Source organism: Algibacter lectus (genome assembly GCF_900112395.1).
GTDB lineage: Bacteria > Bacteroidota > Bacteroidia > Flavobacteriales > Flavobacteriaceae > Algibacter > Algibacter lectus.
The window spans coordinates 115,343-576,715 of record NZ_FOLN01000001.1 but is presented as its reverse complement, the minus strand read 5'-3'; the positions used below and the strand labels follow the sequence as shown (position 1 = coordinate 576,715).

At 33.5% G+C, this 461,373-nt stretch carries 316 protein-coding genes, 1 tRNA gene and 3 pseudogenes (2 of these 320 only partly in view); 163 read left to right on the top strand and 157 right to left on the bottom strand.

The features are described from left to right. Together BM246_RS02025 and BM246_RS02020 are read left to right on the top strand one after the other, a co-directional pair. Window positions 1-2,260, top strand: the 3' portion of a protein-coding gene (locus BM246_RS02025) for an RHS repeat-associated core domain-containing protein (protein ID WP_074935576.1). 2,093 nt of this gene lie to the left of the window's left edge; only the last 2,260 of its 4,353 coding nucleotides appear in the window; its start codon lies beyond the left edge, outside the window; it ends in the stop codon at window positions 2,258-2,260. Between the two features lie 18 nt (window positions 2,261-2,278). Continuing rightward, entirely contained in the window at window positions 2,279-2,740 is a 462-nt protein-coding gene (locus BM246_RS02020) for a hypothetical protein (protein ID WP_074935575.1), read from the top strand. Window positions 2,741-2,970: 230 nt separating this feature from the next. Here BM246_RS02020 and BM246_RS20165 read toward each other — a convergent pair whose 3' ends face one another. Further along, entirely contained in the window at window positions 2,971-3,099 is a 129-nt protein-coding gene (locus BM246_RS20165; protein WP_262481196.1) for a hypothetical protein, read from the bottom strand. Between the two features lie 373 nt (window positions 3,100-3,472). On the opposite strand from BM246_RS20165, the gene BM246_RS02015 reads away from it, so the two are divergent. From BM246_RS02015 to BM246_RS19900, 17 genes are all read left to right on the top strand, one after another. Beyond that, a complete protein-coding gene (locus tag BM246_RS02015) occupies window positions 3,473-3,820 on the top strand; it encodes a hypothetical protein (RefSeq protein ID WP_074935574.1) in 348 nt (115 codons plus the stop codon). Then, on the top strand, window positions 3,777-4,157 hold the full coding sequence (locus tag BM246_RS02010) for an immunity 51 family protein (RefSeq protein ID WP_231961801.1): 381 nt from the start codon (window positions 3,777-3,779) through the stop codon (window positions 4,155-4,157). Before BM246_RS02015 ends, BM246_RS02010 begins: the two co-directional genes overlap by 44 nt. 430 nt (window positions 4,158-4,587) lie before the next feature. Next, entirely contained in the window at window positions 4,588-5,124 is a 537-nt protein-coding gene (locus BM246_RS02000; protein ID WP_083415680.1) for a hypothetical protein, read from the top strand. A 6-nt stretch (window positions 5,125-5,130) separates the two neighbouring features. Continuing rightward, the gene (locus tag BM246_RS01995; RefSeq protein ID WP_074935572.1) at window positions 5,131-5,787 is read left to right on the top strand and encodes a hypothetical protein; all 657 of its coding nucleotides are present in this window, start codon (window positions 5,131-5,133) and stop codon (window positions 5,785-5,787) included. Between the two features lie 105 nt (window positions 5,788-5,892). Further along, the gene (locus tag BM246_RS01990; RefSeq protein ID WP_074935571.1) at window positions 5,893-6,351 is read left to right on the top strand and encodes an HNH endonuclease; all 459 of its coding nucleotides are present in this window, start codon (window positions 5,893-5,895) and stop codon (window positions 6,349-6,351) included. A 50-nt stretch (window positions 6,352-6,401) separates the two neighbouring features. Next, window positions 6,402-6,890, top strand: coding sequence for an SMI1/KNR4 family protein (locus tag BM246_RS01985; protein ID WP_074935570.1), 489 nt, complete (start codon window positions 6,402-6,404; stop codon window positions 6,888-6,890). Between the two features lie 277 nt (window positions 6,891-7,167). Next, window positions 7,168-7,722, top strand: a complete 555-nt coding sequence (locus BM246_RS01980) for an REP-associated tyrosine transposase (RefSeq protein ID WP_074935569.1) — start codon at window positions 7,168-7,170, stop codon at window positions 7,720-7,722. 61 nt (window positions 7,723-7,783) lie between these two features. Next, a complete protein-coding gene (locus BM246_RS01975; RefSeq protein WP_074935568.1) occupies window positions 7,784-8,026 on the top strand; it encodes a hypothetical protein in 243 nt (80 codons plus the stop codon). Window positions 8,027-8,035: 9 nt separating this feature from the next. Continuing rightward, entirely contained in the window at window positions 8,036-8,932 is an 897-nt protein-coding gene (locus tag BM246_RS01970) for a leucine-rich repeat domain-containing protein (protein WP_074935567.1), read from the top strand. Between the two features lie 619 nt (window positions 8,933-9,551). Further along, on the top strand, window positions 9,552-9,926 hold the full coding sequence (locus BM246_RS01965) for an immunity 22 family protein (RefSeq protein ID WP_042507082.1): 375 nt from the start codon (window positions 9,552-9,554) through the stop codon (window positions 9,924-9,926). Window positions 9,927-10,369: 443 nt separating this feature from the next. Next, on the top strand, window positions 10,370-10,846 hold the full coding sequence (locus tag BM246_RS01960) for a hypothetical protein (RefSeq protein ID WP_052415424.1): 477 nt from the start codon (window positions 10,370-10,372) through the stop codon (window positions 10,844-10,846). Between the two features lie 622 nt (window positions 10,847-11,468). Beyond that, entirely contained in the window at window positions 11,469-14,198 is a 2,730-nt protein-coding gene (locus tag BM246_RS01955) for a hybrid sensor histidine kinase/response regulator transcription factor (protein WP_074935566.1), read from the top strand. Between the two features lie 370 nt (window positions 14,199-14,568). After that, window positions 14,569-15,885, top strand: coding sequence for a sugar porter family MFS transporter (locus BM246_RS01950; protein WP_074935565.1), 1,317 nt, complete (start codon window positions 14,569-14,571; stop codon window positions 15,883-15,885). Between the two features lie 10 nt (window positions 15,886-15,895). After that, complete coding sequence (locus tag BM246_RS01945; protein WP_074935759.1) at window positions 15,896-17,503, top strand: glycoside hydrolase family 32 protein; 1,608 nt, start codon at window positions 15,896-15,898, stop codon at window positions 17,501-17,503. Between the two features lie 24 nt (window positions 17,504-17,527). Beyond that, window positions 17,528-20,695, top strand: coding sequence for a SusC/RagA family TonB-linked outer membrane protein (locus BM246_RS01940; RefSeq protein WP_231961800.1), 3,168 nt, complete (start codon window positions 17,528-17,530; stop codon window positions 20,693-20,695). 12 nt (window positions 20,696-20,707) lie between these two features. After that, on the top strand, window positions 20,708-22,456 hold the full coding sequence (locus BM246_RS01935; RefSeq protein ID WP_042505373.1) for a RagB/SusD family nutrient uptake outer membrane protein: 1,749 nt from the start codon (window positions 20,708-20,710) through the stop codon (window positions 22,454-22,456). A gap of 1,169 nt (window positions 22,457-23,625) precedes the next feature. Next, window positions 23,626-23,772: a hypothetical protein gene (locus BM246_RS19900; protein WP_175489765.1), complete on the top strand. Its 147-nt coding sequence runs from the start codon at window positions 23,626-23,628 to the stop codon at window positions 23,770-23,772. 240 nt (window positions 23,773-24,012) lie between these two features. Here the strand turns inward: BM246_RS19900 and BM246_RS01925 are convergent, their stop codons facing one another. Next, a complete protein-coding gene (locus tag BM246_RS01925; protein ID WP_074935562.1) occupies window positions 24,013-24,279 on the bottom strand; it encodes a hypothetical protein in 267 nt (88 codons plus the stop codon). Between the two features lie 466 nt (window positions 24,280-24,745). On the opposite strand from BM246_RS01925, the gene BM246_RS01920 reads away from it, so the two are divergent. Together BM246_RS01920 and BM246_RS20075 are read left to right on the top strand one after the other, a co-directional pair. Then, window positions 24,746-25,216 (top strand): T9SS type A sorting domain-containing protein, encoded by a 471-nt coding sequence (locus BM246_RS01920; protein WP_074935561.1) that lies wholly within the window; start codon window positions 24,746-24,748, stop codon window positions 25,214-25,216. 13 nt (window positions 25,217-25,229) lie between these two features. Continuing rightward, a complete protein-coding gene (locus tag BM246_RS20075) occupies window positions 25,230-26,447 on the top strand; it encodes a hypothetical protein (RefSeq protein WP_231961799.1) in 1,218 nt (405 codons plus the stop codon). Between the two features lie 418 nt (window positions 26,448-26,865). On the opposite strand, the gene BM246_RS01910 is transcribed toward BM246_RS20075, so the two are convergent. Then, complete coding sequence (locus tag BM246_RS01910) at window positions 26,866-28,317, bottom strand: NosD domain-containing protein (protein WP_074935560.1); 1,452 nt, start codon at window positions 28,315-28,317, stop codon at window positions 26,866-26,868. Between the two features lie 559 nt (window positions 28,318-28,876). Here BM246_RS01910 and BM246_RS01905 point away from each other — a divergent pair. After that, the gene (locus BM246_RS01905) at window positions 28,877-30,070 is read left to right on the top strand and encodes a pyridoxal phosphate-dependent aminotransferase (protein ID WP_074935559.1); all 1,194 of its coding nucleotides are present in this window, start codon (window positions 28,877-28,879) and stop codon (window positions 30,068-30,070) included. A gap of 3 nt (window positions 30,071-30,073) precedes the next feature. Then, on the top strand, window positions 30,074-31,198 hold the full coding sequence (locus tag BM246_RS01900; protein WP_074935558.1) for an AEC family transporter: 1,125 nt from the start codon (window positions 30,074-30,076) through the stop codon (window positions 31,196-31,198). A gap of 197 nt (window positions 31,199-31,395) precedes the next feature. Here the strand turns inward: BM246_RS01900 and BM246_RS01895 are convergent, their stop codons facing one another. Further along, window positions 31,396-32,118, bottom strand: a complete 723-nt coding sequence (locus tag BM246_RS01895) for a hypothetical protein (RefSeq protein WP_074935557.1) — start codon at window positions 32,116-32,118, stop codon at window positions 31,396-31,398. Between the two features lie 360 nt (window positions 32,119-32,478). Between BM246_RS01895 and BM246_RS19895 the strand changes: the two genes are divergently transcribed. The 11 genes from BM246_RS19895 (at window position 32,479) to BM246_RS01845 (ending at window position 48,300) form a co-directional block, all read left to right on the top strand. Continuing rightward, window positions 32,479-32,643, top strand: a complete 165-nt coding sequence (locus BM246_RS19895) for a hypothetical protein (protein ID WP_175489764.1) — start codon at window positions 32,479-32,481, stop codon at window positions 32,641-32,643. Between the two features lie 268 nt (window positions 32,644-32,911). Continuing rightward, complete coding sequence (locus BM246_RS01890) at window positions 32,912-34,951, top strand: phospholipase D-like domain-containing protein (protein ID WP_074935556.1); 2,040 nt, start codon at window positions 32,912-32,914, stop codon at window positions 34,949-34,951. A 6-nt stretch (window positions 34,952-34,957) separates the two neighbouring features. Next, window positions 34,958-35,950, top strand: a complete 993-nt coding sequence (locus BM246_RS01885; protein ID WP_074935555.1) for a hypothetical protein — start codon at window positions 34,958-34,960, stop codon at window positions 35,948-35,950. Between the two features lie 41 nt (window positions 35,951-35,991). Next, window positions 35,992-36,516 (top strand): thermonuclease family protein, encoded by a 525-nt coding sequence (locus BM246_RS01880; RefSeq protein WP_074935554.1) that lies wholly within the window; start codon window positions 35,992-35,994, stop codon window positions 36,514-36,516. A 19-nt stretch (window positions 36,517-36,535) separates the two neighbouring features. Further along, entirely contained in the window at window positions 36,536-36,901 is a 366-nt protein-coding gene (locus BM246_RS01875) for a hypothetical protein (protein ID WP_074935553.1), read from the top strand. Window positions 36,902-36,911: 10 nt separating this feature from the next. Beyond that, complete coding sequence (locus tag BM246_RS01870) at window positions 36,912-37,289, top strand: PH domain-containing protein (RefSeq protein ID WP_074935552.1); 378 nt, start codon at window positions 36,912-36,914, stop codon at window positions 37,287-37,289. A gap of 62 nt (window positions 37,290-37,351) precedes the next feature. Continuing rightward, complete coding sequence (locus tag BM246_RS01865) at window positions 37,352-38,920, top strand: type I restriction-modification system subunit M (RefSeq protein ID WP_074935551.1); 1,569 nt, start codon at window positions 37,352-37,354, stop codon at window positions 38,918-38,920. Further along, a complete protein-coding gene (locus BM246_RS01860; RefSeq protein ID WP_074935550.1) occupies window positions 38,904-40,205 on the top strand; it encodes a restriction endonuclease subunit S in 1,302 nt (433 codons plus the stop codon). The genes BM246_RS01865 and BM246_RS01860 overlap by 17 nt, the downstream gene beginning before the upstream one ends. Window positions 40,206-40,219: 14 nt before the next feature. After that, complete coding sequence (locus tag BM246_RS01855; protein ID WP_074935549.1) at window positions 40,220-43,378, top strand: P-loop NTPase fold protein; 3,159 nt, start codon at window positions 40,220-40,222, stop codon at window positions 43,376-43,378. Between the two features lie 70 nt (window positions 43,379-43,448). After that, window positions 43,449-45,155 carry a DUF262 domain-containing protein gene (locus BM246_RS01850; protein ID WP_317042970.1) on the top strand — a complete coding sequence of 569 codons (1,707 nt, stop codon included), beginning with the start codon at window positions 43,449-43,451 and terminating at the stop codon, window positions 45,153-45,155. A gap of 1 nt (window position 45,156) precedes the next feature. After that, on the top strand, window positions 45,157-48,300 hold the full coding sequence (locus BM246_RS01845; protein WP_074935547.1) for a type I restriction endonuclease subunit R: 3,144 nt from the start codon (window positions 45,157-45,159) through the stop codon (window positions 48,298-48,300). Window positions 48,301-48,312: 12 nt separating this feature from the next. Here the strand turns inward: BM246_RS01845 and BM246_RS01840 are convergent, their stop codons facing one another. The 3 genes from BM246_RS01840 to BM246_RS01830 form a co-directional block, all read right to left on the bottom strand. Beyond that, entirely contained in the window at window positions 48,313-48,636 is a 324-nt protein-coding gene (locus tag BM246_RS01840) for a hypothetical protein (protein WP_139221827.1), read from the bottom strand. A 215-nt stretch (window positions 48,637-48,851) separates the two neighbouring features. Then, complete coding sequence (locus tag BM246_RS01835; RefSeq protein ID WP_074935545.1) at window positions 48,852-49,517, bottom strand: hypothetical protein; 666 nt, start codon at window positions 49,515-49,517, stop codon at window positions 48,852-48,854. A 6-nt stretch (window positions 49,518-49,523) separates the two neighbouring features. Beyond that, window positions 49,524-50,873 carry a tyrosine-type recombinase/integrase gene (locus tag BM246_RS01830; RefSeq protein ID WP_074935544.1) on the bottom strand — a complete coding sequence of 450 codons (1,350 nt, stop codon included), beginning with the start codon at window positions 50,871-50,873 and terminating at the stop codon, window positions 49,524-49,526. Window positions 50,874-51,140: 267 nt separating this feature from the next. On the opposite strand from BM246_RS01830, the gene BM246_RS01825 reads away from it, so the two are divergent. Next, window positions 51,141-52,343: a site-specific integrase gene (locus BM246_RS01825; RefSeq protein WP_074935543.1), complete on the top strand. Its 1,203-nt coding sequence runs from the start codon at window positions 51,141-51,143 to the stop codon at window positions 52,341-52,343. Between the two features lie 203 nt (window positions 52,344-52,546). Here BM246_RS01825 and BM246_RS01820 read toward each other — a convergent pair whose 3' ends face one another. The 9 genes from BM246_RS01820 to BM246_RS01780 all read right to left on the bottom strand — a co-directional run bounded on the left by BM246_RS01820 (window position 52,547) and on the right by BM246_RS01780 (window position 66,157). Beyond that, complete coding sequence (locus tag BM246_RS01820) at window positions 52,547-53,593, bottom strand: GntR family transcriptional regulator (protein ID WP_074935542.1); 1,047 nt, start codon at window positions 53,591-53,593, stop codon at window positions 52,547-52,549. Between the two features lie 169 nt (window positions 53,594-53,762). After that, entirely contained in the window at window positions 53,763-55,202 is a 1,440-nt protein-coding gene (gene aldA / locus BM246_RS01815; RefSeq protein WP_074935541.1) for an aldehyde dehydrogenase, read from the bottom strand. A 33-nt stretch (window positions 55,203-55,235) separates the two neighbouring features. Then, a complete protein-coding gene (locus BM246_RS01810; protein ID WP_074935540.1) occupies window positions 55,236-56,651 on the bottom strand; it encodes a purine-cytosine permease family protein in 1,416 nt (471 codons plus the stop codon). A gap of 53 nt (window positions 56,652-56,704) precedes the next feature. Beyond that, window positions 56,705-57,994, bottom strand: coding sequence for a class II aldolase/adducin family protein (locus BM246_RS01805; RefSeq protein ID WP_074935539.1), 1,290 nt, complete (start codon window positions 57,992-57,994; stop codon window positions 56,705-56,707). Window positions 57,995-58,021: 27 nt separating this feature from the next. After that, complete coding sequence (locus BM246_RS01800; protein WP_074935538.1) at window positions 58,022-59,395, bottom strand: FGGY-family carbohydrate kinase; 1,374 nt, start codon at window positions 59,393-59,395, stop codon at window positions 58,022-58,024. A gap of 11 nt (window positions 59,396-59,406) precedes the next feature. After that, on the bottom strand, window positions 59,407-60,687 hold the full coding sequence (locus tag BM246_RS01795) for a sugar isomerase (protein ID WP_074935537.1): 1,281 nt from the start codon (window positions 60,685-60,687) through the stop codon (window positions 59,407-59,409). Window positions 60,688-60,780: 93 nt separating this feature from the next. Beyond that, a complete protein-coding gene (locus tag BM246_RS01790; RefSeq protein ID WP_074935536.1) occupies window positions 60,781-62,886 on the bottom strand; it encodes a bifunctional aldolase/short-chain dehydrogenase in 2,106 nt (701 codons plus the stop codon). A 155-nt stretch (window positions 62,887-63,041) separates the two neighbouring features. Continuing rightward, a complete protein-coding gene (locus BM246_RS01785) occupies window positions 63,042-64,706 on the bottom strand; it encodes a TIM barrel protein (protein ID WP_074935535.1) in 1,665 nt (554 codons plus the stop codon). 14 nt (window positions 64,707-64,720) lie between these two features. Next, a complete protein-coding gene (locus BM246_RS01780; RefSeq protein WP_074935534.1) occupies window positions 64,721-66,157 on the bottom strand; it encodes a sulfatase family protein in 1,437 nt (478 codons plus the stop codon). 169 nt (window positions 66,158-66,326) lie between these two features. Between BM246_RS01780 and BM246_RS01775 the strand changes: the two genes are divergently transcribed. Continuing rightward, window positions 66,327-68,432 carry a DUF5722 domain-containing protein gene (locus BM246_RS01775; protein WP_074935533.1) on the top strand — a complete coding sequence of 702 codons (2,106 nt, stop codon included), beginning with the start codon at window positions 66,327-66,329 and terminating at the stop codon, window positions 68,430-68,432. A 46-nt stretch (window positions 68,433-68,478) separates the two neighbouring features. Next, window positions 68,479-70,185 carry a sulfatase gene (locus BM246_RS01770; protein ID WP_074935532.1) on the top strand — a complete coding sequence of 569 codons (1,707 nt, stop codon included), beginning with the start codon at window positions 68,479-68,481 and terminating at the stop codon, window positions 70,183-70,185. A 175-nt stretch (window positions 70,186-70,360) separates the two neighbouring features. Here BM246_RS01770 and BM246_RS01765 read toward each other — a convergent pair whose 3' ends face one another. From BM246_RS01765 to BM246_RS01735, 7 genes are all read right to left on the bottom strand, one after another. Next, window positions 70,361-72,460: a glycoside hydrolase family 65 protein gene (locus BM246_RS01765; RefSeq protein ID WP_083415678.1), complete on the bottom strand. Its 2,100-nt coding sequence runs from the start codon at window positions 72,458-72,460 to the stop codon at window positions 70,361-70,363. Window positions 72,461-72,604: 144 nt separating this feature from the next. Next, window positions 72,605-73,807: a Gfo/Idh/MocA family protein gene (locus tag BM246_RS01760; protein WP_074935531.1), complete on the bottom strand. Its 1,203-nt coding sequence runs from the start codon at window positions 73,805-73,807 to the stop codon at window positions 72,605-72,607. A 15-nt stretch (window positions 73,808-73,822) separates the two neighbouring features. After that, window positions 73,823-75,163: a Gfo/Idh/MocA family protein gene (locus BM246_RS01755; protein ID WP_074935530.1), complete on the bottom strand. Its 1,341-nt coding sequence runs from the start codon at window positions 75,161-75,163 to the stop codon at window positions 73,823-73,825. 4 nt (window positions 75,164-75,167) lie between these two features. Beyond that, the gene (locus BM246_RS01750; protein WP_074935529.1) at window positions 75,168-76,547 is read right to left on the bottom strand and encodes a 3-keto-disaccharide hydrolase; all 1,380 of its coding nucleotides are present in this window, start codon (window positions 76,545-76,547) and stop codon (window positions 75,168-75,170) included. A gap of 36 nt (window positions 76,548-76,583) precedes the next feature. Beyond that, window positions 76,584-78,128, bottom strand: a complete 1,545-nt coding sequence (locus BM246_RS01745) for a T9SS type A sorting domain-containing protein (protein WP_074935528.1) — start codon at window positions 78,126-78,128, stop codon at window positions 76,584-76,586. Window positions 78,129-78,275: 147 nt separating this feature from the next. Beyond that, a complete protein-coding gene (locus BM246_RS01740; protein WP_175489763.1) occupies window positions 78,276-78,905 on the bottom strand; it encodes a gluconate 2-dehydrogenase subunit 3 family protein in 630 nt (209 codons plus the stop codon). A 4-nt stretch (window positions 78,906-78,909) separates the two neighbouring features. Next, window positions 78,910-80,628, bottom strand: a complete 1,719-nt coding sequence (locus tag BM246_RS01735; RefSeq protein ID WP_074935526.1) for a GMC oxidoreductase — start codon at window positions 80,626-80,628, stop codon at window positions 78,910-78,912. A 433-nt stretch (window positions 80,629-81,061) separates the two neighbouring features. Between BM246_RS01735 and BM246_RS01730 the strand changes: the two genes are divergently transcribed. Further along, window positions 81,062-81,970, top strand: a complete 909-nt coding sequence (locus BM246_RS01730; RefSeq protein ID WP_231961797.1) for a hypothetical protein — start codon at window positions 81,062-81,064, stop codon at window positions 81,968-81,970. A 147-nt stretch (window positions 81,971-82,117) separates the two neighbouring features. Beyond that, on the top strand, window positions 82,118-82,864 hold the full coding sequence (locus BM246_RS01725; RefSeq protein ID WP_074935524.1) for a hypothetical protein: 747 nt from the start codon (window positions 82,118-82,120) through the stop codon (window positions 82,862-82,864). Window positions 82,865-82,889: 25 nt separating this feature from the next. Here the strand turns inward: BM246_RS01725 and BM246_RS01720 are convergent, their stop codons facing one another. From BM246_RS01720 to BM246_RS01700, 6 genes are all read right to left on the bottom strand, one after another. Continuing rightward, window positions 82,890-83,303, bottom strand: a complete 414-nt coding sequence (locus BM246_RS01720) for a carbohydrate-binding protein (protein WP_074935523.1) — start codon at window positions 83,301-83,303, stop codon at window positions 82,890-82,892. A 319-nt stretch (window positions 83,304-83,622) separates the two neighbouring features. Continuing rightward, window positions 83,623-83,853: a hypothetical protein gene (locus BM246_RS19815; RefSeq protein WP_139221826.1), complete on the bottom strand. Its 231-nt coding sequence runs from the start codon at window positions 83,851-83,853 to the stop codon at window positions 83,623-83,625. Further along, window positions 83,850-86,663: an alpha-L-rhamnosidase gene (locus BM246_RS01715; protein ID WP_083415677.1), complete on the bottom strand. Its 2,814-nt coding sequence runs from the start codon at window positions 86,661-86,663 to the stop codon at window positions 83,850-83,852. Before BM246_RS01715 ends, BM246_RS19815 begins: the two co-directional genes overlap by 4 nt. 45 nt (window positions 86,664-86,708) lie before the next feature. After that, complete coding sequence (locus tag BM246_RS01710; protein WP_074935521.1) at window positions 86,709-88,145, bottom strand: sulfatase family protein; 1,437 nt, start codon at window positions 88,143-88,145, stop codon at window positions 86,709-86,711. 25 nt (window positions 88,146-88,170) lie between these two features. After that, window positions 88,171-91,050 (bottom strand): glycosyl hydrolase, encoded by a 2,880-nt coding sequence (locus BM246_RS01705; protein WP_074935520.1) that lies wholly within the window; start codon window positions 91,048-91,050, stop codon window positions 88,171-88,173. A gap of 57 nt (window positions 91,051-91,107) precedes the next feature. After that, window positions 91,108-92,658 (bottom strand): T9SS type A sorting domain-containing protein, encoded by a 1,551-nt coding sequence (locus tag BM246_RS01700; RefSeq protein WP_074935519.1) that lies wholly within the window; start codon window positions 92,656-92,658, stop codon window positions 91,108-91,110. A gap of 291 nt (window positions 92,659-92,949) precedes the next feature. On the opposite strand from BM246_RS01700, the gene BM246_RS01695 reads away from it, so the two are divergent. Both BM246_RS01695 and BM246_RS01690 read left to right on the top strand, forming a co-directional pair. After that, the gene (locus tag BM246_RS01695) at window positions 92,950-94,419 is read left to right on the top strand and encodes a sulfatase (RefSeq protein WP_083415676.1); all 1,470 of its coding nucleotides are present in this window, start codon (window positions 92,950-92,952) and stop codon (window positions 94,417-94,419) included. Then, window positions 94,416-94,739, top strand: a complete 324-nt coding sequence (locus tag BM246_RS01690; protein WP_231961796.1) for an EthD family reductase — start codon at window positions 94,416-94,418, stop codon at window positions 94,737-94,739. The genes BM246_RS01695 and BM246_RS01690 overlap by 4 nt, the downstream gene beginning before the upstream one ends. 70 nt (window positions 94,740-94,809) lie before the next feature. Here BM246_RS01690 and BM246_RS01685 read toward each other — a convergent pair whose 3' ends face one another. The 4 genes from BM246_RS01685 to BM246_RS01670 all read right to left on the bottom strand — a co-directional run bounded on the left by BM246_RS01685 (window position 94,810) and on the right by BM246_RS01670 (window position 102,343). Next, window positions 94,810-96,717: a sulfatase family protein gene (locus BM246_RS01685; protein WP_083415675.1), complete on the bottom strand. Its 1,908-nt coding sequence runs from the start codon at window positions 96,715-96,717 to the stop codon at window positions 94,810-94,812. 7 nt (window positions 96,718-96,724) lie between these two features. Further along, window positions 96,725-99,553 carry an alpha-L-rhamnosidase gene (locus tag BM246_RS01680; protein ID WP_074935517.1) on the bottom strand — a complete coding sequence of 943 codons (2,829 nt, stop codon included), beginning with the start codon at window positions 99,551-99,553 and terminating at the stop codon, window positions 96,725-96,727. Between the two features lie 284 nt (window positions 99,554-99,837). Beyond that, complete coding sequence (locus BM246_RS01675) at window positions 99,838-100,848, bottom strand: fasciclin domain-containing protein (protein ID WP_074935516.1); 1,011 nt, start codon at window positions 100,846-100,848, stop codon at window positions 99,838-99,840. 184 nt (window positions 100,849-101,032) lie between these two features. After that, the gene (locus BM246_RS01670; RefSeq protein WP_074935515.1) at window positions 101,033-102,343 is read right to left on the bottom strand and encodes an alpha-amylase family protein; all 1,311 of its coding nucleotides are present in this window, start codon (window positions 102,341-102,343) and stop codon (window positions 101,033-101,035) included. A 308-nt stretch (window positions 102,344-102,651) separates the two neighbouring features. On the opposite strand from BM246_RS01670, the gene BM246_RS01665 reads away from it, so the two are divergent. The 5 genes from BM246_RS01665 to BM246_RS01645 are packed head-to-tail and all read left to right on the top strand — an operon-like array spanning window position 102,652 to window position 109,789. Beyond that, on the top strand, window positions 102,652-105,903 hold the full coding sequence (locus tag BM246_RS01665) for a glycosyl hydrolase (RefSeq protein WP_231961795.1): 3,252 nt from the start codon (window positions 102,652-102,654) through the stop codon (window positions 105,901-105,903). Between the two features lie 6 nt (window positions 105,904-105,909). Next, window positions 105,910-106,869 carry a hypothetical protein gene (locus tag BM246_RS01660; protein ID WP_074935513.1) on the top strand — a complete coding sequence of 320 codons (960 nt, stop codon included), beginning with the start codon at window positions 105,910-105,912 and terminating at the stop codon, window positions 106,867-106,869. A gap of 32 nt (window positions 106,870-106,901) precedes the next feature. Continuing rightward, entirely contained in the window at window positions 106,902-107,981 is a 1,080-nt protein-coding gene (locus BM246_RS01655) for a PKD domain-containing protein (protein ID WP_074935512.1), read from the top strand. A gap of 19 nt (window positions 107,982-108,000) precedes the next feature. After that, window positions 108,001-108,315 (top strand): L-rhamnose mutarotase, encoded by a 315-nt coding sequence (rhaM, locus tag BM246_RS01650; protein ID WP_074935511.1) that lies wholly within the window; start codon window positions 108,001-108,003, stop codon window positions 108,313-108,315. Between the two features lie 25 nt (window positions 108,316-108,340). After that, window positions 108,341-109,789, top strand: coding sequence for a sulfatase family protein (locus BM246_RS01645; protein ID WP_083415699.1), 1,449 nt, complete (start codon window positions 108,341-108,343; stop codon window positions 109,787-109,789). Between the two features lie 210 nt (window positions 109,790-109,999). Here BM246_RS01645 and BM246_RS01640 read toward each other — a convergent pair whose 3' ends face one another. Then, the gene (locus tag BM246_RS01640; protein WP_074935510.1) at window positions 110,000-111,604 is read right to left on the bottom strand and encodes an arylsulfatase; all 1,605 of its coding nucleotides are present in this window, start codon (window positions 111,602-111,604) and stop codon (window positions 110,000-110,002) included. 442 nt (window positions 111,605-112,046) lie between these two features. Between BM246_RS01640 and BM246_RS01635 the strand changes: the two genes are divergently transcribed. From BM246_RS01635 to BM246_RS01615, 5 genes are all read left to right on the top strand, one after another. Further along, window positions 112,047-115,148: a SusC/RagA family TonB-linked outer membrane protein gene (locus BM246_RS01635; RefSeq protein ID WP_175489762.1), complete on the top strand. Its 3,102-nt coding sequence runs from the start codon at window positions 112,047-112,049 to the stop codon at window positions 115,146-115,148. Between the two features lie 28 nt (window positions 115,149-115,176). Next, window positions 115,177-116,679 carry a RagB/SusD family nutrient uptake outer membrane protein gene (locus BM246_RS01630; protein ID WP_074935508.1) on the top strand — a complete coding sequence of 501 codons (1,503 nt, stop codon included), beginning with the start codon at window positions 115,177-115,179 and terminating at the stop codon, window positions 116,677-116,679. 296 nt (window positions 116,680-116,975) lie between these two features. Beyond that, window positions 116,976-119,741: an alpha-L-rhamnosidase gene (locus tag BM246_RS01625; RefSeq protein ID WP_074935507.1), complete on the top strand. Its 2,766-nt coding sequence runs from the start codon at window positions 116,976-116,978 to the stop codon at window positions 119,739-119,741. A gap of 113 nt (window positions 119,742-119,854) precedes the next feature. Continuing rightward, complete coding sequence (locus BM246_RS01620; RefSeq protein ID WP_074935506.1) at window positions 119,855-122,596, top strand: alpha-L-rhamnosidase; 2,742 nt, start codon at window positions 119,855-119,857, stop codon at window positions 122,594-122,596. A 2-nt stretch (window positions 122,597-122,598) separates the two neighbouring features. Beyond that, window positions 122,599-123,114, top strand: coding sequence for a hypothetical protein (locus BM246_RS01615; protein ID WP_074935505.1), 516 nt, complete (start codon window positions 122,599-122,601; stop codon window positions 123,112-123,114). A gap of 63 nt (window positions 123,115-123,177) precedes the next feature. On the opposite strand, the gene BM246_RS01610 is transcribed toward BM246_RS01615, so the two are convergent. From BM246_RS01610 to BM246_RS01550, 13 genes are all read right to left on the bottom strand, one after another. Continuing rightward, entirely contained in the window at window positions 123,178-124,848 is a 1,671-nt protein-coding gene (locus BM246_RS01610; RefSeq protein ID WP_074935504.1) for a glycoside hydrolase family 43 protein, read from the bottom strand. 442 nt (window positions 124,849-125,290) lie between these two features. Continuing rightward, on the bottom strand, window positions 125,291-126,208 hold the full coding sequence (locus BM246_RS01605; RefSeq protein ID WP_074935503.1) for an alpha/beta hydrolase: 918 nt from the start codon (window positions 126,206-126,208) through the stop codon (window positions 125,291-125,293). 129 nt (window positions 126,209-126,337) lie between these two features. Further along, the gene (locus BM246_RS01600) at window positions 126,338-126,880 is read right to left on the bottom strand and encodes an outer membrane beta-barrel protein (RefSeq protein ID WP_074935502.1); all 543 of its coding nucleotides are present in this window, start codon (window positions 126,878-126,880) and stop codon (window positions 126,338-126,340) included. 263 nt (window positions 126,881-127,143) lie between these two features. After that, complete coding sequence (locus BM246_RS01595) at window positions 127,144-130,158, bottom strand: G8 domain-containing protein (RefSeq protein WP_074935501.1); 3,015 nt, start codon at window positions 130,156-130,158, stop codon at window positions 127,144-127,146. Window positions 130,159-130,180: 22 nt separating this feature from the next. Beyond that, entirely contained in the window at window positions 130,181-134,158 is a 3,978-nt protein-coding gene (locus BM246_RS01590; protein ID WP_083415672.1) for a G8 domain-containing protein, read from the bottom strand. 304 nt (window positions 134,159-134,462) lie between these two features. Further along, window positions 134,463-138,398, bottom strand: coding sequence for a G8 domain-containing protein (locus tag BM246_RS01585; RefSeq protein WP_074935499.1), 3,936 nt, complete (start codon window positions 138,396-138,398; stop codon window positions 134,463-134,465). A 111-nt stretch (window positions 138,399-138,509) separates the two neighbouring features. After that, window positions 138,510-140,015, bottom strand: coding sequence for a sulfatase family protein (locus BM246_RS01580; protein ID WP_074935498.1), 1,506 nt, complete (start codon window positions 140,013-140,015; stop codon window positions 138,510-138,512). A gap of 74 nt (window positions 140,016-140,089) precedes the next feature. Then, window positions 140,090-142,666 carry a beta-glucosidase gene (locus tag BM246_RS01575; RefSeq protein ID WP_074935497.1) on the bottom strand — a complete coding sequence of 859 codons (2,577 nt, stop codon included), beginning with the start codon at window positions 142,664-142,666 and terminating at the stop codon, window positions 140,090-140,092. Window positions 142,667-142,727: 61 nt separating this feature from the next. Continuing rightward, the gene (locus BM246_RS01570; protein WP_074935496.1) at window positions 142,728-144,008 is read right to left on the bottom strand and encodes a T9SS type A sorting domain-containing protein; all 1,281 of its coding nucleotides are present in this window, start codon (window positions 144,006-144,008) and stop codon (window positions 142,728-142,730) included. Window positions 144,009-144,052: 44 nt separating this feature from the next. Further along, window positions 144,053-145,513 (bottom strand): sulfatase family protein, encoded by a 1,461-nt coding sequence (locus BM246_RS01565; RefSeq protein WP_074935495.1) that lies wholly within the window; start codon window positions 145,511-145,513, stop codon window positions 144,053-144,055. A 1-nt stretch (window position 145,514) separates the two neighbouring features. Next, window positions 145,515-146,849 (bottom strand): family 43 glycosylhydrolase, encoded by a 1,335-nt coding sequence (locus BM246_RS01560; RefSeq protein ID WP_074935494.1) that lies wholly within the window; start codon window positions 146,847-146,849, stop codon window positions 145,515-145,517. 3 nt (window positions 146,850-146,852) lie between these two features. Beyond that, window positions 146,853-148,373 carry a sulfatase gene (locus BM246_RS01555; RefSeq protein ID WP_074935493.1) on the bottom strand — a complete coding sequence of 507 codons (1,521 nt, stop codon included), beginning with the start codon at window positions 148,371-148,373 and terminating at the stop codon, window positions 146,853-146,855. Between the two features lie 4 nt (window positions 148,374-148,377). Then, a complete protein-coding gene (locus BM246_RS01550; RefSeq protein ID WP_074935492.1) occupies window positions 148,378-150,135 on the bottom strand; it encodes an alpha-L-rhamnosidase-related protein in 1,758 nt (585 codons plus the stop codon). 287 nt (window positions 150,136-150,422) lie between these two features. Here BM246_RS01550 and BM246_RS01545 point away from each other — a divergent pair, with 287 nt between their 5' ends. The 9 genes from BM246_RS01545 (at window position 150,423) to BM246_RS01505 (ending at window position 165,273) form a co-directional block, all read left to right on the top strand. Further along, on the top strand, window positions 150,423-151,862 hold the full coding sequence (locus BM246_RS01545; protein WP_074935754.1) for a sulfatase family protein: 1,440 nt from the start codon (window positions 150,423-150,425) through the stop codon (window positions 151,860-151,862). A 322-nt stretch (window positions 151,863-152,184) separates the two neighbouring features. Further along, complete coding sequence (locus BM246_RS01540; RefSeq protein ID WP_083415671.1) at window positions 152,185-155,415, top strand: SusC/RagA family TonB-linked outer membrane protein; 3,231 nt, start codon at window positions 152,185-152,187, stop codon at window positions 155,413-155,415. A 24-nt stretch (window positions 155,416-155,439) separates the two neighbouring features. Next, window positions 155,440-156,978, top strand: coding sequence for a RagB/SusD family nutrient uptake outer membrane protein (locus BM246_RS01535; RefSeq protein ID WP_083415670.1), 1,539 nt, complete (start codon window positions 155,440-155,442; stop codon window positions 156,976-156,978). Window positions 156,979-157,074: 96 nt separating this feature from the next. Continuing rightward, on the top strand, window positions 157,075-158,556 hold the full coding sequence (locus BM246_RS01530) for a sulfatase family protein (protein WP_083415669.1): 1,482 nt from the start codon (window positions 157,075-157,077) through the stop codon (window positions 158,554-158,556). Between the two features lie 21 nt (window positions 158,557-158,577). Beyond that, complete coding sequence (locus tag BM246_RS01525) at window positions 158,578-160,107, top strand: sulfatase (protein ID WP_074935489.1); 1,530 nt, start codon at window positions 158,578-158,580, stop codon at window positions 160,105-160,107. 63 nt (window positions 160,108-160,170) lie between these two features. Then, a complete protein-coding gene (locus tag BM246_RS01520) occupies window positions 160,171-161,589 on the top strand; it encodes a sulfatase family protein (protein ID WP_074935488.1) in 1,419 nt (472 codons plus the stop codon). 89 nt (window positions 161,590-161,678) lie between these two features. Next, window positions 161,679-162,857 carry a carboxypeptidase-like regulatory domain-containing protein gene (locus BM246_RS01515; RefSeq protein ID WP_074935752.1) on the top strand — a complete coding sequence of 393 codons (1,179 nt, stop codon included), beginning with the start codon at window positions 161,679-161,681 and terminating at the stop codon, window positions 162,855-162,857. A gap of 49 nt (window positions 162,858-162,906) precedes the next feature. Next, window positions 162,907-163,935: a class 1 fructose-bisphosphatase gene (gene fbp, locus BM246_RS01510; protein WP_074935487.1), complete on the top strand. Its 1,029-nt coding sequence runs from the start codon at window positions 162,907-162,909 to the stop codon at window positions 163,933-163,935. 291 nt (window positions 163,936-164,226) lie between these two features. Next, on the top strand, window positions 164,227-165,273 hold the full coding sequence (locus BM246_RS01505) for a GntR family transcriptional regulator (protein WP_074935486.1): 1,047 nt from the start codon (window positions 164,227-164,229) through the stop codon (window positions 165,271-165,273). Window positions 165,274-165,598: 325 nt separating this feature from the next. Here BM246_RS01505 and BM246_RS01500 read toward each other — a convergent pair whose 3' ends face one another. Both BM246_RS01500 and BM246_RS01495 read right to left on the bottom strand, forming a co-directional pair. After that, entirely contained in the window at window positions 165,599-166,693 is a 1,095-nt protein-coding gene (locus BM246_RS01500; protein ID WP_074935485.1) for a leucine-rich repeat domain-containing protein, read from the bottom strand. A 27-nt stretch (window positions 166,694-166,720) separates the two neighbouring features. After that, complete coding sequence (locus tag BM246_RS01495; protein WP_074935484.1) at window positions 166,721-167,068, bottom strand: hypothetical protein; 348 nt, start codon at window positions 167,066-167,068, stop codon at window positions 166,721-166,723. Between the two features lie 255 nt (window positions 167,069-167,323). On the opposite strand from BM246_RS01495, the gene BM246_RS01490 reads away from it, so the two are divergent. The 7 genes from BM246_RS01490 to BM246_RS01455 all read left to right on the top strand — a co-directional run bounded on the left by BM246_RS01490 (window position 167,324) and on the right by BM246_RS01455 (window position 178,254). After that, window positions 167,324-171,574 carry a hybrid sensor histidine kinase/response regulator transcription factor gene (locus tag BM246_RS01490; RefSeq protein ID WP_139221824.1) on the top strand — a complete coding sequence of 1,417 codons (4,251 nt, stop codon included), beginning with the start codon at window positions 167,324-167,326 and terminating at the stop codon, window positions 171,572-171,574. A 945-nt stretch (window positions 171,575-172,519) separates the two neighbouring features. Next, entirely contained in the window at window positions 172,520-172,873 is a 354-nt protein-coding gene (locus tag BM246_RS01480) for a single-stranded DNA-binding protein (protein ID WP_074935481.1), read from the top strand. Window positions 172,874-172,950: 77 nt separating this feature from the next. After that, the gene (locus BM246_RS01475) at window positions 172,951-173,331 is read left to right on the top strand and encodes a DUF6876 family protein (protein ID WP_074935480.1); all 381 of its coding nucleotides are present in this window, start codon (window positions 172,951-172,953) and stop codon (window positions 173,329-173,331) included. 464 nt (window positions 173,332-173,795) lie between these two features. Then, on the top strand, window positions 173,796-174,182 hold the full coding sequence (locus BM246_RS01470; protein WP_074935479.1) for a BfmA/BtgA family mobilization protein: 387 nt from the start codon (window positions 173,796-173,798) through the stop codon (window positions 174,180-174,182). Window positions 174,183-174,192: 10 nt separating this feature from the next. Continuing rightward, window positions 174,193-175,221: a MobB family relaxase gene (gene mobB / locus BM246_RS01465; RefSeq protein WP_074935478.1), complete on the top strand. Its 1,029-nt coding sequence runs from the start codon at window positions 174,193-174,195 to the stop codon at window positions 175,219-175,221. Window position 175,222: 1 nt separating this feature from the next. Then, window positions 175,223-176,818: a type IV secretory system conjugative DNA transfer family protein gene (locus tag BM246_RS01460; protein ID WP_074935477.1), complete on the top strand. Its 1,596-nt coding sequence runs from the start codon at window positions 175,223-175,225 to the stop codon at window positions 176,816-176,818. Window positions 176,819-176,859: 41 nt separating this feature from the next. Further along, window positions 176,860-178,254, top strand: coding sequence for an RNA-binding domain-containing protein (locus BM246_RS01455; RefSeq protein WP_074935476.1), 1,395 nt, complete (start codon window positions 176,860-176,862; stop codon window positions 178,252-178,254). Window positions 178,255-178,270: 16 nt separating this feature from the next. On the opposite strand, the gene BM246_RS01450 is transcribed toward BM246_RS01455, so the two are convergent. From BM246_RS01450 to BM246_RS01410, 9 genes are read right to left on the bottom strand one after another with little or no spacing between them, the layout of a single operon-like run. Then, entirely contained in the window at window positions 178,271-178,636 is a 366-nt protein-coding gene (locus tag BM246_RS01450; RefSeq protein ID WP_074935475.1) for a hypothetical protein, read from the bottom strand. A 7-nt stretch (window positions 178,637-178,643) separates the two neighbouring features. Next, complete coding sequence (locus tag BM246_RS01445; protein ID WP_042507053.1) at window positions 178,644-179,477, bottom strand: DUF4138 domain-containing protein; 834 nt, start codon at window positions 179,475-179,477, stop codon at window positions 178,644-178,646. 30 nt (window positions 179,478-179,507) lie between these two features. Then, the gene (gene traM, locus BM246_RS01440) at window positions 179,508-180,437 is read right to left on the bottom strand and encodes a conjugative transposon protein TraM (protein WP_042507054.1); all 930 of its coding nucleotides are present in this window, start codon (window positions 180,435-180,437) and stop codon (window positions 179,508-179,510) included. Continuing rightward, entirely contained in the window at window positions 180,418-181,041 is a 624-nt protein-coding gene (locus BM246_RS01435; protein ID WP_042500915.1) for a conjugal transfer protein TraK, read from the bottom strand. Before BM246_RS01435 ends, traM begins: the two co-directional genes overlap by 20 nt. Before the next feature lie 11 nt (window positions 181,042-181,052). After that, window positions 181,053-181,895 (bottom strand): hypothetical protein, encoded by an 843-nt coding sequence (locus BM246_RS01430; RefSeq protein WP_074935474.1) that lies wholly within the window; start codon window positions 181,893-181,895, stop codon window positions 181,053-181,055. 2 nt (window positions 181,896-181,897) lie between these two features. Further along, window positions 181,898-182,536 carry a hypothetical protein gene (locus BM246_RS01425; protein WP_042507056.1) on the bottom strand — a complete coding sequence of 213 codons (639 nt, stop codon included), beginning with the start codon at window positions 182,534-182,536 and terminating at the stop codon, window positions 181,898-181,900. A 5-nt stretch (window positions 182,537-182,541) separates the two neighbouring features. Next, a complete protein-coding gene (locus BM246_RS01420; protein ID WP_074935473.1) occupies window positions 182,542-184,944 on the bottom strand; it encodes a TraG family conjugative transposon ATPase in 2,403 nt (800 codons plus the stop codon). Next, the gene (locus BM246_RS01415; protein ID WP_074935472.1) at window positions 184,931-185,215 is read right to left on the bottom strand and encodes a hypothetical protein; all 285 of its coding nucleotides are present in this window, start codon (window positions 185,213-185,215) and stop codon (window positions 184,931-184,933) included. The genes BM246_RS01420 and BM246_RS01415 overlap by 14 nt, the downstream gene beginning before the upstream one ends. Window positions 185,216-185,249: 34 nt before the next feature. Next, window positions 185,250-185,537, bottom strand: a complete 288-nt coding sequence (locus BM246_RS01410) for a hypothetical protein (protein ID WP_042500901.1) — start codon at window positions 185,535-185,537, stop codon at window positions 185,250-185,252. A gap of 191 nt (window positions 185,538-185,728) precedes the next feature. Here BM246_RS01410 and BM246_RS01405 point away from each other — a divergent pair, with 191 nt between their 5' ends. Continuing rightward, a complete protein-coding gene (locus BM246_RS01405; protein ID WP_074935471.1) occupies window positions 185,729-186,379 on the top strand; it encodes an N-acetylmuramoyl-L-alanine amidase family protein in 651 nt (216 codons plus the stop codon). A gap of 190 nt (window positions 186,380-186,569) precedes the next feature. Here BM246_RS01405 and BM246_RS20070 read toward each other — a convergent pair. Together BM246_RS20070 and BM246_RS01390 are read right to left on the bottom strand one after the other, a co-directional pair. After that, window positions 186,570-186,985 (bottom strand): annotated as a pseudogene (locus tag BM246_RS20070) (RteC domain-containing protein). A gap of 265 nt (window positions 186,986-187,250) precedes the next feature. After that, window positions 187,251-189,653, bottom strand: a complete 2,403-nt coding sequence (locus tag BM246_RS01390; RefSeq protein ID WP_074935470.1) for an aminotransferase class I/II-fold pyridoxal phosphate-dependent enzyme — start codon at window positions 189,651-189,653, stop codon at window positions 187,251-187,253. A gap of 196 nt (window positions 189,654-189,849) precedes the next feature. Here BM246_RS01390 and BM246_RS01385 point away from each other — a divergent pair, with 196 nt between their 5' ends. The 5 genes from BM246_RS01385 (at window position 189,850) to BM246_RS01365 (ending at window position 193,233) form a co-directional block, all read left to right on the top strand. Further along, window positions 189,850-190,224, top strand: coding sequence for a DUF7793 family protein (locus BM246_RS01385; protein ID WP_042500898.1), 375 nt, complete (start codon window positions 189,850-189,852; stop codon window positions 190,222-190,224). A 53-nt stretch (window positions 190,225-190,277) separates the two neighbouring features. Next, window positions 190,278-191,225 carry a helix-turn-helix domain-containing protein gene (locus BM246_RS01380; protein ID WP_175489761.1) on the top strand — a complete coding sequence of 316 codons (948 nt, stop codon included), beginning with the start codon at window positions 190,278-190,280 and terminating at the stop codon, window positions 191,223-191,225. Between the two features lie 96 nt (window positions 191,226-191,321). Then, window positions 191,322-191,768 carry a MauE/DoxX family redox-associated membrane protein gene (locus tag BM246_RS01375; RefSeq protein ID WP_139221823.1) on the top strand — a complete coding sequence of 149 codons (447 nt, stop codon included), beginning with the start codon at window positions 191,322-191,324 and terminating at the stop codon, window positions 191,766-191,768. Next, the gene (locus tag BM246_RS01370) at window positions 191,765-192,859 is read left to right on the top strand and encodes a hypothetical protein (protein ID WP_074935467.1); all 1,095 of its coding nucleotides are present in this window, start codon (window positions 191,765-191,767) and stop codon (window positions 192,857-192,859) included. Before BM246_RS01375 ends, BM246_RS01370 begins: the two co-directional genes overlap by 4 nt. Before the next feature lie 98 nt (window positions 192,860-192,957). Then, complete coding sequence (locus tag BM246_RS01365; RefSeq protein WP_042500892.1) at window positions 192,958-193,233, top strand: DUF6520 family protein; 276 nt, start codon at window positions 192,958-192,960, stop codon at window positions 193,231-193,233. 96 nt (window positions 193,234-193,329) lie between these two features. Here the strand turns inward: BM246_RS01365 and BM246_RS01360 are convergent, their stop codons facing one another. The 6 genes from BM246_RS01360 to BM246_RS20160 all read right to left on the bottom strand — a co-directional run bounded on the left by BM246_RS01360 (window position 193,330) and on the right by BM246_RS20160 (window position 203,170). Beyond that, window positions 193,330-195,606, bottom strand: a complete 2,277-nt coding sequence (locus BM246_RS01360) for a zinc-dependent metalloprotease (RefSeq protein ID WP_083415667.1) — start codon at window positions 195,604-195,606, stop codon at window positions 193,330-193,332. 12 nt (window positions 195,607-195,618) lie between these two features. Beyond that, window positions 195,619-196,983: a RagB/SusD family nutrient uptake outer membrane protein gene (locus BM246_RS01355; RefSeq protein WP_042505659.1), complete on the bottom strand. Its 1,365-nt coding sequence runs from the start codon at window positions 196,981-196,983 to the stop codon at window positions 195,619-195,621. A gap of 46 nt (window positions 196,984-197,029) precedes the next feature. After that, window positions 197,030-200,161, bottom strand: a complete 3,132-nt coding sequence (locus BM246_RS01350; protein ID WP_231961794.1) for a SusC/RagA family TonB-linked outer membrane protein — start codon at window positions 200,159-200,161, stop codon at window positions 197,030-197,032. 266 nt (window positions 200,162-200,427) lie between these two features. After that, window positions 200,428-201,597 carry a FecR family protein gene (locus BM246_RS01345; protein ID WP_083415666.1) on the bottom strand — a complete coding sequence of 390 codons (1,170 nt, stop codon included), beginning with the start codon at window positions 201,595-201,597 and terminating at the stop codon, window positions 200,428-200,430. A gap of 60 nt (window positions 201,598-201,657) precedes the next feature. Further along, window positions 201,658-202,191, bottom strand: coding sequence for an RNA polymerase sigma-70 factor (locus BM246_RS01340; RefSeq protein WP_074935464.1), 534 nt, complete (start codon window positions 202,189-202,191; stop codon window positions 201,658-201,660). An 847-nt stretch (window positions 202,192-203,038) separates the two neighbouring features. Then, the gene (locus BM246_RS20160; protein ID WP_262481194.1) at window positions 203,039-203,170 is read right to left on the bottom strand and encodes a hypothetical protein; all 132 of its coding nucleotides are present in this window, start codon (window positions 203,168-203,170) and stop codon (window positions 203,039-203,041) included. 186 nt (window positions 203,171-203,356) lie between these two features. Between BM246_RS20160 and BM246_RS01330 the strand changes: the two genes are divergently transcribed. Both BM246_RS01330 and BM246_RS01325 read left to right on the top strand, forming a co-directional pair. Then, window positions 203,357-203,650 (top strand): hypothetical protein, encoded by a 294-nt coding sequence (locus BM246_RS01330; protein ID WP_042500877.1) that lies wholly within the window; start codon window positions 203,357-203,359, stop codon window positions 203,648-203,650. 105 nt (window positions 203,651-203,755) lie between these two features. After that, complete coding sequence (locus tag BM246_RS01325; protein WP_042500874.1) at window positions 203,756-204,196, top strand: hypothetical protein; 441 nt, start codon at window positions 203,756-203,758, stop codon at window positions 204,194-204,196. A 90-nt stretch (window positions 204,197-204,286) separates the two neighbouring features. Here BM246_RS01325 and BM246_RS01320 read toward each other — a convergent pair whose 3' ends face one another. The 4 genes from BM246_RS01320 to BM246_RS01305 form a co-directional block, all read right to left on the bottom strand. Further along, complete coding sequence (locus tag BM246_RS01320) at window positions 204,287-204,658, bottom strand: Panacea domain-containing protein (protein ID WP_231961793.1); 372 nt, start codon at window positions 204,656-204,658, stop codon at window positions 204,287-204,289. A 140-nt stretch (window positions 204,659-204,798) separates the two neighbouring features. Then, complete coding sequence (locus tag BM246_RS01315) at window positions 204,799-208,068, bottom strand: DEAD/DEAH box helicase family protein (RefSeq protein ID WP_074935462.1); 3,270 nt, start codon at window positions 208,066-208,068, stop codon at window positions 204,799-204,801. A gap of 2 nt (window positions 208,069-208,070) precedes the next feature. After that, complete coding sequence (locus BM246_RS01310) at window positions 208,071-209,375, bottom strand: restriction endonuclease subunit S (RefSeq protein ID WP_074935461.1); 1,305 nt, start codon at window positions 209,373-209,375, stop codon at window positions 208,071-208,073. After that, a complete protein-coding gene (locus tag BM246_RS01305) occupies window positions 209,375-211,468 on the bottom strand; it encodes an HsdM family class I SAM-dependent methyltransferase (RefSeq protein ID WP_074935460.1) in 2,094 nt (697 codons plus the stop codon). The genes BM246_RS01310 and BM246_RS01305 overlap by 1 nt, the downstream gene beginning before the upstream one ends. A 1,399-nt stretch (window positions 211,469-212,867) precedes the next feature. Between BM246_RS01305 and BM246_RS01295 the strand changes: the two genes are divergently transcribed. The 6 genes from BM246_RS01295 (at window position 212,868) to BM246_RS01270 (ending at window position 219,446) form a co-directional block, all read left to right on the top strand. Next, window positions 212,868-215,456, top strand: coding sequence for a BspA family leucine-rich repeat surface protein (locus BM246_RS01295; RefSeq protein ID WP_074935458.1), 2,589 nt, complete (start codon window positions 212,868-212,870; stop codon window positions 215,454-215,456). Between the two features lie 562 nt (window positions 215,457-216,018). Then, a complete protein-coding gene (locus tag BM246_RS01290; RefSeq protein WP_042500847.1) occupies window positions 216,019-216,498 on the top strand; it encodes a hypothetical protein in 480 nt (159 codons plus the stop codon). 509 nt (window positions 216,499-217,007) lie between these two features. Further along, window positions 217,008-217,205, top strand: a complete 198-nt coding sequence (locus BM246_RS01285; RefSeq protein WP_317042968.1) for a hypothetical protein — start codon at window positions 217,008-217,010, stop codon at window positions 217,203-217,205. A 224-nt stretch (window positions 217,206-217,429) separates the two neighbouring features. Further along, entirely contained in the window at window positions 217,430-217,669 is a 240-nt protein-coding gene (locus BM246_RS19810; protein WP_139221822.1) for a hypothetical protein, read from the top strand. Continuing rightward, complete coding sequence (locus BM246_RS01275; protein WP_042500841.1) at window positions 217,666-218,085, top strand: hypothetical protein; 420 nt, start codon at window positions 217,666-217,668, stop codon at window positions 218,083-218,085. The genes BM246_RS19810 and BM246_RS01275 overlap by 4 nt, the downstream gene beginning before the upstream one ends. Before the next feature lie 482 nt (window positions 218,086-218,567). Then, the gene (locus BM246_RS01270) at window positions 218,568-219,446 is read left to right on the top strand and encodes an AraC family transcriptional regulator (protein ID WP_042505608.1); all 879 of its coding nucleotides are present in this window, start codon (window positions 218,568-218,570) and stop codon (window positions 219,444-219,446) included. Window positions 219,447-219,520: 74 nt separating this feature from the next. Here the strand turns inward: BM246_RS01270 and BM246_RS20265 are convergent, their stop codons facing one another. Further along, entirely contained in the window at window positions 219,521-220,147 is a 627-nt protein-coding gene (locus tag BM246_RS20265) for a putative quinol monooxygenase (protein WP_052415439.1), read from the bottom strand. A gap of 521 nt (window positions 220,148-220,668) precedes the next feature. Here BM246_RS20265 and BM246_RS01260 point away from each other — a divergent pair. The 21 genes and pseudogenes from BM246_RS01260 to BM246_RS01155 all read left to right on the top strand — a co-directional run bounded on the left by BM246_RS01260 (window position 220,669) and on the right by BM246_RS01155 (window position 246,282). Beyond that, window positions 220,669-221,658 (top strand): WD40 repeat domain-containing protein, encoded by a 990-nt coding sequence (locus tag BM246_RS01260; RefSeq protein ID WP_042505606.1) that lies wholly within the window; start codon window positions 220,669-220,671, stop codon window positions 221,656-221,658. Window positions 221,659-222,481: 823 nt separating this feature from the next. Next, window positions 222,482-223,288, top strand: coding sequence for a LytR/AlgR family response regulator transcription factor (locus BM246_RS01255; RefSeq protein ID WP_042505604.1), 807 nt, complete (start codon window positions 222,482-222,484; stop codon window positions 223,286-223,288). 728 nt (window positions 223,289-224,016) lie between these two features. Then, window positions 224,017-224,562: a hypothetical protein gene (locus tag BM246_RS01250; protein WP_074935456.1), complete on the top strand. Its 546-nt coding sequence runs from the start codon at window positions 224,017-224,019 to the stop codon at window positions 224,560-224,562. Between the two features lie 558 nt (window positions 224,563-225,120). After that, the gene (locus BM246_RS01240; RefSeq protein ID WP_074935455.1) at window positions 225,121-226,383 is read left to right on the top strand and encodes a site-specific integrase; all 1,263 of its coding nucleotides are present in this window, start codon (window positions 225,121-225,123) and stop codon (window positions 226,381-226,383) included. A gap of 186 nt (window positions 226,384-226,569) precedes the next feature. After that, window positions 226,570-227,685, top strand: a complete 1,116-nt coding sequence (locus tag BM246_RS01235; protein ID WP_175489760.1) for an SDR family NAD(P)-dependent oxidoreductase — start codon at window positions 226,570-226,572, stop codon at window positions 227,683-227,685. Window positions 227,686-227,688: 3 nt separating this feature from the next. Further along, a complete protein-coding gene (locus BM246_RS01230; RefSeq protein ID WP_042505596.1) occupies window positions 227,689-228,720 on the top strand; it encodes an SDR family oxidoreductase in 1,032 nt (343 codons plus the stop codon). 7 nt (window positions 228,721-228,727) lie between these two features. Next, window positions 228,728-229,372 carry an NAD-dependent epimerase/dehydratase family protein gene (locus BM246_RS01225; RefSeq protein ID WP_042505655.1) on the top strand — a complete coding sequence of 215 codons (645 nt, stop codon included), beginning with the start codon at window positions 228,728-228,730 and terminating at the stop codon, window positions 229,370-229,372. Window positions 229,373-229,377: 5 nt separating this feature from the next. Further along, the gene (locus BM246_RS01220; RefSeq protein WP_231961792.1) at window positions 229,378-230,151 is read left to right on the top strand and encodes a helix-turn-helix domain-containing protein; all 774 of its coding nucleotides are present in this window, start codon (window positions 229,378-229,380) and stop codon (window positions 230,149-230,151) included. 53 nt (window positions 230,152-230,204) lie between these two features. After that, the gene (locus tag BM246_RS01215) at window positions 230,205-230,795 is read left to right on the top strand and encodes a Crp/Fnr family transcriptional regulator (RefSeq protein WP_042505592.1); all 591 of its coding nucleotides are present in this window, start codon (window positions 230,205-230,207) and stop codon (window positions 230,793-230,795) included. Between the two features lie 104 nt (window positions 230,796-230,899). Then, complete coding sequence (locus BM246_RS01210) at window positions 230,900-231,481, top strand: YceI family protein (protein WP_042505589.1); 582 nt, start codon at window positions 230,900-230,902, stop codon at window positions 231,479-231,481. 164 nt (window positions 231,482-231,645) lie between these two features. Then, window positions 231,646-232,359, top strand: coding sequence for a pirin family protein (locus BM246_RS01205; protein WP_139221837.1), 714 nt, complete (start codon window positions 231,646-231,648; stop codon window positions 232,357-232,359). 11 nt (window positions 232,360-232,370) lie between these two features. Further along, window positions 232,371-232,952: an FMN-dependent NADH-azoreductase gene (locus BM246_RS01200; protein ID WP_074935453.1), complete on the top strand. Its 582-nt coding sequence runs from the start codon at window positions 232,371-232,373 to the stop codon at window positions 232,950-232,952. Between the two features lie 46 nt (window positions 232,953-232,998). After that, the gene (locus tag BM246_RS01195) at window positions 232,999-233,709 is read left to right on the top strand and encodes a hydrolase (RefSeq protein WP_074935452.1); all 711 of its coding nucleotides are present in this window, start codon (window positions 232,999-233,001) and stop codon (window positions 233,707-233,709) included. 64 nt (window positions 233,710-233,773) lie between these two features. Then, window positions 233,774-235,573 carry an amidohydrolase gene (locus BM246_RS01190; protein WP_074935451.1) on the top strand — a complete coding sequence of 600 codons (1,800 nt, stop codon included), beginning with the start codon at window positions 233,774-233,776 and terminating at the stop codon, window positions 235,571-235,573. Between the two features lie 32 nt (window positions 235,574-235,605). Further along, window positions 235,606-236,124: a YceI family protein gene (locus BM246_RS01185; protein WP_074935450.1), complete on the top strand. Its 519-nt coding sequence runs from the start codon at window positions 235,606-235,608 to the stop codon at window positions 236,122-236,124. A 183-nt stretch (window positions 236,125-236,307) separates the two neighbouring features. Further along, window positions 236,308-237,156, top strand: a complete 849-nt coding sequence (locus BM246_RS01180; protein ID WP_074935449.1) for an RteC domain-containing protein — start codon at window positions 236,308-236,310, stop codon at window positions 237,154-237,156. Window positions 237,157-237,354: 198 nt separating this feature from the next. After that, a complete protein-coding gene (locus BM246_RS01175) occupies window positions 237,355-237,633 on the top strand; it encodes a helix-turn-helix domain-containing protein (RefSeq protein ID WP_074935448.1) in 279 nt (92 codons plus the stop codon). Between the two features lie 51 nt (window positions 237,634-237,684). Beyond that, window positions 237,685-238,377, top strand: coding sequence for a hypothetical protein (locus BM246_RS01170; protein WP_074935447.1), 693 nt, complete (start codon window positions 237,685-237,687; stop codon window positions 238,375-238,377). Beyond that, window positions 238,374-239,036: pseudogene (locus tag BM246_RS01165) on the top strand (ATPase). The gene BM246_RS01170 and the pseudogene BM246_RS01165 overlap by 4 nt, the downstream one beginning before the upstream one ends. Window positions 239,037-239,177: 141 nt before the next feature. Next, window positions 239,178-245,648 (top strand): ATP-binding protein, encoded by a 6,471-nt coding sequence (locus BM246_RS01160; protein ID WP_074935446.1) that lies wholly within the window; start codon window positions 239,178-239,180, stop codon window positions 245,646-245,648. Then, on the top strand, window positions 245,602-246,282 hold the full coding sequence (locus BM246_RS01155) for a hypothetical protein (protein WP_074935445.1): 681 nt from the start codon (window positions 245,602-245,604) through the stop codon (window positions 246,280-246,282). Before BM246_RS01160 ends, BM246_RS01155 begins: the two co-directional genes overlap by 47 nt. A gap of 789 nt (window positions 246,283-247,071) precedes the next feature. Here BM246_RS01155 and BM246_RS01150 read toward each other — a convergent pair. From BM246_RS01150 to BM246_RS01130, 5 genes are all read right to left on the bottom strand, one after another. Continuing rightward, on the bottom strand, window positions 247,072-248,157 hold the full coding sequence (locus BM246_RS01150) for a Fic family protein (protein ID WP_074935444.1): 1,086 nt from the start codon (window positions 248,155-248,157) through the stop codon (window positions 247,072-247,074). A gap of 243 nt (window positions 248,158-248,400) precedes the next feature. Then, window positions 248,401-248,595, bottom strand: coding sequence for a hypothetical protein (locus tag BM246_RS01145; protein WP_074935443.1), 195 nt, complete (start codon window positions 248,593-248,595; stop codon window positions 248,401-248,403). Further along, entirely contained in the window at window positions 248,573-248,821 is a 249-nt protein-coding gene (locus BM246_RS01140; protein WP_074935442.1) for a hypothetical protein, read from the bottom strand. Before BM246_RS01140 ends, BM246_RS01145 begins: the two co-directional genes overlap by 23 nt. After that, a complete protein-coding gene (locus tag BM246_RS01135; RefSeq protein WP_074935441.1) occupies window positions 248,799-249,221 on the bottom strand; it encodes a DUF5675 family protein in 423 nt (140 codons plus the stop codon). Before BM246_RS01135 ends, BM246_RS01140 begins: the two co-directional genes overlap by 23 nt. Before the next feature lie 2 nt (window positions 249,222-249,223). After that, window positions 249,224-249,979 (bottom strand): hypothetical protein, encoded by a 756-nt coding sequence (locus tag BM246_RS01130; RefSeq protein WP_074935440.1) that lies wholly within the window; start codon window positions 249,977-249,979, stop codon window positions 249,224-249,226. 225 nt (window positions 249,980-250,204) lie between these two features. Here BM246_RS01130 and BM246_RS01125 point away from each other — a divergent pair, with 225 nt between their 5' ends. After that, on the top strand, window positions 250,205-250,402 hold the full coding sequence (locus BM246_RS01125) for a hypothetical protein (RefSeq protein WP_074935439.1): 198 nt from the start codon (window positions 250,205-250,207) through the stop codon (window positions 250,400-250,402). Between the two features lie 733 nt (window positions 250,403-251,135). Here the strand turns inward: BM246_RS01125 and BM246_RS01120 are convergent. From BM246_RS01120 to BM246_RS01110, 3 genes are all read right to left on the bottom strand, one after another. Next, complete coding sequence (locus BM246_RS01120; RefSeq protein WP_074935438.1) at window positions 251,136-253,502, bottom strand: outer membrane beta-barrel family protein; 2,367 nt, start codon at window positions 253,500-253,502, stop codon at window positions 251,136-251,138. Window positions 253,503-253,520: 18 nt separating this feature from the next. After that, a complete protein-coding gene (locus BM246_RS01115) occupies window positions 253,521-254,936 on the bottom strand; it encodes an alkaline phosphatase (protein WP_042501263.1) in 1,416 nt (471 codons plus the stop codon). Between the two features lie 495 nt (window positions 254,937-255,431). Continuing rightward, entirely contained in the window at window positions 255,432-255,740 is a 309-nt protein-coding gene (locus BM246_RS01110) for a hypothetical protein (RefSeq protein WP_139221821.1), read from the bottom strand. A gap of 375 nt (window positions 255,741-256,115) precedes the next feature. On the opposite strand from BM246_RS01110, the gene BM246_RS01105 reads away from it, so the two are divergent. Continuing rightward, window positions 256,116-256,715 carry a class I SAM-dependent methyltransferase gene (locus tag BM246_RS01105; protein ID WP_074935437.1) on the top strand — a complete coding sequence of 200 codons (600 nt, stop codon included), beginning with the start codon at window positions 256,116-256,118 and terminating at the stop codon, window positions 256,713-256,715. A gap of 19 nt (window positions 256,716-256,734) precedes the next feature. Here the strand turns inward: BM246_RS01105 and BM246_RS01100 are convergent, their stop codons facing one another. The 10 genes from BM246_RS01100 to BM246_RS01055 form a co-directional block, all read right to left on the bottom strand. After that, complete coding sequence (locus BM246_RS01100; protein WP_042505574.1) at window positions 256,735-258,081, bottom strand: MATE family efflux transporter; 1,347 nt, start codon at window positions 258,079-258,081, stop codon at window positions 256,735-256,737. Window positions 258,082-258,139: 58 nt separating this feature from the next. After that, a complete protein-coding gene (locus BM246_RS01095) occupies window positions 258,140-259,564 on the bottom strand; it encodes a DUF3526 domain-containing protein (RefSeq protein WP_042505571.1) in 1,425 nt (474 codons plus the stop codon). Continuing rightward, window positions 259,561-260,991: an ABC transporter permease gene (locus BM246_RS01090; protein WP_042505569.1), complete on the bottom strand. Its 1,431-nt coding sequence runs from the start codon at window positions 260,989-260,991 to the stop codon at window positions 259,561-259,563. Before BM246_RS01090 ends, BM246_RS01095 begins: the two co-directional genes overlap by 4 nt. Before the next feature lies 1 nt (window position 260,992). Further along, on the bottom strand, window positions 260,993-261,694 hold the full coding sequence (locus BM246_RS01085; protein WP_042505566.1) for an ABC transporter ATP-binding protein: 702 nt from the start codon (window positions 261,692-261,694) through the stop codon (window positions 260,993-260,995). A gap of 11 nt (window positions 261,695-261,705) precedes the next feature. Then, window positions 261,706-262,923 (bottom strand): DUF4374 domain-containing protein, encoded by a 1,218-nt coding sequence (locus BM246_RS01080; RefSeq protein ID WP_052415437.1) that lies wholly within the window; start codon window positions 262,921-262,923, stop codon window positions 261,706-261,708. Between the two features lie 27 nt (window positions 262,924-262,950). Further along, window positions 262,951-265,353 carry a TonB-dependent receptor gene (locus BM246_RS01075; protein WP_231961791.1) on the bottom strand — a complete coding sequence of 801 codons (2,403 nt, stop codon included), beginning with the start codon at window positions 265,351-265,353 and terminating at the stop codon, window positions 262,951-262,953. Beyond that, window positions 265,353-266,273 (bottom strand): hypothetical protein, encoded by a 921-nt coding sequence (locus tag BM246_RS01070; protein ID WP_042505556.1) that lies wholly within the window; start codon window positions 266,271-266,273, stop codon window positions 265,353-265,355. The genes BM246_RS01075 and BM246_RS01070 overlap by 1 nt, the downstream gene beginning before the upstream one ends. A gap of 2 nt (window positions 266,274-266,275) precedes the next feature. Further along, window positions 266,276-266,755, bottom strand: coding sequence for a glycine-rich domain-containing protein (locus BM246_RS01065; RefSeq protein WP_042505554.1), 480 nt, complete (start codon window positions 266,753-266,755; stop codon window positions 266,276-266,278). 628 nt (window positions 266,756-267,383) lie between these two features. After that, entirely contained in the window at window positions 267,384-267,626 is a 243-nt protein-coding gene (locus BM246_RS01060; protein ID WP_139221820.1) for a hypothetical protein, read from the bottom strand. Window positions 267,627-267,765: 139 nt separating this feature from the next. Further along, the gene (locus BM246_RS01055; RefSeq protein ID WP_175489759.1) at window positions 267,766-268,161 is read right to left on the bottom strand and encodes a MerC domain-containing protein; all 396 of its coding nucleotides are present in this window, start codon (window positions 268,159-268,161) and stop codon (window positions 267,766-267,768) included. A gap of 204 nt (window positions 268,162-268,365) precedes the next feature. Between BM246_RS01055 and BM246_RS01050 the strand changes: the two genes are divergently transcribed. Further along, entirely contained in the window at window positions 268,366-268,740 is a 375-nt protein-coding gene (locus BM246_RS01050) for a Fur family transcriptional regulator (RefSeq protein WP_042501296.1), read from the top strand. 164 nt (window positions 268,741-268,904) lie between these two features. Here BM246_RS01050 and BM246_RS01045 read toward each other — a convergent pair whose 3' ends face one another. Together BM246_RS01045 and BM246_RS20065 are read right to left on the bottom strand one after the other, a co-directional pair. Further along, a complete protein-coding gene (locus tag BM246_RS01045; RefSeq protein WP_074935435.1) occupies window positions 268,905-269,438 on the bottom strand; it encodes a sigma-70 family RNA polymerase sigma factor in 534 nt (177 codons plus the stop codon). Window positions 269,439-269,731: 293 nt separating this feature from the next. Further along, a pseudogene (locus tag BM246_RS20065) lies at window positions 269,732-269,881 on the bottom strand (IS3-like element ISLbl1 family transposase); the annotation flags it as partial. Between the two features lie 399 nt (window positions 269,882-270,280). Here BM246_RS20065 and BM246_RS01040 point away from each other — a divergent pair. Beyond that, window positions 270,281-270,526, top strand: a complete 246-nt coding sequence (locus BM246_RS01040) for an Arm DNA-binding domain-containing protein (protein WP_042505547.1) — start codon at window positions 270,281-270,283, stop codon at window positions 270,524-270,526. Between the two features lie 717 nt (window positions 270,527-271,243). On the opposite strand, the gene BM246_RS01035 is transcribed toward BM246_RS01040, so the two are convergent. The 3 genes from BM246_RS01035 to BM246_RS01025 form a co-directional block, all read right to left on the bottom strand. After that, window positions 271,244-271,504, bottom strand: a complete 261-nt coding sequence (locus tag BM246_RS01035; RefSeq protein WP_042498482.1) for a hypothetical protein — start codon at window positions 271,502-271,504, stop codon at window positions 271,244-271,246. 191 nt (window positions 271,505-271,695) lie between these two features. Further along, window positions 271,696-275,589 (bottom strand): type IX secretion system sortase PorU, encoded by a 3,894-nt coding sequence (gene porU / locus BM246_RS01030; RefSeq protein WP_042505545.1) that lies wholly within the window; start codon window positions 275,587-275,589, stop codon window positions 271,696-271,698. A 203-nt stretch (window positions 275,590-275,792) separates the two neighbouring features. Beyond that, window positions 275,793-276,203: a hypothetical protein gene (locus BM246_RS01025; RefSeq protein ID WP_042498485.1), complete on the bottom strand. Its 411-nt coding sequence runs from the start codon at window positions 276,201-276,203 to the stop codon at window positions 275,793-275,795. A 738-nt stretch (window positions 276,204-276,941) separates the two neighbouring features. Here BM246_RS01025 and BM246_RS01015 point away from each other — a divergent pair. Both BM246_RS01015 and BM246_RS01010 read left to right on the top strand, forming a co-directional pair. Continuing rightward, window positions 276,942-277,520 (top strand): BfmA/BtgA family mobilization protein, encoded by a 579-nt coding sequence (locus BM246_RS01015; protein ID WP_074935433.1) that lies wholly within the window; start codon window positions 276,942-276,944, stop codon window positions 277,518-277,520. Window positions 277,521-277,863: 343 nt separating this feature from the next. Beyond that, entirely contained in the window at window positions 277,864-278,289 is a 426-nt protein-coding gene (locus tag BM246_RS01010) for a hypothetical protein (protein WP_074935432.1), read from the top strand. Between the two features lie 389 nt (window positions 278,290-278,678). Here BM246_RS01010 and BM246_RS01005 read toward each other — a convergent pair whose 3' ends face one another. The 6 genes from BM246_RS01005 to BM246_RS20235 all read right to left on the bottom strand — a co-directional run bounded on the left by BM246_RS01005 (window position 278,679) and on the right by BM246_RS20235 (window position 282,968). After that, window positions 278,679-279,794, bottom strand: a complete 1,116-nt coding sequence (locus BM246_RS01005; protein ID WP_042505536.1) for an exonuclease/endonuclease/phosphatase family protein — start codon at window positions 279,792-279,794, stop codon at window positions 278,679-278,681. A gap of 41 nt (window positions 279,795-279,835) precedes the next feature. Next, window positions 279,836-280,492 (bottom strand): P-loop NTPase family protein, encoded by a 657-nt coding sequence (locus BM246_RS01000; protein WP_074935431.1) that lies wholly within the window; start codon window positions 280,490-280,492, stop codon window positions 279,836-279,838. Beyond that, window positions 280,476-281,117: a hypothetical protein gene (locus tag BM246_RS00995; RefSeq protein WP_074935430.1), complete on the bottom strand. Its 642-nt coding sequence runs from the start codon at window positions 281,115-281,117 to the stop codon at window positions 280,476-280,478. Before BM246_RS00995 ends, BM246_RS01000 begins: the two co-directional genes overlap by 17 nt. A 5-nt stretch (window positions 281,118-281,122) precedes the next feature. Further along, window positions 281,123-281,404 carry a helix-turn-helix domain-containing protein gene (locus tag BM246_RS00990; RefSeq protein ID WP_042498508.1) on the bottom strand — a complete coding sequence of 94 codons (282 nt, stop codon included), beginning with the start codon at window positions 281,402-281,404 and terminating at the stop codon, window positions 281,123-281,125. A 260-nt stretch (window positions 281,405-281,664) separates the two neighbouring features. Then, window positions 281,665-282,480 carry an RteC domain-containing protein gene (locus tag BM246_RS00985; protein ID WP_042498511.1) on the bottom strand — a complete coding sequence of 272 codons (816 nt, stop codon included), beginning with the start codon at window positions 282,478-282,480 and terminating at the stop codon, window positions 281,665-281,667. Between the two features lie 239 nt (window positions 282,481-282,719). Continuing rightward, window positions 282,720-282,968, bottom strand: a complete 249-nt coding sequence (locus BM246_RS20235; RefSeq protein ID WP_042498514.1) for a response regulator transcription factor — start codon at window positions 282,966-282,968, stop codon at window positions 282,720-282,722. A 756-nt stretch (window positions 282,969-283,724) separates the two neighbouring features. Between BM246_RS20235 and BM246_RS00975 the strand changes: the two genes are divergently transcribed. The 4 genes from BM246_RS00975 to BM246_RS00965 all read left to right on the top strand — a co-directional run bounded on the left by BM246_RS00975 (window position 283,725) and on the right by BM246_RS00965 (window position 286,856). Then, window positions 283,725-284,702, top strand: a complete 978-nt coding sequence (locus BM246_RS00975; protein ID WP_083415664.1) for a D-cysteine desulfhydrase family protein — start codon at window positions 283,725-283,727, stop codon at window positions 284,700-284,702. A gap of 562 nt (window positions 284,703-285,264) precedes the next feature. Then, window positions 285,265-285,453, top strand: a complete 189-nt coding sequence (locus tag BM246_RS00970; protein WP_042500530.1) for a hypothetical protein — start codon at window positions 285,265-285,267, stop codon at window positions 285,451-285,453. Window positions 285,454-285,977: 524 nt separating this feature from the next. After that, the gene (locus tag BM246_RS19885; RefSeq protein ID WP_175489758.1) at window positions 285,978-286,154 is read left to right on the top strand and encodes a hypothetical protein; all 177 of its coding nucleotides are present in this window, start codon (window positions 285,978-285,980) and stop codon (window positions 286,152-286,154) included. Between the two features lie 285 nt (window positions 286,155-286,439). Continuing rightward, complete coding sequence (locus BM246_RS00965) at window positions 286,440-286,856, top strand: hypothetical protein (RefSeq protein ID WP_074935428.1); 417 nt, start codon at window positions 286,440-286,442, stop codon at window positions 286,854-286,856. Here the strand turns inward: BM246_RS00965 and BM246_RS19880 are convergent. From BM246_RS19880 to BM246_RS00935, 7 genes are all read right to left on the bottom strand, one after another. Then, a complete protein-coding gene (locus tag BM246_RS19880; protein WP_175489757.1) occupies window positions 286,845-287,000 on the bottom strand; it encodes a hypothetical protein in 156 nt (51 codons plus the stop codon). The genes BM246_RS00965 and BM246_RS19880 overlap by 12 nt on opposite strands. A 223-nt stretch (window positions 287,001-287,223) precedes the next feature. Beyond that, window positions 287,224-290,523 (bottom strand): M60 family peptidase N-terminal accessory domain-containing protein, encoded by a 3,300-nt coding sequence (locus tag BM246_RS00960; protein WP_074935427.1) that lies wholly within the window; start codon window positions 290,521-290,523, stop codon window positions 287,224-287,226. 330 nt (window positions 290,524-290,853) lie between these two features. Then, window positions 290,854-293,340 (bottom strand): M60 family peptidase N-terminal accessory domain-containing protein, encoded by a 2,487-nt coding sequence (locus BM246_RS00955; RefSeq protein WP_074935426.1) that lies wholly within the window; start codon window positions 293,338-293,340, stop codon window positions 290,854-290,856. 357 nt (window positions 293,341-293,697) lie between these two features. Continuing rightward, complete coding sequence (locus BM246_RS00950) at window positions 293,698-295,662, bottom strand: glycoside hydrolase family 97 protein (RefSeq protein ID WP_074935749.1); 1,965 nt, start codon at window positions 295,660-295,662, stop codon at window positions 293,698-293,700. Between the two features lie 58 nt (window positions 295,663-295,720). Further along, the gene (locus BM246_RS00945) at window positions 295,721-298,039 is read right to left on the bottom strand and encodes an alpha-L-rhamnosidase-related protein (RefSeq protein ID WP_074935425.1); all 2,319 of its coding nucleotides are present in this window, start codon (window positions 298,037-298,039) and stop codon (window positions 295,721-295,723) included. 187 nt (window positions 298,040-298,226) lie between these two features. Further along, on the bottom strand, window positions 298,227-300,065 hold the full coding sequence (locus BM246_RS00940) for a Xaa-Pro dipeptidyl-peptidase (RefSeq protein WP_074935424.1): 1,839 nt from the start codon (window positions 300,063-300,065) through the stop codon (window positions 298,227-298,229). Window positions 300,066-300,295: 230 nt separating this feature from the next. Next, window positions 300,296-301,675, bottom strand: coding sequence for a Gfo/Idh/MocA family protein (locus BM246_RS00935; RefSeq protein WP_083415663.1), 1,380 nt, complete (start codon window positions 301,673-301,675; stop codon window positions 300,296-300,298). Between the two features lie 422 nt (window positions 301,676-302,097). Between BM246_RS00935 and BM246_RS00930 the strand changes: the two genes are divergently transcribed. The 13 genes from BM246_RS00930 (at window position 302,098) to BM246_RS00870 (ending at window position 326,266) form a co-directional block, all read left to right on the top strand. Beyond that, entirely contained in the window at window positions 302,098-304,362 is a 2,265-nt protein-coding gene (locus tag BM246_RS00930; RefSeq protein WP_231961790.1) for a glycoside hydrolase family 3 N-terminal domain-containing protein, read from the top strand. A gap of 233 nt (window positions 304,363-304,595) precedes the next feature. Beyond that, window positions 304,596-305,801, top strand: a complete 1,206-nt coding sequence (locus BM246_RS00925; RefSeq protein ID WP_175489756.1) for an ROK family transcriptional regulator — start codon at window positions 304,596-304,598, stop codon at window positions 305,799-305,801. Between the two features lie 21 nt (window positions 305,802-305,822). After that, the gene (locus BM246_RS00920; RefSeq protein ID WP_139221819.1) at window positions 305,823-307,751 is read left to right on the top strand and encodes an arylsulfatase; all 1,929 of its coding nucleotides are present in this window, start codon (window positions 305,823-305,825) and stop codon (window positions 307,749-307,751) included. A 30-nt stretch (window positions 307,752-307,781) separates the two neighbouring features. Continuing rightward, the gene (locus BM246_RS00915; protein WP_083415662.1) at window positions 307,782-309,191 is read left to right on the top strand and encodes a sulfatase family protein; all 1,410 of its coding nucleotides are present in this window, start codon (window positions 307,782-307,784) and stop codon (window positions 309,189-309,191) included. 22 nt (window positions 309,192-309,213) lie between these two features. Continuing rightward, entirely contained in the window at window positions 309,214-311,526 is a 2,313-nt protein-coding gene (locus BM246_RS00910; RefSeq protein WP_074935419.1) for a glycoside hydrolase family 95 protein, read from the top strand. A gap of 467 nt (window positions 311,527-311,993) precedes the next feature. Beyond that, a complete protein-coding gene (locus BM246_RS00905; protein WP_074935418.1) occupies window positions 311,994-315,032 on the top strand; it encodes a M64 family metallopeptidase in 3,039 nt (1,012 codons plus the stop codon). Window positions 315,033-315,067: 35 nt separating this feature from the next. After that, complete coding sequence (locus tag BM246_RS00900) at window positions 315,068-316,633, top strand: sulfatase family protein (protein WP_074935417.1); 1,566 nt, start codon at window positions 315,068-315,070, stop codon at window positions 316,631-316,633. Window positions 316,634-316,649: 16 nt separating this feature from the next. Beyond that, complete coding sequence (locus BM246_RS00895) at window positions 316,650-317,462, top strand: sialate O-acetylesterase (protein WP_139221818.1); 813 nt, start codon at window positions 316,650-316,652, stop codon at window positions 317,460-317,462. A gap of 20 nt (window positions 317,463-317,482) precedes the next feature. Then, window positions 317,483-319,363, top strand: a complete 1,881-nt coding sequence (locus BM246_RS00890; protein ID WP_175489755.1) for a 3-keto-disaccharide hydrolase — start codon at window positions 317,483-317,485, stop codon at window positions 319,361-319,363. A gap of 15 nt (window positions 319,364-319,378) precedes the next feature. After that, window positions 319,379-321,334 (top strand): plastocyanin/azurin family copper-binding protein, encoded by a 1,956-nt coding sequence (locus tag BM246_RS00885; RefSeq protein WP_139221817.1) that lies wholly within the window; start codon window positions 319,379-319,381, stop codon window positions 321,332-321,334. Window positions 321,335-321,378: 44 nt separating this feature from the next. Then, window positions 321,379-323,055, top strand: a complete 1,677-nt coding sequence (locus BM246_RS00880) for a hypothetical protein (protein WP_074935413.1) — start codon at window positions 321,379-321,381, stop codon at window positions 323,053-323,055. Between the two features lie 235 nt (window positions 323,056-323,290). Further along, on the top strand, window positions 323,291-323,791 hold the full coding sequence (locus tag BM246_RS00875) for a hypothetical protein (RefSeq protein WP_083415661.1): 501 nt from the start codon (window positions 323,291-323,293) through the stop codon (window positions 323,789-323,791). 30 nt (window positions 323,792-323,821) lie between these two features. Beyond that, window positions 323,822-326,266: a glycoside hydrolase family 2 TIM barrel-domain containing protein gene (locus BM246_RS00870; protein ID WP_074935412.1), complete on the top strand. Its 2,445-nt coding sequence runs from the start codon at window positions 323,822-323,824 to the stop codon at window positions 326,264-326,266. A 664-nt stretch (window positions 326,267-326,930) separates the two neighbouring features. Here the strand turns inward: BM246_RS00870 and BM246_RS19875 are convergent. The 19 genes from BM246_RS19875 to BM246_RS00780 all read right to left on the bottom strand — a co-directional run bounded on the left by BM246_RS19875 (window position 326,931) and on the right by BM246_RS00780 (window position 366,785). Beyond that, on the bottom strand, window positions 326,931-327,107 hold the full coding sequence (locus BM246_RS19875) for a hypothetical protein (protein ID WP_175489754.1): 177 nt from the start codon (window positions 327,105-327,107) through the stop codon (window positions 326,931-326,933). 16 nt (window positions 327,108-327,123) lie between these two features. Then, a complete protein-coding gene (locus BM246_RS00865; RefSeq protein WP_139221816.1) occupies window positions 327,124-328,086 on the bottom strand; it encodes a sulfatase-like hydrolase/transferase in 963 nt (320 codons plus the stop codon). Between the two features lie 191 nt (window positions 328,087-328,277). After that, window positions 328,278-329,993 carry a RagB/SusD family nutrient uptake outer membrane protein gene (locus BM246_RS00860; RefSeq protein ID WP_074935410.1) on the bottom strand — a complete coding sequence of 572 codons (1,716 nt, stop codon included), beginning with the start codon at window positions 329,991-329,993 and terminating at the stop codon, window positions 328,278-328,280. 10 nt (window positions 329,994-330,003) lie between these two features. Then, window positions 330,004-333,189 (bottom strand): SusC/RagA family TonB-linked outer membrane protein, encoded by a 3,186-nt coding sequence (locus BM246_RS00855; RefSeq protein ID WP_074935409.1) that lies wholly within the window; start codon window positions 333,187-333,189, stop codon window positions 330,004-330,006. A gap of 826 nt (window positions 333,190-334,015) precedes the next feature. Next, window positions 334,016-335,764 carry a RagB/SusD family nutrient uptake outer membrane protein gene (locus BM246_RS00850; RefSeq protein ID WP_074935408.1) on the bottom strand — a complete coding sequence of 583 codons (1,749 nt, stop codon included), beginning with the start codon at window positions 335,762-335,764 and terminating at the stop codon, window positions 334,016-334,018. Between the two features lie 12 nt (window positions 335,765-335,776). Beyond that, window positions 335,777-338,788, bottom strand: a complete 3,012-nt coding sequence (locus BM246_RS00845) for a SusC/RagA family TonB-linked outer membrane protein (protein WP_083415660.1) — start codon at window positions 338,786-338,788, stop codon at window positions 335,777-335,779. Between the two features lie 37 nt (window positions 338,789-338,825). Then, entirely contained in the window at window positions 338,826-340,664 is a 1,839-nt protein-coding gene (locus tag BM246_RS00840) for a RagB/SusD family nutrient uptake outer membrane protein (protein ID WP_175489753.1), read from the bottom strand. Window positions 340,665-340,707: 43 nt separating this feature from the next. Continuing rightward, on the bottom strand, window positions 340,708-343,785 hold the full coding sequence (locus BM246_RS00835) for a SusC/RagA family TonB-linked outer membrane protein (protein WP_074935745.1): 3,078 nt from the start codon (window positions 343,783-343,785) through the stop codon (window positions 340,708-340,710). Window positions 343,786-344,812: 1,027 nt separating this feature from the next. Beyond that, window positions 344,813-346,582, bottom strand: coding sequence for an arylsulfatase (locus BM246_RS00830; RefSeq protein ID WP_074935406.1), 1,770 nt, complete (start codon window positions 346,580-346,582; stop codon window positions 344,813-344,815). Between the two features lie 84 nt (window positions 346,583-346,666). Next, on the bottom strand, window positions 346,667-348,142 hold the full coding sequence (locus BM246_RS00825) for a sulfatase family protein (RefSeq protein ID WP_231961789.1): 1,476 nt from the start codon (window positions 348,140-348,142) through the stop codon (window positions 346,667-346,669). 56 nt (window positions 348,143-348,198) lie between these two features. Next, window positions 348,199-349,623, bottom strand: coding sequence for a sialate O-acetylesterase (locus tag BM246_RS00820; protein ID WP_074935404.1), 1,425 nt, complete (start codon window positions 349,621-349,623; stop codon window positions 348,199-348,201). 24 nt (window positions 349,624-349,647) lie between these two features. Beyond that, window positions 349,648-352,056, bottom strand: coding sequence for a hypothetical protein (locus BM246_RS00815; RefSeq protein WP_139221815.1), 2,409 nt, complete (start codon window positions 352,054-352,056; stop codon window positions 349,648-349,650). 56 nt (window positions 352,057-352,112) lie between these two features. After that, complete coding sequence (locus tag BM246_RS00810) at window positions 352,113-353,915, bottom strand: alpha-L-rhamnosidase-related protein (RefSeq protein ID WP_074935402.1); 1,803 nt, start codon at window positions 353,913-353,915, stop codon at window positions 352,113-352,115. Window positions 353,916-353,930: 15 nt separating this feature from the next. Further along, complete coding sequence (locus tag BM246_RS00805) at window positions 353,931-356,375, bottom strand: family 78 glycoside hydrolase catalytic domain (protein ID WP_074935401.1); 2,445 nt, start codon at window positions 356,373-356,375, stop codon at window positions 353,931-353,933. A gap of 18 nt (window positions 356,376-356,393) precedes the next feature. Then, the gene (locus tag BM246_RS00800; RefSeq protein ID WP_231961788.1) at window positions 356,394-358,430 is read right to left on the bottom strand and encodes a glycoside hydrolase family 31 protein; all 2,037 of its coding nucleotides are present in this window, start codon (window positions 358,428-358,430) and stop codon (window positions 356,394-356,396) included. 16 nt (window positions 358,431-358,446) lie between these two features. Continuing rightward, on the bottom strand, window positions 358,447-361,059 hold the full coding sequence (locus BM246_RS00795; RefSeq protein ID WP_074935400.1) for a sialate O-acetylesterase: 2,613 nt from the start codon (window positions 361,057-361,059) through the stop codon (window positions 358,447-358,449). 25 nt (window positions 361,060-361,084) lie between these two features. Next, window positions 361,085-363,655: an SGNH/GDSL hydrolase family protein gene (locus BM246_RS00790; RefSeq protein ID WP_074935399.1), complete on the bottom strand. Its 2,571-nt coding sequence runs from the start codon at window positions 363,653-363,655 to the stop codon at window positions 361,085-361,087. Between the two features lie 27 nt (window positions 363,656-363,682). Next, on the bottom strand, window positions 363,683-365,137 hold the full coding sequence (locus BM246_RS00785; RefSeq protein WP_074935398.1) for a sulfatase: 1,455 nt from the start codon (window positions 365,135-365,137) through the stop codon (window positions 363,683-363,685). 91 nt (window positions 365,138-365,228) lie between these two features. Next, window positions 365,229-366,785 (bottom strand): sulfatase, encoded by a 1,557-nt coding sequence (locus BM246_RS00780; RefSeq protein ID WP_083415657.1) that lies wholly within the window; start codon window positions 366,783-366,785, stop codon window positions 365,229-365,231. 362 nt (window positions 366,786-367,147) lie between these two features. On the opposite strand from BM246_RS00780, the gene BM246_RS00775 reads away from it, so the two are divergent. From BM246_RS00775 to BM246_RS00730, 10 genes are all read left to right on the top strand, one after another. Next, window positions 367,148-368,773 (top strand): arylsulfatase, encoded by a 1,626-nt coding sequence (locus BM246_RS00775; protein WP_083415656.1) that lies wholly within the window; start codon window positions 367,148-367,150, stop codon window positions 368,771-368,773. 211 nt (window positions 368,774-368,984) lie between these two features. Further along, entirely contained in the window at window positions 368,985-369,560 is a 576-nt protein-coding gene (locus BM246_RS00770) for an RNA polymerase sigma factor (protein WP_074935397.1), read from the top strand. Window positions 369,561-369,810: 250 nt separating this feature from the next. Next, window positions 369,811-370,845 carry a FecR family protein gene (locus tag BM246_RS00765; RefSeq protein ID WP_074935396.1) on the top strand — a complete coding sequence of 345 codons (1,035 nt, stop codon included), beginning with the start codon at window positions 369,811-369,813 and terminating at the stop codon, window positions 370,843-370,845. Between the two features lie 94 nt (window positions 370,846-370,939). Beyond that, on the top strand, window positions 370,940-374,260 hold the full coding sequence (locus tag BM246_RS00760) for a TonB-dependent receptor (protein WP_074935395.1): 3,321 nt from the start codon (window positions 370,940-370,942) through the stop codon (window positions 374,258-374,260). A gap of 16 nt (window positions 374,261-374,276) precedes the next feature. After that, window positions 374,277-375,956, top strand: a complete 1,680-nt coding sequence (locus BM246_RS00755) for a RagB/SusD family nutrient uptake outer membrane protein (RefSeq protein ID WP_074935741.1) — start codon at window positions 374,277-374,279, stop codon at window positions 375,954-375,956. Window positions 375,957-376,120: 164 nt separating this feature from the next. Beyond that, the gene (locus BM246_RS00750; RefSeq protein WP_074935394.1) at window positions 376,121-378,604 is read left to right on the top strand and encodes a glycoside hydrolase family 2 TIM barrel-domain containing protein; all 2,484 of its coding nucleotides are present in this window, start codon (window positions 376,121-376,123) and stop codon (window positions 378,602-378,604) included. A gap of 15 nt (window positions 378,605-378,619) precedes the next feature. Then, the gene (locus BM246_RS00745) at window positions 378,620-381,025 is read left to right on the top strand and encodes a glycoside hydrolase family 95 protein (RefSeq protein ID WP_083415654.1); all 2,406 of its coding nucleotides are present in this window, start codon (window positions 378,620-378,622) and stop codon (window positions 381,023-381,025) included. Between the two features lie 6 nt (window positions 381,026-381,031). Beyond that, window positions 381,032-383,452 carry a glycoside hydrolase family 95 protein gene (locus tag BM246_RS00740; protein WP_074935393.1) on the top strand — a complete coding sequence of 807 codons (2,421 nt, stop codon included), beginning with the start codon at window positions 381,032-381,034 and terminating at the stop codon, window positions 383,450-383,452. A gap of 143 nt (window positions 383,453-383,595) precedes the next feature. Continuing rightward, window positions 383,596-385,758, top strand: coding sequence for a beta-xylosidase (locus BM246_RS00735; protein WP_074935392.1), 2,163 nt, complete (start codon window positions 383,596-383,598; stop codon window positions 385,756-385,758). Window positions 385,759-386,026: 268 nt separating this feature from the next. Continuing rightward, window positions 386,027-388,198, top strand: a complete 2,172-nt coding sequence (locus BM246_RS00730) for a T9SS type A sorting domain-containing protein (RefSeq protein WP_074935391.1) — start codon at window positions 386,027-386,029, stop codon at window positions 388,196-388,198. 245 nt (window positions 388,199-388,443) lie between these two features. Here BM246_RS00730 and BM246_RS00725 read toward each other — a convergent pair whose 3' ends face one another. From BM246_RS00725 to BM246_RS00675, 11 genes are all read right to left on the bottom strand, one after another. After that, complete coding sequence (locus tag BM246_RS00725; protein ID WP_139221814.1) at window positions 388,444-389,952, bottom strand: alkaline phosphatase D family protein; 1,509 nt, start codon at window positions 389,950-389,952, stop codon at window positions 388,444-388,446. Window positions 389,953-390,027: 75 nt separating this feature from the next. Then, window positions 390,028-391,551 (bottom strand): sulfatase family protein, encoded by a 1,524-nt coding sequence (locus tag BM246_RS00720; RefSeq protein ID WP_074935390.1) that lies wholly within the window; start codon window positions 391,549-391,551, stop codon window positions 390,028-390,030. A 175-nt stretch (window positions 391,552-391,726) separates the two neighbouring features. Further along, window positions 391,727-393,442, bottom strand: coding sequence for a hypothetical protein (locus BM246_RS00715; protein WP_074935389.1), 1,716 nt, complete (start codon window positions 393,440-393,442; stop codon window positions 391,727-391,729). A gap of 132 nt (window positions 393,443-393,574) precedes the next feature. Beyond that, window positions 393,575-395,104, bottom strand: coding sequence for a sulfatase family protein (locus tag BM246_RS00710; protein ID WP_083415652.1), 1,530 nt, complete (start codon window positions 395,102-395,104; stop codon window positions 393,575-393,577). After that, complete coding sequence (locus tag BM246_RS00705) at window positions 395,101-396,648, bottom strand: sulfatase family protein (protein WP_083415651.1); 1,548 nt, start codon at window positions 396,646-396,648, stop codon at window positions 395,101-395,103. Before BM246_RS00705 ends, BM246_RS00710 begins: the two co-directional genes overlap by 4 nt. A 70-nt stretch (window positions 396,649-396,718) precedes the next feature. Continuing rightward, a complete protein-coding gene (locus BM246_RS00700) occupies window positions 396,719-398,332 on the bottom strand; it encodes a sodium:solute symporter (protein WP_074935388.1) in 1,614 nt (537 codons plus the stop codon). A 1-nt stretch (window position 398,333) separates the two neighbouring features. Beyond that, entirely contained in the window at window positions 398,334-399,296 is a 963-nt protein-coding gene (locus BM246_RS00695) for an aldo/keto reductase (RefSeq protein ID WP_074935387.1), read from the bottom strand. A gap of 107 nt (window positions 399,297-399,403) precedes the next feature. Next, window positions 399,404-401,827 (bottom strand): glycoside hydrolase family 95 protein, encoded by a 2,424-nt coding sequence (locus BM246_RS00690; RefSeq protein ID WP_074935386.1) that lies wholly within the window; start codon window positions 401,825-401,827, stop codon window positions 399,404-399,406. A 766-nt stretch (window positions 401,828-402,593) separates the two neighbouring features. Further along, the gene (locus BM246_RS00685; protein WP_074935385.1) at window positions 402,594-404,072 is read right to left on the bottom strand and encodes a SusD/RagB family nutrient-binding outer membrane lipoprotein; all 1,479 of its coding nucleotides are present in this window, start codon (window positions 404,070-404,072) and stop codon (window positions 402,594-402,596) included. Between the two features lie 17 nt (window positions 404,073-404,089). Further along, a complete protein-coding gene (locus BM246_RS00680) occupies window positions 404,090-407,266 on the bottom strand; it encodes a SusC/RagA family TonB-linked outer membrane protein (RefSeq protein WP_083415650.1) in 3,177 nt (1,058 codons plus the stop codon). 223 nt (window positions 407,267-407,489) lie between these two features. Continuing rightward, window positions 407,490-409,076, bottom strand: a complete 1,587-nt coding sequence (locus BM246_RS00675; RefSeq protein WP_074935384.1) for an L-serine ammonia-lyase, iron-sulfur-dependent, subunit alpha — start codon at window positions 409,074-409,076, stop codon at window positions 407,490-407,492. 183 nt (window positions 409,077-409,259) lie between these two features. Between BM246_RS00675 and BM246_RS00670 the strand changes: the two genes are divergently transcribed. The 4 genes from BM246_RS00670 to BM246_RS00655 all read left to right on the top strand — a co-directional run bounded on the left by BM246_RS00670 (window position 409,260) and on the right by BM246_RS00655 (window position 414,935). Next, window positions 409,260-410,129 carry an AraC family transcriptional regulator gene (locus BM246_RS00670; RefSeq protein ID WP_074935383.1) on the top strand — a complete coding sequence of 290 codons (870 nt, stop codon included), beginning with the start codon at window positions 409,260-409,262 and terminating at the stop codon, window positions 410,127-410,129. A gap of 52 nt (window positions 410,130-410,181) precedes the next feature. Further along, a complete protein-coding gene (locus tag BM246_RS00665; protein ID WP_074935382.1) occupies window positions 410,182-411,045 on the top strand; it encodes an AraC family transcriptional regulator in 864 nt (287 codons plus the stop codon). Between the two features lie 217 nt (window positions 411,046-411,262). Next, window positions 411,263-413,503, top strand: a complete 2,241-nt coding sequence (locus BM246_RS00660) for a S9 family peptidase (RefSeq protein WP_074935381.1) — start codon at window positions 411,263-411,265, stop codon at window positions 413,501-413,503. A gap of 31 nt (window positions 413,504-413,534) precedes the next feature. Next, window positions 413,535-414,935: an aminopeptidase P family protein gene (locus tag BM246_RS00655; RefSeq protein ID WP_074935380.1), complete on the top strand. Its 1,401-nt coding sequence runs from the start codon at window positions 413,535-413,537 to the stop codon at window positions 414,933-414,935. A gap of 273 nt (window positions 414,936-415,208) precedes the next feature. On the opposite strand, the gene BM246_RS00650 is transcribed toward BM246_RS00655, so the two are convergent. Together BM246_RS00650 and BM246_RS00645 are read right to left on the bottom strand one after the other, a co-directional pair. Further along, on the bottom strand, window positions 415,209-415,871 hold the full coding sequence (locus BM246_RS00650; protein ID WP_074935379.1) for an SGNH/GDSL hydrolase family protein: 663 nt from the start codon (window positions 415,869-415,871) through the stop codon (window positions 415,209-415,211). A gap of 151 nt (window positions 415,872-416,022) precedes the next feature. After that, window positions 416,023-416,865, bottom strand: a complete 843-nt coding sequence (locus BM246_RS00645; RefSeq protein WP_074935378.1) for an AraC family transcriptional regulator — start codon at window positions 416,863-416,865, stop codon at window positions 416,023-416,025. A gap of 158 nt (window positions 416,866-417,023) precedes the next feature. Here BM246_RS00645 and BM246_RS00640 point away from each other — a divergent pair, with 158 nt between their 5' ends. The 9 genes from BM246_RS00640 (at window position 417,024) to BM246_RS00600 (ending at window position 430,912) form a co-directional block, all read left to right on the top strand. Then, window positions 417,024-417,953, top strand: a complete 930-nt coding sequence (locus tag BM246_RS00640) for a dihydrodipicolinate synthase family protein (protein WP_074935377.1) — start codon at window positions 417,024-417,026, stop codon at window positions 417,951-417,953. A 158-nt stretch (window positions 417,954-418,111) separates the two neighbouring features. Continuing rightward, on the top strand, window positions 418,112-419,695 hold the full coding sequence (locus BM246_RS00635; protein WP_074935376.1) for an aldehyde dehydrogenase (NADP(+)): 1,584 nt from the start codon (window positions 418,112-418,114) through the stop codon (window positions 419,693-419,695). Window position 419,696: 1 nt separating this feature from the next. Continuing rightward, window positions 419,697-420,707, top strand: a complete 1,011-nt coding sequence (locus BM246_RS00630) for a 4-hydroxyproline epimerase (protein WP_074935375.1) — start codon at window positions 419,697-419,699, stop codon at window positions 420,705-420,707. A gap of 45 nt (window positions 420,708-420,752) precedes the next feature. Then, the gene (locus BM246_RS00625; RefSeq protein ID WP_074935735.1) at window positions 420,753-423,020 is read left to right on the top strand and encodes a S9 family peptidase; all 2,268 of its coding nucleotides are present in this window, start codon (window positions 420,753-420,755) and stop codon (window positions 423,018-423,020) included. Further along, a complete protein-coding gene (locus BM246_RS00620; protein WP_074935374.1) occupies window positions 423,013-424,260 on the top strand; it encodes an NAD(P)/FAD-dependent oxidoreductase in 1,248 nt (415 codons plus the stop codon). The genes BM246_RS00625 and BM246_RS00620 overlap by 8 nt, the downstream gene beginning before the upstream one ends. A gap of 64 nt (window positions 424,261-424,324) precedes the next feature. Beyond that, complete coding sequence (locus BM246_RS00615; RefSeq protein WP_074935373.1) at window positions 424,325-425,119, top strand: 3-keto-disaccharide hydrolase; 795 nt, start codon at window positions 424,325-424,327, stop codon at window positions 425,117-425,119. A 72-nt stretch (window positions 425,120-425,191) separates the two neighbouring features. Further along, a complete protein-coding gene (locus BM246_RS00610) occupies window positions 425,192-426,520 on the top strand; it encodes a sugar MFS transporter (protein WP_074935372.1) in 1,329 nt (442 codons plus the stop codon). Window positions 426,521-426,567: 47 nt separating this feature from the next. Next, the gene (gene nagB, locus BM246_RS00605) at window positions 426,568-428,496 is read left to right on the top strand and encodes a glucosamine-6-phosphate deaminase (RefSeq protein WP_074935371.1); all 1,929 of its coding nucleotides are present in this window, start codon (window positions 426,568-426,570) and stop codon (window positions 428,494-428,496) included. A 241-nt stretch (window positions 428,497-428,737) separates the two neighbouring features. Then, window positions 428,738-430,912 (top strand): M1 family metallopeptidase, encoded by a 2,175-nt coding sequence (locus BM246_RS00600; protein ID WP_074935734.1) that lies wholly within the window; start codon window positions 428,738-428,740, stop codon window positions 430,910-430,912. 618 nt (window positions 430,913-431,530) lie between these two features. Here BM246_RS00600 and BM246_RS19870 read toward each other — a convergent pair. Further along, window positions 431,531-431,671: a hypothetical protein gene (locus BM246_RS19870; protein ID WP_175489752.1), complete on the bottom strand. Its 141-nt coding sequence runs from the start codon at window positions 431,669-431,671 to the stop codon at window positions 431,531-431,533. Window positions 431,672-431,995: 324 nt separating this feature from the next. Here BM246_RS19870 and BM246_RS00595 point away from each other — a divergent pair, with 324 nt between their 5' ends. Then, window positions 431,996-432,211 (top strand): PALP domain-containing protein, encoded by a 216-nt coding sequence (locus BM246_RS00595; protein WP_074935370.1) that lies wholly within the window; start codon window positions 431,996-431,998, stop codon window positions 432,209-432,211. A gap of 138 nt (window positions 432,212-432,349) precedes the next feature. Here BM246_RS00595 and BM246_RS00590 read toward each other — a convergent pair. After that, window positions 432,350-432,423 (bottom strand) — tRNA-Met (locus BM246_RS00590). Window positions 432,424-432,558: 135 nt separating this feature from the next. On the opposite strand from BM246_RS00590, the gene BM246_RS00585 reads away from it, so the two are divergent. Together BM246_RS00585 and BM246_RS00580 are read left to right on the top strand one after the other, a co-directional pair. Continuing rightward, the gene (locus tag BM246_RS00585; RefSeq protein ID WP_042498517.1) at window positions 432,559-432,951 is read left to right on the top strand and encodes an START-like domain-containing protein; all 393 of its coding nucleotides are present in this window, start codon (window positions 432,559-432,561) and stop codon (window positions 432,949-432,951) included. 65 nt (window positions 432,952-433,016) lie between these two features. Next, window positions 433,017-433,859, top strand: a complete 843-nt coding sequence (locus tag BM246_RS00580) for an aminotransferase class IV (RefSeq protein WP_074935733.1) — start codon at window positions 433,017-433,019, stop codon at window positions 433,857-433,859. Here the strand turns inward: BM246_RS00580 and BM246_RS00575 are convergent. The 5 genes from BM246_RS00575 to BM246_RS00555 all read right to left on the bottom strand — a co-directional run bounded on the left by BM246_RS00575 (window position 433,856) and on the right by BM246_RS00555 (window position 438,519). Then, the gene (locus tag BM246_RS00575; protein WP_074935369.1) at window positions 433,856-434,416 is read right to left on the bottom strand and encodes a YqgE/AlgH family protein; all 561 of its coding nucleotides are present in this window, start codon (window positions 434,414-434,416) and stop codon (window positions 433,856-433,858) included. The genes BM246_RS00580 and BM246_RS00575 overlap by 4 nt on opposite strands. Before the next feature lie 122 nt (window positions 434,417-434,538). Continuing rightward, window positions 434,539-434,811: an HU family DNA-binding protein gene (locus tag BM246_RS00570; RefSeq protein WP_042498520.1), complete on the bottom strand. Its 273-nt coding sequence runs from the start codon at window positions 434,809-434,811 to the stop codon at window positions 434,539-434,541. A 187-nt stretch (window positions 434,812-434,998) separates the two neighbouring features. Then, entirely contained in the window at window positions 434,999-435,946 is a 948-nt protein-coding gene (gene fmt, locus BM246_RS00565; RefSeq protein ID WP_074935368.1) for a methionyl-tRNA formyltransferase, read from the bottom strand. A gap of 119 nt (window positions 435,947-436,065) precedes the next feature. After that, entirely contained in the window at window positions 436,066-437,970 is a 1,905-nt protein-coding gene (locus BM246_RS00560; RefSeq protein ID WP_074935367.1) for a RecQ family ATP-dependent DNA helicase, read from the bottom strand. Between the two features lie 9 nt (window positions 437,971-437,979). Beyond that, on the bottom strand, window positions 437,980-438,519 hold the full coding sequence (locus BM246_RS00555) for an AAA family ATPase (RefSeq protein WP_074935366.1): 540 nt from the start codon (window positions 438,517-438,519) through the stop codon (window positions 437,980-437,982). Between the two features lie 90 nt (window positions 438,520-438,609). On the opposite strand from BM246_RS00555, the gene BM246_RS00550 reads away from it, so the two are divergent. The 9 genes from BM246_RS00550 (at window position 438,610) to BM246_RS00510 (ending at window position 446,947) form a co-directional block, all read left to right on the top strand. After that, window positions 438,610-438,903 (top strand): DUF493 family protein, encoded by a 294-nt coding sequence (locus BM246_RS00550; RefSeq protein ID WP_042498528.1) that lies wholly within the window; start codon window positions 438,610-438,612, stop codon window positions 438,901-438,903. A gap of 155 nt (window positions 438,904-439,058) precedes the next feature. Continuing rightward, on the top strand, window positions 439,059-440,243 hold the full coding sequence (locus BM246_RS00545) for a vWA domain-containing protein (RefSeq protein ID WP_074935365.1): 1,185 nt from the start codon (window positions 439,059-439,061) through the stop codon (window positions 440,241-440,243). Between the two features lie 94 nt (window positions 440,244-440,337). Further along, complete coding sequence (locus BM246_RS00540; protein ID WP_042498533.1) at window positions 440,338-440,991, top strand: DUF4290 domain-containing protein; 654 nt, start codon at window positions 440,338-440,340, stop codon at window positions 440,989-440,991. A 9-nt stretch (window positions 440,992-441,000) separates the two neighbouring features. Further along, a complete protein-coding gene (murA, locus tag BM246_RS00535) occupies window positions 441,001-442,311 on the top strand; it encodes a UDP-N-acetylglucosamine 1-carboxyvinyltransferase (protein WP_074935364.1) in 1,311 nt (436 codons plus the stop codon). A gap of 71 nt (window positions 442,312-442,382) precedes the next feature. Further along, window positions 442,383-443,474 (top strand): DUF695 domain-containing protein, encoded by a 1,092-nt coding sequence (locus BM246_RS00530; RefSeq protein WP_074935363.1) that lies wholly within the window; start codon window positions 442,383-442,385, stop codon window positions 443,472-443,474. An 11-nt stretch (window positions 443,475-443,485) separates the two neighbouring features. After that, window positions 443,486-444,598 (top strand): DUF2891 domain-containing protein, encoded by a 1,113-nt coding sequence (locus BM246_RS00525; RefSeq protein ID WP_074935362.1) that lies wholly within the window; start codon window positions 443,486-443,488, stop codon window positions 444,596-444,598. Between the two features lie 30 nt (window positions 444,599-444,628). After that, a complete protein-coding gene (pxpA, locus tag BM246_RS00520) occupies window positions 444,629-445,369 on the top strand; it encodes a 5-oxoprolinase subunit PxpA (RefSeq protein ID WP_074935361.1) in 741 nt (246 codons plus the stop codon). Between the two features lie 5 nt (window positions 445,370-445,374). Beyond that, the gene (pxpB, locus tag BM246_RS00515) at window positions 445,375-446,106 is read left to right on the top strand and encodes a 5-oxoprolinase subunit PxpB (protein ID WP_074935360.1); all 732 of its coding nucleotides are present in this window, start codon (window positions 445,375-445,377) and stop codon (window positions 446,104-446,106) included. After that, entirely contained in the window at window positions 446,099-446,947 is an 849-nt protein-coding gene (locus BM246_RS00510; protein WP_074935359.1) for a 5-oxoprolinase subunit C family protein, read from the top strand. The genes pxpB and BM246_RS00510 overlap by 8 nt, the downstream gene beginning before the upstream one ends. A gap of 8 nt (window positions 446,948-446,955) precedes the next feature. On the opposite strand, the gene deoC is transcribed toward BM246_RS00510, so the two are convergent. Both deoC and clpB read right to left on the bottom strand, forming a co-directional pair. Beyond that, on the bottom strand, window positions 446,956-447,612 hold the full coding sequence (gene deoC, locus BM246_RS00505; RefSeq protein ID WP_042505502.1) for a deoxyribose-phosphate aldolase: 657 nt from the start codon (window positions 447,610-447,612) through the stop codon (window positions 446,956-446,958). A gap of 437 nt (window positions 447,613-448,049) precedes the next feature. Then, entirely contained in the window at window positions 448,050-450,656 is a 2,607-nt protein-coding gene (gene clpB, locus BM246_RS00500) for an ATP-dependent chaperone ClpB (protein ID WP_042505500.1), read from the bottom strand. Between the two features lie 376 nt (window positions 450,657-451,032). On the opposite strand from clpB, the gene ytxJ reads away from it, so the two are divergent. Further along, window positions 451,033-451,422, top strand: a complete 390-nt coding sequence (gene ytxJ / locus BM246_RS00495; protein ID WP_074935358.1) for a bacillithiol system redox-active protein YtxJ — start codon at window positions 451,033-451,035, stop codon at window positions 451,420-451,422. A gap of 194 nt (window positions 451,423-451,616) precedes the next feature. Continuing rightward, window positions 451,617-452,144 (top strand): DUF5004 domain-containing protein, encoded by a 528-nt coding sequence (locus BM246_RS00490; protein WP_074935357.1) that lies wholly within the window; start codon window positions 451,617-451,619, stop codon window positions 452,142-452,144. Between the two features lie 75 nt (window positions 452,145-452,219). Here BM246_RS00490 and BM246_RS00485 read toward each other — a convergent pair whose 3' ends face one another. Then, window positions 452,220-453,398, bottom strand: coding sequence for a hypothetical protein (locus BM246_RS00485; protein ID WP_074935732.1), 1,179 nt, complete (start codon window positions 453,396-453,398; stop codon window positions 452,220-452,222). Between the two features lie 108 nt (window positions 453,399-453,506). After that, a complete protein-coding gene (gene fahA / locus BM246_RS00480; protein WP_074935356.1) occupies window positions 453,507-454,799 on the bottom strand; it encodes a fumarylacetoacetase in 1,293 nt (430 codons plus the stop codon). 201 nt (window positions 454,800-455,000) lie between these two features. Between fahA and glyA the strand changes: the two genes are divergently transcribed. Next, the gene (gene glyA / locus BM246_RS00475) at window positions 455,001-456,272 is read left to right on the top strand and encodes a serine hydroxymethyltransferase (RefSeq protein WP_042505495.1); all 1,272 of its coding nucleotides are present in this window, start codon (window positions 455,001-455,003) and stop codon (window positions 456,270-456,272) included. A 466-nt stretch (window positions 456,273-456,738) separates the two neighbouring features. Here the strand turns inward: glyA and BM246_RS00470 are convergent, their stop codons facing one another. The 7 genes in view from BM246_RS00470 to BM246_RS00440 are tightly spaced (at most 44 nt apart) and all read right to left on the bottom strand, a layout consistent with a single transcriptional unit that may run on beyond the window. Continuing rightward, entirely contained in the window at window positions 456,739-457,269 is a 531-nt protein-coding gene (locus BM246_RS00470) for a CIA30 family protein (protein ID WP_074935355.1), read from the bottom strand. A gap of 29 nt (window positions 457,270-457,298) precedes the next feature. Continuing rightward, the gene (locus BM246_RS00465) at window positions 457,299-457,727 is read right to left on the bottom strand and encodes a hypothetical protein (protein ID WP_052415434.1); all 429 of its coding nucleotides are present in this window, start codon (window positions 457,725-457,727) and stop codon (window positions 457,299-457,301) included. A 1-nt stretch (window position 457,728) separates the two neighbouring features. Continuing rightward, window positions 457,729-459,216, bottom strand: coding sequence for a cryptochrome/photolyase family protein (locus tag BM246_RS00460; RefSeq protein WP_074935354.1), 1,488 nt, complete (start codon window positions 459,214-459,216; stop codon window positions 457,729-457,731). Further along, on the bottom strand, window positions 459,213-459,341 hold the full coding sequence (locus BM246_RS00455) for a DUF2256 domain-containing protein (RefSeq protein WP_074935353.1): 129 nt from the start codon (window positions 459,339-459,341) through the stop codon (window positions 459,213-459,215). Before BM246_RS00455 ends, BM246_RS00460 begins: the two co-directional genes overlap by 4 nt. Next, a complete protein-coding gene (locus BM246_RS00450) occupies window positions 459,341-460,798 on the bottom strand; it encodes a cryptochrome/deoxyribodipyrimidine photo-lyase family protein (protein WP_074935352.1) in 1,458 nt (485 codons plus the stop codon). The genes BM246_RS00455 and BM246_RS00450 overlap by 1 nt, the downstream gene beginning before the upstream one ends. A gap of 44 nt (window positions 460,799-460,842) precedes the next feature. After that, on the bottom strand, window positions 460,843-461,130 hold the full coding sequence (locus BM246_RS00445; RefSeq protein ID WP_042498569.1) for a TIGR03643 family protein: 288 nt from the start codon (window positions 461,128-461,130) through the stop codon (window positions 460,843-460,845). A gap of 7 nt (window positions 461,131-461,137) precedes the next feature. Next, window positions 461,138-461,373: the 3' portion of a DUF2452 domain-containing protein gene (locus tag BM246_RS00440; RefSeq protein WP_042498573.1), read on the bottom strand. 166 nt of this gene lie beyond the right edge of the window; only the last 236 of its 402 coding nucleotides appear in the window; its start codon lies beyond the right edge, outside the window — the gene reads right to left on this strand; it ends in the stop codon at window positions 461,138-461,140.

The following is a 461,373-nucleotide window of genomic DNA, read 5'->3' as shown; positions in this document are numbered from 1 at the left end:
GAACGAACGCAGTGAATTAGTAAAAGCAACCTTAAACGATGGCCGAAGCATACGCTGGGTTTACGATAAATTAGGAAATTTATTAAACAACACGCAACCCAATGGAGCTACTACCACCTATAAATACGATGTTATGGGTAATGTGGTAGGCCTGCGTGAACCAGACGGTAATAAACATATTTTTAATTATGATAAGGCGGGCAACGTAGTTTTAGCTAAAGATTCCTTGCGAGAAGTTGCCTTTACCTATTGGGGTTTAGGGAATTTAAAAACCCGTACCGAAAACGGGAAAACCATAACCTTTAAGTATAATACTGAAGAGCAGTTAACCACTATAGTTAATGAAAACAATAACGCTTACCGCTTTACGTTAGATCCTTTGGGGCAAATTATTGGTGAGTGGGGATTCGATGGCTTATGCCGTCGTTATGTTCGTGATGCTGTAGGGCGAGTAACCAAAGTATTGCGCCCACAAGAACGCTGGACAAAGTACATGTACAGTGGCACAGGTAATATTTTAACTGCGAATCATTATGATGGTACAGGCGAGTATTTTACATACAACAGCAATGGCAGTATTAAAGAGGCTACCAATGCCTTTAACACCGTAAAATTTGAATACAAAAACGGAAATTTAATAAGCGAAGACCAAAACGGACACCTTGTAAAGAGTACGTATAACCGTTTGGGACAACGCACCAGTATTACAAGTTCTTTAGGCGCTAATATTATTCAAGAATTTACAAAGGATGGAAATGTAGCGCGTACTGAAGCCAACGGATGGCAAGCCCAGTATAAAAGAGATGCTTTAGGGTTAGAAATACGGCGTATGGTTAGTGGGGATGTTACGATAATCACCCAAAGAGACCAATTGGGGCGTGTAGAAAAACACCTTGTACAAAATAAAAATGTAGAAGCCCGTAACGTACGTTACCAATGGGGACGTGCCGATAGATTGCTAAGTATGGTAAATAACCTAACAAACAGTACGGTAAGGTTTAGTTATGATGATGTAGGGAATTTAGCCTCGGCAGGTTATAAAAATGGTTTAGATACCATATACAAAATGCCCGATGCCGTTGGGAATATGTTTAAAAGCCCAAGCCAAAACGATAGAGAATATGGTAATGGTGGGGAATTATTGAAAGATGAAAACGCGACCTATAAATATGATGATGAGGGCAATTTAATACTCAAATTTGTATCTAAAGCAGAAAACCCAAAAGATATAGGCGAATGGAACTACCAATGGTTTGGTAATGGCATGCTAAAAGCAGTTACAAAACCAAATGGAGAACATATAGCGTTTGAATATGATGCCTTGGGTAGGCGTACAGCCAAAATAGTAACAGCACCAAGAGTAAAGCGCAACGGAATCATTACCCGCTTTATTTGGGATGGTAATTTACCACTGCACGAATGGCAATACAGCTTGGAAGACCGCCCCAGATTGTTTGTTAACGAAAATGGGGATATTGATGCGGAAGAAAAAGAACCAACTCCGACAGCAATATCTAGCGAAAGTGATAAATCTCAAGATAGTACAGCTTTAACCACTTGGGTATTTGAAAACAATAGTTTTGTGCCACAAGCTAAAATAGTAGGCGATAAAACATACTCCATAGTTTGCGATTATTTGGGGACCCCCGTTCAAGCCTTTAATGAAAAAGGTGAGAATGTTTGGGAATGTGAGTTGGATATTTACGGAAATATCCGTAATATTGGAGGTAGTAAAACGTTCATACCTTTTAGATATCAGGGACAGTATGAGGATGTGGAAACTGGGTTGTATTATAACAGGTTTAGATACTATTCGCCCGATAGTGGCACTTACATAAGTCAAGACCCGATTGGGTTGGCTGGCGGAATGCCGAATATGTATAGCTATGTAAGTGATGTAAACTCACAATACGACCCTTTTGGTTTAGAATGTTGGGGAACTGCAAGAAAGAAATTTTGGAAAAATGAAGCTGCAAATAACGCTAGTGGTTATTCTCCAAATAATTTAAAAAGAATGAAAGAAGGTAAAGCTCCAAGAATGACCGTAGAAGTTACCAATAGAAGAACAGGAGAAACCAAAACTAGAGATTATTCTATGGAATTACATCACAGAGATATTCCACAAAGAGTTGGAGGTGATGGAGTTCATAATTCTTCTAATTTAGATGCTCTTAATCCTTGGGAACATGAAGCAGTTGATCCATTTAGACATGTAGGTTCTGATTTGGATGAAGTTATAAAAGGAGTAGATGTTTGGTAATTATTAATAAATTAAGAAATGCAAGAATCCATAAAGGTAATAGAATCAGAAATTTATACTAATTATATAAGTTTTATTGAAGACAAAGTGGTCTTAAAAATATTAGATAAATATAGAGATAATGTAGCTAATCGTGATGCAGACAAAATGAGCAAAGCGAAAGTTACATCATCTGATATACTTGATATATTAATTAATGACAAAGAGCGGTTTACAGCATATGTATTCTCAAAAATTAAAAAATATGAAAATGTAAAATTTAAGGAAGATTATCCTAAAGGAGAAGAGCCAGAAGAAGAAGAAAATGACAATGAAGAAATACTAGGTTACGCAAAGAGCTTTATACTTTTATATGCAATAGAATATTTTCTCTTAAAAGAAAATTCGGAGGATTTGGAAACATACATAAAAGAATGTAGAATTCCACAAGCAAAAAAATACACTAAAGAATTAAAAGGAATTTATAGTAAACTAAATTAAACCGACAGAGCTATTGAACAATTTCATAGTGATTAACAGCTGTTATTAGTAAACAAACAGGTAAGATAATTACATTTACCCGCGAAATATTTTCCGTGCCGAAAAAGAGTAAGCAATAAAAAGAAAAAGCCACAGCGAAAGTTGTGGTTTTTTTATTGTGCAAAGGCTTGTTTAGGTTTAATATGCTATTTGTTTTTATGCTCTACTTTTTTTAGAGATAAACATTGTATTTACAAAATAGCTTGAATTTTACGTTTCGTAATAAAGGCATCAATAAGTTTAGACACTACCGATTTATCATCATCATTCATTTGTTCAACAGCTTCCCCTCGCGCGCCATATCCGTAACTCTGGCGCACTTCAGTGAAGTGTGTCTAATTTTCTTTAGCATTTGCAATGCAATTTATTATCTTTAAACACTGTCTCAGAGATATAAAGTTATAGATAGTACTGTTCCAACATTTGTGACGATAACAATAATTAATTGGGTAGATTTATTTATTCGACCAACCTATTTTAAACCCCTTCGGTTAAAGTACATGCTCTATGGTAATTTGAAATAGGAAAACAATTAGTCACGCTTTACAAAAGCGCGCCAGGTTCTGGGATTATAGATGTGGCACGAGTGGGACTATTGACGGTAAAACGAAATCATTGAATCCTTTAAAGGATTTAGAAGACAAAAGACTAAAAAAACCAAGAAAAGTAACTTGCGGATAATATTATAATTTTATGAGAGTATTTAGTAGTGAACCAGAAGGGAATGAATTAGCAGAAGCCATAGGAGCTGACTATATAAAGTTTTCAATTTCTACAATGGACGAATTTAACGAATGGTTAAAAAAAAGTGAAAATCCAGCACAACCAACCCTAGCAATTATTGATATGCTAATCATAACAGCTGAAAAATACACTGTGAGTGCCAATCTTTTAATAAAAAAAGACAAAGTTGAAGAGTGGAAAACTACATTTTATGCTTGGTACGAACGTTGTAATAGTAAAATACCTGTAAAATACCGAGAGGGAATAAAACAAAATGCAGACGAATTATTTGCAGAGTTGGAACAATATGGACACTAATTTTGAAGAAATAATAAAACCCTTTTTTTGGGTAGAACACCCAAACAGCTTTTCTGTTTGCTTAGAAGTTGGTAGCTACAAAACCAATGTTTTTCAAACAAGAGAAGACGAAGGATTTGAAGGAAACGGATATGATTGGGCTTCTTTGGCAAAAGTCTTTATAATAGAAAAAGAACCAAAATTTAAAAAAGTCGTCAAATTTGACCCAGAAAGCAGTATGTTTTGCGCTTATTCTTCTGATGTAGATACTCTAAAAGAATTTGTAATATCATTTAAGCAAGCCTGCGAAAATGATAAACTTATATTGGATTTATTTTCAAGAGCAGAATTGGATTAATATTATAAAAAGCCACATATTTTTAAATATTGTGGTTTTTTTATCCTCGCTAGTGCTCGTTTGTAACGAGTGCCGTTCCCCTAGCGCGGCATATCCGTAACTCTGGCGCACTTCTGTGAAGTGTGTCTAATTTTCTTTAGCATTTGCAATGCAATTTATTATCTTTAAACAATGTCTCAGAGATATAAAGTTATAGATAGTACTGTTCCAACATTTGTGACAATAACAATAATTGATTGGGTAGATTTATTTATTCGACCAACCTATTTTAAAACCCTTCGGTTAAAGTACATGCTCTATGGTAATTTGAAATAGGAAAACAATTAGTCTCGCTTTACAAAAGCGCGCCAGGTTCTGCGATTATAGATGTGGCACGAGTGGAGTAAAAACCAAAAATGGAAAATGGCAACGCATAGAAGCCACAAATTTCTTGTATACAAAAAAGAAAGTCTATAACTTTGAGGTAGCAGATTGGCATACTTATTTTGTTGGTGCTTGGGAGTGGTTGGTGCATAATGCTCGACCTTGTTTAAGTAAGATAAAGCATTTACCACCATGGATAGGTCGAATGTGGAAAGGGAATTATTTTAATTTTATCAGAGAAGGATTTTACAAAAGACTTGGTGGATTTAATGAAGTAGTGCTTGCTTCAGGAAAAAGATTAGATAGTTATGTACCAGGTCTAGAAATTGTATCAAGAAAATTCACACAATTAGGAAAGGTATCTGTTGATACAGCAAAAGGATATATAGATGAGTTAGTGACTAAATACCCACCTGGTGAATTAATAAAAGAAACAACAAGAAATGCAGACGCTATTGAGCAAGGAGGTAAAGAATTAGCAGGTGATATGATTTTAGAAGTACCTAAGCAAACTAAAAAAATAGCGAGTGAAGTTTTAGAGCACGCAACTGATAACATGGTCAAAATCAGAGATACAGCTGGGAATATATTAAATCCATTTTAAAAAAACATGATTATAAAATATCAATCTTATTGGGCTTCAGCTAAGAGGTTACAGCCAGAAAGAGCAACTTTAACAAGGTTAGACATCGTTAATAAAACTAAATTCAAACAAGATTTTTTGGATAAAAAAATTAATTGTCAAGATGTAGCACGTCACAATTATGAGAAAGGTTTATTATATGAGTTTTCTATTTTCGAAACTGAATCAGATAGTTTTCCTAGTGTCTACATTACCATAAATCATAAAAACAAACATGTAGGTGTCAACTTTATAGATCCGGGTGGAAGAAATTATCTTAAATATATTTTTACAGAAGTAAAACCTAAAGAAGAACTTTTTTTAAGTGAAATATGGTATTATGACTTCGACAAAGAAGATAATGATAAAGCAAATTACCGTATTCATTTTGTATTCAACAATAAAGGAAATGCATCAGCTAGAAAATATGATGATAAAAATCAAAAATTTTCAGATTTTGAAAGTAAAGAACCCATGGATACATCTTTACTTTATGAGCCATATCCTGAATTTGGAAAATATGAAGGTATTATACGATTAGAGAGAGACATTCCTATTTTAAAAGATAATGTAAGAACATATGTTTATAAAGATGGTAACCGCTATTATAAAGATAAAGATGGTAATTTAATTGAAGATAATTAATCTTCAAATTATATTTTAAAATTAACAAAAGACTATGCTAACGTATAGTCTTTTTTATTATTAAAATCAGGAACAAATGGGCAACGCATAGAAGCCACAAATTTCTTGTACTCTAACAAAAAAGTATATAACTTTGAGGTAGCAGATTGGCATACCTATTTTGTTGGTGCTTGCGAGTGGTTGGTGCATAATGCTGCTTGCGTATCAGAAGCAATTAAGCAAGTAGCTAAAAGGTTACCTAGAACTAAAGGTAAATGGATAGGAGAAGCTGGAGAAGGTGTTTGGAAGTCTACTAAAAAAGCGGTTAATAAAATTACTAAAGGAGAAGGAATACCTTTTAAGAATGGGTATCCTGATTTTAGTAAATGGTCAAAAGGTAAAATGAAATTTAAGAATTTAGATGGAACACCCAAAGATTTTGACAAAGTATATCAAAGAGTTGCCAAACAAAAGGGGTTAAAGAACAAAACTCAAGCAAAAAAATATCTTAAAGATAAAGGATTAACACCTCATCATCATCAAGACGGAAAAACTATAGAATTAATACCAATAGCGTTACATTAAAACATTCCACATTCAGGTGGTGCTGCAAATCTAAGAAACGGAACTTTATAATGGAACATATTAGAAAAATAATATTTAAGTTAGGTCAAACGGAATTAACTAAGGCTTTAAAAAAGAAAAAGGATAATAATTTTGATTACAAGAAATATATAATATCAAATAATTTAAAACTATCGGATGAATATATATATTTATCTAACGAATATGGCTATAATCAATTTAATGAAGACATAGTTTTTAAGAGTTTAGATAAGTTACCAATAACCGGAGATGATAATCTATGTCCTATTGGAATTATTTATGGTTGGGGAAAAGGTGAAAATTCTCTTCAAAAAAACAGAAAAATTTTTCTTGATCAGATCCCCGAAAATTATTTTGTATTTGCTGAAGGCTTACCTGGTGATCAATTATGTATTAATCAAATTGATCAAAAAATATATTATTGGTACCATGAGTCTTTAGAGAATGAAGGATTATATTTGGTTGCGAATTCTTTACTCGACTTTTTTAAATCTTTACATTTAAACCCTAATTCTTAAATTGAAGACGATTTAGAAGAAGAATGGTTCTCTGATGATTTTTAATAAAATATATTCTCCCACAAGTGGTCATTTGTAACGAGTGCAAAAATAGTAAGTTCAACACAAACAATAAAAGCTATCTATTCATATAGGTAGCTTTTGTATTTTTAATTCATGCGTAGAAAGTGGTCGGAAAGATACCCTCTCGCGCACCATATCCATAACTCTGGCGCACTTCTGTGAAGTGTGTCTAATTTTCTTTAGCATTTGCAATGCAATTTATTATATTTAAACAATGTCTCAAAGATATAAAGTTATAGATAGTACCGTTCCAACATTTGTGACAATAACAATAATTGATTGGGTAGATTTATTTATTCGACCAACCTATTTTAAAATATTAGATGATTCTCTAAATTATTGTATTTCAAACAAAGGATTAGCGGTACATGCATACGTATATATGAGTAGTCATATACATCTTATTATTAGTTCTCAAGAAAATGAGTTGCAGGACATTATTCGCGATTTTAAAAAACACACCTCTAAGGAATTTATAAAAGCGATAAAAGAACTTCCTGAAAGTAGAAGGGAATGGCTTTTAGCTAAATTTAATTATGCAGCAAAGCGTGTAAAGAAAGGTGTTAGTTATAAGGTTTGGAAAGATGGGTATCATCCCGTAATTTTAGATACTAGCAAAAAAATAGAGCAACGTATAAATTATATACATTATAATCCTGTGGCTTCAGAATTAGTTTATCATGAAAGAGATTGGAAAAATAGTAGCTATGCAGTCTATGAAGGGGACAATCTAGAAACCCCTTCGGTTAAAGTACATGCTCTATGGTAATTTGAAATAGGAAAACAATTAGTCACGCTTTACAAAAGCGCGCCAGGTTCTGCGATTATAGATGTGGCACGAGTGGGGTTTTAATGACGGAGTTAGAACTAAATTACAAGCAAACCAAATGGGCTTAATGGTTGAGCATAAATTGATGTCAGATGATTATTATGATGCAAAGGCTTCTGCTGATTTTAAAAATAAAATTAATTCTCCAGGGAAAAAATTATATGAGAATGCTGATGCCAAAATGAAAGCGGAAGTTGACAAACACGCTGCTGATTTAAACAAAAAATTTAAGGGATGTAATTAATAAAATGTTATGATTAAATTTAAGTATAATGAAATTACAGACTATTTACTTGTTGACCCTAAATTTATTTCAAAAGGCATTGAATACGCAAATAAAAATAAATTAGAAAGTATAAAAATATCACCATTAAATGCCTATGATATTTATGGTTTTACAAGTAGTAAACAATTATATAGTTTCAAATTAGATGTATCTTCACTCAAACAAGTTTCTTCTATTAGAAGATTGGGGCTATCTGATCATATTGGATTAAATTCTGAAGGAATATTAGGATTCTATGCATTTAAAGATTTAAACTCTTTGAGTTTTGAGCATCCAAGCGTCAAACTTGATTTTTCTAATTTCAAAAAATTAGAAACCTTATACTTTAAATATAACAAAGGGGTAGCCAATTTAGGGACATTAAAGGAATTAAAAGACCTTTTAATATTCTCTTTAAACGTTCCAAATTGTGAGATTTTATCAGAACTTACAGCATTAGAAATGTTACGTTTAACAAGAGGTAATTTTACTACTTTAAAAGGTATTGAAAACCTAAAAAGAGTAACAAGAATTGATGTTGCCTATAATTCAAAACTTACAGATGCTAAAGCATTAGCAGTTTTACCAAGTTTAGAAAAATTACATATAGAAAAGTGCAAATTACTTACCGATTTTTCATTTTTAAAAGGCAATACAAGTATTAAAGAATTATTTATAGATAGTCTTGATTCTTTAGAATTTGTGTCAACAATGCCAAATTTAGAGAAGATAAATTTTTGGTTTTGTAAAGACGGAAATATGAAGCCTTTATTAGAGTCTAAAAGTTTAAAACAGATTAACTTTTACCCAAATAAAAAACATTATACTCATACTATTGAAGAAATTATTGAACTCACAGGAGCACAAAGAGGGAGAAATAAATAAAATAAGAAACCACAATTAGAAGTTGTGGTTTTTTCTGTTTAAAAACTTCGTTTTAAGCTCCAAAACCAAAAGTTATTAACAATTACGCTTATTGCTTCAACTCCTTTGTTTTCGGGCGTTTCCGCTCTTTTTTGTCCCACTTGCGCGACATATCCGCAACCCTGGCGCTCCCCTCGCGCGCCATATCCGTAACTCTGGCGCACTTCTGTGAAGTGTGTCTAATTTTCTTTAGCATTTGCAATGCAATTTATTATCTTTAAACACTGTCTCAGAGATATAAAGTTATAGATAGTACAGTTCCAACATTTGTGACAATAACAATAATTGATTGGGTAGATTTATTTATTCGACCAATCTATTTTAAATCCCTTCGGTTAAAGTACATGTTCTATGGTAATTTGAAATAGGAAAACAATTAGTCACGCTTTACAAAAGCGCGCCAGGTTCTGCGATTATAGATGTGGCACGAGTGGGTAAATAATTCCGAAGCTTCTGCTAATTTCCATAAAAGATTAATTGCCAGATTAAAAGCAGCAAAAACAAAAAAACAAGCAAAAACAATAGTAACACAAATGCACAATAAGCACTTAAAGAAAACACATTAATTTTTTGAATAATTATGGATGAATTACATTTATGGGTAGGTATATTTAGTGGTACAGAAGAAGAATTTCACCAACTATTCGATCTAACCTCCTTTTATAATAGCCAAGAAGGAGAAGACTTCGAACGTTGTGGGTTTTGCAAATATTTGAATAAAAACTCTTATGATAATGATTTCATTGGGCATGTTTATATTGAAAATGATTTACAAAAACTACTAGATGGACTCCCTAGTGATCAATTAACAAAAGATGTATTAAAATATTGCAAAAATAATAAGCTAACTAATCCTAATGCAATGTTATATTATGGAGATGAATGGTTAGATGGCGATTCTTTAGCTAAAGAATTTGAAGGTTTAAAATATATAGGAACTTTTGATTGGGAATAAAGATTTAATAAAAATATAAGACATTGCAACTGCGGTGGTTTTTTTATTGCGATAAATATAAATACACAAAAACACCAACAGTAAAAACCCCTCGCGCGGCATATCCGTAACTCTGGCGCACTTCTGTGAAGTGTGTCTGTTTTTTTTTAGTATTTGCAATGCAATTTATTATATTTAAACAATGTCTTAGAGATATAAAGTTATAGATAGTACTGTTCCAACATTTGTGACAATAACAATAATTGATTGGGTAGATTTATTTATTCGACCAATCTATTTTAAACCCCTTCGGTTAAAGTACATGCTCTATGGTAATTTGAAATAGAAAAACAATTAGTCACGCTTTACAAAAGCGCGCCAGGTTCTGTGATTATAGATGTGGCACGAGTGGGGGATAAGAAATTCGGTCATTTATTTGATCCGCCTTTATAATAAATATTGAAATGGAAAACTATATAAAAATACAACCCGAAGTAATTTCTGGTCTTGGTGAAAAAACTACGTTTAAAGAGTTTGAACCTCCCTTTAAGACAATTTTAAATTTACATATCGATCTTGAAGATTGGCTTGGTGATGATTTAATGGAATGTTATCCGGCATTTATTATTACTGAAAAATTAAAAAAAGGATTAGAAATTAGTGATTTTTCAGGATTTAAATTTTCAGAAATGGAGGTTTCTAAAGCAGAATATTTTGAAGATAATTATCAATTAGAAAAACCTGTACCCATCTTTTTTTGGCTACAAGTTATCGGACAAGAATTTGCAGATGATATTTTACTTAATGATAAGAAGGAACTTTATCTTAAACCTAAATTACTTAAATATTTACAAGGAAAATTTAATGTAAATTATTTACAAGTAGAACCGCAAAGGAATGAGTTTGATGACTTATTGGACAACATGTTATTAGAAAGCTAGTTGATAGAAAAATCGCACCGCTAACGCGAGAATCTTTCTGTTGAGAAAAAGAGCATAGTAATTAGAATCCTCACTAGTGCTAGTTCGTAACAAGTACCATCCCAATAAAGTTTCACTTAAAAAATTTAAACAATAAAAGCTATCTATTCATTTAGGTAGCTTTTTGTATTTTTAAATTATGCGTAGAAAGTATAAATTTCATAATCCAACAGCGGCATGTTTTGTTTCGTTTGCAACAGTATATTGGTTAGATACAGAGTAATACATCGTTTAAGTTTTCTGTAAAAACGGAATAGATTAAAAGAATAATGTTGATTTAAAGTATTCCGTTGGAAGTAAAAACACGATTTTGGTTAGTTATTTCTTGTCTTAAAAAAGACAAATTAGCTTAATCTATAAAAAGTTATATCTTCATGGAGTTAACGGGTTTATATTAACTAATTTATTTAGAGCATACGTTTGTTGTTAGGGCAGAACAATAATATAAGTTTTAAAACAGACAGTAAATATCGAAAACCTCCTACAATACTAAAAAGTGATAATTGGATGTATAATTATTTTTTTTTAATCAACCATTTATTTAAATAAACAATACCTTAGTTCCTGCTTATATTTTAAATAAATGAAAAATATTAATTTAAATAATTATTTTATTCTATTTGCTTTATTGATTATTACTGGTTGTAAAAACGAGGAGTCATTAAAGCACAAAATTGGTTTTTCTCAATGTATTAGTAAGGATGATTGGAGAAAAGCTATGGATCATGAAATGGAAGTTGAAGCTTCATTATATGAGGACATTGATTTAACAATTTTTCAGGGCAATGAAAATGTAGAACTTCAAAAATCCCAAATTGAATTCATGATAGATAATGAGTTTGATGTTATAATCGTTTCCCCGTTAAGACCAGAACCATTGGTTTCTGTAATTGAAAAAGCTTATGATAAAGGGATTCCGGTTATTATTATGGATCGAAAAATTAATTCACAAAAATTTACAGCTTTCATTGGAGCCAATAATCTCGATGTAGGGCGTAATGCTGCTAATTATATAGCTTCTTTAAATGAAAAACCATCCAAAATTCTTGAAATTAGAGGAAGTGATAATTCTTCACCTGTTATCGAGAGACATTTAGGGTTTCATGAAATTATATATAATGAACCCAATAGTAAGGTTGAGTATAGAATTAATGATGAAGATATTGAACAAAGGGTACCTCAAATTTTAGATTCGCTACATGTTAAACCTATTAATTTTGTGTATGCTTTTAATGATGATATTGCGTATAGAACCTGGAAAATTGCAAAATCTAAAGGCCTTGAAGAGTCTATTAAGTTTATTGGTGTAGATGGCTTAAATGGTGCAAATAATGGAATTCAATTAGTGCAAAATGGTATACTAGCTGCAACTATATTATATCCAACGGGTGGAGACGAAGCTATAAAAATAGCTATGAAGATTTTACGAAAAGAAAACGTTTCTAAAAACAACATATTAAACACCACGGTAATTGATTATAGAAATGCTGAGATTATGAAAAATCAGTATGATAAAATTAATAAGCATCAAAATGAAATAGAAGAACAACAAGAAAAAATAACACAGCAGGAAGAAACATATTCAACTCAAAAAAACATACTAAAAGTGCTTTTAGGATTGTTAATTACAAGTTTACTTTTAGCTATCTACAGTGTATATTCAGCAAATAATATTAAAAAGAAAAAGCGTGAGTTAGAAATTCAAAATAAAAAAATAACGACGCAGCGTAATCAAATCAAGAAATTTGCCGAAGAAGTAAAGGTTAGTAACGATGCTAAAACGAATTTCTTTACAGGATTATCGCATGAATTTAAAACACCAATAACACTTATTTTATCTTCAATTGAATCTTTAAGTGAAGATAATGCCATTAAGGATAATAAACTTTTAAGGGAAGTTGGTTTAATTTACAATAACTCTAAACGATTATTAAGGTTAATAAATCAACTTCTAGATTTTAGAAAAATTGAAGACCGAAAATTTATATTAAAAGCCTCGGAAACTAATATTTATGAGTTTTCAACCGGAATTTTTAAAGATTTTGAACGTGAAGCACAAAAAAGAAATATCGAATTCTTAATTAACACCAACGATGAAAATTTAAAAATTTATATAGATAGAAATTTAATGGATAAAGTCTACTTCAATTTACTATCCAATGCCTTTAAGTTTACACCAAATAATGGTAGTGTACATATTAATATTTTAAATGAAGTTGATAGCAATTTTGTGAAAATCAATTTTAAGGATAGCGGAATTGGAATACCTAAAAAAGATCTAGATAATGTTTTTCAAGCCTTCTTTCAGGCATCCAACAACAATAAAGTAAGTTCTGGTATTGGTTTACATTTATCAAAAGAGTTTGTGGAAATGCATAAAGGCACCATAGATGTATCAAGCAAACATGGTACAGAATTTACCCTAACACTTTACAAAGGAAATGCGCATTTAAGTTCTGATGAGATTATTTACGAACCCGATTTAATAGATAATTCTGTATTAAATTTTAATACAGATTTTGAAGAAAACGAGTTTGTTGAGGTTGGTGTAGTTCGTGATGAAGAGCATTACTCTATTCTTATCATTGAAGATAATTCAGATTTAATTAAATATTTAAGAAATAAATTGATTGGCGAATATGACGTACATGTCTCCGATGGAACTGATGGTATTGAAAAAGCTTATGAAATAGTGCCCGACATTATTATTTGCGATATTAATTTACCAGATAAAACAGGTTTTGAAATATGCGAAATTTTAAAGAAGGACTTAAGAACTTCTCATATTCCAACAATTATGCTAACTGCTTTAAATAATAAAGAATCTTATTTAAAAGGTTTGGAATCGGGCGCAGATTTATATTTAACCAAGCCGTTTAGTTTTGCTGTTCTTCAGCAATCCATAAAAACCATGATTTATAATAGGGAAAAACTTCGTTATTATTTTATAAACAACATTCACAAAATAAATACGGATAATAGTTTCGGCTCAATAGAACAGGATTTTTTATCTAAAATAAATGAAATAATAAACGAGAATTTAGATAATTCTAAATTTTCGGTTGAAAACTTAGCTACTGCTCTAAACATATCCAGAGTACAACTATACCGAAAAACCAAAGCTATTTTAGGTGTTTCAATTAGCGATTATATTCAAAATATACGCTTAGAAAAGGCAAAAACACTTTTGAAAGAAACCAAATTAACAATCTCTGAGATTGCATATGCTACTGGCTTTTCTTCTCCTAATTACTTTTCTACTAGTTTTAAGAACAAGTTTGATAATTCACCTAAAGCATACAGAGCGTCTTAAGCCTGCCTTTACTTTATGTTTTCTTTAGTTACCAATTCTTGTTTTGCTAAAATAAGGGGTGTTTTTTTACGAACACTATTTTTTTAGTGGTAGTTATTAATGGTATTCTTATTTTGGGGTGGGTTTTTTTATTGAATTCGCATGTTAATAACGTATAATAAGGTATCAATTTTGAAATAATGGTGTAACAATTTTAGAGATTAGTTTTTTATAATTTAAAAATAATAGGGCTTAATCTTTTTAAAATCAGGTGGTTATGTTGTATTTAAGTTCAGCTGAACAATTTCAATATATATTGATACATATGTAACACATCAAAAAAGGCTTTCAGTGTAACTTGCAAACACTAAAACTAACTAAACACCACCACATGAATAAGAAGATACTAATATGGTCTGTTACAGCTGCCTTAGCTGGCTTCCTTTTTGGATTTGATACAGTAGTTATCTCGGGCGCAGAAAAGCGACTACAATTATTATGGGGGTCTTCAGATATGTTCCATGGTGTTGTAGTAATAGGTATGGCACTTTGGGGAACTGTAATTGGAGCCTTTTTTGGAGGCATTCCTACAAATAAATTAGGACGTAAAAATACTTTAGTATGGATAGGTGTTTTATATACAATATCTGCTATAGGTTCTGCCTTAGCTAACGATCCTATAATTTTTGCTGTTTTTAGATTTATAGGTGGTTTAGGTGTTGGAGCATCTACAATTGCAGCCCCAGCCTACATATCAGAAATAGCTCCCGCTAAAGACCGCGGCAAATTGGTTGGCTTATATCAATTTAATATAGTTTTTGGTATTCTTGTCGCTTTCCTATCTAACTACCTGCTAAATAATATAGGAGAAAACGCTTGGAGATGGATGGTAGGTGTAGAGGCTATTCCTGCGGCTATATATACACTTTTTGTATTAACGGTTCCTAAAAGCCCAAGGTGGTTGCTAACTAAATTAAGAAATGCCGAAGCAGTAAATGTTCTTAAAATGATTAATCCAGATCAAGACCCAGAAAAGTTGATGATGGAGATTAAGGATGAAATGGAAAATACTGTTCCAAATGAAAACATTTTTTTAAAGAAATATAGATTCCCATTAACCCTCGCATTTTTAATAGCCTTTTTTAATCAATTATCAGGAATTAACGCATTGCTTTATTATGCACCTAGAATATTGGCAGAGGCAGGTTTAGAGGAAAGTTCAGCCCTTTTAAGTAGTATAGGCGTAGGTGTAACCAACTTGCTATTTACACTTTTGGGTATTTATTTAATTGATAGATTAGGACGTAAGCAACTTATGTATATATGTTCTTTTGGTTATATTATTTCATTAAGTTTGGTTTCAGCTGCTTTCTTTTTTAGTTGGGAAGGTAGTGCAATGCCCATATTTTTGTTCATGTTTATAGCGGCACATGCTATTGGTCAAGGCACAGTAATATGGGTATTTATTTCTGAAATTTTCCCTAATCATTTAAGAAGCTCTGGTCAATCATTTGGTAGCTCGGTGCATTGGGTATTAGCCGCTATAGTTCCGTCTTTAGTTCCTGTGTTATTCTCTACAATTGGGGCGGGTATGGTTTTTCTATTCTTTGCAATTATGATGGGGTGCCAGTTGCTATTTGTAATTTTTATGATGCCGGAAACCAAAGGAGTAAGCTTAGAAGAATTGAGTAAAAAACTAATTAAGTAAGATGTATAATATGAAAACAGTAAGAAAAGCAAATCTAGTTTTAATGTTTCTGGTTTTAACCTTCATTATTGGATGTAAAGGTAAAAGTGAAACCAATCAAAATGTTGATGAATTAATCATTGAAAACTATTCAGAAGAAGATCTTTATCGCCCTAATTTTCATTTTACTCCAAAAAAAGCTTGGATGAATGATCCTAACGGCATGTTCTATTATAATGGTTATTACCACTTATACTTTCAGTACCACCCAGATAGTAATGTTTGGGGACCAATGCATTGGGGGCACGCAATAAGTACAGATATGATTTCATGGACGGAACAGCCCATAGCTATTTACCCAGATGAACTAGGTACTATTTTTTCTGGGAGCGCCGTGGTGGATATTAGCAACAGTTCTGGTTTGGGAGAAGTAAGTAAAGCAATACCAATTGTAGCTATATATACCAGTTCAAAAAAGTTAGAGGGAAATGATAACTGGAAGCAAACTCAAAGTGTTGCATTTAGCAATGACGAAGGCAAAACCTTTACTAAATATGAAAACAATCCGGTTATAGATAACGATAAAATAAAAGATTTTAGAGACCCAAAAGTAACTTGGGATGATGACAGAAATAAATGGATAATGTCTCTTGCTGCTGGCGATAAAATTATGTTTTACGAATCTAAAAACTTGAAAGACTGGAATTTACTTTCAGAATTTGGACAAGGTATTGGTGGTCATGGTGGTGTGTGGGAATGTCCAGACTTATTTAAACTACCTGTTATTGGAACCAATGAATCTAAATGGGTGCTTTTTGTAAGTATTAATCCTGGTGGGCCAAATGGAGGTAGTGCTACCCAATATTTCATTGGAGATTTTGATGGAACTACATTTACCATGGACAAACAATTTGAAACAGCACTAAATGAAAAACATGACTATTGGATAGATTTTGGTAGAGATAATTATGCAGGGGTAACATGGTCTAATGCTACAAGAAAAAACGGTGGTAAACTTATGCTAGGGTGGATGTCTAATTGGGATTACGCTCAAAAAGTACCAACCGAAAATTGGAGAAGTGCTATGACTATAGCTAGAGAAGTACAACTTCAAAAAAACGAAAATGGCTATAGATTAATATCAAACCCTGTAAAAGAGCTAGCTAACTATAGAGGCAGAAAATATAAAAAAGAAAATATTGTCATTAAAGATGATACAAAAATTATAGATGCTGAATCCATTGATTTGGCTAAAACAGAAATTCAATTTAATATTTCAAACTTACAAGAAACTAAATACACATTTAAACTTTCTAACCATAATGGAGAGGAATTGTTATTTGGTTATGATAACATTAAAAAAGAGTTTTTTATAAATCGAAAAAATTCAGGAAATACTAGCTTTTCTGAAAAATTCGCTAATAAAATTACTTTGGCAGGAAGAACTTCTACTAATGATAATTTATCAGGAACCATTTTATTAGATAAAACTTCAATTGAGTTATTTTATGATAATGGTGAAACCGTAATGACAGAAATTTTCTTTCCAAACACACCATATACTAAATTAAGTATTGAAAGCAAAAATCAAGAATTTATTCTAGATAACATTGAAGTGCATGAATTAAACTTTAACTAAACCAAGTATTAACTAAATTAAATTATGATGAAATTAAAACAACTATTTTTTACTCCCGTATTTGCTTTAATGAGCTTATGGGTACAAGCGCAGGTTACAGGTACTGTGACCTCGCTGGAAGATGGTATGCCTATGCCAGGTGTATCTATAATTGTAAGTGGTACAACTCAAGGTGCGGCCACAGATTTTGATGGAAACTATGTTTTGGACAATATTGATTCAAATGCAACATTAGTTTTTAGTTACGTTGGGTATAAAACTCAAGAAATTCAAATTAACGGGCGTTCTGTAATTAATGTAGTGCTTACAGAAGATGCAGCTTCACTAGACGAAATTATTGTTACCGGATATGCAAGAGAAAGAAAGGTAGACGTAACAGGGGCTATTACCGTTGTAGAACTTGGGCCTACGGAGGGTGTAAGTATGAGTTCTGGTAGTGCTGTTCAGGGGTTGCAAGGTAGAGTTCCGGGGGTGTTTATAGAAAAATCTGGAGATCCTACAGGAGCTAGTAGTAATATTTTAATTCGTGGTGCTACAACACTAGGTAATAATAACCCTTTATTTGTTATTGATGGAGTTCCAACAGTTAGGCAAGATGTGTTTTCTAGTATTAATCCTAGTGCTATAGAGTCTGTTCAAGTGCTAAAGGATGCCTCGGCATCTTCTCTTTATGGTGCTCGTGCTGGTAATGGGGTAATTATTGTTACTACTAAAAACAGTTCAAAAGCTGCTGGTGGTGAAAAATTTAAAGTAAGCATTAACTCAAATATTTCGGTGCTTTCTGAGAAGAAACAACGTTATGATATGCTTAATGCGCAGCAAAGAGGGCAAGCATTATGGCAAGCTTCGGTAAATGATGGCTCAGACCCAAATAGTGGTTATGGTGAAATTTACAACTTTGACTGGAATGGCGATTTTAACAACCCTGTTCTAAATGGAGTAACTGTACAACCATTTGTAGGAGGTGATACTAGCGTACCTGCTGGCGATACAGATTGGCAAGATGAAACTTATAAAACGGGTTATGTTTATAACAATGAAATATCTGTTTCTGGTGGTACTGATAATTCTTTTCACTTACTTAATATTGGACATTTAAGAAATACAGGGATTCTGAAATATACAGGTTATGAAAGAATTTCTGCAAAATTAAATTCTAATTTTCATTTATTTGATAATAGATTAAGAGTAGGTGTTAATACACAAATATTCACGTCTGATGAAACCTTGGCTTCTACAGATGTTGGTAGTGCGCCAACACCAGGTTTAGCGATTACTTTAGCTCCAACTTTACCAGTTTATGATGCTAATGGCGATTTTGCTGGTCCTATAGGTTCTGGGTATTCAGATAGAAATAACCCTGTTTTAATGCAATATTTAAACCGTTGGGATAATACCGATAGAACAACTTTCTTTGGTAATATATGGGGTGAATTCGATATCATTGAAAACTTAACTTTTAGAACAAGTTTAGGTCTAGATTATAGCGATTTTAACAGAAGAGATATTGAGACTAAAGTTAATAACGGATTTATTACAAGAGGTAATAATAGGCTAATACATGGCAATAGTAAATTCACAAGTTTAGTGTTTACAAATACATTAAGCTACCAATTAGAGCTTAACGAAAAACATAAAATTGGTGTTCTATTAGGAACTGAATCTATATCTGATGATTCTCAAAACTTTACAGCTCAAGCAGATGGTTTTGCAGTTGAAAATGAATCTTTCTTTCAGTTAGATGCTGCAACTGGAGCGAGAACCAATACAGGTTCTTCTACAGGAAGTCGTTTGCTATCTCAGTTCGGAAAAATTAATTATGGTTATGAGGATAGGTATTTAGCATCTTTTACCTTACGTCGTGATGGGTCTTCTAGATTTGGTGCAGAAAATAGATATGGTATTTTTCCAGCTGCAACAGTAGGTTGGAGAATTAGTAATGAAGAGTTTTGGAATGATAATGAAATTGTAAACTCATTAAAGTTTAGAGCAGGATATGGAGAAGTAGGAAACCAAACTATTGGAGATGTAGCACGTTTTGGATTATTTGAATCTAGATATGGTGCAAATCAATTACAAGCAACAGGAGATGATTTCTTTTTTAATACCTTTTATAATGTAGGTACTGCTTACGATTTAAATGGAAATAATACAGGTAATTTACCTTCTGGATTTGTTTCTATTCAAGCTGCAAATGCTGGTTTAAAATGGGAGACTACAAAGGAGATTAACCTTGGTTTAGATTTTACATTATTTAATAATAATGTTGTTGGGTCTTTTGATTATTTCACAAGAGAAACTTCAGATATTTTAACGATACCACCAATTGCATCAGCAGTAGGTGAAGGTCAATTAAGAACTTTAAACGGTGCAACTACTCAAGTAAAAGGTTGGGAATTGTCTTTAGGATATTCTAAAACATTAGATAATGGTTTATCATTTACAGTTGCTACCAACTTTGGAGCATTTAAAGATGAGATTACCGAATTACCAGCAGAAGTAGTTTCTGCATTCCCTGGAACAGTTGATAATTCTATAATTGGTCATTCGCAATTTTCAATTTATGGATATAAATCAGACGGATTATTTCAAAGTCAAGCCGATGTAGATAATAGCCCAACACAAGTTCCAGCAGGAAGACCAGGAGGAATTAAATTTAAGGATTTAGATGGTAATGGAAGCGTAGGTGTAGAGGATAGAGATTTCCTTGGAACTACTTTGCCAGACCTAGAGTATGGTATTAGAATTGATATGGCATATAAAGATTTCGACGTGTCATTATTTGGTTCTGGTGTAGCAGGAAGAATTGGTCAAGATCCTTATATTTTCTGGAATAATTTTGTGCAAGGTAGAGAAAACGCAGGTCTTGGTGTGTTAGATGCATGGTCGCCAACCAATACAGGTTCAAGTATTCCTTCTTTAACATTAGCAAATAACGATACAAGAACTTCTGATTATTTATTTAGAAACAACTCTTATTTTAAATTAAGAAACCTTCAATTTGGATATTCTCTTCCTGAAGAATTAGCAAATAAATTAGGAGGAATGACTAGCTGCAGAGTTTACTTCCAAGGAGAGAATTTATTTTGGATTACTCCAAGTGATTATATAGGTGCCGATCCGGAGCGTACGGATGTGAATAGAATTCCAGTACCTACAACGCTTTCATTAGGACTTAATATTAACTTTTAAAAAATGCGAAACATGAAAAAATATATAAAAACAATATGTACAGGAATTATGGCAACATTGGTGTTGTTTGCTTGTTCCGATGATTTTTTAGAATACGAACCAGAAGGTGTTTTATCTAATGAAAATGTAGCAACTGCCGAAAATGCCGAAGCCTTAGTGGTGGCAGCATATGCTGGAATTGCTAATGATGATATGGTTGGGCCATTAACTAGTATGTGGGTGTATGGTAGTGTACGTTCAGATGATGCATATAAAGGCGGCGGTGGTCGTGGAGATGTAGATGTTGTAGATAGATACGAGCAATATAACTTAACTATTGCTGATGACCCGTTAGATTGGATGGCTCCAAGAACGTGGACAAACTATTACGCTGCTATTTCAAGAGCTAATTTTGCTTTAGATGTAATCAATCAGATTCCAGATGCCGATTATTCAGATAAAACTATTAGACAAGCAGAACTTAGGTTTTTAAGAGCGCATTCGCATTTTGTTTTAAAAACATTGTTTAAAAAAGTCCCTTACATAACAGAGGGTTTAACGCAAGAAGAAATTTTAGAAATTGATAACCGTTTGGATAATGATGCTTTATGGAATACTATAGCAGACGATTTCTTATTTGCATATAATAATTTACCTCAATCACAGGATCAGGTAGGTAGAGCAGACAAAAATGCAGCTGCGGCATATTTAGCTAAATTACGCTTGTATCAAGCTTACGAGCAAAATGATACACACCAAGTTACTAATATTAACATGTCTCGTTTACAAGAAGTTGTAGATTATGCAGATGATGTTACTGGTGCTTTAGAGGCAGATTACGGTAATAATTATTTGGATGGTTTTGATAATGGTTTAGAATCTATTTGGGCAGCACAATTTTCAATAAACGATGGTACAACCGTTGGTAGAGTTAGTTTTGTAACAGGATTAAACTCACCGCACGGAACAGGTTTATATGGATGTTGTGGTTTTCACTTAGCAAGTCATAATATGGTAAATGCGTTTAAAACAGATGCATCAGGGTTGCCATTATTAGATACATTTAATGATAGTAATATATTTGATGTAGTTGATGGTAATGGAGAAACTCCTTTAGCTTCAGGAATTACTTTGGATCCAAGAATTGATCATACTGTTGGAATACCTGGTCGTCCATTTAAATATCGAAATACAGTTAATGAGGCTGGTGATATGATTTATAATTTTAGTTGGGCTAGAGATCCAGGCGTGTATGGCTATTTTGGAAACATGAAGGAGCAACAAGCTCCAGATTGCTCATGTTATGTTAAAGAAGGGCCATTTGTAGGAACTTCTAAAAACATTGAGTTTATTAGATATGCCGATGTCCTTTTGTTTAAGGCAGAAGCTTTAATACAAATGAATCAAGTAGATGATGGCATTGGATTAATTAATGAAGTTAGACGACGTGCAGCAGCAAGTACACAACGACAGTTAGATGCAGGAGCATCTGATATTTATAACATTGGTGAGTATCCAATGGGAATGTCTAAAGAAGAAGGTCTTAAAGCCTTAATGTTTGAAAGACGTTTAGAGTTTGGTATGGAAGGACCAAGATTTTTCGACTTAGTACGTTGGGGAATTGCTGAGCCTGTACTTAACGCTTATTTAGATGTTGAAAAAACTAGAAAAGATTTTCTTTCTAGCGCAAAATTTACGGCAGGAAGAGATGAATACTATCCTATTCCTCAAAGAGAAATTGATTTCACCGGAGGTTTATATGAGCAAAACCCTGGGTATTAATTAAAGTATTTATTTAGTAGTTTGAGTTAGTTTTTAAATTCCAGAAGAGCCTCGTATTTTTTAGGTTCTTCTGGAATTATTTAGTATGTCTTGTTCTGAAACGGCTAGAGGTTAAAATAGGTTTTACGCTGCTATTTTGCGTGAACCATGCTAACAAAGGTTTGATTGAGAAAGAATTCATCTTTTAAGATGTCGTTTAGACGTTACTCATGGAATGTTCGTAATAATGATTTTTTTGTCATATTAGTGTTAATCTTTTTTCCTTTTAAGAATTTGAGTATATACATTGCTATAATATTGTATTCCTTTTTCAGAATGATGTAAGTGTCCTTCTAATATATATACTATTACTCAAATCTTAGCTTACTATTTTTATGGAATACATATCTATGATCAAGACTAATTAACAAAAAAAATTAACGGTTTGATAAGCAAACTGTCGATTACGCCATTAAAAAAGTATTTAATAGAAGAGAGAAGTATTAATAAAGATTTCTTTACTAAAGAAACCTGTAGATTTAATCTTGATTCTTTCAATGACCTCTGAAACAGCAGTGTTTTATCTGGTAATTTTTATTATTCTAAGGAATTAGTATAATCGTTATAGCAATTTAATAGAATTCGATTTAAATTGATCCTATTTGTAGTTAAGTTAAAAAAAGCACCAAATGTTTAGCAAAATAAAAAAAGCCAAGAATAAAATTCTTGGCTTTCCCTTTGTTTACCTGTAGCGAGAATGGGGCACGATCCCATGACCTCAGAGTTATGAATTTTCGTACAAGAAAATCTCATAAAACTAAATAATTGATTATCAATTATTTAAAAACTACCATATTTTAAATCGTGTTCCAAAACGTGTTCAGTTTTGTGTTCACTATTATTAGTAATATTTTGAACAATAAAATTAGATTTTAAGATTTAAATAGACAAGGTTTTTTGTGTTTTTTTTACTTTAAATTTTAGAGTTGAAGCTATCGTGTAAGAAAGTAATAAGTCTTTTTTACTACTTGATATCTATCATAAAATGACAAAGACGCATAATGTAAACTATATTATATATAATTGTTAAAAAAATGATAATTCTTTGATATTGAAGCTTTTTTATTGAAAACAAACATCTAAATGCAATGCGTGCATCGTATATTTATGACAAGAAAAAGAAATGCACCATGAAAACATTAAAAGAATTAAAAAGCAGATTAGAGAAACTTAATTTTGGAAGATTATTAAATTCTGAAAAGAGTAAAAAAAATGAACCAAGAACTTTAATTACAGCATCAACTTTTGATGATGAAGATTTGTTTATGTTTATCTAAAATATAGCTTTCTGACTGTTTATTAAAAAATGCTGATTTAGTTCGGCGGGAAGTTTTATGTTTATTTTTTAATAACATTTTAATCTTCAAGTTTTTCAGAATCTAAAATTGAGTTTTCTTCCCATAAAAATACCTTCAAAATAGTGTCTAACGCTAGGGGACTGTTCAAAATCCGCAAGGATTTCCTTAAGTAGGCTAGAACTAGCAATAAATTATAGTGTTTGAGAAATTTTGGGCCAGTCATAAAAGGTTTTTTCTTATCCCTCGAAACATCAATAATTCCATCCATTTTTTTGAGCCGGCTAAACATTGTTCCAATAATTTTCCCCTTTCTTTTCCTTTAAATTGTCCAGAACCCCAAAAGTAATTAATAACCATAAAATTCTTTCCGATTAATGGAAGCCAAGAATCTTCTAGCGGCACATATTCAAAAAATAGTTTTCCTCTAACATCTACTTTTTGAAAATTATAGCCATTTTTAAATACTTTTGATATCTGCTTTTGCATTTCTTGTCACTTATCTCACAACAAATATGTTCATCTTGAATATTCTTTTCAGTAAGTTTTAGAATTTCCATCTTTTCTGTTTTATCAAAAGTAAAATAGACAAGCTTATTTTCCTATGATAATTATCAATTATCAATGAATGTCGAATTTTTTTAAACATCCTGTTTTTTTACAAAAAGTGGAATTTAAAAAAACTAAGCATGTTTAAAATTATATATTTATTGGTTTTTGTGAGCATATTTTTAATGTGCTGTGCAACGATTAGCAGTGCTATCATTTTTTTTGATTCAATTTAATCTGTAGGTAGTTTATTCTTACTTAATAGACGTAAAAACATCTAAAAAAGCGATTAAGTGTTTATTTTTATGGATAAAATGATTATATTTGGCGAATTAAATCAGACTAGTTAATTTTCTTTTAACCTATTTGGGGTGAAAAAAGACGAAATCTATTAAAAAAGATACCAATGAAAAACACAACATTTGTAGTAAGTCTATTATTTGCTACACATTTAATCTATTCACAAGAAACTATTCCAGCATCAGGAGGAGAAGCCATAGGTAGTGGTGGTTCATCTAGTTATTCTGTAGGTCAATTGGTGTATACTAGCAATACTGGTAGTGGTACAATTACTCAAGGAGTACAACAAAGTGTAGAACTATTTACACTAAGTAATCCAGAACTTACTACAGTAAATTTAACTGCTGTAACCTATCCTAATCCAACATCAGATTATGTAGTGTTGGCTATAAGCGATGCTAATCTTACAGATTTAAGCTATTCACTTTATGATTTACAAGGAAAAGAAATTACAAAAGGTCAAGCAACCCAATCTAACATGCAAATAGAAATGCAACATTTAGCAACAGGGACTTATGTACTAAAAGTAAACCAAAACAATCAAGAATTAAAAACATTTAAAATTATTAAAAAATAACTTTAACCTAATTATGAAAAAACTATACACAATTTTAGCAGCAGTTTTAATAACTGCAAGCGGTTTTGCCCAAGCCCCAGAAAAAATGAGTTACCAAGCTGTTGTAAGAGACAGTGATGATAATTTAATTGCAAACCAACCTGTAGGCATGCAAATAAGCATTTTACAAACCAGTGCAACAGGTACGGCAGTATATGTAGAAACGCAAACACCAGCAACTAATGTAAATGGTTTAGTAGCACTAGAAATAGGTGCTGGAACTGTTGTAAGTGGTGATTTTACCACGATAGATTGGTCAGCTGACACCTATTTTATAAAAACAGAAACCGACCCAACAGGGGGAAGTAGTTATAGCATAACTGGTACCAGTCAGTTATTAAGTGTGCCTTTTGCGTTATATGCAAAGACTTCAGGTAACGTACAAACTTATAATACTGATACAAACGGAACTGATTTTAATATTTCGACTAATGGAGATACCCACACGTTTAACTTGCCAAGTGCAAGTGAATCGGCACGTGGTGTTGTTAGCACCTCAAATCAAACAATGGCTGGAGACAAAACATTCACTGGAACTGTGGCTGCCTCTTCTAAATTAGTTGTTGGAAATAGTACTATTACTGATGGAGCTGCTTTGGAAGTATCATCTACTACAGCGACATTCTTACCTCCTAGAATGACTACAGTACAAAGAGATGCTATTGCAAGTGTACCAGAAGGAAGTATGATTTACAATTTAACCGATAAAAAAGCCCAAGTCGCAGTTGTGACTGTAGCTTCCGATTTGGATCAATCTACTTGGGGTGCATCTACAGGGGGTGGTTTAATTTCATCTGGTGAATCTTTGGGGCAGACTTTTATTGCAACCTCTTCGGCTACAGTTACTCAAATAGGATTCTATGGGACATATGGTACGTGGGCTACTGGAACTATATCATGTAAAGTATATGATAGTGTTGGTGGAAACTTGCTAGCGACATCACCTGATACAAGTACAATAAAGGAAAATAATACACACTTATTTACGTTCTCTGGACTTTCTTTAACTGCTGGACAAAGCTATTATGTTGATTTTGAAATAATTTATAGTGGAGGATATTTATATTCTTATGGTGGAACTAATTATGATGGTGGAGATGCTTATATTAATGGTGTCGTAGATCCTGCACTCGATTTACCTTTTAAAATTTTCCATCCTGCTTATTCATTAGATTGGGAGAATTTACATTAATCAATACTAGTAATCTTATGACTTTGATAGTGTCAAACATTTTAAATAAACAATGAGTTTTCAAGAAGTTTAGATAAGAATAATAAATACAAGTTTTTAGAAAGGGTTATCACTTTTAATGATAACCCTTTCTTAGTTTTGAATAATTTGCCAGTTGTTAAATTGCTACTTCTCTTTATTGTTTTAGAGCTGCTGCTGCGTTCAGGAATTAATGGTAACCTGTTTGTGTATGTTTAGTTGCGCGGTTAATCAACTAATTTACCAACCATTCGAATAGATTATCAACGGTTTGGTGTGCCTACCCTTATGTATATGGTTTGTTCAGTGTTGTAGGGGCCTAATTTCGCGAATGTAAACCGAATAGAAAATAGATAGGATTTTCGTAAGTAGTTACACAAGTCATTAATTATATGCGGTATTACTCCTTTATAACTCTTGTTATAAACTCTCTTTCATTTGATATAAATTTTAATAGATAAATACCATTTGGTAATTCAGTTAAATCAATTGATGATTTTGGTTCAATGATTTTAATAAAACGACCTGTTATATCATATAGAATAATATTATTTAAGTTTTTAATTTTCGTGTTTATTATACCACTAGTTGGGTTAGGATAAACGGCAATACCTTTGAATATAGGTGAATTATTATCTGTAGAAAGCGTACTGTCAAACTCATAAGCTCCTATATCATAATTTATTCCTTTAGGTCTTGTATTTTCATTTATATCGTACGTAACTATTGTACTTACAAGGTTGGTACCTGTATCAATAGCTTGAGAATCTGTTGCCAAATTAAAATCATTTAATGTTGGGTCAACAAATATGGAATTCATGGAGCTAGCCAGTAGAGAGTTTGTGTCAAGCCCTAATGCTTGCCATGCGGCTAAACTAATAGTCGAACCGTCTCCTTTATTACTCATTTTATCGTTCAATATATTGTTATCGCTTGTAAACATGGTAGTATCATTTATAGCAATACAGCCTCTCCAAGCGTGTTGATTAATAATGATGTTATTATAGATTTCTGTATTAATATTAGCTCCGTTTTGAAGTAGTATTCCCCATCTACCATCAGAAGGAACAATAATGGTATTATTATATATTTTGGCTCCATTAGTTACAATGGCTCCATCTTGTTGGAAAAGTGAAATTCCTTGAGCGGAATGATTATTATATATAAGGTTATTATAAACTGTAGGATTTTGTAGTCCATCCATATTTATTCCAGCAGCTCCATTGTTATCATGAATATTGTTACCGTAGATTAAGGCATCACTAATTATTCCATCTCCTCCTGCAGATGAATCTCCGTTTAAATGGATTCCAACATTATTATTACCATAGCACTCATTATATCTAATTATAGGTCTGTCTGAACTATTAGAGACATAAATTCCGTGTTCATCGATTGAGTTAGTGCAAACATTGTATTCAATTAGAATATCATCTGTAAATGCTGTAAAAATTCCTCGTTCTGCATTATTGTCGCAAGCACAATTTCTAACAATACAATTATTAGAAACCACCACTCGTATTCCATTACCATTTCCCAGCATATCTTTAACAATAAAGCCATCGATTATTATATAGTTAGCATTCTCAATGTTAATACCATCGTTTCTTATTGCACCACTTTGATTAATTAATACACTATTTCCAGTTCCCATAAAAATTATAGGATTTGCTGCTGTGCCATTTACATTTCTTAAGTCAAAACCTACGTAAATTCCATTTTCGACAAAAACGGTATCTCCTGCAATAACAAGATCCGCAGCATGTTGAATGGTTAAGAAAGCATCATTTTGGCTTAATCCTGTATTTGAGTTTAGTCCAGAATTTGAGACATAGTAGTTAGTAGCTTTCAAGTTGTAACTTGATGTTATTATTAAAAGGAAAAGGAAAGAGAGTTTAGGTAAATTCATTTTGTTGGGGTTTTATAGTATAAAGGTAAATGTAATCTTATTTGGTTGTACAATTTAATTGCATTTTTTGCGGCTTTTTTTGCGTGATTTGCGTTAATAAAAGTTTGATCGAGAAATAATACACCAATTAATCAATGGTTCGAATAGATTGTTAATAATTATAAATCCGCTAAAATTCGATATTATTGCAGTGATTTTTTATTTTTCCACTCAATATCAATAAATTCAAATTTATACTACTTAATGTTTAATTGATTACTAATTGTTTTATTTAGGTTGATTTCTGTTACAGATTATTGAAAAATATAAGCGAAAACATATTATTTAGAATTTTCAATTTTTTAAAAATCGCCTTTAAATCGCTTTTTTTGTCAACCCCATAAAAAAACGCCTCAATTTTTTCGTAATACAAAAAAAGGGGTAGTGCTTTTTATGTTTTTCACTCCTTTCGTTTTATTCAAGTTTATTAACTTCTGATCTCAACTTTTTATAAAATAAAACTATGAAATCAACCGAATTTAGTAGAAGAGATTTGTTAAAAAAAGGAGGACTTTCTTTATTTACTTTAGCATTAATGCCTAATGATATTTGGAGTGCTAATGTTACAGAGGCTCAAAAAAGCAACAGTCCTTTTTTATATAATTATAAGAATACTTTTAATGAATTTACTCCACCTATACTAAATGAAGTTGAAGATTCATTAGTGATTTTAAGAGCTAATGAAAATCCTTATGGTCCGCCTCCAGAAGCGGCTAAGGCATTTCAGGATGAAGTATTTGCAGGAAATAGATATGCTTGGAAAAGCTTAAAAGAGCTTGAAGCTAAAATTGTAAAGAATGAAGGCGTAACGCCAGATCAGATTTTAATGGGGCCTGGTTCTTCAGATTTATTGGAAAAAGTGGCCATGGTGTTTTTTAATAAAGGAGGTAATGTTGTTAGTGCCGATCCAAGCTATATGTCACTTATTGTAGTTGCAAAATCTGTTGGAGGAGAATGGAAGTCATACAAATTATTAGAAGATTCTCAACACGATTTAGATGCTATGGAAGCAGGAGTGGATGAGAATACAAAACTTGTTTATATCTGTAATCCAAACAATCCAACAGGTTCAATTACCGATGCAAAGAAATTAAAGGAATTTTGCCGAAGAGTCTCAAAAAAAGTACCTGTTTTTGTTGATGAAGCTTATATCGAGCTTTCCAAAAATGGGTTAAAAGATTCTATGAATTCCTTGGTAGCAGAAGGTGAAAACGTCATTGTTGCGCGTACATTTTCTAAAATCCATGGTATGGCTGGTTTACGTATTGGTTATGTAATAGGTAAAAAAGAAACTTTAGAACGAATTAGTGAAATTACTCGTGGCGGAATGGGCATTACAGGGCCAACAATTGCTGCAGCTTCAACAAGTCTAGATAATGATGCATTTTTAATAGATTGTAAAGCAAAAATTACGGAAGCTAGAGATTATACCATGACGTATTTAAAATCTAATAACTTCTCTTGTTTGCCTTCTGAAACTAACTTCATCATTTTTGAAATCCCAATGGATGGCGAAAAATTCTTAGAAAAAATTTATGGTAAAAATGTTGCTGTAAGAGCCTTTAAGTTTTGGGATAAAAACTGGTGTAGAGTAAGTATTGGCACTCTAGATGAAATGAAAGCTTTTACTAATGCTATTAGCGAAATCTTTGCCTAATAGATGGAGAATGTTTTAGATAAACCTATTTCGTTTCTTCTTTTTGTAGTTATAGGGCTGTTGTTAAGAAAGAAAATATCGGCAGGCGATGAAACCAATGGATTGAAAAGTTTAATTCTTTCCATAGTTTTACCTGCAACTATATTTATAGCCCTATTAAAAATAAAAATTGATAGTAACCTTATTCTTTTTCCAGCATTAGCACTTGGTCTAAATTTATTATTGTTGGCCATATCTCCTTTGTTACTGCTTATTATTGGAATAGATGAAAACTCACCATCTGGCAGAAGTGCTAAACTTTTAATTCCTTCTTTGGCTCCAGGACTATCTTGTTTTCCTTTTATTTTAGAATTTCTAGGAGATGGCGCTTTAGCTAATGCAGCCATGGCCGATTTAGGTAACAAATTCTTTGTTCTATTTCTGTTATATTTATTGGCTGTAAAGTGGCATTACAAAAAGGCAGATACACAAAAAATGCCTTTAAAATCGAGGTTAAAATCGCTTTTACTCACTTTACTTTACGAGCCTGTTAATCTTTTTATTTTCGCAGCGCTTATATTGGTTTCATTTAATATCTCTTTAGATAGTCTGCCTAACTTTTTGGGCAGTACTTTAACTCGACTAAGTGCGATAATGACGCCGCTAGTTTTAATTTTTATTGGATTAGCTGTAAAATTGAAAAAGAAGCAATTTTTCGAAATATTTTCATTACTTATCCTTAGAGCAGCTTTTACACTTCTACTTATTTCTGCAGTTGTTTTTACTTTTAATTTAGTTGTTAAAAATGATATACTAGTTCTCATCGCCTTTTCTTTAAGCGCATGTAGTTTTTGGCCTTATGCACACATTTCTGGTATTGATTTTAAAGAAAAAAACCGTGCAGCGCAGGATAAAACCTTTAATGCAAATTTTGCAATATCGATATTAGCTTTATCCTTACCCATATCAGTTTTACTGATTTTAGGAATTCTTACTGCAAATACAGTGTTTGTTTCGCCATCTAACTTATTATTTTTAAGTTTAGTTTTATTTTTTATTGGTATAATCTACCCTGTTATTTTAAAGGTTAGAAAAAGTTCGTTTAATCTTGATAAAGAGCAGATTTTAGAACAAAATGTAAATCAATAACTGACTAAATTAGTTGTCTTTTGAAGCTAATTCTTTTAAAACAAACCATATTAATTATACCAGATAAGTTTTCACGGATAAGGTTGACAAATGCTTTTATTTTAGTGTAAATACCAGTAATTATCGGGAGTAAAGCCGTTTATTTAAAAAAAAACTTATAGTTAGGTGTTTTTTTTCCTTACTTGTCTAATTGAAATTTAATAATCAGAACAAATATGTTTTTTTATCATATAGTCGGTAATTTCTTTTAATGTTTTGCCTGTTGTGGGGTGTTTTCCGAGAGCAGTAAAATATTCTAGAACTCCTGTTTCATTTTTACCATACCATACATTTGTATTTCCTGTTTCTGTATAAAATTGTGTGTCACAATTTGGAATGATTTTTCTAAAATTATCAATTCTATCAGGATTATATAATTTTAAATTACCTAATTCATAATTTTCTGGATCAAAATTAGTTTCTATATAATGGTCATTTTCCCAACTCATCCAACGCTGGGTATTTAAGTATTTAAATGATAAAAAAATAATTATTAAAGAACATAAAACCCCTAGTGTAATTTTATGTTTTACATCAAATTTAGACGATGTTTTCTTTTTAACTTTTAAATTAGGATTGTTATTAATTGTAGCTTCATTTACTTTCTTAAACTCTTCATAATTATCAAATTCTAAATATTTCAATAGTCCACAAACTACTTTATGTTGTTTTATATTAATATCTCCATCTGATATTTTTAAAGCTTCAGCATCTTTCCTGTAATCTCGATAACTTCTTTCTCCAAGAACAAAACCTGTTTCTTGAGAGACATAATCCGCTATGTCTTCAGCTTTATTCGTTAAGGAAGGTTTTTTATCTCCTAATAGTATTCTGTCAGCTTCAGCTTTCTTGAAGGCTTTTAAAATTAGTATTTTATGCATTTAATCTTTGATAACGAGTCCAATAAAAATAATTAATTTATGGGAAATTGACAGGAAAAATTTTTCCTGATAGCTTCCTAAATCCTTCCGTTAAATTTCCTAAACATTCTTTCAAATATTCCGTGATTTGCTTCAGAATCAATCCAAACCAAGTATTTATAATACTGTGATTAGATTCTAAAACGGAGTGACTATTTAGAGATGTAAAAACATCTGGGAAGTAATTTTATTTCTCTAATTCAGTCTTCCATACTTCCCAAAATAGAGAGACGTCTCTTCATTATAGCTTTTAGCTAAACCTATTAAAGTCCGATAAATATCGGATAGCATAACTATTGTCCAATCTTAAAGAATTATAAAATGAAAAATATTAATGTAATATTATTAACAGCTATTTTAGGTGTCTCAATCTTTTCTTGTACTCCACAAACAAATACTCCTGATTCCTTTCCTGTTTCAATAGATGAGGAAGAGTGTTGCGGAGACGATAGCCCAATTCCGCCACCACCTCCAACAGAGGATTAATTGTGTATTTAAAAAATCTGAAAAAGGAATGGAGCTGTTAAAGCTTCATTCCTTTTTCATTATAATTAGTTTGTTATAAGTTATCATTAAAAAAATTAAATCAAATATATATTGAAAATATTATTTGGCTTTACGGAAACCCGTAAAATTTTTATGATTTATTCATTTAAATTTGATGAGATAATTATAAAGCTCTGTCTACGAGTGTATGTCGTAAGACTTTTATCTTTTTAATTTTTAATAAGTTTTTTATAAAAACAGCAATAAAATGAAACAATCTGTCTTAAAAGGAGAAGAAATTTTTAATGATCTATCTGAAAGTTTAAGCAACGCTAAAGATCGAATAATTGTTGTTACAGCATGGTTCACTGATCAAAAATTATTAGATGTTTTAATCGACAAGCAAAGAGAAGGAACTGTCGTTTCTGTTGTTATAGGAGATAATAAGGATAATCAAAAATTAGATTTTAAAGCCTTAACCGATTTGGGAGGTAAATTAACACGTATCAAAGGGAATGGATTTGGAATGATGCATCAAAAATACTGTGTTATAGATAATAGTATTGGTTTTCATGGCTCTTATAATTGGACAGTAAATGCTCGAAGAAATAATTCGGAATCTGTTATAAAAACAGATCATAAACAGACAATAGAAGAGTTGTTAAATGACTTTAAGAAATACACCATGACAGAAACAAAAAGCAATGATGAAAAGAAAAAAAGTCGATTGGGTTCATTTTTGAATAGGATAAAACCAAATAAAATAACTAATGGAGAGGAATTAGAAAATAGCAAAAGTCAATCTTATAATGATAGTTCTGGTTTTCAGATCGAAAGAGGAAATATTTCTATAGATGAAGTCTTTAAATCTATAATATCTGCGGAAGCAAAAAACACAGATGAAGAATCATTAAAAAATAGAGGGTACGAGTTATGTAAAGAGGTAAGTGGAGATCATAATGTTTTAACTAAATCTATGAATTCTTTATATCATCTTTATGTTTCGGACAACGCTGAGAATATAGAGTTGAAAGAAAAGCTTATTCAAAAAATTGAAAAGAAAAAAGAAGAATTAATTCAATTAGAAGAAATAGATAGAACTAAAAAAAATACTTCTGATGAAGTACTAGGTATCACAAAAGAAAAAGAGATAACCTTTGAAAAAGCGGCTTTAGAAAAAGATTTAGAATTAACAAACAAAGATATAGAGCTTAATAAAAATTCTATTGTTGATATTAGTGATAAAATAGCTAAAACTAAAGATAAAATAACAGGGTTGCAACTCGAGTTTATGAAACCTGCTTTTAATTGGTTTGCCTTTGTTCCATTATTTTTATTTACTCTTGGACTTGGTGGATATTTAATGTTATTTTATTCTTCATCACTTTATATTATGATTTATTCACTTCAAGATTCTATGGAGCTAATAAAAGCTGGTGTTCCTCTGGCTGATATCAATCCACAGGTATTTGAGTCTGATGCATTAAATAAATCATTTAAAAAAGAAGGTCTTGCAGGCTATTTTATAATGCTATTCTTTTTTGTTCCTCTGGTTATAGCCTATGTTTCTCATTTAAAAAATGATTTAAGAGAAAAGAGGAGTGTTATGGATATTTTTAAAATGATTGCTTGCTATGTAATAGTAATCTTTATTGATGGGTTTATAGCCGCAAAAGTGACAAATACCATAATTGAAATAAAGAAAGAAGCTAAGCAAATACCCCCAGATTTTGAGCTTACATTTTTTGGGTTATTAGAAGATTTAAATTTTTGGCTAGTATTTTGTCTTGGAGCACTTCCATTCATTTTTCTTTCTATTTTAATTGAAAAACTATCTGTTTTTTTTAAAGAGCGTTCTCCAGAAACAGAACGAAAAAAGTTGAAGTTTCAGAAAAAAGCTTTGGATGAAAAAAATAATGAGTACGGAGCAAAAATTGATAGCTTAAATGAAAAAATTAAGATAAAAGAAATAGAAGTAGTAAGAATCAAAAATGAAATTATTCAAGTGGATAAGAAAGGAACTTTTTTACCTGTTGAGATGGATAAATTAAAAACATCAAATAATAGTTTGACAGACAAAAAAATAGAGTTTATAAAAAGTAAAGCAAGTTTGTTTTTAAATGATATAGATAATGATAACGTGTCGGTTTCATTTTCAACATTAAATCATAGAATAAGCTCATTTATTGGAGGGTGGAACGAGTGGCTGCATGATGAGTATTCCATTGAAAAAGCAACTTTAATGTCTGATAGTGCAGAAAAAACAATCGATAAATGGTTGGAAGGAAAAGAAGCAACAGCAAAATAACTAAAAATGAAATTACTAAAATCTAAAGTGTTAGTTTATTGTTTACTTTTATTCAGTTTTTCATGTAAAAATGATAAAGAAGAAAGAGTTTTTAAGAATATTATAACAGAACATTTAAATATAATTATAACTCCAGATCTGTCAAATAGGGTAAAAGCTAATTTGTATCCTAAACCGATGAATGATATAGATTTGATTGGTAGTGTTTTTAATGATTATTATCCAAACCTTTATGAGTATAATCATCGAACTAGTGGTCAAAAAGATGCTCTAAATTTAATTTTTACAAACGCTAATATTATTACCGAGTATAATTATAAAGGCGATTTTGTTATAGATATCAATAAAAAAGAAACAGAAAACAAACTATACTTAAAAACTTTTGACGGAACAGAGACTCAGTTTCAAAAAGAAAGTAGGGCTTTTGTAGAGAGCATAGATGATTTGTATCAAAAAACAAAGGTTAAACCAGCAGGAGCAGATATAAGTAGTTTTTTTAAAAATAAACTTAATACTGTTGTAAAAAAAGATGTATTTAAGAGTGTTGATAAATACAACATAACAAATAAATACAGAAATATTCTTGTTTTATTTACAGATGGTTATATAGAAGCAGGATTATATGGGAAAGGAAATTGCATAGGTAATTCATGTTATTTTTTAGATGGCGTTAGAATAAGAAATTTTAGAAAAGATTATAAAACAAATGGTAAAGGAAAAAGTCTAGAAGCGTTTTTTAAGGAAAATAATTATGGCATCTTACCTGTAGAAAATGATAATTTAAAACATGTAGAAGTTTTTGTTTGTGAACTGTATGATAGATCCTTAAATAAAAGAACTGGTAGCCAAACTGTTGTTCCGAATGATTTGGATATTATTAAAGTATTTTGGAAAGATTGGTTAACAAAATCTAAATTTAAAAAATTTAAGTTAGTCGAAAAAGTAAACTCAATAGAAGAGTTTCAAGCCGAATTCACCGCTTTTATAAATGAAAAATAAATCTAATTTTGATAGAAAAGCATAATCCAAAGTTTTCGTTCATGAAAAAATTAATACTTAGTTTATTTATATTATTAACTATAACAATAAACGCTCAAAAACCAAAAGGGAACAAGGTAATCAATGGTAAAGTAACCGCCATTACAGATGGAGATACGTTTAAGCTTTTAACCAAAGATTCTATTTTAATTAGAGTTAGACTTGCTAATGTAGATTGCCCAGAGCGAAAACAACCATTTTCAACAAAAGCCAAACAATTTGTTTCCGAGGCTATTTTTGGAGACACTATAAATATAGATGTTTTAAAAAAGGATAGATATGGCCGTTTTATAGCGAATGTAATTTATGCCGATTCCTTAAGCTTAAGTGAAGAGCTTGTTAAAAATGGTTTAGCATGGCATTATGTAAAGTATTCTAATGATGATACTTTACAGGCTAAAGAAGATATTGCTAAAGAGAATAAAATAGGTCTTTGGCAAGATCCAACCTCTATAGCGCCTTGGGAATGGAGAGCTAATAAAAAAGAAGCCTCTAGGTTGAAAAAACTAAATAAAAAAAAGGATTAACAATAAAAATTGAGCACAAATGAAACTTCTAAAAGTTCTATTACTTGTTTTAAGCTTTACATTTGTAAATAGTGTTATTGCACAATCCGTTTACACCACCAAAACGGGTGAGAAATACCATAAATCTAGTTGTAAATATTTAAGGTATTCTAAAAAAGAATATACACTAGAAAAGGCGGTGCAATTAGGTTTCGAGGCGTGTTCGGTTTGTAAACCAACTAAAAGTAATACAGCGTTAACTAAGGCTAGCAGATTTACTAGTAGTAGCAAATCGAGTACGCCATCACGCTCTACCACAGCAAAGCAATGCACTGGTAAAACACAGGCAGGTAAACGTTGTAAACGAACTACTAAAAACTCGAATGGTAGATGCTACCAACATTAAATAAATAACTATGGGATTATTAAATAAAATATTAGGAAATGCAAGTGAGGTTTCTGTAGAAAAGTTAACCGAAAAATATGGGAGACTATTAACAAATACCGAACAAATTGAACTTGGTTTCAAGTTGTTTCGCGATGTGTTTATGTTTACAGATAAACGACTAATTTTGATAGACGTACAAGGTATAACAGGGAGTAAGGTGGAATACAAATCTTTACCCTATAAGAATATTTCTAGATTTTCTTTAGAGACTTCTGGTACTTTCGATTTGGATGCCGAATTAAAAATTTGGATCTCAAGTGAAAATATACCTTCCGTTAGTAAGAAGTTTAATAAAAGTATTAATGTGTACGAAGTACAAAAGTATTTAGCAGAAAAAGTGATGTAGTCTTTTATTGTGACAAACAGATTTTAAACCTACATTTAAAGTTCTAAAATAACATTCAATTCATGGCTAAAAAAGCAACACCAAAAAAAACGAAATCCATAGAAGAAACCCTTTGGGAATCCGCAAATAAACTAAGAGGAACCGTAGAAAGCTCCGAATACAAACACGTAGTATTAGGATTAATCTTCTTAAAATTTGCAAGCGATAAGTTTCAAGTACGTAGACAAGAAATTATAGACGATGGCAAAGAAAAGTTTTTAGACATGGTAGAATTCTACACACAAAAAAACGTGTTTTATTTAACCGAAGAATCTCGTTGGAGTTACATTATAGCCAATGCCAAACAAGATGATATTGCTCTAAAAATAGATACCGCTTTATACACTGTAGAAAAAAATAATCCATCTTTAAAAGGAGCGTTGCCAGACAACTATTTCTCACGTTTAAATATGGATGTTAGTAAGCTAGCCGCTTTACTAGACACTATTAATAATATAGACACCCTAAAAGACCAACAACAAGATATCGTTGGGCGTGTGTACGAGTATTTTTTAAGCAAGTTTGCCATTGCAGAAGGCAAAGGAAAAGGCGAATTCTACACCCCAAAAAGTATTGTTAATCTTATTGCAGAGTTAATAGAACCTTACAAAGGTAAAATTTACGATCCTGCTTGTGGTTCTGGAGGTATGTTTGTGCAGTCTATGAAATTTATAGATAGCCACAATGGTAACAAAAAAGACGTTTCTATTTACGGACAAGAATATACTGCAACTACTTATAAGTTAGCAAAAATGAACCTTGCCATACGTGGTATTGCTGCTAATTTAGGTGATGTGCCCGCAGATACTTTTGGTAAAGATCAACACCCAGATTTAAAGGCAGATTATATTATGGCAAACCCACCTTTTAACCAAAAGGATTGGAGAGCTACAGACGAGTTACTAGACGACCCACGTTGGAGAGGTTATGATGTACCACAAACAGGAAATGCCAATTATGGTTGGATACTAAATATGGTGTCTAAACTCTCAGACAATGGTGTTGCAGGTTTTATACTAGCCAATGGTGCATTATCTGGTGGAGGAACCGAATACGAAATACGTAAAAAGTTGATTGAGAATAATTTAGTAGAAGCGATTCTAATTTTACCACGTAACTTATTTTATACCACAGATATTTCTGTAACGCTTTGGATTATAAATAACAATAAAAAAGAACGTCAAGTAAAACTTAATGACATCGAAAAAAACTACAGAAACAGAGAAGAAGAAATTCTGTTTATGGATTTAAGAGAAGTTGGAATTCCTTTTGAAAAGAAGTATAAACAGTTTTCAGATGAAAATATAGTTGAAATAAGTGAAACCTATCATAAATGGCAACAAGATGTCGAAACATATAAAGACATTCCAGAGTTCTGCTATTCTGCAAGTATTGAAGAGGTGCGAAAAAAAGATTACTCTTTAGTGCCTAGTAAATATGTTGAGTTTGTAAACAGAGATGAGAACATCAATTTTGATGAAAAGATGAAAACCTTACAAACAGAGTTTGCAGCACTTTTAAAAGAAGAAGCACAATCTAAAACCGAATTACTAAACGTGTTTAAAAACTTAGGTTATGAGATTAAACTATAAACGTTTAGGCGATTACATACAGGTTGTTAATATTAGAAATAAAAATCTTGAAGTTGAAACGCTCTTAGGAGTTAGTATTAAAAAAGTATTAATGCCATCTATAGCAAATACTGTTGGTACAGATATGTCACGCTATAAAATTATAGAGAAAAACCAATTTGCTTACGGACCTGTAACATCAAGAAATGGAGATAAAATATCCATAGCGCTTTTAGAAGAATATGATAAAGCATTAGTCTCTCAAGCCTATACTGTTTTTGAAATTATAGATGAAACATTATTAAATGCCGAATATTTAATGATGTGGTTTAGACGACCAGAATTTGACCGCTACGCTCGTTTTAAATCACATGGAAGCGCAAGAGAAACCTTTGATTGGGAAGAATTAGAAGAAACAGAACTACCCATTCCATCCATAGAAAAACAACGTGAAATCGTTAAAGAATACAACACCATTGTAAATCGTATTAAACTAAACGAAACCCTCAACCAAAAACTAGAAGACACCGCACAAGCTTTGTATAAACATTGGTTTGTAGATTTCAACTTTCCAATTACAAAGGAAAGTTATCCCGAACTTGTTTCGAAATCCCCTGAATTGTTAGGAAAACATTATAAATCTTCTGGTGGTGAGATGGTTTATAATGAGGAGTTGGATATGGAGATTCCTTTAGGTTGGAAAGTTAATCAAATAAGTAATCTATTAAGTAAAATTATAGATAATAGAGGAAAAACTCCACCTCTTTCGCATAGTGAAGAAAAACTCTTGTTTGAGACATATTTTTTAGAAAACAAGTCATTTCCTAAGTTACATATTTCAGAAAAAACCAAATATGTTTCTCAAGAAATATTTAATAATTGGTTTAGGAAAGGACATCCTGAGAGATATGATGTATTAGTTGGAACAGTAGGAAATGGAATACCAAACTATACAATGGTACCAGATAAAGTAGATTTTTGTATTGGTCAAAATATCGTAGGTTTTAGATTTAATGATACTATTTCACCATATTATTTTAGATTATTTTTAGAAACATTTCTTTTTCGAGAACAGTTTAATGGAAGGGTTAAAGATACAGCGCAACCTAGTATAAGAGTAGCTGATTATGTAACAATTATATTACCAATTGGAGATAAATGTATTATGGGCGATTTTCTAACAATAGTAACACCGCTTTTTAATCTAATGGAATCAATTTCGTCTCAATATATGCCACTAACTGGACTAAAAAACATAATTCTTTCCAAAATGTCAAAAGTAGAAACAAAAAAATCGTTAGTTTAAATATCCATATAATTATGAGTAAGAAATATAACTTTATTGACAATAAGCCACTAGGTAAAGATTTATTTGAAGGGAAATCGCAAGAAAGAACTTCTAATGTAATTACTAATATTATAAAAGATAATACTTTTCAAGTTATTGGTATAGATGGTGGTTGGGGAGTTGGTAAAAGTAATCTTGTAAAAATCGTAGAAGATAAACTTAATGATCATATATTTTTTATTTATGATGTTTGGGGACATCAGGAAGATGAACAAAGGCGCTCGCTTTTAATAGAATTGACCAATTACTTAACTAAAAAAGATAATAATTTTATTAAAAAAGGTAAGTGGGAAAAAAAGTTAACCACTTTACTTTCGAAGAAAAAGGAGGTTACTACAGAAAACCTTCCTTATTTAAGCGTAGGTTTTATTTTTGCACTTATTGCAATAATTTATGCGCCTACAGTTACTGCCTTTAAAGGAGAACTATCTGATTGGTTAGGAATAAAAAGTGTTTTTTGGAGATTAGTTTTAGTTCTTTTTCCAATTTTTATTGTAGCTGGAATTTACGTTTGGAATCTATTTAAGAATTGGAAAGATTGTAATGGATTTTGGACATCATTTAAATTATCAGCTCAAGAAACGTTTCAAATTTATACAAATAAGCAAAAGAAAGAAACTAAAATTGAAAGTATTTCAGAAGAAGAACCAAGTGTGAGGGATTTTCAAGAATGGATGACTGAAATCGATAATGACTTGAATAAAAATTTAGTTTTGGTTCTTGATAACTTTGACAGATTACCAAAGAAACACATTTTAAACGTTTGGTCTTCGATACACGTATTTTTTGCTGAAAAGAAGTATAATAAAATTAAAGTAATTATTCCATTTGATAGAAAGCATATTAAAAATGCTTTTTCAGATTTAAATGGCAATTCTAAGACAAATTATGCAGATGATTACATCAATAAAACGTTTGATATAGTTTTTAGAGTAGCGCCACCAATAATGTCTAGTTGGAAAGAATTTTTTAAAAATAACTGGAAAACAGCATTTACAACCTTTGATGAAAATGAATTTGAAAGAGTAGAGCAAGCTTATGAAATATTAAATGTAGCGATAACACCTAGAGAGATTGTTGCCTTTATCAATAATTTTATTTCAATTAAATTAATCGATGATAAAATACCAGATAGGTATATAGCTATTTATTTATTGCGTCAGGAACAAATACTAGATAATACTTTAACTGCTATTACCGAGTTGAATTATTTAGATGGTCTGGAACCTATTTATAAAAATGATGAAGATTTTCAAAAGCATATAACAGCACTTGCTTATCAAATTGATTCGGATAATGCAATTGAGGTAATTTATAAAAATCGATTGCGTGATAGTTTAATAAACAATGAAGTTGATGTGTTTAAAGAAATTCAAGAAATACCAGCCTTTAAACATATAATTAAACCTGTAGTTTCTGAATTGGAAGATTATAGAAAGCCAATTATAGTATTAGATAGCTTGTCTGAAAAGGATAAAATTAGTGCCAGTCAAAAAGGTTTGATTTGGAATATTATACATTCAAATCTTCAATCAAATGACTTAAATTTAGGGACAGTAGAGAATTATCAATTGATTCTACTTAGGAACCTTACCTCAAAAAAGCAAAAAGGATGGTTAACTAGTATCTTAAAAAGCTTGTGGTTAGACAACGAAGAATTTGAAATCATTGATTATGTTGATAATATTGATAAAGTCGTACAATATTGTGTTGAAAATAATTTGGAACTTAAACCTTTTGATAGCTTAGTTGCTAAAACGATAAGTCCTGAAAAACTAAAATTAGTAATTGACAATAAACAAGGAGATTATGGTAAGTACAAGTTAAATTGTGAAATTAAAAAAATTGATAATTATTTAATAAAAGTAGATCCTGCTAATTTAAAAGAAACCTCTTTTATAGAATACTTAAAAAATCCACTAAAACTTGTTGAGTTTCATAAAAAATTACTCAGTTTTATCGCACTAAACAAAAGAAATCCTATTACATTATTTCAAATTTTAGAAAAGTTAAAATTAACAACCAATACAAAATTAGATGTTGAGCCAACGATACTTGATGCTGATATATATACTATGCTAAGTAGTGCTACAATTGAAGATAATATTTATATTGATTTAGCAGCATTACGATTATCATTACTTACAAGTAGCAACGCAGCATACAATACTGTCTATCAAAAAGTATTAAATAGTGAGGATGAAGAGTTTTATGGAAACGTGGCTAATCAGTTAGAATGGTATATCAATTATAGTGATTTTTTAGTTGGCTCTATTAGCTTTACTAATAGTTTAACGGTAGGTGTTGTTAAAAAGCTAATTCAGTTAAAACCAACACACAGAGATTATACAATAGAACCAATTTTAGAAAATATCATTTCTATTTGTCATAAGAATAAAATTGACGCAGAGGAATTGTTAAATACTCTACAAATAGAAAATGAATTGGATAAAACTAGAGTATTAAATCTTGAGCCATCAGTTTTATCAATTCTAAAAGAAAGTTCATCAAATATAGCTTTATTAATACTTGAAATATTTAATAATAATTATAGGGATAAATCGAAAGATGAATGGGAAGAGAGTTTCAAAGATTTAAATAGTAAGCTATTCCAACAATTAAAAACTATTAGATTTATTGGTTGGAATCGTTTCTCTTTAGAAGTATTTGATTCAGTATTATTAAAAATAGCAGATGATTCAAAAACTGATAATAAAGAAATCGTAGAATGGTTACTTAAAAGTTTTGAAAAAAGTGAAAGAGATTTAGACAATACGTTAAAAAGTTTACGTGACCGCTTAATTCAGAATAATAATATAACAAATGAAATCTTTATTCTTTTCGCAGAAGCTCTTTTAGCACACGCTAGTTTAAAAGAGAACGCTAGTGATGTTGTTCGAACAATTTTTAAAACAGAATTACTAGACTCAGATGAATGTGTTTATATAATGACTAATAATTCTGAAAATATCAAAACAATTTTGAATAATTCAGGTAAATCCAAAGATGACTTTAGAGATGGTTTAAAGGCAAGAATAAGTAAAGAAGATATTCAACAATTATCAAAAGAACTAGGATTTAAAATAAAACCTGAAACCAAAGATTCTGATAACGAAAAGACAGAATCATAAGATTGAATTAAAACGAAATACTAAAAATAATGGGTAAGGCTTTTTCTTAGATTAAGCACAATATAATTAAATAGAACGTATTGCAGACTTACATGTTAGCAAGAAAACGATAAGCAAACTTTTTAGTGAAATGCAAGGTAAAAGATTTGTGATTCCAGATTTTCAGAGACCTTATAAATGGAATATTGAAAAATGTGAAACCCTTTGGGAAGATATTGAGAATTTTACAAATACAGATGCGAAAAAAGGTTCAGATTATTTTTTAGGAACGATAGTTTCATACACAAACGATGAGAATAATCAGGAAATTATAGATGGACAGCAACGTATAACTTCATTCTTTTTATTGTTAAGGTCTTTTTACAAAAAATTAGAGGCTATGCCAGAAGATGATGACGTTAAGGGTTTGAAAAACCAGTTAGCACCTTGTATTTGGGATATTAATCCTATTTCTCAAAAAGTGTCAGACATGAGTAAAATTCATATAGAATCACTCGTAGCGACTGAAGAAGATAACGGTACGTTTCATAAAATTTTAGAAACAGGTAATGTTAATGAGTTTGCAACTGATAACTACTCAAACAATTATAGATTCTTTAAACAACGTTGTGATGAGTATGCCTCTACAAATCCATTACAATGGAAAGAGCTTTGCGTTACAATCTTGCAGAAATGTATCGTTCTACCTATAGAATGTGACACGCCAGAAACAGCACTAACGATATTTTCTACGCTAAATGATCGTGGAATGCCATTATCTGATTCCGATATCTTTAAGGCGCAAATTTATCGAAGTAAAAACACCTTAGAGAAGCGTAAGGATTTTACCGAGACTTGGAAAGAGTTGAGTAAAATATGTAAACAAGGTAATTTATCTATTGATGAAGTTTTTAGATATTACAGTCATATACTAAGAGGTAGAAAGCTAGATAAGTCTAAAGAAGTTGGGCTTAGAAAGTTTTATGCAGAGGATGCTTACCAAAAGTTAAAAGAACCTACTTTAGTTCCTGAAATTATGTCTTTAGCTAATTTTTGGTGCTACGTTAATATGGATGTTCTTCCAAATGATGACGTATCTTATGAAATATCAACTGAGAGTAGAAAGTATTTACATTGCTTAAGTCGTTATCCAAATGAATTTTGGAAGTATATAATTAGTGGGTTTTTTATAAAAAATTCTGAGAGTGAATCTTTTGATTCGGATTTTATTCAACTTTTAAAGAAGTTAGTAGCTTCATTGTTTGTTAAGTTTATTTATGCACCAACCGTAAACGCTATTAAAGACGATACATATCAAGCTTGTATTAATATTAGTCAAGGTAATCCATTTAATTTTAGAATTAATTGGAATGAAGATTTATTAATCCAAGATATAGATGGTCATCATTCTTCTAGAATTTCAAGAGCACTTTTATTATTGCATGCTTATTTAAATGAAAATCAATTAGGATTAATTCCTGTAACTTTTGACATTGAGCATATATTTCCAAAAAAGTGGCAGAATACTAATTACAATGGTTGGAGTCAAGAGGATGCATCATTATTTTTGGATAGACTTGGTAATAAAATTGTTTTAGAAAAAAAGTTAAATATTCAAGCAGGTAATGGTTACTTTGGAGTAAAAAAAGCAAAGTATGAGTTATCAAAAATTGCAGTAATTAGAGATTTGGCGTCTATGCCTCAAAACGACTGGGTAAAGAGTGATATAGAAAATAGAGAAGCTAATTTTATAAATGATTTAATAGGCTTTTTTAAAGATCAGTTAAGCATTAACTAATATGAGTAAATTTACAGAAGCACAACTAGAAAACGTTTTTATAGAATTGTTGGGTAATGAAGGTATTCCTCATGTTTTAGGTAATACTATTGCACGTAAGGAAGAAGAGGTGCTCATTACAGCCGATATAAAAAGCTATCTGCAAAGCCAATATAAAAGTGAGCATATTACAGATGCTGAAATTAATTCGGTAATCCGTAAGTTAGAAATTTTTAGTGCTTCTGATTTGTACGAGTCTAATAAGCAAATCATGAAATTGGTCTGTAATGGTTTTCAGTTAGAACGTGAAGATCGCTCTAAAAAAGACTTATATATCCACTTAATAGATTATTCATATTTAGATAACAATACCTATAAAATAGTAAACCAATTAGAAATTTACGGTTATGAAAAACGTATTCCTGATGGTATATTATATATTAATGGGCTGCCATTAGTAGTCTTTGAATTTAAAACGGCTATTAGAGAAAATACAAGTATACATGATGCTTATGTGCAATTAACTACGCGTTATAGGCGAGATATTCCAGAGTTATTTAAATACAATGCATTTTGTATTATTAGCGATGGAGTAAATAATAAAATGGGATCGTTTTTTGCCAATTATGAGTTTTATTATGCATGGCGCAAAGTATTAGGTTTAGATAAAGAAGTAGACGGTATTAATAGTATGTATACTATGATACAAGGCTTGTTTAATACCAAACGTTTACGTGAAGTAATTCATAACTTTATATACTTTCCAGATAGTAATAAGCACGAACTAAAGATTGTGTGTCGTTATCCGCAATATTATGCGGCAACAAAGTTATTAGAAAACATAAAGTTACACCAAAAACCAGAGGGAGACGGAAAAGGAGGGACTTATTTTGGAGCAACGGGTTGCGGTAAAAGTTATACCATGTTGTTTTTGTCTAGGTTATTAATGCGTAGTAAACACTTTAAAAGCCCGACGTTAATAATTATAACAGATAGAACGGATTTAGACGATCAATTATCTACGCAATTTACAAATGCAAAGGAATTTATTGGAGACAATAATATTATAAGTGTAGAAAGTAGGAGTGAACTAAAAGAGCTACTTAAAGGCCGAAAAAGTGGAGGTGTATTTTTAACAACGATACATAAGTTTACAGAAGATCTAGAATTGCTAACAGATAGAACAAATGTTATTTGTATTTCGGATGAGGCGCATAGAAGTCAAATTAATCTAGATCAGAAATTAAAAGTAACCGAAAAAGGTGTAGAAAAGACCTATGGTTTTGCTAAATATTTACACGATTCTTTACCAAAAGCAACTTATGTTGGTTTTACAGGAACACCTATTGATGCGACTTTAAATGTATTTGGAGGTATTATAGATTCGTACACCATGACGGAGTCTGAAAAAGATGAAATTACTGTACGTATTGTTTATGAAGGTCGTGCAGCAAAAGTAGTTTTAGAAAATAAAAAGCTATACGAAATAGAGCAGTATTATAGGCTGTGTGCAGAAGAAGGAGCTAACGATTACCAAATAGAAGAAAGTAAAAAAGTATCTGCCAACATGAATGCTATAATTGGCGATCCAGATAGGCTTAAAGCAGTTGCTGAAGATTTTGTACAACATTATGAAACTAGAATAGAAGAGGGAGCAACTATAAAAGGAAAAGCTTTGTTTGTCTGTAGTTCTAGACCTATAGCATTTAGTTTATATCAAGAGATTATAGCTTTGCGTCCAGAATGGGCTGAAGTAAAAGCTTTTGAAGAAGGTTCCAACCTTACGGAAAAAGATAAAAAGGAAATCAAGCCGATGGAGCGCATTAAAATGATAATGACACGTGGTAAAGATGATCCAAAAGAAATGTATGATTTATTAGGAACTAAAGATGAGAGAAAAGAGTTAGATAGACAGTTTAAAAATGAAAAATCCAACTTTAAAATAGCTATTGTAGTGGATATGTGGTTAACAGGGTTCGATGTGCCTTTTTTAGATACCATGTATATCGATAAACCTATACAACAACATAATTTAATCCAAACCATTTCTAGAGTAAATAGAAAGTATAAATCTAAATCAAAAGGTTTGGTAGTAGATTATATTGGTTTTAAGAAGCAAATGAATTTAGCTTTGAAACAATACTCTGCTGTCGATGGGCAGAACTTTGAAGATATAGAAACCTCTATTGTTGTAGTAAAAGATCAATTAGATTTGTTAGCAAAACTATTTCACAAGTTTGACACTTCAGATTATTTTTCTGGAGTTGGTGTAAAACAATTAGACTGTTTAAATAATGGAGCAGAATTTGTTCAACAAACAAAGAATATAGAAACGCGCTTCATGAATATTGTAAAGCGTTTAAAAGCGGCATACGATATTTGCTGCGGTGCAGATGCATTTACTGAAATGCAAAAGGATCATATTCATTTTTACTTAGCGATTCGTTCTATCATTTTTAAATTAACAAAAGGGAATGCACCCGATATATCCCAAATGAATGCTAGGGTTAGAGAGCTTATAAAAGAAGCTTTGAAAAGCGATGGTGTAGAAGAGATTTTTAAACTAGGAGAAGACACTCAAAATGAGATAGATATTTTTGATGAAGCCTATTTAGCTAAAGTTGAAAAAATAAAACTTCCTAATACAAAAATAAAACTATTACAGCAGTTGCTGTTAAAAGCTATTGACGAATTAAAGAAGACCAATAGAATTCAAGGAATTGATTTTTCTGAAAAATTTAAAAGTATCGTCGATAAGTATAATGAGCGTAGTGAACAGGATATTTTAGAAAGTAGCGTTTTAGAGGATTTTACAGATGAAATAATTGATTTGTATCATGAATTAAGAAAAGAAAAAGGTTCTTTTTCAGAAATGGGAATCGATTTTGAAGAAAAAGCGTTCTATGATATTTTAAAGGCTATAGCAGATAAATATGATTTTGATTACCCTGATGATAAATTGATTCATTTGGCTAAAGAAGTTAAGAAAGTGGTAGATGATAAGGCTAAGTATACGGATTGGAATCAACGTGAAGATATTAAAGCTGAACTAAAAGTAGATTTAATTATACTATTGGCTGAAAATGATTATCCTCCTATAACTAAGGATGAGGTTTTTAAGGAGATTTTTGAACAAGCTGAAAACTTTAAGAAAAATAATTTATAACCATCAGTTACTCTACAACACAAAAATAGAATAAACAACATCACCAGTATCCATATCAAAATAGGGTAGAGCACCATCATGTCTAGGAGGTAAATTATTGATTTTATAATAACGTGTAAGAATCTGTTTTTTTAGGTTTTCCAAATCACCTTTAGTGGCAGGTTTGTTATTCAATGGAGTAAAAGCAGATTTTATTGTATCGGCTAGCAAACTACCTGCTGCTGCATTTCCTGTACCAGCCAAACTCATTGAATCTATTTTTGTTTTTTCAGGTGCAGTTGGTAAAGTTGCGACTTCAGTTTTAGTTTCGGAATCAGAAACGGTAGGAAGTTTCATTTCTATTTTCTTTCTAGCATGATGAGCTTTCGAACGACAAGAGTTGCTACAATATTTTTGAACACGACGGCGTTTGGGGTCAAATTCTTTATAGCAATATTCACAAGTATAAAATTCCATATCTTTAATTTAGCGTCAAATGAACGTACGTTTGACGCTAAATTAATATTTTTTGTAGTTTTGAGACTAATTTTGTAATCAAAAAATTTAAAAAGTTAGAGATCAACATTAAAAACCGAGCTTAATAAAAACCTATCAATCTCATCATCATCAATTATTAGCTTTTGTTTTTTGGTAGGTTTAGCCTTTTCGCTAACGGGTAGAGGTTTTATAGGTTCAGGAGGAGTAATTTTTAATTCAGCACTAGCGTAGGTATCCTTTAATTGTTCTAAAAGTGTTATAGTTTCATTTGAAACCTTATTTGGTTGAATTTTAAAATGATTGTTTAATTCTTCACTATGTTTTTGAAATTGCTCGGCTTGGAATTTAAACATATTGATAATGCCAACATCTAAGTTCGCAAAAGTTTTATCTATATTAACAAACATCCATCGCGTCATAAATGCATGACCTTCTACGTGCTCTTTGTATTTATCTAGTATTACCTTAAAATGTTCTTCTTCTAAAGTCTTTTTAGCTTCAAATAATTTAAACAGATTACTTTCCAGTATATCCGATTTTTCTAAAAGTGCAACTATTGAAAAGGCATTAACGTCCGCAATTATTTCTTTTGGATTGAATAGATAGAATAAAGTATTAGCGGCATCTTCAGGTAAAACACCTTCGTAAATACTTCCTTTAAGTTTAGAAAAAAGAATGGTTGGCACATATATAATATAGTGCCGAAGTAAATTATCTTTTATCGTTGTAAAAATATCCATATCTATTTATAGTAAATCGGAATAATCATTTGGTAATTCAGCATCAATATCTCTTAAGTATTTCTCGAGTGCCTGCATTGAAGAGTGCCCTGTTATAGACATCAATTCACTTTTTGCAGCATGAGGCGATGTGCTTTGCGCTAAAGCACGGTATAATTTAGTTATAAATGTATGTCTAAAACTATAAAGCCCATGGTTATTATCTAAGTTAAACTTTTCCTTCACTACGGTTTTAAATCGTTTAGAAAAGTAATCGCGTCTATTGTTTTCTGTAGCATCCCAAGCACCACCAAGTTTTATTGGTGTGAATAAAAAGTTTTCTGGATTCAGTTTAGATAAATCTGGAAGTTCTTTTAAAATTATCTTAGGAATGATCTTCGTTTTTAAAGGGCTGTTCTTAGCTTTAAACTTAATGGTGTTATTCTTTAAGTCAAAATCTTTTATTTTCAACCTACACACTTCTATTGGTCTTAGTAGATTGTAAGAAATGAATTTAATGTACAGAAGTAATATGGGATCTTCCTTTTCTAGGTATTTAAATATGTCTTCTTGTTCATTGGCACTATAAGTTTGATTCCTTTTCGGAGTACTTTTAAGAACAGATATTTTTCGCATTGGGTTAGAAGCAATAATCTCATTGTCCTCCAAAGTTTGCATCAAGCTACTTAAATTAAGACGATAATTGTTTCTATTTCTAGCACTAGATTTTAATAACACAGAATTTAAAAACTCTAGAGCTATTTTTTTAGTGAATTGATCTATGGTTTTAATTTTAGGCTTATTCTCCTTTACCCATTTTACAACCGCATTGGTAGAATATTGGTAATCCTTTAGAGACCTTTCATTAATTACTTTAGCCTTGAGTTCCAAACTAAAATCAAAAGCTTCACGAATCGTCATTTTATCCTCTTCTTTTTCTTTTTGTTCTTGTTTTTGAGTTTCAACTTTTACTTCCGCAGGAATAGGTTGTTCAACAGGAACAGTTTTAGCTTGTTCTACGGGAGCAGGAACTTCACTTTTTTTAGCAAGCTTATTTTTATGAAATTCTGTATTATCAAGAAATGGATTGTAGCCTTCTTTAAGTAATTTTAAAAGTCTTCTACGGTATCGAGATAAAAGTGCAAGCCTATCTTCTTTGTTTTTGTGAGAGTTGGCAGAACCATAAATATTTTTCATTCGTTTGAGCTTCCCTGTTTTAGGATCTCGAAAAGAAAAATAGACGTACCAACGTTTTGATAAATCTCCGTTAGCGGTGTGGATTTTTGGAGTTGAAAAAATCTTTTTGTGTGCCAAATCGTATTCTAAATCGTGTTCATTTTCGTGTTCAAATGTAATGAATTCGTTTATATTAAGCATAAAAAAACGGTTTAGAGTGAACTAAACCGTTTGTTTTGAATCGATTAAATGATGTAGCGAGAATGGGGCACGATCCCATGACCTCCGAGTTATGAATTTAGAGCGTACTATGTCAAATCAATATGAATACCTTTAAAATTCACTAAAAGTGAAGCTTTAGATTTTGTTTGAATCAAAATGAAATCAATTAATATTAAAGAATGTTTTAGCTATGTTTTAGCAGCGTATAAATACACGGAATTTTATCTTTATTAAAAATCAAAACTTATGGCATCAGTAACACCTTTTTTAGTTAAACGACCAAATTCAAAAAATCTACATCCTATATCGATTAGAATTATAAAGGATCGAAAGCCATCATATATTTATATTGGACAATCTATAAAGTTGAAGCAATGGGATGCCAAAAATGGAAGGGTAAGAAAATCACATCCAGATCATTTAGAAATTAATCAGCTGATACTATCAAAACTATCTTTAGCCAACAAAAGTTTGATTAATGCAGAGATTGAAGCGCAGGATTTATCTTCAAAAAAGATAAAAAATCAGATTGTATCGAAATATGATAACGATTTTTTTAAAGTAGCCGAGAGTTACTTGGTAAACATAAGAAATCGAAAGCAGTTTCATCAATTGGATATTGAAATAGGACGTATAGCAGTGTTTAGAGAATTTATAAAAAACGATCACCTTCATTTTAAAGACTTGAATATTGAACTACTAAAACAATTTGAACATTTTCTGTTAAGTAAAAGAAATTTGGTTGCACGAACTGTGGCTAATTATATGATTATGCTTCGAACTATTTATAATTTAGCTATTAGTCAAAACATCACCAAAAAAGAGTTATACCCTTTTGGAAAAGGGAAATTTCAAATTAAGTTTCCCGAAACAAAAAAGATTGGATTGAATAGAGAAGAAATAAAGACTTTAGAGAATTTAAAAGGTTTAACAAAAGCTCAAGAGTACGCTTTATATGCATGGTTACTTAGTTTTTATTTTGCAGGAATTCGGATAAGTGATGTATTACAATTAAAGTGGGCAGATTTTTATGACGAGCGATTACATTACCGTATGGCTAAGAACAACAAATTAGTGTCATTGAAGATCCCTGATAAAGTTACTAAAATTCTCAGTAAATTAGAAAGAGAAGAAGATTCTGTTTATTTGTTTAAGGAGTTAGAAGGGATAAATTTAAATGATAAGAAACGCGTAAGAACACGAATAAAAACAGCTACAAGAAACTTCAATAGGAGGTTAGAACTTGTTGCCGAGCAAGCAGGTATAGATAAAAAAATGTCCATGCACATTGCTCGCCATAGTTTTGGTAATATTTCGGGAGATAAAATACCCATTCAAATGTTACAAAAACTATATCGACATTCTTCGGTTACTACAACTATGCTTTATCAAGCTAATTTTTTGCGTAAAGATGCCGATGAGGCACTTGATATGGTTATTGATTTTTGAGTTCTTTCAAAAAAAAACATTGTTTATTGGAGAGAATGAGAAAACTATACGAAATCTTGTTTTTCTAAAGGAATAAAAGTTACTGTTTTATTAGACGAGGTTTTTTTATTAATTAGTGAGCTTTGCAAGGTTTAGTAATAGTAGTATTACTAACTTTTTGTTTTAATCATTGTAATTCGATATAAATAAACTAGGTGAGTGGGCTAAAATGAATTTCGATCAATAAGACTATATGGGTTTTTAATTTTACCTTTTTTATTATTAATAATCATATCGGCAGCTGTTTCTCCCATTTTTTCAAAATTTGTTGAAATAACAGCGATATCTAATAATCTTTTAAATGGAGTCTCATTATATGATATGATTCCCAGATCTTTCCCAATAGTTAATTGTTTGGCGTTTGTTAAATCTAGTAGTTTAACCAAATCATCATCAGTAATTATAATAAATAATTGTCTAGAATTAATACTTTCATCTTCTTTAATTCCATTCAAAATTTTAAAATTAAATAGGTATTCATTGCAGAACTTTATAAAACCACAACGTATTTTATTAATATAAGTATAAGTTTTTCCGTTTGGAACAACTAAATTCAACCTTTTGTAGTTAACTATTTTTTTTAATCCGTTTTTGAGTGAATTGTAAATATCATTTTCGAAATCTTGATATATTTCAATAATATCTCCATCTATGTTTAATTCGTTGTTGTCCAGTAAAACAAGTTTTTCTCTAGGTATACTTGCTATGGCTTTTAATGCTTCATTCTTAATATTTATTTGGTTAACATTGGTACATTTAAAATGTGGTATTATAACATAATAATCATACCTCATTTTATTCTTTTCCATCAAGTTAACGCAAAATGATTTTTCACTGTTATAAATTTCAAAATCCGTATGATATTCATTACCAATGTTTTTTAGGAAAGAATGGTATGTTTCTAATTTGTAAGCACTTAATTTATTGACAAGAAATAGAATGTTTATTTTTGAGATTAATTTAGTTCTGTTTATATAAACGCCCTTGCCCTTTATCCCAATAATTATTTTCTTATCCTTTAACACGTTGTAAGCCTTTTCGACAGTGTCTCTAGATACTTTGTATTCTTTGCTAAAAACATTAATCGATGGAAGTTTTTCATTCATTTTAATGCTTCCTTTTGATATGTTGTAGGTAAGACTATTGGCTATTTGTAAATATAAGGGAGTTTTATTGCTTTTTTTGAACTTTAAGTCTTTAAGTAAATTCATAAATGAGAAATTAACTAATAGTTAAAAAGTGAAAACCTACACTTTTATAATAAGAGTTTAGGAACTAAAATCTTTTAATTTAGTACTGTTTTAAAAGAACTTGTTGTTAAAAAAAAGGTAATCTACTTAATTAAATAGACTACCTTTTTATTTTAAAATCTATTTAATATTAGAAATATTTAGCATAAACTACTTTGGTTTGCAAAAACTCTTCCATACCATGCTTGCCATCAGCGCCTCCAATACCCGATTTTTTCCAACCAGCGTGGAAGCCTTGCATAGCTTCAAAGTGTTCGCGATTTACATAGGTTTCGCCAAACTGGAGCTCGTTGGTAATTTTCATGATATTATTAAAATTCTCAGAAAATACAGAAGAGGTTAACCCAAATTGAGAATCGTTTGATAAGGATATAGCTTCGTCTATTGAATTAAACTTCATGATAGGTAACACAGGGCCAAAAACTTCTTCTTGAATAATTTCCATTTGTTGAGAAACATTCGTTAAAAGTGTTGGTTCGTAGAAATAACCTTTATTAAAATTTTCGGCACGTTTTCCCCCAATTAATACTTCTGCACCTTCTTTTTTTGCGAACTCTACCATTTCAGAAATCTTGTCGATTTGAGATTGAGAAACTAAACTACTCATATCGGCATCGATTCCTGTTAGGGCATCGTCAATTTTCACCTCACTAATTTTTTTCGTAATTTTTTCTACAAATTCATCATAAATATCATCTTGTACATAAACACGTTCTGCGCAATTACAAACTTGTCCACTAAAAATTACTTTGGATGATACGATGGCATTTACAGCTAAATCCAAATTAGCATCAGAGCATACAATGGCCGGAGCTTTTCCTCCTAATTCTAATGATACTTTAGTTATGTTTTCCGACGCAGCAGTTATTATTTGTTGTCCTGCGGAAACGCTTCCTGTTAAACTAATAATACCTGTGATAGGACTTTTAGATAATGCATTTCCAATAAGTCTACCAGATCCACAAACAAAGTTTAATACACCTGGAGCCATACCAATATTCTGAATCAATTCAGCAAATTCCATAATGGTATTTGGTGCTTCAGAACTTGGTTTAATTACGCATGTATTGCCAGTAATTAAAGATGCCGCTACTTTACGTGCCATTACAAAAAACGGGAAATTCCAAGGGCAGATACCTACCGCTACACCAATGGGCACTTTATGTAAATAGATATGTTCTTTTTCACGGTCACTTTGAATAATCTCACCTTCAATACGTCTTGCCCAACCGGCGTTATAATCAAAATAATCGGCGGTAACATCAATTTCTACTTGGGCTAAACCAATAACTTTAGCTTGTTCTTTAGATAATGTTTCAGCCAAATAAACTCTATTTTTTCTAATAACATCTGCCATTTTATGTAGAAAAGCACCACGTTGTACAGCAGGTAATGCTTCCCATTTTGGTTGTGCATCTTTAGCGGCTTCTAATGCTAAATTTGCGTCTTCAGCAGAACCTGTTGGGATTGAGCTAATAACTTCTTCATTACATGGGTTTAAGACGTTAATTTGAGTTGTAGAGGTTGAGTTTATAAACTGACCGTTTATATATTGTTTATATGTTTTCAAAGTATATTGATTTTAATGTTATTATAAATAAGTTTAGTTTTTTTTGTTTTGAAAATACTTACTAAATATTAAGAAGAGTAGTCCGCATAATAACCAAGCAGGCAGTGTAACAAATGATAGAAAGACATCAAATTGTATAGATATGAAGTAGAATAAGCCAAAGCTAATAGCCCAAGCCCAAAATACAGATTTGCTAAAAGATAGGTTTGCCGCCTCAGCGTAGTTTTTTATAATACCCGCTTTTTTATGAAAAAAATGTTCGAATACAATGATAGCTCCAAAAGGTGCTAAAATAAAACCGTATAGCGCAACAAAGCCTAAAAGCTTCATGGCGAAAGCAGGAAACAGACCGGCAATTGTTGCTAATGTACCAGCTAAAATGGTCACTTTTGCAGTTGATAATTTAGGTAGAATAGCTTGAAAGGCTAAACCAGCTCTATAAATTGTTGGGTTAGCGGTTGTCCAACCAGCTAATACTACGGCAATAATTCCTAAAACACCAATAGCGTTATATGCCATGGGGCCAGGGGCTACAGGAGGCGCTTGTCCGTTATTTAAATATGATAATGCTTCTGGAGACTGAATGTATACAGCATAAAGTAGAGCAGCAGCAATCCATGCCATATAGTGCCCTACGTACATTCCTGCGGCAGTAGCCCATCCAGCTTTTGCTTCTTTTGCGAACCTAAATACTGATAGATCGGACATACCAATATGCATGGCACCATTAGCAAACCAAGACCAAATAACAACATGCCAAAAGGTGAATTTTGTTTGACCAGGAAAGGGGTCTGAACCTTCACCCCAAATATCCCAAAATTTAGAAAAGCTATCTACACCTAGTTGACTTAAAGCTACAATTCCACAAGCAATAAAAGCTAGCACAATAATTGGAGACATCCAATTTGCTGCTTTGGTAACGGTGTCATAACCGCGTGCCGCAATTAATGAAATTACGGCTCCAATTACAATTACTATAATGACCCACGTCATTCCATTTGGAAGTGTATCATCCAATTTTGGCATAGGCATATTAAAAGGAATACCTACGGCAGTAGCAGAAACCGTGATCATAGAACCTGCTAAAAAGCAGAATAAAATACCGTTGGCTAAGTTATAGCCTGTAACCAATTTTTTTCCGCAAATTTTTTCTAATTGATAATATAAAGTCAGCCTATTTTTAACAGCTATTTCAGCTGTTAAAAAACGCCAACTTAATACTGCTAATAAATTTCCTATTAGCAAACCTATAATTAAATCGAATGCACTTACACCGGCTGTTAGGAATAATGGACCAATCATAAATTCTGTTCCAGCTGCATGTTCACCGGCATACATACCTATAAAGCTTTTCCATCCTTTTAATTTGGATGTCGGTACCGGGGTTCTTTCAAATTCTCCTCCTGCAATATCTTCAATTGCATCTTGTTCTATACTTACTTGGCTCATTTAGTTGGTTGTTTTTTTTATACGATGTATTAGTATTTATAATTTTAGTGCTGTTAGGATAAAAACTTTTTTCTTAAATCTTCAACTTGGTCATCATTGATAGGTACCATTTGTCCTAAAGAATTTCCTAAAACAATAGATTTAGCACTGAATTCAGCAACTTCCAAATAATCAAAAGTTTGAAGTAATTTATCTCCTGTAATAATGACTGAATCATTTTCAATAATTAAAGCCGTAGCGCAGTTATCAACTATGGTAGAATTGTTGTTTTTTCTAAAATGATCCCCATATTTTACGACATTAATGTCTTGTAAAAAGATCCAGCTTTCTGGTATGGTACGTACATTTAAGTATTCTCCAGTGACTCCGAACGCCATTAAGTAAGGTGATTGCGTCATAATTATAGAATTTACATCAGGGTTACGATTGTAAATTTCTTGATGAATCCAAGCCGCTCTACTTGGTGTTTTACCAGCTTCTCGTTTTCCGTCTTTAATTTGGACAATATCATGAATGTTTAAATCCCAACGGTTACTTCCTGTTGGAGTAATAAGAAAGTCATTCTTGTTCCAGCGCATAGATACCGTACCGTAAGAACTTATCATTAAGCCTTGTTGGCATGAGCGTTGAACAATTTTACAAATTTCTAAACGTTTTTCAACTTCGTCTGAAGGATAATGAACGCTCTCCATTTCAGGCAATACACCGGTTGCTTGTGCTTCAAACTCTTCAATTTGTTCATCTGTCAAATATTTAGGAGTTCCAATTTGAGAACCATATAAAATGGTACTTGCACAAAACTCTAAAGCTTCAAAACGTTCAAAAGCGTCCGTTAAGTCACGTCCCCCTAAAACAGTACCATGATTTTCCATGATAATGGCTTTGTACCCTTTTTTAAACTCGTCGGCAATAACATCGCCTAAATCTTCACTACCAGGCAACCTATACTTTGCATAACCAATAGGGCCACAAATATGTTTTGCTTGAGAAATAATATTTGTGTTTGGTATTTGTCGTACAATACTAAATGATACTAATGCAGGTGGATGCGCGTGAATTACAGATTTAATATCTGGACGTGCTTCATAAATAGCTTTATGGAATGGAAATTCAGAAGAAGGTTTGTGTTTTCCAATAACAGTTCCATCTTTTTGTACACAAATAATATCTGAAGCTCTTAAAGACCCTTTGTCTATAGCCGAAGGTGTAACCCAAATATTACCGTTATCATCAATAATTGAAATATTACCACCAGATGTTGTGGTCATGCCTCTTTTGTATATTCTACTAATAATAGTAGTAATTTGATCTCTTGGATGTTCTAAATTTATTTTCTTAGACATTGTTAGTATTTTAATAAAAATTAGTAGTTAATCACTTATTATAAACGGGACGTGTTTTTTTAGAGCGTAATTCTTTTTTAAGAATTTAGAGTTTAAACGTGTATCTGAAATAGATATGGCAGCTCCAAGTGCAGAGCCTAGAGACGCTTGTGTAGTTCGTAATTTTTTATCCCTAAAGTAGTGTGATAGCAATTTTATATAAAGGTCGTTGTCGCTAAACCCGCCGTCTACATATAACCTAGTTATGTCGTCATTACCAATGGCTTTTTTTACACATTTAATTTGTAATAAAACGAGCTCGGTCATTAATTGGTGGTAGGCATGTTCATATTTTGTAAATGCTATTTGTGATTGAGTAGGCATATCTTCATCTATTAAGCCTTCCCATTTAAAAGCATGTTTAAAATCTTTTACAATTTCTAAATATGTATCATAATTAAATTTTACATTTCTGTGGTAATCTTCATCAACACCGTAGCGTTTATTTAATTTTTCAACCTGAATTTTATATTCGTTACCTAAAAATAATCGAGAGGCTTTAACTGGTTTACCGTTAATACGCATGTAATTAATGGCATCTCTATCGTTAGTATCCTCTGATATTGGATTATCTGTAAACGGGTTAAATGCTATGCTCCAAGTGCCTGTAGAAATAAGTACAAATTTTTTATTGATACTTCTAACATAGGGGAGTAAAGCCGCAGAGCTATCGTGTATTCCTACACCTATTTTAATACGGTTACCATTGTAATTCATGTTAATGCTCGTTTCTGTAGAAACGATGGGAGGAAGAATTTTATTTAAACCTTCCTTATATACCCATGGGTGGTAATCTTTTGCTTGATAATCCCAAAGTGCAGTATGGCAGCCTATACTTGTATATTCGCTTAAAGGCAGCCCAGTGAACACATAACTTAAATATTGAGGTAAGTGCAAAGAATACTTAATTTTATTAAATACTTCGGGTTTTGTTTTCTTTAACCAATAGAGTTGTAAACCGGAATTGAGCATGCTTAAATCGGCACACCCAGTTTGTTTTAAGAAATCTTCTTTTGGTCCATATTCCTCAAAAAAAGAGGTAATAATGTCCTCGGGGAGCGCTTTAGTGTAGTTATATAAAGGAGTTACGGGGTTGCCCTCTTCATCAATATGAACAAAGCTTGCACCATAAGTAGAAAAGTTAATCGCTTTAACCTTGAATTGTTCTGCTTTAAGAATACGATTAAAAACGTCTTTAAGCCATTTTTGCAGTGCAATAAGATTCTCAGTTGGATGGCCGTCTTCATCTTCTATTTCATCAAATGAAATATATTCCTTGTGTACTTCTTTAAAATCTTTATCGAATAGGAAAAACTTTTTATTAGTTTTTCCTATATCAAAAACAGCAGTTACATTTTTCATTTTATTTTAAATTAAAGGCCTGTAGCTATTGAGTTCTTTCCTCTTTCTTTTATAAGTCCGCCGCGAACATCTAATGCTCTGTAAGCATTAATAGGGCTTAAAACACCGCCTCTATTTAATCGTGCTTTTTCTAATAATGGTCTAACATCGGTACGGTAAGCACCTTGTAAAATTTCTTGACATTTAACTACGTCATTATTAGATTGAGCTGATTTTAGTGCGTTTTGATCAATAAGTAAAGCTTTGGCGTAAGCTTCTTGAATGGCTTCTAAGGATTGAATTAAATCTTCTAAAGGGTCTTTAACGTTATGGCTAGCATCAATCATCCATGCTAAATCTGGATTTTGGGGGTTATTTTCCATACCGTAAACCAACTCGTTAAAAATTAAGAATAAGGCATAAGGTTTAATACTTCCAACAGTTAAATCATCATCACCGTATTTGCTATCATTAAAATGAAAACCGCCTAATTTTCCTTTTAGTTGAAGAATAGACACAATTTGTTCTATATTAGAATTTGGAAGGTGATGACCAAGATCGACTAAAGTGAATGCTTTTTCTCCACATTCGTTAGCTAACATCAATGAAGCTCCCCAATCTTGAATAACGGTACTGTAAAAATTGGGCTCGTAAGGTTTGTATTCAATAAGTAATTTCCAATCGTCAGGCACACCTTTGTAAATGTCCTTTAAACTATCTTGTGTATTTTGAAATGCCGTTTGAAAATTATTTTGTCCTGGAAAACACGATCCGTCTGACAACCAAACGGTTAAAGCTTTGGAGCCTAATTTGTTTCCAATATTGATAACATCTAAATTATGCTGAATGGCTTGTTGACGAACCGCCTCGCTCGTGTTACTTAAAGATCCATATTTATAACTTTCCTTGGCGTTTTTTTGATCTTGAAAGGTGTTTGAATTTACAGCATCAAACTTAATGTCTAATCCATTAGCTAATTCTTTAATGGCATTATAATCTGAAGGAACGTCCCATGGAATATGAAGAGATACCGCACCTGCAGTTTGTGTTAAAGCGTGTAAAACTCCAACGTCTTCTATTTTTTGTTCTAAACTAGAAGGTTCTCCATAAAAAGAGAAACGACCAAAACGTGTACCTCCAGCACCTAAAGCCCAACTTGGTATAGCCACTTGAAAATCGGCTAATTTAGATACAATGCTAGTAACATCATGTCCTTCTTTTGTTAATTTGTTGGCTAAAAAATCAAAGTTTTCGTTATGACTTTCTAATCCATTTTTATTATAATCCGAGATTTGCTCTTTTTGTATTTTCATAATCTTTACATCTTTAAAATAAAAGAAACTCCCATAAACTTCAAATAGAACCTATGGAAGTTTTCCTTAACTAAACTTAAATTAAACTTGTTTTTATCGTACAAAAGCATTTGCCATTCCACCATCAACATTAATTATGTTTCCTGTAGATTTATCCAGTATTCCAACGAGCGAGAATACGCCATTTGCAATATCATTTGGTGTAATAATTTCATTCAATAAGTTTCTCTTAGCGTAAAAAGCAGGTAATTCTTCTACTGTAATGCCATTCGCTTTTGCTCTTCCTTGGGCCCAAGCACCTTCCCATATTTTACTGCCAACAATAACGCCGTCAGGATTTACTGTGTTTACTCTAATTTTATCTTTTCCTAATTCTGCTGCTAATAAACGTACCATGTGTTGTTGTGCTGCTTTTGCAGTACCATAGGCTACATTATTTGGACCTGCTACTAAACCGTTTTTACTTGCAATAGCAATGTAATCACCACCAAGTGCTTGTTTTCGCATTATGGCAGTAGCTTGTTTCGCTAAATCAAATTGACCTTTTACTAATATGTTTTGTAGAATGTTCCAATCCTTATCGGTTGTGTCTTCTAAAGCTTTAGAAATCGCTAAACCTGCACTATGAACAACAATATCTACACCACCGAATTCAATACATGCTTTTTTGTAAGCCGATGCAATAGAATCGGTGTTTGTTACATCGCAAATAGCATAAGTAGAAATATCACGTTTGTATGTTGCATGCGCCTCTTTTAGGCTATCTTCATTAATATCGGTAAGTACTACATTAGCTCCTTCAGCAGCTAGTTTGTCTGCAATAGCTTTACCAATACCACCACCAGCACCTGTAACTAAAGCTACTTTTCTAGATAAAGGTTGCTCTTTAGGCATACGTTGTAGTTTGGCTTCTTCTAATAACCAATACTCAATGTCAAAAGCTTCTTGTCTAGGCAAAGAGGTGTACGCGGTAATGGCTTCTGCACCGCGCATCACGTTAATGGCGTTAATGTAAAACTCATTGGCTACACGTGTAGTTTGTTTGTTTTTGGCAAAACTAAACATCCCAACACCTGGATAAATTATAATTACTGGATTTGCATCACGCATAGCAGGACTGTTTGCTTTTTTACATGTATTATAGTAATCAGCATATTCTTGTCTATAAGCTTCAAAAGCCGGTTCTAATTTCTTTAAAATAGCATCAGAGTCAGATAAATCTTCATTCTTATCTAATGTTAATACTAGCGGCTGAATTTTTGTACGCAAGAAATGGTCAGGGCAAGAGGTTCCCATTGGAGCCAGACGTTTTAAATCATTACTATTTATGTATTCCATAACCACATCTGTATCAGAGAAATGACCAATCATTCTGTTTTCAGAAGAGCATAAACCTCTTAAAAGGGGCATAATTTGAGCCGCTTTTTCTAAACGCTCTTCTTTTGGTAAGCTTTCAATTTTTTGACCACCAAATACACTCCCTTTTTCTTTTATTTTTTTCTCAATAAATTCAGAAGCCATTTCAATAACTTCTAAACTGTTCATGTAACATTCATAAGAAGTGTCTCCCCATGTGAATAAACCATGACTACCTAATACAATACCTCTTATTCCTGGATTGTCTTCTAAGCATTTTTCTATTTGAAGACCTAAATCGAACCCTGGACGTTGCCAAGGCACCCATCCCATAGTATCTCCCCAAATCTCTTTGGTGACTTGTTCACTATCTTTCGCTGCTGCAACTGCAATGAGTGCATCTGGATGTAAGTGGTCTATATGAGCGAAGGGTAATAATCCATGCAAAGGGGTATCAATTGAAGGCGCTTTACTATCTAAATCATAAATACAGTGGTTAAATAAACCTACCATGCGGTCTTCATCTTCTAAACCACCATAAACGTTTTTTAAATCACGTAGCCTATTGGTATAAATACCTGCTATACCTGCTCTGTTTAATGTTCCTATGTCGCCACCAGAACCTTTAATCCACATTACTTCAACGTCTTCATTAGTAAGTGGGTCTTTTTCTATAGTTCTGCAGCTTGTGTTACCACCACCATAATTAGTAATTCGTAAATCGGCTCCTAAGATATTTGAACGGTATAAAAATAAATCTACTTGATTATCGCCAAATGAAGACGCTTTTGCTTCGTCCCATAAATAATCTACGTGTTTAAAATTTGTTGTATCGTTTTCCATTTTGGTTTATTAATTAAATAATTTAAGTCAAAAGTATATTAAGTAATAGTATTTCGTATCCTGTAGAACCTTGTAAGTGGTCTAATAAATATTGATAATTTCAAATAAAACCGAAAAGCAACTGCCTTGTTATTAGGTGTTTATTCGAAGGTTTGCTATCTAGATGGTAAATTAAAAAAGATAAAACGGTTTTTACTCATCTCTGGAATCATGATACGGCCTTTTTTTGTATCGATGCCTAAATCAGCAAATTTTGAAAATCCAGAAATCACTTCTTTTACATCACCTTTTTTGTTAATTTTTAGTAATCTTCCTCCTGTCCAATCCGTAGCGTAATAATATGGACCATATTTAATGACACCGTCAAAGTTTGCTATTGGTAATCCTTTTCCAATAGGACTTATTTTTTTTGTTTTTAGGTCTATCGTCTTTAGAGTTCCTTTTTTGCTTGTTTCAAATGTAGCGCGATTGGTCATTGGTCCCCAGGTAGCTACAATTAATTCATTTTTATCTACCCACAAACCATTTGGGTATTCTAACAGGTCATTTTTTACAAATATTTCAATATTACCACCTTCCGGAAGTTTATAAATGGTATTAGTAAAGGTATCGGATATATAAATATCTCCATTTCTAGAAGCGGCTACATCATTAATAAATTCAGAGTTTGGTAAATTTATTTTCCTAATAATTTCACCTGTTGAAATATTAATTTCTACCAAAACTCCACGGTCTCCTACATATAATAGATTTTTATATGAAGCCATTCCGGTAGGTGCATCTAAGCCTTCTATCCATCTATTAGAAATAATGTTTCCGTTTTCGTCTAGTCGTGTTATCCAACCATAACCATCTTTCTCAAGAGTTACTTTTTCGCCTCCTAAATTTGAAATAAACCACGATTTTGAAATGCTATCCCAATAGGCATTTTCTGGATTGTCTAAAATATGATTGAGATCATTATTTTGGATTTTATAAGTTGAATCTACCATAGTATTCCACTTTGTTATAGAGCGCGATAGATGCTCTTTAGGTTCATCTTCAATACCAAAGGTGTGTAACATCGTTTTACCTTTGAATTTTATTTTTTGTAAAACGGAAACAAATTTAGAAACGTCATAATCGCCTTGATCTAGTGGTTTTATAGCGTCAGACCAATTTGCTTTATCATTTGCAAACATGGTTACATTAGTGCCGGAAATAGAAGCGAATTTTAAATATGGCGCTGCTTTTATAGCAACCTCAAGAAGGCGATTGCCATTTCCGGCACGCATTTCATGGCATAAATGTAATGTTAGAAATAAGTTTGGTTCATTAACTTCTTCAATGTATGGAATAGCTTCTTCTGCAGATTCTATAAAACAGTTATCATGTGGATAAATAACAATATCCTTATTAACTTTTTGAGCTTCTTGAGCCATTGTTTTTAATAGAAGGAGCGTCTTTTCTTTGGTGGCATTTCCATTTATAATAACCCACATTGCTGTTCCTTGAGGTAGCGCAGCTAAGGTTTTTCGCCACATTATGTTTTGAGTTTCAATATTATTTGAGAAATTGAAACCGAAAAACACAACGGGTATGGTAAGCTTACCACTCGAGAATTCCTTAGTCTCTAAATAAGACTTTAGTATATCCCTTTGTTTATCGGATTGTACTCTAAGTGTTGTACCGCTATATCCTAATTTAGCAAACAGTTTTGCGCGTTCGGCTATCGGGATGTGCTCCATTTTAAAATCAAAAGCATATAACGACTTATCTATGCCTTGTGCATTTGTAGATATTGAAAGAATAAAAAATAGTAATTTTAATAGTGTTTTCATTTTAATGTTATTGGTTATTCTACTGATTTTAAATAATGATTTCTAAATACTGAATCTTGTTCGTTAAAATCTTTTGTTGGTATTCCAGAGTTTTTAAGTTTCTGCTCCCATTGTTTTAATCTTTTCTTTAATACTTTCGCTTTTCGTGGATATGTATTTATTAGATTTTCGTTTTCATGGGCTGCTGAAGTAACATCAAATAGGTACTCGTGTTTTCCTGACTTTAAAAATTTATAATCTCCCATTCTTACAGCTGATTGTCCCCAAAACCTCCAAAAAAGGGCTTGATGTGGATCGCCTTTTTTTGTGTTATTTAAGTAGGGGATAAGGTTGGTGCCATCTAACTCATCTGTTTCTGGTAAACCAGCCAAAGCAATGCAGGTTGCGGCAACATCTAGTGAAATAACAGGCTTATCATAAACTAAACCTTTGGGTAAACCTGCTGGCCAATTTATAATATAGGGTATTCTTATGCCTCCTTCCGAGAGCATACCTTTTTCTCCAACCCAAGGTGTGTTTTTAGAGCCATCCCAACCTGGTCCAACACCTGGGGTATCGGCCATGTTTAGTTTTATTGGCGCACCATTATCACTTATAAAAAAGATGACTGTATTTTCGTCTAGCCCCAGTTTTTTTAGGGTCTCTTTTATTTTACCAACACCATCATCTATAGCAGACATCATGGCTAAGCAATATTGTCTTCGTTTTGGCATATCTTCAGGGAAACGATCCATGTATTTTTTTGTAGCCCCTAAAGGTACGTGTGGCGCAAAATAGGATGTATAATAAAAGAACGGCTTGTCTTTGTTATTCTCTATAAATTTTACCGTTGCATCGGTTTGAATATCCAGTCTATAGCCCGCTTGTTTTATCCAATGCGCTTCCATATTTCTTTCTCCGTCTAACGTATAAGTTGTCCAATAGTCTTGAATATAGCCTTGAAATGTGTCATCAAAACCTCTATTAGAACTCATATAAGGTATTTTTCTTTCGAAAGGAATATCACTTGGTTTCACTGTTTTAATATTTAGTTCGGGCATATGTTCTTTTAACCATTTTTCTTGTTGATGGTTAGGTTCTAAATGCCATTTTCCTGTCATACCAGTAACGTATCCTGCTTTTTGCATACGTTGGGATATTAATGTTTCGTCTAAGGGCAACGGTATAGTGCCATTATGATCTAGTCCAAAACGTTGTTGGTATCTACCAGATAATAGTCCTGCTCTAGAAGGAATACATTGTGGAGCGGTTACATAGCCTGCTGTCATTCTAACTCCAGTTTTTGCCAATAAATCAATGTTTGGGGTTTTAATATCATCAACTTGCCCATTTACACCAATGTCGGCGTATCCTTGGTCATCTGTGAAAATGACAATAATATTAGGCTTGGCTTGTGCAAATGTTTGTGCATGAATTAAAAAAAGTAGAATTAAAAAGGAGGTTTTCTTCATATCATTAATATTTAGAATTATATAGGCTTCCTGTAAGTGTTTTAGAGACCTCTAAAGTATTTAGAAAGAATAATAATACTATCATGCCCTTTCTGTAGACGTACCGTATTCAACAGGATAGTTTTTTGAAAAATGCAACGTATTTTTACCTTTGATAAACAGTATTACTATGGAAAAGTGTCTTTTGTTTTTTTTTATATTCCCTATTTGTCTTTTTTCTCAAACTGGCGCTACGACTTTAAATGTAGATACCCAAAAGTATAATCAGATAGAACTAAGTGTTTTAGAGGGTGCTGTATATGATGTTAAGACTTTGGGAGAAGACCCTTATGTATTTATAAAGCCTTTATCTCATAATTTAATTAAAGAAAATAACCAACTTTCGTTTGAGTATTTCTGTCCAACGGGTTTAGACCATATAGAGGTGTATTTTTATCCCTTAGGGGAACAGGTTAAGAGTGTTATGGTTGGTGATATAGGCAGTACCGAAGGATGGGTTTTGTTTAGAATGGATCTTAGTGAATATGTTGGAGAATGGGGAAAGGCAGGAGATTTTTTAAGATTAGATTTTGGAACCGCCCCAGCTTTGAATATTCAAATTAGAAACTTAGAACTTCGGGCTATGAGTGCTAGAGAGTTAGATATTCAATCTAATAAGGAGGCAAAGAAGCAACAGGAATTAAATTTTGAGAATAATTTAAGATTTTATTTGGATAAGGAATTTCCAAATAGCATATCAAATGTTTTGGTTACTAACGACAAAGTGAAATTGGTAGGAGAAATTTCAAAAACAAAAAACTATTATATAGCCGAAATTGATGTTCATGAAAATGGAACAGAATTGGAGAAATTTGAGTTTTTGGAACCTATAAAATCTAAAAACGGGCACTTTGATGTTGAAGTAAATCGCTATGTAAAACGTAATGGATATAAACAAGATAGATTGTTGTCAAAATGGATGATTGTTGAAAAACAAGATAATCAATACAAGGGCGTTTCTCATGCAAGATATACCGATTCTGTTGTTCCGAAATATCGCTACCCATTTGTTAAACCTGCTACTAAAAAAGGGTTGGGAGGTTATAGTATCAATCGGGCAGCGCCATATACCGATTTGGATAGTTTAGGTATTACTAGCGTGACGGTGAATATCATGATAAATAGATTTTTTCGCTCTAGTCCATCGCCCCAAAATATGTCTTTTGAATATATGGGAGAAACCTATTATGTAGATAAAAAAGAAATAGACCGTCAAGATAAAACGTTTTTAAGTACTGCCGCAAGAAATATTGAGGTGTCTGCCATATTACTTGTGGACAAGGCTTCAAAATCTTTAGATAAAAAAATAGGCGCTATTCTAGAGCATCCAGATTGCGATCCTTCTGGTATTTATACCATGCCCAACTTAACCACACCAAAAGGTGTTAGGTATTATGCTGCTGTTTTAGATTTTTTGGCGAATCGCTATATGAGGCCTGATAAAAAATATGGGCGTATCCATCATTGGATAATCCATAACGAAGTGGATGCTGGATGGGTATGGACGAATGCAGGAGAAAAAACCGCTTTAGTTTTTATGGATATATACCATAAATCCATGCGTATGTCTCATAATATTGCAAGAAAATATAATCCCAATTCAAAAGTATTTATAACACTTACTCATTACTGGAATTGGACGTCCAATCCACATTTCTATCATTCTAAAGAACTGCTTGAACAATTGTTACAATACTCTAAATCTGAGGGCGATTTTGAATGGGCTATTGCGCAACACCCTTACCCTGAGTCGTTACGAGAGCCTAAGACTTGGCTCGATAAAAAAGTAAGCTTTGATTTTAATACGAAGCTAATTACTTTTAAGAATTTAGAAGTGCTAGATGCTTGGGTAAAACAGCCTGAAGTCCTTTTTAAAGGACAAAAGAAACGACTTGTATACTTGTCAGAAAACGGAACAAACTCTCCAACTTACAGTGCTCAAGATTTAAAAGAACAAGCGGCAGGCATGGCTTATGCTATGAAAAAGTTGAAGTTTTTAGATGGTATTGATGGTTTTCAATATCATAATTGGCAAGATAATCGTAAAGAAGGCGGACTTCGTATTGGGCTAAGACGTTTTCCTGATGATAAAGAAGACCCTAGTGGTATTAAACCCGTTTGGAAGGTGTATCAAGCCTTTGGTACCGAAAAAGAAGCCGAAGTTTACGACCAGTATAAAGAAATTATTGGAATTGATCATTGGGATGAAATTCATCATAAGGTTCCAATTAAATAGTAAAAACAGGTTATTTAAAATAAAATTCATATTAAATAATATATTTATGACAGTAATAAAAAATAGCATGTACTGCTTAATAGGACTACTCTTGGTAGGTTGCCAATTTAAACAGGACAAAAAAAATAAAGAAGAAGTGGAAGAAATTTCACGTCCCAACATTATTTTTATTCTTGCCGATGACTTTGGTATAATGGATAGCCAGGCTTATGCCAATAAGTTTACGGGCACGCATCCGGATGAAATGTTTTATGAAACTCCAAATATTGACAAACTAGTAAGTGAAGGCACTTCGTTTTCACAAGCTTATGCCAACCAATTATGCTCACCTACACGAGCAAGTATATTAACAGGTAAATATGCTGGACGTGTTGGTTTTACTACAGCAATGCCACCAAGAGCAACTTATTATAATCAAAAAGCAGACGTGCCTAAAGGCTTTTATGTACACGATGTTTTTGAGCATAAAGATAATATTAAGATAGAGCAAGCATTAATAAATGGAATTTCTAATTCGGCAGTTCCAACAGGAAGTGCCATTGATGGAGGTAGAGATGAACTCTCTATAGCAGAAGCTTTGAAAGATTATCATTCAGCTTTTATTGGTAAATGGCATGTGGGTGGTTTTGGAGCAAAAGGGTATCAACCAAAAGACCAAGGTTTTCAACCTTTAGCATGGTATGATGCCGGGGGATCAGCTTATTATAACTGGAAAGGGGCTTGGAATAATAGAACCAATAAAATGTTTCCAAAAGTTTCTCCTGAGGCTCTAGAAATTGGTGATTCGGGAAAAGAAACTAACGAGGATTATTTAACCGATGATCTTACCTCACAGGCGCTTGAATTCATAGAAAATAAAGCTGGAAATACCGATAAACCTTTCTTTTTATATTTTTCACATTTTGCAATTCATACACCGTACCAAGGAAAAGACGACGAAATAACTCATTTTCAAGGTAAAGAAAGTAAAGGATGGAACGGGCATAAGGACCCGGTTTATGCATCTATGATAAAGAGTTTAGATCGTTCCGTTGGTGCTATTTTAAATAAATTAAAAGTATTAAATATAGAAGAAAATACGCTTGTTGTGTTCATGTCTGATAATGGAGGTATAGATGCAGAAGTTACTCCAAATGATAAAGGAACCAATAACGACCCATTTTTAGGAGGAAAGGCATGTGTTACCGAAGGTGGGATTAGAGTTCCTTTAGTTTTTAGATGGAAAGGTAAAGTGCAAGAAGGGAAGTGGGTAGATGTTCCTGTAGACTGTACGGATATTTATCCGTCTCTTTTAGAGGCGGCAGGATATAATTCAAAAGAAATTGTTGCTCAAAATAATTTAGATGGTGAAAGTTTAATAGCTATGCTTTCAGATTTAGATAATGAAAATAAAAGCTATTCAAAAACAACGCATTATTGGCATTATCCGTTTAATGTAATTTATAATAGTCCATATGAGCCTTTTGCGCTTACACCACATTCTGCTATTAGGGATGGTGATTATAAGCTTATTTTTGATTGGTATGGTAGATTGTATTTATATAATTTAGAAAAAGATCCTTTTGAAAAACACAATTTAGCTGAAGAACGCCCAGAATTAAAAAAAGAGATGTTTAATAAATTAATGGATTGGTTAAAACTAAATATAGATAAGCGCTATTGGCCAAGTGTAAATAAAAATTATAATCCTAAAAATGAAGCTAGGGATATACCATTTGTGGATATGTTTTCTTCTTACAAGGAGCAAATATAAACTTTAAGATGATATAAAAAAGTATGGTCTTTAGTCTTATTCTAGAGACCATTTTTTTTAATTATACCATACCTGCATTGAAATGGTATTAAAAAGGATTGTTAAAAGGATATTGCTTGTTGACTTCTAAACACTTAATTTTAGTTAAGTTGGGTTTTGAATTTATAAAAATGTATTACTGAGCCTTCATTAAACCTTCATGCTTTATAGTCCATGAGCCATCATCTGGAAAACCTGGAGCACGTTTATTATTCTCTCCATCCCATCCTGCAGACATCATAGCTATAGCATAAAGTAATCCTCCGTTTCCAGGGAAGTATGCAGCTGCTGGACCTCCAGTATTTATACCACATTTACTATATCTGTTTTTTGGAGAATCCATAAGTAAAGCATTAATGGCTTTTTTAGGTTGACCTGCTCTTGCTGAAGCCATTGCTAACCAAGGAAAATCCCAACCCCAAGTGGTGTTCATTTTCCAATCTGTATTTACTTTATCGATGGTATTATTTAGTATCTCTTTATCAATACCTTCAATTGGTAAAAAAGCCCCAGCTCCAATTACATCAATATGACTTTTATTAAAATCAGTCCACATATTTGGGACATTCTCATACATAACATATAAATCGTCTTTAACAGGAAGAGGTGCTAGGTTTTTTAATACATCCAGCCATTTTTCATTGGTAGGTAATTCCATTCTTTCTCGCCATTTACAGGCAATACCCAATCCATATCTCCAATAAGCGAGTTCAAAAGCTGGATTGATTGTGCTTTCTTTGGTATTATGATTGTTTTCAGCGGCATTTATAAGCCAAGGCCCTAAATCGTATTTTCCAGTTTCTTTATTTTTATAAGCATAGGATGCCATGAAATCAGCTGTTTCGAATACTACATCTTTCCATTTTTGAAGCGTTTGATCTGAAGAATCAATCCGATAGTTTTGTTCAGCATAAAAGATGGGATGTGGTTGCTGCCAAATTAGCCACGGCCCAGTAAATGAAGGTCCGAAACGTCCATCTGGCCCTATCATTTTTGGCCAACGTGTACCTTCATAACCTTGTCTTTTTGCTATTTTTTGTGCGACAGGTATTGATGTCTTATACCAATCTAAGCTACGTTCAAATAAAGGCCACCTGTTCCATAATTGGTAATGGGCACCGTGCCACCAATGCATCTCTAAATGAAATTTACCATACCAACCGCTATTTAATAAAAGACCACTTTCTTGAGGTGGCAAACTTCCTGCTTCATTAACAGCAAGTAAATATTGGGATAAAACGACTCTTCGTTCTAACTCTTTCCATCTAGAATCTTTACTTTCAGATAAATCAATAGCACCGCCAGTACTCCAAAATTGCTCCCAATACTTTTTTGTATCATCCATTGTTACTTCAAAACTTGGATTAGAAGTATCTATAGGAATTTGTGAAAAATGACAATTAAAAGAAAATACATTGGAATTTTCCATAGGTAATAATTCATAAGTATGTTTCGCGGTTTCTTTTAGTTCAACATTATTCTCCCAAGTAAGTTTAGAATTATAACTATCTTTATCTAAGAACCGATTAAACATTACACTTGATTTATTTCTTAAAAGTTGTGTTTCATGTTTATCTGGAGCGTTCCAATCTCCTCCAGATATTTTTTTAGCGTGGCCATAAGGAAAAGAAATTTGAACTGTTAATCGTTTTTCTCTGATAAGTTTTGATTCTACTTTAACGGCAATAGCATCAGATTTAGGATGGCAGATTGTTATAACCTTTACAGGAATACCTTGTATTTTGTAATTACTATATATAACCCCTTGCCATAAATCAAGTTTCTGATTGATTTCAGATAAATCTTGTTTAGCAATTAATTTTCCATCAAGAAGGAAAGACAATTTCCCAAGATTCAATCTATGAGGGTTTTCGCGTAACCATGAAAACAATTCTTTTTGACCAATATTATCAACAGGGTATTCAGCAGTATGATTGTGAACATTAATTCTAGTCATTTTAAAATCAGCTACAGTTTTCCCTTCTGGCAATGGGAAAGAGTGCCATCCCCATTGAGATAAGGTGTTGCCATATAGTGTTTGAAGTCCTGTAACATCAATGCCAAAAGCAATTTCTCCGTTGCCTACTTGAGGGATTTCTGTACTATCTATTTCAGTAAAGATGATATTATGTCTTTTAACTAGTTTTTTTCGATTAATACTAGAATCTTCTGGTTTATCATTACAAGATGTTGCAAAAAAGAATATTGCGAAAACATAAATTATATTCTTTATCATATATTCCATTACGTGTTTTATACTTCTTCCACGTTTATTATGATAGGAGCAGATAAGTAATATACAATACAAAAGTTAGCATATCAAATGCTATTTTGCTGTATTAACAATTAATTAAAATTTAAGCGAAGGATTTCGTGAAAACTACATTTCAAATTTAGAATCGCTTAATACAATTTCATTGTTATACATAGCATCTAATCCCATTTGAACACAAATTGCTGCTTTTGATCCAGTTATGATGTTGGAAACGGGTTCTTTGTTATCTAAGATACTATTTCTAAAATCTGTAAGCGCTTGTTTGCTGGGGTTTTGGTGTGAGATATTAATAGGTTCTCCATAGCCTTTGTCATCTGCTTGCCATGTTGCACCAGAAACACCATCAACATCTTGAAGTTTGGAAGCTTTTGCTTTTTTCTTACTTTCAGGATAAAATTTAGCAGAACTTGTTGTTATAATAAGCGTACCTTTATCTCCAATAACTTTAATTTGATAGCCATCTTTAGCATTATTTAAAATACATGAAAATTTTGCCTCAATACCATTTGGGTAGGTATAAATTAAATGGATGTTATCGAAAGTTTCACGTCCGTCTTTATAATAATCAATACCACCAATACCCATTACCTGTAATGGGTTTTCTTCCAAAACAGTATTAACAAAATCGATTTGATGAGAACATAATTCAGCTATAAGTCCACCTGAAGTTTCTCTGTACATGCGCCAATTTATTGCTTTTTCTAAACTAGGGTCGGGGACAGGTCTTCTCCAAGTAGAATGTCTATTCCATTGGCACTCAAAGGCTGAAATATTTCCAACTTTACCTTCTTTTATAAGTTTGACCACATGGGTATATAATCTAGAACTGTGATATTGATGTCCTGTTTGAAATATAATATTTGACTGTTTAACTTTAGCCACTAAATCATGAATACCTTGATAACCTTTTGCTAAAGTTTTTTCACAATACACATGTTTGCCTGCATCTACAGCATCCATAGCGATTTTAGAATGCTCACTAAATGTTGTGGCAATAACTACAGCATCAATGGCTTTATCGTTTAATAGATCTTTGTAATTAATATATCCTTTGGCTTTTCCTTTGGTACGTGCCAATCCTTTTTCAAGCCGAAATGGGATAACATCACAACAGGCATAAACATTTAAATGTTCAATTTCATTAATAAAAGGAATTAATCCAGAACCTCTGTCTCCAGTTCCAATAACACCTATATTAATGGTTTTACTAGAATTGAAATTAAAACCAACGTTAGCTAAAACCGAAGTACTTGTTGCTAAGGCCGCAGATGCAGCACCTCCTTGTCTTAAAAATTTACGCCTATCCATTTTTTGAAAAATATGTTAAAATTTGATATCCCAACCTGGTTCATAAGTTCTACTCCATAAAGCCATAGCTTCTCTATCGTACATCGTTCCTGTTTTATCATCAATATCGAAACCTTTATTTATTCTGTATGCGACGTTAGCATAATGCACCATAGCCATACTTTTGCTAGCATCATCAATTGGTGCAGTCAATTTAGCTTTTCCACGTATGGTATCAAAAAGATTTTGAACATGTTTGGTTGTTGTACTCCCACCTCCTCCTAGAGCAGTTCCAGATTCAGTTGATTCTGAGTTAAATTCTTTTATTAATTTCCCTGCGCGATTAAACAACACGTATTTACTCCTATCAACAAGTACAGAACCCTCAGTTCCGTAGATTATAGTACCTCTACCTTTTCCGTAAGTGCTATAGCTGTTTCGAGATTTACCATCCCATTTAATGACTCTATTATCGCTAAATTTAAAAGTAGCTTCCATATCATCATACATTTCCCAACCATCATCTTGAAATTGACGTTTTTCAGCTTCAACATAAACTTGCTGCGGAAAATCTACTTGTAATGCCCATCGTGCTACATCCAATTCATGTGTCCCATTATTTCCAGCTTCGGCTGTGCCATATTCCCAACCATACCAATGCCAATTGTAATCCCATGTTTCAGAAGTATAATCACGTCTTGGTGCTGGACCTTGCCACAAATCCCAATCTAAACCATCAGGAATTGCTGCGCTTTTTTGTAATGGCACTTCGCCGCGTCCATTATTATAAAAGGCTACAGCTTTATATGGTTTCCCTATAATTCCATTGTGAATTTCTTTTATAATTTCGATAGTATGACCTGAAGAACGTTGTTGATTCCCCATTTGAACCACTTTATTAAAATGTTTTGAGGCTTTTACTAGTTGTTCATTCTCATTCATATTATGGCTACAAGGTTTTTCAACGTAAACATGTTTACCTGCCTGCATAGCCATTATAGAACCTGGAGTATGCCAATGGTCTGGTGTGGCGTTAATTAAAACATCCACATATTTATCATCTAATACTTTTCTAATGTTATTTTCTAATTTAGGATTGTAATCGATATGAGCTCTAAATGCTTTTAAGCCTTTAATACGTTGACTTTCCATAACATCACATAAATACAATAATTTCGCATTGCTATCTTTTAAAGCTATGGGTTGTTTAAAACCACCCATTCTACGTCCTAAACCTGCAATGGCAACATTTATGCGTTCGTTAGAACCCATAATGTTATTGTAACTTTTAGCAGACATAGCCATTGCTGAACTACCTATAGTTACGGCAGCACCAGCCAATGTTGTTTTTTTAATAAAATTTCTTCTTGACGACATAGGTTTAAAGTGATTTAATTTTTATGTTTTTGAAGGCAACACGATCGCCATGATCTTGCAATAAAACTTGCCCTTTTTCAAGTACACCAAAACCTGGCCACTTTGCATATTTACTTTCAGCAACCAATTTTAAGAATGCTTTGCTTCCACGGTTATATTCTAAAACTTTCATACCATTTAACCAGTGTTCTACATGGTTATTTTTTGAGATGATGTGCGCCGTATTCCATTCGCCAATAGCATGCATTGGTTTCTTTGGATTAGCTTCAATTAAATCGTAAAGCGAGCAAGCCGTTCTACTACGTTCATGGCTTCCTAATTTAGCATCAGGATGAACGGCATCGTCTAATATTTGATATTCTAATCCTATTGAAGATCCTGGGCCTTTATTAATATTGGTGTCTACATAATATTTAATACCACTATTAGCGCCTTTAGTTAGTTTGAAATCGACTTTTAATTCAAAATCTCCGTATAATTCTTCAGTAACAATATCGCCACCAGCAGCAGATTCAGCACCACCAGATGAAAGTACAATTAATTCGCCATCTATAATCTCCCAACCTTGTTTTGGAAAACTATCTAGTTTAGCACCACGCCAGCCCTTTGTGGTTTTTCCATCCCATAGCATTTTCCAACCTGATTCCCCTTCGTATATGGTTAATTGGTTTTTTGTAATTATTGGTTTTAAAGGTGTTTTTTTAGAATATTTATATAAATCTTCTGTTAGGATTTTTATATTTTTCCATGAGATAGTTGTGCCTTCTTTTTGTGGAGGACGAATTCTATGAACTTGTAAACCAATAAAACCAGAAGCTGTTTTATCATCTATAAGATAAGAGGCAGGAACGTTGTTAATCCAAGTTTTAATTGTATCGCCAATAGCTTCAATACGGTAATGATTCCAATCATTTTGTTTAAACGCTTTTTGGGCGTTTACATTATCTTTTAAAGGGTTTAACCATCGTCTTCTTCCTTCATCATAAATACCAGCACTCCACGCACGTTTTGATGGATCAATTTCTATTTGATACCCATGTACTTGTCCGTTTCTATAATAAGGAAAACTATTACTTCGTATTTGAATTCCCGAATTCATACTTGGGTCTACTTTATATTCTAATTCTAATATAAAGTTACCATAGTGCTCATTTGTGGTTAGAAAAGTATTAGGCGTGTTATTTACAGTTTTCCCAGTTATAATACCATCAGCAACGCTATAAGTAGCTTTTCCGCCTTTTATATTCCATCCGTTTGTGGTATTTCCATCTATCAATAATTTCCAAGGGATATTATCTTTTTTTTCTTGCGAACAACCGGAAAATGAAATGGTAGTAAAAACGACTACTACTAGATTTATAAATTTGAAAGTATTTAGTTTCATATAAAGCTTGTTTTTGGTTTATAGGTTTAATGGCGATTATTCTATAATCAGTTTTTTAGTTATCCCATCTATTTTTATTAAGTACGTACCTTTAGTTCCAATTTTAGCTGTTGGGATTGATATTTCTTTAACAATTTCTTTTGATGAGTAAACAAGGGAACCAAGTGTATTATAAATTCTGATTTTAGAATCTGTTTTAAAACTGTCTAATATAATGTTTATACTATCTTTAGTCGGATTAGGAAAAAGTTGAAAAGTCCCTTGGTTTGTAATATTAAAATCAGAAGTGGAAAGTAAATTGTTATAGTAAGAATCAAGTTGTGCAAAGGCGGTTTTTATTTGAGCAGGCGTACCTTGTACCATTATAACTTCTTGGCGAACCTTTTCATAAATTCCGTCATAGGCTCCTGTTAGTTTTGACCTGTTAATCAAGCCGTTTAATTCACTTCTAAAGCCAATCCATGCCATTGTTGGTGTTCTTCTAGGTTGGTCATTAAAAAAGCTGCTACTTGTTCTGTTGTCGGTATAAGCAATTGTATTGTCGCTTTCATTAATGCCCACAATATTATTGGTGTTAATTTCAGAATTTGGCAAGTAAAACCCCAAAGCTTTTCCTGTGTTTTCATCATTAGAATCGGCAATAATGAAGTTAAGCTTATAATCTTCTATATATTCTCTATTCACTCTTGTACGTTCCTCAACTTCCCAAACACCAGCTTGTGTTTGTTTGTATCTATATCCTGGATCCCAAATAGCAACATCGCTTCTTATACTCCAAGAAAGCGAAATACTATTTAAATTATCAATATCACCAGGATAAATTCCAACTGGATTAACAACAGAAATATCTGCTAAAAACTTATCGTCATTCCATTCGCCTACTACTTTTAGAGCGACCTCATTAAATTGTTTCATTGCCGCTTTTGGCTCGGTAGAAGATCTTACAAAACGATATTCAAAATAATGACGAATAGCTGGTGCAGAAACGCCTGCGATAGTTGTATAGTCTTCATATTCTCCATAGAAATCAAAATCACTATGTACTTCGGCTGATTGATTTGTGAAAACTTGGCCATCAATGGTAACAGAGAGGCTAGATTCGTTAAGACCATCTTGATCTGTATTTCCACCATCAACAATGTTAGGATGATCAGGTGTAATATTTTCCCATTGTGTGAAGTCAAAATGGCCATCTCCATTATACAAAGCACAGCCTCTACTGGGAATTACCAATTTACTACTTGATACCGTTGTAATAATGCATTCGGTTCCTGAATTGTCACTAAAACCTGCTTGGGTTGGATTGTATTGACCACCTCTTCCCAGATCACGAATGGAAGATTGTCCTCCACGACCGTATTTTTGCGCTTGCACGCCCATGATATTTCCAAGTCCTGGGATTGTAATTCCTGTGATATAGCCGCCACCAAAACTGTTGATACCAATGATGAACCCATTAGCGTTAATACTATGCGTAATATCTCTTCGTTTATCGAGATTATTATTAATGATTTTAAAGTCTTGCGCGTATCCAAAATCTCCTATAAATAAGAGGATAATTACTACTGAAACTTTTTTCATTTTAAGCTATTTTTTTTATGAGAAGACAATGGTCTTCCTAATTGTAAAAATAAACAGCTTTATTAAAATAATTATCCTGTCGAATCTGTGGAAATGAATTATTTAAAGAAGTAGGATTTTCTATTATTTCTAATAATTAATTTCGAATTAAAGCGACCAAGCTCTTCCATTAAGCACATCTTCTAAAGGCATACAGCTTATGTGAACTCCAGGAACTGGATCGTAATTTAACACCGTTTCGCCAACTTTTTCGGACGTAAAATATCCAAATAAAGTATATGTTCTCACAGATATCAAAAACTTATATAAGGCACGGTTTTCTATTTTTGGATTTGTCAATTTTTCAATAGGAAGTCTTTGTTCTTTAAAAACAGTTGCAGTTTCTTCATCAGAAATGTCGAAGTAAGATGCTAAAAGCGTTTCAAACTGTTCTTTGTCGCCTTTTGCAACTTCAGAACCAAACTGAGTTTTAAATTTTTTAGAAAAAATTGAAGCTCCTTTTTTAAATTGGTCTTGATTTTCTTTTATCTCAATGTCTTGATACATCATATCTAAAAATTGAGGCACATTAACATCTAAAGCACCAGGCGTATCAGAAGCTGGTAAAATAATATCTACCAACTGGGTTACCATATGTTTTTCTTCAGAAGATAAAAATAGAGGAGACCAAGTGTCAGCTTCGGCGGTGCAAGCAGATAACATATTAAAAATAGTTGGTGCTGCCACGGTGTAGCCCAAACTCATGGTTAAATTTTTTAAAGCTGTTCTTCTGTTCATGATCTTAAGCGTTTTTATTTTTTTTGAACTCGATTGCAGCATGGTTCGCAGCTCTAGCCGTTAAAGCCATATAAGTTAGTGATGGGTTTTGACACGCAGATGACGTCATACAAGCGCCATCAGTCATATATACATTTGGTACTGCATGTATTTGATTATGCTTGTTTAAAACAGATGTTTTAGGGTCTTTTCCCATTCTAGCAGTGCCCATTTCATGAATGCAGGCGCCCAAAATAGCTTCTCCTTCATGACCTCTCACATTTTTATAACCTGCAGCTTTTAACATGGCAACCGCTTGGGCTTTCATATCTTTTCGCATGTTACGTTCGTTTTCTTTTATTTCAGCATCAAAAGTTATCGTTGGTAAGCCCCATTCATCTAGCTTATTGTAATCTAGTATCATTCTGTTTTCATGATATGGTAAGCATTCTCCAAATCCACTCATGCCTATGCGCCATGGACCTGGTTTTAAAGCTTTTTCTTTTAGAGCTTTTCCATAGCTTAATTCTGCTACAGCATGCTGCCAATTGGTTCTACTAGCGCCCCCTTGATAACCAAACCCACGAACATAGTTTTTAGTATTCGTTTTGTCATCTCCAAGATTTTTAAATCGAGGGATGTAAAATCCGTTTGGACGTCTGCCTTTATAATATTTATCATCAAAACCTTCAACTTCTGCTGATGCTCCAATAGCATAATGATGATCCATAAGATTATGCCCAAGTTCGCCACTATCATTACCCATGCCATTAGGGAATCGTTTCGATTTAGATTGCATTAAAATACTAGTAGAAGCGATAGCAGAAGCACAATTAAAAATAATAGCTGCTTTGAAAAATATTTTTTCTTTGGTGTTTGCGTCAATAACTTTTACACCCGAGGCTAATCCTGTTTTTTCATCATAAGCAATTTCGTAAGCTATAGAATCTGGTCGCAAGTGCATATTGCCTGTGCGTTCTGCTGCTGGTAATGTTGAAGAGTTACTACTAAAGTAACCTCCAAAAGGACAACCACGAACACAGCGTGCTCTAAATTGGCAGTTTGAACGGCCTTCATGCATAGCGTTTCCTGTTAAATGCGCCACACGACCAATAGTTAGTAATCTATCATCATCAAATTCGTCTTTTAATTTTTCTTGTAAATCTAACTCCACACAATTTAGTTCCATAGGATCTGATAGTTTTCCATCAGGTAAATGCGATAAGCCTAAATTTTGACCAGAAACACCTATGAATTTTTCAACTTTGTCGTACCAAGGTTCAATATCTTTATAACGTATGGGCCAATCCACACCATGTCCATCTTTTTTGTTGGCTTCAAAATCCATTTCGCTCCAACGGTAACTTTGTTTACCCCACATAATGGAGCGTCCACCAACATGGTAGCCTCTTATCCAATCAAATTTTTTAGATTCATTATACGGGTGCTCCTCATAATTTGCAAACCAATGTTTTGAATATTGATTGATAAAACCACTTCTACGGTTTTTTGTATGTCCTTTTATATCACCATCGGTAAATTTACCTCGGTGTTTTAAATCCCATGGGTCTAAATGCATGGTAGGGTAGTCTTCAATATGTTTTACCATTCTACCTCGGTCAAGGACTAGCGTTTTTAATCCATTCTCACAAAGCTCTTTTGCAGCCCAACCTCCGCTTATTCCTGTGCCAATTACAATGGCATCGTAGGTGGTTGGGTATTCAGTAATTACTTTTTTAGACATAAATTGTTTTGAGTGCTAATTTTAATTGAAATGTTTAATATTTTCTCTTTTAAACTTTATAATTAAAAGGAATTATTCATCATGTTATAAAAGTAAAGCGCTTTATTAAATTATTTATCCTGTAGAATCTGTAGATCATATCAATATAATTTTTCATATTAATGGATTTTAGACATGATTTTACAGGATGGTTTTTAACCTGAAATTTATTTTATTTATAAGATAAAACAAGAGCATAATGCATCAAACTAAAAGAAATACGAATATCAGAAACCTATTATTTATTTTAACTAGCCTTTTTTTTTGTGTTTTAGTCTTCGCACAAACAAACAGAAAGACTATAGTATCTATAAAAGGTAATCAGTTCTATATTAATAATCAATTAACGTATAAAGGGCGATTTTGGGAAGGCAATAAAATTGAAGGATTACTTATGAATTCCAGAATGGTTCAGGGAATTTTTGATGATTTGAATCCTGAGACTGTAGATGTGTTTAAGTATCCAGATACTCAAAAATGGGATGCGAATAGAAATACCAATGAGTTTATTGCAAATATGGCTGAATGGCATAAACACGGTCTATTAGCGTTCTCATTAAATCTGCAAGGTGGTGGGCCATTTGGATATAAAAACCACAATTGGATTAATTCTACTTTTGATGAAAAAGGAAATTTGAGACCAGCTTATATGGCACGTCTTGAAAAAGTATTGAACAAAGCTGATGATTTGGGGATGGTGGTTATTTTGGGGTATTTTTACTTTAGGCAAGATGAAGATTTAGAAGATGAAATAGCTGTATTGAATGCTACAGAAAATATAACTGCATGGATTCTTCAGAAGGGGTATAAAAATATTCTTATCGAAATTAATAATGAATGTAACGGGCCTTACGATCACACCATTCTTACACAACCTCGAGTACACGAACTCATTCAACGCGTAAAGAAAATGAGTAATAATAAATTACTGGTAACAACGAGTTACGGAGGCGGGATTATTCCGCAGGAAAATGTACTTAAAGTGTCAGATTTTATTTTAATTCATGGCAATGGTGTTCATGAACCTTCTGGAATTACCGACATGGTTGAAAAAACAAAAAATGTAGCTGGATTTTCAAACCAACCGATTCTGTTTACAGAGGATGACCATTTTGATTTTGACGCAGATCACTACAATTTTAAAGCAGCAATAGAATCGTATGCCTCTTGGGGGTATTTTGATTTCCGTTTGGATGGAGAAGGTTTTGAAGATGGTTATCAAAGTGTACCAATAGATTGGGGAATTAATTCACCTAGAAAAAAAGCCTTCTTTAAAAAACTCAAAGAAATTACTGGTTTTTAGAGACTATTATAGTATCAAAGTTTCTCTGGTTTTTTTGTTATGATAAGTGAAAATCACCGTTTACTATTTGAAAGTCTAGTTTCTCTCAGTATGACTTTTCTGAATTAAAATCTAGATTAACTTTGACTTTAATCTAAAAAATATTTTATGAAAAATATTATGACTTTAACTCTGTTAATCTTTTTTCAATGCTCTTTTTGTCAGGGAATTAAGGGTGTAAATGGTCAGTTAAAGCATTCATTAAAAGGAAAAAAAGTGATTGATTCAAAATTAGAAATTAATCAAACATTTTTTTTATTGGGAACGCTGAGTGATTATATGGGGAGGTTTAGTTATGTTGAAGAAAAAAATCAATTTGATAGATATTATGTATTTGAAAAGCCTTTGATTCGTTGTATAGATAGTATTGCTAAAAAATATTTTAATACAAATATTATAGAGAAAGACAATAAGTTGTATTCTGAAAAGCTGTCGAGATTAATGAATACGTTTTATGATGATAACAATTTAATATATAGTCGCTTTAAAAATAATAATGATAAGGTTTCTTTCATATTAGGAGTTTATTACCGAAACGGAATGCATATAAAGGATGATATTTATAAAATTCAATTAGCAAACTCACCAAAACATAAAAACTGCTATGATTTTTTAAAAGAACTTGGTTGCGAAAGTGTCTTCTTTAAAAGATTAAACAATATTCCAACCCAATACAAGATTTATTTTAAAGCAACAGATGCAATAAAAGCATACATTCAAAAAATTGAAACGGAACATTCCAAATTATTTAATGAAAAAATTTTAGAATACGAAAAATCAATAGGTTTACCTATCGAGGAGATAATAAAAAGTCTGCACAAAAATGATAATCTTATAATTGAGTTAATGAAATAATGCAACACAACAAAATCTCTGTAATTTAGTTAAACTGAATCCAATCAACGGATAATTCAGAATCATCCTTTGTGTCAAAAATGAGCCATAACGCATGTTTTCCTTCTTTAGCATCAACCTTTGCAGAAAAAGTTGTCCATGGTCCTTCAGGCGATGCATCAACATTTGCAATGGCAATACGTTTATTCCAAGGACCGTCCTGTATTAGGTGAATTTTAGCCGGGCCTCCTTTTAATTGTACTCTAATTTTAATTTCTTTCTCTTCGCCTGTAAACTGTAGATATCTATAAACAGCTCTGTCTTGAGGCTTGATTTTAGTAAGAACTTCATTGTCTTTGCCTAAAGCTTCAATTCTCACATTACCATGCAGAGTACAAGCTCTTTCAGCATCAAGAATAGATTTTGGGTCTAATGGAGGTCCTGCGCCTTGGGTAGTCATCTCAACTTCTTGTATAATGCCGTCTTCTTAAAAAAAAATATGGGTTCTACATAAGCTTTACGCATTTTAACTGTTCCGTTTGTGGATCTATGATAGAATACATACCATTGCTTATTGAATTTTACAACCGACCCATGATTGTTCCAAACCTCTGGGTCTGAATGGTTATTGTCAATGATGTCAGCACCTTCAGGTTGTTTTGGATCGCTTAGGCAATATATAAATAATATTTTCCATCTTTATAAATGGCATCTGGTGCATATAGGCGACTGTCATTATAAGGGATTTTATCTCCCTCTCCTTTTGATTTGAAAATAGTCTAATTCATCATGTCATCTGATGATAGCATATGGTGCGTATGAGAACAATAATAATCTACACTTTCATCCACAGAGCCATAAACATAAACACGTCCATCTTTCCAAACATGAGCCAAAGGATCTGCAAGGTATATTCTTGGAGGCGATATTGGGTTTTGACCAAATAGATTAATTAGACCTAATCCGGATATTAATAAGGCGAAAGAAATTCTGCGTATTACTCGATTCATCTATCTATTTTTGAAGTAATTAGATATTTGCCAGCGTTAAGTGTTAGTTTTTCGCCTATGCCTTGGGCGTCTGTAATCTTGTTAGTTTCTACTTTAAATTCTTTTGAATCTTTTTGAATATTAATAAGCTTACCTTGAACTCTTAACCTAGCTTCGGCACCTGCAGGAATTTCAACTTGCCATGTTAAGGTAGATTTATTCTGATTCCAAGAACTTTCAATCATGCCCATTGGAGATGAAAAACGGTATTTAACCCATTCTAATTCAGGAATAATCTGTGGTTCTAAATCAATCAAGCGATAACCTGTTAGTTTTGAATTAGGCTTAATTCCCGCTAACCCTTTATAAAACCAACTGACAAAGGCCGCTTGAAACGGATGGCTCATAGATTGTTTATAATTATCTAAGTTCTCGTTTTCGGTTGGCCAGACTTCCCAAAACGTGGTAGCGCCTTTACTCATAAGATGTTTAAAACTGGGTGCCTTTTCATTTTGAAGCGCTTTCCAAATAGTTTCATGATATCCAAATTTCCCAAGTACAGGCCACAGAGAAGGCATACCAAAAACGCCTGTTTCAAAGTGATAACCAGCATCAATAACCTGTTGGTTTAGATTTTCTGCAGCTTTTGCTTGATGCTCTGGTGCTAGAATATCCCAATCTACAGCAATGGCATTAATAGTCTGGTCTGGTATCAATAGTCTGTCTTTTCCGTAGAAAGCATTTGTAAAGGCAGTACGAATATCATTAGCGAGTTTATTGAAATACAAATAATCTTTTTGATTACCGATAAGTTGAGCTGCATCAGCAGTAATTCTTGCAGAACGGTAATAGCATGCAGAGGATAGCATGGGTGTTATTTTACCATATATTTCACGTTCGGTTTTTTCTTCTATATTGTTTGTAATAGGTTTACACCAATCGCCCATACCAGAATGTACAATGCTGTTTGTTGAAATACCTTGTAAATGTTCTGTCCATTGTTTTATGGAATTATAATGCTCTTTTAATGATCTTATATCTCCTGTATGTACATAAATATCCCATGGTATAAATGCGATGGCACTTCCCCAATCGGGAGAACCTTCACCAATAAATCGTTTACCTGGAGCAACCATAGTAGGGATGCCAGATTTTTTTATCTGTTTTGTACGTTCGCCAAATTCATCTCCAAAGCATAACATAGGTGCTGAAACTTCTGCTGTTGTTGCAATATCGGTCGTGTATTTCCGCCACATATTTGAGGCATCAAAACGATACATGGTGTAAGGCACGGTTAAATGCGCGTCTCCTGTCCAACCACAACGTTCGCGAACAGGGCAATCCATAGGTATTCCCAATACACCACCAGATTGTGTCCAATGTGCCATGTCAAAAATTTGATTTAGAGTATCGTCTGAAGATGAAAACTCCCCAGTTACAGCCATATCTGTATGAACTACCATACCTTGAAGTAAATCTTTTGTTGGTATTTTATTTTTTAATTCGCCATTGCTTATGGTTACTTCAGCAAAACGAAATCCGTGATAGGTAAACCGAGGTTCCCAAATTTCTTCGCCTTCGCCTTTAGTAATGTAGGTATCTGTTTGAATGACTTTAGTAGCTCTAACGCCACTTGTAGCAAAGTTTAATTCTCCTGATGATAATTTGTCTTCTGCAAAGCGAATAGTGATTTTGCTATTAGGTGTTGCATCAATCTTCATTTTTGCCCATCCCACAAGATTTTGCCCAAAGTCAAAAATCCAAGTGTTTGGATGTAATTGTTTAATCTCTTTTACAGTTACGGTGTCTGTTATGCGACAAGGCGGTAGCTGTTGTGCAACTAATGTTCTGCCTGGTGTAGTTTCTATTTTTACAGGTTTCCAGTTACTAGTGTCGTTTTGATTTTTAGCCCACAAAGGGTCATATAGATTAGCATTATAGTTCTCGCCAGCATAAACATTAGAGGCTGTGATAGCACTAGATTTACAAAGCCAGTTTTCATCTGTTGAAATGATAGAGGTGCTGCCATCATCAAAAGTGATTTCGAGTTGCGCGAGTACTTTTGGTTGTCCGTAACTCAATCCGTTTGCTCCCCAAACTTTATCTTGGTTGTAAAAGCCATCGCCTAACCAAAAGCCTAACGTGTTTTGACCTTGATTTATTAATGTACTGACATCATGAACAACATAAAAACTTCGGATATTGTAATCTGTTTGAGCAGGTTGTAATAATTCGTTGCCTATTTTTTTTCCGTTTAGCCAACTTTCATGCATGCCTAATCCGCAAACGTAAAGTCTGGCTTTGGTAATGGTTTTATTTATTTCAAATGAATTTCGAAACCAAGGCGCCGATTTTTGGCGAAGTTCAGGTTGCATACCAATCCATTTTCCTGACCAATCTGAATTATTTTTTAAACCAATTTCAAAATGAAAAGTCTCGCTCCATGCACCGCGACTATCATCCTCTAATACGGCTCTTACCCGCCATAAAGCAACGGTTCGTGATGGAAGTTTTGAAGCATCAAAATAGAACCAAGGGCCATTTTCGATTTTAGTAACCGTTAATTCGAGGAGATTTCCGTTGTTGTTTTCTAAGTCCGTTTTGTTGTCAGCAACAAGCAATTCATAACCAATGACTTTTTTTTCTGATATCTTGGTAATAGGTTGCCATGAAAACTTTGGTGTGACTTCATCTGTGACTATCCATTGGTCAAAACCTTCAACTTTTAATTGCGTTATTTCGCCTTCTAGAACTGAAGGTTTATTGCATCCATAAAGCAAGATTAGTAGCGTTAGGATTGAAAAGGTATATAACTTAAAGTCGTTTTTCATTATTGAATATTATGTTTTACTGAATTTGTGAATGCTCTTTCTAAACTATGGTTTGATTTTGGATTCCATAATCGAGAAATTCTCAAGTAATTTTGGAGGTCCACTAAGCGATTCGTCATCATTAACTTCTATCATTCGTTTTGAAATCAGTTTGCGTAATGATTTTAGTTTTTTTGAATTTTCTGGATTGCCCGCAAGATTGTTTTGTTCAAAAGGGTCTAATTCAATATTATACAATTCTTCAGCAGGATTTGTGTGATAATCTTTTAAAAAAGCAGCAGCAGCTGGGTCTGTTTTTGCTGCTTCAATATAAGAACTCCAATGATGACCAGCATGATTGGCATGTAGTTTTGTCATTGGTACTTCTGTAGCCCATGCATCAGTATGGGTTGTATAGGCAAACTCTGGGTGTAAATTTAAAATGTATTTCCAATGGCCAACTCTTACAGAACGAATAGGGTATACATTTTTTTCTTTATCACCTTTATGAGTGGCATAAATAGCTTTTCTAAGTTTGGTTTTCTTTCCGATAAGGACCTTAGCAAATGATTTGCCGTCAATATTTTTTGGTGTTTTTCCGTCGGCTATGTCAATAAGTGTAGGAACAATATCAATCCAACTGACCATTGCATTAGTGCTTGTTTTGGGTTTGATTTTCCCAGGCCAAGATACAATTAATGGAGAGCGAATCCCTGTTTCGTAAAGTGACCATTTGGCAAAAGGCCATGCCATGCCGTGGTCTGAGGTGTAGAGGGTCATCGTAATATCAGGGTTCAAATAGGTTTTAGCTATTTTTCTGATGCTTCCAAGTTTTATGTCGACATTTTCAACAGCTTGTATGTATCTGCTCATTTCTAACTGCGCTTCGGGTGTTGTGTAAATTCTTTTATTAATAACAACATCTTCAGGTTTAATTCTTGATTCTCCGGCAGGGGGGAAAGGTGTATGCGTGTCAATGCATCCAATAAATAAAGCTAATGGACGTGTGTCTTTTCTGTTTTTAAGAAAATTTGCTACAACACTCATTTTTGTGTCTTTTCGAGGGGATCTTTTAAGAACTTTTACATTGTTAGGTATGTAGCCTCCATGATGGTTTTTTCCTCCGTGGGCTACCTTACCTTGAAAAACGACTTCATACCCTTGGTCAATCAGGCTAGGAATCAGCGACTGAACACCTTGTTTTAAGTTCATTTCATGATTTCCTACAATACCATTATTATAAGGCATCAAGCCCGTAAATAATGCAGCTCTACTGGGTGCGCAGGCTGGTGAAGCAACATATGCATTATCAAACCGCATCCCTTCATCTGCCAGTTTTTGCATATTTGGTGTTTGTATTATAGTAGAACCATAGGGTGTAGAATGCAATACGCCATGATCGTCTGCAATTACGATTACAAAGTTTAGTTTTTTAGCTTGTGAAAAGCAGAAACTATAGGCTAGTAAAAAGCAAAACCAAATTATTTTTTTTATTATTATCATAATTTTATTTAGAACTATTTTAATATCAATCTGTACTTTTCATAATTGTAACTGGACCTATTAATCCAGAAGTTAGAAGGTCATCATCTGCCTTAAAATGATTATGAGCAGCGTATGTTTTACGCTTTGAAGATTCAGGAATTCCCGTTCCCTTTTCGATCCAACTAGGAAGTGTTTTATTAGATTCTTTAAACTTAGGATATTGTGCATCTCCAATAAGACGGTTTGGCCAAAGGTTTGTCACTTTAATTTCTAGAGTATTTGTTCCTTTCTTCAGAACATCTTTTATGTCTACTTGGAATGGGGGTTTCCATAATGTTCCAAGATCTTTTCCATTTAATTTAATTTCTGCTATTACGGCAACTTGTCCTAAATCTAAAAGTATTGATTTCTTATTTGTACTTGTCTTAAATTCAAAACTTGTTTTGTAAGTAGCGGTACCAGAATAATATTTTATAGCCTCATTGGTATGTTCATTCCATGGTTTTAATTTTTTAAATGGTATCGTTTCGTTTGTTCCAAAATTTTTATCGAAAGTTACATGCCAGCCTCTGTTAATATTTTGAATGGTTTTATAAGTTGGGTAGGTATAAGATCCATTTGTTTTTTTAGTTTCCTTTTGAAATACAACAAATATAGATTGTGCAGAAGTTAGAGATAATTCAACTTCAGTAGTTCCGTCTTTCAATTGTTTCCAGTTGAGGTTTTTAGAAATTTCGCCTGTTTCAGGATCCCATAGTTCTGGTTGTTTTCCTGTTACTCTAAAAATGCACGTCCCTTTCTTTGAATCATAAGATTGATTGGATACAAAATAGAAGTCACCATCGTTAATTTTATGGTGAACATACTCCATTCCTATAGGCAATTTGCAATCTGGAGTTACTGCACTTAATGATTTTTTATAGGTTGATGGTAAATGGATCAGTCCCGAGTCCCAATATTTCTTAACCAATGTATTAAATTCTTTAGTTGCGTTTGGATTGGTTTCTATTCCCGGAGTTCTTATTGGTTTTTGAGCAATTACAATAGCTCCATCTTCAGCTAGTTTTCCAAGTTTTTTGATAGATTCTATTCGCATTAAGAGATCTCTTTTTAAAGAGAGCATTTTGTATTTTGTATCCAATAACTTCCCTTCGTAGCTTACTCTAATTTCTCCATTTTCATCAACACTTAAGTCATCTAAAGAATCAATACCAGCTACGTCAAATTTATAACCTTCTAAAAAGTCAAAATCCAAACGTTCTACTCTTCCTAAAAAATTATTAAATCCACGTTCATCACCATACATAACCAATGCATCTGCTTGGTTCGTTCCTGTTTGCATTATGTATTGACATCTAGCAATATAGTCAAGCCATGGTTTAGACTGATAAAACCAGGTGTTGTTTCGGTGCATATTAGACCCAAATCGACTCATGGTCATGCCTGGTTTGATGTTATCACTCCAAGGTTGATGTGCCGATGTGTGGAAATAATAACGATTAATACCTTCGGTAAAGGCCTTGTCCCCTATAACTTTCAAATTGTAAGGATGTACCGTCCAATCTCCTTTCATTCTAGTAAATGCTTCTGCTCCAACAACGGATCTTCCTGATAAATGTGCCGCTGAAGACGTCATATGGCTAGTCCATTTCCAAATATTTCTTTGACCCTTAGCTTTATCTTTGTGCCAAAATTCAGTCATAGGAATATCAACAAGTTTCCCTACTTGCGCAGCATCAAAAGACCCAGAGCCGTAGGGCTCTGTTGCTAATTTAAGTCCGTTTTTATGACATTTTTCTTTGAAGAATTTAAAGTAGTTTTCATACATTTCATCAGCAACAGTTTTTCTGAAATCCCACAAAACACGTTCAGAATATTCAGTACTTTCTAAAACACGTCCTGTTGCACAAAGTAATCTAGGAATTAAATCATAACCACGCTTTTCTTTAAAAGTGTCTTCAAAGTTTGCTGTCCAATTTTGATGTCCAACTTCGTAACTATCTATAAGAATTGTGGTGTATGCTTTACTGCCCTTTGCATCCTCTGTTATTTTATCTAGTAATGCTTCCCAATGCATAGTAACAGCTTCCTTACTTAATTTATCTAGTTCTAAACCTATACCACCTTTTGATGCAGGTCTAGTTTGCGCACCTGTTGTAGTATAGCCAATCCTTAATACCACCCAGTCTTTAGATGGTGGTGTCCAGTTAAGCGTTCCATCCGTACCCATTTTATCAGTTAAGTTTAGAATGTCATCTAGGTTTATTATGGCATCTTTTGGTGCGTTTTCTAAAGAGGGAATAAATTGATCTGCCTTTGCTTTAAGGTCGGTTAATGATTTTGCTTCCCAATCTGATACTCTAAATGTGGCGTTTTTAGGTTTTGGAAAAGCAATGATGGCAACATCTTTATAAAAATCATGACTTTGTTGCTTTTCATTCAACTCAGGACGTTTAAGTTTAATTGGGCTACTTGTTTTTGAACTTACTTCGTGTTCACTCCAAACCAACATTTTCATGGAGTTTTCAGGTGTAATCCATGGACCTCCGGTACTTGACCAACCCGAAGCACTATTAATTCCCATTTCTAAACCTAAACGTTCTGCTTCTGCAATAGCAAATGTAACTTTATCATGATATTCTTTTGAATTAAATACGGTGCCTCCATGAGGTAGTCTTAGACCAACATCAAATAATTGAAAACCACTTAAGCCTACTTTTTTAAACGATTCTAAATCTTTGGTAATTCCTGCTTTGGATACGTTTCCATCAACCCAATGCCACCAGGTATGTGCGCCTGCTGATTCTGGTGGATTTAAAAAGGCTTTTTCTAATCCGTTCTGTGCTAAACAACTTGATAAAATCAATAAAAACAGTAATGAAATATGACTGTAATGTGCAGGTCTTGAAAATTTATTTTTCATATTTATACTTAGTAAAGCACGTTAAATATATGTTTTTTGAGATAGTGTATATTTTAGTTATTTTAGAATAAGCTTTTTTGTTAAAGTCCCAACCTTTACAAAGTATAATCCTGTAGCTCCAATTTGGTTTGTTGGTATTGAAATTTTGTTACCAATTATTTCATTTGAGGAATAAACAAGTGCACCAAGCGCATTGAAAACACTTATTTTAGAATTGTTATTTGTGTTATTTAAAACAATGTTTATTTGATCTTCGGCTGGGTTTGGGAAGAGTTGAAAATCATCTTTGTTTTTGTATTCAAAATCCGAAGCAGAAAGTAAACTAGCATAATAGGTGTCTAATTGCGTAAAAGCGGCTTTAATTTCGGCTGGAGTGCCATGAAGCAATATGGATTCTTGTCTTAGTTTTTCATAAACACCTGCATATTGACCGGTTAGTTTCGATCTATCAATTAAGCCGTTCAATTCACTTCTAAAACCAATCCAAGACATAGAAGGTGTACGGTATTGTCCATCCAAATAAAAATCGGAAGTTGTTCTATTATCCACATAGACTTCTGAGTTATCTGACTCTTTTATACCAACAACATTAAATTCATTGAGATACGATAGAGGTAAATAAAAACCTAAAGCATTTCCTGAGTTTTCATCATTGGAATCTGCAACAATAAATCGAAGTTTTAATTGCTCTATCTTACCTTGAAATTGTTTTTGACGATCTTTAATTTCCCAATCTCCGTTTTGTTTTTGTTGGTATCGGTAGCCTGGATTCCAAGTAGCTACATCGTTTCTAATACTCCAAGATAAAATAATACTGTTCATATTATCAAGTCCACCAGGATGGACACCTACAGGGTTTTCAACAGAAATATCTGATAAAAATTTACTGTCATTCCATTTTCCAGCAGCTTTTAGTCCTTGTTCATTAAATTGTTTCATTCCAGAATTTGGTCCTATAGACGACCTTACAAAACGATATTCCAAATAATGACGAATAGCTGGTATAGCAAGTCCTACTTTTGTAGTGTAGTCTTCATATTCGCCATAATAATCGAAATTACTATATACCTCGGCTTGTTGTCTTCCAAAGGTTTTACCATTAATAGTGACTGAAATAGCTGGGTTCGATTCGGTAATATTATCAATATCGGTATTACCTCCATCTGTTTTGTACGGATCTGCTCCTATATTTTCCCACTCTGTATAGTCGTAGCCACCATCTCCGTTATAAAAAGCACAACCACGACTAGGAATTACCAATTTACTACTTGATACTGTAGTGATAGCACATTCTGTACCTAAAAGGTCACTGTAACCAGCTTGAGTAGGGTTGCATTGACCACCTCTACCCATATCGCGAATTGAAGATTGCCCGCCACGACCATATCTTTGCGCTTGAAAACCCATAATATTTCCAAGTCCTGGCATTTCAATTTGTGTAATGTAGCCACCACCAAAACTATTGATTCCAACTATAAAACCTCCCGAGTTTATACTGTGTGTAACATACCCTCTTTTAGCTGTGTTTTTCTTGATAATGAAAAACTCTTGAGAGTTTCCTAAATTACTCATACTTGCAACAATAATTAATAGTAATAGTTTTTTCATTTGGATTCTAAATTTTTAATCTGAAAATTAGAGTTGACTTTCACTCTAATTAAAAAATGTGGTAAGTAGAAGGTTGCCTTCTACTTGGTTGTGAAATTAACAGTGTTTTTTTTAATATTCATCCTGTAGAATCTGTGGAATAAAGTGGATTACAGAAGTTTGCTTTGAAATATTTATGTTAATAGATAAATATTGACCCGACAGGGTTTTACAGGATGGTTATGGTTGTTTTATTTCTTTTATTTATAGCTATAAATTATATCGATTGAGTCTTTAATTTTAACTGGAATCATGATAAAAAAAACAGTATTTGTTTTAGTATTAATTTTTGCTTTAGGAGCTTGTAATTCTAATCAGAAAACGGGGGGAGGTCAATCATTGGAAAAACCAAATGTTTTATTTATAGCTGTAGACGATCTTAATGATTGGATAGGTGTTTTGGGTGGACATCCGCAAGCTAAAACACCTAATATGGATAAATTAGCTTCCCGAGGTGTGCTTTTTAGTAATGCACATTGTCAAGCACCTGTTTGTAATCCTTCCAGAGCAAGTATGATGACGTCTTTATACCCAAGTACTTCAGGGATTTATTTTTTAAATCCAGACATTAAAGATTCGCCTATAGCAAGTAAAAATATTGTGATGCCAAAGCGATTTCAGCAAGAAGGCTATACTGTTTTTGGAGGCGGTAAATTATTGCACAATGGCGAAGGGATAAACGAAACTCATATTCCAAATTACGCCGGACAATTTGGAGGTTTTGGGCCTATGCCAAAAGAAAAAATTAGTACATATCCAGGGCATCCATTATGGGATTGGGGTGCTTTTCCAGAGACAGATAATCAAATGCCAGATTATAAAATAGCCTCTTGGGCAGAAAGTAAATTAAAAGAAAATTACGATAAGCCCTTTTGGATGGGGGTTGGTTTTTATCGTCCGCATGTGCCACAATTTGCACCGCAAAAATGGTTTGATATGTATCCATTAGAAACTCTTCAATTACCAAAAACTATATCAGATGATTTGGACGATATTTCACCTTATGGAATAGATATTACAAGAGAAAAGCACGTGTCTCCAACTCATGAATGGGTTTTAGAAAATGATGCTTGGAAACCTCTTGTGCAATCTTATTTGGCGTGTGTAAGTTTTGTAGATGAACAAGTAGGACGCGTGATTACCGCTCTGGATAATGGCGAATATGGCGATAACACATATATTGTATTATTCAGCGATCATGGATTTCATTTAGGAGAAAAAGAACGTTATGCCAAACGAAGTTTATGGGAAGATGGTACTAGAGTGCCTTTAATTATTGTTGGTCCAGGTATTGAAAAAGGAAAAGTTTGTAATAAACCTGTACAATTGTTGGATGTCTATCCTACGTTATTGGAATTGACAAATCTAAAATCAGATTCAAAACTAGAAGGACATTCTTTAGTGCCATTATTGAAAAACACAAATGCTGATTGGTCTCACTATGCACGAACGAGTTTCGGTCCTGGTAACTATTCTATAACTTCTGAAGACTATCGTTTTATTCAGTATAAAGATGGTTCTGAAGAATTTTATAATCATAAGATTGATCCACAAGAATGGCACAACGCTATAAACAACCTCGAATATGTTCATGTTATTGAAAAGCATCGCGCTGAAATACCTCAAGAGCACTATGAGATTTTAGGTGAAGGGTCTACAGGACATTTATCTTATGAAGCATCAGGAAAGAGAAATATTAATAATACCAAATATAAATTATGAAAAAAGGAATGATAAAATTAAGTGCGTTGTATCCAAATACAGAAGGTAGTTATTTTGATATCGACTATTATTGTAATACGCATACTCCAATGGTTGCTAAGTTTTTAGGAGATGCAATGAAACATGCTGCTGTAGAAGAAGGTTTAAGTGCTTTTGATAGAGATTCTGAAAAACCTTTCATGGCTATCGGCCATTTGTATTTTGACACTTTAGATGACATGCACAATGCTTTTGAGCCTTATATGGAAGAGATTATGGGAGATATAAAAAACTACACTAATGTGCAACCCTATTTTCAAATAAGTACCGTTAAAATTTAAATATTTCTTATGAAAAAACACAAGAAAACACTCCTAATTAAAAACTTAGATTTTTAATTAGGAGTGTTTTTTATTTAACATTTTTAACAGGGATACCATACCTCAGTAAAATACTTTTCATCAATCGTTGTGGATATGCAGCATAGCGTTTGTTGGGAGCTTCCGGAGTTGTAGACCAATTTGCAAATTCATGCTTTAAGCTAGCGGTTTTTATCCCACAATCATCAAGAGCAGTAAGTGCAGACATTACAACAAATACATTGTCTTTTCTTTGCGTTAATTCGGAAAGCAGTACTAATGCCTCTTTAGAAGTCTCAGGGTCATCACCGTATTTAACCAAAGCCCAAGCTGCTGCAATTTTTACATCATCAGAAGTATCTGATAGTGCCTTTTTTAATGCTTTTTTACTTTTTGATACGGCTTTTTTACCGTGCATCATCATGCCCATAGTGGCCCAATATCTCACAATAATGTTCTCATCGGTCATTCTTTTTTGTAGTTCACACACATCATCCGGATTCATAAATGAAGCTATTTCAGCTGTAGAAAATATGCGTTCAAAAGGATATAATTTCTCATTATGTCCAAAATCATAAGGTGCCATATTAGTATTAAATCGTTCATGCTCTGGAATAAATCCAACATCTCGAATAGCAAGCGCGTAATCTTGTTGTGCTTTACGCATTTTTTTTAGAATATCTTGATGTGCTTTAGATTTGGCAAGGTTATTTACTTCATCTGGATCGTTTTTTAAATCGTAAAGTTCTTCAGGAGCCTTTGGTGTGTCCCAAAAAAGACTTTGTGCCTTGTTGAGTTTTCCTTGGTCATAAAGCTTTTTCCATGCTGCTGTAGAAGAAAAAGGTAAACGAATTTGTGATTCTAAACGTTGCCCTTGTGAAAACTGGGGCATGTAATTTCTAAGATAAACATAGCGTCCGTTAGAAACACTTCTTACTAAGTCTAACCGTTCGTCCATACGTCCACGAAACCCGTAAACTAATGGTTGCTCTTCAGTTTGATAATCTCCTGCGAAAGCATGTCCTTGCATCCATTTAGGTGGCTCAATACCCGCAATACTAAGCATGGTTGGTGCGAAATCCACAAAACTTATTAAACGATCAGACCGCCCACCAGCTTTATATTCTTTAGGAGCAAGATGTTTCCATTTCTCAGGAAAATAAACCACTACTGGTACTTGAAGCCCGGCATTATTAGGCCAACGTTTATTACGTGCAAGTCCACCGCCATGGTCGGCAAAATAGAAAACAATAGTATTATCTTCTAATCCAGCTTCTGCAAGTTCAGCAAGACGTTTACCCGCAATAGAGTCTACCACAGTAATACTATTATAATAAGCAGCCCATTCTAATCGCATAGCTTCACAATCTGGATGGTATTTTGGTAATTTTACTTTGGCTGGGTCGTGTAAAGATGGTTTTCTCTTGTTTTTAGCAGTTCGAGTTATGTCATGTATATGACCTTCATGACTTTGTGTATTATTAAAATAAGCAAAAAAGGGTTGTCCGGGTTTGCGCTTATTGTAATGTGCTCTGTTAGAAGATTCATCCCAAACCCCTTTAGGAGTACTTAGGTTGTAATCTTCTTTTCCATTTCCGGAACAGTAATATCCTATATCTCGGAGATATTTAGGAAACATATTTTTCTCCGTAGGATAAGGAGACATACTACGCATGTGCTCTCCTCCTGAACTTGGTCCAGAAATGCCAGACCAGAGTGTGGTTCGAGCAGGAGCACAAACTGGGGCAGAAGACCATGCGTAATTAAAACACATGCCTTTCTTTGCAAATTTATCTATGTTTGGAGTAGTAGCAAATGTATCGCCATAAGCACCCATATGTGGACCGTGATCTTCTGAAACAATCCAAAGGATGTTTGGTTTAGTAGCTTGTTTCATAGTATCCTGATGTTGTGCATTCAGGAACATGGTAGATATCAAAAAAAAGGATAGTAATTTCATATGTTTTTTATATTTCAGATTTAAAAGAGTAACTTCCAGAGCCAATATCTAAGACTTGGTAGATGCCATCTCTTTCTAATATTTTTAATTTTTTTCCAGTAATTGGAGTGCTACTTTCTTTAATAGTATAATCTTTCTTGGCAGGAACAAATACTTTCGCTGTGGTGTTTACAGGAATTTCAACGTCTAATGAAAATGTATTGTCATTTATAGACCAAGAAGACACAATTTTACCATTTATGGAACCATATTCACCATGTACATTAGTTAATGATTTATCGCCTAGTTTCGGACGAATAATAATCTTATTAAAGCCAGCATCTTTCGTATTGATTCCTGCCATATCACTAAACAGAAACTGAGAAAAAGCGCCAAAAGCATAATGGTTAAAAGAATTCATTTTGGCATTCATTTCGCCATTAAACCCTTTTTCGGGTGTGTAACTGTTCCATCGTTCCCAAATAGTTGTGGCTCCATTAGCAATTTGAAAGCCCCAACTTGGATATTCTTTTTTAAGTAATATCTTGTATGCTAAATCTGAACGACCAATTTTAGAAAGTGCAGGAAGTAATTGTCGAATTCCTAAAATACCTGAGGAGGGTAAATTATCATTTTCTTCTAAAAGATTTACTAAATGTTCTCCCGCTTTTATTTTTAGTGCTTCGGGGAGAATATCAAAATAAATGGCTGTAGCGTAAGCCGATTGAGTATGTCCTGTAAATCCTTTTTCGCCTTCAAAATAACCTTTCCCGTCTCCATAAATAGTTTCGTCAATTATAAATTTTCCGTTTTCATCTAAATAATGTTTTATAAATGCAGCTACTGAAGTTTTATAAGTGGATTGATAATAATCAGCCTTTTCTTGGTTACCTATGGCACGACTCATTTCAGCCATTATCTTTAGAGCATATTGATAATACATCGACGCCATAATATCGTGTGCCAGATGTTTGTCGGTCATGGATAGCCAATCTCCAAAGCCGCCTTTTGGTTTAGCTTCTGCCCATGAATCTTCAGGATAAAATTTATCGTCTTTACTTTTTTCTATATGATAATCCATAAAGCGAGTCATGGATTCATAATGGTCTTCTACTATTTTAGTATCTCCGTAAAATTTATAAGTATTGTAAGGCACCATAACACCTGCTTCCATCCAACCTGGAGAAAACCATTCTAATTTGGGGTAGGGTTGGGGTGCAAACACTGAATAAGGTCCAAAATCATATTGTGCATCGCGAACATCTGCAAACCACTTTTTATTAAAAGCACCAAGATTAGCATTGTATAATGCCGATTTAGAAAAAATTTGAACATCGCCCAACCAACCTAAACGCTCATCGCGTTGGGGACTGTCTGTTGGAACTTCCATGAAATTAGAACGCTGTGTCCAAATCACATTTTCAAACATTTTATTTAAGATAGTATCAGAAGATGTAAATGAACTTTCCATTGGTATGGACGAGCCAAAAGAGATACCCGTTATGGTGTTATGGTCTGGTTTGTTTTTTAGTCCAGTAACCTCAACATATTGAAAACCATGATATGTAAATTTTGGTTCCCATATTTCAACACCTTCACCTTTTAAAATGTAAGTATCAGTTGCTCGGGCAAATCTTAAATTTTCGGTCATTAATTTGCCATCATCATATAAACGTTCTCCAAAACGCATGATAATCGTGTCGTTTTTGTTTCCTTGTACTTGTAAACGTGTATGACCAGCAAAATTTTGTCCCATGTTAAATACATAAGTTCCTTTGGTTGGTTCTGTAATTTCTACAGGTTTTAATTCATCATAAATTTGTATGCTATTTCCTGGATAGGCTTGAAGCACACCTTTTGTCCCTTCGTGAATGTATACGTTATCCCAATTTTGGTCGTCATAATTAGAAGTATTCCAATTGGGTAATTCTAAATTAGCGTTATAACCAGTTCCCATAAGTAAATCTGCGTAAACTATGGGGCCTTCCTTAGCTTTCCAACTTTCATCTGAAACGATAATCTCTTTGGTGCCATCTTCATATTCAACTTCTAACTGAGATAATAATGCTGGATGCAATCCGTAGAGTTCTCTATTTCTTGGTTTTGATAATACTTTTGGGCCAACATAACCGGAATACCAACCGTCGCCTAAAATAGCACCTAGCGTGTTTTCTCCTTGGTTTATAGTATTACTAACATCATAGGTTTTGTAATAGATGCGTTTATTATAGTTAGTCCATCCAGGCGTTAATAAATCTTGTCCTATTTTTTCTCCATTTAATGCTATTTCAAAAACACCTAATGCCGTGACATAAAGTGTGGCTTTTTGGATTGTTTTGTTAACAGAAAATGATTTTCTTAAATATGGAGCAGGAGGTAAGTGTAAAGTGTCTTTTTTATTCTTATCGTCTGTTTTAAAACCAATCCATTTTGCTTTCCAATCCGTTTGATTTAGTAAACCCATAGTCCAAAAAATTGTGTCACTCCATTCTGAAGCGACATCATTTTCGTCCCAAACTTTGATTTTGAAATAGCAATGTTGTCTCGAATTCAGTTTGCTACCTGCGTAACGAATTTGTGAGTTTTGATGTGAATTTAATTTACCAGAATCCCATAACAGGTTATTATCATCTTCAAGGGCTTTTTCAGAACTAGCGACTTTAATTTGGTATGCAGATTGTTTCTTGTTTCTTTCATTTGAAACCATGAACCAACTGATACTTGGATGTGGATCATCAATTCCTAAAGGGGTTTCAAAATAGTTTACGGTTACTTTTTTAATAGAAATACCTTCGTTAGTTTTTTTACAAGAAAATACTAGGGTTAGTAGAAAAAGAAGCACTATTTTTTTATTCATTTGTACTAATACTTTTGGGTTGAGTAATACTATGCCATAATTATTACTAACAATATTAGGATTTTAAATAGGTTTTAGTATCCTGTTGCTTCATGTTTAATAAAAAGGTAAAGGTTTGATGTTTTAGACGGCACTCGTTATAAACGAGCGAGAGTTAGGGCTTTATTCCCACGCTACCACAGGAATCACTTGGTGTGGTATTAGGGACCTAAATACATAAAAAAAACGCCTTAATTTCTTAAGGCGTTTTTTAAAAGAACATAATTTATAGTTAATAAATTCACTTATTCCTTTGTCGTTTCTCCAATGACTCTATTTACAACGTGTAAAATACCATTTGTAGCTTGTAAGTCACTTATTGCTGGAAGTATTCTGCCAGTACCGTCCTTGTCTGTAAGTGTTAAACCAGCCATATTTACAGTAATTGTTCCTTCATCTAAAGTTGTTATTTCTCCATCAACAAACCCGTCAATTGGTGTTATTCCATTAACAATATGTCTTAACAAAACAGCGTCAACTGTTTCTGTAGGGATATCTTCTATATTTTGAACTCCTAAATTACTTTTTAAAGTATTAAAAGCGGAGCCTAATGGCACAAAAACAGTATAAGGCCCTGAAGTTTGATTATTTAATATTTCAAAGTATGATGGTTGAAGCGTTGGAGAGCCTGAATCTTCTACATGAATAATAGCATCAACTAAACCCGAAAAGCTGGGATTTGAGCCAATTAATACTGCAAGTGTAGCTGGAGGAACAACACCATTTACAACATGTATAGTGCCATTTTTAGCGTTAATTTGATTACCAGTTACTGGCACACCGTTAAAGGCTAATCCTGATATTCCATTAAAAAAGATGCTTACGTTAGTATTATTTGGTCCCGTTGCCAAAGTTTTATCATATCCAGTTCTTAGCGCTTTAAGGCCTGTAGTCGTGTAACTGCTATCTGGTATAACGTGGTTTAATAAAAGTTCGGTTAAAGCTGTATCTGGTATATCCTCAAAACTAAGAAAATCATTATCATCAATATAATTTTCAAAAGCGTCATTTGTTGGCGCTAATATGGTTTTCTTTCCATCCGCAGCTAAAACAGTAGTTAGGTTAGCTTCCTCTAAAAATGCAACAAAAGAACTAAAATTTGGATCCGCACTTAAAATTTCAATAATATTCAGTTCTTCAGTATTTATAGCGTCATCATTCTTAATTTGAGTAATACCGTCTTCTTCACAAGATGAAATTACAAAAGTCGCTAATGCGATTAAAGATATTTTTTTTAGATAGCTTAATGTTTTCATATTTACAAGGTTTTAGTTTATTTGTTAAAGCAAATATAAAATTCCACTATGTAATTCGCATCCTGCTGTTCCTGTGCTATCTTTAAGCTGAACCAGGTGTAATTTGAGTGATTTTTTCTGAAATTGAAGATATTTATTAATTTTATCATCATTTTTTAGTATTTAAATATTTTTTCATTTTAAATTAAATACCCAAACTAACATCCAAAAGTGCAATAGCATCCATAATTTCCTGAGGTGTGCCATAAAGTATATAAATTTCATTTCTAAAGGCTTCATAAGTATTTGAATCTAATCGTGTCCTGTTGATCATACCTCTAATAATGTTTGCAAACCCATATTTACTCATAGAAGCAATCCGCTTAGGGGAATATTGTATGACATCCTTAACAGCTCTATTGTCTTTATAACTAATGCTTCCATCTGTTTCATTAAGGCCTATAATCATATTTTTATTAATATCTGTTTTAGGACGATAAATTGCTAATGCTCTGCCTACTGTTTCAATATTAGATTCAGCATTTATAAATAGGGTATGATCGCCATTTGGAAACTCATCATCAGTTTTACCAACATCATCCATAATAAGTGTTTCCCATTGTCCGTTTGTTTTTCTATAATAGGTGTAGGTTGGCGTCCATTTAGCCCTGTCATGTCTTAAAGACCAAACGCTCGTCATTCTATTCATATCCTTGTCAGATCCTTGATGTACACCATCAGGAGCATTTCTTGAAATATCAGGCTGAACCGCATTGGCGTTCCATAGTTTTGTGCCAGCTCTATGTTGATTGATGCAATGTCCTGGCGGACGGATAAAGGATATTTGGTAGTAATGACGTATGATGGCTATATCAATGCCATTTTTACCAGAAAGGTCTTGGTAAGTGCCATAATAATCGAATTCACTTCGTACTTCATCCAATTGTTTTCCAGGTAAATCTTCCTCATCTAATCCATCTTCATCGGTATTTCCGCCATCAGTTTTGTATGGATCGGCCCCAACATTTTCCCATCTTGTAAAGTCATATTGCCCATCACCATGCCAAAGCGCCAACGGTCTTGGTTCAACTACTAGCGTTTTATAATCTGAGGATTGAGTAATTTCACATTTTGAGCCTAAGGTTTCATTAAAACCGGCTTGAGTGGGGTTATATCGCCCGCCATGAGAAGCGTCCCTAATGGCTACTTGTCCAGCTCTACCATATAGATCGGCTTCTTTATCCATAATATCGCCTAAACCAGGAATAATCACTTCATTGATTACACCACCAGCATTTGAGGTAATACCAATTTGAAATCCAGATGAGCCAGATGCTAAATGGTGTGTTGTAATTCTAGGATTAGATTCTGAGATGATTTCAAAAGTTCCATTTTGAGTTTCTTCCTCCTCTTCTTTTTGGATATCTTCAATATCGGAGTCCTTTTGACAGCTATTTAACAATGGTAAGATTGTAAGTAATATGATGCCTAAAAAAATAAGTTTATTTCTGTTCATAACGCGTGCTTAAAATTTGATATAAAAAGTATTAAGAATGTCAAATATATCTTTTTGAAGTTCTATTTGTATCCTGCTGTTTATGGTTTAAGGTAATTATAGCTACTTGTTTTTCTTTTTGAGTAATTAGTAAAAAAAGGAATGTGTTTAATAAGGTAATACACTTGTATAATCTCTAGTTTATCTTCTTAGCCTAATAGTGATAGGCAGTAAAGGGCAGGATAGATTTTATAACATTTATGTGTTTATTTACACAAACTTATTAAAGAGTCTAATAATTACAAGTTGTATCACGTATGAATTTTCTATTGAAAAATTTTAAAATTATCATAGTTTTAACCGCATTTATATTCCATAGTTGCGAAACACCGAATGAAGTTAAAAAGCCCGATTTAGGGAAGTTGAAAACCGGATTTGTAACCCCTTCGGAAGACAATACATTATGGTGTTATTGGTATTGGATTGGCGATGATATTTCTAAAGATGGAATTACCAAAGATTTAGAAGCTATGAAAGCTGCTGGTATTGGTGGCGCTTTAATAGGAAATATAAATCCTGATGAAAAAGATGGTAAAGTGCCTATGCTAAGTGAAGATTGGTGGAGCCATATGGTACACGCTGTAAATGAAGGAAAGCGTATTGGTGTTGATATAGGAGCATTTAACTGTCCAGGATGGAGTCAATCAGGAGGTCCTTGGATAACATCAGAAATGGCGATGCGCTATGTAACGTATTCTGAAGTGAAAGTTGAAGGCGGTAAAACTATAGATTTAAATTTGGTACAACCTGAAAAAGAATTCCAAGATACTTATGTTTTAGCGTTCCCGTCAATAGGTTACGAAGCGAATACGACTTCAGTAAAAAACACCAAAATTGTGGTAAAACCGAGTATCAAAAACGCTATGAATCTTATAGATGCTGATACGGTATCTGTAGCCAGTTTTTCAAATAGCGTCGGTAATTATGAAATTGAATTAACTACAGAAAAAGCATTAAACGCTAATAGTTTGCGCATTATTCCGGGTAGAAAAAACATGTTTTTAAGTGGGGAGGTTTTTGCGCAAATTGATGGTGCTTATAAAAAAATTAAAGTATTTACATTTGACAGAAGAAAACTAACACCTAATGTGGGCGCAGATAAATATGCCCCATTATTAATAAGTTTACCAAACACAAAATCTAACAGTTTTAAAATTACATTTAAACAATTAATAAAAGGGAACCCTGCTCAGCAAAAAGGTGAATGGGATCTAGCAGAGGTTTCTATTTCAGAAGCTTCAGGAATGGAAAGTTATGCTAGAAAAAGTTTAGCAAAAATGCACCCAACACCATTTCCGGCTTGGGATAGTTATAAATGGAATCAGCAAGAATCTGTAGATTCGGCTTTAAAAGTGGGTTCTAACGCAGTTATTAATATCAGCGATAAAATGGATGCTAATGGAAAACTTAATTGGGAAGCTCCTGCAGGTTTGTGGACCATTCAGCGTTTTGGGATGACTCCAACCGGGACAAAAAATTCACCATCGGCACCGCAAGGAAAAGGGTATGAGGTTGATAAAGCTAATAAAGCCTTGGCTCAATTTCATTACAAACAATTTATTGGAGAATTTTTAAAACGAATTCCAGAAGAAAGCAAAAGTGCTTTTAAATATGTTATTGCAGATAGTTATGAAATGGGGTCGCAAAACTGGACAGATGGTTATGCTGAAAAATTTGAAGCCAAATTTGGTTATAGCCCTATAAAATACTTACCTGTTTTTACAGGCAGAATTGTAGGAAGTGTGGAAGAATCTGAACGTTTTTTATGGGATTTACGTCGCTCTATTGCAGATGCCGTAGCTTATGAATATACAGGTGGGCTTAGAGAGTCAAGTAATGAGGATAATTTGCAATTGTGGTTAGAAAACTATGGACATTGGGGGTTTCCTTCAGAGTTTTTAATGTATGGAGGGCAGTCGGATCTGGTAAGTGGCGAGTTTTGGAATGAAGGCACTTTAGGAGATATTGAATGTAAGTCGGCATCGTCTGCTGCTCACATTTATGGGAAAAACAGAGTGTCTGCTGAAGCTTTTACAGCAGGACAACGTTCATATGTTAGGCACCCAGCAATGTTAAAAAAACGAGGCGATTGGTCTTTAACCGAAGGTATTAATCATTTTGTACTGCATTTATACATTCATCAACCAGACGATAATAGGGTGCCAGGTGTTAATGCTTGGTTTAGTACAGAATTTAATCGCCATAATACATGGTTTAAAAAATCGAAAGCTTATTTTGATTATTTGAGAAGATCACAGCATATGCTACAACAAGGTCAGTATGCTGCAGACGTGTGCTATTTTATAGGCGAAGATGCACCAATAATGACTGGTGTTAGAAACCCTGAATTACCAGAAGGCTATTCCTATGATTATATTAATGCTGAGGTTATTTTAGATAAGTTGACAGTTAAAGATGGCAAATTTGTATTGCCTGATGGTATGAGTTATAGTTTAATGGTGTTGCCACCGTTTGATACCATGAGACCAGAACTTTTAGAGAAAATAGAAACTTTAGTTAGTCAAGGTGGGAAAATTTATGGACAAGCGCCTAAAAAATCTCCAAGTTTGCAAAACTACCCGGAAAGTGATATCAAGGTTAAAGAAATAGCCAATAAAATGTGGGGATCTAGCGACGAAGTATTAAAAACGTATGGGCAAGGGGCTATTGCTGATGGTTTGGAATTACAAGAGGCACTTACAAAATTAAATATTGATAAAGATGTTGATTTAAACGGACAAGCATCTGTGCTTTGGACACACCGAACAATGCCAGGAATAGAAATTTATTTCTTAACCAATCAGAGTGATAAAGCAATTGAGTTTACACCTTCATTTAGAGTAAAAGGGATGAAACCTCAACTTTGGGATGCCATTAATGGAACAATTAAAGATTTACCTGATTTTAAAGAACTAAATGACCGTACAGCAGTACCAATAAAAATGGAAGCTTTACAAAGTTGGTTTGTTGTTTTTAGTACATCAAATAACATGGGTGAAACATTAAAAAGTGAAAGTAATTTTCCTGAAACCAATATCGTTCAAACATTAAATAATCCATGGAAGGTTGATTTTAAAAACAAAGACATTGGACCAAAACAAGTTTTAGAACTTCCTAAATTAACAGATTGGATTGAAAGTGAAAATGATACAATAAAGTTCTATTCAGGTACTGCTGTTTATACATCTAATTTTAAGTATTCTAAAGAAGAAGAAATGACAAATGTGTATATAGATTTAGGAAAAGTTGGAGTTATGGCATCTGTGAAAATTAATGGAAAAAATATAGGTACCACATGGATCGCTCCTTTTAAATTAAACGCAACTTCTGCTCTTAAAAATGGCGAAAATACTATAGAAATAGAAGTGGTTAATGTTTGGAGAAACAGATTGACGGGAGACCGAGAATTAGATAAAGATGTGCGAACTACTTGGGTTATTGTTGATAGTGCCAAAAAAGAAGAGGAATTGATTTCATCAGGACTATTAGGGCCTGTAACTATCCAAACAGTAAAGAAATAGCTAGCCATGAGAAATTTTATTGTTGGAGTGTTAATTCTATTAACTATAATAAGTTGTGAAGGTTTCAAGAAAAACAAACAAAAGCCAATTGAAACAATCGTAGATACAAACTTAAAGGAAGTTGGCATAGATAATGGTATTTTAGAATTAAAATTAGATTTAACCAGAGGTGGGGCTATTTTTTATATTTCGGAATCTGGAAAAGAAAGAAATATTGTAAATGTGCATGACGAAGGGCGCTATATTCAGCAATCTTATTATGCAGGAAATATGTTAAATAGGGTTAAGGAAGGTCAAAATCCAAATTGGTCGCCATGGACGTGGAATCCTATTCAGGTAGGAGATTCTTTTGGAAATAGAGCGGAGATATTAGCTGCTACAAAAACAGAGAACACATTATACGTAAAATGTATTCCTATGCTATGGGATATGAATAATAAACCTGCAGAAGCCATAATGGAGCAATGGAGCATCTTAGAAGGTAATGTTATAAAAGTACATAATAAATTAACCTGCCACCGTACAGACACTATTTATGGAGAAACGGGAGCAAGAAGTCAAGAGCTTCCTGCAGTATATCCTATTTCGGCACTTAAAAATTTATATAGTTATTTTGGAGAAGCACCATTTACGAACGATACTCTTGATAATCCTGAAGTAGAACATCTAGAAGATGGTTTTTGGGGACGTTATAATGAAGATAAAGTTACAGAACATTGGATGGCATTTGTAGATGATAATAAATGGGGTATGGGTGTCTATACGCCAATATCTTCAAATTTTTTAGCAGGAATGGCGGGTGCTCCGGGTTTTGAAAGTACAGATAGTCAAACCTCTTATATCGCACCATTAAAATCTGTGCTATTAAAGAAAAACGATGTTTTTGAATACGATTATTGGTTAGTTGTAGGAGATTTAGACGAGATTCGTTCTGAAATTTATAAAATAAATACTAATCTTAAATAGAGTCTAGCACTTAACTTTAAGCTGTTTTTTTAATGAGTAGAAAAATTTCTTATATAATTTGCATCACGTTTATTTTAGGATTCTCTTTTTGTTCTTACGGGCAACGTTCTAAGGAATATAAAATATATCAGTTTCCAAAAGCAGAGATGCCTAGTATTGATGGTCGCTTTTTAGAATGGAATCAAATTCCTAATTCTTATATTATCCGTCTAGCAGATATGAAAGGGGCTCAAAAGGGATTGGAATCTAATTTAGATTCTAAAGATTATAACATAACGGTAAAGGTAGCTTGGGTTAACGGACTCAATAGACTTTATTTTTATGTAGAAGCATATGATGATTTTTGGGATTTTAATGATAAAGGGTTACAACAAGATATTTTTGAATTAGTAGTTGATGGTAATTTATCTGGAGGGCCTTTCATTAAAAAAGATAATGGCAATTTAGATCATTTCACTTTTGAAGCATTGCATTTTAAAGGCCATGGCGCACATGCTCAAAACTACCATATTTTCACACCTGTTCTAGATAAAGATCCAGCTATGGTATGGGGCAATACACCTTGGATAAAAGACTTTCCGTATTTCAATATTGCTTACGACTATAATTTTAAACATGGCGAAAAAGGAAATCTTAAAATGGAGTTTTGGATAACACCTTTCGATCATGCAGATAATGCAGGAATTGAAGCGTCTAGAATAAGTCAATTAATAGAAAATGAAATCATTGGTTTGTCATGGTGTGTTATTGATTACGATGGCGAAAAATCTAGAGACTTTATCCATTTGGCAGACGACCTCAAAATGATTCGTGATGCGAGTTATTTGAATTTCTTTCGGTTAATGCCTTTAGATGAAAATCACAGAAAACCCATTGAAGCTCATTGGTCTTTTATTGAAATTGACAGAACACAACGCTGGATTCAATTTAAAGATGCATCCGTAGGAGAAATAGAAAAGTGGCACTGGGATTTTGGTGATGGAAACATATCAAATGAGAAAAATCCTTCGCATCATTATAAAAAAGCAGGAGAGTGGGTCGTGATATTAACTGTTTCTGGACCTAATGGTACTTCAATACGCTCTAAAGTATGGGATGTTGTAACAAAATAATCTAACGTTATTAAATATTATGATTAGAAAAGCATTTAAAATGAAGATTCTTCCAAATAAAATAGAAGAATATACCAAAAGGCATAATCCCATTTGGTTAGAATTATACGATACTCTAAAAGATCATGGTGTAAGCAATTACAGTATTTTTCATGATGAAGAAACGAATAGTTTATTTGCTTATGCCGAAGTAGATTCTGAGGAGATGTGGAGTGCTATTTCTAAAACCGAAATTTGTAAAAAATGGTGGAAATATATGGCCTCTTTGATGGAAACTAATGAAGACGATAGCCCAGTATCTGTCGAATTAAAAAGTACTTTTTATATTGCTTAATAAACTAGCACAAAAAATAAAACCTATGATTCAATTAAAAAAGCTTCTATTCTTATTTATGGCATTACATCTTATGCTGTCTTGTAACTCTAAAAAAGAAAAGATTGCAGAAGTAACTAAAGATGCACGTCCAAACGTATTAATTCTACTAACGGACCAATGGAGAGCTCAGGCAACAGGTTATGCTGGAGATCTTAATATTAAAACACCAAATTTAGATAGTTTGGCCTCAAAAAGTATAAATTTTAAAAATGCAGTATCAGGCATGCCTGTATGTTCTCCTTTTAGAGCATCACTTTTAACAGGCCAACGTCCGTTAACTCATGGTGTTTTTATGAACGATGTACAATTAGATACCAATGCCGTAACCATGGCAAAGGTGTTTGGGAAAAAAGGTTATAAAACAGGGTATATAGGTAAATGGCATTTAGATGGTCATGGAAGATTGCAAAACGTCGTACCAGGAAATAGAAGACAAGGTTTTGAGTTTTGGAAAGGGAATGAGTGCACTCATGATTACAACGGATCTGTATATTATGATAATGATGATCCCGAAAGAAAAACTTGGGAACGTTATGACGCTTTCGACCAAACGGATGCAGCAATAGCTTACCTAAAAGATAATAAGAATGCTGAAAACCCATTTCTAATGGTACTTTCTTATGGTACACCACATGCGCCTTATCACACTGCGCCAAAGGCATATAGAGATCGTTTTGATCCTGAAAAAATGATTTTGCATGACAATGTTCCAAAACAGTTGCATAAAAAAGTGAAGAAAGATTTAGCGGGTTATTATGCGCATATAGCGGCTCTTGATGATATGGTTGGGAAAGTGATGCGTAATTTAAAAGCAACTGGTCAAATTGAAAATACAATTATCGTTTTTACTTCAGATCATGGAGATCTTTTAGGATCGCATGGTGCCTATAAAAAACAACAACCTTATGAGGAATCTGTACGAGTACCTATGCTTTTTTATATTCCTGAAAGATTACAAATAGCACCAGGTATAAAAGATGCCTTGATGAATTCGGAAGATATACTACCTACTATTTTAGGTTTATGTGATGTTGCTATTCCTAATACTGTAGAAGGAATTAATTATAGACCTTATATGGAAGGTAAAGATAAGGAAGTTGGGGAGTCTACCTTGCTAACCTGCATACAACCATTTGGACAATGGAATAAAGTACAACATGGAGGTAAAGAGTATAGAGCTCTTAAGACTAAAAAATACACTTATGCGAAAGACTTAGACGGTCCTTGGTTGTTATTTGATAATGAGAAGGATCCTTTTCAAATGAATAATTTAATTGGAAACAGTGAATTCGTATCGCTACAAAAGGAATTAGATGAAAAGCTTATGGAGCGCTTAAATGAAACAGGTGATGCATTTCTTCCAGGAATAGAATATGTTAAAAAGTGGGGCTATCCTTTAGATGAAACAGGAACTGTTCCTTATACACAATAAAGTTCTAATTATTAAATAGTGGTTTTTGTTAAGTGGTTACTTTTTAGAGTAATTACTAATAACACAATTAGAAGAGTTTTTTTATAATAGTTATTTAAATGTAATAGTATGTTGAATGAACTGCACGCTTTAAAATTAAATGTAGCTAGCCACTTAGTTTTAAGTAGTTTAATGATTTGTGTTTCTACAATAATTATTCAATAATTAAACCTATTTATTAGTTTTTTTATATTTTTCTTTAAGCTTATCTGGCATGGCGGTTGGTACATATTGGCGGCCAGAACCTTTATCTCCTTGAGGTTTGTAATGTATACTAGTAGCTGTGCTTTTGGGAGTGTAGCTAGGTTCATTACTTTGTTCTTTCCACCAGTTTAACCATTTTTTGTCTAATTTATTTGTTTTTTTCTTGAGTCTTTCAGATAAATCATTTGTTTCTAAAGGATCTTTTTTGGTGTTATATATTTCCCAACCAGAACCATCTACTTCAACTAAACTGTAGTTTTTTGTGCGTATGGCTCTATTATCCATAAATTGAAAATATAATGCTGATTTTCTATTAAACTTTTGCCCTTTGAATAATGATGAGAACGATTCTCCTACATAATTATCTGATATACTTGTGTCTCTTTTATAGGAATTTGTAAGATCTAAAATTGTAGGCATAATATCTACCATATGTAGGTCTTCAGTATATATTGTCCCCTTCTTTTTAATTCCTTTAGGCCAATACGCAATTGCTCCAGTTTTTACACCTCCATTATGTTGGCTAATTTTATATAGCCTATTAGGGGTAACACTAGCATAAGCCCATCCTGTTCCTGGTTGGTAATTAGAGCCTACATCGCCTGGTAGTAATCCTTTTTTTAGCATCACATCATCCATTACAGAAAAGGAGTCGGTGCCATTATCACTCATAAATAGAATTAACGTATTTTCTATTTGGCCATTAGCTTCTAGTGCGTGTAATAGTTTATCTATACCATTATCCATACGCTCTACCATGGCGGCGTATACTGACATGCGTAGATCTTCCAAATCTTTCTGTTCTGGAGTTAAAGTATCCCAATTGGGTAAATTTTTAGGATAATCTGGTAATGGAGTTTCTTTGTTTATAATTCCAAATTTAATCTGATTTTTTATTCGGGCATTACGGATAGCCTGCCATCCTTTTAAATACTTCCCTCTATGTGCCATAATTTGTTCCTTTGGCGCTTGCAGAGGATTATGTGGTGACTGATAGCTTAGATATAAAAAAAAGGGTTTGTTGTTTTTGTTTTTTTCTGGATTTATAAAATCAATAGCATAATCTGTAAACGTGTCTGTGCTGTAAAAATCATCTCCAAAATTATTAAAAGGTTTTTTATTAATACGATAATCTTTACCACCTTTATAGTAACTAGAATAGCCACCTAAAAATCCGAAAAAAAAATCAAACCCTTTATCATTAGGCTCTCCGTTAAGGTGCCATTTGCCTATTAAACCTGTTCGGTATCCCGATGCTTTAAGTTTTTGTGCAATGTTCATTTCGTTTTTTATACCGTAACCAACTTTGGGCCACCATTTTCCTGTTAACATAGAGCTTCTAGAAATTACGCACATACCTGCGTTATACATGCTAGTTAGTCTCATGCCTCCATTTGCCATTTGGTCTAAAGCAGGGGTTTTTATTTCGCCTCCATAACACCCTATATCGCTATAACCAAGATCATCAGCAAGAATTAAAATAACATTAGGCCTATCTGTGTTTTGGCTTTGTAAGCTAAATAAAATAGTAAAGTGCAAAAGAGAAAAAAGTAAAAGTGATTTTTTGTTCATAATTTAAATGTTTAGCCCGGTAATTTTGTTTCAAAGGAAGCGCAATGTAAAATTATATATTAAGAAGAATATAGTTATCCTGCAATACCCTGCTTTTTAATTTTTTGTCTAAAAAATAAATTGTAAACGGCCATACTTTGGGTTATTAGATTACAATATAAAAAAATCTGTTTAAGAAAAATTTGTGGTTATTCTCCTAATATTATATAGGGTTAGCACCTATAAAGATTGTGTATTTAAGCTTCGTTTGTTTTACTCTAGAAGTTTCTTCTTAAAATCAATTTTTACTTCATTTATTGTTTATAAGTCTTTGTTTGCTAGTTTGTTTGCAGGGTTTTGCAGGATGCGTTTTTAATAAAATCAATTTATTATTACATCAATCAACTTAATAACCAATTAAACTAAAATAAATGATATGATGAAAAACAAACGCATTAAAAAAATGAAAAAAACATTATCGTTCTGTTTAATAATATTCTCGTTGGGGATGTTTGCGCAGGGGAATGTTGTAAAAGGAACAGTGACTTCTGAAGAAGGTATTCCTTTGCCTGGAGTTAATGTTTTGCAAAAAACTACAAACAATGGAACGGTAACAGATTTTGATGGTAATTTTGAAATTAAATTGATTAAAGGAGAACAGATATTAGTATTTTCTTATGTAGGTTTTAAAACCCAAGAGTTCTCTGTTAATGGTAAATCTAATATTAACCTATCCTTGGAAGAAGATGCACAGAGCCTTAATGAAGTAGTTGTAGTTGGTTATGGAACACAAAGCAGGGCTGATTTAGTCGGTTCTATAGGTTCTGTTAAAGGAGAAGATATTGCTTCAATGCCAGTGCCTACATTTGATATGGCACTTCAAGGTAGAACTGCTGGATTAGATATCGTGAATACATCTAGTGAGCCTGGAGGAGAGGTTACAATTAGGATTAGAGGAAATAATTCTATCTTGGGAGATAATTCTCCGCTGGTAGTCATTGATGGGTACCCCATGCCTACAGGGTCTGAAGCAAGTGCGAATGGAGCTGGGGATGGTAACCAAACTTCATCTAATATTTTAAGTTTCTTAAACCCAGCAGAGATTGAATCTGTTGAGATTCTCAAAGATGCATCATCAACCGCCATATATGGCTCTCGTGGTGCTAACGGAGTAATCATTGTAACAACAAAAAAGGGAGCCTATCAGCAAGCAACTCAAATTAATTTTACAGCTGAAACAGGATTTAGTAATATTCAAGATTTTCCCGAAGTTTTAGATGGTCCAACTTATGCAGCATGGAGAAATGAAGTAGCCTTAAGAAACGGTGATGCAGAACTACCCTTTGATGGAGACCCAAGACCATTACCAGAAAACACATCAACTACAGATTGGTTGGATAGAATTTTGAGAACAGGGGTAACAAATAGGTACCAGCTTACGCTATCTGGAGGTGGAGACAAGTCTAGATATTTCTTATCGGCTAACTATTTAGAAAATGGAGGTGTTGTTAAATTTACTGATTTTTCTAGAGGTAATATTAGATTGAATATCGATAATACCCTTACCGATAGGTTAACCACAAGTACATCTGTAAATTATGTGCGTACAAAAAATAACAGATCAGGAGAAGGTTCTGGAGCCATAATTAATTCGGGAGCAGTTTTTTCAGCTTACAAAAACTCTCCTACAGCAACGCCTGGCGATAATATAGATGAAGGTGATGGAACAACCAATTTTTTTACAGATCCACTAGTCGAATTGGCAGATACCCGTAACGAAACCTATAACGAAAACTTAATTATAAGTATACTATCAAGATATAAAATATCAGATAATTTAACCTTTAATCTGTCTACAGGAACTACTAGTTCAAACAGTAGAAGAGAACTGTTTTTTCCAAAAACAACAAGAATAGGTTCGTTACGAGATAGTAGAGCAGTTTATAATGTAAGTTCTTCAAGTAATTATTTAGTTGAATCTTATTTGTCTTATAATAAATCATTTAATTTAGGCAATATTGATGCAACCGCTGGTTATTCTTATCAAATTGATGATACACGTCGGCTAAATACTATTGTAGATGGTTTTCCGGTAGATGTTTTAGCAACTGACAATATCGGTTTAGGTTTGGTTCCTTTTATACCAACAAGTTCTAGAATTGAAAGGGTATTGTCTTCTTACTATGCAAGATTAAATTACAATTATGATAAAAGGTATTACATTTCATTAACAGGGCGCGCTGATGGCTCAAGTGTTTTTGCCGAAAATAAAAAATGGGGTTATTTTCCTTCAGTTGGTTTTGGCTGGACGGCATCAAATGAAGCGTTTTTGGAAGATGTCGATATCATGTCCAATTTAAAATTTAGGGCAAGTTATGGTATAACAGGTTCGCAATCCATACAACCATTACAATCTTTAACACTTTTAGGTACTGCTAATGCTGTATATGGAGATGTACTATATTCAGGTTTGGCTCCTACAAGAATTGGGAATCCAAATTTAGAATGGGAAAAAACAAAACAACTTAATGTAGGGGTAGATATAGGGGTTTTAAAAAATAGATTTTCTGCATCTTTTGATTATTACAACAAAACAACGGAGGATTTATTATTAAATTTTCCGCTACCAACATCTGCCGGACTAGGTTCTATTACAGCAAATGCTGGAAGTATTGAAAATAAAGGAATTGAAATTGTAGTTGGAGGTTATGTTGTAGATAATAAAGATTTTAAATGGAATAGTAACTTTAATTGGAGTAATAATAAAGCAACTGTTTTAAGTTTAGGGGATACAGATGCAGATATTTTTGGACCTGGACCCGCAGCAAATATTGTTACCGACCCATCCAATATTATGCGAGTTGGAGAAACTTTTGGTGCACTATATGGTTATAAAGTTATAGGTTTACTTCAAGAAAGTGATTTTGACAGTGGTGGAGCCGCAACAGTGCCTATTTTTGGAACAACACCAGAGCCAGGACAATATAAGTATCAAGATATATCTGGCCCAGAAGGAATTCCGGACGGCGTTATAAACGGACAAGATAGAAGTATTATTGGAAATACTAATCCAGATTATATTTTTGGTTGGAATAACGATTTTTCGTATAAAAATTTCACTTTAGGCATATTTATTCAAGGTTCAGTAGGAAATGATTTAATGAATATTAATAACCTTTTTCTAAGCACAGGTAGAACTGCAAATAATGTTTTTAAAGATTGGTACGAAAACAGGTGGACTCCCGAAAATCCTACAAATAACCCAAGGTATGTTGACCGTATTGGTAATCAATATTTACAACCAAATTCTGCAATTGTGGAAGATGGGTCATACATTAGACTAAAAAATGTAAGTCTTGGATATAATATTCCAACAGAAAAAATTAAAGGTGTAAATTCTTTAAGAGTTTATGCTACAGCCACAAACTTGATAACTATTACAGATTACTCAGGATTTGATCCAGAGGTTAATATACGTGGTGGAAATAATCTTTCTCAAGGTATTGATTTTGGTTCTTATCCTAGAGCTCAAAATTTCACAGTCGGTCTTAATATTGGTTTATAATCATTGTCTAATTTTAAATAAAATAATAATGAAAAAATTAAAATATATAATTCTATTTTTTGGGCTTGTAGCGTGTTCAGATTTGGATGAACAGGTGTACTCAGAAATTAGCCCATCAAATTTTTATCAAAATGCAGATGAGGCAGAAGTAGCATTAACCTCGGTTTATAATTCATACAATAGAACTGTAAGTCTTTTCGATTTTGGTTTGGCCTCTTTAGCGGTAATGCCTTCTCCAAAAATGGTTGCCAGAGTTCCTTGGAGAAGAATGTGGGGTAACTATACTACAAGCGCAAGTGATGCCGTTTCTTTACCACGTGTTTGGAATCCGTTATATCAAGGTGTTTTTAGGGCTAATGTGGTTATGTCCGAACTAAAAGGAAGAGAATTTGAAAGTGAAGCAGAAGAAATTAAGCGTAAAGAAATAATTGCTGAAGCTAAATTTTTAAGGGCATGGTCCTTTTTTAATCTAGTTCAACTTTTTGGAGATGTACCACTGCCTTTAGAGCCTACAACTACGGTTGTAGGGGCGCAACTACCAAGAACTGCAATAGCTAAAGTGTACGAACAAATTATTTTAGACTTACAAGATGCTGAAACAGGTTTACCTAGTATTAAGCGTGGCGAAACAGAAATAGGACGGCCTATTCAAGCTACTGCTAAGTTTTTACTAGCAAAAGTGTATTTAACAATGGCTGGCTTGCCTTTGCAAGATCCTACAACTATGGCCTTAGCTCAAAACAAATTACAAGAAGTGCTTAATTTAGAAGATACGCCTCAAGGGTATAGCCTTTTAAGTAGTTATGAAGACGCTATAAGAGTTGATAATAATAATGAGCGCATATTTGCGATGCAACAAACACAGGTTTCTGCAGATCAAGGTACGGCTTTTGGTCATGTTTGGGGAGCAAGTAACAGGTTTGATCCTTCGTTAGGAATTGGGCAATTTCATGGTGGATATACCCAAGAGTTTTATGATTCTTTTGAAGAAACGGACGAGCGAAGAGATGTTACCATGTTGTATTCTTATGAAGATAATACAGGTGTTATACGCACTTATAAAGGTGAAGAGTATGATGAGCGTTGGGGTATTTTTCAAAATAAATATGTTGATTTCGATCAGTCCTGTTGTGATGGAGATCCAGATATGATTATTTACAGGTATGCAGACGCACTGTTAATGGCTGCTGAAATTGAAAACAGCTTAAATGGACCAACAGAAAAAGCCTATGGGTTTTTAAATAGAGTAAGACGTAGAGCCATTGCTACTGATGCCCCAATAGGTATGACACAGTCTGAGTTTTCCGATTATGTTTACGAAGAACGTTATAGAGAACTTTCCTTTGAATTCCAAGAAGTATATGATATTAGAAGGTTAGGTAAGGTTGAAGAGGCTTTATCTCAGCATGCTGAAAATATAACTTTTTCTCCAACACATACAGAATATAAAGCAGGCTTTAATTTATGGCCGCTACCAATAGCGGAAGTTCAAACAAATCCCAATATACTAACAAATAATCCAGATTGGTAATGTCTTATTCTAAGATGTTTTAAATCACTAAAGGCTACTGTAAGGTAGCCTTTTTTTTTGATAGTAACATGTGTTTTTTTGTGAAGATTTTTATGATAATAACTCAACGCTAAGTCCCCATTTAATAATGATACCCCATTGAGTTTATATTAATGATAGTGAATGTATACAGGTTTTTACAGGATACTTTTTTACGGAAATTAGATTAATATTACTTTAATTATTGGAATTCAATAATATAGAGCAAAATATGCTTGTTTAGGTAAGCAATCAACTTTTAAACACAAATAACCCCGATGAAAATTAAATTTTTAACTTTATTTATTACACTTTTATCTTCTAGTTTACTGTTTGCTCATGATGTTAACAACAGAGCGATTACAGCTAAGGAGCTTCGGTTGGAGTATCATGTTAACCCAAAAGGCATTGATGTTTTAAAACCTAGATTTAGTTGGGTTTTATCAGGCGAAGGAAGAGGTAGAGCGCAAACATCATATAGAATATTAGTGTCATCCTCGCAAAAAGCATTAGATAAAAATGAAGGCGATGTTTGGGATAGTGGAAAGACGGCCTCTAATAATACCAATCAAATTGTATATAACGGTATTTCGCTTACTTCAAATAGAACTTATTTTTGGAAAGTAAAAGTTTGGGACGAATCTAGTGCCGAATCTAACTGGAGCCAAACAGCACATTGGTCTATGGGGTTATTAAAGTTTTCAAATTGGAAAGGGCTTTTTATTAGTCACGATGTTGGCTATGATAAAACAGATAAATACAATAGTTTATACTTGCCACCAGCTAGATACCTCCGTAAATCATTCACACCTGCAAAAAAGGTAAAAAAAGCAACGGCTTACACAACAGCACTAGGTTTATATGAACTAAGACTAAACGGAAGTAAAGTAGGAGATGATTATTTTGCACCGGGATGGACAGACTATAACAAGCGTTTGTATTACCAAACTTATGATATAACCGAGAGTATTAAACAAGGCGAAAACGTCGTAGGAGCAGTTATTGCAGACGGATGGTATGCTGGATATATAGGTTATGGTTTATTGGTTAAATTGGATAAAGTACGCGAATATTATGGTGTTAATCCTTCATTTATGGGGCAAATTCATTTAGAATATGAAGATGGTACCACGGAGATTATTGCATCTGATACCTCTTGGAAATCTAATCAAGGTGCCATACGTGAGGCTGATATTTTAATGGGAGAAGTTTATGATGCTACGCTAGAAAGTACAGGTTGGGATGCTCCTGGTTATAATGATGATTTATGGAAAAGACCTAAAGTATATACATACCCAAATGGGAAACTACAAGTGCACCCTGGAGGTTTGGTAAAAAACACCGAGCGTATTCGTCCGATCAAAATGACAGAACCAGAACCTGGAACCTATGTTTTCGATATAGGTAAGAATATTGCAGGTATTGCAGAATTAAAAGTTCAAGGACCAAAAGGCACTAAAATTCAACTCCGTTTTGGAGAAATTTTAAAAAGAGATGGCAACATACAAACCGAAAACTTGAGACTAGCAAGGGCAACCGACACCTATATTTTAAAGGGCGATGGTGTTGAAGTGTGGCAACCAAAATTCACATATCACGGTTTCCAATATGTTGAGGTAACAGGTTTTCCTGGGAAACCAGACCTTGATGCTGTAACGGGAATTGTATTAAGTTCTATAAAGAATAATGGGAGTACGTTCAGTTCATCAAATACAATGAACAACAAACTTTATGAAAATATAAAAACAACACAAAGTGCTAACTTTTTTGATATCCCTACAGACTGTCCGCAAAGAGACGAACGTTTAGGTTGGTTAGGCGATGCACAAACTTATATGCGCTCTGCCACTTATAATGCAGATGTTGCCCCTTTTATGACTAAATTTTTAATAGATCTTGATGATGCACAACGTTGGTATGGAGCCTACCCAAACTTTGCGCCATTTCCGTATTCAAGACCAGATCAATATGCTCCAGCTTGGATGGATGCAGGTGTTATCATTCCATATAACATGTATAAAGTGTATAATGATACTCGTGTTTTGGAGTACATGTATGAAGGTATGGAAAAATTCATGGAATTTCAGGCTGATGCCAGTACAGATTTTATTCGCCCGGGAGGTGGTAATAATTGGGGCGATTGGCTTTCTGTAAACGAAACCACTAGCCATGGTTATGTTGGTGCTTCATTCTATGGTTTTGATGCTAAATTAATGGCTGAAATGGCAGAAGCTCTAGGTAAAAAGGAGGATGCTGCAAAGTATAAAACACTTTTCGAAAATATCAAAAAAGCATTTGTTAAAAAGTACATTTTAGATACGGGTTATACTTCAGAAGATACACAAACTACCTATGCATTTGCATTATATTTTGATTTATTCCCGGAAGAGCTAGCTCAAAAAGGAGCTGATAGACTTGCTGAGAAAATAAAGAAAAATGGATTTAAATTTTCTACAGGCTTTCTGGGAACTAAACATGTTATGCTAGTTTTATCGCAATATGGTTACGATGATCTCGCTTACAAATTATTTAAACAAACTGAATATCCTAGTTGGGGGTATTCCGTAGAAAATGGCAGTACTTCAATTTGGGAACGTTGGAATAGTTATACTAAAGACGAAGCTGGGAATTCAGATTTGAATGGAAAAATGAATTCTTTTAGTCACTATGCATTTGGTTCGGTAGCAGAGTGGATGTTTTTGCATGCTGCTGGTATCGATACAGAAGATTCTGGTTATAGAAACATCATTATAAAACCAGCAATAAGTAAAGAGATGGATTTTATAAACGGAAGTTATAAAAGCATAAATGGTATGATTTCTTCTGCATGGAATTGGAAAGGAAATAGACTCATCATGAATATTGAAATTCCAGTAAATACAAAAGCTAAAGTTTATATTCCAACTTCTAAAGTGTCTGATATTAAGGAGAATAATAAATCAATCTCAAAGTTATCTGAAATAAAAGTATTGAAATCTAATGAGAAAGAAACCGTTCTTGAAATTGGATCGGGGAACTATTCATTTAGCACAAAAATGAGGTAATATAAATATCTTGACAACTATAATTAATTGTTATAGTTGTCAAGTATACTACAGGATACATTTTAAAAATATAATCATAATCTTTATAAGATATTATTAAAATGATAAGAATAATGGCGAAAAATACTTTTCTTTTATTTATACTTTCAATGCTTTATGGTTGTCAAAAACCTATTGAATATGCTATAGCTCATCAAACAGAATTAAATACGCTCGCTAATAATTCGATTACGTTTAGTTGGAAAATAAAAACAGATGAAGCAAAAGAACAAAAGGCGTATCAAATCATTGTTTATTCAATAAGTAAAGAAGAAAATAATTCAAATCATATTGTTTGGGACTCTGGAAGAATATATAGTAAAGCGCATTCTTTTGTTCCTTACTCTGGTAAAGCTTTAAAGGGAGGACATGTTTATTTCTCTAAGATTAAAGTGTGGGACAAAAATAATAATCCATCAAAATGGAGTACACCTGAAAAACTAATTACGCCGTTAAATTATCCTGAAGATTGGTCCGCTAAATGGATTACCTATAATTATAAGTTAGATGCGCCTCTACCATTATTACGCAAAAATTTCGATATTAAAGAAAATGAAAACGTAGATTTTGTGCGTTTTTATATTGCAGCACCTGGTTTTTACGAAGCGTATATCAATGGAAATAGAATAGGGAAAAACGTATTAGATCCTGCTCAGACTAATTTTAACGATTATATGTTTTACACCGCTTATGATATTCCTTTGGAGCAATTAAAAAAAGAAAATGTATTAGGTGTTATGCTAGGTAATGGGTGGTATAACCAAAATGTAGTTTGGAATAAATCTATGATTTACGGTCAACCAGTTTTAATTGGTCAATTAGAACTATTTTATAAAGACGGAAGTAAGGAAACTATAAGTACTGATGATTCTTGGCAATGGACAGAAGGGCCAATTACCTATACAAATATTTATACAGGCGAGCATTACGATGCCAGACAAGAAATTGATGATTGGTCATCAAATCTTGAAAATGACGCACGATGGAAAAATGCAATGCTTAGTCCAAAACATCCAACTAAAATTTTGGAGCAGTTTGCAGAACCAATACAAGTTATGGATAGTATTGCTCCAGTAAAAGTGACTTCTGGAAGAGAAGAAACCTTTATTTTCGATTTTGGACAAAACCTTACGGGTTGGACAAAACTTCAAATTAAAGGCGAAAAAGGACAAGAAATTACCATTCGTTTTTCTGAAGAAATAGGTAAGAATGGCGAATTAGATTTTAGATCGACTGGTATCAAAGCTACTAAAAATATCCAGACAGAAAAATACATTTGCAAAGGAGAAGGTTTAGAAATTTGGGAACCACGATTTACTTATCATGGTTTTAGATATGCCGAAGTATCAGGCTTAAAAAGTAAACCATCTAAAGACTTATTAACTGGCATGGTAATTTATTCTGCTATGGCAAAAACAGGAAGTTTTAATTCATCAGAACCTAATATTAATAAATTACATGACTTAACGCTTTGGACTTTAAAAGGCAATATGCAAGGAATTCCAACAGATTGTCCGCATCGAGAAAAATGTGGATGGACTGGCGATGCGCATGCTGTTGCTAAAACGCTGATTCATAATTTAGGAGCACATAAATTTTTGACCAAGTATGCTTTTGATATGAGGTCTTCTGGCAGAAATGAAAAGAAAGAACTCTATTTTGGGAAAGGTTTTCACGACCGTAGTATTATAACAAAACCAAAAGGTATAACAACCATGATTGCTCCCGGAAGGCGAACTAGTGGAACTGCTTCTCCAGATTGGGGAACCGCTGTAGTGCAACTACCATGGTATTTATATACGTATTACGGCGATAAAGGTGTGCTAGAAGAGTTTTATAAGGATATGACCACTTGGGTGGATTATGTAGGTTCTAAAAAAGAAAATGGTCTTATCGTTCATGGCTTAGGCGATTGGTGTCCTCCTAAAGGAACGGGTAGTATTGAATGTCCAGTTCCCGTGAGTTCTAGCGCATTCCATATTTTAGATGTATCCATATTGAGAAAAACGGCAAAAACACTTGGCTACAAAGATGATGAAGCAAAGTATTCCATTTTAGAGAAAGAACTTAAAGAACGTTTTAATACTTCATTTTTAGATAAACAAAAAGGAACTTATGGTAGCCAAACAGCAAATAGTATGGCTTTAGAAATTGGTATCACACCAGAAGCATATAAAACAAAAGTAGCAAAAGCTATTGTTGATGATAGTAACGAAAATCACAATGGGTTTTTAAGTACTGGTATTTTTGGAATTTCTAGAATTTTTCAAGCCCTATGCGAAAATGGTTATGAAGACAAAGCCTACCAATTATTAACTAAAAAAGGTAATCATAGTTTTGAAACTATGTGGTCACATTATGATGCGACTACACTATGGGAAATCTTGCCAGTTACTACGAATCCTGATGAATATGATAAATTAATGCTAAGAAGTCATAGCCACCCCATGCAAGGCGGGTTTGATGCTTGGTTTTATTCGGGTATAGCAGGAATAAATCCTTCTGAAGAAGAACCTGGATTTAAAAAAATAATTTTCAAACCCTATTTAACACAACAAATATATCAAACGGAAGCCTCATATGAATCAAGATATGGTATGATTAAAAGTGCTTGGAAAAACATAGATGATAGTTTTTTTTGGGGAATTCAAATTCCGCAAAATTCAACTGGAGAGATACATGTTCCAAATTATGGTAAAGGTGTTTCAATTACCTTAAATGGTAAAGCGTTAAATAATCTTGATCTATCTTCTGATTTCACGAATCTAGGCTCGTTTTCTTCAGGTACTTATTTAATTAATATGAAAAAAATATAAAAATGACAAAAAAAACAGTCTTTATAATTTTCTTTTTAGCCATAGCTGTAATTGGATTTTACACTTTTAATGAATCCAAAAAAGAATCGACCGTATACGTTAATTTAGAAAAAGAATGTTTAGGTAATGAGATTTTTAATCAAAAAGTGGAAGCATGTTTAGCTGTTATGGAAACCACAGCAGAAAAATATTCAGAGCAAGGTGTGGCTGTTATAGCTTTTGTTCCTGGAGTACAATCTGAATATTGGAATTCAAGAATGAAGGTTGTGGGAACTCTTAGTACAAAACAACATAATTTTTTGGCGGTAGCCAGCGCTAAGGCCTCAGAAATGGCTTTGACACTTCAAAATTCGGGAAGCGTTAGAAGGAAACCATTAATTGGGGAATTGGGTTATAAAGGCGGTGTGATTAAGAAAGTGGCCTGCGGTTACTTAATAGCTAGTTTCTCTGGTGCTCCAGCGGAAATTGATGCTGAAATTTCAAAAATAGGGGTAGACTTTCTTTCTCAGTTTTATTAGGAATCATATGGTTTGTATCTGCCTTTTACAGGAGGTGTTATTCTCGTTTAGTATTTCTATGAGTTAATCTTTTATAGCACCTTTTGGACCGTCATAGTCATATTTAAACCAATCAATATCTATAAATCCTTTAGGCTCAGAATTCAGACAGTAAAACCCTACCATACAAGGTGTGAATCCAGTAAATAATAAACGAACTTCCTTTCCAAATGGTTTGAATTTTTTTCCATCTAGGCTGTAAAAGAAAGTTGCCAATCCATCTGTTACTTTTGCTTGAAACCATATTTCTTTAGTATCTAGTAACTTACCTTTTTGAATGGTAGGAGCATCATTTTTTCCAGACCTAAATAACAACTGTAACCTACCAGATTTGTCTTTCTTTAAGGCGATAGCATTGTTTAGTTGTGAAGAAATATGAAATCCAATTTCTTGTCCATCTGCCATTCCGAAAAGGTCTATTTTGGTCGTCATGACATTATCGTATTTCCCCATTAAACGTTGTCCGATTATATTTGGAAGTTCATCTAGACTGTTGTTTTTTGAGGAAGAAGGGACAGATGACTTTAATCTTAAAAAACCAGGTCTTTCTGTGAGTGACCATTTTGACATATCCGGATTAAAGCGCCAGTTCCATTGCATCCCTAATATAGCTCCATCAAAGTTGTCATCAGATGCAGGTGCATTTATTGAATTTTCTTGTATTGGTTTTTTATGTTGCCAAATAACTTCTCCAATACCATTTCCATCGGTGTCAATACCTATATTTGGCCAACCATCTTTCCAAATTACGGGCTCTAGAAACTGGGGTCTTCCCATATATCTTTCTTGTGGAGTTCCTGTAGATAATTGATGCAAAAACCAACTTGTTCCATTTTCTAAATTAATATAAGTTCCTTGCGCAGGGTTTCTATTTGTTCCATTTCCATTTTCTAAGTTAAGTCTTCCTTCCCAAGGACCTTCAATGTTTTTTGATCGTTGAATAGCTCCCATTCTAAGTCTGTTGCCTTCAGTATCTTTTTCTACATAAACATTCGAAACATAGTACATGTTTTCGTACTTAAAGATCTTTACAGCCTCTCCTTGATAAGTATTTGTTACGAGAATTCCTTCTCCCTTATTTTCTAATATTTCAGTCCCATCCCATGTCATAGGATAAATTCTCACTTCTCCATGAGTCCATAGCCCTATCCATGCCTTTTTAGTTTCTAAGTCCCAAAAAACTCCAGGGTCAGTGGTGTTTATATGACTACCATCTGCCCAAGTAATTTCTTTTGGGATACTCCATGGTCCTTCCATCGTTTTCGCTTTAGAATAGACTATAATATGTGTACCTCCAGGTTTTATGTTTCGTTTGTTGTAGCACCAATAGGCAAAGTATTCTTCCCCATTATATCCAAAAGAACCTGCCCAGTTTCCTCTACTGGTTAATTTTCTTTTTTGAGTAATACTAAAATTTTCATCATAATCTACTGGTGCATTCATAATATGGTTTGAAAACTCCCAATTGACCAAATCTGTTGATTTTAAAATAACCATACCTGGCACAAAGTGGTTAGTAGAAGACATCATATAAAATGTATCTCTCATTCTAATCACATCATTATCAGGGTAATTGGTTTGAAGTATTGGGTTTTTGTAAGTTCCATCGCCTTGATCTCCCCAACTACCCGTTTGTTGTGCAGTTATTATATGTTGGGAAGCAATAATAATAAGTATTATTAAAAATCGTTTCATTTTTTATTAATTTTTGATAAGTTATTAAAGTGATTATTACTTTTTCATTAACCAACTTTAGAAAGATAATAGTCACTATAAAAACCTATAGGGATATGACGAATTATAACTTTATTTTATTACGTCTCGGTATATTTAAAACTTATAACCAACACGAAAACTAAAATTGTTTTAATTACCCAAAATAGGGGCTTCATTTAAACTATTATTAACTACATGTTTATCCGTTAGCCCATAATTATATCGAGACTCTATAAACCAATGGTTATTGATGTTGTATTGCGTTCCAATATTACCCAACGGTTAATGTATGATTTCGTTTCGTGGTATTTAATCGTCAAATTACAAAAAACATTAAATGGGATGCAGTCCTTGATTTTACTGCTGTCTCGGCTATTTTTTTTCATATTTGCCAGTAGTTTTTATCCTATTCAACTCAATTTTATTTATCTAATAACTTATCCACAAAAAACTCAATGAATGAATTATATTTTGTTTTAGCCCCTAGATATTTCAAATCAGCTTCAACATTTAGCTCGTCCATTTTTTCTTTTAGTGCGGTTCCAAAATCTACATGATGCACAACCCAACCTCTAGCTCTCTTTGCATTGTTTGGTACTGCAGTTTTTGGCGACATTGCATATTGCATGAAAATAGGAGGATCATCGGCAGTTACCAAAACAAGAGCAGATACCGTTTTTGCTATTTCATCGGCTTCCTCTAGTGTTTTAGCTCCAAAGGTTTGAAGGCGAGTTTTACCGTTAAAAGTTGCCTCTTCACCAGGAGCATATTTACCAATATGTTTAATCCAGAAGTCAGATTCCATAGTGGTTTGTCCACCTTTTGTGGCTAAACAAGCAACACGAGTAGATTCCCTTTTTATTGGATCATCACTTTTGGTATTAGCCATTTCGTCACTAAAAGCAAGCCACATACATATTTGTGCACCTGCAGAGCTCCCAAATACGCCTATACTATTTTTATCAATGTTCCATTCGGTAGCATTTGAACGAATAAACTGTAAAGCAAGCTTAGCATCATTATGTGCGGCAGGCAAGGGGGCAATTGATTTATAGCGGTAATTTATGGAGGCAACAGAAATTCCTGCTTCTAACAATTGTGTCAGTTCATCACCATTGATCCTTTCTTTATTACCTGACGAAAATCCTCCTCCATGAATAAATATAGCTAAAGGTGTTGTTTTGTTTTTGTCTGCAAACCAAACATCTAAAACATTTCGCTCATGCTCACCATATTTAACATTGGTTAAATATGGTGCAGGTTTACCTTTTTGAGTATGAGCACAATGTGATGCAATTAAAAAAAGAACAATGATATTGATAGTTTTAAGACTTTTCATTTTAGAAAATTTATGTGAACATTAATTTATCTTCAATACCTTTTTTATTATTCAAAAGCCTTTATTAAGGACGAGTCAAAATTGTTAATAACGTATATAAGGTAATAAATAGCGTTTTCATAATTAATTTTAAAACTTATACCCAACACCAAAACTAAAATTGTTTTTATTACCCAAAATAGGGGCTTCATTTAAGTTATTATTAACAACATGCTTATCTGCTAGACCATAATTATATCGGGCCTCTATAAACCAATGGTTATTGATGTTGTATTGCGTTCCAAGAGTTAAAGAAGCAGCAAGGCTTTCAGAAGAAGAACCTCTAAAAATAGAATCATCTTTCGTGTTAATTTCCAATTGGGGACCTAAGTAAATGTCAAACTTATTAGTCAGTTTATATTTTAAAAGTAATGGAATTTCTATGACTGAGTATTGCCCAATATTGGTCTCAATTTGCAAACTAAACTTTTCTGATAGCCTTTTTGTTGCAAATAGCCCAAAGTAGATATCTTGATTAGTGTTGTTGCCGTTTTCATTTGAAAGTGCTGTTGCTATGTAACCATGCCGAATACCAAAATCAAAGGATTTAGAATCTACTGAAACCTCTGAATCTTGTGCGAAAATAATTGAAACTGATAATAACGTAAATAAGGTAATAAATTGTGTTTTCATAATTAATTTGTTTTAATATTTATATCCACAAACCTAAGCCTGTAAAGAGTTTGTAGTTGCCAATTAAAACATGATTAAACCTATATATAAAGTAAAATACTGACAAAAATTGTTAAGTTTTTAAGATAAACTTATCTTAATTTTATTATAGAATGTTTGCTTTTATATATCCGTAGATTTAATGATGAAATAATTGCAGTTTTTGAGTTTATAATTCCATCAAAATCTAGGCGACAAAAGTGTTTTTTGTTTTGAAATTAGTTTTATTTAACCACTAACTTTTTAGTAATAAATGTGTTTTTATCTTTAAGAAAGAACTTGATAAAATACATGCCAGATTTTGCATTTTTAAGGTTTAATGTGTTCCCTTTTTTCTGAGAGTTAATTACCTTTCCTGTAATATCATATACAACAACTTCAAGATTACTATAATTTTCTAAACCATTTAAATGAACAATTTGTCTAGAAGCAATAGGGTTTGGATATAGCGTTAAAGTATTATTGTTTGTTATTACATTTTCCACATTTAAAACAGGATTGTTTTCAAATAATCGCCCTAAACCTATATACTCGGTTCCTGCAAAAGTTTCATCTCTATCTGTAACACCATCATTATCGGTATCTAATACAGGCCAACCCGCAGGTTGTATATTCCATTTAAAATTAATAACAGAAACTCCTAGTTTTGTACCAAAGAACTTTACGTAATAATGGTTTCCTAGTTTGGCAACTGTTGTTTCGCTTGAGTTTTTTAAAGCTGTTAAGGTTGTAGCTACAGGATAGTTTTCTTCAGTAGTAATCCCTGCAAGTTTTGCAAAATTCTTCATTCTAATGATTACATGGTCTCCATCTTTGTAAGTGTCTTCCAGTCTTAACGTAAGTTTTCTGTTATCAGGTAGATTTTCAAATTGAATCGTGTAGAGAAAATCATCATTTAATATGACAGCAGTTTGTGGAATATTATAAAAACCATTAGAATGGTAATGTCCTGCTTTGGATGTACCTGGTTTGGTTCTTGTAAAAGTCATTCTAGGAACGTTTGTAGCATTTTCATTACCGCTAGTTATTGGGAAATTAAGATGTCCAATACGTTTTTTTGTGAAATAGGTATTCCTCCAATTTTCAAAAGGTTTTTCTGTACCATCACGGAGCATATTGTGATTAGATATTATAGTTCCTCCACCTGGTACACCAGTTAAAGAACCGTCTTTGTCCCAAATAGCAAAGATCCATACACGTACTTGTGCAGCAGAATTCGCTCCTGCAGGACCTTTTTGTAATCTATCATAATTCGGAAGATTAAAAATAGGAGGTCCCGTAAAATCTTTCTCAATACCTGATACCACATAATTTGGATGTTTTTTTGAGCCTCCAATTGATGATGCGTATTTTGTTTCTGGCTGATTCCAACCTACTAAATAAGAATCTGTAATAGAAAAAGCTCCGTCATACGCTTTCATTAAAACACGTTCTCCATTAAATACACTTTCACCTGATTTTGCAACAAATATGCAGTTCAGATGATCTGAATAGTTAGCATGCATTAAATGTATTTCATTATCAATGAATACATTATTTCTAAAAATAACATTTCTAGTAGGGACACCACCACCAATACCACCATACACGCCAATTTCATTAGCATACCAAGTATTGTTGTCTAAATAGCGTTTTTCAGATCTATTCCAACTTGCATTGGCTCCTATGGAATGATCTTCTCTTAGAATATCAAATATATCAAAGCCATTTTTATTACTGTGTGCTGTATTTCCAGAAAACGCTCCCAATTTATCTCCCCTCGGATTTAAATTTTTTAGTCTGTCTACACCTGAAGACTGTTGAATGGGCTTGTCTGGAAAAATAAACCAAAAACCGGTACCATCTGAACCTCCTGCTACATTGTTGGTAACAATATTGTTAGGATTTGTAATCCAATAACTAGATGGCGAAGCATTTTGTGGGGTGCTGAATTGATTGTCTGAAGGTGTTAATTCGTCTCCTTCAGCGGGCTTTCTTGTAACGGCTACTACATTATTTCTAATAATATTAAAACGTTCACCTCCATCTTCCATAAACAAACCATGTCCTAAATGGTCTACACAAAAATTACCCTCAACTAAGGTAGATTCTGTCCCGTGAATGGTAATGGCACGGTTATAACTTCTATAAATACTTGTGTTTTTTAAATATTGTCCAGCACCTCTTTCTTCTACCAAATGCCAATGGAAAGGGTAGCGTCCTAATTGTTTTTTTTGACCCATTTTGTACAATTCTACATCCTCTACATGAGCTACACCATTGTTATGAATCATAATATGACCACCGTATTGTAAAGCTTCTGAATCAGAATCTCCTTGAATTTTTATACTTTTGGTTAACAGTCCTACTTCTGCTCTAATATCGGCATTCCATGTTTTATTTGATGGACTTGTATAAGAATGTGCTGTACCTATGTGAGGAAAATTTAATACTGAATTTAATCTTATTATTTTTCCATTATTTGATATGCTTTTTATGGTTTTGACTTCTGCTTGATTCATATTAATTCGAGAAGATAAAATAATAATAGAGTCTCCAACTTTCCAATTTGTAGCAGGGTCTACCAAACTTATAACATCTCTATTTTTTATTGCATTGGCACTTAGTTTTGTCCAAGATAATTTTTTTTCACCATGTAGTTCAAGAACTCCATGGTTCATAACAACAATTGATTTTGTTGTGACGTTTGTATTGGGTATTTTTTTCTCAGTATCCGTACCAATCAAAGTTATGAGTCCATTTTTTAAATAGGGTTCCGTTTCTGTTCCCCATTCAAAGTAGGCTTGTGCTCCTTTTACGAAAATAAATTCTGTGGAAATGCGAATGTCTTTTGAAAGATCGACAATTAATTTTCCAGCAACGGTAATAGATTTTACACTGATGTTTTCATCTAATACCAACACAGAATTCTCTGGAATAAAAACGTCATCTCCGTTTGTTGGTTTTAAATCTCCAACCCAACTCGCATTAGAAGACCATTTTTGAAGTCCTGTTATATTACTACCAATTGGAAGATTAACAGCGCCCGTATGAGGTTTAGATTCTATAGATGTAAAAACCAAATTGGTTGTTGAAGAAAAACTAATCCCATTTAATTTTAGTGCTTTATTATGTTTTATTGTGCTATCTAAATGATTGTTTTTAGCATGTAATAACACCCCAGATATTAGGAATAAAAATACAGCTAAGTATGTATTCAATAGGCTCTTTTTTATTAAAAATAATTGATATGTTTTCATTTTTGTGGTTTTGTAATAAGTTTTATTTTATTAATAATTTTTTAGTAATAACCTGGTTATGCTCATTAATGAAGAACTTAACAAAGTACATACCTGCATTTGCGTTTTTAAGGCTAATGGTGTTATCAATTTTTTGAGAATTAATTATTTTTCCAGTAATATCATAAACAACAACTTTTGTGTAACTATAGCTTTCTAAGCCTTTAATATTTACTATTTGTCCAGAAGCAACAGGGTTAGGGTATAGGCTAATACTGTCTTCAAAATTAATAGGCGTATAAACAGATAATGTTTTTTCTGTAACTGAAGATTTAGCTGTTCCACAAGGTGTTTCTTGAGGAATAGCATTATTGGCGCGTATGTAGTTAAGCTGAAAAGTAACATTAGGGTTACTAGTAGGATCTATTCTTAACCCTTTAATTGTTTTACCTACCCATTGATTATTAGAACTCATATTAAAAGTAAGTACTTGGGGTTGGCCATTTCCTGTGTAAGTTCTAGACATTGATCGCGATGCTGAAAAAGTTCCATCTTCATTTTCCCAAAACAATTCTACTACAGTATTTGGTGTAGAAACTGTTATTCTAACATCAATAGAGCTTATCTGTGATCCAGACATATTTAAAAACTGTCTTTTTATTATTTGTGGATCATTTGTAGCAGACGTTCCTGTTAAAAATCCACCAGCAACTCGTGCACGTCCAACAATATTATTTTGAATGTTACCATCAAAAAAGTCTTCTCTTCCGTTAAATTCTAAAGCAAAATCTGAAGCGGAATTAATATTTCTACAACGTTGGTTTTCTTCGCTATTGGAAAGACCATCACCATCATTATCTGAAATGTTTAAAGAACTTGAAGAAACACTAAAACCTGTAGATGGTATATCTACGCCAAGTTTTATTGAATTGATTTGAACATTTGAATTTGAAGCGATATTAAGGTTTCCTATTTTAGATTCATGAAATCTTAGAATTAATTTCTTTGCTTTTATAAAATCAGAAAAAAGTGCGTTTTGCCCAATACGAATTTTTCTACTGTCGGAGCTTGAGTAAGTTCCTAAAAAAGTACGGTTACCATTAGTGTTTTCCATTAATACTTGAACATCTGGACCCGTATAGTTTAAGTTTAAAGTATTAAAATACTCCCATACTTGTCTAGATTCTAGGTTAATAATATAGTCTGTATAACCATTAGTACCGTTACCGTTGTTACTTACATTAAAAGATACGCGTCCTCCATTATAGGCAAATGTTGGTAAAGGTATTCCATCAGTAGTTACTCTTGAATCTCTACTATCATTTCCTTTTCCATAATCTATTAAGGTTACATCGTTTATAATAGTGGATCTATTATTACAGTTGCCGTTTACACAAATTCTAAAAGGATTATTCTTAAACCTGTGTTTTTGACCAAATTGCCATTGAAAAGCAGAAGTAGCAGTTCTATTAGTGATTATTTTAGCATAAATGGTATTGTCTTTAAACATATAAGCTTGCACAGTACTATTTCTTAATGCAGTAAGGTTTGCTACTTCTGTAGCTCCTATTGTTGTTGCAGTAGATGGTATGTTTGGATAAACAACTATAGATGATTGATTATTTGTTGTAGCTCCATTTAAAGTTGATTGTATAAAATTAGGAAACTTATGATATTGAAAAAAGTATCTATAATCTAAATCATTTGTAATAATTGGAGCATCAAAATATTTGTTTTGCGTTTGAATTTGAAAAACAGCATGTGTACTATTATTTGGATACTCTGCAATAAAATAACGAGGGGTAAAAGGACCTTGGGTTTTATCTGTAAAATCTACGTCAGTATAATAATTATAATTTTTAAGGTTTGTAATCCAAGCTCCCCAGTCATTTCTTCTAGTAATATTGGATTGTTGTTTGTTGGCGCCAACTTCATAGAGGTTTTTCCCGCTAGGGTCTGGTGTTATAATTGGTGTTACGTGCCTTCCTGCAGATCCTGTAAGACTACCGTCTTCGTCAATAATACCACTTAAATACATAAAACTAACATATGCAATTGGTGTGAAGTCAACTTTGTTTGCTTCAGGTATGTCTGAAGCAAAAGTAAGACCACTTACACTATGGTTGGTAGATTTTCTTGAAGCTCCGTTGGTTTGAAAACAAAATGCGTTGGCTCCGTTAGAATTAAAACCAGCAAAATGTGTGTTTATAATTTCGGTGGGACCATCATAAATACTATGTCCTCTAAAACCATTATTAATATCCTTTGCAGGCAAGTTTGGATAAGGTAGTGTTCTACCAGCTATAATTTCACTAGCAGAAGTTGGTGTTCCAATATTATCTGATTTCCCAACAATTAACGATTCAGAGAGTGTTTGATGGTATGAGAAAAAATTTGCACGCCCATTATCTGCGAATACACAGTTATTAAAAACCATTTTATTGGCTCTAATCCATACATTTCTATCTACAGATTTATATCCTGTAAAACCATTGATTTTAGGTACAAATTGTGTTCCATTAGCATTTTCAGGTCTGTAATGCCCCCTTGTCAACTCTGTTGTCCCTTTATCTATTCCTGCATCTACACCCCAATTAAAAAGGTTTGAATGCGCTTTATTATTATTAAAAGTACCCATAGGCTGAATTCCTGGCTCATAGTTTGGAACAACGTCACCAAGAGATTCTGTTAATACAAGATGCCAAAATCCGGACCCATCAGAGCCTGCTGCAACATTTCCTATAAAGTTATTGTTAGGGTTTGTTATCCAAAATGTAGAAGGAAATGCTTCTGGAGGCACACCTTGATCCGCACCAATACCACGATCATTTGCTGTAACCTCTTGTCCTTCAGGTGGACGTTTACATAAAACTCCTAAGTTGTTTAAAAAGGTGTTTCCTGTTTCACTTCCATCTTCTAGAAAAAAACCATGACCAATAAAATCATAAGCTACATTCCCTTCAACAAGTGTATTGTTGGTGCTATGAACGGTTATAGCTCTATTAAATGACTTATGAACGCTTGAATTTTTTATAAACTGCCCAGTTGTATTACCTAATTTATGCCAGTGCCAAGGATACCTCCCAACAACAGATCTTTGCCCCATTTGAAATAGCTCAATATTGGATGCTTTTGATATAGATCCTGGCATAGACATGATATGACCACCAAAACCATTTGAAACACCTTCAATACCTTGTATTTTTAAGTTATGTGTTAATAGGCCAACTTCTGCTCTTTCGTCCAAAGAAAGATTCCCATTATCATATTCTTGAATAATACCCCAATGCATAAAGTTTAATACAGAGTTTAAGGTTAGTACTCTTCTATTAGTAGAAATAGATTGAATAGTTCTTTTCTCTGCTTGCCTCGGATTAAAATCTGTAGATGCAATAACTATTTCATCGCCCACATTCCAATCAATAGGCTCTTTTAAAGTAATTGTTCTAACTCCTGCATTAACTGTTCTATTTAACTGTGTCCAACTTTTTTTTGCGACACCATGAAGATCTAAGCGCCCATTTGCCATTACTCCAATTAATTTCGATCCCATAGTCTCTTCCACAGGCAAATTTTGGTTCCCAAATAAAATTTCTGATATATCTGTACCTTTAAGTCTAATAGTACCATTTCCTCTATAAGGATTATTGACTGTGCCTATACGTAAAGTTCCACCACCTCGTACCATGATACCTCTTGTAGTCAATGTGAAATTTGTATTTAAATTAACGGGTTTTAAAAGTCCTGAAACTCTTATGCTTCTTGCTCTACAATTACCAACAAGGTTAACAGTAACCCCATTTGGAATAATTATATCGTCTGAAGCTGTAGGAATACCGTTTGGAGCCCATGTGCTTGGGTTATTCCAATTTCCATTTGCACTTGCAGATATTGATGCAAGAGAAGTAGGAGCACAGTTATATTTTGAACTAATAGGCTCTTTTTTTTTAGGATGCGTTTTGTAAGAAACTGTAATAAAGGTAATGCACATAAGTACACAACAAAAAAATGCTTTTTTCATTATTAATTGGTTTTTAATTTAGCTTTAATTTTTTCTAAATTACTTATTAATAATGGCGAAGTTATCCTGTTGTTTCTGCCGTTTAAAATAGTAGAACTAATACTTTAACAACACTTTAAATAATAATATATGAACTTGATTTATAAATAATTGTTATAATACTAAGAGTTTTTTATTCTAAACAAACATTTTAGTGATATTTAATTAGATCAGTAGAAATAAGGCTTTCTTATTGTTTAAATTTTAAATAGAAAACCTCCTAAAATTTCAAAGAAAGGGAGGTTTTCTATTGGAGGTTAAGCTGTTATTTCTTTAACAGTTTTTTCGTAATTATTATTCCTCTTTCTGGAATTAGGAACTTAACAAAGTACATACCTGCATTAGCATTTTCAAGACTAATGGTGTTGTCTATTTTCTGAGAATTAATTATTTTTCCAGTAATATCATAAACAACAACTTTCGTATAGCTATAGCTTTCTAAGCCTTTAATATTTACTATTTGTCCAGAAGCAACAGGGTTAGGGTATAGGCTAATACTGTCTTCAAAATTAATAGTAGTATCCACAGATAAAGGAACACATGTTGAGGCTGGGTCAACAGCATTGTTAGCTCGAATCCAATCAATTTCAAAAGACACATTAGAACTCGATACAGGGTCTATTCTAAAACCTTTAATTTTTTGTCCTACCCACTCACTATTCGAACTCACATTAAACGTAAGCGTTTGGAAATTACCATTACCTGTGTAATTAGTAAATACGGTTCTACCTGAAGCAGGACCACTATTTTCATTCTGCCAAAAAATCTGTACTCTAGTGCTGGCTATATTAGCTTTAATTCTGATACTTAAGGTACTAATATCTGAACCTAACATGTCCAAAAATCCGTTTTTTATAATTTGAACATCACCACTACTAGATGAGGCTGTACCTTTTAATACACCTAATTCTTCTATTATAGTATCATCTGCATTTCTTTGTGTAAAGTCATCAAAAATGGGGCTATCACTATTAAATTCTAAAGCAAAATCTGAAGCAGAATCTGCATCTCGACATAAACTGATTTCATCGGCATCTAGAATACCATCACCATCAGAATCTTGAGTTGTTGATGTTGAAGATACACTATAATTTGCTGGAACATCTGCACCTAATTTTATAGAATTGATTTGAACATTTGAAGAAGATGTGCTATTAATATCTCCCATATTAGATTCATGAAAACGCAGTATTAATTTTTTAACTTTTGTGAATTTATCAAATTCAGAATCTTGACCAATACGAATGTTTTCAATATCTGAAGCTGCGTAAGTTCCTAAGCTTAATGTTCCGCCTTCAGTATCCTCCATTAAAACTTCTACATCGGGTCCCATATAATTAATATATAAAGTATTGAAATATTCCCAGACTTGTCTGCCTTCTAAAGTAATTGTGTAATCTGTATAACCTTCTATACCATTGCCATTATTTTCTACTGAAAATGATACATTGTTGCTTCCGTAAGAAAACGTAGGAGCAGTTAAACCATCGGTAGTGGTGGATGTATCTCTACTGTCATCTCCCTTGCCGTAATCAATAAGGGTAACAAAATCTTGAATACTTGTTCTATCGTTACAATTACCATCTACACAAATTCTTAAAACTAGGTTTTGAAATCTAAAGTCTTGACCAAATTGCCATTGCGCAGGTTGAGGTGCAATTCGATTAGTTATAATTTTCGCATAGATTGTATTATCCTTAAAGAAGTAAGCTTGAGTTGCGCTATTTTTTAATTGTGTAAAATTAGCTACTTCAGTAGCTCCAACTACAGTTGCGGACGATGGCATATTTGGATACACCAGAATTGTAGATTCTGAATTTGTCTTAGCGCCATCCATTCTTGCTATCATATAATTTGGAAACTTATGATATTGGAAATAATATTTATAGTCTAAATCATTAGATATAACCGGTGCATCAAAATATATGTTTTGAGTTTGTACATTAAAAACGGCATGTGTTGTTTTATCCGGATATTCTGAAATAAAATAACGTGGTGTAAAAGGGCCATTGGATTTATCTAAATTATCAAGATCTCTTAAATAGTTATATTCTGTTACAGAGGTAACCCAAGCACCCCATTCTGGTTTTTCAATAATATTGGTTTGTTGTGCATTGGCCCCTTTTTCATAGAGGTTTCGTCCGTTAGGATGTGATGATATAATTGGAGATACCCGGCTTCCAGCACTTCCTGTAAGACTTCCATCTTCATCAATAATACCACTTAAATACATAAAACTAAGATGTGATGAATTGGTAAAATCAAATTTATTGGCTTCAGGTATTGAAGGGTCAAAAGTAATACCTCTGGCAAAATGATTGGTCGATTTTCTTGACGCACCGTTTGTTTGAAAACAATAGGCATTGGCACCGTTAGAATCAAAACCAACAAAATGTGTATCTACAATTCCCGAAGGCCCATCGTATATGCTATGACCTCTAAAGCCATTGTTAAAATGTTTTACACCTAAGCTAGGGTAGGGTAATGTCCTACCTGCTTCTATTTCGCTTGCAGAGGTAGGTGTCCCTATATTATCAGATTTACCTACTACTAATGAATTAAATAAAGTTTGAGTATAAGAGAAAAAATCTGAACGACCGTTATCAGCAAATGTACACTCATGAAAATCCATTTTATTGGCTCTAATCCAAACATTTCTATCTACAGATTTGTAACCTGTAAAACGATTAATAATGGGTACAAATTGAGTTCCATTAGCATTTTGTGGTCTGTAATGTCCATTGGTTAATTCTTCTGTTACTTTATCTACGCCACTATCTATTCCCCAATTAAATAAGTTTGAATGTGCTTTGTTATCATCAAAAATACCCATAGGTTGAATCCCTGGTTCATAGCTTGATCCAGATTCATTTATAGCTTCTTCTAAAACGAGATGCCAAAAACCCGAACCATCTGAACCTGCTGCCACGTTTCCTATAAAATCGTTATTCGGGTTTGTAATCCAAAATGTTGATGGAAATGCCTCTTCGGGTACGCCTCTGTCTGCTCCAATTCCAATATCATTTGGTGTTACTTCTTCTCCTGTAACGGGTCTTTTACATAACACCCCTAAGTTATTTTTAAAACTATTTCCTGTTTCATCGCCATCTTCAAGAAAAAAACCATGTCCAATAAAATCAAAACCAACATTGCCTTCAACAACGGTATTATTAGTACCATGAACGGTTATAAGTCTGTTGAAGGAGTGATGGATTCCAGCGTTTTTTATATACTGCCCTGTGGCATCACTTACTAAGTGCCAATGCCAAGGATATTTAGCTACTTTAGACTTTTGTCCCATTCTAAACAACTCAATGTTAGATGCTCTAGATACTGATCCAGGCATAGACATAATGTGTCCACCAAAGCCATTTGTTTCACTAGACGCATCTCCTCTTACTTTTAAATTATGGGTTAATAAACCAACTTCTGCTCTTTCATCTAAAGTAAGGTCTACAGTACCATTATTGTAAATTTGTTCAACACCCCAATGCATATAAGTTAATGGTGTATTTAAGCCTATTGTAGTTCCAGATACTGAAGTTATTGTTCTTTTTTCTGCTTGATGTGGGTCGAAATCTGTAGATGCAATGACTATTTCATCGCCTATTTCCCAATCAATAGTTTCTTTTAAAGTAATGCTAGTTACTCCAGATGAAGCCGTCACGTTTAATTGTGTCCAAGTTTTTTTAACGATGCCATGAAGTTCTAATCTTGCACCAGACATCACACCAATTAATTTTGTACCCATAAAAGCATTCCCCATTAAAACGCCATTTGGATCAGATCCTGTAAGGGTTACGATACCATTTGCTGAATACGGATTGGCAACACTACCTACTTGCATGAGTCCACCGTCTTGTATCATAATACCTTCGGTAATTAATTCAAAATCTGTTGTTAAGTTAAACGGACTTAAAATACCAGAAACACTTACGCTTCTTGCTTCCATTGTGCCAGACAATGTTACTCTTATACCATTTGGAATAATGACATCATCTAGATTTGAAGGGATTTGATTTGTACTCCATGTAGCCGTACTATTCCAATCGCCATTAGAAACAGCAGATACGGATAATAAAGCATTAGGTAAACAATTATATTTTGAACCAACTAATCCTTTTTTTTCATTAATTGGAGAATAGGAAACCGTAATGAATGAAACGCATAGAAGCGTCAAGCAAAGTAGAATTCTTTTCATAAATATTAATTTTTTTAAATGGAATTATAAAAAAGGTATAATATTTAGTAAAGTTCGTTGTAAAACGGCAAAAATGCATCCTGTTACTTCTGTCGCATATTTACTGGAAAACTATATAGAATGTTTGTTTTTTAGCTTGTGTAAATGCGCCAATAATTGAGTTTTAAATTTATTTTTAAGTGAAGAAATTTCAGAATTATTAAATAGATTATTCCATTCTTTTGGGTCTTCTTTCAAATCATAAAACTCGCCAGTAATAATATCTTTTTCAGAATAATAAAAGGCATTTTCTTTTCTTTTGAAGACTAAAATAAGTTTATGGTTTTTTGTACGCCACATAAAAGCAGCTTCTCCAGGACGCTCGTGTAAGGCTGAAAAAGTAGCTTCGTTTCTATTTTTATTGAAGAGGTTTTCTCCTAATAAAGGTTTGTCTTGATCTATTCCAGAAAATTCTAACAGAGTAGGCAAGAGGTCTGTGTTTTCAGCAGATAAATCATCAACTGAGTTTGGTTTTATATCTTTTGGTAAAGCTGTTCCCGAAATAATCATAGGCACTCGTACACTAGCATCATATAAATTATATTTATTGAATTTGTAATAACGCGAGCCTAACATTTCTCCATGGTCGGAAGTATAGACGATTAAAGTGTTGTCTAATAAGCCTTTTCGCTCTAAGGCTTTTAGAGTTCGTCCCATCATATCATCTATCCAAGTTACATTGGCGTAATAGCGCATAGTCATTAATTTCCAATCTTTTGCTGATGCATTTTTCCAATAGTCTTCATACATTTTTCTTCTGTTGACTCCTTCTGAATGTGGCGATTGATCTTGCTCCCAATTTGGTTGTTTTGAGTATGTGATACTATCTAAATCATATAAATCTTCGTATCCATTTGGAACGTTATGTCCCGCATGCGGTTTCATATAAGACAGATATAAAAACAAAGGTCTGTCGTCATTTCTATTCTCTATATAGTTGATGGTTTGTTTTGTAATCCATCCGTCTCTGTGATCTGTTTCATCCAATTTACTTGTAAACCCGAGATATCCTAAATTGTTTTCTTCTCCTGCACCCATATCCTTTATTTCGGCATCATATCGTTTTTTAGATTCAGGATTCATTTCAAGCATACTAATGGCACCATCTTCTTTTATTTCAGAAACATAGCGCGTTTCAAAACCTCTTGTGTTTGTTTTAAATTTCCCCCAATGGGTTTTTCCAAAACCAGCCGTTTCATAACCTGCATCTCTAAAATATTCTGCCATGGTTTTTACAGGAACATCTTCATCTTTTAAGCCGTCACTATTTCTATAAACACCTGTTTCATTTGGGTATAAACCCAACATCATAGAGTTTCTGCTAGGCACGCACATAGGGGCTTGACAAACGGCTTGATTATACAAGACACCTGCTTTTGCTAAACTATCTAGAGTAGGCGTGAGGACTTGTTTATTGATGATTCCTAAAGCGTCATAACGATGCTGATCATCCATTAAAAAAATGATGTTTGGTCGTTTTAATTTGACTTCTGAAGTTTGTTTTTCTTCAGATTTATCTTTACAGGATACGAAAATGCAGAGTGTAATAAGTAAAGCTATTTGTTTTAGAGTTTCCATAAAATTGATAAAAAAAGCGTATTCAAAAAGCCTATTGCAATCCTTTTAATTTATAATTAATTGTTTAAAGTTGATTAGAGTGTAATTGATATTTTTTGCAAAATTTTATTGGACGATTGGCCAATTAATATATCGAATTTACCTGGTTCTAACCACCATTTATGTGTGTCGGGATTAAAGTAAGAAAATGAACTTTCATCAAGTTTAAAGGAAATGTTTTTGGATTCTCCAGGTGCTAATTGAATACTCTGAAATCCTTTCAATTCTTTTAATGGTCTTGGAAAAGTAGATTGCTGATCGTGTATATATAACTGAACTACATCTATACCCTCTACGTTTCCTGTATTTTTTACTGTCATACTTACAGTCACATTTTTACCTTCTATTTTTATATTTGGTTTTCCGTAACTATAAGTTGAATAACTTAAACCTGCACCAAAAGGAATTAATGGCTCAATTTTTTTACTTTCAAACCAACGATATCCAACAAATACACCTTCATGATGTTCTATAGTATCATTTTTAGCTGAGTTTTGGCGAAAAGGTGCTGCCGGTGAGTCTTCATATTTTTTAGGAAAAGTTATCGGCATTCTTCCTCCAAAATCATTGTCTCCAGCTAATAAGGAAGCCAATGCATTTCCGTTTTCAATTCCTGCATACCAAGGTAAGACTAGGGCAGGAGCTTTATCAAACCAAGGCATAGCCATAGGTGTTCCTCCGTATAGTATTATGGCAGTATTAGGATTTACAGCTATTACGCGCTCTATCAATTTATCTTGATAGTCTTGAAGTCCCATACTTAATCTATCCATACCCTCAGATTCGGTATTATGATCTAAACCTACAGCTAAAACAACAAATTCTGCATTACGAGCTGCTTCCACGGATCTGTCAAGTTTGTCATTTAATTGTTGCTCAGAATTTGGAGTTATCCAAGATAATTGAATATTTCCATCACCACGAGCTTTACGGAACGTAAGTTTGATTTCGTACTTTTTTCCGCCTTCTAATCTCATTGTAGACTCACGAAACCTTTGGATAAACATTTTGTTAGAAACCAATTTACCATCTAATTCAAGTGTTACTTGCTGACTCCCTTTTATTCTAATGGTATAATTTCCAGATGTTGGAGGAACTAGTGTACCAGTAAACTCTGCAATATATCTATCAGAGCTTAATTCATCACGGTCAGGTGCAGCCATTTCCCAATTAAAATTAATATCGGGAGTATTATGGTATACGATATTTTTTTTATCAGTATTAGGGTGTTTACCTGAGTAAGTAGCTAAGAACCCTTCTCTTTTTTTACCAGTTTTATCAATATGATATACGTTAGGAGCTGCAATGGTTTTGTATAATTCATTGATTGAAAAAGGTACATTCGTAACTTTATCTCCAAATCTTTTTTTAAGACCTTGTAGCGCTGATATTTCATACATTACCCCTCTAACACCTGAACTTCCTCCAGATTCTTTAAAGAATTTTTTATTCGCCATAGGTCCTAGTACAGCTATCTTATTTGTTTTATTAGAAATAGGTAATATATTATTGTTGTTTTTAACCAACACCATACTTGCCAATGCAGCATCAAATGCCAATTGGTGATGTTTATCATAATCAACAATTACTGTTGGTTTCGCTGGAGATCCAGGTATTTTTCCTGCAAAATAATTACCACGTAATAAACGTCTCACTTTATCATCTAAGGCTAGTAAATTAGTTTGACTTGCGTTCGCTATAGGTTTTATTTTATTAACAGAAAAAGGAGATCTAACTTTTCCTGGCATAGATAAGTCTAAACCTGCTTCAAAAGCTTCTTTTGATGTTTGTACCCCGTTCCAATCTGTATATAAAAAACCGGGCCAATTCCATTCTTCTTTTAATATATTGATTATATCCGGATTGTCAGAGGCATGTGGTCCGTTAACTCTATTTGCACCAGTCATTATACTCAATACTCCAACTTCACATGCTGCTTTAAATGCGGGTAAGTAAATTTCATGTAACGCTCGTTCATCAATAACAGCATTTACTTGACCTCTATTTTGTTCTTTATTATTTCCTATAAAATGCTTGGCAGAATTTAATGCACCTGCACCTTGTCCACCTATAATAAATGCACTTGTTACTTTTGCATTTAAATATGGATCTTCCGTATAATATTCAAAATTTCTTCCATTCAAAGGGTCTCTAATAATGTTGATTGAAGGTGCTTCTAGAATATCCCAGCCTGCTTCTAGTAATTCTGAAGAAATAGCTGCTCCAATCTTATTAACCAATTCAGGTTTAAAACTTGCAGCTTGCGCAATACCTGTGGGGAAAAGTGTGCTTTTATATGAAGTCTGTAGTCCCCTAGGACCATTATAAAAAATCATGGCACCTACACCTAAACGTTTTACTGCAGCCGAACCTCTGCTAGGAGGTGCATGTCCGTCTATATCACCTTGCAACATAGTTAGCTTTTCATCTAATGTCATTTGTTTAAGTATATTTTCTACAGCAGTTTCCATTGCAGGAGTAAAGAACTCATTATACTTTGGTGTAGCATTATATTTTGGTTTTTGAATATTATTATTATTATTATTATTATTATGTGTATTTGAAGCACAAGATGAAAGAATTAATAAAGTAATAATTGACACTAATTTCATATGATTTTATTTTATTAGGAACGGAAATAAGTTAATACAGTAAGTAAAAGCTATGTTATCTTTAATTTATAATTAATTTTTTAGTGATGAAATTATTTTCATTATCAAAACGGAACTTTACAAAGTATAATCCAGTATCGGCATTGGTTATTTTTATAGTATTACCCTTAGAATGAGATTGAATTATTTTTCCTGTGATATCTGTTACAATAATTTGTTCAATATCATCAGATTTTAAATTTTTGAAATTAACAACATGCCCTTTTTTTGATGGGTTAGGAAATAATTTGATAGCACTATCATCAAGTTCAAAGTCATTTGTAGATAATGCTGCATATCTAGTGTTATCATAAACTTGAGCCTGTGTTGGAGTGCCGTCTAAACCTTGAAATAAACGTCTTTGTTCTATAAGGGATAAAGCAATTCCTGTCATAGTATTATCATAAGTAGTACCATCGTTTATGGTTTCTGGATAAAATGTAAAAGCAGGGTTGTAGGTTACAGGCATAATAACCACTCTATTACTTCTCATAAAATTAAAATCCATGAGATCTTTACCAAGCCATCTCATAAAATCTCTAAATTGTTGAAAACCGTTAGGTGTTCCATAAGGATTGGTCATTGTATTTACGGGAACTTGAAAAATAATACGTTTGTTGATGGTGTTAGGATTGGTCCAAAGCCATTTAAGCAACGTTTGCCTTGAACCCCCATTATTATACCATAATTGAGGTTTTGCTTCAATAGCAACATTTGCTACTAAAGGGCTTTCACACCAGCCTCTACTTTCAGCACCATTATTTCGGGCATTATAGATGAGTTTAACATTGGGGCGGTTAGCATCCAACCAATTTCTCATGGTTTGAACTTCTTCTAAAGTATATTTGTAAACAACTCTAGTGCTTGGGTCGCTGCCTACAAAATTATCAAAAAACATAATCCCATTAACCGTATAGCCTGCTTGATCAACTTGTGCAAATCTATTTTCTAGAAAAGGTATTAAATCATCTCTGTCAGGGAAAGCATCACTTTTAAAAAATGTTCTAGGAACTGGAATAAAACCATTTTTTCCACCTAATTCATAAGTGTTGACTAGATTATTAAATTGACCAGTAGTCAGAGACTCTTCTCCTTCACTTGGTGTTCCTGCTGCTGGATTTACAGGTGTATTATTAATGTTTAAGCCTTCAACTAATTGAGCTGTATTTGCCCAAGTTTCTTTTTTGAAAATAGAATTTCTTGGAGTACAAGTTGTTCCTAGCCAAACTTCATATTGGCTATGGCAATTTATACTTGCTAATATAAAAGCTAAAACTACAACTACTGATAATTTATTTTTCATGGCATTTTTTATTGTAAAATATAATTTGTATTTGTTGGAGATATTTAATTATTTGAATGTCCAGCTGCTCTGTTTCCAGTTCCTTTTGCTAAACCAACATTTAAGTCTCCTAATTCTCTACGGGCATATTCAACGACTTTCATGAGTTCTTTTTCTTTTTCAGGATATGTTGCAATCACATTGTATTGTTCCCCAGGATCACGAGTCATGTCAAATAGTTGGGGTTCTGTAATAACTACATTTTTCCTTTTACCATTTTTTCTATCGTTTCCTATGTCGTTTTGATAGCTTTTGTATGTATGAGGTAATATGAGTTTCCAATTTCCTTTTCTAACGCCGTTTAGATTATTTTTACCATAGTAGTACAAAATAGTTTCTCGTGGTTCTGATGAAAAATCGCCTTTAAAAAGTGAACTTATATCAACACCATCAATTTTGTTCTCAGACAATTTTCCTTTTGACATTGCTGCTAGAGTAGGAAGTAAGTCAATAGCACAACCTAATTTATTACAAACCGTTCCTGCTGGGATTTTATTTGGATAACGAATGATGAACGGCACACGTTGTCCGCCTTCCCAACTACTAAGTTTTCCTTCTTTTAAACCACCCGAAGATCCTGCGTGATTACCAAAACTAAGCCAAGGGCCATTATCTGAAGTGAAAATAACGATGGTATTGTCTTCAATATTATTCTTTTTTAAGGCTTTTGTAATTTCTCCGACAGACCAGTCAATTTCCATCATGACATCGCCATACATGCCTTGTTCACTTTTTCCTTTAAACTTGTCAGAGACTCCTAAAGGAATATGTCCCATGCTATGCGGCAAGTATAAAAAGAAAGGCTTATCTGCATTTTTATTTATAAATTCTACAGATTTTTCAGTGTACATAGTGGTCAAGTTATCTTGATCTTCAAAACTGGTAATGTAACTAATCGTTTTATTGCCTTCAATTAAAGGCAAGTCAGGAAGCTTACCACGTCCTTTATCTTTTGGAAGTCTTTCTCCTGTCTGGCTACTATAAGGCCATATATCGTTAGAGTATGGTAATCCTATAAATTCGTCAAAACCATGTTGTAATGGTAAAAATTCTTTCTGCCAACCTAAATGCCATTTACCAATGCAAGCTGTTGCATAACCTTGATCTTTAAACATTTCAGCTATAGTGTACTCATCTGAGTTTAATCCCGTGTTATGAAATGGAAATAACGCACCGTTAATGCCAACTCTATTTGGGTAGCATCCAGTCATGATTCCAGCTCTAGATGCACTGCATACGGGTTGTGCTGCGTAAAAATTAGTAAAGCGCATACCCTCACTTGCCATTTTATCAATATGAGGCGTTTGAAAACCAGTAGCTCCATAGACTCCCACATCGCCATAACCTTCATCATCTATAAAAACAATGATAACATTTGGTTTAGTTGGGTTTTTACTTTGTGATTGCATCGTTTTGCAGCTAAAAAAAAGCGATGCCATTAAAGTTAATAGGATGTATTTTTTCATATTATTTACTAAAATAAAAAGCGTTAAGATGAACCAGTTCTCCTTTATCTCCTTTAAAAACGAAATATAAATTATGCGTTTTCTTTTTGTTTTTTAATGGGGTAGACACGGTTTTATAACTGTACCAACTGCCTGTATTTGGTATGTTACAGGTCCCTAATAATTCTCCTGTGGGACTATCTAATCGAATTTCTATGGTTGCATTATCAACTTTTGAAGCCACCTCAAAATTAATAGTAGTATTAGCATCCATTTTTATGATGCTTGGAAAGTTTACATAGTCGTTATTTTGAATGTTTTTCAAAACAAAACCATCTTGTCCTTCTTTTTTCTGAATGCCTTCAGACTTTTTAAAAAACCATTCGGCTTCAATGCTTTTCCATAGCGCACTATAGCTTCCTACACCAGTTTCATAATATTTACCAGTTTCTATAAAATTGGGGTCGCTAATCATATCACCATTATCTTTATAGTGTAAATAAGTCATCATAACTTGCCGATATGCTCTATTGTCATAAGGTGCGCAAGTAAATTCCCAAGCATGGTAACTTTGCCCATTGTAATTTGCAAAACTAGCGTGTCCTTTGGGTTGTCCAGTACTTCTTTCATTAACGTAAGGGCCTTCTATGTTTTTGGACGTTCTATAAATTCCTGCACAGCTTAAATAATACGTGTCTCCATATTTATGAAAATATTGATGATCTCTAGCTCTCCCTTTTTCTCCAAAACCAAATTCGGTATCGGTTTTTAACGAAATTGGTTCTCCTTTTAGTGAGACCATATCATCGTTTAATTCAATAAGTTGGTAGTACAACATTTTATTAAGAATAAACCCATTTCTACCGTATATCAGATAGTGTCTCCCATCGTCATCTGTAAAAGTGGTTGGGTCATATTCATAATTTTTAGACATTTCCTTTGGTAAAAAGGCTTTGTTGTAAATATCTACGTAAGGACCATCTGGTTTATCTGCAACCAACATCCCTGTCTCTTCGCCAGCGTTAGAAAAGTAGAAATACACTTTATCATTTTTAAAAGCAAGATCTGCGGCCCAACATCTTGTGCTAGCTTCACCTAAATAAGTATCTTTTGGATCTATATGTGCTTCAACTTTCCAATCTCGTAAATCGGTAGATGAAATAATAGTCCAATAGGTCATTTTAAATCCTTTGTTTCCAATAGCATCGTCTTTGCCAATAGCCATATACATTTTTCCATCATGAACCTTCATGGCGGGATCTGCATAGCCTCTTATAATGGGGTTTTGAGAATATAAGCTGCCAGAGTTTATAAGTATAGTTAAAAAGAGTAATAAAGAGTTTGAAATAATTTTCATGTATTAGTAGCTTGGATAGTTTTTAATAGGAAATATTGGGGGTATTCCAAATTTTGATTTACTTCCTTTTTTATAATTAGGATTTTTTACAGGAACTAGAGCATCAATATCGTTAAGATAATTATCGAGCATTTTTGTCATGCTCTGAACTAGTTTTTCTTCATTTGCCGCAATGTTATTGCTTTCAGAAATATCTTCTTTTAAGTTGAATAATTTATATTCGGGAGTTCTGTTAGGTCCTTCACCATACACTTTTAGTAATTTATAATCTTCGTGCCATACTGCTGTTGTAGGATAGTTGCCGGTGGCGGGAACATAATGAGGGAAGTGAGAAAATACAGCTTTTCTGTTTAATGGTTTTTGTTTAGTTAGTAAGTCACTTAACGATATACCATCTAGTTTTTGCTCTGGGTTTTGCTTTGTATTTGTGATATCTAATAGGGTTGGATAAAAGTCGGTACTTTGAATGATTTCATCTGAAGTAGAATTTGGTTTAATTTTACCTATCCAAGATACAATACAAGGCACTCTAATGCCGCCTTCATAGATATTTCCTTTACCAAAGCTTAAAGGGTAGTTGTTGGTTGGAAAATCTCCATTAACCACGTCGTACATGTTTCCACCGTTATCAGAATAGAAAACGATAACCGTATCTTCCATAATATCAAGAGCTTCTAATTTATCTAAGATAGCACCTAAACTCTCATCTACTTTCTCCATCATGCCACCCATAATCGGGCTGTTTTGTTTGCCACGAGGGTCTTTTTTAGCTTCGTATTTAGCAATCAATGCTTTTGGTGCTTGATAAGGGGCGTGCACACCATATTGCCATACGTTTAAGAAAAAAGGTTGGTCTTTAGTTTGATTTTCAAGGAAGTTAATCGCTTCTTTTGTAACTCTATCTGTTATGTATTCGTGCTTTTCTCCGTTTGGTAAATTCGGTATTTTATAAGGCGAAAAATAACTTGGAGGTCCTGGATGTTGTTGGCCGCCAATATTTATGTCGAATCCATGATCTTCTGGCCAATAGCCTTTTTGACCTAAATGCCATTTACCAATATGAGCGGTTGTATATCCATTTTCTTTTAAGGCTTCGGCAATAGTAAATTGATTTGTAGTAAGAAAGGTTCTTGAATCTGGTGTTGCCATTTTTTGCCAAGGCGCTCCTTTTTTTGCACTTAAATCTTGATTTGGGTTTGGAGGTAAATGGCCTCCAGGCATAGTAATACGAACTCTTGCAGGGTCTTGACCTGTTAAAATACTAGATCTGGTTGGCGAGCATAGCGGGTTAGCTGCATAGGCGTGCGTAAATTTCATTCCCATTTTTGCTAACCGCTCCATGTTAGGGGTTTCGTAGTATTCACTTCCGTTTATACTGGTATCCATCCAACCCATATCATCAACTAAGAAGAAAATAATATTAGGTTGTTTTACTGTTTTTATCTCTTTTTTTGTGTGAGAACCACATGCAAGTACGCTTGCAAGAAGCGTTGCTAAACCAAAGGTTTTTAATGTTTTTATCATGAATTTATTGAATTACTTTTAACCCTTTTGGAGCCTCTATAGATGTTGTTATTTTACCGTTAGATTCTTTTTTATGACCGACTTTTAATACTCCAAATTTTGTTGGAAACGTACCGTTAACAAATTCTAACTCGCCAAGGTGTGGTTCTAGTTTTATAGTATTTCCGCCATCTAAAACATTTACGCCTAATACATGCTGTGTTAACCAAGATGTTGGTCCGCTTGCCCAACCATGGCATAAACTATGCCTTAATCCTACATAACAAAAGGCTCCAAAATCTTTATGAATATCACTTTTGTTTTCAGTGGGAACTTCGTCAATTCTTCCGCTAATTTTGCCTTCTGTAATATTAAAATCTTCCCAAAACGTTGTAGCACCTAAATCTAACATGCCACCCCAATAGTCTTTAATAACATTTATAGCCCCGTTGTAATCATCGGCTTTAGCCATAGCTTCTAAAATATAATAGCCATAAAATGTAGACATATTTTCTACGCCGTTTTTTGTTAAAATTTCTAAATTAATTTGTTTTGCTTTTGCAATATCTGCCAATACCATTAAGGAGGCTGCTTGTTTTGTTGTGTTGCCTTCAGGGATATGTTTCTTTAAATTTTTAGATATTTTTTTATATTTTTTCTGTAGATCGGGTCTGTTAAATTCTCCCATAATGTCCGACCCAGCTTCAAAAGTCATAATCATCATAGCTTGTAAGCCTGCATGAATAGCTTTAGGATCTGTACTTGTTGGCCAATCTAAAAAACGCATTCCGTTTAAAACCTCTTTATTATCGATATCTATAAAAGTGCTTAACTGATCTAACAATGCAATCATATAGGTTTCTTGTTCTTTTAAGTATGGTAAATCACCATGATAATCGTACCAGTTTTTATGAATTAATAACCACCACATTGAATACGAACTAATGGTATTCATCCATTGTGGTAACGGGTGTTGGTCTCTTGCCAAATCTAAACTTTTAGGGACAATACTATTTTTTCCAAAAACAGTATTAATCGTCATCACTTCGGGATGCATATCGCCAACCCAAACTAAACGATCTCTTTTTATACCGTCCCATAAATAACTTTGCATGTTTAAATGCACAGTATAAGCACCTGTTAGCCAAATATCATTTAAACGTTTATCGCTACTTTCAAAGGAGCCTAAATAGGAAATGTCTCTATATGTAAATGCTGCTGCAATTTCTTTTAATGGTGCGTTTTCATTAGCGTCAACTAAATCAATTCTAAGAAAACGAAACCCAGTTTCTCCAACTTCCACAGAGCCTAACCATGGGACTTCAATAATAAAATCTCTTAAAGAGTGTTCGTTTGTTGCTGTATTTTCACCACCAACATCAGACATGGTTTCTGAGACCGATTCACCAAAACGCAATCTTAATTTAAGTGGTGTTTTACTCGGTCTAATGCCCATTGATATTTTTACACCACCATGAATTTCTTTTCCGTAGTCTAAAATAATACCGGGTTTGTGAGTGTCTGTGCTTATTAATCTGAATTGATTTTTATCATTCACAGCTACTTGGCCGTTTCCTTTTTTTAATAAGGTTTCTTCGTTTTGGATATACGTATCTGTATTATCCGATTGCCAAATGATTTTTTGCGGGGTTAAATAGGTTTTAACCATTTTTGAATGACTCGCTCTAGCTTCATCACTTTCGTTGAAAATAGGAGGGAGTTGCCCGAAAAATAAGGTTTGGCTTAAAAGGAAAACCAATAATATAGCGTGTGTTTTTTTCATTTTTTGACTTTATTGAAAAAGATTAATAATTTTTATGTGTTACACTGGCTTGTAAAAGTACCTCAGAATACAATAAATAGTATCCTGTTGAAACCTGTTGCCTTTATATATTAAATGAAAGGCGGTTACTTGTTTTTGGTTTAAAATCATTGATATAAAAAAGGAGTATAGCAGATATAGCAGGATACATTAGGGGATTATATTTAATATTTTTGAGGACTAATTTAATATGTGATTTTATGTTTTTTGCTAGTATTCGATTTACTCTTCTAATCATTAGTGTTTCTATGCTGTTTCAAAGTTGTAAAAGTCAAAACGATGTAAAAGAACGAATTGAGGATACACAGCCATTAAACGTTGTACTTATTTTATTAGATGATCAAGGTTATGATACAGCCATAGATGGAACAAAAGGTATTAAAACACCTAATTTTGATAAGTTTACAAGAAAAGGTATGCGTTTCACTAATTCTTATGCTAGCGTACCATCATGTTCGCCAAGTAGAAGTTCTATTAATACCGGTATGTTTCCGCATGCAAATGGGCATTGGAGAAATACCATAACACCAAAATTAAGTGATCCAGATAGTTTCTTTGGAAAAGAATCTCCAACGGTTGATGCAGTAGGTATTCATGAATACATTAAAACTTTACCAGAAGTTTTGAAGGAATATGGGTTTTTCACAGCTATAACTCAAAAATTTCACATGAGTCCACCTTGGAAATTTCCATATTCAGATAGGAATCCTGTTCATAATAATCCGGAGGAGTATAAAAGGGTGATTTCAGAATTTATAGATAATGCAGGAAGTCAGCCGTTTTTTTTTCAAGCAAATATTTCGCCGCCACATAGAAATTTTGACACTCATATGAATGAGTTTCCTGAATATATGGTAGACCCAAGTATCATTACTGTTCCAGAATATTTACCAGATACGCCGTTAATGCGCGAGGATTTGAGTAAATATTTTGGGTGTATACAGTTAGCCGATGCTTGTGCGGGAAGTATTATAGAGGCTTTAAAACTTAAAGGGAAATTAGAAAACACCCTAATTATTTTTACTTCCGATCAAGGTCAACCTTATCATAGAGCGAAAGCCTCAGCTTATGCCGAAGGATTACATGTGCCTTTCGCTGTTGTTGGTCCAAATATTAGAAAGAATAAAATCTCTGAGGCGTTAGTTTCTCATGTAGATATTATGCCTACTATATTAGACTTTTTAAATATTCCTGTACCCCAGACTGTTCAAGGTAAATCTTTAATTCCTATTTTATCTGGTAGAGCAAAAAAAATACAGAGCAGAAAATATATTTTTGGCGAGCATAATTCTCATGGACCAAATCCAAAGGAGCACTACCCAAGTCGTATGGTTTTTGATGGTGAATTTTATTTTATTAAAAACTTAATGCCAAATAAAGATTATTTACTTCCTGCAGATTTAAGTGATGTTAAAGGTTGGAATAATAGAAGTTATGAGGCTACTATACAGGCTAAGTTTAGCCATCCAAAACAGTGTAAAATTTTAAGGTTACTAGAATCTGGACGGCCGGAAGAGGAACTTTATAACATTAAAACAGATCCATATCAGCTTGTTAATTTGGCTAACGATGCTAATTATAATACAAAAAAAATGGAGTTAAAAAACGCATTGAAGACATGGCGAAAGGAAACACACGATGAAGTTGAAAATCCAGCAAAAATAAAGACACGACAAAACATACGTTAACGTTTTATAAAAGTAAATAGGTTTTATAGTATAAAAGATAAGTGTATAAGTGGTGGTCTTTTCTTGCGTAATAGAGATAAATAAAGTCTTGTTTCAATAAATTACTAGTGTTGTATCTTCCAAAGGTAGTGACAGAAGAAAGATGAAAGCATTTTTTTTGTTCTTTTTGTTTCCTGTTTGTTATTGTTTTAAGGGCGTATCTTGTATTAAAAGTTGTTATTGCAGATTCGGCAGGATGCAATTATGTTAAGATTATATTAATATTGTTGGAGTTAGAATAAACCATTAATCATCAAGATTAAAAAAAATTAAAAACTAAATTATGAAATTAATTAATTACGAGAATGTCTTGAAGAAGATTCTATTCTTTTTCTTTATTATGCTTTCTTTAGGAAGTTATGCTCAAGAAATTGTTAAAGGTGTTATTAAATCTTCAAACGATTTACCTTTACCAGGTGTTGCTGTTGTACAATTAGGAACATCCAATGGGACGGTTACAGATTTTGATGGTAATTATGAAATCACTTTAAAGCCAGGATCTAAAACATTAGTCTATAGATATATTGGGTTTGTATCTGTTGAACGTCCAATAAATAGTTCGGGTACTGTAAATATTACTTTAAAGGAAGATATTCAATCATTAAACGAAGTGGTTGTTATTGGTTATGGCGCGGTAAAAAGGGAAGATGTAACAGGTGCTATAAGCTCTGTTAAAAGTAAAGATTTAGAAGATCAATTTTATACTAGTATAACTGAGACCCTTCAAGGTCAGGCTTCAGGTGTATTGGTTTCTCAAGATTCAGGTGAACCAGGCGGAGGGATTTCTGTAAATATTAGGGGGATAAATAGTATAAGTGGAAGTAGTCAGCCGTTATATGTAATAAATGGTATTCCATTAGGTTTAGATACTCAGGCAGAAGGCGATAACTTTTTTACAAGTACTAACCCGTTGGCAGATTTAAACCCAGATGATATTGAAAGTATAGAAGTTTTAAAAGATGCATCGGCCACCGCCATTTATGGTGCTAGAGCAGGAAATGGTGTTGTTTTAATTAAAACCAAGGAAGCAAAGGTAGGAAAAACAAGAATTGAGATGTCTTTTAAAAGCTCTATTTCCAGTATTGGATTACCTTACGAGTTAGCCACAGCAAGCCAGTTTGCTCAATTTGCAAATGATAGAACGGTATTACAAACTCCACAATTAACGTATCAACAATTGGTAGATGATGATAGAATTCAATTTGATGGATCAGAACCAAATAGACCGCTACCTGAAAATGCTGGTGTAGGTACCAATTTTATGGATGCTATTTTTAGACAAGGTTTTAATAATACTGTGAATTTTAGTATTTCCGGTGGTACAAAAGCATTTTCTCAGCTATTATCTGTGAATTATAATCAAAATGAAGGTAATATTATAAATTCTGTATTTCGCAGAATGAATTTGAGATATAATTCTAAAATGAAAGTGGGTGATAATTTCACACTTAATACAAATCTTCAATTAAATAACACCAAAAATCAAAGGGTGCAAACTAGTGCAAGAAGTGGTTTGGCAGGTGTTGTTTTTTCGGCCATGAGGATTAACCCATATGTTCGTTTATTTGATGAAGCTGGCGACTTGAATGAGTTTGACCAAGAAGGCGAAATTGTACAAAATCCTTTAATTGAAGCAACGCAAGCAGATAATGTTGTGCGAGGTAAATCGATGATATTCTCTACAAGTGGGGTGTATAACTTAGCCAAAGGTTTAAACTGGACCAATAGAATTGGTTTTAATTATAACAATAATACAAATCAAAGTTTTCAAAACAAAAAAACACGATCTGGACGAAACGCTAATGGACGCTTATTTCTTTCTGATGCTGAAACTAATAGGTTTACAGCCGAATCATTTGTAAATTATAATAATCAAAACTTCAATAGTCATAACATAAATGTTACGGCTGGTGCTAGTTATACCGATGTTACAAGTTTTAGAAAAAGCACACTGTATAACGATTTTACATTCGATGATTTAGGCGTAGATGCTATCCAGTTGGCAGGAACTATTTCGGATCCTAAATCTTTTAAATCAAATAATTATATCCAATCCTTATTATTCAGGTTTGTTTATTCATACAAAAAGAAATATACCTTTACAGCAACAGGTAGAAATGATGGGGATTCTAAATTTAGTCAAGGAGAGCCATGGGGATTCTTTCCTTCGGCCGCGCTTTCTTGGGATATAAATAAAGAAGGATTTATGAAAAAAATAAGATCCATTTCTCAATTTAAGTTAAGAGTCTCTTATGGTGAAGTTGGTAGTTCTATTGGTGTAGGGCCGTATTCAACATTAGATACTTATGCAATAGGTAGAATAGGGTTAACAGACAATACCTTAAATACTGCTACTTTTTCTGAACGTATTGCAAATAAAAACCTGACTTGGGAAACGAGTAGAACATTAAATTTAGGTGTAAATTTAAATTTCTTTAAAAACAGGTTAAGAACATCGGTGGATGTTTATGAAAGAATAACTGATAATCTATTAAACAACCTACAAATACCATTACAGAATGGTTTTGGATCAATACCAATTAATGATGGTGAATTAGAAAATAGGGGTATTGAAATAGATTTGGGGTATGATATTTTTAATAATGAAAAGTTTTCGTGGACAACCAAACTAAATTGGACGAAAAATGTGACTAAGTTGATTGAATATGGTACAAATGAGTTTATTCAAGGGCCTAATTTAGCGACCAATTTCTTTGGAATAGATGGAACAAGAACAGCTCCGGGACAAGAATTAGGTTTGTTTTATGGTTACAAAGTTACAGGGTTAATTCAAGTGGACGATTTAGTAGATTACGCTAATGGTAACTTCAATATTAGAACTGAGCCAGGGATAGATTCTGATGGTAATCCAGTCGATGTTCAAATTTTTGCAACCACAGCTCGAAATAACAATGGTAATGGTAACCCACAAGCAAATACACCAGGGTTATGGAAGTTTGACGATCTTAATGGAGATGGCGTAATAAGTATAGAAGATAGGCAAGTTATAGGTAATCCTAATCCAGATTTTTTCTTCGGATGGAACAATCAATTTAAGATTGGAGATTTTAACATTTCCATGTTCGTACAAGGCTCTTTCGGTAATGATATTCTTAATCTGAATAGAGGTTTTATTGGCTCTGGTTGGGTAGGTGCTAATAGTTCTCAAGATTATCTTAAAAACCGTTGGACCCTAGATGATCAGCATAACGATATCAGATACCCAAGTAATGGAAGTCCTGAAGTTGTTAATATTCCAAATTCTGTTTATGTAGAAGATGGTTCTTATGTTAGACTTAAAAACTTAAGTGTGAGGTACAATTTAAGAAAGGTTCCCTTTTTTAAAAATGCGTCTATAATTGCAACAGGAACTAACATGGTTACTATTACAAACTATACCGGGCCAGATCCAGAAGTTAGTACAAATGGAAATGGCGCCTTAAATAGAGGTATTGATTATTCGGCTTACCCAAGACCAAAGGTGTATACATTAGGAGTAAACTTAACATTTTAATAGTCTAAAATAAAAAAATATATTATGAAACTTAAACATATAATAGTTTTCTGTTTAATGATTGTAGGCCTTGTATCGTGTGATACTGCCTTAGAAGAGGAAATATTTTCAACCTACAGTAGTGATACGTTTTATCAAAATGAAGATCAGTTACAAGCTCAAAATCTTGGGATTTACGAAGCGTTTAAGCATGTTGTTTGGGAGCAGGATATGTATATGATAGGAACTATGGCAGGAAGTAAATATGCTACTTCTAGGAGTCTTGGTTTTGCTATTCATTCAGCTTATTTAACTCCAGAACAACAACCTTTTAGGTATGACCGTATATGGCGTACTGGTTTTATTGCGATTGGACGGGCTAATACGATTATTAAAAATATGCCTTTATCTCCTTTTTTTACAGAACAACCAGAAATAGCTAATCGCTATTTAGCAGAAGCAAGATGGATGCGTGCATATACTTATTTTCAGTTAACACAAGTTTTTGGCGATTTACCTATCTATACAGAACCAGTAACATCGGCAAATCCAGATATTTTATTTAAAGGAAGAAGCTCTGTAGGAGATGTTTATAATTTAATAATTGAAGATTTAATATTTGCAAATGAGAACTTACCAGTAACTTGGACTAAAACAGGTTCAGGCCGAGTAACAAAAGCAGGAGGAGCTTTCTTATTGGGTAAAGTGTATTTAACTTCTGCAGGATTACCTTTGGAAAGAACAGAGAATTATCAAAAAGCTATAGAGGTTTTAAAGCCGTTGGCAGATAATCCTCAAGATTACGATGTGGCATTAGAAGATAATTGGGGAAGAATATTCGATATTTCTAATGAAGGAAATAAAGAAATTATTTTTGCATTTGGAAATATTTACGAAAATGGACTTGGAGGCGTATTACCTGTTTGGGCAAATCCTAACTTAAGCACTGTTGGAGGAATACAGTCAGCAAATGGTAGTAATTATTTATTAGCATGGCATCCTGCTATTTTAGATCTTTACGAGGCTGATGATGTGAGATTGGTTCAAGGATATCAAAATACATATATCAATAAGCGTACAGGTAATGAAGTACCATATAAAGCAACCCCGCTTGTATCGCGTGGAACGACTTATCAGGGTAGAAGTGGTATATGTTCTACTAAATACATGGATGGTGGAGCTACAAATAATGTAGCGCACACAAAAGATCATATTGTTTATAGGTATGTTGATGCCTTTTTAATGTTGGCAGAAGCTTATAATGAAAATGGAGAGGCAGCAAAAGCATTGCCATATTTAAAAATTGCTAGAGATAGAGTAAATGCTAGTGAAATTACAGAAACAGATCCGGTTGCTCTAAGAACCATTATTAGAGAAGAGAGAACAAGAGAACTTTATGCTGAAATGGGAGAACTTTTCGATTTAAGACGTTGGGGGACTGTAGAACAAGAGTTTGAAGATCACTTATTAAGAAAATGGAGATACCCAAATAATAGTTGGGATGATAAATTTATTTTATCTCCATTACCTAATGCTGAGATAAGTAAAAATCCAAATTTATTGCCTAATAATCCAGGATGGTAGTATAACATTTTAGAAGAGTAAAAGCCGCAAATTTTATGTTTGTGGCTTTTATTACTAAACAATAATTAGTTTTTTACTGTCATAACAGTATAGAATATGAGATGTATATATATATTATTTAGCTTAGCTGTACTGTTGTCTTGTAAGTCTAGAGTTTTAGAATCTAGTGAAATAACTTCGCGAAAATCACCAAACCTTGTTATAGTACTTTCAGATCAACACTCTGCCGATATGGTTGGAGCATATGGCAATACACAAATAATAACACCAAATTTAGATAAGCTTGCCAGCGAAGGCATGTTACTTGAAAATGCATTTTCGAGTCAACCCGTTTGTACACCTTTTAGAGGGATGTTAATGAGTGGCATGCATCCATTAAAAAATGGAGCCTTTGTTAACGATGCGCCTTTATTGCCTAATAAAACAAATTTGTTGGCAGAAATATTAAAAGAAAAAGGCTATCAAACCGCGTATTTTGGAAAATGGCATTTATTGGGGGGCGATAGAGATAGACCTATTCCTGAAGCGTTAACTTATGGTTTCGATACTATTTTAACCAACAACTGTCATGTAGATTTTAGGGCAGGGAAAGCCTTTTTTTGGAATAAAAACGGGGAAAAGGAATTTTTTAGCGAGTGGGAACCCTATGGGCAAACACGTCAAGCTATTAATTATTTAAAGCAAATAGATAAAACCAAACCATTCGCCATAATTTTGTCTTTACATCCACCACACGATTGGGGCAAGTTTAAAGGAGAGGATGGTAAAATGCATTATCGATACGACACAGAGGATGAGTTGATGAATTTGTATAATCGAGATTCTATAATTTTACGTCCTGGTTTAGAAGATACTCCAGATAGAAGACGCATGTATCACGGCCATATGGCACAAGTTACAGGAGTAGATATTGCTTTAGGTAGATTGATGGATCAATTAAAGAGTATGGATGTGGAAGATAATACCTTGGTAGCATTCTCTGCAGATCATGGAGATATGTTAGAATCTCATAACGCCGTTTTGCCAAAGCAATACCCACACGATTATTCTAACAAAATTCCGTTTATCATTAAATATCCTAAGAAAATAAAAAGCGGCTTAAAAACAAAAACGCTTTTTGGGACTTTAGATATTTTACCTACCCTTTTAGGGTATTTGGATATTGATACGAAACAAGAGTTTGATGGTCGTGATTTGTCGGCGGCATTAATAAAGAACCAATCTAATAAAGATAATTATGTACCACTTTGGGTATATCGTCTTGGCCATGCAAATAACATTAATTGGCGAGGTGTTGTTACAGAAGAATTTACATTTTCTATGGATAAAGATAATAACCCTATTACCAATACTTTGTTTGATAGAATAAAAGATCCATACCAATTAAATAACTTATATGAAGATCCAGAATACAAAGTTATTAAGAGTCGTCTCAAAGAGTTGACTTACCAATGGATGGATAAATACCATGATGACTTTTATGGGGCTGATGAGTTTAAATCCGTTCAGCCAAAAGAAACATGGCAGTATAATTATACCAAAAATCCTGTTGAGCTTTTTGAAGCTAAAAACAAATAATAATTCGATAAAAATATTAAGATGAAAAAACTGTTTTTTTTAATTTTAACTTGTGCCTTAATCACTAGAATAGAGGCTCAAAATAAACCCAACGTAGTTTTTATTTTAGCTGATGATTTAGGCTGGAGCGATGTTACACTTTACGGTAAAACTAAACTATACGAAACTCCAAATTTAGAACGTTTGGCCGCTAGAGGTATTACTTATACAAGAGCTTACGCAGCAAGTCCATTATGTTCTCCAACACGATCAAGTATTTTAACGGGACAAACACCGGCTAGAACGGGTATTACAGCGCCTACTGCACATTTAGGAGAGGTGAAATTAAAAGCAACACTACAAAAAAATCCAGCTCCTGGGAATAAAGCGGTCATGTTAGAATCTGTTTCACGACTAGATAATCAATTACCAACTTTAGGTAAACAATTTAAAAATGCGGGGTACCAAACAGCACATTTTGGAAAGTGGCATTTAGGAAAAACACCTTATTCTCCTTTAGAACATGGTTTTGATGTTGATATTCCACATTGGCCAGGGCCAGGGCCTGCAGGTAGTTTTGTTGCTCCATGGAAATATCCAAGTTTTAAAGAAAAATATACTAAAGAACACATAGAAGATAGAATGGCAGACGAAGCCGTTTCTTGGTTAAGATCTATAGATAAGTCTGTGCCATTTTTTATGAATTATTGGCAATTTTCTGTGCATGCGCCTTTTGATGCCAAGGAAACTCTAAAAAAATATTATAGAACAAAAGTAGATTTAACGGATGCGCAACATTCTGCAACTTATGCAGCAATGATTCATTCTATGGATGATGCCATTGGACGATTGCTAGATGAATTGGATAGATTAAATTTAAGCGAAAACACCATTATTGTTTTCACGAGTGATAACGGAGGGAATATGTACAATGGGGTAACAGATGTTTTACCAAACGGAGAAGAATATGTAGCTCCACCAACAAGCAATAGACCTTTACGTGGCGGAAAAGCAACGATGTTTGAAGGCGGCGTAAGAGTGCCAACAGTTATTTCATATCCTGGAATTACTGCACCTGGAACAACGAGTGATGCATTAATTCAGTCTACAGATTTCTATCCAACGTTGTTGCATTTAGCAGGTTTAGAAATGCCTAAAAATTACACTGTTGATGGTATTGATATTACCGAAACTTTAAAAGGTAAAGATGTAAAAAGAGAAGGGGTCTTTACATATTTTCCGCATCAACCAGGAGTTCCTGATTGGTTGCCAACAGCAATGTCTGTGCACTCTGGAGATTGGAAATTAATTAGGTTATTTCATCAAGGAAATGATTTTAAGCACGATTATTTATTATATAATTTAAAATGGGATGTGAGCGAGCATAATAATTTAGCCAAAGTATATCCGGAAAAAGTTACGGAATTAGATAAATTAATTGAGAAACATATTCAAGATACAAAAGCTATTATACCCATTCAAAATCCAAAATTCGATATAACCAAGTACAGACCAGAAAATGTTGGAAAACAACTAAAAGGATTAAAAGGAGAGAAACTAGAAATTAATTAAAGAAAAACACCCATTTCTAGGGTGTTCTATTAGTGTTTAGAAACTATAAAAAAAATATTATTTATGAAATCTTATATAAAACTAGCATTCGCCTTTGCTTTTTGCGTTTTAAATGCGCAATGTCAAAGTACAAACGACACCGCGAAAAAAAGTGGTGTTAATAAAGAAAAATCCAAACCAAATTTCATTGTCATTTATACAGACGATCATGGATATTCAGATCTTTCAATTCAAGGTATCAAAAATGATGTTAAAACTCCAAACATAGATAATTTAGCTCGTAATGGGGTGCGTATGGAAAGTGGATATTCTACAGCGCCGCAATGTGTGCCATCTAGAGGCGGTATTTTAACAGGACGTTTCCAATCTAGATTTGGATTAGAACTTAATGGTGATTCTTTGGAAGGATTTGATGCAGAAACCACTATTGCGGACAGGCTTAAAAGTGCTGGTTATGCTACTGGTATGGCTGGAAAATGGCATTTGGGCCCTGGAAATCAAATAACCAAACATGGTTTCGACCATGTGTTTTACAAAAACAGTGCGCAACCAGGAGTGGCTAATTTTAATTTTGAAGGTAAGTCTATTCCTTTAGCTGCTGGAACTACTAAAATGTATCATTTAGATGCGTGTAGTAAAGCGGCAACAACTTTTATAGAAATGCATAAGGATAAACCGTTCTTTTTCTATTTAGCATATAGAGCACCACACGTGCCATTGGATGCGACACAAAAATATTTGGATCGCTTCCCTGGTAAAATGCCAGAACGTCGTCGTCAAGCTTTAGCCATGCTTTCAGCTGTAGATGATGGTGTTGGAGAAATTATGAAAACTTTAGATGAAAATAATTTAACAGACAATACGGTTATTTTCATTATTGGAGATAACGGCGCACCTTTAAAGATTACAAAAGAAGATAAACCTGGGGGTGGTCCTGGATGGGATGGTTCTTTAAACGATCCATTGAATGGTGAAAAAGGCACCTTAATTGAAGGAGGTATCAGGACCCCTTTCGTGGTGTATTGGAAAGATAAATTGGTAAAAGGAACATATAAGCACCCAGTGTCCTCCATGGATTTTGCTGCAACGGCAGTAGAATTGGCAGGATTATCAACAGATGATAAGTTAGATGGTGTTAATTTAATTCCCTTTTTAAACGGAGAAAAATTGGGAGCTCCTCATGATAAATTGTGTTGGAGATGGGGAGGACAATCGGCCATTAGAAAAGGTGAATGGAAATTCTTGAAAGGTGATGATAGAGAATATCTTTTTAATTTGGATGAGGATATTGAAGAAAAGAATGATTTGCTTGCTAAGCATCCGGAAATAGTTAAGGAGTTAAAAAAAGAATTATTGGCATGGAGTAATGGATTGACTCCAACCGGGTTTTCAAAAGGAGAAATGTCTAAAAATGCTAACGCCTATTTTGATTATTATCTAGATGGAAAGCTCAATAAAAAAATTAAAGTAGGTAAAAAATAAAACATTTACAGGTTGAGGTTTAAGTAGTTAGTCCGCCTAAAATGTAATCTGAGGACTAGATTAAGCTTATGTCTAAAATAAAATTAGAAATGAAAAAAAATATAATAATGCTTTTGGTTGCAATGCTTTTTGTAGGTGCAAATTATGCTTATTCCCAACAGAAAAATGAGGTTTTACTGGAAGGTGTTGTTATAGATGAATATAAGATGGTAGTGCCATATGCTGCCATAGGTATACCTTCCAAATATATGGGTACTGCAAGTAATGACGAAGGTGGTTTTCAACTATCACTGGCTAAAAGCAACCTGCAAGATTCTTTAGAAATTTCAAGTATTGGCTATAAAACATATAAAATAAAAGTTCAAGATTATTTAGATAAAAAAGTGAAAAGTATAGTCCTAAAAGAGGATATTGTATCACTTTCTGAGGTTAAACTTTTAAATCCTAGTGCGTATGTTAAAAATGCTGTAAAAAAGGTTAAATATAATACGTTAAGTTCTAAACATCAGTTAAATATGATATACAGGCGCTCTTCTGTAGAAGATGGCAAAACCCGTTTTATGGTAGAGCATTATCTTAAAATATTAGATTATGGGCCTACGGTACCAAGTTTTGATGAAATGGAAATTGCAGAGCAAAGAAAATCTGCCGATTATCGATTCGTTAATAAAAAGCAACCTGTGCATACCGTAATTGTAATGGCTCAAATAGACCCAATAAGACAAGGTTTTTCATTAAAAGATTATGATTGGAGTAAAACAGGTGATACCTCTTATGATGGTGAAGATATTGTTATTATTTTAGGTAAAGAAAAGGACAATCCAAAGAAATTTATAAGGCTCTATATAGGTATTGATACTTACGGTATTTACAAAATGGAACTATCTAGATTAAATTCTCTTTTTCTTTATAAGAAAGATATTAATGGAAAATTAGTTTTGAGTTATCATAACAGAGACCCGTCTTTTCAGGGAACCATTAGTGAACAAAAAAGGAAACTTTTGAAGTTGAAAACTACAAAAGTAAAATGTGCTTACAGACATGAAGCCATAGTTTTAAGTGTGATTTCGGATAGAAATAAATTTGATATTGAAAATATAAATAGTAAGCGTAGCGATATGGGAGACTTTGATATAAAATACAATCCTACCTTTTGGGATACTATTAATTTGCCTCCCGAAACCGCATTTTACAAAAAAAGTGTAAACGATTTAGAATCTATTTATGGTGTGCCAATAGAAACACAATTTAATGCTGTAAATAAATAAATAAATAAATAAATAAATATAATATTTAAGCAATAATGCTAAGTTGATTATGGAGAATAAGCATATAACTTTGGGTGAGTTTATCATTGAAAATCAAAAACATTTTAAATACTCCTCTGGTGAACTTTCAAGATTATTAAATTCAATTAGATTGGCCGCCAAAGTGGTAAATCATGAAGTTGGAAAAGCTGGTTTGGTAGATATTATTGGGACGGTAGGAGAAACTAACATTCAAGGTGAAGATCAACAAAAATTAGATCTTTTTGCTAACAATGTTTTTAAAACAGCCTTAATTAACAGGGAAATAGTATGTGGTATTACTAGTGAAGAAGAGGAGGATTTTATTACAATTCAAGGTAAAACAAATTCACATAGAAATAAATATGTGGTATTAATTGATCCATTAGATGGGTCGTCTAATATTGATGTTAATGTAAGTGTAGGAACCATTTTTTCAATTTACAGAAGATCAACTCCTATGGGAATGCCGGTAAAAAAAGAAGATTTTTTACAAAAAGGAAATGAGCAAGTAGCAGCAGGGTATATAATTTATGGTACATCTACTATGTTGGTTTACACCACAGGACATGGAGTTAATGGCTTTACATTAAATCCTGCCATAGGGTCGTTTTATTTATCGCATGCCAATATGCGTTTTCCCGAAAATGGAAATACGTTTTCTATTAACAATGGTAATTACACCCATTTCCCTCAAGGAGTAAAAGATTATTTAAAATTTTGCCAAGCAGAAGAAGGAAACCGGCCCTATACTTATCGCTATGTAGGTTCGATGGTTTCAGATTTTCACAGAAATTTAATTAATGGCGGTATTTATATGTACCCTACAAGTTCTAAAAATCCAGAAGGAAAGTTGCGTTTATTATATGAGTGTAATCCTATGGCGTTTTTGACAGAACAAGCTGGTGGAAAAGCTAGTGATGGTTACATAAGAATTATGGATATAAAGCCGAGTACTCTACATCAAAGGTGTCCAATTTTTTGCGGCAGTAGACTTATGGTTGAGAAGGCAGAAACGTGTATGAAGAAATATTTGCTAGAGGAAACACCAACAGCTTAAACTTCAAAATTTGTGTATTTGTTTAAATTAGCATTTTTTATAATGCCTTCATTTTTATTGACTTGTAAATTATTTAATTTGTTGTTATTCAGATTATTGTGTGTTTGTTTTTTTCGTTATTGAAGACATATCACCTCTTATAAAAGCTATATTTCCCCGATTTTTTTTTCGTTCTTAGGTAATTTTGAATACCGATTTTTTTATTAGAAATTAATAAATTAAATGAGTTTATAAAATTACATGTAAAGATTTAGGAACGGTTTTTTTTTCAACTTTAAAAAAATAAATTTTATGGAAATATCAAATTTTGTTCAAATTGATGAGGATTCAAGAGAATCAAAATATCAACAAATTGTAAAATCAATAATTCATAATATTGCCATTGGAAATTTAGAAATGGATGAAAAAATTCCATCAATTAATAGTTTCAGTGAAGAGCTTTATGTCTCTAGAGACACCGTTGAAAAGGCGTATAATATTTTAAAGGAGCGTAATGTTATTTCATCAATTAGAGGTAAAGGATTTTATATAGCAAGAACCAAACTTATTTCTAAAATTAATATTTTGTTTCTTGTTAATAAATTGAGCTCTTATAAAATGAGAATTTATAACTCTTTCGTAAATGGTATGGGGGCTAATGCTCAAACCGATTTACATATTTATCATTGTGATGAAACGCTATTCTTAAATTTGTTAACCAAACATAAATCGTCTTATGATTATTATGTAATTATGCCTCATTTTAAAACAGAAAAGCTTCAGCATGTTAGTATGACTGAAACGGTATCTTTAGCTTTGAAAAAAATACCAGAGAATAAGCTTATTTTATTGGATAATGCATTGGAGAGTGACGAAAATCAGATTATTACGGTTTATCAAGATTTTGAGAATGATGTTTATACAGCTTTAAAGCTTGGGATTCAAAAATTATCCAAGTACAAGAGAGTAGTGCTTGTATATCCCAGAGAATCTGTTTATCCTTATCCAAGAAGAATTTGGCGTGGCATTGGAAAATTTTGTGGAGAATATCAATTTGATTTTGAAGTGTTGGATGAGATTTATGATGATATCATAATGAAAAAGGATGATTTATTTATAATCATTGAGGAGTCTGATTTAGTAAATTTTATAACACAGGCTAGAGAACAAGAATATGTGCTAGGAGAAGATGTTGGCGTTATTTCTTACAATGACACTCCTTTAAAGTCTCTTTTTGGAATTTCAGTTGTATCTACAGATTTTGATATTATGGGAGAAACAGCAGCTAAAATGATTTTAAACAAGGAGAGAGGGAGGTTTAAAGTACCTTTTAATTTTATTGATAGAGATTCAATTTAAATAATAAACACTAAGTGAATATATTTATGGCAATCAGTTTCGATCTTCATTATTTTATTGGCTTTGTTTTAATTTATATTTTTTTCTATAATATTGAATTAAAATTTTATTGAAATAAGCATGGTCTTGTTTTATAAATTTGGTTAAATGGCATACATAGAGTTACTTATATCAATATTACACATTAAGTTATTGTAATACAAAAGGCTCATAGGATTTTAAAACCTATGAGCCTTATTGTTTATCTAATATTTTTAGCTTTAAGCAAAAGCAAAAGCAAAAGCAAAAGCAAAAGCAAAAGCAAAAGCAAAAGCAAAAATGAATGTTATTGCTTTACAAAGCGAATAGTTTCTGTCGTATTGTTTTCAAACTTAGCTTTAAAAAGGTAAACACCTTTTGATAAGTTAGAAACATCAAATTCTTTTTGATTAGTAAATGTTTTGATTTCTTTACCTAACATACTATATATTTTTGCAGAAACTACGGCTTTAGATACACTAATACTCTTTGTTGCTGGGTTAGGATATAACTTAAAGTTAGATGCAGATACTATGCGATCAGTTGATAAAGTAGTACCTGATAGAATAGTGAAATAAGATTCCCATTCAAAATTAGTAGCGTCTGTATAATTAGTTACCCCAGTAGCAGTTGGCACAAATAATTGACCCCCAGAAATTGGAGCAGTAATACCACCAAAAGCAGTTGCATTTACGGTATTTGGAGCCGCATCTGCACCTAAGTATAAAGTTTTTAAAGCAGTACAATTAAGAAATGCATTAGGACTAAACGTTGTAATTGCAGTACCTGAGAAATCAACAGTTTCTAAACTTGTACAACCACTAAATGCACCTGTATATACTCTACTTGTTAGGGTATTGTTTTTAAGTGTAAAAGATGTTAAACTAGTACAATCTCTAAATAAATTCCTACCTGATTTACTAGCTGGAGTTCCTATACCACGTCCAAAATTAATGTTTGTTCCTGTTAAATCAATACTGGTAAGGCTGGTACAGCCCCAAAAAATAGCATCTTCAAATCTTAATAAAGAAACATCAACAGTAGAAGGAGCAAAAGTCACTGTAGTTAAATTAAGCAGTTCTCTAAACGCATTAACCCCTACAAGCTTTATACTTCCAGGTAACGAAATAGAAGTGATAATTTGGTCGTTGATCCCAGTATTATTATAAAAGGCACCACCTGCAATAACGGCAACGTTGTATTCTGTACTAGTAGCTGGGTCAGTTACTTTTTCTGGAATAACTAATGAGGCAGATTCCATTCCAGCAACAAAACCCTTGCAACTTACTTCGGTACCGTTCGTTTGAATAGAAAAGTTTAAATTTCCAGCAACAAAGTCTTGTGCAAAAGATTGTGTTACGCACATTACTAGTGCGGCAATGAATAGTAATTGTTTTTTCATAATAAATAGTTTTAGATTAATTGATAATTATTTTTTTTTCTTACTTGCTTTGATAATTTCTTTAGCTCGTTCATTACCAAAAGCTTTAACTAAAGCTCTATTGTATATTTTGGTTGCTTCTTGTCTTTTAGCTTTAAATTCTGGAGTCTCTTTATATTTTTGGTTAACTTGCTTTAAGTTAGATATGTGAACAAACTTAAATTCTTTGATTTTTTCGATCTCCTCTGTTGTTAATGTGATTTCTTTTTCTAAGTTTTGAACAAACCTAGCAGCACCTTTTCTTGATTGCTCATCATTTGGAGATTGTGCATTGACCATAATTGACATGCCAAATAAGAAATAAAGAGATAATAATACTTTTAAATATTTTTTCATAATAAAGAGTTTTGAATTAATATACTGTGTGTTATTAAGCAATAATACATTCAAAACCCCAAAATACCATCCTGTTGTTTCTGTGATAATAAAGATTATTTTGTTAGTATGTGTTTTAATTATAGTTGGTTGCGTAGGTTTTGTCGTGCTTGTTAGTTACATCAGTTTGGATAATTTTCTCTTTACAGGATACTTTGGTATTAATTTATACCTAAATTTAGCACAGTTGTTTAATTTTAAAATATCAATAAAAAATTGAAGAAATTTACTTTTCTCATTCCTTTCTTATTTCTGTATTCATCCATGTTTTCACAATGGCGGTTAAACCAGATAGCCGGCGAAGAAGGCTTATCTCATAACTCTGTAACAAGTATTATACAGGATAAAGGAGGGTATTTGTGGTTTGGCACTTTAAATGGAGTGAATAAATATGATGGTTACTCTATGAAACAATATCATTATGGTATTAATAATAAGGGGCTTAGTAGTAATGTAGTGTATAAGTTGTTTGAAGATAAAGCAGGTTATGTTTGGGTAGGAACAGGTGAGGGCTTGAACAGAATAAACCCAAATACAGATGAAGTTGATGTTTATTTTAAAGGAAGAGGAGAGCCTCGGTATGAAGGGAAAGTTAGTATTCAACAATCGAAATCTGGTATTTTCTTTATTAATGATTATAATGGAATAAAATTTTTTGAAATAGATGATCAAGGGAAATTAGAATATGAGTTTTTTTTAAGTAAATATGGAGGCTTAAACTTAAATATTCAAAATATAATTCCTTCTAAAAATGATAAATATTGGTTTTTTACACCAAATCAAAAAGTAAAGTTACATCAAGTTGATATAATTAGAGACGGTCAAACACCGCAATTAAGTATTGAATCTACCAATTATACAGATGCCTCATTTACTAAGGGGACTGTTGTGTTGGATATGTTGGAATATCCAAAGAATACCATTTGGATTATTAATAATAAACTTGAGCTATTAAAATTAAAAGTTGATGCAGATTTTAAGGTTACCGCATCCGAAAAAATAGAACTATATTCAACAATAAACTACGATGAATCGGAAGTTGTTCGGGGTGTAAGTATATGCAGTGATAACGAAGGCAGAATATGGATTGCGGGTAATAAATTACTTCTGAATTTTGATACCGAATCTGGAGTAATTAATGACCTATCTAGAAATAATCAATTAAAATCCTTGATAGGTAGTCAGGATATCCGAGACATCTTTATTGATAATTCTAATATAGTTTGGCTATGTACTTTAGATTTTGGGTTGTATAAAATGGATTTAGATAGCCACACGTTTTACAATTCTACCGAATATTTAAATTCTAATCAATCCTTGGAGTTGTTCAGATCGCCGATAGTATCTATGTGTGAAGATCTTAAAGAAAATATTTGGATAGGTACTAGAGACGGTATAATTAAAGCTTTTCATAAAAGCACTTTAAAGGATGAGACAGTAACTAAACCTAAAACCCCCATAATATATAGTTCTTCAATTAATAAAGAGAAAATAAATAAGCCATCTGCTTTGCCAGAAGTTAAGCGATTAATGAGTGATAAAGAAGGGGCTATTTGGGTGGGCGCCTTAAATGGTTTATTTAAGATTGAATTTGAAGAGCCATCTCAACAGTATAAAATTAAAGAAATAGAGGACATAAAAGACAACCTTGGTAATAAAATAAATAGTCGTGTTTTTGCAATAGAAGAAGATAGAAACGGGGCTATTTGGTTTGGGGCATGGGAAAATGGCTTGATGAAACTAGTTTTTAATAAAGCAAATAATGCCTATCAAACCGTGAACTATAGAATGTCGAGTAGAGATTCTACAAGTTTATCTAATAATAATATAACCGATATCGTAGAGGATAACCATGGAAATCTTTGGATAGGAACCATTAAGGGCCTTAATAAATTGAAACGTTCTAAATCGGGAAATGTAACTTTCGAGAAATTTTTTAATCATCCCTTAGATAATAATACTTTAAGTAGCGATCATATACTCGATATTCATCAAGCTAAAAACGGGGATCTTTATATTGGAACTTATGGCGGCGGTTTAAATCGCTTAAGTTATTCAAATACGGGCAAGGTCGAGTTTACTCGTTATAACGTGGAAAATGGTTTACCAAATGATGTGGTATCACAAATAAGAGAAGATTTTGAAGGAAATATATGGTTAATGCATATTAGGCAAATTTCAAAATTAAATCCTACTACCGGTGCTTTTATACATTTCGAAAGAAAAGATGGATTTAATGTAGACCAATTTATGGGAAATGCTATGGAGTTTACATCTTCTGGAACAATGCTTTGCGGGGGTGTTAATGGTTTTACATTTTTTCAGCCAAATAATTTAACGGTTAATACTAAAAAGCCACAGATAACGATTACCGATTTTAAACTTTTTAATGAATCTGTTCAGGTTAATCAAAAAGTTGATGGACAAATTCTATTGACGTCAGGTATAAATGATACCAAAAAAATAGCGTTACCTTATAATTTGAATTCTTTTGAATTTGTTTTTTCGAGTATGCATTTTTCTAGCCCCAAAAAAAATAGATATAAATTTATTTTGGAAGGGTTTGAAGATAAATCACAGGCTTCTGTAATTCGGGAACGTAAATTTGCATCTTATACAAACATACCTCCAGGTAATTATGTTTTTAAGGTTTACGGTTCAAATAGCTCGGGTGTTTGGAGTGATTCCCCTAAAGAAATTGCCATTACAATTGCTCCTCCATGGTATTTTACAAAATTAGCTATTATCACTTTTATAGGAGTTAGTATATTAATTATATATGTTGTTTTTAAGGTGCGTTTACATCAAGTGCAACTAAAAAATAAACTTAAATTAGATAGTGCGCTTTATGAAAAGTCTGAAGAAATAAACCAAATGAAACTTCGTTTTTTTACCAATATTTCTCACGAATTAAGAACACCATTAACTTTAATCATTGGGCCACTTGAGCAGATTATGAAAGGGAGTAATGATGTAGAATATTTGCAGCGTTTAAACGCTATAATGTATAAAAATTCAACACGTTTGTTACGCTTAATCAATCAATTGCTTGATTTTAGGAAAGCAGAATCTAGTAATATAAATTTAGTAGTAGAGCAGAGCGATTTGGTAAGCTTTTTGGAAGAAATACATCGTGCTTTTCAAGAAATAGCTAAAGAAAGACAAATAAAATTTACTTTTAAATCAAGCGAAAGTTTTATTGATGCATGGTTTGATAACGATAAAATTGAAAAGATAATATATAACCTATTATCCAATGCCTTTAAATTTACGGCCCCAAATAAAAGCATTGAGTTAATCTTAGAAACAGAAATTATTAATAATAGAATGGATGCTGTTATTAAGGTTGTGGATCAGGGTATAGGGATACCTCAAGAGGAACTATCAGGTATTTTCGAAAGGTTTTATCAAGTTAATAAGGAAAGTAATGCTATACAAGTTGGGTCTGGGTTAGGGCTAGCGTATACAAGAAGACTTACTGAAATTCATAAAGGAAAAATTAGTATCGATAGTGTTATTGAAAAAGGAACCACAGTGTCTGTTGCTTTTCCTATTTCTAAGGAGGATTATGAAGTAGATTCTATACTGGAATTGCAACCAAAACAATATGATTTTAGTTTTGTAAAGAATGAAGTTAAGGATTTTAAAGACATGCTTACAGAGTCGTCTAAGGTGATTAAAACGGTGAAACACGATAAACGAACTCAAACTATTTTGGTAGTAGAAGACAATAAGGATCTAAGGGAATATTTATTTGAATACTTTCAAAATTTCTATAAAGTATTAACCGCTTCAAATGGAGAAGAGGGATTAAAAATAGCTCTAGATTTGGCCCCCGATTTAATTATTTCAGACTTAATGATGCCTAAAATGACAGGCATAGAAATGTGTAAAAAAATTAAAAATAATTTAACAACTAGCCATATTCCAGTGATAATACTCACTGCTAAAGCGGGTATAGAAAACGAAAAAGAAGGCTTGGGAACAGGTGCAGATGAATTTGTTTTAAAACCATTTAATATGGAAGTATTAAGACTTCGTGTTAATAATATTTTAAGAACAAAACAACAATGGGCAGAAAAATTTAAAACAAAGTCTACGTCCTCTTCTTGGAAAGAATTATCCAGTAAATTAGATAAAGAGTTTTTAAAAAAATGTTTAAAAATAATTAAGAAAAATATTGACAATTCCGGTTATTCTTCAGAAAAATTTGCGTCAGATATGGGTATGAGTCGCTCTGCGCTTTTTAATAAAATTAAGTCAATTACTGGGGTGTCAACAACAGAGTTTATTAGAACTATTAGAATAAAGCGAGCAGCAAACCTTATTAAGTCTGGGCGCTATTCAATAACAGAAATCGTTTTTATGGTTGGTTTTTCAGATCCTAAATATTTTAGAACTTGTTTTAAAAAACAATTTAAAAAAACGCCTAGTGAATTTCTTAAATTTTTCAGGGATAAAAGCTAAATATAGATTTTAGAATGAATTTAGCAGAAAGGATATTGTTTTATATCTTACATCATTATAGTTTGGAAAGTAGTTCTTTAAATTAATGAATTAAGGAGGCTATGGTAAGGAAACTAATGGTATGATTAACAATTTTGCTATTATTTCGAGTAACTCTTGTAATTGATCTAATCAGATTAGGGATGTTTTATTATGAGTATGTTTCATCTTTTATTTTTTTAATGGTCTGTTTTTTTATTGATTTTGTATGGCTGTAACAGAATTTAGAGTTAGGATTTGGAGATAAAATTTAACATTGATTCAAAATTCACTTTAAAACAGCAATTTTCATCAATAACCATTCCAGCACATTCCCCTACATTCCGTAAAAACTTCATTTCGAGAAAAGCCCTTCATTAAAAAGTCTTGGCCATAATCCTCTCTTTTGACTTTTCATTACGTTTATCCTTTCCGCTCCGCTGGAAAGTAACACTTCATTTTCAAGTAAAAAGCGTGAATCAAGTCCGCTTAACAGGATAGACGTATTTGTCATTTTGTTCCACTTCCTATGATTTGGTATTTCACAAAGCATTTAGATTCACATCCTGAGACACAACTGCTATACCTTTTTTTGACAGCAAAATAACAACATTCAGTTTTGAACGACAGCATAACCAGGCTCACTTCGACTGCGCTCAGCGCAGGCTACTCTCGCACTTTTTATATGTCTTCACAAAGCTGAATATCGAAAAAACTAAGCAACAAAAAGAAGGTAACAGCGGTGGCTCTATGGGAAGTAAATCTAAAATGAATCTTATGAAATTTTACAAAATCAATAAAAAGGAAGCGAAACAAAAGTTAAATAAACAAAAGAAGGAAAACGCTCTGGATATAATAAGTAAATCAATAACAAAGCCTTTCTGAAGGGTTCAGATAGGTCAATATTAATCTTTAAATTTTTTAATTATGAGTACTCTAAAAAACAAAGTACAGTTAATTGGCAACGTAGGAAACGCGCCAGAAATCACTAACCTTGAAAGTGGAAAGAAAGTTGCTAAATTTTCAATGGCTACAAATGAATTTTATAAAGATTCAGAAGGAGAGAAGCAACAAGACACCCAGTGGCACAATATTGTAGCATGGGGAAAGATTGCCGAAATCGTTGGGAAATACGTTGGCAAAGGGAAAGAAGTAGCCTTAGAAGGGAAATTAACTTCCCGGGCTTATGAAACCGCAGCCGGAGAAAAAAGATACGTTACCGAAGTGGTCGTAGATGAAATTTTGCTTTTGGGAATTAAAGGCGATGACGCTACTGAGTAGTTAGAAATTAAAAGAGAGCGTTCCTGTGGAAAGTGGCGCTCTCTTTTTCATTATTAATCTTATTAAATAGAAATACAATGAATGATAAAGTTAAAAAAATAAAAGCCGATTTGCAACATTTTTGTGGTACAGAAATGTTCTTTAAAATCCCATTAATTGGAACTTGTTTTACCGATGGGTTACAATATTTAGCCAAAGAGGCAGAATGCTATTGGTTGATTACAGATGCTTCAGTGATAGCAAAAAGTTTATCAAAGCGAAGCTCTTTTATTACCATTGATTTTAAAAGACTTTCTGAAAAAGAACGGTTAGAAAAGCAATGTGAAGCTATCATTAATTATAGTGATGGGAATGATAAAATTTTTGAAACGCATAGATATAATGTAACCGATTTTCCTTTGGATGAATTGCGATTATTTTTTGTAGATAATACGCTAATGCTTCCGAGTGAATATTAAAAAAAGGGTTATGGAATATCTTTTGGAAGTAGAAACTCTAAGAGGTAGTATTCTTACAACTATGTTTAAAACTTTAAATCTAATTTAAAATCAGGGCCTTTAATTTTTTAAAGGTCTTTTTTTGTTCTGTTATTTTAGATTCTGCAATAAATTTCGAGGATTTCTAACGATACTTTTAAACTTGAGTTGAAACATTCTTAAAAAAAATAATTTCAATTCGTATTCGAGTAAAAGCCATTACATTTTTGGATGTAATGGTATTTTTTTTGTCCAGCGAAGCTGGACGAAAAGGAATAGCAAGAGGGTAACACGCTAGCGCGATGTTTCAATTTTTCGTTTTCATAATTCACTAGTGAAATCAGTAGTTTAGAGAGATTGAAGGTTTTAGTTAATAAAATTTCAGCATCAGTTTTTCTGAAAAAACCTTCGCAACCCAATAAAAACGACAAATTTTTTCAGAAAAAATGGATAAAGGATTTGAAAAAGAGCGATTTGAGAAGCTTGGAATTAAAGCTTCAGTAGCAGAGCGTTTTCGAGGGTTTTGTAAAAAGTTATCAAAATCTCAATCTATGACACTGCTTTTGATGCTTGATTTTTTTGAGGATAATGGTATTTCGCCAAATGAAACTTTAGGTCCAAATATGCAAACATTGGAGAGTGAAATTAAGAAACGAATTAACGCAGTAATAGCTATTATAAAAGACATTGAGAAAAATCACGATAAGCCTACAACGGCCATGTTGCAATCTTTGTTTATGGAGTTTGAACCTAAAGAAAAGAAACTCATTTTGGAAAAGGAAGTCAAAGAAAAGAAAGTACAGTTTGTAGAAAAACCAGATACTAATACTTAATTATAGAATTATGTATATCACAATCACGGCTCAAAAATTAGGTGGGAATTATTCACAAAGTTCTGCGGATTTTGCTGAGTATTTAGAGAAGGAGAATCAAGGTTTAGAGCAAGAAGACTTGGAGCTTTTTTTTAATCAATATGGAGATGAAATTGAAGCCAAAGATGTGGTCAAGGAAATCGATGGTAATACTGCAAAACTCAAAAAGAAAGAACCAAAATTTTATTCAATTACTGTTAGTCCTAGTAAATATGAATTAAGTAAACTGAAAAACAATTCCGAAGATTTAAAAAAATATACTAGAGCAATAATGCATGATTATGCCAGGTCTTTTAATAGAGAGATTAATGGTAAGCCGATAACCGTTGACAACATAAAATATTTTGCAAAAATTGAACATCAAAGAACATTTAAGGGCACAGATAAACAGGTAAAAGAAAACCAACCTTTTGCCACTAAAATACTTCAGCTAAAAAGTGATATTCGAAAAATAGAGAATAATCAATTGGATGGAAATATAATGAAAATGAAATCGCAAATAATCAAACTTGAAGCTGAAGCACCACACCAACAAAACGGAAAACGGATTGTTCAAGGGATGAAAAAATCGGGTAATCAAAGTCATATTCATATTATCGTGAGCAGAAAGGATGCATCAAATACTGTGAGTTTATCACCAGGATCAAAATATAAGGCTTCAGAAGTGATGATGAATGGAAAACTGGTAAAGCGAGGATTTGATAGAGATTCATTTTTTACAAAAGCAGAAAACACTTTTGATAAAACGTTTGGTTACAAACGCAACTATGCAGAATCTTATAAATCGAAGAAAGATTTTATTAAAAACCCAAAACAGTATTTCATTACATTATTAGGTTTGCCTGCAAGTGAAAAAGCAATTGCTTTTAATATACTTTCCAAATCTGGCTTTCCAATATTAAGTATTCCAACGAGTCAAACTCAGATGGCGTTAAAAACAATTAGAGCATTAAAACGAGGCGTCGATGTGGCAATCAAATCCGGTTCAATAGGTGTGTAATATGGAAATAAATGTATTAACTTTTACGATAACGGTTTTGATAGGAATCAGCCTTCTCTTTAGTTTGTTTTTTAAAATGATTAAGTATGCTTATATAGTAAATCTAATATTGACGTGTATTTGTTTGGGAGTTCTTTTTAAACAGCAGTTTATTTTATACAGTTGGACTTCAATAATCTTATATTTTGCATGTCCTTTATTCTTAATTAATACAGTGCTCTATGTTTTTCTTCATGAAGATGATAGTGGCTTAGATCCTAGAAATAAGTATCAAGTTCATTTCAAAATAAAGCATGGGGTTTTTAAGGTAAACAATGTTAAACGAGGTGTTTCAATAATTGGTTCTGCTGGTAGTGGAAAAACAGAAAGTGTTATTTATAATTTCCTCCTACATTTTAGTAATTATAGGTTTTCTGGAGTAATTCACGACTATAAGAATTTTGAACTTACAGAAATAGCATTCCCTTTATTTGAAAAGAATGAAATTGATTTTCGTGTGATTTCATTCGATAATATTTATGATCGCGTGAATCCTATTGCTCCAAGATATATGGTCAACGAAGAAAGCGTAAATGAGGTAGCAAGGGTGCTTATAGAAAACCTACTGGAGCATAAAGAATCAGGTAGTTCTGGTGCCGGTAAATTCTTTAATGATGCAGCTGAAGGTTTAATAGGGGGATTAATTTGGAAACTAAGAACTTCATATCCTAAATATTGCACATTACCACATCTTATCGCTATTTATCAAATTTTGGACACAGATAGTCTTATTGCTTTTTTAAGTACAAATACGACATCTAGAGCTATGGCAGATGCATTTATTAGTGGTAAAGATTCTGATAAGCAAACAGCAGGAGTAAAAAGTACATTGGCAAATGCGCTTAAAAAAATAAGTACACAAAGCATTTTTATGGTGCTTTCTGGAGATGATGTTTCGTTAGATGTAAATAGGCAAGAGCTACCATTAATAATTTCGGTGGTAAATAATCCAAAATATGAAACAGCTTATTCTCCAATAATTGCTACTATAATTCATACCATAACAAAACAAATGAGTGTTAGAAATTCCAATCATTCATTTTTAATGATAGAAGAAGCGCCTACTATTCGGTTGTTAAATATGCATCGTATTCCTGCAACTTTAAGAAGTTATGATATATCCACAATTTATGTGATGCAGGATAAAATTCAGAATGATATGATGTATGGAGATAAAGCCAGTCGAGCCATTTTAAGTAATTTGTCTTATCAATTTTTCGGAAAAGTGAACGATCCTGATACTGCAAAATATTATGAACGTTTCTTTGAAATAGTAAAAAGTGAAACCACAAGTGTTAATAGGGGGTATAACCTTAATTTTGATACACGTGTCACTACTGGAGAACGTGAAGTTGCAAAGATTAGAGCAGATGTTTTTTTTCGTTTAAAACAAGGTGAATTTGTTACGTTTGCCGATGGTAAGGATAAAAAAGTACAATTTAAGCTTCCCAAAATAGAAAAGCGATTACCAACAAAACAACAAGACTATTCTGAAGCTGACTTGCAAGCTAATTTTGATAGAGTTTATGAAGAAGTAAAGTCTATATTCAAAAATTAATATCAGTATCTTTATATCTTAATTAGATCATTTCAATTTCCATGACCGAAACCAATCGCATAGAATACAAACAAGAACTTACCGAAGGATTAGAAAAAGAAGTCATTGCTTTTCTAAACTATCGTGAAGGTGGCATTATCTATATAGGTATCGATAAAACAGGAAATACTTATGGTTTGGCAGATTCAGATAGCGACCAATTAAAGATAAAAGACCGGTTAAAGAATAATATTAAACCATCGGCATTAGGCTTATTTGATATTGTTAGTGAAGAACATGAGGGTAAGGATATCATAAAAATCATTGTGGCAAGTGGACCAGAAAAACCATATCATTTAAGAAAATATGGTATGAGTGAAAAGGGGTGCTTTATGCGAATTGGAACCGCTGCAGAACCAATGCCTCAAAAAATGATTGATATGCTATTTTCTAAACGTACTCGAAATTCCATAAGTAAAATTAGAGCAGCTATACAAGATTTATCTTTTAGCCAACTGAAAATATATTATGAAGAATCAGGCTATAAACTAGGTAGCGCATTTGCTAAAAATTTAGAACTTTTTACTGAAGATGGCACATATAATTATGCAGCTTATCTTTTGGCAGATAAGAATAGTACCTCTATTAAAGTTGCTAAATATTCTGGTACGAACAGGACAGATTTAATAGAAAGCAATGAGTATGGTAATGAATGTTTGGCAAAGGCAACTAAACAAGTCATAGATAAAATTGCTGTAGAAAACAGAATGACTACAAAAATTACTTCAAAGGAGCGAGAACAAAGCTATCTTTGGAACCCTATTGCATTGCGTGAAGCTATTATTAATGCGTTTGTACATAATGATTATACCAATGAAGTACCGCCCAAGTTTGAGATTTTTTCAGATAGAATTGAAATTACATCTGCTGGAGGTTTACCTGAAGGATTGAGTCGACAAGAATTTTTTGAAGGGTTTTCAGTCCCTCGTAATAAAGAACTGATGCGGATATTTAAAGACTTGGAGTTAGTAGAACAATTGGGTTCTGGTATTCCACGTATTTTAGATCACTATGGTAAAGAGAGTTTTAATTTTTCTGAAAACTTTCTTAGAATGACTTTTGTTATTAAAGAACTTACTGCTAAAGTTGATGATAAAGTAGACAATGAAGAAGTTGGTCTAATAGGTGGTCAAGAAGGTGGTCTAATAGGTGGTCAAATAGGTAGTGTAATTGATGAAGAAAGAAATAATGAAATAGATGCTTTAGAAGAATTAACTCTTAGACAAAAAGAAATTCTTAAAATGATAGCATCTGATAGTAGAATAAGTCGTTCTGGTATTGCTGAAGTTCTACATATTAACGAATCAGCTATTCAAAAACACCTTAATAATCTTAAAGAAAAAGGGTTTTTAGAACGTATCGGTGGAACTAGAGGTTATTGGGAAATAAAGTTGTGAAAACCATAAAAACTATTTAAAAAGGTGCTTTTTCTTTAGGATTTCTAACCGTAACTTTCCATACACCATCTTGCTTTACCAATTTAAAAATGCCTGGTGTTTTATCATAAGAGGTCGAGTATTTTACCCAAGCGACATTACCTTCAGTAACTTCATCGATCAGTTCAAAATTTGATTCTGAGCCTTTGGGTTTGGCAAACATTTTTTGAAGGTTGGAAAATGTGGCAAAACCTTCAGGTGTTGTATGCTTTTTAAGTGTGACTTCTTTGCCTTGATAAAAGCTTTCTGCAACGATTTCTGCTACCGAAGCAGGATCTGAATTCGTTGTTCCAGCACAAGAAATAAATAAGGCTACAAGTGAGTAAAAGGTTATTCTTTTCATAATGTTATTAATTTGGGTTATTGATATATTTATGTGATACTTTCATTTCAATATTTCGTTCGCCATCTTTCTCGTTTAATTCTATAATGACCCTTCTTTCATTAGATAACGAAAATTTAGGCATAACATATATAAGTCTTACCGTTTCATTTACCACAATTTTAGAAGGCAGATGATGTTTAAAAATAGGCTCTTTATACAAACGTTGTAAAGATTTTCGTTTCCCTTTTTGTCGCGTTTCAACGGAAAGGTTCAAGAAATTTAAATCATAGTCCAAAGTAGAATTATTTCTAATTTGAATAACGAAGTAGAGCTCTTCTTTATCAAAAACAATATTTTCAAGTCTCATGACAATACCATTATTTCGTCTTGTATGTCTTCCAAGATATTGTCTTCCATCAAGAAGATAAGAGCAGAATTTTTGATAATAATACGAGCTGTTATCAATACTTTTTTCAAAAATTTCAGGCTGAATCGAGTCTTTAAATTTCGGTTTTTCATTCCCAATACTACCTGTCATCGGGATAAAATAATTAAGTTTTGAAAGGTGCGCTTTATACCTTACAATATACGAAAAAATCGAACCATTTGTATTGATTACTAGTAGATTACTTTCTTTTCCTTGTTTGGCTTGCAGTAAACCGAAATATTGCTCTTTTTCTCGATTGTAAGTGAATACAAAATTTTCTGAACCTATTATGCCTTGACGTATAGGCTCAGGAAAAAAGAGCGCGACATTTTTGGTGTCGTTAGCATAAATGGTGTCAAGAATGTTTGTTGTTTGCGCATTCATAGAAGCGAAAACAATAATTAGAGTCAAAATGCTGATATACTTTTTCATAAGAGTGCGTTTTTAAATACCCATTATGGGTCATAATTTTGGTTTTAGAATAAGTTTATAATTGTTTAATACGGTAACCTTTACATTTCGATTACTACGTCTAAGTACCTTTGTGATGCCACCAACTTGCGGAACAGTTGGGATATTGATATCGCCAATAACATCGTCCAGAACTTCACTCGTCGCTTCAGCTCTAAAGTTGTTTTCTACATAAATACCTTCGCTACCATCTTGTAAATCGAAAGCTTTGAGTTTTGTGGGATGATGATTGATATTTTCAATTTCAATTAAAGCACGATTGGGTTGAAAGCTGATGAAACCAAATACAAGAGTGTTCTTGGGCATTAGTTTACTGTTGATTGTTGCAGCTTTGGTGAGTCGCATTCTCAATCTGGTATTTGCCTTTACAATTTGGTCGCCATCAACAACCACGTAAATGGTGGCATCTGTATTATCGATAATAGAAAGTTCATTGGGTTTTGGTGCAGCAGCAAAGAAGAGTTGATGTTCCAGACCTAATTCTTTAGCTTGAATTTTAAGTTCTCTAAGTATTTCTGAAGAATCAATTTCTATAGGTTGCTTCTTTTCGATTTTCTTCTGTCCGAAGTTTTGATATTTTTTATCAGAGTATTGAATTTTACCTGCATTATAGATACTATCTACAATACGTTTCTTTTCACGTTCTAGAAGATCAGGGTCGTAATAGCCTAAAGAATCAATTAATTTTTCATCATAGATGCTGGGTGCATTGTTCTCACGCACTTCCTTTAAATCATTAAGTGCGTCCAACTTAGAATCGTACTCTTTTTGATTTTCTTCTAAGTCCGGTATCAAGGTCTGTTCAAGGTTGTCATTCTCGCTTTCATCATCGCCCATTACCATCACGGAATAGGAAATCAGGAATATGAAAACAATAGCCAATACTGCTATAAATACGATTTTATTCTTTTCTACTTTCATCACTTAATTTTTTTAGAGTGTTTTCGAAATAATTTGTAATTAAGAGACCATGTGGATTGTTAGGAAAGTTACGGTCAACCATGATTAGGTTTCCGGTGGAAACCAATTCGTAAGTGTCTATTATTGTACCTCTGTTGATTTCAAAAATGGTCGTTGTGGTAAAACTATAAGAGCCATTATTCTCTGTTATCTGAGAATCGATGCTCAGCACTTTTTGAATTAAGGAATATTGCAATAACCGATTATAGACACCATCAGCTTTTTTCTGGCGATATAGGTTATCAATGGAACTATTGCCCAACCAAAGTGCTTTTTTCAGATTCTTTTCATAGTTGCTTGCATCGATATTATAGAAGTAATTATGAAACAGTTCTAAATGTGCCAAAACTTCTACTTTAAAATTTTCTTTTTGGCTGACAAGTTTCAACGGAATGATGCTACCATCTGTATTAATAGCAAATACACTATTCATCGCATTTTTATTCGTATTAAATGCCATCCAAACTGAAAAAGTACTAGATAGCAATGCGCAAACAACGACAGCCAAAACAATAAATCGATTCAGATTTAGTACGTTGTATATGTTTTTGTAAGGTGTTTTCATTGTGATTTGAATTAGCTTGTAAACAATCTGAGTGTAAAAGATGTAGCGCGTTTGTATAACTTGAATTTCAGGAATACGATAAAGCCTATCGAGCCTAATTGCACCACAGGTGCAAAAAAGCCCTGGCTAAAATCAGTACCAAACAAGTTGGTCCAGAAATTGGTGTTAATTTCAGTATAGATGGCGTTGACAAATACATTGACCAGAAAAAATGCTGGCACTAACATATAAACAGCTGCATAAAGTTTAAAAAATGTGTAGGCAAGTGATCGGAATTTTTCAAAAACAGCAAGACTTATAATCAATGGGAAAAACGCCTGCATAATGCCTAAAAGAAAGAAGCGTTCAGCTAAAAACAACGGATAGATAAACAGATCTAGAATCCATAAAAATAGACTCACTATGAAAGCAAGAATTTTGAATCCGTATAGAGGTGTTATCAAAGCTTCATAAAGTAATGCCATAGCAGCTTGCGCTGCTTCTATAAAATTCACCTCTTCTTCAATAGGAATATCCTGCATCTGTAAAGGCAATAAAGCTGGTGCGGTACCTCTATATTGTCCTTCAACTGCAACAAGAATACTGTCAAAAAAAACTAAAATCTGTGTTGAAAATATAACCAGGAGTACAACAGCAAAATTCTTTGCGAGTTCGCCAGGACTTAAACCCCAAGAATAACCATCTTTATCAGCAATCCCTTCATTGTATTTCTTCAGAATATTGACTAGAAAAAACAACACAGCAAGCGTTTTCATACCTGCAATGGTATATTGCGAAAAACTGCTGTTTTGTATGGTTTGAAATACTGTATCGATATATTCCAACCCAATTCCTAAAAGAATGGATGCGGTCATTTCTAATAGTTTGTTTCGCGATTATTAACTTTATCCTGCATTTTTCTGAAAGAAATAATGTCTCTGTATCGTTTTGTTTTTGTCTTAATACTTGAAACCATTTCTTTTGATTCAAATTCTTTTTCTTTTAGGACTTCTGCGCGTTCAGCGTCTGTCATTTTAAGATTATCGCTAGATAAGATTTCGCCCATAAATTCAACGGTGTCCAATGAATTCTGGACTATAGCATCGAACGATTCTGCAATTCTTGTAATTTCTTCAGGTTTTATATAAGGCGAGTTCAAAATGTCTTGCAAATCATTTTGCATAACCTGAATAAGACGTTGATTGTTTTGTGCAATATTCTCAACAGCTCTAAGTTGTTGTACCTCACTAGATACTTTTTCTATGGCTTCTTTTGCATCCTTTAGGAATTGTACAGACTTAATCATTTGAGCTGTCTGTTTACCAGATTCCACAAGTTGCTTTACCAAACTGATAAAATTGGTATTGTCATAAGTGGGCATGCCTTGGGCGTTAGAAACGCTAGGCAATAAAAGGGCAACACTAAAGATTATCCCGATTACTACTGTTTTAATTTTTGTTTTACTCACAGCAAATCTATTGCTGAAGTGTTCGTGATTTTTTTTTAAAAATTTCATTGCTTTTAATTTTTAGATGTGAATTCTTTTATGGCCAATTCCATATTTTGGCTTTTTTCATAAATGGCCATTATGGCCTCGTTTTCTTGTCCATCGGTTAGATAGGCTGCGTACACTTCTTTCGGTACTTCTAGCCTAAAAATGTTGCTTTCCTTTCCGATTTTGATGAACATTTCAGTGTACTTTCTTGGACCAGAAAGGTTGTTTTTAATAGACTTTAATTGATTTAAATCGTGGCTAGATAGGTTCAGCCTTTTAACCAGTTGGTCATAACCTTTTTCGTTATTTAAACTGTAGATAACTTGTGTGTTTTCTAAGATGCTTGCTGATGTAGAGTTATTTGGAAGTTGATTTATGGATTGCAGTATAATTCCAATAGCGCCATTCTGTTTCCGTATGGCTTGGTAGTAGAACTCTACACTTTCAAGTACGTTTTCAAACTTCAATTGTTTGGCAAACTCATCGAATAGTATGATGCCCTTTTCAGCTCTGTTTTTCCAAATGGTTCTCTGAATGGCTGACTTTATGAGCTTCAACATTACGGACAAGATTTCCTTATTGTCCTTTACTTCGTCCAGTTCAAAAACAATCAGTCGTTTATCTTCAATTTTATAAGTTTGGTCTTCGCTGACTTCAAATAGAAAACTATATAGACCATCGCCAACATACTCAGACATCACATGCAAGAAGCTTGTGACATTAAAGTAGTCGGGATGGATTTTTAAGGTGCTCAGAAGATTTTCCTGATGCTTTTCTATAAAGTTGTAATAGCCTTCCAATGAATGGTTTTCTGAAGTGCTATTGTAATAATGGCGCAGTATCTTTTTAACGGAAACCGATTGCGCCTTGGTCACTTTTAAATCTGAAGCAAACAATTCAAAAAGAAAGACCGATAAATCTTCAAGTCGTTCAGGTGTTAAATCTTTTACACCACTAATGTAAAAGGGATTGATACCTAGGTTTTTACCACTTTCGTATCGTAATACGGTATATTTTTCAGGATAGAGTTTTGCGAATTTGGTATAAGAACCACCCAAATCTATAATAACTAAGCGAACACCACTTTCAAAATATTGGCGCAGAATGTTATTTGCCAAAAATGATTTGCCTTCGCCTGTTGGTGCGAAAATGGCAAAGTTTCGAGCTTTGATGCGCTTCTTTTTTTCATCCCAAACATCTTTTAATACTGGAATGTTATGTTCTCTATCATTAAAGATGATGCCAGTTTTATCTGATTTGTAGTTGGTGTTATTTAAAAACAAGCAAAGCGCATGCTTTAAGTCTGTTACATATAAATCATTGTTTGAGAAATTAGAAGAGAAGCAACAGTAGCTATTTAGGATGTAATTTTTACGTTCCTCGCCTCTTGGATAGTATGGAATGATATCCAATTCTTTGAATTCCGTCTTGATTTTGGAAGTTATTTTATCTAGTTCTTTCGCATCTTTAGACCAATACACAATATTGAGATGACCACGTATGATTCGTGAATTATCATCTGCATTGATTTGGTCCAAAATGTGTTGAATTTTCCCAAGAACCACCTTATTCTGTGAACCAAAATTGGAACTCTTATTGAGTTCCTCTATTTTCTTATCTAGTAGCTTGCGCCATTTCTGTTTGTCATCCAAATAGAGAATCTGGTTGACAATATGATTTTCATTAAGTGTTAGTCCTAGTCCATCAATAAATCCTTGATGAAATACAAAATCGTCTGAGGTAAATTTTTCATTGGTTTTGCTACTTTGTACGTTTTCGCCAAAGCATAATTCGCTGTTGATGGCGAGCGCATCAAAATGGTTTTCGCCAATATTGATGCTTTTCTTTTCCAATAAAATATCGGTATCAAATCCCTCATTGAAACCATTGAAATAACTACTTGTTAATTGCTGAATATCTTCTGATTTTAGTGGCAGAAATTCTATTTTTCTACTATTATTTATAAAAGAAACCGAATCGTTTACAGAATTACCGAAGCTCTTAATGTTATCATCCAATTCTTGTACAATTCCCTTTGAAATTTTCCTGAAGGGATTAACGTATTTCGGATTGTTAAGTGCTTTATTCTTAGTTAAAATGAAGAACAAATAACATTTGTGTTCTATGTGTCCGCGACCCTTAAAATGCTCGTGTGTGGCTTTTTCTAAAAAGGTGGTGTTTGGAAGTTGTTCTGAAGCATACGTTTTTTTTAGGTAGATGTCTTGTTTATGGACAACAGTTCCAATAGGTAGCGATTTCAAAGCTTGAAACCATGCTCCATGCATATCCTCAAAATCCTTTTCGGACAAGGAATAGATTTCTGGCAGATTCCCTTCATAGCATAAAACCACATTGCCATTATTGGCAAATACGATATGGTCTTGAATATCTAAAATGGGTTGATATGCTGAAATATTAATCTTGTTCATAATCGAAGCCGGAATTTCTTTTGTTACTTATTATTCTTGGGAAAGGCGTTGCCATCTGAAAAAGCTGAGGGTTGTGGGTTATTCTCGTTAGTGCAACATATAAAGCAGCATTGAAAACCAGTATGCCGATTATTAATCCGAAGCTGAAAGAAAAAATGATAATTAATAATGATGCAAGAATAGAAACCATCATTAAGGCAAACAGGGAAATCGGCAATCCAAAAATGACTGCCCGTTTCCTAATGTTTTTATAGGCTTCGTACTTTTTCATACAGCTTTTCTAATAAAGCCCTCGATGAGGGTCATTATACAACTATAGTTATTAAGTAAGTGAAGATGCCTACCACAGCACCAGCGATGAGCACAAATACTAAAACACGAGTAATCCCTTTTTTAAGGTCTGCGTTTTCGCCAAAGAAATGACCAGCATTAAATAGAAATCCCACAAGAAAAATGACACCTAGAATGATTGGGAAAATGGTTCTGATGGTATCAGAAACATCATTAACGGAGTCTTCAATACCACCAATCTGAGCAAAGCTTGTGGCTGTTGCCAGTAAAAATGTGAATAGCGTAAACATTAATTTTTTCATAATTGCTAGATTTAGCCATTTATGGATGGAATCGAAATGGCAGGTTTTGATTAATATGTTATGAAATCTATTACGAAATGAAGCTGACGGAAGAAAATCTCTAAATTTTAACGCTAAGGGGTGTTAAATTTTTGAAGATTGTTAAGGAAGTGGTTGATTTCTTGAATATTGTGTAATCTAAAACAATTATTATGTATACGTTAAATCAAATTCTACTTGCGTTATTCTGTTTGTTTTTTTTAAATGTTTCTTTTACACAGAATGAGAAAGAACTAGAAAAGAACCCCATTATTGTAATAGATCCAGGACACGGAGGCAAAGATCCAGGAGCTATAACCGCACAAGGTACAAAGGAAAAAGATATCGTTTTAGCAATCGCTTTTAAAATGATAGTTCTCAATGATACCTTATTTGATAATATGTTGAGGTTATTTCTTACGAGATATACAGATACCTTAATAGCTCTTAGTGATAGAACTGTTTTATCCAAAACACTAAAAGCGGATATTTTTATTTCAATCCATTGTAATCAAGCTATAAATACAACCGCAGCAGGAACAGAAGTTTTTATTTATCCTAAAAGTGAAGCGCAGGCATCAGCATCTAATTATTTAGGGCTTACTATACAAAAAGGATTAGCCGATATCCTAGGTGTTAAAAAACGAGGATTGAAATATGGAAACTTTCAGGTATTACGAGATAATAATAGTAATGTGTCAATACTCTTAGAGCTAGGATTTTTAACTCAATCCGACGAGGCTATTTATTTGAGTAATCAAGAATCTCAAAGCGCTATTGCTTTGGTTATACTTCAATCGATTATGAAATTTTTGGGGTTATGAGTGAGTTGTATTTAAGAGTACTAAAGAGTTTGAAGGAATTATTAGTTACGTTTTTAACTTTCATAAAACACTTATTAAATAATCATAAAACGGACATATAAGTAATCCCATCAACTTATTTTAAGAAACATTTTCTATTTTGCTTTCTGAAATATTCTTGAAAGTAATTAAATCACTTTCAAGTTGTTGCTTACCGTAATTCTTTAATGTCGGTAGTTCCGCTATTTATGGAGCCACTACTGTGGAGTGCATAAATTAATTCGGTTAACTCTGTCTTGCTTCCTGTCCAAAAAAGTTTTAAAGATGTTTGCTTGATCGTATTGGTTTTAGTGTCTTTATGCGACTGTGATTTTTCAATTTTTTGTTGCAGATAAACAATCAACATATCATGAGCAATAATGGTAGCTACTGTAGTGTCTTGACATTTAGAAAACTGGTCGTTAATAAAAAAATGGAAGAATTCAGTTGGCAATCGTAAATCAATTTACCTTTAATAAAATATTCTTGATCTTGGGTCGTTGTACCTCTGCGATAATAATGATATAACGCTAAATTATCGTTGAAAAAGACTTGTAATTTGTTGATGTGATTATTTAAATATTCTATTTGGTACTTTGAGCTACATCGAGGGTGTTTGCTTTCAATATTAAATGGTCTAACTTAATAAATAAAACGACTAAATATTTGAGCTAAATTCTTTTTTAAGGACTTTTTCTCGAAGTTTTTTAATGCATTTTTCAGTTTTAGCAATACCATTTTCTGCTTTGTATAGAATATCAACAGTACGGGACTCCAAAGACTCCACCGTTGTTTTCAAATTCTGACACTAATTCTTGGTATCTCATAACCATACAAAACAAACTATTTGATTTCAATTAAATTCTAGCAGTCCCAAGAGTTCCAAAGTGTAATTGTCTGAAGTTTGTATATAGGCATATTTCTCTTCTACCACAGCACCAAGTTTCTTTTTCTCAAAGGAAGCAGTCATTCCCAAATCAATGGTTTTAAATTTTAACTGGATGGCCCTTTTAAGCGTTTGATATAATAATTGTCTGTAAGTTTGAAAGATTTTAAGGTAATCATAGTCAATACCAACTAACGAAGGAACATAGGTTTGATTGTTGTTTTTATAACAAAACATAACTCCAATGATTTTGTTTGGTTGCTCAGGGTGATGTATGAGTATAAACTCCCAATTGGAATGCTCAGACATGTTTCTGAACAGGTTGATAGGGTACGGAAAGGTATTTAATCCAAGGTTGTTTAAGCGGACATTGTTATACAATAGATGAACTTGGTTGAGTTGGTGATCATTAAGTGTTTGCAAGATTGAGATCTCTAAGGAGGGGGCATAAGCTAAAATGTCTTTCCTCAAATGTTTTCTGTTTCTTGAGGAAAGTCGAGATACATAAGCTTCAATGGATTCATCAGCTCTTAAATTAATGCAACTTGAATTTGGCATTTGTATTCTAACAAAACCCTGACCAAGAAAATAACGATTTAAGTTAGTGTTCATGCTAAAATCCCGAAGCGCAATCATTTTAGAATTAGAGCGCTGTTCCAATGTCTCTAAAGTTTGCATTAGCATATTTAGAGCTTCTTGTTTACTCGGATGATTAGCGTTTATATAAAGATGTTTGCCCTCAGTGAATAAACACCCTAAACTTAAAACTTTTGAGGTCATGTAATAAGGATCTAAAATACGCTTTTTCTCAATAATTTTAGACGCATTTAAATTAGCTAACATATCATCCTTCCATATCGATGACGACAAAACTGTAGCCAAAATAGGGTGTTCATGTTTGTCATAGATTATTACATACCAAAAATCCCAATTATTTTCTTTTAATGCGTTACTACTGAAGGTATGTTCAATAAATTTAAGTCCTTCATAATCCTGAACTCCTGAAGTTCCAACCAATTTGTTCCAGGTGACTTTGTCAATATTCGAAATGCTAGTTTCAATTTGCGTTTTTAATTCTGAACTAGATGATATATCTGTGGAGGTTCTTGGCTCTAATTTGAATGCTTCATAAACACGACGTAAGTTCGTATGGGTTTCCTCGATAGCTTTAGGTAAATGGTATTCCATTGCATCCACCAAAGCTTTTATTTCTTCCCGTTGATTGTGTCTAGAGATGGTTATTCTAACGCCAGTATTTTTTACAGGTACAGCTGGAAACATTCCTAAGTTCACATAGAAACCTTCGTTCATTAATCGATTGATAAAGTTATAACCAGTCTTTGGCATGCCAGTGCCGATAAAAAACACAGGAGATCTGTTCTTATCGACAAGCGGTAGGTCTGTTTGTTTTACCAATTCATTAAAATAATCAATTCTGACCTTTAGATCCTCCTGAAGTTCTTTAATTTCTGGTGAGAGATGAATCTCAGCAGAAGCCGTGGCAGCCGCAACAGATGCTGGCTCTAATTGCGCAGAGAATGTCAAAGGCCCTCCAAAGGTTTTTATCTCTTGATACAATTTTTTATTTGAGCAGACCAACACCGAACCGCTCGCTCCAAAGGTTTTACTTAAGGTTCCGAAAAGTAGCATGTTTTCTGATAGTTCATCTATTTCACTCATGACGTAACCTGTCCCATTTTTTCCAATCCAGCTCATCCCATGAACATCATCAAAATAAAGATGTAATTGCGGATATTTTAAGCTTAATGCTTTTAATTCTTTTACAGGAGCGAAGTCGCCGAACATGGAATAAATACCATCAGCCATATACCATATTTTTTTTTTAGTATTTGAGTACAATTTAATTTTATCTTCTAACATGTTCAAATCGTTGTGCCGAACCATATCTACAGGAACACTTCTTAATTTTAACACTTTAGCTGCCCTCTGAACACTCCAATGTACTTGATGATCGAGAATAATGGCATCTTGATCTCTGACAGCGCTAGGAATCACGCCAAGATGACCCAAGGTGCTATTTTTTGTGATGACGACGGGGTGATTGTACATTTCTGAAACCTTTTCCTCTAATTGTCTATACAGTGGATTGGAGATGTACGATTTTGATAAAGGAAACTGAGTCCCGTATCGTTGTATTGCACTAATTGCGGCATCTTTCAATCTGGAGTCTTGTTCCAATCCCAAATAACCTGTTGTGCCAAAATGGAATAATGTTTTGTTTTTTACTCCTATAGTTCTTCCGTTAAAACTTTCTCCTTCGGCATATAGATGAAGTATGCCCTCATCTATCGCATCTGTAAATACATTATTTACTGTATCTAAAAAGTTGTTGTGCTTAATTTTTGCCATCTTCAATAATTTAGAATATTAAGTTAATATCTTTTGTTAGACAAAGAGAAATCTTGATACTTCTAAATCCTTTAGAGTCAATTCTTAATCCTTTGTAAGCAAATATTAATCCATATTGACTAATGCTAATTGTGAAATATGCAAATGTTGTATTGATTATTTCGTAAATTTATAATCAACCAGTTTTCTAACCATTATGCCAATAGCTATTGAAAATGAATATGCTTCATATAAACTTATTGATGGCATTTTATATGTAACATATGCTAGAGATGTTATTCTAGATTTACCTGCAGCAGTTTATATTGTAAAAGAACGACTTTCAATCCATGAGGGACTTTATTTACCAGTACTCTGTGATGTTCGGCATATTAAGGAAGTTAACAAAGCGGCCAGGTCTTATTTAGCTATAGAGGGGTCTATTTTAGTCAAAGCAGTAGCATTTATTGTAGATTCTCCAGTTTCAGAGATGTTATCAGAATTCTATTTACGTACCAACACACCTACAATTCCCACAAAAGCTTTTAGTAATTTTGATTTGGCCTTAAAGTTTTTAAACTCATATAAATGATTTTCAGAATAGAGCAATTTACAGAATGAATGGACACCAGTTTAAATCATAGAATGCAAGTCATCAATACGATGTTGCTGGAAATGGCTTCTGGTAATTTCTTCTATCGTATTGAGCGTAATTCGGAAAATGATGATATTGAAGCACTTATATTAACGCTTAATATGTTGGCCGAAGAGATACAGGATACTATAATACATCAAGGCTATGCAAATACTGATCAAACAATTCTTGATATTGTTCAAATGAGTTTTATACTTGATGACAGGGGGTTTATACAAATGATTAATCAACAAACCTGTAACGTTTTATCTCGTTTACACGACGATATTGTTGGTCATAATTTTAAAAATTTCATAACTGAGAAATCTATAAAAAAGTGGAACGTCATATGGAAACAGCTTAAAAATAAAGCGTTTTTTGATACTTCAATCGCAATACAGTTTAAGTCTAAAGGAAATCTTATTATTCCTAAAATTGCATATATCTCAACATTTAATAATTCTACCACAAATGATAAAAAGACACTCATAACTATCGTGCATCATTCCAGTTATCGTAATCAATTGGATGCCGATTTAAAGCAACGCGTTATAAAAGATGGTAAAGTTAATTCAGAAATCAAAAGTAAATCTAACAAGCCAAAAATAAGATTGAGTTTTGAGGATATTCGCAAAATACGCGAAGGTCATGATACAATCATCAATAATTTGGAAAGAGATTTCCCTTCTCTAAAAGATTTTGCACTACAAATTGGAACTAATGAATTTAAATTAAAATACGGATTTAAAGAATTGTATGGAACTACTGTTCATCGGTTTTTAATGCAAGAACGATTACGAAAAGCTCAAATGATGATTCAGTATAGCGATGTATCGCTCAAATCAATTGCTTATACCGTTGGGTTTAAAAGTATGCCCCATTTCTCTAGATCTTTCAAAAAGCGATATGGGTATTCGCCAAGTGCCTTGAGAAATAATTCAATCTTACCTTCTAGCTAAATTCTTAGTTCATAATTTCTTAATCCTTTATAGTTAATGGATTATACTTTTAAAATAATTTTTTATACTGAATTTTATCATATTAAACTAAATGATATGATTAAGTTCAATAATATAGTTGAGAGTATACCAATATTAGCAAGAACTCTATTAATAATATTATTTGGGTATGCCGCAAGTAGTAAGTTTTTAGACTTTAGCAATTTTCAGATTCAATTAGGGCAATCACCAATATTAACAGCTTATGCAGGGTGGGTCTCATGGGGAATACCAATAGTAGAATTACTAATTGTTGCATTTTTGTCTTTTCCTAAATATGTGTATCACGCATTTTTTGCTAGCTATTCATTAATGATAATGTTTACGACATATATAATTATCATTCTAAATTTCAGTGATTTTATACCATGTTCTTGCGGTGGAGTGTTGGAGAAATTAAGTTGGACAGAACATATGTTACTTAATGTTCTATTTATTGCAATTGCAATCTTAGGTATTGTTTTTACCACTAATAAAAATCACAAGACAAAGAAACTCTTATGAAAACTCGAGAAATAATCATTTTGTTCAGTGTTGGGATTTTCAGTTCTCTTTCGGTTATCGTTCTGTTTTTATTATCAGAACACACAGTCCATCGAAATAATGCTTTTACAAGACGATATCCACATCATCCAATAACTAAAAAGTACGATTTATCCGTTAGATTTAATTCTTACTACGTTTCTGGTTTTGATGGTGATCATTTATATTTAGGAAACAAAACGGCTCCTTTGCATCTTCTTGAAATTAATCTTAAAACGAAGGATACAAACCATATTCAACTAATCTTAGAAAATAATAACTTTACGTTTCGGTCATTAAAGGTAAAATTAAAACCACCTTACTTCTTTATAATGGACGGAACCGTGCCTTGCATATATAGAGGAAGAATTGGTGATTGGAAAGCAAGTTTATGGATGGAGGATTACGCCTACTTTAGCAATGCCATTCCAATTGATAGCAATAAGGTTTACATAAGTACAACGGATAGCGAAAGCCAAGTGACAACCCTTGGGTTAATACAGAAGCGAAAGAACAATAAGGCCTCAATATTTTTAAATTCTGATCTTCTTGAAAAGCAATTCGATGGTATTTTTGACGTTGATGGACTTATGGTATCTTCTTCCAAATCAAATTCTCAAGGATACGTTTATTACTATCGAAATGAATTTATGTTGATGGATTCAGATCTCAATCTCATTAAACGACAACGCAGTATTGACACAATAAAAACTGCTCAGCTTCAAATTGCCAATATAGATAATAGCAATGTGACTAAATTTAATGCCCCTCCTACTATCGTAAATAAACTAGCAATAATGCATGGAGATTTGATTCTAATTAAATCGGACAGGCTAGGGAAGTACGAGGATGAAATAATGTTAAATGAAGCTTCTATTGTCGATGTTTATAATTGGCAAAAGGGATCTTATGAATTTAGTTTTTACTTCTATGATATTGGTAAAGAAAAAATGAGAGAATTCAGTATGAATGATACATTCATGATTGGACTTATCGATGATAAAGTTTCTGTTTATGAAATCAATAAAGAACAATTTAAAACCACACCTAGGAACTCTGATGAGATGAATTAGAAGATGATAAAAATATTTATCTACTGGCCAGTAGCGGGATGAAGATTGAAAACCCGTAAAAAAGAGTAAATCACAATTTTTAATTTAAATTATAGATTATGAAAATTCAAAAATTCAAATTTTTAATGCCAGTAATTGCAATAATTTTTGCGTTTACTGCTAGTGCTTTTACGACTCCTGATCATACCAATGTCGATGACGATTTTGCCATGATCACAGGTTATACTGCGAATACTATTCCAGGACAACCATGTCAATCGGTCAATGTGGATTGTTCCGTGGGTGGCGATGAGTTGTGCACCGTTAATGGTGAGCAAGTATTTAGATTGTTAAATGGAACTTCTTGTATTATTCAGTTGAAACGAACGAACTAATATAAGTCCATTTTGAGATTTAAGAGGTTACGCATCAATATAATTGCAATTAGGATAACTTGGTGGCTCTAGATATTTTTGGTAACCTCTTATTGATTAATTTAATGGTATCTTTTTTAGACATAAATTCAAATGGCCCAAAACAATTTTGTTATTTATTTTTGTTTTCAAGTCTCGTATTTCAGCATTCAAAATCAATAATTCTCCAGCGAAAACACTTTTTATATACGTACTATAAATTCCATAAGTATGACCTAATCCTATATGTACGTAATTCTTTTCTTGAAGGGTCGATGCCTGAAGTAAGCTGATATAAGCAAGTTGTAGTTCTAATTTGCGGCTATCAGTAAGTGAGTTACGCCAATCAAAATCGATAAAAAGTTTAGTCCTTAATGTTTCTAATATTTCAGTTGTAATTCCATTGTAAGCGTCGTTTTTTTCCATTTCCTCTAGTCTGTTCATCCTATAGGGTTCTATTAGTTCCGACATTATTTTTAATTGGTAATTCATTAAAAGATCAGCATCCGTAGAATACTGTAATTTGTTCAAAAAAGAGGGGTGCTTTAACCAGTCTGGAACTTCAAAAACATGACTTAACAAAAAATCTAGCGCTTCTAACTGAACTTCCCTCGGAATAGGAGTATAAACAGGTCCCGATTGTGAGCCCGATTTATACTGTATGGTATATCCACCTATTAATGAAGCGACTTGACTCATTTGATGATACCATAGTTGTAACGTTTTTTTATGTAATCTATCCAATAGAACATAATCTTTTTGACTTTCGTTTATTTTTGGTAAGAGTTCCAACACCCTTTTTATATTTTTTAAGCCAAGTTGGGTACTTTTAATAGGATCATTGCTTTCAACGACTTCATTTGTATTACCTGGACCAATGGTTTGAGGGTATTGATTATGGTAGCGATAATAAGGTGTAGCATCTTGTGCCAAAATTAAATTTTCAAGATTTGATGTCTCATTTTCCATGAAGATTTTATATCCCCATTTTATTTGATAATGATCTGTTGGGCCAACTTTCTGAATTAGCAAGTCCGGAGAAATACGGTCTTCAGGTTGCACAATATAATTGTGTTTTGCATAACTCATTATGCTCGGTGTATGCCCCATATCCTCCAACCATTTTTCGTCACGCATCATTTCAAAAGGATATGCAAATTCCCCAAAATCGGCATCTTTAATTCCAAAGGCATGTCCTGCTTCATGAGCAGTAACGAATTGTATGAGCTTACCCATAAGTTCCTCTCCAAACGGATAGTGTTGGGCGCGTTTATCCATAGGGGCACATCGTACTAAATAATTATCTGATAAATTCTGGTAAGAACTGTTTAAAATAATATCTGATTTCAATATTTCTCCTGAACGATGGTCAGATATAATATCTATCGTCGACCCACTATTATTTTCACCTCCACGTATATTTGATGGGCTCGCCCAACGTATAATGGAATAGTTAACGGAGTTTAGTATCCAAAGGGAGTCTTTAATAGGAAATTCTCTAATTTCAATTGCATTTGTAAATCCAGCAGCTTCAAATGAGGGCAACCATTCCATAACACCAGCTTTTACATAGGGTTTCCATTTCTCTGGCATCATTGGGTCAAAATAGAATACGATTGGTTTTAAAGGGTTTTTTAGTTTGCTTTTGTCCCCTTCCTTCTCTAAACGCCATCGCATAATGTTTGCTCTGGGAGATGCAGCGAAGCCGTTAATTCTGTCATATTCATCTTCAATTGTGAAACCCATGCGATGATCAAATGCCCTTGATTTCATTAAATTCGGTAATTTATAGAAACTGAAATTTACATTATCTGTTTTTTGATTATTGTCTCGCTGAATAGTTTGCACAGTACTAACGATTGTTTCATTTTTTAAGAAATGAATACTTTTCACATAAGATCTTTCAGTTAAGACTGGATCTAAATTTTTAGGATTCCATTTTAGAGTTGAATTAAAAAGAAGTTTAGTGACATCAATATAAAATAAATCAGAGTGGCTTTTCTCTTTAATAATTGGAAATCTACCTATAAGATTGGATTCATTTCTATAATCGTAGTTTACTGGAATAAGTACTCCAGAGGACGATTTTATTTGCGGAATTGTTAAAAGAATATGATTGCCTTCTTTAGACCAAACGACTTGATTATGTCCAATATCATGCCTTACAAAAAGCATGGGAGTATCAAGGTGTTCATTTTTTATTTCCAGATATGCCTTATCATTTTCCAAGTAGGCATTGATAAATTTGTTGTCCTGCCCCATTGTGGAGCAGGTGACTAACAAACTAATCAAATGAAACAAAAGTTTACCTTTGAAAAATGGAATACTATGGCTGGGATTACTGAGTTTATACATAATCACGTTTTCTTAATAGCCGTCATTTTGAGGCAATAGGTTAGGGTTTAATAGGAGTTCTGAATCAGGTATTGGCAATAATAAATCCGTAGTGTTCCAATTTGGCTTTATAGGTGAAAGAATGTCGTTGGCTCTTCCTTTACGTTTAAGATCAAAAAAGCGATGTCCCAGTTCACTGAATAATTCAATTTGTCTTTCTTTTAGAATAGCGTTAAGAATTTCGCTCTGATTGTTTGATGTTATTGAAGTGAGCATGGCTCTATCTCTAATAACGTTCAGTAAATTTTTGGCTTCGGATAGATTTCCTAATTGTGCATGTGCTTCTGCAGAAATAAGATATAATTCAGCTAATCTGAATAAGATTGAACACTCTTCAGTACTTCCAGTAGGCACGTTTAATTTATATTTGAAAGGGAGATACCAAGTCTCTGAGCCTTCCGAAACCGAATCTACCCAATTTGTAAATCGGGCATCGCCAGCTTCAAAATCATTCAGTAAAAAGTTAGATAAATAAGAGTTTGGTGGAGGTCCTGATACAAAGATAAATGTAACAGCCTCTTTTGTATTTGTTCCAAAAAATCCTGAATCCAATTGCCACAGTGTTTCAGTACTGGTTTTTACAAAAACCTGACTTAAGTCGGAATTTAAATTGTAGCTTCCACTGTCAATAATTTCAAGAGATTCACTAAGGGCCATTTGCCATTCTTCTTGATAAAGATATACTCTGGATAATAATGCGGATGCCACAAATCGATTAGGCTTAAGATTAAAAAAAGTTGTATCGTCCTCTGTTAGTAATGACTTTGCTTGTAGTAAATCAGAAATGATTTTAGTATAGACCTCACTTTCTTCCAATCTTAAAACACTACTATTTAGACTATAATCTGTATGTTCAATGTAGGGAATATTACCATAAAGGTTTACTAAATAAAAATGAATAAATCCCCTTAAGAAATAGGCTTCACCCAAAAATCGAGATTTTTCATCTAGTGTGAGTGTTGTGGAATTTTCAACACCTTCAAGAATGCTATTCGTTGCATAGATTAGATTGTAACTCGTATCCCACCATTTTTTAATCGTATAATCAGAGGGCAAAACGGTGTTATTTGTATAGGTTTTAACAGATGGTAAACTCCCACTATAAAGCGTCAATTCATCAGCGTAATGACCCATTAAATAAGATAGGCCAGAAATAGAACCATCTGTAAATGCATTTTCTCTTAATTGACTATATATGTGAGCAAAGGCGGCGTCAACAGTATCCGCATTTTCAAACACATCAGAACCATTCAGTTGATTGTTAGGGGAGTCAACCTCTACAAAATCTTCACATGAGTTAAAAACGGGGATAATAAGGATTAAGGTGACCCACAGCATTTTAAATGTTTTAGTATTTATATATAATATATTCATGGCTTTGGTTTTAAAATGTTATTTGAGTGCCCAACGTTATCATCTTTAAAGTTGGCAGGGTTTGATTATTTCTAGTTTCTGGGTCTAAACCAATGTAATTGGTCAATGTCCAAAGGTTTTGTCCTCTTAAAAACACAGAACATCCAAATCTTGAGTTTTCTTTTTTCGATAATTCAAAAGCCAGCGATAATGTTTTTAATCTCAAATAGGAAGCATCAGAAATTGCAGCATCACTTTGCGTGTAGGTATTGAATGCTTGTAAACCATCTGGGTCTAGGCCAGTAGTGAACCGTTGAATAGTCGATTGATCTCCCGGATTTTGCCATCGTTGAAGAACTAGATCGGGTTGATTGGCCATACCGCCAGGAAGAACTCCTCCATTAGACCAATAATTAAAGCCTAGCTGTTTTGTGAATTGAAACAATACATCCATGGTGAATTTACCATAGGTTAAACTGTTAGTAAATCCACCAAAATATTTAGGATTTAGGTTTTTAATTAGTTGTCTGTCATCTGGGTTAGAAATGATACCGTCGTTGTTGAAGTCTTCAAATTCATATAAATCAGTTTCCGAATCAACACCATTTAACTGATATGTTTTTATAATATTTAAAGGCTCTCCTATAACCAATTGATTGGCATAGGTAGAGCCTTCTAGGTCAGGGAATCCTATTAATCTATTCTTAGGGATAGAAAGATTAAAAGATGTTGACCATTTAAAATTATGAGTCTTAATATTAATTGTATTTATAGAAAATTCCCAACCCGTGTTTTCGACAGTCGCATTAAGATTTGCATTAATGGAACTAAACCCTGTAGTTGAAGGCAATGGAATACCAACCAGCTGATTGGAGGATCTATGACGATAATAATTCCCACTGATAAAAATAGTATCATCTAATACCCCAAGTTCCATCGAAAATTCTAACTTTCTATTTGATTCCCAACTGTAATCAGGATTGAATAATCGGGTAGGCAATAGGCCAGTCGTATTTTGGTATTGGTTACTTCCAAACGAATAGGTGTCTAGATATTGATAGTCCCCAATTTGGTCATTCCCTGATGTCCCGTAACTCGCTTTTAACTTCCCAAAACTTAGCCATGGCATGGCGGATTTGATAAATTCTTCTTCTGAAAAAATCCAAGCAGTTCCTAAGGCTCCAAAGTTTGAAAACCGTTTGTTAGGCCCAAAACGACTCGATCCGTCTCTTCGACCCGTTAGGTTCAACAAATACTTTCCTTTATGATTAATATTGATACGTCCAAAAACGGCTTGATAACGGTAATTTTCATCGATGTCTGCAAGGGGAAACAAATTGGAGGCAGCAGAAACGTTTTCAATAAAGTTATTGTTAGAGAACCCAAACGCAAATTGAGATATACGGCTATCTTTTTGATCCTGAAATGATAGTCCAGCCAAGACTTCTAAACGTGTATCGTTTAAATCATAATTCCAGTGCAATTGTGGCTCAATAATCCAAGAGGTACGATTCGATGTGTTATGTACAGCATACGATGATTCTGCACCCACACCGAAGGCTGGATCGTAGATGGTGGATGGTACCGTATTTAATTCTGTTAGATGATTTTCTGTAAAGCCGAAATTTGAAACAAATTTGAGATTATTGAGAATTTTATAATTGACATTAAAATTACTGATTAAAGCTGATGCATTGGCATTGTAAACACCTTCTAGTCTGCTCAAAGGATTACTCCAAGTGGACTTTTCCCAATTTAAACTGCCGTCATCTGTATATAGAGTTGGTGCGTTAGGAGCTAGTTGAAAAGCTTCGAATACTAACAGACCATCGCTTGGAAGATTATTTTTGTTGGAGGTATAGCTCGTTGAAAATTGAATAGACAATGTCTCATCTTTAGAAGAGTGAGTCAAATTTGCTAATCCAGAGATTTTATCATTTTGATAATCGTTTGGAAAGACGCTCGTTTGTTTATGCGCATTAGCACTAATTAAAAAGCGCGTTTGCGCATTACCACCAGATATTGCCCCTTGATAATTTGTGATGTATGAGGTTTTTCCGAATAATACCTTTTGCCAATCTGTATTTTTGGTTTTATCCCAAGTGCCATTGATATCATAAGAGTTGAAAGGTACAGGGTCAATACCATCATTTAAATAGGCCTCTCTACGCATATTTAGATAATCGGCAGTGTTAAGTAAATCCATAGTATTGGTAACATTACCGAATCCTGAAAGGACATTCAACTGTACCTTAGTATCTCCATACTTGCCTGTTTTCGTCGTAATTAAAACGACGCCATTCGCACCACGAGAACCATAAATAGCCGTGGCATCAGCATCTTTAAGTATTTCAATACTTTCAATATCTGTAGGATTGATATTGTTTAATGGACTTATACCAGTTCCTGGAATGATTATAGAGGCTTGTTGCTCCCCCAAACTTGACGATGAAAAAGGGACACCATCTATTACAAATAAGGGATTGTTTCCATTAGTACGTATACTATTCTGCCCTCTAATTTTTATATCAAATCCAGCACCTGCCACCCCAGAGGTTTGCACAATTTCTACTCCAGAAACTCTTCCCTGCAGCGCAGCCAATGGGTTTGAAATCGGTTGTTGTTCTATATCCTTTTGGGTTACTTTTACTATGCTACCGGTGCTTTCTCTTTCTTTAACAGAGTAATACCCCGCATTAAGTATTACAGCATCAAATGCGGTAACATCTTCTTGTAACTGCACATTAATGTCTTGTTTGCCATTAACCGCAATGGCCTGGGTCAAAAAACCTAAATACGAAAAGACAAGAATATCATCAGCGTTAGCATTTATATTATAGGTGCCATCAATTAACGACGTAGTACCTTTATTACTTCCTTTTATAGATATAAACGCCCCAGAAATAGAAAGTCCTTCGGTGTCTGTAATTTGACCTTTAACTTCAATTTGACGCTGTTTTGTTGGTTTTAATACTTTTTTACTAATGGTAATATAAGTGTCGTTAGTCGTTGTAATAGTGTAATCCGATTCTGGAAGATATTTCTGTAATAATTCCTTAACCTTAATCACACCCTTCGTCAGAGGAATATCTTGTACATCTTTAAATATATCAGACTGGTAAATAAATGTACACTCTGTTTGTTTTCCTATCAGTTCCAACACCTCATAAATAGTCATAGTCTTATCAGAGTCGATGGTCACTTTCTCGTTTTGCGAAAAAGTAGCGCTTGGTGCAAGACTAAAAGCAGTAGTGCAGAATAGGAGTAAAAAAGTTTTCATGATCAACATCGAAATTCCTTTCCATCGAAAGAAATGCATGCTTGTAAATTTAATTTGCATAAATTTGTGCGTTAATTGGTTTAAAACCGGTTAGTGTATAAAGGGGATTTAGCGCGTTACTGTCCAGGTAGTAGCTTTATTCCCTTTTCTTATTTAATTGTAATCGTCTTGTTTTTTAGGTCATAGTCATTTATAAATTTTGTGTTTTTAATTCCGTTTAAAATATCTTCAATATTCTGTTTCTTATGGAGTAGGCCACTGAATTTTACATGTTCTAAAGCTTGTGTTTCAAAGGTGATAGTAACATCATACCATCGGGATAGAACGCGCATAATATCTTTTAAAGAGGTATCTTTAAAATTAAAGTAGCCCTTAACCCAAGCCACATCATAATCCACGTTCACTATAGACTTAGTCAACTGGTTTGTTCTCAAGTCTACCTGAGTTTGTTCATTGGGGATTAATTGCTCTAAGGTGTCGTCTATACGAATAGTTATGTGGCCCTCAACCAACGTGGTATACATATAGGGCTCATCATTGTAGGCCTTTATATTAAATATTGTGCCGAGAACGTCCACCTCTTGTTGTTTTGTTAGCACTTTAAAATGATTACCCTGATGCTCGGCACTAGGTGATACTTCAAAGTAAGCCTCGCCATAGACTAACTCAACAATGCGAGGCTCTCCTTCAACAAAATTTACAGGATACTTTAGTTTGCTGTCTGCATTTAACCACACTAAAGTGCCATCAGATAAGGCAATTTGATATTGCCCACCTCTAGGTACTGTGAGATAATTAAAAGCGCGTTTAGACGAGGTATTGGCTTTGGTATACGTTAAGCGCTCGCCGTCACTTTTAACCATAGCATTTTTATATTGTTTTTTCTCATCAAGAACTATAGCGCTACCATCATCTAGCGTTAAAATGGCTTTATCCGTTCCTGCTAAAATTTCGGTAGTTGAGGTATCTAAATCCTCATTTTCGATGCTATTGTTAATTGTCAGATAACCAATAGAAATAAATATCAGAATAGCAGCGGCTATTTTGTAAAAAGAAGAAATAGAAAAATGCTTTCTAGGTTTTAATTTGCCATCACCAGAGATGCTTTGCTCTACTTTTTTCCAATCCGCCTCTTTATCAATTTGGTTAAGGAGTTCTAAATTTTCTTTAATGGCTTCGTTAGATAGATGTTGTTTAATATGCGTCTTGGCATCATCTAAAAACAAATCAGACGTTTCCAAATCTTGTAATCCTTTATTTTCAAGCAAGGCTTTAGATAGCTTCTTGCTGAGTTTAAATAGGTCTCTAAAAATTGTCATTATAAACCTTGGGTTATAACACCAAAACGACAGAAGTTAAAAAGAGGGTGTAAAAAAGAATTAAAAAATATTTAGGAGGCTGCCAATAGTATGCCTTAGCTTCTTGTAAGCAATACGCTTTTGAGATTTAACAGTGTTTTTGCTTATTGAGAGTTCTTCAGCGATTTCTTTATTAGTATAGGCATTTAGAGTTAGTCTAATAACAGCTTCACTTTTTTTTGGCAGTTGCTTAATGGCGGTCTCTAGCTGGGCATAGGTATCTGTAAGTGTTAATTGGGTATAAAAAAACGTATCGCTTACCATATGATCAAAGTCAAGATCTGAAGATTGAACCATACTTCTATGATATTTACTTTTCAGATAGTCTAAACAGCGGTTTTTAACGGATGTATACAATAAAGATTTTATCGCATAAAAATTTGGATATGGGGTGTCTCGTTCCCATATCTTAATAAATACCTCTTGTACAACATCCTTAGACGTATCCATATCATTGAGATATTTGTTGGCAAATAAGCACAACGAAGGGTAGAGGGTCTCAAAAAGTGACTTAAACCCGTCCAAACTTTTGGGGTGTACTTTGTCGTCAAACATATTGCGTTGGTATTAAAAGGAAGTTTCTAAAAGATTTCCTTTATAATTTAGAGTACCAAGCGTTTTTTCAATTTTTAAACTGTGCAGAAAAAATAGGGCGCAGTACTCAACTTACCTAATAGAGGTACTGGTATACCTTGCACCGATAAGAGAGCCCACGCCCGGGTACGTGAGCCATTCTACTTATCATCTCAGGTGCAAAAATTACCAGTTTTCTATTAGAGACTCAAAGCGAAAGCTTCAAATATTTTCTATACGAAGAATCGCAAATATATGTATTCAATTACAAATATATAACAAATAATTCAATTGGTCATTATCGTGCCCTGAATTCAATTTCCTTATGGTTTCCTTTGCTTTATGCCAAGAAGTAAGAATAGTCAAAAAATATACCTTGCAAGTAAATATGTATGTAAGTACATAAGTGAAGAATGGCTTATTGATGGGAAATCTACGAGAGAATATGGAAAACTATATGGCGTTCACAAAAATACCATTGAAAAAATTATGGAGAAAGATGGATATAACTTACCATTATATACTTTGTCTATTATCTGCTTCAACAAAAATGTTAGTTTATCCGATTTCTTTAAACTTGTTGAAAAAAAATATGGTAATAATAAGCTAGATGATTCGTTTATTTTGAAATAATTTTTTTCGGCTTTTAATTGACCGAAAAGAATTATTTGATTTTAATTAGGAAGATTTATCTTGCAGATAAAAGCTATTGGAAGAGAAGCAGCCTAAAAACTACGCCAATCCTATTATTATTATTATTATACTATTAATAATTTTAGCCATTATTTCTTGTATAATGGTGGTGTGGAAATATACAAGCTAGAATGGATTACGTTCTCTTTTTCCATTGTTTCGTAAAGTCGTCTTCTTCGGCGCCTAATGGAAACAAAACATAATACCACAAGCAATTTAGATAATACCGAAGAATTCTAATCCATCTTGGGAGTTTTGATTTTGCCATGGTTAAAGATAAAAATAATCAGTTACTTCTAATTTTTTAATATGTCCATTGTTTTTGTGTTGTTCTCTTAACTATTTTTATATTAGTCTGATTATTATGAAATTATATTAGATTTTTAGTTAACGCTATAGACAATTGTTTATATGCAATTGTTAGCTGTAATTAACAAATAATCAATTAAAATTAATGAAAAACATAATTTCAACCATTCTATTAATTTATTTTACATCTATATCTTTTGCCCAAAAAGTTATTTCAAAACCTGTATTTGATAATATTCAATATGTCGAGTCAGTTGAATGGCATAATGATGATATTTATTGCGCAGGATATTCATTTAAGACAAAGTTAAATGATGGAAACTCAACAGATGCTTACTTAATTAACTATGACAAAAATTTAAATCCGAAATGGGCTTTAAAAATAGATGAGAAACATTCTAATATTATTTATTCAATAAAAACATCACAAGACAAGTGAACAAAGGACGAAATTATATTGCCAAACCCAAAAAAAATCATAGCCCAAAATGACATTATTCTTCTCTTTTGGAGCTATATTAAATGTAGTCTACCAAATATAACGATGATAAATAAAGGAAAATATTCAGATATATCTTTGAACTCAAATAAATTTAAATATTATATCGATAGTTATTTACAAGATAACATTATAACAGTTATAAGTAAACACCCAGCCACATACAATGATAAAAGTGAATATTTAAAAATTTATAAGATAAATATTGATAGTAAAGTTATTACAAACAAAACATTATCCTATGATGAACTTGGCTTTAGTAAAATACGGTTTGATTCTTTTAAAACTAGCAACAGTATGACTCGGACAATTATAAAAAGTAATAATGAAAAAGAATTAAATTATGTTTTGATTGACAGTGAAGGTATAAAAATAAAGAATGCCAAATATGATATAAAAAATGGAAACTTGCAACGATTTATTTTTAAAAATCAAAAGCTTTTAAGTGCTAATTCTGGAGGAATTTATCTGTATGAAATAGAATAGAAAACTACAGCTAACTTAAGCCGTGTTTCATACTAGGTTGTTTAGCAAATTTAACTTCGCGTTTTACAGAACCCATTTAGAAAATTTAAATTATAGAGATGAATAATATTCACCCATTGAATCTAGAGTGATTTCATTATTTCCACGTTGAGAACCTAAAAGACCTTTTCTTGCATTTAACCAAGGATCTTCCATATGAGTTAAATCAGAAAGCCATTGAGCATTTTTATCAGAATAAGCCTTTAAAACCTCATCTATTGTCGAAATATTATCAGAAGATAAATTAGATACATCTCCATTAAAATCATCTATAGAAACGGTAAATTTACCTTTATGTTCTTGATATAAATCTGGAACTACAGGACCATCAACCCACGCTTCTATTTTAGAATCAAACAAAGGTTTATCATCCCACACTAAAGACCACGCTTGAGAATAGTAAACAAGCTTTTGTAGCTTCACTGCAGAAATATACCCCGTTTGAGAAAGAATATATTTTACTATGTCAAATACTGTAGTTTTCATTATGTTGTAAAAATGGATGCCTATTTACAACGAGGTATTCATTTTTTTTAAATGAACACCAAATAAACTATTATATTTTAAATTGTTTTTTCAAAATCATCGCATAATTGATTAACTATGTCTTCGGTTTCTTTAATGAAGAATAGCCCTAATGTTTTACGATTTCTTCTTATGTATTTTTTATAAATGATTTCGAAGTCTTTATAAATTTCATCTTCATCAAAAGCTGTTTTAGTGCTTTTTATTTTAGCAACGACTCTTGTACCTTCTTTGTTTACATACTCAAAAAATGCTTCTATCTTATTTTGAAAGTCTAATATTAAAGCTTCTATTTCCTCTTCTTCTTCATTACGCTTCTCTATTACTGCTAATATATCGAATTTGTATTGTTTACTTGGTTTGCCTGATGGTTCAGAATTATCTTTATTTCCTTTTGGTTTTTCAACTTCTTCAGGTGGTGCTACAATCCCTATTCTATTATCAAAATATACCTCAACATCATCTATTAACTCTGTTGTACCTGTTAATGAATTGTATAATACACTAAACCTATACCAGAACTCTGTAAAATTCTCTTCGCTGTATTTATCATCTATCTCTATAACAAATGCTATTAAGTTTAATATTTTAAAATACTTATTGATACTTTGTTTTAACTTTTTAGCTTCTTCTGGTTGCGTTCTTACTAATTCTGTTACTGCACTTTCAAAATTAAGAATTGTAGATATATCTTTTTTATCGCTTAATTGATATGCTTTAAACAGTTTAAAATGTGATTTAAAAATATCTACTTGATTTAGATTTTGGTAAATCTCTTGTAATAATTGCTCTTGCCCTAAAGGATCAAAATCACTTACTACAACATTACTAAAATGCTCGAATGCTTGTTTTATATTATTAACGTTTACATTTTTATATGATAGGTCAATAATCTTACAATCCTTTTTATATTTTCCTGCTGTACGGTTAACTCTTGAAATAGTTTGTATGGCATTTATACCTCTAATCTCTTTATCTAAAAATAAGGTATGTAATTTAGGTTCATCAAAACCTGTTTGTAATTTATCTACTACTATTACTAAACCATTCTTTTTAAGTGCAAAATTCTGTAATACTTTGGCTTCTGATAAACCACCGTTTAAGGTTGTTGCGCTTTCATATTTCTGACCATCTGAACTATATACAATATAGATAGGTGCATCTTTAAAACGTTCGTGTTTCTTTTCTGAAACTAATTCGTTATAATATTGCTGTATGTATTTGCGATATTTAATAGCTGCCTTAATTGAAGATGCTGCAAACATTGCTTTCGCTGTACCTCTAATATTATGATATACTGCCGAAACTAATCGTTTTGCTACAAACTTTGATATTGCTTCTATACGCTCTTCATCTTCGTATATTTTCTTTTTACTAATTCTGTATTTTTTTCCATTAGCATCAACTCCAGCATCAGGATTATTTGGCATTTCTTGATAATAGCCAGTATCTCCTTCAAAACCTTCTGTTGCATCCTCTGGTTTTTCAAAATACATTTTAGCAGATACAGGAACAATCCCTTTTATTGGATTTAAAATATAACCATCTTCAATAGCTTCTTTCATTGTATAACTATCAAACGGAACCCATATTTTTTCGGCTTCTGCATATTTGTTATACTCGCCAAAGCGTGCTAATGTTACATCGCTTGGTGTTGCTGTAAAACCTATTATTAAGTTTTTCTTATTGTATGTTTTTTTATACTCTTTATTAGAATCGAAACTATTTTGTAATTCATCAAATAATGACACCATTTCTTCGTGTTGTTGACCACTATTAGAACGGTGTATTTCGTCAATTAAAAAAGCAATACGCATAGATGATAATTTTTGTACTACCTCATCATCTAAAAACTCTCTTATTGAATTAAATTTTTGAAGATTGACTACTACAATACGTTTATCTGTGTTTAAAGCTTCTAAAAATGATTTTTTACTATTGGCTTCTATGAACATACTATTTGCAATGTTCATATTATACATTTTACTATCTAATTGGTCTCTTAACTGTACTCTATCTACAACCAACATTATCTTATCATAGACAAACTCATCATTCTTTCGTAAATCTTTCAACATTAAAGAAGACCAACCTATAATATTACTTTTACCAAAACCAGCTGCGTATTGTAAGAGTAAAGAATAGACGTTTTTATTATTTTGATACTTCTGCCTTTTAGTAATTAATTCTTCAATCTGAGTAGCTCCTAAGCCTTTTTCGGTTAGTTGCTGACGTAGTTTATTTATGAAGTAATCTGGCTCATCTTCGTGTTCTAAAAATTCATCTATCTTATTGATGATTTTATCTGCTCCAAACTTTTGTTTTGGTCTTGGTGCTATTAATCTACCATCATTATGCTTATATCCTTTTTGTTTTCCTTTATCTTCTTTTACTAATTCACGTTCAATAAAATTATAATAGAGTATTTCTCGCTCTATCATTTTTTTACCGTACAAGGCTTTAAATACTTCTTCAAAACGTTGTTGTTTATTAGCTTCTGGATTAGTTAAAGGATAAGATTTTAACCCATCATTTACATTTGCTTTGTACTTATCAAAATCAAACGAATTATCTTCAACTTTAGATTTAATTTCATCAAACTGATTTGAAATATTTCTAATTATAAATGTGTCCTGTACATCAGTTGTAGTAATATGTATAGCTTTTTCAAATATCTTTAAAAAGTCTTTACGGATTGTTTGAGAGACATCATTACCTTCTGCAATATCTAAATAGTTAGTTACTGCTTTTTGATAATCATTAGCAATTTTAATCTTTCCGTCTTTATGTGCGCTTTGGTTGTTGTAATTTGATTTTAATTCTGAATAGCCTAAAAATATACCGTTTAAGAAAAAGGTAATATCTGGACGAAAACTAAATTGTGTTTTACCTTTATGTTTGTATATGTATGGTAATTCTTGTACTACTGAAAATTGATTCTCGTTAAATAATGTATCTCCGTGTGTAATACTGCCACTTGGATAAAACAAGTTGATTTTAACGCCTTTAAACGTGATGGATTGATTACTACCAATAAACAAAGCCATATTTTTAGACTTACCAATACGCTCGTTTAATTCTTCTTGAAACTCTTGCAATAATTGCTTTTCGTTATTATCAAACTTTTTTAAGAGCTTACGATAGGCAGTTTTATTTAGTGTTGTCTCGCTAATAAAGTATTTTAAATCTTCTACTACAAAATGTAATTTAGATACTGTATTTGCTTTTACTTCTTTGTATTGCAACCCATCTGTACGATTGGTAAAGAAGTTCATTAAGTATTTGTCTTGTAGTATTAGTTCATCCATAATTATGCGCTTACTTTTACTTTACCTGTTACTACCTCGTTTATTAGTGTTTTGCGCAACTCTTTTAAAGTGGTAATTTGAGTTTCTATGTTTTTTACAATCTTATCAATTGAAGTTATTTTAGTATCTAAATAATCTGCTATTTGTATTTGTTCCTCTATTGGTGGAAAAGCAAAATACAACTTATTTAATGTACTAACAGTTAGCTGATTTATAGTTGATGTCATAAAAACACCAGATTGAAAGTCAAATAAAATTGATTTAAAAAAATATGATAAAAATCGATAGTTTTTAGACCTTAAAATTGTCATAAACGCACCGAAAGTATAATCTTTCGTTTTATCATCTATAACTATGTTTTTCCCTATCAACCTTCTACTACCATTTCTTGAACAAATTAAAATATCACCAACTTTTGTTAAATGATGATTAGGTATCTCTTTATTAACATAAACATTATTCAAGAAGCTTGGTTTATCATTTTGAATATTTGAAGACCGTAGAACTAAAATACCTTCCTTTTCATTAACAATATCAGATGGAGAATAAACAATACCTATAATTGCTTTACCAACATCTTTTAATCTTTTTACCTCCCAATGCTTTGGGATTACACCTAACCAATCAATACCACTATCTTTTAAATTTACGGTTTTATCCAACCCTTTTGTAATGGCTTCATTAATTAGGTTCTTGCGGTAGGCTTTATAGAGTTTTACTTTTTGCTGTAATAGTTTTACTTTTTTATCTATTGCTGTAGTTTTTACATCTAAAAAATCAGCTATTTGGGTTTGTTCTCTTAGAGGCGGTAGCGCTAACTCTAATTGTTTAGTGGCTGTTTGAGTGAAAATTGGCATAGTTGTGTAATTACACCAACCTAACAATGTATTACCTACTACAATTAATTGATAAAAACTAAATTTTGAATCAATGTTATCTTTACTAAATGTGATTACATTTATTTGTTGATTACAACTTGATTTTGCTGTAGAAATAGCTACATTCCCTAGAGTACCCCCAATACCAATTAAATAAATTGAATGTTCATCAAATAGACTTATTTGATTATCAGTAAATGATTTTTTTATAACTTTTCTTGAAGAAAAGTTTATTACATTATTTTTAATATCTACAGGTGTGAACCAATTTTCAGTACCTTCTGAAAAGTAATCACCATCTTTTGATGATGGTGTTGTACCTGTCTTTACTTTTGATGCACAATCCTTTATTCTTTTAACTTCCCAATGTTCAGGAATCTCGCCCAACCATTCAATACCAGAATCTTTATACTCGTTATACTTTTCCATTAAATTGTTAATTCTTTTTCAAGGTTAGATAAATCATCTTCCAAGGTTTGTAAATCGGTAGTAATTTCAATTAAAGAACGTAACTCCTCTGGTTTATAGAACACCTTATTAAAGTTAATTTCTACACCAATAGTGTTTTCTATATATCTAAACGGTTTGGTAATGTACTTTGCCATAAAATCGGCAATATTTTGTTGGTTGTCTTCCTCGTTTGATGCGTATGGTATTATCTCGTAATCTTTCTCGTAATGTGGTGTTAACTCTGTTGTAATTACAATAGATGCTTCTTTAGTTTTAGTCGTTTTTTTATAAGATGCTTTAATTACTATTTTACCACAGCCTAAGGCTGTTTTACTGTCTTTAGTTTCTTCTATGATAGTTTCCTTATCAGAATCAAAATAATAACTCGTTTTGGCTGTAGTTACTTTTAAATCTGCTTCTTTATAGTCTAAATTAGCTATTAAAGGTTTTAACTCATCATTAAAATAAGCTAATAAAGAATTGTGTTTTTTAGCATCAAAGGTTTTAATTTCAAAGTCTGTTATTACTATGGTTTCCTCTTCTATAACTTGCGTTATTTTAGTAGGATTTAGTTTTATAGATTTTGCTCTAATTTCTTCTCCTTCCTTATTTTTCTTAACAGGTAATTTGCTTTCAAATGTCTTTCCATCTTCATCGACATTGGTTAACATTATGGCTTGTTTGTTAAAATAGAAATGCCATTTATCAAATACCTTCGCATAGTCGGTATCTTCAAAATTGGTTAGAGCTTCAATAATTGTTTCTCTTTTAACAGGTGTCATTTCTTTACGCTTCTTCCCTTTACTTTTCTTTAAAGGCTCGTAAAAATCACTACCATTAATTAAGATCACTTTGTCTTTACGTGCTGCTGCTTTGTTCTTGTTGAAAATCCATAAATAGGTATAAATACCTGTATTGAAAAATTCATCGGTAGGCATTTGTATAATCGCTTCTACCCAATCATTATCAAAGAAATATTTTCTAATATTACTTTCACCGCTTCCTGCATCACCACTAAATAAGGTAGAACCGTTATGCACTACAACCGATAAGCCTTTAGCATCTAATTGCGATAAAATGTGCTGTGTGAATAAAAATTGTCCGTCTGAAATTGATGGTAAAGCGTGGAAACGCTCTGTAGTATCATTTTCAATATCTTTTTTATAGCCTTTCCAATCTACACCATAAGGTGGATTTGCTACAATAACATCGAATTGTTTTTCTATAAATGAAATATTAGTTAATGTATTACCATAACGAATATCTGAATCTGTACGAAAACGACTTTCAATTTTGGCTAATGCGTATAAGCTATCACTCCAATCCTCACCGTAGGTTTTTGTAGGTCTGTTATAACTTTTTTGAATAATATCTTCTACTCCAAAAAGTAAGTTTCCACCACCACACGTTGGGTCGTAAATGGTCAAAAACTCTCCGTTATCTTCAATTTTAGATAAGATAATTTCAGTAATTAAAGCTATAATATCGTCAGGCGTGTATTGCTCTCCAGCAGTTTCCGCAGATATATCAGCCCATTTACGTTTTATATGTTCTTCTAAAGTGGTTATGTCAGAGTTATTGAACGGTGTTAAGTCTATTTCACTCCATTTTTTAACGGTATCAAAAAGAATGTTCTTTTTACGTAATTGTCCGCTTAATCCTGAAATATCTAAATACTTTTCTTCTGTATTTCCTCTATCTACACCCAATAATTCTTTTGTTTCTGGGTCGAATGCCTTTAGGTAGGTATCAAAATCGTTATCGAATGTTTTATCATTCTTACAGATATCTGCTAATGTTTTGTGTTGCTTAATTACAACTTCGTTATAACCAATGTTATAATCTTTAAACTCTTCTAAGAAATCGTTAATATTTTCTATATCATCAATAGAATCTACTCCAAAGTCTTTTAATAATTCTTTGTAATGACGTACCAATCTACTTTCCAACATTATCATTGCAAAGTAAGGCATCATATATTTTGGAAAGTCTGATTGTTTTATTCCTGCACCAATTAAAAGGTCGGCAGTAGACCATACTTTAGATTCGTATTGTAATATATTTTGGCTCATTGATAGTTTTGTCTTTAATCGTTAAAAATATAAATATATATTGGTTAAATAATAAGGATTTCCTCATTTACTTTTTACCCCTGTTTTATGTTATATTACAAGTACTAAAATAGCGTGTGTTTTAAACTTGTTTTTAACTGCTCTTTTACGTGTGTGAGATATTTATTATTATAACGTTTTTTAAAATTATTATACACTTTTCTACGATTACCGTATGTTTCAGAATGGTCTATTTTATACTGTTGCAATATGTCTTAATTTTGAAATAATGCTAACACTTCTTTTTCTTTGTTATTAAGCTGTGATAATGGAATATTTTGTTGTTTTTCTATTTTATCATACTTACTCAATAACTCATTTGCTAACATTTGATATTTAGCCTTATCAATTAAATCTTTAACCGTGTAGATTCCGATTGGATTTTTACGCTTGTTTAAATTCCGCGTGTAGATTTCTAATTCGAATCTAAATAATGGCTTATTTAGCTTTATACGTTCGTGTGTTTTAACTTCAAAAGTTTTATCGTAGCCTTTTACAAATTACTGAAACATTGTTTCCCGTAATTACAAATGAAAAAGTAAATTTTTATCTCAAAGGGATTGCACAAGGGATTGCACAAGCAAGTTGATTTAAAAAAGAATTTTACTTTTTATATGACTAGACACACCTGAGCTATCACTGTAAATCTAGCAATGATGTTCCCATAGAGACAGATTGTTTCTAAATTATTAGGGAATTCAAAAATTGCATCTACTCGAATCTATGCAAGAATAGTAGAAAGAAAAGTAAGCAAGGATATGCAGCTACTAATGAATAAGATTGATAAGCTGAAATAAGAATTAAATTAGAAATATTTAAAATGCTTTTGATTACAGATGTAGCTGAGAATATAATAATTGAGAAAACTACAATGCCTAGAATTCGATATGAAAGATTGGAAGACAAAATGAATTCAGTTAAAAGTGATTTTTGGTTTGTATTAGATAGGGTTAAGGTAGTAAAAATTAGTTTTGAGAAAGATTATTTTAAGGCTGGAACTTACTGAGGGTTAAATTACAAATTTAGAAGGAGCATAAATAATTATTAAATTAGATATACCTCCATCCATAAATAGTAGATTGGTATACGTGTAGTTTTTATTGAACTTTCTTTTAAGAAAATCAAAAAGGATTCAATTGTTGGTTTTAATTGATAAATTCTATGATTGTTTAATTGTGGACTTAGTATCCATTGGTAAATAATAACAGGAGATTAAAAACCAGATTTCACGAAATCCCGAAAAACATATAGTTCCTCCCTAGTTAAGCTTTACTCAGCACTTTTTTTTGAAGTAGTATCTATTATTATAATTATTTGTTGCTTAATAATGTTTAAACTTCAATAAAAACACTTTAAAATTATGAAACAAAAAAAACATTTAAAGAAATTATGCATACTTCTGTTAACCTTTGTATGTATATCTGCTGTTGCTCAAAACGACAACGCTTTACATTTTAATCATGGTCCATATATAATAGGAGACCATTTTTCTTTACCTAATGGAAATGATGAATTTACCCTAGAAGTATGGGTGAAATTCCCAGAATTAGGTGATAGGTTAGCTATAGCAACTTGGGCTAATGATGCGGCAGGTGATGCAGATAAATTTTCGTATGAGTTTAATATTGAAGCAGGACGACTTCTATACACAGAATGGGGTCCAGTTCATGGTTGGACATATCATTATGCTCCAGTGACCATGAGTAATGATATATGGCATCATGTTGCCTTTGTTAGGAAAGCATATCCTGGTGATGACTCAGCCGATAATAATATATTTTTATATGCTGATGGAGTTGAGGTATATAGAGGAAAGGGGGTTGATACTAGTGATTTTGTGACAGATTACTTTACAATAGGTGCATTAAAATTTTTTAGTGGCGGCTATCAGCATAAATTTTCAGGTGCTATGGATGAGTTAAGAGTTTGGAACTATGCAAAAACTCAAAATGAGATTCGAGGGCAGATGATCTCAAAATTAGGTGCTACCGAAGACAACTTATTGGCTTATTATCCTTTTGACGAAGGTGTAGCTGGTGGAGATAACACCTTAATAACTAATGTAGTGGATGTTTCAGAAAACAGCCCTGAGGGCGGTGCATTAGTGGGGTTTGACCTAACTGGTGATACTTCTAATTTTGTAGAAACTGAAGATTATACTAGTTTGGGACAAGGCACTTTCATTACTACTTGGGAGGTTGATGAAACAACAGGTTTAGAAATTATCATACCTATTAATACCAATACCTTTTATGGTAATTATACTTATGACTATAGTGTAAATTGGGGAGATGGTAACATCACTACTGAAACTGGCAACGCCGACCATACTTATCAGAATGCAGGCACCTATACTGTTACCATTAGTGGAGATTTTCCAGCCATTTATTTTAACAATACAAATCTAATAGAAAACAACCTAGAAAAAATACGTACCGTAGAGCAGTGGGGCTTTATAGAATGGGAAAGCATGGCGAATGCTTTTTTTGGGTGCACGAATTTAGAAGTAATTGCTAGCGACACCCCTAATTTGAACGCTGTAGAATACATGTGGGGTGCGTTTCGAATTAGCGGTGTTACTGGGCAAAACACCGATTTTAACAGTTGGGACGTGAGTAATGTGGAAGCATTTTCAATAATGTTTGAGCACTCTAATTTCGATGCAAATATTACCAGTTGGGACTTTAGTAGCATGGATGTTTCTCGATCTGCTGATATATTCGGAAGAGAAGATGGTACAGGTTTATCAGATTTGGCTCCTATGAGTTGTTTAAACACTAGCCTTACTCTTGTAGGTTGGGCAGATAATGCGAATACTCCATCTGGTTATAAAATGACTGTATCTGACTATTTAGATGCTCGTATTGTTACCAGTTCAGTATCGGAACTTACTGATAATAAATCATGGGATATTAAAATAATACATGATGGTGCTTGTAGTGATAGTGGTATAGAATCTGAATATTTTATTACTACTTGGGAGGTTGAGGATGAAACCGGTTTAGATATTACCATACCTATCAACGATGATTATAATTACGAATATTTTATAGATTGGGGTGACGGGTCAGCATTAGAATTTTATACAGGTAGTGCCAACTATACATACGGTATTGAAGGTCGCTATGATGTAAAGATTTTTGGAAACTTTCCAGCTATTCAATTTAACAATGAAGGTGAAAACTCAGATGGTGTAGTAGTTAACAAGGACAAGATAACAGAAGTAAAGCAATGGGGTGCTATCAAGTGGCAAAGTATGAGCGGTGCCTTTTTTGGATGCATTAATCTAGACGTAACAGCCACGGATATTCCCAATTTGGAAAATGTCACCGATATGTTCGCTATGTTCGATAGAGTCAAATTTTTTGAAGGAGGGAACATAGGTCAATGGGATGTCAGTAACGTTACATCTCTGTCTCACATATTTTGGGGTGCTACAAGCTTCAATGTAGATCTTGGTGATTGGGATGTGAGCAATGTAACCAATATGACTGAAATGTTCAATTCGGTGGCAATGGATTGTAACAACTATGCTAACACGCTTATAGGGTGGGCAGAACATGAAGTTTCTGAAGGCATAGTACTTTCCGTTCATGAGTATTCTGACGCTGCGCAAGCTGCTGTTAATACCCTTACTATGGATAAAAATTGGACCATTAATGGAACAGAAGTTACAGAAGCAGCATGTAATGATACTCTATCTATTAATGATGAAGTGTTTAGTAATACTATAAGCGTAAGTCCTAATCCGGTAACGAGTTTATTAACTATTAATGGTCCTGCTGGTTTTGAGTTAAAAAGTGCATCAGTTTATTCTATAATGGGTAAACAAGTATTAAGCACTATCAGTACCAATATAGACACTAACAACTTACCTTCTGGATTATATATTTTAAAAATAGAAAATACAGAAGGTCAAATAGCCATTAAAAAAATAGTTAAGCAATGATACATTTAGTTAATATTTTGTCTTCATAAATAAATAAATAATTAGTAGCTGTGGCATTGTTTTCTATAAAACCCAAACTTAAAACACGGTTTGTTTTTTTTATTGGTAATAACACAGTTCTTAAATCCTTTTCTATTTTAATAATTTTTTTAGGTTTCTAATGTCATAAAAATATCTAACTCAAACTAAAAAAATAATATAGTTTACCTGTTGTACCTGTTGTGCCCGTTGAGTAAAATTAGTATCGAGAATAAAATTTTTGTGTTTCAATGTTCTCGACACAATTCCGATGAAAAAAGTCGAAATCTCTTGAACTGACTTTTATTTTATTCAAATAAATTAAAGCACATAACAGATTATACTTTATTTCCTAGTAGAATAAGAATCCAAATAGATAGCAGTATCTATTTGGTTTTTTTTGTTTAAGGTCTAACCGAAAAAAATATCCATGAAAAACAGAGAACGGTCCATGTATTGGCTTACACGATTAAAGTAATATTGGAGAGTGATAAATTAAAAAAATTAATCCTTATAAAAATAGGGCTAACATAAAAATAAAATAATGAAAGAAATACCTGAAACATTTGAAAAAGTTATTAAAGACGATAGCATTAATGATTTGTCATTCAATATTATGCCTGAGAAGAATGTTCGTGAAAAATTATTTATTAAAGAATACCGGTGCGCTAAAAACTATATAGAAGTTGAGTTTTCACGTGAGTACTTTACAGATATGATAAACAGTCCTAGTCACCTTATCTTTTTATCGCCATTAATTCAGTGTCAAAAGCTGCTCTATGTTTATTTTTGTTATTACAAAAATATTGAATATTCACCAGATGATGAAAGATTTAAAATATGGCCCACCAATTTTAATATTCGTTTGCCAGAATTAGTGAAGGAAGAGAAGAATTTGGTTCAAAGGTTTTGGGTTAACGGGATAAAACAATTGCCCGATGGCAATTGGTTTGTAAAGTGTGAAACTGAAATAGGTGCAATCAAAATGACTGGTGATGCACTTATTCTAGCAGTTGAAAAATAAATAGACAACTTTCTACAAAGAAAACAGGTATGCATATAACAGGTATTATGTTTGAAAATTTCTTAACTTAATGATCTTGGACGAATGCTTGAGAAGGTAACTTTTTCATTTTAGGGGTGTATACCAATCTAGCTTCTCCATAACTCTATCATTCTCCTAATACTCTTCTGTGGACAGAAGAGGAATCCCAATAAACCCGTTCCAAACACCTGGTACATTACATTGGCTTTAATTTTTTAAGTGTAAAAAGAACATCTAAAGCTAGAAAACGTTTTTTAAAATCCTATAAACTTACTAATTCGTCCCACTTTAAATCTGGTTTAGCACTTTTTTTAGAATAATTTATATAAAGAATCAATCTTTGAAAACATTAAACCTAAGTTAAAAAAATATGAAGGGAATACATCCTTAATTTTTTATAGAATTAGTGAATTTAACTAGTCATGGTTTAGTTCAAATATTTTGACAGTCTCTCCTTAAGAAAAAAAGTTACAAACAAAATGAGAAATATGTATTGCAAGATATTTGGACACGATTACAAAGTATCTCGAGACGTAACGTCTTATGTAAAAGAATATAGCTGTAATAATTGTAAAAAGGAATTGACTACAAATAGTAAAGGTGATTTAATAGAATTGACACCAAAATTTAAAGAAATAAATAACATGCTAGAGGACATTCATAATAAGAGAAAATTACGATTGTGAAAGTGTTAGATGTTGATTTTATAGTGGAATTAGTAAAATATTAAGATAAAAAAAACATGGAGTGTAGTACAATTGAATTAATAAATGAGGATGGCAGTATTGAATTATCAAATAATGAAAGGTATTTTTTGAGATTATTTGTCCATAATTATGATGATCAATACATTTCAAATTTCCTTGAAATGGAAAAGAAAGATTTGAGCTATATAAAAAGAACCTTAAAAATGAAATTTAAGACTAAAGATTGGTTCGTTTTAATTCAAAAAGCATTTGAACTTGGGATTTTACAGGAACGAGATTATGTCGATCCAGCCATAAAAGAAATAGCACTAGATTATGCTTCAAAAATAGTTGGTGATTTTAAAAGTAAACCTTCTAGATATAAGCTTCCTAAAGAGACTATATTTGATTTTGATAACTCCATAACGCTCGCTCTAAAAAAAATGAAAATCACTTTAAAATGATACAAGCTCATACAGTAAAACTATTCAATGATAAAGAATTAAATTATTTGCTTCTAAAATATAAAGGTGTAGATAAGGAGGATATTGCTAAGAAACTAGAGTTTAATAATAAAAGAAAGCATACAGAGATGGAAAGGTTGATTTTAAATAAGCTTTCTGTTAATAATTTGTACAATGCTTATAGAAGAGCTTTTAATTTGCAGTTACTTAGTAGGAGGGATTTTATGATTGCCGATATCAAAAAAGAAGCTTCAATAGTTTCCGAAAAAATCATGGACATTCTATTTTCTATAGGAGTCAGTGATAAAGAAAAAGAAATTAAAGTTTATTTAGCGTTATTAGCCTTTCAGATGAAAATCGAATATAGCTATTTATTAAAGAAAGAGCCTAGTGATACAACCTTAAAAATTGTATAAATTTTAAAAAAAACTAAGGATTATTTAAGGTTTAATTCTTTCTGTTTTTAGATTTTTATTCATCATGTCACTTACATGAAGCAGACACTTTAATATTGATGATATCAATTATTACCTCTTTCGATTTCCGCTCATATTAAAACTTAAAACGACGACTAAGTAAAAATTATCCATGGTAAATAGAAAATGGTCCATGTTTTACAACACATATTAGAAATAGTTTTGAGAATAAGAATTTAACAGAATTATTAAAAATTTTCCTTATATTTAACGTTGGTTAAATGGCATAGTTTAAATTCTGCGTGTAAAACTTCTAAAACGTTCTCTAATAACTTAGCAGGAAATGGAAAGATTAAAAGGACACCCCCAACAAGAACTAAAGTAAAAGTAGATTACAGCTTAAAAAAAACTGAAATTCCCAGAAAGTAAAAGAATTATTTGAAGATCTTTATGGAGCATAAAGAAACTAAAGGTAACTTACCATGGCTCAAATTATTATTAATAAGCAAAATGATGAATTAGCATTTAGGTTAGAGCGATTCAATAATCTAAACCAGTTTGATCATTTACAACGAAAAAATTACTACTCCATTATCCTGTTATGCAGTAATAGCTTTAATTTAAAAGTAGACTTTTCAGAGTATCAACTCGAAGCAAATCATATGATTTGTTTATCTCCTTATCAACCTTTTATGATAACCTCAAAAGGGGAGTGCTCAGGGTTTATATTAAATTTTCATCCCGATTTTTTTTGTACATACCGCCATCAAAATGAAATTGAAACAGAAGGCGTGCTTTTTGGTAATTTTCATGGATTACCTTATTTTAAAGTCTCAGAAGAAGCATTGTTTTTTAATCTTATAGATCAAATTTCAAGGGAAATGGATAAAGATTCTATTGCACAACATGAAGTACTAGTTGCTTTTTTAAAAGTGTTTCTTATTGAATCTGTGAGACAAAAAAAGAAATTTGATAAAGATACCGTACTAAAATTTTCAGATAGACAATCAGAAGTCTTGCAAAATTTGGTAGATGCTATCGAAAGTAATTATTCCAAGCTACACGCACCAAAAGAATACGCAGATATGTTATGCGTAAGTTCTAAAACTCTAGCAGGAATGGTTAAAAAATATTTAAACCAAACCCTTACATGTTTAATAACTAATAGAATTATTATTGCTGCAAAGCGAGAACTTTATTTAACCTCAAAACCTGTAAAACAAATAGCAGATGCTTTAGGGTATGAAGATGAGTTTTATTTTAGCCGATTTTTTAAAAAGAAAGTAGGCGTTTCACCAGATATTTATAGAAAAACAGTTGGTTTCGCTAAACTAGAAAAATCACAAGCTAATCTTTTGTAGTTAGTTATAGATCCGTATATCGAAAAAGGAGCATCAATTAAGAAGCTCCTTTTTTCTTCTAATTTTTTTTATGATTATTTGGAAACCAAAATATCTATCTTTTGAATAGCAGAGGTTTCAAAATCTTTCAGAATAACAGGAGCATTTTCTATAAGAGCCGCTGCTATTTTTCCTGTTAAGTGTGCATCTCTACCAATATCATCCGCAAAAGTATCAAAGATGGCATACTTTGTGTCATCTAGTTTAATGGCATACCATGATAAGGTCTCTGGTTCATCATTTACCAATTGCTTACCTACCTGAAGAAAATTTTCTACAGCTTCAGATTTACCTGCTTTAGCGTTCATAATAACCAATAAGCCTTTGTTTTGTGTTCCAGATTTATGGTTAGAAGCAATGATATTAACGGGGTGAATACTTACGTTTACATCAAAGCTTTCCAATAAAGTATCAGCATGTGTCAATAGTGCTTTTGCAACGTCTCCTTTTAAATGAGCTTGTCTACCTGCTTCTACTTCAAAAGCATCATATATGCCAAAAGTGTTTTCGTCTATCCTAAAGGCAAACCAAGACACCGTTTGAGGTTCTTTACTTACTAGTGCTAATCCACTAAGCAAAAACTCTTTAACTTCTTTTTTTTTACTGGGTTTAGCTTTCATGGTTACCAATAATCCAATGGTTTCTTTTTTTGTATGTTTCATAATATTATTGTTTTTAAATTTTTGTTACAGTGCAAATTTGTTACAAATTGAAGGACCTAGAAATGGATATCTAAAACTTATGCATGGACAATTTTTTACAAATAAATACAAGTATAAACACGACTAGCATATGTTATTGCGAAGCAGGCATGACTGTGAAAATCTATGTATCTAGTGTAATCAATGTCATGACTAAATTAAAAACCACTCACTTTTCATTAATTCAAACGCAAAATTAATTTTATAACACACAAAATAAGTTAAATACAAGTGTTAAAACAGTTTTAGAAAGTCCCTTAAAAACTATTTTTTATCCCTGTTTTAACATGCTTTAGCACTTTTTTTAGAAGAGTTGCCAAATAGAATGAATCTTTGCTTTGAAATTATAACAGAAAAAGAAGTTGATACAATTAAGGAATATAAAAGCAATCCTTTTTGGGCTGTTAAGTTTAACTAGTTATAGTCAAGCTCAAATAAGCGTTAATACTAAGGAGGTAATAAATAATTTGTCAAGTTATAGTATGAGTTGGTCTGATGATGGTAAAACTTTGGCTATAGGAGTTCATGATGCTAATGTTAATGGTGAAAATACAGGGCATGTACGTGTTTACAAAAATAATTCAGGAGTTTGGAATCAAGTAGGTGTAGATATCAATGGAGAAAAGGAAGGAGATTGGTTTGGCTACAGTGTTAGCTTGTCTAATGATGGCACTACGGTAGCTATAGGAGCTAAGCGTAACCATGGTCGCAACGGTAAAAATTCGGGGCATGTACGTGTTTACAAAAATAATTTGGGGGTTTGGAAACAAGTAGGGGCGGATATAGATGGTGAATCAGAGGGAGATTGGTCAGGTTATAGTGTGAGTTTGTCTGGTGATGGTGCTACTGTGGCTATAGGTGCTGTTCTCAATAGCGGTAACGGTAACAATTCGGGACATGTACGTGTTTACAAAAACAGGTCAGGAGTTTGGACTCAGGTAGGGCAAAATATAGATGGTAAAGCAACAAAAGATTATTTCGGGGCAAGTGTGAGTTTGTCTAACAATGGGACTGTTCTAGCTATAGGTGCTCATCAAGGAGGAAGACCATCTGGCTATGTAAGCGTATATAAAAATGTGTCAGGAAACTGGTTACAAATAGGTGATGCTATTGTTGGTGAATCAGTTGGTAATTTTTCAGGATGGAATCTCAGTTTATCTAGTGACGGCTCTATCGTGGCTATAGGAGCGTATATGAACAATGATAAAGGCGTAAGATATAGTTATGTACGTGCTTATCAAAATAGGTCTAATACCTGGATTCAGAAAGGCGCAGATATAGATGGTAAAACAACAGGGTATGATGTATCTGGTTTTAATAGTATAAGCTTGTCGGGTAATGATACTATCATACTCATAGGTGCTTATGAAAAAAATAGTGGTAATAATAAACAAACACTAGCTATAAATTATGTGCGTGTTTATAAATATAAAGACAGTCTCAATATATGGAATAAACAGAAATATATATAACTAGGGGTGGTAATAAGTGTATAGGTTGCTTCAGTGTTGTCTTACTTATAAATGTAGGTTTAATAAGTAAGGTAAAATCATGTAATGATTAAGGTTTTTGAGGCCATTTAGCGAGCGGCCTATATACCACCCAAATAGTAAATTAAGTAGTACAAATTCTAATGAGTAAAATATAGCAATTACCTAAAACAAATATGAAAAAAAATGACATGCCTATGGCTTTCTTTAAAGCTTCTGAAAAACTAATTAAAATAATATTATTATACCTATTGTATTTGGTGGTGCTTGTACAAATCTGCACCATTATATTTGCGCTAATAAGTGTGGTTATAGACATGATCAATTAAAAAAAACTTAAAATAATATAATAAATAAAGTATAAAAACAGCGATAGGTAAAAAAAATGTAGCGGCATAATTAAATTTAAAAAATTAGATTTTGAGTTTGATTGATTAGTAGTTGTTGGTATTTATTAAATCTATTACGATTGCGGTGAGATAATTATAGATGAAGGTGTGCTTAATAAAGTTAAAGGTCAATAGTCTTAAAATAAAAACCAGAGAATAAATTATCCATGGTAAATGGATAATTATCTATGTTTTATAACATGCAATGAAGATAATTTTGTAAACAAAATAATTAATAGAAATTCACTTAAAATGTCATGTCATGAATCTAGATGGATGAGTTATTTCGGTTAAAAGCTAAACGAAAATTTCAATTAACGACGCGTTTATTTGTTTTGAAGTAGGGTAACATCGCTAGAGCAACATGTATAAACAGCTATTAAAAATGATGAGGTAAGTATTAAAAAAAAGCGTTAATGAAAGATAGAGTAGCAATTTTAATTAAAAAGAAGTCAGACTGTATAGCGCTGTTGGATGATTTAAGAAAAAGCGGGGTGCGTAGACGTGAAGTCTTTTTTAGTTGGGAAGATTTATGGATGTCAGAACAGAATAATGAATACGATTTTATACTGATTGATTATTGCTTTTTTGATATGTTTAGAGGCGATATGGTATGCTATCATTTATTTCATCAATATAAATTTAAGATAACCTTTTACAGTAATATTTCACAAAATATCGAAACTCAAAAGGGCAAAATGGAGATTGATTTATATCGGATTTTTTTTAGACCCTTTGTAGATTTTGATAAACTCATCGGTAGTAGTGAAAATAATAATGTTCTGATGGGATCACCAGATAGTATGGTGAGTATGAATTCAGAAGGAAAGAATGGATTGGGATATAATAATGGGACTTTTTTTTTAAAGGAAGGATATTCATTAATCAAATTCGATTTAAACGAGTTGTTATGCCTAGAGAGCGACCGTAATTATATCACCATTTATTTAAGTAACGGTAAGCACTTAATAAGAGAAACACTGCAGTCAATACTAGAAATTTTACCAAAAAATTTTTTAAGGGTTAACAGATCGGTAATCATAAATGTAGACAAGATTTATAAGGTGGTAGGTAATAAGATACATATAAAGGGCTTAAATGATTTTCGGCCAGTAATAGCAAATAAATACAAACTCAACATTTTAGATGCGGTGCCGCTGTTTAACCTGAAAAATTCAATTCATTGGAATTGTCTAAAAGAAGAAGTTAAAAAAAATGAGTAGGTAGTATGTATAGTATAGTCTTCGTAATTAAAAGGAAACATAATACAAACAGAAAAACAATAGGATTTTTTAAAATATGAAAATTGTCATAATCATCCTTATTACAGGAGGTTTATTCGTAGCTATCTAGTTAGCATGATGATAAAAACAACATAGAAACTTTAAAATGAAATATAAAGAAGAAAAACTATATGCTTTATGTGCCTTTGTAGTTTTACTATTTATGTGTACAGTATTATTTATAATCTCATTAATCGTACATTCATAAAAGAATGTACGAACAAAAGTAGTTATTAAAATAAAACAAATATTAGTAGCATAGTATTGGTAATAATGTTTTACTGTGAGGTAATTGAACCTAAATTCAAGAAATCAAAAAAAATGAGTAGAGGTAGTAGGTATAGTCTGCACAATTAAAAGGAAACATAATGCAAAGAGAAAAACAATAAGATTATTTTTTTTTAATATGAAAATTATCAGAAATATAGTCATTATCCTTATTGTGAGAGATTTATGTATAACTAGCGTGAGTTAACGTGAGGATAACAATAACCGCCATGAAAAAAAAACATAGGAAAATTTTATTAAATGAAATAAAAACTTTCTGCTTTCTAGTAGTCATAATGTCGATGCTATCCTTGTTTACAGTGTCGGTTATAATTTCATTAATCGTTTATTTAATATTAAAAGTAATAAGATAAGAAATAACATCAGGTTAAAAGAGATTAATGACGAATTTTAAAAAAAAAATATTATTATTATTATTAGTAGTAGTTAGCACAATAGCTAATGCTCAATTTATAGATAAAGATTATACACAAATAAGCGTGGTTTTTGACCCAACCATTACCGATAATGGTTTTCAAATAGGGGGAGAAATTCAAAAAATTATGCATTGGGGATATACTTCTATAGGAGCCTCAACTTATAAAGGTTTTGATGTGTCTTACACAGATCTAATAGGCACATTCGGAATTAATTTTAATTTGTTTAATAACGATGTCGTGAGGTATTATAGCGGATTTCGGTTGGGATTAATATGGAGAGAAACAACTCCTTTTCCTGCGGTTGGTGGCGCTTTAGGTTTTGATATTAAACTGTCAAAATTTTATTCTAAAATCCAATTTTATTTAGGCATGAGATTATGGACGGATTATAGAGAAGACCAAAAAAACCACTTCTACGGAGATTCTAGCGGGTATAAAAGGGGACTCATTACTAACAATGCGCTTTTACAAGAAAATGGTGCAATAGTACTATCTATGTCATGGTGAGCACAGAATAAAGTAATATATTATCAATGGAGTAGGAAAGCCCTAGAATCTGGCAGGTGAGTGTCAATAGTCTGAAAATATCGTATAATGGAAAGGCTGTTTGAGTGCAGTGAAGTATTGTTAAAAAGCAAAAGAACCGTCATTGCTAGAGAAACGATGTTATTGTGAAATCATCAAATTTAAATATGTCATTCAGAGCAAGGTGAGGAAGCCCAGCAACAGCCATATAAAAAATAATAATACCATATTTCAACAATTTAGTATGAATATTAAAGAAACACTTTATAACAAGTGTATTATAAAAAAGGTTAAGTTTAGCCACCCCGACTAAAATTAATACCAAAGAAAACTAAAACCTTGTAAATCATATGATTTACAAGGTTTTATGGTTTTTAGACTATCATAAGAATTGAATTAATATAGTTTAATTTGGTTCACAATTCGGTTCACACTTTTAAAACGTAAAAAGTGTGAACCGAATAGATACTTAAAACCCTGTAATTGAAATAGTTGATTTGACTTTCGTCTAGGTAAATGTTTAACTAAAAGACGACAACTATGCAATCACAAACCACCTTTACCCTATCATTTTGGGTTAATGCTACACGTGTAAAAAACAATCAAGTTTCAGTTTTTGCTAGAGTAACTGTAAACGGTAAGCGATCAAATATCAGCTTACAACGAAAAGTAATTCTATCAGAATGGGATTCTAACAAAGGAAGAGCACGAGGAAACAAACAAGAATCTCGATTACTCAATCGATATTTAGACCTTGTTAAAAACAGAATCTACGAAGCACACGACCAGCTTGTAAAAGAAAAAACATTCATTTGTTCTCAAAGTATCAAGGCTCGATTTTTAGGAGAAGACAACGAAGAGTATTCTTTACTAACATTAGTTGATTACCATAACACACAAATGAGTGAATCTTTAACTTATGGTACTTTAAAAAACTATTTCACTACTCAAAAATATATCAAGTTATTCTTAGCTAAAAAGAGAAAAACTCAAGATGTATATTTATCTCAATTGACTTTTCGTTTTTTAGTTGACTTCGAAAAATTTCTAAGGTTATATGTTCCAGAGGACCATCAAAAGAAGATGGAAAACAATACGGTAATGAAACATATTCAAAGACTTCGTAAAATGGTAACGTTGGCTTACAAAATGGAATGGATAGACAAAGATCCTTTTATAAAATTCAAGCCAACTTATATTAAAAATGAACGCGAATTTTTAAGAGAAGACGAATTACTAACCATTATTGAAAAAGAATTTGATATAGAAAGACTAACTCTGGTTAAGGATTTATTCATTTTTAGCTGTTATACAGGTTTATCATATATAGATGTAATGAACCTCAACGAAGATAATATAGCTATTGGAATTGATAGAGGTCGTTGGATAATCACTAATAGGCAAAAAACACATAGCAAAGTGAAAATTCCAATACTTCCAATAGCTGAAGAACTAATAGGAAAATACAAAGGTCATCTTAAAACCAAGAAAACTAAAACACTATTTCCCAATATTTCTAATCAAAAATTAAATAGCTATTTAAAAGAAATAGCAGATTTATGTAGTATCAAAAAGAACTTAACATTTCATATTGCTAGACATACATTCGCAACAACAGTAACGTTAAGTAATGGTGTTCCTATAGAAACCGTTTCTAAATTATTGGGTCATACAAAAATTGCAACTACTCAAATTTATGCAAAAGTTATAGAGCGAAAGGTCAGTGAAGATATGCATATTCTAAGAAATAAATTTAAAACTAACATCTCAAAAAACAATAGCTCAAAAGCTCAAAACATCTAATAATATTATTTCTGTTTTAAAAAAAAATGGACTTTTAAACAAAGTTAACTATGTTATTAATTCTGAATTTTGCTTCATAAAAATGAAACAATGGAAAATAATTCAAAACAAAGCAAAAAGAAAACAGAACAGAAAAAATCAATATTCAAAAGATTAGTTAAAATTTCAGTTATCACAACAATCAGTTTGACTCTACTTATTATTGGCTCTGCAGTATTTATAAGCTTCAAAGATAAAGCGGCTTCATCTCCAATTTTTACAGGTCGCGTTATTTATGATGAATTTCAAATGCCAATAAACAATAAGTTTGGTCATCATACAGAAGCTATGGATGTTGTGGAAGGACTCGATTTAAAAGGAAAAATAATTGTAATGACTGGCGGTCATAGTGGAACTGGTAGAGAAGCGACAAAAGCATTTGTAAGCAGAGGAGCAACAGTAATTGCATTAGCAAGGGATGTAGAATGGGCTAAAAGAAACTTGAAAGGATTACCTAATATTGAAATAGAATATTTGGATTTATTGAAACCAGAATCAATAGAGACATTTGCTCAAAAATTCTTAAAATCCAATCGTCCAATTCATGCCCTTATCAATAGTGCTGGAATTTTCAGTTCACCTCTTGTAAAAAATGAAAAAGGTTATGAACGTATATTTGCTACAAATGTTTTAGGACATTATGAACTAACTGTTAAACTTATTCCTGCCCTAAAAAAAGCAAAAGGATCTAGAATAATAAACTTAGCATCTAGAGGGCATCGTCTAAGCAATGTTATATTTGATGATATAAACTTTGAACATACTGAATATGAAGGTGTGCGCGCTTACGCTCAAAGTAAAACCGCATTGATTCTTTTGTCTATAAAACTAGATGAATTACTCAAAAACTCAAATATTAGGTCTTTTGCTGTGCACCCAGGTCCAATTCCTTCATCAGACCTTTTCGCAGCAACACTAGTAGGTGTTGCCCCAGATTATAAAGTCAATATAATGAAATCTGCATCAAAATTTGTGAGATTAATTCATTACACAGAATTATTAAACTTTTTTAGAAGTCCTAAAAATATAGGTGACATCTATAAAACGGTAGAAGAAGGTGGAGCAACTACAGCTTGGGCTGCTGTTAGTCCAGAATTGAATGGCAAAGGAGGTTTGTATTTAGAAGATTGTAATATTTCTGTAGTTGTACCTAATGATAGTGATGCTCCATTTGGAGTAAGGCAATATGCATTGGATAAAGAGTCCTCTAATCGAGTATTAGAGATTTGCGAAACAATGACAGGTATAAAGTTTAAAAATTAAAAGATGAAAAATATAGAAACAGTTCTAGTAACGGGAGGAACAGGTTTTGTTGGAGCACATACTATTGTTCAATTATTACAAAAAGGATATAAAGTAAAAACTACCATTCGCTCCTTAAAAAGAAAAAAAGATGTATTCGAAATGCTTAAAAATAGAGGTATAACATCTTTTGATAATCTTGAATTTATAGAAGCAGATTTAACTAAAGATGAAAATTGGGACAAGGCAGTAAAAAACTGCGAATATGTTTTACATATGGCATCTCCTTTTCCTTCAGGAGAACCAAAGGATGAAAACGAACTTATTATTCCCGCTAAACAAGGTACACTACGTGTGTTAAATGCAGCTCAAAAAGCAAATGTAAAACGTGTTGTCATGACCTCTTCTTTTGCTGCTATAGGATATAGTATTGAACCAAAACACCATATTTTTACCGAAGAAGACTGGACAGATACGAATGCAGAAATTGGAGCATATATAAAATCTAAAACGTTGGCAGAAAAAGCTGCTTGGAACTTCATAGAAACTGAAGGGAACACCTTAGAATTAACAGTTATTAATCCTGTTGGTATTTTTGGTCCTGTTTTAGGTAAAGACTTTGCTAGTTCAGTTAATTTGATAGAAAAAATGATGAGTGGTAAAATGCCTGCAATACCAAAAGTTAGTTTTGGTGTCGTTGATGTTCGCGATGTAGCTGACATTCATATTAAAGCCATGACAAATCCACTCGCTAAAGGACAACGTTTTTTAGCTACTTCTGATGGTACTACATCTTTACCAGAAATTGCAAAATTATTACACGTACAACCTAAGGAGTATGCAAAAAAGGTAAGTACAAAAGTACTACCAAATTGGTTGGTGAAAATTCTAGCTAATTTTAAACCCGAACTAAAAGCAGTTGCTACACAGGTAGGTAGAGTAAAAATACTATCCAATACTAAAGCAAAAAATATATTAGATTGGAAACCAAGAAATCAAAAAGAAGTCATTCTCGATACGGCCGAAAGTTTAATTAAATTTGGTATTATTAAATAAGTCTCATATGAAAGTGATTATAACAGGTGCAACAGGAATGGTTGGTGAAGGTGTTTTAATGGAATGTTTGGAAAACAAAAATGTAAACGAAATATTAATAGTAAATCGAAGACATTTTGATTTATCCCATCCAAAATTAAAAGAATTAATAGTTCCTGACTTTACAAAATTAGAACAATACGCTAAGGAATTGACAGGTTATGATGCTTGCTTTTACTGTGCAGGAATAAGTTCCGTGGGTATGAATGAAAGCGATTACACCAAAATAACGTACGATACCACGCTATATTTTGCAGAAAACTTAGTTCATTTAAATCCTGAGATAATATTTAATTTTGTTACAGGAAATCTTACAGACAGTACTGAAAAAGGCAAAGTAATGTGGGCTAGAGTTAAAGGAAAAACAGAAAACGATTTGATGAAACTATCATTGAAAGGTCAGTATAATTTTCGTCCAGGCTTTATGAAGCCATTCAAAAAGCAACAAAATGTAAAATGGTTTTTTAAACCAGTTGTTTGGATATTTCCTCACCTATTCCCTAGCCGTTCTCTTTCCCTAAGTGAAGTAGGAAGAGCAATGATACATAGTGTATTAAAAGGTTACCCAAAGCAGGTTTTAGAAATTAAAAACATTAGAGAATTATCAAAATGAGTCGTATGGATATAAAATCGTGTTATATTGGACCCGAAATTTCACCCGAACAGTTTATTCCGGAACATTTCTTTTTGTTTTTGATAAAAGGAACTTTAAATGGATATGACGGAAGTAAAATTGCTACGTTAAAATCTGGAGACTATTGTATTGCTCGTAAGAATCATTTATCACGCTACAACAAGCTAAAAGAAAACGATGAATTTGAAAAAGTAGTTGTAGTATTTGATGAGCTATTCCTTAGGCAATTTCAAGAAAAGCATACACCAAATGTAGAAAAACACTCTTTTACCGATGCATTTCTGACTTTGGCTAAAAATAAACAAATACCAAACTTTATTAATTCATTAATGCCACACTATAATGGTACCGGAAAAATTGAAACGGCTTTTCAGGATATAAAGAGAGAGGAGCTTTTATTTATTTTATTAAAGATGCAGCCTGAATTATCAGGTGTATTTTTTGACTATGGTAAACCTCAAAAAATAAACTTGGAAGAGTTTATGCATCAAAACTATAAATTCAATGTTAGTCTTAATCGTTTTGCCTTTTTAACAGGACGTAGTCTCTCTGCATTCAAACGTGATTTTAAACAAATTTTTAATAACACCCCGAATCGTTGGTTGGTTCAAAAAAGGTTACAAGAAGCTTATTTTCTTATAGAAAAGAAGAAAAAGAAACCTTCTGAAATTTATGTTGATTTAGGTTTTGAAAATTTATCTCATTTCTCATTTGCTTTTAAAAAACAATTTGGGATGAGCCCCAAAAGCCTATTATAGAGTTCCTTTAATTTAAAAACAACTAACTTTGTATTGACAAATTATTAACCTCAATGAACTCTAAAAAAATACTATCACAATACATTCAAAATTTCGTTGAAGTAAATGAAGAAGAAGTTGATCAATTTACTAGTTGTTTTGAAGAGGTATCAATAAAAAAGAGGCAATTTATTGTACAGCCAAATTTTATTGCGCATCATATGTATTATGTAGTTAAAGGAGCTTTCAGAGCATACGTAGTCACTGAAGAAGGTAATGATCACACAACTTCCTTTGCAATTGATGATTGGTGGATTACAGATTACAATAGTTTTATATACCAACAACCAGCTTCATCTTTTGTTATGGCACTTGAAGATAGTATCATATTACGTGTACACTTTGAAAAACAAAAAGAACTAAAAGAAACAAATCATAAGTTTGAAACTATTTTTAGAATTATGGCAGAACGTGGTTTAGCCTTTTCTCAACGTAGAATTACCAGTAACCTAACATTACCGGCTGAAAGACGTTACGACCAATTTATGAGTAAATACGCTCATGTTGCGCAACGATTACCTCAATATGCTTTAGCATCCTTTCTAGGGATGACTCCTGAATTTTTATCTAAGGTTAAAAACGATAAGCTTCGTAAAAAATCTTAATCTACCTTAACCTTTTTTCTTAAGTTACTTCAAGGAAGTTAAGTTCGTATTCATCGCACTTTTGTAGTGTCAATATTGACACCTAAAATTTAAACAAAAGTAACATGAAAAAAGTAACAATAATTTTAGCAGTAGCAATTGCTACAACATTATTCTCATTCAAAGCAATAAACGCAATTTGGTCATTAGATAGCTCACACACAAAAATTGGTTTTACAGCAACACATTTATTAATTTCTGATGTAGATGGTTATTTTAAAGATGTAACAGCCACTGTTACATCTTCAAAACCAGATTTTTCTGATGCAGTAGCAGAAATGACTGCAAAAGTAAACTCGATTTACACAAATAGTGAGCAAAGAGATGGTCATTTACAAAGTGCTGATTTTTTCGATGCTGAAAAATTCCCTACAATCACTTTTAAAAGTACTTCATTTAAAAAATCATCAAAAAAGAATCACTATAAAGTTAAAGGAAATTTAACAATGCGTGGTATTACAAAATCAGTAACCTTTGATGGAATTATTAGAACAGCTGAAAATCCATACAACAAAAAAACAGTAGCAGGTTTTAAGATTACTGGAGAAATTAACCGTAAAGATTTTGGTATTGGTACAACAACACCCGCAGCAATTGTAAGCGACACAATAGAGATTGTTGCTAATGCTGAGTTTACAAAAGAATAAATAGAATGAAACGTAAAGAATTTCTAAAAAAAACAATTGCAGGAAGTGCCCTTTCACTTTTAGGAGTTTCTGCTTTTGCAAAAGAAAATAAGGTAAATAATATAGCTAATTCCGAAACTAAAAAACTAGGTCATAATCATTTACCCAACAAAGAACATAAAACAATGAATACAGTACTTCATAAAGCAGAAACAAGAGGAGAGGCTAATCATGGATGGTTACACTCAAAGCACACATTTAGCTTTGCAAACTACCACAATCCAGAGAGAATGAACTTTGGTGTTTTACGTGTATTAAATGACGATGTTGTAGATCCAGGTATGGGTTTTGGCACACATCCTCATAAAAACATGGAAATCATTTCAATTCCTCTTGAAGGCGATTTAGAGCATAAAGATAGTATGGAAAACACTACGGTAATTAAATCTGGTGACATCCAAGTTTTAAGTGCTGGTACCGGGATTACACACTCTGAATACAATAAAAACAAAGACAGAAAAGTAAAATTCCTTCAGATATGGATAATCCCTAATCAACAAAATGTTACACCTCGGTACGACCAAATTACTCTTAATATTGATGACCGAAAAAATAAGTTTCAACAAATTTTATCTCCAAATCCTGACGATTCAGGAGTATGGATTCAACAAAAAGCTTGGTTTAACATGACAAAATTAGACAAAGGAAAAGAATTAAGTTATAAACTTAATGCCCCTAAAACTAATGGCGTGTATGCTTTTATATTAAATGGAGATGTAACTATTAATAATCAAACATTAAACAAAAGAGACGGATTTGGAATTTGGAATACAGATCATATTAACATTAAATCAGAAAACGACTCTGAAATTCTTTTGATGGAAGTTCCATTACGATAAAAAACTTAAGTATGAATATTTTAAAAATAAACTCGAGTGTAAGAACTACAGATTCTATCAGTAGACAACTGGTAGAAGAATTGGTCGATAAATTAAAAACTGACAACTCTAATATTATTGAAAGAGATTTAAGGTTAGGCATACCTCTTCTTACTCAAGAAATGGTAACTGCTTTTAATACTCCAATAGCCTTGTTAAATAATGAGCATAGAGAAACCCTTTCAATATCAGATAAACTATTAACTGAAATTGATAATTCCGATGTATTAGTATTAGGAGTTCCAATGTACAATTTTAGCATACCAGGTTCCTTAAAAGCATATTTTGATTTAATAGCTCGAGTTGGTAAAACCTTTAAATACACCGAAAATGGACCTATTGGTCTTTTGAAAAATAAAAAGGCTTACATAATAATGGTTAGCGGTGGAGCTCCTTTTGGAAGCCTTATAGATTTTGCATCTGTTTATGTAAAGCATTTTTTAGGGTTTCTAGGAATAACAGATGTCGAATTTATTCTAGCCGATCAATTAAACAGTAAAGGTCAAGAGCCCATAGAACTAGCGCAAAAAAAAAATGAGGCTTTGGCTTCATAATTTATAATTAAATATAACCGTCAGTAATGACACAAATTAAAACAAAATGAAAACAATAAAATTAACATTCGTATTTCTTTTAGCAATAACAATGAACGTTTTTGCTCAAAACTCTAACAACAACACTAAACTAGCGGCAAGTTCATTGCTAGATCCAGATGATCACGCACTTATCTTAATTGATCACGAAGGTCAAATGGCTTTTGCAGTACAGTCAATAGACATTCAAACGCTTCGTAATAATGTAGGTTTGGTAGCAGGTACGTCAAAATTATTTAATGTAGCTACCATAGTTACAACCGTAGCAGAAAAGTCTTTTAGCGGACCATTATTTCCTGAAGTTAAAGAGTACTATAATGATGCATCTCAATATATAGATAGAACCACAATGAATTCTTGGGAAGATAAAAGAATTGTAGAAGCAGTTAAAAAAACAGGTAAAAAACGTATAGTTCTTGCAGGTCTTTGGACAGAAATCTGTGTTACGCTCCCTGCTTTATCTGCTTTAGAAGATGGTTATGAAGTATATGTCATTACCGATGCTAGTGGTGGTGTTTCTAAAGAAGCACATGATATGGCTATAGCTCGAATGATTCAAGCTGGTGTAGTGCCAATCACGTCTATGCAATACTTATTAGAATTACATAGAGATTGGGCTAGAGCAGGAAAATATGTTGAAGTAACCAGTTTAGCTAAAAAATATGGTGGTGCTTATGGTTTAGGTATCCAATATGCAGGTGATATGCTTAAGCATTAATTATTTCAATAATAGAAGCAACCTGTTTTTTTTAGCGGGTTGCTTTTTCAAAAAAACAATAAAGATGAAACGGTTCATACTAATTTTAATTTTTGCTGTAGCATTAGTGTCTTGTAAACAAGAAACTAAAAATAATTCAGAGACAGCAGACTTAATTGTTACTAATGCAAAAGTAGCAGTTATGGATACTAACAAAACTATTGCAGAGGCTATCGCTGTAAAAGATGGAAAAGTATTAGCTATAGGGTCAAACCTAGAAATTTTAAAGCTAAAAAATGAAAGTACAAAAACCATTAATGGTAATGGTAGAACCTTAATTCCTGGTTTAAATGATTCACATCTACATTTAACCAGAGGTGGTCGCTTCTATAATGCTGAATTACGTTGGGATGGTGTAAAATCTCTAAAAAGAGCATTGCAAATGCTGAAAGAACAAGCAGCAAGAACCCCAAAGGGGCAATGGGTAAGAGTAATTGGTGGCTGGAGCCCTTTTCAATTTGAAGAAAAAAGATTTCCGACACCTCAAGAAATTAACGACGCTACGGGAGACGTTCCAACCTATGTCTTGTATTTATATAGTAGAGCTTGGTTAAACCAAGCTGGATTAGATGTACTAGGTATAGACAAAAAAACAAAAGCACCAGTAGGTAGTTCTTTTGAAAAGGATCCTGCCGGCAATCTAACAGGTGTACTATTAGCAGAACCTAATCCAAGTATACTATATGCTAGAATAGGAGCATTACCACCTTTAACGCAGGAACAGATGTTAAACTCTACCAAGCAATTTTATAGAGAATTAAACAGTTTAGGAATCACAAGCGGTATTGATGCTGGTGGTGGAGGTCACAAATTTCCAAAAGATTATACGGGCACAAAACTATTGGCAGATGCTGGAGAAATGCCTATACGCCTTTCATACTATTTATTTCCTCAAAATAAGGGTGCAGAATATGCAGAATTTCAAGAGTGGATAGATACAAATAAAATTGGTCACAACGGAGAAATTCATTTAGATCACGGTTATGAATTAGAAGGTGGTGGTGAATTTTTAGCTTGGAGTGCAGGAGATTTTGAAAACTTTTTAGCACCACAACCATTTTTAGAAGACCGACCTACTTGGAGAGAAGATTTGAAAAAAATTATAGGTCTTCACGTAGATAATGGTTGGCCATTTAGAATACACGCTACCTACGGCGAAACTATTGCAAGCATGCTAGATGTTATTGAGGAAGTTAATAAAGAAACTAATGGGAAATTAGCTTCAGAACTTTGGCTGTTTGACCATGCTGAAACGGTTAATGAAAAAGAGTTAAAACGAATTAAAGCACTTAATGGTGGTATAGCAATTCAAGCGCGTATGGCTTATGCTGGTGAATTTTTTGTAGAACGATACGGAGCAAAAAAGGCAAAACAAGCACCACCAGTTAAAAAAATAATGGAAATGGGTATTCCATTAGGTGCGGGAACAGATGGTACTAGAGTCGCTAGTTACAATCCTTGGCCTGCTCTATACTGGTTAATATCTGGAAAAACAGTAGGAGGATTACAATTAAGTGAAGAATCCAATCTCTTATCAAGAGAGGATGCACTATACCTGTATACGAAGGGTAGTGCTTGGGTATCTAAAGAAGAAAACGTAAAAGGAACTCTAGAAAAAGGAATGTATGCAGATTTTACAATTCTTTCAGAAGATTACTTTACAATTCCAGAAAAGAAAATCAATAATTTAAAAGCGGTACTTACAGTCGTTGATGGAAAAATTGTGTTTGGAGATAAAGAATACCAAGCAATGAGTCCTCAATTACCAGAAGTAATCCCAAATTGGTCACCAGTAAAATACTATGGTGGTTATCAAAATAAGTAAATCAAATATTAATTTTTAAAATAGTAAAGAAAATGAATACAACAACAAAATGGAACATAGATACAGCACATTCTGAAATTAGCTTTAAAGTAAAGCACATGATGATATCTACGGTAACTGGACATTTCGAAAAATTTAATGCACTTGTTGAAACCAATAATGACAACTTTGCAGATGCAAACTTTAGTTTCACCGCCAAAACCGATTCTATAAACACAAAAAACAACGATAGAGATACTCATTTAAAATCAGGTGATTTTTTCAATGCAGAATCATACCCAGAAATTGCTTTCTCTTCAAAATCTTTTGATGGTAATAAATTAATTGGTGATTTAACAATCAAAGATGTTACTAAAGAAGTTTCTTTAAACACCGATTTTAATGGTATAGCAGTAGATCCTTATGGACAAACTAAAGCAGGTTTTGAAATTTCTGGGAATATCAACAGAAAAGACTTCGATTTAACTTGGAGCGCTATAACTGAAGCTGGAAGTATAGTAGTAAGCGATACCATTAAACTTGTTATCGATCTACAATTTATAAAAGAATAACTCTTGAATTCTTTCTGAAATTTTTAGAGTGATTAAATTTTTTGAATATAAAAAAAAATCCGAAAAAGCAAGATGACATTTCTGTTCTCTTGTTTTTTTTGTTTTAAATGATATTTGAACTTTTGAACAAAGTAATATTTTTACAAGTAATTTACCTTTATTAGCCCAAAGAATTTTTTAACCTTGAATAAAAAAATCTCCACATTACTTACAAACCTCAACGACCAATTAAGTTTTATAGATTTAGAAATTGATAACGAATCTACTCGATGTGAAAAAGCAATTGAAGTAATTTTAAAAACAATAAAATATTTAAAAACAACTATAACAAAAACCAAGTTCAAAACAGATGCAGAAGAAATTAAATTCTTCAAAGAAATAAAGCCTCAGTTTACCTCAAAATTAATCTATTACAACACACTTTTCAAAATTGAAATGAAAAGACCAAATGGAGGTAATAGAATTGTAAAGAAATACTACAACAACGAATTAGTAAAGCTAAAAGCTTTTTTCGATAATGAACTAGAGTTTTACAAATACTATCGTTCAGGAAGTTCTTATCTAGACCATAAATATTTTTTGCGTACTAAATTCGATATAAAAATGTCTCTAGATAATTCTTATTTTGAGGCAAATACAAACTTCTCGACTTCTCATGATTTTAAGGTAGCTAAAATATTGGCTAACGACTTAATTCAACTGTATTTAGAAAATCAATTAGTATTAATTGAACATAAAGACAATGGCGAAAAATCACAACGCAAACCCAACTTAAAAATGATTTGGACGAGCCCAAAAGTAGCCTTGATCGAACTTTTATATGCATTGCATACCGAAGGAACATTTAATAATGGTGCTGCAGATCTAAAAGATATTGCGGAATATTTTGAATATATTTTTGAAATAGACTTAGGACAATATCGCCGTACTTTCTTAGAAATTAGAACACGAAAAAACAATAGAGCTAAGTTTATTTCATCATTAAACAGTAGTCTTTTAAAACGTATGGAAGACACCGATGAAGGTGTTTAAATAAATCGTACACAACATAATCTCCGTTGTGAACAAGCTTCATTAATTCATAACATATTTGCCAAACGAAAGTCAAATCGAAGATTCACGAACACCTATTTAATAAAATAGCAAAGTTTGTGAGCTAAATCAATTTAATAGCTGCCATTGAGAAACGAAAGTTCGATGTGGTAGCTTTTTTAACCAAAATCGTTTACTATGGCAGCAACAATTATTACTACCGAAGATTTACAAGAATTCAAACACGAATTATTAGATCAAATCAAAGAATTATTTAATTCTCAATCGAATTTCAAACAAAAGAAATGGCTCAAATCTCCAGAAGTTAGAGAACTCTTAAGTATCTCACCAGGAACATTACAAAATCTTCGTATTAACGGAACACTACCCTACACTAAAGTTGGAGGGGTTATCTATTACGACTATGAAGAAATTCAACAAGTAATGGAAGACAATAGAATTCATAATAAGTACTAATGTCACTTCGAGTGATTTTGCTTTGCAAAATTGTATCGAGAAGCTCTCCTTATGCAAAAAGTAAACTACATATTACATCTAAAAGGTGTATTCATTCAATTCTCAAAAGACAACCGATTAAATCCAACACATATTAGTCTGTACGTAGCACTATTTCAAATTTGGAATAGTAATCGATTTATGGAAGAATTTTATATCAATCGAGAAGAAATCATGGGCTTTTCAAAAATAGGTTCCAAATCCACCTATCATAAGTGTATTAAAGAACTAAATCATTGGAAATATATTATTTATTATCCATCTCACAATCCATTTAAAGGCAGTAAAATTAAGATGTTCAATTTTGAGACAAGTTCTAAACAAGTAGTGGACACATACAGTCCCAAAAATGGACAAGCACTGGTATCTATTAATAAACATATACAAACTAATAAAAATAGTAATAAACTAGACCAGCCTAAAAATGAAAATGAAGTGATTGATTTTTTTAAAAAAGAAAATTGGCCAACAATTGAAGCTCAAAAATTCTTCAATCATTATCAAGGCATCGGTTGGAAAGTAGGTGGTAAAACAAAAATTGTCAACTGGCAAGCAACAGCTAAAAATTGGATACTAAAAGCCGAAGAAATAATGTCATCTCGAGCGCAGTCGAGAGAAAAAAGCAAAAAAACACAAAGTACAGTTAGCCAGAATCAAGACAACCTTAAGACGAGTAAAAATAAAAATTACAATGAGCCTTTATGAATAACAGACAACCACATATCATACAAGAAGGAAGTGTTCAGTATCGATTAGGAGAATTAAAAGGCAATAATATTTCATACGATTTCAAGAAAATATTGATATACCTAGATGCTAAAGGAAAACTATTATTCGGTAAAAAGTTTAAGATTTATCAAGAAGATGAGGTAATTCTCTACAAGCTATGCATTTATTTTATTCGTGATTTTGAAGCTTGCAAAAAATGAGAAATAGATCCTAACAAAGGCATTTTATTATCTGGCCCAGTAGGATGTGGTAAAACTAGTTTAATGAAATTATTACGGTATATAGTGCCTCATATAAAAACGTATGAAGTTATTCCTGCAAGAAACATAACATTTACTTTTAATAATATCGGCTATAAAACTATTGAAGAATATGGTAATAGTACTTTTTATTGCTTTGATGATTTAGGAGTAGAAACAACTGGTCGTCATTTCGGGAAAGACTGCAATGTGATGGGAGAAATTCTTTTATCTCGTTACGATTTATTTCTAAAAAGCAATATCAAAACTCATGCTACAACCAATTTAAATGCACAAGAATTAGAAGACAGATATGGTAATCGTGTTCGTTCTCGAATGCGTCAATTATTCAATTTGATTGGTTTTGACAAAGAAAGTGTTGATAAAAGAAAATAAGTATGTTCTAATTATGGTAAACCGTAAGAAATCGAACACATAATTTATGTATATTTATGGTGCTAAATAGACTCATATTATATCAAATTTTTAGTAGCTAATGTTCATTCATTAGCTTTTTTATTATGAAGTAATTAAAATATGTTAAAAAAAACCAGAAAAACAATACCTGATGCTGATTTATCAAGTGCCGGAGATGATTTCCATATTTTATGGACTATTAAAAAATGCTTAGAATTATTAAATTTTGATTCTAATGGTTTGAAAGTAGTCAGTATTGAAGGTGTAGATAAATCCTTATCTTCTAAAATGGATCCTTATGGAGAAAAATTATTAGGAATAGATTTAGTTGAATACTATGGAGGAGAAAGTTTTTTAGATGCTAACAAAATTATAATTTCGCAATTAAAATATAGTACAAGGAGAGCTGATGAAAATTGGACTTTTTCAAGTTTATATAAAGGAAAAAAAAGTAGTTCGTATAGAGGGTCAATAATTCACAGGTTTGCAAGTATATATAAAACCTTTGTTGAGGAGTTTGGGAGGGATTTAGTTTTAGAAAAAGTTAAAATCAAATTAGTAAGTAATAGAAGTATTAATGAGTCCCAATTACAAGCAATTTCTAATATTCAAAAGCTTTTATATCCATTAGATAAAAAAAGAAGCTTCACACCATTTCTTAAAAAACTTAAATCTTATAATGGTGCTTTCCAAAAGTTATTAAAAGCATCAGAATTAAAAGTAACAGAGTTTTCTGATTTTATTAGTCTACTTAATTTTGAAGATTGTGGAGCAAATTCTAGAGATTATATCGAAAGGGATTTAATTGTAGCAATTAGTAATACAAGCATATCTTCAAGAGATCAATTTAACAATCTATCAAGGCTTATTTGGAAAAAAATGATGCCAGAGTCGAAGGATTATGTTAGACTTACTCTATATGACATAATTGCAAGTTTAGGCTTCACTAACGGTAGTTTAGAAAGTCTATTTCCTGTCTCTCAGCATTTTGAAAAACTTACAAAAAGAATCGAAAGAGAACAATTAAATGATATACTATCAAAAATCGAAAAAAATAAAGGTTTACCTATTTGTATACATGGAGGAGCTGGTATTGGTAAATCCACATTGACTCAACAATTAAGTGATTTTATACCTAATTTTTGTGAGTGTATAACTTTTGATTGTTATGGAAATGGATCTTATTTAGATCCTTCTGACAGACGGCATTTACACAAGAATGCTTTACCACATATTGCCAATGAAATTGCTAAAAGAATTGGTACAAATTTTTTGATTAATAAAAATGAATCTGAAGATGTATATCTCAGGGAATTTAAAAGAAGAATTAATGATGCAATCAAAATTTTAAAAGAAAGAAATAAGAAAGCATATTTGGTTATTATTATTGACGCAGCTGACAATAATATTACGGCTGCAGAAAAAAAAGAAGAGAATTCTTTTGTGCATGATTTACTAGAAGAAACTTTTTCTAAGGATTGTAAATTAATTTTTACTACTAGAACTCATCGAAAAGAGAGTCTTAATTTGCCTCACGAATATGTTGATATTGAAATTTTACCATTTACTACAAATGAAACAAAAAAACATTTAGAACACTCTTTCCCAAATAGTTCAAAAGAAAGCATAGACGAGTTTCATCTTTTAACAAAAGGAGTCCCACGAGTGCAGTCCTATGCTATTAATTTAAAAAAAGATGGTATAGATAGAGTTATCAATTATTTGAAGCCCAATGGTAAAATTGTTGAAGATTTAATCGAAGAGAGAATAAATGAAGCTGCTAAAAGAATAGGGAATAATGGTAGAAAATTGATTGACAGATTTTTCACGAATCTAATTACACTACCAAGACCAGTACCTTTAGATTTTATATCACAAGTATTAAATGTAAAAGAGGGTTTTTTACAAGATTTGTCTGCAGACATTTGGCATGGTTTAATATTAGATAATAAAAAATTTAGCTTTAGAGATGAAGATTTTGAAAACTATATTAGAGAAAAATACAATCCAACAAATTCGGATTTAAATAGCATTGCCAAATTGTTTCTTAAAGAGGCAGATGAAAACGAATATGCCTCTATTAATTTAGCGGACATTTTATTTCAAGCAGAGTTTAAGGAAGATTTAAAAGAGGTTGTTCTTGATAAAAAATATAGGTTTTATCCAACTGATCCAATTAGAAATAAAGAAGTATATATCAGTAGGGCAAAACTAGCAATGAAAATCGCAGATAATCAAACTGATAATTTAACGTTTTTTAAACTTTTATTTATAGCAGCTGAAGAATCCAAAACTGATAAAGCGTTAACTAATTTATTGGTTGATAACCCCGATTTAGTTATAAGGTTTGGAGACGAAGCTTCATTGTATAAATTAATCACAAATTCTGAAGAAAAATCTTGGGGAGGATCATTTCATCTCAAATTGGCAGGTATATATTCTAGAAATTTATCTGCTATAGATATAGCAAAAAAACATTTAAGGACTGCGCATAATTGGATAGAATGGAGGCGTAATTCAGTTGAAGAAAATGAATTAAGAAATTACCCGATAAGTAGTTTAGATATAGCTTTCGAAACAGAAGCAGTATTAAGAATAACAAACGATCCTACTAAAGCTTTTCAATCGCTTAGCAGGTGGTCACCCAAGTCTGTTAGAATTTCATCTGGAAATTATCTACTTGATAATATTTTATTGTTTTCAAAAAGAGAAGAGATAGAGTCTTGGCTAAAAAAAGTAGACGTCCCTATTATCACACAAATTTTTATTATTAATAAACTTTTCAAATTTGGTCTTGATACAGATAAATTTGAAACAGAAATAATTATTTCTTATTTATTAAAAATATTAAGTAAAAAAATAAAATTAGAAAGAGTCTTTTATTCTTCAATTGTTGATTTCTGTGAGATCTTAGGTTTTGAAAATAAAGTTGATAAAAATAAAATAATTGAAATTCTAAATAAAATCAATTACAAGAACCCTTCTCGAGTTCCATATTTCTCTAATAAATATAATGCATATAAAGATTCTGAAATAGAGCTCGATATAAGTCTAAGAATAAACACACTAAAAGCCTCTTTAAATAAAGAAATTATTCAAGTAGAAAGTTTATACCCTAATAGTTTTAAGAATATAGAGGAGATAAAGGATTATGATAAAAAAAGGAGTATAGAAGATGATAAGAGAGATTTTGATAGTTTTTTTAAGCATGCGGTTTTTATCTTTCAATTAAAAGCAGATAAGATTACAGGAAGATTAACCGCTCAAGAATGTCTTGAGAGGTTTAAGCTGATTTGTAATAACATTGAAAAGGATTGGGAGTTTAAACATTATACCCATTGGCCACAGGATCGTTTAAATTATCTAGCAAGTAGTATTCTTGATTTTCTTTTACTAATAGAGTTTAATAATGAAAATATAGAATTAGTTTTAAATTCTTTTAACGATGGAAAATCAAATCGAATTTCATTGAGGTTACGGATTTTAGAAAACATTTCACATCTAGTAAAAAAACATGTTTTGTGTTTAAAATTACTTAATGAAATTGATGAATTCATAATTGAAAGCTCTTTATCAGCAACAGAGGCCACAGAATTATATATTGAATGTTCTTTATTTGGTTCTAAAATAGATAAGGAAACAGGAAAGTATTATTTCGACAAAGCTGTAGAAGCTGTTTCAGATATTGACTACGAAGCTTTCGCGAAAATCAGATGTTTATATGAGTTAAGTGAACAGGGAATTTCTAAGTTTAATCCAAAATTAGCTTATGAATATGCACGATTCATAGAGTATGCAGATATAAAGCTAGGGTATTATGATAAAAAACATTTCCCTTACAAAGAAGGCCTAAAAGGAATTTTTAATTTTGATCCTGGATCAGCTTTTTCAATTATGTGTCGCTGGCAGCACAGAGATATGTTGAGTTTAAATAAATATGTTCCGTCTATATTAAATGTAGCATTAAAGAATAAAATTATAAACCACAAAGTTGCAAATGCATTGCTACCTTTAAATAGTAACTATTACCATGATGAATTAATTGAATTATATCATCAAATTATAGATGCTTATAATATTGAAAACGATATTAATAACAAATCATATTTTATTGAAACTAGCTATAGAGATTTAAGGTTAGATCAAAATAACTCGCTAATTGATGAGTTATACTCAAAAGTTAAAGACAATAAATTTCTAAAAGAAGGAGTAATAGAAAAACTTAATGAGTTTGTTGAGTTTAGAAAAGTTGAAGTGTTAGAAAAAGAGTCAAAATATGAAAATATTTTTTCAAAAGAAGACCATCATCATAATATCGATATTGAATCAATAAATGTTTTATCTAGTCAAGATATTGAGATTTCTATTAAAACTATTATAGATACAAATGAAGATTATCATCATAGATGGCCAATTGATAATTTTTTAACTGAAATAAAAAACAAATGCTTACCTCAAGATTATGTTAATCAATTAAATGCATTAATTAATGTTTCTCCGGAGTTTTTAAATTTTTATTCCTTTGAAATAGCATTAAAAGAAAGAATTACAGAATGGAAGATACATCCAGCTGTAAAAAAATGGATGCAAAACAAATATCGTTACGTATTACTTACATGGTTTAGTGAGTTTAATGATGATAATTATCTAAGAATTTGGGATATTAAGAAGTTTGCAGATTTGTTTTGTATTACAAATGATAATATGGTAGATATATTAATGAATATTTTACCAGAAAAAATAGAGTATTTAACAGATGAATCAATTTATGGCATTTTTAACTTAATTAATGACCGTCTAACTAAACAAGAAAATGAAGATTTGCTTTCTTGGGTTTTGAGAAATTGGAACTCCATAATAGATGAAAATATAGCTGATGGAGTTTGGAGTGAAGAATTAACTCCTCCAGAGTCATCAAATAAGTTAATATCAGGAGTTCTAAGGTTTATTTTAGGGCATCCAGATAAGAGAAATAGATGGATGGCTATACATTCGATTAGAAGGTTAATTAATTTAGGAGAATCTGAAATATTGAAAAATCTACTTGATTCTCAAAATAAAAAAGACTGTCATCCATTTCAAAATAAAGAGTATATGTTTTATTGGATTTCGGCCAAATTATATTTATGGATCGCAATAGAGAGAACTAGCAAAGAAAACCCGAAAGCATTAATTTCATTTAAGGATGAATTCTTCAAAGAACTACTAAACGAAGATTTACCGCATATATTAATTAGATTCTTTATTAAAAAAACCTGTCTCAATCTTAAAGTTTACAACGACCAAATTTATACTGCAGATGAAAAAGAAATAATTAATAATGTTTTAATTAGCCCATTTGAGAAAATGGATAGGAATTTATTAAATAGAAAAGCAGGAAATAAGAAATCATCTTCCAATAATAATTGGAACTTCAAGTTTGATTCATTAGATACTCTTCCTTATTTATACCAGGGACTAAGCCGCTCTTTTAACATGTCTGAATATGATGTTGCAGATATAGCAGATAAATATATTACTCAAAAATGGGGTTATCGAGGAAATCCAAATAACGAAGATTATGTTAGAAATCAATTAAGAAATGAAAGAAACTATCATGAACTTATTAGTAATAGAAAAGGAAATATCCCAACAATTGAAACCTTAAAAACATACTTTGAATACCATTCTATGTTTTGTGCTGCTCATGATTTATTACAAAAACACCCTCTTATAAAGTCAGAGTACGGCGGAGAATGGGGAACATGGGATTATTGGTTACAATCAAAATCAAATACATGGAGTGACTATTGGTTATCAGACTCAAGAGATCCTTTGCCTCTGGACAAAAAATATTGGTTTAACGAATTTGAAAAATTTGATGAGGGGTGGAGAAATAATGTTGAAGATGAAAAATTTGATTTTGAAGTTGGTTTTGACCATTATTTTAATAAAAATTACATAGTGGCTTTTAGAGGAGGAAGTAGGTATTTTGGTGAGAATTCCGAATCTGTTTCTATCAGATCAGCCTTGGTGTCTAACAAAGGTTCTGAAGCTTTATTAAGAGCTTTTCAAACAGCTAAAGATACTCATGACTATGCAATACCTTTTGAAAATGATGAAGATATATTTGAAATAGAAGATTCAGAATTTGAATATCTAGGTTGGTTAAACAACCCTAGATCTGAATATGAAGGTTTAGATTCTAATGATCCATTTCATGCAGATATTGGAAAAGATTATATCATTTTTGGGAAAAGTGTCTTAGATTTATTTGATATAACTTATAATGAATTTTTTAAAAAAGCTTACTATAATGGTGAGCTAATAGCTGAATACCAACATTGGAGCGAAACTACTGAGTATAAATACAATGATAAAGTGGAAAGTGATGGAGTTGAACTTAAAGTTAACCTTTCTTTTATTTTAGAATTTTTAAAAAGAATCAATAAATGTATGATTATTAAATGTGAAATAGAAAGGCAATTAAAAGATAGAATTTATCGAATGGGTCGAAAAGATTTAGACATAGAAAATAATATTAAAATTTACCTTATAAAACCAGATGGAACAGTCAGAACACTCAGAGGAAAAGATTATAAAATTAGGTGAAACATTAATTGAAGAATTAAAACTAGAATATACTGTTAACACTCTAGCTAGATGGTTAAGTCATTATCTTAGTGAGTTAATTTACAAATTCAAAAATAGTTCATCAGAAAAAGAAAAGACTAAATTAGGAAAAGAATGCTGTGAAATTATTCTCAAACTTTGGAGTAATAAAGATGTATTGCCTGTAAACAAACCTTTACAAAACTTACAACCAATCGTTGAGATTCTGGAGGTTTTTAAAGAAAAAGATTTTTTGATTTCACCTCGATGGCTCGAATATAGACATGTAAATAGAAAAAATGAGTGGGCAAATTTCATTGATTTAGTAAAAAATAATACAGAGAAAATATTCAATAAATCTATTGAGGTAAATTTTAATAAAGATTTAATATTTAAAGATAGAGAATGGTTAGAGAAGCATGAAGAATTTTTAACCGAAGAAGAAAAACAAATAATAAGTCATTTAGACATGATGATAACAATAAAAGAAGGAGTTGTAGATATCGATAACCTTAAAAAAACCTCAAAAAAGGAAAGGTATGATTACGTATTTAATGAGTTAGAAAGTTTAATTGACGAACAAAAAAATGAGTTAACAAAATTAAAAAATAAAATTTTTAAAAGTTTAAAATAAAATTAATAATCATGCATAAATGAAATTAAAATTTTAGTAGTCAATTCCCCACAAACCAAAACCCAGTTTTCTCGTTCCTCAAAAGCCTCTGTCTTTTGGTTTGTTCCGCGCTCCACACTCTATAGCGTTTAAATTGCCATACTACTGCAGCACATTACAGCTTGCTTCATTCGTACCTCATTTCACAACTATAAAGAGCTGCACTCTGCAAAAAGCTAATAATTTAAACGCTATCCAAAGCTAAGTTACATAACGGTCTGTTATAGTAGCATTCATTCACTTTCTGTACTATAACGCCATTATGTAAAATAGCCACCTTGCAACCGCATAATTCAGAACTTAAAACAATAATTGTGACTATTCATGAGCACTTCTAAAACAATAGAAATAGAGCGAACTAAATAGCCGCTTTTCCAACGCTCACATCCGAACTTCAAAAGGAAATATTGCTTATCTCATTCAAGCTTCTCAAAACCATCATTAAGTCCAAGTATTCCTTACCTCAAGTCTTTGCTTGTTTCATTTCGTTAACCAATAAAAAAGTCCACTTTCCCCACCACCCTTTTCAGCTGTGTAGGTTACAGCAATTATTAATATTGTCCAATGTGTCTGTGGTAAGTAAATTACATTCATTTAATCCCTTATCAGGGAATCATTCACTTCATTTACCCACCTCAACACCGCGCATAAAAAAAGAACATTTTACCAAATGCCCTTTATTTATTTTTTCCTACCGCAATATCAATAATTACTTCCACCCACGTCATTTTGCCCCATAAAATAGATGTCTTAATCTTTCTCTAAAACAGCCATTAAACGATGATTTAAATATAATTTTTCTTTACCTACTTTTTCAGAAGTTAAAAAACCAGCATGCTCTAATTCCATAAGATAATTACCAACAGTTTTTGGTGTACCTAATTCAGCATCAATTAAAAATTGACGTTTTGTATAAGGCAATCTAAATAAGATTTCTATAAGTTCTTTAGAATATACTTTGGGTGTTGTAGCTTTTACCTCTTCAGCCATAATCTTCATAAGCGCTGTTACATCTTTTAAACGCTTTAATCCTTTATTTGCAGTGAATTCTATCATTTCAAGCATATAAAGTACCCATGCTTCCCAATCTTCATTTTCTGTAACATTTCGTAATTTAACATAGTAATCTGCCTTATTTTTAATGATATATTCACTCAAATAAATAGCAGGTGTATCTAATAGATTTTCAATCTTTAAATATAATAACAATAAAATACGACCAGTTCTACCATTACCATCACTAAAGGGATGTATGGCTTCAAATTGATAATGCATTAACGCCATTTTAATCAGTGGATCAATAGTGTCTTCTCCATTAATGAAATTTTCAAGGTTTGCTAGTTTTTCTCGTATAGTGTCTTCTCCAGTTGGCGGTGTATAAATAGTATCTCCTTTTGCATTTTTAAGAGCAGTTCCTGGAGTTGTTCTTATACCTGCAGTATTCTTTTTTATACTTTGTACAATGTCTACACATAAATTAGTAGTTATAAAAGGGCGTTTCTCAATGTCTCGTAAACCATCCCAAAGTGCTTCTTTATAACTTATAACTTCTTTCGTTGCAGGATTATCAAATTTTTTATCAGCGACTATAGCTTTATACAAATCATCATTAGTAGTAATAATATTTTCTATTTCAGAACTAGCTTTGGCCTCTTGTAAGTGTATAGTATCTAAAAACAACGTAGGATTTGGTAAATTGGTAAGCATCCCATTAAGCTCAGCCAAAGCCCTACTCGCATCAATAGTTTTGCGTAATACTTTTGTAGTTTCTAAATCCTTCTTCGGTGGTAATGGAGGTAAATTGTTATACGGTATGGTTCTGCTAAATTTGGTCATTTTTCGAGAGTAACGGTTACATCTGTAAATTAAACGAGAGTAAATATAGTAAAATATTACACTCGTTCAAATTATAAGGGTAAATATTACCTTCGTTTCAATAGTATCTGAATTATAATATTAAAAAGGAAAGAGAAAACAAAGATAAGCACTAGCGTGCTTGGTGTTCTCTGCTTTCTCTTTCCCTTTTTTAGTTTTTAGTTTCTAAAAAAAATTAATGTTGTTGGGTTAGTAGTTTCTAATTTACTTTTTCGATTTGGTTTTAAACTTTTGAAACAAATGTTTTAAAACAACTGAAACAACAAAACTCACAACAGCACCAATAATAGCCAAAACAATTGTTGTAATAAGGTCTTCAACACCAATATTCGCTATTGATGAAAAGAAAGTGCCACCAATAACGGCAGATTTAGTATTATGATCTATCGTCAGTTGCATTGGCTTTAGTTTCTGATGTGTCTTCACTTTTTACAACTGCCTGACTAACTGCGGTTACAACTGTACCAGCAACAGTCATATAAGTTGCAATAGTAACAAAAAGAGCAGGTATTGTAATAGGAGCTGCAATAATTGCACCACCAGCTGTGGCTAAAGCAATACCTATATTTCGTAAAGTTTTGAAAAACTTTGGAGTTGGTTTTTTATAACGTTCTAAAATGTTCATGGTTTTGTGATTTAATAGTTAATAAAATGATTTCTTTTCGGTCTTTAGCCTGATACACCAAAGACAATAATTTTTGCATCGCATCTTTTGAATAAATGCCTTTGCCAATACCGCTTAAATAAGTTACTGGAGCAATGCAACCTTCTAAATCTTTTAAGGCATTGTTTGCAGGATGAAATAAAATATAGCTTCTACCTTTTACAGCTTTTAAAATCAAATGATGTTTAAATCGTTTAGAAAAGCGAGGCTCAATTTGATACTGCCCTTCAGGAATACAAGAAATATTCCTTTTGTTATTTTGCCAGGGTAGCTCAATAGTGTGACAAAGAAATTTTTCAGAGCAAAAGAGGGTGCCATTGGTACCCTCTTTAAAATACGCTCTGTAAAGTGTCAATTCCATAATTATGGAGTGTCAATAGTAACAATAGACAAAGCATTATGAGTACCATTTTTTAGTACATACATTTGTCCATTTACTTCCTGATAAAACTCAATACCTAATATTTGGACTACAGGTAATATTGAGTTAGCAGTTAATGAAACAGTTAAGGCTATTGGAGCAGTATCAGCTGTAGAATATGGTAAAACAGCTGTCTCATCATTCTCAAATGTTGAGGTTTCATTTGCAAAATCCAATTCAGAAGCTCCCATTACCACTTTAAAGTGGGTTGTTCCAGTTGGTGCAGCAATTCTAACTACAGGAGAAAAAGCAGCAATATTTAGCGTTGCATCTCCAGAAACTCTATCATAAGCTTTTGTGTATGCAGCAAATAAAGTTGCACCTAGCTTACCATTCAAATTGAATTCAAAGCTATCTAGTAAGCTCAAATTTCCATCTTGCACAGTTCTCAATCCTCTTTCATTAGTAGCGTCTGTTTTAACAATAGCTAAAAGATCTTTTGTTAATCTGCTCACTACTCGTTTATCTTTTGCATTTTGCAAAAGCACACGAATAGCATTTCGTAATACCTTACCACCTTTACCGGCACGTCCAAATTCAGATCCATTTTCACGCGTTCTTTGAAATGCAGGATCATTCGCAATACGACTGGCATCCACACCGCCTTTTTCGCGCGCTAGATGTCCGTCTGATGTTTTATAAAAGGAAATACCACCTATAGTTCCTTTTAGTTTAATAATTCCAGTTTGTTTTGCCATAATAATTTGTTTTTTGATTAATATTTCAAATCACGTAACTTTATAGCTTGTAATAAAAAATCGTATTCCGTTTTTGGACATTCATTCCGATACAACCAAAAACGTCATTAAAATATTGATAACACCATCGTGTTGTCAACATTTTAACAACGCATCATCATCATCATCACCATCATTAAATAATAAAGTATGTTTAATGTATAGATAAAGCATACATAGAGTATCATGAATCAAAAGAGAGCTTGTATATATCCAAAAGACATTCAGCGTATCACAGGACGTAGTGAACGTTATGGGCGTAAGCTTTTACAAGACATTAAAAACTTCTTTGGAAAAGAATCCTATCAGTTTATCACAATTAAAGAATTCGCAGAATATAGTGGTATTGAAGAAGAAATAGTCAACAGGTATTTGATAGATTAATCATAACATTTGATGTAAATTGACTGGTTTTAATGGAGTTAAAATCGTAAATTTGTATAGAGACGTTCAGATAAAAAATACTATTTCAATCTAACCAATAGGTTCACAATTCGGTTCACACTGTTTTAGTCTATTTCGTAAAGTATTGATTTTACTCCATAGTGGCGGTTTAGTTATCATCCTGCCACCCCGACTATTACTTTGTAAAACCCTGTAAATAATTAATTTACAGGGTTTTGTATTTTTAAAAACTACTATAAAACGACCCAAAACGCACTAAATTTCACTATAAACGTGTCCTATTACGTGTCCTAATTTTATCCTATTCTTAGAGAAGGTCTATGAACAAGGGGCTTTAACAATTATGTTCTCGGGGAACTCGGATTTGAGCTTTAAGAGCTAAGTTCTTATAAGCATATCTTTGCTAAGTTGTTGTTTGTTTAATTACTAAATTATGTACTCTGCTAAAAGGACTATTTAATCAGGTTAATAAAAAAGTTAAACTCTACAGAAGCGCTTTTCGAGAGTTTATTTAAAGGTGGGGTTAAATACACCAATTAATTTTAGGTAGCGTTCCAAAAAAACCTTCGCTTAACTGGATTAGGGGGCTGTCGCATTAAATATAAAGGGTTGTGTTTTCAATATTTCTTCTATCTCATTCAAATTTTTTTAAACATTTTTATAATAAATTCATTAACATAGATAAGTACATACGGTTTAAGCTTCAAAAAAATCATAATCGTTTTTGTTCATCTGTTTTACCATTTTTTTCTTTTACAAGATTCCCTCCTAAATGATAAAGTAAAGTGAATCCAACTCTTCTCGAATCAGGTTTGTCGTCGTAGCTATAATCGATAATCTCACTTAGCGAATGCGCCTTATAACGATTGGTATTGAAAATGTCGCTTATGGTTAGCTGAGTGACTAGTTTCTTTTTGAAGAATGTTTTTTTAATTCCGAAATCAACATAACCTGTAGGTTGCGAACTATAGATGCCAAGTAGCTCAGAGGAAAACCAATGGGCGGAAAGATTGATTTTATATTCTTTTGGCAAAGAAATATCCTGTTGTAGCATGAGTGTTGTTGCCCATTTTGATAGCTGTTTTTCACCTGAAAACTCTGATATGGGGTACGTGGTGTAACTGATGTCCGAAAAGAAAAGTATATCCCAAAAAGGGAATACTTTAAACGGTGTTGATACTGTAAAATCAAAACGATGACGATTGCCAAAATTATCGCTTTGACTTTTAATGGTTATCCCATTATCATCTATTGACAGCTTTCGATTTATGAAATTGAGGCTTCGGTTATAAATAGCAGAAAAAATATATTTGTTTTTTAGACTATAGTTAAGAGAGTAAATCCAAGCCAATTCAGGAATTAAATCAGGATTTCCAGAATAATAGAAATATTGGTCACTATACCACCGTACCGGATTTAGATCAGCATAGGACGGACGGTTGATACGTCTGCTGAGCGAAAAATCCATTCTGTTGTCTTCATTTATGATTTGCCCTATAGAGAGAGAGGGGAACAGCTTAGTATATTGCCATTCGTTGACAATGTCCTGTTTTACGGTGTAACCTTCAGCACGGGTATATTCCAAACGTAAGCCAGCATCAATTGTAGTTTTATTGATTTTTTTTGAACCCGACAAATAAGCTGCGGCAATACGTTCTTTATATTTAAAATGATTACTTAAATCTTCTATTTCGACAAAATTTCCCGACTGCAACGAATCAAAACGGTATTGATTATCATTTTCTACTTCGGCATATTTAATACCTGTTTTAATGGAATACTTTTTAAAGGGTAAATGTGCATCAGCTTGAGCAGAAATAATTTCGACGGATCCGGGTTGGTGCGACTTAAGTACCTCTGTGTTTTGTTTGTTTTGGTTTGCATCAAAATTATCGGTTTTCAGTAACCCATCCGAATAATTACGGTAAGATGTATAATTGGCATGGGCAGTTATTTTTTTACCCAGAGAATCTATATCAAATGTATAACGCATGCTTATCGCGTCGTAGTGATAAGGCTCGATAATATTGTTATCTGAAAGGATAAAAGATTGTAACTCCCCCGAATTATCAACCTTGTTTACTGTAGAATTATTGAAACCTTTAAAATCGTCAATATAACCGTGATAGCTTATTCCTATATTGTGTTTTGGTGAAAATTGCCACTCGGTTCCAAGCCGCCAAGTATAGTATTTAATTTTAAAAGTTTTTTCATTTTCACGGTTGAGTTGAAAGGTGTTTTCTTCTTCATTAATAGTATTTCCACTATTATTTTGAGTAAACCTGTGTGGTGTATTGTAGTCAAAGGAACCGTACAGATTTATTTTTTTGGTACGAAGGCTTGCCGATATATTTTCGTTGGTCATCCAATATTTTCCTTTTGAAACAGCGGTACGTAAATCTACGGCATAACCTTTTTTTATGTTTTTTATAGGTATAATATTGATAATTCCTGTATTACCAGCTGCATCAAATTCAGCTGTAGGTGATGTGATTAGCTCTATCTTATTAATATCTTCTGCACTCATTCCTTTCAGCAAGTTGGCTAACTGACTTCCAGATAAATAGGTCATTTTTCCGTCAATCATTACATTGATACCGGATGCTCCCCTAAATAAGATATTATCGTTTTGACCCACGCTTATACCTGGTAATTTTTTAAGCATATCAAGAGCTGTTTGTCCTGTTGTTAGTGCCGAATTTTTAAGATTGAAAGTTAGTTTTCCTTTATCGGCCTCAACAAGTGGTTCTTTAAAAGTAAGAACCACTTCGTCCAATGATTGGGGGTCTTCCTTCAGTGTTATATTTAATTTTGTTTGGCCTTTTACCTCTTTCTCTTCAGTTGTCATTCCCATATAAGAAAACACCAATACACTCCCTGTAAAGGTTTTTATAGAATATCTACCGTCTACATCAGTAAGCGTTCCTTGATTGGTTCCTTTTATTAAAATAGTTACACCAGGCAAAGTTTGGTTTTCGATATCGGTAACTACTCCTTGGACTTCTAATTCCTGTGAAAAAATAAAACAAGGAAAAAATCCTAAAAAGTACAAAAGGGATATATTGATATGAGATGTCATAATTATAGTTGAATGTTTTTAAAATTTGTTTTCGACTTCAGCTGCTTCTAGCATGAGGTAATGTAAATCGGTATTTTTAATGAAGGGTTTTAAGAGATAACTTCCAGGGCCGTATAGAGCCAATTCGACATAATCGGCAGAATGTTGCATACTTATCCAACCCACTGAATTATATTGTTGCTGGATTTTAGCCAAAATATTAAATGGAAGGTGCTTCGGGTTATAAAGACCCTTTTCTGTTTGTAGATCGGTATAATAGCTTGATAACTGCTTGCATTCTTCATCCGTAAGTGAAAAATTATTGGCAAAGTGTACCCTTTCTTTTATTTGGGATAAGGACGTTTCTTTCCCAATTCCATTTAAAACCCATTCATTAGTATGTCTATATCTCTGAATGGAATCATAATTATCATTTGCCTTTTTTCCATAAATAACACCTGGGTTCGCATTGCCATGATCCGTAGTAATTATGACTAGTGTTTGCCCATCTTGATCTGCAAAATCCATGGCTACTTGTATAGCTTCGTCATGAGCTACTTGATCATAAATAAGACCTGCTATATCGTTACCATGTGCAGCCCAATCCACTTTTCCTGCCTCTACTTGTAACACAAAACCCATAGAGTGGTCTTTCATAGCTTCAATCGCTTTTTGGGTCATTTCAGCAAGCGAGGGAACTTTTTGAAGTAATTCTTTGTTATTTTCTCTATCTATCGAATAAGGAAGCCCATTATCTTCAAATACACCTAAAATGGGTTTGTCAATTGAAGCGGAAAACATGTCGTTTCTTGTCTTGACGACTTCATATCCGTTTGATGTAAACGCTTTGTACATATCCTTTTTATCTTTTCTCTTTTCCGGAGAAAAGTAATTATTCCCACCACCCATCATGACATCAAATTTTTGCACTAAATACTTTTCAGCTATTTCTTCTTGAGTATTTCTGGATTTGGAGTTTATACAAAAACCAGCTGGAGTGGCATGTGTGATGGGAACGGTAGTAACGCAACCCGCCTTTTTGCCTGCTTGTTTGAATTTTTGCCAAATAGGAAGATGTTCTTTTCCATTTTCACTTACATTCAATGAGCCATTATTAATACGCACTCCTCCTCCCCAGGAGGAGCTTGCTGCGGCAGAGTCTGTGACAATGGAACTTGCGGAAGCCATATCCATTAAAGCTCTGTTTACTCTATTGTCTTTGTACAGTTGTAACCAGTTAGAGCATTTGCCTGTCTTTCGTGAAAGGTAAAGATCGGTCATGTTCAAGGTACCAGTACTCATTCCGTCACTGACAATAATGATAATGTTCTTTGCTTTTTTGTTCTTATCTTCAATATCATATTGAATAGTATTGGCAATACTACTGAAAGGATGCAATAGAGTTGTTCCTAGGGTGAGTAACGATCCGTTTTTAAAAAATTTTCTTCTGTTCATTTTAATCTTGTGTTATAAGTTTTTTAATTAATAAGTTGTCCTTTTTTGTTGTGCAGTATATGGTTTAGTAAGGTGGTTTATCCAGCACCTAAGATACCGCTTAAAGCGGTTACGAGCAGTTTTTTTATTTATTCTGTTTATTATTTATGCCGTAAACATTATGTCTACGGCTTTGTATTGACAATATGTATTTTAAATCAAAAGCAAAAAATAAAGAGATGTAAGGCTTTTTGAAGTACAAAAGTCCATGCGGGATTATTTCTATAATAAGCCATGAAAGAGGCTCTGTTTTTAGAAAATTTAAAATGTTAATTGAATCCCGTGTCCATGATATGTAGAAGTACAATTATGAACATATAAGTTATTAAAATCCGATATTATTATAAATCGCAAATTTCATCCTTAATGAGGTAGATTACCCTCTTAAAGACTTATACAAAGTAAAAAAATATGGAATGTAACTTTTTCTTTACCTATTAAAATTGAAAAGGAAACTTATAGTAAAGAAGGAGGGGGGCGAGAAAAAAGTTGGCTAGAAGCAAGGTTGTTTAAGGCAATAAAGTCGTAGGTTTTAATACTTTCTCTTAGAGCAGTAAATTCAAGAATTTCAATTGTGAAATCTTCTAGACTAGAAGTAATTGCTGGAGTTAAGTTATTCGCGGTGGTATGGTCGCAAATGACACAATGCGGAGCATGATCTTTATCATCTATATGTAACAGGGCATGAAGCCCTGCCATTTTCATTGTAAGAAAAAAGACAAGGAGCAAATAAGTAATACTATTCTTAATGCGACTTGATTTCATTAAGACAAATTTACTAAAATAAACTGAAAAATTATGTTAATATAATTTGAATAAAAGCTATTAATACTTGCTTTAATACAATTGGAGATTTTGTTGAGTTTAATACCAAAGCAATAGAAGTAAATGAGTCGAATGATAGATGATAAAGCAATTGGAAACACCTAAAGAAAACTACTATTAATTTGGTTTACATAGCGTTATATGAGGAGTTTCTTCGGAAATCAACTATAGATAATTTTGGGGTTATAAATAAGGGGTGAATATTTTAGAGCATCTAAAAATTAAAATTCAAAATGCAATGTTATAGAACAGTTCATTTATTACCTTGAAAAGGATTACTTCGTTACCTTTGTTTCTTATTCAAAGAGTTGTAAGATGTGGAAAGCGCATTATGATAAAATAAAGAAAGAAAAACACCCTCCTGCTTATACATTGAGCCAAACTTTAAACCTGATATCTAGTAAAGATAAGTTTAAGGCCATTGATTTGGGGTGTGGTAATGGTATAGATACTTTTGCAATGTTAGAGAAAGGCTTTGACGTATTGGCAATAGACAAAGATTCAAACGCTCAACTGCTTCTACAAAAACAGATAAGCCCTAAAGATATGGTACGGTTAAATTTTCAAAATTCTTCTTTTGAAAGTTTAGACGAACTCCCTTCTGCTGATTTGGTCAACGCTTCTTTTTCCTTGCCTTTTTGTCATCCGCATCAATTTGAAAAACTTTGGCTTAATATCATCAATTGCATCAGCCCCGAAGGGTTTTTTTGTGGGCACTTTTTTGGATCAAAAGATTCATGGAGTTCTAATAGCGATATGACCTTCCACAATCTGCAAACCGTAAAAAAGCTATTTGAAGGTTTTGAATTATTATATTTCGAGGAAACTGCAAAAAATGGCAAGACCTTATCAGGTAAAGAAAAGTTTTGGCATGTTTTTCATGTTGTTGCGAAAAAACACCATTCTACAAAATAACAAGAATAAATCACTGTATTTAAAGGCTTGCTCTTAATGCTATCCGTTGAAGTATTTTTCTGGATATAATCCATAGAACGAATGCATAAAGCACATTTTCTAGAACAAGGCTATAGTATATACCTTCAATGCCAAAATATTTGGTAAGAACCAATACAATAGGCACAAATAGAAACAGTTGGCGCCCAATAGGTAACAAAGTAGCCAATTTTGCTTCCCCTATTGATTGGAATAAAATTATACTACTAGAAGATATTGGAATAACCAGTAAGACTCCCATTATCATTCTTATATTAAAAATTTCAGTTTCATTAAGCACTTTATTTGGCAACATAATATTGATAATAACCTCTGGGAAAACCAGTATAGGAATCATCATTGCTATACCAAGCACAATTCCCGCTAATCTATAGATAGATACTCCTTTTAGGCACCGATATGGTTTATTAGCACCATAATTGATTCCAATAATCGGTTGCATGGATTGGTAAAGCCCTAAAAGAGGAATTGCCAAAAAGGTGAACAATCTAAAAGCAGCGTTGAAAAAAGCTATTGACTCGAGAGTTCCGTATAGTACCACTAATCTGAACAGCAGAAATTGCCTAAATAAATTGGACAATTGCATTGAAAATGCTGAAAAACCAATGCTCAACACATTTTTGAGGATTTTGTGTTCCAGCCTTACTCGGAAACGACCCGTATTAAATGTTGCTTTACCTAATATAAAATATAAGGATGTCAATAGGCTGTATAGGAACATTGTTGCAATACTGCTCCATGCAGCACCAGCGACACCCATATGAAAAACACCAATGAATAAAGGTGTTAGTAAAATATTCAGAATTACGGAAACCAACGTAAAACGCATAGCCTGTTTTATTTTACCTTCAGCCCGTATCAAACCGTTGGCCGATAATCCATAAATGCTGAATAGTGCGCCAAAAATGTATACCTTATAATACTCTAAAGCGTAGGTGAATAATTCTCCTGAAATTCCCAAAACAGAAACTATTTCTTTAGAAAAAATGATTCCTGGGATGCTAACTGCAGCCGCTCCGATAAGGGATAGGGCCATCATGTTTGGGATGATTTTTTTTTGAACTTCAACCTGATTTGAACCTATAGCTCTACTAAGGACAGATGCAGAACCTGCTGCTACAAAAACGGTGACACTTGTAACAACTAGCATTAAAGGAAACAACATTGATACCCCTGTAAAGGCCTCTGTTCCTATAAAATAACTGGTATAAAATATATCAACGAGTCCATTGATGGATATCACCATCATTCCCAGAATGCTGGGCACAGAAAGCTTCAATAGAAGTTCCCAAAGGTTGTCATTGATGAAATCTGGCTTTTTTTTCAAGTTTTCGTATTGTAAATTTTATAGGAATGTATTTATATATCGAATTTTTAATACCCTTTCAGAAAGTAGTTTTATTGAAAAGAAGCCATGATAAACCAAAAAGCAAAAATGTGGTGACTATAACTTCTATTAAACCATTCTTGATTTTTCGGTGTCTATCTTGGCTATCAATTTTTAAATTGAATTTAGGAAGCGTTTCGTAGTCCTTACTTGTTATTTCTTTGTTCAAAAACAGTTTATCAACATAAAAGTGGGTAATATCCTTGTGAAAGCTCTCAATTGATTGGTAAAAGGATTGAAAAATTTCAGAATCTGATTCAACAATTTCATTAAGAACTCCTTGCGTATTTACTGCTGGGTTTGCCCATCGAAATAGGGAAATCTTCTTTTGCCTTAGTCTAATTTGGGTAAAGTAGTCCGACACTTCTTTTCTATGGTGGTCATCATTAAGTGCCGTAAAAGCAGCATAGGCTTTGGCCATAGTATTTATGTGAAGAAGTGAATCTGCTTCCTTTAAATCATTACGACTCTGCAAATATTCAAGAATTACTGCCTTGGCCTCCTCCAAGTCCTCTTCGTTTTCAAGACTTCTTCTTCTGGTAACATCGGCTAGTGAAGTATTGTCTATAGGATACACAATATTTGCATATACATTCAACACGGCTGGTAGAACAATTAGAAAAAGAAGCCATAGGCTAGCAGCACTAATTGCGGTTAAAGAAGAATTTTTTTTAAGACTGATTAAGAAGAACATCAAAGCAAACCAAAAACTGAGATAACATAAAACGGCTAATATCCATAAGGAGACGGCCAAAATATCCCCTTCTGAAGAAACAAAAAAACCAATTGAAGACAAAAGAATTCCCAATCCGACAATCAAGGCATAATAAAAAGCAATTCTAATCAAGAGTATTTTTCTTAGCCCTATGGTTTGCAACCTAAGTAGGGGCAGCATGCCATTTTCTTTTTCTTCCGCATATAATCCATAAGTAAAGGCTATAATAAGCAAGGGAAACAAGTAAATAAGTACAAAGGAAATATCAAAATTTCCAACATAGAGTTTTAGGGGATTGGCCAACTCACTTTGAAATAACTGGTAGTAAAGACTCGTTCCAGTCAATTTGTAATAATAAGGTTCTATATCTCTTTGTCCTAAAGACATGTGAGACAGACCATGAGGGGGTAAGATGGCATGATACTCATGTCGATACCATGCATAAGCGGGATTTGAAGCTATATCGAATAGTTGTTTCTCCTTGACAGACGTATGGTCGCTATTAAAACTATTTTTATAGTGTTCAAATTTATTTTTCTCAATATGTTCGACATTCTTGATGGTCTTATGTTGTTCCATTATTTTGGAATGTCCATAATAGATGGCGTACATACCCAATAAAAAAATAGTGGCCAACATGACCATTTGAAAAGTATTTCTAATAATGGAAATACCTTCGCGTTGCCATAATAATAAAATCAATTTCATATTAATTTATTTTTGGATGAAGAAGGAATTAGGATGAACATTATCAAAACCCAAAAAGACAATGAAGCAAGTTCCATCCAATAGTATTTGAAGATCATGGTCACTTTAGGTGTTAAGTATTTGAAGTCCGATATGGTTTCCCATAAGTTCCTTCCTGCTTTATATTCATAAAATTCCCCATACCGTGAGTTCTTCGCCATATCATTGTTCATGGTACGTATGAGATGACGGCGATAGGTGTTGGTCTTTTCTTGAAAATCATTGAAACTATACCAATCAGTTGCTGCAAATGCCATGGAAAGATTTCTTACAGCTATATAAGGCGCAACAAAACCCATTAAGCTTCCAGCTTTGTTTTGACGCTCGAATTTTTTGTAAAGGGCTGCATCATGAAAATCATGCACTTTATTGGCATATTCTTCTCCTTCCTGCATCTGTATTCCTCCAAAATTCAAAGGCAATTGATTAAGAGAATCGACCCCATACTGTTGTAAATAATCTTCTTTTAGTCTTGCCATTCTTTTTTCCTTGGTCTCATTAGTATTCATTCCATTTTCAATATCATGTTGTATACCTTCCTTATATGTTTTCATGGATGGCAAGGGTTGTAAGGTTTCGCCAAGATTGGCAGAAGTCTTTGGTATAATGATTCCAGTTGCAATCCAGAATATCAATAAGGTCAAAAGAGCGTTTCTTGCACTCGAAGACTTAAGGGATATCCAAACTGAAAAATTAGTAAAAGCCCACAAATACCCAACGTAAACACAAAAGAGAAGTAAGATACGTAACCCCATATCATTTATCACAGCACTAGTTTTTTCAATGACTCCCACTATATATAAACCCGTAAAGAACGGAACCATTATGGAAAATACAATTAAGGAATAAGCCAAGACCTTACCCAAATAAATAGACCTTATGGAAACTCCTTGACTGACCAATAATTTCAGGGTTCCTGTTTCCTTTTCCTTAGTAAAAGTTTGAAAAGTGATGAATATGATAAGTAGAGGTAATAACAATTGAAGTACTAAGGCAGCACTTAATTCCCCGAAACGAATCATATTGCCGTAGCCTTGTACCGGCCTGAACATAAATTCATGTGGATAGTGTGCTTCTAAGTAAACAGATGTTCCAGTATAGGTGTCCAATCCAAAATCAAAAAGACTGAGAAGTGTCTTCGGTTTAAAAACATAAGTACCATAGTGTGCGGCAATATGAGGATGTTTATTTCCTTGATCTAACCATTCGGCTCTTCTTTCTTTTTGAGCTGTTTCTACCATGACCTTTTGCTGTTTGTAAGCAATATGCCCAGCATAGAGTGCAAACCCTAGTAGAATTATAATTATGGCAAATAAAATTTTTAAGGCGTTTTGTCTTGCCATACCTTTAAGTTCCTTTCCTGCAATTAAAAAGACTTGACGTTTCATACTATGTGTGCATATGTCTTAAATATTTTTGTTCTAAATCGTGAAAAGAAACTTGATCAGAATCCATCTTATCCACTAAGACACCTTCTTTCATGATTCCTATATGTGTTCCTGTATCCTTAGCTCGGAAAAGGTCGTGGGTAGCCATTAAAGTGGCTACTTTTTGTTCTTTCATTTCGAGTAAAAGTTCGGAGAATTCATTACTCGCTTTGGGATCTAATCCAGATGTAGGTTCATCCAGAAGCAATATTTTAGCCCCTTTTGCCCTTGCCAAGGCAATACCCACTTTTTGTCGCATTCCTTTAGAGTAACTACTCACCCTTTTTAGGACAAAATCCTTTTGCAAGCCCGATTGTATTAATAAAGATTCCAATTCTTCCTTATCTTGATTACCTCCTTGAAGGCCACAAAAAAATCGAAGGTTTTCAAGACCGGTCATGTTTTGGTACAATTGTAGATTTTCAGGAATATAAGATAGCCATTGTTTTGTTTTCTGAGGATTCTTTTCCACATCCAAACCATTGACGAAAGCTTTTCCCGAAGTGGGTTCTATAAAGTTCAAAAACAAGTTGATGGTCGTTGATTTTCCAGCCCCGTTTGCTCCGAGCAGGCAAAAAATATCGCCAGCTCGGATGTTAAGATTCAGGGTGTCTAATGCGGTAAAATCACCATACTTTTTTGTAAGGTCTTTGGCTTCTAGCATAGTATTAAGAATTATGGATTCAAATCTTCCAAACCAGTTATATACCCTCCCGAGGAAATAAATAATTTACTTGATGTGTTTGAGGTGGTATCAAAGCTGAATACAGCATTTTCATCATTGGTAGCGGTTGTAAACAGTAGTTTTTGATCTGTATAAGGAAGAATTATCATTCTACGGGATCCATAGGTTGTGGGAAGGCCAGGAACCGCTCCTAAACTCGTCTGGTTCTCTATGTCAACCTCAAAATATGTAAACTGAGGTTCTCCAGTCTGGAACTCAAAAAAATCGTTCTCATCCTCTACCTTCGCAGTAAAAGATTGACCGTTTGGCATTTGATAGATTCCATAACACACATTGCCTGTAGCATCTTCCATATCCATAAAATAATCCGGATCAAAAGAAGTCTGTCCATTTGGTATTTTCAGTAGGCCGCTAGGACTGTTACCACCATTCAAGGTAGTCCCCAAACCTTGCACATAAATATCACCATTAGATGTTTTAATCATTCCCGCATTTGCAGCCTGACCACCGAACACCATTCCAGTTCTATGGTCAGCGATTACTTTGTCTACTGTTTTATTATTCAAATCGATTACCGCAACATAGGCCGAGTCGTTTACGGGAACAAAGTTATTTTCGTAGTGTACGCCCATGAATAGTTTATCATCACGCTCCATCATATCTAAATAATAGGTTCGGGTGGCTTCGGAAAATCGGCTAGTTACAGTCGTTAATGAGACTTCATCAGTAATGCGCATTGTAGTTGGATTAAAAATGATGAGTTTAGAAATACCGCCTGCAACAGAACCATAGGCTATGGTTTCACTTTCAAAATAAATGGTAGAAAAGGTATTTGCTCCAGGTACTACAATTCGTTCTTCTTCAACAGTATCTCCATCATCGTTGAATGAATGTTTTACAAGGGTGGCGGGTGCGCCAAAAGGTGATGTATACAATGCGCCATTGTAGGAAACTGCACCTGCATTTCCTGTCAATTCTGCCGCATTTTCGTTTCCTATGGTTGAAAAATCTAAGTCCGTTACACCTTGAATGTATGAAGTTTGGTTAGGCCATGCTCCACTTACCATTGTAAGACCAAAATTTATTACTACTGGATCGGTTCCGTTTTCTGGAGTAGGACTATCATCATCGCTGCACCCTGTTGCTGCAAAGATTAAGAAGGTAGAAAATGTTAATGCTGTGATTTTTTTAAAAAATTGTTTTTTCATTTTTTCTAGTGTATTTGATGTTAATATTTAATTAATAAAAGTTCTAATGGTTATGTAAAAAGCCCGCCCTGGGCGTTGAACGCTAAAGTTGTCAAATACTTTTTCGTTAAGCATATTTGTAACCTCTGCGGTAATAGCCCATCGGTTTTTAGGATGAGAAAAAGTAGCTCCCATATTTTGAATAAATTGAGATGGGACTACGTTTTTGAAGTCCTTATTTCCGTCCACTGCCCAAAAGAGATAAAATTCATTGACGTAATTTGCCGACCACCAAGCCGAAATGTTGTTTTTTGTGTTTAGGAATTTGCCTTTGTGATAACGTATTTCCCCGTTCCCAAAAAAATAAGGGATATTGGGAAGTCTTGCATTGAAATAGCGATCATCTACAGCTCCCGTAATGTTTTTGGGTGAACGGTTTCTCAAATCTTGATAGGTAGCATTTGCTTTTATATCTAGAAAATTGAATGGGCGATAGCGTATTTCCGTATCCACGCCAAGAGTGCGTGATTTTAATAGATTTTGGTATTGGGCATAAAACTGTGAGGTTCGTAACCAGATAACATTATCCGTATCGCGGTAAAAAAGATTAGTGTCCCAATTGAATTTTTGTGTACTCAGTTGAAAACCCAAATTAAAATTGTGACTTTGTTCCGGTTCCAAGAATGGGTTAGGTCTTACCAATGTAAAATCTCCAAAGAGTTCAATTTCATCAGGAAGTCTAGTCGCATATTCATAGGAAGATTTTAATAGAAAAGAGTTTGTAATACGATAACGAAGCGACTGGAGAAAACCAAAATTGGAAGCTTCTTGTTGGTTGGGAACAAATTCAAGATTTTGTATAGCGTATCCATCGGCATTCAACCAAAAATGCTTGACGGCCGTATAGCTTGTTAAATCTTGTGAAAAACTATGCTCATAGGAAAGTCCCGTAGCATTCTTAAAAAGGCGGGTCGGATTAGCGAAAAAGTCTTCTCCGTAAAATTCGGCAGCAATAGGATCTTCGCCCATCCTTCTGAACCAAGCGGTAAAAAGGTTCAAAGTAAATTTTCCTTTCTCCCAGGGATGGTAGTTTATGTTAATCCGATTCAAGACATTTTGAGAGGTAAGCTCTAAAAGATTGCGAGAGGTGGAAATCTCTCCGCCATCCGTGCGTCTATCAAATATCTTACCATCCCAAGTGTAGGCATTTAGTGTCGTATCTATAAAATGACCTCGAGTACGATTGTAGGCACTGTACCATTTTATATCCGTTTTCTTTATAACCTTCTTTTTTTCATATTCTAAAGAAGCGCCTAGAGTTGATTCATCATAGGTTACCTCTCCATAGGGTTGAGCCATGATAGCATTGTGCTGAACATCATCTTTAAGACCTGAATAACGTGCGCTAAAAACTAAACGATCGGCATAATCTTTGTCATAAACTCCTGTGTAAATATTAACGAGATAGTTAGAAAATTTATCATGAAAACGCTTTACAGTGGCCGGAATTGGGTTTCCGAATTCATCAGGGATTTCAACATCTACCTTATAATTGTTATCGGAATGGTTAAAAAAGGAATGTAGTCCGAAAATCCAGTGAGTGTCAGGGTTTACCAATTGCGTGTTTAGATTCACTTTATGGCTATTGAATGATCCCCCGGAATAGGAAACATCTAAGTAGTCTGAATAAGATTTTCGGGTTATGATATTTATACCTCCCCCAAGGGCATCTGCTCCTAAATCAACCGGCACAACGCCTTTGTAGACCTCGATTTGTTCTATTAGGTTTGCTGGTAATACGTTTAATCCTAGTCCAGAACCAAAATAAGAGAGTGGAATCCCATCCAAAAAAAAGGGAATAGATTTTCCAGTCATTCCGTTCACATAAATTTCGGCATTACTGCCAAAACCACCTGTTTGACGAACATTTACCCCGGAAATTTGTTTTACGATATCACTGGTATTTGTATTTCTATCACGGAAGTTCTCCGTTTGCAATACCGATACATTGGCTGTACTTTCTCTTAGCCGTTGGGTTTTTGATTTTCCCACGAGCGTTACTTCGTCAAGTTGGTTTTGTTGGGGTTTTAAGCTAATATTGATTTGAATCTTAGGTTTTTTTATTGAAATATCAATAGTGTGATAATTCGTTTCGAAACCTATATAGGAAACCTCCAGGTTATATTTTCCATCGGAAAGTTTATCGAAACTGAAAGAACCCTTTTCATCAGTAATGGTTCTTTTATTTAGTTCAATTATTTGAATATGGGCTCCAAGTAAAGGTGCTTCTTGATCGTCTGTTATTGTTCCTAAGACTTTCCCGTTTTGGGAATAAACCAAGCTACTTGTAAATAAGGTTAAAAACAACGGACATACGATTTTCATAACGCGTCTGATACTTAGCTTCTTTATGGCGTATGTATGCTTTACTTTATATTGATTTTTGGCCATTATAGTCTAGTTTGTTTTATAAGTCCCTGTTCCTCCATTTCCTTTAATACCTCTTTTTCTTTTTCGGATAGGCTATTTTTACTGAGCAACCCATCTGATTTATCCCATAGATCTTTGGCTTCGGGGGAAAGCCAATAGGCTTCATCATTATCCTTTTCCATAAGGCAATCCAATCCGTTTTTTTTACTTATGGATAGTATTTCGTGATTTTTTACTAGATAAATGGGTTCTTCTTCTGTTAGGGTTACTGTTTCCCGTTCCTCGTTGTAGAGTAAAAAGACCTTTTCTTCAGAAATTGAAATAGGCTTGGTATCTTTTGGGTTCATTTCAAAAGCTTCCATTTCGCTTTCCATATGCCCATTTAAATCAATAGAACATCTCACTATTTTTACCGGAGTCCGTTCTTCTGAGTGGTTACGGATTACAGCAGTTCTGTCTTTTCCTTTTCCTGTTACAGTGACAAGAGAAATTTTTTCTACCCAAAAGTGATCGTCAAGGCGAGTCTTGGAATATTTTACATTTCCATTATTATGAACTTCTGAGATTAGAGAGTATTTGCCTAATGGTGCATCATGAGGAATGGTATAAGTGAAATAATAATGGCGACCAGCCTGAATATTGGTCAAAATCTCAACTAGCTTTTCTCGTTTACAAGGTCCTTCAAGATAATCTGCCAAGACCAAGAGCGGAATATTTTTGTTCAAATATTTTAGCTTTTGAAGCGACTCCTTCTTACTTTTCTTTTGATCAGGAAAAGCGATAACATGCTCTTCAAAGAGCATAGTAATATTATTCTTGGGGTCTTTTATTCCTATTTTTACCAATGGATATAGGTGAGCACCATCTAAATGTGATGTGTTGAAATTCCAATGTATAGTTACTGTTTTGCCAGGGATGGTTCTTTTAGGGAAAATGCTCATTCTTATTTTCTCAATTTTTTAATATTTTCTTTACTGTATTTTTCTGGATATACTTTGAACCATTTTTCAACCGTTTCCGCTCCAAAATAATCGTAAGTAGTGGACAAGAGGAATTCTAGTTTTTTGAGATACTTTTTTCTGGCCTTGTCGGGATTGATTCGTATATCCTCTTTCCTTTGATTTTTTTCCGCTTTTGTAGCGGGAAGGTGGTGAAAGTAGGGGGTGTTAAAATATTTCACACTGAATTTATGGTAGAGAGGAGTAAATAAAATTAGGTTGTGCCACATCTCGTCTACTATTAATAGATCATCAGGAATGAAAATCCCTGGGATTTGACTTATGTGCAAAAACTTCAGGGTCTCCAAAAGGATATCTTGGGCTTCGGTTTGTGGTACATCGTACATATCCATAAACCTTGATATAACATTCTCATCTGTAAAGGATAAGAGTTTTGCCAATTGATTTTCAATAATTTGGTTCATATTCTGGGTAGTTTTTACTGTTTTGTATTATGTTTTAAATAGCGGTAGGATTTAATCCTACCGCTATTATTCTGAAACTATAAGGTGCTAGAGCAGTGCCCGCAATTGCTGCAATGCGTGCTTCCGCTAGGTTGCTTTGCCTTATTAGCCAGAATTTCTGAAATCATAGATTCCTTAGTTTTCATAACTATTGTGTTTAAAAGTTATACCTACTCTATCTACAAGGTTTTCGGTTTCCCCTTTCGTTGCAACATTTTTAAGTATGTAAAAACATTTATTTATAGGATATAGGACATGCGTGCCTATTATGTATAGGCATCTAAAACTTTCAAAAAACGTTTAGTTCATTGAGAAAATTTAAACGAGATCCATAGGGATTCTTTGAATGTCCATATTTGATTACTATCTTATTTTGCGTTTATCGTCGTAAAAGCAAATTAGATTGTCCAAATAAAAATTGAAGTATGGGAAGAGCTTTGAAATTCACATCCTCTTTCTCTTATTTATAGAGTAAAGACAAGTTGCAAATCCCTCATTTACATTATGCGTGCTCATTTAGAGTCAAAATTCTAAATGCGACTTGTTGAGTTTGAAAACTCTTTAACGGACTAAAATGTAATTGGAACTCTTATAATAAAAAAGGAGGAGGACGAGAAAATAATTGATCTGTAGCAATAGTGCACGAGATAATAAAATTGTAGTTCTTAATTATCTCTCTCTGAACAATTGGCTCCGTGTTTTCAATTTTAAAATCTTGTAAATTCGGAGTAATTGCTGGAGTTAAGTTATTCGCAGTGGTATGGTCACAAATAACACAATGTGGAGCATGATCTTTATCGTCTATATGTAACAAGGCATGAATCCCTGCCATTTTCATTGTAAGAAAAAGGACAAGGAGTGAATAAGTAATACTATTCTTAATGCGACTTGTTTTCATTAATGGTTAAAATTATCAAATAAAATTAATAATGGATTTAATTAATGTGTTAAAGAAATCCTAAAAAAAAGAACTAATGCCTGTGATTGATTTTAGCCCGCATTAATGTCCAATTTAAATAATGTGCTAGAGACACTATAAAGGCACCTATTACTGTATTGACAATTTCCCATAATTCCGTTAAGTTAAGTCTGCCCAGTGCAATAAATGCAAATCCCAATGCGGCATATAGCAAAGGTTTTACTTGATGATGGACTTTTTTATAACTCGGCCAAAGAGATGTGAGAACAAAGACAATACCAAAACTTATAAATGTCAATTCAATATACGGGTTCTTTAAAAAATGTAAACTGTTCAAGGAGAAAAATGAAAATACTACGGGTATAACCGCACAATGTACGGCGCAAATTATTGCACTAGAAAGAGCAACGAGGTCAATGGTATTATTTTTAATTTTATTGTTTTCCATAAGGTTATTTTTTGTAAAACTGATTAATAGAGTAGGTAAAGTCATTGACGGATGAGGTGTTTTTCTTATTTGATTATTTTTTATAGTCATTAAAATTATTTTAAATGCGAATATGTCGCATTAGTATATTTCGCAAATATATTATTTTTTTATATTATTGCAAATAAATCGCAACAATTTATTGCGAACAAATCGCATTAGAAAATGAAAAGGAGAAATACGCCTACAAAGGAAGCTGTTTTAGCTGTTTTTGCAAGTACTGATAAAGCAATGAGCCAAGATGTGATTGAGCAGAAAATAAACATTGATATAAATAGAGCTACTATCTACCGTGTTTTAAATCGCTTTTGTGATGATGGAATTTTACATAAGGTTGTTGCTGAAGATGGGAAACAATATTTTGCTTTATGTAAAAAATGCAATGAAAATGAAAAGCCATTACACCATTTTCACTTTAGGTGTATAAAATGTGAAACTATAGAATGTCTTCCTTCTGAAGTTAGTTTTTCAATTCCTGATGCATATTTGATTGAAAATGTAAATTGTGTTTTAACGGGGAGATGCCAAGAATGTTCTTGATATTGGGATCCATGAGATATTAAAAGGGTTTTATTCTTCCTGATAGTTTTCTGGAGTCATGTTAATTTGTTGGTATATTGCTTGTAATACAACTAAAAGACAAAGAGTAAAAAGAATAAAAAAGCAGAAAGTGAACTAATTCTACAACTGAAAAGATTAAATATTTAGTTACAAACACTACAATTGGATTCCCCTATAAGCTTACCATTTTTATCAAAATAGAATTTGCAGCATATTGTTAATTTTTGCTTTAGAATATCTTTTGCACGCCTGACTCTCGCTTTAACATTAGCAAGACTAATATCTAACTCTTGAGCTACTTCAAGCGATTTTTTACTTTCAAAATATATCTTCTCAATAACTACTTTGTATTTTTCTGGAAGTTCATTTATAAATCTATTAAAACAACATAAATTATCATTTTTTACTTGTGGAAGTATTGGATTATTTTCTAAAGAATAGTTTTTAGAAATAGTTTCGTTTTGATTATAAAAATTTACAATTTCATTTCTTACTATCTGAAAAACCCAAGATTTTACTTTGGATACTTGTTTTAAGCTTTTGAGGTTGATATGTATCTTTACGAAGGAATTTTGAACTATTTCATTTGCAGAATCTTTGTTTTTTACTCTTTTTAAGATAAAAAAGAATATTTCAGTATTGTATTCATTCCAGATAGTGTGTGTCTTTAATTCCATTCTTACTTATAATCTATAACATATCAACCTTTTTAGCTTTAACAGCAAGTACATTTTGTACAATTACATTTCTCACAAGGGCAATTATTTTGTGAGCAATTTATACAATTACATGCTATACATTCGCAATTTGTGCAAGTACATTTTTTTGTTTTATCCATCTTGATATTTTTAGAGTTGTTAAGTAGACTGATACTGTGTAAAAAGGATACATTTTTTTTATCACTTTTTTTAATATTGTTGATTTTTTATATAGAGGACTTGCAACAAAAAAGTGGACAATTAGATAAGAGTCATGCCGCTACATCAAGATTAAACATTTCTATTTCAAATTCTTTTATTGTTTTGTACTCCAAAGTGGAGTGTGTTCCTTTTCTGTTATACCAAGTTTCTATCCCTTGAAAGATGGATAACTCGACTTCTGATTTAAGTTTATCATAGTGCTACAATTTGGTTCAAATTGTTGTCTTTTGGGCTAATAAATCGTATTTTGCTATTCAGAAAGCTTAAAACGCTCTCGTTAGTGTCTTAATTGATGTCCTATTTGGAAAATTGAGATATAAAATACTGGAATAGAGAGGGATATGGATAGAGTTTTAACTCTGCCACCCTGACGAACCTAGAAATAGATCACAACAAAACACTGTTAATCGTATGATTAACAGTGTTTTTTGTTTTTACACATTTTTTTTGATGCCAAATAAAACCATATAAAAGGTGTGCAATATTTCACTGAAATTGTATTAATTTTATGGAGCTTTGAAGTATGATTTGACTTTTGTCTTTACAAATCATTGTTTAATCAAAATCACTTAAAATGAGGGTAGTAAGCATCTTTTCTATTGCTTTTTTTTACTAAAAAATCAAGAAGTAACCCCAATGAACTTTCCATCTATGTCCGTATCACGGTAAAAGGAAAACGAGCAGAAATCAGTCTAAAAAGGTGTGTAAATTCAACGCAATGGGATTCCACCAAAAATAAAGGTAGAGAAAACACGGACAAAATAAGAGTTGTAATAAGTGAGGATATAAATAATTTGTTGAAACGGTTTGAGCAAAAGAGAAGTAAAGCTATAGGGAATTGTTGAGCAATAGCATGTGGCATTGTTGAACTGGAAACAAGCATTTCACCATCATCATTTTTTTTATAGTTTTTTTAACTCTCTAAAGAGCAAATTGAACTGAAGGGAGATTTCGTAAACAAGCGCCTAACTTTTTTTGTGTTAAACGGCTATAAGGTTCATTAATCTAATTTTTCGTACTTAATCTGCATCTGAGGAACCGCCGATGTGTTATTGATAACAAGGATATTCTCTTCTTATTCAAATTCTACAGTTTTTTTATCCGTAGTGTTTATATTTGGGTAAAATGACAATTGATTATCTTCCTGTAAGAAGAAACCTTTTATGTCTTCATCTATTTTCAATTTAGTAAGATTATATATGTACGCCCAACTTCTTGGATTTACATCATCAGCAAGCAGTATTTGAAAAAAGTGTAAGAGTATCTCCAGAGAAAATAGATTCCCAATTTGTTGCCCGAATATTTAGTTCTATCTCTTTCTATCTTTTTAAATAACCGTATTCTGGATCGGTTATTAGTATGTGGTCGTTATTAGTGTTTTCTAAAGAACAAGAAAACACTATAGTAGCAACAGATAATAGTGCGATAAAATAAATTTCATATTTTTCGTAATTGTATTTATTAAATAAGATGCAAATTCTTCTATTTAGTTGCGTCCATTTAAAGTGTTTTTGTGAATCCTGAAAAGGTAAATTTTAGAATGAAGTATGTATACTTAAAACTTATTCTGTAACAATAAAATAATAAGTTTCAGGGGTGTCTTTATAAAAATTAGTGATATTTATATTTTCCGAGTAATAAGGTGTATCTGAGTTAAAATTGACAGAATTAAAACTTATGTAATACTCACTTTCTTCAGCCAGAATAATTCCCATCTGAGATTTATAAATATTTATACTGGTATTTAACTCAGCAACATCAACATGGATGGTTTCATTTGGTGAGTAGAAAAGTCCTTGTTTAATATAAGCTCCTTCATACAAATCGGAAAAAGTTGAGGATTTTCGAAAGTCGGGATTATAAAAAAACTTTTTAGAGTTTGTGGTTTCGTTTATATCAAGTTTGTTATCGTAGCCATCTTCAACAAGATATTTACTATGCTTACATTAAAAAAATGGTATCTCCTATTTGATTTATACCCCCTAAAATATTCGATCAACGACATTAAATATTTTTACAATATAACCAGTTTTTCAATTTTTTCAACTTTTTTGTTCAACAAATTTGAACGTACCGTGAGCTTATAGATATAAACACCTTTTCCTATTTTATCTCCAAAATCATCTCTCCCATCCCAAACAATGTCCCTAGATAGTGAACTTGTTGTTTTTATACCACCCGTTGTTACCCCATTGATTGTTCTAATCAATTTTCCTGAAACTGTGAATATCTGTATAGAAATGTCTAAAGGTTCTGAACTATTGTGATTGAACCAAAATTCTGTATAATTTACAAAAGGGTTTGGATAATTAAGCACATTATTTATAACTAATTCTTGATCTTCATCAAATACTATAAACTGAATTTCTGAAATTGAAGAATTATTATATACATCCCAGGCTTTTAAAGTTAAGGTATGCAACCCTGGCTCTAAATCCCTAAACGGAAAACTCACGACTCCTTTTTTATAATCGTCTACTTCTGTTTGATAATAATCATTAAGAACTACCGGGTTCGTTTCATCACCATCTATTATAGCAACAATATCGTGTCCTATACCACTTGCTGTATTAATCCCGTTAGCATCTTCCATTTTAGCTAATAGTCTTGGCGACTCATTTGTTATACCTCCCGACACAAAGTTCTCATTATTCATATAAAGTGTAATAACAGGACCTATATTATCTTCTTCTGCATTTTCATTTGACCCTCCTATTTTAACTGTATTAATGCTTGCACCGGCCTTATCTTGGGATAATGCTTCATTGTTTGAATAAAAACTTACTTTCCCAAATCCTATAGGAATACCAATATCTTTTGGAACCACAAAATCAAACTCGAATTGACCGTCTTTAACCGATGCCTGACCTCTAAATATAATTTTTCCAAGTGTTTCAAAGTCTAATATTATTGTTTCTCCATTTAGCTGCGTCCCATCATTTGCAAGCGTTTGCCTATCAATAAACTTATCATAAATTGTTGTTGATAATGTTCCATTGTAATTCGTTATTAAATTTCCAGAAACATCAACTACTTCACCTGCTAATTTTACATAACTTAATGCTTTTAATGTATCTGTAGCCTGAGTAATAGGCACATCATTAATTTCGGTTAATCTTATGTTTGGTTCAGGAAAAGCTAATTTCATAGCCGGGTCCCCTATAAAGAACACTAAATACTTTTGAGCATCTCCGGAAACGGCAGTATCGTTTTTCGCCAACCTTAATGCTTCTGCCATTGAAGGGTATTCGTAATCCTCATATGTATCATTATCACCATAAGAGAACAAATATTGACCTAAATTATTATTAAAAGTAATTCCGAAATTAACAAATACCTGCCTGGTCGTTGTAATTAAGCCAATAGCTCCTGCTTCCTCATTCCAATAGGTAAATTCGCCTGCTGTTTCTCTAAACGGATTATCAAACTTGGTATACTCGCATGTTACGGTTACAAAGCAATTTAATTTACAAAAATTACGAAAGTCTTCAACATCCGTTTTTAAAAGAATACGCTCTTGAGCTAGACCTTCTTCTCCGCCATGTCCAAAATAATTTACAACCAAAGCGCCATTATTAATAGCATTTGCAATCTCAGTTGTTACTTTTGGATATCTATCACCTCCTGCCGATGTTTCTTGTTGAAATGCATCGGAATGTATTTTTACAACATTTATAAATGGCTTTTCCTGGGTAACTAAATTACCAACATTATCGGTTGTTTCTTGTAATGTCCATTCCCAATCTTCGTCAACATCATCCGAAATAACTACAAAATTATTACGCCAACCCCCAAATGCTTCCTTAGCGTAATATGATTCTACTTTATCTACCATTTCTTTAGCTCGTAATGGTGTATCTGCTAAAATTCTACCTACAGCAATGTCTAACATATCACTTGTTTCCATGGTGCCTTCATCAGTATCCATCATACCATAAAAATCATCAGAAACAAAAGAACTGGTAAGACTAAAACTATTATCAGAATACCAAGATGGAACTATATTTGTATTGTTTGGAATTCTATCTTTATAATCAAAAGAGCCATCTCCAAATAAACATACATACTTTATTCTGTTTTCTGGTGTACTTGCATTATCATAAACATATTTAACCAGGTTTCTAATAGCTCCAATATCTTGATTACCTGAACTAAATTCATTGTAAATTTCATCTAACGCGAACACCTTAACATTTAAATTATTTTGCACCCTGTTTATTTCTGCTAAGCGTTCTGCTTCACTAAACATATTATTAGGAGTAATTATAATGTAATCTACATCTTGAAACCCTCCTTCGCTATTTTGAAAAACGGTTCCTTTTATATTCTGGTTATCGATAGTTGTTTCAGAATCTATTATTGGTTCAAAATGATCCAACGGTGTTACAGCTATATACGTTTTTAAACTACCTAGAACAGATGTAAAACTAAGACTTGAAACTGCTTCTGTATTTACATAGTTAGAAACATTATATATATCGGTTACATCCCATATTTCTGAAACCTGCGATGCATTTGTCATATTATATTGTCCTATTCCAGAGGTTGAAGCAACCATACTATTTTTAAATTGAAATTGTTCACCAGAAAAATTTAATGAACGCGTAGCTTCTATGGCTATATAATCCAAATACCCCTGAGCACTTGGGTTTCCCTGATTATTAAAATTAAGTCCTACTTCAATTTTAGAGTTGCTAATATTAACATTACCAATAAACGAGGCTTCACTTGCTAAACTACTACCTGTTACACCACTCATATTTAGTGTTGTCACGATGGTTCCGTTTATAGTGACTCCTATGGTACTCGCTGTTGTAGATGCGGCAGCAGTATAAACCCTTAGATTTATAGGTTCTGATGTTACTAAATCTGGAAAATTAAATTCAAAAGTTTGATTGTTATCGATATCAAATTTTTCGCCAAACCAACGTCTTCCTCGTAAAGCAATATTATCTTCGTCGAACTCATGAAACTTATAATCTTCAAATGTATCAATAATTAAATTTGCTGCACCAGTAGTAGGTTGCGTAAATGGCTGAATCCGTTTTCCTAAACCGCTACTTACGTTTATATAATAATATGTTTTATCTGTATAACAATTTATATTCGTATTAGCCTCTGCTTGATATTCTTTTGGACCTTGGGCATAAAACAGGATATAATCTTCATTATCAAAATCACCATCTTCTTCTCCTATAAATTTTATAGCGTTCTCCGGAACATCGAAAGGATATGCTACATCATTAGAATAGGGAATCATACGCCCTCCATGTCCATATAACTTTATGTTTCTAGGGTCTACAGTATTTACGTTCACTCCTAATCGTTGTAAAAAACTTTTAGATAGCTTAAATACACCTGTAGTATCAACATAAAAACGATACCATTCTCCTGAGCTTAATACCGAATTACTAATAACTTTAGATGTTGTAAAACCTTTATTAAATGAAGAGATTTTATTAGCAGTAGCTCCATTTTCATAGTTTAGTTGAAATGAGATAACCTTTTTGTAATTACCTTTTGAGTCTTTAATAATTGGTGAGAGTTTAAAAAACGCATACTGTTTATCTCTTGCTTCAGAATTTTTCAAACTAAACTCTAATTTATTTGGAATTTTATTTAAATCTAAATCTTTTAAATTGAATTTAGATATAGGAGCATAAACAACATTATCAATAAGTACAGAAGACTCGTTTATTGATTGATTTGTTTGCCACTGATCAACAAACTGTATACTTTCTTCAAAATCATAACTCAAATTTTCATTATTAAAAGAAGGTATTTCTATTGTATAACTCTCAGCAGAAAGAACTTTTGAGTCTCCCCAGGCAATCGTGTATTTTTTTTGTTGCCCAAATAGAGTTATTGAGCAAGAAAATAAAAATAAAAATAAAATTTTCTCTTTCATCGTTAAAACAACGCAGTTAAAATCATGCTATTATTAAAATTGTTTTAAATGTTTTTTTATTCTTTTAAATAAAAAAAATGCCCTAGCTTAGCTTGAGAGTCAAGGACATTTTTGTTTGTTATTAATAGCAAGCTTGACACCTCATACTATTCTACTATCTATAGCAACCTTAAGTGTTGCTTGATAGATCCTAACAAATGAAATTAATTGCAACCTGGACTATTTCCATTTGGGCAATAAATGCATTCATGGATAGCTATTACCTCTCCTTCTGTGTTTATTTGAACGGTAAAGTCTCTGTAAGGATCTCTAAACCATAAATTCTGACCATTAAAAGGATTTTCTCCGCTTGAATCTGCGTATACTATTTCGTTTAAAACAAGTTCATACACCCCCGTAAAATAATGGTAAAGATATGTTGCTCCCAAATCTTCATTACAAGGTTGGGTTGATGTAGTACCTCCATAAAAATTCGTAAATCTTAGAGTAAGTGAGCTTTGTTTTTCCGTTGTTTCTGTTGTCTCTTTTTTGTTTTTCAACTTTTCAAGATCGAATTTAGCAAAACCACTTGTAATGCTTAAAAAGAATAGAAAAGTGAACAGTAATTGTTTCATAATGATGTAGTTTTAATTATTATTTAAACAAAACCTCTCGAATTTCGAGGGGTTTAAATTATAGTAAAGTCTATTTTTAATTATATGTGTTTACAGATAAGCTAAAACACATGCTTTTAAACTTGTCATTCATTCTTGATTACATTGTGAAATTAAATCGTACATAACTCTTAAAGTCAGCTATAACATTGATACGTCTTATATGTATTTCTGTATCTGCATAGCCTCTATTTTCACTAACTAATAATAAATAGTTTTCATCCTTTTCATTTTTGTATATATTTAATCATTAAGTTCTAAAGTATATTGTTAATACGAATTACCCAATAAAATGTGCGGAAACCCCTCAAAAAAGGGATGAATACCTATTAATAAGGTTTTGTTTAATTTGCTCTTTTTATTTTTATAATATCAAGTTCAAGCTTATCATTAACATACCAGCCATTTTCATTAGGGTTAATAATCTCTCTGTTCGAAATTATCTTCCATTCCCCCAAAAAGCACCTGATTGTTTGAATCAGGTGACTCGGAATTTTGACCATCGAGAAAAATGGAAGAGGAAGAGGGTAACGTACTAGCGCAGCGTTACATTTTTCATTTACTCCGTAAAGCCCCTGTTTATGGGTGTTTTGAGTTTTTGTGTGTTTTGAATCAATATAATAAATTGTCACAAAAGCTTTGGAATACCCGATAAACATTAAAAAATATTGTCACAATAGACTGTAAAAAATAACTCAGATGGATGATTTTAAAACAGTACGAGTAAAAAAGAAAACATTGATAAAGTTTAAGAGCTTTTCAAAAAAGGTCTCCAATAGCTATTCCAAAACTTTAGATATGGTGATGCACTTTTTTGAGTGGCACGGTTTTTTGCGTTCAGACCGTTTTGGGAAGAGCATGGTAGAAGAAATCGTAAAGAACCGAAAACGCACCAATGCTACCATAGCTATCATGAAGGATATTGAAAAGAGTCAGACCCTACCAATTATGGCTATGTTGCATTCTCTATTTGAACAGAATTCTAGAGAACAGGAAAATGGTAGTGACTTTGACGATAGTGATTTTGATGATAGTTTTGATTTTATTGAAAAGAAATTTCTTAATGGAAACCCAGAGGAAGAATGGTTAGAAGAAACTACAATACCTAAAATTCGCTATGAACGTTTGGAGATAAAAATGGATTTTATAAAAAATGATTTTAACTATGTACTGGATAATGTAAAGGTTGTAAAAAGCAGCTTTGGGAAGAACCGTTTAAGATTGGAACTTAATAAAGCAAAAATCGGAAAAATCAAACGGACATTGAAAAACCTTTAGATTATGTATTTAGTTTCATGACCCTGTTCTAAATTTTAAACGATTCTCAGAGCTTAAGGGATATTTTTTATATAATATGGAATTATAGCTATCAAATGGCGAAAACTTATAAATTACTAAAAAAGACATTTGTACTATAATGTTCTGCGTTATGTAACTTGAGCTTTGGTTAATAGCGAAAGTTGTTAATATCTCTCAGTTTTTTTCTTTCTTATTTTTTTCTTCAGAAAAGTTAATGGAGCACTTATTATGCGAACTGACTTATCTCTTGAGGAAAATAAAGCCTTCTTAAATAGTCAAAAATTAATTATAAAATCAACCTTAAAAAGTTTAGCGAATATTAGTGAAGAGAAAGATAGTTTGTTGCTATATTTTAAAAAACACTTTAAGAAATAAAGATATCCTATTAAAATCACTTTCAAAAGATTTAATAGCGGATGATAGAGCATTGTCTGAAACTGAAGTAGTTCAAAAAAATCAGTTACAACAAGTAGTTGAAAATCTAATACAGTTTGAACTACAATTAAAGAAACTAAAGGAAGAGCTAATTAACTTAGCTAATAAACATCATAATATAGATATAAAATTAAATGATCTAGAGAAATCAAATGATGAAAAAAAATTAAAAGCTTTTGAATCAAACTATAAAGGTCTACTTTATTCATTTCGATATGATAGTAATGAAATGTATCAAATTTCAATAAACAGAAAAGAACCATTTAAATATTTTCCTGTATATAAAAGAGGCCAAAATGATACTAACCCTTAATCTATAAGAATAAATTCTTTTGCATCTGATTTTGTTAGAAATATTTGGGCTAACACATTAGCTTTACGAAATTATGGCACAACCATTCTGAGCTAATTCTGTTCGATGAGTCTGGACCACACAGAACTAAATTAAGTAGTTTAATAGCTTTCTTTGAGTAAGTTTCAAAAGGGAGAAATAAACAAACAATAATTTTTACTTCAATTGATAAACCGTTAGATAATGATGAAAATGAAAAAAATTATTTGGATGAAATAATTAAAGATTTAGAAGAAGGACCTTTTCATTTAATTTTTTTTTGGTAAAGAAGAAGTAATTAAATCACTTAAAGAAAAATAAACATAGAATGTCTGAATTTAATAAATAGTGTCTTTGATTATTTAGTTATATTAAATAAATTCGCCCCAAACCAAAGGATGCTTGCTAGCCTCCGTACTTTTATTAGTTACAGACTTATAAGTAGACCATTGCGGACGTTTATTTGGCCACATAGCCTTTCTGTTTAGTCCGCTATCGGCCATTTTATTAAATAGAGCAGGAGAGAGGAACATAAAATCTTTCTGTTTGATATTAACACCTTTTCTGTAAGCGCCTAGTCTAAAATAATTGACATCATCCCCTTTGTCCATATCTACTACAAAAGATAAATGCTTGGTAATATCTTTTAAATCTGTATTCTTGGATATAGGCGAGAGCGAATCGCAATAAGATGGAGCGTTGAATGTACCTGCGATAATAACGTTGGTTTTACCTTGGCTTATTAGGTTGTTGTAAACTTCAGTGATTTTGAAGATTTGATTTTTTCTAATACTATCAGACTCATCATGGTCTTTGGTGCGTTTTTGTAAATAGGTATTTAACAACCAAATTTTTTCTTTCGATGGCGTAGTGATTTCGTACTCTATAAGACTTTTGCCATCGTCATTAATTTCCGTATTTATGTTATGAGTTCTTACGGCCTCTAGAATGTAGTCTTTTCTTAGAAGTATTCCCATTTCTAAACTTGTCATATCATTACCTTGGATAACAAAGGAATATTCGAATGGTTTACAGTTAAATTGAGGTAGAATAAGTTGATTAAAATCTTCTAAAGATGCTCTGTCTTCAATTTCTTGTAATAAGAGAATATCTGGGTTTACATCGGCTATAACTTGGGCTTTATGTTTTGTAGCATCGGGTTGAATTGGGATGGTTTGAAGTTCTATCCAACCGTTCCAATTTGTGAGATCACCGGCTTTGTTTTCAATGGAATGACTGATTCCTTTCATATACAAAAAGCCTGCTTTTCTGCGTAAAACGGCATAGGGTCTAGGACTGGATTTTTCGAAACCAATTAAAAATGATAATTCCCGAATACGATCTTGTTGGCTTAGTGTTTTTGAAGGTTGAAGCATGAGCGTGTCTAGTTCTGTTATCCAATCTGTAAATACTTTGCCAACCGGTTTTTCTAAAAGGCTTTTATCTCTATGGAATAAGTTCTGGATGTTGAATGTTGCTATTTTCATTGTAGTTAAGTGTATTTTGTTTCCATGAAACTGGAAATCGGTTATTTTCGTTTATCGTTAGCATTTTTATCAAATGCTATAAGGTTGAATAGTTGTCGCATTCTACTTCTTACTCGGTTGCCATATAAATCTTCTAGTTCCTGGGCGTTTAAATTTGTAGTAGCATGTGTTTTTATGGCATGGTTTAAAAGTAACTCGTGACGTGATAGTATTATTTCGCCCATGGTATTGCAGTCTTTCCCAAAGTATCTACCCATGGGTTCTACGCCCAAATCGTCGAAGCAAAAAAACTGAGTGTTACCATAATCTTCTATTATTTTATATCCAACATGATTAAAGCCAAACACAATATTCCGACAAGGAATAACAATGTATGGGCGTTGTAAGGGAACAATAAACTTTAAAAGCCTCATTAGACTTGTTTTTCCACAGCCTACAGGTCCCGAAAGTAAAATGCCTTTGTTGGGATCTATACCGTTGCGCTCACAGTTTTCGTAATCTTTAATGATATAATTACATAGTTTTAAAATGACTTCATGGTCTTCCTCATAGATTTTAAAGTGTTTTCCAAAGAGCAGCTTACCTTTGGCGTTGAGGTAAACAAGGATTTTTTTGAAATTATAGTTTACAGACGTTCCGTTGAATGTCCCTATTGAGAATTCAACGCCACCTTCGGTTATTTTAGAGGGGTTGGTCATAATTCTTTATTTTACTGGTTTTAAGGTTGTCTTTGTTTTGAGACAGTTGGTTTATATGTTTTGGAGTTTTTAATATCCAATTACTAGCGCTTGCTTGCCAATCCACTATTTTTATTTTACCACCAATTTTCCATCCAATGGATTGATAGTGGTTATAAAATTTTTCAGCTTCTAATTTTGGCCATTTTTTGTCTATAAAAAAATTAATAACTTCAATTTTGTTTTTTGGAAGCTCTTGTTTATTATAGTTTTCTATTTGTTTAGTACTGTTTGTATTAGATACTAAGGCTTGTTCTACGCTAGTTTTAAACTCGTTTATTACCTGTTTACTAGTTGTCTCTAAATTGAGCATCTTTATTTCGCTGCCTTTATATGGGTTATGGGAAGGCATATATTTGATGAAATTCCAGTCATTTAGCTTTGTTATGCATCTGTGGTAAGTTGCTTTAGAACCAATTTTAGAAAGCTTCATTACCTCTTGTCTGTTTATGTAAAAACTTTCCGGGAATTTATAAATATTCCAGAAATAGAAAAGTGCCATGTATAAACTTATATGAGTTGGGTTTAACCTAGAATCGTCATGAAATTTTTGAAAACACGCATTGAGATGTTTTATATAGTTCATACATTTTATTGGGTTATGTGAGATACTCTATTTGCGTGCAGTACTTTTTGGATTTCTTCTGTCTCGTAAAAGATAATTCCACCCATTTTAGTATATGGTATTGTGCCATTGGTTCGAAGGTTTTGTAGTGTACCAGGACTAATTTTTAAGAGTTTCATAACTTCAGAAGATTTTAAGTATTTCTTTAGACTCCCATTGTTATTTTTAAGAAGTAGTTTTTTTATATCTTCAATAAGTTCTATTTTGAAATCTCGAAGATCGTCTGTTGTGATAATGCTTGTAGCCATAATAAATTGATTTAAGTGAATTTTTTATGAAAGTCACATGCCATTTAATTAACTATGGTACTGTTTGACTTTCATTTCACAAAATTGATGAGGTTTGCTTTATTTTTATCACTATTTAATCGTAGTCCGGGGGAATTTTAACATCTTGAAGATTGATGCTATTTAAGTAGGTTTGAAGTCGGGATTTCTGAATACTGCTTGAGAAATTGTTGAATAATAAGTATGAGAATATAGTGCAGGAGGTTTACCGGACTACGAGATTATTCGTCCATTTTATTCATGTGTGTTATAAGCCCTGTTGAGAGATCGTCCAAAAATTTAGTACGACTGTTTTTGCGTGCTTTAATCTCAGAAAATGTTTTATAGAAATTGCCTAATTCAAAATGGAAGAGGTTTTGTAAAGAGTCGGCTATTTCTTTTAAATCACTATTTCCATTATTTATAACGCGGTTGCAATACAAAGCGTAGATGAGCTCTGTTAAAGCTGTTTTGTTTGCTGTCCACTTTAAATCATTTTGATCATTATTGAAATTGTTGAGTTTGTTCAATCTATTTTGAAGGTAATTAATCAATAATTTATAAGCTTTGTATTTACCTAAGAGCATATCTCGAGCAGTGCAGAAATCAGGATCTTGAAAATAGAATTTTGTTGATGTTATAGGTATGTTATCTAAATAATTTCGGGTATAATATTGCACATCGAAATGAGATTGTTGTGATTCCATATAATGCCCAAAATCTATATTATATAAAAAGAAGCGATTTAGCTTTTTAAGCTTATGCGTTATATGTTTTTTTTGAGCCTCTTTGTTGGCTTTAGGAAATTGAATTTCAAAAGAACGTATTTCTGTGTAATAAATAAGATGGGTGAGTGGTATTTGTTTTACTTGTTTAAAGAATTGAATTTCTTCATGTTCTGTGCTAAAACCTTTTTTGATTATTTGTTTTTTAAAAGTATATAGAAGATCTCTGCAGAGTATTATTGATTTATTAGAAACGGCAATAGGTCCATGGTCGCTATTTTTAATATCTCCAAGACTATTTAAGAAAGTATCAGTTTTCAATTTAAAATCCATTGTTTCCTTTTATATGAAATAGGAGTAACAGACGTTTAGATTACTTAGTTGTAATCTTTAATCTAGGAGAGAAATAATGGTTTGGTTAGTAAAGTTCTATATAGAACTTTTATGGAGTTCCTATTTCCGTGATGGCAAATATAATCTATGAATTTAATTTTCTCTTTTTTAACTGTGTATATTTTGCGTATTTGAAATGTGAATTTACTACGCACATATTGAAACAGGTGATGTTTAGTTTACTTCTTAAATTTTTTGATAAAATCCTTTCGGCTAGCGCAATTTGATTTTATGTAAATATTAGAAGCATGTTTTCTAACGGTTCCATAAGCTATAAACATATTTTGGGCTATTTGTTTATAGCTGTTCTTTTTAATTATTTGCAGAGCTATTTCATTTTCTCTATTTGTGAAGTTGTATTGACGTCCAACATTTAATTTGAGTGTGTGGGTATTTTTTAAGCGGTAGAGATAACTGTTAATTTCCATTGTTGTTACCAGAAAGAAGGCAGCTGATACAACAGGTTGTGTAATGGGTTGAAAATCTCCAAAAAAAGTTAATAAAGGAAGAAGGACAATAGATAGAATAGAGCAAAGCCCTAAATAGGTCTGAATTTTAAAATACCGTTGACGTTTTACTTCTTTCGTGATTACTTTGAGGAAGTATATAAAAAAGATAGAGGATAATAATATAGGTAGTATTAAAAATAAACTGCGTGATGAGTTTAACGAATAAGAAAAGAAATATGGAACTATAAATAAAAGTAAGAAAGAGACCGATAGAATAACCGTTAGATTTTTTACTTGAAAAAAATAATTTGGAGTGATTATGTTGAATTCGTTATATAAATACCATATTAAGTAAATGCACATAAAAATGGAGATGCCATAAGTAATAACATATTGCAGAATTAATGGACCAGGTAGTGAGGTATTAGGCAGCAGTCCGTTAAATACATTATACAAAAGGAAGAGTATAGCTAAATATAAATATCTAAGTTTTTCTTTACTTGGTTTTTGGTTGCTGTAGCAGATATAGAAGACTTGAAATATAATGGTGAACCCTATTAAAATACACGTAAAAAGTACAATCCAATGCATAGATGAAATATATTCATATTGCGGGGTATATTTGTATTTTTGAATAAGTAGGAACATCTAAATTGTTGAAAAATAAAAACTTATGCGTATTTTTAGATGAATTAAAGGTAACAATTATTAATGTGAATTAAAAATAAGAGAGTCATGCTAGCTAATAAATACCCTTTGGGCTATTTTCCAACACCACTGGAAAAGATGAGTAATTTATCTAAAAAATATCAGGACTATCAATTGTTTATTAAAAGAGATGATAATTCTGGTTTAGCATCAGGAGGAAACAAAGTTAGAAAGTTGCAGTATTTTATTTATGAAGCTTTAAACAAAGCATATGATACAATTATAACTGCAGGTGCTCAACAATCGAATCATTGTAGGCAAACTGCAGCCGCATGTGCTAGGGCAGGATTGGCATGTTATTTATTGTTAGGAGGAGAAAAACCAAAAATATTTAATGGTAATTTATTGTTGTCTCACTTGTTAGGGGCGAATATTTATTTTAATGGAGAGAATAGGAAAGGGGAGGATATTGAGAGTCTTAAATTTAAACTAGAAGCAGAAGGGAAGAAAGTTTATGTTGTGCCGTATGGAGGATCAAATTTATTAGGAGCCTACGGTTTTGTTGATGCAGTAAAAGAACTAAAGGAACAATTAACCGAAATGAATTTGAAAATGGATTATATTTTCTTTGCATCAAGTTCTGGAGGAACACAAGCTGGACTTAGGTTAGGGATTGATTTGTTTGAAGTGGATACTAAATTAATGCCAATTAGTATTGATAAAATTGGTTACGAATATAAAACCTTAGCTGAAGCTGTCCTGGAATTATTAAAGGAAGGCCAAAAAAGTTTGAGAATAAAAAAAACATATTCTATTGATGATGCTAGATTGATTCATGGATATGATTCGAAAGGTTATGGAGTTGTAACGTCAAATGAAAAATCAGCTATTAAAGAATTAGCAGAAAATGAAGGGATTTTATTAGATTCTGTTTATTCTGGAAGAGCTTTTTACGGTATGTTAGATCATATAAAAAGTCAGAAAATAGATAAAGGGGCTAATATTTTATTTTGGCATACTGGCGGTTTACCCGCAAATTTTTATTATTCTGAGGAATTAATGTAATAGTTTTATCAATGTAATAAAATTTGAGGTAAATTGATGTTGATTGTATAGTGAGAAAGAAAGTATACCTAATGTTTTAGCTATGTTTTAGCAAAAAAAAAGCCAAGAATAAAATTCTTGGCTTTCCCTTTGTTTACCTGTAGCGAGAATGGGGCACGATCCCATGACCTCCGAGTTATGAATTTTCGTACAAGAAAATTTCATAAAACTAAATAGTTGATTATCAATTATTTAAAAACCACCATATTTTAAATCGTGTTCCAAAACGTGTTCAGTTTTGTGTTCACTATTATTAGTAATATTTTGAACAATAAAATTAGATTTTAAGATTGAAATAGACAAGGTTTTTTGTATTTTTTTTGCTTTAAATTTTAGTATTGAAGCTATCGTGTAAGAAAGTAATAAGTCTATTTTATACTGCTACGTTTCCTTATTATTCTAATTGAATAATTTCATAAAATGGCAAAGTCGCATAATGTAAACTGGATTATATATAATTGTTAAAAAATTGATAATTCTTTGATATTGAGGTTTTTTTATTCAAAACAAACATCTAAAAGCAATGCGTGCATCGTATATTTATGACAAGAAAAAGAAATGCGCCATGAAAACATTAAAAGAATTAAAAAACAGATTAGAGAAACTTAATTTTGGAAGATTATTAAATTCTGAAAAGAGTAAAAAAAATGAACCAAGAACTTTAATTACAGCATCAACTTTTGATGATGAAGATTTGTTTATGTTCATCTAAACGAGAACTTTCTATTCGTTTATAAAAATAGCTGATTTAGCTCAGCGAGCAATTTTATACTCTCCATTTAACCTAATCACAATTTATGATTCTACTCATAATTGTGAATCATGAATTTTTGCGCTTTAATTATATCTAGATTTGCTAGATCTTTATGGCAAATTATGTTCCTGTTTTATTCTTAAAACGGGTTTTTTTATTAAAATTTTTAAATTATTTTCTTTTTTACGGTTTTCCGTAAAGATTACTTCTACGAAAACTATAAGTTTGATAACTTATAAAAACCGCTCAAATGTTTAAATGAACGATTAAATACATGAATAATGATGTTTAATTATTGTTTGTAAGCCAAATCTGTTAATTTGGTTTTTATTTAAAAATCAAATTAAGCGTAATGACAGAATATATAAACTACGGAAACTATAGTATGTTTCAAGGGAGTTTTTGCTGTAAATGTTATAAAATAAATATTAATGATGTGGTAATTGAAGATAAACAATTAAAGCATTTATAAAAAGAGATTAATGGCATACCATAATAATGAAGATATTTTTGGTGACGAACCTATAGAACTGATAATAGGATTCGAAAATAAATCAGTAAATACGCTTGATAAACAAAACAAAGGAAGTTTTGAGGAAATAAAAAGATGGATTGACAATAAAACAATAAAATGTTTCTTTCAAAAAAAGAGAGGATGAACACAAAGTAGTTTTTCACGTTGAAAAAAAGTAAATAGAATTTATTTTTGAATGGCAAGAGCAAACTTTTGACTATAACGCAATAATTAATCAAAAATCGAAAAATGTAATATCTGAAATTCAATGACTAAATTCAGAAGAATATACAATAGTCCAAACCTGTAAAATAAAACTAATAGATTTCAAACTATCTAATTTCCCAAATAGAGAATTAAATGAATTATATGGTAGGTTTTGTAATCTTGAAATATCGCCAAAATCAGAAATTGAAAATCAGCAAGAAATTTGGATAAATGGATTGAAGCTCAACAACTCATTCTTAATAAAAATTCTCAACCATTAGAAATAGTCAGTTACCACCAACCTATAAATATTCACGAATCACTCTATCAATTTCGAGTTAAGTTAAAACAAGAAGAAAATCCAGAGTTTAAGAATATTGAAAAGACTATTTCAGAAGAACCTTTCAATTTAAACGAAAGGATAAATCTAGATGGAAGTTTGTTTTTGAGATTAAAAGATATTAGTGATGTACTAGATAGAGTTATCCAAAAAGATTTTACAACCATACTCGAAAGGAATAATCAAATTGCTTGTGTTCTTAAAATCACACCTTTTTCTATATCAAATAAAATTAGGCATTATTACAAGCTAAACTTTAAACAGAAAGTAATTTTTTTGATTAAAGATTTAATGTGTTAGTTTCTTAACCACTTCTGCACTGCCACAGAGAAATGGAATATATTGAGGAATTTCTATAGGAATAATATCCAAAATACGCTTAGATTCACTCGTTGCTTTTCCACCAGCTTGTTTGGCAATAAAAGCGATGGGGGGTGGCTTCATAAAATAGCTTTAATTTTTCATTTTTATTAGGTTAATTATAAAGTGTTTTAAAAGAAATAAAACTATAAAATTTAAAATAAAAAAAATCTCAGATCAAAATATGATCTGAGATTTTTAAATACACCAAATTTCTTTGGTGTCAGCCTTATAAACGATATCGTTTATAAGGCTAATTTTATCCTTAACTAATCGATGTCGATTAGTTGAGGGGAACATTGAAATATTATTTCATAATAACAAACTTTTTAACGACAGTGTTGTTTGATACATTCATTTTTAGAAAATAAATACCTGTTGGTAAGCTTGATGTATCAATGGAAGACGAAGCGGAATTAATAACTGTAGATTCTACTAGAACGCCACTTATATTATAAACTTCCACAGCTGTATTGTCTAGAGAAACACCGCTAATGTTTAAAATGTTTTTAGCAGGAACTGGGGTTAATAAAATGTTATTTGAATTAGCTAGTTTATTGTCATCAACAGAAAGACTTTCTTGTAGTTTGAAATAGAATTTTACATCACTAATACTGTTCCAATCATTAGTTTCATTTCCACGGCCTATAATTTTAATATAACGTGCTTTTCTGGAAACGGAATAAGTGTCATAAGATCCCGTAGTTTTGCTACTTGATAAATCTTGCATGACCTCCAAATATGTTTGGTTATCTCTAGAAACTTGGATATCGAAATAATCAAATCTTGTTAATCCGTTTTCAAAGTTTATCTCTAAATCGCAAAGTTCATAAAGCTCTCCTAAGTCATAAAGTAAATATTCTCCATCACCCATAGCTGTCCATACTGTTGTAGGGTTATCATCTAATGTATTCTCCGGACTAGCAGATGAACTTGCTACAACTGATACAGGCGTAACCTCTAAACAAGATGTATTATTTTCTTCAGGTCTACCATTAGGGAAGTATAAGTCTATAATGGTTTGTATTTGATTTATTATAGCTTGTGATTCTGTATTGCTATAGCTATTCCAAAACTTATTAAGGAAGACCTCATAGTAACTTTGTGCAACATTACCGTGGTTTACAGAACTACTGTTTGTTATTTTACTTTCAGAATAGTCTTCTAAGCCAAAATTTCTGAAGGCTGTATTATCCATAGGTACTATGGTTTTATAATACGATAATTGATCGTAAATAGCTGTAGATTTCTTTACATCACTATTTTGAATTTCTGTTTCTAAACTATTGAAATCATCAGGATGAACCCCCCAAAAATGAATGAGTGGTCGTAAATCGTAACCTGCTGCTTGTGACATTCTTAACAAGCGGTCATCTGTTGGAACGTTATTCACATCACTATCATAATTTATTTCGCCATTCTCATAACTTTCACTTAGGTTCTCATAATGAGATTCTAAAGCTTTCCAATCAAAAAGCCTAACAATATCAGCGTATTTACCGTGTCCTCTTGGTTGATAAGAAAATTCTTGGCGATATTGACCTGTTTGTTTGCTCATTTCATTTCCTAATCTAAAATTTTCAGCAATCATCCAGCTAATAGCAGCTTCTTCAAGCGTATGGTTCAATCCATAACCATTAAATGATTCTTCAAAAGCTTTATTTAATTCTATTCCAAACTTTTTGTTATATACGGCAACCCAAAGGAAGTTTACCATAGATTCAATTTCTCCCGGAAACTTGTACATTTTTTCAGCATGTCCTTGTTCGTGGAAAAATACATTTGCTAAATAGCCTCTAGCATTTCGTGGGCCATTAATTAAATAGTTATTGTAATACCCTCCGTAATTGGTGAAAGGGTTATAAGATACGTTAGATTGTGGGTATCCAGGAAAGTTTGCCGTACCTCTTTTTATAACATCTACTTGCATGTAGATTACCGTTTTAGATCTAAGAAGCGGTCGCCCTAAAAGTTCAGAAATGGCATCCATAGACATATCCCAATCGTCCATTGTAGTTTCAAGACTATCATAAGCAGAAACCCAAGACGTTGGTACTTGCATCATTACTTTATCGGTTTCAATATCTGTCCATGGCACATCACGTAAACGTTCTGTGTTTTTCCAGTCTGTTAGGCTTGTTGTGTTTGCTGCTGTTCTTGCGTAATATGGAGAACGCACTACGTTTTTTAATGTGATATCAACGATACCTAAATCTTTTTGGTAAGGTACGTTTATGTATATACCACCACCTAAAGGATTGGCTATGGTAACAGTTGTACTATTTATCTCGTACTTTGTTGTTACGCGGTCCATTCTTTTAATGGTTGTTTTCTTGGTTAAATCCCAAGTATGTGCACCTACTAATATAGAGGCTCCTATACCAACTAAAGACGAAGGTACAGTTACTTCTGCTACACTTCCTGGTGCTAAATAAGTTCCTGTAGGGCGTCTAGCATCTTCAGTTTCATAATTAGCTTGTGTACCTGGTTTTCTTACATGTGTTCCGTTAATTTGAATAGTGAAACTCTCTGTAGGATCAGTTGGTTGTGCAACCGAACCAGGGAAATATTCAGATGTTTTAAATAAAATATTGTTGAATAGATGCGGGTAGGCTGCTAGATTATCTGTGGTGTATGAATGATCTAAAACCGACTGCATAATTACAAGTATTGTGTTTTCTAACTCATAACCAGATGCGCTTCTATTATATCCGCCCTTTGTTGTAGAACCAAGAGTAAATAAACCCCCATGGTTAGATTCGTATAGAGCAATGATTTCTAAACCTAATGCGATAACATCAGGATTGTCTATAAATAAAAGGTTATCAATATTAATAGCTTTTCCTGAGGCTTCCAATTCGGAAGCCGATAAAGTTGCTGTGCCTAAAAGGTGATTTTTTACCTTATTTAATTCAGATAACATGACAGTGTTATCGGTTACAATATAGGTGCTTACTCCAAATAAATAGGCATCATCGTATGCTGCATAATACTTTGTATTATCGTATGTTCCTACAGATTTAGTTCCATTCCATGTTTTTATAGATGTAGAAAAGTTTGATGGGTATGTCCATTCAATATACATAACACCATCATGAAATGCTGCAAATTTCCAGTATTGAGGGTAAACTACAACATCTTTTAAAACAGCAAAATGGCTTATTGTTGATCCATCCCAAGATACAATTTCACTGTTTTCAACTGCAGAGCTAAAGTATAGAATCTCATTATCTGCACCACCCAATATCCAGTTTTCAGGATCAGAAAAAATATTATTTAAATTACCATAATTAGATCTAATTCCAGTGCTGCTATCCCAAATATCAATCTGCCCATAATTAATAGATGTAGCATTTGTAATCTGGTAATAATAATTAGTACCATCTAATGCTAATAATTCCCAGTCTTCAATTTTATTAAAAGTAGAGTTTGTAACAATATTTTCTAGTAACGAAGAACTCGATTGTTGATATGCATCTATTTGTCCAAAGGTAGTTGCAGTTCCGTTAGATTGCTCGAAAAACAGGTCTTGAGCAAAAGCTGATGGTGCTGTTATTGCACATAATAGCCATGTTAAAAGTTGTTTAAATCGTAGTTTTTTTTTCATAATTTAAAAGTTATTTTAGTGCGGTTGCAACTTCGATAAAGAAAGGTTCTTTTTGAAATATTAACTGCTAAAGTGTTTATTTATACAATATTATGTTTTTTAAGTAAGAAAATATTACACCTTATTAGCGTGATATGATACTATCTTGATAAAATTCTATTTTTAATTTCTATGAGAATGCATTGATAAAGGGCTTTGTAAATCAAAAAAAAGCCTATACAATAAAGTTATTGTGTAGGCTTTTAGCTTGTTTTTAGTTCTACAATAATCTGTATAAATTAATTAGAACTACACATTGAAAATGTGGGTTAAATTATTTTGGGTTACTATTTATTTTTGAACATAGAATTTTACATCGCTAATACTATTCCAATCGTCGGTTTCATTTCCACGACCTATAATTTTAATATAGCGTGCTTTTCTAGAAATGGAATAGTTATCAAAATCCTTTTTTGTTTTACTACTAGATAAACCTTGTTTCACTTCCATATACGTTTTGTTTTCTCTGGAAACCTGTATATCGAAATAATTGAACTGATCCTTTTTGTTTTCAAACTTAATCTCTAAGTCGCAAATATCATAAATAGCTCCTAAGTCATAAATTAAGTAAGCATCATTTCCTTGTGCTTTCCATGATGTTTTAGGATTGTTATCTAAAGTGTTTTCAGGATTTAAAGCTGTGCTTGCTTTTACGGAAACAGGAGCAATTTGCTCACAAGATGTATTATCTTCTTCCGGTCTACCATTAGGGAAATACAAGTCTATTATAGTTTGTATTTGGTTAACTGTTTTCTCTGCTTCTGGTGTATTGTAATCATTCCACCATTTTTTTAAGAAACCTTGATAGTAACTCTGTGAGGCATGATCGTAAAACGTAGCATTTTTTATTTTTTCAGATTTAAAATCTTCTAGGCCAAAAGCTCTAAAAGCTTCGTTATCTTTTGGTACTATAGTTTTGTAGAAAGATAATTGATCGTAAATAGCTGTAGATTTTTTTAAATCGTTCTTTTTAATATCAGCTTCTAAGTTTTTAAAGTCTATTGGGTGAATACCCCAAAAGTGAATAAGCGGACGTAAATCGTAACCAGCTGCTTGAGACATTCTTAAAATTCTGTCGTCTGTAGGAACTTCGTTTACACGGTTTGGTTCAGAAAAATTTATCTCTCCTCTGTCATACATTTTGCTTGTGTTGGCATAAAAGTCCTCAATAGCTTTCCAATCAAAAAGACGTACTAAATCGGCATATTTTGCATGGCCTCTAGGTTGGTATGAAAACTCTTGACGCATTTCTCTTGTTTTAGAACTCATGGTATTTCCAGATCTAAAGTTTTCGGTAATCATCCAGCTTATGGCAGCTTCTTCAATAGAATGCGATATGCCATAGCCATTAAAAGATTCTTCAAAAGCTTTGTTTAACTCTACACCATATTTTTTGTTATGTACAGCTACCCAAAGGAAATTAATCATAGATTCAATTTCACCTTTAAACTTATATATTTTTTCGGCGTGTCCTTGTTCGTGAAATAATACGTTGGTTAAATAACCGCGTTGGTCTCTTGGTCCATCTGTTAAATAACTACTGTGGTAACCTTTGTAGTCTTTGTACGGATCGTAAGACACGTTAGATTGTGGGTATCCAGGGAAGTTAGCTTTTCCTCTTTTTATGATATCCACTTGCATGTAAATGGTTGTTTTAGATCGTGTAGTTGGTCGTCCTAAAAGTGTTGAAATCGCATCCATAGCCATATCCCAATCGTCCATGGTTGTTTCAATGCCATCAAAATTATAGATCCAAGAAGTTGGTACTTGCATCATAACCTTATCGGTTTCAATATCCGTCCAAGGGGCATCGTGTAATCTTTCAATATTTTTCCAATCACTTAAGCTGGTTTGGTTTGCAACTGTTCTTGCATAGTAAGGCGATCGAACAACATTTTCTAATGTAATGTTTAGAATGCCTAAATCTTTTTGGAAAGGAACGTTTATATAAACACCTCCACCTAGTGGGTTTGCAATGGTTATGGTGGTGTTATTTATGGCGTACTTTGTTGTAACACGATCTATACGTTTAATGTCTTTTTTCTTTGTTAAGTCCCAAGTGTGTGCGCCTACTAATATAGATGCTCCAATACCAACTAGTGATGATGGAACGGTTACTTTTGCAACGCTTCCCGGTGCTAAATAACAACCTGTTGGTCGTCTAGCATCTTCGGTTTCGTAATTAGCTGGTGTGCCAGGTTTTTTTAGGTGTGTTCCATTAATTTTAATGGTGTAGCTTTGAGAAGCATCAGCAGGTTGTGCTACTGCTCCAGGGAAATATGAAGAGGTTTTGAATAATCTGTTTTTAAAGAGTTTTGGATAGGTTGTTAAGTTTGCTTCTGTATAAGAGTTGTCTATAACAGCTTGCATAATAACAAGCATTACATTTTCAAGTTCAAAGCCAGCTGCTGTTCTGCTATAGCCTCCCATAGATTTGGTGCCTTTTGTAAATAAACCACCATGTTTAGATTCATATAAATCAATTATATCTAATGCACTTTCAATAACATCAAAATGGTCTGCAAATAATAAGTCGTCAGCTTTAATAGCTTGGCCTACTGTTTCTAGTTCGGTAGTTGATAATACAGACTTATTAGAAAGGTGTTTTTTTACTTTCTTTAATTGTGCTAATAATGCTTTGGCTTTATTTGTTTCGCTAGACTTAATGTTTGTTGAAGTAGATCCTACTGATAACAAATTATTAGTGGCGATAGATGATGAAGATATTGCAAGCAAGAGCAATAGTATAAAATGTTTAACCCTTATTTTTTTTTGCATGATTAAGTAATTGTTTAGGAATTATTTTAAAAGTTTAGAACTTAAGAAAAGCTAGTGATTATTAAAAACAGCTTTCTGGTTCTATTTTAATTACAAAGTTAAAATTGTAGTATGAAAGATATGTGCAACTTATTAGCCAAAAATCATACTATTTAAACAAAATGATATGATAAAAGTGTTCAGTTGTCATTTAAAACCCACAAGAAAAAAATAATAATGAAAAGAGACCTACCAATTCCCGGCTATTTCACTGTTTGTATGTGTTGGGTTTTTGTTATTTAGATTTAGTAATTTCTTTTTTGTAAAAAGGAATTACTGAAAATATGTAGTTAATAATTTAGAAATATAGGTATTTAATTAATCCTGTTTTTTAATGGTTATTATTGCTGACCAACCACCGCCTGGAGCCATTTTTGCTTTAATTTTTGAATTCGAATTCACTTCTATTAGGTCCTTTTTATAGTCTTCTGCAAAGCGGTTTGCGTTTACTCCATCTTTAAATATTTCCATGTTATAGTTTCCTGCTTTTAAAAACGCGAGATCTAATTCCAAGGCTCTCGGAGACCAATCTGTCATAGCTCCAATGTACCAAGTGTTATCTTTTCTTCGGGCTACAGCAATATAGTCACCTATGGCGCCGTGCAATACGATAGTTTCATCCCAAATGGTTGGAATTTGTGTAATAAAATCTACCGTTTCTTGTTCTTTATAATAACGGGATGGCGAATCGCAAAGCATTTGTAAAGGGGCTTCATAAACAACATACATAGCCACTTGGTGAGCACGGGTTCCCATACTCATTGGGCGTTTTCCTTTTACTATATAATTTGCTCGTTGCCCGTTGCTCATAGCGCCAGGAGTATAATCCATTGGGCCTGCTGCCATTCTAATAAAAGGAATGGTTACATTATGTTCTGGGGTAACATCTTTACTCCATTTGTTGTTTTCGCTACCTTTTACACCTTCGTAATTAATAACGTTTGGGTATTGGCGTCTTAAGCCAGAAGGTTTAAATGAACCATGAAAATCTACTAATAATTCGCGTTTAGCACATTCCATGGCTATTTGCTCGTATGAATTTACCATATATTGGTCATTACGCTGCATAAAATCCACTTTAATACCCTTTGCTCCCCAACTTTTGTATTTGTCTAAAATAGTAGTAAGGTTAGCGTCAAGTGGTTTCCAAAGTGTCCAAAGAATAATATCTACACCTTTTTCTTTGCCGTATCTAATTAATTCTGGTACGTCAATATTTGGACTATAATCGAGAATTTCTGTGGTAGATTTAGTCCAACCTTCATCCAGTATTATGTATTCTATTTTATTAGACGAAGCAAAATCGATATAATATTTATAGGTAGCAGTATTTAGTCCGGATTTAAAATCTACACCATAAATGTTGTTCGCATTATACCAATCCCATGCCACTTTACCAGGTTTAATCCAGTCGGTATTTTCTATAGCTTGTGGTTTTGCTAATTGATAGGTTAGATTGCTTTCTATAAAGGTGCGATCATCATCACTAATTATAAAAACCCTCCAAGGGTATGTTTTATTATCCGATGCTTTTGCTATAAAATCGGCTTCTTTATTGATGGTTTGGTTACGGTCTGGCTCCATTTTATGATCTACAGCTTCAAGAACAAATTTTGGAAAAATAGCGTTTACTGTTGAATTCCCATTGCCTTTTAAAAACATTCCAGGATAATCGTGAAGCGCGGTTTCTGTGAATAATACTTTTGCTGTATCTGTATTAAAAACTACGGGTAAGCTACAAAATTCGGTAGCTGGTATTTCTGCGACCACTTTGTTTAAATATAAACGCTCATTGTGAGAGTACATGGAGTTTTCTTTTGGGAAAAAGGAAGTGGCATCTTCAGGAAAAGTAATGTTTAATGTCTCTGCCTTAACGTTGCGGTTTCTTTTGTTTTTATCTGTAAATTGATATGCAACACCATCATTGTAAGCGCGGATTTCTAGTTGGTACTTTCCTTTGAATGTAAGCACTAATTGTGTGTATTCATCTTTAATTTCGGCATCTTTATGAGGTACCCCAGGATAAATCATTGAAGTGGTTTTTTTAGTAGCATGCGCTTTGACTTGGGCATTTGTACCAAAATTTTCACCTGAAGTGAAATCCATACCTATTTTAACATCTTTAATAATGGTGTGGCCTTTTAATGAAGCCGTCCAAGAGATGTCTTTGTCTACTTTAAGGTGAAGCTGTATGGTTTCGTTAGGCGATTTTATGGTGTAATCTTGTGAATATGTTTGATGAATTATCAAAAACATAATAAGCACGAGCACTATTTTTTTCATCTTAATTGGGGTTTTAATTTGTTTAGTTTTTATGGTGTTGGTGGTATAAAACATAACGTTATTTATTAGCTTTTAAAGTGTAGTCTCCTTCGTTTATTCGAAATAAAATATGGTTATCTACAGCGCCAAGATATTTTAATACATGCTTGTTTTTTATATGTTTACCGCGGTTCCAAATGGTGTTATTATTTATTTTTATAAGCTGTGTGTTGCTTGATGGGATTCCTACTATAGCTTCTGTTCCTTTTGGAATAGATACATTTAGTGTGAAAAGTTTTTCGGAATTTTCATAATTGCTTTTAATGATACCTTTTACAGATTGAATTTCTGCTGAAGCTGATTTTACCGATCCAGGGTTGGGAATAATTTGAAAAACAGTATATCCGGGTTTAACAGGTTCTATACCACATAAATATTGTGATAGTATCGTTAAGGCTCCACCGCTCCAAGCATGATTGGTTGTACCGCCTCCAAAACCTTCTTCTCCAATGCCCCAACCTTCGAAAAGGGTCGTGTAGTCTGGGTGATTTACCATGTCGCCAAATCGTTTTTTCATTCTGGTAATCCCGTAATCTACATAGCCCATTTGAAATAAAGCTTCTAAAACATATTTCTCCATATATGGACTAGCATGTTCTTCGGTTTTAAAGGTTTCTAATAAAGCAGGGTGTTTTTCTAGATCTGCAATACCTGCAACAATGGCAAGGGCTTGAGATCGGTCATCCGTTTTTCCTTTATAAAGAGGATGACGATAGGCTTTACCTGTCCAATATTTAGTGTTGTAAACCTTTTTTATACGTACCATAGCGGCGTTGTACTCAGCAATATCTTCGGTTTTATTAAGTGATTTAGCCATGTTTAAAGCGCCTTTTAAGGCGAGGTAATAAAAGCCATTAGTAATAAGTTTCATGTCTTTATTTCTACCCCAATCCCCCCAAGACCAATCGCCTTTTCGGAATACTATGGAGCCATCGTCATGTGTTTGCCATATTTTTAAATACTTTCGTACGCCTTGATATAAATCTTGCATGGACTGCTTGTCACCGGTGTTTAGGTAGTAGTTCCAAAAGCCGTAGTAGCCAACACTAGCAAGCATTTGTACGGGGAGTTCTTTACTCCAATTTCCTGCGGGAACCGGGGAGAACAATGTGCTGTCTGCTCTTTGCCAATTAATTAATTCGTACATACCTTTTTTTAACAAAGCATGGCTATTGGTGTCTAGTGCGTAAAACGCCTCTCCGCCTTCATTAACTGCGTCTCCCCACCATTGTGCGCGTTCACGATCTGGACAATCCATGTAAGTATCACGCATGGTTACGTAGAGCGTGCGTAAGGATTTTTTCCAGATTTTATTTAAAAAAGGGTCCGAACTGCTAAAGCTTCCAGCAAATTCGGTATCGTAACCTGTTTCTCTATATTTAAGGTCTAGCACTTTTACACCTGCGGGAATTTTATATTCTACCGTTTGGCCATTCATCCAACCATAGCTTTCATATTCCTGAATTCCTTTATTGGATATATATTGCGCATATACATTGGGAGATCCGCCACCCATAAAGTTTTCAGTTTTTATTTCGATTAATTTACCTGCATCTTGGGTTTCAATCTTGAGATAGGGCGTGATTTGAATATTAGATGGTAAGGTGCATATAATAGTGGTGTCTCTATCGAACTGAATAGGGAATTGCGGTGCTTTTATATACGGTTTTAATTTTGAATCTTTCCATTGAGGAATTGGTCTAAGTACTAAGTTATTCCATGGTGCCATTGGTGGCTTGCCTATTATTTTGGCTTGCTTCCAGTGGTTTGTTTTGTAGTTGGGGCTTTGCCAATTCCCAATATCTTTTTGTGCATTATAGCGTATGCTAGATTCTGGTAATCGAAAATTAGGAAGTGGTTCTGGGCAGCTTTCGTAAGCTGTGTTTTGTGTTACTTTCCAGGAGCTATCACTAATGATGTTTATGCCTGGTGAAATACATTGGAATAGGAAGCCAAACTGACCACTATTTTTATGTGAGAATCCCTCTTTGCCAAAAAACCAACCTAAAACAGAAATATTGTTTTCGCCTTTTTTTAGATATTTAGAAATATCTATTTCATCATAATATGTGTTTTTTGGGGTAGGGCCACGTTTTAGTCCGCCTTCAAAAACAACGAGTTCTCCATTTATCCAAAGCCAATATTTACTGTCAATTGCAATTTGAGTTAAAGCCTCTTGAGGCACTTTTTTAAGTGAAAAATCTTTTCGAAAACTATACCAGGAATTTACTTCATTTTTAGCGCTAGCATCGGTAATCCAATTGGCTTGCCAATCGTTTTGAGCTGTTGCGTGGAATACGTAAAATATTATAAAAATAAAGAGCAGTCGTTTTTTCATAGAGCCATGTCAAGTTGAGGGTTGTGCTTTGATTTTTTTCGAATATCGTTTCGTTTAATCTGCAGTATTTGGTTCTTAAAAGTCTTTTTGTTTAGCTGAAAAATAAAAATCCAGTACTTTTAAAATTATATGATAAATTTAAAAAAATACTGGATTTTAATGATGTGTCTTTAAAAAACTACAAATATTATTTTACAGCATTATTAAATGATTTAAGACCTCCAACAATAGGTAATTCTAGCGTTGTTTTGTCTAAATCGATTGTTAATTCAGTTCCAGGTTTTGGGTGTAAGGTGTATTCCTTATCACTTGAGAAAATCATTAAACCAATTTGTTGGCCTTTTTCAATAATTTGATCATCTGGTATTAAATCAAAAGATACTTGGTAAAACTTACCTTTTTTTAATGGTTCACTTTTGCGTATCGATTTGTAATTCTGTGGATCTGCCCAACCGCGTGTTATAATATTGTCGGTTATTTTAGTCGTTTTATGTTGATCCCAAGGTAGAGATACTAACCAAACCGAAAGGTTGGCGGCAGCTTTACTACTAGAAACATTTATAGTTATTTTTGGAATTCCAGAAAGATGAACGTTTTCTTTAAAAATAGGAGTAACGTATAATAAACGGTGTTCCGTTTCTTCAGCACTAGCTAGTGAGGATCCATCAAAAGAATAATTATCTACTAAAGTTTCTGTGCCTTGATTATCTGGTTTAGCGATACTTAATTGTCCAATTTTTGGAGCACCAGCGTTTAGGTGTAGGGTTATTGGAGAAGCGTCAGGATTTGGATAATCAGTATAAGGTGTTGGGTTTTCTTTGTCATCGTTTTCACGAACTATCCATGCACGGGGATCATTTTCTACACCATTTTCAATACCATGTAAATAGTGTGTAAACCATCTATTCATTAAGGTTAATGGTGGTGGTCCTCCGTGTCCATTTTGGTGGTAGTAGATTTGAGAAGGGATCCCCATTTCTCTAGCTTTATTGTAGATTCTATAGCTATGCTCTGGCATAACATTCCAGTCATTAAACCCGTGCGACATCAATAAAGCCGCTTTCATAGGTTTCATGTCATTAATATAATCTCGTCCAGCCCAAAAGTCGTTATAATCGCCAGTAATTCTATCCATGCCGTTCATCATTTCTTTGTCTCTGACTGTGGCACTATTGTAAGCGCGTTTGGATTCGTCTCCACTATGGACAAAATCGAAAAGCACATCAATATCTTCTCCTAAATAACCACCTGGAGATCTTACTAATCCATTAGATCTGTAGTAGTGATAATATGACGTGTTAGGGGCGATTGGAATAATAGCTTTAAGACCTTCTACACCTGTTGTTGCGGCAGCTAAAGGAATGGTTCCGTTGTATGATGTACCTGTCATTCCAACGACACCGGTAGACCAATATGCATGAACTTTTTTATCTCCATATGGAGATTCGTAACCAGGTATGCGTCCGCACAACCAATCAATAACAGCTTTAGGTGCTAAAGATTCGTTATCGCCTCCAATAGTTGGGGATCCTTGAGAAAGTCCTGTTCCTGGAGATGATGAGTGTACTACAATATAACCTCGTGGTACCCATTTTCTAATATGTGAATTTGAAATAATTGGTCGTTTTCCTTTTCTATTAACGGGTGTATGTGTACGCGGTTTTCCCATTTCACCCAATTCATGATTAACATTCCAAAATAACGCAGGCGTGTTTTCGGCAGTTCCAGCAAAATATGGGCTAGAAACATAAATAATTGGTAATTTAAGGCCTTCCGTATCGGTTTGTATTGGTCTTGTAACCGCTACGTGTACTCTGTCTAGTTTATTGTCGCCGTCGGTATCAAATTCTGTTTCAACCCAAAGGTCGTGTCTAATCCAATCTTTAGGGGCGTCAAATCCTGGGACAATTTGAGCTTCTCCATTTTTAAAAACTGGAACAGATTTTTCTGTAGTTTGTGCGTTCGCAGAGGTAATGGATGCTATTAGTATTAACGAAAAAAGGGATAATTTACTCAGTTTTTTCATGATGTCTTTATCTTATAATGTTTGATGTTATCAGATCATCCGAATGGTTCTAACATACGTTTTAGCTCTTTTTAGAATCGGATTTTTATGTTTTGATAAATATTTAAATTAATAAACTCCGGATTGATTTCAATCCAGAGTTTTTTAAATTATATATTGTATAAAGGTTTTCTTTTAAATTTGAAAATGAAAACTTGTATATTTTTTGGTGTTGTTTAATTAAATATCAATTATTTGATTTCAACCATTTTTCTACCAAGTCTACTTTCTTCAGATTTGAAACACATTACATGACTTTCAATAGAAGCATCAATAGTAGATGTTAATAGGGTTGCATCTTGTTTAGAAACCGCTTGTAACCAATCTGCAACCAAACGTAAATCTCCACCACCATGGCTATCATAGATACCACCTCTTTTTCTTTCTACTTTTCTTTCGGTTTTTTTACCTGTTCTAAAATCGGTGTGTGTGTAAGTGTCCATATCTCCAACGATATCTCCCATAGACCCCATGATACGTGTACGCCTTCCGTGATAAGCCGTAAATGCTTCCATTGAGAAATTAGCTGTAATACCATCTTTAAATTGCATAGAGCTTACGTAATGATCAGGTTGATCATTGTCTGATTTATAAACACATTTACCGTAGTTGGTGGTTCTTAATTTTTCCATGATGTATTCCCCTTGTTTTTCTTTGTCTTTTGGTAAATCAAATACATGCGTTCTTTGTCTTTTTCTATAATAGTTGTTTACAGCAGAATAAGGACATGTAGATTCAACAGCACAACCATCTGTACATCTTGCTGTGCTTCCTTCTGGTGCGTTTTCTTCTTTAAACCATTTTACGTTGCCGTAAGAGGCTATACTTTCACAAGGCTCGTTTATTAGCCATCTCATGATATCCATATCATGACAAGATTTGGCTAAAATTATAGGGGTGCTCGTTTTAGAGTTATGCCAGTTTCCTCTAACGTACGAATGCGCCATGTGAGTATGTTCAATCGGTTCAAAATGGTCAATACTAACCAATTCACCTACTGCACCATCATCAATCATCTTTTTTAACTCAATAAAATAAGGGGCGTATCGAAGTACGTGGCACACAGCTACAATTCTATTCTTTTCTTTTGCTAACCTTAAAATATCTAAACATTCTTCTTCTGAAGGAGAAATCGGTTTTTCTAATAAAACATCATAACCCATTTCTAATGCCTTCATACAAGGTGCGTAATGTAATTGATCTGGTGTAGAGATGATAACGGCATCGGCAAATTTTGGTCGCTCAAATACACGTTCCCAAGTATCAAATCTGTTTTCATCAATGATATTATATTTTTCTGCGTATCTATTATTTCTTTCAGCTACAGGTTCCGCAACTCCAATAATATTCATTTGGTTTGGGAAATGTACGCTATAATTACTATAAGTGTTTCCTCTAGCGCCCGCTCCAATAGTTATAACAGTAATGGGTTTGTCTAGGCTTAGTGGGTTTAAAAAGTGCTCGCTAATACTTGTAATTGGCTCTTCTAGATTAGTAGCTTGTAGCGCATTTGGTATAATAGCTGCTCCAGCTAAAAGCCCAAGGTTTTTTAATAGGTCTCTTCTTTCCATTTTAAGTAATTATTAAGTTTTTGTATTTTAAATATATTTAATTAACTCTGTTTCTAATAAGAATAGTTACAAATCTAATATAATTAAATAAACTTTGTAAAGTCTTTTTAATTTTAATTAATATTTTTATTGAAAAAAAAATATTTGACTCTAAAAAAGTGTTATTGTTGATTTTTTACATGATTTTACATTGAAATAGGGCTTATTATTAATAATTAACTTTAATTTAATGTGATTTTAGTTATTAAAGTTATTTTAATAACTTTTTATTTGATATTTTTGAACCATGGCTATAAGGCGGTTTATTTAGACTAAAAAATTGATATGATGTCATTTCTTGTCTTAGCTTAATTTGTGTAAATAGATAAAACATTATTTTTATTATGGGAATAAATGGTCTCTTTGGAAAATGGTTAAAATTTGTGAAAACAAAATGCAATATATTATTAGTGTTTTTGGTTTTTTCAAACGGTGGTTCTTCTCAAGAAAAAAGGCATGCTTATAAGGATGTTACTTTGTCAATAGAAGAACGGGTAGAAAACCTTTTGTCTGTAATGTCTATAGAAGAAAAGGTGGCTCAAATGCGGATATTTCATGCGAATATTGGTGTTCGTGCAAATAGTAAAGGTGGTTTAGAATTGTCTGATAAGGTCATAAGTAAACTGGGAATTGGAATTGGTGGCATTAAGAACCCTGGCGAAAGTTTAAGTCCGTTAGAAGCTGCGAAGCTTAATAATGAATTGCAAGAATATATTATAAAAAATAACCGTTGGGGGATACCTGGGCTTTTTGTAACAGAGTCTTATAATGGTGTTGATGCGGAAGGGTGCACTGTATTTGGTAGGCCTATTGCATCTGCAGCATCGTTTAATCCTGAATTGGTGCAGCGCGTTTGGGATGTTGTGGGTAGGGAGGCTAGATTGAGAGGTATGCATATGTGTCATTCTCCGGAGGCAGACCTTGTTCGTGATCCTAGATTTGGTCGTATGTCTGAAGCATTTGGAGAGGATACCTATTTAACAACACAAATGGTTGTTAGTGCAGTAAAAGGTGTGCAGGGTGATTATGTTGGTTTGGGTAATGGAACGCATATTGGGGCTGTGGTAAAGCATTTCGCTGGTTATGGCCAAGTGTTAGGTGGTACCAATTTTGCTGCGGTGGAAATATCGCCTAGAACATTGGAAGATGAAATTTATCCTTCTTTTGAGGCTGCTGTAAAAGAGGCTGAGGCTTTAGGTGTTATGGCGTCTCATGCCGATTTGAATGGTATTGCGAGTCATGGGAATAAAGCTTTGCTTACAGGAGTTTTACGTGATAGATGGGGTTTTGATGGGTATGTTGTTTCTGATGCCAATGATGTTGCGCGTCTTTTTTCTTTTATGAAAGTTGCAGAATCAAAAGAGGATGCTGCAATATTAGGATTGGAAGCTGGAATTGATGTTGATTTGTATTCTGAAGATGCTTATGCTTTGTTGCCTGAAATCTTAAAAACCAAACCTGAATTGATGACCTTGATAGATCGTTCTGCGGGAAGAGTGCTGCGTACTAAATTTATTTTAGGTCTTTTTGAAAACCCATATATTGATACCAAGTTGGTGGCGTCGAATGTACGTTCGGAGTCTTCTTTAAATTTAGCTCAGGAATCCGATTTAGAATCAATAATTTTATTAAAGAATGATGCTAGTTTGCTACCTCTAAAAAAGAGCGGGTTGAAAAAAATAGCACTTCTTGGTCCTTTGGTTGAAGCAGGGACTAAAGTAGCATTCGAGGAAGTTGTTGGTTCGGAAGTTTCGATTGTGGCAAATCAAGGGTTTCATCTTACAAACGAAAATAGAAGTACACCGAAATTGTTGCCTAGAAATGACTTAGCGATAGAGGAACTTTTAGAAATTGCTAAAACGTCGGATGTGGTTGTGCTTTTTCTGGGTGGTGATCGATTTACTTCTAAAGAAGCTTTTTTTGGAAGTGCACTAGGGGATCGGGCAACTATTGAGCCTGTTGGCTCGCAAGATGAACTCTTAGAAAGGGTGAAGCTTTTAGGTAAGCCGATTGTTGTGGTGCTTAAGCATAGAAGAACGTTGGCTATTAATAAAATTTCCGAGTTGGCGGATGCTGTGTTAGATGGTTGGGATTTAAGTGAAAAGGGAGATAATTCTTTTGCGAAAGTTATTTTTGGAGAAGTGTCGCCGTCAGGAAAACTACCAGTTACTGTGCCTAGGTCTATCGGTCAATTACCTTTTCATTATAGTGGTAAAGAAATAAATAATAAGAAAGAGTATCTCTTTATGGAAAAAGGGCCATTGTATCCTTTTGGTTTTGGATTGAGTTATGCTAATTTTGAGTATGCTAATTTAAAATTATCTTCAGAGGTTATTACGCCAGAAACTGAAATTGAAGTTCGTGTTGATGTAAAGAATACCAGTGCTATTTTAGCAAAAGAGGTTGTTCAGTTATATATTAAGGACGAGGTTGGGTCTGTAATGCGCCCAAATAAAGAGCTTAAGGCTTTTGAGAAGGTTTTAATTAAAGGCGGTGAAACAAAAACCGTACGTTTTGTTATTACACCAAAAATGTTAGAGTTTACTGGTGTTCATATAGAAAAAGTATTAGAGAAAGGTGCTTATACTATAATGGTAGGAACTTCTTCTAGTCAAGGTGTAACAGGTAAGTTTGAATTAAATAAATAGTTTGGGGAATAATTGGAGTTGGAAGTAGGGAATTTGTTTTTTTTCGACAAACAAAACAAGTATTTATATTTTATAGTTAATATATTGTTATCTTTTTAAAATTAATATAAAAAGTATTTATTTTGTTTTAATGTAAAAGGATTTTTCGTACATTATACTAATGATATTAGAAAGTTATTTTAATATCTTTGAACCCACAAATTTTGAGTGATATGAAAAAGGAGTATGCAAAAATGGACGTAGGCTTGTTACATTTAGTTAATAAGAAAGTTGTCCTAGAGTTAATTAATCACAATGGTCAAATAAGCCGATCAGATTTAGCTAAAAAATCGGGTTTAACCCCGCCGTCTATTACGAGAATAGTAGACGAGTTGATACATGTTGATGGTTTAGTAGAAAGTCTTGGGGTTGGTAACTCTAGTGGAGGAAGACCTCCAGTAATTGTTAAATTTAAAAATGATAATAATTACATAGTAGGGATTGATTTAGGGGCTACTTATATTAGAGGATGTATGGTGGATCTTAATGCTAATTTTATTTCTGAAATTCAAGTACCAACAGAATTAAATAAAGGATTTAGTTCTATTGTTGATAAGGTAATTAAAGTAATAAAAAAACTTCAAAAAAGAAAAGAGCCAAATTCTAAAATTTGGGGTATTGGTATTGGTGTAGCTGGTTTGGTTAATAGTGAAACTGGTATTATAGAGTCTTCTCCTGATTTTGGTTGGTCTCATGTTGATCTAAGAAAAGAATTAGAAAAACATTTGGATTTACCTTTTTTCTATGATAATTCAACCCGCCTTATGGCATTGGGCGAATTGAAAATGGGAGCTAAGGAGAATCAGAAAAATTTTGCAGTAATAAATATAGGTTACGGTATCGCTTCCGGTTTGGTTGTAGAAGGTAATCTTCTTAAGGGTTATTCTGGTTTTGCAGGAGAACTTGGTCATATTTCTGTAGATACAGATAGCGAAGTGCAATGCAAATGTGGTATGTATGGATGTTTGGAAGCTTTAGCATCTGGTCATAGAATCGCTTCGTTAGGTAGGGAAGCATTACTAAATAATACTTCGGAGATATTAAAAGAATTGAGTGCTAATAATGAAAGTTTAATTACTGCAGAGTTAGTGGCGGAAGCAGTAAGTAAAGGTGATGTTACTTCAATTAAAATTTATGACGAAGTAGCGGAATATTTATGTAAAGGAATAGGAACCATAGCTAACTTGTTAAATCCAGAAACGGTATATGTTGGTGGTGGAATTTCTCTAAATGGGAGATTGCTATTTGATTTAATAGAAAAGAAAAAAGATAAATACTTGTTGGATGCAAATACCAAAGTAAAGATACTTCCTTGTACACATGGGGATCAAGCAACTTCAATTGGAGCAGTGTCATTGGTTTTGGAAAAAATATTAAATCTAGAATTAACGGGTGTTTAGAAAAGAATAAATTATTTAATATTGGTAAGTGTAATAAATCTAAAACATCATGTTTATTTCTTTTTGGGCTTATCGAGCAGTAATTATAAGCCAAGTATGAAAGAGTTGAAATATACTATTGTTTTAATAATTTTAAGTGTATTTTTTGTTGGCTGTAAGGGTGATGTAAAAAATAATACATCAAAAACCGTTCGTAAAAAACCTAATGTTATACTTATAATGACTGACGATCAGGGTTATGGTGATTTGGGTGTTCACGGAAATCCTTACGTAAAAACTCCAACAATTGATGAATTTTATAATAAAAGTGTTCGTCTTACAGATTTTCATGTAGACCCGTCTTGTTCGCCAACGCGATCAGCTTTATTAACAGGGAATCATTCGGCGCGTGCTGGTGTTTGGCATACTATCGGAGGTCGATCATTGTTGAAAGAAGGTATGGTAACTATGCCTGAAGTGTTTCAGGATAATGGTTATGAAACTGCTGTATTTGGAAAATGGCATTTGGGGGAAAACTATCCTTTCAGGCCTATAGATCGAGGGTTTAAAGAATCTATTGTTCATGGCGGCGGCGGCGTTGGTCAAAACCCAGATTATTGGGGCAATAATTATGTAGATGATACCTATAAACATAATGGTAAATTTGAAAAATACAACGGTTATTGTAATACCGTATGGTTTGATCAAGCCTTAAACTATATTAAAAAAAACAAGGAAAAACCTTTCTTTTGTTATATCCCAACAAATTTACCTCACGCACCTCTTATTATAGAAGATAAGTACGTAGAGCCTTATAAAGGTAAGGTGCCCGACCGTATTGCGAATTATTATGGTATGGTGAGTAAGATAGATGAAGATATGGGGACCTTGTTTAGAGAGATTAAGAGTATGGGATTAGAGGAGAATACCATAGTTATCTTTATGACAGATAACGGGCCTTGTCCATGGTTTGGTGGTGTGGTTATAGATTTTGAAACAGGCTTTGTTGAGGAAGGTTATACGGATGGTATGCGCGGTGGTAAAATTTGGGGGTATGAAAATGCACATCATGTACCGTTTTTTATGCGTTGGCCAAAAGGAAATATCGAAGGTGGTAAAGATATTGATGCTATTTCGGCTCATATTGATGTGATGCCAACCCTAATTGACTTATGTAATTTAAAGGTCGATGATAAACTTAAAATGGATGGGCGTAGTTTAGAACCTCTGTTGCATGGAAAAGCTAAAGACTGGAATGATGATAGAACTGTAATAATAGAGAATCAACGTGTAGAGTATCCTGTAAAAAATAAAGAATATCAGGTCATGACAAAACAGTGGCGATTGGTGAAGCGAGAAACTAACGAGTTGTATAATATTAAGGCAGATCCAGAACAAAGACATAATATCGCTTCTAAACATTTAGATGTTGTTGATGATTTATACAAACGCTATGATAATTATTGGGAAGATGTGTCGGTAGATTTTGATAAATATGCTCAAATTCATATAGGTACGCCTTATGAAAACCCAGTAACACTTTACCCGCATGATGCTCATACCCGTAATAAAAAGAAAATATGGGTTATTAATGTAGCTCAAGATGGTAAATATGAAATAGGTCTAAATCGAGCGCCAAAAGAATCGGGATATGGTATAGTGAAATATAAAGAAGGTGATAAGAAAATAGAGGCTGGAAGCGCATATCTTAATATCGGGAATGTTTCTAAAAAGAAACCGATAATTAGTGACATGAAAACGGTAAAGTTTGAGGTTAATTTAAAAGCAGGGACTACTTGTCTTGATGCTTTTTTTGAAATTAATGCTAGCGGAAAAACCTTAGGTTCTCCATATTTGTATGTAAATTATTTAGGCGATGCTGACCAAGCGGAAAAAGAAAGTTATGTGGCATCCAACCCTGACAGAGTTCTAAAAGATAATTATAAACAAAAAGTGGTGCTTTTCGATTAATGCACTTCAATATTAAATTTAAATAAATTCATGAAAAAGTTAATTAGGTTGATGCCTATTCTGTGTTCTTTGTTTTTTTTAACTAGTTGTAATACTAAAAACAAGGAAGTCGTTGAGATTGCTAAAAAAGAAGAAAAGCCAAACATTATTTTTGTTTTAACAGATGATCAGCGTTGGGATGCCTTAGGTTTTTCGGGTAACTCAATAATAAAAACTCCTAATATGGATTCGTTAGCGAATTCTGGTGTGTATTTTAAGAACGCTTTTGTGACTACGCCTATTTGTGCAGCGAGTAGAGCAACTATATTAACCGGTTTGTATGAGCGTACACACGATTTTAATTTCGGAAAGCCAAGTGTTAATAGCAAGTACATGATGGATAGTTATCCGCGTTTACTTAAAAAAGCTGGATATAGAACAGGGCATGTAGGTAAGTTTGGTATTAGAGTGAATCGTGGTATTGAGGACTCTTTATATAGTTCAATAACCAAAACTAGGTATCCTTATTTAAAAAAAATTGATGGGAAAGAAGTGCATTTAGCTGATATTAACGGTAACCATGCTATCGATTTTATAAAAGAAGAAAAAGGAAAACCTTTTTGTTTATCGCTTTCTTTTTGGTCTCCACATGCTGATGATGGCTCTGAAGAGCAGTATTTCTGGCCTAAGTATATGGATAGCTTATATGTGAATAATGAAATACCAACTCCGGCAACAGCAGATCCTGCTTTTTTTGAAGCTTTACCAGATTTCATGAAACATTCAATGAATCGTAAAAGATGGTATTGGAGATATGATACACCAGAGAAACGTCAAAAAATGGTTAAAGGGTACTATAAGATGATTAGTACCGTAGATAGTGTTATTGGTAGAATAAGAGCAACTCTTAAAGAAGAAGGTTTGGCAGATAATACCGTAATTATATTTATGGGGGATAATGGTTATTACTTAGGTGAACGTGGTTTTGCAGGAAAATGGTTAATGCATGAGCAGTCACTTAGAATACCTATGATGATTTATGATCCAAGAGAGCCGGAAGAAAATAGAGGGAAAACTTTTGAAGACATGGTTTTAAATCTAGATATTGCGCCAACCATTTTGGATTTAGCAGGGGTAGATGTACCAAGCTCTTATCAAGGAAAAAGTTTAACATCATTTTCTACAAACCATACTGAAAAATGGCGTGCTTCAGCCTTTTTTGAACATCAGCGTGAAGGGGAGTCTTTACTTCCTAAAACAGAATGTTTTCGAGATGATACTTGGAAATTTATTCGATATGAAGCAACTCCAGATTTTATTGAACTTTATAACTTAAAAGACGACTTTAATGAGGTGAATAACTTGGCTTTCAATCCTAAATATAAAGATCTTGTAGCGTTATACTCTAAAAAATGTGATTCTTCAGTAGTTGAGTTGATGTCAAAGCGCGTAAAAAAATAAAATTAGCATTAAAATATATAACATGAAAAAGAATTTTTTAAAGGCAGCCTGTTTGGTTCATGTTTTTTTTATGGCAGTGATATCAAATTTAACTGCTCAGAATCATATAAAAGAAACGGACTCGGATAAGCTAACGCTTTGGTATGAAAAACCAGCAGATACTTGGATGACCGAGGCGCTTCCTATTGGAAATGGACCATTAGGAGCCATGCTTTTTGGAGGGACTAATGTGGAGCGTATTCAGTTTAATGAAATTAGTCTTTGGAGTGGCGATAGAATGCCGAAAGAAGAAGAGTTGAAGGAAATAGATATGGGGTCTTATCAGGCTTTTGGCGATGTTTATGTTCGTTTGGGGCATGATTTTGATAAGGTAACAAATTATAAGCGTTCGCTAGATTTAAGTAAAGCATTGCATCTTGTGGAGTACGATTATATGGGGATTCATTATGTTCAAAAAGCTTTTGTAAGCCATCCGGCCAATGTCATCGTTGTGCAATTAACAGCCGACAAACCTATGGCGTTTACAGGAGATGTTTGGCTTACAGATATGCACAATGGAAAAATAACTTTAGATGAAGAAAATCAAAGGTTTTATTCCGTTGGTGATATGAATAATGGGTTTGAGTATGAATCCCAATTGAAAGTAATTACTACTGGTGAAAAACTAAAAATGAAACGTTCCAGACAAGAGAGCAATGGTTTAGAGCCGATGTCTCAGTATGGGTTAGGTTTTGTTAGAGCGGATGCTGTAACTTTAATAATTAGTGCAGGAACTAATTTTAAGCAAGATTTTAAATCGGAATGGCTTGGTGTGCATCCTCATGCTAAAGTAACTCAAAATGTAGATTTAGCATCTTCTAAAAAATTTGAAGAGCTATATGATGAGCATTTGTCGGATTATCAAAATCTTTTCGGTCGTGTAACATTGGATTTAGGAAAAACAGATTCTGCTTTACGAGAAAAAAGTACATTAAAAAGACTTGAAGCCTATAAGCATGATAAATCTCATGACCCTGAATTGGAAGCCTTATTCTGTCAATACGGAAGGTATTTACTAATTAGTTGTTCAAGACCTAATTCTTTACCTGCTAATTTACAAGGGGTTTGGAATCATAGTAATCAGCCTGAATGGTCTGGAGATTATCATTCTAATATTAATTTAGAAATGAACTATTGGCCAGCAGAAACAGCAAATCTTAGTGAGTGTCATGTTCCTTTTATCGACTATGTTTCAAGTTTGCGTGAGGTGAGTGCCTTAAATACCCAGAAGCAATATGGTGATGTTCGAGGGTGGACGGTACAAACTATGAATAATGCTACAGGCTTATCATTTTGGAAATGGAATGCGCCAGGTAGTGCTTGGTACGCTCAACATTTATGGGAGCATTATGCATTTGGTCTTGATAAAGATTATTTGCGTAAAACAGCATACCCGATACTTAAAGAAGTTTGTCATTTTTGGGAAGATCATTTAAAAAGACGACCAGATGGTACTTTAGTGACTCCAGATGGTTGGTCGCCGGAACAGTATAAATACGAGCCAGAAGAAGGTGTAACTTACGATCAGGAAATAATTTATGATTTGTTTACCAATACAATTGAAGCGGCTGAGGTTCTAGGAGATGATGAAGAATTTAAAAATAAGCTAATTGGTATGCGGAATGATCTTTTAAAACCCGCAATAGGACGTTGGGGGCAATTAAAAGAATGGGAAATAGATAAAGACGATCCAGAAGATCATCATAGACATGTATCTCATTTATTTGCATTGTATCCTGGACGTCAAATTAGTGTGGCTAAAACTCCAGAATTAGCAGAAGCAGCGCGTGTGTCTTTAAATGCGCGTGGTGATGAGAGTACGGGATGGAGTCGTGCATGGAAAATAAACTTTTGGGCTAGACTAGGTGATGGTGATCGTTCATATAAACTGTTACGTAATTTGATAAATTTAGTAGATGTAACAAAAACTATTTACGGTAAAAGTGGTGCTGGTGTTTATGCGAACCTTTTAGATTCGCATCCGCCTTTTCAAATAGATGGAAACTTAGGGGCTACCGCTGGATATTGTGAGATGTTAATGCAGAGTCATGCAGGAGAAATACAAGTGCTTCCTGCATTGCCATCGGCTTGGGCTGAAGGTTCTGTAAAAGGGCTTCGCGCTCGTGGTGGATTTGAGGTTGATATCAAGTGGAAGGATGGTGAATTAAGGGAGCTGATAATTCACTCAGAGTCAGGGATGCCATGTAAGGTAACTTATAAAGGTAAAGTGTGGGAGTCTAAAACAAAGTCAGGGGCATCATACCGTTTAAGTCAGTCTCTTAAATTAGTTAATTAGAATTTCGAGTATGAATTAAAGTGTTGAGGTTTCCTTTTTTTAATCCCGCACTTCGGTGGAGAAATAGATTTATTGTTTAAAAAGAAAGTCGTCTGAAAATTAATTTTTAGACGACTTTCTTTTTGTGTTTAGATTGCATTTAATTTCATGTTTTATAAGTTTGAAAAGTGAAAAAGGGGGGCTTTTTGTGTTTTAAATACAACTTTTTAAAGAATTGTTATTAATTGCAGAGGTGCTGGTTTTTGGTAATTGTGTGATAGCTTTTCTTATTTTAGTTAATATAGTATTGTGATTGGTTAATTTTTTAGATAAAACAGAAGGTTTAAGTCTTTAAATTTGAAGATTATTAAAACTATTTCATCTATTTAAAATAGTTTTAATAACTTATTTTTAAAATAACTTGATGTGACTTTGGGTTTTCAAAGGTTAAAACATAAGTTTTTGTTGAAACTAAATTCCCCCTAGATATGAAGAAATGGTGCGTATTTGTTTGTTTAACTTTTTTATTAGTCTTTGATGGCTATTCTCAAAAAAATAAGCCGTCTTATGAGTCATGGACTGGAGCTGAGATAGAAAAGTTCATGGAAAAAACAGAATTAATTCCTATTAATGTAACAGGAGATAAAGATAATAGAATTAATATAGTAATAGTAAACCAATGGACTTCTAGAGATGAAGCGCCTTATAATTCACCAGAAATGAGAGGTGAATTTGTAAAAGATATTGAAGAGTCTTTAGTGGCTGCACTTACTTATGGTGATCCACGTGCACAAACAGCTTACGCGAACTATAAGGAGTTTTTTAATGTATATGGTTTATGGATGCCTAATGCGCCAGAATGGAAAAAAGGTATCGATTTAGAAGCTATGGATGCTATTCGAGAGAAGTTGTTCTTACCTTGGACGAATGAATATACAGGTTGGGCTACTTTTTTAATCATGCCTAATCGAGAAAATGGTGGTGGCGGTGCTGCTAGAAATCTTGAAAAACGTGTTGGTAATGCCGTTATTGCAGGTAATGGAATAGGTAAAATGCTTCATGAAATTTCACATACTTGTATGAGTATTGGTGATGAATATACTACAGGAGCAACGGGTACGGGAGCATTTCCTACTTATGGTGCAGATTTAGAATACGCGAGAGATAAGATTAAATGGATGAAATGGATAGAGCCAGATACGCCATTACCAACACCATATGAAGAAGAATACTTAGATAAAGTTGGTGCATTTGAAGGGAATCAATATCATTTAGTAGATTATTATAGGTCTACAGCTCAAGGCTGTATTATGGGTGCTGGAGTGTTCGATAATACCGAAAAAATGTGTCCGGTTTGTAATCAAAGAGTTTCTATGCGGGTTTACGATCTTGTTAATCCTGTAAAAAGTAGTTTACCAGAAAGTAAGGAGATAAACATAAATGGCGCTCAGAAAATCCATTTTGAAGTCGATCATATAAAACCAGAGCCTAATACTCAGGTTGTAAGATGGTTTCTGAATGGAAAATTAATTGCAACGGGGCCGGATGTTCTCGATGTAGAATTTGGTGATATTGCTCAGTATGAATTAGTTTGTTCTATTACAGATGAAACGCCTAATATTAGACCTGATCCGCCTTATTCTAAATTTCCTAAAGTTGAAGTAAGATGGACTATTATAAATGCCGCTCCAGTTTCCACAGTAAAAGACATAGCAGTTAAATTAGATTCTGAGGTTGTTGATAAGAAGGCAGGGGTTTTTAAAGTAGAACCTAGTATTATGGGGGGATTACCGCCATATACTTATCAATGGTCTACAGGTAGTGTTTCTGAAACGTTAAACGATGTTGGATTTGGAATTTATGAAGTAACAGTTGTTGATAGTGAATTCAGAAAGGAAACCGCTAAACTTTCTATTTATGAAAGTGATTTAACAGGTGTAAAAACGAATAAAAAAAATAAGAAGAATAATAAAGTAGAGATAGAAGTTTTTGCTAATGTCAAGGCTTCAGATGTTAAAAAAGATAATGGAGCTATTGCATTGCAAATTTCTGGAGGGCAAGCTCCTTATGCTGTAAAGTGGAAAAATGCGGAGTATGATTATGGTATTAATACCATTTACGAGCCTGAAAACGCCCAGATTAAAGTTTCAAACTATGAAATGAAAAAACTGTTCAGTGCAAGTAATAACACATATTTAGATAATAATGGAAGTGAAGGTTCTGTATCTTGGGAGGTTGAAGTAGCTAATAGTGGTATATATCCAATAGGTTTAGTGTACGGGGGTATTATCATGAAGGGATCGGAAGCGTTAATTTCTGTAAATGAAAAGATACAGGAAGAGACATTTCATTTTAATCAAACACGTCCGTTAGAGACCGGATGGGATATTGCTACTGTAAAAGTTTACTTAAAAGAGGGGAAGAATAACGTTTCTATTATTTCTAATGGGAAATCTATTCCGACTATAGATTATTTAAGAGTTCCTACAAGTGTTCGGTATAAGTCTGTTCTCAAAAACGAACGCATTAATCTTACTTCAGACGATTACAAATATGTGGTTAGTGATAGTAAAGGGAATACGGTGGAAGGAAAAGTAAGCGTTCCGGAAGTGTATCCTTTTAAAATTGATGATATTAAGTTAGTACATAAAAATGGAGGCGTTGCAGTGGTTAATCCGTTGCCAACTTATACCTATAAATGGTATACCAAAGATGCTACAAAAATTAAAGGAGAATTGTATGAGTTTCCTTTAGCAACAGGAAATGTATTTGTACCAAAAGAAAAAGGTAATTATTATGTGGCAGCTCAAAACAATCAAACGCTTGCTGAAAGTGCTAATCGTTTTGGTTTTGGTGTTGGAGATTTGGCAGATAAAAAAGTAGAGGCTTTAGATCCTTCAGAATTAGGTTTCGAAAGTATAGCCATGTGGTTCGATGCTCATGATATTGACGGTAATGGTAAGGTAGATGAGGAAACGCCTAAACGCGGACCATTAAAGCATTGGAAAGATAAATCTAAATTATACCGAAATGAATTGTTTGTAAAATATGAGCCTAATAAATTAAATGGAAAAGGTATTGCGGCTTTCGATCAGGTTTGGCTTTCTATTTTAGAAAACAGAGTAAAATCTTACCAAACAATCATTATGGTTTATAAAGAAAGTAGTGTCTCATTCCCAGGTACAAGTTTGTTTAAAGGGCTTGGTCCTTTTATTGGGAAAAGTAAAAACTCAAAAAATTCGCTTTTTGATAGTGAAACTATTGATGCGAAAACGAAAAATGGAAAAGTTTTCCTCAACGGAAAACAAGTAAATCCGTTTATAACACCTAATCCAATGGAATTTTGCATGTTAACAGTAGAACTTGACTCTAAATCTAATGTGCCTTTATCAAGAACCGAAGGTTTGTGGGAAGGTTCTATTGCTGAAATCATTATTGTAGACAGAGTGTTAACAGAAGCAGAAAGAAATGGTGTTGAGGAATATCTAAGACGTAAATGGTTTGCTTCAATCGATGTGAAGTTTTAATTAAAATACTTAAATATATTTAAAGAGTAATATAAATGGGAAAATCAAATATCAAAATATTAAGGTTATTTTTTATAGCGTCTATGTTTGCATACTCGTGTAAAGATGAGGCTAAGAAAATTAAAGAAGTAAAAAAGCCAAATATTATTTACATCATGACGGACGATCATGGTTATCAAGCTATCAGCTCTTATAATGGTGCGCTTAACCAAACCCCGAATATTGATAGAATAGCAAACGATGGTGTTAAGTTTACACGAAGCTTTGTAACAAACTCTATTTGTTCGCCAAGCAGAGCAGTTATGTTAACAGGGAAGTTTTCTCACCTCAATGGGCAACGTATAAACAGTCAAAGCTTTGATGGCAGCCAAGTAACTTTTCCTAAAATATTGCAGGAAACAGGATATCAAACCGCTATGATTGGAAAATGGCATTTAGGAAGTGATCCTACAGGATTCGATTACTGGAACGTGTTACCTGGTCAAGGTGATTATTACAATCCAGATTTTATTGAAATGGGGAAAAAAAGTAGAGTAGAAGGTTATGTTACAAGTCTTATTACCAAGTTTAGTTTAGATTGGTTGAAACAAAGAGATACAAAAAAACCTTTTGCTTTGTTAATGCATCATAAAGCACCGCATAGATGTTGGATGCCAGATCTTAAATATTTGGAAAAATATAATGATACAAAATTTGAGTTGCCAGATAATTTTTATGATGATTATGAAGGTCGTACTGCAGCTGCTAGTCAGGCTATGCATATTAAAGATTTTTGCCCTGTCAATGATTTAAAAATGTATGATAAGGAAGGAGAAATAGATGGTCCGTTAAGAAAATATTTTGAAATTCAAATTAATCGCATGAATCCAGAGCAACGTAAAGTTTGGGATAAAGCATACGATAAAGAGATTGCTTATTTTAAGGAAGCAGGACTTACAGGAAAAGAATTAATGGAATGGCGTTACCAACGCTATTTAGAAGATTACTTAAGATGTATTGCTTCTGTAGATGATAGTGTTGGAGAGGTGTTAGATTATTTGGAAGAAAATGATTTAGCAGAAAACACATTAGTAGTTTACACTTCCGATCAAGGGTTTTACTTAGGTGAACACGGTTGGTTTGATAAACGTTTTATGTATGAAGAGTCTTTTAGAACACCTTTATTGATGAAGTTACCTTCTCGATTTAAGAAGAAAACAACGAGTAAGTTGGTGCAAAATATAGATTATGCGCCTACCTTTTTAGAGTTAGCAGGAGCAGAAATTCCTAAAGAAATGCAAGGGAATTCACTAGTGTCTATGTTAGAGGATGAAGATAAGGTAGAATGGAGAGAGGCTTTGTATTATCATTATTATGAATATCCTGGGCCACATGATGTTAAAAGGCATTATGGTGTGCGAACAGATCGATATAAGTTAATTCATTTTTATAATAATATAGATCAATGGGAGCTTTATGATTTAAAAGAAGATCCAAGTGAAATGAATAACTTGTATGGTAAAGATGGTTATAATGAGGTTACGCAATCTATGTACAAAGAGCTTCTTAAGTTGCAAGAGAAATATAAGGATACAACAGTAACAGATGTAAAGTTAAATTAATTTGAAACTAAAGTTTGTGATACATAAAAAAGCATTGACCTTGTTTCTTTTACTGGCTTTTATAGCGCTGCCAAGTCAAGGTCAAGAAAAAGAATTACCGGTAAAAGTATTTATTTTGGGTGGTCAGTCTAATATGGATGGTACTGGAAAAGGTGAAGAGCTTCCAGAAGAGTACTTGGTGGCTCCAGAAAACAGCATGATTTGGGATAATAAGAAAAAAGCATGGGTAACTTTAAGAACGGACTCTTTTTCAGAAAGAAGAAAGTTTAAATTCGGTCCCGAAGTTGCATTTGTACATTTACTTGCTAAAAAATATCCTAACCATAGAATTGCTATAGTGAAAACATCTGGAGGAGGAACCAAATTATGGAAACATTGGCTTCCGGAGCAAGGCATGTACAAAGCCTTTCTTAGGAATATAAATAATGCGGTAGGGGAGTTACAAAGTAAAGGAGTGCTTTATGAAATATGTGGCATGTTGTGGATGCAAGGAGAATCGGATGCCGAAACCCTCGAATGGGCGAATGCCTATGAAGAGAACTTAAAAGTGCTTTATAAAGATGTACGTGAGCAAACTGAAAAACCTAATTTACCTATTGTAATGGGGCGTATTTCAATTGGGCTTTTAAGAGAGACGCCTTGGGTGTTTGATTATACAGAAGTTGTTCAAGCGGCTCAAGATCGTGTTGCGAAAGCAGATAAAAACGTACGTATTATTAACACTAATAAGTTAGAAACATTAAAAGATAATACGCATTTTAATTCGGAATCTAATATTTGGTTGGGGAAAAAAATGGGAAAGTTGATGATTAAAGCAATTAGAAAATAATATTTTTTAAAATGAACGTAATGAAGAAGATAATACTTTTTTTACTTGTATTTGCCCAAGTAGTATTTGTGGGTTGTGCAAAAGATACTAAAGAGTCAATACCAGAATTGGTAGAAGCGCCATTAGCATATTTACCATTTAAAACCTTAAGTTTAGAGGATATGTCTGGGTTTGAAAAAACTACTAAAAACTGGCAAATTGTCGAAGATGCTTATGTGGATAAAGAAAAAGAGAGAACACTTATAAGTACTCCAGGTACAGGGGTTTTAGTAAGTCTTCCTGCTCCAAAAGCAAGACGGAATCTTTTCACAGCTTTCGAGCATGGTGATATGGAATTAGAGATTGATGTAATGATGCCTTTAAAGTCTAATTCTGGAATATATTTTCAGGGTAGATATGAAGTTCAACTTTTTGATAGTTGGGGAGTGGAAGACGTTGCGTTTTCTGATATGGGTGGTATTTATCAAAGGTGGGATGATGCCAGAGATGAAAAAGGTTACGAAGGTCATGCCCCTAAAATTAATGCAGCCAAAGCGCCAGGGTTATGGCAGCATTTAAAAATACTTTTCCATGCGCCTAAGTTTAATGACGCCGGTGATAAGGTTAAGAATGCAGAATTTAAGGAGGTTTGGCTTAATGGTCAATTAATACATGAAAATGTAGAAGTTACTGGGTATACAAGAGGCACTAAACTTCATGAAGAAAAACCATTGGGACCATTAATGATTCAAGGTGATCACGGAGCGGTAGCTATAAAAAACATCAAGTATAAGTTATACGGAAAAAATAGAGTGACTTTAGCTAATGTGGAAATGAGTGAGTACGAAAGTGGAACGGAGTCTTTGCCTAGTTTCGATACCTTAACACCTATACGTACTGTGAAAACGGATTCTATTTCAGCACAAATGGCTACTGGGAAAAGAGCTTCAAAGTTTTTAGTTTACACAGGGGATTTTCAAATTCCTACAGCGGGAGATTATAATTTTGATTTAGAGCTTATCAGTGCTGGCGGGGTATTAATAGTAGATAACGATACCATCGTAAATTATAATCCAAAAATGACATCTGGTTATGCTATGGTGTCGCTAAAAAAAGGAAACGTACCGTTTAAATTAATTTATAATAAAATTAGTAGATGGTATATTGGCTTAGGGCTTTATGTGGAAGGTCCAAATATGGAAAAACATAGTTTGTCTGCAAAACAATCTTATTTACCAAGAAAAAGAAATCCTAAAAACGACATTTTTGTTGAGGTTGAAGATGAGGTTATAGCGCAACGTAGTTACTTTATGCATAATGGTGTAAAGCGTACGCATGTTATTTCTGTGGGAACATTGGAAAATGTTAATTATGCTTTCGATTTAGAATCAGGCTCACTTTTAAAAGCTTGGGACGGAATTTTGTTAGATGCCACACCAATGTGGTATGTTAGAGGTATGGCGCAATTAGGTGTACCAAATGCGTTTAATGTATCGTTTAATGGTGGTCCAGAATTTGCTTTTTTAGAAGATGAAAAAACAGTTTGGCCAGATACTATTCCTACGCAAGTGGTTCAAAAACAATTAGGATATCGTTTTGATAAAAAAGGAACACCTTCTTTTTCATATCAAATGAATGAAACTAAGGTTGTAAATAAAGTAGTTCCAGTAGAAGGTATTAGAGGTATTAAAAGACTTATAACCATTACGGGGAGCGAAGGTATATGGTTTAAAATAGCAGATGGCACAAAAATAAAAGAATTACCAGATGGCACTTATATTGTTAAGGACGAAAATTACTATGTAGATTTTTCGGGGAATGATGGTTTAACTCCGGTTATTCGAAATGTAGATGGAAATGACGAACTAGTGGTTAAGCTAGCTGCAGGAAATCAAAGTATAACTTATAATATTATTTGGTAAAATAAAGGAATGAATATGTATAATATAAAAATACCATTAGTACTAGTTTTCATAATATTTACTTCTTACGTATCAGCACAAGAGCCTTCTGAAATGGATAAAAAGGAAGCTGTGTATTATAAAATAATAGATGTGCCTATTCCTGAGGATGTGGCGTTGGAAGTTGGTGGATTAACACTTACAGACGATGATAAATTAGGGGTGACCACAAGAAGAGGTGAGCTTTGGGTTATCGATAAACCTTATAGTCAAAAACCTATTTACTCACGTTTTGCACATGGATTGCATGAGGCTTTGGGAGTAAAATATAGAGATAATAGTTTCTATTTAACACAAAGAGGAGAGTTGTCTAGATTGTTTGATCACGATGGCGACGGAAAAGCAGATGAGTATAAAACCATATACTCTTGGCCTTTATCTGGAAACTATCATGATTATGCTTATGGGCCAAAATTCACAGAAAATGGTGATATGTTGGTAACCTTAAATTTATCTTGGGTAGATCACGGTGCTAGTTTAGTGAAATGGAGAGGATGGATGTTAAAAATTACACCCGAAGGCGAAATGGAACCTATTGCTACAGGTTTACGTTCACCTTCTGGTTTTAATATTAATAAAGATGGCGATGTGTTTTATACTGAAAATCAAGGCGATTGGGTAGGTTCTGGTAGAATGACACATTTAGAAAAAGGTGATTTTGCTGGGAATCCTGAAGGTTTACGTTGGTCTTCGGATCCATTGTCTCCAATAGATTTAAAACAAGATGTTATAGATGAAAGTCTCGGACTTTCGCTTTATGAGTATTCTAAAAAAATACCGGCTTTAAAAGCTCCGGCTATTTGGTTTCCTCACACGATATTAGGTATCGCTACTTCGGATATTTTATATGAAACTACTGGTAATAAATTCGGACCTTTTGATGGGCAAATGTTAATTGGAGATCAAGGACACAGTAAGATTACGCGTGTTTTTATGGAGAAAGTCAATGGGGTGTATCAAGGTGCGGCTTTTCCTTTTAGAGAAGGTTTTTCTTCTGGTGTTTTAAGATTAATATGGGGAAGCGATTCTAGTATGTTTGTAGGAATGACGAGCAGAGGATGGGCTTCTACAGGTAAAAAATCTTTTGGTTTACAACGATTAGTATGGACTGGAAAAACGCCTTTCGAAATTAAAACTATGAAAGCGCAAGATGATGGTTTTAAACTTGAATTTACAACACCAGTCAATAAGAAATTAGCGGCCAATGTTGCTATGTATAACATGACCTCGTTTACTTATAATTATAATCATGAATATGGAAGTGATATTATAGATAGACAAACAGCTATGGTGCATGAGGCTATAGTTTCGGAAGATGGACTTACTGTAACTCTTAAAATACACGGGATGCGTTTGGGGTATATTCACCAATTGGAAATACCTAGTCTTAAATCAACTTCCGGAGATTTATTATTACACAATACAGGGTATTATACTTTAAATGAAGTGCCCGGTGGAAAATTAAATTCGCCATCTATGACTATGGTTGTGAAATCTGATAAAAAAGTGGTGCAGCCAAAGCGTGTTAGCAAAATGCCTGAATCTTGGAACAATAAAATAGATGAGAAATTAGATATTGGTACTAAACCAGGATTGAAATATGATGTTGAAGAAGTATATGTGAAACGTGGTAGTAAAATTGCTTTAACTTTCAATAATAATGATGATATGCTTCACAATCTTGTTATTACAGAAAAAGGTGTTGAATCTGTAGATGAAGTAGGTAAGCTTGCTTTATCATTAGGTTTAGAAGGAGCCGATTATAATTATGTTCCGGATACCGATTTGGTATTATATCACACAGGTATTTTAAAGCCTATAAGTGCTGAAACTATTTATGTTACCATGCCTAAAACGCCAGGTGAATATTGGATAGTTTGTACTTTTCCAGGGCACTCTGCAGTTATGCGAGCAAAACTGATAGTAGAATAATGAGATAATATTAAATCACAAAAAAATATTAAGAAATCTTGAGAATGGTTAAGTGGAGAAATATTAATAAGTACTTGAAAGCACAAGTTTCAAAAGTGCTAGTTTTATATTTATCGATTTTAAGTGTTAATCATTTGCATTCGCAAAAAGCTTCTGGAGAAAAACAGAATGGTTCTATGAACGGTTATCTTACGGTAGGAGTCAATAAAGTTCCGGAATCTTATGATGCAGGCTTCTCAACGTACATTGCGGCATGGCCTTTAGTTAAAGATTATCCAGGTAATAGTTTTCAAACAGGACTTTTAGGAACTTGGATGCATCCAGATTATAATGGCGTAACAAAGCCAGATAGAAAGTTGTATAACGACATCGAGGGCGGATTAGGCTGGTGGAGAGATACGAGATTTGCTACCGAAACCCCAAAGTTTATTATGGGAGGAGTAGCCTTAAACTTCAGTGCCTGGGCCAATGGGCCAGGTGCAGGGAAAGGAAGAAACTGGGATAAGCCAAACGGTAAGTATGGGGTAGCTCAGCTTAGTCCTTGGGTATTGTGGCCTCCAGATGGTCTGAATCTTAAACAAGGAACCAATGGAGAATTATTTGGTTATGGGTATTTGCCGCTTCCATTAATTAAAGCAAAATCGACTACGGCTGGAAAAAATGTGCCTACAGGAGATAATTCGTGGACTTTATTTTTAAACACTGAAAATTTTAAAGGACCAGTTACGTTTTTTACACCTTATTTTTTCTCTAAACCTATCGTAGAAGAGCCGGAATTGGTAGGTATGTTTCTGGATACACGTCCAGGAAAGCCAAATAAGCCCATCCAAATGGAAACGCAACATATTCCGAGTGTGCAATACACAGATCGTAATGGAGATGTATATGCTAGGGTTGCACCTACATCTTTTCCTAGTGATACTAATGGGGAATCGATGCTTATGCACCAAGTTACTGCATATAAAAAGAGTGCGCTTTGGGATGCTGTAAAATTATGGTTAGATAAAGATGGTCCTGTTGCAAGCGGAACTATCGATACTAAAGGAGCGGTAGTGCATACCTTTAAAGGAACTGCAGGATCTAGTTGGAAAATTTATCCTTTAAATACTCCAAAAGAGCAAAGATGGCCAATCGATTGGAAATCCATAGCGACTCCAATTGCCTTAGATTCAACGACTTTTGGTTATAAGTGGGACGAGAAATTAGTGAAGCGCATGGAAACAAAAAACGGACCACTAATGGCGCTTCCTGAATATTATAAATTAGAAAAACGGACGAACGGTAAACCGTATTGGGTAGCATTACAAGCCAAAGATGTGCCTTCAGAATCTGGATTAGATAAACTTAATTTTGCATCGACAGATGCACCATCGGAACCTTATCTTACACCAGAAGAAACGATAAGTAGTTGGAAAACACCAGGGCCTGTTGCGGGCCCTTTTAAAACTAAAATTGGTGATGGTAGTACTGTAACGTATTGCTGGTATCGTTTTGTGGATCAGCCTGCATTATTGAATGCCGATTTAACAACTGCCGAACGCGAAGAATTACAAAAGCGTGTTGTGAAATTACATCGCGAATGGACAAAAGACAAAGCGTATATTCCGGCACCAAAAGTTGGAGCGTTGGCTAATATAGACCCCGCTCTAATCGTAACGCCTCCAGCAGGAATGGAAGCAGGTTATGTGCCAATTGTAACGAGACAAGGATTGGAAGAATAGGATATGATTAAATAATAAAACGTCCTTTTCTCCGTGTATAGACTTGTTTTTTATAACAAGTAAAACTAATTGTAGAATGAGGTGTTATACTTTTTATTTATTATAACCGTATGTGATTAAAGTCCGTTAGATAATTTCTTTATTTAACGGACTTTAATGTTTTAATTTATGCTGTCTTGTTCGTGTTAGATGAATTAAAAGTGTTTTTCGTCAGTCATTTAAAAAATTATAGAAAATGAAAAAAATTATTATGCTATTAAGTATTTGCTTAGCTTACTCTTGTGAAAACACGGTAAAACCTGAGCCTACAAAAAATATTGAACTCACAGAGAGTCAAAAACAAGCAGATATTGATTCTGTGAAAAGTCTGGTTTCAGATTCATTTCAAGATATATTTTCAGATTTCGATTCTACAACTGTATCTAAATATTATACAACCGATTTTGTGCTTTTAGAAAATGGTGTGTTATGGAATAACGATTCAATCCGCAGTTTTATTCGAAGAAAGCAGGCTAGTAAACAAAATGTTCAAAGGTTAAATAGTTTTGAGTATTTAAAATCTGAACATAGCCAAAATATGATTTGGGTAGCTTACGATAATTATGCGTTTTTCGTAAAAGAAAAGGACACGATTAGAACAGCACATTGGCTAGAAAGTGCGATTGCTAAAAAAGAAAATAATACATGGAAAATTCAGCAATTACATTCTACTGTTGTCCGAAAAAACAAACACTAATAATTAACTCAAACCTTTAAAATTAAAGACATGAAAAAGATCTATTTATTTGCATTTCTATTTGTGTTTTGCATGCTTAATACGGCTTATAGTCAAAGTAGACAGCTTTTTAATGCGGACTGGAAATTTGCGTTACATGAGCAAGAAGGTGCAGAGGTTCCTGATTTTAAAGACAAGAATTGGAGCATTGTAAACGTGCCACATGATGCTAGTATTAAAGGTGAATTTGATAAAAAAAACTCTACTTCTGGTAATGGGTATTTGCCTTTTCAGCAGGGGTGGTATCGCAAATCATTTATGCTTTCTGAGCAGGATAAAGGTAAAAAGGTGTTTATCAATTTTGAAGGCGTCTATAGAGACTCTAAAGTTTGGATTAATGGCGAACTTTTGGGGCGAAACTTAAACGGTTATCTAGGGTTTGAATACGATTTAACGCCTTATGTACAGGTAGGGAAGGAGAATGTTATAGTGGTGCACTACGATAATCGAAAAAAAAGAACTTCCCGTTGGTACACGGGGGAAGGGATCTATAGAGATGTTTGGTTAAAAATTGAGAACCCTGTATATGTGTCTAACCATGGAACATATGTAATGACACCATTCGTTACCAAAGAGAGAGCGAAAGTAACATTAGAAACAGAGATAATTAATGAAGCTGGAAAGGACGGTGAAATTACGCTAGAAACACAAATATATAACCCAAGTGGTGTGGTGGTGGCTTCAAAAACAAGTGTGGTGTATCTGCAGTTTTTTAAGACGCATAAATTTCATCAGGAATTTCAAATTTCCAATCCCGAACTATGGGATACCGAGACGCCAAACCTTTATTATGCAAAAACCAAGATACATTTTAATGGAGAGATTCAGGGGGATTATAACACGCGTTTTGGAATCCGAGATATCGAGTTTGTTCCAGATCGCGGATTACTGTTAAACGGAAATAAGATATTTGCTCAGGGTGGAAATTTTCATCACGATTTAGGTTGTTTAGGTGCTGTAGCGTTAAAGGAAGGGTATCGTTACCGCTTACAATTATTGAAAGATATGGGGTCTAATTCCATTCGGTTAAGTCATAATCCACATGCTAGGGTCTTACTCGAGCTTTGCGACGAGATGGGAATTCTTGTGATTTCGGAATCTTACGATAAATGGACCTCTCAGTATTATGGTGGTGAAGTCGCTTTTCGCGATGTTTGGAAGACGGATATGGAACGTTTTATAAAAAGAGATCGAAATCATCCTTCAATTTATCTTTGGAGTGTAGGAAATGAAGTGTCTAAGCAACGTAAAATGTTCGATAAGAAATTTGAAACTGAAGCAGATGGCGCTCATCAAGGAGCCGATGTTTTAAAAGAATTGGTGGCGTATGTGCATGAGTTAGATCCTAGCAGGAAAGTTACTGCAGCGCTGTTTCCAGGACGAAAAGATGATAATTTGGAATGGAATAATTGGGATAATCACGATGAATTTATGAAGGCTTTGCCACCTGCGATGGCTTTTAATATGGATGTGGTGAGTTGGAATTATACCGGTAATTTTTTCGATATAGATCATAAGAAGTATCCGCAAATGCTATTTATAGCCTCGGAAACGGCAACTAATCTTGACTTTGGAAATCGTAAAATTTCGATGTTAGAATTTGATAAATCGTATGTAGTTGGACATTATTATTGGGCAGCTTCGTCTTATTTGGGGGAGTCGGTTTGGCCAAATAAAAGTTGGGAACGCTCTTTTTATGGTATGGACGAGCAAATGACACCTATTGGTCATATTTATCAGGCATTGTATAGTGAAGATCCGAAACTAAAACTTTTGGTAAAAGAACCAGATACAGTTAAATTTAAAGCCTGGGAAAACCATTATGATAATAAACGATGGAGTTGGTATCCGATGTTAAATCATTGGAACTTTAGTGAAGATGATCTCTTAGAAATTCAGACGATTACAAATTGTGATGAGGTTGAATTGCTATTAAATGGAAAATCTTTGGGAAGTAAAACACTTGCGCAAGGTGAGGAACCTGTGTTGTATTGGGATGTTAATCATAAAGAAGGAGAACTAATTGCAATAGGGAAAAGAAACAATAAGATTGTGATTAGGGATACACTTGTCACTGCGAGTAAGCCAACCCAAATTAAACTATCAGCCAATAGAATGCAACTGAAAGCAAATGGAGCAGACCTTGTTTATATTCAAGTTAGTTTGAGAGATAAAACCGGAACTATTGTACCTGAAGATTTATTAGTAAATTTTAAAGTTAAAGGTCCTGCAACTATAGCGGGCGTTGCAAATTCAGATGTTTTTTCTGGCGAAGCTTGGCAAGGAAAGAGTAGGAGCACTACCAATGGAACCTGTCTAGTGGTATTGCGTTCCACAACCGAAAGTGGTAAGGTTGAATTAATCGCAAAAACATCAGGTGTAAAATCAGAGAAGATCGTATTTTATGTGATCGAAAATAACTTTCGTATTAACTAAATCAAAAGTATATTAATGCTTACATTTATAAGTGCCTCATGAAATAAGGTGAAAATGGAACTAATTTTTAGATGATGAAGGTAAAATAACTCCGATATGGACAAAGAAGATATGACAAAGTTGGTTGAGCATCAACTGAAGTTAAAAAAAGAAAAACGTAATCGAAAAAGGCGTTTACAAATTTCAATATTTATAATTATTACACTAATCCTTTTGTTGTTATTCGATGTGTTATAATTAATGATTACTTTTATAAGGTGCTGATCAGTTGGGGGAAAGGTTTGAAATGCGTATGGTTTTTTAGCTGCATGTAAAACCACTTAGACTATTTTATCAACGAGATAACGAATTCTTTTAATTCTTTATAAAATCATTAATTTAAAAATAATATTACGCCCATGTTTCCTATTCTATTTATGTCCGTGTTTCCTTTTCTATTTTTCATTGTTTACCTAGCAGTTATATTTGGAATCCTTTATCTAATTTATAAATGGGTGACTACATTTATAAATCTAAAAAGAGAACAGAATGATATATTAAGAGAAATTAGTAACAAAATGGGAAGTAAATAGGAGTAGGTAAATTGCATAACTCTTAAAATATATACCTTAAAAAAAGCCGTCTTGTATGGACAGCCTTTTCGCTTTTACTATAGTGTGTTATATTATTTCGAAATGTTTTGTACTCCGGCTCTAACATTTTGTTCCCATTGGGTAAGTTTGTGCTGTAGTGTCTGTAATAATTCGGGGTTATTTAGTGCTACATTATTTTTTTCTTCAATATCACTCGATAACTTATAAAGTTCGAATTTATCTTCAATATCAGTGTTTGTTTTAATCATTTTCCATTCACCACTTCTAATATAGCTTTGATTGCGAAACGCGTAAAAAAACATCTCGTTTTGGTAGGTCTGTTTGGTTAATAAGGTGGTCTTTTGTACTAATACCATCTATGTGTTTTTCGCTTGGTTGTTCTCTAATAAAATCAAGTAAGGCAGGTGGTAAATCCATAGTGAATACAGTTTGCTTATTGGTAGTTCCTATTTTTAAAGCATCCATGATCTTACCTATGCCTTGGCCCATGACTTCCACTATTTCTTTGTAAAGACCCTTAATACTATGTCCAGGCACGCGCGTTGTTCCGGGTGTTCCAATAGCTCTTAATGCATTTGCAATACGTCTTTGATAGGGCTCGTGTGGTGCTTCGTGTGGTAGGTAGAGTAGGAATGGTTTTGTACTGTGCGTTTTTGTAAATTCGACATCGTACTTAATTATTAAATCGGAAGTATAGCCAGCTTCGTTTTTTGTTTTACTACCGTTCCACCAATCTAAATAGTCTACAGCATCAAAGTGCGCATGATAGTCTACGTTTCCGCTTACAAAGTCTTTAAATTCGTCGACCCCCTGAAGTGTTGGGTTGTATGTTTTATCGTAACCTAAATGCCATTTTCCATACATGCCACAAGTGTAATTGTGTTTTTTAAATTCTTCTGCTATCGTAATTTCATCTTGTTTTAAACCTATATCTCTATGGTTTTTGGCTGTAATGACCGCTTCAATACTTGTGCGTTGCTGATATTTTCCGGTGAGTAATGCCGATCTTGTAGGGCTGCAAACAGATCTGTTAGAATGGAAATCTGTAAATAACACACCTTGGGAAGCTAGTAAATCTAAATTTGGAGTTTTAATATATAAGTTTCCGTAGGTAGAGATACCATTATAGCCTAAATCGTCTGCTACAATAATAACGATATTAGGTGTTGCCTTTTTGTCTTCTGCCTGTTTGAATATGAGAAAAGTGAAATACAGCTTAGAATACATAGTAATGATTTTTTCATTTCTATTTGATTCATAGTTTTTCGTTTTAGTCACTATATTCTGTTTCGTGGCTATTCTGAATTTTTAAAAACGACACTATAAAACACTAAAAAGGCTGCCTTATTAAGACAGCCTTTTAGAATTTATATTAAACCTTTTCTATTCCTTTTTAGAATATAGAATAGATTGATATATTACCAACCAGGATTCTGGTGAAGTTCTTCATTTATTGTTAATTCATCTATTGGTAGTGGTAATAGGTAGTCTCTATCTGGATTAAATCCAAAACCACCACCGTTTTCTAAGACATTAACTAATGGGTCTAAAAATCCTTCGCTGTTAGTTACTAAATTCGGGAATTTAGCTTCAATTTCTGTCGTATACATGGTTCCTATAGGTCGTTTTCCAACAAAAAGATTATGTGCTCTCCATCTCATTAGGTCGTATAAACGATTGCCTTCTCCAAATAATTCAACAACACGTTCTCTTCTTACTTCCTGCAAATAGTCAGGAATAGTATATCCGTAATCTGGCCAGTTTGGGTCTGGTGTTATAGCGTTAATATTTAAATCTGGCATCCCAACACGTCCTCTTAATTTATTAATCGTTAGATTAACGTCTTCCTGAGTTAAAGTTCCTAATTCAGCTTTAGCCTCTGCGTAAATTAACAATGACTCTGCATAACGAAATAAGATATAACCGATATCACGCGTTCTTAAGTTACTTTCATCAATTTCTTTAGAACGCCATTTTTCAATGGAATAGCCAGTTGAACACCTATCCATGTCTGGTAGTGTAAAAAAGCTTTGGCTTCCATCTAGGGCTATTATATCCAAATCTCCAGGAGCCATTAATGTTTGTGCTAGTCTTGGATCTCGATTTGTTTCTATTAGATCTAAGGTTTCATCTCCATTAAACATAGTGCTCACAGCAATAGGTTCTCCGTCAGAGGCCAAGTATAATTGCGTCATTTCACGAGACATACCTTGTAGGTTTGGTTGGTTCCATAACGAGTTTTGAATGTTGTATGTAAGATAGTCATAATGTTTATAAAGCATAACTTCTGGGTTGCCGCTATAATCTGTTTGTACGGATAAATCATAATAAGCTTCGTCAGTCGAGGTTCCTTGATAAAGTGAATACCTTCCACCTTCTATTACGCTATATGCAGCATCTGCGGCTTGCTGTAAAAAACCTGTGCCGTCTGTGCTTCCAGCAAAGTCTGTACCTTGGTGATATTTTTCCCAAGTCCCTTCGTATATTGCTACACGTGCTTTAAACTGGGCAGCAACGTCTTTATTTAATCGGGATGCACCAACTTGACTAGCAGATTCCATTTTTTCAATAGCTAAATCAAGTTCTGCAAGGATAAAGTTGGCAACCTCTGTTCTGGAACTACGAGCACCGTATAATATATCTTCATCCTCTACATCTACAACTTCTGTTATAATGGGTAGATCTCCAAAATTTTTGAACAGTTCAAAATAAAACCAAGCTCTAAAAAAGTGTCCTTCGCCAATATAATGGTTTAATAAGTTACCAGATTCTACTCTTTCTGCATTTTCTAAAAAGTAATTTACTCTACGAACATTTGTCCAGCTCCATCCTCCTCCAGAAGATGGGATGCTAATTTTTCCATCCATTCTGTTAGTGCTTGATGCACCAAACCATTGACTATGTGGTACAATAATATCCGTTCCTATATCGTAAGAGGGTGCAGCGCCGGCACCTGGCCAGCCAGCGAAATTGCCATAAAGTTGGTTTAAATAAAGCGCTAAATCACTTTCTGTTTTCCAAAAATCTGCATCAGAAATCCCGTCTAGAGGAGTTTTGTCTAGCAAATCGTCTTCACAGGAATTAAATGAAATTCCGGTTATTATTATGGTTAAAATATATAAAATCTTTTTCATCGTTTTAATTTTAGAAGTTAAGGTTTAATCCTAATGAAATTACTTTACTTATTGGGTATTGATCTCCAACACGTCCATCTCTACCACTAAAAGCTTCCGGATCATAAATCATTAAATCGGTAAACGTTAGTAGGTTTTCTCCGGATAGATAAATTCTAGCATTCTTTATATTTGCTTTATTAAGTATTTCTTTAGGAATAGTATACCCTATCTGAACGTTTTTAAGTCTTAAATACGCGCCATTTTGAAGGTATCTAGTTGTTGCATATCGATAGTTTTTGTTGTTGTCTCCAGTAAATGATAAGTATGCATTAGGAAAGTAACCATCCGTATTTGCTCCCAGAGGGTTTGTTGTATCTTCTGGTCTCCAGTAATCTAAATGCTCGGTATAAACATTGGCGTGTAATGGTCCGTTAGCAGGACCTCTAAAGGTTCCAAGTCCTCTTAGGTCTAAATCTCTTTTACCAATACCTTGTATGGTGAAAGAGGCGTCAAACCCTTTCCAAGAAGCATCGGCTGAAAAGCCATACTGATATCTTGGTGTACTGTTACCTATTACTTTTCTGTCTCCTGGGTTATCTACAGTGTTTTCACCGATATCAATAACGTTATTTCCATCTAAATCAACATATTTGACGTCTCCTGGAAGATAAGAGGAATTGGCAAGAAAAATTTGGTCATTTTCATAGTTTGCAACTTCCTCAGCAGATTGAAAAAGACCATCAGTTACCATTCCCCAAATTTCATTGCGGTCTTGTCCTTCGTAATAGTTGGATAAAATTTTGGTTGGATTGTCGTATTTTGTGATTTTAGATTTATAATCAGATAATACACCTTTCAAGCCATATGAAAACTTGCCAACGGTGTTTCTCCAAGATATTTCAAGTTCCCATCCTTTAGTGGTTACTTCTCCACTGTTTATTTTAGGTACAGATGTTCCTAGAACATCTGGTAGAGGGGCTCCTGCTCCTACAAGATCACTTATTTCAGATTGGTACCAATCCGCAACAATACTAAGTCTATTATTTAAAGTTCTAAGGTCTAAACCAAAATCTAGTGTGGTTACTTGTTCCCATGTTAGATCTTGACTAGCTAAGCTAGGTATGCCAACTGTCCATGTTTGTTCTCCTCCAAATAACCAAGAGGACTGATTAACTGGTAATGTAGGGAAGTGAAGGTAGTTGGCTACATTTTGATTACCAATAGTACCGTAAGATCCTCTAAATTTCAAGAAGTTTATTTGGTCTTTTAGAGGAAAAAAGTCCTCCTTAGAAAACACCCAGCCAGCCGCAAGAGAAGGGAATGTTCCCCATCTATCCGCTGCTTCAAATTTTGAAGATGCATCTCTTCTTACGTTTATTTCTAATAAATACTTTTCTTTGAAGTCATATTTAAATCGTCCAAAAGCACCTTGTGTTGACCAGTGGCCTAAACCATCTTGTGCGGTTATTTCTCCAACGGATGTACTAATAGATGGTATAGCATCGGTTAATAAATATTTGGATTGTGTAAATAGATTTGAATAGTTGTATGTTTCTTGTTGGTATCCTACTGTAACATCAAAATTATGTTTTCCTATACTTTTCTTGTAATTAGTGTATATGTTTGGGGATTTATATGTGTTGGTTAGTAAGGTGGTGTAGTATCTCGTGTTCTCTTGTTGAGAAGCGGTTATTATAGAGCCGCCTAGTCCATCAGGTACAGCACTTGGTACTGTTGGAAAGCGAGATTGAACGCTGTTGTCGTTTGTGCGGTAGGTGAATTCAATATTTGTAACCCAGTCTTTTATCGGTTCAAGAGTGATACGTGGAGAAAATATTAATTGCCTCTTCTTATCAACTGTTTTTTGTAGCTCTTGTTCTCCAATTCTTCCGGTCCAAACATCCGTTCCTGGATAAAATGCAGGTTTTGTTGGTTTTAATCGAGTCATAAGTAGCATCACAAATGAGCGGCCCGATCCAGATGTAGCGTGTGCTGGATATTCTTGCTCTTCATATTTATATTTTGTGTAAAGTGATAAATCCATCCAAGGTGCTACTTCAGTGGTTACTTTGGCATCAATATTATAACGGGTAAAATAGTCGTCTGCTACTTTTAGTAACCCTTCTTCTTCATAGAATCCTCCAGATAAATAATAGGACGATTTTTCTGTGCCTCCAGAAACGCTTATGTTGTGTTTTACTCTAGAACTGGTCTTTTTAATAAGTAAGTCTTCCCAGTCTGTTGCTGCGGAAGCATTAGTTCCATCTGTACCAAGATTCCAAGATAATCCATTGGCAGCTTCCTGTACTTCTGGAGCGCTACCAGGGTTTGCTAAATTTTGTGCTATATATTCCAGTTCAGTGGCATCATAGTATGGTCCTAATCCCATATTTGCTCTCGCATCATTCATAGTATATGCAAAAGATAATGCATCGGCATTTTGTGGCATATTCATAGGAGAAGTAACGGCATAATTTGTGGAATACGAAACATTAACTCCACCATCTTTCTTTCCTGTTTTTGTTGTAATCAAAACAACTCCAAAAGCAGCTCTTGCTCCATATATAGCAGATGCTGCGGCATCTTTTAAAATAGATATGGTTTTAATATCGTTAGGGTCAATGTCATTTATCCCCATCTGGATGTTATCTATTAAAACTAGAGGTGCATTACCACCTTGGATTGAAGCTAATCCTCTGATAGTCATATTCATGCTAGCCCCTGGTTCTCCACTTGCAGTGCCTGTCATTATTTGTAGACCAGGAGAAGCTCCTTGTAGGGCTTGCTGAACGTTTGCCACGGGTCTTGCTTCAAAAACTTCTTCTCCTACAGTCGAGATGGCACCTGTTACATTCGATCTTTTTTGTTTTCCATAACCAACAACTAAAACTTCATCTAAGCCCGATACGTCCTCTTCAAGAGATATGGAAAGATTAGTTTGGTTGTTAACAATGATTTCTTTTGTAATAAAACCAACATAAGAGACTGTTAATGTGGCATTTTTTGAAGTACTCTTAATGGTGAAGTTTCCATCGAAATCGGATTGTACCCCGTTGGTTGTTCCTTTTTCAATAATACTAGCACCTGCCAGTGGTTGTGAGTTAGAAGTTACTGTTCCTGAAATGGTTTGAGCTGTTAGGCAGAAACTGCTAAAAAGAAATAGCATGACTGCAGCGCTAAGTTTTAGTTTGCTTTTAAGTCGTTTTTCTTTCATGTTGATTGTTTGTTAGTTAAAAAAAATAGGATTTTTTGTTTTTGAAATGAAAACTTAGTTAAGTTATTAATATCATTTTATAAAGTTATAATTTTTTCTGAAACTATCTTGTATTAATACATGGAAATGTTAAATAAATGTGAATATTTTAAATTTTGTTAATTATTTTAAGTTTTACTTACTGTTGGTAGCTTTTTTTACCGATATGTTATCTGTGTTTTCATCTATAGGAAACGTTAGGTTATGGGTGTTTTGTGAATACCCGTAAGTAAAACATATTTATAATCTTGTTTTAACATGATTTTTTTTAATAAAAATCATCTGTATTTATATCTTGTTAAAATGGTATTTAAAACATTTTAATGGTTGATAGAAATGTTTTTAAGAGGATTTGCTAGAGGTGCAGTGTTAATTAGGTTTAAGTAACAAGATTTAGTATGATATTTTTTTATGAGTAATGAGGTGATGAGAGTGCGGGTTTCGATAAAATAAAGCAACAGAATAGGAGAGGAATTAATACGGTCCTTCGTTTAGAGTAGGGGAGAATGATGCTATTACAAGTTTTAAAGAGAGAATGCTTAGTTTTAAAGTTAAATGTATGTAAAGCCTATGTTTTTTTTTGTAACGTTAAACCAACGTGAAATTAAAAAAGCAAAAAGGCAATAAAAATCGTCGATTTTTATTGCCTTTTTGCTTTATATATGTTTTTAGTTACTTCTGGAAGTGTTTAAAAGAAGAATCTATAGCTTTAACACTTAAGGAGCCTTGGTTTTAATTCCAGTTCTAAAAACAAATTTTCATAGTATTCACAGGTTGTAAAATGTAATTACCACCCTTCGTTTTGAAACTCTACGCCAAGTGCATTATACTTGTTTTGTTCGGTTAAAGGAATTGGCCACATCAAGTACTTTTCATCTGTAATATTTCTTTCCTGTACCACAATTCTGTCGTATTCAAAATCTTCTCCATTTTTAGTGATTTTCATGCCGGTAACAATACCTTCAAAATCGCTTTGAATTTTCCATCTACGTAAATCATAGTAGCGGTGTTCCTCGAAAGCAAGTTCTACTCGACGTTCGTTTCTTAATTTCAATTCAAATTCACTTGTAGAAGTGCTTATTTGAATGTCTGGCATACCCGCTCTAGATCTAATTGTATTAACAGCTGCAAGCGCTTCTGTGGTAACTGCTCCTTTTGCGTAAAAGTCAGCCTCGGCAAAATTAAGATACATTTCAGCCATTCTGTAATCGTGCCAGAAACCATCTTTGTTAGAGTTTTTCCTTGAATCGTAATGAATAAATTTTCTTAGATAGTAACCGGTTCTAGTGTTTAGATTACTGTTATCCGAAATCTCAGAGCTACCGCCCACATAAGTTTCAACAGGAATCGTATTATTACTTAAATTATGGAAATTACCGTTGCAATAAATCGTTGAAAAAAGACGTGGATCTCTGTTCGCGTATGGATTTTCTGGATCATACATGGTGTTTGCCGAATTATAATTAGGTTGCAAATGTGCATCATCTAAATAAGGCATCGTTGGATCAAGTACTGGTACCCCGTCGATAGTTTCATAAGCATCAACTAGCTCTTGAGAAGGGCTTATTCCTGCTTTAGTTACATCGGCTAAAATAGGAAGACTATAACCAGACCACAACGTCATTCTTGATTTACCTAAGATCGTTTCTTTCTCTACCGAAGGAAACTCTACACTTTCTGGCTGTGTAAGGAAATATTCTTGATATTTACTATACAGACCTGGAATTGATGTATTAGATGGGTTGAATAAACCGTAACCTGCACCTTCAAGTGCATCAAGAGCTTCTTTAGTTACAGTAGCAGCTTCAGCCCAATGGTCATTACCATCGTTCCATAATGGGCTGGCAGCAAAAAGGATAGCTTGTGATTTAATAGCGTAAGCTACACCACGTGTCATATAACCATCTTGAAGACCGCTTACCTGACGATATAAAAGTTCAGGCTGTGCTAAGGCAGCATCACAATCGGCTATAATAGCCTGTACATTCTCGTAAAAAGAAGGTCTTTCCATTGTTGAAAAATCATAATCCAACGGGAGTTCCTCTTTAAAAATAGGCATAGGCCCATAACGTTTGATGAGTTGAAGATAATAATAGGCTCTTAATAAATAAGCTTCAGCTTTCCATTGACCTCTGTGTTCTTGAATAGTAAATGATGGTACATCATCTACACGGGCAAGAAACACATTACAAGTTCTGATACCTTTAAACATATTGTCGTAAAGCGACCCCTTTATTAGGTTGCTAGCGGAATTCATGTTTCCTTCGTAATATTTTAATGAATTACTTCCAGGGACTACATCTTGAGCATCCTGTGCTTCATCCGTAAATGACGCTAGAAAGGTACCGCCTGCGCTACTTGCCCCATAATAGGGAAAGTAGGAATAAGCTGTTGTAAGGTATTTTCCTGTTAACAGGTAATCCGAAAAAATTTCATCATAGGTCACGCGTCCATCCGATCCAAAATCAAAAGCATCTTCACAAGAGGGAAAGAATAGACCGACGGTTATCAGTAATAATATAATTTTTTTTCTCATTTTTCTATTTCTTTAAAACGTTAGGTTAAGTCCAGCAACAAAGGCTCTACGTGTAGGGGAACTATTAGGTCCTCCCATAAAAACAGTGAAGTCATCACTTTTCATATTATCGATTGTAAAAAGGTTTCTTCCACTTAAGTAAATCTTAGCTTCCTTGCTTGATAATTTACTAGCTATATTGCCTGGGATAGTATAACTTACTGTTACTTCTCTCAATTGGAGGTAGCTTCTATCTTGATAGTAATAATCATTGGCTTTATGACTAGAACTTCCGTTAAGTGATAAAGCTGGTGCTGTTATGTTTTCACCGTTAGCATAACGCTCCGGAGTCCAGGCATTAAGGTGCTGCGTAAAGAACGTACCATTATTATAAGACTCATAAGAGCCAGCTCCACTATTAAAAGAGTTTACCTTTGAAACGCCATAGAGCAAGGCAGAAAGGTCAAATTGTTTCCATTTCAAACTCAATTCAGTTCCGTAGCTAAATTTTGGTATGCTAGAATATCCCATAGGAGCTTGATCTTGAGCATTGATAATACCATCGTCATTTAAATCTTGATAGATAAAATCTCCAGGTCTTGGTGATGCCCCGTCGTAAGCGAGTCCTGAAGCTGTAATTTCATCAGCACTGTTGAAATAACCATTTCCATTGGAATAGTCAATAAGATAGCCCCATTGTTGTCCAATACTGTATCCTGTAGTTCTGTAAGGGTAAGCATAATCATCTCCCAAACTTAGCTCTGCAATGTTTTCTACTTTATTATCGTTAAAAGCAACGTATCCGTTTACTTTAAAGCCAAAATTCTTGTTGAAATCCTTTTGATAACCCAATTGAGCTTCATATCCATAAGAGTGTACTTCACCATTATTCATTAAAGGTAAAGAACCGGAATCAATACCAAGCATAGCTGGAATGATTCTGTTAGATACCAAAATATCGGAGCGCTGGTCGTCGAAGTATTCAAACGACAAAGCTAACTGATCCCAAAGTCCAATATCAAAACCTATATTGGCAATTCTAGAGGTTTCCCAAGTAATATTAGGGTTTCCTAACTGATCTTCTCTAATAATGCTAGTTCCGACAGTGGTTATGCTTAGGTTGTCTTTATAAAGGAAACGATTATTTCCAGCAATATTATCATTACCAACAAGACCATAAGAGCCACGAAGTTTTAAGAAGGTTACAGTCTTATCATTCTTTAAGAAATCGAAGTTTGAAAGCACTAAAGCCGAAGACATAGAGGGGAAAAATCCATATCTGTTTTCAGGACTAAATTGTTCAGACCCTTGGTAACTAGAAACGAAATCCGCATATACCAAATCCTTAAAAGCATAACTGGTATTAAAACCGTAAGTCATTTTAATAAATGGTTGAAAACCTTCTGCTGCTTGCGAATTGTAATATTGTTTTTGTATTAAAGCAGTACCGTTGATGCTGTGGTCTCCAAAGGTGTTTTTATACTTTAAATGGCCCTGGTATTCTGTTCTGTAACTACTAGAAGTAGATTTTGTGAAGCTAACAGGTTCATTTCTTGAACTACCGAATCTTGTGAATTCTAAGTTGTCTGTTATGGTCATATCTCGTACCCATCTTTCATAATCTGTATTTCCCGAAATGAAAGAAGTTGGTACTGTATAGTACTTTATTTCACCACCGGCTGACAGCCCTGGAAGTAATTTTTTAAGGTCGAAATTTAATCCACTAATAGAAGAAATATTCACGCTTGTTGTTTTACGATATCCTGATCTGTTGATTTTAGCATAGGCTGAATTTCCTTCGGTTTCGGTAACAACTACATTCCCATCTGGAGTAAGTGGACCATAAACTGTAGGGTCTAGGTTAAAAATCGTTGAGTAAATGTCACTAGCTTGTGGATTCATCGAGCGATTAATTCGTCCTGAAATATTCATATAACCACTAATGTAGTCATTGATTTTAATATCTAAATTGGATCTGATATCAAAACGATTGGTTCCATAAGTTTCAGGAACTGTACCATCTGTTATGTAAGGAGAATTTTGATGAAGATATCCCATTCCTACATAATATTTAAAAACATCTGAACCTCCACGACCACTTACATTAATGTCCTGAGTTTCCACTAATGAATTGATAAACATATCATACCAATTGTTGTTAGGATACAACTCGCGGTTTTCACCAGACGCATAATTGGCAATATCCTCATCTGTATAAATAGAAGGGTCTGTATTGCCATCATTCTCCCAAGCTTCGTTATATAATCGGGTATGTTGTCCCGAATTCAATACAGTGGGTGTTGTAATAGGTGTTTGCATGGTGTAGTTGGCATTCACGGTAATGGTGGACTCACCATTATAACCTTTCTTGGTTTTTACCGAAATAATACCGTTACCACCTTGAAAACCATATAATGAAGTTGCAGCGGCATCTTTTAACATCGTCACCGATTCTACATCGTTTAAGTTTAGGTGACCATAGGTATTGGTTAGCATTCCGTCTACCAATATAATAGAACCTCTTGCGTTTGTTGTAGAAGCGCCTCTTATAAGGCCAGCGGCATAACCAGGGAATCGTCCTGTAAGGGCGCTTCCTAAGGATGATGTCTTAGTTCTGGATAAAACATCCTGCGATATCGTTACCGCGGAAGCTCCAACAGAACTCATTGGCCTATCTCCTGTTAAAAGAGATACGGTATTATCACGCCCAGAAACATCTGATTGTAAAATTACGTGAAGGTTTTCTTGTTCTTTAAAGGTTAGAACAAGTGTTCTATAGCCGTTTAAAGAAATTTCAAGAACTTCATCTTCTGCCAGAAAAGCTTCTTTTATGGAAAATGTACCATTAACACTGCTAACAGTGCTGATGGAACTATTTCGGGCTTTAACTGTGGCTCCGGATAAAACATGTCCAAAAACATCTTTTACCGAGCCTTCTAAATAAGTACCCTCTGTTTGGGCGCTCACATGACCTATTGATAATACGAAGATTATCAGTAAGATCGAAACTATTTTTGATGACATATTATTTCTTAAATTTATCATTTATTTAAAATTTAATTGTAAACATTTCAATGCTAGATTACCATCCAGGGTTTTGAATATTAACTCCGGTACTATTTAATAACCTAGACACCTCTAAAGCATCATGCGGATGAAGTAAATATTTGGATGTATAACAAGCTTTCTCTAGCCCATCTCCAGCCCATGTTTTTGTGTCCGGATCATAGGCATCTCCTACTTGAAAACGCATATGACTTAAAGTACCATCATTTGGATCTTTTTCGATCCACATACCGGTAGCATAACGAATAATGTCCATATCGGTACCAGGAGAAGTCCATCTACGTACATCATAATATCTAGTCTCTTCATAAGCCATTTCTATTCTACGTTCATTGCGGTACATTAACCGAAGATTGGCTTGGTCAATGGTGACATCTTCAACTTCATCTAGATTAGGCATGCCTACGCGATCTCTAATTGGTTTAATCGCTGCTAAAGCCTCGGTTAAGTGGTTGTTTTCGATCGCACATTCAGCGTAATTTAGATATATCTCAGCCAAACGCATATAGCGCCATGATATGGCCACATTTTTACCTCTACGTGACAAGGGATTATAGTGACGGCGTGGGTAATATCCTGTTTGTGTACGTTTGGTATTACTCCCCATAATACTGCTGTTACCCGTTCTAAATATCTCTATCTCTATCTGTTGGTTTTGTTGGTTAAGAGCCGTTGAGCCGTTGTAATAAACACTAGCATAAAAACGAGGGTCACGATCAATGTATGGGTCTTGTTCGTCATAGCCTGAGTTAGAGTTAAAATTCGGTGAAAGATGCTTGACATCATTATAAGGTGCCCCTAGATCAAGGATATATTTTCCGTTTTTCATTGGGTATGCATCTACCAATTCTTGCGTAGGTGCCATTCCCGCAGATGTGGCATTATTAATGGGTAGTCCTTGATAATTCCAATTGGTGCTTACATTGTTCGTGGTTAGAATGGTTTCTTTATCTCGAGGAGAAGAGGAATAATCTCTGGTAGTAGTACTATATTCTTGATAAGCATTGTCTCCAAAAACAGAAGTATTACGAACCGTTGTGTATAATTCGAAGTCATGTGCTAAAAGCTCATCTAACGATTCTTTACAAATAGCTTCAGCTTCCGCCCAATAATCTTGTCCATCTGCAAACAAAGGGCTGGCCATAAATAGGGCTACTTTGGATTTTAGTCCAGCCGCTATACTTTTTGTCATACGTTTAGCGTCGGCACTTAATTCTGGTCTCCAAGGCAGCTCATCTTCTTTCATGGCTTCACGACATTCGCTAATAATGAAATCAGCCATCTGCTTATATGTCGATAATACAAGCGTTGACTCATCAAACCCAACTTCAGTAGGTTCTGTAATAAGGTATACGCTACCGTAACGATTAATAAGCTCGGTATAATAAAAAGCACGTAATACTCTAGCTTCAGCCGTCCACTGTGCGCGTTCGGCTTCCGAAGGCACTGCTGCCGTTTCTATACGACTAAGAAATACATTGATTCGACGTATTCTTAGATAGAAGTATTTCCATCCAGAGACTCCATTACCGAACAAGCCTTTCATATAGCCTAATTTGTTTTGGTTTCCAACAGTGGTTACTGCTCCTAAGTAAAGACTAGCGCTGCCGGCTCCATTACGACCAATACTCCAAGCATCATCCGATATAGCGGTAGGCAAATTCTCAAGGCCAACGTATCGATATGAAAATCCAGGAAATGACTGGTAGCATGAACTTAAATAACCACCTGTGGTTGATTCGTCTTTAAAGATCTCATCTAAGGTCTGTGTGCCATCTGGAGAGATATCTAAAACCTCACTACACGACGCTAACAGAAATAAAGAAAAGACGGTGATCCATATTTTTGTTTTCATAATATTCATTTTTTAATTTTTTTAATTTAATAATTACACCAATCTAAAACGTCACGTTTACACCAAAATTAAATATTCGGGTAATCGGAATCAAAGGGGAGCGGCCAATCTCTGGGTCTAAGTGGGAAAATCTGTTATTGGTCCATGTAGCAAGATTACTTCCATTGGTATATATCCTGATTTTTTTAATTCCTAAATTTTCACATAAGCTATTTGGAAAAGTATAGCCGAACTCAACGTTTTTCAATCTCAAATAAGATACATCGGTAGTGAAAAATGAGTTAATAGTATGGTTGGTGTTACTTCTGTAAGAGGATAGTGCTGGATATGAAATGGCATCTCCATTATCATATCGCTCCTGTGTCCAGTTATCTTTTTGGTACTCAAAATAATAACCAGGATCTCCATATTCCCATACTCCTGATGCAGTAAAGTTTTTGGTTGCCTGCGCAACCCCTTGGAACATTAAAGATAAATCAAAACCTTTATATGAAAGGTTTATTATTGAACTGTAGCTGATTCGAGGAACAGGAGAGTGTCCAATTAGGTCGTTATCTTCAGGACCTATATTTCCATCTTGGTTTAGATCTAAATACTTTAAATCTCCCAATCGTGGAGTTGATCCTGAATACGTAGTTTGGTTAATTTCATCTTCTGAAATATAAAACCCATTACCTTCAGATTTCCAATCGACAACCTTACCAACATATTGGCCAATAGCTAGGCCTTGTTTTCTATATTGTAAATAATAATCTTCCCCTTGACTAGCTTCATCGGCAAATACGTTTTTGTTTTTCGCATAAGCAAAGGTATTACGAATACCTAGAGAGAAATCTTTATTGATTTGCTTACGGTATCCTAGTTCAATCTCATATCCTTTGTTTTCAACAATTCCAAGGTTAGCTTTTGGATAAATAGTGGTAAGCCCGGTAACTTCAGGAACCGTTTGACGGGTTAATAAGATGTTCTCTCTTCTTTCTTTAAAAGCATCCACAGAAAGTGTTAGTGTATTTTTTAGAAAAGCTAAATTAAGACCATAATTCTGTTTGTAGGCCACCTCCCAAGTAATGTCAGGATTTCCAAGTAGGCTCTCTGTGACAAACAAATCACTAATGGTTGTAATTCTTCCAGAAGTACCAACATTCATTTTGTCTAGGTATAGGAATCGTGTACCACCAATATTATCACTACCTACTTTACCATAAGAGGCTCTTAACTTAAAATTAGACAAGAAATCAAGCGATTTCATAAAAGGTTCATTAGAAACTACCCATCCCACAGATCCGGCAGGGAACACACCATAACGATTGCCTGGGGCAAACTGTTCCGAGCCATTATAACCGACATTAAATTCGGCTAGGTATCTATTTTTATAGCCATAAGTAAGACGACCTGCAACACCCATATAATTGTAAGGGAGTAAATTTTCACTACTTCCACTTGCGGCTTCACTATTATCGCGTTGAGCCAATATCATTCCCGTAACTTTGTGCATTTTATTGAAAGTTCGGTTATAATTTATAATCCATTGTAAATTAGTTTTATATCTAAAACTTGAACTTTTGGATAATGTTATAGGGTAAAACTGTGGTACCTGTTCTGGTGTAAATTCTATAAGGTCATATATATCACCGTCCAGAGTTTGTTCTTCATTAATATCGAATTGATAACTGTTATAACTCTTTTTTCCATTAAGAGTAGAACTAGAATAGGTATCAAAAGATGCCATCATTTTAGATGAAAGGCCTTTGGTTATCATACCTAAATCAAAGTTAACATAAGCAGTTGTGTTCAGGTTATTAGATTCTGAGCTATTGTATCCACGGTAATTCAATAAAGCGTAAGGATTCTGATTGCTTACACCGTCTGGGGTAATAGGATTACCTTCTGTTATTCCGTACTCTTCCCATCCTGCAGAAGAAAGCGGGCCGGGTGTAACCGGTGTCATGGAGTTAATTCCTACATATATTTGAGAAGCCTGCGCGGTAGTTCCATTTACCTTACTTAAGTAGCCTGCTAAATTAACACCTGCAGAAATCCAGCTGTTAGCTTTTATTTCCAAATTGGTTCTGAAATTATATCGGTTTAGTTTAAACTGCGGGTCATACCCAAGGTCATCTTTTGATAAAGCATTATAAAAACTCTTTTGATCGAGGAAGCCAGCGTTAAAGAAGTACTTGAAACGCTTATTTCCGCCCGACATATTTACATTGTATCTCGTTGTCGGAGCAAAATCATTTGTCATTATATCATACCAATCGGTATTAGGATAGAAAGGGCTGGTTCCTGCTTTCATTAAGCCAATTTGGCGTTCAGAATATTTTGGAGCATAGCCATCGTTAACAAGAGCCTGGTTTCTCATTGCTGCATAATCCCATGAATCCAACATCTCTGTTTTATAAGTTAAAAATTGCAATCCTGTTTCATAAGAAAAACTAATTGATGGTTTTTCTGTTGTCCCTACTCGCGTAGTTACCAAAATTACACCGTTGGCTCCACGAACACCAAATACAGCTGTAGCTGAGGCATCTTTAAGGACAGTAACGCTTTCAATTTCATTAGGGTCGAGCTGAGTAATATTGTCACGAGGAACTCCATCTATAAGTATTAGTGGTGAAGATCCGTTGGTAGTACTAATCCCTCTCAAATAGATACCGTAACCTTCAGCTCCGGGACGACCACTACTTTGAACTGCAACAAGACCTGGTAGTCGTCCTGTAAGAGCTCCTACAACGTTTGGAGATGGACTCTGTTTTATCTCCTCTGTTTTAATAGAGGCTACAGCACCTGTAACACTTAATTTATCCTGTTTTCCGTATCCTACTATGACAACTTCGTCAAGCTCATCGAGGTCATCTTGCATTATGGTGTTGACAATGGATTTCCCTGCAGCAGGGATTTCCTGGCCTTGCATACCAAGATAACTGAATACCAATATGGCATTTTCAGACACTTTCTTTAAGCTGTATTTTCCATCTAAATCTGTTATGGTACCTTTATTAGTACCCTTTACAGAAACTGTGACACCGGGAATACCTAAACCATCAGTTCCAGTAACGGTTCCTTGAACCGTTTTGGTTGATTGTACTGTTAAAATAAGAGATTCATTTTCGAAGCTCAAATCATGGGCAAATACCTTGCTGGAATCAGCAAGAAAAATAAAAAACGCAACCATAAGGGGCTTTTTTATTTTTTGAATGAATAATTTACAATCCTCTAGATAAAAAGGATAATTGATTTGTGATTTTCTCATAGGAATTTAATAATTCGATTATTAACTTAAGACAAAGCGTTCTAACTTATTTTTATTAAATCACACCGAAACCTGGTGAAACCATGTAGCAAAAAGATCTCTTTTTATAAAACAGGGTTTTAAATAATATTTGGTGACACCATGGGTTTTGCATAATTATATGTAATATTAGTTAGATCTTCCCCTTGTAACTACTATCAAAACATAATTGTAATGATCTTCTTTCAGGAAAGCTGCACTATCTATAACTCATCTTGATAAGTAAAAAAAGTGCCTTAAAACATATTACATTATAGGGGTAATATGTTTTATGTAAAACTATGTTTAAACTTGGGCTGATTGATGCAAAAAGTTAACATATGAATATACTATTTTAACAAAAGCTTAATTTTTTAACAGAATATTTGGTTTTTATTATTATGTCAAAAAAGTTTACGGTTTATTATGTTTTTTTGCAATCACTTGAATTATAGTTTTTTGTGTTGTTTTTGGCTTGCTGTTTGATACTCATAGTTTTTTAAGAGGAACAAATTTCTATTACTTTATAATATTCTTAAAGTTAACTCTATGTTATTTTTTTTCTTGTAAAGCAAGGTTTTGATAACCATGGTTATAAATGGTTTACTAGCCGTAATAGCTATAGAATTATTTTTAGGTAAAAAAGGACAGTAAAATAGCTTCGGGTCATATCACATATTGGTCTAGCATCCCAAGAAATTTTTTTGATTCAAAATACTATAAAAGCTTATTTGAACTATATGATGACTCTAGAAATTGAAAACAGATGATTTTATATAGGCTTTTACGAAATGCTAGTGTTTTAGAAAGTCTTTATAAACGATTCCCTTTTTTGCTTAGAGGTGTAATAGGAGTAAGTGGTTTGAAATTAAATGACTTATAAAATATTCGTACCAATTTCAGTATAAAAAGGTTTTATGTAAAAACCTTTTTTATTAGTAATAAAAGGGATTAGAGTTGTAGAGCCTTTTTCTAATGTTACCTTTTCGATATATATAATGCCATCTTTTAAGGATGGGATCTCTTTATTGATTTCTACGTCTCCTATCTTTAAAAGAAGTTTAAGGTGGTCTATGTTTTTTTGAAATAATTGAATTTTTATATTGTAAACACCTGCTTGTGCTACATCTATTTTCCACGCTGCCACATCTTGATTGAGTTGCTTGTTTCTTGTGAATACAGCATCATTAATGTTTAATACCGTTGGGTTTTCATGAATGGTTCCAATAATAGCAGGCTGCTCTGTAATGAAGTTTTTTTCTGAAACCATAGCATTAAACCAAGTATCTATTTCGTTTTTTAAACTTTGAGCTTCTATAGGATGGGTGGTTACCATATTGTCTTGCTCGTAAGGATCTTTAATAATATTATAAAGTTCGAATGTATTGATGTCTGCTGTTTGTTCTGTATTACCAACTAGTTTGTATTGGTTTTTTCTAATGGATATGTTGGTGTATTTTTCTGGACCACCACGAACCCAACTACGTGCAAAGGTTCGGTTTTCTAAGTTAGATGTTTCATTATTTAATAAAGGTAATAAGCTTTTTCCGTCTAGGATTCTATTATTGGGGAGTGGCGCGTGGCATAATTCTGCCAAAGTGGGTAAAACATCATAGTGTGCTGCCGGTGTTTTAATATCACGATTTCCTTTAAATTGAGAAGGAAGACTCCAAAAACTAGGAACCCTAACGCCGCCTTCATATACATAGCTTTTTCTGCCTCGCATACCCGCAGCATAACGATCATGCTGATGGCCATTGTCTGTCATAAAAATGACCAAGGTATTATCCTTGATTCCTATGTTTTCTAAGTTTTGAAAAAGCCTTTTTAAGTTGTCATCAATGTTAGAAACCATGGCGTAAACTTTTCGAGCATTTTCTTTCATTTTTTCATCCATTACAGGGAATGGTCTGTCGTCATTTTCAAAACCTTTCGAAGGATCAATATCTTTGTACATATTGTAATATTCATCGGGAACTTGAAGCGGAGCGTGCGGAGCATTGAACGATAAATACAGGAAAAAAGGATTGGCTTTGTTTTCTTCAACAAAATGAATAGCTTCATCTGTAAACACATCGGAGCAATAGCCTTTGGTTTCTACCATTTCTCCGTTTTTCCATAGAATGGGGTCAAAATATCGGCGGTTACCTTGCAGCGCATTTGGCCAATCTCCACCTTGACCTATGCCTCCGGATAGGTGATTTAATGTGAAATCGAAACCTTGATCTTGTGGCCTTGATGGGTAGTTGTCTCCCAAGTGCCATTTGCCAATCATGCCTGTTTTATATCCTGCAGCTTTAAGCATTTCTGCTATGGTTATTTCATTGGTTGCCATTATAGCGCCACCCCTATAAGTATCGCGAACTCCTGTTCTTAATGAGTATCTGCCTGTCATTAAAGCTGCTCTGGTTGGTGCGCATACAGGGGACACTAAAAACTCATCAAAGCGCACACTTTCTTTTGCGAAACGATCTATTGTTGGTGTTTTTACATGTGGGTTGCCGTAATATCCAAGATCTCCAAAACCTTGGTCGTCCGTTACAATAAGGATAACGTTGGGCTTTGTTTGTGCTTCTAAATCCTGAGACATGAAGCAAAAGAATATAGGACAAAAAGCGAGAAATATGTTTTTGGATGTATGGGCCATTTTAATCTGTTTAGTAGCGTGTTTAAGTTGTTATTGTGAGCTGCTCAAAACATTCTATTTTTAGTTATAAACATTAAAACCCCATTATTCTGTATATGGAACGGTACCTGTTTTATCTACAGTATAGCCCCATTTTTTTATGTATTCTGATCCTGGAAGAAATTCATCTTTGTTGGCTTTTAAGCGTTGTGAAAGTTTTGTTTCAAGTTCAGATTGAATGGTTGCATAGTCTTTATTGCCAATTAAATTGTTTTCTTGGTAAGGGTCTTCTTGGTTATCGAATAAAAGCCAAGGACCATTTAAATCACGGGTATAGGTATATCTTGGTGTTCTTAAACCTCTATATTCTCTACCGCCGCGATTTCTGTTCCATGAGCCAAAAGGTTGGATGGATCTAATAAGTGCTGCATTATCGACATCTTCGTTATTTTTAATGCTGGTACTATAATCTGTTCCTTCTATAGTGGATGGAATAGCAATATTCGTTAAGCCTAAAAGGGTAGGGAGGATGTCTTCGGAATTTACAACCGTTTTATTAATACTTGGTTTTAAATTCGCATGAGCAGGCATTTTTAATAACATTGGGACACGAATAGATTCGTCATACGGTTGTTGTTTTTTCAACTCACCATGAGATCCTAATAAGTCACCGTGATCTGACGAAAATAGAATCATGGTGTTATCCCATTGGCCATTCGCTTTGAGTTCTTCGGTTATTTTTCCGATCATATCATCTATGGCAGCAATATGGGCGTAATAACCTGATAGTTCTTTTTTAGCTCTTTTTTTTGATTTTTCGGGTACATTTGGTCTCAGTATAATGTTTTCAGGATCAAAACGGTCACGATATGCTTTTGGTGCGGTATGATAAGGACCATGTGGTGTCCCGTAAGAAACCACCATTAAAAACGGATTATCTATTTCTTTTCGGTCATTGATATAATGCAAGGCAGCATCGGTTTGATCAAAAGTGTCATATTGTTCCCATATTTTTCTATTCGGATTTTCATTGTCGTAGTAAACAGAATTATTATAATCATGGGTACATTCATTACCGTTCCAAAATTCGAAACCTTGTCTTCTTTCGCCGGTAGGAACATTTTGTAATCTACCATGTCCGTCTAAATGCCATTTACCAATATAGCCCGTATCATAATCATGCTCGCCAAATATTTCGGCCATAGTAAGGGCGTCCGGATTAAGCTGAATATCGTTCATAAAAATCCCTGTTGTTAACGGCAGTTGCCCTGTGAGTAGTGCCGCTCTATACGGTGTACATACTGGAGTTCCTGAAACGGCGTTACTAAAGTTGATGCTTTCTGAAGCTAAGCGGTCTAGATTTGGGGTTTTTATATTGGGATCACCAGCATAACCTGTGGCTTGTGCACGCCATTGATCTGTTAATAGAATAAGAATATTTGGTTTTTGAGAAGTGATGCTACTCACCTCCGTACTTTTTTTCTTTGTTTCGTTGCAAGAAGTATTTAAAATAAGCATTCCAATGCATAGGATGTGGCAAGAAAACAAAGATTTTAGTCCTTTTTTTAAATGATGTAACATATCAATTTATAATTTATTGGCAATTAATAGTAAATTCTGTTTTAAGTAAAAATGGATTATTTTACTTCCCAGTCGTCTGTTCTAAAAGAGGATGCTGGTAAGCCGGCAGTATTGAATAATTCTCCAACGGTAAAATCCTCGAAGGCATAACGCACAGCAACAGGATTAGGAACATAAGCAGAGAATAAGACTAAGCCTTTCCAATTTATTGAAACTTGGGCCGGATAAAAACGTTTGTCTTTACCTGCGATTTTGAAATTTGTAAAATCTTTACCAAAGGTGTTTAGTCCCGTTTTAGCATGATCGAATTTGAGTTGCACAACAGGGCCTTCAATAATCATATCTTTTAAAACGGGACCCGAGTATTCAATACCTTTCATATTATAACTTTTTGCTAAGGCTAAATATGCGAGACGCTCGCCTCCTAATTGTTTGTGAGCTGGGTGTATGATGTCTTTTTCGCCTACATCCATTAAACTCACCATGCCCGTATTTACCGTTTTAGTAGAAGCCTTTAATTGTGCCTCTCTAAGTAATGCCGAGTTTACGCCTGGTTTGCTGCTATAATCATGAGGTGCAATTTGAACATAATAAAAAGGAAAGTCGCCAATAGCCCATTCTTCACGCCAGTTTTTAATTAAACCAGGCATTAGGGCTTCATATTTCTTTGGTTCCGAAGCATTAGATTCACCTTGATACCAAAGCACACCTTTCATCGTAAAACCTACTAAAGGATTTATCATACCGTTGAAAAGGGTAGTAGGTATTCTGTGGGTAACTTTGCCTTTCGCGTCTACAGCTGGGTCAGGCACCCAATCAAATGTTTTAAGTCCGCTTTCGCTTATCCATGGTTCTATTCTTGTACCTCCCCAAGCCGTTACAATTAATCCTACAGGAACCTGTAATACGTCCTGTAGCATTTTGCCAAAATGATAAGCCGTAGCACTAAAATTAGCAGCGTTTTCTGGTTTAGAGACTAACCACTTGCCTCTTACATTGTCGAGTCTTTCTAGACTAGCTTTTTGTAAAACCTTAAATAGGCGGATATTATTGTTGGAAGATGTAGCAATGGTTTTATTAGAGCCTAACACCGGTTGTTTACTGAATCCTTTTAAAGGCATCACCATATTAGATTGTCCAGAGCAAATCCAAACTTCTCCAATTAAAATGTTACTTAGCGTTAAAGGTGTTCCGTCGGAAATAGTAATATCATAAGGGCCTCCTGCACTAGGGGTTTTAACTTTTTGTTTCCACTTTCCATTTTTATCGGCTTTGGTGGTGTACGTTTTTCCATTCCAAGATGTTGTAATTTCTACTGTTTTACTTGGTGTGGCAGTTCCCCAAATGGCGGCGTCTGTTTGTTGTTGTAAAACCATTTCACTACTGAAAAATGCAGGCAGTTTAATTTCTGCTGATGCTATATGCGTGATGCAAAAAATAAGAAGTAATAAAACAGTGTTTGAAATGGATTTTTTATACATGCTTGAGTTTTTAATGGTGTGCTATTATTTTCTGTCTAACGTAAGTTTAATTTTTTTCCAAGGTTGTGGATGTGCGGTAATCCATAATTCCGGATTAAAATCTAAGTTGTTTTTATCATATCCCATAGTAAATACCTCAATTTCTTTTCCAACCATTGTTTTGTCTAATGGAATATAGTATGTGTAATTTTTATCTCTTTTGGCAGTCATAAACTCCCAATTGTTCGCAGGGTAAGAGGATGCTCTATCTGGAGCGCCAATATATTGATCCCCCATTTTTGCTGCGGCATAAGCGCCTTCAATACCGTGTTTTCCGTTTAAGGCTACACATAAGTAACTGCCTTCTGCTATTTCGTCTAAAACAATTTTAGATTTCCATACTTTTTGAACTTTCTTTCTGCTAGGATGCGCAAATAGGTTTGAGGTTTTCCATTGACTTCTATCTAATTTTTTTCCTTTAGAAACACCTTCAATTTCTACAATTTGCTGAGGTGAATTTTTAAATCTTAGGTAACGAACGTTTTTACCAATGTTTATTTCTGTTTGGTTTTCTGCGATATAAGTTAAGGTTTCCCAGTTTAGGAGATCGGTAGATATTTCAACAAAATTACCTTCACCCACCAATAACGGTTGTAATGCAAAGTTGTTAGGAACTGTAATAATAAGCTGGTCTACAAAAGTGATTTCTCCTAAATCTAATCTAAAAGCACCACCATCAATACGGGTGTCTTTGTACGTTTTACCAAACCAGAATCCAGTTTCTAGGTTACCGTCGAATAAGTTTTTGTCCCAAACACCACGGTTTACAAAAGCGTCTTGATTAAAAAAGGCATCACGAGCCGCTTTAACTTCAGGTATTTTAGTCTCACCAGAGCGTTTTAAAGAGCGTACTTCTAATGCATTGTTATCTGCTGCAAAAATGGTCGCTTCATAAAGTGCTGTTACATCTTTTGGGATGGTCGTTTCTGTAAACGCATTTAGTTTACGATGAAAATTATTTTTTAATTTATCTCCAGGGAAATGTAATTTTAATTTTCCGCCGTTAATTAATTTCTGAACAGATTTACCATCAACCTTTGCAGTGCTAAATAAATCGTTATTTAATAAACTAATGTTTGATGTGGTTCCAGGCATTCCAAGAACTTCAATTTCTATCGGTGAACCAGGAATATTTTTTGTGGTTTGAAAATCTGTTCCAGCTAAAAGTGGGTCGGTATAATTTTCTGTGGTCGCTATAAATAATGCCGATCTAAAAGGAAGTACATCAACAGGAACGGATTCTCCTTTTTTGAATGTACCAATTAATTTTTCGGTAGGGTGTACTTGAATTAATGTAACATCACCTTGGGCTGTAATACCGATATCTTCATTTAATTTTAAAGAAAATGTTGATGTGTCCCAATTTAAATTTCTAAGTGTTAAAAGTTGTGTTTTACCATCACCACGAGATACGGCATTTTCTCCGTATGCTTTATCTAGTACGATACCGTCGACAATAATGTCTCTATATTTTTTATGTAAATTATAGATGTAGGCTAGTTTTGAAAATTCATCGTCGTTTAATAACCAAGGGTTCCCGTATATTTCTGGAGATAAAATTAATTCTCTATTAAAAGCTTGTAGGATTAAATCGTCTTCCCAAAAATCGATACATGATGAAATACATACGCCGTGATCTTCTGTTAAACGCTGCAAGTCTGGAACAAGTCCTCTAGTCATGGCTTGCGCTCTGTGGTGTGGCGCCGTCATGGTATTCGCCATATGAACATCGATATAGGTTTCTGCACCTCCCCATAAAAACGTAGTCGCGTATGGTTTGGCTTTATCAAGACCAAGACGGTGGTTTAATAAAATTAAATCTGGACTATGTAAACGCGCTTCTTTCATTAAATCGATAAAAGCACCTTCTTTTTCTGGACGTAATGGGCCGCATACGGCATCGAATTTAAAGAGTGCAAAATCGTAGTCTTTACACAATTTCACCATTTGATCAATACGTGCTCTTTCTTCTTCGGGAGTGTCTCCAAATCCGTCAGGACCACCCCAAACACCTAATCTAATATCAAGCGCTTTGGCTTGTTTATAAATAGGGTCGAAGCCATTTGGGAATTGTTTTTTAAACCTATCTGAATAAATACTGCCGTAAAAATTTTTACCATCAATAGCACCTGCATCCATAGCATAGATGTCTAATTGCATGCCGTATTCACTTTTTAACCAACCAAAGAAGTCTAAGTTAATTTTGGTATGCTCGTCTGTAGGACCTTCGTTTGTGTTATTTATCCAACTAAAATACTGTGCTTTGGATGGTGTTTTTTCATCTGCACCAGGGAAAACGTGTTCTTGAGCTGCTACATTTAAAAATGACATGAAAAATAAGGAAAACAGAATATGCTTCATAGTTGTAAAGTGATGTGACGTGTTAAATATCATTGATTTTATTTTTTGTATTTCAGTAATGATCATAATTTTAAAAAGGATGCTTTAAATTACTTTTTTAGAGTAATAATATTATGTCCTTCGCTAAGCTTTAATTTGGGGCTTTCGTTTATTAATTTCCCATTAAGTTTTATCGTTTTCCAATGTCCGGTTGGAATTCTAAACTGTCCGTTCATGGATTTTGGCAGTGTAACTTCATATGTGAAATTATGCGCATCACTCTTTTTAAATTTTGCTGTAATAGCCCCTTTAATAGTAGGAACTTTAATTTCAGAAAAACTAAGATTGTCTAATTGAGGGTGTATTTCTGCATTTTCGAAACCTGGAGTTAGCGGGATAATGCCCCATAAATTTCTGGTTATAATATTCCCGGGAGCTGCTCCCCAAGCATGATTCCAATCCAGATTAGGTTTGTATTTTATATCCCAAGCTTCCAAAGTCATGGTAGATCCTGTTTTAATCATATTCCACCACGTTCTGTCGTGGTCTGTAGTCGTAATTAATTGTTTGGCGTATGTGGCTTCATTAGATTTATATAAGCCTTCCAATAAATATTGAGCCGCGTAAACGCTACAAGCCTTCCCTTTGGATTTAATAAATTTGATGACCGATTCTTTGCGTGCTTCTGGAATTATTCCAAATGCTAATGGGAACATATTGGCGTGAAGCGAGGAGTGACTAGAACCTTCACCATCTATATAAAGTCCCGTAGATTGGTCGAATAATTTATCGTTAATAAGTGTTTTAACTTGGTTTGCTTTTTCTTTAAAAAACAGGACGTCTTCCTTTTTATCAAGGGCTTCCGCAATGCGCGACATCATTTGAAGATTTTCATAGTAAAAAGAATTAACTACGGTATTTATGGCTTTCATTTCATAACCGTCGCGTTCGGACATGGGCCAATCTACAATGTCCCTAATCTTCTTTCTTTTTTTGAATCCCAATTGGGTCATTAATTCCTTGTTCAGCTTTTCATTATCGGTGGTGATTAAACCATCAGTTCGAGCTAATTCAATTAATGTTTTATCTTTTAATTTATCGTAATATTTACTAATGGATTCGGTATTACCGGTGTACAGATAATCGTAATAAAACATCTTAGCCGTATGAAGGATCCATTCCGTTGGCCAGGTAGGGCTAGAAATAAAATATTCGTTAGTTCTTCTTGCTAAAGAATATTCATTATCAAAAGCATAATGACTTAATTGATTGATATAAGCATCGGCTTCGTAAGGAATTCGCTCTCTGTCACCATCTACATAATACCCACTAAAACTTGTGGCTTTAATGGTGTGTTTGCAGATGTCCCAAATCTGGTTAAGGATGGTATCCGAAGAGGTGAAAAAACTAGCGTTATCATTGAACTTGTAATGAACAGCTTTTTGAGTGATTTCAAGTTGGTCTATTGGGATTTTTAAATTTTCTATTTCACAGTAACGAAAAGGCATAATAACACCAATGGAATCCGGAAGCGCTATGGCTTGAGGCTTGGTGTTTCCTATAACTTTTGGCAGGATAATTTTTGTTGCTTCTCCTTTATTTAACTCGGGCAGCATGACCCTTTGGTACCTAATTGTTCCTTTAGGTTTTCTATTAATAGTTTGCGCTGTAGACAGCTGCTCTCCCAAGTGAAAAACAATAGAGTCCTTTTGTGATACATGAGGTTTTAAAGTCACTGTTCCGAAATAGGCTTTTCCGAAGTCTATAAAATAATGACCATGGCCTAACTTCTCAATTTTTACAGGCTTGTGTTGGCTGTACTCTAACTTTGCTTTAACCTCATTATAATCTTGTGCTTGGAGCTTCAGAAAAGCTCCAAGTACAATTAGAATATTTAAAAGAAGTCGTCTCATTAAATGGTTGTTTTTTTATTCTGAAATTACAATCTTGTAATGACCAGCATTCAAATCAAAATGACCTGCTTTTGTTTCTTGATTAAAGACTTCGCCGTCTTTTGAAATTTTTATGTCTTGAGACGCTTTTAATACTAAGCTAACTTGTGCGCTACTCCCAGTAGGAATAGCAAAAGTGTACTCGTATGAGTTTGGAGCAAGTTTCTTCCAATTAGAGGTTATTGTTCCAAAAGGCGAGTTGTATGTTGTGTTTACATAGTCTAATCCTTCAGGCGTAGATGGTGCCAAAATGAATTTTTTGAAACCAGGAAATTCAGGGTTTGGTTGTATACCGCCTAACCATCTGTAAAACCATTCTGAAACCGACCCAAACATAGGGTGGTTGTTAGAAAATGTACCGTCGCTTTCTTTCCAAGTTTCCCAAAGGGTTGTTGCTCCATTATCCACCATAAAGCCCCATCCTGGGTATTCGGTGCTATTAACGATATCGAAAACAGCATTTGGTGAAATGTTTTTAGAAACTGCTTCTAAAGCATATTTAGTGCCAAATATACCGGTGTTTAAATGTTTTGAAGGGCCATTGTTAATCGCTTTTTGTAAGGAGTCTTTAGCAGCGGCAAGCTCTTCTTTAGGTACAATGTTATGGTAAAGTAATGTAGAAAATAAGGTTTGACGGTTAATTTTAGTGGTTACCGGTTTATCCCAAAATTCATTTTTAACTAGTGTTTTTAAGTGTTCCGCTAGTTGACGATATTTTAATTCATTTTCTTTATCATTCATCACCTTGGCGAAGGTTTCCATTATTTCTGCACATTGCTTGTAATGTGAAGTACCTGTTAATTCAACGGGAACAGGCTCTAAAGATTCATGATCACTTAGACCTTTGTTTACCATGCCGTTTGGGTGAATTCTAGCAACTTTATCCATCCATTTTTTATTGTTTTCATACATCTCTTTTACAAAATCTGTATCGTTATAATAAAGGTATAGATAGTACTGTGTGGTTAAGTATGCAGATTCCCAACTAATTCCGCAGTATTGCACACCAGCAAAAGGCGCCGTATCAACAAAAGTAGAATCTTTCATAGCGTCTACCCAGTCATATACTGTTTTACGGTAGATGCCTTTCATATCAAAGTTGTTAATATAAGATTCACTTGTTGCATTTAAATCTCCTCCGTAACCGAATTTTTCACGGGCAGGACAATCAGATTGTACGCTAACTAGATTTGTTAAAAATGATCTTTCTGAAATTTCTTGAATGCTGTTTAGTAATTCTGATGAGCTACTAAATGTATTAGAATTTTCAACATTAGTATGAAGCATTAAGCCTTGTATGTCTTTTATTTGTGGTTCTTGTTTTAAGCCCGCAATTTCTATATATCTGTACGTGTGATAGATGAATTGAGGTTGGAACCAAGCGTTTTCATTATCGCCAATAACATAGCTGTCGGTTTGCCAAGCAATAGCTGGAGCACCTGGACCACCTGCGCCTTTTCTTTTAATTTGGCCAATAACAGTAGTCATCGGGTTTAATGATCCGTCTTCATAAATACGTTCTCCAAATCTATAATTGATAGTGTCTCCTTTTTTACCGGTCATTTTCATTTTAAATGTTCCTGTAAAGTTCACGCCCATATCAACCACATAAATATCTTTTTCTGGAGATGTTATAGCGGCAGGTGTTAAGGTTTTTGTTATTTGAACCGGTGGGAAAAATGCTTTTTGTAAATCGCCTCCAGGGCCATTATTAATAACAGCAGCATCCCATTGCTTATCATCAAAACCATTGAGGTTCCATCCATTTATTTCTTTTGTTGCATCATAAGCAACCCCGATATAAACACTGTTTTTTTGAATAGCTCCATAATTATATTTCCAAGTGTTATCGGTGATGATTTCTTCCGATTCTCCATTTACATACTCAAGTATTAATTTCGCAATTACAGTAGGTTTTCCAACTGATAGGTCTGTTCTTAAATTTCTTCGTCCCCATTTTCTTAGAGGAAGCGGGTTGTAGAAACCATTTCCTAAAGTAACACCTAAACAGTTTTCGTCTTCGTTTATTTGCGAAGTAATATCGTATTCCGCAACATAAATTCTTTTACTAAAATCTGTCCAAGCTGGATCTAGTGCGTTTTTACCAATGCGTTCACCGTTTATTGTGGCTTCATAATAACCCGCAGCTGTAATAAATAAGGTTGCTTTTTCTATGTTTTCTTTAGAATTAAATTCTTTTCTGAATATAGGAGCAGGATGAGTTAAATAAAATAAAGAGTCTTTTTCTGGTAAAGGTTTTTCATCTGTAATCCATAAAGCATTGTCTAAATTGAATCCAGTCGTAGACTCTTCTAGTGAATTCTTCGCTGTTTTTTCAGATGATAAATTCTGACAACTGAACACGGTGCATGTTAATCCACACAGCATTAAAACCCAAATTAATTTTGGTGATAGTTTCATATGTTTTTTAGCTATTTATTATTTAAGTTTTAGATTGTAGCCATTTCTTGTAAATAAAGGAATGTCTTCTATCGATACTTTGTAGGTGATTGTTTTTCCACCTTTATAGGTTTTTCCGCTGTGTACATCTTTCCATTTAGAACCTTCTGGTAAATAAATAGTTCTAGACGTAGCTTTAGCTTCTAATACCGGAGCTACTAAAATATCTGGGCCAAACATATATTGATCATCGATAGTATAGGTAGTATCATCATTAGGGAAATCATAGAATAATGGTCTCATTAAAGGGGTTCCTTTTTCTGAAGCAATATCCATATGTTTTTGGATATATGGGCGAAGTTGTTCTCTAATATTTAAATAACGAGACATGATTTTGTATGGTTTTTCACCAAAACTCCAAACCTCATTTGGTGATCCTGAATTTGTGATTTGACCTTCAAGTTTCACTGTTGGGCTAATTACGCCGTGCATTCGCATAACGGGGCTAAAAGCACCAAATTGGAACCAACGAATTAATAATTCTTTGTATTCTTCTGAAGTTGAGCTTCCGTAGAATCCACCAATATCTGTATTCCACCAAGGAATTCCTGCTAATCCAATGTTTAATCCTGCTTTAACCTGTTTTCTAAGGGTTGGGAAATCACCTTTGATATCTCCGGACCAAAGTAATGTTCCAAATTTCTGACTTCCAATCCAGCCACTTCTAATTAAGTTGATTACTTCTTTTTGACCGCTTTCTTGTTGGCCTTCGTATATGGCTTGAGCAAAATTGTAAGGGTAAATGTTAGAGACTTCTAAACCGTTACCTCTATAATATCTGATGTTTTTATATTCTAAAGGTTCAATTTCTGGTTCTGCTTCATCCATCCAAAACATGCGGATACCCATGTCGAAATAGTTTTCTTTTAATTTAGACCACATGGCTTTTCTTGCCTTTGGATAGGTAACATCTACAAATGTTAAATCGTCATTTGCTTTTAAAAATAAGTTGTTTCCTAATTCTGGACGAATTGTAAAATTATGCTGAGTAAAGTATTTATAATTCTCACTTTTTTCAGCTAATGTTGGCCATACAGAAACCATAAGTTCGATATCTAAACTTCTTAATTCTTCAACCATAGCTTTAGGGTCTGGCCATAATTCCGAATTAAATTTCCAATCTCCTGTTACAGGCCAGTGGTAAAAATCGGCTACAATAACAGAGATAGGGAGGTTTCTTTTTTTGTATTCTCTAGCTACAGATAAGAGCTCTTCTTGAGAGTGGTATCTTAATTTAGATTGCCAAAATCCTGTACCGTATTCTGGCATTTTTGGTGATTTACCGGTTAAATCTGCATAGTGCTCAACCAAAGAAGCTGGAGTCGCTCCAGGGAAAATAACATAATCTATTTGTTTTGCATACTCAGCATAAAAACTGGTGTGCGTCATGGATAATTCTGCTCTACCAACCGCAGGGTTGTTCCAAATAAAACCGTAGCCTTTAGTTGAAAGTAAAAAAGGAATTGATATTTGAGTGTTTTTTTGAGCAAGCTCTAAAACGGTACCTTTTAAATCTAGGCGGTCGTTTGTGTATTGCCCCATACCGTAAAGGTGTTCATCTGGGTCGGCATCGAAAGTTACTTTTAATTCGAAATGATCACTTCCTTTACTTTCAAATTGTCTTGCAAAGTGTAAGTGGTGCGGGTGTATGGCTTCTTTTAGTAAAAGATCGCCAGCTTTGTTGTAATAAGTAACGCGTCCATTTCTGGCTTCAATTTCGGCACGTATATCACCGTTAATAACTGTAGCTTTATTTTTGCTTATGGTTATTTCGAGTTGTACTTTGGGTTGTGGAAGTAGGTTCCAATCTTCATTAGATATTCTTAAACTTTTTGAGCTTCTAAAGCGTAAAGCGTTTTCTCCGAAAGGATCCATCCAAAACAGTTGACCTTCATTTTCCCAAATTAATCGGTTTTCAAGCTTTGTGAACGGGCCTGCTTCTTCTTGTGAAAAAGCTCTAAAAGAGGAGAGCGACAAAACAACGAGTAGGAGGTTTAAAATTGCTATTTTTTTCATAATGATGCTATGTTATTTATTTGCTTATTACTTTAGGATCTCCCCAGTTTCCAAATACTTTTTTACCAGTAAAGTCTAGTAGAATAAAGTCTAGATCTGTAACATCAATATCTATGTTAACCGGACGATCGCCTTTTTTCATTTTGCCACTATCAAAAATTACGCGGCCACCAAATTTTTCTTCTACCATAATTTGAAAACGGCCTTCGGTCTTTTTTGGAGACGATTTTTCGATTTGTACAGTAGCTTGGAAACGATTTGCTTTACCATTTAGGCGGTACATCATTTCAGAATTACTTTTTACACCAAGTCCTTTGGGGTATTTTTTACCGCGCATTTTAATTGGTTTTCCGTCGAAGGTTTTGTTTTCTACCGGCGCATTTCCTTTTTTAGCGATATAGTAAAGATCACTTAAGTAAGTTGTGCCAGATTTTGTAACAGTATATTTTTCTTCGGAAATAGGCGTTGGACCAGCAACAAGTTCACTGCCAATAGTTCCTATTTTAAGTAATAGATGTTCATGTTTGTTAAGACTTTTAGCTGTAAATGAATTTGTGAAATTTCCTAAATCTTTTTCTAACCATAAATCTCTTACCGGTTGCGCTCCAGATAATCCTATTTGTTCCCAAAGGACTGTGATATCCGATATTTTTTCACCTTTATTCAGCATTAATACCGCTGTAGTTCCATCGGATAATGGTTTGTTGTAAATTTCAATGCTATCTTTTTCGTAGACTCTATACCCTTGATGTGTTCTTGAATCTTGATTGATGGCAAGGACTTCTTTTGCGGTGATGATGTTTTTAACACCTTCGGACATCACGCGTAAATCGTTACCCGCCATAATAGGGGCAGCTAAAATACTCCACAAGCTAAAATGAGCTTTATCTTCTGTAATGCTTTTTAGGTTACCAACTTGTAACATATCTGGGTCGTTCCAGCTGTCTGGTCCTGCAAATTGCCATAAACCTTTAAAAGCAGGGTGAATAGCACCGTTACCACCAGAGGTTTCAGCGCAACGATAAACAGATTGAATTCTTGGATAAATATCTCCAGAGGTACGCCATAATTGCGCGTAATTTTTACCACCCCAAGCCCAAGCGCCACTTCCAAAATCGGAAATACTTAAAATCATTGGTCTTCCTGTTTTAAGGATGGCTTTATGATAAACGTCAAAATCTTCGGAAGATAGTCTTCCATTTTTTCTAGCGAAGCAGGCGTCTAGTTTAATATAATCCACACCCCAATCTGCAAAAGACTGCATATCGATATCTTCGTGCTCAAAACTACCTGGTAAATTTTGACAAGTTAAATCGCCTCGACATTCATAAATACCATATTTAAGACCTTTACTGTGAATGTAATCTCCAACAGCTTTCATGCCACCTGGGAATTTAATTGAATCGGCAACCAATTGGCCTTTTTCATTTCGTTCAGCAGCCATCCAAGCATCATCCAATACAAGGTATTTGTAGCCCGCATCGCGCATGCCAGAACTCACCATAATATCGGCGATTTGCTTTATTTTGTTTTCATCAATATCTTTTTCAAAAGCATTCCAACTATTCCATCCTACGGGTGGTGTAGGGGTTAGGTAATCGTTATTATATGTGGCAACCGTTCTAATGTCTTGATGTATATTATTAGTCGCTTGTTTTGCTTTTAATGCTACCATAGCTTGACCTAAACTTTCACCTATCATCAAGTAAGATTCGGCATTTCTATTCCAATGGTAAAACTGATTGGCAGGAGAATCTGCTTTTTCTTTATAGAAATCTCTTGTGTCTACAACCGATACATTATTCTTAAATTCTGAATAATTAGGCATTGCTAATTGCGCATTCATTATAGAAAGTGCTCTAGGGTCTTTATCTTCCCAGCCTTTCATTCCGGTAGTTGCAATAACAATTGGAAGGTTAGGTGTGCCTAAATCTTTACGAACATCTTTTATGAAATGCACTAAATTTTCCTCGTAGTATTTGTTGGCTGTTTTGGTAACGCGGTCATTAAAACCTTGATGCCAAGCTAGTCCCGAAATTTCGAAACCTTCACCTTTGTAATCTGGAACATAATCATGTAAATGATCTAAAACTTTATAAATATTAGAAAGCATTTGAACATAGTAATACCCTGTGTCTTTTGGTTTTGCTGGTAATTTGATATACCCGCTATCGCTTACTGCACTCGGTGGACGAAAATCTACAGCTAAACTTTTGCCTCCCCAAGTGGTTTTTATCAATAACACTTTACTACCATATGTATCGCCTACAACATGGCCGAATTCTAATTCTGGACCTATAGTGGTGCTGTATGCGCCATAACCAGCACTTAATTTCCCTGATTTTATAGAATCAAACTTATCTGTGGCGTGGATGTAAACATCGTCTCTTTTGGACCAATCACCATTTATATCACGTAGGTGTTTGTATTTGCCTGCTTTATCATGGTTTACAACCCAGTTAAGATTTCCTTTTTCTCCTTTTTCCATTTCGCCATGACCTTGCATGTTGGATTGTCCTGCTAAAATAAAAACCTTAACAGGTTCTTGTGCGCTAGCTGTTAGTCCAAACTGTAAGGTTATTAACAAGAAAAAGCAATTCTTGAAATAGGATTTAATTTGTATTTTCATAATGAAATTTTGTAATTATAAAGTGTTATTGGTTAACGTAGAAATAGCGTATTCTGCAAGCGTTTCCTTTTCTTTTAGACGGGTCTATGTTTTCTGTTATTTTAATCTGTAATTTGTGTTTGGTGTTTTCTAAACCAGTAGCTAGGGTGAAAAACCAAGGTAAATGAAGGCTTCTGCTCCAGTTGGTAAGTAGGTCTAAATCTTTCCAATCGCCACCATCAATACGGTAAGTTATTGTTCCAGAATCTGGTCCTGCAGCAACTGCTATTCCAACGGTGTTTCCTGTAAATGAAAAGGTCGCTTTGCCGTCATTAATTTTTTTAGCAATAAGCATAGGTGCCTTGGTATAGTTTGGTCTAGTGCCTTTACCATCTGTAGGTTCCCAGTTTTGGTTAATTTTCCAATCGCCACTTAGTTTAGCGGTATTGATATCTACTAAAATACCTTTATCGTAATTTAATGGATCTAAAGGTGCTGGTAATGGGTAGCTACCAATTTTATCATCTTCAGCTACGGGTCTAACCCATGCGTTCTCTAGTAAGGTTAACATAGAGTGTGCATAAATACCTTGTCCAAATGGTGACGGGTGTAGGTTTTTGAAATCTTTTGCCCAGCTAAACTCGCCTGCATCTATCCTGTCTGTTACTTCTTTTGCAAGATTAATGGTTGGAATATTGTAATGCTTTGCAACTTTTTCATGATTTTGTATTACTGTTGGAATGATGCCTTTGCTGTACGATTTTATTTTTCCGGGATCTACAAAATGCATGATGACAATATCGGTAGCAGGGTTTAGGTAGCGTGCATGACGTACAATACCTTCCATAGCTCGTAATTGCTCGTCGTTTGTTCTGCCATTAGTTCCATCGTTTACCGCAGCTTCTTCAAAAAGAAGATCGACGGGACCGTTTTTTAATAAATCACGTTCCATTCTAAATGCAGCAGGCGTACTTCCTGTTGAAGGAATCCCAGCCGCTATAAATTCAAATTTAGTTTCCGGGAACTTGTTTTTTAGGTAGTTTGTAATGCTATCTCTCCAACCGCCATTATAAGTAATAGAGCCTCCTAAAAAAGCAACTCGACCTATTTTTTCTCTTTCAAATTTGATTTTACTGTTTTGTAATCCTGCTCTTAATTTGTGATAGGTTTTTGAGTCTAATAAAGTGGTCTCTTTTTTTGTGTGGTATTTTATAAAATCGGCACCAACTTGTGGAGTTTCTATAGGGAAGTGGTGTCCGTGCAGCGTTTGTTTTCCTTCGGTACAAGTGACTACCGTTGCAATACCTCCAAGTTCTAAGTATTTCTTTATTAAAGGGAATGTGTTCTCTTTTGGCGGTACAACAGAATCTGTTAAACTAATCATGTGCATCACAGGAACTTTAGCTTTTGCTAAGGCTTCAAGATTATCAATAGGGTTGTTTGCGTAGTTCTTAGCTTCGGCATCAGATTTAAAACCGTATTCTTCTTTTAAAATTTTCCAGTTTTTATCAGAACCAATACCGGTTCCAAATCCACCTGGCCAACTTGTGAAATCGCAAACAGGTGCTTCTGTATAAATACAGCTTACAAGTTCTGGGTGTTTTTTAGCCCAGTTGTATACAAATAAACCGCCACGGCTAACACCTTCTAAGGCTACTTTTTTACTAAAATCGTGAGATCTAATTAAGTATTTATAAAAACTATCCCAAGCTCTTACAGCTTTTGGGCTACCAAATTGGTTGTCGGTATTTATGTATGCAATATGATATCCTTCAGAAAGTAGAATGACATCCATTTCTGAGTGCCACCACGGAAAGCGTGCTCGCCATACCCATGGTTTACCTGGTAATGCTTTTTTAGGTTCTATTACAAAAGCTTCTTTTTTATTGAATTTAAAAGTGTATTTTGTAAAGCCTTTCCATGCTTCTTTTTTTCCAGGGAAATTTTGGTCAACTAAAACAGGTTCTTTTCCTGTAAGCGCTTTGTAAATAAGTTTTGCTAATTCACCTGCACCTTCACCATTAGGGTGGATAGCGTCTGGGAATAAAGCACCTTTGTCTAACATTGGTGTGAATACGTCAATTATATTTAAGTTCTGACTTTTCGCAATAGCTCTAATTTTAGGGTTTACCTCTTTTTCAACAATATCTGCGCTAATTTTTCTACCTCTTTTATAAACTGGTGCCGCTAGACTTAAGTAGATATTTGGTTTAGATTCTAAGTTTTGGAACGATTTAATTAACTTTAAATAATCGTTAGTAAACTCATCTTTATAAACCCAGTTAAATGCTTTACTATCATTCGTTCCTAGTTTAATTATTACAATATTGGGGTTGTATGCTAAAGCTTGTTTGTAGGCTCCGGTTTCTATGTAAGGCGCATTTCCTTTAGATAATAAAGTACGCCCACTGATGCCAAAATTTTTAACTTCATAATTGTCGCCAAGCATGCGCTCGAGCTGAGCTGGGTAGGCATTTTTTATTCTGTCTTTAATACCGTATCCAAATGTGATACTATTGCCAATGCAGGCAATTTTTATTTTCTCTTTTTTTTGAGCATTAGCAAAGGATATTGATAATGCAAAGAATATGATAAATGCGAACTTAATGTGTTTCATGTTGGGCGTTCTCTGTTAATTGATGTTTTAGTTTATAGGGGCTTGTTTTACAAATTCTTTAGGGAATCTAGCGTCAACTTCATCCCACCAATCATATAGTTTTTTATATAAGTGATTTGTTATTTCTGGTAATTCCGAAGCTAAATTATGGCGTTCACCAATATCATTTTTGATGTTGTATAATTCGAATTTATTTTTATTCAGAAAAAGGATTAGTTTGTAATCGCCATCACGAATTGCACTGCTTGGTCCTCCTTTTTGGTTGGAGCGGTGTGGGTAATGAAAGTACATAACATCGTGTGTTTTTTTAGATTGATTTTTAAGAAGTGGTACAAGGCTTTTTCCGTCAACATGTAAATCTGGGCGTAAAGGTTGTCCTGTCATTTCAAGAATTGTTGGGTAGAAATCCATACTTGTAATTACAGCATCCGAAACGGTTCCAGGTTGTGTAACACCTGGCCATTTAATAATAGCAGGTTCTCTAATTCCTCCTTCGTATAACCAACCTTTTCCCGCTCTTAATGGCGCATTAGAAGTTGGAGTGCCTTCCGAAGTGGATAGCCCACCATTGTCGGCAAAAAACACAACAATAGTATTATCTGATAATTTTTTTTCTTTAATTTTATTTAAAACTTTCCCAACAGCCATATCCATAGATTCTACCATAGCAGCATAGGTTGGGTGGTCTTGTTTTGTTCTATAGGTAAATGGTTTGTTGCCTTGGGTTTCTACTGCAAATCGATCTTCATCAGTTAAGCCTAATTGGGCTTTCTTTTTGTTGTATTTTTCAATTCTATCGGTAGGGGCTGCAAATGGTGCGTGGACCGAGTAAAAGGAGAAATACATTAAAAAAGGGTTTTTATCGTTTTTGTCAATAAAGTTGGTTGCTTCATCTGCTAGGCGATCCGTCATGTATTCGTTATCAGGACCATTTTCTAAATTTGGAATATTCCAAGGAGAGAAATATTTGTTTTTTATATAAAGTCCACCTCTAAAATGCCCTGCGATATTAATATCAAAACCTTGTTTGTTAGGCCAGAATTTTTCTTCGCCAGCAACGTCGTTTAAATGCCATTTTCCTAAGAATATGGTTTTGTATCCGGCTTCTTGTAATACTTCTGGAAAGAGGACTTCTTCAAGTGCTAAGTTTTTCTCGTAATCGGGGTTTCCTGGGCCGCCAATCCATTGTGTTAAATTGATTCTTGCTGGGTTTTTTCCGGTTAAAATAGAAGCTCTTGCAGGAGAGCAAATAGGGGATGCTACATAGGCTTGTGTAAAACGAACGCCTTCTTTAGCTAATTGATCGATGTTGGGAGTTTCGTAAAACGAACTACCGTTGGCGCCAATGTCCATCCAACCTAAATCGTCTACAAGAAAGAAAACAACATTTGGTTTTTTATCGGTTTGCGCCGATGTGTTAAGGTGAAATAACGCGACAGCTATAAATAGGGCTGCTTTTTTAAATGACTGAAGTGATTGCATATGAGAAATTTTCAATTAACTAGGTGTTATATGTTAAGACGATTATGAATACGTGTTACCCTATGTGGTGTGGGAAAAGCATTCGTATGATTTAATGTTTGAAATTTTTATTTAATAAGTTTGAAAGTGCTTTTATTGTGTTTTCATTATTCTGATTTTGGGCTATGTTAGTGTTTTCTTGAGGGTCTGTGTCGTGATTAAAAAGTTCGCTAGTTATGAAGTCTCCTCGTTTTTTTAATTCTTTATCCCAATCGTACCATTCTATATATCGGAATTTATCTGTTCTAACCGAATAGCCCATACGTTCTTTTTTTCTGGTTTCAGCAGTACCAAATCTTCCAAGTAAATATTGGCTGTAAGCAGCTTCTTTCCATTCCGTTTCTGGGTTTTCTAATAAGGGTACAAAGCTTTTTCCTTGTAAATGATTTGGTATAGGTAAACCTGCCATTTCGCAAAGTGATGGGTAGATGTCTACAAGTTCTGTTAAGGCGTTGGTTTTTGTTCCTTTCGCTTTTACTTTAGCGCCACTCATAATCATAGGGACGTGAGCATCTATATCATAATTAGACATTTTGCTCCAACTATTATGTTCACCTAATTTATAACCGTGATCACCCCAAAGTACAATAATAGTATTGTCAAAAAGATTTAGGCGTTTAAGCTCGTCTATTAATTTTCCAATTTGAGCATCTGTATAGGAAACGCTAGCGTAATACCCGTGTTTTATTTTTCTTTGTTTGTCTTCGCTCCAAGGTTTTTCCGAAGATAATGGCAAATCGTGGCTATCATCATAATTTCTTAATTCTTGATCGCCGTGTACTGTAAAATCAGGACTGTTTTTAGGTGGGTATTGGTTGGTTGCTAATGGAATAGAATCTCTATTGTATAAATCCCAATATTTTTTTGGAGCATTAAAAGGTAAGTGTGGTTTGTAGTAGCCTACAGATAGAAAGAAAGGTTCTTTTGTGGTTGCAAGTCTTTGTAACCTGTTTATCGCGTAGGTAGTTTGGGCGCCATCATAATAGGCGTCGTCATTAACGTCTGGGCTTTCTGTAGCGTTCGCTTTTAAGTACCATACGCCTAAAGGGTCGATTCTGTTTTTTCCTTGCGCTATTATTTGTTGTTTTTTGTTTTCTAGTAGTTCTAAGTTTAATTGGTCGGCATAAACGGCATCGGGGTCATAAGGGAAACCTTTAAGATGTAGTCTTTCTGTCCAAGATAAGTAATCTGGAATGTCGTTATGGAATGTTTTCCCTATACCTATAGTAGTATAGCCATTTTGTTTAAAATATTGAGGTAACGTCACAACATCGGGTAAGTTGCTTCTAAGTTTTGTTGCTAGATCCCAAACTTGAATGGAGTCTGGTCGTAAGCCTGTTAGTAAACTAGCTCTAGAAGGATTGCAAACCGCTTGTTGGCAGTATGTTCTGGAAAAAATAACGCCTGCTTTGGCTAGTGCGTCTATGTTTGGGGTTTTTATAAGCGTATTTCCATAGCAACCTAATTCTGGTCGTAAATCGTCTACGGGGATGAATAGTATATTAGGTTTGGAAGCGGTAACGTTTTTTTGTTCTGTTTTGCAAGAAGTGATAAAAGTGAACAATAGAATTAAAAGGAGGTGCTTTAGTAAAGGGGATGAGGGCTTCATGTGTTTGCTACGTGTTTAAACTGAAATAAAAAGACTCTTAAACGATAAATTTATAAAAAAAAATTACTTTTTAATAAAGTATTTAAAAGTGTTTGTTTTTTGTTGCATGTGTAAAAATAAATAATATTTATTGTTATATCGCTATTATATGCGGGGTAAATTTGTGTTTTATTTGTTAGGTTTTTAATAAATAAGCTTATTTTGTTTCGCTCACCAAAATTAAGTAATGATATATTAAAGTTATTTTAATATCTTTAACGCAGTAAATATTTATAAGGGCTATTTTTTCTTTTTAATTAAATTAAAATAAGATTTAATAGTTATGTTATTTACTTTAGAATCTGTCTTAATTAAAATTAGTTATGAAGTCAAGTGTTAGCCGTTTTATTAATAAAATAATAGTTTTTAAAAGAGTGTTCTTTTTTATTATAATAGCTGTATTATTTAATGGTTGTTTAAGTGGTGCTCAGAAAAGTAAAAAGGATAGTTCGATTTCTAAAAAGCCTAACGTGATCTTTATTTATGCCGATGATTTAGGGCGTGGATTACTTTCAGTAGAAGGTCAGGAAATTATTAAAACTCCAAATATCGATAAGTTGGCTCATGAGGGTATGCGTTTTGAAAATGCGTATGGTAGTATGTTTTGTGCGCCAGCAAGAGCTAGTTTAATAAGTGGATATCATGATGCGCATAAAGGTAAATGGAAGATTACCGCTGCAGGAACGTATAAAAGAATATTAACAGGGGAGTTTACTTTAGAGGAAATTGAGCAAAAGCTAGAAGAACAAAGAGGACCTGTTCCAGAAGATGAAGTGTTTCTAGCAGAAGTTATGAAAAGTGCTGGCTATGTTACTGGAGAAGTTGGGAAATTAGAATGGGGTTTTTCTGCAACAGATAAGGAGATGAAGAGGCATGGTTGGGATTATTATTATGGGTACCTCGATCATGGTAGATGTCATGGTTTTTATCCGCCTTTTCTTTTTGAAAATGGTGAAATGGTTACTGTAGAAGGGAATACTAGAAATGATTGTGGAAAAACCATAGAGAAAGAAACCGAAAAGGCTTATGCTGAGCGATGGAATATGGAGGGTAAAAAGACCTATTCTCAAAATCTTTTCTTAGAAAAAATACTTGGGTTTATTAGAGAAAATAAAGACAAGCCGTTTTTCTTATATCATCCTACGCAGTTACCACACGGGCCTGTTTCAATTCCTGAAGTTCATAGCGATTTTGTAAATGATGAAAGGTTAACGCAAATAGAAAAGGAGTATGCCTCTATGGTTAAAATGCTAGACGACCATGTGGGGATTATAATGCAAGAATTAAAAGATTTAGGCATTGATGATAATACTATGGTTGTTTTTGGTGGAGATAATGGACATGAAATTTATTATACTAAAGAAGGGAGAATATTGAAGCCTGTTAGGAATATGCAAACAGGCGAGTTTTTTGATGATATTAACACCAAATATTATAGTGATCTCGGAGGAGATATTTTTGATGGTAATGATGGTATGGCTGGAGTGAAAAGAACCAACTGGGAAGGTGGTGTTCGTGTGCCATTAATATTAAGATGGCCGGGAAAAATAAAACAAGGAGTAACATCGGAAGCGTTAGTTGCTAATTATGATTTCATGGCAACTATGGCGGATTTGGTCGGGTATGATTTGCCAAAAACTAAAGACGGAAAGTCTTACTTGCCAGAATTATTAGGTGAGAAAACTAAGGGGCATAATTATGTGGTTTATTCTTCTTTTATGGGACCATCAATAGTAGCAAATGATGGATGGAAACTTAGATATTTTGCACCTAAAGATATTTTTCAGTTGTATTATTTGCCAGATGATTATCAAGAGAGAAATAACATTATTGCTAGCCATCCAGAAAAAGTAGAGGAATTAAAGGTCGCTTTAATAGAAGCATGCGATGGAGATATTGATAATGGATGGTTTGTAATGCGGACATCGGCATTAAGACCTATAAAATAATGGTCTTACTGAGATCATGCTTTTAATTAGGATGTTATCAGTTATTATGATTTGAGTCGTCGGTGTAAAATTCTAATAAGAGGTGTTTTGTTTCTCTAATGATTTCAGTTTCAAGTTTTAATTTAAAAAAAAAATAGAAATAACCCAGTTGCTTTTCGGAAGTGTAAGGGTGTATGGTAGAAGTGAGTGTTTAATTTAATTGGATTTCAAAATGGTAGTCAAAGAGTTTAATTCGGATGCGTTTTTAGTTTGCGAACTTCAAAAAGGAAATGAAGTCGCTTTTGATTATTTGTTCCGTAAACACTACAAAAACCAGGTTGTAAATGCTAAAAGTTATGTTTATGATTTAGATAAAGCTCAAAGTCTTGTTCAAGACTGTTTTGTTAAATTATGGACAAATAGAACTGCTGTTGGTGATGTGAAAAATTTATCATCTTACCTTTCTTTTATGGTTAGAAATAGGTGTATTGATTATATTAGAAAAACAAAATCTGAAAAAGCACTTTACGATAAAATCGATCGATCGGGAGTAGCTGCCGAAGCCGATGTTACTTTGCTTAAACGTGAGTTTGATGAGAAGTTAATTAAAGCTATTCTATTATTGCCAAAAAGAAGCAAATTGGCTTTTCAATATAGTCGATTTGAGAATCTAACTTATAGAGAAATTGGTGATAAAATGAATATTTCTGGTAAAGCTGTAGAAGCTCTTGTTGGAAGAGCTTTAAGGATATTACGTAAAGATTTTAATGGTTACTTCTTTCTTTTTTTATGCTTGTTCATTGCTTAGGTTAAACTCTTTTTTTTTTTGTTAACAATCAGTTTTTTAAAGCTAAAGAAATTAAGCTTTAGCTAATTTGATAGAGGGGTTTTAGTTGTTGTGCTTTGTCTTGGTTTTTGCGTTATTTGTTGGTAAAAACGCAGGTTTATTGTTAAATGATTGTTTGTTTTTTAGTTAAAATATATTTTTTTTAAATAAAACGTAGGGTGTTGTTTGTGTGGATTCGTCTAGTAAGTAATTAAGAGCAATTTTCTAAAACGTGGATAAGAAAGAAATTCAATATTTAATTAAGAGAACCTTTGATAACTCAATATCAGAGTTAGATAAAACAAGGCTAAACTCTTGGTTTTTAGAGTCTGTTGAAAATCAAGAGAAATTTATTGAATATAAGCAATCTTTAGAAAAAAAAGACGAGTTGAAGTTGTCTGAAGTTATCGATGTAGAGTTAGCCTTATCTCAAACAAAAAATAAAATTCATAAAATCAAGAGGAAAATAAACAAGCAATCATACCTTAAATATGCTGTGGTTTTTTTACCCATATTCTTTGTGTTAGGGCTATCAATAAGTTGCTTTTTTAATAATGAAACGGTTTTTTCTGAAGTTAAAGATATTGTTTTTAAAGAAGTAACATCTCAATACGGTAGTAGTACAGAATTAGTTCTGCCAGATGGCACTTTAGTTTGGCTTAATTCTGGGAGCACGTTGCGTTATCCTGAATCTTTTGATAGTATGCAAGATCGTAAAGTTGTTCTTAACGGTGAGGCTTATTTTGAGGTTACTAAAAACAAGAAAAAGCCTTTTATAGTAAATACTGAAAAAGCTGACGTAAAAGTATATGGAACATCATTTAATGTGTCTTCTTATAATGATTACGAGTCCATGTCTGTTGCTTTGCTAGAAGGTAAAGTAAGTTTAGTAGAGGGAGGTAATGAGTTAACAGTATTGAAGCCTACCGATGTTGTTGAGTTTAATAGTGTCGAAAATAAGTTATATAAATCTGTAGATCTAAATATTAATAAGTATGTAGCTTGGAAAGAAGGTTACATGGTGTTTGATGACACTTCTTTGGGTAAAGTTATAGAGCGGTTGGAGAAATGGTATAATGTGAAAATTCAAATTGAAGATAATGTATTGGAATCTTATCGATTTACGGCAACGTTTCATGACGAAAGTATAGAGAATGTGTTAAGGTTGCTTTGTTTGTCTTCTCCTATGGAGTATGAGGTTTTATCATTAAAAAGTATTAGGCCTGAAAGTAGCCATAAAATAATATTGAAATCTAAAAATAAATAGTAACTAACTACATGGTTGTTATGGTTTAAATCAAGTTTGGTTTAGGCTTAACAGTCAGAAATATTAACAATTAACTTAACTCCATATTAAAATTATGAAAAAACAAGTTACTCAACGGGAAGGCTATAATTCTTTTAGGCCGTATGCGGCGTTTTTTAGCATGAAACTGATAGTGTTTTTTATCTGTTTCTCATCATTTGGTGTTAACCCCACAAGTTCGTATTCTCAAAACACGAGGTTAACAGTAGATATGAAGAATAAACCCATTAGGGAGGTGCTTCAGAAAATACAAAAAGAGAGTGATTTTTTCTTTCTGTATAACAATAATCTAATTGATGTTGAGAAAAATGTAGACATCAAGGTGCGTAAAGAGAAAATAAAAGATATACTCAAATTACTCTTCAAGGATGATAAAGTTGCTTATTCTGTTAATGGTAAACAGATTGTTTTATCTCCTAAGCAAGTTGTTAAGAAGGTATCAGAAAATTTTCAAAGTCAAGTTTCAGGTACTGTTGTAGATGAATTTGGAATGCCGTTACCAGGTGTTTCTGTTGCATTAAAAGGTACAAATAAAGGTGTTTTAACCGATTTTGATGGAAAATTTTCAATACAAGCAACAGCAACGAGTACTTTAGTTTTATCTTATGTTGGGATGGAAACTCAAGAAATTGTTGTTGGAAATCAAACAACACTTAATGTTATCATGTTAGCCGATGAAGTTGGTTTAGATGAAGTCGTGGTTATTGGGTATGGTACCGTTAAAAGAAGTGATTTAACAGGTTCTGTGGCTAGTTTTAATGCCGAAAAGGTAGAACAAATTCCAAATGTATCGGTTATCCAAGCCTTACAAGGTACTGTGGCTGGTTTAAATGTTGGAGCTGTAGATGCAGCAGGTGAAAACCCTTCATTGTCGGTGAGAGGGCAAACGTCTCTTACTTCAGGAGCAGCTGCCAATGCGCCATTAATTGTCGTAGATGGGATTATTTACAGAGGTAGTTTAATTGACCTTAATAAAAATGATATTGAATCTATTGATGTGCTTAAGGATGCCAGTTCTGCTGCTATTTATGGATCTCAAGCAGCTAACGGTGTTATTTTAATTACCACTAAAAAAGGTAAAGTAATAGGTAAGCCAGTTATTAGTTACGCTGCGAGTTATACCGTGCAAACTCCTACAGGTAATGCTCTAGAGCCTATGGAGTCTACAGAATTAAAAGAATTTTTAGCTGATGCTTACCCAGGACAAGATGTTAGAGCATTACTTGGAACACAAGAAATGAAGGATGGTTATGATAGTGATTCTAACAACGGTTTATGGGATATTATAACAGGAGATGGTTATATTAATACACATAATATAAGTGTTAGAGGGCGTTCTGAAGATTTTAGATATTTCTTCTCAGGAGGTCTTACTGATGTAAAAGGCTTTGTAGTTAACGATACCTATAAAAAAGTTAATTATCGTATGAACTTGGAAGCTGATATTAATGATTATATCAATGTAGGTACTGAAACTTTTGTTACAAGTAGTGATTATTCTGGTGTTGCCCCTAGGTCAGATTTATCTTCTTTGGTTTTGCCTTGGACTCCGGTTTATGAGGAAGATGGAGTGACTCCAAGAGAAATTCTTCAAAATACTTGGACTAATCCATTATTAGATTTAGAAACTCTTGATGATGATAAACGATTAAATCTATTTGCTAACATCCACATGGATGTTAAATTACCAATCGATGGTTTAAAATATCGAGTAAATTTTTCTCAAAATTATAGAACTACCAATCATGATAATTTCAACCCTAATGGATCTAATAACCTAGGTACTGCTTATAAAAACTCAACTATTAATTACAGTTGGACTCTTGATAATATTCTTAGTTATAATAAGACATTTAATGATGTACATAGTATAAGTGGAACATTTGTTTATGGTGTAGAAGAGGTGAATTCGTCATCTACAAATGCAAATGCTACAGATTTTGTTAATCAATCTCTAGGATATAATAGGTTACAAGCAGGTAATGCAGAGCTTAATAGTGTTAGCTCAGGTAAATCAAGATCTAATAGTTTATATACCATGGGGCGTTTGCAATATAACTATGATGATAAATATATGCTGACTGGTACTGTGAGACGTGACGGATTTTCAGGTTTCGGTTCCGAAACAAAAACAGGTGTTTTTCCATCTGTTGGTTTTGGTTGGGCGATAAGTGAAGAAGGTTTTATGGGAAGTAGCTCAAATTGGATGAACTACTTAAAACTTAGAGGGTCTTACGGAGCAACAGGAAGACGAGCAGTAAACAGTTATCAAACCTTAGCACAGGTTGCTTCTGGTAATAGTTATGTTTTTGGCGATGGTGGTTCTACAGTAATAGGTCAAGATATTTCATCCTTAGCAAATAATGATCTAGGTTGGGAAACCACCACAGGGTTAAATGTAGGTTTGGATTTTGCGTTTTTAAATTCAAGATTAAGAGGTAACGTTGAGTATTACGACAATAATACAAAAGACATACTATATGCTATTCAAATACCTTATGCTACTGGTTTTACTAGTGTTAATACAAACATAGGTAAATTTGCTAATCATGGATTAGAAGTGTCGTTGACAGGTAAAGTTATTGATACCAAAGATTTTAAATGGGAATCTTCAGTTAACTTCTCAAGAAATAGAAATGAAGTGGTCTCTATTTTAGGAGCAGATGAGGATGGAGATGGTGTAGAAGATGATTTGGTGAATAATAGATTATTTATAGGGTCGCCAACTGGAGTAATTTACGATTATGAAATTCTTGGGATTTGGCAACAAGCAGATGCCGATGCAGGACTTATTCCAGATAGATTTGCTGTTGGACAATATAAGATTGCAGATTTAGATGATAGTGGAGATTATTCTTCAATAAATGATAAAAAAGTGTTAGGGTATACAGATCCAGGTTATCGTATGGGGTTTGCTAATACATTTACCTATAAACAATTTAGCTTATATACGTTTGTAAATACCATACAAGGTGGTAAAGATTATTACTACGGTACAGATGCGTTAATTTTTGGAGCAGCTAACACTGCAAGTGACCGTTACTATAGTCAAAACGTACCTAAAGGTGCTTGGGACTACTGGACACCAAATAATCCAGATGCTAGATTTAGAACGCTAGAAGGACCTGGAACTTATGAGCCTAACCAGTATTTACAACGTAACTTTGTGCGCATTCAAGATATTAGTCTAACGTATAGATTCAAAAAGAGCATACTAGACAAAATTGGATTTAGTAACCTTAAAGTGTTTTTGAGCGGTAAAAATATTGCAACGTTTACTAAGTGGAGAGGCTGGGACCCAGAAACAGGGCAAGGTTTTTCTTCAGGAACCCCTTTGATGGCGAATTATACTTTAGGTCTTAATGTTGAATTTTAAAATAAAAAAAAAGATTATGAAAACTAATAAATATTTAATTTTAGCATCAGCATTCTTTTTTAGTATTGTTTCTTGTGATGAGGAAGAGTGGTTAAAAGAAGAAGCTTATGGCTTTTACAGCGCAGATAATTCTTACGTGACAGAAGATCAGTTTAATGCGGCTGTAACTAAAATATATCAGGAAACAGACCAATATAGCTCATGGAGTAATAATGCTAATTTCTTTATTTCGTTATATACTTCGGATATTGCTTTTGGAGCTAACCGTCAAAATATAAACCTTAACAACTACGGTGCTGCATTGGTACCAGGCAATGCTCATGTTAGAACTAATTGGCAACGTTACTATGCTGTTATAGCTAATACTAATACTGTATTGGGTAGAATTGATTTAGAGGGTACGGAATTTACCTCTGAAGCAAAACGTACTGCATTAAAAGCGGAAGCTTCTTTTTTTAGAGGTTATTTGTATAACTATTTAGCAACCCAATTTGGGGGTGTGCCTTTAGTACTTGAAGAAGTTACTTCTGCTAAAAGAGATTTTGTTAGAGCGACACAAGCTGAAGTTTATGCACAGTGTATTATAGATTTAGAATATGCTGCTGCTAACCTTCCAGATGTTACAGAGCTTGGTGACGAAGTTAGATTGACTAAAGCTGCTGCTAATCACTTATTAACTGAACTATATATAACAGTTGGAGAATATGATAAGGCAATTGCTAGTGCTACAGCCGTTATAGATCATCCTAGTTATAAATTGATGACACAACGTTTTGGGTCACGTATGAATGAGCCTGGCGATGTGTATTGGGATATGTTTCGTAGAGGAAATCAAAACCGTAGTTCAGGAAATACAGAAGCTATATGGGTAGCACAGTTTGAGTACTTAGTACCTGGAGGTGGTAACGGGAGTACTATTACTCAGTTTTTAGGCCCTGGATATTATAATATACAAGGTCCAGATGGAGGTAATTTATTTTTAGGCCCAACGACTCAAAATGGTGGTCGTGGTATTAGTTGGTTTTCACCATCAGATTATATGTTAGAAGATGTTTGGGAAGATAGTCCAGGAGATATGCGTAACTCTGAAACTAATATTATTAGAGATCTTGTCGCTGATAATCCGAATTCACCTTATTTTGGACAAAAGATGGTAGAAAACAACCTGATTTCTAATGATAATCGTCTTAGTAAATTATGGTCTGCTATTTTTTCTAAAACTACCGTTGCAAATAATTTTCCAGAAGAATTATTTGTAGATGCATCTACTGGAGAAGTTACAAGAAATGCATCTTCTACATTCAGGGATCATTACCATATGCGTTTAGCTGAAACTTATTTATTGCGTGCAGAAGCTTATTTAATGGATAATAAACCAGATTTGGCTGCTATCGATATTAATAAAGTAAGAGATAGAGCTAATGCGCCTTTGATTTCTGCTGGAGATGTTGATATTGATTTTATTTTAGATGAACGCGCTAGAGAGTTATGTTTTGAAGAGTTTAGAACATTAACACTTAAGCGTACAGGTAAATTGATTGAGCGTGTAAGAGCAAATAATCCTTGGTATAATGGTAAATTTAGTCCAGAGCTTTCTACTATAGATGATTATCATAACTTATGGCCTATACCGTCACAAGAAATTGAAAGAAATTCAGAAGCTGTTTTAGAGCAGAATCCTGGATATGCGAATTAGAACAACGAGTATTTAAAAGATTTAAACTTTAAAAATTTGAGTAGGGGTATTTATTCCTGCTCAAATTTTGTAATTATAACAAATAAGTAGAAAAAGGATGAATTATCTTTTTTTATTTTAAACAAAAGGGATACGACAATTAAACCACTGCAAAGATTAAAAAAATGAAAAAATTACTACTATTGACCATGTTGTTAGCGGGTACGCTTAGCATAGTAAGTTGCAATCAAAATGAAACTTCCAAAGGTGTACCCAGAGAGAAAATTAATTTTGATTTCGATTGGAAGTTTTCCAAAGGAGATTTTCCTGCGGCAGCTAAAAATGAATTTGATGATGCGTCATGGGAGCAAATTAATGTGCCACATGATTGGAGTATTAAAGGCCCGTTTTTAAAAACAAATCCAGCAGGTAATGTGGGAGCTTATGCGCCAGGCGGTATTGGTTGGTATAGAAAATCGTTTACATTAGATAAAGCAGATGCAAATTCAAAAGTGAGTGTTGAATTTGGAGGTGTTTACATGAAGAGTGAAATGTGGATTAATGGACATTATTTAGGGATTCGTCCTTATGGTTACATCAGTTTTAATTACGATTTAACACCGTATTTAAATTTTCAAGGTAAAAACACTATTGCTGTTCGTGTTAATAATTCTAAAGAACCAAGTGCACGTTGGTTTACAGGCTCTGGTATTTACAGGCATGTTTGGTTAGTTAAAACAAAGAAATTACATATTGACCGCTACGGTGTTTATGTGACTACAAAATCGCTTAAAAGTAACGAAGCCGAAATTGAGGTGAAAACGTCAATTAAAAATGAAGAATTAGAGTCTAAAGATTATGTTTTAGTTAATGAAATTTATTCTTCAGAAAATGTACTTCTATCAACACAAGAAACAACTGCTACATTAGATAGTAATAAAGGAGAAGATATTGTTCAGAATATTACAGTAAGTAATCCAGAATTATGGTCTCCTGAAACACCTTATTTATATACGGTAAAAACAAAAGTAATGTCGGGTAATGAGCTTGTCGATGTTGTTGAAACCAATATGGGAATTCGTGATTTTAGCTTTTCTGCTGATAATGGTTTTACATTAAACGGGAAAAATATTAAGTTAAAAGGCGTAAATAATCATAGTGATTTAGGGGCTTTAGGGGCTGCTATTAATGATCGTGTTTTAGAGCGTCGATTAGAAATTTTAAAAGAAATGGGATGTAATGCCATCCGTACGGCTCACAATCCTCCAAGTGCTACATTGTTAGATTTATGTGATAAAATGGGCTTTATGGTTATGGATGAAGCTTTTGATGAGTGGATTGAATCTTGGCCTTTTGGAAATAAAGTTAAAGAAGGAAAAGCAAAATATGGTTACCATTTATATTTTGATGAATGGGCAGAAAAAGATCTTACAGAATTAATTCAAAGAGATAGAAATCACCCATCCATAATTCTTTGGAGTGTTGGTAACGAAATTCCAGATGCTTGTTTTGTAGAAGGTACCGAACGTCTTAAAAATTTAATGCGTATTGTAAAAGAAAATGATGATACTAGACCAATAACTTGTGGAATTACGCACATGCACTTAGCCAACGAAAGTGGTTTTGCTAGTCAATTAGATATTACCGGTTATAACGGCGGTGGCGGATCTGTTTTTATGTATGAAAAAGATCATGAAACTTATCCAGAACGTAAATTTGTTGCAACCGAAGTGCCACATACTTTTCAAACACGTGGTGAATATCAATCACAATCTTGGTACAGAGGTGCTAATCCTTTAGGAGGTATCATGAAAGTGCCAAACTATTCAGATGAAGAAGTTTTTGGAGATATCAGTAAATATTACAGCTCGTCTTATGATAATTCTATAGTGAGAATTAACGCTAGAGATTCTTGGAGAATGACTAGAGATTTCTCTTTTATGTCTGGTGAATTTAGATGGACCGGATTCGATTATCTTGGTGAATCTATGTTTGGATGGCCTGCAAAATTATTCAACTTCGGAGTTGTTGATATGTGCGGTTTTCCTAAGGATACTTACTATTTTTATCAAAGTCAATGGGTAGAAGAACCAATGGTTCATATTCTGCCACATTGGAACTGGAAAGGTAAAGAAGGTGTTAAAATACCTGTAGTTGCTTATTCTAATTGCGATAGTGTAGAGCTGTTTTTAAATGGCAAATCTTTAGGTGTAAAAAGCATGAAAGATACTATGGATGTTGTATGGCAAGTGCCTTATGAGGCTGGCGTACTAGAGGCTAAAGGTATTAATAACGGAAAAGTAGTTTCAAATAAAGTTATTGAAACAGCAGGTGATGCTAATAAAATTGAATTGTTGGCAGATCGCGATGTTATAAACACAGGAGGTACAGATGTGGTACATATTGAGGTGAATATTTTAGATGCAGAAGGACGTTTTGTTCCAAAAGCGTTAAACGATATCACGTTTAATGTTGAAGGTGAAGCTACTATTTTAGCAGTTGATAATGGAGATCCAAAAAGTGAAGAGTCTTTCGTTGGAAATAAAAGATCTGCTTTTAACGGGAAGTGTTTAGTCATTTTAAAAACAACTAAAAAAGCAGGAGATATTAAGTTAACTGCAACTTCAAAAGGATTAGAAGGCGCAACAATTCAAGTGAGTTCAAAATAAATTTGATTTTAAGTTATGATATATAAACAAAGGAATATAAATTTAAGTAAAGCCATACTTGTTTGTTTGGGATTACTTGTTTTTTCGCCTCAAGCTATTTTTGGACAATCAACGTCTATTAATTCGCAAAGTGAGTTTCAAAATAAATTATGGTACACATCGCCTGCTAAAGAGTGGATGGAAGCATTACCTGTTGGAAACGGCAGGTTAGGCGCTATGGTTTATGGCGGTGTGGAGAAGGAGCAAATTCAATTGAATGAAGAGTCGGTTTGGGCCGGCCCACCAATTCCAACAGGGAAACCTGGAGCATGGACTTCTATTGATGAGGCTAGACAGCTTATTTTTGATGGTGAATATGCTAAGGCGAATTCATTGGTTCAGGATAATGTTTTGGATAGACGTATTGCGCCAAGAAGTTATCAAACACTGGGGGAACTTAATCTTGAGTTTAATCTAGAAGGGGCGTCTCAAAATTATAAAAGAGAACTTAATTTAGATCATGCTATTGCAAAAACAACTTTTACGGCAAACGGTGTAAACTATGTGAGAGAAGTTTTTTCAACGCCAATAGATCAAGTTATTGTCGTGTTGCTGACAGCCGATAAACCGAATTCTATTTCTTTAGATTTAAGCTTAGATAGACCTGCAGATTTTGAAGTGGCTAGTTTAGGTAAAAACAAAATTAAAATGTGGGGGCAAGCCAGCCATAAAGGAAAACACCTAGGGGTTAAGTACGAAACCCAAGTGATGGCGGTTCCAAAAGGCGGAAAATTAACATCAGCAAATGGTGTTATTTCAATTGAAAAAGCAACGTCTGTAAAACTTTTAGTTTCAGCAGTAACCGATTATAATCGTAACGATCCTTTTTCGCCTTTAACGCATAATTTAGGAAGTGAAAATGCTAAAGATCTTAAAGCGGCAAATAAAAAATCGATAAAGAAATTAGTGTCGGATCATATTGCTGAATATCAAAGACTTTTTAATAGAGTGTCAATTGAATTAGGGAATTCTGAGTTAGATAAATTACCAACAAATGAGCGTTTAGAAGCTGTTAAAAAAGGTGCTGACGATCCTGGATTATTCGAAATCTATTTTCAATATGGTCGTTATTTATTAATATCGTCATCTAGAGAAGGCTCGCTACCTGCAAATTTACAAGGTATTTGGAATAATCATTTAATTGCACCTTGGAATGGAGATTACCATACCAATATTAATATGCAAATGAATTACTGGCCAGCAGAAATAACAAACCTTTCTGAATGTCATGAACCATTTTTTAGCTTTATAGAGTCCTTAGTACCTTCTGGTCAAAAAACAGCAAAAGAAATTTATAATAATGATGGTTTTGTGGTGCACCATACTACAGATGTTTGGCATTGGACTGTGCCAATTGGGCGAGTTGGTTATGGCATGTGGCCTATGGGCGGTGCTTGGGCAACTGGGCATTTTATGGAGCATTACAAATACACGGGTGATAAACAATTTTTAGCCGATCGTGCTTATCCAATTATTAAAGAGTCTTGTAAATTTCTTTTAGATTGGTTAACTATCGATCCAAGATCGGGTAAATTAGTTTCAGGGCCTTCAACATCACCAGAAAATAAGTTTTATCCTCCTAATAATACAGATGGTAAACATGTGAATTTAGGAATGGGGAATGCTATGGATCAAGAGATTATTTACGAAAGTTTTACAAACCTTTTAGATGCAGCCAAAGATCTTGGAATAGAGGATGATTTTACGAAAAAAGTAGAAGTGGCATTAGGAAACTTAGCCTTACCGAAAATTGGTTCGGATGGTCGATTAATGGAATGGTCTCAAGAATTTGAGGAGGTCGATGCTGGTCACAGACACTTAAGTCATTTATATGGTTTGTATCCAGGAAATCAATTTAATAAAAAAGACACACCGTATTATATCGATGCTATTTACAGAAGTATCAATCATAGATTGGCAAACGGTGGTGGACATACAGGATGGAGTAGAGCGTGGATTATTAATTTTTATGCACGTTTATGGGATGCCGATAAAGCATACGAAAATGTAAAGGCATTGTTGCAAAAATCAACGGCTGAAAACTTATTCGATTATCACCCACCTTTTCAAATTGATGGAAACTTTGGAGGAACGGCAGGTATAGCAGAAATGTTATTGCAGAGTCATACAAAAACCGACGAAGGTCATGTGATTTTAAATTTACTTCCGGCCTTGCCATCGGCATGGAAATCTGGGAATATTACTGGGTTAATTGCTAGAAGTGGTTTTCAAGTTGATTTAGATTGGGAGAACGGGATGTTAAAATCTACGACTATTTTCTCTAAAAATGGCGGACATTGCAAAGTGCAACTTGGAGACATGGCTGTCGATTTAGTTTTAGCAGCAGGTGAAACACATGTTTTAAATAATACATTAAAATAATTATAAATGAAATTTTTAAAACTATTTATTATAACAGCGGTTTTGTCGCAGGTTGTTTTGGGATGTAAAAGTGAATCCATCTCTGAAAAATCTACAAGTGCTGTTAATACAATATGGTACGATTCTCCCGCTAAAATTTGGACGGATGCTTTTCCTATTGGTAACGGAAAACTTGCAGCCATGTCTTTTGGAGGTACCGATGTTGCGCGGTTTCAGTTAAATGAAGAAAGTTTGTGGGCAGGTGTTCCTGAAAATCCATATGCTGAAGGTTTTCGTGAAAAACTAACCACGGTTCAGAATTTAATTTTGGAAGGTAAAAGTATGGAAGCTAACGATTACGGTTTGGAATATTTAACCGCTGGACCTGCTTCCTTTAGGTCTTATGAACCTTTGGGTGATTTGTTAATTGACTTCGGAAGTAAAGAAGACGTGGCTAATTATAGAAGGGAATTGGATATGTCTACTGGCTTATCTAAAGTTACCTATGAAATTAATGGATCTACCATAACTCAAGAATCTTTTATTTCAGCAATCGATAATGTATTGTGCATTCGTATTTCAACAAATGGGGATAAAAAATTAAACTGTAGTATTGGGTTAGAGCGTCCAAAAGATGTTAAAATTTCTGCTACAGCAGATGGATTTATTCATATGGATGGTCAAATTGTTGATGTGGAATACCCTGATGCAAAAGATGAGAATGCAGGTGGTTCTGGTAAAGGTGGTGCTCACATGAGTTTTGCGGCACGACTTTCTACAGCTATTGAAGGTGGTACTATTACTGCCGAAAATGATAAGTTAAAAGTAAGCGGTGCTAATGAAATTGTTTTAAAATATACAGCAGCAACCGATTATAATTTAGAAATATTAAATTTTGACCCAAGTATAAATCCGAAAGAGAAGGCTGAAAACGTTTTAGCTACTGCTTTAAGTAAAACCTGGGATGAAATAAAAGGAGCGCATACTAAAGAACATGCAGCGATGTTTAATAGAGTTAGCCTAGAACTGGGAGACTCAGCCTTAGATTCTTTATCTATGGATGTTCGTTTAAAAGCTTACAAAGCAAACCCTAACGATGCGGGATTAGAAGCGCATTTGTTTCAGTTTGGTAGGTATTTATTAATGGGAAGTTCGCGTTCAAACTCTGTACTTCCTGCAAATTTACAAGGAAAATGGAGTGAGCGTATGTGGGCGCCATGGGAAGCAGATTATCATTTAAATGTGAATTTGCAAATGAATTATTGGTCGGCAGATGTGGCTAATGTTTCAGAAACTATGGATCCATTAATTTCATGGTTTAAAAAAATTACTGAAGCAAGTAGGCCTTATGCTAAATCCATGTATGGCTCTAATGGGTGGTTTTCTCATCATGCTTCAAATCCGTTTGGGCGGGTAACGCCTTCGGCTTCCACCTTGTCATCTCAATTTAATAATGGCGTTTTAGATGCTTTGCCAGGCGCATGGATGGTGATGAATTTATGGGATCATTATGAATATACACAAGATGAGGTTTTCTTAAAAGAAGAATTATACCCCATGTTATCTGGAGCTAGTGAGTTTATTTTAGACGTTATGGTTCAGGATAAAAATGGCGTACTTCATTTTTTACCATCATCTTCACCCGAAAATCAATATTTAGACTTGGAGTCTAATAAAATGCTTCGTATTACTTCAACGTCAACCTATCATTTATCTATTATAAAAGCTGTTTTTAAAGCCACTCAAGAAGCTGCAGCTATTATGAAGATAGATGATGCTATCCAAAAGCGTATTGTTGAAGCTCAAAAAGCATTACCTGATTTTCCTGTTTCTAAAAAAAATGGAAGAATGATGGAGTGGAGAGAAGATTTAAAAGAGAAAGAACCAGGTCATAGACACCTTTCTCATATGCTAGGTGTACACCCATTCTCTTTAATAACAGAGGAAACACCAGAATTATTTGAAGCTGTAAGAAAGAGTTTAGAGTGGAGAGAAAAGAACGGACAAGGTGGTATGGGCTGGGCTTATGCGCACGGTTTGTTAATGCATGCTAGATTATTAGAAGGGGAGAAAGCACATAAAAACTTAGTGACTTTATTGAGTAGAGGTCGTAAAAATAGTTTAATGAATACCATTGGACCGTTCCAAATAGATGGTAATTTAGGCGCAACGGCTGGGGTTTCAGAAATGTTAATTCAGAGTCATTTAAAAGATGATAAAGGGAATTTTATTCTTCATCTGTTACCTGCAATTCCTAAGCAATGGTCTCAAGGAAAAGTTACCGGTTTACATGCTAGAGGTAATTTTGAATTGGATATGGATTGGAGTAAAGAGAAGCTAGTGGTTAATATCAGTTCGGAAAAAGGAGGTTCTTGTAAAGTGAGAGCGTTAGGCCAGATTACGGATGTGGTCTTAAAGCCTGGAGAACAAAGAGAATTAATTTTTTAGATGAAAGTCAATAAATTAATTTTATAATATAATTTAAAAGAGGCAGTGCTACTGAAGGGTTAAACCTCATAGTTTGCCTCTTTTTTTTGTTAATAGTATGGAACGCATTGTAAGTTTAATTAAATAAATTAGTACAACAATAAATGAAAAAAACACTAAATATTGGAGTAACTCTATTTGTTATAATGAGTTGCTTTTCCGTCAGGTCGATTGCACAAAATAATAAGCAAGCGGACTCGAATATTTCAGAAAAAGTAGAGCGGCTGGTTGGTAAAATGACCTTGGATGAAAAAATAGCAGAACTCACTCAAGATGCTCCTGCTAACGATAGGTTAGGGATTCCTTTTATGAAATTTGGTGAAGGTTTACACGGATTGTGGGTTGATGGGGTTACGGTTTATCCACAAGCTTTAGCTTTAGGGTCTACATGGGAGCCGGAGCTTGTTAAAAAAATGGCTGAGCAAACGGCATTAGAAGCCCGTGCTTTAAATATTACTCATATTTATTCTCCTAATTTAGATGTGATTTCTGGAGATGCTAGATACGGTAGAGTAGAGGAATCTTATGGTGAAGATCCTTATTTGGTTTCTAGAATGGGTGTTGCTTTTATACAAGGTATGCAAGGTATGGGAAATGAGCGTTTCGATAAAAACCATGTGATGTCTACCGCAAAGCATTATGTGGGTTATCCAGAAAACCGACGTGGTATTAACGGTGGGTTTAGCGATATGTCGGAGCGCAGATTGCGCGAGGTTTTCCTTCCGCCTTTTGAGGCTGCTGTAAAAGAAGCGCAGATAGGAAGTATTATGCCGGGGCATCAGGATTTTAATGGTGTACCATGCCATATGAATTCTTGGTTATTGAATGATGTTTTAAGAGATGAATTAGGTTTTGATGGTTTTGTAGTTTCCGATAATAATGATGTTAGTCGTTTGCAAACCATGCATTTTATTCCAGAAACAAGAGTAGAAGCAGCTTTGTTAGCTTTAAAAGCTGGGGTGGATATGGATTTAGCCTTAGGTAAGATTCGAGAGCAATTAAGTTATCATTCTACCATTTTAAAAGATACGTTGACAAAAAATCCTGCGCTTGTAAAATATGTTGATACGGCGGTATCACGCGTTTTAGCAGCAAAATATAAATTAGGTTTATTCGATTCGGAACCTAAGGCTGTAAAAAAAGATACTATTGTAAGTAAAAAAGAACATCAAGATTATGCTTATGAAATGGCTAAAAAAGCTATTGTTTTATTAAAAAATGATAATAACTTACTGCCGCTTGATCTTAAAAATATTAAGTCGTTGGCCGTTATTGGGCCAAATGCTACCGAAAAACGACCTGTAGAATATAGTAGTTATGCTTTATTGGGCGGGTATTCTGGACTGCCACCATATTATGTTTCAGTTTTGGATGGTCTTAAAGCTAAAACGAAAGGTAATATTGAAATTAACTATGCTCAAGGTTGTGACTTAACTGGAGATTCTAAAGCAGGATTTTCCGAAGCTATTGATGCGGCTAACAATTCAGATGCTGTTGTGCTTGTTGTTGGTGGTTCTCGTAGAACTGGTGGTGAAGGTGTAGATCGTTCAGGTCTTGATTTATTAGGTGTTCAAAATGAATTGGTAGAGGCTATTCAGAAAACAGGAAAGCCGGTTATTGTGGTTCTAATAAATGGGCGTCCATTATCTATAAATTATATAGCTGAAAATATTCCTGCGGTATTAGAAACGTGGTATTTGGGTATGCGATCTGGGGATGCTATTGCGGATGCTATTTTTGGAGATGTTAATCCTGGTGGGAAATTAACCGTATCATTTCCGCGTTCTGTGGGGCAAATTCCTGTAACCTATTTAGAGCGTCCAGATTTTGTGGGTTCGGGTAAAGGGCGTTATAAATACACCGATAAATCACCTTTATATCCTTTTGGATTTGGTTTAAGTTATACAACATTTCAGTACTCTGAATTAAAATTAGAAGACCTTAGTATTGCTCCAGATGGATCTACTACGGTTTCAGTAAATGTCACAAATACGGGTGATAAATTTGGAGATGAGGTGGTTCAACTGTATGTTCGTGATGATTATGCTTCTGTTGGACGTTACTTGAAAATGTTAAAAGGCTTTAAACGTATTAGTCTAAAGCCTAATGAAACAAAAACAGTAAGCTTTAAACTCGGTTTTGATGAGTTAAATATTTTAAATCAACGCATGAAAAAGGTGGTTGAACCTGGTACGTTTACTATTTCTGTTGGAGCATCTTCATTAGAAAAAGATTTAAAGAAAATTAAACTTACTGTTAGAATATAATAAGTTAACTTTATTAATATTTAATTGAAAAAGCGGATAAAATAAGGTATGAACATAACTTGCTGTCTTATTTTGTTTAACCTAAGGAACTTACTAATACCCTGAGAAAATCATACTCGTGACCATTTTATTATTTAAGGTTTAAAAAGGTTTATTATCAATTAACTTTATAAGAGGACTGAAATAGTATCTAGTTTTGATAAAATAGAGGTGATATCTTACCTGTTAAAGTGTTAGTTTTATAAAAAATATCGAAAATTAACAAAAAATGAAAAACAAAACTATTTTATTAATAACACTTTTATACGGTGTTTTTATCTACGGTCAAGATGTTGTATGCGGAACGATATTTAATGAAACTTTTGATGTTGATGGCGCTATAGCTAGTCATTGGGAAGAGTATAACACGTCTGGGAGAGTCACTGTAGAAGGTGGCAGGCTAAAGTTTAACCATAATATAGAGATGCCTTCAGCATTCCGTAATTTTAGTCCTACATCTAGTAATTCTACTTTTTCTTTTGATGTATCTGCTACGCGGGCCTCTGTTAATTGTCAAGTACATTTAGTTTCATCTTCAGGTAAATATTTATCAAGTGTTGCCTTAGGTATTGGAACTGCTAATATTAAACATGCAACTTCAATGGAAGATGGAGTTCCTAGTGGTTTTGTAGCTAGTGACCCTGCGGTAGGTTTTCCATCAAACAAAAATTTTACAATTTCTACTAAAATTGACTTTGCATCAAAAAAAGTCGATTTTTATAGTAATGGAGAATTGATGACAGCTGATGTTCCTTTTTTAGAAGATGCTGAAGATATTTCTAAAATTGATATTCAGTTGCTTTTTATGTATAATAATAATGGTCAGTTCTATTTTGATAATATTTCTTTGTTTGACGGTGAAGAAAATCGTTTGCTTTTAATAAGTAATGTAGCCGCCGCAGAAAGTTTATTAAGTTCTGCATCTATCGGTACTATTTACAATCAATATACACAATCTGCTGTAGATGATTTTCAGTTGGCTGTTGATAATGCCAATCTAGTAGCTGCTAATTGTGATGCCGCTTCTAGTGTTATAGATACTGCTATTCTAGAGCTTCAAACAGCACAAGATATTTTTGCAACTACTAGGGTAAATGATCCTGTTCTTAAAATGTACAATGGGTATGGTTTTTCGGGTGCAGAGCACGACATTTATTGTGGCTACTATAATGGAGGATTAGGTGAATACGAGGATTGGGCTGTTTCATTTAAGTTAGAGCAAGGATATATGGCTACTTTTGCTCAAGATATTAATGGGTTAGGCTTTAGCAAAGTATATATTGCTCAGGATCATGCTTTAGAAATTAATTTGCCTGATGATTTGCAAGGTACTATTTCATTCATACGTGTGAGCCCTTGGTATCCTGTAGGTAAAAAAGGAAGCTTAGGAGATGTGAAATGGACGAGTCAAGATAATTATAACTCCACCTGGTATTATAATTGGGGCTTAGGAATGACTAATCAGAGTTCAGATGCGCAATTTGTTCCCATGGCTTGGAGTAAGGGAGATAATTATACATCGATCGAAAGTATGAAAACGGTTGGAGAGAATATGACTAGGAATCATATCATGGCATTTAATGAACCAGATAACTCAGGACAATCAAATTTAACGGTAGAACAAGCTTTAGAGGCTTATCCAAAACTATTGGCCTCTGGTCTTAGAATAGGTGCTCCTGGTGTTGAGAATATACAATATAGTACAACAAAAGATTTTTTTAATGACGGGGCTTGGATTCAAGAATTTATGGATTCTTGCGTAACACGTGGTTATCGTGTTGATTTTATTCCAGCTCATGACTATGTACGTCGTTCAAAGGCTTCATTTATAGAACGATTCAAAGCACTTCATGATCGATATAATCTTCCAATATGGGTGACAGAATATAACTATGGTAATCCAAACATGGGATCTGCTAATCTTACAGTAGAAAAGGGATATGCTAATATAAAAGGCTTGACAGAAGCTCTTGAAGAAACTGATTTTATAGAGCGTTATAATTGGTATTATTTCTTTGGTGCAAATTCTGGTATTGGAGGTGTGACAGGTGGAGAACTGAATATAACTGGAGAATTCTATCGAGATTTAGAATCACCAGCGCCCTCATACATTCAAGAAGAATATAGACAAGTTACTTTAGGTGTACATGAGTTTGATGAAAATAATAATATATTAATTTATCCTAATCCAGCAACAACTACTTTTATTAATGTCGATTATGAACAACTCTCCCTATCAAATGATATGGTTATTAAAATATTTGATAGTTCAGGAAAAGAATTAATAAAAAGAAAAGGAGCGGTTAGGCAAATAGATATTTCTGGTCTGAGTAGTGGTTTATATCTGCTTGAGATAATTTCTGAAAATTTTAATGAAACAAAAAAAATTGTAATTAAATAAAGGTATGGCCGTGAACACTAATAATTGATAGTTTTTTGTAAAAAGAAGATATTTAAGGCTTGAACATTGTTGTTGTTGTAAGGTACAAGAAGATTATAAAGCGGATGGTATAGCAAGCCTTTGAAAAGGTAATTGGCATTGAGGTAAAAGTACTTTTAAGTCCATATAATTAGAGCGGGCATATGTAGTAGTTATTTTCTATTACATATATCCGCTCTTTTTTTTGTTAAAAATACTAAACAGAATTACTTCACGTCTTTCACAGCCAAATTAAGTTGGTTGCCGCTTTCGTCTATGGTTTCAAAACTAAGTTGTGCTGTTTTTTCGTTTTCGGGTGGGGCTATTTTAATCAATAGGAAACCTCCTGTTGGGTCTTCTTGTATGTAAGGCTGTTTTATTAGTCCTAAAGGGTCTGTAGAGCCTACATCACCCGGTTTTCTTCCTGGTCTGGAGTTTTGTCCGTTAATGGTTCCTGTACTAAATTCTTCAAAACCTGCTGGGTGAATGGAATGGTATTGCCAATGGCGATCTCCTGTAATAATATAAAAGTTTTTGTCAATATTATTTTTTTTCAACCAATGGAAAAAGGCATCGCGTTCTTGTTGGAAACCACCATAACTCACGTGATTATCGTGTTTAGAAGCATCATCTGGGCCAACCAAAGGCGAGGCAACAATAAACAGTTTAAACGTTGCTGTGCTTTCTAATAGCGATTGTTTAATCCACTTAAGTTGTGCTTTTCCCCAAATAGATTTATGCGGACCATCCGGAATTGTATTGGTATCTCTATAGTCTCTGCCTTCGGGCATCCATATTTGCAAATGTTTATTTATTTGTCTAGTACGGAAGGTTACCGGGTTTTCATCTTCCGGTGCGGCTACAGGTGTTTGTTCTAAAAAAGTGGCTCTCGCTAAGCTTGGTGATGGGGCTTTACCATTTTCTTCGTTGTCGCTATCGTTATACCTGTATTCATGATCGTCTTTCATGAAATAGACTGGTACTTCGTTTAGAAAATTATACATACGAGGCATAGCCATTTGGCGGTGCCATTTCGCTCGTAATTCGGTTTGTGTTTTTGCGATGCCTTTATTTGGATAGTCATAATATACGGTATCTCCGGTTTGGACCCAAAATACAGGTTTTGTTTTTTGCATGGCAGCCAATGCGGGAAATCCTAGTTTTCTGTCTTCACCTTGGGCGGCTCTACTTTTTTCTTTTGCTCTTAAGGCACCACCTCCAAGAAAAAACTTTCCTAAGTTCATACAAGAGGTTACAACAAAAGAAACTGGTTTTTCTGATTCTGGTGTTTGTAAGGTTGAAAATGAACTTGTAGGTCCGGTTTGCGTGTTTAATTCTGTAATACCGTAATGTACTCTTACATAATATTTGGTATCCGGATTAAGTTCGTCTATTTTAAATTTTACAACAAAATCGTTGTTTGCTTTGGCGCTAATCCAAGGTGATGTGTGTGCTTTTCTGAATTTAGGGTTGTCTGCAATTTCAAATTGAGCAACGCCAGAAGTACCATCAATATCATAATCTAATAAAGCTTCAGCAGTGCTAAAACCAGTTTCGGGCATGCTGTTTTTCTTGGTAAGTCGGGTTTGTAAAATAGCAGAAGATTGACTGACTTCCCCAATCATTTGTGGAAAGCTATACATGGAAGGTGTTTTACCTAGATACTCCCAAGACGGGGTAAGCGGAAGAACTGTGGCTCCAGCTCCTGATAGTTTTATAAATTGTCTGCGTTTCATTTGTATGTGTTTATTTTGACCAATTGGAACCTTTGTTTCTAATTTCAATGGATATCTCGGTCGTTCTTGTTTTTATTAATTTAAATAGCCTTTATCCATTTCTAGCTTTAGGTAAGCTTTCATGTTCCTGATTTTTTCAGGATATTTTTCAAATAAATTGACACATTGTTCAGGATCTTTTTCTAAATCAAAAAGTAAACCTTCTGTTGAAAAATCGTTGTATCCACTCAGTTTTTTAAAGGATTCGGGCATTCTTGAAACAGAGCCCGTTACTTTATTTATATATAACCAATTATCTTTTCGTACAGCATATCCTCCTGCATTGGTATTATGTATGGTTGCTGTTCTTTGGTTGTTTTTGTTCGTGTTACCAGTAATTATAGATAAAAAACTTTGGCTATCGATAGCACCTGTTTCGGGGATTTTAGTTTCAGTAATTTCTAAAAGAGTAGCCATTATATCGACCTGAGATATTAGATTATCGGAAACTGTTCCTGCTTTAATATGGTTTGGCCATTTAATAACAAACGGAATGTGGTGCCCGCCTTCCCAAAGATCTCGTTTTAAACCTCTAAAATCACCCATACTGTAATGGTCGAATTTTTCTGCTCTTTCGAAAGCAATTTTTTCGGGGCCATTATCTGAACTAAAAATAACGATGGTGTTTTCTTCCAAGCCATTTTTTTTAAGTGCTTTTAAAACTTGTCCGGCAATCCAATCGGTTTGAACCATAAAATCGCCATATGCACCTGCTTTTGATGTGCCGTCGAATTCATCATTTGGGATAATAGGAGCATGAGGCGATGGTAAGGCTAAATATAAAAAGAACGGTTTATCCTTTGTTTGATTATCAATCCATGATATTGTTTTTTTTGTTAATGTAGGTAGTACGGTGTAGGGATCCCAACCTGCTACTTTAGGGCCTGGACGCGAATCCCAATCCATTTCTTTTACGTCTCTTTCAAATTGATTGAATTCGAAAAATTCATTTGGAATATCTACAAATTTATCATTTTCAACCCATGCGTATGGTGGGAAATTAATAGTGCCATCTCCAAAATAATAATCAAATCCACGATCTAGAGGGCCTCCTCTTAGTGGTGCTTCCCAATCGATATCTTCAACTAAATAAGTTTTGTGGGATCTGCCCCAATACGTGCGTTCACCTGTGGGTTCTTTATTAATAAAATTCCAATGCCAACCTAAATGCCATTTTCCAATAGCTGCAGTTTTATAACCTTCTGTTTTTAAAAGTTGCGGAAGTGTAACATCTGTATCTTTAAAAAGTGGTTCTCCAAAAGACTTAACTATACCATGGGTTCTTCGCCAGTGATATTGCCCCGTTAATAGAGCAAAACGGCTTGGGGAACAAATTGCAGATGAGCTATGAGCGTCTGTAAAGCGCATGCCTTCGGAAGTTAATTGGTCTAAAAATGGAGTAGGTATTTTAGAATTTGGGTTTTGACAATTTAAATCACCAAACCCCATGTCGTCTGCATAAATGATGACAATATTAGGCTGTGATGCATTTTGTGCATAAGTGCAATAATATAAACATGATACTAAGATCAAAAAGAGATACGAGGTTTTGTTTTTCATTGCTTTATAATTTGTTATATACTTTTGTTGATTATAGATTTGGTTGTTATATATATTCTAAAATCAAAACCGTGGAAAAGTAAATATTAAAATGAATTCATATTTAAATCCATCATTTAGGTTCCTTTAATTAAGCATGTTTTTTCTGCTTTATTTTTAAGTCGTGATAAGTTTTTTATATCCTATTTATCTGTGGGAAATTAGGTAACTTTTCTGTAGATAACTGTTGGTGTACACAAATAGGTACATATCCTGCTTCTAACCCTTTAGGTGGTGTAACTAATAAGTTGGTGTCTAAGGAGATTTTCTCTTGTTTAGGATCTGGGAAATATTGGTCGTCTTTATGCCAATTTTTATGAATAAGTTCTACTCTTTTTTGAATAAGTTCTCGTTCTGCTTCATCCATGTCAGAATTTAAAATAGATGGCTGTTCATTAAATTTATACCAGTAATAAACAGTAGTACTTCGATCATCTAATATCGCATAATATGGTCCTGCTATAGGACCTGGTTTTGTCCAAACATCTACAATCTTATCACTATATGCGTAGTCAGGAAGCAATGGTGTATAAATAGTATCTCGATTATAGTCATCAAATTCCCAATCGTTCTCATAATCTGTTCGAGAGTTTATTTTCTTTAAACCACTTTCATCAGGCACTTTGGTTTCAGGAATTGCTATAGGAGATTTACTTCCTTTTGGTAACATATAATATTCCGGTAGCTTAACAAGGTTGCGTCCTTCTACTTTTTCAATTAATTCCCCTTTCCATTTGAATGCGGCTGCATAAGTATCGTTAGGGTCGCTTACCCTAGAAACAAAGTTGGATGTAGTGATGTTTTTTGTTTTGTCTAACCGATAGGATGCCTTAATATTTGTATTAGTTCTAATATGAATTTCGCCTTTACGGGCATTGAAATTTGTTGTAGCAACAGGCCCGCCATTAAACCAATCGTTTACTTCGTTCCACATAGTATTATCTAAATTCATTGGCATGGTTCCTATCCGTCCAATACCATCTGAGTCCATGGGCATGTATACAGGAGAAATTTTATAATACGTATCTCCATTAGAATCTATCCATTTTTTTGCAGGTAAATTATTTGTTTCTCTCTGAAAACGAGGTGATAGTTTCAAAAGGCTATTGTCGAATGTTTTTCCTGATATGTTTCCATGGGTTAAAGTTCGCTTAGACCAATGGTATGGGGTATGAAATGCAACAGGCCCACTAAAGTTTTTAGTATTAAAAAAAAGTGTCCAAGATTTATTTCCTGTTGGTTTGTTTTCTCCCGCTGTTGTGTTTTTCGGTTCAGTAAATGGAAGTGCATAATATCCATACCCAAACATTTTATTGTTTTCTCCTTCCATAAACCCAATGCCATCTAAAGGAAAAAGTAGAGCGTTGCTTATTGCTGCAGCTCCGTAACGCCCGGTATTTTCTTCCCAACGAAGTGTAGGGGTTTTTCTTGAATTTGTTAGACCAGGAGCGCCTTGAGCGGGGCCATTACTGAAAGCTCCAAAACCACCGGAAACTCCACCCATAGTAAATTTTTGTGGCGTTTTGTAATTGTGGAAGTTATTACGTGGTTTATAGCCGGCTCCTCCTTCTATAGAATGGTAACCATATTTATCTCTGCTGAAATCAGTAAGGTCGTATATTTTTGCAGGTCTGTACCAGGTATGCATCATGCCGCTTTGATAAAAGCTCCCAACCCAATTATCTGGTACGGTATTATGAATGTTAGTATAGTGTAATCCGCCATATATATGTGTTTCAGGAATATCATCAGAAAAAGCCATAAAGAGGTAAGGTTTGAAAGTGGCTTTCTCTAATTGGGCTGCAATAGGTAAACTGATTAAATAGAAAAACAATAAATAAAAGTATTTCATGATTAAAGTTTTAATTATGTTGAAAAAGAAGCTTAAAAAATTTTAATATTATTGATTTATGTAGAATGTATATTTTAATTGGTATTATAATGTGTTTATATTAAAAAGGTGCCTTCGAATATATCTTTATGTTTAATTTTTAACATCTGTATTTATTTTTTCCCAATTTGGTCCTTCATCTCTAATATTAATCCATTGTTTTATCATTATAGGTTTTAATTGTTCTACCATTTCTGGTTGAATAGTTACTAGGTTAATTTGTTGTTCGGGGTCGTTAGCAAGGTTGTATAGTTCGAAACTAATAGGAATTGAGGTTTTCATCCATTCCATTAAAGTAAGGCTTTCAGTTTTTTTAGGAAATCTACCAATTAGAGTATAATTATTATACCGCATAGCCATATGTGGCATTCTAAAATATGCGTCTTCATGATTTGGATATAACCATATGTAAGGTTTTTCTCTTTCAATCTTCTGACCAATAAAGGCAGGAAAAGCATCAATACCGTCTATGTTCAGGTCTTTAGATATATTTATGTTTGCAAGTCTTGCTGCAGTGGTTATGAAATCTGTAGCAATAACCATTTCATTGCTAGTTGAACCAGCTGGTATTTTAGAAGGGTAGCGTATTATGCCAGGAACTCTGTGTCCACCTTCATAAGGAAATCTTTTCATTCCTCGGTAAATTCCCGGAGTACCAAAACAGTTATCACGTGTTGGAGCTTCCCATTCGCCTTGAGATTCTTCTAAATTAACTGGAGATTCAGGACCGTTATCACTCGTGAAAATAACCATAGTGTTTTCAGTTAATTGTTCTTTGTCAATTATTGTCATTAGGTTTTCGAAAGCTTTGTCTAATTGTGAAACGGTGCCGTAGTATTCTTTTTTATTCTTGCTAATATCGTATTCCGGACGTGCAACACCACCATAGCTAATAGATTGTTCTAAACTATCTACCATAGTATTATCATACATATCACTGTATGCTTCTGGCGGGGCTAATGGCGCATGTGGTTCATGTGTAGAAACAATAAGTAGGAAAGGTTTACTTTTGTCTCTTTTGTTAGTTAACCAATCTGTTGCTTCTTCAGTGAGCACATCGCAATACCATCCGTTTACTTCTCCAACATTTTCGCCATTTCTTATAAATTTTTGGAAATTTTTTGGGCCTTTATAGGCGTTATGTGTAGAGGCAAACCAATAATCAAATCCTTGATCTCCTGGGTTGGGTTCTTTTTTTTTATCTGTTTTTTCTAATCGCGATAGGTGCCATTTACCCATAAAAGCGGTTTCGTAGCCACCGGATTTTAAAACTTCTGCAATGGTTGTTTCGCTATCTCTAAGATGTGTTCCTTGGAAACCTTGCAGGTAATAAAAACCACTTCTATATGGGTTTTTACCGGTTAATAAGCCTGCTCTAGATGGGGAGCATACGGTTCCTGCGGAATGCAAGTCGGTAAGTAAAATCCCTTGCGAAGCAAATTTATCTATGCCAGGGGTTTTTATTATAGGATTGCCATAGCAAGATAAATCACCGTATCCTAAATCATCTGTTAGATAAATTATAATATTTGGTTTTATTTCTTCTTTTTCAGCCTTACAACCAATATGCGATAAGGATGTTATGAAGAGAAGTAAAAGTGTTATTTTACTTCTCTTTCTCATTTTTTTGATGCTTGATTTAATGTCTGCCAATTAGGACCTTCATCTCTAATTTCAATCCATTCCTTAGTCATTAATCCTTTTAGTTCATTAACCATTTCTGGTTTAGTCTCCGCAAGATTTATTTTTTGTTCAGGATCGGTATCTAAATTATATAAAGCAAAGGTTGTTGGAACAGATGATTTCATCCATTCTATAATGGTTTGATCTTCGGTTTTTTCTGGAAACTTCCCTAGCAATGTATAGTTGTTATAGCGCATTGCCATGTGTGGCATTCTAAAGAAGGTGTCTTCATGTGTTGGGAAAATCCATAAATAAGGTTTGTTTCTTTTTATTTTTTTACCTAAAAAAGCTGGGAATGCATCGATGGCGTCTGGGCTTACTTCTTCGGTTAGTTTTATATTTGCAAGTTTTACAGATGTTGTAATAAAATCTGTTCCTACTACTAATTCATTACTTGTTGTTCCTGCAGGTATTTTTCCAGGATAACGAACAATACCTGGTACTCTGTGTCCACCTTCATAAGGGTAACGTTTCATTCCTTTATATATACCTGGTGATCCAAAACACATATCTCGAATAGGGTCTTCCCAATTCCCTTGAGATTCTTCTAAGTTAACGGGGTGTTCAGGTCCATTGTCACTGGTGAAAACCACCATGGTATTGTCTCTTAGTTTTTCGTCATCTAATGTTTTCATTAGGTTTCCGAAGGCGTTATCTAATTGCGTAACGGTACCGTAGTAGTCTTTTTTGTTCTGTGTAATATCGTATTCTGGTCGATCTACTCCTCCATAACTTATTGTTTTTTCTAAGCTGTCTACTTCAGCATTATCATACATTTGACTGTATTTTTCTGGAGGAGCAACTGGTGTGTGTGGTTCGTGAGTGGAGACTATAAGTAAAAATGGCTTCGATTTGTCTCTTATGTTTGTAAGCCAGTTTGTAGCTTCTTCAGTAAGTACATCGCAGTACCATCCATTAGCTTCACCTGCGGGTTCTCCGTTTCTTATAAATTTTCCGAAATTTTTTGGCCCTCCAAAGGCGTTGTGCGTGGATGCAAACCAGTAATCAAAACCTTGGTCTCCTGGAGTTGGTTCTTTGTGTTTTTTTGTTTGTTCTAGTCTTGATAAGTGCCATTTTCCCATAAAAGCAGTTTCGTAGCCGCCGCTTTTCAATAGCTCTGCAATTGTTTGTTCTTTTTCTTGTAAATAAGCGCCGTAAGCACCTTGAATATAGTAAAAGCCACTTCTGTATGGGTTTCTTCCTGTTAATAATCCTGCTCTTGATGGAGAGCAAACTGTTCCTGCAGAATGGCAATCGGTTAATAAAACGCCTTCCGAAGCAAACTTATCTATAGATGGTGTTTTAATTATTGGGCTTCCAAAGCAGCCTAAATCACCATATCCAAGATCATCAGTTAAATAAATAATAATATTGGGTTGTTTTGCTACTTCTTCTATTTGAGTTGTTTTTTGTTTACAGGAAGACACGACAATTAGTGATGTCACGGTTAGAATACGGGTAATTTGCAAGGTGAATTTTCTCATAAGGTTCTAGGCGTATTTTGGTCTGTGTTGTAACGAAATAAGTTTGTATTTTGTTAAATTAATAGTACTATTATTGAAATAAGAGATATAAAATGATGAGCGATATAAATAATAGGCCAGCATAGAAACGGACATCATTTGTACCTTTAAATTTTTTATCTACAAGAAATTGCCATGGATTGTCCCATGTGTATTTTAATTGTTTTTTACTTGGTTTAGGTGTGATGTAGCTTACACTGAAATATATCACAGAGCATATACAAAACAGCCACCAAGCTTGCATCATGAAAGGGATACCCCAACGATCTGTTATAATACTTGGTTTGCCAGAAAGCGTTGGTATAAAATCGGCAGCGAAAGCCGTTATGCCTATTATAAACCCTGAAATTAAAGTTGCTAGAGAAGCTTCTTTTGTGCCTTTTTTGCTAAATACGCCGAAGAGGAATACGGTGGCAATTGGCGGTGCTAAAACGGCAGCTATTGAATTTATAGCTTCAAAAATACTTCCAAACCTTTTTCCTTGGGTAGACCATGCAATAGCTAATATCATGACTACTACGGAAACATATTTACCGATAAGCACTTGTTTTTTGTCTGATAATGAAGGTTTTACTCTTTTTGCAATGTCTATGGCTACTAAAGTAGAGCAGCTGTTTAGTGCTGCGGCAATAGTACTCATTAATGCAGAAAGTAATGCGGCTGCAAAAATACCTTTAATGCCAATAGGTAATAATTCGTTTATTAAAACAGGTAGTGTTTCGTTACTATCTGTGATTTTATCTTTAAATAAAACATACCCAATAACACCAGGTAGTACCATAATGAAAACGGGTAATATTTTTAGGAAACCTGCGAAAATAGGTCCTTTTTGAGCATCTTCTTCACTTTTAGCTGCTAAAACTCGTTGTACTATAGTTTGGTCTGAGCACCAGTACCATAAGCCTAAAATAGGATAGCCAAGTATAATAGAATACCATGATAAACCTTTATTTACGGAGGTTTCATCACTTCTTATCATACTTATTTGGTTGGGTTTTATGTGTTGCTTAAAATCGGCAAATGAATGGATTCCAACTTCAGGAAGCTCGTCGATGGCAAATATGGTTAGTATAACGGCACCAGCTATTAGTACAACTGTCTGTACCGTTTCTGTGACAACAACAGCTTTTAAACCTCCAACAATGGTATAGGTTGCGGTTATTACAGAGATAATTAAGATAGAATGAAATACATCTATTCCGAAAAAAGATTTGAATACGATGGCTCCTGCATAAAGGCTCATTCCTATGTGTACAAATAATGCACCTAAGATGGCCATAAATGCTAAAAAGGATCTAGATAATGGGCTGTATCTTTTTTCTAAAAATTCGGGTAATGTAGAAATTTTACTTTTGAAGTAGAATGGTGCAAAAACGAGCCCTAATATAATGAGCATTACTGATGCCATCCACTCGAAATTACCCCAAACTAATCCGTCTTCAAATCCGGAAGCGGCAAGCCCAACTAAATGTATTGTAGATATATTACTTGCAAAAAGAGCAGCGCCAATAACAATCCAATTTAGACTGCGTCCTGCTAAGAAATAGTTGTCAGAAGTCATTATTGTTTTCTTTGTCGATAATATGCCAATAGCTAGAATGGCTATTAAATAAAAAACAATAATAAATAAATCTACATTTTCCATACTAGTTGTTAAAGTCCCCAAAATCAAAATTCATGTTTCTGAGTGGTTCAAGCAGTGAATATACTTCTTTTATCAATAACACGTCAATAGGTTCTTCAATCCAATCTATATTTTGGTTGAGTGTTTTTTCTTCGGTGCAACTAAACAAAGTTGTTGCTATTTCTGGGTTTTCCAAAGAAAATTGTAATGCTATTTTTTCAATTGGAACACCGTTTTTTAAGCAGAAATCTATAGCTTTTTTTACTGTAAATAATTGTGTTTCAGTAACAGGATACCAATCTGGAGGACCTTTTTTTGTTAGTAAACCACTAGCAAAAGGGGATGCGTTAATTAAACTTATCTTTTTCTCTTTAGCTTTAGGTATTAATTTTAATAATAGATTATTAATTAGAGTGTGGTGGTTGTGGGCTAAAATAGCGTCTACTTGATGGTTTTCAATAACGCTGGTTATAAGTTCTATTGGGTAACCGGAAACCCCATAAAAGCGAATTTTCCCATCTTCTTTTAATTTTCTTAAAGCTTTAAGTCCTTCATCCATAGCTAGGTTGAAATATTTGCCTTTATCGTATTCTATATCATGAAGGAAAACCATATCAATATAATCGGTTTGCAAACGTTTTAGGCTGGCTTCAACAGAATTAATTATAGATTGATATTTAAAATTGAATTCAGGAGGGAGCGATGCTGTTTTTCCTGCTTTGGTTGAAATTACAATTTTAGATCTATCAATTGTTGTTAAACCTTTACCTAGTGTTATCTCGGATGTTAAAGGGCCAAATTTTGAATCGTTTCTTCCGTAAGCCGGAGATGTGTCAAAATAATTAATACCACGATCAAAGGCTTGGTGTATGGTTTTTATGGCTTCCGTTTCATTAGTTTTGCCAAACATACCACCGATACCTGAAGCTCCAAAACCTAATTTACTAACTAATAAGTCTGTTTTTCCTAGTGTGTTATATTTCATTTATAGGTTTTTAGTTTACACATAATTTTTTATCCTTAAAAAGAGGCTTTGTTTTTCAATTGGGCCAAAGCTGAGAGGAAGGTGGAATTTTTTGTATACGCTGTATATTATAGCGTTTCTACGGTATACGTTCTGCCTTTTATGGTTTTAAATTCAATGATGCTATTGGAGAGTTTTTTAGTTTTAATTTTTTTTCCGTTTTGTAATACGATTACTTTATTTTCAAACTTAATTTGGCAAGGTTTTCCTGCTTTTGATAAAATAGCTACAGATGTAAGTTTTTCATTTTTCCAACTAAAATCAAGTTCAAACCCACCTCGTGCAACAACACCTTTAAATTGACCGTCAGACCATTCTGATGGTAGAGCAGGTAGTAATTCAATGTAACCTTCATTAGATTGAATTAACATTTCTGTAATTCCTGCAGTAACACCAAAAGAACCATCAACCTGTAAAGGTTTATAGCATTTTGCGAAAAGTGAAATGAAACATTGTTCTTTTATGTAGCCTTTAAAAATCTTGTTTGCTCTATCTCCATCTTTTAATCTGGCCCATAAAGCCATTTTCCAACCTCTTGAAAAACCGGTGCCGCCATCACCACGTTGCTCTAATACTTTTTTTACAGGGCCAATAAATTCTGGTGTTTTGTCTAATGAAATAACATTTCCTGGGTATAAACCATATAAATGAGAGAAGTGTCTGTGTTTATCCTCCATTTGCTCATAGTCTTTAGTCCATTCTTGGAGCATGCCATCTTTTCCAACTTGATTCGGTGGGAATAATTTTCTGGCATCAGATACTTGTTTTGCGAATTCTTTATCTACGCCTAATACTTTTGTAGCTGAGTCGTAATAGCTAAATAAATCTTTAAGGATTTGCATGTCCATAGTGGCTCCTGCAACAATAGTTGTAAAGTAGTAGCCGCCTGTTACCTCATCAAAAAAGTATTTATAACCTTTTCCTTTAGGAGGGTTTTCTGGAGAGTTCGAAGGGTTGGTTACTAACCAGCCGGTTTCAGGATATTCAACAAGGAAATCCATGAAAAACTCAACAGCACCTTTCATTGTAGGGTAGATGTCTTTTAAGTATGCTTCATCTTGAGTAAAAAGATAATGTTCCCACATATGTGTTGTTAACCATGCGCCACCTACTGTAAATGTACCCCATGTTGGTCCATCCATTGGTGCGGCAACTCGCCATATATCTGTGTTTTGGTGAAGCACCCATCCTTTTGCGCCGTAATGTTCTTTTGCTACCTCAGAACCTTGATCTGTAAGTTCTTTGATCATGGTTGTTAAGGGTTCAGAAAGCTCAGAAAGATTAGCCGTTTCTACTGGCCAGTAATTCATTTCTGTGTTAATATTTGTTGTGTATTTTGAATCCCAAGACGGGTTCATGTCCTTATTCCAAATACCTTGTAAGTTTGCAGGTTGCGTGCCTGGTCTTGAAGAAGAAATAAGTAAATATCGTCCAAAATTATAACACAAAGTTGCTAGTTGTGGGTCTGGTTTGGATTGTATTTCTGCCATTCTTTTATCTGTAGAGAGGTAAGATACAGGTGTTGTTGGCAAGGTTAATTCAACTCTATCAAAATATTTTTTATAGTCTTTTAATGCTAGTTCTTTAATCTTATCGTAAGATTTGCCTTCTAGATTTGCTAAAGTGCTTTTTACACGTTCATGTTGATCTGCAGATACGTCCTTATAGTTTACAAAGTTTGTTGCTGCTGCAAAATATAAAGTCACACTGTTTGCTTTTTTTATAGATAGAATGGTGTCGTCTCTACTAATTTCGCCTCCGTCGTGAATGGCTTTAATTTGTGCTTCGTATCTTATCTTTCCTTCTACCCCCATATAATCGGCAGATTTTCCAGTTACTACAAGTTGGTTTTCTCCAAGACCGTCCATTTGAAAGTAGTCTGTAGCATAGTTGGAGTGCGATTTGTTTCGTACACCTCGAAGTTGAGCATCAAATGAAATACTTCCTGGCTTATCTGCAGTAATTTTAATAGCAATAGTTTGGTCTATAGCAGAAGCGAAAATTTCTCTTTTATAATTAACGTTATTAGAAGTGTAAGTAACAGTAACCATTCCTGTCTTTAAGTCTAAAGATCTTTGGTAATTTGTAACGCTGTCTTTTTCGAAAAACAAGTGTAAGTTGGCTAACGATTGGTATTTTTGTTGTTCCACAGGGTATCCCATTAGAGCACGTCCAAATAGTTTATGAGCCTTTATAGGTTCGTCGTTGAAAAGGTACTTTTGAATTTCTGGAAGTTTTTTATAGCCGCCTTTTACGACAGTAGAATATGGGCCTCCAGACCAATACGTTTCTTCGTTAAATTGAATTTGTTCAACATCATGTTTTCCATACACCATGGCGCCGATGCGTCCATTTCCAACAGGTAAAGCTTCTTCCCATATTTTGGCTGGTTCATCGAACCAAAGTACTGTTCCTGTATCAAAATTGTTTTGTCCAATGCTTATAGCAGTATGACATAAAAGTAAAAAAAATAAGAAATGTTTATTGTTCATATAAGTTTAATTTAAATACTACGCTAAATAGAATTTGTTATCTGATAAGTATATTATTGGTTTTATGTTTTTTTTTTTTTTTTTATTTTATTTTTAATGGATAATTATAAAGTTTATTGGTATTTGTAATGTTTGTTTGTAAGTCTTTAAAATAAGGAGTAGCTGAAATAAATTTCAACTACTCCTATAGACTAACTCAAATTAAACTATAATTTTTTAACAACAAATAAATGCTTTGGTTATTAAGATTATTAACATGCTTATGTTCTCAATATAATCATGTTATTATATAAGTTATTAATATAGTTTTAATAATGTGGTAAATGTAATAGTTTTTGCTTTAATAACATCCCTTTATCTTGTCATTAAGCTATATTATCTTGTTTTTTTAGCATAAAATTAGTTTAGGTTGTGTTTTATTATGTGGTTTCAATGATATTTATTGTTTTGTTATTAAAATGATATTCTAAAGTGTTTATTTAATATGGTTGTGCTTTCAGTTTTTCTATGTTACTGCTTGTATGTTAGGTTTTTAGCTTGTGGTGTTGGGTTTGTTAGGGTTATACTGTCTGTGGAAAGGTGGTGTGTAAGGTGTTGTTTTTTATTTGTTTTGTTGTTGGCAGTTTTGAATAGAGTGGATGTGACTTTAGTTTTGGAATTTAATAATCTTAGGTTTTAATGGAGGTGATAAAACAAAAATAGCATCAGATTTACCTGATGCTATTTTAAATAAACACTATTTAACTAAACTAATTTGTAATATTATTTAATTCACGTTTGGTCTTTTGTCCCACCAAAGTTGTGTGCCCCAAAAAATATCTTTTTCAACAACATCGAAAGGGAAGTTGGTGTTTAATGATTTTTCAGAATCTGGGTAAGAAAACCTAAACGGGGGTCTGTTATGTGAATTGGCGTAATCTCTAGAGACTTCCAATATTAATGGGGTATCTGTTCTTCTTACTTCGGCCCAAGCCTCAACGCCTTGTTTGTAAAGTGAAAGCCATTTCTGTAGGTTAATTTTGTTTAAATTAGAAGTTGTACCACTATCCCAAGCTACTTCAGGTTCGGCTAAAAATGTAGTGGCGTCTGCGGTAGAAATTCCGTTTTCTTCTAAAGAGGTTTTAATGCCGGTTTCATAGTTTGCTTGCGCTTGGTTGCCAGTAATTAAGTTGCGCTCGTAAGCTTCGGCTATTATGAAATAGCTTTCGGATGCATTCATGAATGGAGAAAAACCAGAAGGATTGTTTCCGAATCTATCGCCAATGTGTGATGTATTGTTGGCGTTGTTTAAGGTGTCATTCAATTGGTTTTGCCCATATTTATAACCTCTGTATGCGCCGTAATTGTTAGGGTCTGCGTAAACAGATAATCTAGGGTCGTTGTTGTTTATTAAGGTTGTGATTATTATATTGTTGGTTCTGTATCCTGAGGTTTTGTTTCCGTCTGAAGCTCCCATGGAGGTGTACCAAGGTTCGATATCTGGGGTTACACCTGGCCAATTGAAGTAAGCGTTGTCTTCGTTGCTCGTCATTATTGGGTATATTGCAGTGTTGTCTAAGACGTTAGATAATGTAATTTTTGATGCAGCTTCATTTGCAGAGGACATTCTCATGGCAACTCGTAGTCTTAAAGAATTACAAAATTTACGCCATTTTGTTATGTCTCCATGGAATAAGAAATCTCCATCACCTAGCTCTTCACCGTTGTTATCAAATAGGTCTGCAGCTGTTTTTAATTCTGTTAAAATTTGGGTATAAACTTCTTGTTCGGTGTCGTATTTTGGGTATATCGTTCCGTTTTCTTCAAGAGTAAAAGCTTCAGAATATGGAATTTTTCCCCACATATCAGAAGTTTTGTGTGCCATGTAGCTTTTTAGGGTTAAGGCAGCGGCGTATAAATTATTGTTGTCTTCTGTTTTTGCTAGTTTCATGGTTTCAGCAGCATAAGTCATTGAGGCATACATGGCATCCCATTGGCTATTGTTTATACCTACTCGGTACTCGTAATCGCCAGCTCCAATGGCTGCGGTTTGTCCTGAAAACGAGCCTGTATAATAGGCGCCAAGGCGTGCTGCAAAGAGTGTTTGAGATGAAGTTAGTAGTGCTCTTCCAAGTACATTGGATGCCGGAACAGTAGTTGCGCTGTTTGGGCTTATGTTCATGGATTCGAAATCGTTTGTGCAAGATTCTAGTGCAAGCGATAAAAGGGCTATGACTAGAAATGAGTTTATTATTTTTATTTTCATGATATATTTTTTTTAATTTAGAAACTAGCTGCTAATTTAAATCCGTAACTTTTAGTGGTTGGTACTTGGAAGTTTTCGTAACCAATACCGCTTTCGCCGCCACCAAAACCAATTTCTGGGTCTATACCGTATTCTTTAGTGTCTTTGCTTCTGTAAAGGATGCCAAGATTTCTTCCTACTAAGGATAGGTTTAATTTATTGATTGCTTTTATTTTAGAAACATTAAAATTATAGCCTATTGCAAGTTCTCTTAATTTTACATAGGTAGCGTCTAGAATAGAGTATTCGTGGTTATTCCATACCCAAGATCCGTTAAAATATTCTTGAGCAGAAACGCGAACGTCGTTTGGTGTTCCGTCTTCAAAAACACCGTCAACAATTAGTCCAGTTTCTCTAACGTTATTTTTTACTGTATTTTGGTAAGCGCCAGTTGGGTAGGAGTGCCAGGCTGTTGTGCTAAACATATCTCCGCCTATTTGAGCATCGATTAGGAAGCTTAGGTTGAAACCTTTGTATGTAAAAGAGTTGGTTAGGCCTCCTGTCCAATCTGGAGTAATATTCCCTAATTTTTCGGCAGCATTTGTGGTTAGTGGTGTTCCGTTGCTATTAACAACAACTTTGCCTTCATCATTTCTAACAAATGGTAAACCCCATAAAACACCCCATTCTTCGCCTGGGATGCCTAATGTTTTTACGCCACCAAACCCACTTGATATTTGGTAGGATTCTAAGTTTCCGTATAATGTGTTTACGATACTTTTGTTTTTTGCCCAGTTCACAACAATATCCCAATTAAGTCCTTTTGGGTTTTGTATTGCTTTCCCAGATAGCATTAATTCAATCCCTTTGTTTTCTATTTCTCCTGCATTTAGTAGCATGCCGTTATAGCCTGTTGTAGTAGATGTTGTTACGGATAGAATTTGGTTAACAGTGGTTTGTGTGTAGTATGTGAAATCTACCGCGATACGGTTTTTTAAAAATCGTAAATCTGCTCCAATTTCATAAGATGTGGTTTCTTCAGGTTTTAATCCTGTAGGAGGTAAGGTTCTTGATGGAGTGAAAACAGATGTGCCGTTAAAGGTTCCTGCGGAATAAGTGTTGTTTAGCTGGTATGGGCTAGTGTCTCCACCAACTTTTGCCCAACCACCTCTTAGTTTTGCGTAGGTAAAAATGTCTGATTTTATTGAGAAAGCGTTAGTGATGTCTAGTCCGCCGCTTATAGATGGGTAGAAATAGGATTGGCTTTCTTTAGGTAGTGTTGAGCTCCAGTCGTTTCTACTTGTAATACCTAAGTAAAGTATTTTTTTATAAGAACCGTTTAAAGCAAAATACGCACTGTTGGTTTCGTATTCGCTAGAGTACATAGAATTTCCAGGTGTGCCTTTAACATTAGAGATGGTGTATAAATTTGGTACTGTAAGATCGGATGCGCTTAAAGATATGCTGTTATAGGTGTTTGTTCGTCTGTTAACTCCAATAAGTCCATCTACACGAATGTCGTTAAATGTTCTGTCGAAATTTAAGGTGATGTCTGTATTTATTTCTTTTTTGTTGAATTGTGATTCGCTAAATTGTCCGCCACGATCAAGTCTTTGGTTTCTAATGGTTCCAGATTGTGTAATGGTTTTTCTTGTTTCGTTGTAATAATCAATTCCAATACGTCCGTTGGCAGATAACCAATCGTTTATTTCATAAGAAACAGCTACGTTACCAAATATTCTTTCTCTGTTAAAAGCATTGGTGTTTCTTAAGCTGTAAAAAGGGTTGTCAAGATTGAAAATATAGTCTTCGTTACCTTTTTCGTAAAATAAATCTTTTGCGTATTGTGTTGGGAAATCTCTTTGAAGCCAAGCGAAAATGTCGGCCCAGTTATATCCGTTTTTAGGTAAGTTATCACTTTCTTTTTTTACATAAGTGAAGTTTACGGTAGAAGTAAGTTTGTCTGTAGGTGTTAAATTGATGTTGGCAGAAAGTGTGTTTTCTTTTTGACCTGTATTATCAATAATTCCTTTAGTATCGGTGTTGTTATATGAAATTCTTCCTGACGATTTTTCTCCATTAGATGTAATCGAGATGTTGTTTTGGGTGGTAACACCGGTATCAAACCATTCTTTGATATTGTCTGGACGTGATACCCAGGGGCTGTTGGCTCCTGTAGACCATTGGTCTAAAAGTAATCCTGCGTCTAGTCTTGGGCCCCAGTTTGTAGGGTTGGAGTCGTTTATTCCCGAGCCATTGCCATCTACATAATTATATGAAAACTGTTTAGCGTAATCATTATAACTTAGGTTGGTGTTGTTGTCCGAGTTGTGTTTATCGTAAAGGTATTCGCTACCATCTCTTCCGCCTCCATATTCATTTTGTAAATTAGGAAAGTAGGAAGCTTTGTCGAATACCATAGAAGAGCTATAACTAATTCCTAGGTTTTTGCTGTTAGGACCTCCTTTTTTTGTGGTGATAATAATAACTCCATTTGCGGCTCTGCTTCCGTATAAAGCTGAAGCATTAGCGCCTTTAAGTACACTTATGGATTCTATATTGTTTGGGTCGATGTCCGATGCTGTGTTTCCCCAGTCAACACCGCCACCTCCGGCTAGATTTGGTGATGAGTTATCTATAGGAGTGCCATCTACAATAAAAAGCGGTTGGTTTCCAGAGAACGAAGCGTTTCCTCTAATAACTATTCTTGATGATGCACCAACTGTGCTGCCGCCGCTTGTAACTTGAACACCTGCGATTTTTCCCGATAGTGAGTTTACAATATTGGCTTCGGGTGTTGTGGTTAATTTTTCTCCAGAGAGTTCTTGTACTGCATAACCTAGGGTTTGTTTGTCTCTAGATATGCCAAGTGCTGTAACAACAACTTCACTTAAGGATTCTACATCGGGCTCCATGGTGATGTTGATAATTGTTTTTGAGTTTACGGTGATGGATTGTTTAAGGTAGCCTAAATAAGTGAAGGTTAGAATGTCGTTTGTTTTTGCGGTAACACTGTATTTCCCATCAAAATCTGTGGTAGCTCCTTGTCCGGACGCTTGGTTTATAACAGTGGCGCCGGGTAGTGGGACGCCTGATTCATCTGTAATAGTTCCTGAAATGGTAGGGCTTTGGGCAAAAAGTGATGCCGTAAAAAATAGGGATGCTCCAAACAGGGATAGCTGTTTTTTTATAAGCGTTTTTAATTGTTTTTTCATATCTTATTAATGTTGTTTTAATAAGATATGAATTTATAGAATTTCACGACATAGCACTGATTTTATATTATCATTAAATCATACTATTTTAACCAAAATTTAGTAAGAAGTACATGTAATTGTTTTAAGAGATAATAAATCTTAGTTTTTTGACTGATTTGGCTTAATAATTCCTAATTGACGTGATTATTGTAGTTTTTTTGCGATTTTAAATAAGGTTTTGTTAGCAGTTTTTGAAAGAAGGTGTGGTTGTGTTTTGTTTGTTTTTGTTTAGTCTGGCTTCTATTTCTTTTGCGGTTTTAGTAATGGCTAGTCCGCCAAGTCCTGTGCATCTTAATGTGTGTGGGATAGCGTCTCCTACTTTTTTCATGGTTTCAATCACTTCGTCTAAAGGGATGACTTGGTCGTAATCTGACAGTGCCATGTTAGCCGATGATATAGCAGTGGCGGCGGCCATTACATTTCTGTTAAGGCAAGGAGCTTCAACGCGATCTGCAACGGTGTCACATATTAGTCCAAGTGAGCTTTGTAGTGCTATAGATGCGGCTGCCAGCGCTTGGTTTAGTGTTCCGTTTTTTAATACAACAACACCGGCTGCGGCCATTCCGGATGCAGATCCGCATTCTCCCATGCAGCCGCCAACTTCGGCTGAAAATGTAGCATGAGCGGTTATGAATACGCCTATTAATCCTGCTGCTAGCATAGCTTGTGTGGTTTTTTCTTTTGGTAATCCTAGGGTTAATGCGGTGCCTATTAATGTGCCTGGTATGGCTCCGCAAGATCCTGCGGTAGGGGCTGCAACGATAACGCCCATGGAGCTCTTAACTTCCATCATGGAGGAGGTGAATAATATGGCGTTGTTTAAGACGTCGCCAGGGACAAGGTTTTTTTTATCCATATTCTTTTTAAAAGATAAAGATTGGCTGCCTAGTATTCTGTCTTTATAGCTGGTGCCTTTTAATCCTAAATTGATGGAGTTTTGCATAACGTCTACAATATCTCCCATTTTTTTTATAACCTCGTCCGGAGAGATGTTGCCTCTAATGCTTTCGTATTCTACAGCTAATTCCCATAAGTTTTTGTTCTTGTCTTTGTTGTATTTCAGTAGTTTATTGATTGTTATAAAAGGTACAGTAACGTTTTTTCTAGATTTAATAGGTAGTACCGCGTCAATTGTTTTAATGTCCGTTATTGTTTTTTTAGTCTCGGTTTTAAGTATTAGTTTTTTTTGGTTTTCGATATTAGAATTAACAAGAATATAAGGGGTTGAGCCTCTGTGTATTGATGTTTCACCTAGGTTGAGGTTTGTGATGGTGTCGAGTAATTCGTCTGGAGAATTGGTGTATAGTAATGTGGTGTAATAATCCCCCATTAAGGAAACTGCTGCATCATCAATTTCAATAATCTCTATCATGCCGCCACCTGTGGAGATGCCTATGACTTGATGTGTTTCTGTTTTGTTTTTTAGGGTGATTTTGTATGTGTTAGGGTGTGTGGCGCCAATGGGGTGTATGTCTATTTTTATGTTAATACCAGCGGCTTCAATGTGTTCTTTGTAATCTTTAAGACGTTCATCATCTGCGCTCCAGCCTAGTAGTCCGCCGAAGAGCCCCATGTCGGATCCTTGACCAGAGTGTGTTGTTGCTAAAGAGCCGTTAGGGTCGAATTCTATATATACGTTTTCTATGGTGTCTTTCATTATATTTCTGCAAATTCTGCCGATTCTTAATGCTGCTGCACAGTGAGAACTTGATGGGCCTCTCATGACCGGGCCAATGACGTCGTTAAATATGCTAGGGAATAGTTTCATGGTTTTCTTTATTATTAAGCTTTAATAAGTGGTATTGTAATTTAATATATTTATAATTTTTAGCCAATATAATGGTTTTTAAATTAATTTTAATTTTTGGTTTAAAAATCTTGCTATATATTCTATTGTTTTTTGTAGATTAGACTTTTTAATATATATTTACAAACTTTTATATTTGAAATTATGAATACACTAATTGGTTTTAAAGTTCCTTTTTATAACAATAATTGTGTCCGTACTTTAGAGTGGGATGATGAATGTTTTTACGATTCGGTTCATTATCATGAAGAGTATCAACTCACTTATGTAATAGAAGGAGAAGGTGAATTAATGGTTGGGTCATCTACGTATAAATTTAGTTCTGGAGATGCATATTTATTTGGTAAAAATTTGCCACATGTTTTTAAAAATACTTACTTTAAAAGTAAGTCGTCTAGAGCAAGAACTATAAGTGTCTTTTTTAATTTAGATGCTGTCCTTTCGTTACTTAATCTTGACGATAGTCATGAAGGCCTTCAGTTAGAAAACTTGTTAGATAAAGCTTCGGTTGGCTTGAGGTTACCTTTTAATAAGTCTTTCAATTTACATGGTAAGATGAGTAGCCTGTTCAAAATGAATGATTTTGATCAAGTTTTAGAATTGCTTAGTATTTTGAATGATGTATCATTAAGTAATGAGGTAAAACTTTTAAATTCAAACAGTGCAGAGGACTTGTTATTTGATATTCGTGATATAGATAGGATTAAAGAGGTTTTTGATTATGTTAAAGAAAACTGTCATACCAAAATAACTTTAGATGATATAGCTTGTGAATTTAAAATGACACCAAGTGCTTTTTGTCGATTTTTTAAATTACGTACGCAGCAGACTTTTTCTAGTTTTTTATTAGAAGTACGTATAGAAAAAGCTTGTAAGTTGTTAAGAGAAGGCGCTCACAACTCTACAGAAAGTTGTTACGATTCGGGTTTTACCAATATTTCTAATTATCATCGTCATTTTAAGAAAATAAAAGGAATGACACCAACTCAATACGTGGTAGATTATGCTTGTTGATTGATTCGTAGTTTTTTTTAGTATCAGTATAAATTTTTTTTAAACTTAAAACATGAACTTTTTAAATTATACATATTCGTCTTATGAGAATTCTTCATTTTTTATGAAAAATGATGATATGCAAGGTTTTCAAAATAAAACCTATAAGGAGTTTAAAGTAACATTAATTCTTGAAGGAGAGGGGGAGTTTATTGTTTTGGATCGGGTTGTTCCATTTAAAAAAGGAGATGTTTTTCTTTTTGGAGTAAACGCTCCAAACGTTTTGTTTAATTCGAAAAAAAAGAATGAAGCGATAGATTGCTCTGGTCTTAAAACGGTATCGTTATTGTTTAATCAGGATAAAATTGAGTGTTCACTAGAGCATGTTAACGAAGCTTATCGTATTAAAAAATTATTAAGTCAAATCGATTACGGCGTTAAAGTTTCAAAAGGTTGTTCTAGAGATTTAGGCGGCTGCTTAAAGGAATTAGGGATTTCAAAAGGTGTAAAAAGAATTTTGTTGTCCTTAAGGATGTTGCATCTTGTATCTAAGGATAGTGATGCGGAGTATATATCTTCTATAGCTTCACCTAAAAATCCAGACTACGAGGTTAATTCAAAAATATCTTTGGTTTACGCTTTTGTAAAAGAAAATTTTCATAAAAAAATTAGTTTAAATGATGTGGCAGAAATAGCGAGTATGTCTCCAACCGCTTTTTGTCGTTTTTTTAAGGCAAAGAGTGATAAAACATTTTCTCAGTATTTAATCGAAATTCGAATTGGGAATGCTTGTATGTTATTGGATAATGAAAATATGACTGTGGAAGGGGCTTGCTATAGTAGTGGTTATAATAGTTTGTCTAATTTTCATAAGCATTTTAAACGAATGATGCGCATGTCTCCTTTCGAGTATCGTACAAACATATTGAACATTTAAAATTGAATAAAGTAGTAATTCTAAATATTTATTTTTAGAATTACTTGGCATAATAGTATAAAGATTAGCTAAAATGCGGGATAATATAATCGTCTTTTTTAAATAATATTGCAGTTAGTAAATGTTGTTTTGGGTAGGTTTTTTATAAGTATGAAAACCATGTATTTAAGAAAAACGTTTTACTGAAATATAAATAATACTTAATTTAATAATAGAAATGATAATTAAAGGAATTTTAAACACGATGCTTTTGGCTTTGGTTTTTACAGTGTGTAGCGAAGCACAGAATAATGCGCCCTTACTATTGGAAGATATTTTTAAAAATAATGTTTATAGTCAAAAAGGTTTTGGTCCTGTAAGATGGATGAAGGATAATAAAGGGTATTCAACTTTAGAAAAAAATTCAGATGTAGGCGGGAAGGATATTGTAAAATATACGGCGGCATCAGGTAAAAGATCGGTAGTTGTTTCGGCATCTCAGTTAATTCCTAAGGGGAAGAAGGAACCTATATCAATTTCAGATTATCATTGGTCTGCCAATAATAACAAACTTCTTTTGTTTACTAATACTAAAAAAGTTTGGAGATATAATACGCGTGGCGATTATTGGTTACTAGATTTAGATACTAATAGTTTAGTGCAGTTAGGGAAGGATTTACCTGAGTCTACATTAATGTTTGCTAAGTTTTCTCCAGATGCTTCAAAAGTAGCTTATGTAAGTGAGTTGAATATTTATGTGGAAGATTTAAAGGATAATAAAGTAACTGCGTTAACAAAAGACGGTGGCGATAATATTATTATCGGTACGTTTGATTGGGTTTACGAAGAGGAATTAAGTTGTAGAGATGGTTTTAGATGGAGCCCAGATGGTGAGCATATTGCATACTGGCAATCGGATACTAAAAAGGTAGGTACATTTTATATGATTAATAATGTGGATTCTATTTATTCTAAACCAATACCGATGCCTTACCCTAAGGTTGGTACAGAACTTTCTTCTGTTAAAGTTGGTGTTGCTGCTATTAAGGGTGGTGAAACTAAATGGTTTGATATACCTGGAGATCCAGAAAATAATTATTTAGCTCGTATGGATTTTATTCCAAATTCTAGCGAAGTAATGATTCAGCAATTAAACCGTAAACAAAACACAAATAAAGTTTGGGTTGGTGATACAAAAACTATGGGGCTTACTACTATCTTGGTAGAAAAAAACCCAGGTTTTTTAGATGTGCATGATGATATTCGTTGGTTGGATGATGAAAAATATTTTACATGGTCTAGTGAAAGAGACGGTTGGTTGCATTTGTATAAAGTATCTAGAGATGGTAAGGTAGTAGAGCCTATAACAAAAGGCGAATTTGATGTTGTGAAGATTAATTGCATCGATCCAAAAGGAGGTTATGTATACTATATTGCTTCACCAGATAATTTTACACAACGCTATTTGTATAGAAGTCGTATGGATGGAAAAGGCAAAGCGGAAAGAATTACGCCGGCAGATAATTCTGGTCAAAATTCTTATCAAATTTCAAATGATGCTAAATGGGGAATACAAGTATTTCAAAATGCCGTTACACCTTCAAAATATTCTTTAATTAGTCTTCCAAATCATAAAGAAAAAAGAGTTTTAGAGGATAATAAAGTTTTAAAAGATAAATTTGATGCCTTAGGATTAAATCCTAAAGAGTTTTTAAAGGTTGATATTGGAGAAGAAGTATTTGATGCTTTTATGATTAAGCCTATCGATTTTGATCCTACAAAAAAATATCCATTACTTTTTTATGTGTATGGAGAGCCTGCAGGTTCAACAGTACAAGACACGTGGAGTGGAGGTGATCTATGGCACCAATATATGGCCCAACAAGGTTATATTGTAATGAGTGTAGATAATAGAGGAACTAAAACACCTAGAGGTAGAGATTGGCGACAGTCTATTTATGGTCAAATTGGTATTTTAGCAGCTAAAGATCAAAGTAGAATAGCAACTAAAATATTAGAGACTTACAGTTTCTTAGATGCCGAACGAGTTGGTATTTGGGGCTGGAGTGGCGGTGGACAAATGACGTTAAACTGTATGTTTAAATATCCTGAAATATATAAAGCAGGATTGGCAGTGTCTTTTGTTTCCGATCAAAAATTATATGATGCTACTTACCAAGAGCGTTATATGGGTTTAATTACAGAAAATGCTAAAGGGTATTTTGAAGGGTCTCCAATAAACTTTGCTCAGAATTTAGAAGGTAATTTAATGATTATGCACGGAACGGCAGATGATAATGTGCATTATCAAAGTTATGAGATGCTTGTAAATAGATTGATTAAGCATAATAAAATGTTTAACATGATGTCTTATCCAATGCGTGCTCATGGGATATATGAAAGAGAAAACACTTCGCACCATTTAAGAGAAACCATGGAAGTGTTTTGGGAAAATAATTTACCAGCAGGAGGTAAATAATAGTGAAATATTGATTTAATAAAATCTTAAGATGCATTTAAAAGAAGAGTTTATAAAAAGAAGACAAAATCTAAAACAAATTGTTGGTCATGGTGTTGTGCTTTTTATGGGTAATGAAGAGAGTAGTATTAATTTTAAAGATAATTGGTATCCATTTAGACAGGATAGTACGTTTGCATACTTTTTTGGATTAAATCATCCAGATTTATTAGGTGTTGTTGATATAGATGAAGATAAAGAAATAATTTTTGGTGATAATGTATCTATCGACGATATCGTTTTTACAGGACCATTGCCTTTGCTTGAAGATGAAGCAGCAGAAGTAGGAGTAGCTAAAGTAGCCGCGGCTTCTAGTGTAAAAGATTATATAAGTAAAGCTATTGCAGCAGGTAGAAAAATACATTTTATTCCGCCTTATCGTCCAGAGCATTCGGTTTTCTTGGCTTCAATATTAGGGATACCTGTTGAAGATGTAAAAGGAAATTATTCGGTGGATTTAGTAAAAGCTATTGTGCAACTTCGTTCTATAAAATCGGAATACGAAATTCAAGAAATTGAAAAAGCTGTAAATGTTACAGTGAGCATGCATTATAAAGCTATGGAAATGGCTGAAGCAGGATTAGTTGAATCGGATTTATATGGAGCAGTTACTAATGTAGCGCTTGCCGAAGGTACTGCAACGTCTTTCCCGGTTATCATGACGATCAATGGACATATTTTACATAATCATTATCGTGGTAACACTTTAAAAAGTGGTGATATGGTATTGTGTGATTGTGGCGCAGAAATAAGCTCTAATTATGTTGGGGATTTAACTCGTACTTTTCCTGTAGACGAAAAGTTTACAGCTAAGCAAAAAGCAGTATATGATATTGTTTATGACTCTTATGCTAAGGCTGTTTCGGAATTAAAACCAGGCGTGTTATTTTATGATATTCATATAGCAGCAAGTGTTGCTATTGTTGAAGGTTTAATAGGTTTGGGCTTAATGAAAGGTGATCCTATTAAAGCGGTTGAAAACGGTGCACATACTTTGTTTTTTCAATGTGGTTTAGGACATATGATGGGTTTAGATGTGCATGATATGGAGAATCTTGGAGAGCAATTTGTAGGTTATACAGACGGTTTTAAACAAAGCAAGGAGTTTGGATTTAAGTCGCTACGAATGGGTAGAGAGCTTGAGACAGGTATGGTTTTAACAGTTGAGCCTGGGATTTATATTATTCCTGAGTTGATAAAGCTTAGAAAAAGTCAGAACATGTATATGGACTTTGTGGAGTATGATAATTTAGAAGCTTATTTAGATTTTGGTGGTATTCGTATAGAAGACGATTTTTTAATAACAGCAGAAGGAAGTAGACTTCTTGGAAATAAGTTACCAACAACATCTCAAGAAATTGAAGCGTTTAGAGTGTCCAAAAAACGTTTGTAAAAGTATAGAATTAGTTAGTTTAGAGTTATTATTAAATAGTGTTTAGTTTAATTTTGAAAATCTCAGGTAAGTTATTTATCTGAGGTTTTTTTTGTGCTAAATAGAAAAATAAAATATAGCTTTAGTTTTAAAGGGTAAATAGTATGATTTGTTTCGTGAAATAGGAGTGTAAACTTATAGATGAAATAAAAAAGCAGGATTAAATTATTAATAATTTAATCCTGCTTTTTTTAGCTGAAGTTGAGATATTATAACGTGTAAAAACAAATTTGTTTACAAGGTTTTTAATTCCTTTTCTAGGTAATCAATTATTAATTCACTGAGTTTTTTGTAGCCGTCAGATTTATAATGAACATCATGAGAACCTTGGCCATATTTATTATGGATCGCTATAGATTTCTCATAAATATCATTAACTGCTATACCGTGTTTTTTCATGATATCTTTTGCAACATCGTTATATTTTATGGCGTCGGCTTCATATCTGCCAGCTTCATTTTTTGGAACATAAGTTGTAGTTACAAATATTAACTTCGCGTCGGTTTTCTTTTTTAGAATAGAAACTATAGCTTCAAGATTTGCTGCATATTCTTCTAGAGAAAATGTAACGCCTCCATGTTCTTTATCTCTATTTCCTTGTACTTTGGAGTCTGGATGTCGGTAGCATAAATCCCATAATCCCCAGTTAAATTGAATAATGTCCCAATCTTTATCGCCAATCCATTTTTCAATATTTTCTAGTCCGTATCCGCTATGTTGTGCATTTCCTTTATTATGAGAAATAACAGCTTTTTCTGCAAAATACTTTTTTGTAAATGGTGTGTATCCAAGAGAAATAGAATCGCCTACAATAAGTACTTCTGGTTTTTTGTAATTACAAGAGGAGATAATAATAACTAATAATAATACGGATAAAAGAATCTGTTTTTTTTTCATTTTTATAGTTTTTTTGTTTTTTAATTATGAAGGAGTGCGTTGTTTTAAGGCGTGTTATTAAAGCTCTAATTTACGCTATAGCAATAGCCTTTGCAATAAAAAACAGCATTAAATCCGTTAGACTTACACTGTTTTTTATAGAGTGAAAAAATTAGCGGATGTGTTTGTATTCCGAAGGGTTTACTTTTTTTATGGCTTTAAATTGTCGGTTAAAGTTGGAGATGTTTTTAAAGCCAGAAGCTTCGGCAATTTCAATAATCGAAAAATCATTATTTGCTAATAATAGTTTGCAAGCTTGTTCAATGCGTAATTCATTTAAAAATTGAATATAGGTTTTATTAGTCCTTTTTTTGAAATATTTACAGAACGCATTTTTTGTCATATTTGCAATTTCTGCAATGGTATTTAAAGTGATGTCTTGGTTAAAATTATTCATGGTAAACTCAAATACATTTCGCATTCTGTAACCTTCATTATCCGAATATTCTTTTTCATACACAAATGAAGATAAGCTTTTGTAATGGCTTTTTGATGTAATTTTTAAGAGTTCGAGCAATATGATAAACCGTTTAAATTTTGATGAGTCTTCCAGTTTAAAAAAATATTCTTTTATTAATTTAATATGAGAAGTGGCTTTAAAACCGTGCTTGGAACGTTTAAAGAAAGGTTGTAATTCCTTTAGCTCTTCAAGTTCAAAAAAATGATTTCCAAAAGATGTTTTGGTGAAAAACAAGGAATACATTTGTGATGAGGTTGCCGATTGGTCATCGTTTTTAAAGACATGTGGTAAGTTACTTCCAATGATTAAAATATCGCCTTTTCCAAACTGATTTATCGAGTCGCCAATAACAAGTGTGCCTTCTCCCTCTATAATAAGACTCACCTGGATTTCTTCGTGTTGATGTAGTTTATCGTAAAATAAAGTGGTTTTGTCAATCTGAAAAACTAAACCATCATCTTCTGGTTTAGGAATTTTAAATGGAAGTATTTTCATTGTTATTAACAGATTTTTAAAAGTTAAAAATACATAAATAATATTCAAATAATTTTTTTTTTCTTTTTAATAAGATAATATAGTATGTGTTTTGAATAATAAATCATCATTCATGTTGCCATAAGTAGGTTAATTTTACAGTATAAAATATTATAGTTATGAGTATACAATGGAATGGTGTAATGCCTGCGGTAACAACGCATTTTACAAAAGATGACACTTTAGATTTAGATTTATTTAAAGTGAATATAGAAGCCCAATTATCTGCCGGTGTAAACGGTATTGTTTTAGGGGGAACGCTAGGTGAAGCTAGTACATTAACAGATGAAGAAAGACGTATTCTTACAGTTGAAGCAGTTAGACTTGTTGGTGGTAAAGTGCCTGTATTAATGAATATTGCAGAGCAAACCACTAAGGCTGCTATTGAGTTAGCTAGAGTTTGCGAAGAAGATGGAGCAACAGGTTTAATGATTTTACCTCCAATGCGTTATAAAGCTAGTGATGAAGAGGTTGTTGAGTACTTTAAAGCTATTGCGCATAGTACATCATTACCTATTATGATTTATAATAATCCAATCGATTATAAAATTGAGGTGACTTTAGATATGTTTGCTGAGTTATTAGAAACTTGTCCAAATATTCAAGCCGTAAAAGAATCTACTAGAGATACAACTAACATTACTAGAATTAAAAATAGATTTGGTGATAGATTAGCGATTATGACTGGTGTTGATACTTTAGCATTAGAAAGTTTATTAATTGGTGCCGATGGTTGGGTAGCTGGTTTAGTAGATGGTTTTCCTGCAGAAACAGTGGCTATTTACGAACTACAAAAAGCAGGTCGTATCAAAGAAGCTATTGAAATTTACAGATGGTTTTTACCTTTATTAGAATTAGATATTCATTCTAAATTAGTACAGTACATTAAAATGGCATCAGTACATACTGGTATTGGGTCGGAATATGTAAGAGCACCACGTTTAGTATTAAAAGGTGAAGAACGCGAAAGAATCGAGAAAATTATAAAAGATGCTTTAGCAGTTAGACCAACATTACCTGAGTACAAAAATCTTGGGGAATTAGTATAAATAAGTTGATAGTTGTTAAATAACAACTAACTCTTTAATATTGTAACAAATCATTGCCTTCTAATTTAATGAAGCAGTGATTTGTTCATTTATATGTGAATTTTACATGTATAAAAGTAAGTAATTGATGTTCAGTTCTATTAAAATAACAACAAAAAATGATAACAGGAAAAAATTATATAGGTAACCAATTATCTGCAGAAGGAAATAAAGTATTTAACACCTTTAATCCCATGTTGAATAAAGAAAATAAATGGGCAATTACCGAAGCATCTGCAGATGAAGTTAATCAAGCAGTTGAAATAGCGGCAGAAGCTTTTAAATCGTATTCTAAAATATCAGGAGCAAAAAAAGCAGAATTTCTTAGAGCTATTGCTAAAGAAATTGAAGCTTTAGGAGATCAATTGTTAGAAGTTTATACAGCTGAAAGTGGCTTGCCAAACGGAAGAGCCATGGGAGAACGTGGCCGTACAATGGGTCAATTATTGGCCTTTGCAAATCATATTGAAACTGGGGATTGGGTAGATGCAACTATAGATACTGCACAACCTGAAAGACAGCCAATGGCAAAAGTGGATTTACGTAAAATGAATGTGGCATTAGGACCAGTAGTGGTTTTTGGAGCATCAAATTTTCCGTTAGCTTTTTCTACAGCAGGAGGAGATACAGCCGCATCATTAGCAGCTGGATGTCCAGTAATTGTAAAGTCGCACCCTATGCATGCCGGAACTGGAGAACTTATAGCTTCTGCTATAATTAAAGCGGCAGAAAGTACAGGAATGCCAAACGGTGTTTTTTCAAATTTAAATAGTAGTGGTATTGAAGTTGGGCAATTATTAGTGCAACATCCTAAAGTTAAAGCTGTTGGTTTTACTGGAAGTATAAAAGGCGGAAGAGCCTTATTTGATTTAGCAGCTAAACGTGAAGAACCAATTCCTGTATTAGCAGAAATGGGAAGCGTTAACCCTGTTGTTTTATTACCAAAAGCATTGGATGATAAAGCGGCATCTATTGCTAAAACTTATGCCGGATCTATAACTGTTGGATCGGGGCAATTTTGTACAAACCCAGGCTTAATTTTAGGTGTGAAATCTGAAGGATTAACCACTTTTGTTAATGTTTTAGCAGAAGAGATTGTGAAAATTGAACCATCTTGTATGTTGCATCCTAATATTTCTGGAGCTTATGAAGCTAATAAAGCAACTGCTTTATCTCAAAGTGGATTAGAGGTTTTAGGGGGTTATGAAAACGAAATTAGTGCGAATTATGGCAGACAAGTTGTAACCACTGTTGAAGGGGAAACTTTTTTAAATAACCCAACATTGCATCATGAAGTTTTTGGACCATTCTCATTAGTGGTTCAGTGTGAAAATGTAGCACAACTAGAAATCATAATTTCTAAATTAGAAGGACAATTAACAGGAACAGTCATTTCTGAATCTAACGAAATAGCAGATTACGCTGGTGTTGTAAGTAACTTACAGGATCGAGTAGGACGTATTATTTTTAATGGTGTGCCAACCGGTGTTGAAGTTTGTGCTGCCATGCATCATGGTGGACCATATCCAGCATCTACAGATTCTAGATTTACAGCTGTTGGTGTAGATTCTATAAAAAGATGGGTACGTCCGTTTAGTTTCCAAGATTGGCCAAATGAACTACTTCCAGACGCTCTTAAAAACGAAAATCCTTTAGGTATTTTAAGAGTTATCGATAATTCTAAAACCACTGATAAAATATAAAATGGCAAGGAATACTTTTGTTTGTATAGATGCTCATACATGCGGAAACCCAGTAAGGGTTGTTAAAGATGGTGGCCCAGAATTGATAGGGAAAACCATTAGCGAAAAGCGTCAGCACTTTTTAAAAGAATACGATTGGATTCGTAAAGGGTTAATGTTTGAGCCTCGCGGGCATGATATGATGAGCGGAAGTATTCTATATCCTCCTCACAACCCGGAGAATGATTTTTCTATTCTATTTATAGAAACTTCGGGTTGTTTACCAATGTGTGGTCATGGTACTATTGGTACCATAACCATTGGTATTGAAGAAGGATTGATAGTGCCTAAGGTTCCAGGGAAAATAAAAATGGAAGCGCCTGCAGGTTTGGTAGAAATTGAATATCAACAAACAGGAAACAAAGTAGACTGGGTACGTTTAGTGAACGTGAAAAGTTATCTAGCCGGAACAAGTTTAACAGTAGAATGCCCAGAATTAGGAACTATAACTTTTGATGTGTCTTATGGTGGGAATTATTACGCCATTGTGGATCCGCAACAAAATTTTTCCGGAATTCAAGATTTTTCAGCAGGAAAAATTATTCAGTATTCTCAAGTGGTACGTCGCAGAATAAATGAGAAGTACCCCGATATGTTTGTTCATCCAGAAAATGATACCATTAGAGATGTAACGCATATGTTATGGACAGGAGCGCCTATAGATCCAACATCTTCAGGTAGAAATGCTGTTTTTTATGGCGAAAAAGCTATTGATAGAAGTCCGTGTGGTACGGGAACATCAGCAGTTATTGCACAGCGTCACGCCAAAGGTTTACTTAAAAAGGGTGAAGATTTTATTCACGAAAGTTTTATAGGGAGCAAATTTATAGGCCGTGTGGAAGAAGAAACGACTTTAGGTGGTAATCCAGCCGTAATACCTAGTATTCAAGGTTGGGCAAAAGTATTTGGACAAAATACGATTGTTATAGACGATGAGGATGATCCATACGCTCATGGTTTTCAAGTAATTTAATTAAATAGAAACAACAGCTTGATTCATTTTTTAAAAGAAATTAATATGAAATATTTACAGAGTTTAATTATTGTACTTAGTTTAATTTCTTTTTCAAGCACTGCGCAAAGCATAACATTACAAGATTACAATAGAGCTGTAAGTTTTCTTCCAAGTAATAGTTATAATAAAACCGTTTTCAACCTTAAAACAAAGGTGAATTGGTTTAATAATGAGAAAGGACTTTGGTTTATAGAATTTTCTGAATCTGGTAAAACATATAAAAAATTAAGTTTCAAGGACTACAAAGTAAAGCCGTTATTTAATCACGAAAAACTAGCTCGTGCTTTAAGTGAATTCTTTAAAAAAGAAATAAATGCTAATGCTATTTCAGTATCGAATATTGAATATTTGGATAATGAAAATTTGTTGTTTACATCTTCAGGAAAGGCTTTAGTTTTAAATTTAGAAACCTATAATCTTCATCTTAAAAAAGAAAAAAGTAAATCTAAAACTAACGAATTTGAGCAGAAGTCGCCCGATGGAAAATGGATGGCTTATTCAGAAGCATATAATCTTTTTATAAAATCTACAGAAACAAAAGAAGTATATCAATTAAGTTTTGATGGTGAAAAGAATTACGAATACGCTAGTCGTTATGGTTGGGGCGATATTATAGAAGGTGAGCATGGGGAACGGCCTAAACACTTTTCTGTTAATTGGTCTAAAGACTCTAAATGGATTGCTACAAATGTTATCGATTTTTGGAATGCAGAAAAAATGTATCTTCTAGATTGGAGTATAGATTCCCTTTATAAACCTAAATTATTATCTTATTATCGCGGTTCTCCGGGCGATACTACTATGGTTTATGTTAAGCCTGTTTTTTATAATGTTGAAACAAAACAAGAGGTGAAAACAGCGCTTCCAAATAATGTCCATATCAATTCGGTTTCTGTTAATTGGACAGGTAAATCGGGTGTTGTATTAGCTAATTACAAAACGCGTGGTTTTAAAAATGAATTTGTAAAAGAGGTTGATTTAAGTACCAATACAGAGCGTACTTTAATAAAAGAAACAAGCGAAACTAATGTTGATAATTTTACATATAAAACATTAAGTGAAAAGGAAAGCATTGTTTTTCTTTCGGAACGTAGTGGTTGGAGGCAGTTGTATCATTTAGATTTAAAATCGAATAAAATAACGGGGTTAACTACTGGGGATTATTTTATTAATGAGATTAGTTATATAGATCAAAAATCGGGAGTTATTTATTTTTTAGCATCCGGAAAAGAGAAAGGCAATAACCCTTATCATCAGCAACTATATAAGGTGTCACTAAAAGGAAAGTTAACCTTGTTAACACCAGAGAAAATGCATCATCAAGTCTCGTTTTCGGATAATGGACGTTACTTTGTTGATCAATATTCAACAGTTAAAACGCCAACAAAAACAGTTTTAAGAGACTCCAAAACTGGTAAGGTTTTAACGCCACTAATTGAAACCGATGCGTCTCCATTATTTAATAAAGGTTGGGAAGCTCCAGAGGTTTTCAAACTTATAGGAAAAGATGGTAAAACGGATATTTATGGAGCTATTTGGAAACCTTCAAATTTTGATGCTTCTAAATCTTACCCTATTATAGATGCAACTTATACGGGGCCGCATACACAGCGTTTTCCAAAATCTTTTGATGTCTCTCTTTCTAACCAAGCCTTATCTGAACTCGGTTTTATTGTGATGCAAGTGGATGGTTTGGGGACTTCGGGACGTTCAAAAGCATTTCATAATCATTCATATAAAAACATGGGTAATAATTTAGAAGACCATGTTTTAGCTATTAAATATTTAGGTCAAAAATATTCATGGATTAATGTGGGTCAGGTTGGCATATTTGGGCATTCGGCTGGTGGTTTTGATGCAGGGCATGCAATGGTAGCGTTTCCGGATTTTTATAAAGTGGGCGTTGCTAGTTCTGGAGATCACGATTTTAGAATGGAAAAAGCATGGTGGCCTGAAATGTATATGGGATGGCCGGTAGATAATAGTTACCAAGAAGTTTCTAATATTACCATGGCTAAAAATTTAAAAGGTAAATTATTGTTGGTGCATGGTGGGATTGATGAAAATGTGAATCCATCGGCAACATTCAAATTTGCTGAAGCTTTAATTAACGCAGACAAAGAATTTGATTTACTGATATTGCCTAGTCAACATCACGGTTATGTTGGTAAACATTATAATTATTTTATAAAAAAACGTTGGAATTATTTTGTTGAACATCTTTTAGGTGAAACCCCTATTTGGAACTTTAGCTTAAAAACAAATGAGTAAAAATATAATTGTTATTGGTGGAGGTATTATTGGGCTGTGTTCGGCCTATTATCTTCAAAAGGAAGGCCATCAAGTTACGGTAATTGATAAATCGGACTTTACTTCTGGAGCCTCTTTTGTGAATGCGGGTTATATTACTCCCAGTCATTTTATTCCACTCGCAGCGCCCGGAATGATTACAAAAGGGATAAAATGGATGTTTAATTCAGAAAGTCCGTTTTATGTAAAACCGCGCTTAGATTTAGATTTTTTAAAATGGACTTGGGCTTTTAAAAAGTCGGCAACTGCGGCAAAGGTGGAGCAATCTATCAAACCTATAAAAGATATCAATCTATTTAGTCGCGATTTGTATGAAACTATGAAAAAGTCCACGGATTTCAATTTTCATTATGAACAGAAAGGGCTTTTAATGTGTTATAAATCGGATGAAGTTGGTGAGGAAGAATGGGAAATAGGAGAACGTGGTATTAAAGAAGGTTTAAAGGTTGAAAATTTATCTTCGGAAGCAGCAAATAAGTTAGAACCTAAAGCGGGTTTAAATGTGAAAGGTGCCGTTTATTATCATTCTGATGCCCATATGACACCAAATCATTTTATGCCAGAAATGATTAATTACTTAAAATCTGAAGGTGTTGTTTTTTTTCCAAACGAAAAAGTATTAGATATTGAAATGTCTAATGAATCTATTTCGAAAGTTATCACAGATAAGCAAGTACTCACTTGTGACGAGGTGGTTTTGGCTGCAGGAAGTTGGAGTCCTTTAATGACGAAAAAACTCGGCTTAAAAATCCCTATTCAAGCCGGAAAAGGCTATCGTATTAATGTTAATAGAGAAACTAATATTAGTATTCCTGCTATTTTGTGCGAAGCTAAAGTGGCTGTAACACCTATGGATGGTTTTACGCGTTTTGCTGGAACCATGGAGGTTGCAGGGATTAACCATAGTATTAATCCTAACCGGGTTAACGCTATTGCCAAGGCAGCCAAATCTTATTATAATAATCTCGAAATTTCTGAAAATGAGAAAATGTATGCGAGTTGTGGTTTACGTCCATGCTCGCCAGATGGTTTGCCTTATATAGGGAAATCTTCAAAATGTAAAAATTTAACCATTGCTACAGGACATGCTATGATGGGGTGGAGCCTTGGACCTGCAACAGGTAAATTGGTTTCAGAAATTATTTCAAATAAAAAAACAGCGCTAGATTTATCACCTTTTCATCCTGATAGAACTTTTTAATGTCTAGACATGGCAATTAAATGTGCTCTAATTTCATTGAAATAAATAATTAAAAAATAAACTCATGATTTTAAATAGACTTCTAATATTAGTAACGCTATTGTTTTCTTCTTTTTATGTGAATGCACAAGAAAAAAATGGAAATACAGATTCTAAAGAGACTAAAAAATATTCAAAACCCGAGGATACCGAAGTTTATACTCCAGTGCCTGCTGTTGTAAATCCTTATGGTCAGAATGGGGTGCCTAGTGATGCTATTGTTTTGTTTGATGGGAGTAATTTAGACGAATGGGTTATGGTTAGAGGTGGCGGTGTACCAACATGGAAACTGGATGCCGCTAATAAAACCATGACTATTGATAAAGGTGTGGAAAAAAAGAATGCAACGCTTAGAACAAAAAAGAAGTTTGGTTCTGTGCAGCTTCATTTAGAATGGAAATCTCCGAGAAACACCGGGAATAAAGGTCAGGATAGAGGAAATAGTGGGGGTTATATCCAAGAAAGATATGAGGTTCAAATATTGGATAATAATGATAATGAAACGTATACTAATGGCCAAGTGGGATCGGTGTATAAGCAAACGGTGCCTTTAGCAAATGCTTTGGTTCCAACTGAACAATGGAACTCATATGATATTATCTATCACGCTCCAAAATTTGAAAATGAAAAATTGGTAACCCCAGTAAGCATTACATTACTTCATAATGGTGTTTTAGTTTTAGACGATTTTACAATACAAGGCGCAACAGAGTATATTGGATTGCCAAGCTATAAAGCACATGGTAAAGCATCAATAAAATTACAAGATCATGAAAGTGCCGTAGGTTTTAGAAATATTTGGGTTAGAGAATTAGATTAGAAATTACCGCCTTAAGAAAAATTAAAAAACACGATTAAATTAAAACACAATATAACCCTAACCCAGAATACTATGACAGAAACACAAAACACAACAGGTAAAAACAGTACGTTAGTACCTATAATTATTATAGCGGGACTCTTCTTTATTTTCGGGTTTGTTACTTGGATTAATGGGGCGTTAATTCCGTTTATGAAAACCATAAATGAGCTGACTGATGCACAGTCTTATTTAGTAGCGTCTGCATCATACATTTCTTTTGTTGTAATGGCTTTGCCAGCATCTTATGTTCTAAATAAAATAGGATATAGAAAAGGAATGTCTTTAGGTTTAATCATTATGGGTGTTGGAGCCTTAGTATTTATTCCGGCAGCCGAAGCAAGAACCTATTGGGTGTTTTTAACCGGTATTTTTATTCAAGGTGTGGGGATGACGTTGTTACAAACTGCTTCCAATCCATACATCACCATTTTAGGTCCTATAGAAAGTGGAGCCAAGCGTATTGCTATTATGGGAATCGCCAATAAAACAGCTGGAGCATTAGGATCTTTAATTTTTGGAGCCTTATTATTATCTGGTATAGATGAAGTAAAAGAACAATTAGGAACCGTTTCTATTGAAGAAAAAGGACAACTTCTAGATACTATGGCGGATAGTGTTTTTATGCCTTATCTAGTCATGGCTATTGTGCTTTTTGTATTAGGGGTTTTAATAAGAAAAGCACCATTACCACACGTTGAACCAATAGAAGCAGAAGAAGACGCTTCAGGAAAAAGTACAAAAACAAGCATTTTTCAATTTCCGCATTTATGGTTGGGCGTTATTGCTTTGTTTGTTTATGTTGGAGTAGAGGTCATTGCGGGAGATACTATTATATCTTACGGTATTTCTCTAGGTTTTACAGGAGAAGAAGCTAAGTATTTTACAACCTACACCTTAATGGCTATGGTAGCGACTTACGCTTTGGGTGTTATTTTAATACCAAAATATGTAAGCCAAACTACCGCTTTAATAGTGAGTGCTATTTTAGGAATTATATTTAGTTTCTGCATATTGAATACCACAGGGTTTACATCAATTTTATTTGTAGCAGCCTTAGGTATTTCTAACGCATTGGTTTGGCCAGCCATATGGCCATTAACCTTGGATGGTTTGGGTAAATTTACAAAAACGACATCGGCATTATTAATTATGGCCATATCTGGTGGCGCTATTATACCACCATTATATGGTAGAATAGTAGATGCAAATAAACTAGAATTAATAGCGAACGGATTACCAGAAGCGGATGCTACAGCATCTGCAGCAACAAGTAGTTATTGGATTTTAATTCCTTGTTATGCTTTTGTTCTTTTTTATGCCATTTGGGGACATAAAATAAAGAGCTGGACTAAAAATTAATTTAATATATGAGCATAAAAGTGCTCTAATAAAAATAATAAAATATTATGTTAAAAAGTAGTATTGACAAAGCCACAGGATTCGAAAAGAGATTTGAGAATATAGGCACCGTAGTTTTTGAGAATTCAAATGAAGCTTCTAAAGCAGTGGCTAAAGAAGTTGCAGATCTAATTAGAGTTAAACAATCTCAAAAACAACCATGTATTTTAGGGTTAGCAACAGGTTCTTCTCCAAAAGGCTTATATGCCGAATTGGTGCGTTTGCATAAAGAGGAAAACTTAAGTTTTAAAAATGTAATATCTTTCAATTTAGATGAATATTATCCAATGGAACCCGATTCTGTAAATAGTTATGTTCGTTTTATGAAAGAACAGCTTTTTAATCATATTGATATTTTGCCAGAAAATTATCATGTTCCAGATGGTTTATTATCTAAACAAGCTATAGCAGATTATTGCAATTCTTACGAAGTAAGAATAGAAGCTTTAGGAGGTATAGATTTACAGATATTAGGTATTGGAGGCAACGGACATATTGGGTTTAATGAGTCAGGATCACTTCAAAATTCAAAAACGCGTTTGGTAGCTTTAGATCATATAACTAGAGTCGCAGCAAGCAGTGATTTTTCAGGTTTAGAAAATACACCTAGAACAGCTATCACTTTAGGTGTAAAAAAAATAATGGAAGCTAAAAGAGTTATTCTAATGGCTTGGGGAGAAGGTAAGTCTAATATTATCAAGGATTCCGTGGAAGGAGAGATAAGTAGTAGAGTACCTGCTTCTTATTTACAAGAGCATAATAATGCAACATTTATCATAGATCCTGCTGCAGCTTCAAAATTGACAAGAATTAATTCGCCTTGGTTGGTTGAGAAAATTGAATGGACAGATAAACTCATCAGAAAAGCGGTTTTAAGTTTAGCACTTCACTTAAAGAAACCCATTTTAATGCTTACCGATGACGATTATATTGAAAATGGCATGAGTGATTTATTGGCTGATTCAGGGCCTGCTTATGATATTAATATTAAAATATTCAATAAGCTTCAAAATACTATTACAGGTTGGCCAGGCGGAAAACCTAATGCAGACGACAGTAAACGACCAGAGCGTGCTGAGCCATCAAAAAAACGTGTACTTCTTTTTAGTCCACATCCTGACGATGATGTAATTAGTATGGGAGGCACTTTTAAAAGACTGCAAGAGCAAGGTCATGAAGTGCATTTGGGGTACCAAACTTCAGGAAATATTGCAGTAGCCGATGATGAAGCACTTCGATTTGCACGTTTTGTTTGTGATTATAATGAGAAGTTTGGAATTTCAAGTGATGAGGCCGATGCTATTTACAAAAAAGCAGTAGCATTTCTTGTGAATAAAAAATCTAGTGAAATCGATATTCCAGAAGTACGTTATATAAAAGGAGTTATTCGAAAAGGAGAAGCACGTGCGGCTTGTCATTTTATAGGTATTCCGGACGTGCAAATCCATTTTATGGAGTTGCCATTTTATGAAACAGGAGCAGTAAAGAAAAACCCTATCGGTGTTGCCGATGTTCAAATCACTAAAGATTTGATAGAGAAAATTAAGCCACATCAAATTTATGCTGCAGGTGATTTAGCGGATCCACATGGGACTCACAAAGTGTGTTTAGACGCTGTTTTTCAAGCTGTAAAGGACTTGAAACCTAATGCATTTATGAAAGACTGTTGGGTTTGGTTATATCGTGGCGCATGGCAAGAATGGGGTGTAGATGAAATTGAGATGGCAGTACCTATGGGACCTGATCAAGTTTTAGAAAAACGAAAAAGTATATTTAAGCACCAATCGCAAAAGGATGGTGTTGTTTTTCAAGGAGCAGATAGTCGCGAGTTTTGGCAACGTGCTGAAGATAGAAATAAAGAAACAGCCGATTTATACGATCAACTGGGTATGGCGCAATATGCCGCTATGGAAGCCTTTGTGAGATGGCATTATTAAAAAGTTAATTTTAAATAACAATTGTATAAACTTCTAATGTCAAATCATCTCATTTCAAACCTTATAATGTAAAGTGTTAATGGTTAAGCTTTCTATAATAAGTAGATTATTTGGGCGGTTGGAGAATTTGATTTATACCTTAAGAACGTATTCTAAAATTAGTAATATACTTTCCAAATGGATGGTTTAGTATTGGACTTTAAAAATAAAAGAGTAATTGGTTAAAGTAACCGTAAATAAAATGAAGAGTATTTTTTTGAAATGTGCCGTTTTTAGTTTGGTTCTATTAACGTCCTTGGGTATAAAGGCTCAAAGTACGGATGACATATCGGTCTATAGAGTAACGCCAACAAAAGAAAGTGATTTAATTAATACAAAACTAGATGTATCATTTGATTATGCTAACCGGTATTTATATGGAAAAGCATGGCTTACTTTGAGTCCTCATTTTTATGAAACAAATACGGTTGTTTTAGATGCTAAAGGGATGGATATTAATGAGATTTCTATTGTTGATGGAGCAAATAATATTCCGTTAAAATATACTTACGATAATTGGAAACTGTCTATTACTTTAAATAGAATTTATAAAAATACGGAAGACTATACTGTTTTTATTAATTATACAGCAAAACCGGATGAGTTAAAAGTAAAAGGTGGTAAAGCGATCACTAATGCGAAGGGACTTTATTTTATAAACCCAGACGGTAAAGCAGGTAAGCCTGTTCAAATATGGACGCAAGGTGAAACGGAAGCTTCTTCAGCTTGGTTTCCTACTATTGATCATCCAAATCAAAAAACAACTTCTGAAATAGCTATGACGGTTGAAGCAAAATATACCAGCTTGTCAAATGGGGAGTTAATTTCACAAAAAGACAATAATGATGGAACCCGTACAGATACTTGGAAAATGAGTTTACCACATGCTCCGTATTTATTTATGATAGCTGTAGGGGATTTTGAGATTTATAAGGATACTTATAGGGGTAACGAAGTTAGCTATTATCTAGAGCCAAAGTATGCGCCTTATGCCAAACAGATTTTTGGAAAAACACCAGCGATGATGGCCTTTTTTGGTGATATATTAGGCGTAGAGTATCCATGGGGGAAATATGCGCAAGTTGTTGCAAGAGATTACGTGTCTGGCGCCATGGAAAATACGTCTGCAACTTTACATGGAGCACAGGTTCAAAAAACCGAAAGAGAATTGCTAGACAGTAATCATGAAAATACTATTGCGCACGAGCTTTTTCATCAGTGGTTTGGTGATTATGTAACGGCGGAATCTTGGTCTAATTTAACTATGAATGAATCTTTCGCTACTTTGGGAGCTATTCTTTGGAATGGATTTGAAAAAGGACAAGATATGGAAGATAGAGAGCGTTATGGGAAATTACAAAACTATCTGCGTTCACAAAAAAATGGTAATAGTGAGGTTTTGGCTCGTTTTCATTACAAAAACAGCGATAAAATGTTCGATAACATCAGCTACTCAAAAGGGTCTATCATTTTATATGCTTTAAAAAACCAGATGGGAGATGCTGCTTTTTTTAAATCACTGAATAATTATTTAACGACCAATGCTTTTAAAACAGGAGAAAGTCATCAGTTACGTTTGGCTATGGAAGAGGTGACGGGAAAAGATTGGAGTCCTTATTTTAATCAATGGTACTTCAATGGAGGTAGTCCAATTTTAGATATTAATTATGGATATGCTAATGGAAAAGCTACTATTTCTGTAAAGCAGGTTCAAGATCAGGCCGTTCAAACTTTTAGTTTACCTTTAAAAGTGGATTTTTATGTGAATGGTAATAAAATGAGAAAGGATATTTTAATTAATAAAAGAGCGCAGGATTTTAGTTTCGATATCGCTAGCGAGCCAGACTTTATAGATTTAGATCCTGATAAAATTTTAGTAGGTCAAATTATAGATAATAAGGATATATCAGATTATTTGTATCAATACAAAAAAGTACCTTCTTATTATAACCGAATTGAAGCAGTAAAGTTCGCTGCTAAAGATAAAAGCCCAGAAGCACAACTTATTTTATTGGCAGGTTTAGAAGATCAACAAGATGACATACGAGCGCTTAGTATTAAAACTATAGATTTAAGTGACCGTAAAATAAAAAAAGAGGCCTTAAAAAGCATACTAGATATCGCTAAAAATGATATAAAAACCAATGCTAGAGCCGAGGCTATTTTAAAACTTGCTAATACAAGAAATACGCATTATAAATCATTAATGAAAGAAAGTGTTAAAGATGAGTCTTATACGGTGATTGCAGCAGGAGTAATAGGGTTAAAAAAAATCGCTACAGATGATGCTGATAAAGAGTTAGCCGATTTAGATGAAGACACTAAAATACATGTTACCAAGTTGATTAAAAAAATTAATAAGAAAAACAATAAGTAAAATACTAAAATTATACGAAAGTAATATATTTAATTGTGTCAAGGCCAAATATTCCATAAGGAAAAGCGTAGATGCATTATACTGATATAGGTTGACTCTTTTTTGTTAAATATTAAGACGTTCAAAAGATTTTTTTCAGCCGTTTTAAGGTGAAAAATAGTTTAACCAATTCTGTTCTTAAATCGTAAGCTCAGGTAAATTTACATTATACTTTTTATAGGATTTATATTTGATATTCGGATTTTAATGTACTTCAGCGGGTTTTCTTAAATCTAGGCTAAGATGCGTTCTTAGATTATTATAAATATATACAGCTTGATGCGTTATTTTTTTAGCTAAATCTGTGTTTTTTCTGATTTGTTTAATTGGTATTCATATTTAATAGTCCTGTTAATTAGTTCGACAACAGCATTTTCATATGGGGCGTATTGTTCGGTTATACTCATTGATATATTGTTTTTTTCAGCGAATGTCGCGTATTTGGGATTGCATTATTGGAAGCCTATGTCTTAATGAAGGATGAGTTTTTGATTAGGATGTTTTCTGGTTTTAATAGCCATAGCGAGAGCCTCTGGGCAAAGTGATAGCTAAATGGTTGTCGAGTTTATAGTTCATTATTTACTTAGAATAGGCGTCTGTTACTAATGCCAAATAGTTATAGCCGTTTTTTGTTTTAATGTATGTGTTATAACTTATATAAAGTTGTTCTGGTCGAGTAGGAACGGAATCTTTTACCGGTTTTTTGTAATTTCTATACATATGGTTTGAGTTTGTAGTGGTGATGTAATTTTTAGTTTTAGGCACAAGTAGTTTATGAAGCCTTAAGAACGGATAGAATTTATCTCTACCTATCTTGATATTAGCGTTTATAAAGTATTGCTTTAACTCCTTGCGTAGTTTTATTTAACCAGTTTTAGAACCTACTTGTTTACGGTAGTCTCTAACTAATTTGATTAGTTTTGATGGTCTAGCTGTTGTTTTTGTTGGTTTTTTAATTTTTTATAAAAGGCTTGTTTAGATATTCCAAGATATCCATAGAACCATTTTCTTTTAAATGGATTTTCTTTTTTAATTATATCTCTTTTGTATGGTGTTCTAACTCCCAATGAAAAATCAGCTATTAAAGAATTAGCAGAAAATGAAGGGATTTTATTAGATCCTGTTTATTCTGGAAGAGCTTTTTACGGTATGTTAGATCATATAAAAAGTCAGAAAATAGAAAAAGGGGCTAATATTTTATTTTGGCATACTGGCGGTTTACCTGCAAATTTTTATTATTCTGAGGAATTAATGCCATAGTTTTATCAATGTAATAAAATTTGAGGTAAATTGATGTTGATTGTATAGTGCTAAAGAAAGTATACCTAATGTTTTAGCTATGTTTTAGCAAAAAAAAAAGTCAAGAATAAATTTCTTGACTTTCCCTGGTTTTACTAGTAGCGAGAATGGGGCACGATCCCATGACCTCCGAGTTATGAATCCGACGCTCTAACCAGCTGAGCTACCTCGCCATATGCGTTTCCGCGGGTGCAAAGATAAAAACATAATTAGATTACACAAACATTAGTTGCAAAAAATATTATTAAATTTTCTGTGGTACTTCTTAATTAATGTATATATTGGTCAACATAAAGATTAAATCATATATGGACGAGAAAGTAAAATATAATATAGAGTTTCCAATACAAGCATCACCGCAATTATTATATCAGTATATATCAACGCCTTCTGGGTTATCTGAATGGTTTTCAGACAACGTAAATTCCAGAGGAGAGCTGTTTACTTTTATTTGGGATGGTAGCGAAGAAAAAGCAAAACTATTAAATAAAAAAAGTGGCGAGCGTGTTAAATTTAGATGGTTGGAAGATGAAGAGGAAGGCGATTCTTATTATTTTGAAATCAGAATTCAAGTAGATGAAATCACAAAGGATGTATCTTTAATGGTGACTGATTATGCTGAAGAAGATGAAGTAGACGAATCTAAAATGCTTTGGACTAACCAAATATCAAGTTTAAAGCAAGTATTAGGCTCAGCGTAATATAAAAAACATAATATTCGATTATATTTGTCCCGTTTTTACACTTAATGAAAACGGGATTTTTTATGGTAAATTTTAACGAAAATATTTTAGAAGATAATACATTGTTATCTATTAATAATAGAGGTTTTGCATATGGTGATGCCTTATTTGAAACAATTAAAGCTTCTTATGGTAAATTGTTGTTTTGGGAAGACCATTATTTTAGACTTATGGCGTCTATGCGAATTATGCGCATGGAGATTCCTATGAATTTTACCATGGAATATTTAGAAGAGCAAATACTAAAGACCTTAACGGAAAACAATTTATCAAACGCGTCTTCTAGAGTGAAATTAACTGTTTTTAGAAATGAAGGTGGCTTATATTTACCCGAAACTAATGATGTTAGTTTTCTAATTGCTGTAAAACCTATCGATACCGATTTTTATATTGTGCAAGACACCTTCTACGAGGTCGATTTATTTAAAGATTACTACGTGTCTCCAAGTTTGTTATCAAGCTTAAAAACTAACAACAAGGCTTTAAACGTAGTTGGTAGCATCTACGCTAAAGAAAATAAGTTAGACAATTGTTTAGTTTTAAATACCGATAAGCAGGTTATTGAAGCTTTAAACGGAAATGTATTTGTTGTAAAAGGCAATACTATAAAAACGCCACCAATAGAAAACGGTTGTTTAAAAGGTGTAATGCGTAAGCAAATTATAGAAACAATAGAGAGTTTACCAGAATATGAACTGGTAGAGGAAGCAATTTCTCCTTTTGAGCTTCAAAAGGCAGACGAAATTTTTATTACCAATGTTATTGTTGGTATTCAAGCGGTGAGTAAATACAGAAAAAAGACTTTTAAATCAGAAGTATCTAAACTTTTAATTCAAAAATTAAATATTAAAATTAGAGTGAGTTAATTATAACTCGGATTTTCTGGAGCATTAGACCAAATACTATATTCTCCTCCAAATTCTAACATTTTTTCTTTCCAGAAAGATTTGTAGCTTTTTTCAATAACATCTTTTTTATAGATATTTTCGGTAACCACCCAGGAATTAGCTTTAAGTTCATCGGATAATTGGTTAGTATCCCATCCAGAATAACCTAAAAAGAACTTTATGTCGTTTTCGTTAATGGTTTTATTAGCGATAAGTCCTGCTACTTCATTAAAATCACCACCCCAATAAATACCTAAAGATATTTCAATACTATTGGGTATAAGTTCTGGTATTTTATGAATAAAGTAAAGATTATCTTGCTCAACAGGGCCGCCGTTGTAAACTTTAAACGACGCATCAAGCTCTGGTATTAAGTCGTTTATGGTATATTCTAAAGGCTTATTTAAAATAAAACCAATAGAACCTTCATTAGTATGATCGGCTAGTAAAACAATAGAGCGATTAAATGAAACGTCTCCAATAATAGCTGGTTCTGCTATTAATAAATCACCTTTTTTTGGTTGTGTAGTCACCATATTTTCAGGAATTAGTAATTAAATCTAATATTAATTTATTAAAAAAGCAAGTCTTTAATGTATATATACAAAAAAAGCCTTCAAAATTTGAAGGCTTTTCTGAATATTTATGAAGCAAATAATTAGTTTACTGCATTAGATAAATCTGCACCAGCTTTAAACTTTACAACGTTTTTTGCTTTAATTTGGATAGTATCACCTGTTTGAGGGTTTCTTCCTTCTCTTGCAGCTCTTTTAGAAACTGACCAAGAACCAAAACCTACTAAAGAAACTCTGTTACCTTTTTGTAAAGCTCCTTCGATTTCAATAATTGCACATTCTAAAGCTTTTTTAGCAGCAGCCTTAGTAATTCCTGCGTGTTCTGCCATAGCATCGATTAAATCTGTCTTGTTCATAATATAAAATTTAATTATTAATAAATTGGTTAAACATTTTGTTATATCCTATACAAATTTATACGGATTACTCAATAACACAAGTAATAGCAAGGGAAATTCGTGGTTTTGTTAATAACTTATCGCATTTGTTAATAAAGAGCCGTTGATTTAACGTTTTTTTAATAACATCAGCAGGAATAAGGCTTTACAGCATTTTTGCATCGCTTTCAAATTGATAGCCATTTAAAAGTGATTTTACATCCATAGTGCGCTTACCAGGAAGCTTAATATCATCTATAATAAGGTAACCTTTACTCACAGCGACTTTTAACTCTTTTTTGGTAGAAACAATACTTCCTATGGTATCTTTATGCTCAATAATTTCTTTTTTCGCACTATAAATCTTAATGTCTAGGTTATCATCACCATTAATTAAGGTGCACCATGCTGCTGGGTATGGGCTTAATCCTCGTATTTTATTATGGATAGCATCAATAGAAGTATTCCAATCTATTTTACAATTATCCTTATTTAGTTTATAAGCTGTTTTTATATCGGCTGTTTCTTGTTGCGGAACCGTAGTTACAGAGCCTTCCTTAATAAGATTGACTGTTTTTAAAACCAAATCACTTCCTAAGTGCATTAATTTGTCGTGTAAACTTCCTGCGTGTTCTTCCGGTTCAATTGTTATTTCTTCTTGAAGAATCATAGCGCCAGTATCAATTTTCTCATCAATAAAAAAAGTTGAAACACCTGTTTTTGTTTCTCCATTTATAATAGCCCAATTAATAGGAGCCGCTCCACGATAGTTAGGTAATAAAGAAGCATGTAAATTAAAGGTGCCATATTCAGGCATTTGCCAAACGGCTTTTGGTAACATTCTAAAGGCTACTACAATTTGTAAATTCGCATTTAGTGCTTTTAATTCTTCCAAAAAGTCTTCACTCTTTAAATTGGTAGGTTGTAAAATATTTAACCCAACCGATTTTGCATAAACTTTTACAGCACTTTCGTTTAATTTACGGCCACGTCCTGCAGGTTTATCTGGAGCAGTAATTACCCCAACTATGTTTTGTTCGTTTTCTACTAATGTTTTTAAAATGGTAACGGCAAAATCTGGCGTTCCCATAAATACTATTTTTAAATCTTTCATTTTAATCTTATTTTCCTAACATGTTAGTCTGTGCTTATACATGTTTAATATTTTATTTTTTATACCCTATGTATTAGGTGTAGCTGAAGTTTCTATTTGAGTTTAATAATTAAGCTGAATTATAAATGGCTCAACTTATACGTATTCTTAGCTGTAATCGTTATTATTTGATGTTCTAAAAGTAATTTTAAAACCTGTTTTATGTGTTCTTCGGAAGTGTTTAATAAAGCTGAAATTTGTCTAGAAGACTGATCTCCATTTTCTAAAAGCCCGATAACTTGCTTTTTTATAGTTGTGATATCATTTGATGTAACCCTAACTTTTTTTTGAGTACAAACGGAACAAATACCACAAGGACTAATTTCTGTTTCTCCAAAATAGGCGAGGAGTTGCATGCTTTTACAAGTCGATTCGTTTTCAACATATTCTAGCATTGCTTTTACTTGCTGTTGCTTTAAATTATTTTGTTGCTCTATTGTTTTCGCTATTCTGTTAATAGTCTTGTTGTCTTCTCGCGGCTGAATAAAAGTAACTTCGGCATCTGTTGCAGATAGTTTTAAGGTAATAATACCATCATGTTCTAGCTGCTTTAAAGCGTTCACTATTTTAATTTCGCTTATCGCCGATTTTTCGGTTATTTTGGCCAATGCAATTTTGGTGACTTGCTCAAAAACACCGCCATACATACGTAAAATAGATTTTACAATAATACTGTACTCCGTATGTGTATCTAAATAGTTAAACAATGCCGCATTAGAAATTATGAACTGCACGGTAACCTTGTTTTTAAATTGTTTAGAAAGCGTAATAATACTATTTCTATCTAAAATCAATAAAGCACTGTAGCATGAACTCGGACTAAACTTGTAGGTTTTACAAAAGGTGTTAAAATCGAACTCAAAAGTTAAATATTCACCTTCACCGTAAGGCACCTGAAAATAATTGCATAGTTTTCTGTAAACTTGCTTTACAAAATCGACACTAGCAAGTGATCCTAAAAACTGTTTTTTAATACTAGCTTCGTCACTTTTGTTTTTCAAAATTACTGCAAAAGCCTTATCCCCATTTCGGCCAACCCGTCCGGCTTCTTGAAAGTAACTTTCTATACTTTCTGGTAGGCTAATATGTACCACGGTTTTTACATCTGGTTTATCAATCCCCATTCCAAAGGCATTTGTAGCTACCATAACCTGTTTTCGGTTATTAATCCAGGCATCCATGTTTTTATCCTTTTCACTATTGTGTAAACCACCGTGATAAAAGGTAGCTGTTATGTTTTTAGACTCTAAAAAAGCACTAAGTTCAATAGTTAGTTTTCTATTTCTAACATAAATAATGGAAGACTGCTTATATTTTTTTAATATCGTCTGTATTCTGTAATACTTATCATTTTCATTGTAAACTAAATAAGCCAAATTGGGTCTTAAAAAAGACTGCTTAAATATTTTAGGATTAATAAAATCCAGTTGTTTTACAATATCATCAATTACCTCAGGTTTTGCCGATGCTGTAAGAGCAATAGCGTTTACCGTTGGTTGTAGTTGTCTTAAAAGTGCAATGTTATTGTAAGCAGGTCTAAAGTCGCTACCCCATTGCGAAATACAATGTGCCTCATCTATGGCAATTAAATTCACATTCATTAACCTAATGCGGTCTTGCACCAATTCTTGCTGCAATCGCTCGGGAGATAAGTATAGAAATTTGTAATTACCGTAAACACAATTATCTAAAAGTGTGTCTAATTCTTTATATGAAATTCCACTTGTAAGTGCCATCGCTTTAATCCCCTTGTTGTTTAAGGATTGTACTTGGTCTTTCATTAAAGCAATAAGTGGCGATACCACAATGCATATCCCTTTTTTTACCAGAGCAGGAATTTGGAAACATAACGATTTTCCACCACCAGTTGGCAAAAGCGCAAAAGTATCCTCACCAGCCAAAACAGAATTTATAATGGCCTCTTGGTTTGGTCGGAATTCGGTGAATTTCCAATAACGTTCTAGTATATTAATAGGGTGTTCCATTTTGGATGCTTACATCATTAATTTGTTTAAAATAAAATTGGTTCTATTCTCAACAGTATCAAAAGGTACATCTATTAAGTTATATTCGTAGTTTTCATAGGTTTTTACTAAGTGATCGTGAATTTCTAAGGCTTGATCAAAAGTCTCGTAGCGTTCATTATCGCTGGTGTAAATAGCTTCCCAAGGTTTTAATATAAAAACGGTGTGGTATTTAGATTTGTTACAAGTTTCAATGAAGTTTTCTGGACATTCATCGCCAATAAAATCCATGTAAGCTAGTACATCGGGCAAACCACGATCGAAAAATACGATTTCATTTTTAAATAATTCGGCATCAACAAATTGTTTTTGTCGGCCCTTTAAAAGGAGTTCGCTAAACATGAGCGGGTTGGTTAAAAAGAGCTGATCGATACCTTCTTTTTTGGCATCTAAAATTACTTGTCGCGAAATTTCTTCTAAGCAAGTGTGGCCTCTTTTTATTAATTCGTTAATTAAAGTTGATTTTCCAGTTCCTGGACCGCCCGTAATAACAATCTTTTTAGTGTTCAATGCTGCTTTATTTTTGTGTAAAAATCGGAATTTATAATCTATAAAAAAAATGGAAACTAAACTGTATATTTGCAGCCAAATAAATATGTAATGAGCACACCTCCAAATTCAGAAGAATTTTACGATAAATTAAAAGAACAATTATACGATACAGACGTTTGGCCTGCAGAATACTTATATAAATTCATTGTGCTTTCAAACAAAGAAAAAATTGAAAAAATTGAGACTATTTTCGATGGGTTAGGAGCTGTTATCAAAACAAAAGAATCTAAAAACGGAAAATACACAAGTGTTTCTATTGATGTTTTTATGGAAAAACCTGAGGCTGTTATAGAGAAATACAAAGAGGTATCTTCTAAGGTAGAAGGCGTAATTAGTCTTTAATACTTGTAGGTGTTTGTTTTCCGTGAAAACGGGAGCATTATTTTTTTGTTACAAAATTTAAGGAAATTGCTATAAGCATTATAGAATTGAAACTTTATTTTTTATTCTGAAGCAACCTTTTGTATAATTTTGCATCTTGAAATAAAATATTTGAGATGAAAAAAATTGCTTTAGTTTTATGTTCTGTTTTTGTTTTATTCAGTTGTGAAAATGGTGATAGTGCCATCGATGGAAGTTATGAACTCGATTCATCGTCATCTTCGAGCTCAAAAGGTTCAGGAGATTCTGGTAATGGTGGTAATGGTGAAAGTGCCGGCCAAATCACGGCTGGTGAATGGAACGATTTAACTCAATGGGATTTCTGGAGCGATTTATTAAATTCTCAAGATTATACTACATTTCAAGCAAATTGGAGTTTCAATACATCAAAACGTATTGCATTTCAAGTTTTAGATAAAAACACCTCGCAACCTTTAAATAATGTATCGCTTTCTCTTTTTAAAGATGGCGAAATTATCAGTGAAGCTAAAACAGATAATTTAGGTGAAGCTAATTTATTTATAGATTTGTTTGATAGCGGAAAAACGAGTTCTTCAGTAAATCTTGACGATTACGATGTTCAAATTAATGGAGAAGTAATAAGTCAAGGGGTTTCTCTTTTTAATGAAGGTGTAAATGTTTTTAATATTGAAAATACTACAGCAACTGCCGATAGAATAGAAGTGGCTTTTATTGTTGATGCTACAGGCTCAATGGGCGACGAGCTAGAGTTTTTAAAGAGTGATTTAAAAGATGTTATTGGTCGGGCACAAGAGGATAATGCCAATTCTACAATTTTAACATCTACGGTGTTTTATAGAGATCAGGGCGATGATTATGTCACAAAACGATCAGATTTTACAACGAGTATTTCTTCTACTGTAGATTTCATTAGCAAGCAAAGCGCAGATGGTGGAGGCGATTTTGAAGAGGCCGTGGAGGAAGCTTTAGATGAAGCAATAAACGATTTGCAATGGGGTACAAATTCTAAAACACGAATTGCTTTTTTACTTTTAGATGCGCCACCACACCAAACCGATGACGTAAATTTAAGTATTAAGAAATCGTTAATTAAAGCGGCCAAAAATGGTGTGAAATTTATTCCGGTAACGGCAAGTGGTATCGATAAATCTACCGAGTTTTTAATGCGTTATTTTGCTATTGCAACCAACGGAACCTATGTGTTTATTACAAACGATAGTGGAATTGGCAACGACCATATAGAGCCAACTGTTGGAGAATATGAGGTTGAATTTCTAAATAATTTGCTCGTTAGGTTAATAAATAAGTACGCGCAATAATTGATTTGGTAATAATAATCGTGCTATTCAATTTTTTTTGTATTTTGCGCAAGCATAACAACTACATGCAACAATATAAATTCTACACATTATTTTGATAGACGATTTAGAATACAACACAGAGCGTGAGCATTTAATCATTCCAGAGTACGGAAGACATATGCAGAAAATGATTAATTACGCTAAAACAAGAGAAACAAAAGAAGAACGTAATAAATTAGCAAACGGCATTATTGCTGTAATGGGTAATATGCAACCGCATTTACGCGATGTTCCAGATTTTAAACACAAACTTTGGGATCAGCTTTTTATTATGTCTAATTTTGAATTAGATGCAGATTCTCCTTATGAAATTCCTACTAAAGAAATTTACGAAGAGCGTCCTGAGCCTTTAAAATACCCACAAAACTTCCCGAAATATCGTTTCTACGGAAATAATATTAAAACCATGATCGATGTGGCAAACACATGGGAAGATGGTGAATTAAAAGAAGCGTTGCTTTATACCATTGCAAATCACATGAAAAAGTGTTTTTTAAACTGGAATAAAGATACCGTTGAAGATGCCATAATTTATGGACATTTGTTCGAGTTATCTGAAGGAAAAATAGATCTTCGAAATTCTGAAGAAGATTTATCAGATTCTACTAGTTTATTGAGAACTAAATCGAAATTCGCCAATAATAACAACAAAAAAGGCGGTCAGAAAAAGAGCAATAATAACAATCGCCAAAGAAAACGCTACTAATTTTTACGCATGGGAACATTTAAAATTGAAGGTGGACACCAATTAAAAGGTAGTATCCAACCTCAAGGAGCAAAAAACGAAGCTTTACAAATTCTATGTGCCGTTCTACTTACTCCAGAATTGGTTACAATAAATAATATTCCGGACATTATAGATGTTAATAAGCTAATAAACTTATTAATAAAGCTAGGTGTTAAGGTTGAAAAAATAAGCAAAGGAAGTTATACTTTTCAAGCAGACGAAGTAGATTTAGATTATCTAGAGTCTGATGCTTTTAAAGTGGATGGCCGTGGCTTACGAGGGTCTATAATGATTGTAGGGCCTTTATTAGCTCGTTTTGGTAAAGGATATATTCCAAAACCAGGAGGAGATAAAATTGGTCGCCGTAGACTAGATACGCATTTTGAAGGTTTAATTAATTTAGGTGCTAAATTTAAATACAGCAAAGAAGATCAGTTTTACGGCGTAGAAGCCGAGTATTTAACTGGAACTTATATGTTGCTTGAAGAAGCATCGGTTACTGGAACAGCAAATATTGTAATGGCTGCTGTTTTGGCTCGAGGAACAACTACAATTTACAATGCGGCTTGCGAACCTTATTTGCAGCAACTTTGTAAAATGCTAAATAGAATGGGGGCCAAAATTAGTGGTGTTGGTTCTAATATGCTTATTATCGAGGGAGTTGAGACTTTGGGTGGTACGGAACACCGTATGCTTCCTGATATGATTGAAATAGGAAGTTGGATTGGTCTTGCGGCTATGACGAAAAGTGAGCTTACTATTTCAAACGTAAGCTGGAACGATTTAGGCGTAATACCTAGTGTTTTTAGAAAATTAGGAATCACCGTTGAAAAGCAAGGAGATGATATTCATATTCCTGCACATACTAACGGTTACGAAATTCAAAGTTATATAGATGGTTCTATTTTAACCATCTCCGATGCGCCTTGGCCTGGTTTTACTCCAGATTTATTGAGTATCATTCTAGTTGTAGCTACACAAGCTAGAGGTAGTGTTTTAATACATCAAAAAATGTTCGAAAGTCGTTTATTCTTCGTGGATAAATTGATTGATATGGGAGCAAAAATTATTTTATGCGATCCGCATAGAGCTACTGTTATTGGTCATGATTTTAAATCGACTTTAAAAGCAACTACCATGACGTCTCCAGATATTCGTGCGGGTGTATCCTTACTTATTGCGGCACTTTCTGCAAAAGGAACATCGACTATACAGAATATAGAGCAAATAGATCGTGGTTACGAAAATATCGATGAGCGTTTACGCGCTATTGGTGCCAAAATAGAACGTGTAGAGTAATCTCACGTTCTTCTTTTTTTTTATTTTCAATTGTTATATTTGTTTAAAACGAAATCACCTAATGGTGCGGTATGAGTTTTTTTAATAAGTTACTAAAGAAAGATATGCCTGTAAAATCTTATTCAGATTTTTGGAAGTGGTTTGTTAAAAAAGAAAAATCATTTTTTAAAGTGATTAGTGAGGAAGGTGATGTTAATAGTTTGTTTTTTAATGATTTATCTTTAAAATTAGATGAATTAAAAGAAGGGTTTTGGTTTCTTGCAGGAATGTGTGATACTGACACAGCAGAACTTATTTTAACGGCCGATGGTGATTTAAGAAACATTGCTTTTGTTGAAGATTTGGTAAACGAAGCTCCAGAAATTAAAGGCTGGAAAATTACAGCTTTAAAACCGGAATCTGGTTTCGATGACTCGAACATCCAAATAGGTGAGTTGGAGTTTAGTAAAAATACACTTCATTTTTATTCTAACGATTTAGGAGATTATCCTGACGAAATTGATATCACCATAACTCATAATGGTTTAACTGAAGAGCAACGTGTAGATTTCACCAATGGGGTTTATCTATTTTTAGATAATGCTTTGGGCGAGTTAAATGCGGTTTCTATTATCGATAATCTAAATGTTGTAAATACCGCTGATGCTCAAGCAGATTTAGTGCCTATAGAGAAATTAAAAGATTTTCTAATTTGGCGAGAAAAGGAATTCATTGAAAAATATGATGGATTGCGGCATTCTACGGATAAAGATCGTTATGCGGCGTTAGAGGCTACTATGGAGTCTGGTTTATCGCTTTTAGCGGTTGTTAATACTGATTTGCTACAATGGGATAGCAAAGCATCGCATCCATGGGTTGCAGTGCTCGAAATGGAGTATCAAGGTATTGTAGATAATGGTATGCCAGATGAAGGTACTTATAATCTTTTAAGTGTTATTGAAGATGAAGTTTTAGCGCAGCTTAAAGATTTTGATGGCTATCTTAATATTGGTAGACAAACAGCTGATAGTATGCGCGAGGTATATTTTGCATGTACCGATTTTAGAAAACCTTCTAAAGTTTTTTATGAGATTGAAACAAAATACTCAGATAGATTAAAAGTTACTTTTGATATTTACAAGGATAAATATTGGCAGTCTTTTGATAGATTCTTACCTCGATAAATAGCTTCTATATGAAACCACATGTTATTATTCTTTTTCTATTATTTATTACAGCTTGCAAACAATCAGAAAATAAACAGGAGATTGTTTCTGATCATGATGTGGTTCAAGTTATAAGTCAAGATGTTCCAAAACTAGATTTAGAGCAGGCAAATAAATTGGCTGCTTTACCGCTTCATTGTATAAATGCTGAATACCCAAATAAGTTATCTCAAACCTTAGGAAGTGGAGAAGATTTAAAAAATCCTGCAACATTACATCCTGCTTTTTATGGTTGTTTCGATTGGCATTCTGCTGTACATGGACATTGGAGTTTGGTGAGTTTACTTAAAACGAATCCTGATATAAAAAACCGTAATGATTTAAAGAATAGGTTATTGCTTAATTTGTCTAAAGAAAACATTGAAGGTGAGGTTGCTTATTTTTTAGGTAAACATAATGCGTCTTTCGAGCGAACTTACGGTTGGGCTTGGTTGTTAAAGTTGGCGGAAGAGCTTCATACTTGGGACGATGATACTGCAAGAGTTTTAGAAGAAAATCTTCAGCCTCTAACAAATTTAATTGTTGAAAAATATACCGTTTATCTTCCAAAATTAAATTACCCAACGCGAGTTGGAACACATGGGAATACAGCTTTCGGAATGTCTTTTGCTTACGATTATGCTGTTGCGGTAAATGATGAAGCATTTAAGAAAGCGATTGAAACTCGTGCAAAGTATTTCTTTTTGAATGATGAAAATTGCCCGATGTCTTGGGAGCCTGGCGGTTCAGATTTTTTATCGCCTTGCTTAGAAGAGGCTGCTTTAATGAAGCGATTGTTACCTGTTGAAACTTATAAAACATGGCTAAATGATTTTCTTCCGCAACTGAAATCTAGAAGCTTTTCCTTAGAAACGGGTAAGGTTTCCGATAGAAGCGATGGGCATTTAGTACACTTAGATGGTTTAAATTTTTCTAGAGCGTGGAGTTTAAATAAAATAGTAGAAGGTTTGCCAGAATATGTACATTTAAAGCCTGTGGCTATACAACACTTAAACCATTCTTTACCTAGTATTTTTGGTGATAGCTACGAAGGTGGACATTGGTTAGGCTCTTTCGCTATTTACGCCTTAAATTCTTTCTAATAATTAATTTAAATTCGCTAACTTGGTTTGGTGGAAATTAAAGCTATAGATATTAATGTTGATGTAGGCGAGGGGATTGGCAACGAAAGTTTGCTTATGCCGCATATATCCTCATGCAATATTGCTTGTGGTGGGCATGCCGGAACTTTAGAGATTATGCGAGATGTTACACGTTTAGCTAAGCAGCATTGTGTTAAAATTGGCGCACATCCATCATTTCCTGATAAAGAAAACTTCGGAAGAGTGATTATGGACATGTCCTGCGTTGCGCTTTACGCTTCCATTAAACATCAAATTAGAGATTTGCTTTCTGTTTTAAAATCTGAAAACGCAAGACTTCATCATATAAAACCACATGGCGCGCTTTACAATTTAGCGGCTACCGATGTTAAAACAGCAAACGTTATTATCGAGGTTATAAAATCACTTATGTTGCCTATTAAACTTTATGTGCCTTATAAGTCTGTTATTGCAAATTTAGCTTTAGAGAATAATATTAAAATAGTTTACGAGGCTTTTGCTGATCGAAATTATAACAACAATTTAAGCTTAGTTTCTAGGCAAGAACAAGAAGCTTTAATTCATGAAAAAGACGACTTGTTTAACCATGTTTTTAAGATGGTTTCTGAACAAAAAGTTAAAACGATTCAAGGTTGTGATATCGATATTTTAGCTGATACATTTTGTCTTCACGGCGACCAACCAAATGTTGTAAATTTAATTGAATATTTAAAAGGTAAATTGGAGCTTAATCAAATCAAAATTATTTAGTTTAAATGGCTTTTAAACTTTGTTATAAATCCTTAGGTTTACATGCCGTTTTAGTAGAGTGGCCGGCTGAAATTAGAGAAGATGTTCTTCAGGATGTCTTAATTCTGAAGACTAAAATCGAAAATTATCATGTTAAAGAAATTATTCAGGTAAATTCCTCATATAACTCATTATTAGTTTTTTATGAAAACATAGGTATTTCTTTAGAGGAGCGAATTGCTATTATAGATAAAATCTATTCAAGTAAAAATAATGCTATTTATGTGGCTTCTCAATTGTGGAAGATTCCTGTATGTTATGATGAGGCTTTTGGTCTCGATTTGGATGCTGTTTCAATTGAAAAAAAGGTATCTAAAAATGATATTATTAAACAACATTGTGGCGTTATTTACACCGTTTACTTTATAGGTTTTTTACCTGGTTTTTTATACTTGGGTGGTTTAGATAAATTACTCCAAATGCCGCGTAAATCTACTCCAAGGTTACAGGTTGCAAAAGGAGCTGTTGCTATAGGCGGCAATCAAACAGGAGTTTACCCAAATGAGAGTCCTGGTGGTTGGAATATTATCGGTAATTCTCCTCTTAATTTTTTCGATGTTTCTAAAGAAAAACCATGTTTTGCGAAAGCCGGAGATCGCGTTCAATTTTATTCAGTTTCATTAAAAACGTATAACAATATTAAAACTTTAGTAGAGGCGGGAGTATATGAATTAGAAAGCGAAGAAGTAAATGATTAAGGTTTTAAAAGCAGGTTTTTATTCCACCATTCAAGATTTTGGTCGCTACGGTTATCAGGAATTTGGTGTGCCATTTTCAGGAGTTATGGATCGAAAAGCGGCAGCTTTTGCAAATAGCTTAGTTGGTAATTATGAAGATGAAGCGGTTTTAGAAATGACGATGTTAGGTGCTAGTCTTCAATTTTCTGTAAATACACATATTGCATTTTCTGGCGCACAAATGGACGCTAAGTTAAATGATGTTGAAATAACGAACAATGGTTCGATTGCTATAAAACCTGGAGATATATTAAATTTCGGAAAACTTAAATGGGGTTTTAGGTGTTATTTAGCTGTTTTAGGTGGTTTTAAAACCGAAACAGTCATGAAGAGTAAAAGTATGTGTTCGAACATTACAAAAGCAAGCAGGTTGCTTAAAAATGACGAATTAGCTATTAATGCCTCATCTCTGGAGAATCAAAATAGATATTCTAGAATTCGATACGATGAATCCTATATAAATTCATCGAATTTGGAAGTTTATGTAGGTCCAGAATTTGAAAACCTAACTGATGCTCAGCAAAAGAAATTGTTGTCTATACGTTTTACTATTTCAAATAATAACAGCAGAATGGGATATCAGCTAAATGAAAATTTTCAAAATAATTTAGAAGCGATTATTACCGGACCAGTTATTCCTGGAACAGTTCAACTTACACCTTCAGGAAAGCTTATTGTTTTAATGCGCGAGTGCCAAACTACTGGTGGTTATCCACGAGTGCTTCAGTTAAGTGAAACTGCGATAAATAGCTTGTCACAGAAATATACCGGACAAGCCATTTCATTTAAATTGAGTAAATAAAACTTGTTTTATGCTAGTTTTAAAAGCGCTTTTCTAAGTTTTAAGTTTGGAGAAGCTCCAATACGACTTACACCAATATCTATAAATTTTTGAGACATTTCTAAATTAGTAATACCTCCCGAAGCTTTAATTTTTATGGTATCTCTAACAGTTTTTTTAATAATTTTTACCGCAGTAAATGTGGCGCCACCTTTAGAAAAACCGGTAGAAGTGGTTATAAAATCGGCATTAGCATCCGAACAAATTTGAGATGCTTTTACAATTTCGTTTTTATTTAATTCTGAAATTTCAATAATAACCTTTAGTGGTATGTTCGAAATTGCTGTTTTTACAGCGCTAATATCTTTCATTACCGATACGTAGTTTTTACTTTTCAATAAACCAAGGTTGATAACCATATCGATTTCGCTAGCACCTTCTTTAATGGCGTTGGTTGCTTCAAAAATTTTAGTTGCTGTTGAAGCGCTTCCTGCAGGAAAACCAACCGTAGAACATATTTTAACGTCCGTGCCTATAAGTAGCTCTGTTGCTAGTGCTACATAGCAGCTGTTTATGCAAATGCTATTGAGGTTGCTTTTTCTTGCTTCTTGGCAGAGTGCTATTATTTCTGCTTCTGTTGTTGTGGGAGATAATAGGGTATAGTCTATGTATTCCGAAATAATCATTGTTAGGGAGTTTTAGGTTAAGCTATATTTTTTTATGAGGGGGCAGAATTAGTCTTCATTAGTTTTAAATAATGAAAGTTTAGGGTAATTCTTCTGTAAAGTTAGAAACTAACCGAGTGTTGTTTGGGTAAAATTTAATTTTTTAGACGAACGGTAACTTAATTCCTACTTTCATAGAAAAATTAAGAAAAACATGGTGTTTGTAATATAATTTATCTATGGCAAGGCTTATTTATAAAAGACTCGCGGTAAAATGAACTGTTTTTATGTGTTTCTAAAAGATGTTTTTAGTTTGAAAGGTAATTCGTAAAAATAGTATCAGAATTTTATCTTTAATTGGCGTTTTACATTATTCCGTTAATAAAAAAAAGCAACACATCCCTCATTTCGAGTTCTGTGTTGCTTCAAATTAACAATTAAATTCTAGTATCAAAAACTTAGATTTCTTCGCTAACCAAGTGATTTTCATTTCTAAAAACCAACTCGTCATTAAAGGCATCGAGTAAAATAATACTATCTGTTGTTACGGTTCCTGCTAAAATTTCTTTACTCAGGGCGTTTAAAACTTCTTTCTGTATTACCCGTTTTACGGGTCTTGCTCCGTATTCTGGGTTATAGCCTTTGTTGGCTAAATAGCTTACAGCTTCTGGTGTAGCATCGAAAGTAATACCTTGTTTTGCTATCATTTTGGTGATACTTTTTATTTGTAAACCAACAATAGATACAATGTTTTCTTTGCTTAAAGGCGTAAACATCACGGTATCGTCAATACGATTTAAAAACTCAGGTCTTACGGTTTGTTTCAATAAAGCAAGTACATCTACTTTTGCAGCTTCAATAGCTGAGTCGATATCTTTTGTAGCTTCAAAACGATCTTGAATTATTTGACTTCCCATATTAGAAGTCATAATTATTATCGTGTTTTTAAAATCTGCTGTTCTACCTTTGTTATCTGTTAAATGACCTTCATCTAAAACTTGCAATAAGATGTTAAACGTATCTGGATGCGCTTTTTCAATTTCATCTAAAAGCACTACAGAGTATGGTTTACGTCTCACGGCTTCAGTTAATTGCCCACCTTCATCATAACCAACGTATCCTGGAGGTGCTCCTACCAAACGGCTTACAGCATGACGCTCTTGGTATTCACTCATGTCTATACGGGTCATTGCACTTTCATCATCAAACAAATATTCAGCTAAGGCTTTTGCTAATTCTGTTTTACCAACTCCGGTGGTTCCTAAAAATAGGAAGGTTCCAATTGGTTTTTGCGGATTTTGTAATCCGGCACGACTACGGCGTACAGCATCACTAACAGCTTCTATAGCTTCTTCTTGGCCAACCACACGTTTGTGTAGTTCATCTTCTAGTCTTAAGAGTTTTTCGCGTTCACTTTGTAGCATTTTCGTAACAGGAATACCTGTCCATTTAGCAACTACTTCAGCGATATCATCGTAAGTCACTTCTTCCTTAATAAGAGATGTTTCCGATTTTTCATCCAATTGCTTTTGGAAAATCTCTAGCTGTTCTTGGGCTTCTTTTATTTTTCCGTAACGCAATTCTGCAACCTTACCATAATCACCTTCGCGTTCTGCTTTTTCTGCATCTAACTTATAGTTTTCAATGGCTTGCTTCGTGTTTTGAATATTGTCTACAACTTCTTTTTCACTTTTCCATTTTGCGTTAAGCTCATTTCTAGTTTCCTTGATATTAGCCAAGTCTGAACGTAGAGATTTTAACTTCGTTTCGTCTTTTTCGCGTTTAATAGCTTCAATCTCAATTTCAAGTTGCATGATTTTACGATCTAAAACATCTAGTTCCTCGGGTTTAGAATTTATTTCCATGCGTAGCTTAGAGGCGGCTTCATCCATTAAATCGATGGCTTTATCTGGTAGAAAACGATTGGTAATATATCGTGTTGAAAGTTCTACAGCTCCAATAATAGCTTCATCTTTAATACGTACTTTATGGTGTGTTTCATATTTTTCTTTTATACCACGAAGTATTGAAATGGCACTTTCTGTATCTGGCTCGTTAACCATAACTTTTTGGAAACGACGCTCTAGAGCTTTATCTTTTTCGAAATATTTTTGATACTCATCTAAAGTGGTTGCTCCAATAGCTCGCAATTCGCCACGTGCTAAAGCAGGTTTTAAAATGTTTGCTGCATCCATCGCACCTTGTCCGCCACCTGCACCAACTAGTGTGTGTATTTCGTCAATAAACAAAACAATGTCTCCGTCGCTAGTAGTAACTTCTTTAATAACGGCTTTTAGACGCTCTTCAAACTCACCTTTGTATTTAGCTCCTGCAATAAGTGCTCCCATATCTAGAGCAAAAATTTGTTTGTTTTTCAGGTTTTCTGGAATATCTCCATCTACAATGCGGTGTGCTAAACCTTCGGCAATAGCAGTTTTACCTGTACCAGGTTCTCCAATTAAAATTGGGTTGTTTTTGGTTCTACGTGATAAAATTTGTAAAATTCTACGAATTTCTTCATCGCGACCAATAACCGGATCTAATTTACCATCTTTAGCTAACTGGTTTAAATTTTTAGCGTATTTGTTTAACGAATTGTATGTGTCTTCTTGGCTTTGTGAGGTTACATTTTCGCCTTGGCGTAACTCATCAATTGCAGCTTGTAGTCCTTTTTCGGTTACACCTTGGTCTTTTAGCATTTGCGCTATTTTGCTCTTTGATTTAAAAACAGCTAGAATAAGGTGTTCGATAGAAACGTAATCGTCTTTTTGTTTTTTCGCAATTATAGAGGCTTCATTTAAGCTTTTTCCTGCTTCGCGAGATAACATAAGTTCGCTACCTGATACTTTTGGGAAGCTTTCTATTTGTTTGTCTAGAGCTTGTTTTAGTATCGGGATATTTACGTTTAATTTCTTTAGGATAAATGGTAGCACGTTTTCATCGACTTCAAAAATGCCTTTAAAAATATGTTCGTTTTCTATTTGCTGTTGGCCAAAACCTTGCGCAATTTGTTGTGCTTGTTGTATGGCCTCTTGCGATTTAATAGTATAATCGTTTAGGTTCATAATTAATATGTTTTATGATTTCCGTTTAACGGGAAATCTTGTTGTTTTTTTATTTCGGAATGTATATTTCAAATTCCCTACCAAGTTGATTTGCAAGACAAAATGGCGGTTGTATTGTAGTTTTAAATGACTTTTTGTCGGTTTGTAAGGTTTTAGTTTAGCTGTCGACTTATTTCTGGTAAGTTTTGTTTTTGAGTATTATAAAAGTACTTAAATTTGAACCAAATACTCGAAAAAGTTTCGGGTTTAACATTAATTTGGCGGACAATTGCGTTAGGGATAGAACGGCTTGTTTGAGCTCCCCGACGGTAGGAGGTAGCGAGTAGTGAAAGCCCGACCCTTGTGGTAACGCCCAAAGAAGTATAATAATAAAAACATGGGATTATTTAATAAAATTTTTGGTGATTCGGGAGAAGGAAAAGAAGAAAAGGTATTGCCTTGGATTCCGTTGAATGCTATGCAGCAATTGGATTTAATAAAGGAAAAATCGAGTACTAAAACTCAAATGATCTTTAAACATTCTACGCGTTGTGGAATTAGTAGAATGGTGATGAGCCAGTTTGTAGATGCTTATGATTTTACTGAGAAGGATGCAGATTTGTATTTTCTAGATTTACTGAATTTTAGAGAGATATCTAATGAAGTGGGGTATAAATTTCAGGTTATGCACCAGTCTCCACAGCTTTTGGTAATTAAAAATGGTGTAGCTGTTGCACATGAAAGCCATGGTGCGATTAATGAAATGGATTTAAGTAAGTTTATTTAATAACTTACTTGTTTTGATAAAGTGTAGAATGCTCGATAAATGTATCGGGCATTTTTTTGTTTCCATAATTTTGAGTTTATTAGTTTGATATGCAGTTTAATAGGTCTTTTTGTAAGGTTTTTTGTGTAAAAAACGAATAATTCTAACGCAACCTTTGAAGAGATTTATCATCTTGAAAATAAAAATAATTAATTATGAAGAAAAGTATTTTATTAATGAAGAGTTTAATGGTGTTTAGTTTACTATTTGTTAGTTGTAACGACGACGACAGTGATGGTGTAACTTGTACCGATAGTTTAACGGGGGAATTAACCGATGTAGAAATGAATTTTAGTGGTACTTGGGTATTAACTGCTGTTGTTGCTGAAGATGAAATTGATTTAACCGATGACGGTGAAGATAATGCTAGTACAGATTTGTTTGTGCAATATGATGACTGTGAGAAAGATATTGTTTACGGTTTTGAGGACGATAGAGCTTACTCTTTTGTTGCAGGTGGTACTAGTGATTGTGATAATGAGCAAACTACTATTGGTACTTGGAAACTAAATGAAACTTATGGTTTAATGGTAGTATCTAGTTGTTTTAGTCAAACGAGCCAACTTGAGGTAAATGATGATTTTACTGAATTTACCTCTGAAGGAAACATTAATTATATTGATGTAAATGGTGAAACTATAACTAGTAAAACAACATTTACTTATACAAAAACAGCGATGTAATACTATTTTTACTGTATTTAATTTGAAGTTTTATTGAAAAAGAAAGTCCTCTAAAATTTAGAGGACTTTTTGATTTTATTCGGGATTGTAAGTGGTTATAATATTTTTGAGTTGTAGTTTGAGATCTTCTCCGGTGTCGAATATCATTTGTTCGTTTATAGGGAACGGTACTTTACGAGATCTTATAAGTTGTAAGTCTTCGGTGGTTAAGGCACGTTTATCTCCACGATAAGTTGCGTAGATGTTTTGGAAGTTAAAACCGCTATCTACAGGAAAAGATTGTAAAACCTGATTTGTTTTCATGTCTTTATAAATCACGTTTCCTAGAATTTGAGACGATTTTTGTTGGCTTAGCTCATATAGCTTAGCTTTAACTTTTATAATATTATCTACTTTAATATCGTTACCTAAACTATCTTTTTTTACGTTTCCTTTTTTATCTAAAACATATTTTTTACCATCGATTATGGTTTGCTCTCTTAGAATTTGACGTTCTTTTACATGTTCTGGAGAGATGATAATTTGTTTTAACTGTAATTGCATGGCTAAATCGTATACTCTAGCTCGCTCTGGTGATGCGTGGTATACAGTCCAAAATTGGTTTAGGCCATAAGTGTCGAAATTTAGTAAATCGCTTTCCAAATCTCTAGGTATAGCTTGTTTTGTTTGGTTTGCAATGGTTACAATAACGTATTTTGTACCACGAGCATGAGCTTCTTGTATAAGCTCGCGTGTATCTTCGTAATTAGGGTTTATAGATTCTATGTAGCTATAAATTTGATGCGCATCTCTAATTTGTTCTTTGTTATCGCTTTCTAATAAGTCGAGACCTTTTTCATATAAGTAATTAGAGGTTTTGTTTCTGTAGCTCGAAATTTGAGAGCTATAGTCGCTAAATTCAAATTTAGCTTCTTTTCCGTTAATGTATAATGGAAGCACAGGCTTTATGGCCTCTTGTCGTGTATTTAGATTTTTGTAAACATTAAAAATATTTTCAAATAACTCTGGGTTATTATCTTTTTCTAAATGTTTAATGGTGTTTAAATCTTTTTCGACCACTTTGTAATAAGCATCACGAAGCATTAGAATGTAATCTTGTTTTCGTTTTTTATCCTTATTGGTTTCAAGTTTTTTTAATGCCTCTGTAATGGCTTGATTGTAGTTGCCTGTATTTATGGCTTTTTCGAGTTGTTTGCGTCCACCGCAGGATATTAAAAATGAAATGGATAACAATAATAGTAGTAATCTTTTCATAAGTATAGGTTTTATGTTATTTGGAGGTAATTTCAATTTTGATGCCAAATAAAAACAAACCCTCAAGTTTTTAGTTTGAGGGCTTTTAAGTGTTTGATTTTTATAGAGTTATTTAGGTTTTTTGGGTTCGAATACAGGAAGTAATTGTGTAGATACTTCTCCAAAACCAATACGAGTACCATCTTTTTCACAATAACCACGCATAATAACGGTGTCGTTATCATTTATAAATTTACGTTCGGTACCATCTTTCATTTTTAAAGGTTTTTCACCTTTCCATGTTAACTCTAGCATAGAGCCATAAGAATCTGGTGTTTGTCCAGAAATGGTTCCGCTACCCATCATATCGCCAGAGTTTACTGGGCAACCATTTACGGTATGGTGCGCTAGTTGCTGAGACATGTTCCAGTACATATATTTAAAGTTAGATTGACTTACTGTAGTTTCTTTAGCGCCTTTTGGCTGTATGGCGACTTCTAAATTAATATCGTAACTTTTTTTGCCTTTGTATTTAAGGTAATCCAATTGTTTTTTAATTGGTTTAGGTCCTTCTACACGGTAAGGTTCTAGAGCATCTAGCGTTACAATCCAAGGTGAAATAGACGATGCAAAGTTTTTAGCTAAAAACGGCCCTAGTGGCACGTATTCCCATTTTTGAATGTCGCGTGCGCTCCAATCATTAAAAAGTACAAGTCCGAATATATATTCTTCTGCTTCGTTAACTGGTATTGGTTCTCCTAAATCGTTAGCATCGGTTGTAATAAAAGCCATCTCTAACTCAAAATCTATTAACTGGCTTGGTCCAAAAACAGGTTCGGTTGCTCCATTTGGTAAAGTTTGACCTTTAGGGCGGTGCACCGGAATTCCAGATGGAATAATAGACGAACTACGCCCGTGGTAACCTACCGGAATATGCAACCAGTTAGGTAACAACGCGTTTTCTGGATCTCTAAATAATGTACCAACATTAGTAGCGTGTTCTTTACTTGAGTAAAAATCGGTATAATCACCAATTTGAACAGGAAGTTGCATTTCAATTTCGTCTAAACGAAAAAGAACAACCTCTTTATGTTGCATGTTGCTTTTTAAGGCATCATTTTCTGCATCAAAAATTTCTGCAATTCTATCTCTAACCAAACGCCATGTTTTACGGCCATCTGCAATAAAATCGTTTAAGGTATCTTGAAGAAAAATATCGTCGGTTAACGGGATGCCATCAAAATAGCCTAATTGGTGTAAAGCACCTAAGTCTATAGCAGTATCACCAATACGGGTACCAATGGTTATAATATCATCTCGGGTTAAAAAAACACCAAAAGGAATGTTTTGTATCGGGAAATCGGAGTTTTTATCGACGTGTAGCCACGACTTTCTATCTGGGTTGTTCGCTGTTAATGGCATATTCTGTTTTGTTTTCGGGTTGTTGTATTCTTATCAAACGTACATAATTTTTTTGTTTTACAACGAAAAATTACTTTAAAAATGAATTTTCTTTAACCGTTAATAAATTGGTTAAAAAGTTAAATGTAAAAAACGAAATTTTCATCAATTTAAGTAATCTATTTGTTATTTTTGCGGAATATTAAAAATCAAACTCATAATATGCAACGCGACGAACAAATTTTTGAACTTATTGAAGCCGAAAAAGAACGCCAATTACACGGTATAGAACTTATTGCATCGGAGAATTTTGTAAGCAACCAAGTTATGGAAGCTGCAGGCTCTGTGTTAACTAATAAATACGCCGAAGGTTACCCTGGTAAACGTTATTATGGCGGATGTGAAGTAGTTGATGAAGTTGAACAAATAGCTATTGATAGAGCAAAAGCTTTGTTTGGTGCAGTATATGTAAACGTACAACCTCACTCAGGAAGTCAGGCTAATACAGCTGTTTACCATGCATGTTTAAACCCTGGTGATAAAATTTTAGGATTCGATTTATCTCATGGTGGGCATTTAACTCATGGTTCTCCAGTAAACTTTTCTGGTAAACTTTACAACCCGGTATTTTATGGTGTAGAGCAAGAAACAGGAGTTTTAAACTATGATAAAATTCAAGAAATTGCTACTAAAGAGCAACCAAAATTGATTATTGCAGGAGCGTCAGCTTATTCTCGTGATATTGATTTTGAGCGTTTTAGAGTGATTGCTGATAGCGTTGGTGCTATTTTAATGGCCGATATCTCTCATCCTGCAGGTTTAATTGCTAAAGGTATTTTAAACGATCCATTACCTCACTGCCATATTGTTACTACAACAACACACAAAACATTACGTGGACCAAGAGGTGGTATGATTATGATGGGGAAAGATTTTGAAAACCCTTTCGGAATTAAACTTAAAAACGGAAACTTACGTAAAATGTCATCTTTATTAGATTCAGCTGTTTTTCCAGGAAATCAAGGTGGACCATTAGAGCATATTATTGCTGCTAAAGCGATTGCTTTTGGTGAAGCTTTAACCGATGAGTTTTTACAATACCAATTACAAGTTAAGAAAAATGCTGCTGCTATGGCCAAAGCATTAGTTGCTAAAGATTATAACATTATTTCTGGTGGAACTGATAACCATTGTATGTTAATAGATTTACGTAACAAAAACTTATCTGGTAAAGATGCTGAACAAGCGTTAGTAAAAGCAGATATTACTGTAAATAAAAACATGGTACCTTTTGATGATAAATCTCCATTTGTAACTTCTGGAATCCGTTTAGGTGTTTCTGCTGTAACAACTCGTGGTTTAAATGATACGGATATGGTTGCTATTGTAGAGCTTGTTGACGAGGTTATTAATAACTTTGAAGATGATGCCGCTTTAGAAGCAGTAAAAGCAAAAGTAAATGCTATGATGCAAGATAAACCTTTGTTTGTATAAGTATTATTAAAATATAATTTATGAAAGAATCCTGCTTTTTAAGCAGGATTTTTTTTTGTTTAAAGATGAAATGTGAAATTATTTTTTTATATGAAATAAAGCAAATTTCATGCTTTTAATAAGAATTTAACAAATTTATTTGATGTCTAATTATGCTACTTTAAAGTAATATCCTTAATATGTGCCTTTAAATATTTAACATTAATAATTATGCTACGGAACATTTTTCTATTGGTTTTGTTTACAACTTTTTTTTGCGGTTGTAGTAATAAAAATGAAGTAAAACCTACGATTGTTTTAGTGAAAACCGACAGGCTCAATACCGTAAATTGTTTCGGGCAGAATATCCAACTAGATACTTTAAATATTAAGGATGAGAAAAAGCTTAAGCGATATTTTAGTTCTATGGTTCCGGCGCCATCTCGATCTAGTTTGTTTGTAAAGCGTGATTAACTAGGTATTCAAATTACTTTAAAACAATAGAATCAATTTCTAGTTTAAAATCTTCAGCAGTTTTGTTGCCTATTAAAAATGCAACTTCTTCAATGCTATTTGCGTCGAAGTTTGGAATATCGAGTTTACGACCTCTAAACGCCGGATACATATCCGCTAGTGATATTTCGATTACTTCCCATGTTTTTGAACTGCTGAAAAGCGCGATATAAGAGTGTTTGTCTGTTAGTTTAGATTTTACTCTAAATTGGTAATTTTTACCATCACCTTTAATTTTCAATATCACTTTTGAAAAGCCTTCGGTGCTAATGTCATTAAACCTGTATCTTAAAGAGGAAAAACCACCATTGTTTTCTAAAGATACATGGCCGGTGTAAACGCCATGGCCTGTTTCGTTTAAAGTGAATGCTCCAGACGATTTTCCGCCCATAACAGCATCGTTAACCACGGTCCAATTAGTAATATCCGATGTGTTTTCAAATTTAAATATAGTATCTATTTGCATAGTAGTGGCTATTAAAAGTATTAAAATTAAAGGCTTCATAGTGTCTTGTTTTAGAATAGAAATGGCTTTTAAGCATCGTAATAATCTAATTTTAAAAAGCTGATTTTTAAGTTAATCATTTTATCAATAAACTTTTTATTATCGTCATAATTTTTATTTTTCTTAAACTTAATAAAATGTCCATTAGCGTGTATAGTATACGTTTTTGTGCTATAAGTAACTAATCTGTAATAGGGGATTATCCACGAGTAACGATCGAGTCTATTTGTAAAATGCACGATTATACCTTTTGGCCTTAGTTCTATATTCGCATAATTTGTGGCTAGAGTTTGTAGATTTTTAGGTTGAAGTTTTTCGCTTATTTCTTCAATCATAAATCTACTAGATCCAATACCTCCCATTTTTATTTTTTCTAAAAAAGAAAAGGCTTTTCCAACTAGGTTGTCACTTTCTTTTACAAAAGCATCATTAATTTGTGTTGTGTTAAATAGCATCATATTAGATTTTTAAGGATAATAAATACTGTTCTGCATGTTTAAGATGTTGCTCTTGCTTTTCAGAAGGCATTTTATCAAACATTTTTACCAACATGCCTAATCTAGGGTTCGATAAAAAGAAGTCGCGGTGTGTATGCATAAAGCGCCAAAAAAGACCATCCCAAGTGTTTTGCCAATCTCCTTTTTTATAATTACTCATTTTCATTAAATAATTGCTACCACTTATATAAGGCTTTGTAGCCATTAATCCGCCATCGGCAAACTGACTCATTCCGTATACATTGGTTACCATAACCCAATCGTAAGCATCAATAAAGAGTTCCATAAACCATTTATATACTTCATCTGGATCGAACTCACAAAGCATCATAAAGTTCCCTAAAACCATTAAACGCTCTATATGGTGGCAATACCCAGTTTGTAATACTTTTTTTATGGTTTTATCTATGGGTGCTATGCCCGTGGTGCCATCGTAAAACGATTTAGGAATTTTCTTTTTAAATCCCCAAAAATTAGTGGTGCGTTCTTCACCACCTCTAGCTTCATAAACGCCTCTTATAAATTCGCGCCAACCTGTAATTTGCCTAATAAAACCTTCGGTAGAATTAATAGGTACATTGTTCTCTTCAGCATATAATAAGCAAGCATCAATTATTTGCTGAGGAGTTATTAAACCTACGTTTAGCATAGGCGTTAATACACTATGGTTTAGTATCGAGTTTTCTGCAACTATAGCATCTTCATAAGTTCCAAATTCCATAAAACGTTTTTCAAAAAACTGCTGCAACCAATTGTTTGTGCTTTCAAAATTAGTAGGGTATAAGGCCTGCTCTGTAAGCTTCCCTAAATGATTCGAAAAATGCTTTTCTACGTATGCTTTTGCCTCTAAATAATAAGCATCGCTATCAGGAAACTGAACCGATGGTGGTGTTTTTTTAGCAGGATATTTTTTTCTGTTTTCAGCATCAAAACTCCATTTGCCTCCCAATGGTTTATTTTCAGAATCGACTAAAATCTTTCTTTTTTTACGCTGCTCGGTATAAAATGTAGATTGTTGGTATTTCTTTTTATCCTTTCGGAAGAAATTAACCAGTTCATCTTTCGTGTTTAAGAATAAAGGCGAAGTATAAACGTTTGTTGAAATGCCTTGTTCTTCACTTGTTTTTTCTATTCTTTTTTGAAGCCAATTATCTGTTGGATCTACGTAGTTAATGTGTTTTACTTCTTGTTCACTTAACTGGACGATTAACTTTCTAATATCCGATAAATCGCTAATCGCTTCAATATAATTTACTTCAAGGTTTTTTTCGCTCCGAAGAAAATCAGCGTAGCACTTCATTGAAGCTCTATGAAACGCTATTTTTTGTTTATGAAATGGGTATTGCTTAAAAAACAAATATTCTTCAATTATATAGATAGGAGCAGTGGTTTCAAAAATTGGTGATTCATGAAACAATTGATGTGGAAATATTAAGTTGATGCTTTTCATTTATTCTTTCTGCAGCGTGTGCTGCAATATTTAACGTCGTTCCAATTTTTCTCCCATTTTTTACGCCATGTAAATGGTCTGTCGCAAACCACACATATTTTCTCTGGCAGATTTTCCTTTTTCATTAGTTTCTATTGACGTGAGTTTGTAAAAGTCTGTTCTTTTCTTGTAACACAGCAGGGTGTTTTTTATGTCCCCAAATTTTGTCTCTAGCAATTCTAGCACTTTCTTGTAAATCTATTATGGGGATTGGATAGGTTTCACCCATAATAACGTTGCAAAACGTTTGTTCCATAGCTGTCATTTTCCAAGGTTCATGAATGTGTAACGTTGGAACAGCTCTTAGTTCTGGAATCCATTTTTTTATAAAAACACCTTCCGGGTCATGTTCTTGTGAGTTTTTTACGGGGTTATATAAACGCACGGTATTAATACCTGTGGTGCCTGCTTGCATTTGAAATTGAGGAAAGTGAATTCCTGGCTCGTAATCTAAAAACTGCCGTGCTAAATGGTAAGTACCGTCTCTCCAATCTTGGTCTAAATTGAGTGTTAAAAAAGAGACAACCATAGCACGCATTCTAAAGTTAATCCAGCCAGTTTGTTCTACAGCTCGCATGCAAGCATCGATTATAGGGTAGCCGGTGTGGCCTGTTTTCCATGCTTTTATGAAAGCTTCGTTTTTATTGTGAGTTAAAAGCTCGTAGCCTTTGTTTATGCATTGTGTTTCATAACGGCATTCTACTTCAAACTTTTGAATAAAATGGCAATGCCAATGTAAACGGGTTAACATTGCTGAAAATGCTTTACTGTTTTTTGTACCGTTTGGGTGTGTGCCTATAAATTGAAAAGCTTGCTTTATGCTTATATTTCCCCAGGCTAAATAGGGCGAAAGTCTGCTGCAAGACATTCTACTTTCTGTAGGCTTAGATATGTGTTTTTGGTAATTAAAACCTCTTTTTGCTGCAAACGATTTTAAGTAGCGCCAAGCATTTACTTCACCTGCAGGTTGGTAATGTTTAGGATATGCTTTTAATTGATTTTCTAATTTTTCGGGTATACAAAATTTATGATTAAGAGGCTCGATTTCAGAAATGGAATAGTTGTTTTTTATAATTGGCGTATGCATGGTTTGATGCCATTGCTTGTTCCATGTATCTCTGTTTTTAAGACCTCTAATAATACCATCTCGTTGCAATTGTTTCCATAAAATAGTATTCTCTTTACAAAAGTTGGCTATTTCTTTATCGCGTTGCCAAGTTATCAGAATTCCGCTTTCTTGATAACTAAATACAGATTTGATGTTGAATATGTTATTCAAATATTGAAAAACAGTAATAGCTTCTCCGTAAAAGACTTCAACACATCTTTTATAAGTTTCTAATGTTGTGTTTAACGCCGAAATAGAGTGGTAAATGAATTTTAAATGTCTCGGGCTTGTATCGGGATATTCTATTATAGTAGGTTCAAATAGATAGATAATAAGGTACGGAATACCTGATTGTTCTGCTTTTTGTAAAGGCTCATGATCTTGCGAGCGAATATCTCGCTTTAACCAAACAATATTTATCGATTGCCTTTTCAAGAGGTTGTTTGTGTTTTTTATTATTTGTGAGTGAATTAATTTAATTAGCGTTTACTTATTTTATTACTAGAAATTGCTTTTTGTCTAGAGCATTTAAAGCGAGTAATATCTGGATTTCGTTTTTTTAAATGCTTTTTACTCACGCCGCTATTTACACGTTTACGCCAACGTTTAAAGCTAGACTCTTTAAGGTTACCACGCATAACTTTAATAACTTCTTTTTCGGGTAATCCAAATTGAAATAGAATAGCTTCAAAGGGTGTACGATCTTCCCAAGCCATTTCAATAATACGGTCTAGTTCTCTTTCTGTTAATGGTTTTGTTTCTGTCATCGTGAAATTATATTTTTTCCCAAGTTTGGTCTGCATTTAAATAAAAGCTTCCTAGAGGATTAAAATTGCAATGTTCTGGTGCTATTATGGATAGAAAAGATTCTCCATTTTCTCTTTTGTATAAATGATATACTTCGCCTATAACGGGTTCAAAAGTAAACTTAGCATCGAATATGAGTTTATTGTATTCAAATTCTTGAATCATTTTTTCATATTCTGCTTTTAGCTCCAGATATTTAGCCT

What these genes read in the sequence shown, in the direction of transcription:
- BM246_RS02020 (WP_074935575.1), top strand. Translation starts at nt 2,279, where the DNA reads ATGCAAGAATCCATAAAGGTAATAGAATCAGAAATTTATACTAATTAT.
- BM246_RS02015 (WP_074935574.1), top strand. Translation starts at nt 3,473, where the DNA reads ATGAGAGTATTTAGTAGTGAACCAGAAGGGAATGAATTAGCAGAAGCC.
- BM246_RS02010 (WP_231961801.1), top strand. Translation starts at nt 3,777, where the DNA reads ATGCAGACGAATTATTTGCAGAGTTGGAACAATATGGACACTAATTTT.
- BM246_RS01995 (WP_074935572.1), top strand. Translation starts at nt 5,131, where the DNA reads ATGATTATAAAATATCAATCTTATTGGGCTTCAGCTAAGAGGTTACAG.
- BM246_RS01985 (WP_074935570.1), top strand. Translation starts at nt 6,402, where the DNA reads ATGGAACATATTAGAAAAATAATATTTAAGTTAGGTCAAACGGAATTA.
- BM246_RS01980 (WP_074935569.1), top strand. Translation starts at nt 7,168, where the DNA reads ATGTCTCAAAGATATAAAGTTATAGATAGTACCGTTCCAACATTTGTG.
- BM246_RS01975 (WP_074935568.1), top strand. Translation starts at nt 7,784, where the DNA reads ATGTGGCACGAGTGGGGTTTTAATGACGGAGTTAGAACTAAATTACAA.
- BM246_RS01970 (WP_074935567.1), top strand. Translation starts at nt 8,036, where the DNA reads ATGATTAAATTTAAGTATAATGAAATTACAGACTATTTACTTGTTGAC.
- BM246_RS01965 (WP_042507082.1), top strand. Translation starts at nt 9,552, where the DNA reads ATGGATGAATTACATTTATGGGTAGGTATATTTAGTGGTACAGAAGAA.
- BM246_RS01960 (WP_052415424.1), top strand. Translation starts at nt 10,370, where the DNA reads ATGGAAAACTATATAAAAATACAACCCGAAGTAATTTCTGGTCTTGGT.
- BM246_RS01955 (WP_074935566.1), top strand. Translation starts at nt 11,469, where the DNA reads ATGAAAAATATTAATTTAAATAATTATTTTATTCTATTTGCTTTATTG.
- BM246_RS01950 (WP_074935565.1), top strand. Translation starts at nt 14,569, where the DNA reads ATGAATAAGAAGATACTAATATGGTCTGTTACAGCTGCCTTAGCTGGC.
- BM246_RS01945 (WP_074935759.1), top strand. Translation starts at nt 15,896, where the DNA reads ATGAAAACAGTAAGAAAAGCAAATCTAGTTTTAATGTTTCTGGTTTTA.
- BM246_RS01940 (WP_231961800.1), top strand. Translation starts at nt 17,528, where the DNA reads ATGATGAAATTAAAACAACTATTTTTTACTCCCGTATTTGCTTTAATG.
- BM246_RS01935 (WP_042505373.1), top strand. Translation starts at nt 20,708, where the DNA reads ATGAAAAAATATATAAAAACAATATGTACAGGAATTATGGCAACATTG.
- BM246_RS19900 (WP_175489765.1), top strand. Translation starts at nt 23,626, where the DNA reads ATGAAAACATTAAAAGAATTAAAAAGCAGATTAGAGAAACTTAATTTT.
- BM246_RS01925 (WP_074935562.1), bottom strand. Translation starts at nt 24,279, where the DNA reads ATGCAAAAGCAGATATCAAAAGTATTTAAAAATGGCTATAATTTTCAA.
- BM246_RS01920 (WP_074935561.1), top strand. Translation starts at nt 24,746, where the DNA reads ATGAAAAACACAACATTTGTAGTAAGTCTATTATTTGCTACACATTTA.
- BM246_RS20075 (WP_231961799.1), top strand. Translation starts at nt 25,230, where the DNA reads ATGAAAAAACTATACACAATTTTAGCAGCAGTTTTAATAACTGCAAGC.
- BM246_RS01905 (WP_074935559.1), top strand. Translation starts at nt 28,877, where the DNA reads ATGAAATCAACCGAATTTAGTAGAAGAGATTTGTTAAAAAAAGGAGGA.
- BM246_RS01900 (WP_074935558.1), top strand. Translation starts at nt 30,074, where the DNA reads ATGGAGAATGTTTTAGATAAACCTATTTCGTTTCTTCTTTTTGTAGTT.
- BM246_RS01895 (WP_074935557.1), bottom strand. Translation starts at nt 32,118, where the DNA reads ATGCATAAAATACTAATTTTAAAAGCCTTCAAGAAAGCTGAAGCTGAC.
- BM246_RS19895 (WP_175489764.1), top strand. Translation starts at nt 32,479, where the DNA reads ATGAAAAATATTAATGTAATATTATTAACAGCTATTTTAGGTGTCTCA.
- BM246_RS01890 (WP_074935556.1), top strand. Translation starts at nt 32,912, where the DNA reads ATGAAACAATCTGTCTTAAAAGGAGAAGAAATTTTTAATGATCTATCT.
- BM246_RS01885 (WP_074935555.1), top strand. Translation starts at nt 34,958, where the DNA reads ATGAAATTACTAAAATCTAAAGTGTTAGTTTATTGTTTACTTTTATTC.
- BM246_RS01880 (WP_074935554.1), top strand. Translation starts at nt 35,992, where the DNA reads ATGAAAAAATTAATACTTAGTTTATTTATATTATTAACTATAACAATA.
- BM246_RS01875 (WP_074935553.1), top strand. Translation starts at nt 36,536, where the DNA reads ATGAAACTTCTAAAAGTTCTATTACTTGTTTTAAGCTTTACATTTGTA.
- BM246_RS01870 (WP_074935552.1), top strand. Translation starts at nt 36,912, where the DNA reads ATGGGATTATTAAATAAAATATTAGGAAATGCAAGTGAGGTTTCTGTA.
- BM246_RS01865 (WP_074935551.1), top strand. Translation starts at nt 37,352, where the DNA reads ATGGCTAAAAAAGCAACACCAAAAAAAACGAAATCCATAGAAGAAACC.
- BM246_RS01860 (WP_074935550.1), top strand. Translation starts at nt 38,904, where the DNA reads ATGAGATTAAACTATAAACGTTTAGGCGATTACATACAGGTTGTTAAT.
- BM246_RS01855 (WP_074935549.1), top strand. Translation starts at nt 40,220, where the DNA reads ATGAGTAAGAAATATAACTTTATTGACAATAAGCCACTAGGTAAAGAT.
- BM246_RS01845 (WP_074935547.1), top strand. Translation starts at nt 45,157, where the DNA reads ATGAGTAAATTTACAGAAGCACAACTAGAAAACGTTTTTATAGAATTG.
- BM246_RS01840 (WP_139221827.1), bottom strand. Translation starts at nt 48,636, where the DNA reads ATGAAACTTCCTACCGTTTCTGATTCCGAAACTAAAACTGAAGTCGCA.
- BM246_RS01835 (WP_074935545.1), bottom strand. Translation starts at nt 49,517, where the DNA reads ATGGATATTTTTACAACGATAAAAGATAATTTACTTCGGCACTATATT.
- BM246_RS01830 (WP_074935544.1), bottom strand. Translation starts at nt 50,873, where the DNA reads ATGCTTAATATAAACGAATTCATTACATTTGAACACGAAAATGAACAC.
- BM246_RS01825 (WP_074935543.1), top strand. Translation starts at nt 51,141, where the DNA reads ATGGCATCAGTAACACCTTTTTTAGTTAAACGACCAAATTCAAAAAAT.
- BM246_RS01820 (WP_074935542.1), bottom strand. Translation starts at nt 53,593, where the DNA reads ATGAATTTACTTAAAGACTTAAAGTTCAAAAAAAGCAATAAAACTCCC.
- BM246_RS01810 (WP_074935540.1), bottom strand. Translation starts at nt 56,651, where the DNA reads ATGAGCCAAGTAAGTATAGAACAAGATGCAATTGAAGATATTGCAGGA.
- BM246_RS01805 (WP_074935539.1), bottom strand. Translation starts at nt 57,994, where the DNA reads ATGTCTAAGAAAATAAATTTAGAACATCCAAGAGATCAAATTACTACT.
- BM246_RS01800 (WP_074935538.1), bottom strand. Translation starts at nt 59,395, where the DNA reads ATGAAAAATGTAACTGCTGTTTTTGATATAGGAAAAACTAATAAAAAG.
- BM246_RS01795 (WP_074935537.1), bottom strand. Translation starts at nt 60,687, where the DNA reads ATGAAAATACAAAAAGAGCAAATCTCGGATTATAATAAAAATGGATTA.
- BM246_RS01790 (WP_074935536.1), bottom strand. Translation starts at nt 62,886, where the DNA reads ATGGAAAACGATACAACAAATTTTAAACACGTAGATTATTTATGGGAC.
- BM246_RS01785 (WP_074935535.1), bottom strand. Translation starts at nt 64,706, where the DNA reads ATGAAAACACTATTAAAATTACTATTTTTTATTCTTTCAATATCTACA.
- BM246_RS01780 (WP_074935534.1), bottom strand. Translation starts at nt 66,157, where the DNA reads ATGAAGAAAACCTCCTTTTTAATTCTACTTTTTTTAATTCATGCACAA.
- BM246_RS01775 (WP_074935533.1), top strand. Translation starts at nt 66,327, where the DNA reads ATGGAAAAGTGTCTTTTGTTTTTTTTTATATTCCCTATTTGTCTTTTT.
- BM246_RS01770 (WP_074935532.1), top strand. Translation starts at nt 68,479, where the DNA reads ATGACAGTAATAAAAAATAGCATGTACTGCTTAATAGGACTACTCTTG.
- BM246_RS01765 (WP_083415678.1), bottom strand. Translation starts at nt 72,460, where the DNA reads ATGATAAAGAATATAATTTATGTTTTCGCAATATTCTTTTTTGCAACA.
- BM246_RS01760 (WP_074935531.1), bottom strand. Translation starts at nt 73,807, where the DNA reads ATGGATAGGCGTAAATTTTTAAGACAAGGAGGTGCTGCATCTGCGGCC.
- BM246_RS01755 (WP_074935530.1), bottom strand. Translation starts at nt 75,163, where the DNA reads ATGTCGTCAAGAAGAAATTTTATTAAAAAAACAACATTGGCTGGTGCT.
- BM246_RS01750 (WP_074935529.1), bottom strand. Translation starts at nt 76,547, where the DNA reads ATGAAACTAAATACTTTCAAATTTATAAATCTAGTAGTAGTCGTTTTT.
- BM246_RS01745 (WP_074935528.1), bottom strand. Translation starts at nt 78,128, where the DNA reads ATGAAAAAAGTTTCAGTAGTAATTATCCTCTTATTTATAGGAGATTTT.
- BM246_RS01740 (WP_175489763.1), bottom strand. Translation starts at nt 78,905, where the DNA reads ATGAACAGAAGAACAGCTTTAAAAAATTTAACCATGAGTTTGGGCTAC.
- BM246_RS01735 (WP_074935526.1), bottom strand. Translation starts at nt 80,628, where the DNA reads ATGTCTAAAAAAGTAATTACTGAATACCCAACCACCTACGATGCCATT.
- BM246_RS01730 (WP_231961797.1), top strand. Translation starts at nt 81,062, where the DNA reads ATGAATTCCAGAATGGTTCAGGGAATTTTTGATGATTTGAATCCTGAG.
- BM246_RS01725 (WP_074935524.1), top strand. Translation starts at nt 82,118, where the DNA reads ATGAAAAATATTATGACTTTAACTCTGTTAATCTTTTTTCAATGCTCT.
- BM246_RS01720 (WP_074935523.1), bottom strand. Translation starts at nt 83,303, where the DNA reads ATGACTACCCAAGGCGCAGGACCTCCATTAGACCCAAAATCTATTCTT.
- BM246_RS19815 (WP_139221826.1), bottom strand. Translation starts at nt 83,853, where the DNA reads ATGAATCGAGTAATACGCAGAATTTCTTTCGCCTTATTAATATCCGGA.
- BM246_RS01715 (WP_083415677.1), bottom strand. Translation starts at nt 86,663, where the DNA reads ATGAAAAACGACTTTAAGTTATATACCTTTTCAATCCTAACGCTACTA.
- BM246_RS01710 (WP_074935521.1), bottom strand. Translation starts at nt 88,145, where the DNA reads ATGATAATAATAAAAAAAATAATTTGGTTTTGCTTTTTACTAGCCTAT.
- BM246_RS01705 (WP_074935520.1), bottom strand. Translation starts at nt 91,050, where the DNA reads ATGAAAAATAAATTTTCAAGACCTGCACATTACAGTCATATTTCATTA.
- BM246_RS01700 (WP_074935519.1), bottom strand. Translation starts at nt 92,658, where the DNA reads ATGAAAAAACTATTACTATTAATTATTGTTGCAAGTATGAGTAATTTA.
- BM246_RS01695 (WP_083415676.1), top strand. Translation starts at nt 92,950, where the DNA reads ATGATAAAAAAAACAGTATTTGTTTTAGTATTAATTTTTGCTTTAGGA.
- BM246_RS01690 (WP_231961796.1), top strand. Translation starts at nt 94,416, where the DNA reads ATGAAAAAAGGAATGATAAAATTAAGTGCGTTGTATCCAAATACAGAA.
- BM246_RS01685 (WP_083415675.1), bottom strand. Translation starts at nt 96,717, where the DNA reads ATGAAATTACTATCCTTTTTTTTGATATCTACCATGTTCCTGAATGCA.
- BM246_RS01680 (WP_074935517.1), bottom strand. Translation starts at nt 99,553, where the DNA reads ATGAATAAAAAAATAGTGCTTCTTTTTCTACTAACCCTAGTATTTTCT.
- BM246_RS01675 (WP_074935516.1), bottom strand. Translation starts at nt 100,848, where the DNA reads ATGAAAACATTAAGCTATCTAAAAAAAATATCTTTAATCGCATTAGCG.
- BM246_RS01670 (WP_074935515.1), bottom strand. Translation starts at nt 102,343, where the DNA reads ATGAACAGAAATAAACTTATTTTTTTAGGCATCATATTACTTACAATC.
- BM246_RS01660 (WP_074935513.1), top strand. Translation starts at nt 105,910, where the DNA reads ATGAGAAATTTTATTGTTGGAGTGTTAATTCTATTAACTATAATAAGT.
- BM246_RS01655 (WP_074935512.1), top strand. Translation starts at nt 106,902, where the DNA reads ATGAGTAGAAAAATTTCTTATATAATTTGCATCACGTTTATTTTAGGA.
- rhaM (WP_074935511.1), top strand. Translation starts at nt 108,001, where the DNA reads ATGATTAGAAAAGCATTTAAAATGAAGATTCTTCCAAATAAAATAGAA.
- BM246_RS01645 (WP_083415699.1), top strand. Translation starts at nt 108,341, where the DNA reads ATGATTCAATTAAAAAAGCTTCTATTCTTATTTATGGCATTACATCTT.
- BM246_RS01640 (WP_074935510.1), bottom strand. Translation starts at nt 111,604, where the DNA reads ATGAACAAAAAATCACTTTTACTTTTTTCTCTTTTGCACTTTACTATT.
- BM246_RS01635 (WP_175489762.1), top strand. Translation starts at nt 112,047, where the DNA reads ATGAAAAAAACATTATCGTTCTGTTTAATAATATTCTCGTTGGGGATG.
- BM246_RS01630 (WP_074935508.1), top strand. Translation starts at nt 115,177, where the DNA reads ATGAAAAAATTAAAATATATAATTCTATTTTTTGGGCTTGTAGCGTGT.
- BM246_RS01625 (WP_074935507.1), top strand. Translation starts at nt 116,976, where the DNA reads ATGAAAATTAAATTTTTAACTTTATTTATTACACTTTTATCTTCTAGT.
- BM246_RS01620 (WP_074935506.1), top strand. Translation starts at nt 119,855, where the DNA reads ATGGCGAAAAATACTTTTCTTTTATTTATACTTTCAATGCTTTATGGT.
- BM246_RS01615 (WP_074935505.1), top strand. Translation starts at nt 122,599, where the DNA reads ATGACAAAAAAAACAGTCTTTATAATTTTCTTTTTAGCCATAGCTGTA.
- BM246_RS01610 (WP_074935504.1), bottom strand. Translation starts at nt 124,848, where the DNA reads ATGAAACGATTTTTAATAATACTTATTATTATTGCTTCCCAACATATA.
- BM246_RS01605 (WP_074935503.1), bottom strand. Translation starts at nt 126,208, where the DNA reads ATGAAAAGTCTTAAAACTATCAATATCATTGTTCTTTTTTTAATTGCA.
- BM246_RS01600 (WP_074935502.1), bottom strand. Translation starts at nt 126,880, where the DNA reads ATGAAAACACAATTTATTACCTTATTTACGTTATTATCAGTTTCAATT.
- BM246_RS01595 (WP_074935501.1), bottom strand. Translation starts at nt 130,158, where the DNA reads ATGAAAACATATCAATTATTTTTAATAAAAAAGAGCCTATTGAATACA.
- BM246_RS01590 (WP_083415672.1), bottom strand. Translation starts at nt 134,158, where the DNA reads ATGAAAAAAGCATTTTTTTGTTGTGTACTTATGTGCATTACCTTTATT.
- BM246_RS01585 (WP_074935499.1), bottom strand. Translation starts at nt 138,398, where the DNA reads ATGAAAAGAATTCTACTTTGCTTGACGCTTCTATGCGTTTCATTCATT.
- BM246_RS01580 (WP_074935498.1), bottom strand. Translation starts at nt 140,015, where the DNA reads ATGGAAACTCTAAAACAAATAGCTTTACTTATTACACTCTGCATTTTC.
- BM246_RS01575 (WP_074935497.1), bottom strand. Translation starts at nt 142,666, where the DNA reads ATGAAATTAGTGTCAATTATTACTTTATTAATTCTTTCATCTTGTGCT.
- BM246_RS01570 (WP_074935496.1), bottom strand. Translation starts at nt 144,008, where the DNA reads ATGAAAAATAAATTATCAGTAGTTGTAGTTTTAGCTTTTATATTAGCA.
- BM246_RS01565 (WP_074935495.1), bottom strand. Translation starts at nt 145,513, where the DNA reads ATGAAAAAATACATCCTATTAACTTTAATGGCATCGCTTTTTTTTAGC.
- BM246_RS01560 (WP_074935494.1), bottom strand. Translation starts at nt 146,849, where the DNA reads ATGAAAATTATTTCAAACTCTTTATTACTCTTTTTAACTATACTTATA.
- BM246_RS01555 (WP_074935493.1), bottom strand. Translation starts at nt 148,373, where the DNA reads ATGATAAAAACATTAAAAACCTTTGGTTTAGCAACGCTTCTTGCAAGC.
- BM246_RS01550 (WP_074935492.1), bottom strand. Translation starts at nt 150,135, where the DNA reads ATGAAAAAAACACACGCTATATTATTGGTTTTCCTTTTAAGCCAAACC.
- BM246_RS01545 (WP_074935754.1), top strand. Translation starts at nt 150,423, where the DNA reads ATGCTGTTTCAAAGTTGTAAAAGTCAAAACGATGTAAAAGAACGAATT.
- BM246_RS01540 (WP_083415671.1), top strand. Translation starts at nt 152,185, where the DNA reads ATGAAATTAATTAATTACGAGAATGTCTTGAAGAAGATTCTATTCTTT.
- BM246_RS01535 (WP_083415670.1), top strand. Translation starts at nt 155,440, where the DNA reads ATGAAACTTAAACATATAATAGTTTTCTGTTTAATGATTGTAGGCCTT.
- BM246_RS01530 (WP_083415669.1), top strand. Translation starts at nt 157,075, where the DNA reads ATGAGATGTATATATATATTATTTAGCTTAGCTGTACTGTTGTCTTGT.
- BM246_RS01525 (WP_074935489.1), top strand. Translation starts at nt 158,578, where the DNA reads ATGAAAAAACTGTTTTTTTTAATTTTAACTTGTGCCTTAATCACTAGA.
- BM246_RS01520 (WP_074935488.1), top strand. Translation starts at nt 160,171, where the DNA reads ATGAAATCTTATATAAAACTAGCATTCGCCTTTGCTTTTTGCGTTTTA.
- BM246_RS01515 (WP_074935752.1), top strand. Translation starts at nt 161,679, where the DNA reads ATGAAAAAAAATATAATAATGCTTTTGGTTGCAATGCTTTTTGTAGGT.
- fbp (WP_074935487.1), top strand. Translation starts at nt 162,907, where the DNA reads ATGGAGAATAAGCATATAACTTTGGGTGAGTTTATCATTGAAAATCAA.
- BM246_RS01505 (WP_074935486.1), top strand. Translation starts at nt 164,227, where the DNA reads ATGGAAATATCAAATTTTGTTCAAATTGATGAGGATTCAAGAGAATCA.
- BM246_RS01500 (WP_074935485.1), bottom strand. Translation starts at nt 166,693, where the DNA reads ATGAAAAAACAATTACTATTCATTGCCGCACTAGTAATGTGCGTAACA.
- BM246_RS01495 (WP_074935484.1), bottom strand. Translation starts at nt 167,068, where the DNA reads ATGAAAAAATATTTAAAAGTATTATTATCTCTTTATTTCTTATTTGGC.
- BM246_RS01480 (WP_074935481.1), top strand. Translation starts at nt 172,520, where the DNA reads ATGAGTACTCTAAAAAACAAAGTACAGTTAATTGGCAACGTAGGAAAC.
- BM246_RS01475 (WP_074935480.1), top strand. Translation starts at nt 172,951, where the DNA reads ATGAATGATAAAGTTAAAAAAATAAAAGCCGATTTGCAACATTTTTGT.
- BM246_RS01470 (WP_074935479.1), top strand. Translation starts at nt 173,796, where the DNA reads ATGGATAAAGGATTTGAAAAAGAGCGATTTGAGAAGCTTGGAATTAAA.
- mobB (WP_074935478.1), top strand. Translation starts at nt 174,193, where the DNA reads ATGTATATCACAATCACGGCTCAAAAATTAGGTGGGAATTATTCACAA.
- BM246_RS01460 (WP_074935477.1), top strand. Translation starts at nt 175,223, where the DNA reads ATGGAAATAAATGTATTAACTTTTACGATAACGGTTTTGATAGGAATC.
- BM246_RS01455 (WP_074935476.1), top strand. Translation starts at nt 176,860, where the DNA reads ATGACCGAAACCAATCGCATAGAATACAAACAAGAACTTACCGAAGGA.
- BM246_RS01450 (WP_074935475.1), bottom strand. Translation starts at nt 178,636, where the DNA reads ATGAAAAGAATAACCTTTTACTCACTTGTAGCCTTATTTATTTCTTGT.
- BM246_RS01445 (WP_042507053.1), bottom strand. Translation starts at nt 179,477, where the DNA reads ATGAAAAAGTATATCAGCATTTTGACTCTAATTATTGTTTTCGCTTCT.
- traM (WP_042507054.1), bottom strand. Translation starts at nt 180,437, where the DNA reads ATGAAAGTAGAAAAGAATAAAATCGTATTTATAGCAGTATTGGCTATT.
- BM246_RS01435 (WP_042500915.1), bottom strand. Translation starts at nt 181,041, where the DNA reads ATGAAAACACCTTACAAAAACATATACAACGTACTAAATCTGAATCGA.
- BM246_RS01430 (WP_074935474.1), bottom strand. Translation starts at nt 181,895, where the DNA reads ATGACCGCATCCATTCTTTTAGGAATTGGGTTGGAATATATCGATACA.
- BM246_RS01425 (WP_042507056.1), bottom strand. Translation starts at nt 182,536, where the DNA reads ATGAAATTTTTAAAAAAAAATCACGAACACTTCAGCAATAGATTTGCT.
- BM246_RS01420 (WP_074935473.1), bottom strand. Translation starts at nt 184,944, where the DNA reads ATGAACAAGATTAATATTTCAGCATATCAACCCATTTTAGATATTCAA.
- BM246_RS01415 (WP_074935472.1), bottom strand. Translation starts at nt 185,215, where the DNA reads ATGAAAAAGTACGAAGCCTATAAAAACATTAGGAAACGGGCAGTCATT.
- BM246_RS01410 (WP_042500901.1), bottom strand. Translation starts at nt 185,537, where the DNA reads ATGAAAAAATTAATGTTTACGCTATTCACATTTTTACTGGCAACAGCC.
- BM246_RS01405 (WP_074935471.1), top strand. Translation starts at nt 185,729, where the DNA reads ATGTATACGTTAAATCAAATTCTACTTGCGTTATTCTGTTTGTTTTTT.
- BM246_RS01390 (WP_074935470.1), bottom strand. Translation starts at nt 189,653, where the DNA reads ATGGCAAAAATTAAGCACAACAACTTTTTAGATACAGTAAATAATGTA.
- BM246_RS01385 (WP_042500898.1), top strand. Translation starts at nt 189,850, where the DNA reads ATGCCAATAGCTATTGAAAATGAATATGCTTCATATAAACTTATTGAT.
- BM246_RS01380 (WP_175489761.1), top strand. Translation starts at nt 190,278, where the DNA reads ATGCAAGTCATCAATACGATGTTGCTGGAAATGGCTTCTGGTAATTTC.
- BM246_RS01375 (WP_139221823.1), top strand. Translation starts at nt 191,322, where the DNA reads ATGATTAAGTTCAATAATATAGTTGAGAGTATACCAATATTAGCAAGA.
- BM246_RS01370 (WP_074935467.1), top strand. Translation starts at nt 191,765, where the DNA reads ATGAAAACTCGAGAAATAATCATTTTGTTCAGTGTTGGGATTTTCAGT.
- BM246_RS01365 (WP_042500892.1), top strand. Translation starts at nt 192,958, where the DNA reads ATGAAAATTCAAAAATTCAAATTTTTAATGCCAGTAATTGCAATAATT.
- BM246_RS01360 (WP_083415667.1), bottom strand. Translation starts at nt 195,606, where the DNA reads ATGTATAAACTCAGTAATCCCAGCCATAGTATTCCATTTTTCAAAGGT.
- BM246_RS01355 (WP_042505659.1), bottom strand. Translation starts at nt 196,983, where the DNA reads ATGCTGTGGGTCACCTTAATCCTTATTATCCCCGTTTTTAACTCATGT.
- BM246_RS01345 (WP_083415666.1), bottom strand. Translation starts at nt 201,597, where the DNA reads ATGACAATTTTTAGAGACCTATTTAAACTCAGCAAGAAGCTATCTAAA.
- BM246_RS01340 (WP_074935464.1), bottom strand. Translation starts at nt 202,191, where the DNA reads ATGTTTGACGACAAAGTACACCCCAAAAGTTTGGACGGGTTTAAGTCA.
- BM246_RS20160 (WP_262481194.1), bottom strand. Translation starts at nt 203,170, where the DNA reads ATGGCAAAATCAAAACTCCCAAGATGGATTAGAATTCTTCGGTATTAT.
- BM246_RS01330 (WP_042500877.1), top strand. Translation starts at nt 203,357, where the DNA reads ATGAAAAACATAATTTCAACCATTCTATTAATTTATTTTACATCTATA.
- BM246_RS01325 (WP_042500874.1), top strand. Translation starts at nt 203,756, where the DNA reads ATGATAAATAAAGGAAAATATTCAGATATATCTTTGAACTCAAATAAA.
- BM246_RS01315 (WP_074935462.1), bottom strand. Translation starts at nt 208,068, where the DNA reads ATGGATGAACTAATACTACAAGACAAATACTTAATGAACTTCTTTACC.
- BM246_RS01310 (WP_074935461.1), bottom strand. Translation starts at nt 209,375, where the DNA reads ATGGAAAAGTATAACGAGTATAAAGATTCTGGTATTGAATGGTTGGGC.
- BM246_RS01305 (WP_074935460.1), bottom strand. Translation starts at nt 211,468, where the DNA reads ATGAGCCAAAATATATTACAATACGAATCTAAAGTATGGTCTACTGCC.
- BM246_RS01295 (WP_074935458.1), top strand. Translation starts at nt 212,868, where the DNA reads ATGAAACAAAAAAAACATTTAAAGAAATTATGCATACTTCTGTTAACC.
- BM246_RS01290 (WP_042500847.1), top strand. Translation starts at nt 216,019, where the DNA reads ATGAAAGAAATACCTGAAACATTTGAAAAAGTTATTAAAGACGATAGC.
- BM246_RS01285 (WP_317042968.1), top strand. Translation starts at nt 217,008, where the DNA reads ATGTATTGCAAGATATTTGGACACGATTACAAAGTATCTCGAGACGTA.
- BM246_RS19810 (WP_139221822.1), top strand. Translation starts at nt 217,430, where the DNA reads ATGAAATTTAAGACTAAAGATTGGTTCGTTTTAATTCAAAAAGCATTT.
- BM246_RS01275 (WP_042500841.1), top strand. Translation starts at nt 217,666, where the DNA reads ATGATACAAGCTCATACAGTAAAACTATTCAATGATAAAGAATTAAAT.
- BM246_RS01270 (WP_042505608.1), top strand. Translation starts at nt 218,568, where the DNA reads ATGGCTCAAATTATTATTAATAAGCAAAATGATGAATTAGCATTTAGG.
- BM246_RS20265 (WP_052415439.1), bottom strand. Translation starts at nt 220,147, where the DNA reads ATGAAACATACAAAAAAAGAAACCATTGGATTATTGGTAACCATGAAA.
- BM246_RS01260 (WP_042505606.1), top strand. Translation starts at nt 220,669, where the DNA reads ATGAGTTGGTCTGATGATGGTAAAACTTTGGCTATAGGAGTTCATGAT.
- BM246_RS01255 (WP_042505604.1), top strand. Translation starts at nt 222,482, where the DNA reads ATGAAAGATAGAGTAGCAATTTTAATTAAAAAGAAGTCAGACTGTATA.
- BM246_RS01250 (WP_074935456.1), top strand. Translation starts at nt 224,017, where the DNA reads ATGACGAATTTTAAAAAAAAAATATTATTATTATTATTAGTAGTAGTT.
- BM246_RS01240 (WP_074935455.1), top strand. Translation starts at nt 225,121, where the DNA reads ATGCAATCACAAACCACCTTTACCCTATCATTTTGGGTTAATGCTACA.
- BM246_RS01230 (WP_042505596.1), top strand. Translation starts at nt 227,689, where the DNA reads ATGAAAAATATAGAAACAGTTCTAGTAACGGGAGGAACAGGTTTTGTT.
- BM246_RS01225 (WP_042505655.1), top strand. Translation starts at nt 228,728, where the DNA reads ATGAAAGTGATTATAACAGGTGCAACAGGAATGGTTGGTGAAGGTGTT.
- BM246_RS01220 (WP_231961792.1), top strand. Translation starts at nt 229,378, where the DNA reads ATGGATATAAAATCGTGTTATATTGGACCCGAAATTTCACCCGAACAG.
- BM246_RS01215 (WP_042505592.1), top strand. Translation starts at nt 230,205, where the DNA reads ATGAACTCTAAAAAAATACTATCACAATACATTCAAAATTTCGTTGAA.
- BM246_RS01210 (WP_042505589.1), top strand. Translation starts at nt 230,900, where the DNA reads ATGAAAAAAGTAACAATAATTTTAGCAGTAGCAATTGCTACAACATTA.
- BM246_RS01205 (WP_139221837.1), top strand. Translation starts at nt 231,646, where the DNA reads ATGAATACAGTACTTCATAAAGCAGAAACAAGAGGAGAGGCTAATCAT.
- BM246_RS01200 (WP_074935453.1), top strand. Translation starts at nt 232,371, where the DNA reads ATGAATATTTTAAAAATAAACTCGAGTGTAAGAACTACAGATTCTATC.
- BM246_RS01195 (WP_074935452.1), top strand. Translation starts at nt 232,999, where the DNA reads ATGAAAACAATAAAATTAACATTCGTATTTCTTTTAGCAATAACAATG.
- BM246_RS01190 (WP_074935451.1), top strand. Translation starts at nt 233,774, where the DNA reads ATGAAACGGTTCATACTAATTTTAATTTTTGCTGTAGCATTAGTGTCT.
- BM246_RS01185 (WP_074935450.1), top strand. Translation starts at nt 235,606, where the DNA reads ATGAATACAACAACAAAATGGAACATAGATACAGCACATTCTGAAATT.
- BM246_RS01175 (WP_074935448.1), top strand. Translation starts at nt 237,355, where the DNA reads ATGGCAGCAACAATTATTACTACCGAAGATTTACAAGAATTCAAACAC.
- BM246_RS01170 (WP_074935447.1), top strand. Translation starts at nt 237,685, where the DNA reads ATGCAAAAAGTAAACTACATATTACATCTAAAAGGTGTATTCATTCAA.
- BM246_RS01160 (WP_074935446.1), top strand. Translation starts at nt 239,178, where the DNA reads ATGTTAAAAAAAACCAGAAAAACAATACCTGATGCTGATTTATCAAGT.
- BM246_RS01155 (WP_074935445.1), top strand. Translation starts at nt 245,602, where the DNA reads ATGGAACAGTCAGAACACTCAGAGGAAAAGATTATAAAATTAGGTGAA.
- BM246_RS01150 (WP_074935444.1), bottom strand. Translation starts at nt 248,157, where the DNA reads ATGACCAAATTTAGCAGAACCATACCGTATAACAATTTACCTCCATTA.
- BM246_RS01145 (WP_074935443.1), bottom strand. Translation starts at nt 248,595, where the DNA reads ATGCAACTGACGATAGATCATAATACTAAATCTGCCGTTATTGGTGGC.
- BM246_RS01140 (WP_074935442.1), bottom strand. Translation starts at nt 248,821, where the DNA reads ATGAACATTTTAGAACGTTATAAAAAACCAACTCCAAAGTTTTTCAAA.
- BM246_RS01135 (WP_074935441.1), bottom strand. Translation starts at nt 249,221, where the DNA reads ATGGAATTGACACTTTACAGAGCGTATTTTAAAGAGGGTACCAATGGC.
- BM246_RS01130 (WP_074935440.1), bottom strand. Translation starts at nt 249,979, where the DNA reads ATGGCAAAACAAACTGGAATTATTAAACTAAAAGGAACTATAGGTGGT.
- BM246_RS01125 (WP_074935439.1), top strand. Translation starts at nt 250,205, where the DNA reads ATGAATCAAAAGAGAGCTTGTATATATCCAAAAGACATTCAGCGTATC.
- BM246_RS01120 (WP_074935438.1), bottom strand. Translation starts at nt 253,502, where the DNA reads ATGACATCTCATATCAATATATCCCTTTTGTACTTTTTAGGATTTTTT.
- BM246_RS01115 (WP_042501263.1), bottom strand. Translation starts at nt 254,936, where the DNA reads ATGAACAGAAGAAAATTTTTTAAAAACGGATCGTTACTCACCCTAGGA.
- BM246_RS01110 (WP_139221821.1), bottom strand. Translation starts at nt 255,740, where the DNA reads ATGAAATCAAGTCGCATTAAGAATAGTATTACTTATTTGCTCCTTGTC.
- BM246_RS01105 (WP_074935437.1), top strand. Translation starts at nt 256,116, where the DNA reads ATGTGGAAAGCGCATTATGATAAAATAAAGAAAGAAAAACACCCTCCT.
- BM246_RS01095 (WP_042505571.1), bottom strand. Translation starts at nt 259,564, where the DNA reads ATGAAATTGATTTTATTATTATGGCAACGCGAAGGTATTTCCATTATT.
- BM246_RS01090 (WP_042505569.1), bottom strand. Translation starts at nt 260,991, where the DNA reads ATGAAACGTCAAGTCTTTTTAATTGCAGGAAAGGAACTTAAAGGTATG.
- BM246_RS01085 (WP_042505566.1), bottom strand. Translation starts at nt 261,694, where the DNA reads ATGCTAGAAGCCAAAGACCTTACAAAAAAGTATGGTGATTTTACCGCA.
- BM246_RS01080 (WP_052415437.1), bottom strand. Translation starts at nt 262,923, where the DNA reads ATGAAAAAACAATTTTTTAAAAAAATCACAGCATTAACATTTTCTACC.
- BM246_RS01075 (WP_231961791.1), bottom strand. Translation starts at nt 265,353, where the DNA reads ATGGCCAAAAATCAATATAAAGTAAAGCATACATACGCCATAAAGAAG.
- BM246_RS01070 (WP_042505556.1), bottom strand. Translation starts at nt 266,273, where the DNA reads ATGAGCATTTTCCCTAAAAGAACCATCCCTGGCAAAACAGTAACTATA.
- BM246_RS01065 (WP_042505554.1), bottom strand. Translation starts at nt 266,755, where the DNA reads ATGAACCAAATTATTGAAAATCAATTGGCAAAACTCTTATCCTTTACA.
- BM246_RS01060 (WP_139221820.1), bottom strand. Translation starts at nt 267,626, where the DNA reads ATGGCAGGGATTCATGCCTTGTTACATATAGACGATAAAGATCATGCT.
- BM246_RS01055 (WP_175489759.1), bottom strand. Translation starts at nt 268,161, where the DNA reads ATGGAAAACAATAAAATTAAAAATAATACCATTGACCTCGTTGCTCTT.
- BM246_RS01050 (WP_042501296.1), top strand. Translation starts at nt 268,366, where the DNA reads ATGAAAAGGAGAAATACGCCTACAAAGGAAGCTGTTTTAGCTGTTTTT.
- BM246_RS01045 (WP_074935435.1), bottom strand. Translation starts at nt 269,438, where the DNA reads ATGGAATTAAAGACACACACTATCTGGAATGAATACAATACTGAAATA.
- porU (WP_042505545.1), bottom strand. Translation starts at nt 275,589, where the DNA reads ATGAAAGAGAAAATTTTATTTTTATTTTTATTTTCTTGCTCAATAACT.
- BM246_RS01025 (WP_042498485.1), bottom strand. Translation starts at nt 276,203, where the DNA reads ATGAAACAATTACTGTTCACTTTTCTATTCTTTTTAAGCATTACAAGT.
- BM246_RS01015 (WP_074935433.1), top strand. Translation starts at nt 276,942, where the DNA reads ATGGATGATTTTAAAACAGTACGAGTAAAAAAGAAAACATTGATAAAG.
- BM246_RS01005 (WP_042505536.1), bottom strand. Translation starts at nt 279,794, where the DNA reads ATGAAAATAGCAACATTCAACATCCAGAACTTATTCCATAGAGATAAA.
- BM246_RS01000 (WP_074935431.1), bottom strand. Translation starts at nt 280,492, where the DNA reads ATGACCAACCCCTCTAAAATAACCGAAGGTGGCGTTGAATTCTCAATA.
- BM246_RS00995 (WP_074935430.1), bottom strand. Translation starts at nt 281,117, where the DNA reads ATGAACTATATAAAACATCTCAATGCGTGTTTTCAAAAATTTCATGAC.
- BM246_RS00990 (WP_042498508.1), bottom strand. Translation starts at nt 281,404, where the DNA reads ATGGCTACAAGCATTATCACAACAGACGATCTTCGAGATTTCAAAATA.
- BM246_RS00985 (WP_042498511.1), bottom strand. Translation starts at nt 282,480, where the DNA reads ATGGATTTTAAATTGAAAACTGATACTTTCTTAAATAGTCTTGGAGAT.
- BM246_RS20235 (WP_042498514.1), bottom strand. Translation starts at nt 282,968, where the DNA reads ATGGAAATTAACAGTTATCTCTACCGCTTAAAAAATACCCACACACTC.
- BM246_RS00975 (WP_083415664.1), top strand. Translation starts at nt 283,725, where the DNA reads ATGCTAGCTAATAAATACCCTTTGGGCTATTTTCCAACACCACTGGAA.
- BM246_RS00970 (WP_042500530.1), top strand. Translation starts at nt 285,265, where the DNA reads ATGCGTGCATCGTATATTTATGACAAGAAAAAGAAATGCGCCATGAAA.
- BM246_RS19885 (WP_175489758.1), top strand. Translation starts at nt 285,978, where the DNA reads ATGGCATACCATAATAATGAAGATATTTTTGGTGACGAACCTATAGAA.
- BM246_RS19880 (WP_175489757.1), bottom strand. Translation starts at nt 287,000, where the DNA reads ATGAAGCCACCCCCCATCGCTTTTATTGCCAAACAAGCTGGTGGAAAA.
- BM246_RS00960 (WP_074935427.1), bottom strand. Translation starts at nt 290,523, where the DNA reads ATGAAAAAAAAACTACGATTTAAACAACTTTTAACATGGCTATTATGT.
- BM246_RS00955 (WP_074935426.1), bottom strand. Translation starts at nt 293,340, where the DNA reads ATGCAAAAAAAAATAAGGGTTAAACATTTTATACTATTGCTCTTGCTT.
- BM246_RS00950 (WP_074935749.1), bottom strand. Translation starts at nt 295,662, where the DNA reads ATGAAAAAAATAGTGCTCGTGCTTATTATGTTTTTGATAATTCATCAA.
- BM246_RS00945 (WP_074935425.1), bottom strand. Translation starts at nt 298,039, where the DNA reads ATGAAAAAACGACTGCTCTTTATTTTTATAATATTTTACGTATTCCAC.
- BM246_RS00940 (WP_074935424.1), bottom strand. Translation starts at nt 300,065, where the DNA reads ATGAAAAAACTGAGTAAATTATCCCTTTTTTCGTTAATACTAATAGCA.
- BM246_RS00935 (WP_083415663.1), bottom strand. Translation starts at nt 301,675, where the DNA reads ATGGAAAGAAGAGACCTATTAAAAAACCTTGGGCTTTTAGCTGGAGCA.
- BM246_RS00925 (WP_175489756.1), top strand. Translation starts at nt 304,596, where the DNA reads ATGGACGTAGGCTTGTTACATTTAGTTAATAAGAAAGTTGTCCTAGAG.
- BM246_RS00915 (WP_083415662.1), top strand. Translation starts at nt 307,782, where the DNA reads ATGAAAAAGTTAATTAGGTTGATGCCTATTCTGTGTTCTTTGTTTTTT.
- BM246_RS00910 (WP_074935419.1), top strand. Translation starts at nt 309,214, where the DNA reads ATGAAAAAGAATTTTTTAAAGGCAGCCTGTTTGGTTCATGTTTTTTTT.
- BM246_RS00905 (WP_074935418.1), top strand. Translation starts at nt 311,994, where the DNA reads ATGAAGAAATGGTGCGTATTTGTTTGTTTAACTTTTTTATTAGTCTTT.
- BM246_RS00900 (WP_074935417.1), top strand. Translation starts at nt 315,068, where the DNA reads ATGGGAAAATCAAATATCAAAATATTAAGGTTATTTTTTATAGCGTCT.
- BM246_RS00890 (WP_175489755.1), top strand. Translation starts at nt 317,483, where the DNA reads ATGAAGAAGATAATACTTTTTTTACTTGTATTTGCCCAAGTAGTATTT.
- BM246_RS00885 (WP_139221817.1), top strand. Translation starts at nt 319,379, where the DNA reads ATGTATAATATAAAAATACCATTAGTACTAGTTTTCATAATATTTACT.
- BM246_RS00880 (WP_074935413.1), top strand. Translation starts at nt 321,379, where the DNA reads ATGGTTAAGTGGAGAAATATTAATAAGTACTTGAAAGCACAAGTTTCA.
- BM246_RS00875 (WP_083415661.1), top strand. Translation starts at nt 323,291, where the DNA reads ATGAAAAAAATTATTATGCTATTAAGTATTTGCTTAGCTTACTCTTGT.
- BM246_RS00870 (WP_074935412.1), top strand. Translation starts at nt 323,822, where the DNA reads ATGAAAAAGATCTATTTATTTGCATTTCTATTTGTGTTTTGCATGCTT.
- BM246_RS19875 (WP_175489754.1), bottom strand. Translation starts at nt 327,107, where the DNA reads ATGATTAAAACAAACACTGATATTGAAGATAAATTCGAACTTTATAAG.
- BM246_RS00865 (WP_139221816.1), bottom strand. Translation starts at nt 328,086, where the DNA reads ATGTATTCTAAGCTGTATTTCACTTTTCTCATATTCAAACAGGCAGAA.
- BM246_RS00860 (WP_074935410.1), bottom strand. Translation starts at nt 329,993, where the DNA reads ATGAAAAAGATTTTATATATTTTAACCATAATAATAACCGGAATTTCA.
- BM246_RS00855 (WP_074935409.1), bottom strand. Translation starts at nt 333,189, where the DNA reads ATGAAAGAAAAACGACTTAAAAGCAAACTAAAACTTAGCGCTGCAGTC.
- BM246_RS00850 (WP_074935408.1), bottom strand. Translation starts at nt 335,764, where the DNA reads ATGAGAAAAAAAATTATATTATTACTGATAACCGTCGGTCTATTCTTT.
- BM246_RS00845 (WP_083415660.1), bottom strand. Translation starts at nt 338,788, where the DNA reads ATGATAAATTTAAGAAATAATATGTCATCAAAAATAGTTTCGATCTTA.
- BM246_RS00840 (WP_175489753.1), bottom strand. Translation starts at nt 340,664, where the DNA reads ATGAAAACAAAAATATGGATCACCGTCTTTTCTTTATTTCTGTTAGCG.
- BM246_RS00830 (WP_074935406.1), bottom strand. Translation starts at nt 346,582, where the DNA reads ATGGCCCATACATCCAAAAACATATTTCTCGCTTTTTGTCCTATATTC.
- BM246_RS00825 (WP_231961789.1), bottom strand. Translation starts at nt 348,142, where the DNA reads ATGTTACATCATTTAAAAAAAGGACTAAAATCTTTGTTTTCTTGCCAC.
- BM246_RS00820 (WP_074935404.1), bottom strand. Translation starts at nt 349,623, where the DNA reads ATGTATAAAAAATCCATTTCAAACACTGTTTTATTACTTCTTATTTTT.
- BM246_RS00815 (WP_139221815.1), bottom strand. Translation starts at nt 352,056, where the DNA reads ATGATATTTAACACGTCACATCACTTTACAACTATGAAGCATATTCTG.
- BM246_RS00810 (WP_074935402.1), bottom strand. Translation starts at nt 353,915, where the DNA reads ATGAGACGACTTCTTTTAAATATTCTAATTGTACTTGGAGCTTTTCTG.
- BM246_RS00805 (WP_074935401.1), bottom strand. Translation starts at nt 356,375, where the DNA reads ATGAAACTATCACCAAAATTAATTTGGGTTTTAATGCTGTGTGGATTA.
- BM246_RS00800 (WP_231961788.1), bottom strand. Translation starts at nt 358,430, where the DNA reads ATGAAAAAAATAGCAATTTTAAACCTCCTACTCGTTGTTTTGTCGCTC.
- BM246_RS00795 (WP_074935400.1), bottom strand. Translation starts at nt 361,059, where the DNA reads ATGAAAATACAAATTAAATCCTATTTCAAGAATTGCTTTTTCTTGTTA.
- BM246_RS00790 (WP_074935399.1), bottom strand. Translation starts at nt 363,655, where the DNA reads ATGAAACACATTAAGTTCGCATTTATCATATTCTTTGCATTATCAATA.
- BM246_RS00785 (WP_074935398.1), bottom strand. Translation starts at nt 365,137, where the DNA reads ATGCAATCACTTCAGTCATTTAAAAAAGCAGCCCTATTTATAGCTGTC.
- BM246_RS00780 (WP_083415657.1), bottom strand. Translation starts at nt 366,785, where the DNA reads ATGAAGCCCTCATCCCCTTTACTAAAGCACCTCCTTTTAATTCTATTG.
- BM246_RS00775 (WP_083415656.1), top strand. Translation starts at nt 367,148, where the DNA reads ATGAAGTCAAGTGTTAGCCGTTTTATTAATAAAATAATAGTTTTTAAA.
- BM246_RS00770 (WP_074935397.1), top strand. Translation starts at nt 368,985, where the DNA reads ATGGTAGTCAAAGAGTTTAATTCGGATGCGTTTTTAGTTTGCGAACTT.
- BM246_RS00760 (WP_074935395.1), top strand. Translation starts at nt 370,940, where the DNA reads ATGAAAAAACAAGTTACTCAACGGGAAGGCTATAATTCTTTTAGGCCG.
- BM246_RS00755 (WP_074935741.1), top strand. Translation starts at nt 374,277, where the DNA reads ATGAAAACTAATAAATATTTAATTTTAGCATCAGCATTCTTTTTTAGT.
- BM246_RS00750 (WP_074935394.1), top strand. Translation starts at nt 376,121, where the DNA reads ATGAAAAAATTACTACTATTGACCATGTTGTTAGCGGGTACGCTTAGC.
- BM246_RS00745 (WP_083415654.1), top strand. Translation starts at nt 378,620, where the DNA reads ATGATATATAAACAAAGGAATATAAATTTAAGTAAAGCCATACTTGTT.
- BM246_RS00740 (WP_074935393.1), top strand. Translation starts at nt 381,032, where the DNA reads ATGAAATTTTTAAAACTATTTATTATAACAGCGGTTTTGTCGCAGGTT.
- BM246_RS00735 (WP_074935392.1), top strand. Translation starts at nt 383,596, where the DNA reads ATGAAAAAAACACTAAATATTGGAGTAACTCTATTTGTTATAATGAGT.
- BM246_RS00730 (WP_074935391.1), top strand. Translation starts at nt 386,027, where the DNA reads ATGAAAAACAAAACTATTTTATTAATAACACTTTTATACGGTGTTTTT.
- BM246_RS00725 (WP_139221814.1), bottom strand. Translation starts at nt 389,952, where the DNA reads ATGAAACGCAGACAATTTATAAAACTATCAGGAGCTGGAGCCACAGTT.
- BM246_RS00720 (WP_074935390.1), bottom strand. Translation starts at nt 391,551, where the DNA reads ATGAAAAACAAAACCTCGTATCTCTTTTTGATCTTAGTATCATGTTTA.
- BM246_RS00715 (WP_074935389.1), bottom strand. Translation starts at nt 393,442, where the DNA reads ATGAAATACTTTTATTTATTGTTTTTCTATTTAATCAGTTTACCTATT.
- BM246_RS00710 (WP_083415652.1), bottom strand. Translation starts at nt 395,104, where the DNA reads ATGAGAAAGAGAAGTAAAATAACACTTTTACTTCTCTTCATAACATCC.
- BM246_RS00705 (WP_083415651.1), bottom strand. Translation starts at nt 396,648, where the DNA reads ATGAGAAAATTCACCTTGCAAATTACCCGTATTCTAACCGTGACATCA.
- BM246_RS00700 (WP_074935388.1), bottom strand. Translation starts at nt 398,332, where the DNA reads ATGGAAAATGTAGATTTATTTATTATTGTTTTTTATTTAATAGCCATT.
- BM246_RS00695 (WP_074935387.1), bottom strand. Translation starts at nt 399,296, where the DNA reads ATGAAATATAACACACTAGGAAAAACAGACTTATTAGTTAGTAAATTA.
- BM246_RS00690 (WP_074935386.1), bottom strand. Translation starts at nt 401,827, where the DNA reads ATGAACAATAAACATTTCTTATTTTTTTTACTTTTATGTCATACTGCT.
- BM246_RS00685 (WP_074935385.1), bottom strand. Translation starts at nt 404,072, where the DNA reads ATGAAAATAAAAATAATAAACTCATTTCTAGTCATAGCCCTTTTATCG.
- BM246_RS00680 (WP_083415650.1), bottom strand. Translation starts at nt 407,266, where the DNA reads ATGAAAAAACAATTAAAAACGCTTATAAAAAAACAGCTATCCCTGTTT.
- BM246_RS00675 (WP_074935384.1), bottom strand. Translation starts at nt 409,076, where the DNA reads ATGAAACTATTCCCTAGCATATTTAACGACGTCATTGGCCCGGTCATG.
- BM246_RS00670 (WP_074935383.1), top strand. Translation starts at nt 409,260, where the DNA reads ATGAATACACTAATTGGTTTTAAAGTTCCTTTTTATAACAATAATTGT.
- BM246_RS00665 (WP_074935382.1), top strand. Translation starts at nt 410,182, where the DNA reads ATGAACTTTTTAAATTATACATATTCGTCTTATGAGAATTCTTCATTT.
- BM246_RS00660 (WP_074935381.1), top strand. Translation starts at nt 411,263, where the DNA reads ATGATAATTAAAGGAATTTTAAACACGATGCTTTTGGCTTTGGTTTTT.
- BM246_RS00655 (WP_074935380.1), top strand. Translation starts at nt 413,535, where the DNA reads ATGCATTTAAAAGAAGAGTTTATAAAAAGAAGACAAAATCTAAAACAA.
- BM246_RS00650 (WP_074935379.1), bottom strand. Translation starts at nt 415,871, where the DNA reads ATGAAAAAAAAACAGATTCTTTTATCCGTATTATTATTAGTTATTATT.
- BM246_RS00645 (WP_074935378.1), bottom strand. Translation starts at nt 416,865, where the DNA reads ATGAAAATACTTCCATTTAAAATTCCTAAACCAGAAGATGATGGTTTA.
- BM246_RS00640 (WP_074935377.1), top strand. Translation starts at nt 417,024, where the DNA reads ATGAGTATACAATGGAATGGTGTAATGCCTGCGGTAACAACGCATTTT.
- BM246_RS00635 (WP_074935376.1), top strand. Translation starts at nt 418,112, where the DNA reads ATGATAACAGGAAAAAATTATATAGGTAACCAATTATCTGCAGAAGGA.
- BM246_RS00630 (WP_074935375.1), top strand. Translation starts at nt 419,697, where the DNA reads ATGGCAAGGAATACTTTTGTTTGTATAGATGCTCATACATGCGGAAAC.
- BM246_RS00625 (WP_074935735.1), top strand. Translation starts at nt 420,753, where the DNA reads ATGAAATATTTACAGAGTTTAATTATTGTACTTAGTTTAATTTCTTTT.
- BM246_RS00620 (WP_074935374.1), top strand. Translation starts at nt 423,013, where the DNA reads ATGAGTAAAAATATAATTGTTATTGGTGGAGGTATTATTGGGCTGTGT.
- BM246_RS00615 (WP_074935373.1), top strand. Translation starts at nt 424,325, where the DNA reads ATGATTTTAAATAGACTTCTAATATTAGTAACGCTATTGTTTTCTTCT.
- BM246_RS00610 (WP_074935372.1), top strand. Translation starts at nt 425,192, where the DNA reads ATGACAGAAACACAAAACACAACAGGTAAAAACAGTACGTTAGTACCT.
- nagB (WP_074935371.1), top strand. Translation starts at nt 426,568, where the DNA reads ATGTTAAAAAGTAGTATTGACAAAGCCACAGGATTCGAAAAGAGATTT.
- BM246_RS00600 (WP_074935734.1), top strand. Translation starts at nt 428,738, where the DNA reads ATGAAGAGTATTTTTTTGAAATGTGCCGTTTTTAGTTTGGTTCTATTA.
- BM246_RS19870 (WP_175489752.1), bottom strand. Translation starts at nt 431,671, where the DNA reads ATGTATAGAAATTACAAAAAACCGGTAAAAGATTCCGTTCCTACTCGA.
- BM246_RS00585 (WP_042498517.1), top strand. Translation starts at nt 432,559, where the DNA reads ATGGACGAGAAAGTAAAATATAATATAGAGTTTCCAATACAAGCATCA.
- BM246_RS00580 (WP_074935733.1), top strand. Translation starts at nt 433,017, where the DNA reads ATGGTAAATTTTAACGAAAATATTTTAGAAGATAATACATTGTTATCT.
- BM246_RS00575 (WP_074935369.1), bottom strand. Translation starts at nt 434,416, where the DNA reads ATGGTGACTACACAACCAAAAAAAGGTGATTTATTAATAGCAGAACCA.
- BM246_RS00570 (WP_042498520.1), bottom strand. Translation starts at nt 434,811, where the DNA reads ATGAACAAGACAGATTTAATCGATGCTATGGCAGAACACGCAGGAATT.
- fmt (WP_074935368.1), bottom strand. Translation starts at nt 435,946, where the DNA reads ATGAAAGATTTAAAAATAGTATTTATGGGAACGCCAGATTTTGCCGTT.
- BM246_RS00560 (WP_074935367.1), bottom strand. Translation starts at nt 437,970, where the DNA reads ATGGAACACCCTATTAATATACTAGAACGTTATTGGAAATTCACCGAA.
- BM246_RS00550 (WP_042498528.1), top strand. Translation starts at nt 438,610, where the DNA reads ATGAGCACACCTCCAAATTCAGAAGAATTTTACGATAAATTAAAAGAA.
- BM246_RS00545 (WP_074935365.1), top strand. Translation starts at nt 439,059, where the DNA reads ATGAAAAAAATTGCTTTAGTTTTATGTTCTGTTTTTGTTTTATTCAGT.
- murA (WP_074935364.1), top strand. Translation starts at nt 441,001, where the DNA reads ATGGGAACATTTAAAATTGAAGGTGGACACCAATTAAAAGGTAGTATC.
- BM246_RS00530 (WP_074935363.1), top strand. Translation starts at nt 442,383, where the DNA reads ATGAGTTTTTTTAATAAGTTACTAAAGAAAGATATGCCTGTAAAATCT.
- BM246_RS00525 (WP_074935362.1), top strand. Translation starts at nt 443,486, where the DNA reads ATGAAACCACATGTTATTATTCTTTTTCTATTATTTATTACAGCTTGC.
- pxpB (WP_074935360.1), top strand. Translation starts at nt 445,375, where the DNA reads ATGGCTTTTAAACTTTGTTATAAATCCTTAGGTTTACATGCCGTTTTA.
- BM246_RS00510 (WP_074935359.1), top strand. Translation starts at nt 446,099, where the DNA reads ATGATTAAGGTTTTAAAAGCAGGTTTTTATTCCACCATTCAAGATTTT.
- deoC (WP_042505502.1), bottom strand. Translation starts at nt 447,612, where the DNA reads ATGATTATTTCGGAATACATAGACTATACCCTATTATCTCCCACAACA.
- clpB (WP_042505500.1), bottom strand. Translation starts at nt 450,656, where the DNA reads ATGAACCTAAACGATTATACTATTAAATCGCAAGAGGCCATACAACAA.
- ytxJ (WP_074935358.1), top strand. Translation starts at nt 451,033, where the DNA reads ATGGGATTATTTAATAAAATTTTTGGTGATTCGGGAGAAGGAAAAGAA.
- BM246_RS00490 (WP_074935357.1), top strand. Translation starts at nt 451,617, where the DNA reads ATGAAGAAAAGTATTTTATTAATGAAGAGTTTAATGGTGTTTAGTTTA.
- BM246_RS00485 (WP_074935732.1), bottom strand. Translation starts at nt 453,398, where the DNA reads ATGAAAAGATTACTACTATTATTGTTATCCATTTCATTTTTAATATCC.
- fahA (WP_074935356.1), bottom strand. Translation starts at nt 454,799, where the DNA reads ATGCCATTAACAGCGAACAACCCAGATAGAAAGTCGTGGCTACACGTC.
- glyA (WP_042505495.1), top strand. Translation starts at nt 455,001, where the DNA reads ATGCAACGCGACGAACAAATTTTTGAACTTATTGAAGCCGAAAAAGAA.
- BM246_RS00470 (WP_074935355.1), bottom strand. Translation starts at nt 457,269, where the DNA reads ATGAAGCCTTTAATTTTAATACTTTTAATAGCCACTACTATGCAAATA.
- BM246_RS00465 (WP_052415434.1), bottom strand. Translation starts at nt 457,727, where the DNA reads ATGATGCTATTTAACACAACACAAATTAATGATGCTTTTGTAAAAGAA.
- BM246_RS00460 (WP_074935354.1), bottom strand. Translation starts at nt 459,216, where the DNA reads ATGAAAAGCATCAACTTAATATTTCCACATCAATTGTTTCATGAATCA.
- BM246_RS00455 (WP_074935353.1), bottom strand. Translation starts at nt 459,341, where the DNA reads ATGAAAAAGGAAAATCTGCCAGAGAAAATATGTGTGGTTTGCGACAGA.
- BM246_RS00445 (WP_042498569.1), bottom strand. Translation starts at nt 461,130, where the DNA reads ATGACAGAAACAAAACCATTAACAGAAAGAGAACTAGACCGTATTATT.